The organism is Kribbella sp. C-35, assembly GCF_046549195.1.
In the GTDB taxonomy this organism is placed as follows: domain Bacteria; phylum Actinomycetota; class Actinomycetes; order Propionibacteriales; family Kribbellaceae; genus Kribbella.
Window position 1 is genome coordinate 449,971 of sequence record NZ_JAJPWG010000004.1, and the last position, 458,608, is coordinate 908,578.

Genomic DNA, 458,608 nt, shown 5'->3' on the forward strand with positions numbered 1-458,608 from the left:
GGGTCACCTTCCGGACAGCGCTACCGCGGCGGTGCTCACGTTCAAGTCCGGCTCCACGACCTTCGCCATCTCGAAGATCGCCCTCAGCAACTAGCACCCTCCACCGACTTACATCGAAAATTGATATAGTCGGCCGCGACCCACTGACGCACTGGGCACGGAGGAGAGGTGCGGCGGCATGCTGGACGTCGATCGGTTGACCACGGTTATCGAGGACTTCAACACGATCTTCATCCGCCTCCCGTCCGTACGGCGGCTCAACTTCTCGGCGCTCTCGGTCCTGCACACGCTCCACCGGCGCGGACCGTTGCGCCTCACCGGTCTGCTGGCGACCGAGCAACTGACGCAGCCCGCCCTGACCAGCCTGGTCGCGAAACTCGAGCAGGACGGTCTCGTCCAGCGCCACCCCGACCCCGCCGACGGCCGCGCCAGCCTGCTCTCCCTGACCCGCACCGGCCAGGAGCTCGTCCGATCCCGCCACACGAACCGGGTCGCGAAACTGACCGCGCTCGTCGAGCAACTCACCCCCGACGAGCGCGCAGTACTCGCGGGCTCGATCGACGTACTCCACCGCCTGACCGCACTCGCTGAGGACACCCCATGATCCCCACCCCCATCGCCGTACCCGACGAGGTCCTCGACGACCTCCGCCGCCGCCTGCGCGCGACGAAGTGGCCGCGTGACGCCGGTAACGACGACGGTTTCTACGGCGTACGTCGTACCCGCCTGCAGCCGCTCGTCGAGTACTGGGCGGACGGTTTCGACTGGCGCGCGGCCGAGCGGGCGATCAACGCGTACGACCACTACCGGGTCGACGTCGGCGACGTACCGGTGCACTTCCTGCGCCGGCCGGGCGTCGGTCCACGGCCGATCCCGTTGATCCTGAGCCACGGCTGGCCGTGGACGTTCTGGCACTGGTCGAAGGTGATCGACCGGCTCGCCGACCCCGCGTCGTACGGCGGTGATCCGGCGGACGCGTTCGACGTGATCGTCCCGTCGTTGCCCGGGTTCGGGTTCTCGACGCCGACCCGGGTCGACATGAACTTCTGGAAGATCGCCGACGTCTGGCACGAACTGATGACGGGCGTCCTCGGGTTCCCGAAGTACGCCGCGGCCGGCTGTGACGTCGGCGCGCTGGTGACGGGGCAGCTCGGCCACAAGTACGCCGATGAGCTCTACGGGATCCACATCGGGTCGGCGCTGAAACTCACGTTCTTCAACGGCGACCGCGGCTGGGACCTGAGCGGCGGCAACCCGATCCCAGAAGGCCTGCCACCGCAGATCCACGATCGAATCGTCGAACTCGAACGCCGCTTCGCCGCCCACCTCGCGACCCACGTCCTCGACCCGAGCACGCTCGGCTTCGGTCTCGCCGACTCCCCCGCCGGCATGCTCGCGTGGATCCTGGAACGCTGGCAGAGCTGGTCGGAGGGCGACAAGGCGTTCACCGACGACGACCTGCTCACCCACGCGACGATCTACTGGGCGGGCAACGCGATCGACACCTCGATCCGCACGTACGCCAACAACAACCGCTACCCGTGGACGCCGTCCCACGACCGTACGCCGGCGATCGAGGCCCCGACCGGCATCACGTTCGTCGGCCACGAGAACCCGCCCGGTGTCCACACGCCCGAGGAACGCGTCCAGAACTTCCTCGCGAGCGACCGCGCCGCTTGGTACAACCACACCAACATCACCGCCCACCCGAACGGCGGCCACTTCATCCCGTGGGAAGTCCCAGCCGAGTGGACCGACGACCTCCAACGGACGTTCCGTCCCCTGCGCTGACCCGGCTCGGGCTTGACCGCGACGTACGGTGGAGGTTGTGCAGACGATTCTGATCACCGGTGGGACAGATGGCCTGGGACGCGAACTGGCACTCCGTCTCGGGACGGCGGGAGCTCGCGTACTGATCCACGGACGCGACGCGGCCCGCGCCGAGCGCGTGCGGGCCGGCATCCTTGCCGCGGGCGGTCCCGAACCCGAGATACTGCTGGCCGATCTCGCCGATCTCCACCAGGTCGACAAGTTTGCCGACAGCATCGACAGCGAGCTCGACGTACTGGTCAACAACGCGGGCATCGGCGGCGGCAGGCCTGGTACGGCACGTGAGGTAACCGCCGACGGCATCGAACTGCGGTTCGCGGTCAACTACCTCGCCGGCTACCACTTGACACGGCGCCTGCTACCGCGACTGGTGCCCACCGGCCGGATCGTCAACGTGGCTTCGGCCGGTCAGCAGGAGATCGACTTCGAGGATCCGATGATGGAGCGCGGCTGGGACGGATTCTCGGCGTACCAGCGGAGCAAGCTGGCGCAGATCATGTTCACCATCGACCTCGCGGCGGAACAGTCCATCGTGGTGAATTCGTTGCACCCAGCAACATTCATGGACACTACGATGGTGAACGAAAGCGGCGTCAGCCCGATCAGCAGCGTCACCGAGGGCGCCGACGCGACGATGCGCCTGATCACCGCACCGGACCTGCCGACCGGACGCTACTTCAACGGCCTCCGCGAGGCCCGCGCCAACGAGCAAGCCTACGACGCCCACGCCCGCGAACGCCTCCGCACCCTCTCGGACAACCTGATCACGACAGCTTTGCGGTAACCGATCAGGTCCAGTAGACCGGGCTCCCGATCTCGACCGAGGCGCTGAAGATCCTCCTCAGCGCCTCGACAGTCCCGGCGAAGTCCTCCGGGTGGTACTCCATGTCCACGTGACGGCAGCCGTCGCAGGTCCACGCGTCGAACTCGCGCCAGAGCACCTCATTCCCGTCGTACGGCAAAGTCAGGTCCAGCATGCCGTCGGTTCGGTGGATGTCCGCCCGGGGAGCCGGTGGCTCCTCGGTACGGCCGTCTTCCCAGCAGCGGCACGGCACGAACGCGTCCATACCCATGGGTGGAGCTTAGCGCCGGAAGAATTCGGCGGTTGCGGGGTCGGCCGGGAGGTAGGTTTCGACGGCGATCTCCTCGAGGGTGATGTCGAACGCGGTGCCGAACGTGGTGATGGTGCTGAGGAACGCGAGGTCTACCCCGCGGTGCCGGATGTGGATCGGGAGGGCGATGTCGGCAGGGTCCGGCGGCGTGGTGTCGACGGGGCCGTGGGCAACGAGTTCGTCGTACAGCTGATGGAGTTCGGGGTCGCCGGACGCCGCGGCCTGGCGGGCGAGGCGGGGCAGGAGGTACCCGCGAACCTGCTCCAGGTTGCGGATCCGGGATCCCAGACCGTCCGGGTGCAGGCCCAGGCGCATGAGGTTGATCGGTGCCGTGAGCAACTTCTTGTCGACGCCGGCCAGGAATGCGTTGAAGGAGTCGTTCGCCAGCAGCAGGTTCCAGCGACGGTCGACGGCGACGGCCGGGTACGGCGCGTGCGCCCGGACGAACTGTTCGAGCGCCGCGCGGACCCGCGTCATGTCCGGATCGTCCAGCGGCGTCTGCCGGTACACGGGCGCGTGACCGGCCGCGACCAGCAACCGGTTGCGTTCCCGCAGTGGTACGCCGAGCTGCTCGGCGAGGTGCAGCACCATCGCACTGCTCGGAATCGTCCGCCCGGTCTCGACGAAACTCACGTGCCGCGACGACACGTCCGCCTGGATCGCCAGATCGAGCTGACTCAACTTCCTCCGCCGCCGCCACTCCCGCAACAGCTCGCCCACCGGCCTGTCGTCATTCACACCAATGAGTATCCCGACCCGCGCCATGACAGGGCAGGTAATCGACAGCACCGCACCGGCGAGCGCACCGTCGTACGCATGACGATCAAGCAGCTCACCCTGCACGCCTTCCAGGAATTCGCCAACGGCAACCTCGACCCGCTGCGCCCACTCCTCCACGAGAACTTCATCGAACACAGCCCCGGCAACCCCTCCGGCCGCGACGCCTTCCTCGATTTCATCGCCCAATCCCCGGTCGCCAACGCCAAACTCGACCTACAACGCGTCATCGCCGACGACACCCACGTAGTCGTCCACTACCTGATGACCACCCCCGACTCCACCCAGTCCGTAGTCGACATCTGGCGCTTCGAGGGCAACCAGATCGTCGAACACTGGGACGTCGTACAACAGGTCTGAACCGGATCAGGTCACCGGGCGGTTCGGTAGGCGGTTGGTGAGGCGCCGTAGCGGGTGCGGAAGCGGCGGGAGAGGTGGAACTCGTCGGAGAAGCCGATTCGGCGGGCGATTTCTCGGCAGGTCAGGTTGGTTGCTCGTAGCAGGGTTGCTGCGGCCTCTAGCCGCCGGTCGTTGCGGAAGGCCAGTGGTGACCTGCCGAAGCGGTCCCGGAACACTCGCCGGAAGCGGTCGTACTCGAGATTGAGCTGGGCGGCGACGTCGCGCATCTCCAGGCGGCGTGGCAGGTCCTCGCTGAGCAGTCGCGCCGCCTGGTCCCAGAGAGCTGTCTCGTTGTCGACGGACGGGGCCAGCGCACCGGACAGCCAGCCCGCGAGTGCCCAGATCTGCTGCTCGGCCCCCGATTGCGGCGGTGCGCTGCGGAGCAGCAGCGCCAGGTCAGCCGGACGGACACCACGCACCAGCGGCCGGGGACCCGACCAGGTCAGCCGACCGGTCTGGCGCAACAGGTCGAACGCCGGCCCTTCGACAACCGCGAACCATTCACTCCAGCGCTGACCGGGGCGGGTGCCGTACCAATGCTGCTCGCCGGGCAGCACCACCGTCAGCGAAGGTGCGACGATCGGTTCGGTGCGCCGATCGGCATGACGGTAGAAGCCGGTACCGGCGGTGACGAGTGAGATGACCGTGCCCGGCAGTGCGCGCAGCGGCTCGGGCACGAACGGTTCGTCATTGGAGACCTCCCCGGCCAGTAGCACTCTGCCGAACGGGGTCGGGCCCTGGTCCGACATCGTGATCCGCTGGTAGCCGCCCGTCATGAGTTCGACCTCCGTGCCAAAACGTGCATCGAACGGCCACCGCGAGCATTCCGGGACCTGCTCATGGTTTGCCAGAGTGATCATCATGACGCAAACCGAGAAAACCCAGCTGGTCAGCGACGAGCAGATTGCCCAGTACGTCGACGAGGGCTACTTCGTCCTGGAGAGCGTGATCGGCCCCGAGGACCTGGAGTTGTTGCGCAGTGCCGCGCAGTTCTCCATCGATCGTCTCGACGCCGCCATGGATGCCGCCGGGGTGGACCGGATCGGCATCAACGCCAAGGGCAAGCGGTACTTCAGCAACATGATCTACCAGCAGCGCCCAGAACTGCGGAGCTTCATCTTCGGCCCGATCATGGAGCAGATCTGCCGCCGGGTGCTCGGCGAGAACGCCTACCTGTTCTGGGAGCAGTACGTGATCAAGGCGGGCGATCCCGACACCACGTTCGCCTGGCACCAGGACTCGGGGTACGTGCACGAGAACCACACGCCGTACCTGACCTGCTGGATCGCACTCGACGACGTGACCGAGCAGAACGGGTCGGTCTACCTGCTGCCGTACAGCCGCTCGGGCATCAAGTCCTACATCAAGCACGTCCCGATCGAGACCGGTGACCGGGTCTGCTACTTCGGCTCCGATCCCGGGATGCCGGTGATCGTCCCGGCCGGGTCGATCGTCTGCTTCTCCAGCACGGTGATCCATCGCAGCGGAGCGAACCTGACCGACAAGCTGCGCCAGGTCTACCTGCTGCAGTACTCCCCCGAGGTGATCATGAACGCCGACGGTACGGCGCCGCACGGCTCCTTCGAGCCGTTCCTGGTCGACGGCGAGGTCGCGTCCTGAGTGTTCAGTCGCGGGTTGCGGCGAACGGGTTCGGGATGGCATCGAGCAGCAGCCGGGTGTAGTCGTCCTGGGGCGAACGGATCACGTCCAGAGAGGGTCCCTGCTCGACCACCTTGCCTTCGTTGAGTACGACGACCTCGTCGCAGAGCATCCGGGCACTGAGCAGGTCGTGGGTGATGTAGAGGATGCCGACGTTGCGCTCGTGCACCAGCTTGTCGAACAGTTCGAGCACCTCGGCCCGGATCGACACGTCGAGGCTGGAGATCGGCTCGTCAGCGACGATCAGCTCGGGTTCGACCGCCAATGCGCGAGCGATCACGACTCGTTGTCGCTGGCCGCCGGACAGCTCGTGCGGATAGCGATTGACGAACCGCCCTCCCGGGGACAGCGCCACCGTCTCCAGCAGCTCGATCACCCGTTCCCGGAGCTGGGTACCGTGCAGGTGCTGGAAGTTGATCAACGGTCGGGCCAGTGTGGCGCCGAGGGTCTTCGTCGGATTCAGCGCCGAGTACGGATCCTGGAACACCATCTGGACACTGCCGCGATAGCTCCGCAGCCGGCGGCCGCGCATCCGCGCGACGACCTGGTCGCCATCGGAGCCGTGGAAGGTGATCTGGCCCGAGGTCGGCGCGTCGACCCCGGTGATCATCCGGGCGAGCGTCGACTTGCCGCTGCCGCTCTGCCCGACCAGGGCCGTCACGCCGCCACGGTGGAGTACGAAGTTCGCCCCGGTCACCGCCTCGGTCCGGACGGCGCGCAGTCCCTGCCTGCGAACGTAGGTCTTGGACACGTTGTCGACCGTGACCAGGGGCCGGCTCCGGTCCGCGGCCGACTCGACGGACGACTTCACGAACTGCGGACCGGCGAAGGTGCGGACCGGCGGCCCGACCTCCAGGGCGATCCCGTTCTCGGCGACTCCGCGCTGGGCGGCCGCGACGTGACACGCCACCAGAGCGTCACTGACGGCTGACTGCACGGGCTCGATCTCGGTACAGGCATCCACCCGCTCCGGACACCGCGCAGCGAACGCACACCCGACGGGCCGATGCGCGAGATCCGGCGGCCGACCCGGGACGTAGGTGATCCGTACGGTCTCCGCACGAGGATCGCCGTACGATCCCAGCAATCCCTTGGTGTACGGGTGCAGCGGATCGTGGAGCAGTTGCCGGGTCGCCTGCTCCTCGGCGAGCTTGCCCGCGTACATCACCATGGTCCGGTCGGAGAGATCGAGAACGGTGCCGAGGTCGTGGCTGATGAAGAGCACCGCGAAGCCGAGCTCTGCCTGCAACCGCCGGACGTTCTCCAGGATGCTGTGCTGTACGACGACGTCCAGCCCGGTCGTCGGCTCGTCGAGTACGACGAACCTCGGCCCGATCGCCAGCGCCAGGGCCAGGTTGATCCGCTGCCGCATCCCGCCGGACAGTTCGTGCGGGAACGCGGTCATGAACTTCGGGTCGATCAGGACCATATCGAACAGGGTCCTGATCCGCTCGGTCACCTCCCGGCCGCGCAACGACGTGTGGCACTGGATGACGTCGGCGAACTGCGCCTCGACCCGGGCCACCGGGTTGAGGGAGTTCATGCTGCTCTGGAAGACCGTCGAGATCTCGCGCCACCGGTACTTCCGTAACTCGTCCTGGCTGAGGTGAGCGATGTCGGTACCGTCGAAGGTGATAGACCCGCCGGTGATCCGTCCCGGCCGTTCGAGCAACCTGAGCACGGCCATGCCGACCGTGGTCTTGCCCGAACCGGACTCGCCGATCAGGCCCACGAACTCACCGTCGTCGATGCTGAAACTGAGCTGACTGACCGCGTCGACCGCGGTCCGCTGCTTGGGTTCATACCGGATCGACAGATCACGTACGTCGAGGAGCGCCATGTCTCAGTCCTCCCTGAGGTGCGGATTGCTGAGCAGATCGATGCCGAAGTTGATGAACGCCATCGACGTGATCAGGATCGCCAGCACCAGACCCGGGACGAACACCCAGGCGAACAGGCCCTGCGAGATCGCGCCGGCGGCGTCGGCCTGGTACAGGATCGTTCCCCACGACACCGAGTCGCTGCTGCCGAGTCCCAGTACCGCGAGCCCTGCCTCCGCGCCGATCGCACCGGTGGCCGCACCAACGAACGCGGCCGCGACGAGCGAGGTCATGTTCGGCAGGATCTCGGAGAAGATGATCCGCAACGTGCGGTCGCCGGAGAACTTCGCCGCGGTGACGAAGTCCCGGTTCCGCAGTGTGATGATCTGGGCCCGCTTCGCCCGCGCGGAACCGGCCCAGGACGTGATCGCGATGACCCCGACGATCAACGGGATGCCGCGGGTACTGGAGTAGGCGACCAGCGTGATGATCAACGGCAGCACCGGGATGACCAGCGCGGTATTGGTGAGGAAGGTCAGTACGTCGTCGACGACGGTACCTTCCGCGTAGCCGGAGACCAGTCCGATCAGGAGCGCGATCGCGGTGGCCAGCAACCCGCCGAGCAACCCCACGATGAGTGAGACCCGACTGCCGTAGATCACCTGGGAGAACACGTCGACGCCGCCCACGTTGGTGCCGAGCAGATGCTGCGCCGACGGTCCGGTCAACGGTGTGAACGAACCATCCGTCGGCGCGTACGGCGCGATCACCGGAGCCAGCAGCGCTACCAGGACATAGATCGCCACGATGACGATCCCGACCCGGGCCTTCTTGCTGCTCCACACCACCCGGTACCAGCGGTCTGCGACATCGGTGCCTGCGGCCACTACCTGTTCCTCGGGCAGTACCGCGTTCTGTGTACTGCTCATGCGGCTGCCCTCCTGGCACGCGGATCGAGGATGCCGTACAGCAGGTCGGCGATCAGGTTGGCCACCAGCGTCACGACCGCGGTCAGCAGCATCAGGCCCTGCAACAGCGGGTAGTCCTTGATGCCGACCGCTTCTCCCATCAGCCGGCCGAGGCCGGGATAGTCGAAGACGGTCTCCACCAGGATCGTCCCGCCGAGGACGCCGCCGAGCGCGAGGGCGAACCCGGCGACGCTCGGCAACAGGGCGTTCCGGGCGGCGTACCGCAGCGCGATCATCCGGTCCGGCAGGCCCTTGGCCCGGGCCAGCCGGATGTAGTCCTCGCCGAGGTTCATGATCATCGTGTTCCGCATCCCGAGGATCCATCCGATCGGCGTCACGATCATCAACGTCAGGGCCGGCAGGAACGCGTGCGACAGCGCGTCGTACACGAAGGCGCCGTTGAATCCCGGTGTCGACTCCTGATAGCCGCCGGCCGTCGGGAACCAGCCCAGGCCGTAGCCGAGCCCGTAGATGAGCAGCAGCGCGATCCAGAACGGCTGCAGGGTCCCGACGAAGGTCGAGATCACCGTCACCGCGGTGTCGAACCGGCTGTTCCGCCGCCACGCGGCGAAGGCGCCCAGCAGGACTCCGATGACGAACGACAGGACCTGGACCGTTCCCACCAGGACGACGGTCCACCAGAACGCCTTACCGATCACCTCGGCCACCGAGTACGGGAAGTAGGTGTAGGAGACCCCGAGGTTGCCGTGGATCAGCTGCCCGAGGTAGTGCCAGTACTGACCGAACAGGGAGCCGGAGGGAGAGCCCAGCAGGTCGCGCATGGCGTCCACCTGCGCGAGATTCAGCTGGGCGTTCTTACCGGCGAGGTTCTGCACCATCAGCTCGGCGGGATCCCCCGGCTGCAGCCTGGGGATCATGAAGTTGAGTGTCACGACCGCCCACAGGGTGAGCACGAAGAAGCCGAGCTTGCGCGCGAAGTAGCGCATCGATCTACTTCGACGTCGGTGCGGTCAGGTGCGTGATCCACACGAGCGGCTGGTCCTGCGGATTGGCGTACGGGTCCTCGGCGGTCGGCCAGCCGACGGCGTGATCGGTGCGGTAGATGGCACGGGCCGGGGCGTACAGGATCGGCAGCACCGGGTAGTCGGTCATCATCGCGTCCACCAGCACGCCGACCTGTTCCTTGGTCGCCGCGTCGTCGGTCGCGGCCGCGAGCGCCAGGATCGCCTTGTCGACCGCGGGGTTGGTGTAGCGCTCGACGTTGCCCTTGATCGTGGTCTTGTCCGGAATCTCCGCCGTCGAGACGGTCGCCCCCATGCCGTGTGCGTAGTCACAACCGGCGCCCATGTAGTTGATCATCAGCTGGAAGTTGCCGTTCTTCTTCTGCTGGTCGACGGCCTCCGGCGGCATCTTGTTCTCCTTGATGTCCAGCCCGAGCTTGCGGAAGTTGCTGGTGATCTCGTCGGCCATCGCCTCGTAGTCGATCCAGCCCGCCTGCACCGAGAAGGTGATCTTGATCGGCGATCCGTCGGGGTTCTGCCGCAGACCGTTCGAGCCCTTGGTGTAGCCGGCCGCGTCGAGCAGCTGGTTGGCCTTGGCCAGGTCGAACGGGATCACCGTGCTGTCCGCGGGGTACTTCGCCGGCAGCATGTCCTTCTTCTCCGGCACGGGCAGGCCGGACTGGCTGGCCACCTTCATCAGGCCGTACGTCGCCTTGTCGGTCGCACTCTGCTTGTCCATGCCGTGCGCGAGCGCCTCCCGGAACTTGACGTCGCTGAACGGCTTCTGGGTCAGGTTCGGCGCCAGCACGGTGAGGCCGTTCGGCGCGTACCAGACGTGGTTGGTGTTCGGGTCGTCGGCGACGAACGCCTTCTCCGGGTTGGGAATCTCACCGGAGTAGAAGTCCAGCTCGCCGGTCTTCAGCTTGGCCGCCGCCTGGTTGGCGTTGGTGCTGTAGTCGCCCTCGAGGATCAGTTTCTGGACCTTGATCGTGTCGGCCTGCCAGTAGTCCGGCCGGCGCTCGAGCTCCAGCCGCCGTCCGTTGTAGGAGGCAATCTTGAACGGCCCGGTCGAGATCGGGTTCTTCGAGATGTACTTGGCCGGATCGCCGACCGGCCCGAATTCCTTCTCCGAGACGATCTTCTGGCCGATGAGGTAGGGGAACTTGGTGGCCGCCGGGCCCTCGAACTCGAACGTCACCTTGTCGCCGTCGGCGGTGACCGACTTCGCCTTGGCCCCGAACGTGTCGGCCCAGACGCCGGCCTGATCGAGTGCCGGGTACTTCTTGGTCAGGTTGTAAGTGAAGGCGACGTCCTTCGCGGTGAAGGGCGAGCCGTCGCTCCACTTCACGCCCTGGCGGATCGTGAACACCAGCTTGGCCGGGCCCTCCCAGCTGTAGCCGGTCGCCAGCCACGGGACGACCTTGCAGTTCAGCGAGTTCTGTTGCATCAGCGGCTCGAACAGCCAGGTGCGAACGGTCTGCTGGGGGGCGAACGGGTTGTAGTTGACCAGACCCCCCATCGACGCGTCGGACTCGGTGGCCAGTTTCAGCTCCGGGATCACGCCCGACGCCGCGGCCGACGAATTCCCCTGTTGTTGCTTCTCACCGGCGACGCGACTGCCGGCACACGCCGGCAACGCCAGAACGGCCATCGCCGATACCGCGACTAGAACCCCCCGCCATGACCGCTGCCCCCGTCGGATGCGGAACGAAGTACTTGTCATGACGACACCTCCGTGTGTCAGGTTGCTACCTGGTTCGGATGCTGTACTGGAAGTTGTTTCGATTCAGTCCTGGCAGCCGCAGCTGGCTCTCCGGACCAGCCGCGACGGAAGGACGGTCTCGGGCGCGACGTCCGCACCGTTGATCAGGTCGAGCAGCAGCCGGGTCGCTGTCGCTCCGAGCTCGGCCAGCGGCCGGGCAACTGTGGTGAGACCGGGACTCACCAACGAACTCATCGGGACGTCGTCGACGCCGGTGATCACCAGATCGCCGGGCACCCGCAGGCCGCGTCCCAGAACGGCCATCATCAGACCGAGTGCCGTTTCGTCGTTCCCGCACACGGCACCGTCGTACCCGCCGGCCAGCACCTCGTCGGCGGCCTGCACGCCGTGGGTCTGCTCGAGGCCGGTCCGGAACTGCTTCCCCGGCCGGAGCCCGAGCTCCGCATGCGCGGCCACGAACGCGTCCCAGCGCTCGGTCAGGTCCGGCGAGCCTTCCGGGTTGCCGACGAAGATCAGCTTGCGCAGACCGTGATCAGCCAGCAGATGGCTCACCAGCTCACGGAACGCCTGATGATCCGTCCGTACGACGACCGGCGCCGGATGCGGATCCGGACCGATCATCACCACCGGATGACGGGCCGCCAGTTCCTTGATCACCGCCTTCGGGACGGTACCGCCGTGGATGGCCATCCCGTCGACGCGCCGGGCGACATCGAGCAGTTCGTCAGGCGCTTCGCGCCGGAGGTGGGTGCCGATGACATGAACGCTGACCTGGCGCGGTACGGCGACGCTCTCGACGCCGTTGATCAACTCGGCGAAGTACGGCCCGGACAGGCCCGGGAACACCACCGCCAAGGCCCCGTGGCGCCGGTTGGCCAGCGCCTCCCCGAGGTGGCTGGGCCGGTAGCCGTACTGCTCGATCGCGGCCTGCACCTTGGCCCGGGTCGTGGGTGAAACGCTGCCGACGCCACGGTAGACCCGCGACACGGTGGCGATGGAAACGCCCGCCAGCTTGGCGATCTCGCGCACGCTCATACGGTCGTCGTTCACCGTCGCGCCTCCTTTCCGGACCGGGTAAGGGCTTGCCGGTTTGGGAGTGTAACCGGTTACAATTCCAACCGCCAGAGCTCGTTGCCAGACCCGACCGGAGCGTCACCGCGCCGTTGAAGGAGCCTCATGAGCCCAGCAGCCGCGAGCGACACACGCCCCGGCGACCACCCGCACCGCGGGCAGATCGCGTTGCGATCCGGCCGGATCGAGGTCGACGGGACGCCCACCTTGCTGCTGTCCGGCGAGGTGCACTACTTCCGCCTGCGACGCGACGAGTGGGTCGATCGGCTCACCCAGGCCAGGGACGCGGGACTGGACACCATCGCCAGCTACATCCCCTGGATCTGGCACGAATTGCCGAACGGGGACCTCGACCTCACCGGGCAGACCTGCCCAGAACGGGACCTCCCGGCCTTCATCGACCTCTGCGACTCCCTCGGCCTGCGGTTTCTCGCCCGGCCCGGTCCGTTCGTGATGGCCGAACTGAAGAACGAGGGCATTCCGGACCGGATCTATCGCGAGTATCCGGACGCCCGGCCGACCGGCTGGGACGGCAAGATCGCCAGCACCGAGGACCTCGACTATCACCACCCCGGCTTCCTGACCGAGGCCGAGCGCTGGCTCGGCGCCGTCTTCGAGGTACTGGCGCCGCGGCAGGCGCCGGACGGACCGATCGTCGGCGTCCAGTTGGACAACGAGGTCGGCATGCTCGCCTGGGTGTCGAACACGCCGCATCTGAACGATGGTCCTGAACAGCTCGCGGCGGCCGTCCGGGCCGGTGGCGATCCCGCACGGACACTGGCCTTGCACCACGAGCTCGGGCTCTGGGCGCGGGACGACTTCGCGAGCTACCTGCGGCGCCTCGAGTCCTTCGCCCGTGACCGGGGCATCGCGGTCCCGTTGCTGATCAACGTGCACGGCACCGGCAGCGGGCGCGGTACGACGTTCCCGATCGGGATCAGTCAGCTCGCCCCGGCCTACCGGGGACGCGACGGACTGCTGGCCGGCTCCGACTACTATCTGGGCGAGCTGACCGTCCAGAATGTCGCCGATCTCTATCTGTGCAACGCGATTCTGGCGTGTGTCAACGGGCCGGACCAGCCCGCGTCCTCGTTGGAGTTCGAGGTCGGGACCGGTGACTACGGCGACAACCTGGATGCACTCAGTTCACCGGAGTCCGGCGTACACAAGACACTGCTGACGCTCGGCCAGGGCAATCGGCTGATCAACTACTACCTGCTGACCGGTGGCCGCAATCCGGTCCTCGAGGGCTCTCACAACGACGGCATCCCGCGGATCGCCTTCACCGGTGAGCGTCATGGTTTCGCGGCGCCGATCGATCCGGAGGGACGTACGACGCCAGCGCTCGACGCCCTGGCGAACGTGCTCGAGGAGGTTCGGGCCCACCAGCCGATCCTCGCCACCGGACGGCAACTGACCGACGACGTCGGCTTCGGTTTCGTCGCCGATCACTACCTCACCGAGTACGCCCACCCCACGGCCACGGCCCGCCGCGAGCAGGTCGCCGACGTCGAACGCCATCGCGGCTTCGGCGCCCGGGACGCGCTCGGCCGGGCGATCGTGCTCGGCGGCTATCACGTCGATGCCGTCGACCTGCAGGCGCTCGCCGATCCGGAGTCGGCCTGGGCAGCCGGTACGACCGCGCCCGAGGCACCGCGAACGATCGTGCTCGCCACCCCGCGCACGCTGGGGGCGAAGGTCCAGCGATGGCTCACCGATCACGTACGCAACGGCGGCAACCTGCTGCTGACCGGGCGGTTGCCGGACCGCGATCATGACGGTACGCCGTGCACGGTCCTGGCCGATGCCTTCGATCTGTCGTCGGCCGGTCTGCACATCGACCGGCGCGACGAGTCCGGGCCGTACTGGCCGACGGTGACCGGATCCGTCAGCTTCCCGCTCGACGCCGACCTGCGAGTCAGTACGGCGCAGTTGCTGCAGGCGCCCGCCGACGCCGAGGTGCTGCTCCGCGAAGTCGGGTCCGGGCTGCCGTGCGCGATCCAGGCGCACCTGGGCGCGGGCTCGATGATCTTCGTCGGCTGCGACCTCCCGGCCGCCCACCTCGACCACTGGCACGCGTTGTTCTCGAGGCTCGGCGTCCGGCCGCGGATCGGGATCGATGCCGACCGCAACGGTCTGGTGACGGTGCCGGTGACGTCGGAGCACGGCAACCTGCTGATCGCCGTCAACGTAGCGCCGTACCCGATCAGGGCGTCGATCAGCGTCGACGGACAGCAGGTGCAGCCACCGACCACCTTCCCCGCCCGCGGCCATGCACTGCTGCGGTTCTGAGCCCTCGCCGAAAGGACCTTTATGACTTCCTCGACTCCTGCGCCGCAGAACTTCATCTGGGGTGCCGCGACCGCCGGTCACCAGACCGAGGGCGGCAACACCAACACCGGCCACTGGGTGCTGGAGCACGCCCCGGACACCTGGGCCAAGGAGCCGTCGGGTGACGCCTGCGACTCCTACCACCGGTACGGCGAGGACATCGCCCTGCTGGCGAAGGCCGGCCTGAACGCGTACCGGTTCTCGCTCGAATGGTCCCGCATCGAGCCGGCCAAGGGTGAGGTGTCCCGGGCGCAACTCGACCACTACCGGCGGATGATCGACAGTTGCCGATCAGCCGGCGTCGAGCCGATCGTGACGCTCCAGCACTTCACGGTGCCGCTCTGGCAGCACCAGGAAGGTGGCTGGTACGCCGCCGATGCCGTCGACCGGTTCCGGTTCTTCACCGAGACCGCGACCCGGATCCTCGGCGACGTCACCTGGGTGCTGACCATCAACGAGCCGAACATGATGGTCAACCAGGCCGAGGCGCGGATCGACACCGAGGTCGGGGTGAACTTCCCCGGGCCGTCGCCGCACGCTGCCCAGGTGATCGCCGAGGCGCATCACGCCTCGGTCGAGGTACTGCGCGGCCTCGGCCATGTCCAGGCCGGCTGGTCGATCGCCAACCAGGTCTACCAAGCGGTCCCCGGCCACGAGAAGGATCGCGACGAGTGGGGGTACTGGCGCGAGGACTTCTTCCTCGAGCAGAGCCGCGACGACGACTTCGTCGGCGTGCAGTCCTACCTGCGCACGATCATCGGGCCGGACGGGCCGGTGCCGTTCGCCGAGGGCGTCGAACGCACTCTCACCGGCTGGGAGTACTACCCGGAGGCGCTCGGCCAGGCGCTCCGCCATACCCGCGACGTCACCGGCGGCGTACCGATGATGGTCACCGAGAACGGCATGGCCACCGCCGACGACGCGCGGCGGATCGCCTACACGATGGGGGCATTGAGCGGCCTCGCGGAGGCGATCGACGACGGCTGCGACGTGCGCGGCTACCTGCACTGGTCGCTGCTGGACAACTACGAGTGGGGATCGTACGAGCCGACCTTCGGGCTGATCGCCGTCGACCGCGAGACCTTCGTCCGGACGCCCAAGCCGAGCCTGGCCTGGCTCGGCGACCTGGCCCGTCGCAATGAACTCCCGCGGGTTCCGGAGCGGCCGGAGGCTGCGGCGAACTTCGCCGCAGCCGTGGCCCGCTAGGCCTCGACCATCCCGAAGCCTTGAGTCCGATAGATGTGATCTGACGGCTGCTCGGTGAAGCGCGCGGCCGTGGTCAGCACGGGATGCTCGAAGAACGACTTGCTGCTGGCCGGGAACTCCAGCGGGGTCCCGACCTCGAGCCAGTGGCTGACGTGCACCATGGCGATCATCGGCCGCGGCCGGTCGGTGTGGTTCGGCATCCCCGCGTGCCACAGCCGGACGTCGCGGATCAGCACGCTGCCGCGCCGGAGGGTCGGCTGGATCGGCGCCACGATCCTGCGCCGGGCCTCCAGCGCGTCCAGCGGCACCTCGATGTCACCACCGACACCGACTGTGAGGTCCCGGTGGGTTCCGAGCCAGATCTCGGTGGCGCCGTTCTCGGCCGAGACGTCGACGGTGGGCACGTTCACGACCAGTTGGGCCGGCGGATGCGCGGCCTCCAGGGCGTCGGCCGGCCACAGGTGGCCCATGTCGGCATGCACCGGCTGCCGAGTGTCGCTGGGCAGCGACGTGTTCCCGCTGTACATGACGTTGCGCAGGCCCGGCCCGAGGACCGCCGAGGTCACCGCGATCACCTGCGGATTCAGCAGCACGTCCTCGAACAGGTACGGCTCGAACGGCGGCGGATCCTGCTGGATGTTGCCCGCCGTCCAGTTGTACGGCGCATCGGGCCGAGCCTGGAGCAGCGCCAGATCGCTGATCATGCGTTCATGGAGCGCGTCGAGGTGCTCGAGGTCGACCACGTCGGCCAGGACCACCAGGCCATCGGTCCGCAGCGCATCCAGTGCGGCCTGCAACTTCTCCGGCGCCAGCCCTCCGGCTTCCCGGTCGGATTCTCCAACGTCGATCGTGATCACGGTGCTCCCGTTTCGCTCGCCAACAGGTTCAGTGATGATCACTTTGGCAGCGCCGCCTGCACCGGTGGAATGACTGCCCTGGCAGACCGATGAACGTTCTGGCACGAGCGGGATCGCGCCGTCGCCCACCGTCGTATGATCCACCGACCGGCGACCGGAAGGATTTGTCATCGTGCGTCCACTCGGAGCGGTCTTGGTGTGCGCGGGTCTGGTGCTCGCCGGATGCTCGGAGCCGTCCGCCCCGGAGTCCGCCGGGCCGCCGTCGCCAAGTCAGCCGTCCCAGTCCCCCTCCCCGTCGCCGTCGCCCTCGGTCGAGCTGACCGCGTTGGCTGAGCGGTGCGGTATGGCGGATCAGCAGGCCGCCGCGACTCCACGGGTGGTGAAGGTGAGCAGCGACGTACAGCTGTACTCGGCCGGCGCGGGCGGCGGACGGCTGGGCGTCGTGCTCGTCCATGGCTCGGGATCGCGGGGTATCTGCAACTGAGCCGGCGAGATCGGCTGGCTGGCCAAGGCCGGGCTGAACGTCGTCGGCTACGACCAGACGTGTGTCGGCGCGAGTACGTGTGTCAATGAGGTCCGGCCGGTCGAGGACCTGCTCGCGGTGGTCGCCGACCTTCGTGCGCGCGGAGCCACCCAGGTCGTGGTCGTCGGTGCCTCCGCGGGCGGTTCCATCCCGCTCGTCGCCGCGGCCCGACCCAACTCCGGCATCACCGCCGCCGTCTCCCTGTCCACCGCCGGTCTGTCGACACCTCTCGGCACCGCCGACGCCTCGGACGCGAGCGCCACGTCGGTCGCCCGAACCATCCGCCAGCCCGTCCTGTACGTCCTCGCCCGGGACGACACCGCGTCCACCGTCCCGGAGGTCACGTCGATCAGCAAGGCCACCAAGCGATCCCGCCTGCTGGTCCTGCCCGCGGGCTCCGGCCACGCCCAGGAAGTCCTCTATGCCCCCGGCGGCCAGAGCCCGTCCCCGTTCCGCCAGACGTTCCTCACCTTCCTCCGCACCCCGTCGGCCTAGTGTCCTGAGTGGTCGTGAAACGACGAAGTGCCTGGTCGATGTTGCTCTGACCAGGCACTTCTCGAGGGGTGGAGGTGGCAGGAATCGCACCCGCGTCTTTCGAACGGACCTAGTTGACGGTTGTTGGGTATCGCCGGATCCCTTGCCGCACAGCGATTCAGCCGTTGGGTGCAGTTGACTGACGACGGGGCAAGTTGGTCATTTTGTGGTCGTAAAGTGGTCGCGATTCAGCCGTGGTCCCGGACCATCCGGATGTCGGCCGCCGCTGTGCGTAGTGCTTCTCCGAGCGCCAAGTGCCAGCTCAGCTCGTCGATGGGTACGACGATCTGCTCCGCCGCCTGCACCGCCTCGTCGAGCAGCGCAGCCGGATCCTCGGCGGGGCTGCCGGCGCATGGGTTGTACGGGGTGATGTCGAGCAACTCGCACAGCCGATACCGACTGAACGCCGTCATCGCCCATCGCCCATCAGAGGCAGTCGCCTCCAGGACTTCGACAGCCGCCTCGGCCCGCGTGACAAGCCAGACGACTCGCCGACGAGCATCATCACTCGCGGATTCGCTGTCATTCACAGTCGCACCTTCCGTCGCAGCACTGAGTAGCGTGGTTCGACGCGCACCCTTCGCAGGCGCATACCGACGGCCTATCCGCCGTACCTACCAGAGCTGAACCACAGCCCATCAACGGATGCCGCAGGCAAGCTTTCTCTGTCTTCCTGATGACAACCACGGAGTACGGGCATCAACGCCTGACCCGGCGGCGACTTCCGGGTGACCGACTCAAGATCCTCAGGCTGTACACCTCGCTGGGGACTGTGCATTGGAACGGTCGATTGCCGCTCTGCTCGCCTCGACGCCATGGCAGAGACCTGCCGGTCGCGCGATCGTCTTCTCGTCCGGGTCGCGTGCGACGCTAGTCCAGGCGATCCCCTGGATGGACCGCCCGTACGCCGACCAGATCCGCGCCTCGCTCATGCGGTTCGACCCCGGCAACCGCCGTACCGCCGCCGGCGCTCAGCCGACCGCGCCGGGCGACCCGACACCAGGAGAGCCCACGTGACACTGCCCGGCACCGATGTCGATGTCCGAAGTCGTCTGCACAGATTCAGCGCTCCGAAGTGACGGGTTTGCAGGCGAGTGCCAGTCATTGCGGTGTCCCGGAGTCGTCTGCACTAGCGTCGCGAGCTCGGTGGTTTCGCGAGCTTGGAGACGCAGCTTGGGACAGGACGAGGTATCGGAACGCGGTGTACTGACGGCGTCGGATCAGCTGTGGGAGGCCGCGGTACGGCAGGCCGCGGTGATCAGCCGGCTCGCGGCGTTGGCCGCGGTTGGTGTGACCTCTGTGGACGCGGCGGCTGACGAGCTCGGGCTGTCGCGGCGCCAGGTCTACGTCCTGCTGAGGCGGTGGCGTGCGGGCGGTGGTGTGGTGTCGGATCTGTTGCCGGGCCGGTCCAGCGGCGGCCGCGGTGGGAGCCGGCTGCCTGATGAGGTCGAGGCGATCGTCCGGCAGGTTCTGCAGGCTCGGTACCTGACCCGGCAGCGGCGCTCTGTGGCGGCGGTGTGCCGGGAGATCGCCCGGTTGTGCAGGGTGCGGGGTCTGCAGGTGCCGTCGCGCGGCACCGTGTTGCGCCGGATCGCCCAGCTGGACCCGGCGAGGGCGACCCTGGCGCGGGAGGGGCACGATGCGGCTCGGGCGAAGCGGCCGGCGGGCGGCGTGCCGCCGGAGGTGACCCAACTGATGCAGCAGGTGCAGATGGACCACACGCCGGTCGACGTGATCGTGGTCGACGCCCTCAAAGCCGCCGGGTGCCGGCGGATCTTCGCCGAGAAGAAGTCCGGCCGCAACACCGAACGCCCCGAGCTGGCGGCCGCGCTGGAGTTCATGCGCCCGGGCGACACCCTCGTCGTACCGGCACTCGACCGGCTCTCGCGGTCCCTGCAGGACCTGATCACCACCGTGGCCGACCTGCGCGCCCGCGGCGTCGGGTTCACCTCGCTGCACGAGAACCTCGACACCACCACACCCGGCGGCCGGCTGGTGTTCCACGTGTTCGCCGCGCTCGCCGAGTTCATCCGCGAGCTGATCGTGGCCGGCACCCATGAAGGTCTTGCCGCCGCCCGCGCCCGCGGCCGGGTCGGCGGGCGCCCCACCGTGGTCAACGCCGAGATCATTGCTGCCACGTGATCTGCTGCCGAATCCCGCCCGCAGCATGACTTCGATCGCGAAACTGCTCGGCGTCAGTCCCGGCACGCTCTACAACCACATTCCCGACCTGCGCGAACTGCGTACCAGCGCGACTGCCCGTCAGCTCACCGATGGGAAGGATCAGGCCTGATCACTCGGCACCGCGCTCGCCCGTCGCGGGTCGGGCGGCAGCGCACCGTCTGCCCGACCTGCGGCGCCGTTCCCAGCGATGAGGCCGCGGCCGCGCGGATGCGGGAGGAGTTGCTGACCGTCTGGTGGTCGATCGGTCAAGCGCCGGGCCGGGTGGCCGAAACTCGGCACTGCGGCCACTGCCAGCCGCACACCGTGTTCATCGTGGCCTGTCTGGTGTGCGGGGACGGCCCGATCCTGAGTGGTCAACTCGCTCGGGAGGTCGTCGACGCCGACCCGCAGCAGTTGCCCCAAACCGTAGTCGCATCGCCGCCGAACCGCAGTCGTTCGTGGGCAACGACTGCTCTCAGAACGATCTCGAACCCGGTGGAGGCTGAGGGTCCGGGTGGCCGAGGCCGGCTTCGCGGGCGCGGATGATGGCCTCCGAGCGGCCAGCGACCCGGAGCTTGGCGAAGATCGACGAGGTGTTGTTGTTGACGGTCTTCAGGGACAGGCCGAGCCGGGTGGCGATGGCGGTGTTGGACAGGCCTTGGGCGAGCAGATCGAGCACGCCGCGCTCGCGGGGCGTGAGTTGCGGGAACGGCTCGTGCTCCGGGCGGGGAGCGCTGAAGTAGGACAGCACTCGGCGGGCGACGTCCGGGCCGAAGATGGCCTCGCCGGCGGCGACGGAGGTCACGGCGCGGATGATCTCCTCCTTGGTGGCGCCCTTCACCAGGTAGCCGCGAGCACCGGCCCGCATGGCCGCGAACACCGTCCGGTCGTCATCGCTCATCGTCAGCACCAGCACGGCGACGTCCGGTGCCACCTGGCCGATCTCGGCGGTGGCGGCGAAGCCGTCCACGTCGGGCATCCCGAGGTCCATGATCAGCACGTCCGGGCATTCGGTGACGGCGGCGCGGATGGCCTCCCGGCCGGTACCGGCCTCGGCGACCAACTCGGTGTCGGCGTACGCGTCGAATAGCGTGCGCAGTCCGTCGCGCACCATCGGATGGTCGTCCGCCACGACGATCCGGATCACGGCACACCGCCCAGCGGCAGTACCGCCAGCACCCGACCGCCGTGGCCGGTTGGACCTGCCTCACAGTGGCCGCCGACCTCGGCCACGCGTTCGCGGATCGACTGCAGCCCGACCCCGGGCGTCCAGCTGCCTGCCGAGCCGCCGTCGTCGGTCACGGAAACCCGCAACCGCGTCCCGTCCGTGTGCAGGGACAGGACGGCCTTCTGCGCGCCGGCGTGCCGCACGACGTTAGTGAGCGCCTCGGTCGCGACCCGGTACACCGCCACCTCGACGGCCGCGGGCAGCTCCGGCAGTACGTCAGGGGCGTCGACGGTGAGCGCGAGGTCGCCGAGCTGACCCTGCTGTCGCCGCAGTGCGGCCACCAGCCCAAGCTCGTCCAGGGCGGGAGGGCGCAGGCCGTACACCAGCCGGCGTACGTCCGCAATGGCCTGCCGGAGCTGGCCGGCGAGCTCCGTCGCCAGGCGTTCGGCGCGTATGCCGTCGCTCCGGGCCGCCAGCGCGGTGCCGTCCGCCTTGAGCGCTGCTCCAGTCAGGACGGGACCGAGACTGTCGTGCAGCTCGCGGTGCAGCCGGCGCCGCTCCTCAGCGGTCGCGGTGACGAGTCGGGCCCGGGACGCCTGCAACTGTTCGGACAGCACGGTGGCGTGCAACGCGATCGCCAGCGGATTCGCCAGCAGCTCGAGCACCGCCCGTTCCGCGGCCGGCAACCGTCGTTCGCCCCAGCGCGCGCCGGTAACGAGCTGGCCGATCCGCTCACCGCGGTGCATGAGTGGTACCACGTGCTGCGTGCCGGTCGGCTCTCCGCTGGTGACGATCCGCTGCGGCCCGGCATCGAGCGCGGCGTACGGCAACCGCAGTGCATCCCGCAACCCGCTCAGCACCCCGCCGAGATCCTCGGCCGCCAGGCGCTGCCCGACCGCCGACACCGCCCGGACCGGGTCGTGCCCGACGCCGTACAGCGCCCGATCGACCAGCTTCTGAAGCCGGATCCGAATTGGGTTGAACGCGAGCGCGACGGCGATCGTGGCCAGCACGGGCGCACCACCTCCGCGCAGGGCGCGGTCGAGCAGTGCCACCAACGCGACGTACGCGCCAATCACTGCGCCCGTCAGCAACATGTAGAGCAACGTGCGGGAGACGACGAGCCGAATATCGAACAGGCCGTGCCGCAGGATCGCGACCGTCACCGCGACCGGGATGAGCGGGAAGGCGATGATGAAAACGAGCTCCGAACCCGAGTGGAGCGTGAACGTCCATGGCAGGTTCACCGCAACGGCGAGCAGCACCGATAGTAGGAGCCACAACACTTGCCGACGGGTGATCTCGTCCCCGCGGAGGTACCGCAGCACCACGCTGACGATGGACAGGAACATCACCGCCGGTCCCAGGTAGCCGGCGACCTGCTCGGCCGTGTCATATCCGGGCAGACCCACCAGGTACGCCGTGGCGCCGTGCCGCGGAGACGGTCCCGAGCCCCACGTCTGGAGCAGCGCCACCAGCAGCGTCAGCCACACCAGCCACCGCCACCGCCGGGTCAGCGGTCGTCCGGTCGGGAACACCTGCAGTGCCAGCGGCAGCGCGACGAACAGTCCCCACGGCCAGCTGAGCTGGAACACCGTCACCACCAGCCGCCGTACCGTCATCGGCCCGTGGCCGAGCAATGGCACCATCGCTGCCGTCAGCAGCGGCGCAACCGCCAGCACCAGGAACAGCCACCCGATCGGGTTCCGCGGCCTGGCACGGGCGATCAGCAGTCCGCACGGCGCCGCCGCCAGGCCGATCGCGGTGTTCGTGATGAGGTACGACTCGAGCGCCTCGCGGCCGCTCATCCCGGTCAGCACGGCGCCGCCCACCGCGACCGCGGCGAGCGCTAGCGCCAGGCCGAACAGCCCGCACGTCGCCCACCGCCGCCAGTCCCTCATGCCTGTCATGGTCGCGCGGAGAAGTCCCGGTGGACAGGGTTTTACCTCCCTGATCGTCCGGGCAAAGGCCCCGATCGCGAGGAGACGCCTCACTGCCCACGGGACCGTATGGAGCCGACGATCGACAGCAGAGCGGAACAAGCCATTGGGAGGAATCATGAAAAGCAGGTACTCAGCGCTCGCACTGTCCGCACTCGCGATGGGCGCCGTCGGCCTTACCGCGACCGAAGCGTCGGCGATGCTGAAAAACCCGGAGCCCAGATCCAGCGCAGTGGAGACAAACGACTGGCCGGACGAAGGCTCCGGCTATCCCGGATCCGAGGCCACCAGCCCGCCATGCTACGCGAACCATCCCCAGTGTGAGGTGCCGGCCAACGAGGATCCGGGGCCGGGACCGGCGGGATACAACTACCCGAACCACGACCCGCGGTACGAAGCGGCCCGCACGCCGGCGGAGACAGTGTCCGGCTCGTCGGAGGAGACCTGGGTGAACGTCGCCCGATTCGGCGGGTCCGCGCTGGGCGGGGCCGGTGCCGCGCTCAGTGGCGTGTGGCTGTACCGGCGCCGCCACCTGGCAACGGCCTGACGCCGGCCCGGAATTCACCCCACACCTGAAAGGGGGCCACGGACCGATGCTCGGAATCCTGGTGCTGCCGATCGTCGCACTGGCTCTGGCAGGCGTCCTGGTCGTGGTCGGAAGGCGCGCAGCCAGCGACTACGACCAGGACGCGACTCCCGAGTCCACTGACTGGCTCCGCACGGTGGCCGAGGTGATCTCGGTGTTGCGTACACGCGATCACACGTTCGTGCTCGTCCGCTACCGGGTCGGAACCTCGCTAATCCACAACGACCTGGTCTACTCGCTGACCGGTCCGGCGCCACACGCCGGACAGCGCCTGCGGATCAAATATGACCCGTGGGCGCCCGCACACATCGCGCTCGACTACCAACACAGACAGGCGGGTGACCCAGCCAGTCGGCCGATCACACCCGCCTCGATGCTGCCCCGAACCCCGGACGCCAAGCCCGGAACGGCTGCCGGTTCCCCCGCATGCAAACACCCCGTCAGAACGAGATGAGATCACCATGTCCGCACTCACCACCGATGTTGTCGTTGAGGCACCCGTCCGGTCGCGTCGAGACGTCCGCAGGTTCCAGCGATACGCCGCGGCCGTCGTGCTGCTGATGCCAGCCACACTCGTCGGTATCGGCCGGCTGTTCCAGACCAATGACGACGACACCCGCGCGGCGCTGGACCGGATTGCCCAGCAGCCCGGCCGGCAGTTCACCTTTGCCCTACTTGGCTTCATGGGGTACGTCTTCGTGGTTCCAGCGTTCCTGGCGGCGGCCCGGCTCGCGCGCAGGCGCCGGCCGGTGCTGACCACGGTCGCGCTGAGCGTGAACCTGCTCGCCTACCTGGGCGGCACGGCGATGGTCGGCTTGGACAGCATGTACCTGGCCGGTGCCGAGCTACCCGCCGAACAGCGCGACGCGGCGGCGTCCATGATCGACAAGATGTGGTCGACCGGGCTGTCCGGCGTCAGCACCGGACTGTTCGTGGCGGGGCACGTGATCGGGGCGATCCTGATGGGATTCGCGCTGCGCGGCAGCATCCCGGCCGCCGGATGGCTGGCGATGATCCTGTCCCAGCCTGGGCACGTTGTCGCTTTCGTTGTGCTGCAGAACCCCGTCGCCGACATGGCCGCCTGGCTGCTGATGTCTGCATGCTTCGCCTTCTGCGCCGCCGCCATCCTCCGCACCCCCGACGACGCCTGGGAAGTGCCCCCGCTGACCCGCTGACCCGCGGAAATACGACAGGCGCACACTCCGGCGTGCGTCTGTCTGCGCAGCACAATGGTGACCAGCCGCCACAACGAAGATCAGGACGCCGCGAGGCGGAGACGCCACTGCATCGAGCGCAGCCAATCCGGACTCCTGGCCCACCGCCGGAAACCCGGTCCAGGGTCCCGGAAGGCCTGGATCCCCTCCTGGTCAGCGATCGGCGCGTGAGTATGGGGCTGGCTTGAAGGTCACCGGAACTGGCTGGTCCGCGGCCAGGCTCTGTAGACCGGCGGGCACAGCGCCTTTCCAGTAGACCAGTACCGTCGAACGGTCTTTCAGAATTCGAACGCCGCCCTCCCGGGCTCGCCGGGATGCTCCGCGATCCAATCCGCCAACGCACGCCCAGCCGCCTGAGGCGCCACCTCTTGGGGCGGTAACTCCGCGACGATTGGACCAACTGGGGCTATCGGATCTTTCCCTTGTGCTACCGGTGCCGCAGCATTGGCGGTCGACACGCAGATGATCGTGGCGCCCGCAATGGCAGAAACCAACAGCGCTTTAGATATCTTGGCTCTAGACATCTACCCCACCCCCAACCGTGACGGTAGACCGGTATAGGCCGGATGTGTAGACCTGGAGTGCTGCAGCTCCCTGCAAGCTTGCGATAGCGGCCGGCGGGTATCGAGGGCAGTTCCAATCAGCTTCCGTGGTCGACCTCGTCCGCCGCGGAGCCGAGTGGTTTGGGGTCGATGATGCCGCGGAGGGTGATCGGGATCGCGGTGGCTGCCTTCGATCTGACCTGGTCGAAGGCGTTAGCTGGTGCCTTGGAGCTCAGCGCGATGCTGATACTCGAGTAGTCGGGCTCGCTCCCGACGACAGTCACGATGCCGGGTGCGTTGTTTGCCACCACGGCATCCATCGCTGCATTCAACTCGGCGCGCGAGTACGGAGCTGGCTTGAAGGTCACCGCAACCGGCTGGTCCGCGGCCAGGCTCTGCAGGCCGGTGGGCACAGCGCCTTTCCAGTACACCACCACAGTCGTACGGTCCTTCAGAATTCGAACGCCGCCCTCGCCGGGCTCGCCGGGATGCTCCGCGATCCAATCCGCCAAGGCCCGCCCCGCAGCCTGCGATGCCACCTCCTGCGCTGTCAGGTCGATGCCTGAGTCGCGATCTCGCCTGGCACTTGGCACCTTGGGCTTGCCCATATCGAACCATCTCCCAGAGTTCGCGGTCGGCTCCGCCAGGACGACGCCACCGTCCGCAACACTCGTCGCGCACGACAGGCAAGCGCCAAACAGCACGCTGGCCTGGCACGACACCCGCAACGCAGGCCAGCCAATCATGAAGCACCCCCGCAGAATTGACCTTTCATCTGGGTTGAGTTTGTGTCGTGCATTGTCGCGCAGGGGTGGTTGATCGGCTGGTGCGCGGCACGTGCTCCGTAAAGTGGGTGTTCGGCGACTGGTGCCGGTCCCTAGGTTGGGGCGCTCGTGGCCGGCCGATCAGGCCAGTCCGTCGCGCACCCCCACTGTGCGTTCCGGGGCTGGCTGTGGGGGCGCTTCGCGTGGCCTGCCGATCAGATGACGTTGACGGCGTCCAGGAAGCGGGCGGCGAGCTGGGCGTCGCCGGTGACTGTGACGTCGCTGTCGCGCCAGGACGACCGCTGCGTGCCCCAGTCGGGGAAGGTCAGCGCAGGGGCGCTGATGTGTGCGGCCACCTTGCCGTCGGATGGGGTGAGGACGCCGGCTTCGTCGATCCACCACGTTCCACCGCCGGGTCCGGTGAGAGTCAGGGCGATGCGGGCGTCGAGTCCGTCGACCGGCGCTTGGGCGACTTGATTGCTCAGCACCGCCGTCATCCAGGTCAGCACAGCCCGCATCCGGTCGGCGTCGCTGGCTGGCACCGGCCGGCCCAGTGCCGGGGCCATGTCGTGGCGCAGGTGCGTGTGGTGGTCGAACACCAGCGCTCCACCAATCATGAGGCCGATGGGATAACGTCCCAGTTCCGCGAGGGAGAAGCGCAGTCGCACCGCAGGTGATCGTCTGATCGCGTTGACGAGCGAGATCGCTCGTCGACTCGACTTCTCGTAGTCCGTCATCACCCGCTCACGGGTCCAGCTGCGGCGTCGTTCAACGGGGCCCTCGTTCGAGGCCTCGAGATCCTTGGTTCGCAAGCTCTCCAGAGATGGTGCATAGAAGTTGTGAGCTGTCGCGGCGATATGGCCGACTATGTCGGCGATGCTCCATCCGGCCGCGACACTGGGTGCCCTCCATTCGCCCTCGGTGAGGCTGCGCGTGAAGTCGAGCATCTCGGTACGTTCGGAGCGGAGTGCGGCGACCATGTTCGGCAGATCGACGGCGGGGAGGCGATCGGTCATGTCATCTTCTTCTCTGGTTGTGAGGCTGGACCGCGGATCGCTCGTACGGCGGTGTCGTAGAGGTCGAACTGGTCGGGCTTTCCGCCCAGGCGCATCCACTCTTCTGTTGCTGCCTGCAGGCAGGTGATCGCCGTGGCCGCAATCGCGCGCGCCTCGAGGGCGCGATGCTCGGAGTCGGGCAGTCGCGGCTCGATCAATGGTGAGAGCAGGTCTTGCCACCGAGCCTGTTTCTCGGCATGGCCGGCGCGGAGGCTCTCATTGCCGAACAGCAGCGTGACCATCTCGAGCTGGCGCTCGGCACTCATGTCGATCTCGCCGAGGACCTGGAATGCCGCGCGCAGCGAGGTCCACGGGTCCTCGTCAGCCGGGCGCTCGGCGAAGCGGGCGGCGATCAGTTCGCCCTGTTCGGACAGGCCGCTGAGTGCGAGGTCTTCCTTGTTGCGGAAGTAGTTGAACAAGGTCCGCCGGGAGACACCCGCTGCCGCGGCGACCTCGTCGAGCGTCGTGTCGTCGTACCCCTTGGCAGCGAACAGGTCGACCGCGGTCCGGGCGAGGAGAGAGCGGACCACGGAGCGGGTCTGCTCACGAAGAGGGGTCTGTTTCTGCGTCATGCACCGATGGTACGTCGATTCATTCGATGTATCAATTTGCACTCCGTGCATCATCGTGCCTAGAGTGTATGACATGACCAAGATTGATTACCGCAAACAGACCACCATCGTCACCGGAGCGAGCGCCGGCCTCGGCGCCGAGTTCGCACGCCAGCTCGCCGCTCGTGGGTCCAACCTCGTGCTCGTCGCTCGCCGAGCGGACCGGCTCGAGAGCCTGGCCGACGAACTCACCCGCGCCCACGGCATCACGGTGACCGTCATTGCCCGCGACCTCGGTCAGCCCGACGCCGGACGGGCCCTCCGAGCCGAACTCGAATCCCGCGGCATCCATGCGACGAGCCTGGTGAACAACGCCGGCTTCGGCACCCACGATGCCTTCAAGGACGAGGACGCAGAGCGCCTGCAGAGCATGATCGCGCTCAACGTCGGCGCACTGGTCGACCTGAGCCGGGCCTACATCGATCCGTTGACATCGGCCGGCAACGGCGTACTGATCAACGTCGCGAGCCTGCTCGGTTTTCAGCCGACGCCCTACATGAGCGTGTACGGCGCCACCAAGGCATTCGTGCTCAGCTTCACCGAAGGCCTGTGGGAGGAGTCGCGCAGCACCGGGCTGCGCGTCCTCGCCGTCTGCCCCGGTGCGATGGACACCGAGTTCTTCGACGCCGCCGGTAGCCAGACAGCCGACTACGGCGCGAAACGACTCACCCCTGAGGCCGTCGTCAAGACAGCCCTCGCAACCTTGGACCGCCGTTCCGCACCGCCCTCGGTGATCACCAACGGCCGCCCCGTCGCCCTCGCAAGCAGGCTGCTCCCGCGCCGCCAGGTCGTCCACATCATGGGCCGGATGGCGCGCCGCTAGCAGGCCCTGCCCTTCATCGGCCACACCTAGAACAGCAAAGGAACAACACCATGTCCCTCACAGCGATCACCCCGCAGCGCACAGACGTGGAGCGCTTCAGCGACATCCTCGCTGCGCAACGCGCCGCCTACCTCCGCGACGGGGCGCCGCCATTGGCGACGCGACGAAACGATCTGAAGAAGTTCAAGGCGGCATTGCTCGCACGGCGGAGCGCTATCGAGGAGGCGATCAACACCGACTTCGGCAATCGGTCGCGCCACGAGACAGCGATGATGGAGGTCCTCGGAGTCATCCAGGGCATCGACTACCTGGACCGGAATCTCCGCCGATTCATGCTGCCGACCCGCCGCCACATCGCCCTGCACATGAGTTTCGGCAGCAACCACATCGAATACCAACCACTCGGAGTGGTCGGCGTCATCTCACCGTGGAACTACCCCGTCAACCTGTCGCTGATGCCGGTCGTCACCGCGATCGCCGCCGGCAACCGCGTCATGCTCAAACCGTCGAAGTTCGCCCCCGCAACGAACGCCGTGCTCGCGTCGATGATCAGCGAGATCTTCCCTGAAGAGCAGGTCACCATCGTCAGCGGCGATGGTTCCGCGTTCTCCTCCCTGCCGTTCGATCATCTCGTCTTCACCGGAAGCACCGCCGTCGGACGAGCCGTCATGAAGGCTGCCAGCGAGAACCTCGTCCCCGTCACCCTCGAACTCGGCGGCAAGTCTCCGGCCATCGTCGCCAAAGGACACGTGCAGGACCAGGCCGTATCCGACATCGTCTTCGGGAAGCTTCTCAGCGGCGGGCAGACCTGCATCGCCCCCGACTACGCCCTGGTACACCAATCCGAGATCGACACCTTCATCGACAGCTACGACAGGCTGGTGAAGGTCGCCTATCCCGGCGGTCCGACGAGCAAGGACTACACCTCGATCGTCAACGACCAGCAGCACGCGATCCTCACCGACTTGATCGACGACGCCCGTGCCCACGGTGCACGGATCATCGAGGTCGGACACCGGCCAGGCGAAGCCTCCCGTCGTCCTCACACCCTCGCACCGACCGTCGTGCTCGGCGTCACCGACGACATGCGGATCGCCCACGAGGAGATCTTCGGCCCCATCCTGCCGATCTTCCCCTACCGCGACATCGACGACGCCATCGACTACGTGAACGCACGACCGCGACCGCTCGCGCTCTACTACTTCGGCGACAACGACGCCGACCGGCGCAAAGTACTCGACCATACGACCTCCGGCAACGTCACCATCAACGGCACGATCATGCACGTCGGGCAGGACGAGCTCCCGTTCGGCGGCGTCGGCGCCAGTGGGATGGGCAAATACCACGGGATCGAGGGCTTCCGGACACTCAGCCACTCCAAGGGCATCTTCGTGCAGGGTCGCTGGAACAGCACCCGCCTCGTGCGTGCCCCCTTCGGCAAGACTGCCAATGCCCTCCTCAACTTTCTCCTTCGATGACCGGGCGGGCGGCCACCGTCGACGGCGACGCTTGCCGCCCTGCGCCTTCGCCTGGCAGTTTCCGATCGGGCCAGGGAAGCCCAGCGGCCAAGTCAGGCAGGTCCCATTCCAGCCTCGCCGTTCGAGCGCCACTCGTCCACGACACCTGTCGCGCACTAGGGCCGCGGTCCCGACCGCTACCCGACCTGCCATCTTGCGCCTGTGGCGATGGGCCGGACACAATTCACCCCAACAGAATTGACCTTGATCCAGTCCCGGCGGCCTGGCTGGTATCTGGTCGAGGCACCCTTGACCACGAGACCCTCGACGCCGCTGGACTTGAACACGTCCAGCCATTCGCGGGCCTCATCGACGTCGTCCGTCACCGGTGAGACCTGCAGCGGAGGACTCTTATCCGGACTAGAGGATGTCTGTGGATCCGAGGGTTAGGGTTCGCGGTGGCACAACCCCGGCCAGCAGGTCGCAATCGAACTTGCACGGACGAGAGAACCGAGAACCGGTCCGTGTGCCGCGCTGAGCAAGACCAGTCTCGCGATGGCCGTCGAGGCGACCGACGACGCTCCGTTGATTGAGTTTCGGATTGCGACTCGCACCGCCTCGGAGATCGACCGCGAGCATCTGCTGCCCCCGCTCGGCGCGACATCGCAGGGCGACCGAGCGCATCACCTCCCCGTCGCGAACCAGATGGATGGTCATTAGGCGTTGGTCGGGGTCACAGGCCTGCCGGTGGCGGTCTCCACTACGTGCGCCAGGAAATCCCGGACGTCCGCGAGTAGATCGGCCTGGTCGGCGTAGCCGGAAGTGCCGGTGGCGTCGCGCAGGCGTAGGCCCTCGGTCAGTACCCGGTGCCAGCGTTCGTCGCAGTGGGTCAGTGCCCAGTGGCCGGCGCGGGATTTCGCGGTCATCTCGCCGGTGACCAGGAGGTGGTGCAGGCGCACGGAGGCGAGGATGCAGTGCGTGAGCAGATAGTCGCGTTCGCGCTGATCCGTTGGGAGGTCGGCAGGGGTTGCCCGGGCCAGGCCTTCGGCGTTGCGGCGCCAGTAGGTGTTGAGGTTGTCCACGGTGTAGTCATGCAGCGCCTGCTTGTCGGTCCAGATCTGAAGAGTGGATAGCTCTGGGCCCGTGATCGTGATCCCGGCTTGGGCCAGTTCGTGCCAGGTGATCATCCGCGACGGCGAGGCGAGAATCTCGAGTTTCCTGGTGGAGATCACCTCCGGCGCCGGCGGCAGCGTGCGCGGGTCGCACGCCAGGTCAGCAGCGAGCACGTGCGGCCCGTCGAACCGGATCGAGGAGTACGCCACCATCTGCGCGTGGACGCCCCGCAGCGCCTCCACCTCCGCCGGCACCGGCCGGTGGCGAGCGTGGCGAGGAAGTCGACGTCGGACTCCCGCGGCGCCCACTCGCCGAAGACCACCCCGCCATGGAGATAGAGCCCGGTCAGCAGCCCCGTGGGCAGTTCCTGCTCGGCCAGCAACTGGAAGTGGTCGCACAGGTCCTGGACGGGGGTGTTGGTCAGCGTCGCCCCGAGCACGTTGAGCGGGCCACCGATGTGAGCGTTCCACAGCCGCACCGCCCCGGCCTCGCTGACCCCTGTCACTGTGAGGTTGTGCCAGTGCACCTGCTGGTCGACGCTCAGCCCGTCGGCGATCAAGCCGGCACCCGACCGGTTAGTCAGCCGGGCCCCGACTGCATCCAACCATCCGCCGACATGCGCTCCCGACAACCGCACTGCACCGGACTCGCCGCCAGCGACGCCGCTGAGCTCCTTGAGGGACACGTGTTGGTCGACCCGCAGACCGTCTGCGGTCAGAACAGGGCCCGAGTCATTGGTCAGCGTCGCGCCTGAGACGTTCAGTTGGCCGCCTACTCGCGCACCTGCCAGCCGGATCTCGCCCGTCGCAGTGAACCCCGAATCGCAGATCAGGTCGCGGCCGACATGCAGACCGTCACCGTGAAACGCATGCGCGGTGTGGCTGCTGAAGATACTGCCACCGCAGCTGAGTGAGCCACTGATATCCGCACCGAGCAGGATCAAGCCACCAGTGATCGTGGTACGTCCGATCCACATGCTTTGGTCAACCACGATCAGGTCCGCGTTCAGCGCGGCGCCGTCCTCATTGATGAAGGTCGCCTCGTCGCAGTTCAGGGTTCCGCCGATGTGTGCACCGATCAGGCTGACTTCGCCGTCGGCGAGGAAGCCGTCGTTCAAGCGGAGATCCCCGCGGGTGTCCAGGGCGTGGGCGTCGAGGCCGGGCAGATGGCAGCCGGGGAGGCCACCCGACGAGCCGACGGCCGAAGCTCAAGCGTTCCAACCACCCTGACCGGTCGTCGGCCATCAGCCCTCCCATTCAGCAGCCCACGCAATCACCCCTCGCGGACTCAACGAAACGTAACCGTAGCCGCTGCCTACCTCAGCAAGATCCGCGAACTGAACCCGGATCTGGAGTCGTTCGCAAACGAAACGTCGTGACGAGATCACCAGATCGACCAGCCTCCGTCGACGCGGAACTCAGCGCCGGTGATGAATGCTGCTCCGTCGCCGGGGGGATCTGCTGTTCGGCCGCTGAACGGCGCACGTCCTGTGGGCGCTCACTCCTGTGGGCACTCACCCACCACGGCAAACCGCGGCTCGGTGATCTCGGTGCTCAGCGGTTGACGATCACGGCGACGGTACTGAGGAACGGGGGCGGTGATCATGCGAAGAACCCGACGACGGTGCGGATGCGGGCACCGTCGAATTCCACGACGTCGTACCCGGAGGCCGCTGTGCCGAGCCGCCAGGTGAACAAGGCCCGGTCGTGGTGCTCGCCGATGACGGTGTCGAGGGTGAAACGCAGGTCGCCGAACGACTGCTGGGCACGGCCGATCGCGTCCGACAGTTCGGCGTACCCCTGCAGGCCGGCATAGTCGGGATCGCTGTAGACGGAGTCCTCGGTCAGCACGGCCTTCATCAGGGAGTCCCGCACCGCGGCGTCCTGCTCGTTCCAGATGTCGAGGTAGCCGTTGATGACGTCGATGTTGCTCACTTGCTTACTCCTTCGAGATTGATGGGTTCCTCGGCCTTGGTAAGGGACCTGGAGGGATTCAGGGCGAGGGCGATCAGACCGCCGGCGACGGTGATCGCCGCGGCCGTCCAGCCGGCGACATGGAGCCCCCGCAGGAGGTTGGACGATCCGGTGATAATGGCAACGAAGACTGCGAGGCCGAGCGCGCCTCCGACTTCTTTCGCCGTGCTGGCGACTCCGGAAGCGACGCCCTGTTGGTGAGCCACGACGCCCGCGCCCGCCGACGCGAAGAGGGTCACGAAGGCGACTCCGCCGAAGAAGCCCCAGACGACACTGCCGGGCAGCAACGTCCAGAAGCCTCCGCCTGGTGTAGCACCGAGAACCATGGCCGCGATACCGACACCGGTGCCGATCGTGGACACGGCGAGCGTGGTGCGGATTCCCCAGCGATTCAGTAGCGGCGGCGCGAATTTGACTGCCGCCACCATGCAGACAAGCGTGAGCGGCAAGAACGTCAGGCCCGCTTCGAGCGAGCTGTAGCCGAGCACAGGCTGCAGGTACGACGTCAGGACGTAGTAGCCGCCGCCGAGCGTGGCCTGGAAGATCGCGATCACGATCATGGTGGTGGCCAGGTTGCGCCCCCTGACCAGCCGCAGCGGGATCAACGGATCACGGGTACGGGCCTCCACGGCCAGGAGCACCGCGAGCAGTACGACACCGAGGCCTAGCGCCCCAGCTCCTCGCAGTGACACCCACCCGGACTCCGGGCCGGCCGCCAGCCCGAGCACCAGCAACGCCGAACTCGCGGTAGCGAGCAGCGCACCCGGTACGTCGAACCCGCCCGGCGTCCGACTGGGATCAGCGGGCAGCAACCGCTGCGCAGCCAGCACACACAAGAGAGCCAGCGGCACGTTGACGAAGAACACCCACTGCCAGCCGAGATAGTTGGTGAGCACACCACCGAGAAGTGATCCGGCCGCGAGCCCGGCGCTCCCGGCGAGGCCCCACGCACCCAGCGCGCGGTTCCGCGCGGGCCCTTCGGCGAATCCTCGGTAGATCAGCGCGAGCGTGGCCGGCGTCAGCAACGCGCCGCCGACACCCTGGACCGCACGAGCCGCGACAAGGAGTCCGGCGGTGGACGCCAGCCCTCCCACCAGCGACGCGACGCCATACAAGGCCAGCCCGGTCGTGAACAGCCGGCGTGGACCGAGCCGGTCCACCGCTCGCCCTCCGAACAGGAGCAGTCCGCCGAGCCCGACGGCGTACGCGCTGACCACCCATTGCACGGACTGCGCCGTGAAACCCAACGCTTGCCCGATGTCGGGCAGTGCCACATAGACGATGTTGTAGTCGAGAGCCACGATCAGCTGGGTCAGGGCCAGCAATCCGAGGCGAAGTCTTTCTGTTCTCACGAACCCTGCCTCTATATGCCGTGCATTTACTACACGGCGTTCAGTGTTTGTACGGCGTACATTACCCCAACGCTGTAGAGTGTCAAACGTGAACGACCGGACTGTGAGCCGCCGGGCTCGGCTGCGTGCGGATGCCAGCGCCGAGATCAAAGGGATCGCGATGCGGCTGCTGGCCGAGGGTGGTCCGGATGCCATCTCGCTGCGTGCCATCGCCCGCGAGATGGGCATGACGGCAGGTGCGATCTACAGCTACTTCGCGACCCGCGACGAGCTGATCACCACGCTGATCGGCGATGTCTACACGGGGGTCGTGGACGCGGCCGAGGCCGCGCGCGACGCCGTACCGGAGTCCGATCCCGGCGGCCGGATCCTGGCCTGGGCGCACGCCATCCGCGACTGGGCGGTCGCCGATCCCGAGGGCTTCCGGCTGATCTACGGCGACCCCGTTCCCGGATACCAGCCGCCGGACGACAGCCCCGGCAAGGACGCCGAACTCCGCGCCTGCACCGGCCTCGTCGGGCTCGTCGCCGCCTCCTGGCCCACCGCTCAGGCACACCAGCCCACGGACCGCACCTACAGCTGGACAGACTTCGACCCCGCTCTGGTCGCCCACGTCCGCGAAGACTTCCCCGACCTACCACCCGTCGGGATCGCCCTCACCCTCCGAGTCTGGGGCCGCATCCACGGCCTGCTCGCCCTGGAGATCTACGGCCACCTACGCGCCCTGATCCACTCCCCCGCCGCCGTCTACCACGACGAACTCCAAGACCTCCTCCACTCCCTTGGGCTGCAGCGCGCTGGATGAGACCGACGGGCGGGGATACCTATTGGAGAGTTTCCTCCTCGAAGTCGTCTGGTCCGGTACGCCGGATGCGTACGAGCTTCTGGATGCCGTCAGGCGCGCCGACCGGTACGACCAGGCGACCGCCCACCACTAACTGCCCACGCAGACGCTCCGGCACGACATCGGTCGCGGACGGCACCACGATCGCGTCGTACGGCGCGTAGTCCGGCCAGCCGTAGCGTCCGTCGGCGTGGTGCACCATGACGTTGTGTACGCCGTGCGACACGAGACGCTCACGTGCTGCGGAGGCCAGCTCGCCGTGCCGCTCGACCGTGAAGACCTCGGCCGCGAGCTCGGCGAGAACGGCTGCCGCATACCCAGAGCCCGTGCCGATCTCCAGCACACGATCACGTGCATCCAGCTGCAAGGCCTGTGTCGTGAGCGCTACGACGTACGGTGGCGAGATCGTTTGCCCCACGCCGATCGGCAGCGCGGCATCCCGGTACGCGAATTCGGCGACCTCCGCCGGAACGAACGCCTCGCGCGGCACCCCGCCGATCGCCGCCAACACAGCAGGATCGGTCACACCCCGCGCCGCGATCGACTCGACCAGTCGCGAACGTTCTCGACTGCGGCTGCTCAAGATAGATGTCACCACTCCACCTCACTGCCTTCGTGCGCGCATGCAACGCGACCTGATGGGTACTGAGCGCACAGCGCCGCCTGACCAGTTGCCGATCGACAGGAGGCACCGATGCTTGCCATGGTCATCGATCCGGAGACTATTCCACCGACGCCCCCTGCGCCGCCGGATCCGAACGAGCCGCCGGCCCCCGCCCCGACCCGGCCGGAGCCGAGCGACCCACCGGAGCCGACCGAGCCACCGGAGCCGACCGAGCCACCGCCGCCACCCACCGAGCCCGCACCCATCTGACACTTCTCCACTGCCATCGCCGTCGCTGATCAATCTGGGCGGATCATCGGATTGACCGGTCGGCCCGCTGCGAGCGCGTCCTCGACGGTCTTCAGGAGCTCCGTCCACGACTGCTCGAACTTCTCGACCCCTTCGTCCTCGAGCACCTCGACCACGTCGTCGTACGAGACACCGGCTTGATCCAGGTCCGCCATCACCGCCCGTGCCTCGTCGTATCCGCCCCGCACGGTGTCACCGCTCACCTCGCCGTGATCGGCGAAGGCATCGATGGTTGCCTGAGGCATCGTATTGACAACGCCGGCGGTCACCAACTGATCGACGTACCTCGTGTCCGAGTACGCCGGATCCTTGGTGCCGGTCGATGCCCACAACGGCCGCTGCGGTCTGGCCCCGGCGGCCGCGAGCTCTCCCCATCGGCTCGACCCGAAGACGTTCTCATAGGTCTCGAACGCCAACCGGGCATTGGCAATCGCTGCCTTGCCCCGCAGTTCCCGGACCGCGGGCGAGCCCAGCGAGTCCAGCCTCTGATCCACCTCGGTGTCGACGCGACTCACGAAGAAGGACGCAACACTGCCTATCCGCGAGAGATCCAGGCCGCGTTCAGCGGCCCAGGCGACACCCTCGAGGAAGGCATCCATGACCGCGCGGTACCGACGCAACGAGAAGATCAGCGTCACATTCACGCTGATCCCCTCGGACAGCGCCATCGTGATCGCCGGCAGGCCCTGCGCAGTCGCGGGGATCTTGACGAACAGGTTCTCCCGATCGACGGTCCGCCACAGGTCCCTTGCCTCGGCGACCGTCGCGCCGGTATCGCGAGCCAACCGCGGGTCGACCTCGATCGACACGCGCCCATCTACGCCGTCCGTGGCGTCGTACACCGGCCTCAGCACGTCACACGCACCGCGGACATCGTCGGTCGTGATAGCTCGGACCGCGTCCTCCAGCGGCGTTCCGGCGGCCGCCAACGTGCCGATCTGATCCGCGTAGTCGGCCGCCTGCGACGCAATGGCCTTCGCGAAGATCGTCGGGTTCGAGGTCACACCGGCCAGGTGCTCGTCCGCGACCATCTTGGCCAGCGTGCCATTGGTCAGCCGACCGCGAGACAGGTCGTCCAGCCAGATCGACACACCGGCATCGCTGAGCGCCTTCAGTCGATCCATCGCTACATCACCAGATCCGGCATGCACAGACTCGTCCCTATGCGCCGGGTTCCCCCTTCGGACGAGAACCAAACAACAGTCACATCCGACCGCGCTACACGCATGGTCCGCGCACCGACGAGTCTCACCACCACGCACGGTACGGCGTAGTGGTGCTGATCGAGACGACATCACCAGAGGTGATCAATTCCCCCGGTAACCTCCCTGGCGTCCGACACCACCCAGACCTCCCCACCGCGCTCCGCACCCACGGCATCAGCGCCTGCCAGTCGCCCTGGCCCATCTGGCCGGGGTGGAGGAGAGTTGAAGTACCGCATCGGCACGAGGAGGAACGATGTCGTTGCAACCTGCCCCGATCGTCGCCGGGTATGACCGCTCCCCCGCCAGCCTGGCCGCCGTGCACTGGGCCGCCGCCGAGGCCGAGCGGCTGCACGCCGCGCTGCGCATCGTCGAGGCGTTCGAGTTGATCATCGCCACCCAACCGGGTCCAGGCACGACGGTTCCGCTGGCGGCACTCAGGCCTGCTCGCGAGCGAGGCCTCAGCGGACTGGAGTACGCATTGCGCGCCCAGCACCCCGATCTCCTGGTCGACACCGCTCTGGTCGAGGGAGCGCCCGCACAAGAGTTGACCGAGGAGTCGGCGCATGCGCGGCTCATCGTCCTCGGCTCCCGTGGATTCGGCGGATGGACCGGGATGCTGGTGGGCTCGGTCGCGGTGCAGGTGAGCAGCCACGCCCAGTGCCCAGTGGTCGTCGTGCCGTCCGAGATCCGGCCGCGCGCACACGAGAAGCCGACGGTGATCGTGGGCGTCGACGGCTCGAAGGTATCCGCCCAGGCGATCGACTTCGCGTTCGACCAGGCCGAGGCGATCGGCGCCAAGGTCGTCGCGGTCCATGCCTGGACTACCCCTTACCTCACCTACGCCGACGGGGAGTCCATGCTGCAGTTCGACGACGAGGACGCGAAGGAGTCCGCCCGCCTGTTGGTCGCGGAGTCGTTGGCTGGTGCGCTTGCGGACCATCCGGACGTCGAGTGCGAGACGCGGCTCATCAACGGTCACGCGGCACGGGCGATTCTGCTGGCCGCCGAGTACGCCGATCTCACGGTGGTCGGATCGCGTGGTCGCGGTGGCTTCACCGGCCTTCTGCTGGGCTCCGTCAGCCAGCACGTCCTGCATCACGCGCACTGCGCGGTCGCCATCGTCCGCTGACGAACTCGGCGGGGAGATGTTGAGACGCAAACCGAACGGCGAACCCTTCCTGAGCAGCCGACCGCCGTACTGCGCGCGACCCTGCACCACCACGAGGTGTACACGTGGTTCCACAACGCGTTCGACCTCGTCGCCGAGTACCTGCGCCGGCACGACATCGCCACCCGCCGTCCTGCATTCCCGCAGGTCACGTAATCGTGGGCTCCGCTCTTGGTTCGTCTACGCGGCGGGACTCGAGGAGTTCTGCTGAGCCGAGTTGCCAGGGGACGTTGATGACCATCACGCCGGGCTGGAAGAGGAGACGGGCCTTCAGGCGGAGGGCGCTCTGGTTGTGGAGGAGGGCTTCCCACCAGTGGCCGACGACGTACTCCGGGATGAAGACCGCGACCAGGTCGCGTGGGCTTTGTCGTCGTACGTCCTTGACGTAGCTGAGGACCGGGCCTGTCACGTCGCGGTACGGCGAATGAAGTTTCTTCAGCGGCACGGAGATGCCTCGCTCCGTCCAATCGCGAAGCAGAGCCTCGGAGGAGTCCGGATCGGTGTTGACCGTTACCGCGGTCAGTGAGGTCGGACGGGTGGCTCGCGCATAGGCGAGAGCTCGGAGCGTCGGCGCGTGGAGCTTGGAGACCAGGACGATGCCGAAGACGCGCGGTGGCAGCGTGACGCCACCCGGCTGCGGCTCGAGCTCAACCGCCACCCGGTTGTAGTGCCGCTTGATGCCCTTCATCAGCAGGAACAGCGCCGGCATCGCCAGTACGACGATCCACGCGCCATGCGTGAACTTGGTGATCAGGACAACGACCAGCACCACAGAGGTGAACACCCCGCCGAGGGCGTTGATCGCCCGGGACCGATGAATCGAGGCACGTACGACGGATAGCGGCGACTCCGCCAACTTCCGCGTCCAGTGCACGACCATGCCGAACTGGCTCAGGCTGAACGAGACAAACACACCGATGATGTACAGCTGGATCAACCGGGTCGTACTCGCGTCGAAAACCCAGATCAGCAGGCACGCGAGCGCCGACAGGATCACGATCCCGTTGCTGAACACCAACCGGTCTCCACGCCGCGAGAACTGCCGCGGCAGGAACCCGTCGTGACCGAGCAACGACGCGAGAATCGGGAACCCGTTGAACGCGGTGTTCGCCGCGAGAATCAGGATCGCCGCAGTGAACGCCTGCACCGCGAAGAACCCGATCGAGTGGTACCCGCCGAAGACCGCGCCGGCGACCTGCGCGATGACCGTGCGCTGCTCGTACCCGTCGGGCGCACCGATCAGCCGAGCCTGGTCATCGACGACGTGCACATGCGAGGTCATCGCCAAGGCGGTGATTCCCGCGAACATGGCGATCGTGATGCCGCCCATGATCGACAGGGTGCCCGCGGCGTTCTTGCTCTTCGGTGGCTTGAAGTTCGGTACGCCGTTGCTCACGGCCTCGACCCCGGTGAGCGCCGTACACCCGGAAGCGAAGGCCCGCATCGCCAGCAGGACCACGACCAGCCCGCTGGTCTGCGTCGCCGGTGTGATCCCGAACGGCGCCGACTCCGCCTGCGCCTCGTGACCGGTCAGCATGTGCGCGAACCCGACCACGATCATCGTCAGCACGATCGCGATGAAGCCGTACGTCGGGATCGCGAACGCCGTACCGGACTCTTTGATGCCCCGCAGGTTCATCACCGCGAGGAGCGCGATCATCCCGACCGAGACCAGGACGGCATGGGGCCCGAGGGCGGGCACGGCGGAGACGACGTTCTGTACGCCGGCCGCGACCGACACCGCGACGGTCAGCACATAGTCGACGAGGAGCGCGCTCGCGGCGACCAGGGACGCGTTCTCGCCGAGGTTCGCCCGGCTGACCGCGTAGGCGCCACCACCGTTCGGGTAGGCGTGGCAAGTCTGCCGGTAGGACGCCACCACAACGATGAGCAGCGCGACAACCACGCCTGCGAGCCATGGTGTGAGGTGGAGCAAGGTGAGGCCGCCCAGGCTGAGCATGAGCAGGATCTCTTCGGTCGCGTAAGCGTTTGAGGAGAGCGGGTCACTGCAGAACACCGGCAGCGCGAGCTTCTTCGGCAGCAGCGTCTCGTCCAGCCGCTCGCTTCGCAATGGCCGCCCGACAAGGAACCTCTTCGGCAGCTCTAACACCTTCACGGCCCAAGAAGAACGTCTGTCCTCGCCCGCCGGTCTCCTTCCTGACAACTTCCTAACACCGCTCCCCCGTCTTCTAACGCCGCTCTAACATCCCCGCGGGTAGCTTTGCTGCGTGATGCGCCTGTTCGACGGCAGTGAGCGGGGACGCCAGGCAGTGGTCTGGGCCGCTACCCTCGTACCGGCGGCTGTTTGTGCGGGACTTGCGCCGTTCCGCGACCGCATCGCGAACACGAACGCCGCGCTGGTACTCGTCCTGGTCGTGGTCATGGCCGCCGCGACCGGACCGCGATCGGCAGGGATCGTCGCGGCGCTGTCGAGCACCTTGTGGTTCGACTTCTTCCTCACCAAGCCGTACCACCATTTCGCCATCGCGACCCAGGCCGATATCGAGACCGCCGTACTGCTCACGCTCGTCGGTGTCGCGGTCACCGAGGTTGCCCTCTGGGGCCGTCGCCAGCAGGCCCGCGCCAGCAAGCAACGCGGGTATCTGAACGGCGTCGTCCAGACTGCCGGCCTGGTGGCGGCCGGGAGCTCCAGCACCGAAAGCTTGATCGAGCACGTCGCCGAGCAACTGGTCGAAGTCCTGAGCATCGACGACTGCACGTTCGACAGCGACACCCGTGAGGCCGCCCCGGCCGCCGTCCTCCGCGACGGCACTGTCGTACGACAAGGCTGGGACGTCGACGTCCAGCGGTTCGGGCTACCGACCGACAGCGAGATCGAACTCCGCGTACAACACGACGGCATCACCCGGGGCCGGTTCCTCCTCGTTGCATCGACGCGAAACGTCCGGCCGTCTGTGCCGCAGCTGCAGGTCGCCGTCGCCCTCGCGGACCAGGTCGGCGCCGCGCTTGCCACGCACGAACTTTCCTGACTCCATCACTCCGGCTCCTGGGAGCGCTCACGAGTTCCCGGCACTGGCAGATCCTCCAACGTTGCCGTAGGCAAGGAAACGACCATCGTCAGCCCACCGCCCGGTGTCTCTTCGGGTTGCAGCGTGCCGTGCATCGCGTCGGTCAGGCCGCGTGCCAGTGCGAGACCGAGCCCGACGCCGATCGTGTTGTCGGCGTCGCCCAGCCGCTGGAACGGCGCAAATACCCGATTCCGGTCCTCGCGCGGGATCCCCGGCCCGCGGTCGATCACCCGGATCTCCACGGTGTCACCTAGCGCGCTCGCGGTCAGGTGTGGTGCCGCGCCCGGTGGTGAGTAGCGGATCGCGTTTGCGAGGAGGTTCGTGATCACGCGCTCCAGCAGGGCCGGGTCGGCATCGAGCAATGGCAGCGTAGGCGGGATGTCGAGGGTCACCCGGTCACCGTCGTCACCCAGCTCGGACAGTACGGACGGCGTGATCTCATCCAACGCTATCGGACGAGTGAAGACGGACAGTACGCCGGCCTGCAGCCGACTCAAGTCGAGCAGGTTGCTCACCAGTCGCGACAGTCGGTCGAGCGACTCGTCCGCGGTCTCCAGTAGCTCCGCGCGCTCAGACTCGGTCCAGTCCACATCGTCGCTGCGCAAACTGGTCACCGATGCCTTCGCCGACGCGAGAGGGGTCCGGAGATCGTGACCCACCGCGCGCAGGAGCGCCGTACGCAGCCTGTCTGCCTCGGCCAACGGCTTGGCCTCGGCAGCGGCTTCGCTCAACCGGGCCTTGTCGACCAGCGCCGCCGCGTGGGCCGCGAACGCCCCGACCAGCCGCCGCTCGTCAGCGGCCAACTGCCGGCCTTGCAGGACCAGCACCAGATCGTCGCGGGCCGGGATCTCCGCGTCGGCTTCCTCCGGCCGACTACAGGTGAGCGTCCCGGCCGACGCCAACGGACGCCAGTCCTCGGTCCGGTCGCCGTGCGTCAGCTCCATCAGACAGGCGCCATTCATCCCGAACGCCCCCCGGACCCGCTCGAGCAGGGCAGGCAGGGCAGGCAGGGCAGTCTCTCCCCGTAAGGCACTGCCCGCCAGGGCAGCCAGAGTTTCCGACTCGGCGGTGGCCCGGGCCGCTTGTCTGGTACGGCGTGCCGCGCGGTCGACGACCGTACTGACCATCGCCGCGACCAAGACGAAGATCAGCAACGCCAGTGCATTGTTGAACTCTGCGATCGTGAACGTCCCCTTCGGATGCACGAAGAAGTAGTTCAGGACGAGCGACCCGCCAACGGCCGTCACCAGCGCCGGCCACATCCCGCCGACCAGCGCCACCACGATCACCGCGAGCAGGAAGACCAGCGCGTTGCTGGTCAGGTTCAGTGAGTCGTCACCGAGACCCAGCAGCAACGCCAGCACAGGTTGCAGGACGATCCCGAGGACGAAGCCCTGAATCTTGCGACGCTTCGACAAGCTACCTTGCGCCCGCGGCAACCGGCCCCGGCCGATCTCCGAATGCGTGACGATATGTACATCGATCTCACCCGAATCACGGATCGTGGTGGCGCCGATGCCGGACCCGGAGAACGCCGTACCGAACCGGGACCGACGGCTGCCGCCGAGGACCAGCTGGGTCGCGTTCTCCGCCTTGGCGAACTGCAGCAGAGCCTCGGGAACGTTGTCACCCACAATCTGGTGATAGGTGCCACCCAGTCCCTCGACGAGTTCGCGCTGCCGAGCGAGCGTGGCCGAGTTGGCGCCGGACAGGCCGTCGGACCGCGCGACATGGACGGCGAGCAGATCGCCGCCGGACGAGCGGGCCGCGATCCGCGCAGCACGCCGGATCAGCGTCTCGCCCTCGGGACCGCCGGTCAGCGCGACCACGACGCGCTCCCGGGCCTCCCAGGTGGAGTCGATGTCGTGCTCCGCGCGGTACTGCTGCAGACCGGCGTCCACCCGGTCCGCCAGCCACAGCAGCGCGAGCTCCCGCAGCGCGGACAGGTTGCCGACCCGGAAATAGTTGCCCAGGGCAGCGTCGATCTTGTCGGCGGTGTACACGTTCCCGTGCGCCATCCGCCGCCGCAGCGCCTCCGGCGTCATGTCGACGAGCTCGATCTGGTCCGCGGCCCGCACCACCCGGTCCGGGACCGTCTCCTGCTGCGGTACGCCGGTGATCTTCTCGACCACGTCGTTGATCGACTCGAGGTGCTGGATGTTCAGCGTCGAGATCACGTCGATCCCGGCGTTCAGCAGCTCGTCGATGTCCTGCCAGCGCTTCTCGTGCCGGCTGCCCGGCACGTTGGTATGCGCCATCTCGTCGATCAGCGCGACGTCCGGCCGCCGGGCCAGGACCGCGTCCAGGTCCATCTCGGTGAAACTGGCGCCGCGGTAGTCGACGATCCGCCGCGGCACCACGTCGAGCCCGGCCAGCACCTTCGCAGTGTGTTCCCGGCCGTGGGTCTCGACCAACCCGACCACCACATCCGTACCCCGGGCAAGGCGCCGCTGCCCCTCGCCCAGCATCTTGTACGTCTTACCGACACCGGGCGCGGCCCCCAGATACACCCGCAACTGCCCGCGCTTCATGCTCCGATCATCTCAGCCCGCTGCCAACACGGCGTCAAACACCACCACGTCGCCTCGCAGCTGATGCGCGGCCCGGTCGACTTGCAAAACAGCGGCACCTCCTTCCTGACGGTAGGACGCGACGGTTCCGCGTACTCCTTACGAACCTGTGACCCGCAAGGAGAGCCGAAGCGAGTGACGCCGAGGGTGTGTAACGCGGGGTCGGCCCGCGCGATATAGCAGGTGCATCGACACCTGCCGATGCTCTGGTGTGCCGGGAAGTCTGGTCGGCGATGCCCTTGCCCATGCCCTGCCCCGAAAGGCACCCCATGACCAAGCTCACTCCTGCGTACGTCGCGGCGACGGCACTCCTGCTTGCCGTGGCGACCGGCTGCTCCGGCTCGTCGAACTCCGCCACACCGTCAACCACGACGTCCAGTTCGACGGCCTCGACCACGCCTTCGGCGTCGTCCGCCACGACCGCGGCCAGCACGACGCCGCGCACGGCTCCGTCAGCCACGCCGACAGCGACCGCGCGCACCGTCAAGCAGCTCACGGCCGCGCTGATCGCCCTGGGCGACCTGCCTGCAGGATTTTCGATCGACGACGATGACAGCGGTAGTACAGGACCGGATCCGGTCGTCTCCTCGAAGGACTCTCGCTGCGCCAAGCTGGTCGCGCTGGAGAACGCCGACACGCCGCCCGGGTCGAAGGCCTCGGCATCCCGCTCGTTCTCGGCCGGCGCGCAGGGACCCTTCATCGACGAAAGCCTTGACGCCCTGGGATCGCCCACAGCCGTCCAGGCGTTACAGCAGACCTTGCGGAAGGCGATCACAGCCTGCCGCACGCTGACCCTGACCATCCCCGGCGAAGGCAAAGCGCAGATCGACGTACGCGAGGTCTCCGCACCGAAGGCCGGCACCAACCCGGTCGCCGTCCGGTACGCCGCAACCGGCGGCCCGCTCGACGGCCTCGAGATCACCATGGTGACCACCGGCGTCCAGGACGTCCTCGTCTCGATCACCGTGATCGCCGGTCTCCCCGACGACATCGCCGGCGCGACAGCCGTCGCCGTACAGAAGGCCACGAAGACGCTCGGCAACAAGTCGGGCACCTAGATTCCGACCAGGAACAGGGCGCCGGCGACGAGCAGTCCGAGCTCGATGAGTAGGACGAAGATGCGGTCGCCGATGTGGCCGACGATCTTCTTACCGGTCCAGGCGCCGAGCAGGGTGGCCGGCGTGAGTACGGCGCCGTACAGGAGCACTCGGGTGGTGAGCAGACATCCGGCGCCGTACGTCGCGATCTTGGTGATGTGCATCGTGAACGCGCTGGCGGCCCCGGTACCGATGTAGGCCGCGCGGGTGAGGCCGGCGGCGAGGAAGAACGGCGCGGTCATCGCGCGGAGTCGTGTAGCCCGGTGAGCCGGACGAAGTCGGGGATCAGATCGATCGGGATGGCTCCGAAGATCGCCGGCTCGGCCCTGCCACAGAATCTGGGTCACCCAATCCAGGACAGGGTCGACGATGAAATCGCACGCCGAACGCACGTGTAAGTCACCGCCGCCGCGGTGCGGCTCGTCCGTCGATCGGCGAAGTTGGCAACGACTGAGCCCTACCACTCCAGCGCATGCGCGCTTACCGTCTGATCGGGGATGGATGCACTGACGAATCGTCACAGGTGGGGGACATCATGACGAGCACGGGGTGGCGGTTACTGACGGTCGTTGCCGTGGTGGTTGGTGTCGGGGTGGCCGCGCCGTCGGCCGCGCACGCGGACGGCGTCGATCCAGCAACGCTCGAGCTGACGCTGGCTCCCGGGCAGAGTGCAGCGGCAGCCGTCCACGTGACTACGCCACAAGTGCCGCCGCGGCCGGACATCATGATCCTCGGCGACACCACCGGAAGCCTCGATCCGGTGGTCGCGAACGTGCGCAACAACATCGACGCATTGATCGACCACGTACGGGCGTCACAGCCGACCGCGCGGTTCGGGGTCGCCGGCTACAAGGAGCAGGTCAACAGCGACAAGGTGTTCACGGTCTACACCCCGCTCACCGACGACGCCAACGCTGTCCGCGCCGGTGCCGACAACATGGCGCATGACGTCTTCGGCGGCGGCGCACCATGGACCGACTTCATCAACGCGCACTTCCGGCTCGCCACGGACGCGGTGTCGTGGCGACCGAACAGCAGCCGGATCATCCTGTGGTTCGGCGACGCCGTCTCGCATGACCCCAGCCTCGGCCACACCCTGGCCGACACCAACAACGCGCTACAGGCGAGTGGCGCACGTGTGGTCGCCGTACCGGTGGTCGGCACCAGCGGCAACGGGCTCGACGCGCTCGGCCAGGCCACTTCTGTCGTCAACGCGACCGGCGGCCGGCTGATGCCGAACTCCACTGCCGATCAGGTAGCCGATGCGCTCATGGCCGGTCTGGACAACCTGGACGTATCCGTCAGGCCGCAGGCGACCTGCGACACCGGACTGACCGTTGGCTTCGACACCGCATCACGCACCGTGCGCAGCGGCACAGTGGCAGACTTCGCTGTGACCACGCGCGTCGCCGCGGGGACCGCACCGGGCACCTATCACTGCACCATCGACTATGCGATCAACAACATCACCGGTGTGGCGACGCAGCCCGTCACGGTGACGGTTCCCGGCGCTGCCGGCCCGACTCTGACCGTCAACGACGTGACACTTGCCGAAGGCAACACCGGTACGACGCCCGCGACCTTCAGCGTCGCCATTGATCAGCCAGCTACAACCACGGTCACCGTGCACGCGGCAACCACCGACGGCACGGCGCCTTCCCCTGCCGATTTCACCGGCACCAGCCTGGACCTGACCTTCCAACCGGGCGAGACCAGCAAACAGGTCAGCGTACCCGTCGTCGGTGACACGATCGACGAGCCCGACGAGACGTTCACACTCGCACTGTCGGCCGCCTCCGGAGCGACGATCGCGGACGGCCAAGGTGTCGCCACCATTCTCGATGACGACGAGCCGATCGCACGCCCCCGGTTGTCGGTCGGCGATGTCTCCGTGCCTGAAGGAGATTCGGGTACGACGACGCAAGCCTCGTTCACCGTGACGATGGACAAGGCGGCTGGCTCCCCCGTCAACGTGCATGCGGCGACATCGGACGGTACGGCGACCTCGCCGGACGACTTCACCGCGACGAGTGTGGATCTGACATTCGCTCCTGGTGAGACCTCGAAGACGGTCGCCGTCCCCGTGGTGGGCGACCTCGTCGAGGAACCGGACGAGACGTTCACGCTGCACCTGTCGGCTGCGTCCGGCGCCGACATCAACGACGCGGACGGCGTGGCCACCATCCGCGATGACGACGGCTCCATGCCGCAACTGCGCGTGAGCGACGTGTCGGTCGTCGAAGGTGATCAGGGCACGACGATCGCCGAGTTCCTGATCACCGCCGACCGGTCGCCGCAGACGAACATCACCGGCCGGGCTACTACAGCGGGCGGTACGGCGACCTCACCGGACGACTTCGCCGCCGCGGACGTCGACTTCACGATCCCTCCCGGCCAGGTGTCAGTGCCGGTCCAGGTCCGAGTCGTCGGGGACATGGTCGACGAACCAGACGAGACATTCGCCCTCGCGCTGACCGGCGTCCGCAACGCGGTCGTGGTCGACAGCCAGGGCGTCGGCACGATCGTGGACGACGACACGGCCGCACTGCCCCAGCTCTCGATCGGGGACGTGACCGTTGCCGAAGGCAACTCCGGCACCACCGCCGCCGACTTCACGTTGACGCTGGACCGGACTTCGACCACCCCGGTGTCGGTGCACTACGCCGCAGCCAGCGGCACGGCGACTGCAGGTTCGGATTTCGCACCGGCGAGCGGCGACATCGTGTTCGCACCGGGCCAGACTGTCCAGCACGCCACCATCTCAGTGCTCGGTGACACCAGCGACGAGCCGGACGAGACGTTCGCCGTCCAACTCTCCGCGCCGTCCGGCGGCGTCGTCGCGGACGGCCAAGGGGTGGGAACGATCGTCGATGACGACGAGCCTGTCGTCGTACCCGCGGTCTCGGTGCACGACGCGACTGCGGCAGAGGGCGACCCGGTAGCCTTCACGGTGGTGCTGGACCGAACCACGACAGTCCCGGTCTCGGTGCACTACGCCACCGCGAACGGCACCGCCACGACCGGCTCGGATTACACAGCCGCGAGCGGCGATCTGCTCTTCCTGCCCGGCCAGGCGACCCAGCAGGTCACCGTCGGAGGAGTCGAGGACAGCACCGACGAGGCGGACGAAACCTTCACGATCCAGCTGTCGGCGCCGACCGCCGCGACCATCGCCGACGGCACCGCAACCGGCACGATCGTCGACGACGACCGGAACGGCCGATTCGCGTGCCGCGCCAGTGCCGCCAACCTGCTGGGCAACGAACCCGCCGTCGCCAACCCCGCCGGAGCACCCTGCGCCGAAGCGGCGCGCACCGTCGCCACCACTGCCCTCGGGACCCCGATTCTCGGTGTACGCCTGGGAGGCGCCACTGTCCGCACCGACCAGACGCCCGACGATCTGGCCGTGCCACCCGTCGAAGGGGACAACGCGACCGCGGCGGCCAACCTTGCATCCGCACGGATCACCGCCCTCGGCGTGACCATCGAGCTCGGCGCCATCACCAGCCAGGCCACGGCGCGATGCGTAACGACCAGCACCGGCCTGAAGCCGGCCTACACCGCACGCTCAACAATCACCTCGCTGCGCGTGAACGGCATCATCATCCCGGTCGGCACCGGGCCAGTCACCGTCCCGCTCCTGATCGGCACCCTCAAACTCAACACCACCACGACCACCCCCACCACCATCACCCAACGCGCCGTCCAACTCCACACAGCCCTCGGCGACATCACCCTCGGCGAGACCCACGCCGGCATCCAAGGCACCCCCGCCCACCCCACCGGCAACCCCTGCGTGACCCATTGACCCGAGGCAAATCCCAGCCGCCTGCGACAACGCGGAGCGCCGCATAGGCTAGGGACATGGACGAGGAGACACCGGAGCTCCGACCCGACGACATAGAGGTGCTGATCCGGCACCCGTTCGGGGATCTCTGGCCGACCCTCACGGAGTGGATGGAGCACGGTCCAGGCCCACGCACCGGGCTCCGGCCAGTCGCAGCTCGATCGCGGCAGACCGGCGAACCCCTACCGCTGTCTGTGGTCCCGTTGCGTTACCGGAACGACGGGCGGTCACGCGCCGCCATCAGACGCGGCGAGATCACCGATCCATGGATCCGCGCAGACAAGCGGACCTCTGCCGACCGAGAACCGCCAACACACTGATCGCACGCGCCGGCGGCGACCTCCAACGCCCGCGAGCAGAGCTCGACGTGGAAGCGTTGTCGGCGCCACCACAATGGGGGTTGGCTGGAGGTTGGAAGGTGGCGGGACGTGATACCTCTCAGGTCGGGACCTCCGGGCCCTGGTGGGCGGTTGGAACCCAGGGTTCACCGGGCCGCTTCCTGCCGACCACGGTCACGGCGTACCTGCTGCCGATCCGGTTACTTCCAGTGTGAGCCGTCGGCTTCACGATCGCATTTCGTCGTCGAAGGCAATGAAGTCGAGCAGCTGCCTGGTCACCAGACACACGACCCGCTGCCCATGTCGTGTTCCGGAGGCGGGCCCAGTACCGTGACGAGGGCGAACCCAGCCACTGCCACCTGGGCCGGGGCGGCGCCACTTCATCCGTCCCCCTCCGTCGGGCTGCCGACCCGGGAGCGGATCTGCGGCTGACCCCGTGGCTCAGTAATGTCACGGGAGCATAATCGGCTCTTGTGACTGATCCGTGGATGGGTCTGCGTGGCTGAGTTGGCGCACGCCGTTGTCTGACTCAGGTTCCTGGCTGGTTGAGGCTCAGGAACTGGTGATCCGAGAACGGCGTGCGGAATGCCAGCCTATGGCGTGTGTTGCTGGGGGTCGAACAGACGGTGGTCGAGGACGTCGAGTTCGATGAGGATGAGCAGGTCGTGGTGGTGTCGGTGCGGCCGGCGAAGGGGGCGCTGCGGCGGTGTGGCTGGTGTGAGTCGCGGTCGCCGTGGTTTGACCGGGGTGGGGGCCGCATCTTTGACGATGCAGGAAAAATCAGCAGGGCGATCATCCACTTCTCGAACGAGTTCACCGTGAGTGCTAACGGACTATCGCTGCCCCAGACAGAGCGCTGGAACAACGTCATCCTGTTCGACGATTCCGGGAACCCTGCTTCGGAGACACTCGCCGGCCTCCTCGTCCACATCCGCCTGCCACACGGGGGAACTGTCGGCCTCGATGTCGGGAGGATCGTGGAGAACCCCACGACTGGCGACGTGCTCTTCCAAGCCGGGAACTTCCAGTTGGCCAGTGGAGACACGGCCGCCCTCTGCGCTGCATTCGGCTGACTGGAAGATCCCGCGACCTCTCAGGTCGCGGGCTGCAGATCGGCGACCAGGGAGATCCCCCATACACGGGCTGCCCACCGGGTACCGGGCGGTAGGTCGGTTGACTGCGCGGCGGTCACGATCCGCGGGTTGATCAGTGTCCAGGTGCGGCCCCGCCGGAGCAGCTCGCCGCCGCCTGCCGCCAGCACGTTGCGACACCAGTCGGTCTGGCCGTACATCAGCCCGATCACCAGCGTGTCGCCCCGCTGGAACGCCCACAGCGGCGTCCGGTAGGTCGAACCGCTATGGCGGCCCGTGTGCACCACGACCGACCACGGCACCAGGTATGGCGCCCACAGGAGCTGCAACCGGTTCGTGGCGTACTTGTTGACCAGGGTCATCCACTGTGGGAGTCGCATGCCCGCATCTTGCGCCCTTCGCATCGCGGACAACAGACCTCGATCGGGCAGGGCAGCGCATTCGTTGCGGCAGCGGGGGTTTCTCTCCTCATGGCCTTTCTCTCCGGCAGGCTCCACGTCGGACTTGACCAGTTCAGTGAAGGTAGCTTCACCGAATTTCGGGGGAACCAAGTCGTCTGCTTGTCCCGGCGGCTGGCTGCAGCACAACTGTTCGCATCATCCACCGGGCGCCGACCAGCGATGGCGGGCGAGGCGCTCCAAGCCATTGCTTCGCCGCCGCCTCGCCGTTGACGAGTGCTGGGAAGCATGGTGCCGTAGGCCGGGGAGGGTGCAGAGCGACGAGGGGGCTCATTGTGAAGCGAACGATTGTGTCTGCGGTGGCACTGGCGTTGACGTTGACGTTGGGTTTGTCAGCCGTCGCCGTGCCAGCCGACGCGAAAGGTGCACCCGACGGTCAGATCGCCTTCAGCCGACAGACCGGGAGCGGCGGGGCTAACATCTTCGTCGCCGACTCAGACGGATCAAAGATCCGGCAGGTCCCCATCCCGTACCTCGCTGAGGATTTTGCTTCACCGAGCTGGTCGCCCGATGGCCGGTCGCTGCTGATCAGCAACCTGCTGAGGTTCGACGACGCCGGCGAGCTGTTGCCGTTCCGTCCGGCGACCGTCAAACCAGACGGCTCCGACTTCAAGCTGCTGGACCCACCTGGTGCGCCGTTCGACATGTACTGCAGCGGCTGGTCGCCCAACGGTCGGCGGCTGATCTGCGGCCTCGGCATTGACCCGACGGGTCTCTTCACCATCCGCGCATCGGATGGTGGTGATCCCGTGCGGCTGACGACCAATCCGTACGGCGCCGCCGACACGTTCGGCGACTTCTCACCGGACGGCAAAAGGTTCGTCCTGGTGCGATTCAAGGGTGAAGAAACCGCGCTCTTCACCGCCCACTCGGACGGAAGCCATCCGCGTCAGCTCACGCCCTACGGATTCGCCCAAGGACACGAACTCGCGACCGCCCACTGGTCACCGGACGGGCAGGCGATCATCTTCGCGACCGCTGAGGGCCGCTTGTTCCTGGTCCATCCCGCCAGCGCCCGGCTGACCCCGATCCACCTTCGCACCGGCGGCAGCACCTACTTCGCCTTCGCCCCAGGATGGTCGCCGGACGAGACGAGGATCGTGTTCTCGCTATCCACCGACGGCCAAGAAGACATCTACACCGCGAGGCGCGACGGCACCGACCTGATTCGGATCACCAACACAGCGGATTTCGAGCCGTTCGCCGACTGGAAGCCTGAGTCAAGGCACCGCAGCGGTAACTGAGCAACCCGTTGGAACGCTCACACGCCCAGGGCACAACGTGGATCGCAGAGGAGTTCAAGTCAATTAGTCCTGCAGACGGCGCTGAGACAGGTCGACCACGGACGAAGCGACTGGTCGACGCCGGGCTGCCCTGAGTTCGCCGTGAGCAGCAGCCAACTGGTCGCGCAGCTCGGCGACTTCGCGGCTGAGGTCTTGGTTGCGCTGGTGCGCGGCTTCCAGCCGGCGAACCAGGGAAGCGGCAGAGGCACGCTGCCGGGTCGGCACCGAGACGGCGGCCGACCGGCCGTTGTCGTCTCGGAGCCGCTCGATGGCCGCGCGGATCTCGGGCTCGGTGTAGAGCCAGGAGCGGCTGACGCCTGCGGCCGCGGCGATGTTGGCGTACGTAACCGGCTCGCCGGATGCCTCCGCGGCGCGCAGGACCCGGCTGGCCCTGCCGATGGCATCCTGGTGTCGCCGCAGTGGCCGTTCGGCAGCGCGGTGCGGGCCCGGTGGGCCCACTCAACTTCGGTCGGTAGCAGACCTGTCGCACGCGCAGCTTGCAAATGCCCGCCTGACTGGAGCGACAACGGATCAGACCACCAAGTGGCCCACCGGGTTCGGCCCACCCCGAGCGCCGACAAGCCCATGATCCAAGTCAACACGCAACTTCCGCTTGGACTGAGCCGCGGCCCGTACCAGGCCGACACCCCCCACTGGACTGATCGAAGGACCCAGGCGAGCCGCTCCGCCTGTGGATTCCGCAGGTCTGATAGCCCGACCTCCCGGTGGTCATTCCGTTGGTGCGTTGGTGCGGGAGGTGATTCTGCCGTTATCGGGCGCTAGGGGGTGCGGCGCAGGGGCTCGCCAGACAGGCTCACCGACGTACTGCGCCAGCTCGCGGCCGGCGGCCTCTGCTCGGTTCCGGCCCGCACTCCCTGTAGGGCTGCCGGATTCGGGGAACCTTCGGCGGGAAGTTGATTCCGCCGCCATCACCCAGCCGTGGTTTGCCGCAGGTGACACGTTTCTCACCGACATCCCGAGTCAATGGAACTCACGCCAGCCGCCAACACCGCGTTGTCACCCAGCACCCCGCACCGCACTGATCGCGAACAGCACGCAACCCGCCGAGGACCACTCCTAGGACTCGTCGGACCATGCTTCGGTGAGAGCAGTGAGCTCCGCGTGAGTGAGTTCGACCTGCGCGGCGGCGAGGTTCTCTTCCAAGTGGAGGACGCTCGAAGTGCCCGGGATCGGAAGAGTCACCGACGACAGGTGAAGTAGCCAGGCCAGCGCAACCTGGGCCGGCGGGACACCGTGACTCATGGCAGTCTCGGCCAGGACGCCGTCGGTCTTGGCCAGTTGGCCGGCCAGGAGCGGGAAGAACGGCATGAAAACAAGGCCCTCCCGCGTGCAGTACTCCAGCACGTCACGATGCCGCTGGCGGGCCAGGTTGTAGATGTTCTGGACGCTCGCGATGTCGACCAGTGCCCGGGCCTGCTCGATCTCGTCGACCTCGACCGCACAGAGGCCGAGATGACGGATCTTCCCTTCCGTCCGCAGGTCATCGAGTTCGCCGAGCTGGTCGGCGAGCGGAACCTGCGGGTCGATCCGATGCAGCTGATAGAGATCGATGCGCTCGACCTTCAGCCGGCGCAGGCTCATCTCGACGCACTGCCGCAGGTACTCCGGCCTGCCGACCGGTTGCCACGCGTCCGGTCCCTGCCGAGTGAAGCCGCCCTTGGTCGCGATTGACCAAGTCGTCCGGATAGGGATACAGCGCCTCCGCGATCAGCTCCTCGCTGACGAACGGACCGTAGGAGTCGGCCGTGTCCAGCAGGTTCACGCCCAGGCCGACCGCGTGACGCAGTACCTGCAAGGCGGTGGTTCTGTCCCTGGGTTCTCCCCAGATCCCGGGACCGGTCAGTCGCATCGTTCCGAAGCCCAAACGCCTGACCGGCAGGTCGCCGCCCAGCAGCAAGTCGGCCAATTCGTGCTCTCCCTCGATCGAGTTGCGGAGAGTCTTACCGTTCAGTTGGTCGGTGTCACCAGGTTTTCCCGGAAGCGCGCATTAGGGGCATGGCCGTGCAGTAGTTCGGCATCTGCGATGGCTGCGGTGGAGGGGGCGATGATGCTGGCGCCCTCGGCAGTCGGGCGTTGGTAGGTGACGGTCTTGAGGAACTTGCCGACCCACAGCCGTACTGGTTGTCGGGGTCTGCGTATGAATTGTCCGCCGTGGCACTCGACAAGGTGACGACCTGGCGGCTCTGCTCGGCCGAGCAGTCTGTGGCTTGGGGATGCCGCTGGAGGACGTACTCGCTGCTCGTGGCCTAGTACGTAAGATCAAGCCCTCTTGCTGGTGGGGAGAAGCCTTGTCGTTGCCCGTATCCAGACGGATCTCGGGGGCGCCGATCTCGCGGGTGGCTGGATGGTCTCGTATGCGCGGCCCAACGTCGACCTGGACTTCAGGTGCTAAGCGCATGAGTGGTGGGCTACTCGTTTCTTTATCGAAGTGGAGTGGACGACCACTCGTTCCAATCGACCTGGTTGTCGCTCAGGCTGGATTTCGTGACCGCAGATTCCAGCAAGGATGCCCGGGCCCGGGCGATCGACCGGCTTCCCACGTCGTACGCCGTCGCGTTGCGGCTGCGGGACGCCGGGGCCGCCGACGATGTCATCGCGTCCGGGCTGGGCATCGAGGCGGTGTCGCTGCCGGCGCTGCTGGAGCTGGCCGAGGCCAAGCTGGCGGCGATCCTGCGGCAGGAGCGGGATCTGCACAACGGTCTCACCTAATCTATATCCGGGAGCGGGTGGGGCCATTTAGGCTTCACCCATGGGGGACTGGCCGCTCACTGGCCGTGACGAAGAGCTTGCGGCGATCGAGAGGGCGACACGACGCGACGCGGGAGCGCGCGGAGTCGTGCTCGCCGGCGCACCCGGGGTCGGGAAGACCCGCCTGGCCCGCGAGGCCCTGGCCAGGGCGAAAGCCAATGGCCGGTCCACATCGTTGGTCGCGGCCACTGCGTCATCGCAGCATCTGCCGCTGGGGGCTCTGGCGCTGCTGATCGGTGAGGTCGGTGGCGACCCGAGGTGGATGCTCCAGCGCGCGGCGGACGCGCTGCTCGCCGTTGCGGGCAACCATCAACCGGTGATCGTCGTCGATGACGCGCACCTCCTCGATGACTTGTCCGCATCCCTCGTGCAGCAGCTGATCACCCAGCAGAAGGCCACCGTCGTGGTGACGGTGCGCGGCGGCGAGCCCGCTCCGCACGCGGTGGAATCGCTGTGGAAGGACGACTATCTGGACCGGATCGAGGTTCAGGCACTGTCCTTCGAGGAGACCACCGCCCTGGTATCGGCCGTGCTCGGTGGGAGGCTCGATCACGCAAGCGCTCACCGGATGTACGACCTGTCGGACGGCAACGTGCTGTTTCTGCGCCACATCGTCGCGGGCGAGCTGGCCGCGGGTCGCCTCGGCGAGCACACCGGCGAGTGGCGCTGGGACGGCGGCTTCGCCGTCTCGCCGGAGCTGGCCGAGCTCGTCGGCCGGAGGCTCGTCGGGCTACCCGAGAAAGTCTCCGACCTGCTCGACGTGCTCGCCCTCGCCGGTCCACTCGACGAGCAAGCCGTCGAGCAGCTGGCGCCGCGGCCGATCGTCGAGGATGCCGAAGCCATGGGACTGGTCAGGGTCGGCATCGAAGCCGACCGGGCCGTGGTCCGGCTCGATCACCCGTTGTACGGCGAGGTACGGCTCGCCCGGCTCGGAACGCTACGAGCCCGCCGGCTCCGGGGCGCCATCGCCACCGCGTTCTCGGAGCTCCCCGCCGACTCGCCCACGACCATCCTGCGTCGGGCGCTCCTCAGGCTGGATTCCGATCTTCCCCCCGACGCCGAGCTCCTCACCGCGGCCGCCCAGGTGGCCCTTCGAGCGCTCGACTGGCAGCTCGCTCAGCGGCTGGCAAGTGCAGCGATCCAGGCCGGCGGCGGGTTCGAAGCGTCGCTGGCGCTGTCGTACGCGCTCGGCTTCGGTTTAGACCCGGTGGCCGCGGACCGGACGCTCGAGAAGTTGGTCGACGCGGCCGGCGACGACTTGCAGTTGCTCCAAGCGAGCGCACCCCGGGCTGGGCACTTGTACTACATGCAAGGCCGGGTATCCGACGCGCTGCAAGTCCTGGAACAGGCGCGGTTGGCCTTGCACGACGAGGCCTTGCGGCCATTGCTGGACGGTCTGCGCGCGATGTTCGCGGCCATGTCCGGCGACGCGGACACGGCCTTGCGGCTGGCCGCCGAGGTACTCGGGGTGGACCCGTTACCCGCGCAGGTGGAATTGTGTGCGCGCTGGGCGCGGGTCACCTCTCTGGGGGCGATCGGACGCACCGACGAGTTCGGCGAACCCGAGGACCGCCAGCATCGGACGGCCTCCACGTCGTACGACTCCAGCCTGCCAAGAATCGGCTATGGAGAGCAGCACGTCAGGGCGCTGTGCGTCGCAGGCCGGGTTCACGAGGCCGCGGACCTGGCTCGCACCTTGAGGCCCGATGTCCGCGACACGGCCGACGTCTACAGCCTGATGGCCGAGAGCGTCGTCGGTCGAGCCGACCTGGCTAACGGACGGGTACGCGCGGCCCGCGAGGTCGCCGCCCGTTGCCTCGACGGCCTGCGTGGACGCGACACCTCCGGCTGGCTCTACGTGACCGCCATGACGATGGCCAACGCCTGCGCGATGGCGGGCGACGGCGCCACCGCCCGGGCCGCCGCCGCGGAGATGGAACGCGAACGCCATCCGGGCTTCACCGTTCTTGAGACCGAACGGCTACTCACCTGGGCCTGGGTCGAGGCAGCCGAAGGCTCGACCACGGGCGCAGTCCAGCAAGCACATCAAGCTGCCACCCGTGCTGCCGAGCACGGCGAGTGGGGATTCGAGACCTTCGCGCTCGCAACCGCGGTGAGGTTCGGCGACCCCACCAGTGCCGGTCGACTGGTCGAGCTCGATCAGTACGTCCAGGGCCCGCTCGTCACCGCCGCAGCCAGGCAGGCCGTCGCTCTCGCCGCTTCCGACGGTGACGGCCTGCTCGAGGCATCAAAATCCTTTGAGGACATGGGCGACCTGCTCAGTGCAGCGGATGCGGCTGCGCAGGCAGCGGCGTGTTACCTCGCCCAGGGGTACCGGGCCGCGCACCAGCAGACATGCTCGCGGGCGCGTCGCCTGCAAGCCGAATGCGAGGGCGCCTTGACCCCGGCCCTGGCGGCCACCCTGCATCCGCTGCCCATCACCGACCGCGAGCGCGAGATCGTCGCCCTGGCCGCGACCGGACTCAGCAACCGCGACATCGCCCAGCGCCTGGTCATATCGCTGCGCACCGTCGAAGGTCACCTCTACCGAGCCGGCGCGAAACTGGGCACTTCCGACCGCAGCCACTTCGCCGCCCTGCTCCGCGGAGACTGACGGGCGCCCCAGAGTCAGCACCGCAGAGTCAGCACCGCAGTATCAGCCCCGGAGGCCCGGCGCGGTGCTCGGCGGCGAAACAGGTAGTCGACTACTCGCGACATCGCAGGCGGGTGCCAGCAACCTACCGTCAGGGCCCTCTACCGGGGTCCTGACTCCGCTTTGACCGGACCGTCGGACCGTCGCCGGATCAAGGCGTACTGCGAGGGGGAACGATGTCGAGGTTGCGGAAGGCTGCTCGAGGACTGCGGGTGCTGTTCGTGCCGATGTTCGTGGCCGTGCTGAGCCTGCCGTCGCTGCCGGTGGTGGCGGTGGCGGCCGACGCCGACGTCGGCGCCACGACGCAGGGGCTGCGCCGGTTCGGCACGTTCGCCGCAGGGCTGGCCGACGCCGGGTTGTTCGGCAAACCCCTGCCGTACATCAAGATCGCACCCGGATCGCCGGACGGGGTTGGCCTCGGCGACATCTTCGACCGCCTGATCGTGGATCGGATCCCCGCAGACGCCACCCACTTCGCCGACCTGGAGGACCTGCGCACCAGCAGCAACCTCGATCTCGGAGACGGCCGCACCGGCGGCGTCACCGCGCACACCACCGCGCCTTCGGCCGGCTCTACCGTCGAGACACTCGAACTGCAGTTACGCGTGTTCCGGACGATCGACGCACCCCTGACGATCGATCGCGCGGCACCGAGGGTGTCGTTCCGGCTGGCCAAGGGCGTGCACACCAACCTCGCGTTCGACGCCTCGTTCACCTTCGCCTACGACACCGCCGCCCAGGCGTTCTCGCTGGTGCGCGACGCGACCACGCCCACTATGACCATCGCAGCGGTGGGCGAGATCCCACCGTCACCCACCGACGACGGTGCAATCGGCCTGCTCAAGGTCGGCGTACACGGCTCGTCGTTCCAGTACGCCGCCAACTTGGTGGGGAGGTTCGACGACCCGAACGGAGACGGCCGACTCGCCTTCACCGAACCGACCGCAGCGGGGCCGGTCAACGGCGAGCTCACCACTCTGTTGCCTGGCGAGGTGGTCCGCACCGGCTACGACACCGCGAAGCCCAGCACCGCGAAGGGCACGATCACGGTCGGCGCGTCGACCCACCCCGGACTCGACATTCCGGTCGCCGACGCCACGATCACTGTCGACGACGACCTCACCACCGCGGTCGACGACGCCACCGCCGTGACCACGAGCGGTATCGACGACACGATGGCCAAGTTCCAGAACCTGACCGCCGACGACCTCGACACCGCGATCGCCCGGCTGGCTGCAGCGGTCCGAGCGGTCCAGCAGCAACGTTCGGCCGCACCGGGCCACGGCGATGTCGCCCTCCCCTGGCTGAACGGCACCCTGTCCGACGCAGTACGCGCCAACGAGACGCTGCTCGCGTTCGTCACCGCCAACACCGACGCCAACGGCCACGCGACGTTCCTTACCCTGCAAGACTTTCTGGACAAGCTCAACGCGACCACGGTCGGCGACCGGGCCGGCCTCAGCATTGGCGGCGTGCACTGGGACGACACGACCTCACAGTTCTCGTTCACCCTCAACGCGTTCGACCACGCCGACACACCCGTCGATCTCGCCGACGCCACCGTCCAGTTCGGCGACACGTTCAAGCCGGCCGGGCTGGCCGGCGCCAACGCGGCGAAGGACTCCCAGTCCTTTACCAAGGTGATCCCGCGCTACGACCTTTCCATCCCGGTGGTTCTCGACCTGCGCCCGCCGGTGCTCGGCGACGACTGCAAGACCTATCCGGACACGAGCGAGCCCAAGGTCAACCCGGACAGCCTCGCCTGCCCGTACACGCTCGCCGTTCACCCGCCCGGTGACACGACGACGGTACTGGCACGAAACCCCGTGGACAGCCTGCCCACTCCGGCCGACCGGATCCTGGTCGGCACCGGTGGCGACCTGCTCGTCGCCAACCCGCTCATCGCCAGCCCGGTGAAGGACGTAGCCGGCACCGCAGGGTTCCTGCAGGTGGCCCTGAACGGGGGCCAGGTCAGGATCCAGCAGAGCACCACCGACCCGATGATCCGGATCAGCCTCAAGGACCAGGGCCTGATCCGTCTCACCACGCTGGTGACCCAGCTATCAACCAACTCGACGACACTGCTGGACTACGTCACCCAGGGCAAGGCGTCAGCCACCGGCATGCACGCCTCCGTCCCCGGCGCACCGGACTTCTTCACCGGCACCACCGACGGGGTCAGCGCGAGCCAGTCCGACATCACCCAGCCGTCCACGGCCGTCGTCGATTCCGCAGGTCTGGCCGAGCGGGTCAAACCGTTCCTCTTCGACCCGGGCAACCCTGCCGCCCTCCGCGGCAAGATCGCTAACTCGCTGTCCACGCTGGCCACGGCCCTGGATCAGTTGCCTGCGAACGCGACCGGCGCCTCCGCTCAGCTGACCAAGCCGATACAGGTCATCGGCCAACCGTTCGCCCGGTTCGCGCAGTCACCCGAGCTCAAGGCCGCGCTGGCCGACATTGTGGCCTCCCCACCCGACAATCTGCAGGCCCTGGTCGCCGCCCTGACCAACCGGCTCGGCAAAGACAACGTCAGCTTCGCGGTCGACGGCGACACCCTGGTGCTGCACCTGACCGATGTTCACGACCTCAACGGCACCAAGAGCCCGCTCGGCCTGGAGTTCACCGACGACGGCGCCACGCAGCGGCTCACCGGCACCGGCGACGACGGCCAGCTGCCGGTCACCGGCACCAGCACCGCCGATGTCGACCTGGTCGTGACGTTGGACGCCAGCAACGCCAGTACGCCGGCCACAGTCAAGGTCCGCGCCGGCTCCACCGTCGCGATCAAGCCGCAGGTCACCGTGGATGCCGGTCGCTACCCCGCCACTGCGGGTGCCTTGGCCCTCACCCTCGGGCCGAGCCAGAACGCAACCATCGACGCCAAGCCGACCCTCAGCCTCGCCAACTCCGCCGACGGCACCGTGTCGCTGGCCGACTGGGTCAAGGGCCTCACCGGCACGTTGGGTGCCGGTACCACCAGCTGCGGCAACGCGGTCTGCGCGCACCTGCCGGCCGCGAAGTCCGACGGCACCGCACTGGATGGGGCGTTCGACACCGACCTGGCCGCCGACAAGTCCCTCATGGGCACCCCTGGCTCGCCGGGCTCCGCACCGAGCGACTTCGGCGCCGCGCAGGCCGCCACCACCCTTCCGCTGGGCACCATGTCCGCCGCGGTCGACCCGCTTGCGGGCAATCTCAAGGCAGGGCTGAAGACCGCCAGCCTCGACGGCAAGCTCCCGCTGGTCGGCAACGACCTGCAGGAAGGCACCAAGTTCCTCGACACCCTGCAGACACAGCTCCGCGGCGCGCTCCAAGCGCTGCCCGACACCAAGGCCGGCACCGTCGGCAGTGTCAAGACCGCACTCAACGGCGTCCAGGCGAAGGTGCCGAGCGCCACCGCGATCGTCCCCAAGGTCATGTGCGGCGGTACGACGGAATGCACCGACGACTCGGCCGAGGCCACCACCATCACCGGAGTCAAGCTGCTGATGGATTTCGGGCAAGGTACTGTCGACAGCGCCTCGGGCTGCGAGCCGTGCGCGCCCGCACCGACGGACAAGCCGAAGTTCTCCATCGGCATCCCGGCACTGCAACTGTCTGCCACGTCACCACCCGACGCACGGGTCGGGTGGAAGCTGCACCTGGCGCTGAGCTTCGACAAGGTGAGTGGACTCACTCTTGCGACCGGCGGCCCCGACTCGACGGGCCCGGAGTTCCAGGTCGGTATCGGCGTCACAGTGCCCGACTTCGACGGCAACCTCGCCTTCGTCAAGGTGCACGCCAGCGACGCCGACGCCGGCGCCGGCCCCGAGTTCGCCGGCGCGTTCAGCCTCGATCTGAAGGCCCCGAGCGGTGACCGCCTGACCCTCGACCAACTCACCGCGGCCGCCGACCCGGGCGCGCTGTTCGACGTCAAGCTGACCGGCCAGGTCAACATCAACTGGAAACTCGAGGCGACGGCCGACTCCAACCTGCCCGGCATCTTCGCCACCCTCGGAGTGCACTGGACCTTGACCGGAGCCGGCCCGGGCAACGCCGGCCTGCCGATCATTACCTTCAGCAACGTCGGTCTCGATCTGCAGCCGCTGTTCGACGGAGTGCTGCAACCGATCTACGACAACGTCAAGAAGGTCACGGGCCCGCTCAAGCCGGTCGTGGACGCGATCAACGCGCCGATCCCGGGCCTGTCCGACGTGAGCCGACTGGTCGGCGGCGGCGACTTCTCCACGCTCACCCTGATGCAGCTCTACGGCACCTTCGGAAACAACGATTTCAACGCGCTCGCACGCATCCTGCGCCTGGCCGGGTCCGGTGTGACGTTCGCCGGTACGGGCCAGGTGCAACTCGGCGGGTTCTCCATCGACCCGCAGAAGGCGCTGGGCACGGTGCCGACCCCGGACCACATCCAGGAACTGGCCGTCGGCACCCTGGCCAACGCGCAGGACAAGATCCGGCAGGCGTGCTCGGCGTGTGGCAAGCAACTGGACGACCTGCGCGCCCTGGGTGTGGACAACGGCAGCTACGGCTTCCACCTGCCGATCATCGAGGACCCGAAGAGCATGATCGGCCTGCTGCTCGGCCAAGACGTCCCGCTGGCCAGCTACGACAGTGGCCCGTTCAGCAAAGGCTTCCAGTTCTCGGTGCCGATCGGCCCGATCCCGATCGGGCCGATCCCGGTGCTGATCCAGATCGGCGCGGGCGGCTCGGTGTCGCTGCGCTTCCGGGCCGGGTTCGACACCGCGGGCATCCGCAAGGCGCTGCAGGCCGGTGAGCAGGCGCCCCGATTCGCCGACGGCTTCTACCTGCAGGACTGGGACGACAACGGCGCCGAGCGGCCGGAGATCACCATCGACGGCGGACCCTTCGTCAAGGCCGGCGTGACCCTCGGCGTGATCAGCGCAGGCGTGGGCGCGGACATCAAGCTCACCGTCGGCCTCGACCTGCACGACACCGACAGCCCAGGCAAGCCCGACCAGGCCGGCACCGGGAACGGCGACGGCAAGGTCCGGCTGGCCGAGGTCGGCCGCGACGCAGCCGGCAACTTCGATGTCGCCTGCCTGTTCGACGCCAACGGCGGCATCTCGGCCGACGTGTTCGCGTTCTTCAGCATCGACGTCCCACTGGTGGGCGGCACCTGGGCCTTCAAGCTCCTCGAGGCCACGCTGCTGGATCTGAGCCACAGCTGCAAGCCGCGGCCCGATCCGATCCTGGCCGACTTGCGCACCAACGGTGACCTGATCGTGCACGTCGGGGCCTTCGGCAAGGAGACGTACCGCAAGGGCGGCTGGGGCAACGACCTCGCCCCACAGAAAGACGCCGACGAGTCGGTGACAGTGCGGGTACTGCGCGATGCGGGCGGCAAGCCTACCGGCGCGGGCGTCGACCTGCTGCGCTACCACCACGACTTCCCCGGCGCCAAGCGGGTGGTCGTGGACGCGCGCGGCTACAGCGGCAAGGAGACAGTGAACCTGCTCGGCGACGGCAGCGGCGTCGAACCCGGCCAGAAGGCGGTCGTGCACCAGTTCGACCTGCCCGCAGTGGTGCTGGGCGGCAACGGTGACGACCAGATCAAGGTCGACGCCAAGGCCGGCATACCGGTCGCCGCCGACGGCGGTCCGGGTGTCGACTCGATCACCACCGGTGGTGGCGACGACCTGGTCAGCGGCGGCGCCAACGCGGACAGAATCAGCACGCTGACCGGCAACGACAAGGCCTGGGGCGACGCGTCGCTGCAAGTCAGCGCCAGCTACAGCGCGACGCCGCCCGCGGCACACGACGACGCGATCAGCAGCGACGGCCGGGATGCGATCGATGTCGGCCCCGGCACCGACCATGCCTTCGGAAACGGCAACGACGACACGATCAGCGGCGGCTCCGGGGAGAACACGCTGGTCGGCGGCCTCGGCGGCGATCAGGTCGCCGGCGGTCCGGACACAGACACCATCTACGGCGACGAGCAGGTCAGCCTCGGCGCCGACGACGCGGGCGACGAGAAGGGTGGCCCCGACACCATCGACACCGGCACCGGTGAGGACACCGTGTACGCCGGCAACGGCAACGACAACGTCGGCGGCCATTCCGTCAAGGGCGTCAGCCACGATCACCTGTACGGCAATGGCGGCGCCGACGAGTTGTCCGGCGGCGACGGCGACGACTTCGTCTACGGCGGCCCCGGCAACGACGGGTTCACCGACGCCCGTGGGCTGCACGCGGTCCGCGGCGGAGGGGGTGACGACTGGGTCTACGGCGGCGACGGCAACGACATCGTGCTCGGTGACCGGGACACACCGGGCAACACGTCCGGACTGCGCGCCGCGTCCAGCGAGCCAGGCTCGCCCGCCGACGGCAAGGACCACGTGTACGGCGGCCACGGCGACGACACCGTGTACGGCGCGGGCGGTGACGACACGATGTTCGGCGACACCGGCGCCGCGAACTGCGCCGCCCCGAAACCTGAGCAGCCGCGGTCGACCCCGCCGACGGAGGACTCGGACTCCCTCGACGGCAACGACCGAGTCGTTGGCGGCTCCGGCACCGACACCATCAGTGGCGAGGGCGCCGCCGACTCGCTCGAGGGCGGCACCGGTGACGACATGTTGTGCGGCCACAGCGGCGCCGACGTGATCAGCGGCCAGGACGGCGCCGACACCGCGTTCGGCGGTTCCGGTCCCGACCAGGTGTACGGCGACTACGGCGATGACCACCTCTACGGAGACACGGGAACCGACGTACTGCACGGCGGCCCCGGAAACGAAGTTGCCGAGGGCAACGCCGACGACGACCAGGTGTACGGCGATGCCGGAGACGACCACCTGGAGGGCAATGCCGGCGCCGACCGCGTGTATGGCATGTCCGGCCAGGACGACCTCGCCGGCGGCACAACTCCGGACGCGGTGGCCGGCGGGTCGACCTCGTCCTCGGGCGACATCGGCGACCCAGTGCTCTCCGGCGGCGACGGCGCCGACGTGATCCTGGGCGACAACGGCAGCATCGTCCGCACCGACACCACCAGCACCGCGGACGGGCGCATCCAACGGGTGGTCGCGCTGCTCGACGCAGACACCATCGGCGGCGCCGACCATCTCTACGGGGACGACGGCAACGACGATCTGTACGCGGGCATGGACGCCGACGCCGCCGACGGTGGTCTCGGTGACGACCACATCGAGGGCAACGGCGGCAGCGACATCCTGACCGGTCTCGCCCTCGACGCGGTCGGCACCGGCGCGGACCAGGACGACCTGATCGGCGGCAGTTCGACGGTGCACCCGGGCGACGTCAAGCCGGACGAGGGCGACATCGTCCAAGGCAATGTCGGCGAGGACGTCATGATCGGCGACAACGGCGCGGTCGACCGGCCGACCGACGCTGACGGGCGTTGGCGCACCGACACCGACACCGGTGGCGTTCTGCGCGCCGTCACCCTGTTCGACCGCACTCGGACCGGCTCCACACTGGCGCAGGTCAGCGGTCCGGACCGGATGTACGGCAACGACGCAAGCGATCGGATCTTCGGCCAGGGCGGAGACGACGTACTCAAGGGCAACGCCGCGGACGACTTCGTCCAGGGCAACCAGGGCGGCGACCTGATCGAGGGCAACGGCGGCGAGGACGACCTCATCGGCGGCAGCGCCCTTGAGTCCGCACCCGGCATCGGCGACCCCGACGGCGACGACTTCGTCTACGGCGGCGACGGCGCCGACAGCGTGCTCGGCGACAACGGCGTCATCACCCGGGTGCCGCCCGAACCGGCGACTCCCGGCGACTACCGAACCCTGCAGCTCGGCATCACCCACCAGCGTTCGCTACGCCTACTGGACAAGGAAGCCCCACCGGCACCGGCCAACTACGGCGGCGATCAGATCTCCGGTGGCAGCGGCGTGGACGTACTGTTCGGCCAAGACGGCACCGACTACATCTCCGGCGGCAGCGGCGACGACTACATGGAGGGCAACGGCGCCGGAGACTACGAATGGGGCGACACCCTGCTTTCCGCGGTGACCCCATCCGAAAAGCTGCCGCAGGGCGTGCCCGGCATGCCGGCCGTGCTGGCGGGCGCGCGCAGCCCCGCCGACCAGCTCGAAGGCGCGCAGGGCGCGCCGGGGCAGGACGACCAGCTCGGCGGCAGCTCACTGCGCGGATTCCGCGACGCGAACGACGTGATCTTCGGTGACGGCGCGGCCGACTTCCAGCTCGCCGACAACGGCCAGCTACTGCGCACCCTCGCCAACGGCGCCTACACCACGTACGTCGAGGCCAACCCCACCACGATCGTCCGCCAGGCCAACCGGTTCGACGTCGCCGGCCCGCCCGGTACCCACGGCGACGACTACCTGTCCGGCAACGATGGCGACGACTACCAATGGGGCCAAGACGGCAACGACGAACTGCACGGCGGCAATGGCAACGACGACATGTACGGCGAACTAGGCGACGACCGGATGTTCGGCGAGGCCGACGAGGACGCCATGATCGGCGACCGCGGCGTGATCGTCGACCGGCGGATCGACGGCAGCCCGGGCGACCCCGCGTCGTACACCGTCGACCTCAAACAGCCGCCCGCCGTGAAGTACACGGCGTTCCAGCCCGGCAGCCTGGACCGACGGGTCGACCTGCTCGCAGACGGCGACGGCGACATGAACGGCGACGGCAACCCGGTCGAGGCGCCCGGCCTCACGGTCGGCGGCAACGACTTCCTGCGCGGCGGCGCCGGCCACGACACGATGCACGGAGCCTACGGCGACGACCTCATGAACGGCGACTCAGGCGGCGACATCGTGTACGGCGACGACGGCGCAGACGTCATGTGGGGCGGCAAGGGCAGCGACGACCCGGCCAACCCCAACGACCGCGGCACCGGCGACGCGTACGTCGACTACCTGTTCGGCGGCCACGGCGGCACCGGCACCTCGGCCAACGGCATCGTCACCGGAGGCGCCGACGTGCTCGACTACCGGCCGCGGCCGGGCATCGACCCGCAGAGCTGGTTCGACGCCACCGACACCAACTCGTCCGGGCCCCACCAACACCACCAGGGCATCGACTGGATCTACGGTGGCTGGGATCGCGACGTGCTGCAGGCCGACGTCGCCGACAACGGCCCCAACCCAGGTGACCGGCTGCTCGACTGGACCGGCGCGTACAACCTGTACACCCACTGCAACTCGGCGTACGGCGGGTTCAACGACGTCCGCCAGCACAGCCCGGCGATGCAAGACTTCCTCCAGCGACTCGCCTACGGGACCGGCGTCGGCGCCTCGCTCGACGCAGTCAAGGACCCGACGACGTCCGCCTTCCGCGAACTGGCACTGGTCTACCCCAAGGACGCCGGTGCCAACGCCGGGAGTGCCTATCCCACAACCCCAGGCCACTTCGACGACGTGTCATGCCTGCCATAGCCAAACCGACCCGGCAGTTCCTACTCAAGACCCTGACCCTCCCGGTACAGCGCCTGGACTTCAGCACCACCCTGAACGACGACGGCCGCCGGCGCGGGGGGAGGACTCGCATTGGCCCCTAGATGATGCAGATTGCCATGCCGCACCGCGGTAGCCGCCGCGATGGGCTACGCGATCGGTCAGCCACCCGGGGTCGACGTGAACGAACTCGCCATCCGTCCAACAGCCCAAGGCCGACCTGGCGCTGCTGATCGAGGCGGTTATGTGTCAGCGGCGACACTGCGGTACCCGACGTGGCTGTGGCCGTCCCGAACGTCGGTGGGGTTTGTAATGCTGCCGCGGTGGTGACTCCGGTCTGCGACAGGCCATCGACTGCACGCCGCGGACCAGTCGGCATGGATTGGCTCTGGGCCGATCGGGGTACCTGAACCTGTTCACCGACCGGGCATCGAGGCGAGGTGACCAGTGGTGCGGTCGACCGATCCACAGCCTCGCGACGCAAGCCGGCATGACCGATCCAGGCGGCATGACCAGCTGCAAGTCGCGGCAGCCGCCATCGTCTTCGTCGTCCTCCTCGCGGCCGCGGTGTTCCTCGCCCTCATCGACTCACCACAGATCCTGCTGGTCATCGTGTCCCTCTGCACGGCGGCAGCCCTGGTCGAGGTCGCGGCCGTCCTCACCACCCGGGCGAGACACTGACTCCGAACTAGGTCGCCGCATTGCTGGACCCCCGGTGATCGACTCAGGTTTGGCACGGAGGAGTGGTGGACAGCCGGGCGTCGGCTGCCTTGAAGGCATTGATGTTCTTTGGTGCGGCGGTCCAGGCAGCCACCCACAGCGTCTGTGCATGCGCCGCGTCGAAATCACCGGCCTTGTGGGCGGCCATGGCGGCCTGGTGCGATCGCCAATCGCCCATCGCCGCCCGGCCCGTTGCCAGCGCGTCGCCGACGACCTGCGCCCGCCGCTTGCACACGCTGAGTTCGCTCGAGGTTGCAGTGACCGCGGAGCACACTCCGCTCAGAGTCGCCAGGACCTTGGCGTCGTCGTCGTACCGCTGGAGGTCGGCGGGCCCGGCCAGCCGGGTGCCCTTCCAGATCGCTGACACCTTCGGCTTGATACCGGCCAGCAGCTCGGTGCGAGCCTGTACGTGTTCGGCCCAGTGCCCGATCCCGACCCTGGCGGCGGCGAGCACGTTCTCGGCTGCGGCCAACTCGCGGGCGCATCCGGACATGGCATCTTCACCGGCGGAGACCGACCTCGCCGAGCCCAGCGGGCCGATCGGCAAAGGGGCCAAGCTGCTCACGGTCGCCTCGCCTGGCGTGTTCTCGGTCATCACGACCTCTCTCCCCCCGAGAGAGCCGAACGCTCTGCATACTGCCAATCGATCAAGCGTTTGGGAACCAGAACGCGCGAAGCTGCAGGTATTTGCAGCGACACCTGTCAATGAGTCACGAGCTTGCTACGAAGAGCATCAGCAAGGTTCGTCGGTGGAACTGGTCGGCATGGGGCGCCGACCGTGTTGGCGCCGGCGTTGTGTTTATGACGTTGCCGCAGACGGGTCCTCGTGGGGTCGCCTGGAACTTGATGCCGCCGTCGGCGTTGCAGGTGATGAGGTTGCCGTAGGCATCGTTCAGTGTTCCGTCGGTGGGAGTGTCGCCGCCGAACCGGATGCCCGCGAGCTGGTCCGGCCCTCTGGTCGCGGCTTCGCCGGCCGGGTGACGGCGCCTGGTGCCTTCAAGCCGGTCTCACCGGGGGCAGACTGCGGTTATGGACACATGGATAACAGTTGTCGGATCTGGCCAGGCCAGTGCGCCTCCCGACGTACTGCGGATGTCACGCCAGCTCGGGCGGATCGATGCGAAGCTGCCCGGACTCGAACGCGAGCCGTGCGCACGCAGCTGTGCTCAGGTGTCGCACCCGCGGATGGGCGGGTTCTTGCCGTGGGCAACTTTGACTGGTCGGACGTTGTCTTCGTGCAGAGAGAGGAGGGTGTGCGGCCCGAGCCGATCAAGCCAGAACTGCCACCTCCAGGGTCAATAGAGGCTCGGTGGGCGATTGATGGGGTTGTCAGCTGGCGTGGTCTTGTCTATCGTGGCGCCTGGTTGGGAGAACAGCCGGGCGGCCAAGGGTGCCGCCGGTTGTCGACGGAGATCGAGGATCCCACCGCCTCCAGGTCATCTGTGGTACTGCGCTGTGCCGCGCTCGGCCTGATCAGTCGTGGTCCCGACTCGCCACACCGTGCAGATCCCGCCGCCGAGCCAGCACATGCGAACGCTCAGGGGTGAGAACAGTGGCGTGGACGATTCATTACTGCGGTGATCGGCGTAGAGGCAACGAGGAGCTGATCGGCGGGGCGGGCTGACGGGCACAGTGGTGCTGGCGCCGCGAACGAGACTCACGTACGTCGACAGGCACGGGCACCCGATCAATCGCAGTACTTGGCTCGCCTTGTCTGCCAGGCGTGAATACGTGGTGATCGAGTCCGACCGCGTGGGCGGGGGTCGTCACCGCATTCAGATCATGACGATCTGGGTGGGTTTGAGACCGCCGATCTTCGAGACGCTGGTCCACTGCGCAGGGAGCAGCCGGCCGCGTCGATGGATCTGGGCAAGCCTGGTGGAGGCACAAGCCGGCCATGTGCAGATCGTCGGCGAGCTGACCACTCGCGGTGGCGTGTTCGCGGAGGAGGAAGCACCTGGGAACTCGTGACCGGGCAGGGGCGAGAGTCTCAGACGCTCCGTTTGTGTGCGGCCAGGAGGGCGGCCCGGGTCAGTCCTGGCGTTTCTCTCCGGGGCGTGCCTCGAGTGCGGGTCAGTCGCCGAATGAACCGTTGGAATCGTCGTCCGGAGCGAATGTGCGGCTGTCGACCGGCGCTTGTCCGGTCAGTTTGGTGATGAGGTCGGCGGCGACGTCCCGCAGCTTGCGGTTGGTGTTCTGCGAATGGCGCCGCAGCAGTTCGAAGGCCGTCCTGGCATCGCATTTCTGCTGGCCCATCAGCAGGCCGAGCGCCTGGTCGATCACCGATCGCGAGGCCAATGCCCGCTCCAGTTGCTCGCTCAGATGTAAATGTTGCACCGCTCGTGCCGCGAACGCCAAGGTGGTAGCGGCCTGGTCGGCGACGGCGGCGGCCCGTTCCCGATCCGCCTCGCTGAACGAGTTCGGCTGGTCATACCCGTAGAGATTCAAGGCGCCGATGATCTGGTCGTCGACGACCAGCGGGAAGCTGAGCGACGCGGTTACCCCGAGTTCGAGTGCAGAATCGCGGTAGCGGCGCCACCGGTACTCGCTCGCCTGGTCCGCGACGTCGACCACCTCGCCGTTCTCCAAGGCGTCCAGGCAGGGCCCTTCACCGAGGCTGTACTGCTGCTCGTCGATCAACGCGGCCCGTGAATCACTGGTCACGATCGTGTGAGGCTGCCCGTCGTACCGAGCGGTCATGCCGCACGAGGCCTGCGGCTGCACCACCTTGGCCGCCATGCCCGCCAGCTTGACGAGCAAGTCCTCCAGTCCGGGACCGTTGAGCAGCAACGAATGCACTGAGCCCAGCACATCCACAAGAGGCTCGTCACTTCGACCATCTGTAGCCACGGCGCCACCCGTTCGTGCCTTGACCGACCTGCTCCCCGCCGCAGACTGGGCCCTGGGGCGGAGGGTGGACAGCAACAGATGAACAGTGACGGCAATTCAAACGCTACGCCGCTTGGCGGCGAGAACGACGTCGTACGTCGCGATCACCCAACCCCTTGGTCGGCTGGTCGGGTCTTTGAGCGAAGGCATCGACAGAAAAGACCTGCGAGACGGTTTCCCTTCGCCGGCATTGTCCGGATCAGGTACTTGGGGTCGCCCAATGGTCCTAAGATCGTCAGGCCTCTCAGCCTTTCGGCTCCCTCGCCCGCCTCGCAGGCCAATTCAATCTTGACTCCGGGAGCAGTCGGCGTCAACAGGGATGAACCCCCGACTTCACTGGGCGGCACGCCGTCGCGGATGTCGGCCCGGCCACGCACCTCGTCGGCCTTGCTCGAGGCGCACAATGACGGAGTGGGTACTGCGATCGAGGTCGAAGGGCTCGTCAAGCGGTACGGCGGCAAGTTGGCCGTGGACGAAGCGTCGCTGTCGGTGGCAGACGGCGAGGCCTTCGGCTACGTCGGTCCCAACGGAGCCGGCAAGACGACCACGATCAGGTGCATGCTCGGCTTCGTCCGGCCGTCGGCCGGCCAGATCCGCATCCTCGGGCAGGATGTGGCGTCCGATCTCAACGCAGTGCTCGCCGATGTCGGGCACCTGCCGGGTGAGTTCGGGTTGTGGCCGCAGATGACCGGGGACGAGTGCCTCGACTACCTCGGTGCGTTGCAGCGGCGCCCACTCGTCCGGCGGCGGGAGCTGTGCGACCGGCTGGAGCTGTCGCAGGCCGACCTGAGGCGCCAGATCCGGATGTACTCGCGGGGTATGAAGCAGAAGATCGGCATCATCCAGGCGTTCCAGCACGAACCACACGTGCTGGTGCTCGACGAGCCGACGGAGGGTCTCGATCCGGTCATGAAGGAGCGGTTCGTCGGGCTGCTCGCCGAGCACCGCCAGGCGGGTGGAACCGTATTCCTCTCATCGCACATCCTCTCTGAGGTGGAGGAAACGACCGAGCGGGTCGCCGTGCTCAAGGCAGGTCGGATCGTGCGGACCGGCGCGACCGCGGACCTCACCGGTGAACGCGTGCGCCACTGCACCCTTGTGCTCAAGCATCCGCTCGCCGCCGGCGGGCTGGACCTCGACGGTGTCTCGGAACTGCAGAGCGACGGCCTGCTCCATCGATTCGAGTTCCGTGGGGACATGGAGCCGCTGATGCGACGGCTCGGCGCGCTCGCGGTGCAGGAGTTCGTCTGCGAGCCGGAGCACCTCGCCGAGACGTTCTTTGAGATCTACGGCGACTCCGGTCAGGGTCGGGCGTCATGAGCTCGGTCGTGCTCCGCCATACCTTGCGGCAAGTACGCCGTACGCTCGGTGTGCTGTCCCTCGGCGTCGGCGCCTTCTTCTACCTGGTCCTCCTCGCCTCATCATCGTTCACGAGCGAGGCGCCGAACCTGCCCTTCTTCCAGTCGCCGCCCAAGGCCATGACCGCGTTCCTCGGTGGATCAGCCGACTTCTTCCACGCCGACGGATGGCTGAGTGCCGGGATGACCCATCCTGTCATTCTGTCGTTGCTGACTTCTGCGGCGTTGCTGGTCGCCGCCGGGTCGGTGGCTACGGAGGTCGAGCGGGGGACCATCGACCTCGTGCTCGTTCGGCCTGTCGGCCGCGTGCCATTCCTGCTGGCCAAGGCGCTCGCCTCGATCGTGGCTGTCTCCGCCGCGGAGGCGGGAGGCCTGGCCGGCGTACTCGTCGCCAGGCAGACGATCAGCGGGGTCCGGGACCTGTCGATCGGCTCTGTGCTCCGCGCCTTCGCCGGTTCGTGGCTGCTGTTCGTGGGCGTCGCCATGGTCGGCGTCCTCGTATCGGCCCGGTCGAGCCTGCGCGGACGCGCGATCGGCGTCACCGTCGGCATCGTGGTCGCCTGGTTCTTCATGAACTTCATTGCACTGCTCATCGACGGCATCAGTGGCCTGCGGTTCGCTTCTCCGTTCCACTACTTCCGGCCCATCGACCTGGTCGCCGGCACTCTGCCCGGAAGTGACCTACTGGTTCTCGCAACGATCCCGCTGGTCGCCCTGCTGTGGGCTGTCGCCGAGTTCACCCACCGCGACCTCACCCGCTGATCATTGCCGCTGGCAACCTTCTGAGTCGCAGGGTCAGGTGAGCCGGGTGTCGGCGGTGGGACCGGCGCCCTCGAGGCTGCGGAGTCCCTCCAGCGCGACGGTGAGCATGGGGATGTCGACCTCAGGTGCCGCGTGGAGCTGCTCGCCGATGAGCGCGAAGATGCCGGTCAGGAATGCGAGGTCCGCGCCGGTCACTTCCGTGGCCTGCACCACGCCAAGCGAGAGGGTGAGTGGTCGATCCCAGACCCCGACATCATCAGGGCCAATTAGCGGCAGCGCGACGGCAAGCCGGGGACGACCATCTCACCGGGTGCGCGTGCGCTGACGCCGGATGACGCCGACGCATGACCCAGCCGGCGGCTTGTTCGCTCTTCAGCCGGCCCAGGGGAGTAGCCGACGGTGACGCTCTGGGTCGCGCAGGTCGGCCAATGATTGCTTCTCGAGTTGCCGGACCCGTTCCCTGGTGAGGCCGAGCCGATCGGCGACCTCGGCCGTGGTCCGCGGTCGACCGTCGTGCAGGCCGTAGCGCAGCGTCAGGATCAGTGCCGCGGGCGCGGAAAGCGTGTCGACAACGTCGCGCAGTTCCTGGCGGAGTGCCTGTGACTCGATCAGCTCGGTCGCCTGCTCGCCGCTCAGCGGATCGACGATGAGATCGCCGATCTGGGTGTCCGCATCGGCTCCCACCGGCGTCTCCAGGCTCATCGTGGCCCGGACGTGCTGCCTGAGCTCCGTCACCCTGCCTGGGGTGAGCCCCGCATCGGCAGCGATCTCGCCCGCGGTGGGACTCCGGCCGAGGCTCACCTCCAGCCGGCCTTCGGCCCGCCGTACCCTGTTCAGCTCGTCGACGACGTGAACAGGCAGCCGCACAGTCCGTTCCGTGTCGGCGATGCCGCGATGGATCGCCTGCCGGATCCACCACATCGCGTAGGTGGAGAATTTGTTGCCCCGGGTGTAGTCGAACTTCTCCACCGCGCGGATCAGGCCGAGGTTGCCCTCTTGGACCAGATCAAGGAAAGCCAGTTCGCTCCACGAGAAGCGCTTGGCCACGGCAACGACCAGCCGCAGGTTCGCGCGGATCATCTGGTCCTTGGCCAGTCGACCGTCGTACGAGATCGCCTCCAGGACACTGACACGGTCCGGATCCAGCTTACTGTTCGCCCGGGTGAGCAGCTGACCGGCGTACAGGCCGGCCTCGATCCGCTTCGCCAACTCCACCTCGTCGGCGGCGGTCAGCAGCATTGTCCTGGCCACCTGGTCGAGGTAGCGGCCGACCAGATCGACCTCGTCATGCGGTTGGAGCGGCTCCATCCGCCCGTTGGCGTGCATCGCGATCCTCCATCACCACGGTACCTCTGTGTGGCCGACGGAAGCAGCTGCGACGGCTCCAGCCCGGAACGGCTGCGGTGTTCCTTGCCTCGCCAACTCTCGCGCCTTCTCAAGTTCACAATCTCCGGCTTACGCTGCAAATGCTCGGGGATCCAGGAACTCGCGACTGCGAGCCGAAGGATTTGGGGGAGCTATGCGTCCGACCCGTGCCACTTCGTTGTTGACCGTCCTTGCTTGGGGGGGTGTCCTCGGCGCGGCGCCGGTCCTCGGGGCCTCGGTGGCCGGCGCGAGCACCGGTCCGACCGGAATCGGTGCCGCTCAGCATGCGCTGCTGTTCTCCTCCGACGGGATGCGACCGGACTTGATGGAGAAGGTCTTGTCATGAGGACCACCACGGACCCCCTCCCGACCGCGAGCCAGGCATTGGTCGCCGTACGGGCGTTCTCCGTCAACCGCGGTGAGCTGGCACTCCTGGCCGCCCGAACCGAGGGCTGGCGACCAGGCCAAGACATCGCCGGCGTAGTGGTCGAACCAGCCGCCGATGGAACTGGACCCGGCGCCGGCGCAAGAGTCGTAGCTCTGGCAGAGGACAGCGGCTGGGCCGAACTCGCCGCGGTGCCGACCTCTCGACTGGCCGAACTGCCCGACGAGGTCGACATCGAGCACGCGGCGGCGTTGCCGCTGGCCGGACGAACCGCACTGAACACGATCCGTCTCGGCGGCCGAGCACAGGGGCTTTCTGCTCACACTCGTTACCGAGGAGACGATCAACGATGTCAAGCAGATGACGCCCGGACATGCGCTCGAAGAAGCACAGAATCTGAACGACGCGAAACCACCGCGGACGCGGGAGGACTTCGACGCCATGCGGAAGGTGGCAGAGCGTGGCTAGACCGCCGCTGCCGGTCGGCACCTTCGGCGACATCGACTACACGACCATGGCTCCCAAGAGGATCAGGGCACGAGCGCGGGTCCGCGACTACGACGGCCGCGCCCGTCCGGTGACCCGGTACGGCGCGACCAAGGCAGAGGCTGGGCGCCGGCTGAAAGAGGCGCTGCGGGACCGGATCGGCCCCAACGATGGCGACATCACCGCAGACACGAAGATCCGTGTGCTGGCCGAGCTCTGGCGCAAGGAGATCAAGGCGTCAGACCTCGCGGACGGCAGCAAGGAGCTCTACGAGCGAGACCTGGACTAGCAGGTGCTCCCGGAGATGGGTGAGCTCACGATCCGTGAGGCGCGTGTCCCCCGCTGCGACGCGTTCCTGAGTTCGGTCCGGACGAACAGCGGACCGAGCAAGGCCAAGACATACAGGACCGTGCTCAGCCTCCTGATGGCACTGGCTGTACGGCACGGAGCGATCGACGCCAACCCGGTGCGCGAGACCGGGAAGATCCCCCGCGGCCACAAACAGCCGAAGGCGCTCACAGTCGACGACGAGACCAAGATCCTGACCGAGGTGAGGAGCGACGAGCAGGCCCGCGCTGGCAAGGATGATGTAGCCGATCTGATGGAGTTCCTGGACGGGACCGGCATGCGAGTCGGCGAGGCACTCGCTGTACGCGCCGACGTGATCGACCTCGAGGCGGGCGTGATCGAGGTCAACGCGACCGTTGTACGCCTCAAGGGCAAGGGGTCCGTGATCCAGCTACGGCCGAAGACGGCCGCCGGTTGGCGGATCATCGCCGTCCCGCCGCACATCGTCGCGCTGTGCCGCCGGCGCCTGACCCTGACGTGGCCGCGGAATCCGCTCGGTCTGCTCTTCCCGCCCCAGCTGGGCGAGGCGCGGAACCCGTCGAACGCGAACCGGGACATGAAGGCGGCCCTGGTCCGGATCGATGCGGCGCTCGCCTGGGTCACGTCACACGTCTGGCGGAAGACCGTCGCGACCAGGCTGGACGAGGCCGGCCTGACGGCCCGCGAGATCGCCGACCACCTCGGGCACGCGAAGCCGTCGATGACCCAGGATGTCTATATGGGCCGGGGTGTGGCATCGGCCGCCGCAGCCAGCGCACTCAAGCCGAAGGTGGCGGCATAAAGTGGTCGTTAAGTGGTCGTGGACAGCAGAACGCCCAGGTCAGATGTGCTCTGACCTGGGCGTTCGCAAGGGGTGGAGGTGGCGGGAATCGAACCCGCGTCCTTCGGCGTCGCTTCAAGACTTCTCCGGGCGCAGTCTGAATAGCGCTTTTCTCGGCCCCAGCGTTTGTACAGACATCTCGCTGACAGGCTCAGTCACTGTAAATGTCCCGTGCTGACCCCGTGACCGGGCCAGCAAAGCAAGCTCTCTAAATGAGGCCAGGGGCCGGGGCGAGAGCATCCCCGGGCTGACCGCTACTTTAAGTGCTCAGCCGTCAGGCGGCGAGAGCGTAGCTAGTGCGCTGTGTATTGGCACTTATTGGTTTCCAGAGATCGTTTACGAGATAACCCTGGATCCTCGGCCCGCTTCTCTTGCAACGTACGTCCAAAGTCGAAACCGTTCACCCCCTGTTGAGTTGTCAAACTCCCACCCGTACAGCGGTGGAAGATCCACACTACCAAGTCCAACAGGCTGCCCGCACCTGACATTCCCCGAGGACCTACTTGATCAGCCGCAGGGTGAACGGGTAGCGGAACTTGTTGCCGGCCGCTGTGGCCAGGCCGCCGACGCCGGTCAGCAGAAACCAGAGGATGCCGAGGATCGGGAACAGGAACCCCAGGAACCCGTCGGTGATGCCGGTCGCGATCCCCAGCAGCGCGAACGCCCCGAACGCGGTCAGCTGGAAGTTCAGCGCCTCGACCGCGTGCCGGCGTACGGCGGGGTTCTTCTGGCCGGCGGTCGCGACGACCAGGGCCGGGCCGACGAACGACGTCGGGTACCCGAGCCAGTGCGCGATCGTGCCCATCCCGCGTCCGTCGCCGCGGTAGGTCTGCACCGGCGCCGGCCGGGTGAAGGCGGCCGGGGCGAACGTCGGGACCGGCCGGGAGACCAGCCCGTCGAACGAGCTGTTCAGCTCGGCCCGGGTGCGGGCCTTCAGGGCCTTCTCGAGCCGGAGGTCGAACTCCATGTGGTCCAGCCGACCGTCGGCGTACATTTCTTTCAGGATCTCGACGGCCCGGTCCCGTTGGGCCGGCGTCACCAGCAGCTCTGATGTGGACATGTTTCCACTGTGCGCGCCGCCGGCCGCTCACCCCATCGGGTTCGCCCCGGAGGCACCCCTGACCGGACCCGGAAGGACCGGATCAACTCACTTGTCGGCCGTAGTCGGACAGAACGAACGGCGGGATCAGGTCGACGACACCGCTCAGGACCGGCAGGACCGTCAGCGTCTGCGGCACGGTCCAGGGCTTGGCCGCGTACGCGACGAGCAGGTTGCCGGACAGCCGGAAGTTCACCGGCGGCTGGTCGAGCAGCCACTCCATCATCCGCGGATGCAGCACGGCCGAAACGTAGCGGGCATCCACCCCGGCTGCCCGGAACCGCTGGTTGAAGGCCTCGCTCTCGACCTCGACCCGCTCCATACCCGGCTCGACGGCCGCTCCGTCGCCGACAACGGGTCCGGGACCGATGACCAGGTCGGGACCGACGGCCAGGTCCGGTAGCCGCACGGACAGCTCGATCGCGACGAGATGGTTGACCCAGGTGGTCGGCAGGTAGCGGCCCCTGGTCGTGTGGACGAACTCGGCCATGCGGATCGGGCGGCCCTGGTATTCGCCGACCAGGATCCGGCGCAGGTGCCCGTCCGGTGCGAAGATCCGGCAGCCGGCCACGTGCAGTTGGCCGTCGGCGTCCGTCCCCGGGTGCCAGCCGTACCGCTCGGCGCCTGCCTGCTCCCTGGTGAGCTTGGCCTGCGCCCGGTCCACCCACGGACCGCCGATCCGTGCGATCAGCCAGCCGACCAGAGCGGCGAAGCCGATGAACAGGCCGAACCCCGTGAGAAGTCCAACCACGGCGTCGAGCCAGCCAGGCAACGCGAGAGGGAGCACGGCCGCAAGATAGCGGACGCCAAGGTCTGCGCGGGGGTTACTGCCGCCTGCGGTCCGACAGGGCGCGTTGGGCCTCGCGGTTCGCCTGGCGTTCGGCGAGGGCGTGGCGCTTGTCGTAGTCCTTCTTACCGCGTCCGATGGCCAGCTCGACCTTCGCGTAGCCGTCCTTGAAATACAGCGACAGCGGGATCAGCGATACCCCTTGCTGCTCGACCTCGCGGATCAGTTTCTGTACTTCGTCCTTGTGCAGCAGCAACTTCCGCGTACGGCGGGGCTCGTGGTTCGTCCACGTGCCGTGCTTGTACTCCGGGATGTGCATGCCCTGCAGCCAGAGCTCGTTCCCGCGGACGGCGGCGAACGCGTCGACGAGGGAGGCCCGGCCCTGCCGGAGGGACTTGACCTCGGTCCCCGTCAGCACCAGCCCGGCCTCCACCACGTCCTCGATGTGGTAGTCGTGTCGCGCCTTACGGTTCTGCGCGATCGGCTTCTCCCGGCCGGACTGTTTCACCATCCGACCAGTATCTCAGACCGTCTACAACCACTTCATGGGATTAACCACGCGGCCGTCCTGGTAGACCATGAAGTGCAGGTGGCAGCCGGTGGAGTAGCCCGTCGTACCGGCGTACCCGATGATCTCGCCCTTCTGGACGCGTTCACCGACGCTCGCCCTGTATCGCGACAAGTGGTTGTAGACCGTTGTGATCGACGACCCGCCGATCACACCGTGTGAAACGAACAGCCGGTTTCCGTAGCCGCCGTTGTAGTACTTGTCCGACACGACACCGCTCGCCGCGGCGCGGATCGGCGTACCGCAAGGGGCGCGGAAATCCGTTCCGTCGTGCAGCTTCCAGTAGTGCAGGACTGGGTGAAAACGCATTCCGTACGGCGACGTGATGTAACTGCTGACCGGGTAGCTCAGCCGGCCGTCGCCGGAGGACGGCGGATCGTCCGGGATCTCGCGCGGCTTGCGGTTCTCCTTGCGCGCTTTCTCCCGCTCGGCCTTCTCAGCAGCCGCTTTCCGGCGCGCGGCGGCCGCCTTCTCCGCCTTCGCCCGCGCGATCAGGAGCTGTTCGACCCGGTTCCGCTCCCGCAGCAGCGAGTTGTACTGCGCCAGCTCGGTGTTCTTCTCCTTCTCGGCGGCCTTGAACGCGGTCAGCTTGACCTTCGCGATCGCCGCGGCCTCGGCCCGGTCGGCCGCGACCTGCTTGGTCAGCTCGGTGACCCGCTTGACCGTTGCGGCGGCCTCGGCGCGCGCGGCCTCGGACTCCTTCTCCGCGGCCGCGACCTTGACCCGCTTGCTGGCCAGCTGCGCCTGCGCGTTGTTCAGGTTGGTGATCGCGTTGCTCTGGATACCGAAGACGTTCCGCTGGACCTGCATCCCGGTCGCGATATCGGCCGGCGCGGCACCCCGCAGCGCGATCGACAGGCCCACCAGGCCGTTCTGCTGCTGGTACGCCGACCGTACGGCGCGACCCGCGACGGACCGCTTCTCCGCGATCAGCTTCTCGCCGGCCTCGACGTCGGACACCGCCGTACGCAACGCCGCCTCGGCCGCGGCGAGCTTGCCCGCGGCAACCGCATCGGCGGCCTTCGCAGCGGCGAGTTGCCCCTGCGCGGCGGCGTACCGGACCTGGACGGCCTGGTATTTCACGACGGCTTGGTTGTACGCGGCAACGGACTTGCCGAGCTGGTCGGACGCGTCGTCGAGATCGGCCTTCTGCTGACCGAGCTGCGCGTCGAGTTGCTTCTTCTTGGCGACTGGATCCGGCGGTTTCGCCTCTGCCGAGGGGGCAGACGGAACCGCCGCCAGGACTCCGGCGGACAGGGACAGGACAAGGCAGCAAGCGGCAACCACCGTCTGCCGGCCCGGCGGTCGCGTGCGTGATCGCGGGTACGGCGTGGTGGCGGTGCCGGTGCTGTCGTCTCGCTTGATGCTCCCCCGCTCACGCGGGTTCGCACCGGGGAAGTGCGGGACCACAGGTCGACCCCTTGCTCTGGATGCAATTGTGCGGTACAGGAGTGACTGTTGTTACTCCTGTTACTGCACGATAGGTCACCCGGGTCAGACTTTGAGGTATTTCCGCGTTGTCAGGAATGTCGGGATCACGGCCAGGATCAGGCCGACGACGACCATGATCAGCGTGGCGCGGAAGGTTTCGGTCGCGCCGACCCACTGCCAGACGCGGAACGTCTCCTGGGCCCGCTGCATGACCACGAAGTACACGCCGACCCACAAGGTGCCGCAGGCAAGGACCGCGCCGATCAGCGCCGCCAGCACCGCTTCCAGCAGGAACGGCAGCTGGATATAGAAGTTCGAGGCGCCCACCAGGCGCATGATGCCGATCTCCCGTCTCCGGGCGTACGCCGCCAGCCGGATCGTGTTGGAGATCTGCATCAGGGCCGCGACCAGCAGCAAGCCGGCCGAGATCAGCGCGCCGACTTGCAAGCCGTTGAGGGCCTTGAAGAGCGGATCGAGGTACTGGCGGAGGTCCTGGACGGTGTCGACGCCGGGAAGGCCGGCGACGGCGCTGACCAGGTTCTGATATCGCTGTGGATCTCGCAGCTTGACCCGGAAGGACTCCTGCATCTGGTCCTCGGTGACCGTGCTGACGATCGGGGAGTCCTTGTACAGCTTCTTGAACGACTCGAACGCTTCCTTCTTCGACTCCGAGAACACGCCGTCGGGCGCGGTGTCCGGGTTCGTTTGGATGACCTGCTGGATCCGGTTCTTCTGCTCCTGGGTCACCTCGGCGCCGGAGCAGCCGCGGCCGCCGGAGTCCTTGGTGCACAGGAACACCGAGATCTGGATCTTGTCGTACCAGTTCCCCTTCATCAGGTCGACCTGCTCGCGGGCGAGCAGCGCACTGCCGAACAGCGACAGCGAGACCCAGATGGTGACGACGACCGCGATCGTCATCGAGAGGTTCCGCTTCAGGCCGATCCCGAGGTCGGAGAGGATGTAGTTCAAGCGCATCAGTCAGTCAGTCCCCTGGTCAGTGCTGGTAGCCGTAGACGCCGCGCGACTCGTCGCGGACGACATGGCCGTTCTCCAGCTCGATCACGCGCTTGCGCATCTGGTCGACGATCGAGACGTCGTGGGTGGCCATCACCACGGTCGTCCCGGTCCGGTTGATCCGGTCCAGCAGCTTCATGATGCCGACCGACGTACCGGGGTCGAGGTTTCCGGTGGGCTCGTCGGCAATCAGGATCATCGGCCGGTTCACGAACGCGCGGGCGATCGCGACGCGCTGCTGCTCACCGCCGGACAGCTCGTCCGGCATCCGGTCCTCCTTGCCGTCCAGACCGACCAGCTCGAGGACCTCGGGCACCGTCTTGCGGATATGCGCGCGGGGCTTGCCGATCACCTGCAGCGCGAACGCCACGTTCTCGGCGACGGTCTTGTTCGGCAGCAGCCGGAAGTCCTGGAACACGGTGCCGATCTGGCGCCGCATCTGCGGGATCCGCCAGCTGGCCAGCCGGTTCAGGTCCTTGCCGGCGACCATGATGTGACCCCGGGTCGTCCGGTGCTCACGCAGAACCAGACGAAGGAACGTCGACTTGCCGGACCCGGAGGTACCGACCAGGAAGACGAACTCGCCTTTCTCGATCTCGACGTTGACGTTCAGCAGAGCGGCCTTGGACTGGCCCTCGTACGTCTTGGACACATTCTCGAAGCGGATCACGGGTTCATCCGGCCGTGGTCGGGAACAGGGAGCGACGCGACGGTAACCACGAAGTGCACCGTACGCCACCGGAGCGGCCGGCGATCAGTCTAGGCGCTCCACGGCGTGCCGCCGACCAGACGTGCCGGTCCGTACACCCGCGTCCGATACCCGGTGCGTTTCAAACAGGCGTATGTCAGGCCGGGGCCGGCGAAGGCGTGCCGTTGCCGTTGTCCGGGCGGGCGTCGGCGATCCGGGCGACGCCGGCGTCGGGCTTGCGGCCGGCGCGGCGGGCGGCTTCGACGTGCAACCGGGCCAGCTCGACAGCCTGGCGGGAGACCTTCACGGTCTTCTTCTCAGCCATGGTCACTGTCTCCCTCGACGACCTCGATGTCGGTGTCCGCGATATCAGCGTACGCGGACGCGCCGACGCGGTCGATCGCTACGGCGGCCGTCAGCGCGGCGACCAGATCGTAGTCCTCAGGTTGTAACAGCTCGGATCTCATCAGTGAACGCAGCGTCACCACACCGGCATCCGTCCCGGCGTCCTCACCTTCGAGAATCTGCTCCACGGCCCACCGGACCATCCGCATGGTCTCCTCGCGGTGCCGCCAGACATCGAGCTCGCGATCGGACTTCCGCGTCAGGTACGACCCCAGGAACACGCCGCCGAGCGCGAGCACCGGACTCATGACCGTCATCACGACCCCCACGATCGAGATCCAGGTAGGGATCACGGACACACCCCAGCACTCATGCTCGTCCTCCCAATTCCGTGGTCTTGACCGGTCGATGATGCTACGAAGGAGCATCCCATCCAGCACCGACAAACCAGGATGACAAGGAGTCGTGTCACCGTGACGGACGAGCAGGACCGCTACGACGTGTTCGTACAGGGGACGGTGTTCCTCGACATCGTCATGACCGGTCTGGCGTCCGCCCCGACCACCGGTACGGAGATCTTCGCCGAGGGTATGGGGTCGTGCCCGGGCGGTGTCGCGAACTTCGCGATCGCGGCCGCGCGGCTCGGGCTGAAGACCGGGCTCGCCTCGGTGTTCGGTGACGATGCGTACGCCGACTTCTGCTGGCGGACCCTCGCGGACCAGGAGGGCGTGGACCTGTCGCACTCGCGGCGGATCGGCCACTGGCACTCGCCCGTCACGGTGTCGATGTCGATCGACCGGGACCGCGCGATGGTGACGCACGCGCACGAGGCGCCGGGCGATCCGAGCAAGCTGGTGGGGCCCGGCCTGAACACGCGGTCCGCGATCGTTCCGGTGGCGGAGGAGCTGCCGGGCTGGACGGTCGAGGCGCGGCAGTCCGGTGCGCTGTTGTTCGGTGACGTCGGCTGGGATCCGACCGACGAGTGGTCGCCGGCGGTGCTCGACGTACTGGAAGGGTTCCACGCGTTCACGCCGAACGCGGGTGAGGCGATGGCCTACACCCGCACCGACACCCCGAAGGCCGCGCTGCACAAGCTGGCCGACCGGGTGCCGCTCGCGGTGGTGACGAACGGTGCCGACGGCGTACTGGCGATCGACTCGGAGACCGGCGAGGAGGAGCAGGTGCCGGCGCTGCCGGTGCGTTCGTACGACCCGACCGGCGCCGGCGACGTGTTCCTCGCCTCGCTCGTGCTGGGCACCCTCCGCGGCTGGCCGCTCGCCCACCGCCTGGCCTTCAGCAACCTCTGCGCCGGCCTCTCGGTCCAGCACTTCGGCGGCTCCCTCGCGGCGCCCGGCTGGGGCGACATCATCGACTGGGTCCGCGACCACAGCCGGCACCGCCCCGGCGACGTCGACCCCGCCGTACTCGAGCACTACGCCTTCATCGGCGACGTCCTCCCGGCCGGTCCGGTCCCGATCGTCCGACGCGCCTCAGCCACGATCGCGCGCCTGTCGGACGCCTGACGCTTGGACGGTCAGCGCGACCAGGACGAGCAGTACGCCGCCGCCCAGGAAGCCCCAGGACGGCGCGGCATGTTCGAGCGCCAGCCCGGCGGTCGCTGATCCGGCGGCCGAACCGAGGTTGTTGGCGGTGTTGATCCAGGTGCTCGCCTCGGTCCGTTGGTACGGCGGCGTGACGTCGTCGGCGGCCAGGTACGAGACCACAAACAGCGGCGCGACGGCTGCACCGGCGATGCCCAGCACGCCTCCGAGCACGATCAGGTCGGTCACGAATGACGCCGCGAGCAGTCCGGCGGCGAGTACGGCGATCAGCCCGCCGAGGTGGGTCGACCAGGAGCGGGTATGACGCCGGCGCGCCCAGAGCGTCCCGCCGACCACACTGCCCGCCGCGATCGCCGCCTCGACGTACCCGGCCGCTCCGGGGCGTCCCGCATGCTGCGCGACGCCCGCCACGCAGACGTACGCCGCGCTGATCCCGGACGCGGTGACCATGATGACGACCAGGATCCGTCGTAGGCCGGGGATCACCAACGGCCCCAACGGATGCCGAGCCGGTGCCGACGCTGACGTCGACGTCGTCACCGGGCTGGTCACCATCGCGAAGGTGCCGACGACCATCAACGCGGCCGAGCAGCCGAGCGCGGCCGGCGCGGACACGAGACTGATCAGGGTGCCTGCGATCAGCGGCCCGCCGAGGAAGAGGCACTCCTCGGAGACCGCGTCGAGGGCGTACGCGCGTTCCTTCAGCGTGGAGCCTTCTGTGAGCAGTCGCCAGTTCGACCGCATCGACGGCCCCAGGGGCGGCGCGAGCAGCCCGGTCATGCCGACGAGGAGCAGTACGGCGCTTTCCGCCGTACCGAATGCTGCGATGGCAACCAGGCCGGCGGATGCGCCGAGTGCGAGGGGCGGGAGGACGCGGCGCTGGCTGTAGCGGTCGACGAGCCGCGCTTTGTACGGCATCGACAACGACGCGAAGCCGAACACCGCGACCGCGGCGCCTGCCGTCGCGAAGGAATGGGTGGATTGCTGGACGGTGAAGAGCAGAGACAACGGGAGCAGGCCGTACGACAGCCGGCCGAGCAGCGCAGGCACGAACGTGCGCAGCGCCGACGGCAACAGCAGGACGTCACGGTAGCTCCCGGCACGAGTTGTGCCGGACACGAGAACGCTCCTAGAGAGACGGAATGGGCTCGAGACCACGCAAGGCGTGGGAGCCGTCTCTAGTCACGTGGGGAGAACATGCGGACCAGCCTACATCGTAGGGTCTGGGGTGGTGCGCGGGCTGTGGGACCGCGCTGGACGGAGAGGTGCAGGCGATGACGATCAGTCGGCGGCAGGTACTCGGGCTCGGGACTGGACTGGCCGCGATGGCCGTGGCGGGATGCGGGTCGAACTCCGGGCGGCCGTCGTCCGGCGGATCGGACGGGTCGAAGCCGGCGCTCCAGCAGTGGTACCACCAGTACGGCGAGGCGGGCACGCAGCAGGCGGTGGAGAAGTACGCGAAGGCGTACCCGGATGCGACCGTAACGATCCAGTGGTCGCCGGGCGACTACGAGAAGAAGGCCGCGACGGCGCTGCTCACCGACCAGGGCCCGGACGTGTTCGAGTACCCGAACGGGCCGACGATCGACATGATCAAGGGCAATCAGGTCGTCGAGCTGACCGATCTGCTGGGTGACGCGAAGAGCGACTTCAACGCGGCGCTGCTCGAGCGGATGTCGTACCAGGGCAAGCTGTACGCGATCCCGCAGGTGATCGACATGCAGCTGCTCGTGTACCGCAAGAGCCTGCTGAGCGCGGCCGGCGTACAGCCGCCGCAGACCGTCGACGAGCTGCTGGCCGCCGCGAAGAAGCTCACCAACAACAAGACCAAGGGCCTGTTCGTCGGCAACGACGGCGGCGTCGGCGTGCTCGGCGGACCGGCGCTCTGGTCGGCCGGCGTCGACTACCTGACCAAGGACAACCAGTTCGGCTTCGACGACCCGGCCGCGTTCGAGTCGCTACGCAAACTGCGGGAGTTCTGGACCTCGAAGGTGTTGTTGCTCGGGGCACCGACCGACTGGTCCGACCCGGCCGCGTTCACGCAGGGCCTGACCGCGATGCAGTTCACCGGCCTGTGGACGCTCCCTGTGATCGAGAAGGCGCTCCCCGGCGATTACGGCGTACTCCCCTGGCCGAAGCTGAACGCGACCACGGGCGCGCCGAGTGTCCCGGTCGGGGCGTACGGCGCGTGCGTGAACGCGAAGTCGAAGAACCTCGACGCCGCGAAGAAGTTCGTCAAGTGGCTGTGGGTGGATCAGACCGACGACCAGCTCGACTTCGCGCAGTCGTACGGCTTCCACGTCCCGGCCCGCAAGACCCTGTCGGCGAAAGCGGAGAAACTGAAGTCCGGCCCGGCCGCGGACGCTGTCAAGCTGCTGAACGAGAACGGCCACCCGCAGAACCCGATGCTCTGGTCACCGAAGGCCAGCTCGGCGTACTCCGACGCGCTGAACAAGATCATCCGCGGCGGCGCCGACCCAGCCGCCGAGATCAAGACCGTCAAGTCGGTCACCGAGGCCGAACTGAAGAGGATCACCGGTTGACAACCGGACGCGGCCCCCCACCGTCAGGTGAGGGGCCGCGTCCGTGCCGACCTGGAATCAGACGACGTTGACGTTCTCCGCCTGCTGCCCCTTCGGGCCCTGGACGACGTCGAACTCGACGCGCTGGTTCTCGTCGAGGCTACGGAAGCCGTCGGTCTGGATGGTGGAGTAGTGGACGAACACGTCCGCTCCGCCCCCGTCGACGGTGATGAAGCCGAAGCCCTTCTCGGCGTTGAACCATTTCACAGTTCCCTGTGCCATGTTGTTGCTCCTTCGTGGAGATGGGGCGCACCGCGGTCGCGGTAGACCCGGCCGTTGTCGCACCGGCGGCACACCATCTCTCACAAGGAAAGATCGGGATAAACCACAGCTACTGAAAATCGACCTACCCCATACAACCACGAATCCGCACGATTCATTCCCATCGGCCGCGCCGGGCGTGGCAGGGTGGGGCGCATGGTGACCCTGCAACCGCTGACCGACGACGACCGCGAGCTGATCGAGCTGGCCCGCCGTACGGTCGACGCCAACACCGACGGACCCGACGGCGTCTACACGATGGGCGCCGCGGTCCGCGGGGTCGACGGCCGCATGTACGCCGGTATCAACCTGTACCACTTCACCGGCGGCCCCTGCGCCGAACTGGTCGCCCTCGGCCGCGCCCGCGCCGAAGGAGCCCGCGAGCTCACCACAATCGTAGCCGTAGGCAACGAAGGCCGCGGCGTCGTCGGCCCGTGCGGCCGCGACCGCCAGGTCCTCGTCGACTACCACCCCACGATCCGCGTCATCCTGCCGTCAACGGACGGGCCAGGCTCGGTCCTCGCCACGGACCTGCTCCCCGGCGCGTACCGCTGGACGCCCTAGACGTTGGGGATGATGTCCTTCCCGTACGACGCCAGGGTTTCCTCCTTGGCGTCGTGCTGGAGGTACAGGGCGAACTGGTCGACGCCGAGGTCCTTCAGCTCGGCCAGCCGGGCGAGGTGGTTCTCGACCGGTCCGAGGATGCAGAACCGGTCCACGACCTCGTCCGGCACGAAGTCGGTGTGGGTGTTTCCGGCCCGCCCGTGCTCGGCGTAGTCGTACCCCTTGCGCCCCTCGATGTAGTCGGTCAGCGCCTGCGGCACCGCACCCGACGTCCCGTAGCGGGAGACGATGTCCGCGACATGGTTCCCGACCATCCCGCCGAACCAACGGGTCTGTTCACGCTGGTGATCCAGGTCGTCCCCGACGTACGCCGGTGCCGCGACGCAGAACTTGATCGCCATCGGATCCCGGCCGGCCTGCTCCGCGGAACGGCGTACCGCGGTGATCATCCACTCCGCGATGTCCGGATCCGCCAACTGCAGGATGTACCCGTCGCCGACCTCGCCGGTCGCCTTCAGCGCACGAGGGCCGTACGCCGCGACCCACACGTCGAGCGCGCCGTTCTCGACCCACGCGAACTTCAACTGCTGGCCGCGATAGGAAACGGTCTCGCCGCGCGCGAGGGATCGCACCACTTCCACGCACTGCTTCATCTCTGCGATCGTTCCCGGCTTCGCGCCGAGCGTCCGCAGCGCCGAGTCGCCGCGCCCGATCCCGCAGATCGTCCGGTTGCCGAACATCTCGTTCAACGTCGCGAACTGGGACGCGATCACGGTCCAGTCCCGCGTCCCCGGATTCGTCACCATCGGCCCGACGACCACACGGCTCGTGGCCGCGAGGATCTGGCTGTAGATCACGAAGGGCTCTTGCCAGAGCAGGTGCGAGTCGAACGTCCACACGTACGAGAACCCGGCATCCTCCGCCTTCCGGGCCAGCTCCACGACCGTGGACGCGGGCGGATCACACTGGAACACCACACCGAAGTCCACGATTCCCCCTTACATGAGATACGACGACAGGCCGCGCTTCAGGAACTTCCCCCGGCCCTTCCGGCCATGGTAGTTGCCGTCAGCCACGATCACCTCGCCGCGGGACACGACGGTGCCCACCCGGCCCGTGATCTCGACCCCTTCGTACGCCGAGTGGTCCATGTTCATGTGGTGCGTCGCGACCCCGATCCGCGTCGTACCGTTCGGGTCGTAGATCACCAGGTCGGCGTCCGATCCGGGCTGCACGATCCCCTTCTGCGGATACAGCCCGAACATCCGGGCCGGCGTGGTCGCGATCGTCTCCACCCAGCGTTCCAGCGACAGCTTCCCGTCGACGACGCCCTGGTAGACCAGGTCGACGCGGTGCTCGACGCCGCCGATCCCGTTGGGGATCTTGGAGAAGTCGCCGAGGCCGAGTTCCTTCTGGTCCTTCATGCAGAACGGGCAGTGGTCGGTCGACACGATCGCCAGCTCATTGTTCCGCAGGCCCTTCCACAGGTCCCGCTGGTGCGACTCGTGCTTGCTGCGCAGCGGTGTCGAGCAGACCCACTTCGCGCCCTCGAACCCCGGCGCGCCGAGCTGGTCCTCGAGCGTCAGGTACAGATACTGCGGGCAGGTCTCGGCGAACACGTTGCGGCCCTCGTGCCGCGCCTCGGCGACCTTCTCGAGCGCCTGGCTGGCGGACAGGTGGACGATGTACAGCGGGCAGTCCTGCGCGACCTCGGCGAGCGCGATCGCGCGGTTGGTCGCCTCCGCCTCGAGCGCGGCCGGGCGGGTGATGCCGTGGTAGATCGGGTCGGTCTGGCCTTTCGCGATCGCCTGCTGCACGAGGACGTCGATCGCGATGCCGTTCTCCGCGTGCATCATGATCATCGCGCCGTTCTCCCGCGCGGTCTGCATGGCGCGGAGGATCTGCCCGTCGTCGGAGTAGAAGACGCCCGGGTAGGCCATGAACAGCTTGAAACTCGTGATGCCCTCGTCGGCGACCAGCTGGTCCATCGCCTTCAGCGCGTCGGCGTCGACACCGCCGAGGATCATGTGGAACGCGTAGTCGACGTGGCACTCGCCCTCGGCCTTCGCGTGCCACGCGGCGAGCCCGTCCTGCACGACCTCGCCGGTGCGCTGGACGGCGAAGTCGATGATCGTCGTGGTCCCGCCGTACGCCGCCGCCCGCGTGCCGGTGTCGAACGTGTCGCTGGCCGCGGTACCGCCGAACGGCAGCTCCATGTGGGTGTGCGCGTCGATCCCGCCCGGGATCACGTACTTGCCCGAGGCATCTAGTACTTCGTCGACCGCGATCGTCGGGCTGAACGCCGGGTCCAGGACCGCGACGATCTTCTCGCCCTCGACCAGCACGTCCGCTGTTCTGGTTCCGGTCGGTCCGACGACGGTTCCACCCTTGACGAGCAAAGACATCTAGGCCACTCCCCTTTGAGCGGTTGGAGTACTTACGGTTTCGTCAGGTCTCCGTACGCGTCGGGGCGGCGGTCGCGGTAGAACTGCCAGCGGTCCCGGACGGTGTCGAGCAGACCGAGGTCCAGATCGCGGACGATCAGTTCCGGATCGTGGTCGTGCCCGACGTCGCCGACGAATTTCCCCTCCGGGTCGACGAAGTACGACGTACCGTAGAAGTCGTTGTCGCCGAACTCGGACTCGATGCCGACCCGGTTGATGGCGCCGATGAAGTACTCGTTCGCGACCGCGGAGGCCGGCTGCTCGAGCTTCCACAGGTACGCCGACAGTCCGCGGCTGGTCGCCGACGGGTTGAAGACGATCTTCGCGCCGGCCAGGCCGAGCGCCCGCCAGCCCTCGGGAAAGTGCCGGTCGTAGCAGATGTAGACGCCGATCCGGCCGACCGCGGTGTCGAAGATCGGGTACCCGAGGTTGCCCGGCCGGAAGTAGAACTTCTCCCAGAAGCCCTTGACCTGCGGGATGTGGTTCTTCCGGTACTTACCCAGATAGGTGCCGTCGGCATCGATGACCGCAGCGGTGTTGTACAGCACGCCCGGCTGCTCCTGCTCGTACATCGGCAGCACCATCACCATCCCGAGCTCCCGCGCCAGCGCGGCGAACCGCTCGGTGGTCGGGCCCGGCACGGATTCGGCGTACTCGTAGTACTCGGCGTCCTGCTTCTGGCAGAAGTACGGCCCGTAGAACAGCTCCTGGAAACAGATCACCTTCGCACCCGCAGCAGCAGCCTGCCGCGCGTAGTCCTCGTGCGCCTTGATCATGGACTCCTTGTCACCCGTCCACGACGTCTGAACAAGCGCAGCCCTGACAACATCCGCCACAGGAACCTCCCCAAGTATCCGAGACCCCATGCTCCATCTGAGCCGGGTCACCCGTCAACGGATGCTGGAGAACGCGGTCAGAACGTGAAGGTGCGCGGCGCGGCGGGGAGGACTTGGCCGCCTACGGTGGCGTGGGTTGGTGGGTGCCAGGTGGTTCGGAGGTGGGAGCCCTTGCCTTGGATGACCAGGAGGTCTCGGGCTAGTTGGGCGGTTAGTTGGGTTACGGCGGAGCCGGTGGCTTCGTCTTCCTTGACGTTCATGGCGGGGGCGAAGGCTCGGGCTCGGATGATGCCGGCTGGTTCGTCCTGCCAGGACCAGAGGAACGTGTGGCCGGCGGTGTAGGTCGTGGGGTCGGCGGACAGGACCTCCTCGGGTGAGGAGAGTTGGCGCCAGTCCCAGGGGCTGCCCCAGGTCGTGTCGGCTCGGACGGCGAAGAGGTTGCCGGAGCGGGTGACGGGGATCGGGCCGGCGGGGACGTGCAGGGTGTCGACCGGGTGGCCGTGGGTGTGGAGCCAGGCGGCGGCGCCGACGGTGGGATGGCCGGCGAAGGCCATCTCGCCTGTGGCGGTGTAGATACGGAGCGTGCCGGTGGCGGCGTCATCGACGTACACGGTCTCGCTGTAGCCGAGTTCGGCGGCTACGCGCTGCCGGTCGCTCTCACCGACGAGGCGGCCGTCGACGATGCCCAGAGGGTTGCCGAACCGGCCGTCCGGGTCCGTGAAGACCCTGACGACCTCGACCTTCAGGTCGGTCAACTCAGAGAACGGCGATGGCGGCGATGATCGCGATCAGCAGCACCGCGCCGCCGACGATCGCGAGGACCCGGCCGTTGACCTTCGGTTCGCTGGTCGCCTCGGTCTGGCCCTCGTTGACGAAGGCGCGGAACATCTGGGTGTTCGCGCCCGGGTCCTGTTCGTTCTCCACGTTCTGCGGGACGTTCTGGTCAGCCATGGCCCAAGACCCTACCTGCCGCCGGTGGTCGGCCAGCAGACCGCCCGCCGAGACCTGACACAGACCTGATGTACCATTTGGTACATGCGCTTCGATCATTCCAGCACGATCCAGGCCCCGGCCGACCGGGTCTGGGAGGTTTTCAGCGACGTCGAGCGGTGGCCCGACTGGACCCCGACCGTCGATTCCGTCGAGCGGCTGGACGCGGGCCGGATCCACGTCGGCGCCCGCACCCGGATCCGCCAGCCCAAGCTCCCGGTCGCCGTCTGGGAGGTGACCGAACTCAAGGAGGGCGAGTACTTCGAGTGGGTCTCGAAGGCCCCCGGGATCAAGACCACCGGCGGCCACCGCGTGGTCAGCACCCCGGAAGGCACCGTCGCGACCGCGACCATCATCCAGGAGGGCCCGCTCGGCTGGCTCTTCGGAAGGCTGTACGCCAAGCTCACCCGGGACTACATCGCCACCGAGACCGCCAAGCTGAAGGAAGTCAGTGAGTCGAGCAAGTCTGCTGGGTGACGCCGTCGAGCATTTCGCGAAGAACGGGATCGGGGACGCGAGCCTGCGCAGTATCGCGACCTCGATCGGCACCAGTCACCGGATGCTGATCTACCACTTCGGTTCCCGCGAGGGCCTGCTCGCCGAGGTGGTCCGCACGGTCGAGCAGCAGCAACGCGACCTCCTCGCCACATTGTCAGACCTGCCGGTAGAGCAGCAGGCCGAGGAGTTCTGGCGCCGCGTCACCGAGGCCGCGCTGATCTACGGCCCGCTGTTCTTCGAGCTCAGCGCCCACGCGATGCAGGACCTGCCGCACACCGAGTCCCTCAAGGCCGACCTGATCAACGTCTGGCTACCGCCGTTGATCGAGCTCTGCGTACGCGCGGGCATCCCGCCGGCCGAGGCCCCGGCGTACGCGCGTCTCGGCCTGGCCGCCTCGCGGGGCCTGCTGTTCGACCTGCTGCTGACCGGCGATCGCGCGGGCGTCGACGAGGCGTCCGCGCTGCTCAATCGGCTGTTCACGCTCCCGGTTCAGTAGGCCTCTCGACCCGGCCCGCCACGATCGGCAGCCGCGAGTCCCGCAGTACGGCGGTGAACGCGAAGGGCCGGTCCAGCGTGAGCTCCAGGCGACGCTCCTGCCGGGTCACCATCGCGGCCCGCGTCATCGCGATCGCGGTGACCGCCGCAGCCTCGAACCCGGCCGCGAAGAACCGCGCGAGCACCTTCTGCTTCGCCTGCCCGACCTGGAGCGGCGTCGGACTGAGCGCACTGAAGTGCCCGTGCGCCCCCGGATCCGACGTCACCGCGGTCAACCCGAACAGCTCACGAGCCGCGAGCAGATCATGCTCGACCTCGATGCTGAACGACGGCAACGACACCTTCACATCAGGCCGCGACGCAGTGTTCCGCCCGATCGACAGCCCCGGCCCAGGCTCGTCCTCGGCAATGAGCTGACTTCCCGGTACGCCGTCGTTCGGCCGGCCGGCCGCGTCGAGCAGAGCCGGAAGGGCATCGTCGCCGATCCCCAGCAGTACGTCGACATCCGCGTCGCCGCGCACCGTGACGACGGTCAGGTCGTCGTACCGCCGTACCGAATCCAGGTCGAAGTCCGTGCGCTCGAGCCAGTGCCACGAACCGGCCCACGCACCGGTGGAGACTCGACGGACCTGCTCGGTGAACGGGCGGACCCACGTGGTGCGCAGGAGCAACGCCGAGGCGAGGACCATCATCACGTCGCCGTCGAGGTTGACCGGCATCTCGCGGATCAGGTCGTCGGTGTGTTCCGCGGCCCAGGCGTCGAGTTTTGCCTTGTCGACGGCCGGGTTGCCGGTCAGCAGGCCGACGAGCGGCGCGGGCATCACGCTGTCGAACGATTCGGCGAGCTTGAGCTGCTCGCTGACCCACACGCCGAGCGCGGCGTTCAGGTCGGCGGAGGCTTCGATCGCCTCGATCAGCCGGATCGCGTCGGTCGACCCGGTCGCCGGATCCACCCCGGTGGCCGCGGCCAATTCGGCGCGTCCGGGCTCGTCCGCACCGGTCGCGAGGAGCGCCAGCAGCGGCCAGAGACCGAGCCCGGCCACGACAGTGTTCTCCGCCGGCAACGTCCGGGCCCAGCGGGTGGTGAGGTCGTTGACTGCGCGCACCACGTCGGCATCCATGCCTCCAGACTGCCACACGCGAGAATTTGCCGGAATGACGCTGATTTTCATTTCAGAGGCGCTGTGGGTGGTCGTCCGGGCGCACTCTGTTGTGTCAGGATGCGCACCGTGAGTACGCCAACCGAGGTCGAGAAATTGCCCGAGACGACGGAGAAAGAACCGTCCGGGTCCTCGATCGCGTTCACCGCAACGCTCGTGCTGCTGGTCGGACTCGCGCTGTTCGGGCGGCGGCTGTTCAACGCGTGGTTCACCGACGACGGGATCCGGACCTGGGCGACCATGTTCGTCGGCGTGACTGTGCAGGCGCTGCCGTTCCTGGTGCTCGGCGTACTGCTCTCGGCCGCCCTCACCGCGTTCGTCCCGGCGTCGTTCTTCGCGAAGGCGCTCCCGAAGCATCCCGCCCTCGCCGTACCGGTCGCCAGCGCCTCCGGGGTCGTGCTGCCGGGCTGCGAGTGCGCGTCGGTCCCGGTGTCGGCGGCGTTGATGAACCGCGGCGTCACCCCGGCCGCGGCGATCGCGTTCCTGCTGTCCGCGCCAGCGATCAACCCGGTCGTACTGGCGTCGACTGCGGTCGCGTTCCCGGGGCAGCCGAAGGTCGTGGTCGCCCGCGCGGTGACCTCGCTCGCGGTGTCGATGATCCTCGGCTGGTTGTGGTTGCTGACCGGCAAGGGCGGTTCGTGGCTGAAGATGCCGAAGAACCGGCACGCGCACGACGACTCCAAGTTCGACGTGTTCCGGTCCGCGATGCTGCACGACTTCCTGCACGCCGGCGGGTTCCTGGTGGTCGGCGCGGCGGCCGCGGCCACGTTGAACGTCGTCGTCCCGCGGGCCTGGCTCGACCACGTGGCGGGGAACCTCCTGCTGTCGGTGCTGATCCTCGGGCTGCTCGCCGTACTGCTGGCGATCTGCTCCGAGGCCGACGCGTTCGTCGCGGCGAGCCTGACTCAGTTCTCGCTGACCGCGCGACTCGCGTTCATGGTGGTCGGCCCGATCGTCGACGTGAAGCTGATCGCCTTGCAGACCGGGACGTTCGGCCCGAAGTTCGCCGTCCGTTTCGCACCGGCCACCTTCGTGGTCGCGATCCTGACCAGTCTCCTCGTGGGGTGGTGGTTGTTGTGAAGCGCAACGTTGCCGGGTTGGTGATTGTGTTCGTCGGGGCTGCGATGGTGCAGCTCGCGACGTCCGGGGTCTACCTGCGGTATGTGAAACCCGGGATGCGGTGGATGCTGCTCGCGGCCGGTGTCGTGCTGATCGCGCTCGCGGTGACCGATGTGGTCGTGCGGTCCCGCCAGGCCCATGACCACGGTCTGCCGCGTGCCGCCTGGCTGCTCCTGATCCCGATCTTCGCGCTGCTCGTCGTGGATCCGCCCGCGCTCGGTGCGGACGCCGCGCAACGGCAGTCACCGGTCGCCGCGAAACCGGCCAAACCAGCCGAGCCGCAGGGCAACGCGTATTGGGGCGACGAGTCGCACGGCCCGAAGCCCATCGCGGTCCGCGATTACTCGGTCTGGGCGGTGTGGGAGAAGGAGACGATGCAGGGCCGGTCGTTCCAGCTGACCGGTTTCGTCACGCCGGCGAAGAACGGCGTCTGGTATGTGACGCGCATCGGCCTGACCTGCTGTGTCGCGGACGGTACGGCGTTCATGGTCGAGGCTCGCGGTCAGGCCGCGCCGCCGAAGAACCAATGGATCACGGTGACCGGCAAGTGGGCCGAGCCGACCAAGCGCGCCGACGGCGACGTCGCAGCGCTCACAGTCGAGACGGTCAAGCCGGTGGCCGCGCCCGTCAATCCCTACGAGTAGTTCACCCAGCCCGCGACGACGGGGACCCCGGTCGGCCGGTGTACGGCGATGAAGCCGAACGGCCGGTCGAGACTCACGTACAGCGCCTTCGCGCCCAGTGCCGCGCCCGCGGCCATAGCCATCGCGGTGACCGCAGCCGCCTCGAACCCGGTCGCCGAGAACCGCGCCATCACGGCCTGCCGCGCCTGGCCGATCGCCAGCGGCTGCGGGCTCAACCCCGGGAAGTGCCCGGTGTTCGCGTCCGACGCGGACACCAGCCCGAACACCTCGGGATGCTCCAGCAGGTCATGCTCCGCTTCGATCTCGAAGTACGGCATCGACAGTACGACGGTCGGCTGCATGGACTCGATCACCTCGACGCCGGGCGCCGACCGCTTCGCCGCCAGCACCTCAGCGCCGCTCACGCCCTCCCCGTCGAGCCCCAGCGCCGCGGACAGCACGGCCGCACGCCCACCGTCACCGACCACGAGCTGTACGTCGAACTCGCCGGTTCCCCGCACCGTCACCACGGTCAACCGCCCCGCCGTGCTGTCGTACACCTGCAAGCTGTCGAGGTCGGTATCCGCCCGGTTCAACCACCGCCGCTCGTTCCGCGGGTACTCCTCGAACGGCAGCGCCCACTCCGTCTTCAGCACCAACGCCGACGCGAGCACCAGCAACACCTGAGGCGTGAGTTGGACGGGCATCCGTTGCAGCAACCCGTCCGTCTGCTCGACCACCCACGCGTCGAGCGCGGCGCGATCGGTCAGCGTCCCACGCACCTCCGGCGGCAGGAACCGATCCACGCCGGGCTGCAGCTCGATTTCGGGTCGCGTCCACAGTCCCAGCGCCATCCGCAGTTCGGGCGCCTGCAGCAGACCGCCGTACCGTCCGCCCGCTGCCTCGGCCAGCTCGGTGTGAGCAGGCTCGTCAGCGACCTCGGCCAGCATCGCCAGCAACGGCTGTACGCCGAGCCCGGAGATCACGGTGCTGTCCTCGCCGGGCAGTTCGGCGATCCATCGAGCGGTCAGGCGACCGACTTGAGATGCGTCCACTCACACATCCTGGCGCATCACCGTTTCATTCGCATGAAGCGCACAGTCGAGCCCAAGGTCCTGTACTTCGGTACACCGGTCGTCCTGATCAGCTCCGCCAACCCCGACGGCAGCACGAACCTCGCCCCGATGTCGTCCGCCTGGTGGCTCGGATACACCGCGATGCTCGGGATGGGGACGAGCGCGCAGACCGTGAAGAACCTCGTCGAGCGGCCGGAGATCGTGCTGAACCTGGTCGACCCGGAGATGGTCGCGGCGCTCGACCGGATCGCGCTGCTGACCGGATCGGAGGAGATGTCCGCGTCGAAGCGGGCGCGCGGGTACCGGTACGTGCCGGACAAGTTCGCCGCCGGCGGCCTGACCCGCGAGCCGAGCGAGCTGTCCGGCCTGGATTCCGTCCAGGAGAGCCCGATCAACCTCGAAGGCCGGATCGCGGCGATCACCGAGATCGGCGGGCCTGGTTCGCACCTGTGCGCGCTGGAGATGAAGGTCGAGCGGGTCCGGGTACGCGAAGACCTGCTGATGAGCAACGACCGCTACATCGACCCGTTGCGCTGGGATCCGCTGATCATGAAGTTCACCGAGTACTTCGCGGGCGGCGCTCCGGCGTACCCCTCGTCACTGGCGCGCGGGTGGCAGATGCCACCGCTCAAGCAGCTGACTTGACCAGCTCGCCGGGCTCCGTTGTCCGCGGGGCCCGGCGCCGGATGATCGTGCAGGCCATGCCGCCGATCACCAGCGCCGCCGCGATCGCCTGCTGCAGTCCGACCGCCTCACCGCGCAGGACCCACGCGGCGGACATGCCGACGACCGGCACCAGCAGCGAGAACGGTGCGACCGTGCTGGCGTCGTACTGCCGGAGCAGGTAACCCCAGACGCCGAACCCGAACAGGGTTGCCGCGAAGGCGAGGTACGCGATCGCGCCGATGCCGCTCAGGTCGATCGCACGGATCGCGTCGACGTCTTCCTGCGGCCCCTCGGTGAGGAGCGAGAGGATCAGCAGCGGTACGACGGCGACGGCGCTGACCCAGACCATGAACCGCAACGTGTCCGGCGGCTTCGCGTACCGGGTGATCGTGTTGGCCACACCCCAGAACCCGGCCGCGACGATCACCAGTGCTAGCGCTGCCAGCGGCGCCGACAGCTTGCGATCGAGGACGATCAGCAGGATCCCGACGCACGCGATGACGATGCCGATGATCTGTGCGCGCCGCGGACGCTCCCGCAGTACGGCGATCGCGAACAGGACCGTGAAGATCACCTGGCTCTGCAGCACGAGCGACGACAGGCCGGCCGGTACGCCGTGGTCCATCGCGATGAACAGCAACCCGAACTTCGCGACACCGAGTGCGAGTCCGACGCCCGCGACGTACCGCCAGGCGACGCGTGGTTTGCCGAGCAGGAAGATCGCGGGGACGGCGGCGAAGAAGAACCGCAGCGCGGAGAGCAGGAGTGGCGGCATGCCTTCGAGACCGACCTCGATCACGACGAAGTTGATGCCCCAGACAACGACGACGGCGAGGGCGAGGAGCAGGTCACGAGGCTTCATACGGTCCAGTGTCGGCCGGAGTACACTTAAGGACCAGCACCGATTGCTACCGCTAACAATGTAGGAGTGCTTCATGATCGATCTCGGGCGGCTCCGGGCGCTGCACGCGGTGGCGCAGTATGGATCGGTCAATCGGGCGGCCGAGGTGCTCGGCTACACGCCATCCGCGGTCTCGCAACAACTGGCGAAGCTCGAGCGCGAGACCCGGACGACGCTGATCGAGCGGCAGGGGCGCGGGATCGTGCTGACCGACGCGGCCCAGCAGTTGGCGTCGACGGCGGCGCGGATTCTCGAGCTGGTCGAGGACGCCGAGCTGACGCTGGAAGAGCAACGTGGTCAGGCGATCGGGACGCTCAGCATCGCCGCGTTCCCGACCGCAGCGCGCGGGCTGTTGCCGCCTGCGCTCGCGCGCTTGGTCGACGAGCACGACCAGCTGGACGTCCGGGTGCTCGAGACGGACCCGTTCGAGGCGGTGGCCGCGGTCAACCGCGGCGAGATCGACGTCGCGATCGTCCACGACTGGCACAACACCCCGCTCGGTCTGCCCGAGGGGTTGTCGCGGGTGAAACTCGGCTCTGATCCTGCCGACGTACTGGTGCCGGCGACGCATCGCCTGGCGGGCAAGGAGTTCGTTCGCGCGGAGGATCTCGTCGGTGAACGGTGGATCTGCCAGCCGGTCGGGTCGATCTGCCACGAGTGGCTGATCCGGACGATGCGCCGCGCGGGCGTGGAGCCGGAGGTCGCGTACTCCGTCGCGGAGTACCAGACCCAGCTGGCGATGCTCGCCCGCGGCCTGGGCATCGGCCTGCTCCCCCGGCTCGGCCGCGGGCCGGTCCCCGACGGTGTGATCGTCGTACCGCTGCAACCCGCGCCGAGCCGCCGCCTGTACGCCGTGTGGCGCACGACGACATCCCGCCGACCGGCGATCAGCGTCACGCTCGCGACCCTCAAAGCAGCCTGGCCGGACAGAGACACGGCCTGATCACTAATGATCACCTTGCGCGACCAATTGACAGCGTTCCGCACCTGCCGTTAGGTTCACCTGAACTATTAGGAAACCTTCCTAATCATCGTCCTCCCCGACGCCCCCTCGGAGGAAGTTCATGATCCACTCTCTTCTGGCCGGAGCTTTGCTGGCCGCCTCGGCACTCTTACCTGTTTCCGCTCAAGCCGCCGAACAGGCCGACGACACCCCGGTCGGCCGCAACGGTCAGCTGCACGTCTGCGGCACCAAGCTCTGCAACGAGCGCAACGAGCCCGTCCAGCTGCGCGGCATGAGCACGCACGGCCTGCAGTGGTACGCGAACTGCGTCAAGACCGCCTCGCTGGACGCCCTGGCGAACGACTGGAAAGCCGACATCCTGCGCATCTCGATGTACGTGCAGGAGGACGGTTACGAGACCGACCCGGAGAAGTTCACCAACCTGGTGAACAACTACATCGAGGAAGCGACTTCGCGCGGTATGTACGCCCTGGTCGACTGGCACCAGCTCGACCCGGGCGACCCGAATGCGAACCTCGGCCTGGCGAAGACGTTCTTCACCGAGATCGCCGAACGGCACAAGGACAAGAAGAACATCATCTACGACATCGCCAACGAGCCGAACGGTGTCAGTTGGGCCGGCATCAAGTCGTACGCCGAGCAGATGGTGCCGGTGATCCGGGCCAAGGACCCCGACGGCGTGATCTTCGTCGGCACCCACGGGTGGGCGTCGCTCGGCGTCTCCGACGGCGGCAGTGAGGCCGACGTCATCGACAATCCGGTGAACGCGACGAACCTGATGTACACGTTCCACTTCTACGCCGCGTCGCACAAGCAGGAGTACTTCGACGCCCTGTCGCGCGCCGCGGACCGGATCCCCTTGTTCGTCACGGAGTTCGGCACCCAGACGTATACCGGTGATGGCGGCAACGACTTCACCTGGTCACAGAAGTACCTGGACTTCCTGGAGAGCAAGCAGATCGGCTGGACGAACTGGAACTTCTCCGACGACTTCCGTTCCGGCGCGGTCTTCAAGGAAGGCACCTGCGCCGGCAACGACTTCACCGGGACGTCGATGCTCAAACCGGCCGGCGTGTGGATCCGCGACCACATCCGCAACCGCACCGCGTCCACAGTCACCACCGACGTCAGCACGTCCGCCGAGCTCAAGGCCGCGCTGACGGATGCCAAGCCCGGTGACACGATCAAGCTTGCCGACGGCACCTACACCGGCAACTTCAAGACCACCGTCGACGGCACCTCCTCGGCACCGATCACACTGACCGGCTCCGCGAACGCCGTGCTGAAGGCCGGTGGCGGGTACGGCCTGCACCTGAACGGCGCGTCGTACTGGAACGTACGTGGGATCACGGTGACCGGCGGGCAGAAGGGCATCATGATCGACAGCGCCACCCGCGTCACGGTCGACGGCGTGACGGTGCACGGGCTGGACATGGAAGGCGTGCATTTCCGCAACAGCAGCGCGTACGGCGTGATCAAGAACTCGCGCATCTACGACACCGGCAACGACGGTCGCGGGATGGGTGAGGGCGTGTACGTCGGCAGTGCGGGCGGCACCTCGGACAAGTCCGACCACGTGCAGATCCTCGGCAACACGATCGGCCCGGACGTCGGCGGCGAGGCGGTCGACCTCAAGGAGGGGACGACCGGCGGGCTCGTGTCCGGTAACAGCTTCGACGGTCGCGGTCTCACCGGCGCGAACTACGACGACAGCTGGATCGATGTCAAGGGCAACAACTACGTGGTCGAGAACAACACCGGTAAGAACACCACGAACAACGGGTACGAGACGCACACCCAGCAGTCCGGCTGGGGGTGCGGGACGGTGTTCCGCGGGAACAAGTCCGATCTGACCGGCGCGACCGGGAGCGGGCGGTACGCGTTCAACATCACCAACTACAACGCCTCCAGCTGCAAGGTCACCATCGACCGCAGCAACACGCTGACCGGCGGGAAGGCACTGACCAACCCAGGTATCCCGGTCACCTGACAAACTCCCCGGCCGCCCTGCCCGGGGCGGCCGGGGTCTCGACGATCTGGCGGAGTTTGCGCTCGGTCTCGTCGTCGAGCGCGGTGTACACGGTCGCCCGGGTCGGCCCGAGTTGCGACAGCCACAGGTTGACCGGCTCGATCCGGAGGATGCCGTACCCGTCGATCTCCAGCATCTTCGTCCGCGTGCTCGGCGCCGCCACGTCGTACCGCTCCCAGAGCTCCGCGAAGTACGGCGAGCTGTTCAGCAGGCTCTGGATCAGGTCCTGCCAGAGCACTTCGCCGACGTGCTCCCCGGACGCTGCGCGGAACGCCGCGACCATGTGGTGCTTGGTCATCTCCGCATCGACGAAGCTGCACATCCAGTCGTCGGAGACGAAATTCAGCCAGAGCATGTTCCGCTCCTCGACCGGCACTTCGTTCAGGTCGAGGACCACTTTGCAGTACGCGTCGTTGAACGCGAGGATGTCGTACCGCGTGTTCAGCACCAGCGCCGGGTACGGCGAGACCGCGTCGAGCGTCTTCTGAACCGACGAGGGCAGCGCCGTACACACGCCCTGGGACGGGCTGAGCCGGAGACCGGCCAGCCGGTACAGGTGATTGCGCTCCTGCCGGTCGAACCGCAGCGCCGTCGCGATCGCGTCCAGGACCTGCGCGGACACGTTGATGTCGCGGCCTTGCTCGAGCCACGTGTACCAGGTGACGCCGACGCCCGCGAGTAGTGCGACCTCCTCGCGCCGCAGTCCCGGCGTACGGCGTCGGCCGCCCGGGGCGAATCCGACCTCGTCCGGCCGGATGCGCTCCCGCCGGCTGCGCAGGAACACCCCGAGCTCCCGCCGCTGCGCCGTGACGGTTCTGTCGGTGGCTACTGGGACAGTGGTCATGGTTCCATCATGGACACTGGCGCAACCTGGTGCCAGGTGCTGCGAGTAATAGGATAAGTAGGCTCTCACCACCAGGCTCTGAGCGCGCGCAGGCTGGACCCATGACAGACCAGCTCCAGGCTGCCACCACTCCGGTCACCTCCCGGCCGCAGGCCGCTGCGGTGCCGCTGAAGCCGGTGGCGCTCACGACACTCATCTTCGGCGCCTTCCTGCCGATGCTCTCCTTCTTCGTCATCAACGTCGCCCTGCCCGCGATCGGCTCCGACCTGCGCGCCACCTCCGGTGAACTGCAACTCGTCGTCGGCAGCTACGGGATCGCCGTGGCGACCTTGCTCGTGGTCGGCGGTCGCCTCGGTGACACGTTCGGCCGCAAGCGCCTCTTCCTGATCGGCCTGATCGGCTTCACGGTCATGTCGCTCATCTGCGCCATCGCTCCGAGCATCGGCGTACTCCTCGTCGCACGGGTGGTGCAAGGCGCAGCAGGTGCCGCTGTCACGCCACAGGTGCTGGCAACGATCACCAGCCTGCTGACGGGCCAGCACCGCGCCCGCGCGATGGCCATGTACGGCGTGGCGGGCGGGGCAGCGGCAGCGTTCGGTCAGATCCTCGGTGGCGTACTCGTCGAGGCCAACGTGTTCGACCTCGGCTGGCGGGCAGTGTTCCTCGTCAACGTGCCGGTCGGCATCGTGGGCGTGGCCGCGGCGATCCGGCTGATCCCGGAAACCAAGGCAGACAAGGCACAGCGCGTCGACCTCGTGGGAGCCGCGCTGCTCGCGCTGACACTCGTACTGCTGCTCCTGCCGCTCACCGAGGGCCGTCCGCTCGGCTGGCCGCTCTGGACGTGGCTCTGCCTCGCAGCAACGATTCCGGCCGTGGTGCTGCTCGGCGTGCACCAGCACCGGTCTGAGCGGTCCGGTGCGGCTCCACTGATCCCACCGACGGTACTGCGACTGAAGGCGATGCGGATCGGGCTCCTGCTGGCAGTGGCGTTCTTCACCACGTTCGGTGGCTTCATGTTCGTTTTCGCGCTCGCCACCCAGGGCGAGGCACACATGTCCCCACTGGAAGGCGGTCTGAGCCTGCTGCCGATGGCTGTCGGCTTCCTGATCACCTCGATCTACGGCCCCCGGCTACAGGTGAAGTACGGCGCGGGTCTCATTGTGCGCGGCTGGATCATCCAGGGCGTCGGGTACGCCGTACTCGCGGTCCTCGCCCTCACGCTGTGGCCGCACGTCAGCCCGTTGAAGCTCGCCGTACCGATGTTGATCGCCGGCTTCGGCTCCGGCCTCGTCATGGTGCCGCTGATGGGCGTAGTGCTCAGTCAGGTCCCACCGGCCCAAGCAGGCCTCGGCAGCGGCATCCTGCTCACCAGCCAGCAGACCTGCCTGGCACTGGGAGCCGCCACAGTCGGTACGGCGTACCTAGCGCTAGCCGGCACCTCCTGGGACCAGGGCGGAGCACTAGCCGCAGTAGCCCTGGCAATCACCGCAATCTCGCTGCTGATGACGCCGGTCACGCACCAGTTGCGGACCAGTGGGAAGGGCGCGTAACCGCCTTCGGGAGTCTCGTGGTGTGGTCGCCTCGGGCGGCGTTGATCTGGGACTGGGTGAGGAACAGAGCGCCCGTCAGATCAGCGCCGCTCAAGTCGGCGTCGCGGAGGTCTGCGCCGATGAAGTCCGCCTGCCGAAGGTCCGCGCCGCGAAGGTCCGCACCGATCAGATAGGCGCCGCGGAGGTTGGCCTTCGCGAGGTCGGCGTTGCGGAGGCGAGCTCCGACCAGGTCGGCGCCGCGGCGTTCCTTCTTCTTGCTCTGCTTGCCACGGACGCGCCGGCTGGTCTCGAGCAGCAGTTCGTTGACGACGGCCCGCTCAGCCGCCACGTCGACGGTCGTGAGGTCCGCCGTACGGCTCACCGCCTCCACCCGGTCGATCGCCGGCTGCAGATTCTTGTTGTATTCAAGGGCTTCGGTGAGATACCAGAGCAGCTCGTGCAACTGGCGGAGAATCGGCAGCGCGGCGAACATCTCCGGCCCCGGCTTCCCCATCCGCTGCGAGATCGCCTGGCCGGCGCCGAAGCAGTCGTAGACGGTGCAGCCCGCGAAACCCTTGGCCCGCAAGGTGCTGTGGATCGTGCAGCGGTAGTCGTCGCTCAGGTTCGGGCAGGCCTCGCCGGCGGACTTGTCGATGGCGAAGTCCGCCGACTTGGTGAAGGTCAGCGCGATACAGCAGAGGCCGAAGCAACTACTGCAGTCGGCCCTGAGATCTGCGCGGAGATCAGTTCTGTTCGGCAACCGTCTGGCCGGTGCGGCGCCAGCGGATGCCGGCCTCGATGAACTCGTCGATCTCACCGTCGAACACACCGGACGTGTTCCCCGACTCGAACTGCGTCCGCAGGTCCTTCACCATCTGGTACGGGTGCAGGACGTAGGACCGCATCTGGTCGCCCCACGAGCCCTGCACGTCCCCGCGCAGCGCGTCGATCTCGGCCCGCTCCTCCGCCTTCTTCAGCGCGAGCAGCTTGGCCTTCAGGATGACCATCGCGCTGGCCTTGTTCTGCAGCTGCGACTTCTCGTTCTGGCAGGAGACCACGGTGCCGGTCGGGATGTGCGTGATCCGGACCGCGGAGTCGGTGGTGTTGACGCTCTGACCACCCGGACCGGACGACCGGTACACGTCGATCCGCAGCTCTTCTTCCGGTACGTCGATCTCGTCGGTCTGCTCGAGCACCGGGACCACCTCGACCGCGGCGAACGAGGTCTGCCGGCGGCCCTGGTTGTCGAACGGCGAGATCCGCACCAGCCGGTGCGTCCCCGTCTCGACGCTCAGCGTGCCGTACGCGTACGGCGCCTTGACCCCGAACGTGGTCGACTTGAGCCCGGCCTCTTCGGCGTACGACGTGTCGTAGACCTCGGTCGGGTAGCCGTGCCGCTCGGCGTACCGCAGGTACATCCGCTGCAGCATCTCGGCGAAGTCGGCCGCGTCCACACCGCCCGCGCCGGAGCGGATCGTCACCAGCGCCTCGCGCTCGTCGTACTCACCGGACAGCAGCGTGCGGACCTCGAGGGACTGGATCGCCTTGGCGACCGAGCCGATCTCCTTCTCGGCCTCGGCCATGCTGTCCGCGTCGTTCTCCTCGCGGCCCAGCTCGACCAGTGCGCCGATGTCGTCGAGCCGGCTGCGCAGGTTCGTCACCCGCTCGACGTCGGACTGCAGGCTGGACAACCGCGAGGTGACCTTCTGCGCGTTCGCCTGGTCGTCCCAGAGATCGGGCGCAGCGACCTGCTCGCCGAGCTCGTCGATCTCCTTGCGCAACGCAGGAAGATCGAGCACTTTCTCGATCGAGGTCATCGTCGCGTCGAGCTGTTTCAGCTCCGCGTCAAAATCCAGTCCAGCCACAACTAAGCAGCTTAGCTCAGGCGAGGCCGCGACGAAGAACGGCGAAAACTTCGGCGATCGCCTGCTCCAGCTTTGCGTGCGCGCTTTCGAGCTCCTCGGCTGACGGGTCGTCGGGCAGCTTGTGCATCAACTGCTCCTCGAGGACCTTCTGCGCGGCGGCGTACAGGGCCGCGATCAGCCGGTTGCGCAGGTGGTCCGGCGACCGCTCGTCGAGGGCCTGCGTGAGCGATGTCTCCAGCTCGTCGGCGGCCAGGCGGCGTCGGGCGAGCAGTGCGGGACTGCTCTCGATCGTGCGCACGAACTGCTTCCAGGTGGCCAAATGACCGACTTCGAGCCGCTCCCGGGTCCCTTTGAGGTATTCGGCCTCCAGCACGTCCACAGGATCTGCCTCCAGCGGCGCCTCGCGAACCGCCCGCGCCGGCCCGGTCCACCACCCTGGCTCGTCGAAGAACAGGTCCTCCTTCGCCGGGAAGTGGTTGAACACCGTCTGTACGGCGACATCCGCGGCCCGCGCCACCTCGGCGACGGTGACCGCGTCGAAGCCGCGCTCGAGGAACAGCGTGGTGGCCACGTCCGAAATGGCCTGCCGCGTCTGCTTCTTCTTGCGTTCCCGCCGCCCGAGCTCCATTGCACCGACCCTAGCGGATCTGCTTTACTGATTCCATTGTTGTAGTCACTCTAATTTTGGAGCACCACCAATGACTGTTCTCGTCACCGGCGGTCGCGGCGCGATCGCCCGCGCCGTCGCCGCCGGTCTGATCGCGGCCGGACACGACGTCCGCGTCGCCAGCCGCGAGCCCTCCGCCCTCCCGTCGGCCGTCGCCTACGACCCGGCCGACCCGTCCGACGCGCTCCGCGACATCAGCCAGGTCTTCCTGTATTCCTCCCCGTCGACCGCGCCCGCTTTCGTGGCCGCAGCCGAAGCAGCCGGCGTGAAGCAGGTCGTCCTGCTCTCGTCGTTGTCGTCGCTGGGCGGTCCCGAGGATCCCCACGCGAAGACCGAGCAGGTGATCGCCAACGCGTCGTACGCGACCACCCGGCTGCAGCCGGGCGCGTTCATGAGCAACGCGAAGTACTGGGCTCACCAGGTTCGGGCGACCGGTCAGATCCGGCTGCCCTATCTGGAGGCCGAGGAAGCGCCGATTCACGAGCAGGACATCGCCGACGCGGCGGTGCGCGTGCTGCTCGACGGGCCGGGCAACGGGCACGACGGTCGCGGGTACCCGATGACCGGACCGGAGTCGATGACGCGCCGGCACCAGATCGGGCTCGTCACCGAGATCACCGGCGTACCGATCGAGGCCGTCGACCTCACTCCCGACCAGGCCCGCGCCGAGATGCAGATGCGCGACGAAGGCCAGCGCGAGACCTTGCTGGCCTACTGGGCGTCCCGCGTCGGTACGCCGGCCACCATCGAACCCGGCATCGAACTCCTCACCGGCCACACCGGCCGAACCTTCACCACCTGGCTCACCGACAACCCCGGTCTCTTCAGCTAGGAGGGTTCTGCGCGGATAGCGCCAACCTCCACCGACGTGCGGAGAACGGCTCTCCGGTCCGATGTGAGGGTGTCGGTGGGGCACCCGAGGACATATGACAGGCCGTGGCGGGCTGGAACCCGACATTCCCTGTCTCCGCCCACCAGCTCCTGTCTTCAGCCCCCACCGCACCACACCACCGCACCACACCACCGCACCACACCACCGCACCACCGCACCACCGCTTGCACGCACGCACCGCACCACCGTCCGGCGTGCACCGTCCCGAACACGAGGGGATATCCGACGGTGTTGTGCCTTCTCCGTTGGTATGCGAGGGGAGAACCCACAACACCAGGGGATACCCGGTTCTATTGCCGGAGGTGTGGGGGTTGTGGTGGCGGCACGGCTGCTCGTGGGCCGTGGGATGTGCAAGCTCGACAGGTAGAGCACCGGTGAGACGCTGTACGCACGGACACGTTCACGCTCAGGTGCACTACCCAGCCGACCGACACATCCTGTCGAGCTGCAGATCACACCAAACCTGGCACCCGTCGACCACCCACACATCAGTCACAAGAGCCGGAAACCCTCATGTCAGCGGATCGGGACGATGGCGGCGGCCTCGGAGGCGACGTCCGCCGTCCCCGGGAAGCCGGGCGGCTGGAACGGGAGGTCGGCGGTGGAGGTGAGCCGCACCGTCACCGTCGTACCGTCGACGTCCACGGACCAGTCGAGGTTGTCGAACCTGTTGCCTGCGGCAACGTCGTCGAGATAGTCCGCGGTCAGCCGGCGCGCCTGGTCGGGGTCGATCACGGCGTTGCCGCCCGCTCCGGGCTGGGCGTAGACCGCGGCGAGCCCGTTCGCGGCCGCGAGGACGGCGCCGTCCGCGATGGCATCGAGGTCACGGCGGACCAGGAACGCCTTCGAGATGTCGGTCACCACGACGACCATCAGCAGGATCACCACCGTGAACCCGACGATCAGGACGGTCATCTGTCCTTCTTCGCCGCGCCTGCGCCGGGTCATCCGGTGCCCTTGGCCTGGCGGTAGTCGCCGAACGCCTCGGTGTGCGAGGAGCTGATCCGGATCGCCGGCGGTTCGCCGCCGAGCGCATCCGGGATCAGCGGCAGCCGGACCTTCGTCTCCAGGGTGACCGTGACGGTCGAGCCCGGCTGCAGACAGGCAGGATCGCAGCTGATCGTGAGCTCGTCCGGGCTGAGCTCCATCCCCTGGTCCTTCATCGCCAGCTTCGCAGCGTCGAACGCGCGCGCCCGCGCCTCGTCCTCGGACACCCCGTCCGGCACGATCACGAACGCCCGCCCGGCGGCACGGGTCGCCGCGGTCGCGCCGTACGACGCTCGCTGTACGTCGAACACGCCGAGCATCATGTACACCAGCGGAACCATCAGCAGGATCGCCAGCCAGGAGAACTCCACGACGGCGCTCCCCCGCTCGTCCCGGCGGCGCCTCACTCGCCGGTCTCCTTCACCGCATGTCCCTCGACGGTGAACGAAATCCCGGGTCCCCACAGCCCGAGCGGCGGCATGTGCGCGTGGACGGACACCTCGACGCCGGGCTGCCCGTCGATGTCGGTCTCCTCCGCGGACACGGAGTCGATGAGGCCGTCCGTCACCACGCCGCTGATCAGCTCCCGAGTGCGTGCCGCACCGTCGGCCGGCGCCCGGTTGAGCACGGCCGCGTAGTGCGCACCTTCGGAGGCCGCTGCCGTCACGGTGTTGCGCACGTACAAGAACAGGCCGACCTGGAGGATGCCGAGGAACAACGGCACCAGGATCGTCGAGACCAGCACGAAGTCGACGACCGCAGACCCCCGCTCGCCGCGCGCCCTCGGCATTACTTGTTGCTGACCGACGACAACGCGCTCCTGAGCATGTCGGCGAGTTGGTCGCCGGCCAGTTTCCAGATCGCGACGACCAGGCCGGCCGTCATCACGGTGATCAGCACCCAGCCGGGTACGTCGCCGCGCTCCTTCCGCGCCGGACGTGGCTTCAGCAGCAACGTCAGGAACAGCCTCGTCAGGTGTAGGGACATGACCTCTCCTCAGTTCATCCGGCGATCAGCCGGATTCCGACAGCGCCCGGGTAGAAGGCGAACGCGATGGTCACCGGAAGGACCAGGAAGATCACCGGGACCATCATCGCGACCTCGCGCCGGGCGCCGGACTCGATCAGTTCGCGGCGCCCGGCTTCCCGGATGTCACCGGCCTGCGCCCGCAGTACGTCGGCCAGCGGGGTGCCGCGCTCGAGCGCCACCGCCAGCCCGTCCGCGAAGCGCGAGAGCGCCAGCAACCCGGTGCGGTCCGCGAGCGCGTCGAGCGCGCGGACCAATGTCTCTCCCGCCCTGGTCTCCGCCAGGACGCGTTTCAGTTCGTTGGCCAGCTCACCCCGGGACGACCGCGCGACGCGGTCGAGGGCAGCGGCCGGACCTTCACCAGCTGCGACCGACAACGCGAGCAGCTCGGCCACGGTCGGCAGCTCGGCCAGCAGGCGCCGCTCACGCCGCCGTACCTGGGCTGTCAGGTACGTGTCGCGGCCGAGGAGCGCGGTGATCCCGAGCACCAGGCAGAACACCAGCAGCGCCACCGGATCCCCGAGACCGACCGCGACGGCGACCACCGAGATCACGATCCCGGCGCCGAAGGCGATCACGCCCCAGAGCAACTGCTCGATCCGGAACTCTTCGACCGTCCGGTCCAGCCCGGCCCGTTGCAACCGCCGGCGGATCGTGTTCGCGCCGCCGAGGATCCGCTCCAGCCGCTTCGCCGCGGACCGCAGCGACGGACCGAACAACCGCAGGATCGCGTAGAACGGCGACCCCGAGTCGATCACGCCGACGAAGACGTCGGGCACCCCGAGATCCCGCAGGTACGGCGAGATCCGCTCGTCCACCGTGGGTTTGCGCAGGAACGGCAACCGCAGGACGACGATCAGCAACCCGGCGCCGAACACCGCGCCGAGGAAACCGCCGAGCAGCATCGGGCTCATCGCAGCACCCGCTCGGGCTCGGGCAGCCGGCCGATCCGCAGCATCACCCGGTACGCGATCACGCAGATCACGGCGCCCACGGCGATGATCAGCGCGCCGACCGGCGAGTTGTACCGCTGGATGACGTCGCCCTGGAAGGACAGCAACAGCAGCACCAGCCACGGCGCCGCGACCGCGACCCGTGCGCCGTTGACCGACCACGACTGCCGGGACTCGAGCTCGGACCGGGTCCGCGCGTCGTCGCGCAGGAACGACGACAGCGACCGCAGCAATCGGCCGAGGTCGCCGCCGCCGACCTCGCGCGCGATCCGCAGCGCTTCGACCACGCGGTCCCCGACCGGGTCGGCCAGGCGTGCCTTCAAACGGTCCAGCGACTCGGCGAACCGGCCGGTCGAGGCGTAGTCCGCACCGAACCGCCGGAACGGCTCGCGCAACGGCAACGGCCCGCGCTCGCCCACCTGAGACAGCGCCTCCGACAACGACAGCCCGGCGCGGACAGCCGAAGCGATGTTGTCCACCACATCCGGCCACAGCTCGCGGAACTCGGCCAGCCGCTTCCGCGCCCGCGACCGCACCAGTGCGATCGGCAGCCACCCGGCCATCAGCCCGAACACCACACCGATCGGCAACGTCTTGGACACCGCGAACATCAGCAGGAACGCGACGAGCGCCATGATCACGCAGGCGCCGATGAACGCACCGGGCGTCAGGCCTTCGATCCCCGCGCTCGCGAGCAGGTCCCGGCTCTTGCCGCGCAGCCGCCCGTCGGAGCCGGGCACGGACTCCATCGGCGCCACGAACGCCGCGATGATCAGCAGCAGCCCGACACCGAAGAACAGCCCGATCACGAGCCCCATCAGCTCGCCGCCCCACGCGGCAACTCGGTCAGCAGCCCGGCCACGTTGTACCCCGCCTGCTGAAACCGCTCCGGATGCGGCAACTGCCCCTCGGCGCGCCGCAGGTACCCGTCGTGCGTACTGAACAGGGTCTCGGTCTCGATCGCCTGCTCCTCCAGCCGCCCGGTGACCGCGACGATCTCGCGCACCCGCCGGCGCCCGTCCGCCGCGATCCCGAGATGTACGACGAGATCGACGCAGCCGGCCACCGTCGGCAGCACGAAGCGGGAGCCGATGTTCTCGCCGGCCAGCAGCGGCAGCGTGCACATCTTGGTGAGCGCCTCACGCGCCGAGTTCGCATGGATCGTGCACATGCCGGGGAGGCCGCTGTTCAGCGCAAGCAGCAGGTCGAGGCATTCCTCGCCGCGCACCTCGCCGACGATCACCCGGGAGGGCCGCATCCGCAGCGACTCCTTCACCAGGTCGCGCAGCCGCACCTCACCGGTGCCTTCGAGACCGGCCTGCCGGGTCTGCATCGACACCCAGTCGGGGATCGGCAGCTTGATCTCGAAGACCTCCTCGCAGCTGATCACCCGCTCGCTACCGGGGATCGAACCGGCCAGCGCGTTCAGCATCGTGGTCTTGCCGGCCTGTGTGCCGCCGGAGACCAGCACATTGAGGCCGACGGCAACCGACGCCTCCAGCACCGCGGCCGCGTGCGGTGTCAGCGAGCCGAGCTGGACCAGGTCGGTCAGCCGGGTCGCGCGGACCGTGAACTTGCGGATGTTGATCGCCGCATACCGCTGGGTGATGCCGCCGAGGACGATGTGGACGCGGCTTCCGTCCGGCAGCCGGGCGTCGGTGAACGGCTGCGACACGTCGATCCGGCGACCGGTGGTCTTCAGCATCCGCTCGACCAGGTCGCTGACCTCTTCCTCGGTCAGCACGGTCGTGGTCAATTCGTGCCGGCCCTCGCGGGCGATGAACACCCGGCTGGGCTCGTTGATCCAGATCTCCTCGACCGACGGGTCGTCCAGGTAGCGCTGCAGCGGCCCGAAGCCGGCAACCCGGTCGTGGACCTCGCGGCTGACCGCCTCCAGGTCGCCGATCGGCGGCACCACACCGCTCAGACTGCGCTCGTCGTACTCCCGGACGACGGTGGCGACGATCGAGTTCACCGCGCCCGGGTCGCGGAGCGGGTCGATCCCTTCGCGGCGCACCACGTCGCGCACCTGCGCGTCGATCAGCTCGATGGCACCGTTCCAGCTCGAGCGGTGCGCGTCGAGCCTGTCCGCAGTCATCGATCTCCCCGTGTGAGTCCCGTCTGGCGACCACGCTCGGTCACCATGCGGGACCATCCTTTCAACCGTGGGGCGTCCGGCGCCACCTGTGTCTGCTGCCCTGTGGACAACCGTGACACGCCGCTGGCTCACTCACCGTATCGATCGGGTCACGGCCAGGTCCAGAAAATTGCAGCTTGTTGCAATTCCGTAGGTAACAGAACCGCCACTCACGGCGTCGAACCGGGTGACAGGGGACCTCGGGAGGGTGGCTTTGACACGGTCGACGCAGGATTTCGAGGAGTTCGCCAAGGCGCGGACGCCGCAGCTGTACCGGTCGGCGTGGCTGCTGGCCGGTGAGCACCACCTGGCCGAAGACCTGGTCCAGGAGACGTTGGCCAAGCTGTACCGGGCCTGGCGACGGGTCGAGCAGACCGACAACCCGGCGGCGTACGCGCAGACCGTTCTGGCGCGGACGTACATCTCCCAGCGGCGCCGACGGAGCTCGACAGAGCGACCTGTGGAGCGGACACCTGACCGGGCGGACCGGACCGGCGACCACGAGCTCCGCCTGTCCTTGCTGCAGGCAATGGCCGAGCTGTCCCCGCTCGGCCGAGCAGTGCTGGGCGACGAAGCCGTCCATCTCTGATGCGCCGGGCGACCGAGGACCTGCAGCCCGCCACGCCCGAGCTGGTTGCCCCTTGGCGACGCTGACTGGTCTCCTCCCGCACGGACTCACCCTGACCAACTCCACGAAGTCCGGTGGCTACGGCCTCGGTACGAACGAAGCCAGCGTCCTTCTGAACGACGGCGCCGGCGCCTCGCTGCTCACGCTGAGCATCACCACCGCGGACGCAATCACCGACTGCAACCCGTTCCCGCCCGGCACGTGCACCATTCACGCAGGCGGCAGCGTGCACGTCGTGTACGACGACCAACCGCTGTACACGGACGGCCCGAACCCAGGCGGCGTCCGGGAGACCGTCGTGGAGCTCTTCCGACCCAACGGCACCCAGATCAGCCTGACGAACTACAACGCCCCCAAGGAGAAGAGCGAGCACACCCGGCCCCGTCCCCTGCTGACAGCCGCTCAGTTGGCTCAGATCGCTCGCAGCACGCAGTGGGTCTTCCCGCCCCGCCAGGCGGACGACTTCCAGCCGGGGTCTTAGCGGTGTACGAGCGTGTGCTCGAAGGAGTAGCGGCTCGCGCGGTACAGGTGGGAGCCGTACTCGACCGGCTGACCGTGGTCGTCGTACGTGATCCGGGTGGTCGCCAGAAGCGGTGCGCCCGGCTCCTCCGACAGCAGCTTCGCCTGCTCGGGTGTTGCCGGTATGGCGGAGATGGTCTGGTGCGCCACCTTCAACCGGACCCCCTCAGCCCGCAGCAGCTGGTAGAGACCACGCTCGGCCAGTGTGGCCGGGTCGGTCTCCAGGATCTCCGGCGGCAGCCAGTTGCGCATCAGAGCGAGTGGCTCGCCGTCTGCTCGCCGCAGCCGCTCCAGCCGCAGTACCCGGTCGCCGAGCTCGCATTGCAGTGCAGTGGCGACCTCTGCGGTCGCGGGTGAGATTCCGAAGCGCAGTACGTCGGTTTCGGGCTTGCGGTGCGCTGAGGTGAGGTCGTCGTACAGGCTGGTCAGTTCGAGCGAACGACGTACCTGTCCGGAGTTGCCGACCACCTGCGTGCCGACACCGCGCTTGCGGACCAGGAGGCCCTGGTCGACCAGGCGGGCGATCGCCTGGCGGACGGTCGGCCGGCTCAGTCCGTACGCCTCGGCCAGGTCCACCTCGTTGCTCAGCCGGGACCCGACGGGCAGTTCGCCGCCCTGGATGGCCGCCTCCAGCTGCTGCGCCAGCTGCACGTGCAACGGCGTACGGCTGTTCCGATCGACCTGGACCTGGACGGTACTCATGGGCTCATCCTGAAGGCTGGACCGGAATCCGTCGAGCCACCACCCGAATTTGATCAGACCTCCGCGGTCCGCTGCCGGAGCCGTCACCCGCTGAACGCCGGGTGAACTTTCCGGTCGCGGCGGTCCGGATCGCGGGCAGTGGGTTTGGAGCCTGGGTGCGGTGGGGCAGGATGACGGCTTCGTCTGTCGATGAGCCATGTAGTGACGAACTAGGCTTCCTACAGGATTCACCGCTCTCGAGGACTCGCCCCCGCCGCCCCATCGCTGTCAGCAAGGGAGAACGCATGGAACCGCTTCGCATCGGCATCCTCGGTGCCGCCCGGATCGCCGACCGGGCCATCGTCGAGCCCGCCAAGCTGACCGGCGCCCGGTTGGTCGCGGTCGCTGCACGCGACACCGGCCGGGCCGAGGCCTTCGCCGCCGAGCACGGTGTCGAACGGGTCCATGCGTCGTACCAGCAACTGCTGGACGATCCCGAGATCGAAGCGATCTACAACCCGCTGGCGAACGGCCTGCACGGACCGTGGAACCTTCGGGCCTTTGCCGCAGGCAAGCATGTACTGACCGAGAAACCGTCGGCCAGCAACGCCACCGAGGCGCTGGAGGTCCGGGACGCCGTCCGCTCGTCCGGTCTGGTGTTCATGGAGGCGTTCCACTACGCGTACCACCCGGTGATGCGGCGGCTGCAGGAGCTGGTCTCCAAGGGTGAGCTCGGCGACCTCCAGCAGGTCGAGACGACGATGGTGATGCCCCCGCCGGCGGAGGACAACCCACGCTGGTCGCTGCCGCTTGCCGGCGGTGCCGTGATGGACGTCGGCTGCTACGCGCTGCACGCACAGCGGATGTTCGCGCCGTACGCCGGTGGCGCGCCGAAGCTGATCAGTGCCCGGGCCGGTGAGCGCAAACGGCTGCCAGGTGTGGACGAGTGGCTGAACGCCGACCTGGAGTTCCCGAACGGCGCGACCGGTGTGGTGCGGACCAGTATGGCCGCCGAGGCGGTCGACTTCAGTCTCAAGGTCGTCGGCAGCCGCGGCGAGGCGTTCGCCCCGTTCTACGTGCTTCCGCAGAAGGACGACCGGGTGATCGTGACGACCAAGGAAGACACCTGGGTCGAGCACCTCGGTACGCGGACGTCGTACACGTACCAACTGGAGGCGTTCGCCGGAGCGGTTCGCAACGGCGCTCCAATCCTCACCGACGCCGACGACGCGCTCGCCACCATGGAGCTCATCGACGCCTGCTACGTCGCCGCAGGCATGGCCCCGCGGCCGGTCTCCGCGATCTGATCGCTGCGGCCGGCGACCGCGTGCGCGAACGCCTGGATGAACGGGTGTGGGCGTCTGCCGTCGCCGGCCAGCTCCGGCTGGAACAGACTGGCCAGGTAGAACGGGTGTCCCGGCAGCTCCGCGATGCGTGGTTCACCTGCGTCGTCGTACCCGCTGAAGACCATGCCGTGCTCGCGCAGTAGGTCGAGTTTGCTGCTGTCCAGGCCGTAGGAGCAGTGGTACCGCTCCATGGAGCGCTCTACACCGAGTAGCTCGGCCGCACGGGTTCCTGCCCGCACCTGCACTCCGCCCTCGTGTCCGTCGAGTGAACACTGCAACGGCACGATCAGGAGCTCGTCGGCGTCCGGCGTACTCTCACCATGCTGTACGCCGGTTGCGCCGCAGACGTTGCGCGCGAACTCGAGCATGGCGTGCTGGAACCCGCCACACGTCCCGAGGAACGGGATCCCGTGCTCGCGGGCGATCCGGACCGCGGTGACCGCACCGGCCTCGCTCCGGTACGGGCTGCCCGGCAGCAGCCAGATCCCGTCGAAGCCTTCGAGCGCATCGTCCACGTCGTCGCTCGGGACCCAGTAGACGTCGAGGTCCAGGTGATCGCGCTTTTCGAGCTCCTTGAGCAGACCGGGGATCCGGGTGTGCGAGCGGACATGCGGTGAGCGGTCCCCGACCAGGGCGAGGCGTCCGGAGTAGGCGTTCATAGGTCCATCCTCGGGCCAAGGCGAGCATCAGCGCCAACGATGATCTCTGCATGGTCGATCAGAGATACTGATACCCGTGGATCCTCACCTGCTGCGGACGTTCGTCACGGTCGCCGACTGCGGGTCGTTCTCTGCGGCCGCGTCGCGACTCGGCTACACCCAGTCGGCGGTGTCCCAGCACATCGCCACCCTGGAGAGCGACCTCGGTACGCCGCTACTCCGCCGACGGCCCGTCGTACCGACACCGGCGGGCGAGCGCCTGCTCGAACACGCCGGCCCGATCCTGCTCCGGCTGGACGCGGCCCGCGCCGACGTACGCCGTACCGTCGCGGACCCGCCCAGCACCCTCGCGCTCGCCGCGTCTCCCCTGCCGGCCCGGTCACTCGCAACCGCGCTGGCCGAGGTACGGCGTACCTATCCCGGCACCGAGACGTCACTGACCGTCTGCGGGCGCGATCAGGTCGTCGCCGGTGTCGCCGCCGGCACCTTCACCCTCGGTCTCGTGGACGGCATCGCGACCCCCACCGACCCTCTCCACCTGACCAACGCCGTGCAGCTCCGCACCACCTCCGTAGCCCACGACACCCTCGTCGTAGCCCTCCCCACAACCCACCCACTGGCCAGGCGTGATCGTGGTCTCGCGCTCGGCGATCTAGCAGACGCGCGGTGGATCGACGCCCCCGACCTCGCCGCCCCACTCGCGACGTTGCGCGCCGCTGCCGGCTCCGACGCGCTACGCCCGGCCTTCACCTACAACGGCACCGACCTCCACACGCTCCTCACCCTGATCGAGTCCGGTCACGGCCTCGCCGTCCTCCCCCGCTCAGCAGTCGTGCAGGAGCTCGCGGCGGTCCCGCTGACCAGGCCACGCCTGGTACACCGAACGGAACTCCTGCACGGCCACCTGTCCGAACCAGCAGCCGCGGCTCTGGCCGCCGCGCTCTCAGACCGCGAGTAGTTGCTCCAGGCCACCACGCGTCATCGGCCGATCCAGGACACCTACGGCTTCCCGCTCGGCAAAGAGCGCACGATCGGCATCCTCAGGGTTGATCGCCTCGCAGATCGCGTTGTACGTCCAGTTGAGCCATCCCGTGATCGCCACCGCGAACGACGCCAGCTCGAGCTTCGGCCATTCCCGCACCTCGCCGTACCCGTCCCGAAACGCCACCACTCCCTGACGATTGAGCTCCGGCCGCAACAGCCAGTGCGTCAACATGTACCCAAGCTCGAGTTCGGCCGTGAGCGGCCCGGCGAAATCCCACTCCATCACGATCAGCTGACCGTCACGCCCCTGCCGCACGTGGGTCGGAATCAGGTTCTGGTGGCACAACACCAGCTCGTCAGGCAGCTCGAACTCGATCGCCCGCAGCTCGCGGACCGCCGGCAGCCACGCGTCCAGTCGCTCGGCCCACGGCTTGCCCGCTGCCCGCGCCCGACCGAGCAACTCTTGCCAGTCGGCCTCGGGTCGGCGATAGGTCAGATACCCGTGGACAGGCGCATCGCTAGGGGTAGCCAACGCATGCAGCGTCCCCGCCAACGCACCCGCGCGCCGCGCAACCGCCGCCGAAACCGGCAGCGCCAGCGACGGCCCGACCTCGAGCCACTCGTGGACCCGCCAGTTCTCACCGTGCACACGCTCGACCAGCCGCCCTTGTGAACTCCGCGCGGCAACCGCAGCCGCCACGCCCGCCGCACTCGCGGCGTCTCGAAGCCGCGCACCGAGCTCCGCCTGCTCGTTCGTGATCCAGTTGTAGACCGTCACCGCCAACCAGCGCCCGCGGTCGGTCGTCAGCTCCCAGCAACGCCCCATATCCGTAAACATCACGGGTTTCGCCGGAGCCGTCACAGTCCCCAGACCGAAGACGTCGGCCAGCTCCTCAGCGAGTCCTTGAGGTGCGGTGGGTGTGTCCGCGACCCGGCGCTCGACCTCGGTCTTCAACGCCGGCCAGTCGCGTACGCCGTACTCCGCGGCCAGCGCGCGTTGCGCTTCCGCGAGTGAAGCGTCCGGCTTGGACTCCCGCAGTACCGCGAGGAGATCCTTGGCTTCCTTGCGCAGGTACTCGATGCTGGGCCGATCAGGCAGCAGTTTCACAATGCGTCCTCTCGCACCCGGACTCGCACGGGTCTCAAGAGAGCGTCATCAACCGCACTCGGCTTCGGAAATCGAGGTGGCTTCCAGCCTTCCGGCGAGTCTCGGCGCGCCCTCGAACGCACCGATGACGCTACCCAACCGCACCCCACCGGTCAACGGTCGCTGTCACGATGCCGATCGTCGAGGCGCTGAAGCCGGAGGTCCGGCGCCGGGGGCCGCAGTCCCCCGGAGGCAGGTCACTCTGGGGGCTGCGGCCCGGCCGCTACTTCCGCCCCTGCTTGGTCGGCGGGATGATCGAGCCGTCGCTGGGGTTGGGTTTCGGCTGTTTAGGTTGCTTCGGCTTGCGGACTTCACGCCCGCCTTTGTTCTTCGACATGAGACGCTCCGGGGCTGAGGTGATCGCGGACTTCGGACGGGCCGGCAGGCCCTGCTGCGCCGCGGTACTCCTCTTGCCCCGGGGGTCACATTCGACGCTACACCCTCGGCCGAGCTTTCAGTCGTGGGTCGGGAAGCCGAGGTTGATCCCGCCGTGGGACGGGTCCAGCCACCGCGACGTGACGACCTTGCCGCGGGTGAAGAAGTGCACGCCTTCGGTCCCGTGGGCGTGGGTGTCGCCGAACAGCGAGTTCTTCCAGCCGCCGAACGAGTAGTACGCCATCGGCACCGGAATCGGCACGTTGATCCCGACCATCCCGACCTCCACCTCGTTCTGGAACCGGCGCGCCGCCCCGCCGTCGTTGGTGAAGATCGCGGTCCCGTTCCCGTACGGGTTGGAGTTCACGAGCTCGAGCGCCTCGTCGTACGACGGCGTACGCAGCACCGAGAGCACCGGGCCGAAGATCTCGTCGGTGTAGATCGACATCTCCGGCGTCACCTTGTCGAACAGCGTCGGACCGAGCCAGAACCCGTCGGCCGCCCCGTCGAAGTCACCTGCACGCCCGTCGACCACCAGCTCCGCGCCGGCCTCGACCCCGGCCGCGACGTACCCGGCGACCTTGTCCCGGTGCTCGCCGGTCACCAACGGACCCATGTCGCACGCGCGGGTCCCGTCGCCGGTCTTCAGCTTGCCCATCCGCTCCTTGATCTTGCCGATCAGCTCATCCGCGATCGGCTCGACCGCCACCAGCGCGGAGATCGCCATGCAGCGCTCACCGGCCGATCCGAACCCGGCGTTCACGGCGGCGTCCGCGGCGAGGTCCAGGTCCGCGTCCGGCAGCACGATCATGTGGTTCTTCGCGCCGCCGAGAGCCTGCACGCGCTTGCCGTTCTTGGTGCCGTTCTCATAGACATAGCGAGCGATCGGCGTCGACCCGACGAACGACACCGATTTGATGTCCGGGTGCTCGAGCAGCCGGTCGACGGCCTCCTTGTCACCGTGCACGACGTTCACCACGCCGTCCGGCAGGCCGGCCTCCTTCCATAGCCCGGCCATGGCGTTCGCCGCGGACGGGTCCTTCTCGGACGGCTTGATCACCACGCTGTTGCCACAGGCAACCGCGATCGGAACGAACCACATCGGCACCATGGCCGGGAAGTTGAACGGCGAGATCACCGCGCTGACGCCGAGCGGCTGTCGGATCGAGTACACGTCGACCTTGGTCGAGACGCCCTCGCTGAACCCGCCCTTGAGCAGGTGCGGGATGCCGCAGGCGAACTCGATCACCTCGAGGCCGCGGGTCACCTCGCCGAGCGCGTCGGACAGCACCTTGCCGTGCTCGGCGGTGATCAGCTGCGCGATCCGGTCCTTGTCGCGGTTCACCAGCTCGCGGTACGCGAACAGGACCTGCGCGCGCTTCGTCAGCGAGGTCTGCGCCCAGGTCTTCGACGCCTCGTGAGCGACCTTGACGACCTCGTCGACCGTGGCCGCCGACGCCAGGTCCAGCTCGCCCGTGACCTGACCGGTCGCCGGGTTGTAGACCTTGCTGGTCCGCTCGGCCACGCCGGTCCACGAGCTGCCGCCGACGAGGTGGGTGATGCGCTTGCTGTCAGTACTCACGATGTTTCCTCACTGCCGGATTGCTGAAGGTGTTTCATCCGAGGACCTTGCTGCGGTCGGCCAGGGTGACGTCGACCGGTCTACCAGAGCTGAGCGACTCGAGGCCTGCCTCGCAGACGGCGGCCGCCGCGTAGCCGTCCCAGGCGCTCGGCCCGTCGATCTCACCGCGCACGGTGGCGTCGACCCAGCGCTGCACCTCGATGTCGTACGCCTGCTCGAACCGGATCCGGAAGTCGGCCGGCATCGTGCCGCCCCACTGCCCGCCGGCCCGGGTGAAGACGCCCGACCCGAGGCCGATGGTCGCGCTCCCGCGCTCGGCCACCGCCTCACAGCGGACCTCGTACCCGACCTGGAAGTTCACGAACACCTCGACGTCGGCCATCGCCCCGTTCGCCAGCTCGAACACGGCCAGCTGCGGATCGAGTACGCCGTCCCCGACGAGACTCGTCGGCGTCGGGGTGTGCACGGTGATCCGGGTGATCTCCTCGCCGAACAGCCACCGGGCGACGTCGACCTCGTGCACCATCGAGTCCCGGACGATCATCTCGCTCCGGAACGTCGGCGGGGCCGACTTGTTCCGGTGCACGTTGTGCAGCAGCAGCGTCCGTCCGAGGTCGCCCGAGTCGAGCAGTTGCTTCAAAGCGGCGTACTCCGGGTCGAACCGCCGCATGAACCCGACCTGGATCAGCTGCCGTCCGAGCTTGTGTTCGGCTTCGACCACCCGCAACGCCGACGCCGCGTCCATCGTCAGCGGCTTCTCGCAGAGCACCGGCTTACCGTGCTCCAGGCAGGCGAACAGCTGCTCCGCGTGCGCGAACCCCGGCGAGGCCAGGATCACCGCGTCGACGTCGTCGGCCGCGATCAGATCCATCGGATCCTCGACCACGCGAACAGTCTCCACGTACGCCGTACCGCCCGAGTGTCTCGCCGTACTGGCGGACCCGCCGCCTGTTGACCTCTCCGACAGGCGGCCGGCGAGCTCCTCGGCCCGGACCTGATCTGCATCGGAGACGGCGACCAGGCGTGCACCCGCCGTCCTCCGCACAACGCGTTCGGCGTGGTCGGCGCCCATCACTCCGACGCCGACGATCCCGACCCGCAGATCGGTCATGTCCCCTCCTGCCCCTTCTGCACATCATCCACGACCACCTCGGGATTGATCTCCCTCAGCTCGTGGGACAGCGCTTCCAACTCGGACCCGCCGGCCATCTCGGTCGTCAGCTCCTCCAGCGTGATCTCCGACCGGTGCGTGTCGAGCGCCACCCGGCCGAGCTTCAGCACGACGAAATGGTTGCCGACCAGGTACGCGTGGTGCGGGTTGTGGGTGATGAAGATGACCCCGATCCCCGCGTCCCGCGCCTTCACGACGTACTTCAGCACCACGCCCGACTGGTTCACGCCGAGCGCCGCCGTCGGCTCGTCGAGGATCAGCACCTTGGCGCCGAAGTGGATCGCCCGCGCGATCGCCACACACTGCCGCTGACCGCCCGACAGCTTGCCGACCGGCTGCTCGAGATTGGGGATCGAGATCCCCATCTTGGTCAGCTCCTCCTGCGCGATCCGCTTCATCCTGGTCGCGTCCAGCTGCCGGAACGGTCCCTTGGTGATCTCGTTACCGAGGAAGAAGTTCCGCCAGACCGACATCAGCGGCGCCAGCGCGAGGTCCTGGTAGACGGTCGCGATGCCCCTGTCGAGCGACTCGCGCGGCGAGGCGAAGTGCCGCTCCTCGCCGTTCACCGACATCCGGCCGGACGTGTAGTCGTGCAGGCCGGCGATGATCTTGATCAGTGTCGACTTGCCCGCGCCGTTGTCACCGAGCACGCAGGTGATCTCACCCTGCCGGACCGACAGCGACACCCCGCGCAGCGCCTGGATGTTGCCGTAGCTCTTGCCGATGTCCTCGAGCATCACGATCGGCCCGTTCGGGCTCGCCGCCGCCTCCTCCGCGAACGACTTCGTGGTGGTCATCGTGCCTCCGCCTTGTTCCTGACGACAAGGTTGACGATCGTTGCGAGAAGCAACATCGCTCCCAAGAATGCCTTGAACCAGTCCGGGTTCCAGTGCGCGTAGACGACGCCGACCTGAACCATCCCGAAGATCAGCGCACCCACGGCCGCACCGACGACCGAGCCGTAGCCGCCCGTGAGCAGGCAGCCGCCGACAACCGCAGCGATGATGTAAAGGAACTCCTTGCCGACCCCCTCGCCCGATTGCACCACGCCGTTCTGCACGAACAGCAGGAACATACCGGTGAACCAGGCAAAGAAGCCGACTGCCATGAACAGCCCGATCTTGACCTTCTTCACCGGTACGCCGACCGCCCGCGCGGCCGCCGCGTCACCGCCGGCCGCAAAGATCCAGTTGCCGATCTGTGTCTTCAGCAGCACCCAGGCGGCGATCGCGACGAACACGATCCACCAGACGATGATGATCTTGATCGTCATACCGCCGAGCTTGAACTCCGACGCGAACACCGCCTTCGCCGCGCCGAAACCGTCCATGTCGCTGATCGAGTTCGACGCGACCGCGCCGGAGGTGAGTCGGGTGACGGCGATGTTCAAACCCTGGAGGATGAAGAAAGTGCCCAGCGTCACCAGGAAACTGGGCAGGCCGGTCCGCATCAAGAGCCAGCCGTTGAACGCTCCGATCGCCAGCGAGAGCGCCAGGGCGACGACCAGGCCGACCCAGACGTTCAAGCTGAACTGGTAGGCGAAGATGCCCGCGGTCAGGCCGGACGTCGTCACCGCGACCCCGGCCGAGAGGTCGAACTCGCCGCCGATCATCAGCAGCGACACCGGCACCGCCATCACACCGATCAGGGCTGCCTGGTACAGGATCGTGCCGGTGTTGTTGATGTTGCGGAACGGTGGCGCCGCGATCAGGAAGAAGACCAGGATGACGGCCGCGCCGACGAGCGATCCGATCTCCGGCCGGCTGAGCAACCGGGCGCCGAGGGACCGGGCGGAGACGCGGTCGTCCGCCGAGACGGGTGAGGTGATGGTCGATGCCATGGCGCTACCTCAGCGCGTCCCGGCTTCGGCGTACTTCTGGACCGCCGCGATGTTCGACTTGTCGATGAACGCCGGTCCCGTCAGGGTCGCCTCGCCGCCGCCGATGGTGTCGCCGTTGGTCCGGTACAGCCAGATCGCGTCGATCGCCAGGTATCCCTGCAGGTACGGCTGCTGATCGACGGCGAACTGCACCGTCCCGTCCTTGACCGCTTTCGCCATCTCCTTGCTCATGTCGAAGCTGCCGACCTTCGCCGACGACCCGGCGTCCTTGGCCGCCTGCACCGCGGTCAGCGCGATCCCCGCGTTCAGCGCGACCACGTAGTCGGCGTTCTTGTCCTGCTGCAGCTTGGAGGTGAGTGTCGCCTGCGTCCCCGGCTGGTCCGTGCCGTTGACGTTGACGTTCTCGACGTTGCCGAACTTATCCTTGATGCCTTGGCAGCGCGCCTCCAGGCTCACGTTGCCCTGCTCGTGGATGACGCAGATGACCTTCTTCGCGCCGAGTTGCTTGAGCTTCTCGCCGGTCGCCTGGCCGGCGATCCGCTCGTCCTGACCGAAGTACCCGAGCGCGCCGGTGGTCTTCCACTGGTCGAGCCCGCCGTTGAGGATCGTCACCGGGATCCCGGCCGCGATCGCCTTCTTGACGTTGGGGATCACCGCGTCCGGCTTGTTCAGCGTGACCGCGATGCCGCCGACCTTGGAGTCGATCGCGGTCTGCACGAGGTTCGCCTGGGCGGCGCCGTCCGGGTCGGCGGAGTACTGCAGCTCGATGTTGTCCTTCTTCGCGGCCGCCTCGGCGCCGCGCCGGACGATGTCCCAGAAGGTGTCGCTCGGGCCCGAGTGGGTGATCATGGCAACCTTCATCCGCGGGGTGTCGGCGACGTTGCCGCCGCTCCCGCTGGAGCTCTCCTCCTTCTGCTTGCCGCCGGAGGAGCTGCACGCGGCCAGAGCCACCGCGAGCACGCCGGCCGCGACCGCGGCCCCCGCCTTCTTCTGCCACCGAACCATGACTTGCTACCAGCCTTTCAGGTGTTCCGCGGCACTCCGCGGACTGCGTGGGACCCGAGAGTTTCACACTCCCGTGGCCGTCATCTCGATGTAGCACCCCCAGAAGCAGTGAGATACGCCAATGTCCGCGCCGCGATCGGCAGCGGTACGTCGGGCGCACACGGGTACATGTCCTGCTCGACGATCGCGAACACGTCGGCGTCGAGCGCGGCCAGCGCGTCAAGAACCGGAGGCAGTTCGGGTACGCCGTTGGGCGGCTCGCACATCACGCCCCGCCGTACGGCTTCGTCGACGCTCAGGCCCTCGGCGTCGACCTCCGCGAGGATCTTCGGATCGACCTGCTTGAGGTGGACGTAGCCGATCCGGTCCGGGTACTTGCGGATCAGCTCCAGGTTGTCGCCGCCGCAGTAGCTGATGTGGCCGGTGTCGAGGCACAGGTTCACAGAGGCGCTGTCGGTCTCCTCGAGGAAGCGCTCGACGGTGTCCTGCGTGTCGACATGTCCATCCGCGTGCGGGTGGTACTGCGTCAGCAGCCCGAACTCCTCTGCCAGCCGGCGACCCAGCTCGGTCACCGCCTGCCCGTGCCGCGCCTGACCCTCGTGGTCCAGCCGCTCCTCGACGACCTCGCCGTTGTCACCGCGCCACATCGACGGCATCACGACCAGGTGCTTCGCGCCCATCGCGGCCGTCAGCTCGGCTGTCTTGACGACGTCGCGCCACGTCGCCTCCCACCCGTCGGGGCGATGCAGCTGCTCGAACGTCGTACCGGCGGTCATCGTCAGACCGCGCTGGTCGAGCTCGTCCTTCAACCTCACCGGGTCGGTCGGAAGGTAGCCGTACGGACCGAGCTCGATCCGCGTGTACCCGGCCGCGGCCGCCTCGTCGAGGAACCGCGTCCATGGCGTCTGCTGCGGGTCGTCGGCGAACCAGACTCCCCACGAGTCCGGCGCCGTACCGATGTCGACTCTTCCCATCAGCGATCCCCTTCCGCCGGAGTCAGGTACGGACGCTGGGCCTTCTTGCTCTCCTCGTACGTCGCCGCCGCGGCCTGTGTGGACTGCAGCTCCGACACCTCGCTGACCGGGACGTCCCACCAGGCGTCGCTGTCCGGCCCGCCGACCAACGGGTCGGTCGTGACATGGATCGCGATCGGCCCGGTGGCCGCCTTCGCGGTCTGGATCGCCTTCTCCAGCTCGGGGCGGCTGTGGACGTCGATCACGTCGACACCGAAACTGCGCACGTTCGCCGCGAGATCGATCGGCAGATAGTCGCCGTCGAGCCGGCCGTCGCCGGTGCGCTTGCGGTACGCCGTCCCGAACCGCTGGGAACCGAGGGACTCCGAGAGCGCGCCGATCGACGCGAAGCCGTGGTTCTGCACCAGGACCACGATGATCTTGAGATTCTCCTGGACCGCGGTGGCCAGCTCGCTGGACATCATCAGGTACGACCCGTCGCCGACCATGACGAACACGTCGCGATCCGGTGCGCCGAGCCGGACGCCGAGTCCGCCGGCGATCTCGTATCCCATGCAGGAGAAGCCATATTCGACGTGGTATCCCTTCGGGTCGCGCGGCCGCCACAGTTTGTGGAGGTCACCCGGCATCGAGCCGGCTGCGCAGACAACCACATCAGACGCCGCCGACAATTCGTTGACGGCGCCGATCACCTCGCCCTGGGTGAGCAGTCCTTCGGCCAGTTTCGCCGTCACCTCGGCGGAGGGCCGGAAAACTGCGTCAACAGTTCCGTTCCAGTTCCTGGTGAGTTCCTGGGCCTCCGCGGTGTACTTGTCGTCCACGGACCAATCGCCGAGCGCAGATCCCAACGAAACAAGGGCTTCCCGCGCATCGGCCACCACCGGGAGGCCGGCATGCTTACCACTGTCGAAACGCGCCACGTTGATGTTCAGGAACCGGACCTGCGGATTCTGGAACGCGGTCCGCGACGCCGTCGTGAAGTCGCTGTAGCGGGTGCCGATCCCGATCACCAGGTCCGCATCCCGGGCCAGCGCGTTGGCTGCCGTGGTCCCGGTCGACCCGACCGCGCCCACCGCCTGCGGGTGATCGTAGGCCAGAGATCCCTTACCTGCTTGGGTTTCCGACACCGGTACGCCGGTTCGCTCGGCGAACTCGCGCAGCGCTTCCTCTGCTCCCGAGTAGTGCACACCGCCGCCGGCGACGATCAGCGGTCGCTGCGCGGACCGTAGGAGATCTGCCGCCTTGTCGACAATTGATGCCTCCGGCAAGGGGCGTGCGACGTACCAGGTGCGCTCGACGAAGAGCTCCTCCGGCCAGTCGTACGCCTCGGCCTGGACGTCCTGCGGCAGGGCCAGCGTCACCGCGCCGGTCTCGACCGGATCGGTCAGCACGCGCATCGCGTTCATCAGTGCCGAGGGCAACTGTTCGGGACGCCAGACGCGGTCGAAGTACTTCGACACCGGGCGGAAGGCGTCGTTGACGGACACGTCACCGGCGCCGAAGCTCTCCAGCTCCTGCAGCACGGGTGTCGCCACCCGGGTCGCGAACACATCCGAAGGGAGGATCAGCACCGGCAACCGGTTGATCGTCGCCAGGGCCGCACCGGTCACCATGTTGGTCGAGCCCGGTCCCACGCTTGCCGTGCAGGCGTAGGTCTGGAGCCGATCACGGGTACGCGCGAAGGCCGCCGCGGTGTGCACCATGGCCTGCTCGTTGCGGGCCAGGATGTACGGCAACGCCTTCGGGTCCTCGAGTTCGGACTGCAGCAGCGCCTGGCCGAGCCCGGCCACGTTGCCGTGGCCGAAGATGCCCAGTGACCCGGCGATCAGCCGCTGCCGAAGACCGTCACGCTCCGAGTACTGGACGCTCAGGAATCGCACCAAGGCCTGCGCGACCGTGAGACGCACCGTCATGACTCTTCTCCTGTTTGTCCGAAAGGTAGGCGCGGATCGAGATGTTGGGAGTTCCACAGTTCCCGAACCCAGGCGTGCTGCGGGTCGTCAGTGATCAGCCATTGGCGCTCGGTGCCGGGTCCGGCCATCACATTGAGGTAGTACATGTCGTAGCCGGGCGGTGCCATCGCCGGGCCGTGCCAGCCGTGCGGGACCAGCACTACGTCACCGCTACGGACCTCGGCCAGTACGTCGATCGGGCGGTCCTCTGTTCCGTAGACCCGCTGGTAACCGATCGGATCGTTGCCCTTGACACCTTCCGGGACGTCGTCGGACAGCTGCAGCTCGAAGTAGTAGATCTCCTCGAGCTCGCTCTCCTTCCCCGGCTTGTGCTCGTCGTGCTTGTGCGGCGGGTAGGACGACCAGTTGCCGGCCGGCGTGATGACCTCGCACGCGATGATCGAGTCCGCCTCGAGAACTCCCGGCGTACCGAAGTTGCGGACCTGACGGGACGCGACGCCGGCGCCACGGAGCTCGGTCTCGACCTCGTCGGCGCCGATCCGCCGGAATGGATGGTCCGTCGCGGCCTTGGCGTGCGGGAACGCGATCCGCGCGCCACCGGCGCTGACCACCGCGAAGGTCGAGTTCCGGGGCACGTAGGCCAGATCGGTCGGACCTGCGAACACATCCGCCCGTCCGCCGAGCGGGACCGCTTCACCGTCGACGATCACCTCGGCCGACCCACTCAGCGGAAGGACGATGTACTCACAGTCCCCGGTGTCGATCTCCACCGACTGACCAGGAAGCAAGGTCCGAACCAGCAAGCCAGTGTGATGCCACTCCGCCTCATCCGGCCGCACCGCGAGCTCGAACCCATCGCTCGCCGCGGTCCCGGCCGGCCGAACCCATTCAGTCATCCCAACTGTCCTTCCTCAGAACCTCAGCGGTCCGGATCATGCGGTGTCGCCGTGGACGAGGGCCGCGGCGCGGTCGACAGCCGCTGCCACGTCGCCGTCGGGTGGGAACAGCAGCGCCCGCCCGACCACCAGTCCGCGGACCGAGGGCAGCTCGAGCGCCTTGCCCCACGAGGCGTAGGTCGCTTCCGGCTCCGCGGTCGGATCGCCGCCGAGCAGCAGTGTCGGCAGCGTCGTTGCCTCCATCACCCGATCGAGCTCGTCCACGACCGGCAGCTTGAGCCACGTGTACGCACTCGTCGCGCCGAGACCGGACGCGATCTGGATCGACTTGATCACCGAGTCGGGATCGAGCAGGTTCGCGACCCGCCCGTCCTCGCCGCGTGTCGACCAGAACGGCTCGACCATTGCCATCAGCTTGTGCTCGGCCAACCCGGTCACCGCCGCGGCGCTGCTTTCCAACGTCGTCACTGTGCCGGGGTCGTCGAGGTCGATGCGTGTCAGCATCTTCCCGCCGTCGAGCCGCCGCGCGGCGATCTCGTCAGCCGTCCGGTACGCCGTGAAGCGGTCGTCCAACTCGAACGCCGAGCCCTGCAGCCCGCCTCGGTTCATCGAGCCGATGACGACCTTGCCTTCCAGCGCACCGAGCAGCAGCAGGTCCTCCAACACGTCCGGGGTGGCCAGTACGCCGTCCACCCCCGGCCGCTGCAACGCGATCATCAACCGAGCAATCAGATCGGCCCGGCTCCCCATCGCCATCCGATCGCCCCGCACCCCCAACGCACCACGCGCCGGGTGATCAGCAGCCACGATCAACAGCCGCCCGTCATCCCCCACCAACGCCCGAGTACGCCGCTGCAACCACCCCTCAGCCACCCGCTCCGGATGCCGAACCCGAACCTCAGTCAACTCCCCCAACCGCTCCGCAATCCCCGCCCACCCCTCCCCCCGAACCAACCCCACCCGCACCACGCCAGCCGCACCAGCACCGGCGGCTTCCACCTCAACACCAAATGCTGCACCGGCTCCGGTAGCAACCTCAACAGCCTGCTCCGGTGTGTGCTCGCTGGCTGGTGGTGTGGTCTGGCTCGCTGATGGTGTGGTCGTTTGTGGTTGGTCTGCGATGGTGGGTGCCTGCTCGGTTGAGCTCGGCGTACTGCTTGATGGGGCCTCGGCGACGGGCGATTCGTTGCCTGCGTCGGCGGCCTGTGCCGGAGCTGCTGGCAGAGTCGCACGCTGCTCTCCACGGACCGTTTGACCGCTCACCTGATGCCCCGGTGAAGCCTCCGCCCTGCCCACGGCCTGCTCGCCCGTCGCCTGCTGGGGTGTGGGGAGGTTCAGGTTTCCGATGACGGTTGTTTGGCCGTCGGGGGTTACGGCGGGCGTCTCCTGGGAGGCGTCCAGCATCACCGTCACGTCGTCGGGGCCGGGCGCGTCTGGCCGACGTACAACAACCGTCGGGTCGTTGGGGCCGGGTGTGAGGACGGTGGAGTCGTTGGCCCAGTCGGTCTGATCCGCAGCCGGCACGTTGGGCCGGCGGGCTACGACGGTTGGGTCGTTGGGTCCGGGAGTGAGGGTGGTCGGGTCGGGGTCTTCGTGGGGGTGCTGGATGGGGATGGGGCGGGCGTGTTCGGAGTACTGGTCTTCGTCGTGGGGGGTCATGCTTCGGCTCCCAGGTGGGAGAGGACTTCTTCGGTCGTGGGCATGGCGGTGGAGCATTCGAGGCGGGAGGCGACGATCGCGCCGGCGGTGTTCGCGAACCGGATGATCTTCTCGAGCGGCCAGCCGGACAGGAGCCCGTGGCAGAGCGCGCCGCCGAACCCGTCGCCGGCGCCGAGGCCGTTGACGACGTCGACCGGGTACGGCGGGACCTCGACGCGTTCGTCCCGGGTCCGGGCGAGCGTGCCGCGGGGACCCTGTTTCACGACGGCCAGGTCGAGACCGCGGTCGAGGAGCGCCTGCGCGGCCTTGTCGGGATCGGTCTCGCCGACGGCCACCTCGCACTCCTCACGGTTGCCGACAGCAACCGTGCAGTACTCGAGCGCCCGCGACACCTGCGAGTGCGCCTCGCTGGGGTCGGCCCAGAACATCGGCCGGTAGTCCAGGTCGAGCACCGTGATCCCCTCGCCAGTGCCGCGCCGCCCGCGAGCCTCCCAGGCGGCGAAGTGCGCGGACCGCGACGGCTCGGCGGACAGGCCGGTCACCGTGGACCAGTAGATGCGCGCGTCGCGGATCGCGTCCAGGTCGAGCTCCGACGGGTTGATGACCAGGTCGGGCGCCTTCGGGAAGCGGTAGAAGTAGAGCGGGAAGCTGTCCGGCGGGAAGATCTCGCAGAAGGTGATCGGCGTCGGCAGGCCGTCGACGCCGGAGACGAAGCGGTCGTCGACCCCGAGTTCGCCGAGCGTGCGGTGGATGAACACGCCGAACGGGTCGTTCCCGGTCCGGCTGATCACCGCCGACTTGCGCCCGTGCCGCGCCGCCGCCACCGCTACGTTCGTCGCGCTCCCACCGAGGAACTTGCCGAACGAGGTGACATCCTCCAGATGCGTCCCGATCTGCAGCGGGTACAGGTCGACCCCGATGCGCCCGATCGTCAGTACGTCGTCCACCATCAGACCATCCCATCCCCACGGGTCCCGGAGGCGGTCATGCGAGCCCCGCCGCGATCGACTGCAGGTGCGCGATACTCGCCCGTACGTCGGCCACGGGCCCGTCGTCGACCGGGCGCGCCTGCAGGATCGTGTCTTGTTCGAGGACGTACCACCCGTCGTACCCGGACTTCTCCAGCGTGCTGACGATTGTCGCGATGTCGATGTCGCCCAAGCCCAGCGGCCGGTACATCCCGGAGCGTACGGCGTCCGTGTAGCCGACCTCACCGGACTGCACCCGTGCGGCCCACGCGGCGTCGACATCCTTCAGGTGCGTGTGGCGGATGCGAGACGTGTGCTCGACCGCCAGCGCCACCGGATCGACCCCGCCGATCAGCAGGTGACCGGTGTCGAGGGTCAACCCGATCGAAGAGCCCTGAAGCACCCGCTCGACGTCGTCGGCGTTCTCGACCATGGTGCCGACATGCGGGTGGACGGTCGCCAGCACGCCCCGGGAAGCCGCCAGCTCGGCCAGCTTGTCCAGGTTGGCGAGCAAGGTGCTCCAGCCGGCGGAGTCCAGCGCCGGTCGGTCGTCGTACCCGTCCTGGCCGGTCGCTGCGGCGAGGACCAGGGTCCCGGCGCCGGCCGCGACGAAGCTCTCCAAAGCCACCGCGACCTCGGCCGCCGGATCGTGCGAGGGATCATGCAGCACGACAGGAACGAATCCGCCGACGGCGCGAAGGCCGACGTCCGCCAGGGTTTTCGCCTTGTCGCCCGGTTCGTCCGGCAGGAACCCGTCGGGACCGAACTCGGTCGCCGCCAGCCCGACCGCGCGCATCTCGGCGAGCACCGTCGCGGCGTCGTACTGCCAACCCCAGTCCGGCACCTCGGACACGCCCCACGAGATCGGAGCACCGGCGATCCGGGCAGCAAGTTCAGTCATCTCAAACCCTTCAGAGCGTGACGATGCGGTTCTCGTGGCGGGACAGTTCGCAGGCGTCGGCGATCCGGAACGCCGCGAGCGCGTCCCGGACCGTGCACGGCACCTCGCGGGTCCCGGCGACGACCTCGGTGAAAGCGGTCAGTTCAGCGACGTACGCGGGCTGGAACCGATCCATGAACGTCATATGCGGTGGCCCCTCCGGGAAGCTGACGCCCGGCTCGGCCGAGCGCAGCGCGGTGTGCGAGTCCAGGCCGACCGCGATCGAGCCGAGGCTGCCGTGCAGCTCCATACGTACGTCGTGGCCGGCGCCGTTGTACCGCGTCCCGCTGACCGCGACGAACGTGCCGTCGTCGAGCGTGAGCAGCGCGGCCGCCGAGTCCACGTCGCCGTACTCGCCGAAGAAGGTCTCGCCGCGGTTCGCTCCGGTGGCGTAGACGCTGACGACCTCGCGGCCGGTGACGTAGCGGATGATGTCGAAGTCGTGCACCGTGCAGTCGCGGAAGAATCCGCCGCTCTGCGGGATGTACTCGCGGTGCGGCGGGAAGGCGTCGTTGGTGTTCGCCCGGATGTGGTGCACGAACCCGAGCTCACCCGACTCCACGGCCGCCCGCGCCGCCTGGTACCCGGCGTCGAACCGGCGCTGGAAACCGATGTGTACCGGGACGGTCGCCGCCTCCACCAACGCCAGTACCCGCTCGGTCTCCGCCAGGTCGAGCGCGACCGGCTTCTCACAGAACGTCGGTACGCCGGCCGCGAGTCCCGCCTCGATCAACGAGGCGTGCGCGGACGTCGCCGCCGCGATGACGAAACCGTCCAGGCCGGACGCGAGCAGTGCCGGTACGTCGGGGACCGACGCGACGCCCAACTCCTTCGCGACCGCCTGGGCCCGGGCGGGGTCCGCGTCGGCGACGACCACCTGATCCACCGCCGGCAACTCCTTCAGCGTCGCGGCGTGGAACGCCCCGATCCGCCCGACCCCGACCAACCCGATCCGCATCCGCGCTGCCTCTCTCGAAGAACGGGCGCGCCACAGCCTCTGCGGCGCGCTGGTTGCTCGTCAGCTTTCCGGGCCCGTGCCGGGGGTGTCAATACTTTGTTAACACATTCTCACGTACGGACATAAGCGGGTAACATCCGCCCCATGAACGCTGCCCTGCCGATCCAGCTCGATCGGAGCAGCCCGGTGCCGCTGTACCACCAGCTGGCCGAGCAGCTGACTGCCGCCATCACGGACGGCCGGCTGCGTCCGGGCGACCCGTTCGAGAACGAGATCGGCATGTCCGACCGGCTGAACCTGTCCCGCCCGACGGTCCGGCGGGCGATCTCCGAGCTGGTCAACCAGGGCCTGCTGGTCCGCCGCCGCGGCATCGGCACCACGGTCGCGAACCAGATGGTGCACCGCAAGGCCGAACTGACCAGCCTGTACGACGACCTCGCCCGCGAGGGCCGGACGCCGCGGACCGAGGTGCTCGCACTGGACTGCGCGGCGCAGGACGACCGCGCCGCCGCCGTACTCGAGGTCCCGCCCGGCACCCCCCTGGTCGCGATCGTCCGCCTCCGGTACGCCGACGACCTGCCGCTCGCGATCATGCGCAACTGGCTGCCGCCGGCCCTCAACGACCTCACGTTGGACGAGCTCACGAGCGACGGCCTGTACGCCGTACTCCGGGCTCGCGGTATCCGGCCGACGGTCGCGCGGCAGCGGATCGGCGCCCGCAACGCGACCGCCGACGAACGCCGTACCTTGCACATGTCGAAGGCGGAGCCGCTCATCACCATGACCCGCTCCGCCTACGCCGCCGACGGAACACCGGTCGAGTACGGCAGCCACTGCTACCGAGCCGACCAGTACTCCGTCGACGTCGTGGTGTCCGAACGCTAGGCCTGATTGGCGATCAGAGTCCGGACCAGGCGCAGGCCAACGGACAGGTGGGCCAGTTCGGGGCCTTCGGTCTCGACGATTTCCTCCAGCATGGTGGCGGCTCGGGCCAGTGCCGTGGCGTTCTGGTCCTGCCAGGTGATGACGCGGTCCTCGGGATCGGCCGACGGGTCGGTCGTGGCGAGGACCTGGCGGGTGAGGCGGGCGTGCACGGCGTGCAGGTCGTCGCGCAGGGCGGCGCGCGCCATGGTCTGCCAGCGGTCGGTGCGCGGCAGGCCGATGATCCGCTCGAGGAAGCGGCCCAGCTGCAGGCGCTCGCCGAGGGCGAAGTGGACTTTGGCGACCTCGAGGATGTCGATGTCCTCGCGCGACGCGGTCTCGACGATCCCGAGCCCGGCGTACGCCGGCGGCAGCACCGCGATCCGGGTCGCGAAGTCGTCCGCAACACCCTTCTGTACCAGGGCTTCGCGCCGCTGCTCGAACAGCGCCAGCTCACGACCACGCAGTACGTCGGGCAACGCCGCCGTCAGCTTCGCGATCCCCGGGCCGAAGAACTCGATCAGCTCCTCGATGTCGACCGGGGGCCGCCGGTTGCTGACCAGCCAACGGGTGGCCCGCTCGACCAGCGTCCGGGTCTCCAGCCGCATGTGCGTCTGCGTCCCGGCGTCGACCACGTTGTCGAGCTCGGAGTTGCGGGACAGCAGTTCGGGCTGCGCGAAGATCCGGGACGCCGCGAGGTTGCCGCGGACGACGTCCTCGACCGACCCGCCGGTCTCCAGCGAGAGCCGGTGGTACGCCGTGATACCGGAGGTGTTGATGAACTCGTTCACCACCTGGGTGGTGATGATCTCGCGGCGCAGCTGGTGGTTCTGGATCTGGTCGGCGAACCGCTCGCGGATCGCCTTCGGGAAGTAGCTGGTCAGCTTGTGTTTCAGGAACGGGTCGTCCGGCAGCGACGTCTTCAGCAGCTCCGCGTCGAGCACGATCTTGGTGTAGGCGATCAGCACCGACAGCTCCGGCGAGGTCAGGCCCTTGCCCTCGGCCTTGCGCTTCTTGAACTCGGTGACGCTCGGCAGGAACTCCAGCTGCCGGTCCAGCAGCCCTTGCTTCTCGAGCCGCCGGACCCAGTCCTGGTGGACGTGCATCAGCGCCGGCGCCTGCTCGGACGCGTTCGCGAGGGCGATGTTCTGCCGGTAGTTGCTCTTCAGCACCAGCGCCCCGACCTCGTCGGTCATCGACGCGATGATGTCGTTGCGCTGCTTCTCGGTCAGGTCGCCGTCCGCGACGACCGTGTCCAGCAGGATCTTGATGTTCACCTCGTGGTCGGAGGTGTCCACACCGGCCACGTTGTCGATGAAGTCGGTGTTGATCCGGCCGCCGGCCGCGGCGTACTCGATCCGGCCGAGCTGGGTGAAGCCGAGGTTGCCGCCCTCGCCGACCGCGCGGGCGCGCAGTTCGGACCCGTTGATCCGGATCGCGTCGTTCGCCTTGTCGCCGACGTCCCCGTTCGACTCGCCGGACGACTTCACGTACGTGCCGATACCGCCGTTCCAGAACAGGTCGACGGGCGCCTTCAGGATCGCGTTCATCAACTCGGCCGGCGTCAGGGTGCCAGAACTCGCCCCAGCAGTACTCTCGATCCCGAGCGCCGCACGGACCTCGGCGGAGATCGGGATCGCCTTGTCGGTCCGCGGGAACACCCCGCCGCCGGTCGAGATCAGCGACGCGTCGTAGTCCGCCCACGACGACCGCGGCAGCTCGAACAGCCGCCGCCGTTCCGCGAACGACGACGCCGCGTCGGGCGTCGGGTCGAGGAAGATGTGCCGGTGGTCGAACGCCGCGACCAGCCGGATGTGCTCGGACAGCAGCATCCCGTTGCCGAACACGTCACCGGACATGTCGCCGACGCCGACGACCGTGAAGTCCTCGCTCTGGCAGTCGTGGCCCATCTCGCGGAAGTGCCGCTTGACCGACTCCCACGCGCCGCGGGCGGTGATGCCCATCGCCTTGTGGTCGTACCCGACCGAGCCGCCGGACGCGAACGCGTCACCGAGCCAGAACCCGTACTCCTTGGCGACGCCGTTCGCGATGTCCGAGAACGTCGCCGTACCCTTGTCCGCGGCAACGACCAGGTAGGCGTCGTCGCCGTCGTAGCGAACCACCTGAGCAGGCGGAACGATGTCACCGGCAACGATGTTGTCGGTGATGTCCAGCAGCCCGGAGATAAAGGTCTTGTACGACGCGATGCCTTCGGCCAGCCAGGCGTCCCGATCCGCGGCCGGGTCGGGCAGCTGCTTGGCGTAGAACCCGCCCTTCGCGCCGACCGGCACGATCACCGAGTTCTTCACCATCTGCGCCTTCACCAGGCCGAGCACCTCGGTGCGGAAGTCCTCCCGCCGGTCCGACCAGCGCAGACCGCCGCGCGCGACCGCGCCGAACCGCAGGTGCACACCTTCGACCCGCGGCGAGTACACGAAGATCTCGTACTTCGGCCGCGGCTGCGGCAGCTCCGGGATCGCCTTCGGCTCGAGCTTCAGCGAGATGTACGTCCGCGGCTTCCCGTCGGCGCCCGGCTGGAAGTAGTTGGTCCGCAGTGTCGCCTTCATGACGGTCAGGTACGAGCGCAGGATGCGGTCCTCGTCCAGGCTCTGCACCGTGTCCAGCGCGGCCAGGATCTCCTTCTCCAGCTGGTCCGTGCGCATCGTCCGGTCCGGGTCGTCGGCCGGTCCGCGCGCCGGGTCGAAGCTGGTCTCGAACAGCTGCACCAGCAGGCCCGCGACGTCCACATGGTGCAGGAAGGTGTTCTCGATGTAGTCCTGGCTGAACGGCGTACCGCCCTGGCGGATGTAGCGCTGGTACGCGCGCAGAATCGACACCTGCCGCCAACTGAGGCTGCCGCGCAGGACAAGTGCGTTCAGCTTGTCGGACTCGGCCCGGCCCTCCCAGACCGCCTGGAACGTGTCAGAGAACAGGGTGCGCAGTTCCTCGCGCTCCTCGGTGTCCTCCGGCGCCCGCAGGCCGAAGTCGTAGATGTAGGCCATCGTCCCGTCGTCGCAGCGGATCTCGTACGGGCGTTCGTCGACGACCTCGACGCCCATCGCACTCAGGTGCGGCAGCACCTGCGACAGGGACAGCGACGACCCGGTGCGGAACACCTTGAAGCGCCGTTCGCCCTCCCACTCCTCGTCGAGCGGGGTGTAGAGCGACATGGCCAGCCCGTTGTCGGACGGCAGCCCCTCCAGGACGTGTACGTCGTTGACCGCGACGCGCGCGTCGAAGTCCTCCTTGTACGCCTCCGGGAACGCGTTGGCGTACCGGCGCGCCAGCTTGGTGACCGCACCGTCGCCGCCCTTCGCGTGCAGCGCCGCGGTGAAGTCGTCCTGCCACGCCCGGGTCGCCTCGATGACCTGCTGCTCCAGCAGATCCGCGTCGTACTCGCCGACCGTCTCGCCCTGCTTCATCCGCACCACGAAGTGCACGCGGGCCAGCACGGACTCGGTGACGTAGGCGGCGTACGTGACGGTCTCGGCGCCGATCGCGTCCTTGAGGATCTGCTGCATCTTCAGCCGGACCGCAGTGGTGTAGCGGTCGCGCGGCAGGTACACCAGGCAGGACAGGTACCGGTTGTAGACGTCACGCCGTACGAACAGCTTGACCGCGCGCCGCTCCTGCAGGTGCAGCACCGACTGCACGATCGGCAGCAGGTCCTCCACAGGTGCCTGCAGCAGCTCGTCGCGCGGGTAGGTCTCCAGTACGTCGAGCAGACCCTTACCGCTGTGGCTGTTCGGGTCGAAGCCGGTCAGACGGAACAGCTCCAGCGCCTTGCGTCGCAGCACCGGCACCTGCATGACGCTCTCGGTGTACGCCGTCGACGACAGCAGACCGATGAACCGGCACTCGCGGACCGGGTTACCGCTCTCGTCGAACTGCTTGATGCCGACGTAGTCCAGGAACGTCGACCTGTGCACCGTGGAGCGGGAGTTCGCCTTGGTGAGGATCAGCAGCTTCCGCTCCTGCGCCTTGGCGCTCACCTCCGGCGGCAGCTTGCCGGAACCCGGCTTCGGGTCCGGCCGGAGGATGCCCAGCCCGGTCCCGGGGCTGCCACGCAGGATGCCCTGCTCGCCCTCCATGGTGAAGTCGTACTCGCGGTAGCCCAGGAAGGTGAAGTGCTCGTCGGCCAGCCACTCCAGGAGCTCGCGGGCCTCCTCCACCTCGCTCTCGGAGACCGGCAGGTCGGCGGCCTTCAGGCCGGCGGCGATGCTGACCGCCTTCTCGTGCATCTTCGGCCAGTCCTCGACCGACTCGCGGACGTCGTTCAGCACCTTCTGCAGGTCCCGCTCGAGCGCGCGGTGCTCGGCGACGTCCGCGATCCGCTCGATCTCCAGGTGCATCCAGCTCTCGCGGACCAGGTCGTGCCCGTCCGCGGTCGCGCTGTCGTCGAGGACCTCCTGCAGTGTGCCGGCGACGTCGCGGCGGACCACGAACTGCGGGTGGATCAGGAGCTGGAGCTCGAGGTTGCGTTCGGTGATCGCCATCGAGGCGCTGTCCACCAGGAACGGCATGTCGTCGATGACGATCTCGACCACGGTCCGGCCGCTCGCGGCCCAGCCGTGCTCCTCGAGCGTCGGCGTGAAGACGTGCACCTTCGCCGTCCCCTGCGGGCGGGACATCGCGGACTTGTAGTGGTGCCGCGCGGCGCCCAGGCAGTCGTTCGGCTGACGCTCGGCGACGTCCTCGGCGGCGACGTGCCGGTAGTACTGCTCGAGGAACGTCTTCAGCTTGCCCGGGTCGGCCGACTTGTCGTGACTATGTGTCCCCGCGGCCACCGCCTTGGCGAGCACATCCGCCTTCTGGACGTCCAGCTTGCTCTGCATTCCCCACCGTCTCCACACGTGACTTCGGCGTCGCTCGCGCCGGACCACACGACATTGTGCGGTCACTCAGAGATTAGTCCACCTTTGTCACTGGTGTGGTCTCGGGACGGGCCTGTCATCGATTGTTGAGACGGAGTGCAAGGGCCGGACAGGCGAGGACTGCGCGGCGTGCGTCCGGGAGCTCACCGGCGGTGATTTCGCGGCCCCGGAGAACCGGGAATCCCCACTCGTCGAGGAGGACGTCGTCAGGCATCAGACCGGCACACAAGCCGTGCCCGTCGCACCGCGTCCAGTCGATCTCCAGCTTGTTCATCGGGTACCTCCAAGAACTCCCAGGACCGGTCGCCCACACCCCTGACCAGACAGGTGCAGCTGTACGTCGTCGTCGAACACCTCGAGCGCCGATGTGAGGAACCTCGCAACCCCGTCCGGGTGCGCGCAGGCTCCCCGCCCCGGGACCAGACCGAGATGCCGATAGGCGTCGTGCCACCCCTGCGGGTCGCCGATGGTCAGCCTGGCGAAGTCGTCGACGAGTGACGCGAGGCCGAAGACGCACGGCCCGCATTGACCGGCTGATTGACTCTTCAGCCACTCGGCAACCCTGGTGACCTCACCGAGCGGACAGGTACTGGAGCCGAGCGCCAGGATGATCCCGGCGGACACCTCTGGTCGCTGCAGCGTCACGCCGTCGGTCTGCGGCAGCCAGCGGCCGTGGTACCCACCCAGTAGGACAGGGCCCGGCTCTGCACCGGCGTACCGCAGGACTGTGTCCAGTGGGACACCTGTCGGCGTCTCGATCACGCCGGGCCGTTGGACCGCGCCGTCGATAGTCAGCAGTTGTGTACCCGGTTCGCTGATCAGACCGGTGCTGCTGAACCCGCGGGACCCGAGTCGCGCGAGTACGGCGAGCTGGGCGAAGGTCTCCACATTCGACAGGAACGTCGGGCGCTGGTGATAGCCCTTCCGCGTCGGCAGCTTTCGCCGACCCGGTGGGACAGCTCTACCGCCTTCGAGCGCGCTCAGCACCGCACGGGCCTCACCTGCGACGAACCGGCCCGGGGTTTCACGCACCTCGATCGCCAGCTGGTCATCACGCTCCATCAGCGCCTGTCGGAGGGAGGTGGCCGCGGCGGCGTCGTGTACGGCGATCAGCACGTGCGGAGCGCCTAGTGCGTGCGCGAGACCGACTGCGCCGTCCAGAACGAGGTGTGGTGCCCGGGTGAGGAGCAGACGGTCCTTCCGGCTGACGGGCTCGCTCTCGGAGCCGTTGACCACCACAGCTTCCACACCGCGAGCTGGGAGGTCCTGCAGCTTCAGTGCAACCGGAAACGCCGCACCACCGCGCCCCCTGAGCCCTACGACTTCGCAGAGCTGCATATAGTCATCGCGGGTGAGCTCGGGTAGCGGACCGTGCGTCAGAAGGTGTTGCTGAAGGTCCTGGTCGAGTCCGGCCAGCACTCTGGCCTCACCGATCACCCTGGTGTCGTCGAGCGTGATCATTGGGTTCTCCAGACTCTCGCGGGGCTTGCATTGAGGCGGTAGGCACCTGCGGTGGCGACTGCGGCCAGGCAGCCGAGTGTGATGCCGAGCATCCACGGCGTACTGCGGTCGGTGCCTGCCAGCAGTGCGTGACCGATGGACAGCAGCCACCCGGCCGACGCGGCGATGTGCAGCTTGCGCCAGTGCTTCGTGAACGATGCGGATGCGGCCAATCGACCACGGGCTGCTCCGACGAGGGACGCCAGTACCAGGCTGTAGAGAGCAAGCGCACCGACGACCATGGCGAACGGCCGGTAGCCGGAGCCGAAGGGCCACACCAGAACGGTCGGACTGATGTCCACGTAGCTGTCGGCGATCACTGCGACCACATGGGTCGCCAGCAAGACCAGTCCGGTCACAGCGGCCGAGCGGTGCACGTACTGGAGCCAGAACCGCCGCTCCGGTCGACGTACGCCGGGCATGACCATTCCGAGCACGGCCGACAGCGTGAACATGACCATCGTGACCACGCCGGCCGCACGGGCCAGGTACCAGAGGGTCATCAGGCGGCCCTGCTCGCCGTCGGCCACCCGCACAGCTCGGTGACCTCACCATCGTCGGCAATCAGCCGTGCCGGGTGACCGGACAGCTTCAGCCGTCCGACAGCTGCCTCACCAGTCGCGATGAGCGCCGTACTGAAGGTGTTCGCCCGTACGGCGGTCGGCGCCCAGACGGACGCGGTCCGGTACAGACCCTCCGCGGGACGACCCGTCCGCGGGTCGATGACGTGGTGGCCATAGCCGGTCGGCGTCTGCCAACGCCGTACGGTCCGCGTCGATGTGGTCAGACCGCCGTGCGCGAGCGTCACGAGGACACCTTCGTCACCGGCGCGCTCGGCGACGGTGATGACCCACGGCTTCTTCGGCGTACCCGCTGCCCGCAGGTCGCCGCCGATCTCGACCAGGACCGCGCAGCCGTAGCGCTTGCTGATCACGTTGGCCGCCCGGTCCGCGGTCCAGGCCTTGGCGGTCGCGCCGAGGTCGAGAGCGCAGTCCTTCGGTACCCCTAGCAGCGCTAGCTTCCGGTTGAGGCGGACCTCCTGCCAGCCGGCGATCTGCGTCGGGTCCTCGGGTGCCTGCGGGAAGCGCCGCCGTACCGCTTCGATGTCGGCGTCGTACCCGGCCGCGATCACCGCCGGGCCGACAGTCGGGTCGACCGCCCCGCCACTCATCTGGGCCGCGACCAGGCTGACGTCGACCAGATCGACGAGCAGACGGGACACCGGTACGAGGGCGCCGGCGCGGGTGTTGGCGACCGACAGCTCGGAGTCCGGGCGGAACCGGCTCGCGGCCTTGTCGACGCGGTCCATCAACGCCTTGAGCTCACCGCACGCCGCCCCCAGTACGACGGGGTCGTCGACGGTCAGCCGGACCGTACAACTCCACGCGTTCCACGTGCGGGAGGCGGTCATGACCCGTTGCTCCCGCCCTGCGAGGTGGAGCCGGAGTCGGCCGATCCGACGCCGCTCGAGCTGCTGCTGCTGTCGTCCGAGCTCGAGCTGGAGCTCGAGCTGGAGGAGGAGTCGGAGCTGCTGGACGTCGAGGTCGTACCGGTGCCGGTGCTGTCCGAGTGTTTCGACGACACGACCGCGACCGAGATCCCGGTCGCGCCGACACCGAGGACGGCAGTGGCTATCGCGGCCGCGGACGCGCGGTGCAGCCAGCGCCGGCGGTTGGGCTGGGATTCGTCTGTGGTGACCATGCCGTAAGCCTCGTTCGAGGCCCGTCAGCCGCACTCCAAGAGAAGATCAAGCCACCGTCAAGTTCTCCTGAAAGCTCTCTGAGAGCAGTTCTCAGGAGCGTGCCTCCAGCGGGCAGTCGGTCTCGCAGTGCTTGCCGATCGTGCCGACGATCTCGTCGGCGACCTCACCGAGCACGGCGAGCCGGTCGGGGCCGAACACGTCGACGAAGAACTCCCGCACCCGCGCGGCATGCACCGGCGCGCAGTCCTTGATCGCGGCCAGGCCCTCCTCGGTAATCACGATCTCCGGGTACCGCGAGTCGCAGGCCTCCTTGCGGATCAGGCCGCGTTTCTCCATCCGGGTCAGGTGATGGGACAGCCGGCTCTTCTCCCACTGCGTCGCCCGGCCGAGCTCGAACGCGCGCATCCGCCCGGACTCCGATTCGGACAGATTGACCAGGATCTCGAAGTCCGACTTGGACAGGCCGAAGTCCCGCTGGAGGTGCCGTTCCAGGTGCGTCTCCAGCGTGCGGTTCATCAACAGATAGCTGCGCCACGCCTTCTGCTCGTCGTCGTCGAGCCACGGTCCCTTGCTCACGAGAACCATCCTACCCGCTCGGGTTGACACATCAACCAATCGCGCTACGATCAGTTGAGTTGACACATCAACCTAACTCTTGGGAGTGAACGGATATGAGCAAGCTGATCGCCGTTGTCGGAGCCACCGGAGCCCAGGGCGGCGCGCTGGTCCGCGCGATCCTGGCCGACCCGTCCGGCGAGTTCACCGTCCGCGCGCTGACCCGGAACCCGGACTCCGGCGCGGCGAAGGACCTCGCCGTCGCGGGCGCCGAGGTGGTCGCCGCCGATCTCGACGACGAGGCGAGCATCCGGGCCGCGTTCGACGGCGCGTACGGCGCGTTCGTGGTGACGAACTACTGGGCGCCCCTGACCGCGGACGAGGAGGCGGCCCGGACACGCGCCGAGATGGAGCTCGAGCAGGCCGAGATCGCGGCGCGGGCCGCCCGCGACGCCGGCGTACAACATCTGATCTGGTCGACGCTCGAGGACACCCGCCTGTTCTTCGGCGAGCGCGACGACGTACCGAGCCTGGACGACGGGCGCTACAAGGTCCCGCACTTCGACGCGAAGGGCGAGGCCGACGAGCTGTTCACGAAGTACGGCGTACCGACGACGTTCCTGCGGACCACGTTCTACTTCGACGCGTTCGTCACCGCCATGCCGCCGACGCGCAACGCCGACGGCACGCTGACGATCACGCTCCCGATGGGCGACCAGCGCCTGTCCGGTATCGCCACCGACGACATCGGCCGCAGCGCCTTCGCCATCCTCAAGCGCCCCGACCTCATCGGCCAAACCATCAGCGTGGCAGGCGACCACCTAACCGGCCACGAGTACGCCGCCGCCCTCACCAAAGCCCTAGGCGAAAAGGTCACCTACCACTCCCCGACCCTCGACGAGTACCGCGAATACCCCTTCCCGATGGCCGTCGAGATGGCCAACATGTTTCAGTTCTACGCCGAGAACCACAATGAGTTCACCGGCGACCGCGACCTCGACAAGGTCCGCGAACTGAACCCGGCGCTGGAGTCATTCGAAACCTGGCTCAACCTGCACAAAGCCGACCTACTGGCAGCCACCAAGTAACCCACGACCTTGGGCGACTCACCCTCGAGCCGCCCAAGGTCGATGCCCAAGATCTCCCGATCTTGGCCATCGTTTGCCGCCCTCTCACGGAACAGTGACGGAACAGAACGGACGTACCAAACCACCGGCTCTCGCCGCACTACGCCGCCGACCGACAGCGCGGTTCGGGAAGATCTCCTCCGAGCTGACCACGCAGCCGATGCAACGCGACCGGCCGGTCGCGTTCGACCTGTCCGATATCGACGAAGGACAGTTCGACCTGCAGGCGGCCGCGCTGCTGGCGTGCTGGTCGACCGGGTTCGCGACCGTTAACGTCGCCCAGGTGCTGGCCGACGCCGGCCTGGAACCACGGCGCAACTACTTCGTCGTCCTCGACGAGCTGTGGCGCGCGTTGCGGTCCGGGCGCGGCATCGTCGACCGGATCGACGCCCTCACCCGGCTGAACCGGCGGCGCGGTGTCGGGCAGGTGATGGTGTCGCACACCATGTCCGACCTGCTCGCGCTGCCGACCGAGGAAGACCGGATGAAGGCCCGCGGGTTCGTCGAACGCGCCGGCATGGTCATCTGCGGGGGCCTGCCCCGCGCCGAGATGAGCCTGCTGTCCGAGGCCGTGCGCGTCACCGACTCCGAGGTCGAGATGATCACCGGCTGGCAGGACCCGCCAGCGTGGTCGTCCGAAGACGAAGACCCCACCCCGCCCGGGCTCGGGAACTTCCTGATCAAGGTCGGCGGCCGTACCGGCATCCCGATCCACGTCGACCTCACCCCGGTCGAGCACGCCCTCAACGACACCAACAAGCGCTGGCGCGACGCCGACCTGGCCGTCGTCCCCGATCAGGTCCTCGGGGACGCGGTTCGTGGCCGGGCTGCTGGAGGAGCGCTCGAGGAGGTCTCCTAGCCATGGTCCAGCGCGAACGCGACCCCAACCATCCACTGGCCGGCCCCAACGGCGCCGTGGCGGTCCTGGTCGGCATCGTCATCGTGATCGCCGCCATCGTGTGGGGTGCGCTGCGGCTCGGGACGGCCTGGGCCGGTACGACGACCTACGTCACCACCAACCCGGTCGGGTTGCTGGTCGGCGGCGACACCGTCGCCTGACCACGGGCAAGCCGCCTACGCCCTCGTCCTGATCCTCGCCGCGGTCGCCGCGCTGGCCGGAGCCGTGGCGTTCGCCGTACGGCGGATCCGCGGTGGCCGCCGGACCCGGGTCGACCCGGCCGCGCAGCATCTCGGCCGTGGCCGAGACATCGCGGCCACCTCGCGGTCCGCGGTCGCCGCGACCGCGCAGCGGCTCGGCGTGATCGCCGACAGCCCCGGGGTGTTCCTCGGCCGCACCGTCGCCGGTGGCGCCGACGTGTACGGGTCGTACGAGGACATGATCGTCGGCATCGCCGGGCCGCGGACCGGGAAGACGACCTCGGTCGCCGTACCGGTCATCGCCGAAGCGCCCGGCGCGGTGATCGTCACCTCGAACAAGCGCGACATCCTCGACGCCACCCGCGGTCTGCGCGAAGCCGGCGACTACGGCAAGGACGGGGTGTGGGTGTTCGACCCGCAGCAGGTTGCCGGCGAGGAGCCCAGCTGGTGGTGGAACCCGCTCAGCTACGTCGTCGACGACGACACCGCCCGCGAGCTCGCCCAGGATTTCGCGTACGCCTCCCGGCCGTCGACGCGCGCGCCGACGGCCCTCTTCGACAGCTCCGGCCTGCAGTTGCTGGCTTGTCTGCTGCTCGCCGCCGCACGCAGCGGCAAGCCGATCCGCCAGGTCTATTCGTGGCTGACCAGCGTCAACTCCACCGAACCCGAGGAACTGCTGCGCGATTCCGCCAAGAGCACCGGTGATTCCGGCGACATCACCATGGCCGAAGCCCTCGAAGCGATCCGCTCCGCTCCGGAACGGCAGCGTGGCGGCGTGTTCGGCACGGCGCAGCAAATGGCCAGCTGCCTGGGATCCAGCCGGGTCGCGGCCTGGGTGAACCCCGGCCCTACACCGCGGCCGGAGTTCAACCAGCACCAGTTCGTACGGCGCGGCGGCACCCTCTACAGCCTGTCGCGCGAAGGTGCGGCCAACGCCGGGCCGCTCGTCACCGCGCTCACCGCGGCCGTCGTCAAAGCCGCCGAGGACTACGCCACCACCTGCCCCGGCGGCCGGCTCCCCGTACCGATGATCGGCGTCCTCGACGAAGCCGCGAACGTCTGCCGCTGGAAAGACCTCCCCGACCTGTACTCGCACTACGGGTCGCGCGGGATCGTGCTCATCACGATCCTGCAGTCCTGGGCCCAAGGCGTCGGAGCCTGGGGCGACCGCGGCATGGAGAAACTCTGGTCGGCCGCGAACCGCCGGATCTACGGCGGCGGCGTCGACGACGCCGCCTTCCTCGACCGGCTCGTCAAGATCATCGGCGACCGCGAACTGCTCCGCAGCTCGACGTCGACCAGCAAAGAAGCCACCTCGGTCAACCGGTCGCTGCAGCGCGAACAGATCCTCGACGTCTCCGATCTCGCCGCCCTGCCCGCCGGGCGCGCGATCGTGCTGTCGTCGGGGTCGCGGCCTACCCTGGTCCGGGCCATCCCCTGGATGGAACGCCCGTACGCCGACCAGATCCGCGCCTCCCTCGCACGGTTCGACCCCGGCGCCCGCCGTACCGCCGTACCGCCGATCGCACCGACCGCGCCGACAGGAGAGCCCACGTGATGCTGGCCGACACCGAATGGGAAGACGACTGTGACGACAGCCTCGACCAGGCCGAGCAGCTCGAGGCCGCGGCCGCCGCGGCCGGCGACCGACTCGAAGCTGCCGCAGAGACCGAGCCGGAGACGTACTTCAAGACCCTGCCCGAATTCGTCGACCAGTTCCTCGTGAAGGCGTACCGGCGCCCCGTAACCCCGGCGCAGGCCTGGTGTCGCGAGTGGTGGAAACACGGCGAAGCCGTCTGCGTCCTGTCCGCGCTCTGGCGCGCCTGGGAAGCGCTGCGTCTCGAACCAGGCACCGGCATGAGCGTGTGGTGGCGCGACCACTGCTACCCCCACATGAACAGCCTGATGAACCCCCAAGGCACCTTCAGCAAGTGCACCCTCGAAGGCCACCACCACAACGGCAAAGGCCTCGAACCGTTGCCCTGGGCCACACCCCCGGCCGAGCTGTACGACCCGCTCACGTACGGAGCCTGGAGCCCCAGGGCCCCTTGCTTGTTGGCGCAAGGGGCCCTGACTACCTGTCGCCTAGATGAGATGTGAGAGCGGGATTTGCGAGAGGTAGTGGGCTACGACGAACCCGCCGTAGCCGCCGCAGGCGTAGCGCAACGCCAGCTGGACGAGGTGAAACGCGTCCTGACGGCGCAGTGGATCGGGATTGGTGACCACGACGTACGACGCGGCCGCGACGATCGTCACTACCACTAGGCTCAAAAGCCCTGAGATTGAGAGTTCCACTCCTCGGCTCCTTTCGACCGGAGAGTGCTGGTCGGAGGGAGCTGCACGACGGCAGGGCCTCAGTTCGACCAGCAAAGTTCGCTGATGAACTGAGGTCCGCGCGGCGGTCGCTGGAACTCAGTAAGTGCTTACGCTTAAGGGCTATCAGGCCCTGGAGGCTTATTGAGCCGGCAGTTCAGTGCTGGCTCAAGCCGGGGAAAAATGCTCCGCCGTATCAAGATTCCCCGGCTGAATGGGCCTCGTTGCGGGCGACAGTGTGTCGACCTCGGCAACATCCGTGCAGGGGGCGCAAATCAGGTACCTTCGCACGACGGTCGTCAATCGTCCCGCCGCTTAAGCGTCAGAGCATCGATGCAGCGCATCAGGCCCTCGCCTCTACTTGCCCACCAGCATACCCAGGACGCCTGCGGCTCACCAGACGCTCGATGCGACGTCGCAAGCGTCGGCCCTCCAGCTCGGAAGGCGTTGAGATTGGTCGGTTCTTGCCGGTGTCGGCGCAGCACGGATTCTAGTTCGCCGCCAAGCAGCCGGGCGTGGCCCCTCTCATCTGAGCAACCTGCTCGCACGCCGACGGGGATGACCGCTGGAAACTGGCAGGAACGGGAGATGAAGATCGCTGCGCGGCAGCCCGAGGCCAGGCCGACGTGCGCCGACCTCACGATGTGGATCGACGCACGTCACAGACCCTCTAAACGTCCGGGGACTGGTGCGGCCGAAGGAGATGCGTTCGCCGAGAAGGCAGGCTTCGACCCCCGCCCGTTGGCCGGCTATCTCTACTTCCGCATCACGCCGACAAAGATCCAGGCCTGGCGCGAAGTCAACGAACTAAGGACCGTGTCCTCCTCCGCGCCGGGACCTGGCTCGTCTAGCCCACTGGATCCTCAGTTGGCTGGAGTCACGAAAACGGTGGCGCTGCCATCACCGTGGAAATGCAGGACGCCCAGGTCCGGATCGGTGAACGTGTCGTCGAGTGTGACTGTGCAGTCGGTGGACGTGCCACGATCCTTGGTCGAGTTGCCCTTCGCGATCGCCGGATCGGTGAACTCCTCGACAACGTTGCCGGCAGCATCGGTGACGACGCCGTGGAACGGCCCGAGCGCCGTCGGGATGATGTTGGAGTTGCTGGCACTGTCGTGACCGACGGAGAACGCACCGTTCCCGTTCAGGATGAGCTGGTACGTCGCCCCGTTGTCACAGACGGCCGAAACCTGGAACGACCCCGGCGCCCCGCCCGGATCCGCCCCCGCAACAGTCGCCACCCCCAACGCCGATCCCGCCCCGAACCCCAGTACGACGCCAAGCCGCACAATGTTCCTGATCATGACCATCCCCCTCCCGGCCAGCGCCTCCCTGCGCCGGCACCGCCTTCCACGCTAAACCGGTCACCCACCCAGAGCGATAACCCCGCAGTACCCACCCGATCGCCCTAGGCGTTCCTTCACCGCTACGTGTCCGACGGCGCCGTACCCGTGACCGCAGCGAGGTCGTCAGGGGTGGCGCTGCCTGCTAGACGGGCAGTCCGAGCGCGCCACCCTCGTTGATCGCGTAGTACTCGTTGCGGCTGACGCCGCTGGTCGCGCCGTCGACCACGTTCCGCACCGTCTCGACCGAATCGGACCTGAACACGCAGACGCCGCGGGCGCCGTCCGCGCTAGGCGCCACGATCGGCAGCTCGGTGCCCTCCGGCAGGTCGAGCTGTCCGCTCCAGAACGCCTGCGGGTCCGAGATCGTGTGAATCGTGAAGATGTACATGAGCGGTTCCTTTCGCCTGGCCCGGCCGTGTGCCTTGCCTGTTTCGATGGCATCGCCGACGGGGTCGCGGATCAACTGCAGAATCTGCAGTTGCCGGTGGTCCTGGGCGCGAGGAGATTGGACACATGCCCGGTTATGGCCAGTTCTGTCCCATCGCCCAGGCCTCCGAAGTGATCACCGAGCGCTGGACCCCACTGGTCCTGCGTGAACTGGCGCTGACCGGGAGCCGTCGCTTCAACGACATCCAGCGCGGCGTACCGCTGATGTCCTCGTCGCTGCTGAGCAAACGCCTCCGCGAACTCGAACGCGCGGGCATCATCGAGCGGCGACCGCTGCCGAACGCCCGCGGCAACGAGTACCACCTGACTCCCGCGGGACAGGAACTCGGGCCGGTCCTCGCCCAGATCGGCATCTGGAGCGAACGCTGGCTCCGCCGCCCCATCTTCGAGGAGTCACCCGACACCGGCCTGCTCATGTGGTGGGTACGCACAACCGTCAAAGCGGACGCCTTGCCGACCGGCCGCACCGTGATCCACTTCCGCTTCGCCGACGCCCCCGAGAAGCTGCGCTACTTCTGGCTGGTCCTCCCCGACGCAGACTTGTGCCTGACGGACCCAGGCTTCGGCGTCGACGTAACGATCACCACCGACGCGAAGACGTTGACCGCGGTCTGGATGGGGGACCTCCCGCTGGCATCAGCCGTGAAGAGTCACGCGGTCGAACTGGAGGGCGGGCGGTCTCTCACCCGCACCTTCGCCAATTGGTTCGGCCTGCACCCGCTCTTCTCCGCGGTCGACCACCCGGCCAACCGGCCCAGGGTGAGCGCCTAAATGGATTGCTGCAGATAGCCCGCGCTGGAATGCTCGGCCCAGCAGGAACGGAGAGGAAACCGCAAGTGGCCGCCACCGCATCCAGCAAGGATTCCGAGCCGGAAGTCCGTACGGCGGCCAGCGTCCTCGGCGGCGGCCGGGAGGCGGGCCTGGCGGTCTTCCGCGGCATCCCGTTCGCCGAGCCGCCGGTCGGCGCTCTCCGTTTCGCCGCGCCCCTGCCGGTGCGCAGCTGGGACGGTGTTCGCCCGGCGGTCGCGTACGGTCCGCCGCCCCCGCAGTCCGGCGTACTCGGGGTGTCCCAGGACACCGCCGGCGACGACGAACTCGCTGCGTGTTCGATGCTACCGGCACGCCATTGAGGGTGTCGAGAAACGATCGTTTCCCGACACCCAGGCAAAGACGGGGCCAGCCGTCGCCACCCCGTACACGTAACTGTCGAAGAAACGTGTTGTGAAGTCGAAGTGTCCAACAACTTTGCAACGAGCGTTTGCTGAACAGCTGTCCGCGCTAGCGCCTCCGCTGTGGCGGCGCACGCGGAGCCGACTCGTGCCGGCGGCTTCCTAAACCGTGCGTCGCAGGTTCGAATCCTGCCGGGGGCACCCAACAAACGTGCAGGTCAGACGCTGGTCTCATCAGACGACATACGGACTCCGTCGTTCCCGTGGGGCTATCCGTGGTGCGAACTCGAGACTAGGCCAGTCAACTGGAGCGATAGGCCTCGTATCAGCGGAGCCGCGTCCCGCGCCTGGGCAAGCTAACCGGACCGCGACGCCCCGTGCGTCTGGATCATGCGGCCCGGTCTGGAAGTCGATTCCAATCCACGGTGGATGGCGACCCGACGGTAAGCTGTAGTCTTCGCCTCGCGGCGGAGTCACCCTCTGGGGAACACATGGCCCAAACTCACACCACCGGCCGCTTTCCCGTCACCGACCCCGACCGGCGGTCCAAGGGCCAGCAGAAGATGCATGGGCTCGCCCTGTACATCAACCACGTCTGGGAAGCCGCCGCATCCACCGACACCACGCTGTGCCGCGACCACGGTATGGAGGTCGACTCCGAACGCATCGCCCTGGAGATCGCGCCTGCCCTCGCGGCCATCCGCACCCTCGACCTAGAGGTGTTCCGGAACAGCTTGGGTAGCGCCGACGCGCAGCGCTACATGAAATTCCAGAAGAGCGAGCCACAGGGACAGGTCGTGCTCGGCTTGGTGCTGGCGCGCAACGCGGACATCCACCTCCCAGCTACTCTCGACCTCCAGGTCGACCGCGTTGTCGGCGAAGGCGACAGGTTCCGGGTGATGCCCATCTGGCAGCCCCACGACAGCCTGCCTGCCGTCGTACGCGACAGCGTGCGAACCAGGAACAAGCCCAATGGCACGAGCCGGAGCTCCCACGATGCCTACCGGGATGTGGTCGGTGGCCAGCTCGTGATCGAGACCCTCCTGGACGCATTCGCGTTCTTCGTGCGCTGCGACCCCAGCCTAGCCCGCCGCATCTCAGGCACGAACGACCTGGCGTACTTCCCTCTGGCCGCGTACACCGTCCACGAGTACGAGCGCCACCATCCCGATCAGCCCAACTGGGCCGACGCCGGCGCGGAGGTCCGTCGGCTTGCCGGGACCGCCCCGCCCACGGGTGCCGGCCGAGAGATCTCGTTCCGCCTCACCAGCAACGACACGGCCGTGTACTGCGGGCACACCGTCATGCCGTTCGGCCTTCGTTGGGCGTTCACCGAAGCCGCACCCCAGATCGTGCGCGACATCCGGGCTGGTTACCCGTACGTAGCCGTGGCAGCCGACGGTGCGCGGCACATCGTCAGTGCTGGTGCCGACGGGCGCCTAGCCGTCGATGGTGTTGCGCTCGGGGACTATCCGTTCCCCCAGCCCGAACAGCATCCGCCTCCCGAACCTTGGCTGGCGTGGTGGCAGCTCGCAACCGAAGATCCGCACTACTACCGGGACCAGAGGCAGTCGCAGTGACAGCGGGGGCCGAACGTAGGAACCGTCGCGCCAGCTAACGGACGTCGTTCTCATTACGAGGAGGAACGACGCTGCCTCATGCAGCCCCTACCAGCGCCTTTCAATCGGCATGCGCCACGCCCCGCCCATCACCACTGTTTTCACCGCTTCGCACCACAAGTGGCACCACGGCACTGGCCGGCGAGCAGCTGGCTGGTCGCTGCCCTGCAGCGAAGGTAGCGTGCCGCCCGGCGAGCGGCTTCAATCGGACCATGACGATGATCGATGCCCGCCTAAGCGATCGGGTTCGTGTGTCCGCAGAGGTAGGCGCCGGCGCATCGATCGCCGACCTCGAATCAGTGTTGGGCTGGTTCGCAAGCATCGAGCGAATCGCTCGCGCCGCCGTCGACAGAGCTCCATACGCACAGCTCCTGAATTTGGCTCCGGACTCATCCGATGCCGAGATCGAGACAGCCGTCCGAAACCGGCGACACCACTGGCTCCAGCGGGCCAACGCCGAACGGACCGTGCGGAGGCGAGCCGAGGCACGCATTCGCGACATAGACCAGGCAGAGCGGGCCCTGCTGCATCCCATGCGGGTCGAGCGCTTGAGCTTCGAGAACCCACTTGAGGCAGTGCTAGGCGGAGCGCTTTGTGTGCTGGTATACCGAATCATCATCGTTGTCCGAGACTGGAAGACTGAGCAACGACGGCGAAACGCTCGCGCAGAAGGGCTCGCGGCTGCCGCACTCCAAGCCCACCAGCTCGCAGAGCGGCACCGCTTGGAGAACCGACTCATCGACGAACTGATCACGCAGCTTTCTCCCGACGACCCCCAGAAGCGCGCGATCGCGGAGCAGCTGCTCACGCAGAGCATTCGGAAGGAAATCGACGTTCTGGCGGCTCCTCCGCAGGACGTCGACGCAGAGATCGTTCCGGGCTGAGCACCCACAATCCCCGGGAAACCGCGGATTTTAAGTCTGAGGGCTGTCTCAGACTGGCTTGTCTGAGCCTGGCACTAGAGACAACTTGGCTTTTCGGTGGCATGTGGTTCACGACCGCCTGGCCGACCCAGTCGATCGACAGACGTTGCCACGCGTCATCGGCTCCTGCTTGGGTAGTCCCCTTGAGTAACACCTCAGTGATTCCGGCGATGTACGAAGAGTTGACGTCAGACTCACAACCTACGGCCACCAGTTTGTGCGCCAGAGCTGGGCTTGGTGGTCGGAACCAGATCAAGTCGGGGAGGCACGTCCAGGTGGGTGACAAGGATGAAGCAACGGCGGAGGGGCTTGGGCTGGCAGATGCCATCGCTCTGTTGCGAGACGAGCTGCTGCCCGCGCGGGCTGCAGGCGGCGGGTCCGATATCCAGTTGCCGGTCGAGTCGATGACCGTGGAGTTAAAGGTCACGGCAACCAAGTCGATCGATGGCAAGGCTGGATTCAAGGTGCCCTTCGTCAACGTCGAGGTGGGCGGCGGTGGAAGCCGCGAGCGCGGCTCGGATCAAACGGTCACAGTAGTTTTTGGGGGCCCGGTCGACCGCGAAGGCAAGCCGGTGAAGGTGGCACAGGCGACTAGCGAGTTGAAGGGATAGCTCAGTGGCGCCGGCAGAGTCGGTGGCGCTTAGAGCCCGAGTGGTGGAGGTGATCGCCGACCTGGGCGAATCGGCGGCACAGCGGTACCGGTACGGGTCTGGCTGCATCGTGCTGGGTCGAACGGTGTTGACTGCGGCGCACGTGGTGACTGGGGCCATTGCAGTGCAGGTCCGGGACCCAGACAAGCGGTTGCTCTCAGCAACGGTCGACCTGCGGTTTGTCGGTGATGTGGATGGCCCAGGTCCCGACCTTGCGCTGGTCGAGATCGACGACGTGTCCTTGGATCTTCCGCCGATCGGATTGGCGCGTGTCGATCGGGAGAGTCCGACGGGCGATCCGGTGGAGAGGTGTCACGCGGTGGGTTATCCATGGTTCGCAGAGACTCCATCGCCGCAGACGGTACGAGATACAGTCGACGCTCTCGGCGTCGTCCCGGTGTTGTCGAAGCTGGCCCGTGGCGTCTTGAGCATGGACGTATCTGCTTCGCAGCAGCGTTTGCCGCCCGAGCAAGTAGCCCTCGGCGAATCAGAGTGGTCGGGAATGTCCGGCGCTCCAGTGGTCTCGGACGGATGGCTGCTCGGCGTGGTGACCGAGCACGCGCCCAGAGAAGGCGCTTCGACCATCACGGCGATCCCGCTGACCGCGGTCGAGTCAGACCCACTTCACCCAGGCTGGGGCGCCGGCGTGGCTGATCCAGCCTCTTGGTGGTCACGGCTAGGCGTTACAGGCCTCGACCAACTCCGGAGCCTCCCAACTCGCCAACTGCGCCAGAAGCCCCCGTATTGGGAAACGTTGCGCGAATTCGGTTTAACTCTGCACCACGGAATGCCGCAACTCCTCGGTCGGGAGCGGGAGCTAGCCGACATTACGTCGTTTGCCAGCGGGCCTCCCGGCTATTGCTGGTTGGTCGGCGGGGCATACGCAGGGAAGTCTGCGCTGTTGTACGAGGCCGTTGCAGCCGGGCTGCCTGCCGAGGTCGATGTAGTCTGCTACTTCCTGTCCCGGCGGGCCTCGGACGCAGACAGCCACCGTTTCCTCGCGGCGGTGGTGCCCCAGCTGGCATATCTGTGCGGCGTGGATCCCCCGATGCCGGATCGGGACCAGTTCGCCACGTTATGGCGGCAGGCGGCCGAACGCGCGAACCAACATGGCCGGCATCTGCTGCTCGTGGTCGACGGCTTAGACGAGGACCGCCGCCCAACCGGGTCGGCGAGCGTTGCCAGCCTGCTTCCCACCCTGATAGGCGCCTCCGCGCATGTCTTGGTGGCTAGCCGTCCCTACCCGGAACTGCCGGACGACGTGCCGAGCGGGCATCCCCTTCGTGCGACGCGGCCCCAGCAGCTCAGGCCGTTCGAAGGCGCTGAGGAACTCGCTGACCTGGCTCGCCAGGAGATCTACCACCTGACACACGGAGACGATGCCGATCTGGCAGTGAGCGTCTTGGGGTTAATGACCGCCGCCGCCGGCCCGCTCACGGTCACGGACCTGGCTACGCTCTCAAATGACTTAGACGCACCATCGGCCGTACACAAACTGCACGTGCGTCGCCTCGTTGCCGAGCAGGCGGCCCGCAGCCTCGAGCAGATCGGGTCCGTTGGGCAGCCGCGCTACCAGTTCGCGCACTACTCGTTGCTCGAGTACGCCCAGATGACTGACGACCTGGGCGAGCCCGAATATCGAGAAAAGATCCACGAGTGGGCCGACCATTGGCGCACTGCAGACTGGCCAACTGGCATTGGCGGCACTCCGGCCTATCTGCTCGACAGCGCCCCGAGGCTCTGGCCTCCGAGCCGGACCGGTTAGCGGCACTAGTCAGCGACGCCGGATGGGTCAACGCCGCGATCCAATCAAGCGGCGCGGATGTCACAGCCGCCCTTCGACAAGCCGCAGCCGCCCAGCCAACCGACCCCGATGTCCACGCGATGCTTACCACGGTCACGCGTCAGGCTTATCACCTGAAGCCGTTGGATCCGCTCGCCCAACGCGGCTACGTGCTCCGGCAACTCTGGCTTCAGGCGGCCGAACTGACCGAAGTGAGCCTTGTCGGCGCCCTGCACGCACGGCTACAGGCCGATCCCGGGGGATTATTCCCGCTGTGGACCACCCGCCGCACAAGCAGAAACCTAACGGCCGAACTCGGCCACGCAGACGGCTCAGTGTTAGCGGTGGCGGTGCTGCCGGACGGCCGGGTCGTCACTGGCGGGTGGGATCACCGTGTGCTGCTGTGGGATCCCACCGCTCCCGACGCCGCACCGATCGAACTCGGACACCACGATAACCACGTGTCGGCCGTGGCGGTGCTGCCGGACGGCCGGGTCGTCACCTGCGGGTGGGATCACCGTGTGCTGCTGTGGGATCCCACCGCTCCCGACGCCGCACCGATCGAACTCGGCCGCCGCACAACGGCGGTGTTGGCGGTAGCCGCGTTGCCTGGCGGGAAGGTCGTCACCGGCGGATTGGTCGACGATGTCCTGCTGTGGAACCCGTCCACTCCCGGCGCCGAGCCGGTCAAACTCGGAACGCATGACATGACGGTATCGGCGATAACCGCACTGCCGGACGACGCGGTCGCAACCGATTGCGACGATGGCCGTGTGCTGCTGTGGAAGGTGGCCACTCCTGGCGCCGAGCCGGTCAACCTCGGACGCTACGGCGACAAGGTGTCCGCATTGGCAGCGGTTCCGGGGGGACTTATCACCGGTAGCGAAGATGGCCGTGTGCTGCTGTGGAACCGAGCGATGCCGGGCATCGAACCGCTCGAGCTCGGCCGCCATGACCGGGGAATGGCCGCGGTGGCGGCGATGCCTGGCGGCCTCGCCGTCACCGGCGGTACGGACAGCCGCTTGCTGCAGTGGGACGCCGCCACTGTCGACCCCTCTTGGGTCTACGACCGCCGCGCCGACGCGGTATGGACGGTGGCAGCATTACCGGGCGGTCAGATCGTGACCGGAGGGAGCGACGGCCAGTTGCGACTGTGGGACCCGATCACTCCCGGCGGTGAACCGGTCAAACTCGGTCGCCAAAACGGCAAGGTATGGACGGTGGCGGCATTGCCGAGCGACCAAATTGTGACCGGAGGTGACGATGGGCAGGTGCTGCTGTGGAACCTAGTCACGCAGGACAGCGATCCGATCGAACTCGGCCGCCACGAAGGCACAGTATGGACGGCGGCGGCGCTGCCAGACGGACAGGTTGTCACCACCGGGTACGACCACCGGTTGCTGCTTTGGGATCCAGCCGCGCCGGCCAGCGAACCGGTCCAGGTCGGCCACCCCGACCACACGATCTGGACGATAGCGGCATTGCAGGACGGGCAGATCGCTACCGGAGGCGATGATGGTCGGCTGCTGCTGTGGAATCCAATTACGCCAGGCAGCGAGCCAGTCGAGTGCGGCCATCACAGCGAAGAGGTCACATCGATGGCGGTGCTGCCAAGCGGGCGGATCGTCACCGGCGGAAAGGACAGCCGTATATTGATATGGGACCCAGCCACGCCGGGCAGCAAGCCGATCGAGCTCGGTCGCCATGACGGCGCGGTGTGGCTGGTAGCTGCGTTGCAGGACAAGTTCGTCGTCACCGCCGGCAGCGACGAACACGTGGTGCTGTGGGACTTGACGACGCGACGCGAGGTCGCTCAGCTCGGCACCCTGGCAAACGGCCTGGCGACATGGGTTGACCCCAATGGCGATCCCTTCCTTGCCATCGCACACTCAGGCGCAGGACTCTCATGCTGGTCGATCACCGCGCAACCACCGGACTGAGCAACCGCCGGCGTGGCCAATTTCCAGGATTCCCGGACGCCCCAGCCTCATCGAGCATGCCGACGCGGCCTTGCACTACCCGCGGATCGGTCTGGAGAAGATCCGATCAGAGCAGATCCTCGAAGTGGAGCTGCCGAGCAGGCCCTCTCCGTGCCTGCTCGTCGCGGCAGGATCGCTGACTCGAACTGGTGACCTTCTCGTTACGAGGAGCAACGACAGCACCCCATCTGGCCTCTACCAGCAACTTTGCTCCCATCCTGTTCGCACCACGACCTCATATCCCGCATGGGTTGACGCCACTTCGCACCACGAACCGCACCACGAACGCGACCGGGTCAGCGGAGGTACCCAACCTTGATTCAACGATCGCCCACGTTTCTAACTGGCCATCGGGTCAGTTGGCGGCGTCGAAAGCCTCTCTGATGTCGCCCCGGACTCGTCCACGATCGTTGACCTCGTAGGCAGACGACATCCGCAGCGTTGATCCCGCCCAACATGTCGAATACTCGGGTCACGTGGGAGCCAGGAGAGTTGGACGCCTGGCTCTGCGACGGCGGGCAACGGCTCGGACGAGTCCGTACCCACGAAGGCAACGTCGCATGGATCCCACAGCGGGCCCACGCGTACGCCGGCGCAGCACCTACGCGTCTTGCGCCGACCCGCACGTAAGGCACCGGAGTCGAGTGAGCGTGCAATCGTTCCCGCATGGGCTCCAATCTCGGCACCGGTGGCATTCCTCTCCGTCATGATCCTTAGTGGCCACCGTCCAGCACGTGTTGCAGATCCAGACTCCGTCGCTTCGCCTGCGAGCCCGGTCCATGTCGTTCCATCGCAAGTGGAATGCGCCGCTGACGCGATATCCGCCGCCCGCTATGCGGGCGCCGCCCGGATGCAGCACGCGCCGCTGGTAGTCGGCCGTCCGTTGCGCCTGCCGGGCTCTCTCCTCGCTCACGGCGGCCAGGGCAACATTTAGATCGGCTTCCTCCACCATCCATTTCTGACCCTCCTTGACCACAGGAACGGGGCTGCCGTGGATCCAGACTTGGTTGTATCGCTGGGCGGAGCGGCGGTACCAGTCGTACGCGTTGCTGTGCGCATCGGGATCCTGCTTGTATCGCTCGATCGCCTCGGTCAAGGGAATACGCATGGCATGACCGTAGACCCGAGCAGGCGGAGTTGACGCACTTAACGCTGGTTGCCGGGGTCGGCCCTGTGGGCCGCCCGGCTCGGACCGCTGGAACTGCCGACTCCAACTAGCAGGAGCGGTCTGGGCGACGCATTTGCGGTGTCTGGGTGGCTGTGGGGCCACTTGTCGCCGCTCCGCTCCACGGAAACAGCGACATCCGCGAGATCCTCACCCCGGCCGAACGAGCCCAAGTCGCCGAATTCGTCAGCCAGATGCTCGATCATCCACCCGTTGCCGACTAGGGCAGTCCGCGCTCTCGCGTCCTCCGTCGTACGCTCTGCTGGCGTGCACCGGCCCTTCAGTCCCAGTCTTCGCGCCAGTCTGGATCGTTGTTGAAAGCGGTCGCTAGGTCGCGCAGTTGCTCCCGCAAGCACGGTGCCTCGGGAGCATCCGCGTCTCGGGCTTCGCCGTACCGGGCGAGGACGAGTCGCAGCGCGGCGCAGTGTCGGCGGATGTTCAGCGCCCAGCGGAGGAACGCAGCACCGTGGGGACCCTTGCTGTACTCGCGCGCCTCGGTAGCCACCTCGCTCTCCCACCGCATGACGTTGTGTGAGAGGAACTCGAGCAGCCTGTCGCCGTTGGCGTGGGGCAAACCCGGGGCCGGTCGGGTGAAGTTCTGGTCGATCCAGCCCTGCGGTTGCCCCATGACGCGTCTTACGTCGCCGATCCCCTTACTCGTCATGCCAATATTAGAACATATGTTCGGCACTTCGTCTCTCGGGGTTTGATCCGTCGGTCGGTGTGCAGCAACGTCACTGGACGATCGTCGGCCTAGCGCTCGGATCGGGGATCGTCGCCTCACGATGTTTCCTGCCGCGTCCGGTCACTCTTCACGACTTGGACACTTGCCTCGACATCGCCGACCGGCGCCCTGCTCGTCGGCCAGGAACCACTCACAAGCCGGGGTCGAGTTCTCGGTCCTCCGCGTCGAGAGGCATCGGCTCAGTTCTGACCTTGCCAGGTAGCAAATGCGGCGTTGGCAAGTGCCTGTCCGTGGCTCCGATCAGACGTCCCGCAGTAGCGACAACTCGACCGCCCAGTGTCTCGACAAGCCGGACCGATGGGTTTCGGCCGATCATTCCGGCAGCGCTGGACATCTGGTGCGCTGGTACAACACCGAATCTCGTGAGCATCGTGTACGCAACCGACTCAGCCTCCAGCCTGGCGAGACCATGGCAGCCTGAGTCACGAGACAGCTTGTGCATGCGGAGATGCGCCAGCTCATGAGCGAGTCTCATCGCGGCGACAGAGCCATCGAGCTCGTCACTCACGATGACTCGCCGCCGTCCGCGGTCTGTGATCGCACCAGTCGGTTCGTCCGGCAACGGCTGCCGATGGACGTCGTATCCCGCATCGAGCGCAACTCGCGCCAACGCGACGTACACATCCTCTGGCCGCAGGCCCGCGACCGTCCTGACCGGAGGCATCGGGCTGCCCTCTGTCTGGCTGACGTCCCAGACCGTCCCAACTCCGTGTCCCTGTACCGGCCCCGCAGCGCGATCGACGTCCCGCGCTGACGCAGCGATCCTGATGCCGGACGCACCACGGGCGACGCGACGTCCCTCGCGTTGCCATCCGGACCGATCGGCAACACGCACGGCACCAGGCATCTGCAACTTGATCAGGACGACGTTCCTGAACGACTGACCATGTAGAACCGCTGCCGCATCAAGCCAACGCATCCACTGACGATCGGACCAGTTCCGCCGTACCTCCGCATCGACAGCTCTGCGGAGATCATCAACGGTCACCCGAAGCGGTTCCCTGCTCCCCCATGGCTGCTACCCATGACACGAGGGTCATCAGCAGCGGACGCCTCTTGAACCCGGCAGTGAGAATCCAGGACTTAGTCGAACGCGAGCAACGGGACGTTGTACAGGTCCGGTCGGCGCGGGCGCGAGAAGGCCGGAGCCTTCACCTCGACCAGGTACATCTCGGTGAGAAACTGGATCTTCGCGCTCAGCAGATGGCTGGTGTGAGCAGTGGCCGAATGGGCCTTCAGGCCGACAGACACGTGGATGTGGGGCAGGACGGTTCCGGACTCCTCGTCGTACGCGAGCGAGCCGCCGCCGACCGCCTCCACGTTCTCCAGGTGTACGGCGCTCCACACCGGCGCGTCCGGATCCTCGAGCTTCTCGCACGTGCCGACGAGTTGCACGTCGCGCATTCCCGCGATGAACATCGGGATGAAGCCCTGCCGTACGCCGTACTGCGCGCAGAACTCGGCCAGTGCCGGGTAGAAGTCGTCACCATGGTCGAAATGGACCGCGAACGTCCGGCCCATTGTCAGTTCAGCGGCTCGCAAGCTCAGCTCCTCAGATGTCGTTGATGTAAGCAACGTACCGAATCGCGGTGTTCAGGCCCTGCGTCGACAGAAGGCGGCTACGTGGGTGAGCGATGTCGTCCACGCCGACGGTGGCCAATTCCTCGCAACGCCTGCGGAACCAGGACCATGGAACGTTCAGGTAGCCGGCGAGCGCCCGCAACCGTCCCTCCGCTGTGGCCTCACCCACGAGCGACTCCGCGGACACCTGGCCGGCGATCGCGCGGAACATCGATCGGCGTGACGGCGGCGCGCTCGCGTCGACGTACCAAAGCCCAGAACCGCCCAACCAATTCGCGACAATCGCCTCCTCGCCGAGCACGAAACCTTCGAACTCCGCGTGCTCAGGCTCGGCACTCAGCTCGACGGTGATCCCGAAGGCCTCCATCAGCGCCGCGGCGAGCAGCAGTAGGACTCGCTCGTACATTGGAGACTCGGCGACGTCTGTTTCTGAGATGCAGAAGCCCCGACGCATGCGCGGGAACCAACGCGACGTGCGGCGAAGGTAGTCGAACTTGTGCCGCCACAGCAGCCACGACGCAGCCTCCTCGCCGCGCCTCTCCCGTGTCCAGAAGAACGGCTGACCCGACAACCGATCAAGGTTGCGCGTGATATGCCGAGCACAGAACCTGGACCCCAGCCACTGGCTCGCGACCGCATTCAGTGTCGGGACCTCGCTCAGCGGCACATCCGACGTATGGCGTCCTTCGTGGTGCGCCAGCCGAGCTTGGCTACTCATCAACTGCGCGTCATCCGCCAATAGCGCGACGTCGGTGTTCGTCGTCGCCCAGATGATGCCCACCGTCAGATCGTCGAGAATCGCCGCTGACGGGATCGGTCGCGGCCCCGTACGGCGACCTGCGCGGTCAACGAACCGTCGTCCGTCGGAGACGTAGTACCGGCGTTCATGGTCGGCGACGACCACCAGTGATCGACGATCAGGTCGGTTCAGAGCGGCATCCTTGGGATCGACCATCAACCAACCCTCCCCCGGCAGCTCTGCCTGGCAGTAGTGCGCACCAACTTCCACACCGGCGTACGACCTGCCGGCTGGAAGACGCAGAGTCGTGGACCGCACAGAGGGCGGGCCGGTGATCAACTCGAGAAGCGAGATGGGGTCCGAGTCCTGCCTCGCAGAGACTCGTCGCTTGTAGAAGCCGAGGTCCGCAGGCTCCGGCTTCTCAAGCACCCGACACAGCGCCTGACGTACATCGGCCGACGGCCATGTGTACCAGCCACACTCCCAGTCGGAGATCGCCTTGGCCGTGATGAGAGCTTCCTTGCCGGTGGCGTGGTAGATCTCGGCGCTGACCATGTCAGCGAGCCTGCCTTGGGACATCCGGCCCCGCGCTTGCCGGAGCAGCTTGTTGGGCTGACGCGTCCGGTCAGCCATGGGTCCGACTCATCCTTGCCGTCATGACGGCAAGGATGATCGTTGGGACCGGGACAGCGTCACGGCACCATCGGACATCTCCAGGATGTCTCGCTTCGCCTCAAAATGTCCTGAAATGTCTTAGGTTAGGTTCCGTGCCTAACGAACGACTGCGAGCAGCGATGGTGGAACAGGGCCTGACCCATCATGCACTCGCGGAGGAGCTGGAAGTCAACGTCAAGACCGTTGAGCGCTGGGTCGTGGGGGACAAGCTCCCGTTCCCGCGCAACCGGCACCGGCTGGCAACTCGGCTGGGCAGGGACGAGACGTATCTCTGGCCGGATGCACTCTCCCGCGACCGAGCAGCGGCCGTGGCAGAGAGCGAAGTCGTCCGCGTCTACCCTCACCGCTCCGACGTCTCGATGGACGAGTGGCGGCAGCTCTTCGAGTCGGGTGAAGAGGAGATCGGCGTACTCGTCTACGCAGGACTGTTCCTCGCGGAGGACGCCGGGCTCCAGCGAGTCCTCCGCAAGCGGGCCAAGGCCGGAACGCGCGTCCGGATCCTTATCGGCGATCCGGATGATCCGCGGATCGCCGAACGGGGCGAGGAAGAAGGCATAGGTACGGCCCTGGCCGCCAAGATTCGCAATGCCATCGTCCTGTACCGCGACCTGTCCGAAGTCTCGAACGTCGAGTTCCGTGTGCATCGAACCGTCCTGTACAACTCGATCTTCCGCGCCGACGACCGGCTGTTCGTGAACACGCACATCTACGGACTTCCTGCGGCACAGGCGCCCGTGTGGCATTTCCGGAAGATCCCTGGCGGCGAACTCGCACGGCACTATCTCAACAGCTTCGAGCGCGTGTGGGACGACGCAGCACCGATGATGGAGTCCTGATGGCCAAGCGCATCGACTACTACGACGATCCGAACGCGCCTGCCGCCAACAGCATGGTTCCGTCCGTGAACGTCGTCATCGAGAACGATGCCGGCGAGATCCTGATGATCGAGCGTTCCGACAACGGCAACTGGGCACTCCCCGGCGGAGCAATCGATCTCGGAGAGTCCATGTCGCAGGCTGGTGTCCGCGAGACCAAGGAAGAGACCGGCATCGACTGCGAGATCCTCGACGTCCTCGGCATCTACACGGACCCCAAGCACATCATCCTGTACACGAGCAACGGCGAGGCCCGTCAGGAGTTCTCCATCCTGCTCTCCGGCCGGGCCACGGGTGGCACTCCGACTCCCAGCAGCGAAAGCACCCAAGTCCGCTGGATTCCACAATCCGTGCTCAACAGCCTGCAGATGAACGACACGATGCGCCGCCGCATCGACCACTATCTGGATCCCAGCGCAACTCTGTACTTCGACTAACCCATCTCGACCCGGCGTCCGCGCGATGTTGTGTTCCGCCCGACCGGGCCGCCGTGTCCTGCGAATGGTTCAGCCGACGCAACGCCACAGATCGCCTTGAATTGCAGCTTGTTGCAATGACTTGCCCGTCGACTGTGAGCAGTTGGACTGGTACGCCTGAATGAAGAGACTGCCCGGGCTTTGGATGTTGATGCACGGCCGCTGCGAACAGCGTGGCCGCGCTGGGGGAATTCTTGGTTCACAGCAGTGAGGGGGAAGTCATGCATTTTTCGCTGAAACGATTGATCGCGGGCTTGGTTCTCGGCGCCGCGATCACGGCTGGATTGGCATTGCCCGAGGCGGGTGCCGCTGGCGGCACGCGTAACGACGGGACCCCAGGAGTGGCACAGGTCAAGGACAGTACTGGTGACCCGTGCGTCGCGCTGGCGACGTCGAAGGCGAGAGGATCGTGGACCTGCTACGGCGACACGTTGGCCTACGAAGTGATCTCGTCAACCGGTGCATCAAGCTGGGCCACCGAGTCCGTACCTCAAACAAACGTCCCGGCCGCGCCAGTCACGCCGTTGGCCACCGACAATGACGACACCGACTGTGAGTACGCGGGCGCGACTATCTGCAACGTGGTCACCTCCACCTATTGCGCATGGGTAAAGGGCAACCTGAGCTACGGCGAGAGCCTGGTCGTCTGGGGTCGGTTCGACGTTGTATGGCGGCAGTGTTTCAACGGCCCCTGGCCTCGGTGGCGGCTGCATCTGATCTGGGACACAGGCCCTGCCGTCGACCCCGACTACTTTTCGGGGGTCGCTCGCAAGGAGGTCAGCGCAGCTCCCGATCCGATCGTGAGCAGGGGCAATCTCTATCCGGCCGCGATCGATTCGGTGCACTGGGAGGCCTGGTATCCCAGCTCGACCGGTTGGCAGTACGGGAGCGCGAAGATCAACGAGTCGGGCAACTTCCACGACGACCTGTTCGGCTATTTCATGGCCAACGGGCACCGGTTCTACGCCCCGACGCTCCACACCGGGCACTGGCGCTCAACCTGGAACAGCACAACCAAGATCTACGACCAGAAATACACCGGCAAGTGGTACTGAGTAGCAGGTCGGTCATGATCCGGAGAGCAGCGGGCCTAGCCGCTTAGCGAGGTCACGGGCATAGCCCTCGTCGATCTCCGGGTCGTGGTCGAGTGACACGGTCCATCGAGCATCGCCGCCGCGAGCCAGAGCGGCGTGCGTGCCTTCGTACGGTAGGGCCGATCGCGCACGGCGATCAACAAGCATCTCGGCGTCGCCGTGCGCGGTCGGAATCACCATCAGCGCAGCAACCGTTCCGTCACCGTCCCAGGCACACAACTGCAGCGAGATCGCATCAGGAACCGCCGAACGGATCCGTCGCAGCAGGCCATCGGCGTCAGCAGGTGTGGGGGCGAGCGGGACGTGGAGACGCTGACTCAGCAGATCGTGCTCCACCGGATACGGCCCCGTCGACCCAACTCTCAGCTCGGTGACCTCAGCAAAGGTCTCGGGGGGTAAGTCTCCAGTCGTCTCTGGCGAGAACCGCAGCAGAATGGGGAGTTCGGCGTCGAACCACATTCGCGTCGTGCCGCCCTCTGCTGCCAGGGCCACCCGCCAGCAGGGCCTGCCTGCGACTGCCTCGGCAGCCGGCGCTTCGGCAACAACGAGTCCCAGCCACTGGTCTACGGTGATACCTCTCAGCGGCAGGCGGAGCAGCCAAATCGCCGCTTCTGCATTCCATCCGGCACCGACAGCGTTCCTTCGAGGAACACCGTCTCGACCAACGCCCACTTCTCGCCGGTCATCGCCCACGGCACGAATGGTCCCTGGAGGACGGTCCAGTCGCCACCTGCTCGGCGGTTCGAAGGTGAACGCGAACTCCCCGGCCGACCACTCGTCATCGGCATCCTGCCTACCAAGACCCCGGCCGTGGAACGCGAACGCCGGTCGCTGCTCGAACACGCGCCGGATCAGGGTCTCGAAACTCGGCGCAGCCGTGGATGGTGCAGACATCACGAGTAATCCCCTTTGCTCCGCACCGGGAGCCTGATGGCCAACGTACAAATCCTGTCACGACATGTCGGCTGATGCACGACCTGCGCAGACTTCCACCGCACACGATGAGCTCCATCGTGGCCTCAGTTGTCCAGCCGAAGGTTGCCGCCTGGCGCGGCATCAGGCGCTCAGTCGTCGCTCGACATTCGTGGCCGCCTGCCGAAGAGACGGACCTGACCTCACAATGGAGCGATGAACGACATGGTCGCGTGGGTAGCGGCCAAGGATCTCGCTGAGGCGTTCCTCATAATCTACGGGGCATCCGTTCACGTCTGCGGTCAAGTCGCAGTACGTCAACGCCTCGAGTAGGTCTTGATCGGGTAGCGCGAACTCCCGCGTGAACCTGTCGATCCCCCGTTCATCTGCCTCAACGAGGGCGCCAGTGTGATGTGCCACCAGTCGGCAGATCACCAGGTCGGCTCCGAGCACATCTCGCAGGTATCGGGCCCCGTCGAGCGGATGGAATCCTGTCGACCGCACCGCGGAGGAGTAGCCGATGTCGTGTAGGAAGGCTGCTGCCTCGATGAGTTCAGATCGGTCGCCGAGGATGGGTGCCAATTCGCGCGCGCGACCAGCGACGCCCTGAGTGTGCGCCCAGCGCCGGGGCAGCTCGTCAGCGAGCAGCCGGCGAGCGACCGACCTTGCTTCCACCACTGTCATCATCAGCCAGAGCGTACGACGGGCACGCGCAATCGGAACAGTCACCTCAGCTCGCGAAAGACTGCACCTGCCCCTTCGCCCAGACTGCTTCGAAGCTCGCGACGTAGGAGTCGAACATCTCGCTGTCGTCCGAGTGCCGGTAGTGATAGACCGGCGACTGTGCGGCCGGGATCCCGTAGGCGTGCTGATTGACGAGCAACTGGCCGTCCGAGCGGAACATCGAGTTGTACAGGACAGTGTCGTGCAGCCGCAGCTCGACACAGCCCGTTTCAAACAACGGCCCGAGCAGAGTGAGCGAGTTGCGGATCTTGGCGCCCATCGCCTCGCCGATCTCCTCCTCGGCGCCGCGCTCGACAACCTTCGTCCCATCCGGCGCCCCCAGCGCGATCCGGATCCGAACGCCGTCGCCCTTCTCGCGCAGCAGGCGCACGATCCGGGCGTCCTCGGCGAGGAAGAGCGCGCTGTACGCGAGGATGCCGATCTCCGACTTCGCTGACTCGAAGAACGACAGCCAGCTCAGCGGGCTGATCGACGTACGCCGCGGGTAGATGCCGGCGATCTCTGCGGGCCGTCGATCCTCCGCGCTGCCTGGCCGCAGCTCAGGCCACACGACATCCTCGTCGACGCCGAGGAGCCGGCTCACAGCCTGGCGCGTCCGCCGATGCGGCACTTGGCCATGCATCCAGTTCCGCACGGTCTTCGGGTCGACGGCGAGCTCCGTCGACAGATCCAGATCGGTGAGGTTCGCGTCGTACATCGCGCGCCGAAGCACGTCGTTCACTCGGATCGCCCACCCTTACTCATGGGTAGATGTCTGTAAATGTCTACATGGACCGTAACACGAAATGTCCGTAAATGTCCGCAGACGGGGTTCTGGTGTCCAGCCATCGAACGCCAGGCTTAAGGCACGTTCGGCGCCGTCGTCGGGCCGTCATAGAACTAAGCGAGGAGACGGAATTGATGCGCCGCGGGGAGTTGTATCGGTATCGCGATCCATCAGGAGTCAGTGGCACCGGCGTGGTCGCCTTGCTGGTTGAGTTCCCACCGAACGAGGACGGTCAGCAGTGGGTGGCAGCCAAATGGCTGGGCCCGAACCCGAGCATGACTTTCTGGCCAGGCATCGCCCATCTGCTGGAGGTCCACGGCCACCTGGGCGCATCGGAGATCCGCTGGCTTGATCCGGATCCGTTCGACTCCGACGAATGCCCGGCACCCGCCAATACGGCCGCCCACCCCATCTAGACCGGCGAGGCCGGCGTGTGAGCCTCACCTCCGCGTCGGTCGCGCCTCCAAACCCCGTTGCGCGTGCCGGTGCGCAACGGGCTGCAGGGCCCTGCCGTCGCCTCCCCTGTCGATGGCAGGGCCCCACAACGTCACTCCGGTTGAACGCGACATGACGCACGAATGGTCAGCCTGGAAGGTGCGATGACGAACCATGACTCTCGGACGCCAACGGGTGCACTCTCGAGGCAGAGACGAGTGACCGGCAGCCAGTCCGGCTCCCATGCGTGGCATTCGTACCTTTGTAGCTGTGGACCCGAGCAGCGTCGCAAGCCGGTTGAACTCCCGCGGGCCTACGCCTACCTGTGCGAGGAGCTCCTGGTCTGCAGATCCGAAGTCAACCGCGCCAAGGAACGTCTTGCCCGATTCGCCACCAGCTCCGACCTCGAGCTAGCGGCTGTCTTCGTCGGGCAAGACACACGATCGACGGCTGGCTTCGGTCGACTGCTCGAGGCCGTAATTCGCGACCAGGTCAAAGTGGTGCTTGTGCCGAGCGTGCTTCACCTGATGGTTCTTGGATCTCCGAGGCGAATCAAGGAGTACTTCGAGGCCGCAACCGAGGCTCAGGTCATCACCATGCCATGACGGCCTCGCCGTTCCCGAAGCCAGCGATGCTACGGCAGCGGGCCGTCCAGATCATCCGCTTGACGGTGACCGGTGGTGTCGCGGTACGGCGCCCGGTCGGCTCCGGAGTTCTGATTCTTTCCCGCGCTGTGCGTCGACGTACCTTCAACGAGCCGGTCGCCGACCTCACGCCAGTGCCGGAGCCGCTCCTCGAGGTCGATCCGCCGGACAAGTATCCGGATTGCCCACAGGTCCGTGGACGTTGAGGTCTCGGCTCCGGCGGCGACGGTTTGGAAGTGCTGCTCGAGCAGGCGATCAACCTTGCTGAGTTTCCCTTCCAGATGCAGGACCTGCTGACCGACCCACTTGAGCGCGGACTGCCGTTGGGTTTGCGCGTCGTCGATCCGGAGCACGACCTCGAAGCCTGCCGCCTGGAGTGCTGCCGCTGCCTCGTCCACGTGCAAGATGCTCACTGCCTGGTACCGCGAACCCGGGAGGTGCCAAGCAGCCAAGTGATGCGACCAGCACCAGTCGGCGGCCTGCAGAACTGCGGCTAGCTCGTCGTCCTTCGGCACTCCCCAGACCACGGTGCCCTCATCGGAAGTGTGGGTAATCTCGATCATCAGTCCCACCTCTCGTCGAGAACCTGGTCGCTCAGGTCCGCGAACCAGGCGATCACGTCGCTCGCGCGGTACCGCAGATGCCGGCCGACTCTCTTGCCCCGAGGCCCGTACCCCAGCGTCCGCCACCGGTACAGGGTTCGCTTCGGCACGTTCAAGTAGGTGGCGACCTGATCGATGTCCCAGAGCGGATCCGAGTCAAGCGTCGGCATCATGACCTCCCGCAAGCGGTTCATCGGCAGCGGTACGTCGTTCTCGGTCTGACTTCACGACGCGACGGAGCTCGCGGACCGACCAGCCGAGAATCTCGGCTGCGGCATCGGCGGATCGGCAGACGCGGGCGAGCTCGGCTGTCTCAGCTGCGCACGCGGCTTCAGCGTCGGCGACGCGCTCGTCGTACCGCTCGATGGCGACTTGCCTGGCGACGATCGTGCGGTTGAGTGAATCTCGAGCCTTGACCGTGCGGGCGGTCGCGGATTCGATCCGCGCCTGACGTTCCCGTGCTCGCCGCAGCGCTGCGACCCTCTCGCCGGCTCCCATGTCTGGGCCGCCTCACAACGCGGGGCCGTCGAAGTCAGGGGCCGAGTCGAGCGGTCGTGTCTGAACCGGAGCAAGCGGGGCCCGATGAGCGTTCAGATACTTATCCGTCGAGTCGATCAGCTGCCTAGCGGTAGTGACGACGCGGGCCCCGGTCGCCTTGATCACGGTGCCAGGCTCGTTCGGATCCACCTGCCGCGCCCAACCCGCGATGTAGTCGAAGGACTCTGCGTCAATGCTCAGCCCGTGGTGTGCCAACAAGACGTACGCGACCGACTCGGCCTCCACCTCACGTGTCCCCCTGCATGTAGCACTCGCGTCCGGACCGGACGGCGAATGCATCCGGACGTGCCCCATCTCATGTGCCAGACGCGCGACTGCACGGAAATCATCGAGATGATCGGCGATCACGATCCGGTTGGCGCCGTAGTCGGTGAAGCCTTCCGACGCATCACCGGTGGGCCGTACATCGACCGCGAACCCATCGGCAGCGGCATCCTGCGCCAGCCCGTCCCACAGATCTCTGGCCACAGTCGCGTCGGGGGTTACCGGCGGGCGTGGAAGATGAATGGGCGGGCCGACCGTGGCAGTGACGTCGTACACGACACCAACCCGGAAGCCGATCACCTGATCCTCGACCGAACCCTCAACGCCATGGTGCCCGCCGGCCTCTGCCATAGCTTTCTGCACACGTATGGGTTTGAGAATTCTGATTCCCTGCGCTGTCTTCACCCGCCGGCCGAGCTGCTCCCACTGCTGCGCGCGTGCGACCCAGCTCGCCTGCGGCATCTGAAGATTGATCAGCACGAGATTCCCGAACCCGTACGTCGGGAACAACGCCGCCACGTCCAGCCACCTACTCCACTCGGACGCCGTCTGCAGCTTGCTCACTTCCGCATCGAGCACGCGATGGAGATCCTCCGCCCGCACCTCTTCTTTGCCCACAGCAACCTCCTGATTAGTCGGCTGCCCAGATCAACGGCCGAGACCGGACAACTCCTGTCCTGGATCCGCGATCCCGGAGGCGATGTCGACGTACGGCTGCGGTGTCCTCACCAGTGGATCTGCAGTACGGCGCAACAACGCTGAGGTCCCCGCGAGCCGACGAGCAACCTCCGCCGCACGCGTCAGATGATCGCCGGCGTCAGCCAGCCGACCCGTCAGCTCGCTGAAACAACTCGCGAGGTCTGTGCGCACCCATTTCGCCTGCAATGGACGCGTCCCTCCACCGGGTCGTCGCAGATAGGAGATCTCTACTCGCGCCGCCTCTTGGCGCGGGACGAAGAGACGCCCGGCAGCGATCAGAACACTCACCGCGTGCTGTTGCCATCGAGCGACCTGATCTGCAGACCAGAGCAGCTCGTCCACCGCATCAATCAGCCCAGCCGCAGCCCGATGGTTGCCCACCAGAGCCGCAGCGGAACGAATGCCGCGATCACCCTGCAGATTCGAGTCCACCGCACTCTTCAGGTCCAAGAAGGCCACCTCGGTCTCCGGGCTCCCCAGGCCGCTCAGATCCGACAGACGGCCCCGCCAGGCGAGTTCGACATCCCGAGCCGGTGCATCAAACCTCTGGAGCCCGCGACGGAGGATCTGTAGATCCATCCGCTGATCGGGCTGAAGACGAGCAGATGCCGCGGCCAGCAGATGCGTCGTGAGGTGCCAGACCTGCCCGCAGACAGTCCGCAGCTGCACTGTCGTCGAACGCAGATCCCGCGTCAGCATGCTCTGCGGCGGCATCGCGGCGTGTGCACGCCTCCACCTGTCAGCCTGCGGCGCGATCGTCGACACGTCGTTCGCCAAGGTCGCGGGACCGCCGGCAGCGAGCATCGCTATACCGCCAAGTCCACGTCGGCGTACATCGGAGGCTGCGATCTCCGCCAGCTCCCGCATCGCACGTCCAAGCTGGAGGCGCCCCGGTGTTCGACGACGAGTATTGCGTGCGACAACCCCCGCACCGATCAACGCGATGGCCGCGACTTCCGCGCGCGCCGCGGTGAGATCCTCGCGCACATCAAGGGCAGTTGCGGAGGCCGAGTCCTGTACGGCGAGGAGGTCCGCACCCGCACCAATCGCCTGTGCCAGCCGTCCCAGCGAGTTGTCTGAACGCACGTCGAATCTCGACTCACCGGTCGCAGACTTCAGACGTCCGCGCAACCACTGGAGGTGATGGCTCGTCGCGGCAAGAACGGCGCCCCAATCAGCCATCACCTCAGCCTCGTCCGGATATACCCCACGCTGCGCGCTCACTGCGGTGCGCCGCGCAGTACGAAGCAAGTCCTCATACGTCGCGCGCATCCTGAACCCTCCGAATGTCGGCCGCGGCCGACCGCAGGGCATCACCCAACGCGAGCCTCCAACTGAGATCCTCGATCGGTACGTCGATCTGCGCCGCAACCCGCGCAGCCTCATCCAGCAGCTCCACCGGATCCCCATCCGGTTCACCGTCGTACCGTACGTACGGCATGATCTCGAGCAACTCGCACAGCCGATACCGACTGAACGCCGTCATCGCCCAACGCCCATCAGCGGCTCCCACCTCGAGCGCTTCAACAATCGCCTCAGCCCGAGTAACCAGCTCCACCACACGCCGCCGTGCATCGTCGTCCTGCCGCCGCTTCCCGTCCATCTGCAGCCTCCATCCGAGTCCTGGTCCTACAACCCGGGGACGTCTGCCCCAGGCCACAGCGACTCAACGGATGCCGCAGACAACTTTTGCGTTGGATCCATGGATCCGAACAGCCAGACTGCCCGCATCCCCCGAGGCCGACATGCTCACGAATGCTTGAGGATGGTCAGACTCACTCAAATCCGAAGATGGTGTCGATCTTCTGCAGCGGCACGCGCGCCTCCCCTGGATTGATGAACATGCGGCCTGACCTGCGACTTTGTCTGTCGTGGATGATCACCCGGGGGGCCATACTTTGTCGACGTTTCACGGAGCGGTGACGGAGCAGGAATTTGCCAGCGGCAACATCTCGCAGGTGTCGAGCTTGTACACAAGGGGTGAACGACTGATCCCCTCAGAGCGGGCGCATCATGTCGCGGCTATGTGACGGGAGTGGTGACCGCACGTTGGACGACGTTGGCTGGAGTATCAGCCGCGGCTCCAAGCCACCCGGCGGGGTGAACGGGAGCGGAATCGAAGCGGCGTTGGCCGCAATCGTCGATACGTCGACTCGTCGGGATAGATTCCCCGCTGCGCGCTCAGATCGCGCCTCGCCATACGAAGCAAATCCTCATACGTCGCACGCATCTCGCACCCGCCGGATGTCAGCCGCCGCGGTCCGGAGCGTATCGCCCAGCGCCAGCCGCCAACTCAGATCCTCGATCGGTACGTCGATCTGCTCGGCCACCCGCACAGCTTCGTCCAGCAACGCGGCCGGATCACCATCAACCTCGCCGTCGTACCGCACGTACGGCTTGATCTCGAGCAACTCGCACAGCCGATACCGGCTGAAGGCCGTCATCGCCCACCGCCGGTCAGCAGTCGTTGCCTCAAGCACCTCAACGATCGCCTCAGCGCGGGTCATCAACTCAACCACGTGCCGCGCACACCTATTGCGTCCCCGACAAGGTTGAGGTCCCTGGGGCCGAGCAGGCACCTGCCCAGAGCACCCTGTCCGGAACAGTACGGCTCACACCTTCGAGGCGCGACGCAATCCACGGCGTGCAATCACCAGCAATTCAATTGAGCATTTGATGCGCGATTTTCAGTTGTGCAGGGACGCTTGAAGAATCGATCTGACTATTCCCTCTGGTCCCCTTGGGCGCTAGCCTCATAGATGCGGCCCCGAACCGCTGGACCGAGGTTTCAGCTTGCGGGGCGTACTGGCGTGGCATTGCCATTGCTGGTACAGGGGGGAGGACGGGTGTGAATGGTCTGAGTTGGATTGAGCGGACGAGGACCTTTATCGGCAGCAACAGGTAGTGAAACCTGACCGCTGACCAACGCGTCTGGACCGCGTGTTCCGACGTCGCTGGCCGCATGACTCCAGCCCAAGCCTGGCTCGGAAGAATCGTGCGCTTGAATTTCTGGTCATGGGTGGGAGCGGGTCATGACGAACTGGTTTGCAGACACATTTTCATCGGACGCAAGCCCTGAGGACCTCGTCAAGGCGAGATCGCTCAACATCACGAGGATCACTGGGGTGGTGGTCCCGGTTATTGCCGGAATCTCAGTGGCCATCGGAGAACTGGCAGACGAGCCGCCTTTCAATGACGCCGGTTTCCAGCGGCAGATTGTGCTGGCGCTGGTCGCATTGATCGGGGTGGTGGCAACGGCCGACATAATCGGTCGGTCGATCGCAAGTCGCGACTCTTCTGTCGGCACGATCCTTCCACGGGCGCTGCCTGCAAAGCTGGTCATACCTCCAGCCCCTGGCACCCATGCGAACAAGATCGTCGTCGGGCGCGTTGTCGGGTTCCGCAGTACCAACGGCTCGAACCCCGGGCAATGGGGGGAGTACCTATTCGTTCCGGATGACTCGGATGAGAACCCGAGCTGGCAGCTCGTGACCGCACTCACCCTCGATTGACGGCCTTGCCCGTCGATGTTCGGCAACAGACTTATCCGGGTCTCCCATCGAATCAACCGCACTCGGGAAGGTAATCCTCATGGGCGGGATACCAGGCCAAACTCCGGCAACAGAAGGGTCAGCCACCGGCGACGCCCACAGGAGTAGTGGTGCAGCCGACAGTGGACTCACCGAGCTCGGCACACAGCCGGGTGGATACCTCGCGGACCCGCCTGGCACCCCGGACACGACCGACCACGGGGATCCGCCCGGCGAGGGCAACGACGCGCACGGCGATGCTGACGACGAGACAAGTGCCAGCAGCCTCCTTCCTGAGACGCCCGACCACACCCACGACTTCGGCTGTGGAAAGACCCTGGAGGCCTGGGGCGTCACCCGCCAGTTCTCCTTCGGCCAATTTGTCATTCTTTATGCCCGCGATGACAAGGACATCGGCCGGGCCGAGTCGGTGCCGCTTGTCGTCACACCCGAGGGGACGCTCAACCGCGAGGTCCGAACCACCAAGAGTGAGCATCTCCAAGGCGCGGCGGGCGCGCAGAACAAGGCCGTGATGGTCTCCGCGGCCGACATGGTCGCCCGCGCCAATGGCGCCAACAAGGCAGGTAAGCCCCCGGTCGGCAGCATCGCCGAGGAGGTCGGCGGCCTCCCTCTCGACCTGGCGCTCTCAGCGGACGACCCCATGGCACTGGTCACCCAGCCTCCACCCAGCGCAGTGAAGATCGACAACCTGCGTGACGTCCTGGAGAACAAGGCTGTCGTCACCGATACCGGTCAATTGCGCCCGATCCTCGACGACGCCGCGAAGGTTGCCCTGCTCGAGGGACGCGCCGTCGACGCACTCGCTGAGTACGACGCCGCGGATCCAGCTGGCGGAGCGCAGGTGCGGCGCACCATGGTCCGCCTCAACCCCATCACACAGGAGATCGTGCTGGACGCAGCCGGCGTCGACACGGCCCTGGCCACCGGCGCCGTGCGCCTTCCCGGGAACGCCGAAGACTTGATCCTTGACCGCACCACCCGCGTCGACAACGCACTGCGCTCCGGCTCGGCTGTCACCCTCACCGCATCGCTCAGCGATGGAACGTTGCGCCGGTACCGGGTCTCCGCCTCTCCGCTGCCGACCTCAGAGCCGCTGGCGAAGACGTTCACCATCGAGGACCCCTCGGCGTTCTTGCGAACCCCCTACCTGCCGGCCGTTGACGGCACGCCCCTGCGAGTCAAACTCGACGACGCGATCGTCACCAAGCTACGCACCGCACGGTCCGCCAGCTTCGACGTGAATGGCACTCAGGTGACGCTCCTAGTCGTTGCTGTCCCCGACCAGGCCGCCTCCAGCAAGGTCGCTCCGACTGCGGTGGCGTTCATGCCCGGCGTCGGCAGCGGCGCTGTCGGTCTGGTCGCGCCTCTTTCTGGCGTGTCTCCTGGCCTCCCTCTCCCCGGCGGACCCGCAGTACCCGGAGGCCCCGGAGCACCCTGGCCGGGGTTCCCGCTCCCGAATCCCAACCTCCCTCCACCTGCAGGCCCCGGCGGCCCGGGGACCGGCATCCCAGTCCCCTCAGGGCCATTACCAGGCCCCGCAGGTGGAATCGGCGGAGCGGGTCCGATCGGCCTCACCCCCGACCCCGACGGCGGCTTCGCGCCGGTGATCGACTGGCCGGGAAAGATTGCACAGCTGGACAAGGTGACGCTGCTGCTCGCAAACTACCCATTCTGGGCGAAGCAGGCCCAGATCTTCGATGGCTCCACGAAGGCTCCCCCCGGCAGCGAGCCGTCCGGCGAAGCGATTCCTGGGCCGGTCAAGGGACTGCCCGTCGCGCTCTTCCTGCCCTGGAAGCAGGAGTGGCGCTTCACCGGCCTGTCCCGCGGGAACCTGCTGTCCTCGATCGCGCTCGCCCCGCGCGAGGAGCGCGTCATCCGCACGTACAGCTGGGAACGCCGGTCCAAGGCTCTCGAGCAGTCCACCGAGACCGAGACCGAGATGCAGCAGGACTACACCTCCACCACGCGCGACACGGACGACGTGCTGCGTGAAATGACCTCGAACCAGAAGTTCAACAGCCAGTTCGGTGCGGACTTCGAGGCCTCATACAGCCCTGGCATCGCCTCCATCAAGGTCGGCGCCAACCTCGACCTCAGCCAGGAGCTCGGCCTTCAGCAGGTGACGAAGTCCAGCACACAGCACCTCACCGAGACCGTGCACCGGGCCTCCGCCCGCGTCCGATCTCGCCGGATCACCAAGATCACTGAGTCCTCCGAGTCCGTGACCGGTGAGGATGTGGTTCGTCGCATCGTGAACCACAACGACTGCCGCACGATGACCCTGGACTACTTCGAGCAGCTCGCCCACTACACGATCACCACCAAGTTCGAGAAGGAGCGGCTCCGCGTTGTTGTCATGATCGACAACCCGCTCCGCACGACCCCCTTCACCAACCTGACACTGCGCACCAACGAGACGGCGCTCCGCCAGTCCCTGCTCAACCCCGAGCTAGGCGACGGTTTCACCGCAGCCCGCCTGCTGGCCAGCTACGAGAACGCCTGGCTCGAGGCCGCTCGAGTGGCCGCGGAGTCGAAGAAGGTCGCCGAGCTCGACAAGGAACGCGCCAAGGACGCCACGGCCACGCCGCCCGTCACCAAGCCCGAGAACCCGTACAAGGACCAGGTCCTCAAGGCCGCCAAGGACGTACGCGACGCCGCGAAGAAGCTGCAGGGAACGACCATTGACGCGGCGCTCATCATGATCGGCGCTCATATGAAGCCGTTGCCGTACATGATCACAGCCGGCCAGTACTGGCTGTGGTTCACCCTCGCCGCAGCCAAGCTCGGCGCCGGCGTCACCGACGCGCTCAACACGATTGCCGCGGTCACCGCCGACCCCTCCCTCGACGACGCCCGACGCCTCAACGACGCCTTCGGCGCCGGCCGCGTACAGGAACTCAGCCGCCTCGCGTCGCTGCCTGACAACGAGAAGGAGGACCTCGCGCTCGCCGGCGCCATCCACCGCTTCCAGGCTGCGCCCTGGGACTGGGCGTGGTGGAGCGGATCATGCCGTGACAACGGCCTGTACACCCCGAACGACGGCGGCCTCGTCGGTGCAATGACCCGGATGACTGATGCGCTCGGCAAGTACGAAGCGAAGGAGTCCGAGGGCGACGCGCTTCTGCAGGGACAACAGATGGTGCAGAAGGCCAACGAGGAGCAGGCCGCAGCCAACTGGGTCGACAAGCTGGAGATGAAGTACGGCCTCGATGTCGTCGCCGACGCCCAGGAACGTCAGACTGCTCTCCTCACCCACCTCGAGGACCACAAGGACTACTACCACTACGTCCTTTTCCAGGCCCTGCCACCTGGCGAACAGCTCAAGCTGCTGACCGCCAACGCCGCCGAACTCCGGGTCGGATTCTTCGAGCCGCGCGTGGTCGCGTACAACGGCGACCAACTCGCCATCCCCCTCACTCCCACCGGGCAGAACGAGCTGGCCAAATTCGTCAAGGACGCCCAGGAATCCCTCGCAAAGGCAGCCAAGGAGGCACAGGAGGCCGCCGACAAGATGGTCCCCGAGGAGGTCATCATCCCAACGGCCGGGCTGGTGGTGGAGACCTCAATGGGCAAGTGCAGCGCCTGCGAACCACACCGTGAGCAAATGCACGCGCTGGAGGCCCGCAGCGCCACCGCGCTGGCCCGACAGGCTGGGGCCGAGGCGGACCGTCGCGACAAACTGCTTGCGGCCACGCCCCCGAAGCTCGGCGAGTTCACCGGCGCCGACGGGGGTGGCCGACTGACCGTCCGCCTGGAACACGCCGGGCCGCCCACGTGACCAGCCACGCACGGACGTCACCGTGAGTACTGCGACCCAGGGCACAAAGAAGGCAGACGCCCGCCGCGCCGCCCAGAAAGTCAAGAGCGCCCGAACCAAGGGCGGCCAGGGCGCGGGCACGAACCCTGCCGGAACTCGCCAGCTGCCGCTCAACGACGACCTCGAAGACGTGTTCCGGCATGCTCTGCTCCTCACCGATCTCGAACCCGGACCTGCTGTCTGGGACAACCCTCCTCGGCCGGCTCACAAGGACACTGCCATCGGCTACCGCGGCGCAGTCCGCATCACCCTCACCGACCCCGAGACCAGAACGCGAGCCGAGACCTGGCTCACTGCCGACCTCGATGACCTCAAGATGCACCTGGACTACTGTTACGCCCGGTTCGGGTGGCGGGCCGTTGCCCAGACCCATAAGCAACTCGTCGCCGCAAACGCGCAGGAGCTGCGCCGTCAACACGCGATCGATGAGGCTGCCCAGCGGGGCCTCAGCCCCAATGCGCTGATCGACTCAGAAGGACCGGTTGAGACGCCGGACATCCTCGAGAACTGGCACGCAGTCGCCAGCGAGTTCCCGCGCAAGATCTACCGGCACCTCCTGGCCGTCGAAGGCCGCGCCCGCCAGATCGCCCACCAGGCTCTCGACCGGTCCGAACGGTCCCTGTCGCGCGCCGTCGACGACTACTTCACCCGCGACAACCCGACCGAGGAATCGCCCGATGCTGAGGCCCTGACCAAGATCTACGACTACTTCACCGACATCGACCCTGGCGCGTTGTTTAAGACGCCCAAGAACCAGCTCGCGGTGCGCCAGGACAGCCCGGCCGTCCTCGACCTCCGCCAGCTCCTCGCCGATCTGGAGCGTCTCAACGCCGAAGTCAAGGAGTTCAACCGACGCCTGGGACTGCTGCCGATCGGCACCAGGAACCGGCCAGTCGGGCACGCCGCCAAACAGGATCTGATCGCCGCCAAGGGCCGCCGCGCGCGGCGCATCCAGCAGTCCGCTTCCCGGTTTCCGATGACCTTCCGCCTCCTCGAAGCGCCCTACCGGTACGGAGACTCCGGCCAACCCGTCGTACCCGTCCTGGAATCGGTGGGCAAATCGCTGAGCAACATCGAGATTCAGCACGCGGTCTGCGCCGCATTCGCGCGTACTGCCAAGGCCATCGTGGCCCAACGCGCCGCGGCAGGACCGCTGGAGAAACCATCACTGAATCGGGCACTGGATGCCCTTCCGCTCCCACCACAGCCACGGCTGCGGTCCCCAAGGCCAGCCGGTGAGCTCGGGCTCCCCAACCCGGGTACCCGCATCTTCGGCACTGTCCTCCCGGCGAAGGGCAAACGCGGCGCCTGGGACTTCCCAAACGCGATAGCACGCGCCCTCGACGACCTCGGCTACGGCGACGGGTCGCCAGTTCGCGCAGCCACTCGAGAAGCCATGGAAGGGTTCCCCATCCCGTGGGACCTGAAGCTGTTGTTCGACATCCTCAAGTTCACCATCGGCAAGGGCAGACTTGCTCTGCTCGTCGAAGCATGGGAGTTCAAGGTCAAGGTCGTCGACAAGTACAACGAGATCGACGCCGAGGAGTCGATCCACCAAGCGGTCCTCGACCCGGGCGACGCACTGATCGAACGCCCCGACCGCGAGCAACGATCCCGCGAAGCACTCCTCGATTTCGTTCTCGAAGAGCTCGTCGCATCGAAGCTGGCCGACAAGATCCCGAAGCTCAGCAGCCTTCCTGCGATAACTGGCAGGAACCAGGCACTCGTACCACTGATCGACTACGCGCAGGGCATCGCCGCTGACCAGGCCGCCGACAAGGCGGCAGACATCGCCACCAAAATCCTCTCCGGCGCGAAGGACGAAACGCTGGTGCCAATCCCACTCTTCGCGGCTGCCGTCGCCAGCATCGCCGTCAGCGAGATGCCCGGCCGCGTCACGCTGGGGACTTCCCTGCTGCCCCGGGCCATCGCCGCCGAGCAAAGCGATGTCGCGAACGCGTGGGACCGCTGGGGCCGGTCCTGGTTCGCATGCCAGAACGCCTGGCGGAACCAGGCCGCTCTCTCCTTCGGCCGCGCACACCTCGACGACCTCATCGCCGCCCTGCGAAAGGCACGCGGCCGGTACGGGAAGGAAGTACAGAAGCGGCTCGAGGCCGACCTGGCTGCCCTCCGCGACCGGTCGCAGGTGCTCGCACGCGGCATCGACCAGCTGAAGCCGACCGAGAACGTGCGACGCGACATCCCCGCCCGCCAGATCCAGCACGCGGCCTCTGCCGGGCTCGGCGGTCCCCCTCCCAAGTTGCGCGACCTGGCGCGAATCGAGCACAGCGTCGCTGACACCACCTCGGCCGGGCTGATGGGCTGGGAGCGGGCGCAGATCCTACGCACCTTCGGCCAGTGGCACGAAGCGACCTCGTCCCCGGACCTCGCTGCAACCTTCGACGATGGCAAGCGTCAACCGCTGGCCGCGGTCGGCGACGCGTTGCAAACAGCGCTGAACCGCGCCATGTCCGGGGAGAACCGGACGCCCGGACCACGTGCGCTGGGCCGCAAGACACCTGCCGCGTACCGCCGCGAGGACATCGCCCCGACGGTACGGGCACTCGGTCTACGCGGCCTCCGGCCACCGCTGGACCCATGGAAGCTCCTGGGAACCATCGACGCCGAGATGATGACGCGCCCGTTCACCCAGGAGGCCGCGTACTTCCACGAATGGGTGGTACCGGCCGCAATTCGCGCTCCCGACGCATGGGTACGGTTATGCGCCGCCCTGAGCGACCTTCCGGCCACCAAAGAACCACCCGAGATCGCCGCGGTCGGCGACCGCGCCGAGGGCCTCGCTTCCGAGCTTGTCGCGGTGGGCTCGGCCGTATACCAGTTCACGTGGCGTCGGGCTCTGGCGACCGCTACCGATCTGGCTGAGCGCCTCAACACGCAGGCAGCCGCGCAGGCGAAAGAAGCCGGCGACCCCGCCGCACTGCCAGGACCGTGGAGCGTGGTCGAGCAGCTCGGCCCACCGCCTGGCACAGCTGGAGTCTTCCCTGGCGGAATCATCGCGGTCGCCCGGACGAGGCCGACTCCGACGAACTCCTCAGCCGGGTCTGGCACCGAATCCGGGCCGGGGATTGGCGCGGCGCTTCTAGTGCTGTCCTCGCAGCGCATCGGAGGGTTTGCGGCCCCGCAGTCGCTGCGGGTCGCGGTAAAAGCGCAACAGTTGCTGTTCGCCCGACCACTGCTTCTCGACGGCCGACAAGTAACGATCGACGACAGCCCGGACCTACGCGAGGTCACGCGCATCTTCACCGGCCAGTGGACCGACGGCTTCGCCCAAGAGTGGCCGTCGCGCGTGACGATCAGCCGCACAGGCGATCCCGCCGCAATCGCCCCAGTGACTCGCGCGTCCGGCGACGCCATCTCCCGGTCCGCCTTCGCCCGCCAATTGCTCTCAACCGCAGGAAAGGTCCCCTAGCCGGCCGGGCTCGATTCGGAGGCTGTACAAGCCGGGTGTCGGCATCGCTGCGGACTCGATGCCATCGGGTCCGAGGCGGGATCGAACGTACTTGGCGCGGGAGGTGCGAAGCGGCGACGGTGGTGCGCCGGCCTAGGGTGCGGGGGCGCACTACCCGACTCATATGCCGGAGCTGGCTCGGGCGATACCAGGGTTGGATTTCGCCGGTGCCTTCGACGATGGTGTAGATCTCTTCCAGCAGGGCGGACGCTTGGGCGTGGATTGCCAAAAGTGGAATCTGACCTGCGGTGTTGCCTCTCAACGATGAGAGACCTTGATCATGGCTTTCAGCCTCCCACGGAGCAGGGAAGGAGCAGGCATTTGCCTCCGGCAACGCTCGAATGCGGCTCAGTGTCGAACGTCTGGGGTCGTTTGGGCGTTGGCTGCAGCGGGGTCGGGCCTGTCCCTGAATCGTCCCTCAGTCTGCCGGGCCTGCTGCGCTAGGTCTTGACCCCGGACTTGGGCACGGCCCGCATCTTGCGGAGCGTCTGGCTGCTGTCGTGGGGTGTGTGATGAATGACCAGTTCGCAGGGCGCGATGCACGATCGGAAGGTCGGACCGTTGGCATCGGATCGGGCCGTTGGGCAATATGGCGAGGCTGTTGCTGGGTGGGTACATGTTGTCGGCGGTGCTGGGTGCGCGGGTTCCGGACAGCGTGAACGGCTCGATGTGCTGGGGCTTGCCCGGTTCCCCACCCTTGTCGCTTAGCTGGCAACGGTGGTGGACCCAGCAGCATCCAGCACCCATACGCGCAAACAGGGCCGGTGGCGAGTGCAATCAACATGGCTGTGTCCGCCACGCTGTACTTGACTCCGTGGCATCTGCCGGCTCTGTCGGTCACGAGCGACGCCGCCATGATGGCTCGGCGCCCTGCCGTTCATTTCGTGGGTGCCGCGGGCGCGACGAGTTGCTGGGGCGAAAGTTTGTCGTCGACGAGGTTCTTGAACCAGCCCTCATCGGGAACGGCGTTGATTCCTTGCGTTCCTAGGTGTGAGTGACATGCAACCGCCGTGTCGAGGTATCCCAAACGGATGAGCCTGACCGCAGCGGTCCTGCCAACCGCGCTCAACACTGTCTTGGTGCGAGCAGCTCGATCGGAGTAGACCTTCCACTCATAGTCTCGCAAGACTTCGCGCAGAGCCTCTCGAGTATCGACTGCTCGGATAAATGTGGGATCAGACTGAAGTCGCTTACCAGATATTCGATCGGCAAGCTCGACCGGAGACTCTGAGATGTCTACAACGATCGGCCCGTCTTTCCTGGCCTGATCCTCCATTAGTCGCTGAACGCGCGGCCGCAGCGTATTCTCGTACAGCACCGACATAATGCGCAAAGTTGTTTTGCCGACCAGAAGGCTCGACAGCACAACCTTCTTTGGCGGCGAGGAGGCATTGACAACCAATTGCAAATCGACGCGTGGAATGATCGTCAATGAAGGATCCGGCAGAAAGATCTGCGCACCGGAATTACCTGGGTTGAACGTCTCGGTGCCAAGGTTGTTGAAAACGCCACCGTCGGACAACCACAGATTCCTCGGAGGTTCGTCATCCCGTCCATTGACTAGGCTAAGCCGCTTCGACGAGAGCCGGAACGGCGGGAAGCCAACAGGAAAGGCGGCCGACGCGTAGACGGCCCCTGCCAAACTAATTTTTGGCAGGCCGCGTCCATAAAATGGCGACATGACCATTTCTCGACTCATGTAGAAAGGTTGCCCTGACGTCAATTCAGTCGCGCAGAGTACATGCGCGACTGTGGACGCGGGCAAGTTCGCCATCCGCGGGAATATGAATCCTCGACGACGAGAGACATGAGCGAGAAAGTCGTTATAGACGAAAAATTGCATGACATTGCGGAACATCAAAATCAGGACCATGAAATACGGCGCTAGAGCGAGCACCCATAGAGTGCTCCAACGCCATCCAGCTTGGACGGTTGCGTACACGGAGAACGCAACCAGGAATCCGAGGAGACCCAGTGTGGTTTTAAGCACGCCTGCGAAAAAGAAGATGCCTTTATTAGCCATTCGACGGACGATCCTACCAACGAGTCGACCGAAGGCTTCGGCCTCTGATTCAGAAAAGTCTCCGTTCAGTGCGATCGCCGCGTTCACTATCGATCCCCCGGAGACGGAACTGATGAGACGAACGCGGCAATGCAAGCCCGAGTGCACCAGGTACAAGAGAGCGCCCAGCGCGAAGAACGCCGCTCTTACGCCGCCACCCGAGATAGCGACGCCTATAGACGGTTGAGCCTCGTCTGCTATCCGCGTCAGATTCGGCTCGGGCCTCGATGCCTGATCCTCCCCCACAAGCGGATGGTACGCGACCCGGATCACACAGAGCCATAGCCACCAAATCGCTGCCCCTCAAGTGGCGGCCGCATCAACTCGAGAGCGCGAGTACGATGCCGTTGGCGCAATCGGTCTGTCCGCCGGCCGAGGCGGTCACCCGTGCTTGCCCCTCGACGGAGTCCAAGCATCGCTGGTGCGCGGCAGCGCGCAACAATTGCTCCGCGCTGAGCTGGGCGGGGTGGAGCACGAGGGAGGAGCGGGACGCCGGAGCGACTGCTTAGCTTGGGCGGACCTACCACTCCCTTGTTCAAACAACTACTTGATGCGTATGCCTTGGATGGCTCAGGCGATGACGAGGCGCTGGATTTCTTTGGTGCCTTCGAAGGTGGTGCAGATCTCTTGCGGCCTTCTCGAGATTTGGACGCGGTTGGTCGGACGCGGGCCCTGACCTGCAGATTCAGTTCTCGTTGATGCCCAGTGATTCTCGTTGTTCGCCGAGGTCTCACGGAACAATCACGGAACAGACTGCCTACCGTCTTCGCGATGTCAGCTGGGCGCGGTGGTGCCATTTCCTCTGGAAATCCCACGCGCCAGACCCGGGTCATTTCGGCGGTGCGCCCGTCCGCATAGCTCATCGTACGACCGAGGACCGGATACACAATCGACCAACTGTCGGCGTCGCGCTGGCGCCACTATGACCGCGACTGACCATGAGATGGAGCGGAAGTGTGTTCTGCTGTTTGCTCGAGTGCCCCATCCCGTGACCAACGGCCGCGCCTCGGTGCACGCACGCGGGTCCGCACACAAGCTCTGCAAGGTCGCACCACTGACCAGTCGCCCGCTTGGCAAGGTGATCACGTCGCACATCGTGCTGGTCTGGCTGTCGCGCCGTTGCTGAGAGGCCTACGCCACTGCCGTGAACCGACGCCGGCCCGATCTCGCGCGAGGTTCGCTCTTGCGTCTGGTCGGCCTGCTCTTCACCGCGGCAGTCATCGTGCTGAACCCGCCTTGTACGGAGGTCGCCGCTTCAGCTAGTGCCCAAGAGGTTCTCGAACATCGCGATGCCCGAACTGTTGCACCGAACCTGCGTCGACGCCATCGACATCACTACGGCCGAAGCCTTCGCCTCCTGATGCTGCTTGAGATCGGCCGAGAGGTTGCTGCTAGCAATGATGCACAAGCATTGGTGGAGCGGGGCAGCGGCTGCGAGACTCAGCCAGGTCGAAATGAAGGCCACGTCAGAGGCAGATCGAACGTTTGTCCGCCAGCTTGCCAAGATACCGAATCCGGCTTCGGTGTCAGCCGGCCGGATCCCCTTGCCTCGACCCGTCAATGGGCCAGTTGCCGCGGGCAGCGAGGGTTTCAGGGTGGTCGGCGCCCAGCACCCGCTCCATGTCGGCCAGCAACTGCTCGTACGCTGCCACCGCACCACCAGGATCACCCGCTTCACCCCGCCAATAGGCAAGGTTGTGACGGGTGATCAGAGTGTTGGGGTGGTCCGGGCCGAGCACCCGCAGCATGTCGGGCAGCAACTGCTCGTACGCTGCCACCGCACCACCAGGATCACCCGCTTCACCCCGCCAACGGGCAAGGTTGTGACGGGTGGTCAGGGTGTTGGGGTGGTCCGGGCCGAGCACCCGCAGCATGTCGGGCAGCAACTGCTCGTACGCCACCGCAGCACCAGCCGCATCACCGGCCTCACCCCGCCAGGCGGCTAGGTTCCCACGGACACTCAGGGTGTTGGGGTGGTCCGGGCCGAGCACCCGCAATATGTCGGCCAGCAACTGCTCGTACGCTGCCACCGCACCACCAGGATCACCCGCTTCACCCCGCCAACGGGCAAGGTTGTGACGGGTGATCAGAGTGTCCGGGTGATCCGGGCCGAGCACCCGCAGCATGTCGGCCAGCAACTGCTCGTACGCTGCCACCGCACCACCAGGATCACCCGCTTCACCCCGCCAACGGGCAAGGTTGTGACGGGTGATCAGAGTGTCCGGGTGATCCGGGCCGAGCACCCGCAGCATGTCGGGCAGCAACTGCTCGTACGCCACCGCAGCACCAGCCGCATCACCGGCCTCACCCCGCCAGTGGGCAAGGCTCCCGCGGGTAGTGAGCGTGTCCGGGTGGTCTGGGCCGAGCACCCGCAGCATGTCAGCCAGCAACTGCTCGTACGCCACCGCAGCACCAGCCGCATCACCCGCCTCACCCCGCCAGTAGGCAAGGCTCCCGCGGGCAGCGAGCGTGTCCGGATGATCCGCGCCGAGCCGTCTGTTAGCTTGCTGGTGCAGTTGAATGGCGGCTGTGGTGGCGGAGATCACCAGCCCGGCTTCACCGAGGCTGCGAACTGCGCGAGCCAGCAGCGGGTGCCCACCTGCGGTGGTACTCCACAGTGTCTTCGCATCGGCCCGGTCGGCGATGGTGGCCGCATTGGCGCGCAGCAATGCGGCGAGCGCGGTGTCGCGCTCGACGGCCGGCCAAAGTTCAAGAACCGCATCTGCGGCGGCCTGGATCACCGGGCCAGCATCGGTGTCGGAGAGACTGTCGCGGATCGCGCGTTGCACCAATGCGTGCACAAGTACAACCGAAGATCCTCTGACGGTGATCAGGCTGAATCGGCGCAGGTTGGCCAGCCCAGCAAGAACATCATGCTCGTCGACCCCGACATTCAAGGCCCTATTGGTCCTTTCTGTCAGGAAGGTCAACGCCGACGGCGTTGTGAATACGCTGACGGGAATGCCGTTGGGGTCGAGCATGCTGGCCAGCTCCAGCACCGCCCCTGCCAGTCCCTCCGGATGGAGCCAGTTGGCCTGCTCAATCGATATCGACCACGTGGTAGCCACGGTCGCGGTCGTGTCATCGAACAGCGCCTCGTAGGGCGGGAACAGCTCATCGAGTCGACGCCGCCGATCGGCGAGCAAAGCCCGGTAGCCGGTGCACGGAAGATCGGTGTCGAGCATGAAGGCTGCGGCATGAGCCAGCGCCAACGGCAGCCGGCCGAGATCGGCCGAAACCCCCAGCGTGTCGTCCGCGAGCGCGAGCGGCAGCCGCTCACTTAGGTAGGCGCGGGCTTCGTCGGCGGTGAACACATCAAGGTCGATCAGCTCCCGACCCGCCAGCAGGGTTGCATCCCGGCGCCGAGTTGTCACCAGGGTCCTGCCCGCTGGCCGGTGATCGGGAGGCCATAAGCCCCGCAGATCGTCGGCAAGGGTGAGATCGTCGAAGACGATCAGCCACGGGCGGTCGGTGGTGGCGAGCCAACCAATGAATCGCTCACAGGCAATCTCCGGGTCAGAACCGGACGGGAGCCCAACTAGCTCTGCGGCCCGAGCGTAGCTCGCGACGATCCCGGCTCGGGTGGCAGCAGGCACCCAGACCAGCATGTCCACGGCAGCGGTGTCCAACAGCTGCCGGGCGTAGGCGCCCGCCAACTGAGTCTTACCGACCCCTCCTAGCCCGGACACCACTTTGGCGGGCTGCGTGAGAACCGCCGTAGGATCGGCCGCACTAGATCCGACCAATCTCGCCAATGCCTCGGCCCGTTCCTGGAAGCTGTCCACGCGCGGCGGGATGGGACCCAACACCACAGGCCACCATGGCGGACGAGCACCTTGGTCAACGTTGATCGTGACGTGGCCGATCTGCGACTCCTGGAGATGCTGCAGCCTAATGCCCTCGAGCAACGCAGCAGAGTCCTCCTCGAACGACGGAGCATCTGCCTCTACCTGGAAATACTCAGATATGGTGTGATTTGCCGCTACATCCCCTGTCGTCTGTAGATAGTGCCCGATCGCACCTCCCTGCGCGGATGAGGTGTATTCGGACATGCCGTGTCCCGCCCAGTTCTCGGGCAACGCGACGACAGCCTCGTCAGTGTCCAGAATTTCGCGGATGCGATCCGCCACATCTTCCTTGCCGTGAACGATAAGGTTCCTTAGCGCCTGTTGACTCGTGACGTCGACGCCAAACATTTTCGACGCCTCGATGACAAACTCCGGAGCGACCACGCCAATCTCGGCGGCGAGATCCCGCACAAGTCCAGGGGACGACGTGAGCTGCTTGCGGGTCAGCGCGCGGGCAAGCTGAATGACGTCCTCGCGGAGCTCGAGCGTAGTTCCGGCCTTCGCTAGGCCTTGGCGACGCAGGAGTCGAAGCATGCTCGCGCCGAGGGCGGCCTCTCTTATCACGTCTTTCATTAGCCGGGCCTGCGACTTCGCCTCCGTCAACAGCAGCAACGCATGGCCGTAATCGCCGCTGTCCTCTGCCAGTTGTGCGGCTAGAGTGCGAAAGTGTAGGAGCGCCTCTGTGTCGTTGCGCTCTGCCGCAACGCGCATTGCCTGGGTAGCCAATTCTTGGGCCTGTCCGGACTGGCCGCTGCGTGCATGAGCCTCAACGTGCAGGGCTGCGAGACGCAGATCGAGCGGTTGAAGGCTGCGTCCTTGCAGGACCTGCAGGGCCGCAGCTGGTCTGCCGGCATCCAGGAGTTCACGGGCAGTCTTAGCACTCTGAGAGACCCAGTCTGCGTCGTCCGCTTGCCGCAGAATCTCCTTGTTCACACCCAAGCCCAACTTGGTGGCCAGCCAGGCGTGAATCCGCGGGTCAAGATTCTCGTCGAGGACTGAATGTAGTGACGCTCCAGCCTCATCGTCCCATCGGTTCTCCAGCGTGCGCCGCTTCTGGGCCAAGGCCATGCGGTGATACAGTTCCTCGGCGCGGTCTCGCGTATCACTGCGCGCAGAGTAGAACCGCACCGCACGCCGGTGCACCGACGCCACCAGAGCCGGATCTGCGCGCTCGATGATCGGGAGCACCTGCGCCCGCACGTCCTCGCGATGGACGAGCGCTCCCTCGCGCTCGATAAGCAGGGAGCTCTCCACTCGCAGAACCTGATAGAGGCGCCACGCCTCGTCCGTCGTGATGGAGCCGAGCCCAGCAGACCTGGCCAGCACGTCGCGGACGAGATCGAGCGTGATGCGCCGGAGCACCATTCCGGGGATCGCCAGCAGTTGCGCCTCCGTCGTGTCGACGTGGTCGAGGATCCGTTGGTATAGCACCCCATGGACTTCTGCCTGGGCGAACGCTTCAAGAAACAGGCGCCGGGCCGCCTGGCTGCGTAGGGCCCCTGCTTGGCGGCGCATCAGCTCGGCGGCCAGCCGTAAGGTCAATGGGTTCCCGCGAGCGCGCCTCACCACGGTATCTACCAAGGACCTCGGCACAGCGAGCCCGCCCAGCCGATCCAGCAGTACCGATCGGCCGGCCTCGTCCCCAAGCCCGCGCAGGTCGAGCCGTACGATGTCGGAGTCTGGTACTCCCCCGCGGCCCGCGACAACGACCCGCAGGCCGGTGAGGACTTGCGCGACCTTATTCAGTACGCCAAACAGGCGAGCGACGGGTACCGCTCCCTGCCGTTGCGCCCGCTCGAACGTGTCCATGACGCACAGGAGTGGACCCCCGGTCGCCTCTGTGGTGACCTCCGCGAAGTGCTGCAACAGCAGGTCGATATCGCGCTCCCACCGTCTCCACGCGTCGACGGTGCCGCCAAGGCGGTTTTCGTCATCCCGCTCCTGAGCGCTGATAGTTTCCTGGGTCCCCTCTAGATCGCGAGCTACCTCGGTGCAGCGCACGGCATTGGCTGGGACTTGGATCGCGAGTTGGCGAAGGATCTCTGCTAAGACCGTGAGCGGTTTCTGCGGGGCAAGATCCATCCGGTCGAAGGTGAGATACGCAAAGGGCGCCACCCGTTCCGCGGGTGTCCGCCCCGAGCGCTCCAGAAGGAGAGCGGCCAGCAGCGTGGACTTGCCAATTCCGCCTGGGCCGGATATCACAAGTGGCCGGAACTCCTCGTCTGCCTCAGACGACCGATCTGCGTACTGGCGTATTTGCTGCAGCTCGGATTCCCTGCCTCGGATTGGCGTGTCCAGGACAATCCGCAGAGGCGTGAACAGTGTTGTCAGTCGGACCTGAGTCTCGATGGCAGCCAGAGACGGGAGATCGGCCATGACGCCGACAAGCCATTGCGCTGCCAGCCTCGTGCCGGAGAGTTGGTCCAGAGTCTGCTCGGTCAGCGGTCGCACATCTCCGCGCAGGTACGCCTCCGCCATCGTCCGCCCGACGTCGAGCGGGTCGGCAAACGCGCCGGCGAGCGTCCCGAGTAGCAGGTTGGGGTGGGGGCCGATGTGATTCATGGCGGCGCGGCGTGTCTCGGCCGTAAGGCGCCAGCGCCCACCGTGCGGTGTCCGTACACGCTCGCAGTCCTCACGAATGAACTCGGCCTCGTCGTTGTCCGGTAGGCGGGTCCGACTAGGGCGACTTTCGGCCCGATAGTTACCGGTCAGCTCGGGCAGGGTGAAGAAGCCGCGAAGCACGGCGGCACGCCGGAGCGCCCAGCGCCGTGGTGACACCTCGACAGCAGCGGGCGGCGCAGGCTGATCCGGTACGGCGGCAAGGCGTTCCAGCAACTCCTCGCGGGTCAGGGTACGCAACGTGGGCCTCGTCACCCCCTACCTCCGAAGACCGATGCCGCGATCTCTGCCGCTCGCGGACCCACGGTTGGCAGGACGAGCTCATCGGAGTACGGGGGCGCTCCCAGCACCTTCTCCAGCAGCAGCGGCATGTGCTCTGACGGTACATTCAGTCCCTCGGCGGCAGCCGCCGCGGCGAAGAACTTTTCGAGGTCCGTCAGGCATGCGCCACGCAGGTCCTCTGGCATCGCGTCGCGCGCGAGTTCCGGGGGCAGCCTCGCATCCACTTCCAGGAGTGCCACGCAGACGTCCCCCGCCTCGCCAGCGTTGGCTGCAGCGGCGATGCTCACCACCAGTGCGCGAGCCCAGTCATCGGCGGTGTCCACGGTGTAGGCGTCGAAGACGAGACACGTGCGCCGAGTGAGTGTTCGGCCGAGCCGTTTGAATTGTGTGACCAGCAACCGTACGACTGTGCTCGGCTGTGCTGTCATGTCGAGCGTCGGCAACTCCCAGCCGAGTTGACCGCAGATCTCCGCCATCACGTCTCGAGGCCCCTGAGGGGGGCCACTCCAGTCGGTGAGATCGAAACGGTACGAGTCATAAACCCGCAGCCGTTGCCCGATCTCGTTGATCAGATACCAGCTGTGCGTACGTCCTACGTGGTTGGACTCCTGCTCCTCTCTCACAACGAGCACGCGAGCGCCGTAAGCTTTACCGAATTCCTTGAGATGCCGCCTCAAGTCCGGTCGACCAATGAAGGACCGGGTGGGCGATAGCATCGCCAGCTCGAAGATGTCGAAGTCTGTCGCGTCGGGTGCGCTGGCCCGCAGACGCAGTCGCTCGATGAGTGGACGCAGGACCAAGCTTTGGGAGTCGGCCGCTACTTCGTCGAGCAGCACGACAAGTTTCGCCGACCTGGCAGCCTGGTCCAATGTCTGATGCCAAATGCCTAGCGCATCCTCGTCCAGGTTGACAGTCTGCGGCTTGAGCGCGGCAGCCCGCAGGAAGGTGACGATCGGCTTCTTCTGCCAGTAGATAGTTGCCAGCCCCTCTAGGAGCTCTTTCCCCTCCGGATCGTCGAAGGGATACGACGTCAGGCCAATGCTCATGTCGGTCACATCACCCCGGCGTCTACCAAGCCCTCAACCACGCGCTCGATCCGCCGGCCCTGGTTCCGGATCTCGGTCTGTCGTCCGTTGCGTACCGAGGTCCAGTAGTGGTGTAGGCCGACCACTTGCCATTGCTCGTCAAAAATCGGCGAGCCCGAGGAGCCGTCATCGGTGTCAGTCCAGTAAAGGATCACGTCGTCCGTCACGTCCTTGACCACGTTGTGCACCATGCCGATTTTCTTTACGCCGCCCTGCGGGTGCTGAATGATGTAAACCCGGTCATCGACGGAGACCGTCGCCCCCGTCTGGAGCTCCAGGATTGGGGTGCCGTCTGGAATCTTGCCGTTGATTCGCACAACGGCCCAGTCATGATCGATTGCACCCTGGATGGTGGATACGTCGCCTGGGAGGCTCACGTGCGCTCTTGTCGGGCCTCCGAAGGATCGCTCGTAGCCGAACCAGGCTTCGACCGACGTGGCTGGTTTGCCTTCCTCCCAGAACAGGACGTGGTGGTTCGTCAGGAAGAGGTCCGGTCCAATTCGAAACGCCGTGCCGTAGAACGGCGCGCCGCCGAGCGTGACGAGAAGACGAACCACCGCGGGAGCAAGATCGAATCCTCGCTGCAGGAATGCGATGTCCAGCAGAGTGGAGCGGCCCTGCGTGAATTTCTCGAAGCTGCCATTCCCGTCGAACCACTGCATGCTCGGCGCTGTGGGTGCTGGAGCCGCCGTCACTGGATGGTCTGCGGTCAATTCCTTAATTCGAGTGGCGACCGCTTGGTCATCGCTATTGATCAACAGGTCGAGGAGAGTGCTGAGCTTGCCCTCATTGGCTAGCACGGTACAGACGTCGATCCAGGCGAACTGCATCGGTTGGTCCCAGTTGATCCGGCCGGGCTTGCCGTTGATCTCACGCACCAGCTTGATGACCGGAGCTGGGTGGTAATACACGTCCGAGAGGAGTCCGATGAGTTCACGTACTGCTGTGTCGCTAAGGTCCAACGGAACCTTCGTGAGGAATGGTGCGGTCACATGTCCTCGCTCTCTTGATCGGGAGCGGTGAGCCAAGCTGGTCTGGCTGCACCTAGCTCGGCGTACCGCTTCCGCAGGCGTGCGTTACTTGGGTCCGAAGGGTTGGCGAAGCCGAGGAAGCGCAGGGCGTTCCGTCCCATGAAATCGTCCGCCTGACCGTCGCCGAACTCATTCCGGAACCGGCTGCGATAGGTGGAGGTAAAGCCTTCGGCACGGGGATTGATGGCCAGCATGTACCAGTCCGTGCCGAACAACAGTTGTCGGGCGACAGCAGGACTGGCGTCAACCATCTTGCGGAGCACGCCGAAGTGCGTGTCCATCACTTTCTCGGCATAGGTGGGATGACATCCCACGTCGCCGAACAGCCGGTCGGGAAACTCACTCATAGCACTGGCTATATCCCAAGCCCACGAGTAGTACTTCTCTTCTTCGTGCGCGCCGCCGAAGTGCCCTAGATTGACGCGCAGTCCAGGGTGGCTCCTGAGTACGGGAAACCATTCGCTCGGCGCACCATTTCCAGCTTTTTCGAAAGCCTTATCTGAGTAGTTGGAGTGGTTGCAGTGCGCCGTGATCGGAACCGAGTTCTCGGCGCACCAGCCGAAGAAGTCGTCGAGAACTTTGTTCAGGCGCTTCGCCCGCTCCGCCGTGCCGGCGCCCGCCGCGTTGTTTCCCGAGGGGCGCCACCCCATCTCCGGATACATCTTGACCCCGGCGAAACCGCGGTGAAGCAGCGCGTCCTCGATCACCTCGCGAATCGGTCGGCCGTCGGAGGCTCTATGCCCGTCGATGAGTCGGAAAGGATCGAACGACACGAACGGATGCAGACGAAGGTTCGGGGCCCCCGGAAGCAACCCGTGCATCGATGCTTCGCTCAGCCGATCGAACAACTCAACCTGCTGCTCGAGGCCAGTAATCGCGTCGTCCCGGACCCCGCTCGCTAAGTCCACCAGCATCGGGATCGCCAGCTCTGCCGCCGGAACAAACTGCCTCGCGTAAAGCACGGCGAGGTCAACGCGCGACTGGGAGAAGAGCTTGGCCCATGCTACGAACCGCGTTACCGAGCCGGCCGAGAAACGCTCGGACCCACCGAGCGCAGGTTTCGTATCAGGTTCCACCGCCGCCAGCTCATCTGCTATCAATCGCCGTTCCTCGATGGTGAGTTCGAGCATTGCGTCGGCTACCTGCTCCTGAACGCGCTCCTCCAAGGAGGCGACCGATCCGAACTCGGGCCCGCCGTCGAACAGCGCGTCCATCCGCTTAAGGTCTGCGGCGTGTCCCGGAGCGCCGGCCGTCAAACGGTCCGCGATCACCGCAAGCTGGGCCGACATGAAGCCATTCTTCAACGCGACGTGCCGCGCGAATCCTCGAACCGGGATGTCGGCCGCGTTAAACAGGTGGCAATGGACATCCACGAGTGTGGCCGCACCGCTCATATCGTCTGTTCGCCTCTCATCGCCCTACCTGGATCACTCCGAAGAGTCTTCGGAACCAGCCACTATTGCGGTCCCGCCTTCCAGTCCATCGGCGGCGCGCGCCGTCGGCCGGAGGATGGATCCGCCCGACTCAAGGATTCGAGCGCGATTTGGCGCTGCGCCTCCTTGGCCCGGCAGACGAGCACGAGGACTCCCGCGCAGAGACCGCCAGCCGCCAGCACTACAACGACCGCGGCCCAAGGACCCGAAGTAGCCATCGCGCCAGCAGCCAGCACCTTTTCCTGCCTACCGGCGAGTGTAGGGGGCACGCCCTCTACGTCGTCGGTCCCCCGGCACGGTTGGGTTTCCCCTGGAACCAACCGGGCGGCGACCAGCAGTCCCATCTCACCCCCTCCCCAAGTAACCTCGTCAGAATAGATCGACAAGGGGCATCGGTCACCCATCCACGTCCGGAAACTCGATATCGGCGGCCGGACGGGTATCTTGCATATCCAACTGCTCTGCCCTCTGCCCTATCGAGTTGACCTGGCCTTACGAAGCGGCGATCGAGTCGATGCGCTACGAGGGAGACGCGGGAAGCCAGTACTTCCTCTATCGAGTCGCTCTCCGACCAGACCTCAGAGTCGCCTCGGTACCGCGACGAAGCAGCGAAGATCATTCAATCGCAGATCCGCCAGGCTGGTGTTCCTGCCATTCGATACCTGAACGTCTACGAGGCTCCTGGAATCGATCTCGCTAGCCGTGTGCCGAGGCACCATCGAGAGCGTCCAGGAAATGCAGATCCCTGTGCCCGGCCTCGCTACGGCGGAGCGCGACGACCCAGTGGATGCCCGGGGGACAACGCGGCTTCCGCTTGAGGCAACATCCGCAAGGCCGAGGCTCTGGGCGTCAGCGTCAAACTAGAGCGGGCAGAAGCCAGCTTCGATTCGTCGAACGTGATCCTCGGCGAGACAGTTCCAGAGGTCATCGCGGCGGAAGATGAACGGCCGAGAGCGATCGCGCCCGCATCGGCGCCTGGGGACCCCGACGTCGACCAGTCCCAAACCATTCGTGCTACTGCTCACCTCGAAGGTCAGACGATCGTGGCTGCTGACGCCGACGTCGCACGGGCTATGGGCACGGTCGACAATGCACTGGCTGCAACGGGTTCGGACGAGGTTCGGCCCGAGATCCTCGCCGACCGCGAGCAGATGGAGGAGATCTCTTCCACCGTGACGGGCGCCTCGGCGCTGGTCGGCGAATATGGGCTCTGACCTGCGGTTTTGTCTGTCATCGACAGTCAGCGCTGACCAGGGTTTGTCAGCGTTTCACGGAGCTGTGACGGATGAAGAACTTGCCGCCAAGAACATTTCGAGAACGTAGGGCCGTGTGCTAGTCGCTCGTCGGGCCTATCGCCATCCCGCCAGTCGCGACGATCACCAACGTCGAAGCTGCGAACCCCGCGGCCTGGATGCTGTCGTACGGGGTTGTCACGAAGTCGCCGATCGAATCGCCGGCTCCATCGTCACGACCTCGGCGAACACGATCACGGCACCCCGGAAAAACGAGGTGCAGCTCGCCGGCACCAGCCAGAAGCCCAGTCCGCCGACCTCGCTCGTACTCAAGTCGGCGGCTCCGTGCGACGTCGACGGCGAGCTCCGGCTGCGTCGGCCTTGTCGACCTTAGACATCGAGGACGGCATCGGCTTTGCGACGCCAACTGGCGCGCTCCCGACACCCTGGTTGAGAGATCAAGTACATAGGCACGGCGACCAGACCTGTGCAGATTCAGTACCGGCACACTTCTGGCACTTGAGGAGCTAGTCGGCGTGCGCGACCGATTCAGCCGTCGCACCGCCGTTTCGTTGAGCGGCTATGGAACGTCCGAGGTATCGCGCGAAGAACGCTCCGAGTGATGAGCGGCCATGCTGAGCATCCATCGGTTGACCGCTGGAGATGGCTACAAGTATCTGCTGCGCCACATCGCATCTGGAGACGTCGACCGCCGGCTGGCTACCCCGTTGACAACCTACTACACGGCGTCCGGGTACCCGCCCGGCCGATGGATGGGCAGTGGCCTGAGCGGGCTCGCCGCCGGGCAACTTGTCCCGGGGAGTGAGGTCAGCGAGGAGCAGATGGCTGCGCTTTTCGGCCGCGCCCAAGACCCGCTGACCGGCCACCCGCTGGGTCGTCCATACCCAACTTTCAAGACCCCGTCGGAACGGATTCAGGACCAGATCCGTGCCCTCGACCCACGCCTGAGCGAGACCGAGCGAGAGGTCGAGATCGAGCAAATCCGGAAGCGCGAGATGCGCCGGAAGACGCAACAGGCGGTCGCCGGGTTCGATCTCACTTTCTCCCCCGTCAAGTCCGTTTCTGCCCTCTGGGCGACCACCGATGTCGGCACTCAAGAGCAGATCGTCGCCGCGCACCACGACGCGATCCACGACGTTCTGGAGCTGATCGAGCAGCACGCGGCGTTCACCAGAACAGGCGATCACGGCGTTGTCCAACTCGACGTACGAGGCCTGATCGCCGCCGTGTTCGACCACTGGGACACCCGCAGCGGCGATCCCCAACTCCATACCCACGTCGTGGTCGCCAACCGGGTTCAGGGTCTGGACGGTGATTGGCGCACGCTCGACAGCCGGACTCTGCATCGCTCGATCGTCGCGATGTCAGAGATCCACAACGTCTTCCTCGCCGACAACCTGAGCCGACGACTCGGCGTGAACTGGGAGCTCCGCGAACGAGGAAGCCAGCGAAACCCAGCGTTCGAAATCGACGCCGTACCCGACGAACTGATCCGAGAGTTCTCCGCCAGAACTGAACAGATCGAGAGCAACCTGGCCGCACTTCTGGACGAACGCGGCGACCACATACATCCACCCAACCGCCGCGAGATGTACGTCCTTCGACAGCAAGCCACACTCATGAACCGCCCGCCGAAGCACCTGGCCAGACCGCTCGCAGCACTCATGGCACAGTGGCAGACCCGAGCTGACCACGCCATCGGGTCCGACGCGGTCGTCGCCATCCAGCGCTCACTCGAACAGGCCGGGAACCGTCTGTTGGCCGCCGCAGATCTTAGCCCCGAGGCCATCGAGGCGTACGGCGCCGCAACCGTCCTCACGATTCAGGCCAAGCGCGCGACCTGGAACCGCTGGAACCTCCTGGCGGAAGCCGCGCGACAAACCCGGCTGCTCCGCATCGTCTCGGCCAACGAACGGTTCGCCGTACTCCAATCCATCGTCCAGTGCGCCGAAAACCACTCGATCAGCCTCAAGGCACCCGACCTCGTCTCAGCGCCAGTGACGCGAGCCAACGGCGAGAGCGTCTTCACGATCCAGAACGGCCAGATCTACACCTCGCCCGTCATCCTCGGCGCAGAGTCCCTCCTACTCGAGCTATCTCGAGACTCTGCAGGACCAACCATTCCGGCACCGCACAGCGCCGGCCTGAGCGCCGACAAGGTCCGAGCGCTTCACCGGATCGCGACGAGCGGGCAGAAGCTCGAGGCTCTGGTCGGGCCTGCCGGGACCGGCAAGACCAGCCTCCTTTCTGCCCTCACGACCAGCTGGGAACTCACCCGTGGCGAAGGATCTGTCATCGCGCTGGCCCCGTCCTCGGCTGCGTCGACCATCCTGTCCGACGCGATCGGCATGCCCACCGAGAACATTGCCAAGTGGATCTACGAATCCGCCGGCCTCGGCGCCGAACAACGCCGCGACATCATCCAACAGACCGAGTACGCCGCCAACCTCGCCCACCGCAACCGTCGCAAGCGCCGCCACCAGCGCCTGATGACCCAACTAGCGGCGCTGCACGCAGACCACGACAGGTGGAGCTTCCGCGCCAACCAGCTCGTCATTGTCGACGAAGCCTCCATGGCCAGCACCATGGAACTGGCGACCCTCGCCCGCGCTGCCAACACCGCCGGCGCGAAACTCCTCCTGGTCGGCGACGACGCCCAACTCTCCGCGGCCGATACCGGCGGCGCCTTCCGCCTCATCGCCCAAGACACCCAGGCGGCCGAACTCACCGACGTCTGGCGCTTCACCAACCCCTGGGAACGCGACGCCAGCCTCGCACTGCGCGTCGGCGACCTCACCGCCGTGGACGTGTACGACGACCACCATCGGCTCACCGCAGGCTCATCAGAGGCGATGGAAGACGCTGCCTACAAGGCATGGCTCGCCGACACCCGAGCCGGCCGAACCAGCCTGCTCATCGCCGCCGACAACGCCACCGTCGCCCGGCTCAACGCCCGCGCGCGCCTCGACCGCATCACCACCGGCGAAGTCGAACCCGACGGCATCGAACTTCACAATGGCAACCACGTCGGCCTCGGCGACCGCATCGTCACCCGCCTCAACAACCGCCGTCTCCGCCTCGGCACGGCAGGTTTCGTCAAGAACGGCGACCAGTGGACCGTCATCCACCGCTGGCCCGACGGCTCCCTCACCGTCCAAAACCACACTGGCGAGACCGTGACCCTGCCCAGTGCCTACGCGCAGGAATCCGTCGAACTCGCCTACGCCACAACGGCCCACCGAGCCCAGGGGGCGACCGTCGACACCGCCCACCTCGTCGTCACCGAGCACCTGACCCGAGCCTTGATGTACGTCGGCATGACGCGCGGCCGCGACGCCAACACTGGGTACGTCGCGACCCATCAGACAAGCCCTGACCTCCACGAACCGCACCCCGAACAGACTATGCAAGACGTTCTCGAAGCCGTCTTCAACGATCCAGGCGTCGAACAATCCGCCCACGAGGCCATGCGCCGAGAACTCGACAACGCCACCCGCCTTGATCGCCTCGTCCCGATCCACGAACACCTCTGCCAACTGGATGCCACGATGCGATATCGGCGAGCAATCGCCGCCTCCGGTCTCGGCCCAACTGACCAGGCCGCGCTGCAGGCGTCCCCCGCGTACGGGGCACTCATCGCGCAACTCCGCCGGGCGGAGAACGCCGGCCTAGGTGTCCCTGCGCTACTTCGGCGAGCGGTCACTCAGGCATCGATGGCCGACGCCAATGACCTCGCGGCGGTTCTTCACTCCAGAATCGAGCGTCTCGTGGTGAGGTCTCGGGGCCGCATCGGATCACCAGAGATCGCCAGCCTCATCGTACCGGCAACACACATCGGCGACCCGAGCCTGATCGCCCCACTCCGCGAGCTCGAATCCCAGATCGCCCAACGCGCTGATTGGCTGGCAGCGAAGGCCGCAACCGAGCAACCTCTCTGGTACCAGGAACTGGAGCGATCGTTGCCTGCAGCCACGGGACTCGTGCGGGAGATCGCTGCGTATCGGGAGCGGTACGGCGTGCATGACTCGGCGCCGCTCGGAGCTGCGCCCTCAAGCAACCAGATTTCCGTGCGCCGCCACTACGATCGCCTGCTGCATCAGCTCCGTACCGCGCAGGTTTCGTACGACGAATGGCCACATGAGAGCAATGAACCAACACACCAGGCCGATCGGTGACCGCGTCGACTCGGAACGCCGGCATCCTCTCCTTAGCTGCGGCCGCGGGCGAGCGCGGCTGTGGCCGCCTCAGCGATAGGTTGACCTGTCCGATCCGAGATGGACTGGAACTCTTCTGTGGGTTCACCTCGAGGAAGACGTGACGGCATTCAGGGATGAGGCGCAGGTCGATCGCTCCGCAACGAACTCCGAGCGTCGCGCAGAGTGCTCGCAGCCGATCGGCGATCTCGTCCGGAAGGACGTGTCTGGTGATACTCGCCGACGCGAGACCGGGACGGTAGTCGGTATGGAAGACCGGATCGCTTTGATCGCGGCCGCGAACACCTCGCCGTCCACGATCGTCACGCGAAGGTCCAGTGCTGCGGGCAGGTACTCCTGCAAGATCTCCCCTGTATGTCGCGCTAGGAGTATGTACGGCGTGGGTCGTGTACTGCATCATCGTGATCGGTGTCCTGCGCAGGGCGCATCGGGAGCCGGCGATGGTAGCGAGGGAGTTGCGCCCGGCGAGCGGGAACGCCAGACAGTGCTCTAAGCGGCAAACGGCCCGGACGATCGAGGCGAGACGCACTAGGCCGCGGTGCGGAAGCCAAGGTGATCGCCGTCGAACAGTACGCCGAACGCGTCGCCGGCAATGACGTGGCGTCGGCGGCGGGAACGGCCGAGCTCGACGCACCGCTCTTACGTCAACTCGACGACCTGGCACGAACGGATCTCGCGGGTGACGCCATACGGCACGAGGATCGCGTCCAGCTCTCCGACTGTGCCCATGAGCGCCTGGAGGTAGTCCTCGTGTGAGTCGGTGGCGCTGAACATGTAATGGCCTGGCTTCTGCGGGACGTCGCGCACGCCTGTTCGGGACAGATGAGAGTCAGCTTCCGGGGCAAGGTTGCCCCTCGTGAGGGTGAACTCCACGTTGCAAGACCACTCCTTCATTTCGCTCCGTGGTTGGTGGCAGGCACGGCTGGGCCAAGTGGAACGGTCGGGTCCAGCTCGGCCTGGAGGCGGGATGCGACGGCTACGACTTCGGCGCGGGGGATCATGTCACCGGGCTGCTCGCGAAGCACCATGCGGAGGTCGAGGAGAGCGGTCGCGATGCCATCGTCCCAGCCTTTGCTGTAGCCGCGTCGCCAGGGCGTGATGCGGTCGAGGAAACGCTGCCAGCGCCTCACTTGTCGGCCCTCTCCTCGCGAGCCGCGTCGCGCTGGTAGCCGTCGTGGTAGCCGAGCACACACGGCTCCCCGGTCCCTGATGTGCCGTCGCACGACTCGTTCCACGACGCCCGGAGTTCCGGCCAACGGTGGTCGGCGGTGCTGGGATGCTCTGCGCGGTCCCGGCAACGGAGCTGATCGTTATCTTCAGGGATCGACAACGACGTACCTTCCGGTCGCTTGTTCTGAGTGGTGGACGTCATCGAATCGCCGACGTCCAGGATCAACCTTGGCTATGTCGGTGAGACATCTCGACCCCGTCCGTGGACGTTTGCGGACGTTTGCGCCGGGCCAGCTCAATCCGCGCGGACGGATCGGTGGATCGTCCGTGTGCACCCGAGAAGCGAGGTCCAGTCCCGGAGGCGGCGTACGGCGAGAGTTAGGTCTCGGTGGAAGGCGAGGGGGTCGGAGGGGGCCGCGTCGGGTTGGTAGCTGGATTCCCAGAAGGTGCGGAGGGCGGAGAGTTCTTCGACGATGGCGCCGTGGTGGGGCCAGCAGGGTGGGATGACTTTGTGGTCGAGGTTGTAGCGGGCGGTGGCCCAGGTGACCCAATCAGCGAGGCGGTCTAGTTCTTCGGTGGTGCTGGTGGGGTCGAGGTCGCGCCAGCAGACGACGTACGGGTCTGTGGGTGGGGCGTAGGCCAGTGCGCGGGCGAGGTCGTCGTCGGGGTTCATCGGAGAAGCGCGCGGCCGATGCTGTTGCGGATTCGGTCGGCATCGGGGCGGTCGGTCCACGGTGTCATGGTGAGCAGGATGGGCGGGGCGGTTCGGGCCAGGAGGACACCGGTGCCGAACGGGAGCGTGCGGATGACGTCGGGAGGGAGGATCGGGATTCGACGCGTGCTGGTGGAGGTGGTGCGGCCGCCGTCCGGGCCGCGGCTCCAGTTACGGATCTCTTCGTCGCGTTCGCCGCAGACGGCGGCGAGGTCTTGGAGGTCGCGGGGTTGGGCGGAGCCGCCGAGGATGAGGCGGAGGGTGGCGGCGTCCCACATGGCTGCTGCGGCTTGTTCGCCCCAGCGTTCGCGGGCTTGGGCGAGGGATTGGATGACGACGTGGGTGGAGATGCCGGTGCCGCCGCCGTCGGCCATCAGTCCGGGCAGGGAGGGGACGGCGCAGAGGTTCGCGATCTCGTCGAGGACGAGCGCGAGGGGTGGTTCGAGGCGTCCGCCGAGGTTGTGGGCGGCGAGTTGGCGGGCTGTTTCGGTGATGTCTTCGAGCAGGGCGGCGATGAAGGCCGAGGTGGCGCTGGCGCCCGCTCCGGTGCCGAGGAGGTAGATGGTGCCTCGTTCGCGGATGAACGAGGCGGGGTCCAGGCCCTCCCGGGCTGGTGGGTCGAAGGAACGTCGTACGGCGGGATCCGCGAGCGCCGACAAAGCGGAGCGGACGCCGGCCCAGATGGCGTCGCGGGTGCGGCCGTCCATGCGGACGATGCCGTCGAGGGTGTCGCCCCATCCTTCGGCGGCGTCATCGGAGCGGTTGAGGATCGTGACGGCTTCTGTGGCGGAAGCTGGTTCGAGGCTCCAGCGATAGAGCTGTTCGATGCCGGTGTCGTCGAGGGCGGCGGCGTGGAGGAGTCCGCGGAGGGCCATTTCGGTTTGGCCGTGCCAGAAGGCTCCGTCGGTGACGCCGCCTTTGGTGAACCCGGCGCCGGCGGCGAGGCCACTGGCGCGAACCATGGCCGTCGTCGGGTTCTCGCAGCCACGTACCGGTGACCAGCGGATGCCTTCCGCTCGGCCGAGACCTTGTGGATCGAATACGGCGACGGGTCCGATGTCGCGGCGGAGCTCGAGGGTGGCGGCGAGGTTGTCAGGCCGGGTCGAGGTGGTGACGACAGCGCCGGGTGCGTCGATGATGCCTCCGATGATCTGGTGGAGCCCTTTGCCTGACCGAGGCGGGCCGACATCGATGCGTGAGTCCTCGACGGATGCCCAGCACTCGCGGCCGCGGGAGTGGCCGAGCAGGGTGCCGACCTCGACCGGCGACCTCGTGGGCGCTTGCGGGCGGGCCGAGAGTCCTCGTCGTACGACCTGGCGACGGCCGACCGCGGCCTCGACTTCTGCTCCGGTCGCCAGGCCGGGCCGCGCAGCCAACGCGCGTCGCCGACTCGCCTGGCTTGATCGCCGCGCCTGCCACAGCCGCACCGCTAGCAGGCCAAGAGCGAGGGGAACGGCGACGAGAACCGCGAGGATTGTCCAGTACTTCACGGGCCCAACCTCTGTAGCGGGGAGACCGAAGGCGCGGGCCGGCTCGCCAGGATGTAGGACGACCCATAAGGCGTCGATCCACTGCGACGTGACCCAACGCCCAGCCGACAGCAGACGTGTGAGTCCGCCGGCCAGATAGAAGAAGCCGGCGCAGCAAAGCAGAACTCCAACTCCGACGAAGAGGGTATCGGTGAGGTCTCGTGGTGGCTTTTGCATGTCACATCCGGGCGTCGGTGTCGAAGAGTTCGACTTCGCGGGCGTGGCGGACGAGCTGTACGACGAAGGATCGGTTTGGCAGGCGCCAGAGCGCGCGGCCTTTAGGGAGTTTCGCGATAGTGGCGATCTCGACATCGGTGAGGCCGAGGAGGCTGGCGGTGCGGGAGAGCTGGTCGGGTTCTTGCCGGAGCATGATCCTGGTGGAGCAGTCGGCGAGCAGTCCTTCGGCGAGGGCTCGGGCTTCGGAACCTAGATCGCCGACAGCTGCCAGATCGGACAGGCGGTGGACGATGAGGACGTTCGAGACGCCCCATGCGCGAGACAGCTTCCACTGCTCCTGCATGCGGCGCAGCAGCGCGGCGTCGCGCATGACGCGCCAGCCCTCGTCGTACACGATGTAGCGGTTGCCGCCGGCGGGATCGGCGACCGCGGCTTCGAGCCACGACGACGCGCAGGCCAGAGTCAGGCGAAGGGCTTCATCGTTGCCGCCACTTCCAAGCCAGGAGGAGTCGAGCGTGACCATCGGCAAGGTCGGGTCGAACTCGGTCGTCGATTGACCGTCGAACATTCCGGACAGGTCGCCATGCACGAGACGGCGGATCGCGTGGGCGACCTGGCGGCCGTCGTCGATCAGGCTGGTGGTTCTTAGGCCGGCGCGCTCAGCGAAGACCGGGTCCGGGGTGAAGAGTGCAACGACGACATCAGGAATCGTCGGCGACTCGACCTGACTGGACACCGTGTCGAGAGCCAGGTCGAGTGCCGTGTGTTCGACAGCAGCAAGCGGGCGGCCAAGCGTGGACTCGGCGAGCGTTCCCAGCAGGGCTCGGCGGCGAGACCATGCGATCCGCTGCCACTCGTCGGCCTGGACCGTTGCAGGCTTGCGGCCGGCGTCGAGCGGGTTCAGCCGGGTCGCGAGTCCAGGGCCGAGCTTGATCGTGGCTCCGCCCATCGCCTCGGCGACCGCGGTCCACTCCCCCTTCGGGTCACACGGCACGTACGCCTTGTGGCCGAGGGCAAGGGAACGAGTAATCAATGCTTTCGCCGTTGAGGACTTTCCACTGCCGATGACACCGGCAAGCAGAACGTTCGGGTTGGTGATGACGCGCCCCTGGTACAGCACCCAGGGGTCGTAGACGAACGAGCCGCCACTGAACACATCCGAACCGATGTAGGTGCCGTCAGCACCCAATCCGCCTTCGGCCAAGAACGGGTATGCGACCCGCAGCACCCTCGTCGTGGCTCGATGCGTGTCAACCAGGAGCCGCCGTCCGCGCCCGGTGCCCGACTCACCTTCGATCGCACTGGGCTGCCGCCTCGCAGGTACGTCGTACGTCGAGCGCCTGTTCGCGCGCCTGGTCGCGCGGTCGGCGCCTTCGCTCTCGTAGTACACCGAGTGTCGAGTCATCCGAGCCCCACCCCGAACGGCAGAGCCCCAGCGATGAAGCCCTCCAACTGCTGGCCAACCAGTCGGCGCAAATCGAGAAGCGCCTGCGTGGCCGCGATCTCGATCTCCATGCAGGCGTCGTCGAGCGCCTCCTCGTTGTCGGCTGAGACGACGAGCAGGCCGAGCCAGCGCACGTCCCCGTGGCCAGCTGCTAGGTCGCGCTCGCGTTGCGCCACGTCGGCGTCGAGCTGGCGATCCTGCTCGGTCTCCAGCTGCCCGATTCGTGAGCGCGTGGCTCGATCGCTGACGCGCTCAACCTGGTGGCGTCGTGCGTCCCGTAGCGCTTTCGCCATCGGGATCGGCTGCAGTACCAGCGTGAACGTACGGCGGATGCCTGGCCTCAGCAGCAGCGGGCTGAGGAACGACGGCGTCGCGCGGATCCGCGGCCACTCGGTAATGACGTACACGCGGTGAAGAGAGGAGTCTGTCCTCAGCCGATCCCAGGTCGCGTCGACCGCCAGCGGCCCGGCATCGACCGCGTCGAGGTTCTGCGGGCTCGGGACTGTCCGCGTCGCTGCCGGGTCAAAGGCGGTACGCAGGCTGGAGGCGATGTCCCCAGCGCTCAGCCAGGCACCGGCCACTCCCGCGGCAGCGAGCGACGTCTGGAAGGCGCGTGCCTCGGACTCCAGGACTGCGGCGGCACCGATCAGGCCGCCGCCGTGTTTGCGGACCTCGCGCGACACGGTATCGAGGTTCACAGCAAAGCTGAATAGCGTCTCGTGCTTCGCCGCGGTCGGCGCCGCCTCCGCCAGCAAGTCGGTGTAGATCGCGCCAGCCGGCGTACGCGGATCCAGCTTCCGCGTCTTGGCCCATTGCCCGAGTTCGTCAGCAGGATCGGGGAGAGTGCGTTCCAGGATCTGCGCTCGTGCGATCCGGTTGCCCTGACACAGGCCGGCGATCAGTCGCCCGTACGCCGCAACTCGACGATCCTGCTCGTCCGCGTTCTGCAGAAGATGTGCCGGGCCTTCGATCCGCGCGACCGCGACCAGCCGCCGACGCTGCGGATCGTGCACGACACCGAACCCCGACGCAGTCGTCAGGACGCGCAGCGTGCCGCGCTCCCCCGGCAGCTGCAGGCGACCGTGCTGGCGCGGTTCGAGAACGCGAGCGCGGTATGACTGCTGACCGCGAAGCGATCTCCAGACGTGAACCGCGCGGAGGACCAACCATCGATACACCGGAAGTTCTTCTGCCCGACCAAACGCCACAGCGATGCAGGCAGATGCCGTCAGCAGTCCGCCGAGCCTCGCGATCGCGGACATCTGTGTGACGAAGGACAGAGTGACAACGCCGAGCGCTGTCAGCAACAGTGCGATCTGCACCGGTCGGAGCCCAAGCAGTACGGCGTGCTGCTCAGGCCGGGGGAAGCGGGTCGACAGCATGTCGGGAGTCGTCACCGCGTCTCACCGCCCTGACCATCGGTGTCGCCGGGACGGCGTTGCTCGTCATCCCGGTCCGCTCCTCCAGACCGATCGACCCACTCCTTAGTAGTGGACGCGGCGTCGGCGGGCGCTGTCGCCGGCGACGACTCTGGTCCGATGTCGCTCCCGGGTTGTTCCTGAGTCGAAGGACCATCGCTCGGTGTGTCGCCTGTCTTGTCGTCGTGTGACTCGTTCCCGCCGACGACGAGTCCAGACCCTGGTTGGTTGCGCGAGCCGGTGAAGTCGAACGCGGCCCAACGTTGTGCCTGTTCCATGCGTTCCTTGATCGCCGACGGGCCAGCTGCGCCTTGCTGCACGGCATACAGGGCGCTCTGCCCTTGATCGCCGGCCCAATGAATGAAGGAGTACGTCGCCAGCGGCGCGAAGGCGGCCATCGCGAACAGCAGGCTCCCGGCCAGGAACGTGCCGAGACTCGAATCGCCGGCCTGATCCGTATTGCCGATGGCAGACAACCCCAGAGTGAAGATGACGGCCATGATGATCTTCGAGAACAACAACGCACCGACGACCTCGATCCAGCGACGCAGCCAATGCCTCGTCGCTGTCCAGGTCCAGCTGGCCAGCGCGATGGGTGCCAGTACGACGAAGGCGACAAGAGCCACCTCGCGGATGAGCATCACGAAGTAGAGCGCCATCGTCGCGAGGATCGCGAACTCGATTGCCATGATCAGAAATCCGCCGTTGGTGGCGTGGTAGAGCACCCTCGTGATGTCGACGATCCGCCGAAACCCCGCAGTTGTCGCAGGATTGTGGCCAAGGATCGCGGAGGAGACCTGGTCGACCATACGGCCGCTGGCGACGACCGCCGCGATCGCGAACGGTACGCCGGCCGTCCCTAGGAGGGCTCCGAAGACCGCTGAGCCAAGCCGCGCCGGTTCGCGCCGGATCGCGGCTGCCGCGCACTGCACTACGAACGCGATGACCAGCAGCGGCAACGAGATCGTGACGATGAGATCGAGGTTGTCTCGCCACCACTGCTGGTTGAAGTCGGGCGTCGTACTGGCACTGAACTTGTTGAACACGCTGATCGCGGTGTCCGTGAGGCCCTTGGCCAGCCAGTTGGCGACAAGGTTCCAGGCCGTGCCGTCGACTGCCTCTCTGCCAGCGTCCTGCACGCATGCCACCGGGTTCAGCAGGCAATCCTTCCAAGCCATCAGCCGGTCCCCTCAGCCGATGCTGATGCCGCTGAAGAAGCGGATCAGGGCGTTGGCCGAGCCGATCAGGATCGCCGCGAACAGCGATGCAAGGACACCGGTACGGCCCTTGCTCGCGAAGTGCGCGTTGCCGTTGATGTTGCCCAGGGCCCACGCGGCCGCGGAGATGATCAGCGCGACCACGCACGACACGAGCGCGAACGTGATCGTCGCGCCGGCCAACGACCGTACTGCCGGAAGCCCTGGCAGGCCATCGGTGTTCGGCTTGACGCCCGGGTCCTGCATGATCACAAGCTGCCGAAGCAACGCACTGCCTTGAAACACGTCGATGTCCTTCACGTAGTCGAGTAGATGGGCGGTGCCCAGCCGAGGTATGTGGCTCCCCACTGGGACTCGATGAGTGCGAAGTCGACGAGGTAGACCCCGCCTTCGCCAGGGATGGTGTCGCCGATGTCGTTCGAGACGATGCGGCCGTCGCCGACGTACACCGCGACGTGGCCGTAGGGTCCGCCGGTCTCCCAGAACACGAGCGCTCCGGTGGGCGGCCGGCGGTCGCCTGGGTGCGCGTTGTTGGTGGCAACCATTTGGCGCCACTGTTCGGCGGCCGAGAAATACCCGGCGCGAGGCCGGCCCCAGATGTTCGCCGCCAGCCGGGCGCACAGCTGGTAGTAGCCATGGCCGCCGACCAGACGGAGCGCACGAGCCACCGCCTCGTCTGCTCCCGGAAGGTCACCTCCGGCGCCGGCCGGCGTCTCACAGGTGTCTTCGGTTGGGGTCGCGACGCAGGTGCCTTCCGTGCCGCCCGCGGCGAGCGCGATCGGCGCCACGAGTCCGATCGAGCTCGCCAGCAGAGCGGTCGCCAGTGTCGCTTTGACGATCACGGCGACACCTGTGATGTCGCCGACCAGAACTTGCAGGTTGGCGTACAGACCACGGCTACCGCGGCCTGCCGGTCCAGGAACTTGGTGCCGGTGTCCGTGAGGACGGTCTGCGTCCCGTGGATGACATAGGCGTGCCAGCCGGTTGGTGCCTGGCCGCGGTTGATCATCGCCTCGAGCTCCGGTGTGACCTCCGCCGTGATGCCGTTCACGACGGCGCGGGCCTCGTGCGACTGGAGCTGGTCCCACTCCGCCCATTGCGGCAACAGGCTCTTGGCGACCTGCGGCGCGGCCGACCTCGGATCGGCGAACACACTGACTGCGTTCTGCCAGTCGACATAGCTGTGCCGCGAGGTGTCATAGGTCCAGATCGCCCGGGCATAGGCGATCGCGAAGTCGTGCGGATCGGTCGTCGTCGGTCGCGCCCAGGCCTCGAGCTGCCTCGGCGCCTCGGCGGAGTAGGTCGTGCCGTCCGAGTTCGACGTACCGCGCGTTTCGTCTGGGCTCTGCCAACGCGCGACCAGCATGGCGATCAGCGCAGCCACGCCGACGACAGCCAGGATCGCGACCGCAACCCTGGACCGGCTCGATGACTTCACAGGCTTTCCTCTCGTGGAGATCTCGGTACGGCGTAGCGCCGCGGACCCGACGGCTGCCACCAACTGCGGAACGATCCACGCCGCTACGAAGATGTGGGAGGCGAGTTTGAAGGGCGCCAGGCAGCACTGAACGAACAGGTGATGGCTGGGCGGCCGGAGGTAGATGTTGGTCATGCCGGGTCTCAACGGTTGAGCCCGGGAGACTTTTCGTCAGGCGGCTCGAACCCACTGGACGTCGCCGGCTCGGCGGTGGCCGAGGCGGCGTGGTCCGCCGAAAAACCGCTGGTCACGGCCCGCTGCGGCCCGGATCCATCGCCGTACGCCAGGATCGTTGAAGACCTCGTCGGGAGCCTGGCCAAGAGCCAGTCGCGCGAGAGCTGACGGCCTGCCGGCCCCGCCTCGGAGCAACCAGGCCAGGCCCTCGGCCTGCGCCGCCGTCGCACGGGCTCTCCGAAGGCGCGCGATGATCGCCGCGCGATAGTACGGCGGCCCGTCCGCCGCGACGCGGATGAGCCGGCGACCGATCGCGGCCGGCAGCCCCTCGCTCTCCAGCTCGTACGCGATCTGCTCGAGGTGGGGCCCAAGAGACCAGCGATGCGTCGGGGGTGGCTCGGGCAGCCGGTGCGTCAGCCGGTGCCGCCGGCCATGCAGAACCGTCGCACGGACTACGTCCATCAACCGCCACCGAACCAGGTTGGCCAGGTAACCCCACGACACCCCGTCCGGCGGCGGTGCAGCCGCCAGCTCAAGACACCGCTCCCAAGCGATCACTCGCGCCAGTTGCTCGGCCTCGTCACGCCCCAACGCCGCCCGCAACCGGCTCGACAACGGAACAACGATGTGCGACTCGATCTCCTCGACCAGCCGCCGCGAAGGCTCCGTCGCCCACCCCGAGCGAGCTGCCTCCGTGATCAGTTCCTCCAGGTCAACGTCCATGCCCTCAATCTGCTGTCCGCCGACCCGATCCAGAACCTGGATCCCGGAATCAAGGACTCCTGGAAATCTCCCCAGCGCGACCAGGTCACAGATGTCCTCCGTCCACAGACGCGCGACACTTGTCCACCAGGTGATCTGCGACAGTGCGTAAGCACGAAGGCAGGTCCGCGCGGATGACCAGCGACCCGTCACCGCCTACTTGGCGCCGCGTGAGTTCATGCACGGGGCACGGCAGGAGCGATCACGACACACGGTTCGGTCCGAAATTACGTTCTGCCTGGCAGGATTCGGCTGTGCGCAAATCGGTGTCACCAGGACGCAGCCGTAAGAGTCCGGAGGTACAAGGGACTCGTCAGGCAGTTAGCCGACCGCGATGAGGTGGTTCCGCCGTTGGCATCGCCGCGATGCGCAGGAACCTACGGGGCCGGCTGCGACGATTGAACCTTCGCCCGTGGAGGTCGACGCCGGAGTCGACTACTTGGCCGACAGTCCTATCGAGCAGGCCGAACGAGACCGGTTTGGGCGGCGCGCTTGGGCGGGACGTGTGGCGGAGACGATTGCGGCGCAACGGGATGCGTCGAGCCTGGTGGTGGGAATCTACGGGCCATGGGGTGATGGAAAGACAAGCGTGCTGAACCTCATTCACGGCACGCTTGAGGAGACTGCAGGAGTCGTGCCCGTCAGGTTCAACCCATGGCGGCTAGGCGACGAGACCGAGATGTTCCAGGGATTCTTCGCGACACTCGCGGACGCGCTAGACGAGCAGACGGCGTCAACCGCGGAGCGCGTGGGGCAGACGCTGCGTGACTACGGCGGGCTGCTCGTCGCCGTCCCCGTGGTCGGAGACGCGCTGAAGGAGGGGGCTGGCGCGGCTGGGGCGAAACTGTCAGAGACAAGCCTGGCTAAGCAGCGGAAGAAGATCGAGGATCTGCTCGCAAAACACGGGAAGCGTGTCGTCATCCTCATCGACGACATCGACCGGCTCGACAAGAGCGAGATTCAGGCAATCTTCCGGCTGGTGAAGATTGCGGCAGACTTCAAGCACACGGCGTACGTGCTGGCGTTTGACCACCGCGTGGTAGCGAACGCACTCGCGGAGCGGTATGCCGCCGAGCCGACGCACGGTGCGAGCTTCATGGACAAGATCATTCAGTTGCCGCTGCACCTGCCGCCGGCACCGCCGGATGTGCTGCGCGCCCTTGCTCTGGAGACGGTCGACGCGGCGCTCGCCCAGGCTGAGATCGACCTCCCGAAGGAGGCCGCCGCCGCATTTGTCTCGGCTTTCGATCGCGCCGTCGGCCCTCGACTAACGACTCCGCGGGCGGCCAAGCGGTACGGGAACGCACTGCTCTTCAGTTTGCCGATGATCGGCGGTGAGGTGCATCCCGTTGACCTGATGCTGGTCGAGGCGATGCGTGTTTGCTATCCATCGCTGTACGAGTGGGTCCGATCGCACCCCCACGAGGTTCTCGGCCCCTACTCCGGCAGCGGTGGCCGCGACCATCCGGCGCTCGCTGCCCTCCGCACCGCCGTTGCCGCCGCGACCGAGGGGTTGTCCGCTGATGACACGGCCCGCGCCCTGACGCTGCTGACGACGCTGCTGCCGCGCACGGAGAGCGCGTGGGACAACAAGCAGTGGGGTAGTGACTGGGAAGAATCGTGGGCGCGAGACAAGCGGATTGCGTCCACGTTGTACTTCCGGCGGTACTTCACGTACACGGTCCCGCCGGGTGACGTGCCAGACGCCGACCTGGAAGCGCTCCTCGCAGAAGTCGATAGTGGCGAGTCAGACATCGACCGGCTTGTGTCGATTGCCTCGGCGGTCCTCGACACGGCCGGGGCAGACACGGTGATCCCGAAGCTTGCTGCCCGTATTCCCAGCCTAGGGTCGAGTGCAGCAGTGCGCCTTGCGATGACCGTCGCAAGCCTCAGCGATCGGTTCCCCGATGCCGCCGGCTTCCTCGCCCTGTCGCCCCTGGAGCGGGCAGCGGTCCTAGTCCGCGACCTGCTCGGCCAGGTCGTCATTGACGAGCGCGGTGACCTCGCGGCGGCGCTAATGCGCGACGCGCAACACCTACCGTTCGCCGTTGAACTACTTCGCTGGCTGCGGCCGCAGGCCGAGCGTAAAGACCGTGCGGTCCTCACCATGGAAGCTTGCGAGGCCGCCGGGCGAGTCCTGGCCGACCGGCTCCTCGAAGTCTGGTGCGCTGGTGACCCGTTTACGCGACTTGCGAGGAAGGCGTCCGCATCACTGCACATGTGTGCCGTCTACGGCGACGGCGACGCGCTGCGCGAGTGCCTGCGCCGCCGCATCGACGCCGACATCTCTTTCGCCTTTGCCCTGATGCGCTCGTTCCTCGGCCAATCATGGTCACTGGACACGGGCGCTCCGCTCGTTCCCGACCTGCGCCGCGAGGGTTACGAGGCCATCCGAGACTACGTCGACCCAGATTGGCTGTTCTCCCGCCTTCAGCAGAGCCTTGGCGACGAAATCGGCGCGGGCGAAGAGCACTCACAACAGAGCGTTGATGAGGACCTGCGGCTCGCCCACCAATACGCTCGCCTTCACCGCGCCGACGTCGATAACACAAACGCTGAGGCTGAGGAAAGTACTGACTGACCCGTTGTAGTGCCGACACCTTGGCGTTCTCCGACGCCCGCGCATCGGCGTGTGCGTGCTTAGGCCGGCGCGCCCGGCGGTCGCCGAGGTTCCTAGCCTGTCGTGCCTCAGTTGGCGGACGATCTGTTGGCGGACCACAGCCCGTTACAGATCTCTGTAGCTCTGCGGTAGGTCGATCTCCAGATCTGCGCAGGCCCGACGACCTGCTCGTTGCCGTGGCCGTGCAGGGCTCAGACGGCCGACTGCCGCGACTACCTCGCGCGACACGACGTGTTCGTCCAGGTGCACAGCCTTTGCGAGCCTTGCGACCTCGCATGCAACCCGCTCTGCAGGCAGGCTCGCCACCAGGGGCGCTACAGCCCGGACAGCGTTGACCTGGCCGCTGAGGTGGTCGAGCACGTTGATCCACTTCGCGAGTTCGACCTCGATCACGAAGTCGGTCAAAGGTCGCGCCGATCCGAGCACGTCGTGCAGCAGATCTGGGCGAGCCGCATAGAGCGCAGCTGGGTCCTGTTTGTCAGGCAACCGCGCAAAGAGCACCTCGTCGAACACATCTGACAACACGGGGAGGCTCCGCACAGCGCCAGTCCGCCCTCCCAGATCGCCGTCCAGAGCGACCAGAACCGTGCTTGTCCGGGACTGCGACCTCGCGATCAGGGCCTGCTCACGCGTGATCGCCGTACCGCAGCAAGCCGCACCGGCCCAGTCTGCGCCCGCAAGACTTACCGCCAGCGCGTCCATCGTGCCCTCGACGAACACCGGAACCGCCCCCAAGCGCAGCCGCTCGACCTGAGCATCGAGCCCGACCAGCGTGTGCGCCTTGGCGTAGATCTCGGTGTTCCGCGTGTTCAGGTATCGCAGGCGATCGCCGGCGGCACGGCCGATGAAGCCGACCGAGCGCAGCTCCTTGTCGTGCGCGGGGAACATGATCCGGTCCCGAAACCGGTCCACCAGGTAACCGTTGCTGGTCACGAAGGCCAGACCTGCCCCCACGATCTCCGCATCGTCGAACCGAGCGCGGCGCAGATAGCCAACCAGTTGTGACCAGCCGTCGGGCGCATAGCCCACCGACGATCCGGACCTCGGCGCCAGGACCGCACCTAACCCCCGGTTTCGCAGATGCTCGGCCGCCCACCCACTAGGCCCCTCATGGAGCTGTTGCCGATAGAACGAGGCCGCCGCGACATGAGCGTCGTACAGCCGATCCTTCACAGGCCCGGTCCACGATCCGGTGGCTCTGGATCACCGACGAGCTCCGCGGACGCCGCGCCACCGAACCGGTAGGTCAGGAGCGGCCGAGCCGTGGTCAGCAGATCGTTCATGATCTGCGGGCCGTACTCGGCGTTGACGATGCTGCTCGGGCTGTGCGGCAGAACGACCGCGCGGACACGGTCGTAGTACTGCGCCAGATCGAACAGGTAGCCGGTTGTCAGCTTCTGACGATGCTCGTCGCCGTGGGCAATAACGATCGCTGTGTCGCCGAGGCTGAACTTGCGCAGCATCCTCACCTGCGCCGTAGACAGCCCGTCACCAAAGACCGGAATCCCCGCCCACTGGCCTTCCGTCGCCCGGCTCATACTCGACACGGTGATGGCGTCGACCGGGTTGTCGACGATCACCGGAACCGCGCCGCTCCGCAGAAGATCGATCTGCTCGGCGATTCCAACCAAGACGTTGGACGGCTGATGAATCGCCGTAGCCGGGCTCAGAGACTGAGCCCGGCCGTCTCTGCCAATCCCGATGAACCCTGTCGGATGCAACTGGGCATCCCTGGCGACCAGCACTAGCTGATCGCGAACACGATCCGTGATGTCCGCGTCGCCGGCACGATTGACCAATCCCGCACTTTCCATCGTCGAGTACGCGAAGTTCTCAGCCGCTAGGTGATCGACCAAACCGGTCAAGGTGTCCGGGGCATATCCGACCTTCCAGCCCGAGTCCGCTGACAGCACCTGCTCGATCCGTGCTTCCTTCAAGTACTCCAACGGCCAGCCCGTTGCTCGAAGCAACGCTCCCCGAAAGAACTGCGCCGCGGAGACGACCGCCTCCAGCGACCGTCGCCGCTCCTCCATCGTGATCGCAAACCCAGGATCATTCACCGAAACCTCCGTAAGCCGAACACATCCGGCCTCGAAGATCTCCTCGGATCCGTCACTGCCGAACCCGGATCACGACTTCCAGGAACTCAATCGAGTCAGAGCCCGGGCCCCGGTGCCGGCGGATCCAGATCGGTGCTCCGCAAGGCGACGAACCCGCTGCCGCTGGCCCGGTACGTCATCAGCGGGCGCGACGTCAGCAGTAGGTCGTGCACGCGCTTGGCCCCGAATTCCTGCGCCAAACCAGCGAACGACTCTCCCGGAGGCAACGCGACCGCCCGCACCTTGTCGAAGAAGAACGCAAGATCCAGCAAGTAGCCAGCCGACTGGTTCCGCTCGACCTCACTCCCGGCCAGGACGACGACCACCTTGTCGCTCGTACTGAACTGGCGCAGCATGTTGGCCTGAGCCGTCGACAAGCCAGCACCACACACCGGAATTCCAGCCCACTGTCCACCTGCCCGCAGGCCGGCGTTCGACACAGCGATCGCATCCACGGGCTCATCCACGATCACCGGAACCGCACCACCCGCAAGAAGAGCCCGCTGCTCCACTGCCCCAACCAGGACGTTGGACGGTCGATGAACCGGCGTCACCGAAGTCGCCGACCGTGCCACACCATCAGGCCCGATACCGACAAACCCAACCGCCGACGACCGCCGATCATGAGCGATCAGCATCAACTTGTCCCGGTGCAGATCCACCGCATCGCTGTGCTCGCTCCATGCCAGCAGGCCAGCCCGGGCCAACGTCCCGTACCCGAATCCCTGCCTCTGCAGGTGATCCACCAGATTCGACCAGCTCCGCGGCGCGTACCCAACCTTCCACGGCGAGGCCGTCGACAACACCGACTCCGCACCGTGCGCCTTCAAATACTCCAGCGGCCATCCACTCGTTGCTCGCAGCAACTCCCGCCGGAAGAACTGCGCAGCCGCAGCATTCGCCGCCAACAACCGCCGCCGCTCATCAATCGACAGCCCAAACCCCTGAGAACTCACCAAAAACCTCCGAAGCAGCATCCACAACTGACTGCCTCGAAGCCCACCCCGACCACAACGCCGGCAGAACCCGGAACCCAACATCAAGGACACCGGATCCCGCCCCGATCACGTCGGACTCATGCCGTGCCCCCTGTCCAACTCTTCCGATATCGACTGGGTCGACACCGAACTGCGACGCTTATGTACACGCCGACGATGGCGCTCATCGAACGGAGACGGCGAGTCTGCCCAGAGCCCAGCCGAACGTGCCAACTGAGCTCCAGCCGAATCAATCGCCTCGTCGATCAACTGAACGAGCGTCCGGATACTCCACGTAGCATTGGCCTGGTCCTGCGCCGCACCGTTCCGCGACGTTTGCGGTGCATCAGCCGGGGCGTTCAACTTACCCTGATCCATGCCCCGAAGATCGCCCGCCGAGCTCGACACCAGAACCAGGAACACAGATCCAGGACCTTGCCAGAAGGCATGTGGCGCCGAGGCTGGCGCGATAGTTCGCTCAGTCGCGGGGTTTGCCCCGGCCGTCAGCCGGACCTGTGGTCGCGCGGATCCGGAGATCAGGCTTGAGGACGAGTTCCCGGTCAGGCACGTCAGCACCAGACGTCCGGGCGATGATGCGGTCGACGGCGAGGCGGGCCGCCGTCGAGCTGATCCTCGCCGTTGTACACGACGACGCGAATCTCGGCGCCTAGCCCACGCGACCGCATCGCGTTGACGTAGGCGTCACGACGCGAGACCGCCACCAGCCCTGTCCCGCCCTGGCGATGAATGACTCGCCGGTGGCCGAGCTCGACCAGATGGTCGACGGCCAGGCGATGCTGTGCTCGTCCGACGTACGTACGAGGTTGACGTCGGTCTGGCTCGACTGATCGAGTCCAGACCCGGTTGCCGGTGTTCGGCAACGAGGGATGGTCGCCTTTGACCGGGCTCGGGCATATCCACTGTCGGGACGGGGCGGCAATGTGGCTGTCAGCCGGACGACGGTCAGCGAGGTCTCGCTGTTTGACCACTGGCTAGCCCGCTTGCCCAGCGCGATGCGAGGAGGTCTCGTGACCGAGCCCAGACGTGTGGTCCCGACTGGTGAAAACCACTGTCGATGGGACTTGGACGTTGCGGCTTTCAGGGCGGATCTTGAGCAACACCGGCGGTTTCGGGTCGAGCAGCTCGACGAGCTCACGGCCGATGTGTCGGCAGGATCCAACGAGGTGATGGACGAGGTGACGTCCGCGCTGATGGCAGCCGCGGAGACGGCCCTGACCGATATCGATGCTGCTTTGCATCGCATCGATCAAGGCAGTTTCGGACTCTGTCGGGCGTGCGGCAGCGCGATTGCCCTGGATCGTTTGATGGCGCTGCCGATGGCCAGCCTGTGCATGCTTTGCCAGCACGCACGGGACACCAGCGGCGCATTCCGCGAACAGACACCATGGCGGCGCCGCGGCATGCGACCCATCTCAGCACAGCCGTCGCGGACCGTTCCGCCTCCTTCGGCGCACGCCGAGCCACAACCTCACGACATCGTCGATGTGTGGGGCTATGACTCCTTTCCAGCCAGCGATCCGCCGGCGAACTGGTGAACGGGCCACACGCAGATGCGCGTACGAAGACGTGATGGAGAGCTCGTGGTGAATCTGACCTGTATTACTTCGCGTGGCGCCGGAGCAGGACGATGACCGGGGCCGCTGAACGGGCGACAAGCGTCGCCGCGACGGCAGGCGGCCGGCGCCCACTCGGTCGTGCGCTGGTGCGGGTCCTCACCACCACCGATCACAAGCTGATCGGGCAGATGTACCTGATCACGTCGTTCGCGTTCTTCCTGATCGGCGGCGTGATGGCCCTATTCCTTCGTGCTGAGCTGGCCAAGCCGGGTCTGCAGATCGTGAACGAAGAGGTGTACAACCAGCTCTTCACGATGCACGGAACGATTATGCTGCTGCTGTTCGCGACGCCGCTCTTCGTGGGATTCGCCAACGTCATCATGCCGGTGCAGGTCGGTGCTCCCGACGTGGCGTTCCCGCGGCTGAACATGTTCAGCTTCTGGCTGTTCCTGTTCGGCGGCCTGATCGCGATCAGTGGCTTCTTCACTCCCGGCGGCGCAGCGAGCTTCGGCTGGACCGGCTACGCCCCGCTGTCGAACGCGGTCCGTTCGCCGGGTGTCGGCGGCGACCTGTGGATCATGGGTCTGTGGATGGCCGGTCTGGGCACCATCCTGGGTGCGGTCAACTTCATCACCACGATCATCACCATGCGCGCGCCCGGTATGACGATGTTCCGGATGCCGATCTTCACCTGGAACACTCTCATCACGTCGATCATGGTGCTCGTGGCGTTCCCGATCCTGGCGGCGGCGCTGCTGGTGCTGGAGGCGGACCGGCTCCTCGGGGCTCATGTCTTCGACGCGGCCAACGGCGGACCCATACTCTGGCAACATCTGTTCTGGTTCTTCGGGCATCCCGAGGTGTACATCATCGCGTTGCCGTTCTTCGGCATCGTGACCGAGATCCTGCCGGTGTTCAGCCGGAAGCCGGTCTTCGGCTACATGGGGCTTGTCGGCGCGACGCTGGCGATCGCTGCGCTGTCGTTGACGGTGTGGGCACATCACATGTTTGTCACTGGCGCGGTGAGTTTGCCGTTCTTCTCATTCATGTCGTTCTTGATCGCCGTACCGACGGGGGTGAAGTTCTTCAACTGGATCGGCACGATCTGGGGTGGCTCGGTCTCGTTCGAGACCCCGATGTTGTGGTCGCTCGGGTTCATGACGACGTTCTTGTTCGGCGGTCTGACGGGCGTCATCCTGGCCTCGCCTACCCTGGACTATCAGGTCACCGACACCTACTTCGTGGTCGCGCACTTCCACTACGTCGTGTTCGGCACGGTGGTGTTCGCGATGTTCGCCGGGTTCTACTTCTGGTGGCCGAAGTTCACCGGCCGGATGCTCGACGAGCGGCTCGGCAAGCTGCACTTCTGGCTGCTGTTCATCGGCTTCCACACCACGTTCCTGGTGCAGCACTGGCTCGGCATCGAGGGCATGCCGCGGCGCTACGCCTCGTACGGCGCCAACGAGGGCTTCACCACCCTGAATCAAGTATCCAGCGTCGGTGCCTTCATCCTGGGCGCGTCGACGTTGCCGTTCCTCTACAACATCTACAAGACGTACCGCCGAGCACCATTGGTGGGAGTGGACGACCCGTGGGGCTGGGGGCGCTCGCTGGAGTGGGCGACCAGTTCGCCGCCGCCGCGGCACAACTTCGAGAAGCTGCCCCGCATCCGCTCCGAAAGCCCCGCGTTCGACCGACACCACCCAGAAGTGGCACTCCACGCATCCCCGGACAACCGCATACCCAGGAACAATCTGCTGGATGCCGGTGAAGACCAGAGACGAATGGAGAACGTCGAAGAGAACATCGAACAACAACACTCCGACGGGTCCGGGCGAGACGCTGACCCGTCAGAGTGACCGTCCCTACCGTCCTCCGACGTCTTCCGCTCTGGCTCGACGAGGTGAATCCGTCGCGGGATGACCGCGTCACATGCCCGGCACCGCCAACCGCCACGTCATCCTCTCGCCGATCAGCACCAACGGCACCGGCCCTGTCGGAGAGGCCTACTTCCGAAAGGTCCTGCCCGGCATCGGTGTGACGCTCGACCGGGTCCGAGCCGACCGGATCCTCCAAGAAGCCCCGCCACCGGCGCCGACCCGCTTCACCTGCAACTTGTCTTCAACCTCGACGCGTCCACCGCCACGCGCTACGCGGCCACAGCCCGCCACATCCTCACCACCAAGGCCGAAACCGCCCAACTCGCTATGATCACGCAACAGCAACTGCCCAAACGTGGGTTCGGTCCGTCCTGGCTTCAGAGATCCTGAAACCCGTTAAGCAGACTCATGCTTCAGACAGGGAGGTTGCCCAGTGACTGTCCTGCGAGCCGGCCGCGGCCGACCTGTCACCCTCTTTGTCCCCGGGCAGGGTCGCGGTCCGTCGCCCTCGGCGCCGATGCTCGCCGCTACGCGATGGTTCGCGCAGGACGTGCGAGGCACGCAGCTCTCCTTTTATTACGAGGAGTCCGGCCACTTCGACCGCGTGCCGCCGCTGCGCCGCCAGGCCGAACGGGACGCAGAGGAGGCCCGGGTCGTCGCGGATGCCGTCGGAGCCACCCGGGCACTGGGCATCTCGCGGGGCGCTCGGGCTCTCGCCGGACTGCTCGCCCACGACCCCGGCCGATTTGAGCGCGTTGTCCTCGTCGTGCCACCCGGCGACCGCCTCCAGACGCCCCTCAGCTACCGGGTCTGGCTCGACTCATTGCCGGCTGCCGCGAGTGCGCCTCCTGCCCCCAATACGAGGATCCTGGTGCTGGGCCTGAGGGGAGATCGCGGCCACCCGGCGCGTGCCGCCGAGGAGTGGGCCGGTCGCCTCGGTGCCCGCCTGGAGCTATTCCCCGCGCGCGGCACTGTGCCGCAGCGGGAGCTGATGCCTAGCGCTGCAAGCCGGTCTCCGGAACTCATTTGGGGCGACCTTGTTCCTGGGTACGAGCTGATGCGCAGTGCCGCCACCGAGTTCCTAAACGCGTGAGCGGAGACAGTCGCATCGAGAAGATCGAACCCGCCACGATCCGTCGCCAGCAGGGCCGGGCCACCTTGGGTTCAGCTCGGCACCACTTCAGAAATCGTGAATCCGCGGGGCTCCGGGTGATGACCGATAACCACTTCAGCTACAAACGATCCAACGACGTCCGCGACGCCATCACCACACTCCGCTGGGGCTGGCCAGGATAGCCGGCCAGGGCCGGCGCCGCCTGCTCGGCGAGGGCGGCAGGTTCAACTGCGGCGGGCATGGCTACGTCGTCGAGAGGCATCCGAGGAGTCCTTCTCGCGGGTAGTGCCGGGTGCCGTCGGCAGGGCTGCCACCAGGTTTTTCAGGTTGTCCAGTACGTCTTGGTATGCCTTGTTGAAGCCGGCGATGCCGTTGTCCTCCAGGGTCCGTCCGAGGGCGGTCATATCGATGCCGACCGCTGCCAAGCGCTGCATCAGTTCGGCTGCCTGCGGCACGCCGTTGTCGACGGTGCGAGCCATCGTGCCGTGATCCTCGAAAGCGGCGATGGTTGCTTCAGGCAAGGTCGTGACCGTTTCGCGGCCGATGAGTTCCTCGACGTAGCGGGTGTCGCGGTCTTTCGGGTTCTTGGTGGACGTCGATGCCCAGAGCGGACGCTGGACGTCTGCGCCCAGGCCGGCGAGCCGGTGCCAGCGCTTGGTAGAGAACTGTTCGCTGAACAGCCGATACGCCAGCTTGGCCTGCGCGACCGCGGCCTGACCGCGCAGAGCCAAGGCCCCGTCGGTGCCGAGTGCCTCCAGCCGCCGGTCGACCTCGGAGTCGACCCGGCTGACGAAGAACGAGGCGACGCTACTGACAGTCGAAGGATCGCCGCCGTTCGCGGTGAACTTCTCCAGCCCGGACAGGTAGGCCTCGATGATCTCGGCGTAGCGGGGCAAGGAGAACAACAGCGTGACGTTGATGCTGGCGCCCTCGGCGATCAGCGCTTCGACGGCGGTGACGCCTTCGGCGGTGGCGGGAATCTTGACGAGCAGGTTGGGTTGGGCGATCCTCCCGCGCAGCCACCGCGCGGCGGCGATAGTGGCCGAAGCGTCGTGAGCCAGCTCCGGAGAGACCTCCACCGAGACGAACCCGTCGATGCAGTCACCCCCGTCGAAGACCGGCCGCAGGACTGTCAGGGCCTGGCCGGCGTCGGAGATGACGAGCTCCCAGTAGGCCTCGTCCACCGACTTGCCGGCCGCCATGAGTTCCAAGAACTGTTCGTCGTAGTCGTGGGAGCCGGTGATGCTCCGGGCGAAGATCGTCGGGTTGGCCGTGACGCCGCGGATCCCATCGGCGACCATGCGCGCCAGCGTGCCGTCACGTAGGTAGGCGCGCGTGAGGTTGTCCAGCCATGGGCTTTGTCCGAAGTGGCCGTAGAGGTGTTCCAGCTTGGTCATCGTGTTCTCGGCTCTCCCTGGCATCGGCCAGCTGCGGCTGTCGAGCGCTGGTTGTTCACTTGTCCGTGTCATGGAGCAGGTCGTCCCAGTGAATGGAGGCGCGACCTGCCGCGCCGTCTCCCAGGACGAACCTGCTGGGGTCTCCGGCTGCTCGGGGTCCTGATGCCAGCCAGGCGGCCATGCCGTGGGCGGTACGGCGCTCGATCTCGTCGAGATACGCCCGCCGTTCTTCGACGATCCGCAGGCGGAGCGCCGGCGTACCGGCTCTTTGCAGAGCCGAGAAGCTGGCCCGCCATGCCACGCAGAGGGCTTCGTCGCTCAGGGCGTCCGGCGCGACGTGAGGCTTCGGCTCCTGGTCCGGGTCGGTCCCCAGGATGGCTGCTATCGCCAACATCGTCGAGTCGTCGGCACGATCCGGCTGGGGAGGCTGGGGCGACGAGCTGGCCAGGTGGCCGTGTTCGCTGAGCCAGCGGACGCTGTAGCGAATCACATAAGGGGATCCGCAGATGACGACGGCCAGGAGGAGCACTGCTGTCGCAGCGCCCACCAGGTTGCCCAGGCCGATGAAGGAGACCGTGCCACCCGCGGTGGCGGCTGTCCTGGTGGCCACGATCCGTCGTCGATCCCGTGGACGCCGGCTCGGACCGTCGGGGTCTGCCAAGGCGACCATGGCCACGACCGCGCCGATGAGGGCCGCGAGGATGAGCAGCATGATGGCGTTGGTGAGTGACCAGGTGAAGGCCATGGCTGCACCCAGAGCGCCGAGCACACCGCAGAAGAACAGCCAGAAGACTCGATAGACCTTCATGGCGTGTTCACCGGTTCCGTAGTGCCGGGCGCGTCGAGGCGAGCTGCGACTGATTGATGCACGACAAACCTCCTTGCGGCGGGCCGTTTCCGGGAACCTGCTCGTGCAGCTACGACTGTGCCGCGGCGCGTCGACAACAGGTACGGCAACGATCGGCGAACCTGAGGCCGGGCTGTTGGCCGACGCTCGGCAACGACGGTGCCTTGGAAGTCAGGGCCGGGTCGGTCAGGCGTGGGCCTCTGCGCCGGGTGGAAGGTCACGGGCGGGCCAGTCGAGGAGTCGTGCGCCAAGGACGGCTATGTGCAGGATGAACCGTTGGGCTGGGTCGCCCGGGTCGTGTCCGGTGAGCGTCTTGACCTTGTCCAGCCGATAGGTGACGGTGCGGACCGACATGTTCAGGCGCCGGGCCGCCTCGGTGGCGACCTCGCCGGTCGCGAAGTACGCCTCGAGGGTCTGCAGCAGCGGCTCCGCGCCACCGCGGGCCTGGGTCAGCGGGCCGAGCACGGCCTGGATGAGATCGACGATGGCGGCCTGGTCACGGATCAGAACCCGGTAGACGAGCATGTCGCGGGCATCAACCACCGGGGTGTCGAGTTGCAGCCGCTCGGCCAGCGTCAGCGCCTCACGCGCCTCCTCGTACGAGCGCGCGATGCCGTACGCCCCCGGATAGGGCCTGCCACTCGAGACCCGCCATGCGCGACCGGATCGGTGCCGGATCAACGCGTCGTGGATCAGAGTCCCCACAGCCTGGGTAATGGTCCGCGGTGCGGTGCTGGGGGCGGTCGCGGGGACCAGCACCACGAGGAGTCCGTCCTTGGTGGCGACGAGCACTTCGCGGTCCCCGAAGCGGTCAAGTATGAAGAGTTCCAGCATGTTCGCGCTGGTGTCGCCCTCCGGAAGCCCGTCGGCGGGACGGGCCAGAACCACCTGGTGCGGCCGGCCAAGGTCGAGCCCGAACGGTTCGGCGCGCTCGACTATCCGAGAGACGTCGGGGTCGCCGCGCAGCAGGTCGTCGACCAGCTCGCGGCGCAGCGCTTCCTCCTGCCGGATCAACTGCTGCGTGGCTACCTGATAACTGTCGACGAGGACCGAGATCGCCTCACCGACAGCACGAAGTACCGCCTGCGCCGAGGCACGGACGGTGTCGCGGTCGCGGTACGGCACGACGTCGGGCAGATCCCGCCACATCCGCCAGGCAGCGGAGAGGTAGAGGTCGACGACCCGTCCGGCCGGTATGCCTTGTTCGGCGGCACGACGCCCGAGCTCACGGACGATCGCCAGCTCGTGTTCACCGGGCCGTCTGCCCGAGATGGCGGCGTCGGCGAGCAGGGTGAGGTACTCGACCAGCAGCTCCAGCGGCGCTTGGGACGAGTCTCCAGCCGCCGCCTGCGCGATCGCCGTCAGCCACGCTTCGTCGGCGCTGTTCGCGCCGCCGGAGCCCGGCCATCGCAGCCCCCTGGGCTCGCTCATCCCACTCCCTCTCACACTGATCGACACAGGTGTGTTGGGCGCAGGTCCAGTAGAGCATCGTTGCCGGACGTCGGCCATAACCCCGGTCACAGGTTCGCCGATCGGCGCACTACCTGTCCAACCGCTGGAACGGCACAGTCGGAACCGCAAGGCATCCAGAGCTGAAGCGGAGCGGGCGACATGACCAAGACAACTCCTCTAGACAACCACGGCCGGCAGCCGGTCATGGTCGGTGTCGACGGCTCGGTCTCCGCGCAGGCCGCGCTCGCCTGGGCGGTCGCGGAGGCGTCGTACAGACGGTGCCCGCTGCACATCGTTCACGCCTTCACCTGGCCGATGATCGCAGACCCCTTCGGCCTGAGCCTGACCGAACCGACGAACGACGGACTCCGGGCCGCGGCCGGCTGGATCCTCGCCGAGGCGAAGAACCAGGCCCGGCAGGCTGCGGCCGATATCAGCGTCACCGCCGAACTGTTCGCCGCGGCGGCCGCACCGACGTTGCTGAGCCAGGCACAAGGCGCACAACTGGTCGTCGTCGGCAGCCGAGGCCTCGGCGGGTTCCGCGGCCTGCTGACGGGATCGGTCAGCTCCACGGTGGCCGCGCACGCCCCGTGCCCGGTCATCGTCGTCCACCCGCACCGAGACGGTACGGCGTTCCCCGTGTCGCCGACCGGCCGCGTCGTGGTCGGCGTCGACGGGTCGGACGTCTCGGCCGCGGCGATCCGGTTCGCCTTCCAGGAAGCGGCCCGCCGACGTGTCGGGATCACCGCCGTACATGCCGCGGCGCCGACCCGCCAGCACCCGTCACTGCGTGTCCCCGCGGAGATCGTCGAGCAGGTCGACCGGCAACTGTTCGCCGAGGCGATGGACAGCAAGCGAGTCCTCATCCCGGGCATCGACGTGGAAACGAAGCTGGTGCACAGCCACCCGGTCCAGGCTCTGCTCGACGAAGCCGACGGCGCCGAGCTCGTCGTCGTCGGGTCGCGCGGGCGCGGCGGGTTCACCGGCATGCTGCTGGGATCGGTCAGCCAGGCCGTGCTGCACCACGCTGCCTGCCCGGTCGCGGTCGTCCACCCGCACCGGCCGAAGAGAGTCAACGGCTCGTCTGCACACCGGCCCAAGGTCCAGCTCGCCGCGCCGAACCGCTTCGCGCACCTCAAGGAGCTGTCATGACACCGACGCCGCAAGGCCTGCCAGAAAGCCTGGGACTGCATAGCCAACTGCTCGATCTTGACCCCTCAGAGACCCAGGAATGGCTGGAATCGATCGACCAGGTGGTCGATCATGCCGGCCAGAACCGGGCACGGTACCTGCTGCTCAGCATCCTGCAGCGAGCCCGCGACCGTCGCGTCGGTGTTGCGAACCTGCGCAGTACCGACTACCTCAACACGATCGCCCCCGACGCCGAACCCGAGTTCCCCGGCGACGAGCACATCGAGCGACGGATCCGGGCGTACAACCGCTGGAACGCCGCGGTCATGGTCCATCGCGCGCAGCGGCCCGGCATCGGCGTCGGCGGGCACATCTCCACTTACGCCTCTGCCGCGTCGCTGTTCGAGGTCGGGTTCAACCACTTCTTCCAGGGCCACGACGCCCCCGGCGGAGGCGATCAGATCTACTTCCAGGGCCATGCCTCACCCGGCGTCTACGCGCGGGCGTTCCTGGAAGGCCGGCTGACCGATGACCAGCTCGACGGGTTCCGGCAGGAGTTCTCCCACGCCGGCGCAGGCGGCGGGTTGCCGTCGTACCCGCACCCACGGCTGATGCCGGACTTCTGGGAGTTTCCGACGGTCTCGATGGGGCTGGGCCCGATCAACGCGATCTACCAGGCACGCTTCAACCGCTACCTGCACAACCGCGGCCTAAAGGACACCAGCGGCCAGCGGGTGTGGGCGTTCCTCGGCGACGGCGAAATGGACGAGCCGGAGTCGCTCGGTGCGATCGGCGTCGCCGCGCGCGAAGAGCTCGACAACCTGACCTTCGTCGTCAACTGCAACCTGCAGCGCCTCGACGGCCCGGTCCGCGGCAACGGCAAGATCATCCAGGAACTGGAGTCGTACTTCCGCGGCGCGGGCTGGAACGTCATCAAGGTCATCTGGGGCCGCGAATGGGACCCGCTGCTGGCCGCCGACACCGACGGCGCGCTGCTCAACCTGATGAACACCACACCCGACGGCGACTTCCAGACCTACAAGGCGGAGTCCGGCGCGTTCGTACGCGAGCACTTCTTCGGCCGCGACCCCCGCACCGCGGCCATGGTCGAGCATCTGTCCGACAACGAGATCTGGAACCTCAAGCGCGGCGGACACGACTACCGCAAGCTGTACGCCGCCTATCGGGCGGCCACCGAGCACACCGGGCAGCCGACGGTGATCTTGGCCCAGACGATCAAAGGATGGACGCTCGGCTCTCATTTCGAGGGCCGCAACTCCACCCACCAGATGAAGAAGCTCACCCTCGACGATCTCAAGGGCTTCCGGGACCGGTTGTTCCTCGAGATCCCCGACTCGGCGCTGGATGCGGTGAATCCGCCGTACTACAGGCCGACGAAGGACTCGGCGGAGTTGGAGTATCTGCATGAGCGGCGTCGCGCCCTGGGCGGTTACCTGCCGTCCCGCAGAGTCCGCAGTACGCCTCTCGAGCTGCCCGGCGAGGCGGCATACGAGATCGCGCGGCGCGGCTCTGGCCGTCAGCAGGTCGCGACCACGATGGCGTTCGTCCGGCTGCTCAGGGACCTCATGAAAGATCCCCAGATCGGTCACCGGTTCGTGCCGATCATCCCGGACGAAGCCCGCACCTTCGGCCTGGATTCCCTGTTCCCGTCCAAGAAGATCTATTCCCCACATGGGCAGCACTACCTGTCGGTCGATCGCGGGCAGATGCTGAGCTATCAGGAAGACGTCCGCGGTGTTCTCCTGCACGAGGGCATCACCGAAGCCGGCTCGGCCGCGTCCTGGACTGCCGCGGGTACGTCGTACGCCACCCATGGTGAGCCGATGATCCCGCTGTACATCTTCTACTCGATGTTCGGGTTCCAACGCACCGGCGACCAACTCTGGGCAGCTGCGGACCAGATGACCAGAGGATTCCTGCTCGGCGCCACCGCCGGCCGTACGACCCTCAACGGTGAAGGGTTACAGCACCAGGACGGGCATTCGTTGCTGCTGGCATCGACCAACCCTGCCTGCATCGCCTACGACGCCGCCTATGCCTTCGAACTCGGCCACATCACCGCCGACGCCCTCCGGCGTATGTACGGCGAACCGCGGCCCGGTGAGGACCAGAACGTCTTCTACTACCTGACCCTCTACAACGAGCCGATCCCGCAGCCGGCCGAGCCTGACGACGCCGACGTCGACGGCATCCTCGCCGGGATGCACCGCTACTCCCCCGCTCCCGAGGGCGATGGTCCGAAGGCGCAGATCCTTGCCTCCGGCGTCGCCATGCCGTGGGCTCTGGAAGCTCAACGCCTGCTCGCAGCCGAGTGGGGCGTCCAGGCAGACGTCTGGTCGGTGACGTCCTGGACCCAACTACGCCGCGACGCACTCGCCGCCGAGGAATGGAACCAGTCCCACCCCGACCAGCCGACCCGAATCCCCTATGTCACAAGGCGACTCGCGGAGACCATGGGTCCTGTCCTCGCCGTCTCGGACTGGATGCGCGCGGTCCCCGACCAGATCGCCCCCTTCGTCCGCAGGCCTTGGACGTCGCTGGGCACCGACGGGTTCGGCCACTCCGACACCCGCGCCGCCCTGCGCCGCCACTTCCGCGTCGACGCGCAATCCATCGCCGTGCGGACCCTGCAACTGCTTGCCGACACCGGAGAACTCGACGAGTCGGTCCCGAGGCTGGCCAGGACCACCTACCTGGCTGGGCCAGAGCCGGCGCCCACAGCGCACTAGGTCGCCGGCAGCTGTCCATACTCACCTCCCGGGGTCCACGAGGTGATCGGTGTTGGCAAGGGCAACGTTCCGCTGGATCCGTCTGTTGCCGAGCATCGGCAACCGCAAGGGCTCCAAATCAGCCGACGACAGGCGGTGCCAGTCCGTGGCCGTCGGACAAGCATGGAAGTACATCGACGCTCTAGAAGGAGCAGATTATGAGTACTGAGGGCGCACCGCCCGCACGCCAAGCCGGGAGACACTGTCGGACCCGGCCTACCAAGCCTTCCTGGTCTTGCGAACCGTCTTCACCGTGGCCCCGATCCTGTTCGGGCTCGACAAGTTCGCCAACCTCCTCACCGACTGGCCCGGCTACCTCGCCCCCTGGATCAACGACATCGTCCCCGGCTCCGGACAAGACGCCATGTACATCGTCGGCATCATCGAAATCGCCGCCGGCATCGCCGTCGCCCTCATCCCCCGGTACGGCGCACTCCTCGTCACCGCCTGGCTCGGCGGCATCATCATCAACCTGCTCACCCTCTCAGGCTTCTACGACGTGGCCCTCCGCGACTTCGGCCTCCTCGTCGCTGCCCTCGCACTGGCCCGCCTCGCCACCAAGTACGCCCCGGCCCGGCACAACTCCTGACGAGACCGCGGGCGACGTCCTGACGGAGAAGAAATGCTCATCCTCTACATACTGCTCACAGTGCTGGTCGTCGGCCTGATCGGGGCATCGTCGTGCGTCCGGGTGGTCAAGCAGTTCGAGCGCGGCGTCGTGTTCCGGTTCGGCCGGGTACGTCCCGCGATCCGGCCGCCTGGACTTGCCTTGCTGGTGCCGATCGCGGACCGGTTGCAGAAGGTCAACATGCAGATCATCACGATGCCGGTCCCCGCGCAGGACGGCATCACCCGCGACAACGTGACGGTCCGCGTCGACGCGGTCGTCTATTTCAACGTGATCGATCCGGTCCGGGCGGCCGTCGATGTCGAGGACTACATCTCGGCCATCGGCCAGGTCGCGCAGACATCTCTGCGTTCGATCATCGGCAAGAGCGACCTGGACGACCTGCTGTCGAACCGGGAACGTCTCAACCAGGGTATGGAACTGATGATCGACAGCCCGGCGTTGGACTGGGGAGTCCACATCGAGCGGGTCGAGATCAAGGACGTCGCCCTGCCGGAGACGATGAAGCGGTCGATGTCGCGCCAAGCCGAGGCCGAACGCGAGCGCCGGGCCCGCATCATCACCGCGGACGGCGAACTCCAGGCTTCGGAGAAGCTGGGACAGGCCGCTGAGGTGATGACCAAGCACCCGGCCGCCCTGCAGTTGCGCCTCCTCCAGACCGTCGTCGAGGTCGCCGCCGAAAAGAACTCCACACTGGTGCTGCCGTTCCCCGTCGAACTGCTCCGGTTTCTCGAGCGATCGACACCGGCCGAGAGCCCGCAGCCTGTCACCGCCGACCCCGAGATCCGCACGACCCCGGCCGAGACGAACGGATCCACCACGTCCGATCTGTCGAAGGGCCTCGAGATCGCGCAGTCCCCGCCGGACGCGGGCCACGTGTCTTTGTCGCCTCAGATGCTGACAGCCAGGCCACCCGCTCTTCCTGACGCAGCCGTGACCGCGGCTCTCGGAACGGTCGGGGTTGCACACACCCGGTGGGGCGGACTTCACTCCGGGAGCGCCGACCCGGCCTGGCAGCCGTGAGTCTTGACAGGAAAGCCGGCCGGTGGGCCTGGCATGTACGTGCCAGTAAAGGAAGGGAAGCGTGACATGGCAACGGTCTCGTTCAAGGGAGCCACCCGGGTGTATCCGGGCTCCGACACACCAGCCGTCGACCGGCTGGACCTGGACATCGCCGACGGCGAGTTCATGGTGCTCGTCGGACCGTCGGGTTGCGGCAAGTCCACCTCGCTCCGGATGCTCGCCGGCCTCGAAGAGGTCAACGAGGGCAAGATCTACATCGGCGACCGCGACGTCACGGACTTTCCGCCCAAGGACCGGGACATCGCGATGGTGTTCCAGAACTACGCGCTGTACCCGCACATGACGGTCGCAGACAACATGGGCTTCGCCCTCAAGATGCAGAGCCTGCCCAAGGACGAGCGAACCAAGCGCGTCACCGAGGCGGCCAAACTGCTCGGCATCGAGGAATACCTCGACCGCAAGCCGAAGGCACTGTCCGGTGGCCAGCGCCAGCGCGTCGCGATGGGCCGCGCGATCGTCCGTAACCCACAGGTCTTCCTGATGGACGAGCCACTGTCCAACCTCGACGCCAAGCTCCGCGTCCAGACCCGCACCCAGATCGCCGAACTCCAGCACCGCCTGGACGTCACCACCGTCTACGTCACCCACGACCAGATCGAGGCCATGACGATGGGCGACCGGGTCGCCGTCCTGAAGGACGGCCGGCTGCAGCAGGTCGACACACCACTGCACCTCTACGACCGGCCCCGGAACGTCTTCGTCGCAGGTTTCATGGGATCACCGGCCATGAACCTCATCGAGGCCCAGATCACCGACGGCGGCGCGAAGATCGGCGACTACGTCGTACCGATCGAACGCAGCCTGCTGTCCAAAGCCGGAACCGACCGGACGCTGATACTGGGCATCCGGCCGGAGGCGTTCCGTCTTGCCGATACAGGGCTGGCGGTGAAGGTCGGGGTGATCGAGGAGCTCGGCTCGGACGCATTCCTCTTCGGAGTCACCGAGCACTCCAGCCTGAACCAGCAGATCATCGCGCGGATCGGCACCCGGCTGCACAGCCAGACGGGTGCCGTCGTGCACCTTGTCCCGCAGCCCGACAAACTGCACCTCTTCTCGACCTCCACCGGGCTGCGCCTCACCGCCTGACCGCTTCGTACTCCACCGGGAACGCAGCGCCGTGGTCTTGTTGGTCAGTGGCGGCCGGCCAGCGAACTGATGACGGTGATGATCAGAACGCCGGCGTCACACTCAACGACAAGCCTGTGCCGATCTCGGGGACGTGCAGGGGCTGCGCGTTGTTGACGAACGGGAGGTTGTTCTCGTGCAGCGCGTGCAGGATGAGTTTGACCCCGATGAATCCCAGGATCGCGGCGAGGCCGTAGGACAAGTAGATGAGGCGGTCCAGTAGACCGTCGATGAGGAAGTAGAGCTGCCGCAGCCCCAGCAGGGAGAAGGCGGTGGCGGTGAACACGATGAAGACGCTCTGGGTGAGGCCGAAGATCGCGGGGATGGAGTCCAGCGCGAAAAGGACGTCGGTTCCACCGATGGCCACCATGACGAGCAGCATGGCGTCATCACGCGGCGGCCCTGGTCGATGGTGAACAGTCTGTCGCGATCATAGGCGTCGGAGGTCCGCAGGAACCTCTTGGCAAGACGGACGATGATGTTGTTCGCCGAGCGGCCCTTCGCGGTCCCGGGTTTGAGCATTTGGCCTGCCGTGACAAGCAGTATCAGGCCGAACAGGTAGAACACGAAGGCGTAAGAGTTGACGAGCGCGGCGCCGAGAAAGCTGAAGGCGGTGCGCGCGAGGAGCGAGAAGACGATGCCGAACAGCAGTGCCTTCTGCTGGTCCGCGCGGGGCACCTTGAAGCTGGCCATGATGATGAGGAACACGAAGAGGTTGTCGACCGACAGTGCCTTCTCCGTGAGGTAACTGGCGAAGTATTCGCTGCCGATCGCCGCGCCGCCCACGAGCCAGACACCGACACCGAACAAGACGGCGATCCCAACGTAGATCGCTGACCAGACCGCTGCCTCGCCGAGGGTCGGGATGTGCGCGGTGCGCACATGGAAGAAGAAGTCGAACAGCAGCAGGGCAAGGATCCCTAGGATCGTCAACGCCCAGACAAGCGGAGGAACATGCATCAAGCATCGGTCGCTGTCACAGTCGCCTTGTGATAACGCGCCAACTGTTCGGCGCTGACGCGTTTCAGTTCGGCCGGCGGGAAGGGCGCCAGGAGTCGCCACCCCACCTCGAGGGTGTCAGTCAGAGACCGGCGGGCTGGTCCTTGGTCGAGGTACGTGCGTTCGAAAGCTCCGGCAAAGGCGAGATAGCGCCGGTCCTCTGCGGGCAGGCCGCTCTCGCCGACGATCGACATCAGCCGGCGGACCTCGCGGCCGCGGGCGTAGCAGGCGTACAGCTGGTCGGCCAGGCCGCGATGGTCGTCGCGGGTCTTGCCGGCGCCGATGCCCGCGTTCATCAGCCGGGACAGCGATGGCAGTACGTCGATCGGCGGCTGGATGCCTTGCCTGTCGAGGTCACGCGACAGCACGATCTGGCCTTCGGTGATGTAGCCGGTGAGGTCGGGGATCGGGTGGGTGATGTCGTCGTCGGGCATCGTCAGGATCATCAGTTGGGTCAGCGACCCAGTGCCGCCGCGCACTCGGCCGGCCCGTTCGTACAGTGAAGCCAGATCGGTGTACATGTAGCCGGGGTAGCCGCGGCGGCCCGGCATCTCCTCCCGCGCGGCGGAGATCTCGCGCAGCGCTTCGCAGTACGCCGTCATGTCGGTCATCACGACCAGGACGTGGCGCTGCTGTTCGAAGGCTAGATATTCGGCCATGGTGAGCGCGACCCGGGGGGTCAGCAGCCGTTCGATCGTGGGGTCGTCGGCGAGGTTCAGCAGGAGCACGCTGCGGGCGGCGGCGCCTCCGGTGAGAAACTCGGTGCGGAAGAACTCCGCCTCCCGGCGGGTGACGCCCATCGCGGCGAAGACGACGGCGACATCGGCGTCGTCGCCGGGCACGCCGGCCTGGGCCGCGATCCGCGCGGCCAGGGTGTTCGCGGGCAGGCCGGCGCCGGAGAAGATCGGCAGTTTCTGCCCGCGGACGAGCGTGATGAGTCCGTCGATCGCCGACACACCGGTTTCGATGAACTGGTCGGGGTGCGCGCGGGTGATCGGGTTGAGGGGCAGGCCGTTGACGTGGCGGTAGTCGTCCGGGACGGGTTGTGGGCCGCCGTCGCGTGGCCGGCCGGCTCCGTCGAGGACGCGGCCGAAGTAGTCGGTGCCGACGCCGGTCCGGGCGGCGCGGCTGCGGGTGAGAACTGAGGTTTCCCGGCGTCCGATGCCGACGGTTCCGCCGAAGACCTGGACGATCGCCGTCGATCCATCGAGCTCGAGCACCTGGCCTTCCCGGATCGGGCCGTCGCCGGTTTCGACCTCGACGAGTTCGCCGTACCCGACGCCGTCCATCCCGTCCACGACGATGAGTGGCCCGGCGACTCGGGTCACCGTGCGGTGCCCGACGGTGAAAAGGGCTTGGGTTTGGGGGGTGGTCACAGCGAGCTCATTTCTTCGGCGATCTGCTCGATGAGGCGGGTTGCGGAGTCGTCGACGTTGTCGGGTGGCCAGCGGCGCATCCGGCCGAGCTCGCTCAGGACGCTCGCGGAAGTGATCGCGGTGATGGCGACGCCCCGCTGGTGCGCTGAGCTCATGGCAGCGCCGGCCTCGTGGACGACGCGCAGCATGGCCAGCAGCCGTTGCGGAGGACAGGACGCGTCGATGTCGTCGAACGAGGACTGCTGGAGCAGGTCCTCTCGCAGGGCTTGCCCGATGCGAAGGGTGATCCGTTGCTCGGCTGCCAGCGCTTCGACGCCTAGCAGCGACACCACTTCTTGCAAGGCGCCTTCGTCTTGCAGCGCTGCTGCCGCCCACCGGCGCAACGGCGACCAGTCCGAGCCGATCTCCTGGTCGAACCAATCGTCGAGGCCGTACTGGGAGAAGCTGCGCAGCCAGTTCACGGCGGGGAAGTGTCGTTGCCTGGACAGTGCGGTGTCGAGTGCCCAGAAACAGCCCGCGAGCCGCAGGCTGTTCTGGGTGATCGGCTCGGAGAAGTCACCGCCGGCCGGTGAGACGGCGCCGACGACTGTCACCGAGCCGCTGCGCGCCGGCGTACCGAGGCACGTCACCGCGCCGGCCCGTTCGTAGAACCCGGCCAGGCGCGTGGCCAGGTATGCGGGGTAGCCGTCCTCGGCAGGCATCTCCTCGAGTCGGCTCGACACCTCGCGCAACGCCTCACCCCAGCGGCTGGTCGAGTCGGCCATCATGGCCACGTCGTAGCCCTGGTCGCGGTAGTACTCCGCAATCGTGATCCCGCTGTAGATGCTTGCTTCCCTGGCCGCGACCGGCATATTGGAGGTGTTCGCGATCAGCACGGTGCGCTCCATCAGCGGGGCGCCGGTGCGCGGATCGGTCAGCTCGGGGAACTCCTCGAGCACCTCGGTCAGTTCGTTGCCACGTTCGCCGCAGCCGACGTAGACGACGATATCGGCGGTCGAGAACTTGGCCAGGGCCTGTTCCAGTACGGTTTTGCCGGTCCCGAAGCCGCCGGGGATGATGGCGCTTCCGCCGCGGGCGACCGGGAAGAGCAGGTCGAGGACCCGCTGGCCGGTGATCAGCGGCACGGTGAGCGGCAGCCGATTCGCAACCGGACGGGCCCGGCGTAACGGCCATCGACGCATCATCGCGACGGGGTGCCCATCGATGTCGACAACAGCATCGAGGATGCCGGCCGGTCCGGGACGGACTGCGGTGACGACCCCAGTGACGCCTGTCGGCACAAGGATCCGGTGCTCGACGGCACGTCCTTCGGGGACCGATCCCAGCAGGTCACCGGGTCCGACCCGGTCCCCGATCTCGACGGCGGGCCGGAAGTCCCAACGGCGGTCACGGTCCAGGCGGGGCGGGTCCGCGCCTCTGGCGATGTAGAGACTGCCGTCGGCGCTCAGGTTGCTCAGCGAACGCTGGGTGCCGTCGAGGATGCCGCCGAGGAGTCCGGGGCCGAGTTCGGCGTACAGGGGTTCGCCGGTGGCCTCGACCGGTTCGCCGACCTGCAGTCCGCTGGTGTCCTCGAACACCTGCATCACCACCAAGTCGCCGTCGATCTTGATGACCTCACCGAGCAGCCGTTGAACGCCGACGCGCACCACATCGAACAGGCGGGAGTGGGGCAGGTCTTTGGCGCTGACCACCGGGCCAGAGATCTTGACGACCCGGCCGCTGTCGGTCTGCACCTGCCTGGCCGGTCCGGGACGTCCGGGGTGTGCCGGCTCGGTGCGTGGTTTCGTCGTGGTCATTGCGGGTCTCCGCTAGGGGTGAAGGTGATCTGGTAGCCAATAGCGCGGGCAAGCAGGTCACGTAGCGCTGCGTCCTTGGCCGCGGAGACGTCGCCGTCCTCGTCGGGCAGGGCGAGGACCAGCGGGGAGCTCTGTTTGGTCCAGGCCGCGCGGAGCGACGGTGCGACGAGCGACCAGAGGGCGCCGTGGATCGCGATGACTGCAGCCTGACCGTCGGCGATCGCCTGGCTGACCGCGGCGACGGTCTGCTCCGCGTCGCCGGCGGTGACGGTCCGCGCGCCGCCGAGACGAAAGCCGGTGGCGGTGGCCGGGGTGGCGACAACCAATGCCTCTGTCATGAGCAGATCCCTTCTGGTGGCGTCGGGTTCATGGGACGAGCAGGTCCCGGACGTCGTGAGCGGGAGCAGCACCGACAAGCAGGAGCCGAACGGTGCGGGCCTCGCATTCGGCAGCCAGGACGTAGCCGACAGGCACATCGGCGCCGAGGGGGTCGCCGCGCCGTAGCCCGCGTACCCCTTGGCGCCACACAGCGACGTCCAGGTCCCATTCGAGCCTTGCGAGGTCTCCGTCGCGGACATGCCGTTCGAGAGCTTGCCGCCAGGTGGGACGGGCGGTCACGACGGGTTGCGGATCGCCGCGCCGGGCCGCCAGCAGCGCCGATTCGGGCACCAGCCCGACGGGAAGGAGTCGCGGTGTCTCCAGCACCGGGTCACGCAGTACGGCGAGCAGATTGGCCCGGTCGCATTCGGCCAGGACCAGATCCAGGATCGGGCGAGCGGCCCGGCCGACCCATTCCAGCCGATCGGTCCAGCCGTCGATCGCGGCCGCCGCGACGGTGGTCTCGAACTCGTCCGGGTCGCCGTTCAGTTCGTACCGTTCCCAGGCCCCGGGCAGCGCCCGGGCGGTCAGCGCGTCGGGAAGCCGCTGCGCCACCAGCCGCAGGACAGTCGTCGCGCCGTCAGGTGCTGCTGCGATGTCGGCGGCGGCTCGTCGATCGATCGCACCGACAGCCATCACCGCCGCGACCCGCTCGACGGCGGGCCGCCTGGCGCGGCCGCCGCGGAGCAACGCGAGGACGTCTTGCAGGTCGTGCCGAGCCAGCAGCACCCCGACCGCGGTGTCGGCCATACCGCCGTACAGTCCCCGGACTCCACCCAACAGGTCGCGCAGTCGACGTCCGACCGCGTCGAGGAGCCTCAGGTCGCCCGCTTCGTCGCGGCTCAGATATGGGCGGTAGGTCGACGCCGCGAGCCGTTCGGCGGCCTGCTCACGGGACAGACCGGCGAGCTGGTCGTACTCGAACGGAGCGAGCAGCCCGGGCAGCCGCGCCCGCAGGCGGGTGTTGCCGGCGATGAAATCGGGCCGGGGTGTCATGAGTCCCGATTCCAGGAGCCGCTCAGACCCGCACGGATCTCCGGCCAGGTGTTGGCAAGCCTGGTGAGATAGGTGTTGTCGACGTAGCGACCCTGGTCGTCCTCGGCGATCGCGCCGCTGTGTTCGAGGTCGGCGACGACTCGGACCGTAGCGTCGGGCAGCAGCGCCATTACGTCGGCCGGGTGAACGTGGACGGTCGTGGCCTGGGGCATCGCCGCGAGGGCCTCGGCCAGGCAGGCGGCCGCCATCGCTCGGCCGTCCGGGCTTCCAGGCAGGGCGAGCAGTTCCTCGCGGACCTGACCGAGGACCAGGGCGAGGGCGTCGTCGCGCGCGGTCCGGACTGCCCGGCGGGCCCTGAACCGCGCGGCGATCAACAAGTCCTCCGCCTCTTGCCGGGCTGCGGTTTCGGCTGCCGTCACGACATCCTGACGGATCTTCGCACCGCGCTCGTGCGCATCGGTGAGCAGCTCAGCCGCTTGCCGCCGCCGTTCCTGCTGGGCCTTCTCGTGTTCAGCTGCTCCTTCCTCCTCGAGCGCGGTGAGCAGGTCGCGCAGCGCCATCACTCGCCGCCGAGGAGCAGGATGATCATCGCGGCGACCGCGAAACCGAGGATGACCAGCGTTTCCGGAATGGCGACCAGCAGGATCGCGCGGCCGGTCAGTTCAGGCTTCTCCGCTACTGCGCCCATGGCCGCGGCTCCGATGCGGGCCTGGGCGTAACCAGTGGCCAGGGCAGCGAGTCCGACGGCGAGGCCGGCGGCGAGGGCGATCAGTCCGAGCTCCATGATGTTCGTCCTTTCAGACGGATGACCGAGCCGGGACCGGCTCGGGTGAGTTGATGGCGGCAGCGGACGGCGCAGTGACGCACTCCGACTCGGGGCCTTGGGCAACGGACCCGGCGCCGAGAGGGGCGAAGAGCCGACCGCCGCCCTCGTAGAACTGCCCGAAGAACTCGACGTAGTGCAGCCGGAGTGCCTGGATCGTCGGGCTGAACGCCGCCAAGGCGAGATTCAGCGCATGGAACAAGGTGGCCACGAGAATTCCGAGCAGCAGCGGCCCACGAGCGCCGAGCTGGTTGGCGACCTCAGCCAGGTATGTCGAAGCGAGACCGACCGCCGCCAGCCGCAGGTAGGACAAGACGTTGCCGAAGGCACCGAGCAGGTCGAGCGGGCCGAGCAGCAGCCCGAGCGCGCCCTGGGACACGCAGGCCACGACGACCCCGACGACGAGCGCGGCAACCGCAGGAGTCAGGACCTGCGCCGGGAAGCCTGCGGCGGCGACACCGGCCAACCCGAAGAGCCCGGCCAGCACCAGAAGGGTTCCCAGTTTCGAGGCCAGCGGCCGGCGCTGGTGTCCACGGGCGGCCGTCCAGATGCCCAGCAGCAACCCCAGCACGACATGGGCCAGGCCGATGGCCAAGGCGAACAGCAGCAAGGGTTGCAGCGCGGTCGGGCCGCCTCGGTAGAACCAGAGCGCCGGCATGCCGATGCTGTGGCCCAGGCTGCCGAGTGCTTCGCCGTACAGGAGGCCGAACAGGACCGTCCAAGCGCCGCCGAGCATCATCACCTTGGCGACCTCGCCGAGGGTGCTCTTCGTCGGCCGGTGCGATCTGAGCCACCACGCGGCCGTCAGCAGCAGGGCGCCGTACACGACGTCGCCGACCATGACACCGAAGAAGATCGGCAGCACCAGCGCCGTCAGCCCCGTCGGGTCCAGATCGCCGCGCGCCGGCCAGGACAACAGCCCGACAAGCTGCTGAAACGGCTGCCAGCCGGTCCGGTTCCGCAGCAGAACCGGCTGGTCCTCGACCGATGCTCCGGTGGTGACGTGCTCGACAGCGACGGCCTCGCCTAGCCTCTCGCTCAGTGCTTGCTCGATCTGCGCGGTCCGTTTAGCCGGGACCCAGAGCCTGAGGATGAACGTGCGCGAGGACAGGTCCGCCTGTGTCGCCGCCACAGCTCGCTCAGCGCGAGCCCGCAAAGCAGAGATGGTCGCCTGCAGCGACCCCGCGACCGGATTGACCGTGGCGGCCAACTCGGCCTGGACTCGGTCGCGTTCGGCAGGCAAAGCGGCGAGCCGCTGCCGCATCGCGTCGACAGTCGCGCGCAACGACTTGCCGGCGTAGGCGGCCGGGACACCCATCTCGACGATCCGCTGTGTGCCGAGCAGCGAGTTCACTTCGGGCAGGTCGCCGCGGCGAAGAACCAGCAGGCAGCCGACCGGACTGCCCGGTGCCGCCGACGAGGTGACCAGCAGGTGTCCTCGGCCGAGCAGCTCGGCGAGTTGCCGGGTCAGTTCCGGCACGATCCGTGTGTCCGGGTCGTCGAGGACCAACGCCATACTGGCCAGGCCCAGGTTCGCCAACTGCCGGTCGTTCAGCCGGCCCAGCTCGGGTACGAGTGGCTGGAGTGCGTCGAGGGCGTCGATGGACCGAGGCAGCGCCTCGGCCTCGCCGCGTAGCTCCTCCGCTTCGGTCAGCAGCCGCGCCACCTGGGGTTCGAGGTGCGCGAGCGTGGTTCGCAGCGCAGTGTCGCTCAGCACGGCGCCGACCGCGGACTGGTCGATGAGCTTGAGCATGGCGTCGGTCCGGGCGATGAGGTCTGCCAGGTCGGGCGGGGTCTCGCCGGGATCGGCGACGGTCACGACCTCGGCCAGGCGCAATTCCTGCAAGGCTGTCAAGGCATCGTCCAGGCGCGGCCGAAGCCCGACGACCTCGAGCTGGGTGAGGGGGACCATCATGGTCGGCTCACCACCACGTCTTGCGATGATGACCTCGGTCGCGGCAGCACGGCAGCGACGACAGTTGCGACGTCCTGGTCCCGCCGCCGGGCGGCCGCCGCGGTCAGTGCGGCTGCGCGGCGCACACCGACTTCGATCAGCCGGTCGGCCTCGGCGCGGGCGGCGGTCAGGATCGCGGTTGTCCGTTGCCGCGCCCCCTCCGCCGCCTGCGCTTCGGCCTCGGCGATGAGGTGATCCGCCTGCACTTGAGCTAGTGCCACCTCATCGCCGGCTTGGTTCGCCGCGGCCAGCCGGGCGGCGATCGAGTTCTCGAACTCCCGTACCAGCTCGTGCGCCGCCGCCTTGGCGATCGTGCCGCTGTCATCGTGCGCGCGGCTCATGCCGCGCTCCGAGTGCGGTCACGCCTGTCGCTGGTCGCGTCGCGGGAGGCCCGGCGGCTGCGGGCTCGCCTGAGCCGCGCGTGCTCCTCGCGCTCGCGCTCGTCCAGCGTGAGCGCGATACCACGCGCCTCGTCGTGCAACTGAGGGAGCACGATGTTGTCCAAGGCATTGACCTGCGTGGTGGTGCGCGCAATCTCCGTCGCCAGCCGTCGTACGCTGAGCTCGACCGCGCACAGGTCCAGTAGCCACTCGAGTTGCTCCTCGTAGGCCTGCGCGACGATGTCGATGTGGGCCGAGACGAGGCCGGGGGCCCAGCCGCGCGTGGCGGCGTTGCGCCGGACCGGGGTATGTCGCAGGTCGAACACGTGAACACCGGCCACGGTCCGAGACGTCAGCTCGGCGCCGATCCCGGTCGCGGCGGCCAAGGCTCCCGACGCGAGTTCCTCGGGGCCGCACACCGCGGTGGCCTCGTCGAGGCGTTGCCGGGCTTGGACTGCGAGGATGCGCAGCCGTTCCAATCCGTCCAGGAGCTCTGTCTGGTGATGGCGGAACTCGCGCACCAGCGCGGTTCGTTTGTCCTTGAGCAGATCGCGGCCTTGAGCGACGAAGACCGCCCGCCGCCGGCGGTCGAGCAACTCACTTCGAGTAGCAACAAGGGATTGCATGGCACACTCCCGGATGCGTGATCGGGTATCTCCGAGACTGCCGCTACGCCGCCACTGCAGGTATGGGCACCTTCGGCGAAGGTCGCATCTCCTTGATTGCCGGGAACCGGCAACGGCCCGCGGGTCACGCGGGCTGTGCGACGACCTCGCAGTTATATCGCAACACGATATACTTGGCTTCGTGGCCGGGTTCCCCGGTGCAACCACCGAGGACGTGATCGCATGCAGCCCGAGACGACGCACGACGAGCAGGCGGCAAAGCCGTTGACGAAGGCGGATTTCGAGGCTTTGGCCCGGTTCCGCTTCGGCATCCGCACGTACCTGCGCTTCAGCGAGCAGGCCGTCCGCGGTCATGGCCTCACACCACAGCAGTACCAGTTGCTGCTGGCATTGAAGGGGTTTCCCGGCCGCGAGTGGGCGACGTTGACCGAGTTGGCCGACCGCCTCCAGTTACGTCACCACAGTGTCGTTGAACTCGTGAACCGTGCGCAGGCGAAAGATCTCGTGACCAGGGCGTCAGATCCGACGGATGCCAGAGCTGTCCGGGTGGAGTTGACGCGGCACGGCAAGCGGGCGCTGGCGCGGCTGAGCACACTGCACCGCGACGAGCTTCGACGGTTGGGGACCGCGCTTGCAGTACCCGACTGGAGCGACACTGCCGACGGTGCAGCATGACGCGCCGTTCTGTCCGGGTCCGCAGGATCTACGATCAGCCCGCAGCCGATGACGGCATCAGGGTCTTGGTTGATCGGGTGTGGCCGCGCGGGATCCGCAAGGACGCCTCCGGCATCGACGAATGGGCCAAGGACGTCGCACCGTCCACGGAGCTGCGGAAGTGGTACGGCCATGTACCGGAGAAGTTCGCACAGTTCGAGGCACGCTACCGCGACGAGCTGGCAACACAGACCGGACGGATCGCGCTGGACCACCTGCGTACGCTAGCGAAACGCGATGTCCTCACCTTGGTGACCGCGACCAGGGATGTAGACCACAGCCAGGCGGCTGTCCTGGCCCGGTTACTGAGTGAACCACGTTGACCCTCTACCGGCCCCGACGCGGCGGCTCTCGGGACGCTATCGGCTGGGGCGCATCTTGATCTGCAGCCCGGGGCGGCGTCGATGGACAGTCATGTAGGACAGGCCGTTGTCGCCGGCCCTGAGGTTGCGGGTCGAACCACGAGGCAGCCAGACAATGTTGCCCTCAGCAATATTCTGATCCCCGTCGGGCGCACCGACGATGCCGCAACCGGCGACGACGATCAGTACGACGTCCAGATCCGGTTCAGTGTGGGTATCCACCCGCTGCCCCGCAGGTAGATGGATGAGGTTGGCATCCAGTTGGCGACCTGGCTCGGCGAGTGTCCACCGGGCTCCCGACGGTACGGGTGAAGTCTCGGTGAGTTCGTGTACGTCGGCCAGGACCCGCACCGTCGGCCACTCGGAGCGGAGTTCAGTTGGAACTGCGGGCGACTCCTCAGGCATCAACAGCGACCTTGCCGATCCGGACTCGCCACTCCTCAGGCCCGGCCTGCAGATAGTCCCAACTGAAGGTGTCTCGGTACCTGGCTTCGAACTCGTTGCGCAACGGCTTGGGGTCATGACTGTTGACCAGGATGAACGACCCTCCGGGGGCGAGCCGGGCATAGCGGGCGAAGACACGTGGATGACGCCCGCCACGAGCGATTCGCCGTACGTCGATGACCGTCGGCTCTTCGAGCTGCTCCCCCGCGAGGTAGGCCCTCACGTCTGAGGCCAGCAAGGACGGATCGACGCTAGGAAGGCCCGCGAGCGCGGGGAGCAACACCGACTCCTCGATCTGGAGGTGAGTATCCAGGGTCGCCGCGATCATCACACCGAGCCTCGCCGCATCCACCGGGCCGGCTGCTGCAAGTTCGTCGATCTGCGTGTTGAGTGCAGCGGTCCCGATCCGGAGAGCAACGACCAAGAGCCGGGTCTCATCATCGTCGGAGGCGGGCGCATAGAGGTCCCGATCCGCAGTGACCAGGTAGCGGCGCACTTCATGGAGACAGAAGTCCACCAACTCCTGAGCTACGGGCTGCACTGTGGTCAGCTCCGCCAGCCCGGACAACAGCCGGTCATGCGCCTCACGGACCGCACGTCCGGCGATGACGTCCGGGTCGGTCTCAGTCGCCTGGATGAAGATCTCCGAAGCCGCCATGCTGTCACTCTCCTCACGACACTGTTTCGAATGATTATTACATGTGATATTTGTAGTAATTACAAGCGTCCGGTGAGGAGTCCCCCTGTGACCTACGTGATAGCGCTGCCATGCGTCGATCTGAAGGATCGAGCATGCGTCGATGAGTGCCCGGTCGACTGCATCTATGAGGGCGGGCGCTCCCTGTACATCCACCCCGACGAGTGCATCGACTGCGGCGCGTGTGAACCGGTCTGCCCGGTCGAGGCCATCTTCTACGAGGACGATCTGCCCGAGCAGTGGAAGGACTACCAGGCCGCGAACGCCGGATTCTTCGACGACCTCGGCTCGCCCGGCGGCGCCTTCAAGGTGGGCGCCCTAGCACACGACCACCCCCTCATTGCGGCGCTACCGCCTCAGCAGCAGGCAAGCTGACCTCCATGACCAGGACTGACCAGACGGCCGGCGACCAGCCGCGCCGACAAGCATTGCTCCAACTCCTACGCGGTTCGGATGCTCCGCTGGGTGTCACTGAGCTCGCCGAACAGCTCGGGATCCACCCCAACACGGTCCGCTTCCACCTCGACGCGCTCATCGCGCAAGGATTGGTCGACCGCCGACTCGAGGAGCCGACCGGGCGGGGCCGGCCTCGTACCGTCCACACACCACATCCTGGGATGGACCGTGGCGGGCTGCGTCAGTACCAACTACTGGCCAAGATTCTGCTCGGTCAGCTGGCCACGAAATCCGACGCGGGCGCCGCAGCCGAGGCTGCGGGCCGCGAGTGGGGCGGCTACTTGATCGAGCACATCCCTCCGTCTCATGAGCCCGACGTACCCGAGGCGACTCAGCGACTGAGCTCGATGATGACCGACCTTGGGTTCGCTCCGGAACCCGACGGCGATGCAGCCATGCGCATCAGACTGCGGCACTGCCCCTTCCTGGAACTCGCGGAGGAGTACTCCTCAACCTTGTGCCCGCTGCATCTCGGTCTGATGCAAGGTGCGCTCACGGAGATCCGCGCACCGATCGCGGCGACCCGGCTCGAGCCGTTCGTCGAGCCCGACGCCTGTCTCGTTCATCTCGCGCCCGCCGATAGCACCGGCCTGGGCACTCGTCCGCACCAGCGTCGCAACAGGAGCACCTGATGTACCTCACCAGGATCGGAACCACACCCAGACGCCGCGCCCCGATCTCCGGGGGACCGACGATGGAGGTACTCGTCGCCGCCGAGACCTCCGACCACATCGCCATGGTCCAGGTACGGATCCCGCCCGGCGGCGGCCTGCCGGAACACGACCATGGGGCGTCCGAAATCATCCTGGTTCACATCTCCGGATCGATCGAACTGCGGCAAGGCGACCAGCAGCACAGACTCGCCCCCGGCGCCGTCGCACACCTGGCCACCGGGGAACGCGTCAGCCTGAACAATCCGGGAACCGAGCCCGCCGTCATGATGATCGTCGCCTCGCCCCCGGAATTCGTCGCGCGAATCACAGCCTGGCCCGCCGCCTGAGGGCCACTGACAACCCAGTAGGAGCAGTCTTGAACTCCGCGCCAGCCGCCATAGCAACCGCCGCCGTGTTCATCTGGCTCGGCATGGTGCTCGCGATCTCCTTCCTGGAGGCGCCCCTCAAGTTCCGGGCGCCAGGTGTCGACATCCCCATCGGGCTCGGCATCGGTCGCATCGTCTTCAGGGTCCTCAACCGCGTCGAGATAGCACTGGCGCTGATCGCCTTGGCAGCCATCGCCATAGGACGCCCAACCGGCTCCGTAGCAGGTCTGACGGCGGCGATCCTGATCATCCTGGCCGGGCAGCTCATCGCGATCCGGCCGCAACTCAACCGGCGCACCGACCGCGTCCTCGCCGGTCAGCCGGCGTCCCGGTCGAGTATGCACTTGTATTACGTCGGTCTCGAGGCAGCCAAGGTGCTCACGTTGGTAGCACTCGGAATCTGCCTCCTCGTGGCGCAATGACTGATGCGCCTCATCGCCTACCGTCCGACCGCATGTTCATGGCTCGACGAGTCCGGCGCGGATCGCGTAGCGGGTCAGGTCGAGGCGGTCGCGAAGGCCTAGTTTTTGGAGCATGTTCGAGCGGTGGCGTTCGACCGTCTTGATACTGATCGTCAGCAGTTCGGCGATCTCTTTCGACGAGTTGCCCTCGGCAACGAGCTTGAGGATCTCCTCCTCGCGCGCGGTGAGGATCTGCCCGGGCAGATCGATGCCTTGCCGGACGCGATCCAGGTAGCTGCGGACGAGGGTGGTCACGGCCCCGGCATACAGGAAAGGTTCCCCGCGCATTGTCGCCCGGCAAGCCTCGACGAGGTCGCGGTCGAGCACGGACTTCAGTACGTACCCCGAGGCGCCGGCCTTGAGTGCCTGGAAGAAGTACTGCTCGTTGTCGTACATCGTCAACATCAGCACGCGCACTTCAGGGCGTACGACGGACAGCTCTCGCGCGGCCTGGAGTCCCGTCATGCGCGGCATCGCGATGTCGAGGATCGCCAGATCGACCGGCTCGCTGCGGGCGAGCGACACGGCCTCGTGGCCGTCGGCGGCCTCTGCGATCACCTCCAGATCTGGTTCGCGGTCCAATATCAGGCGGACACCGCGTCGGACCAGGGCATGGTCATCGGCAAGGAGGATCTTGGTAGGCTGCATCGTCAGCCTTTCGTTCCGTGCACGGGCACTGTCAGGCTGACGTCGGCTCCGCCGCTGGGCGCAGTGCTGACCTCGAGTGTCGCTCCGATCAACAGAGCCCGCTCTCGCATGCCACGGATCCCGGCGCCCTCGTGAGCCACGCCGATGCCGCGGCCATTGTCCTGGATCCGCAGTACGACGGACTTGTCGTGACCTGCCAGCGATACGTCGACGTGGGAAGCGTCGGCGTGCCGGGCGACGTTCGTCAGGCTCTCCTGCGCGACCCGGTAGAGGACCAGCTCGGTCTGGTCGTCCAAGCGCGGCAGTCCGGACTCGAACTGACGTCGTACGACCAAGCCTGTGTGATCGGACAGTTCGGTCGTCAGCGCGGTGAGTGCGCTGACCAGGCCGAGGTCCTCCAGCACGCCGGGCCGCAGCCGGTGGGCGAGCCGGCGAACCTCTTCCAGACTTGCCCGCGTGGTTTCCTGAGCCTGCGCCAGTTCGGCACGCAGATCGGGATCCACCGACCGATCGGCAGCCCGGTTCAAGTCCATGAGTACGACGGTCAGACTCTGCCCGACCTCGTCATGAAGCTCCCGGGCGATGCGCCGACGCTCGGACTCTTGCGCAGACAAGGCCCGGGCCGCACTGGTGGCACGCTCGCGCTCCAGCCGGTCGAGCATGTCGTTGAACGCACGGAGCAAAGCCGGGACTCCGCCGTGGCCACTGACCGCAAGGCGCTGGCCAGGGCGCAAGATATCGACCGTCGACATGCGCCGCGTCAGTCGGGCAAGCGGGGCGAGACCGATCCGCAGCAGCGCCGCATTGGCGACCAGCATCACGGCAAGACCGCCGATCAGGACGGCGGCCTCGGTCAGCAGCACCGGCACCGAGACCGTCACCGGCGCCCACAGCAGCAGCGCGGTCGCCGCCCCGAGTACGACGGCGTTCAGCGCGAAGATCCGCCAGAACAACGACACCGCCAGCATCCCTTCTCGTGGCGCAACTCCCGCCACTATCCCCCGCGGTCCACACTCCCTGTGCAAGCGTGCCCGTCCTGCCAGTCGGTGTCGATCCGTGCTGACACCCATGGTGCCGGGCAGCGGCGAAGATGGGTGCTGGTCCCGATAGGCAAGCCGGTGCGGACCGGCGATGGTGGTGCCATGAAGACACCACGGATGACCTCCAGCACGGTCGGTACGGGCGGTCAGCCAGAGCTGCACCGCAACCACGAAATCCTGCAACGCCTGCAGCACGAGCGAAACACCCGGCTCGCCCAGGTGAACGCCATGGAGGCCGACAAGCCCAACGCCAACGAGGACTTGGTGAAGGCCCAGACCACGGCGATCCGCATGGTCCTGGCCGAGATCGAGGCGGCCGTGGGACGCGTGCAGGACGGTTCGTACGGCGTTTGTCACGGCTGCGAGGCGAGGATCCCGGTCGGGCGACTGGAGATCCTGCCCTATGTTCGCTACTGCGTGCGTTGCCAGCAGCAAGCTATGTGACGACTGTCGGACACTGATCGAGGAGAGCCCGTGACAGCCATCACCTTCAATGCCGGACTGCCTCGGCACGAGCTCACGACACTGCGAGCAAGGCTGCTGGAGCAGCGCGCCTTCCGACGTGAGCAGCTCAGGACCATCCGCGGGTCGGCGCCGAAGGACTCGCTCGGCGCCGACCGTTCGGCGCACGCTCAGGTGCAGGACCATCTGACCGTTGCGGCTCGGATCGTCCTGGCCGACGTCGAGGCCGCGCTCGACAGGATGGACACCGGCCACTACGGACAGTGCATCCGGTGCCGCAGGGCTGTTGAGGTGCACCGGCTGCAGATCTGTCCGCAGACCGTGTACTGCGGCGAATGCCACCGCATCCAGGAGTCTGGGCAATGAAGCCTTCGCTCGCAGGCAGGTCGCTGCGTCGCACCACGTCCTCTACGCGGCCTCCGGAAGGTGTCGCCATCGACCTCGGCAGCGCACGCACCAAAGCCTGGACGCCGGGCCACGGCCTCCTCGTCGACGTGCCGACCATGAGCGCCGGCACGGGGAAACGCCCAGTGCGCCGAGGGAAAATCGTCGACCGATCCGCGGCCGCCGCCCTCGTCAGTGAACTCCTAAAATCTCAGGTGATCGCGGAACGACGCCGTACGGTCGTGGCAACGATCCCGATCACCTCCGACGAGACACATCGCCGTCATCTCCTCGCCGTACTCGATGTCCTGGGCCCCGAGACCGTTCTGACGATCGACACCGTCAAGGCGGCCGCCCTGGGCGCCGACGCCGACATCACCGAGCCGCTGCTGGTCGTCGACATCGGCGCTCAACTGACCGAGGTCGCCCTGCTGGCCGGCGGCTGCTTGCGCGGTGCCCGGTGCGCGGAACTGGGAGTGCGCGACCCAGTTTCGTCGGCGCAACTCGTTCAGGAGATCGTGGAGTCAACCATCCAGCTGATGGGTGAATGTGGTCCACAACTGGTCGATGCTCTGGACCGAGGCGTCCTCCTCACCGGTGGCGGCGCGCTCCGTCCCGAGATCACCTACCAACTCTCGACCCAACTCGGCGCCACCGTCCAACCCGCTCAGGCGCCCCAGGCTGCCGCGGTTCGAGGAGCCGCCCTCGTCCTCCAAGCAACCCACCGCCACCCCGGCACCTTCTGACACCAGGCGGGTAACAGCCGGTTAGTAAGGTACCGGATCCGCGCTGCGTCCTTAGGACACCGTCTCAGCTCCACCAGCCGGCTAGATCTGGATACGGGCGAGGATCACGTCGGCGATGGTGTTGGGTAGGGCGTGGCCGAGGACGGTGAAATTCTGTTGCGCCTGGGTCAGACCACATGTCGGGTTCGTCGGTCTCCATCTCTGCTGCGAGTCGCCGTACTGCGGCGTCGTCGGGGGCCTCGACGACCATCTCGCTGTAGTAGGCCTCGTTGGTGTGTGCCTGGCAGTAGTACAAGTTCGCCGGTCTTGTGCTCCCCCCGACGACTGTTCCGAAGCAGCACAACCGCCGATCAGGATGGTGCCAAGGGTCAGCACAACCACTCTGGACTTCATGCCGATCATCAGGCTTCCCCCGTTCCGTGGTGCGCTCCATATCGAGAAGTCTGCGCAGAAAGCGGGAGAGTCTGTATCGGGCGATCGGTGGACGATCGTCAGCCTTCGGCCGACGTGAAGGTCTGCAGTGCGGCCTGTGCGGCGCGAGTCGCTCGGCTATTGGCACCGGCAGACCACCGCATCTCGCGCAAGGCGGGACATAGGTGATGTGTGACAGCGGTACCGTTCGAAGGACTCGTCGGACCGGCGCGGCGCCGGAGCAGAAGGAGACAGACGTCATGCCACCTGGGGACAGCTCGGGAGCCGCAGATGTTGAGCGCTATTGGATGCCTCCTGGCAGCTCGTACTCCCTGACGTCCGCGGGTTGGCTTGCCGACCCGCGCGGTGACCGCTTCTACACTCCGAACCGCGACGCGATCACGACAGCGGACCTGAATGCAAGCCGATGTCTTGTCCTGCTCGGGGAGCCTGGCATGGGGAAGACCACAGCTCTCAAAGCACACGGAGTCCTGGAGCCATCAGACAACGAGGTCGAGGTGCTGCGGGTCGACCTGGGAAGGTTCTCAAGTGAAGATCGGCTCGCGCGTCGGGTCTTCGAAAATCCCAAGATCGCGACATGGCTGGCAGGAACGGGGGTGCTCTGCCTGACACTCGACAGCTTCGACGAGGCTCACGGCCGTATCCAGAACCTCCCTCGGATGCTGGACGAGTACCTCGAAGACTGGGACTGTGCACGGCTCCTGCTCCGTATCGCGTGCCGGACGGCGGACTGGCCAGCATCATTGCGAACAGTCCTCGACAAGCAATTCGGTCATGTCGACATCTTTGAGCTACTCCCCCTGCGTCGCGACGATGCTGCGATCCTGGTCGACAAGGCAGACGTCGACGTCGATTCATTCTTGGTTGCGATAGAGCAGGCACACGTGGTGCCGCTCGCAGCTAGACCTCTCACACTGAACCTGCTCTGCAGCGCAATGCGTCCCGACGGAACCCTGCCAGGCAACGCAGCCGAGCTCTACGAGCGTGGCCTTCTCGCGTTGTCCGACGAGATGAACCCTCAGCGCCGTGACGCGGCGAGTCCATCCTCAGGACCGATCGATCGCCTAGGAGCGGCAATGCGAATCGCCGCGATCTCGACCTTCGGTGGTAGGCCAGCAATCTGGACGGGCCCGATAGCCGAGGCTGAGGCCTCGGACATCCTGATAGATGACTGTGTTCGTTCCGAGGCCACACATTTTTCCGCCATCGGCAGGGAGCTGGTTGACGCTACGTTGCGCACCGCGCTGTTCGCTGGCAGGGGCGATCAACGACTCGGCTGGTCGCACGCCACGTTCGCGGACTATCTCGGCGCACGCTGGATTATCTCCAACGAGCTCGATGAGGCTCAGGTTCGGTCCCTCTTGCTGTCCGATGACAGAAGCATTCCCGCACGAGTTCGGCAGGTTGCCGCGTGGCTCGTCGGCATCGAGCCAGACCGATTCCGGTGGCTGATCCCTTGCGATCCGGAAGCATTCCTCGGGAGCGTCGACCTACCTGATCCCAGTCTGCGGCGAGAGGTTGCTGACGCGCTGTTCACTGATGCCCGAGCGGGTCGCCTGTACCACGACAGCATGCTGGACCTCAGCGATCTCGCCCACCCGGCACTCGAGGCTCAGCTCCGTACTGCCCTGGCCGACACCGACCTACAGGTAATTCGCATCGCTATCGACATCGCGAGGCAATGTCAGCTAGCGGCGGTCATCCCTGAACTGACGGCTCTTGCACTCGACGCTGCTGCTGAGGCGCACATCCGCGTTGAAGCCGCATTGGCGGTTCACGATCTCTCCGTTGACAAGCCAATCCACGACCTCGTCACATTGCTCGCTGCATCCTCGGCGTCACCGGATGATGACAACACGGACCCGCGGGAACTTGAAGCTGCGGCGCTGATGGCCTCGTGGCCGCACGCGATTTCGACTGAAGCGGTCTTCGACATTCTGAACCCGCGGCATCCCCGCAATCATTTCGGCCTCTACTCGATCTTCATAGGCGACTTCGCCCGACGACTCACAGGCGATGACCTGACGGTCGCCTGCGACTGGCTGAGCGCCGACCCCACCCGCCTCAACGACAGCCGGCTGACGCAGTTGGTCGATGCCATCATCCGACTTTGTCTCAAACACCTGTCGGACTCTAAGGCACGAGAGACTGTCAAGCAGATCGCCTTTCATCGCGCCGACGGGTACGAACCACTGTTCCGTGACGAGGCCTTCGAGCACGAGACTGAACTTGAGTCCGCGGACCGACGTGCGCTTGCGTTGCTCCTTTTCGAGGACGCCACCGATCACCAGGTGTGGAGCATCATCGAGTCTGCCAGCGGTCACGGTCTCGCGTTGGTACGAGCAGAAGATCTCGGCTGGCTTCTGGAGCAATACGGCTCAAGCGACGGAACCCTCAAGGAGAACATCGGGACAGCTGCCTCCTACATTCACAACCCCGACAGTGCCGCCCACTCCGAAGTTGTCCTCGGTCTGGCTGAGAACCACCCAGCAGCTGAGTTGTTCAGTTACTGGCGAACATATATCCGGCTCGATTCCCCGGAAGCGACAGCGGCGCGGGACGCACTGCGCAGGCGCGCCGCCGACCAGGAGCGAATGACTCGACGGCGCACGGCCAGCGCTGAGCGAGACGCTTGGATCAACCCCCGCATCATCGCTAACGCAAAGAAGGCCAAGGCAGGCGACACGAGCGCCTTCTGGCAGGCCATACGCCTCGTCACCGTACGCCCGGGGACCCAGCGGTACATGGACGAGTTCCAGCCCGATGTGACAGCACATCCCAGATGGGCAACGCTTCCGGCAGAGACTCACCAGGATCTTCTCGACGCTACGTCCGCCTACCTGCGGAACGGACGCTGCGAACCAGAGAAGTGGCTCAGTCAAGGCGACGCCTACTTCCCCGCGCAGGCCGCGTATCGTGCACTTCTACTTCTACTCAAGGAACGCCCAGACGAGCTCAGTCTCCTGTCCGGTGAGGTATGGCGAGAGTGGGCTCCGATCCTGGTGAGCTGGACAGCCACGGTCAATGGCGCTCGCGCGGAGGACAAGGCGGCGCTATTGAGTTTTGCGATTCCGTCGGCGTATCCGCAGCTCCTCACCACGCTCTTGACACTTCTCGACCGAGCTATCGCCGCCAACGAATACACGTTCTTGCGCGACGACCTCGCATTCCTGGAGTCGGACCAACTCGCGTCCGAACTCGTCGAACGTTTGAGGCGCCCCATGGGCCCGCTTCCGCGCAACGACATACTCGATGCCCTCATGGAGAACCACATCGACCTCGCGCGTCCTGTGCTGTACGAGTGGCTTGCGCCTCAGGCGCGTGCTCAGGACCCGGTACGCGCCCATACCGCAGTCATACGCCTGCTTCAGTGGGACACCGCTGACGCGTGGCCTGTTCTCCACGACCTGATGGACTCCGACCCGGACTTCATGAAGTCGGCCTTCCTGACCATTGGCTACGGCTTCGACCGCCGGCCACCTCATCTGCACGAATCCCAAATGGCCGACCTGTACATCTGGCTCCGGCGACAATTCCCAGCCAGCGAAGACCCACAGTTCGAGGAAGCTCATGTCGTCGACGCCCGCGAGTCAGCTGGGTCTTGGCGAGACTCCCTGCTGAACGCCCTGAGGCGGATTGGAACGCGGCAGGCTGTGCTTGCCGTCGAGCGGATCGTCGCCGCCTTCCCAGACAACAGGTGGCTACTCCGCGCAGTGGTCGATGCGCGTCGCTCCTACCGCGACACGACTTGGGAGGCGCTCAGTCCGAGCGAGCTCGACCGGCTTGCGAGCAGCCGCCGAGCACGACTCGTGCGGAACGATGAGGACCTCCTCGCGGTCACCGTGGACGCTCTCAACGCCGTCCAACAGCGGCTGCAAGGCGACACACCCTCAGCGAGTCTCCTCTGGGATACCCATTCCAAACGGCCCAAATCCGAAGAGGAAGTCTCCGACTACCTCGCGATCGAGCTCAGCAGACGACTTCAAGATCGTGCAGTCATTGTGAATCGCGAGGTGCAGGTACGTCGCACGAAACCCGCTGGACTTGCCGAACGGACAGACCTTCGGCTCGAGGCCGCGCCGCCGCCAGGCCACGCAACAACGACTCAGACACTACGTATCCCGGGCGAGGTCAAGGGCGCCTGGAACCCGGGGATTATCGACTCCATCCAGAGTCAACTAGTCAGCCGGTACATGGCAGACTTCCAGACGAACTACGGCATCTACATAGTTGTCTGGTTCGACCTCGACTCGTGGAGCAACACCGACAGCCGCAAGAGCAAGGCAGCCTCACACGGGAGCCGCGAGAGCCTCCTGTCACGCCTTCAGGAACAGGCGACTGAACAACTAAGCTACGGTCACATGGTCGAGGTCGTCGTACTCGATGCATCCCTGCAACGTCCTGCCTGTCCCTAGCCAAACTACCTGCGGCCCGTTGGAACCTGCCTTTTTGCCAAGTCCGCATGTGACGACCGTCGCACCATTTGACGGCGTCATACTCGCGACTGCGAGTGGATCCGGACTTGACCCCGGTGGCCTGCGGGCCTTTGATGGCCTTGGCGTGCTCAAGACTCCCCACGACTACTGGACGCCCGATGCTGATCGCGAGGATCCATTCCGCCGCTGCAGCGCAGACCCGAGACCCTGGAGTCCCTGCAAGTCGTACTGCGGCTGATTGCCTGCGACCTGCCGAGCAGCGGACACATCAACCTGCAATCCTGAACGAACTGTCGTCAGATCGTCCGAACAGTCAGGGCCTGCAGTGCCGCAGGCGACCCTCCGGCTGTCCACGACCGCCATACGCTGCCGCCCACGTCGCGCGGATTCCAGCGAGGCGGCTGGGTCAGGCGACTGCACGATTTCGGCCTCAGTCAGTCAAGGGGACTCTCAGCCGAACGGCCTCTTGCCGGATGACGGCAAGGTCGGCGGGATCTGCTGTTCTGTTCAGCTCGCTCACGATGCCTGGGAGTTCGTGCAGGCTCCAGCACGGTTCCTGCGTGCCCTTGAGCAGATGAGCGATCAGTTTGCCGAACGCTCGCGGAGCCCGCCGAAGGCGATCGTCGGCGAGACGTTCCAGCACGACGTCATGCTCGACCAGCCTGGCAGGTCTGGATGTTGCGAGTATGACGGCGTCGTCCGCTGAGTCTGTCAAGTAGACGGCCCAGCAGGCCATCGCCGATGCCTCGGACTCTGTCAACGGCAACGGGATGTCGCTGAGCCGATCATGCCAGTACTGTCTGATCCAGCGCTGCCACTGCTGTTCAACGGCAGCCGGCTCCAGCGTGTCGAGCGACCAACTGACGCGGTCTGCCCATTCGCGGCGGTGCTCCGCGCTGGCCCGCCGTACGAAAGCACGCAGCCAGCCAGTCGGCCTGATCCTGCTATACAGGGCAATACTCGCAAGGTGGTCCGCCAGTCGACTGGACAGCTCGGGCGGGAGCGTTTCGAGATGCGAAACAGTGTCGAGGTACCCGTCGAGGAGCCCGCTGCCCAGGAGCTCGTCGGTCCATTGCCCTATGTACAGGAACGACTCCCATATGCGCCGCGCCCTGGCCGGGGCCGACCACGCGAACAGCGGCAACAGCTCTGACTCACACCAACCCCAGTCTGCTTTCGAGAGGAACCGCAGACGCGAAGCCAGTACGACTCCCGCCATCACGCCGCGTGGATCCTCAGCATCGAGCATCGGCTCGAGCTCCTGCCTTGCCGCTTCGGGGATTCCGACCCACTCTTCACCGAGGGCCCGCCAGTCGCCCGCGATCGCTCGCATCCAGAACATAGCCAACCGCCCGTGCGTGCTGGCGATCGATCGTTCCAACCACCTGCCGGCATTCGGCTCTGTGTCATCGATTTCGAGCTCGGGCGGGGAGGTGTTCCAGACTCGGTGAGCGAGCGTCCTGGCCTGCGAGAAACGGTGCCACTGCGTTGGGTTCAGCTCGCTCTGGCCACCGTCTGCCAACATCCGACTCAGATCATCGGCAGCCAGTGTGACGTCATACTCGCTGAGTCGCTGCAGAATCTTCTGCGCCATCGCATCGTCGACATCGGCGATCGACCAACCGCCTACCACAGCGGACACGATCGCGGGCGGCGTCGTCACCTCGGAATCCAGAAGGACGAATCCGTCGCTCGGCCACTCTCGCAGTGTCTGGACAATCAGCTGGAGCGCATCGCTCCAGGTCGGACCGTCGTCGGGAAAGACTCGGTCCTTGTAGCGAAGCAGCTCGGTGACCGCCTCCGCGGCGTCTCCATCGAGTCGCCGGTGGAGTTCTGAGGGGCTCATTGGCAACTGTTGTTCGACGTGACTGAATTCAAACCGGTGCGGCGTAGTGGGCGGCTCGCTCAACGTCAGATCTGGGAACTGTAGCTCCAGCTCCTCGAAAGCGCTCCTGGCGACTGGCATCTCCGGGAACCGGTCGGCGGTCCAGCCCAGCAGAAAGAAGCGGGACTGCCCATCGATCTCGTCCCCCAACGCGACGATCTGCGACACCAGCAACTGCGCCACGTCTGCGGTCACCGACGGCAGCGCTGCCGCGACCAGGCTCATCACCTCTGTCCGAAGATGATGATCCTGAAGACGATTCGCGGACAACAACCACTCCAGTTTTGAGGTGCTATCGACGTCTCCGCGCGCACCCCAGGTATGTACGGCGAGGCGACGAAGGATCGGCACTTCGGAAGCAGCCCACGTTCGAAGCATGTCCTCGCCGTCACCGGCGCTGACACAGGCCGTGAGCGCATCCCGCGCGACATCGATCAGCACATCCATCGGCTCGACGGGCCTCGAAGGTCGGCCGTCCTCAGCGATCGTCGGCCTGCGGAACGACACCGGGTCGAACCGCGGCGGCCCCGAATCGGTCGCCGCAAGTAGGTGGTACGCCCGCTGCAGATGTCGTTCCGCGATCAGCACGAGATCCGGCGCCACCTCCGGGAGCACAGGATCGAACAACATCGTCTGGGCCTCCTTGAGCCAGTAGCCGCTGCCTCGGAAGTTCAGCTCCACGCTGAAGGGGCCACCCAGCCCATACGACCTTCTTGATTGCATGATCGGTTCGGACAGATAGTCGAACAGGAGCAGCGCAGCGGACCGTTCGGCAGGCCAGCTGGATGCCATCAGCGCATACTCGAGCAGCTTGAAGGAAGCGTCAGGCGATGCCGTCTCCATCAGCAACACTGGCCACGGCCGGAGCCACCTCGGGCGAGGACCTCCAGGCCCGCCGGCGCGATGGAGCGCATGCGCCAGAGCGTTCCACAGAACAGGTTCGATCCGGCCGCCGAAGCTCGTGATGACGCGCAACGCGTCCGCGGTGAGATCCTCATCTATCGCAAAGTGCGTCGCGAACCAGTCCGCCAGCGCATACGTGCACCCGTTGACGGGCGATGACGGGTCGAACAGCCGCCGGAACTCGGCATGGGCGGTGATCCAGTCGAGCCACGTCTTCCCCCGGGCAACATCGGTGAACAACCCGACACGCTGCGGGTCCGCAACGACGGCATTGAGGTACGACAGGTCCTCTGGAATCTCGGTCGGCGCCGAGGAGACCAATCGTCGGAGGCGTTGCTGGTGACCGAGGCTGCCCATCGAGGCGTCTTCGGCCCAACCTTCCAGTGCCGCCGGCAGCGCTGCGAAGGTTCGATCAGCGTTGGGGTACTCGAGTGGCGTGATGCCCAACGTCGTCCACTCAGGTGCACTGCCGTCATCGGTGAGTGAGTAGCGTTTCTTCCCAGGCCCGAGCGCTCGTGCCAGATACCGCATCACGACGTCGCTGTGGCTGTAGCCGACGAACAGGACGCTGAAGGTCGCGAACATTCGCTCGAGGAACCTCGCCGCCCAGGCGTCACGGAGATATGCGCGCCCGAAGTCCTCGGCGGTGAGCACGAGCCGACGTGTCGGCCCACCCAATCGCCCATGAAGGTAGACGATGCCGGTGAAGTCGTCGCCCATCGGCAGAGCCGGTCCGACGAACTCGGCGAAATCTGCGCCCGCGGCCTTCAGCGCCGAGGACAGGTGTAAGTCATAGTTCGTGGTGACGATCCGTACTTCGCCGCCTGCCATGGCCAACTCCGCGACAGCGCGATGCAGCCGGTTCGGTCTCGAAGTCCACAGCGTGAGGTGGTCAGCGACTCTCCGGTGAACCTCGACTCCCTTATCTGCCAGGTCGCCGAGGAACCAGTCAAGCTGCACCCCGGGTGCTGGCGCCGAGCGCTCAGCCTCGAGCGCGACGTCGGTAGCAAGCGTCTTGAAGTCGGGTAGTGACGAGGGCGCGCCCATCGACGCCCCCGCGCCAACGAAGATCACCAACTCACCGGCTCGGTGCGCTTCGATCAGCTCGGCCGGGAACTCGACATCTCGGATCCTCATCGGCACGATCCTATTGGCTCCGACCTCCCTCCGCATCGCGTCTCCTGCTGCCCTGTCGCACCTGGGCAGCGAACGACCTGTACACACGACGAGCCCGAGCGGACTGCTTGCGTGAGTAGGTATTCAGCGACGGACCGGGAGCGAAGACGGAGTAGGCCGCATACTCGGTGCATACTGCGGCGGGTGCGGGTTCCTCGATGGTCTCTTGGTATGTCCATGGTCTTGATCGGTGTAGCGTGGACGGTCGCGGTTGTGCGGTGGCCGCGGCTATCGTTGCCGGACGATGCGACCGCGCGTGGGTGGCAGTCGCAGGTAACCATCGGGCTTGCTTCGATCATCGCGGGGCTGGTCGCGCTGTTGCTGACCGTCGGGCTTGCTGCGGTTCAGTTGCGGGCATCGCTATCCTGGCGGGCAATGCGGGGCATCTTCGACGTACCGGCCAGGGTCGGCTTGCTCGTCATCGTTGCGATCGGCGTTGCCTTCCCGCTCTGGGTCGCGATGGCTCCAACTGCTCGCTGGAGCAGGTTGGCGTTCGCGGCATTTGGTTGGGCACTTCTGCTCGCAGCGGCCATGGTCTGGATCGGGATGGAGCGCACAGCTCCCGAGTGGCTCGTCGACCGGGCGATTCGACGCGCAGTACGAGCGCCCGGTCGCAGGTCCATCGGCAACAAGCGTCGTACGACGGACCGGACCGATGTCGTCGTCGAACTCGCGGGACATCCCGCGCTTGGCGCCATCGAGCGCCGGCGGGCACTCGTCGCCGCTGCCTACTTGCTGGCATCGCAACCCCACTCCACAGAGCGGGCAAGGACCGACGCGGCTATCGGCCGGATCGCCCGTGGCCCCATCGACGGCAGCACAGATCCATCGGTCACCGAAGACACCGTCATCGTTCTCACAGTGCTAGGCGTGGCCCTAGCACACAGGTCGTCTGCCCACTACACGATCCGAGGTGCACTCACTGGGATAGGCCAGCGGGCCAGAGCCGATGGTCATCATGCAATCGGCAAGGAAGCCTTGAATGGTCTGGCCGAAGCAACAATCGCGCGACTGGCACTGCTCGTACCGCCTGTACCGTGCAGACCCGCAAGTCGGCCGCTCAGTTCCCAGGACAGCCGACGAGCAGTCCTAACGCACCCGCACCGACATGCGGCTACGACGATCATCACAGAGATCACGCAGGCGACAACTGGAGAGCGGCTAGAACGACTCGACGTTGAGGACATCGTGTCGGCCGCGCTTGCTCTAGGAGGAGAAGACGAGCCCAAGTCGCCCAATGAGCACCAGGCAAACGAGCTCTTGCAAGCCACGACGGACGATCTCGTCAGCATCTTGGCTTCACCGCGGCCCGACGCCGGCCGGTGGCCCGGTGGCTGGCAGGGACCCGGCGAGCTCGCAGAAGACATCCGCAGAATCCGCGCGTTGGCGCACTCTATGTACGAGCAGGGTCAGTACAACGGAACGGACACAGTCGAGAACGCGCTCGAGGAGATCGGTGTCGCCCTACTGACGGACTCTGATCCCCAGGTCTCACGACCGCCCGACAGGACACGTTGGCGTGACGCCCACAGTCCTGACGATGAAGACCCCTCAGCGGCGTTTGGCAAGGCGTTGGCCGACCTGATGGTTGCTGCGTTCGAAGGCGGGTTCGACAGACGCGCTCTCATCACCGGTCGCCGGCTCCTGGCCGCCATCACAATGTCCGCGACATCGGTCAATATTTCGGCCGCCACGAACCTCGGACGCTCGTTTCAGCTAGCAATCCTGCAGCTCACTCAGCATCAGCAGGATCGCAGCTTTGCGCACCACGTTCGCGAGTCCAGACTGCTCGGTGGCCTGATCTCGGAGGTTGATCCGCTCATCACCGCGTGCTCAGCTGACCCTCGACTCGAAGACCTGACCCGCAGCGTCACCGGAGTGCTTGCCTGGTCGACCGACGGCAATCCCCTTCCGCTTGCCACTGAGCTCTGGAAGGCTCGACTTCGGACCGTCGGGTGGCTGACTGAGCCATTGCACCATCAGCGCAGGCCCGGATCGGCCGAGGTCGCTCCACTACCGGCCGGACTGGTCTCAGAGGCGCAGGAGCAGATGATGAGTGCCCTTGCGCATGCTCACCAGGATCCGTCGTATGCCGCGGCTCTCATTAGCAGCCTGTGGGCTCACAGCGCCGCGAGCCTGCGGTCCGGCGACAACCCCGACGCTGCCGAACATCTCCACGATCTCCTCACGAGATGGCGCGGCGAATTGAAGAACGGCGTGAAGGTGTTTGAGGACGCCCTCGGTGAGAGGGCGCCAGGTCTGCGGGCGGTAGGCAAACCGCTGAACAGACTGATCCGCGCGGCGATCCACTGGTCAGTAGAACCGCGTCGGACGCCAGCGTTCCCTCGCCGCGTACCGCCATTTGCCGGGCGCCTTCACAACATGCTGTCCGATCCGCGCTTCGTTGATCTGACCTATCGGGGTTTGCGAGGCAGCGCAACCTTGGTGCTGGTCGAAGAACACGGCGGCACTAAACGCCTGCTACGCGACGACGAGTCACGTGCTCGTGGCCAGTTCGAATGGGGGTACGGCGGCACTGGACCGACAAACCTCGCGGAGAGCCTCGCCGTCGACGTCCTGGGCGATCTCGTCCCATGCCCAGCCTGCTTGGGCGGAGCAGCGTTCACGTCGAAGCTCGTGCACTGTCAGGAATGCAAGGGAACCGGACAGGCGCCTCAACTGTTCGCCGTCCAAATGTCGATCGCCGAGAAGATCGACACTCTGCCGCGCAACCGCGAAACAGACCAGAGCTGGTCCACCGACTGGACCTGCACACGTCGCGAGCTTCTCCAACAAGCATCGAAGAACCTCGAACCGTGAACCTCTGATATTCCGGATCCTCCGCTCACGGAGCATCCTCCGCTCGCGCTGCGCCGCGTGCCCACGATGACGAATCCGAGAACGAGACCCTTGAGCGCGTCGGCCAGCCGGCTGTCGGTGGCGAGGACTCTCCGCCGGGCCTGGCAGCAGATTCTCGCCAGCGAAAGCTGGACCTGCCCTACGGTCATACGCCGCCAGGTTGAACTCACGCTCAGACAATCCACAGCTAGGAACTACAAATTCGGGGATGATCAACTTATCTCTGTCTCTATGCACATCGGAGCAGCGCCTGACGATGCGTGTTCCTCTCTCAACTACGCCGTACGGGTGGCCAACCAACCGATCCGCGGCCACCCTGTGGACATCGATCGCGCGCTGGAGGCTGTTGACATCGCAGATCAGAGTCTCCGGCTCAGGGGCGCCTCGGAGGGACGCGCTAGCGAACCGGAAACCCCGTAAGCATCCGGACGCAGGCCGCTCGCAGCAACCTCGACAGGAGGGCAGCGTCACTCTGGGCACCATGCCGAGACGACGGCTAACATCCGGAACGTACCGGAGTCGCTCCGATTCCTGCGGGTGCTCCGGTTTCTGTATTCAATGTCAAGAAGGGGGCAGCCGAGTGGGGATTGAATCCGGACGGCTCGGGTTGGTGGACTTTCTGGCCGATCTGCACACCGATCTCGAGGCGGCGCGGCAGGCAGCGTTGGAACGCGGCGGCGAGGTACGGCTCGGGGTTGAAGAGGTCACCGTCTCCTTGGAGGTCGTGCACGAACGCACAACCTCCGGTGAACTCGGCGGCAAGGTGACGGGACGATTCTGGGTCTTCGGGTCGGCCGAGGCATCAGGTACAGCGGCACGCGAGTCGACACGATCCGGCACCCAGTCGCTCACGATATCCCTCCGGCCTCAGGTTGCGTCGATGATTGTCGATGAGCAGGGCCGGACAACGGTGACACACTCGGGTCTCAACATCTCTGGTCCGATCGCGGACGATGAACAGCAACCGCCAGCGCCTCGGTCGGCTGGCGACACGCGTTAGTGATTGCGGTGAATCAATCAGAGCGCGCATTGTCTGAGAGCCGGTTTCAGCATCCGTCGTCCCGCTGTGTGGTCGAGTTGCGGGTCTCGAGCCGCGAAGGCCGTGCTCATGTCGGATCCGGATACCTCATCGAGCGAGGGTGGATCCTGACGGCCGGCCATGTTGTTCGAGGCATGCCTTCAGTGCGTGCATGGGTCGATCCGGAATCCGAGCTCAGCACTCGGAAGGAGGCAATCGTCGACCTGAGTGCGATCCGGTTCATCGGGAGCGAGTGGGCGTTGCTTCCGATCCCGGAGCATCAGCCACCCGATGGCTTTAGCCCAGCGGTGTTCGCGACCATCGACCGCGACAGTGGTCAATCGATACCCGTCGTCGCGCTGGGCCTGCCTTGGTTCAAGCTTCGGGAATCGCCAAACGAGCCCGTTGCTGAAGGAGCCTCTGCCGGACCATTGATCCGTGAGGTCGCAGCCGTTGCCGGAGAGTTGATGCCGCTTAGCAACGCTCGCACCGGAACCTTGGCCCTGACCGTATTCGGTGGTCCCGATGCCGCAACGCAGACACAGACCGCGGAGGCCGCCCAACAGTCTGGCACGGCCGGCGAGATCAGATCGGTATGGGAGGGTATGTCCGGCAGTGCGGTCTGGGCGGGTTCGCAGCTCATCGGGGTCGTAGTGCAGCACCATCCATCGGAGGGTGCCACCACCCTGACTGTCGCAGGCTTACCCACTGATTTGGCGGGCACCGGCTCGAGAAGCGATTGGTCGAACGTGCCCGCCTTGAGTCGACCTACGATTATCACCTCGTCGGCCAACGTGATGTCAGCGACGTTTCGGCGGTCGGCGCAGCGGCTCGCACCGCCCCTCCTGTCAGGCCGCAATGACGAACTGATGGCCCTCGACGCGTTCGCCGCGGGTGGAGAGCGCTGGCGCTGGTACTCGGCCGGTGCCTTTGGCGGCAAGACCGCCCTGCTCGCATGGTGGGCCGCTCACCAGCAGGCACAGGATACCGCCGTCGTGAGCGTCTTCCTCCGACGCTCAGCCGGCCTGAACACGGCCCGCGACGTCATCGTCAGCCTGTCGGCGCAACTCGGCGCAGCCATGAACCTTCCCGATTTCGAGCTCCGACAGTTGGAACTGCAAATAATCGACGGCACCAGCGTGGCGCGTCTTGAGACATTGCTACAGATCGCCGCCCAGCACTGCCGGAGGCTGCTGGTGGTTGTGGACGGACTCGACGAGTTCGAGCCGCTCGGACAGATCCCTGTCACAGAGTGGTTGCCGGGATCCCCTAACATGATGTTGCCGTCGAACGCGGCATTGATCATCAGCAGCAGAGCGGGCGCACCGACCGGGATACCCGACGGACATCCATTGCACAACCATAAGGTAGTGCTGCAACCATCCACGGTTGCCGACAAGGTTCGGCGGCGCGCCGAGCAAGAGATCCTCCACGCGCTCCGGGACCCGGGACGGCTCGATGCGAGAATCATCGGATTCCTCGCGGCAGCAGGCGGACCGCTCACCCACGCCGATTTGAAATCTCTGATTCAGCCACAGAATCTGCAGGTTCTGGAGTCTGACATCAGGCAGGTCTGGAGCAGATACCTTGCCCGAACCCTGATACCTGATGTGGAGAATCTCGGATACGAGTTCTCTCATGACGCCTTGCGCGAGTACGCACGAGCCTCTTTCGCCGGCGACCTGCCCTCGTATCGCGACCGCATCCATGCCTGGGCCGATGGCTACGCGAGACAAAAGTGGCCGCGGGAGACACCTCGGTACCTACTCGGTGGATACGCCGGCATGCTCGCCACCGAGCGGAGGACTGATCGGCTCGTCGCGATCGCAACCGACACCGATCGGCAGGCGCGGCTGCGGAAAAACAGTGGCGGTGACTCGATCGGACTCGGCGACTTGACGCTGGCAGCCGACCTACTGACTGAGCGCGTGCCTGTCTCCCCCAGCGCAGGGCGCGAACAACTGATGCCCACGTCGCTCGATCTCCATGCGTTGGGCAGCGTCGTTTGGCATCGCGACCAACTCCGCCACCGAAACCGGGCCACACCCCCACGGCTACCGGTCGCGTGGGCACGCCTCGGACAGTTTAGGCGTGCTGAGAATCTGGCTGGGGCCATCACCGATTCGGCGCGACGAATAGAGGCGTTGATGCTCGTGGCGATCGAGGAAGCACACGCCGGACTTCCCGTCGAGGCCGCCGTCGTCATCGAGCGCGTAGAGCAGACGCTGAACGCCATTACCGACCTCGCCGATCGGAGTCGCGTCCGGACACAGGTCGTCGCGTCCCTGGCTAACGCAGGCATGGTTCGTGACGCCGTACGAATCGCTGGCGCGTCCCATGCCCCTGGCCACGGCGCCGTCCCGGAGCTCGCGACCGCGCTGGCAGTCGCAGGCAAGTATCGCGATGCGATGGCCATAGTGCGCGAGTTCCTCGAGTTCATCAGGGGTTCAGATGAGTGGCTGATCCCAGGGGAGGCGCGACCAGCTGCGCTCGCTGTGGCCCTGGCGATCGGACGGGGCAACTTGAGCGAGCTCGCCGCGGTCGATCAAAGCCTCGCGGATTCTGAGACGGCCCTAACGGTGGCGATGTTCCTTGCTCTAGATGGACGGTCCAACGAGGCTCATCGACTGGTTTCATCACTCCCCGGCCCTGCAGCGCCCGCCGAGGATCTTATTGCCCTGGCGACGCTGGTAGGCCAGACTCTGGCGCCAGAACGTGCAATGGTAGTCGCCGTCGAAATTCAACGTGCCGACCGTAGGACCCCGCGGTGGTCGAGCGACGAGCCCATCAGAACTCTCGTCACCGCTCTGGTCGACGCTGGATTTGCCGATGCAGCCGAACAGATTCTCGGTACCGTCTCTGACCCAGAATTCGAATCTCGGGCACGGACAGCGCTCGTCGAAGCTTTGACGCGAGTAGGGCGTCATGTCGAGGCGGCGCGGGTCGGCGCGCACTATCGCGATGTGCCCGGCCACGTCATGATGCTGGCCGCGATCGCTGCGAATCGCGCCCAACGGCAGGAGTTCGAGAACGCGGCCACGGCTGTCCGCGACGCTGAGCACCTTGTGGTCGGCGCGGCCGGTTACGGCGAATATGAGCGGCTGCTCGCCGCTCTCGCAATCGCGGTCGGCGTCGCAGGGCTGCGGATAGAGGCCGAACGCATCATATCGTCCATTCCGGAGTTCTACCTGCCCGGTGGCTGGTTCAGAGAGTTCGCCTCGGCCGTCGTTCGGGCCGGTACCTACGACGATGCAACGCGCCTCGTAGCATCCGTGACAGAACCCGCCAGGCGTGTCGAGGTACTGACGGATCTCGCCATCCCTCTGATCGCAGTAGGCGACACCTTACAAGCCACCGAAGTTGCGGAAGAAGCCGAGCGTATAGCTGCGGCCTTGACGGATCCGGTCAGACGGACGACGGAATTGACGTCGCTGGCTGGGGCTCTGTGGCAAACCGGAGATACGGTCACCGCAGCAGCCGTCACTGCGCAAGCGGAGCTGACGACGACCACGATCAAGGATCCTGAGCAGCGAGACGCGGTGTTGCGGTCACTCGCCACGAAATTGGGTCAGGTCGACCAGCCAGCTGAGGCGCTCAAGATCGCCCTCACCGTCCATGACTCCTACAAGCAAGCTGAGGCGTTGTTTGCAACCGCAATCGCCTTTGCCGAGTCCGGCGACTACAGACAGTCGCATCTCATCGCTCGCGAAGCAGCAGCGAACCTTGCGAATACGACAGATCCAGGCAAGCGCGCCTGGGCGCAAGGTGAGCTCATCAAGACGCTGGCGGCGACCAATAGCTTCACCGAGGCATCGGACCTCGCGGTCGCCATCAGCGAACCGTCTGTGAGAGCGAAGGCGCTCATGTTGGTTGCCCACTCGATCATCCAAGTTGGCCGAACTGACGAGCTACGAACAATCATCCATGACGCGACACGGGCAATCGAGAGCGTCAACGGCACATATCTCCAAGCAACCCTGCTCGGCGAACTAGCGACTCTACAGGCGTCGGTGCGAAACTTCACCGAAGCCGAGCAACTCACCGCAAGAATCGGGCACACAGGCCTTCAAGCCGATGCGCGACTTGCCGTTGCCGCATCCATGTATGACGGCGGCGAGCCGGGCCGGGCAGCAACCCTCCGCGAAGCTGCGGAACAAGCAATGCCTGATCCTGATCAACACGCCAGATGGCTGACTGCTCTGGCCAGCGCGCTGGCTCGCAACGAACGATATGCCGATGCAGAGCAGCTTCTCGAGAAGCTCGTCGATCCCCGCAAGCGGGCTCGAGCCCTGGCCGAGCTGGCAGCGGTGCAAGCCACCACCTTCGCCGAGATCGAGACACAAGCTGTTACGAAACGCCTGATCGCGGACGCATGGTCGCTCGCCGACTGGCCAACTCCCCTCGACGCAATCGCGCGGGTGGATCCCTCGGTCTTACTCACGCTCGCCAGGCTCGAGCTCGAACAGCCCAACTCGGAACCGGCTGCCCAGTGAGCCAGCCACAGCGCGCAGGCAGGTTTCGACGCGATAGGTGTGTGCGCCGGCACGCTGGTCATCGACAGCACACATTTCGGCTCGACCTTTGCGCACGGAGCGCACGGGGCCTCTCAGACCGAGTCGGGCCGGGCGCCTGCGCGGCCCATGAGGCCTGTGTGAAAATCGAATCGGTATAGTCCGCCGATACCACCGACCACGAGAGCGGTGCCACGAGGGTCCCACGCGCATGTCAGCAAGGAGGCTTCGACACGCATCATGGCAACGCACGTGCCGTTCGTCTGCCATACCCGCGCGACGCCATCGCGTTCGACGGACGCCAGCCATCGCCCGTCCGTCGAAAATGCCACTGACTGCAACTGGCGCCCGCAGGCCAACTGCGTTTGGAGCGCGCCGGTCGCTACCAGCCAAATCTCTATGAAGCCGTCGGTGTCTGCCGTGGCTAGCAAAGCGCCGTCAAGCGAGAAGGTCATCGAGCGCACCAGCTTGCGACCGACAGTCAGTGGTCTGCGGAGGTCCTGGACGACGTCCCAGATCCGGATCCTCCGATCGTCGCCGGCGGTTGCAACCCGGTCGCCATCGGGAGAGATCGCCACCGTACGCACCGCGCCCTTGTGTCCGATCACTGCCGTTTTCTTGTTGTCGGCGTCCCAGAATCGAACAACTCCATCAGCGTCGCCGCTAACAATCCTGCGGGCGCTGGGAGCGATCGCCAACGTCCGCACGGGGGTCTCACTGACAGTCAGTTCAGATTGCAGATCGCCGCTTCTGCCGTCCCAGACCCTCACGACCCCGTCGCTGTCGCCGCTGGCAAGCGTGCTGTCGTCCGGACAAATCGCCAAAGCCAGCACCTCACCGATATGGCCGGGAAGCCGACTAACTCGGCGCCCAGTGGCCATCCCCCGCGTATATACCGTTCTGTCATCACCTGCGGTTGCAAACCAACCGCCAGTTGGCGAGATGGCCACGGCCTGCACTGGATTAAGCTCGCTGGTCGGTTGCCGCTCCAGGCCATCAAATGTGACGTCCCAGATCCGCGCCCTGCCCTCCTGGTCCGCGGTCGCTAGCCAGTTGCCATCCGGAGATAGCACCATCGCCTCGACGCTGAGGCGATGGCCGCTTAGTCTTTTGCGCACGGTGCCACTGACAGGGTCGACGATCCGCACTCTTCCTTCTATGTCGCCAACAGCAAGCCAGCTGCCGTCCGCCGCGAACGCCACCGATCGTGCACCGTCGCCGCGAGGAGGTAGCTGCTTCACAGCGCCGGTAGTCATGTTCCGAATCGTCACCACCCCATCGTCGGCCGTCGCTAACCAGGTGCCATCTGGTGAAATCGTCAGAGACCATACCGGGCTGTCCCTGATGCGATATTGATGCAGTAGGTCGCCGCTGGCGGTGTCGCAGATCCGCACGATCCCGGCACCGTCGCCAGTGGCCATCCAGGTACCGTCTGGAGAGACCGCGAGCGACCAGAGGGGGCCACGCCCGTTGTAGACCTGCGCGAGGAGGGCCCATGTGCGCGTGTCCCAAATCCTGACCTCCCCTTCTTGCCCCGCGGTGGCGAGCCAATCTCCGTTCGGAGAAAAGGCCAGTGCCTCGACGACATTTTGTCCCGTACGCAAATGCCTTTGTGAGGCACCAGCGGCGACCTCCCAAAGTCGAACCGTCTCGTCGTTGCCTGCACCGGCAAGCCAGGACCCATCCGGGGAGACCGCCAAAGCATGCATTGCGAAGCCACCGCTCATAAGCGTCGCCCGCAGAGCACCGGTGGAGCTGTCCCAGATCTGCAGCACTCCGCCCTGACCTGGAGTCGCCAACCAAGTTCCGTCAGGCGAGACGGCGAGAGCCGGCACTCCAACTGCGATGCCAGTCAATGTGCGCAGCAGCGCCGGGTCGGTTCCATTAGCTACGGTCCAAGCGCCCACAAGGGCGGGCCTCTCTCGCAGAGCCGCAAGGGAGTGAACTTGCGGGCTCCACTCAGCGTCCTGGGCTACGCAGTTGTGGAGGATGTCAATGACCGAATAGGGCGGATCGGTGGCTGCGAGGAGGTGACTGATCTGTCCTAGCAATCGCCCGAGGTGGTTCGCGCGCGGGGTTCCGATTCGCGCAAGGTCGTTCGCAGGACCAATCGGTCCTCCTTCTTCTAGGCGTGCGCACACCCACCTCAGGTCGGTGGCAACAGCCTCGGCGTCGGCGGCACGGTCAGCACCGAGCAGATGCTCGATGAGGTGTTCGCGCAAGTATCGAGCTGAGTCGGGTAGTTGCCACCACGCTACTCCGTTCTGATCGACCGTGTTATCGCCGGCTCGGTGTCCGAGCAGCCCTGCGCCGGCGGCGTCTAAGAGCGTCTGGTGCAATCGAGTGATCGTGCTGCCGCCCAGTTGATCACGGAGATAGTCGCGCAGGACGTCGTGCAGAGTGATGGTGCCGCCGTCGTCGGTCGCGGTGACAGTCACCAGGGCTAGATCGTCCAGTTGCGCACACAATGCCCTGCCGGCGGCATCGTCCACGCTCCCGGTCTGTTGCCACAACAGAATCACTAGAGAGAGAGGGATCGTCTCATCTTCTGCGAATACTGCCAGCTCAGCGAAACGGATATACCGGTCTCCCCTAAGCAGCCCGGCGCTGGCCTCGATCGTGGCCCCGACGGCTTGGCTCCGCTGTTCCGGATCATCGATGTCTAGCTGCAGTGAAGCCGAGTCGGTCAGGTGGTTCACGACCTTCAAGACACCTCGACTATGCAGCCGGCGCAATAGAGACTGCGCCACATCGGAGACGTCAGTCTGCGATCTCATCTGGTCAACCATGACCTTATTGACGAGTCGGAGAAGTAGGGGCCACCGGCCCGTTTCTACTAAGAGTTTCTCGACAATGGCTGGTGGCGGCAATGGATGCAGATCAGCGGTCAGCACCTCTCGAGCCTGAGCAAAAGACATCTGATCGACTTTGACTGGAATGCCTCGGTCGGCAACCGTTGACTGGATCCGCGTCGTCACAAGCCGCGCACATCGACCAGCGGTCGGGAAGGCTGCGAGTTGGTCCTCGGACCATACGTCGTCGAGGATCACAAGCCGACGTGGTCCTTCGGCTAACACCGCGGCTAGATGCTCCGCAGCCTGCCGCGCGTCATCGAAGGTCTTGGCGCGAGCCGGGTCGATACGAAAGATTAGGTCGTTAACCTCCTTCACTAAGCCGCCGCGGTGAATATCGCGCCCCAAGGTCACCCAATACACGCCGCCACGAAACCTACGCAGTATCCGGCGATCCGATCGGACCAAGCGCGCGACGGTCGTCTTCCCGAAGCCGCCTGCTCCGTGCACGGCTGTGGTGATTCCCACGGTCGCTGTGCCGCGCCGACGCCGCAGCGCTCGCACAATCTGGGTTACCTCGACCGGTCGATCGACCATCCAGGACTCAGGACGTTGAGCGACCGGTATGCGCATAGACAAGCCACGCTCGTATGCTCGCTGCACCTGCCACAGGAAGAGGCCGCTTGCGGCCACAACTAGAGTCGTTCCAGCGACCCACCACAACGGATGCCGATCGATCGGTGGGAACCATTCGGCCGAGCCGCCTGTCGCCACATTCGCCGCAACCGTCAATCCAGTCCCAGCGAGTGCCACCACACTTGCCGTTATCAGCAGTACCGTTCGCCGCCCCCGCACCATGCAACCCTCCCAAGAAACTACTTATATCTCGACACGCACAGTCACGTGAAGCACTCAGGGCAGCGGGTCTCGGAGTCAGTGATACGGGAGACGGCGAGTTGACATCGCCATCATCTCGGCGGCATTCGGTGGTCGAGCTGCCGGGTGGGCGAACGCCGCGCCGGTCGTTGTGGTTGAACGCTGGTCGGGCGCGAGCTGCTCCCAACCGTTCGACGCCACTTGTTCAGGCCGTCGTACTCGGTACGGCGTCGAGTAGTCGATGGCGGTCATTCACCGCTGACACGCCTCGGCACTCGCTCCCTTGCGGACTCACCTCTTTACGCACCCAAATCAGCGCGAGAGGATGGTGAGCGGTAAGAACCGACGGGCACGAGACCACCCCGAATCCCTTGCCAGTAAGAGCTTTCGCACATCGTCGACAAACGACAATCAACCTCAGTTGGAAATCCGCGGTTTCGAGGTTCGGGTTCGCGCGTGCACACGGCTGCTGGCGCTCCATGCGCCCAGACTGCCTGGCCGATGGTGCATGTATACGCAGGTCCAGAGCACGACCAAGATCGCCCAGAAGCTGGCCGATCTCGAAAGTCCCTGTCGCTCGCGCGTTGAGGTGGTCGACAGCGCGTCGGCTGGGAGGTCGTCTTGTGGCGTTTGTGAAGGATTTGTGGACTACGGCGGTTGAGCAGGCTAATGGGTCGGTCAAACGGGAGCGGAACGAGAAGCGGTGGGGGCGGGGGAAGCGGTGGCTGGGGGTTTGGGTCGGGCCGGATGGGAAGGAGAAGTCGCGGGCGTTCGACACCAAGATCATGGCCACTCGGTTTGCTTCCGAGATGGAGACGGACGTCGCTCGCGGCGAGTACGTCGATCCGCACGCCGGCACGGTGCGGTTCGAGGTTGTGGCGAAGAGTTGGTTGGGGTCGCGGGTTGTCGATCCGACGACAGAGATCCGGTACGACACGGCTTGGCGGCTGCATGTGTTTCCGGTGTTCGGGAAGCGGCAGGTGAAGAGCATCAAGCCGTCGGAGGTTGCGAGTTGGCTTGCTGACCTCGAGCGGCGAAAGGGAGCGGCGACGGCGAGGACGGCATTCGTCGTGCTGCACGGGACCCTTGAGATGGCAGTGGACGACGACACAATCAAGCGGAATCCGGCAAAGGCCGGAGTGGTCACAGTCCCAGTCCCGAAGAATCGCAGGGTCGTGGCTTGGAGCGATGCAACCGTCGAGCGCATTGTTGAGTGCCACCCGGTGCAGTACCGAGCCATTCCGACCATCGGCGCGGCCGCCGGCCTGCGTCAGGGCGAGCTCTTCGGTCTCGGCGAAGACGACATCGACTTCGACTCGATGGTCATCCATGTGCGGCGGCAGGTGAAGAAGCTCGGGAAGTACTTCGTCTTCGCGCTCCCGAAGAACGACCGTGAGCGCACGGTGCCAATGTCGGAGGGCGCCGCGCTGACGCTCCTGCGGCACATCGAGTCATTCGAGCCGCGGCCATACAGCCTGCCGTGGGAGCGGCCGAACGGCGAACCGCATGAGGCCAAGATCCTCTTCCGGTGGCGCGACGACAGGCACATTCCAGCTCGTAGTTACAACGAGAGAGCGTGGCTTCCCGCGCTCTCGGCAGCCGGCGTGATCCCGGAGCCGACCAGGAACGCGCGAGGAGGGCTCCAGTTCCTCACCAATCGCGAGACCGGGATGCACGCCCTGCGCCACTACTACGCGAGCGTCGCCTTGGCCGACGGGGTCAACATCAAGGAGCTCGCCGAGTACCTCGGGCACGCCGACCCCGGGTTTACGCTCCGGCTCTACACTCACATGCTGCCGTCGTCGCATGACCGTGCCCGCAAGGCGATCGACTCGCGGCTCGGCCGGATCTTCTCGTTGGCGGCTCACGGAACAGTGACGGAACAGACCGCCAGAAGGCACCTGGTGGTCCCGGCTGATCAGCCGCTTGACGCGGGTCCCGAATTGGGCCTCTGACCTGCAGAAACACCACCTGGGGAGAGCCAAAGACGAGGGCCCTCAAGGACAACGCCGTCACGACTGACGCACATGTTTCAGTTCTATGCGGAGAACCACAACGAGTTCACGGGCAACCGCGACCTCACCGAGGTCCGCGAACTGAACCCGGCCCTCGAATCCTTCGAGAAGTGGCTCGAGCTGCACAAAGCCGACCTGGTGGCCGCCACCAAGTAGCCCTAGTTCGGTGGCTGGAAGCCGCCGATGGTCTGCTCGAGCAGTTCGGCCAGCCGTAGTGGGGTGCGGTCCTCGAACATCGGACCGAGGATCTGCACTCCCACCGGCAGGCCTTCGGAGGACAGGCCCGCTGGTACGGCGGTGGCGGGCAGGCCGGGCATGGTGGCCAGACCGGCCCAGACGAGCTGGTCGAAGAACGGGTACTCGACGCCGTCGATGTCGATCCGTCGCTCCAGCAGATCGAGGTTGTGGTCGTGCGGGAACGCGGGAGTCGGCGTGATCGGACACACCACGGCATCGAACTCGGCGAAGAGCTGCCGCCAGCCGTGACGGTGGAGTTCGCGACGGTCGTTCGCCTCGATCCAGTCGCGGTGGCTGAACACCATCCCGCGCCACCGCGCCGCGGCGAGACTCTGGTCGTCCGCGCTCAGTCCGGCGGCGCGGGTCCGCAGCTGCTCGTACGCTTCGACCGGAAAACGCGCAACGGAGCCCGAGAACAGCAACTGCGTGTAGAGCGTTGCGGCTTCGGCCAGGTCAGGCAGCAGCGGAGTACGCCGTACGACGTGGGCACCGCCGTCGACAAGCGCGTCGGCCACCCGGTTCACGCCGGCCCGCACTGCGGACCCGGTCGGGAGGAGCGGATGCTCGTCGAGGACCAGGACCCGGAAGTCGCTGAGCCGCTGGTGGCGTGCGGGCGGCAGGGTCAAGTCGTGTGCCACGCCGAGCGTCAGCGGGTCCGGTCCGGCCATGACGTCGAGCAGGAGCGTGAGGTCGCGGGCGGTGCGCGCCATCGGGCCGACGACGGCGAGGTCGAGATCGACCGGCAAGGCCGGCGCGGCTGGCGGGACCATCCCGCGGTTCGCCACCAGGCCAAGTGTCGGCTTGTGCGCGTAGACACCGCAGAAATGCGCGGGTGTACGCAGCGAGCCGCCGATATCGGAGCCGATGGACAACGCGCCGAATCCGGACGCCAGGGCCGCCGCTGATCCGCCGGAGGATCCGCCCGAGGTGCGATCCTGATCCCACGGGTTGTTGGTCGTGCCGTAGATCTCGTTGAAGCTCTGCAGATCCTGCAGCCCCAACGGCACATTGGTCTTACCCAGCACCACCGCGCCTGCGGCCTTGAGCCGCGACACCTGTACTGCGTCCTCGGCCGGCACATAGTCCCGGTACTGCGGCATACCCCAGGTCGTGGGCAGCCCGGCGATGTTGTACGACTCCTTGACCGTCACGGGAATACCGAGCAGCGGCCGATCCTCGCCACGGTCGCGCGCCTGGTCGGCACCGCGCGCGGCGGCCCGCGCACGGTCGAAGTCCGGCACGCAGATCGCGTTGATCGTCTTGTCGTCCCGCTCGATGCAGGCGATCGCCTCGTCGGTCAGTTCCACCGAGGTCACTTCACCGGCGCGCAAAGCGGCCGCGAGCTCTCCGGCGGCTTGAAAGTTCCAGTCCATGAAATCGACCGTATAAGCCCCTGGACGAGGCCATAAAACCCCGATTTGCACCAGGCCTGCGCGGTCGGTCGGCTACGTTCTGAGCCATGACCACAGGCGTCGCCCAGCTCGTCCACCGACCGCTGTACGACCACGTGGTGCGGGACGCGGCGCGGATCGACGCCGGCGAGTGGTACCGCCTGATCACCGGAATGTTCTTCCAGGACGGCTGGGCAGCCGGTCTGATCGTCAACCTGATCTGGCTCGCGGTGGTCGGTACGCTCGCCGAGCGCGTGTTCGGCCGCGTGCGCTGGCTGGTTCTCTACTTCGGCTGCGGTCTGTTCGGTCAGTTCATGAGCTACGTCTGGCTGAACCCCGTCGGCGCAGGCAACTCGATGTGCAGCGCCGGTCTGCTCGGTGCACTGACAGTGGTGGTGATGGTCGCGTCCCGCCGGTACGGCGTCGTCTTCCCGACGAACCTCAGGATGTCGGCATTCGTAGTGCCGGTGCTGGCCGTGGTCGGCACGATTCTCCATGACAACCACGGCCTGCCCTGCCTACTCGGCATGGTCCTCGGGCTCCTGCTCCTGCCGGCCCCAGCGCGCGCCGCCCACCCGTAGCGGGGTCAGGCGCTGATCTTGAACTTCGGTGACGTGACCAGTTCGGCCAGTTGGCGGGGGGTGAATACCTGTTGGGTCAGCGGCGCTCGGTCGGTGCGGTCGTTCTTCTTGGCCTGGGCGAGGTACACGACGGTGCCGTCGTCGTACCGGTAGGTGGCCCACTGGTCGTAGTCGCCGCCGCCCTTGGTGGTCAGTACGCCGACCTTCTTGCCGTTGACGTCCACGACGGCGCAGGTGCCGGTCCCGCCCCAGAACTTCTTGGCCAGCTGGCACGGGTCCGTCGCCGGCTTCCCGTCGGGCGTGGTCGACTGCACCAGCAACTTGCCGACCCGGTTGTCCTTCTGCACCGGGATGGAGGCCATGTACTCCCAGTAGTCCGGCTCCCCGTCATTCGACGCGTACTGGCTCTGCGGCCATCTCATCGGGCCGCCCTCCGGGTACTTCAGGTTCGGCGAGGTGAACCCCGGCGGTAAAGCCGAGGTCAGGTCGTTCATCAGCGTCACGGCCCGATCGGCGCGCGGACCCGCGGTCGCCGTACGGTCCACCTGGCCCTCCGGCCACGGGTCACCGGTCTTCCGGGTCTTCGGCGCAGTCGACGGCGCCACAGTGGTGACCGGCGGCGGCGTGGATGCTGACGGCGATGTCGACGGCGTGGCGCCCGGGCCGCCCGCCACCATCTGGCCCACCGACCGGTCACCGGTGAGGTTCGCGACCAGTGCGGGACCGGCTCCGATGCCGACCACCAGTGGTACGACGGCTGCCACGCCCCACGCCGCCCTGCGCCGCTTGCGCGCCCGTCGGGCCTGCTCCAGAGCGCGCGCAGGATCCATCGACGGGGGTGGGCTGCTGCGCACGATCACGTCGTGCAGTGCCTCGTTGAGATCCTCTTCGTTCATCGAACCTTCTCCTCTTCCAGCAGTCCGCGCAGTGTCGCCAGCCCGCGGGCGGCCTGACTCTTCACATTTCCGGTCGAGCAGTCGAGCAGCGCAGCCGTCTGCTCGACGGACTGGTCCTCCCAGTACCGCAGGACGAGCACCGCGCGTTGCCTCGGCGGCACCTTCACGAGTGCCTCCAGCAACATGAGCCGTTCGTCGGCACGGTCGGCCGACGGCGCCGCCCGGTCGGTCGCCTGGGACTCGACCGACTCGTGCCGGAACCACCCCCGGCGCCGCTCGGACAGGAACGTCCGGATGAGTGTCTGCCTGGTGTAGTTGTCCATCGCCTCGTGCCGCTGGATCCGGCGCCACGCCAGGTAGAGCTTCGTGAACGTCTGCTGCACCAGGTCCTCCGCACGATGCCAGTCGCCGCAGAGCAGGTACGCCGTGCCGCGCATGGCGTCGGAACGTGCCGCGAAGTACGCCTCGAACGCCGCGTCCCGATCACTCATCTGATCTCCCATCCTTGATACCGGGTTAGACACGCCTCCGACGCCGAAGTTGGTTGCATGCGGGTATCAACCGGCCCGGCGACCCGGTCAGACAGGTGTGAGTATCCATCGCGTCAGGTATCTGATCGCCGCGGCAGCCCTTGCGATCGCGACGCTGCTGCCGGCCGGAACCGCCGCGGCCGGCGTCGCTGAAGACGCGTGCGCGGAAACCGCTGAGTGGACCGCCTCACCCCCGGCCGTTCCCAAGGTGCTCGGCCTCTCGCTGGGAACAGCAGCGGACCGTCTCCGAGACGCCGGCTACAACTGCAAGGTCGTGAACTACAACTTCGTGCAGGTCGGCGAGAAGGCCGTCGTCGTCGTCAAGCAGGAGTTGCAGGGCACAGGCGACCCCGACGGGGGATTCGTGGTTGCCCTCACCCGCGGCGTGGTGATGCCGGACCTCGTCGGGAAGACCTTGGCCGAGGCGGAGAAGATCGCGGCACGGCGCACGATCGGGATCCGAACGTCACCGGCGAACGGCGCAGCGGACTGGACAGTCGAGTTTCAGAACCCCGGTGCCGGCACGTACATGATGTTCGGGGACGAGGCCGGCCTGAAGCTCAGCGAGCCCGTCCCGCCGTCGCCGGTGCTTGTTCCGGTGCCAGATCTGATCAACAGCACCGAGGATCAAGCCGCGGCCCTGGTCAAAGACGCCGGCCTCACCTACAAGGAACGGATCCTCGCGGACGGTGAGCAGCCGGGGCGGGTAGTCAGCCAGCGGCCCCAGCCAGGCGAGCTGGTCGAACGCGCCAGCACCGTGACAGCCGACGTACGCCGGGTGCCCACGCCGCCGACGCCACCGCCGACCACCGTCGTTCCGCCTACGCCGCCCGTGCCGCCCGCCGTGGTCCACACAGTGGTGCCGGATGTCGTCGGCCGGCTCGAATCCACCGCGAAGCAGGCGGTCGGGGTGGCTCGGCTGACGTTCCGGTCTCGCGTGGTCCGTCCCGGGAACGCACCGGGGATCGTCCTGAACCAGCATCCGCGGGCCGGTACCGAGGTCGACATCGGCACCGTCGTCGCCGTCGACGTCACCCGCGCGCCGAAGCCGAAGCTCGTGCCGGTTCCGGACCTGCTCAACCGCGGTGAGGACGAGGCTCGTGGCGCGGTCGAGGGCGTCGAGCTGATCTTTGCTCTGGTCGGTGGAAGTGGTCGCGATCGACAGGTCATCAGCCAGCAGCCCCGCCCTGGGGAGCTCGTCCCAACAGGAACCACGGTGACGGTGGAGCTCGCCGCCAGCGAGTCGAACTGGCCATCGTGGCTGGTGCCGCTGGTGCTCGTGACGGCCGTCCTGGCAGCCGGGACCGTCAGCCGGATCAGGCACCGACCGGGTACGCACCCCAAACCGGTGCCTCACGTTCAGGCGGCCGGGCGATTGGCCCCGGGGATCCCGCAGATCCACGAATCCGCCCCAGCACACCGAATCCGCATCAATGCTCGCCTTGATCCAGGGCGCCAGTACCTGCAGGAGAAGACCGATGAACACCAGTAGCCAGATCACCATCGCCTCGCACTTCAACCGGACCAGCCCGGACGCCTCCACCGAGCTGAACGACCTGATCACCAGGAGCAAGGTGCTCGAAATGGCACCGCACCTCGGTCCAGTCGCCTGGCTGGCATCGGCGCCGGTGACCCACGCACTCGCCGGGACCTTCGATCGCGACCTGGGTGAGCCGATCCTCTGGGCCTGGCGGACGCATCGCAACCTCCAGGAGGCAGCGAGCGCCACTCTCGCGGGCACCCGGTCGCCCGAGTACGTCACGTTGGCCAAGCACGAGATCTCGTCGATCCATCACCCCGAGGTGGACGTGACCGTCGACCAGTACACTCCGGTCACGATCACCTTCGATCTCACGTTGCTCTTCACGCTGGAAGCCCTCCGGCTGACCGTCCAGAGCGGCCTGCTCGTCGGGCTGAGTCCAGGCGCTTGCTCCGTCGAGGTGACCCTCGGTGCACACGGCTTCGATTTCAAGCGCTCCGCGACGTACGCGCTCCAGCAGCTGGTGACTCTGCACACCGGCCTGCGGCTCCTGCCGGCATCGGCCTACGCAGAGCTACCGGTCTGAAGCTGGATTGGCATGTATCTACAGGTGCTCCGGCGCGGTCCGTTCAGTAGGGACACGGCATCAAGGGGGCAGCCGGAATGGAAGACGACGTGTCGCCGGTCACCGCTCTGGTGGCCGCCGCGGCCGATGGCGATCAGCAGGCATGGAGCGAACTCGTGAGCAGGTACGCGCCGTTGCTGGTGTCCGTCATCCGCCGGTTCCGGCTGACGCCGAGTGAGACAGAGGACGTTGCGCAGACCGTGTGGCTGCGGCTCGTCGGGCACCTGGACAGCCTGCAGGAACCGCGGGCCATGCCGGGATGGATCGTCACGACCGCCCGCCGCGAGGCGCTCCGGTACCTGTCGTCCGGGCGCCGACTGCAGCCCAACGACCCGCTGGATCCCGAGTTCCAGGCGATCGCGGCGGACCTCGACGAACCGGAAGAAGGTCTGTTCCGGGCCGAGCGGCACGAGGTGCTGCTGGCCGGTCTGGCCGAGCTGCCCCGCCGGCAGCGCGAGCTGCTGTTGCTGCTGCTCGAGGATCCGCGACCGTCGTACGTCGAGATCACCGAGCGCACCGGGATACCGGCAGGCAGCATCGGTCCCACCCGCGCACGCGCGCTCGAACGGCTCCGCAGCTCTCCGCGGGTCCGGGCGTACGTCGAATCCGCCGAGCGATCCGAGCGATCCGAGCCGTCCGGAGGTGATCGGCATGACGCGGCGACCCTGGGATGACGACGAGCGTCTCCTCGCGGATCTCGCCGAGGCGGTCCGCGGTACGCAGCCGTTGGCAGACACGATCGCCGCGCAGGCCGAGGGCGTGCTGTCCTGGCGGACGATCGACGAGGACCTCCTGCAGGCAAGCCTGACGTTCGACTCCTCGCTCGAGGCCGCAGCGGGGACCCGAGCCGATCCCGGGCAGACCCGAGTGCTGGTGTTCAGCTCCACTCCGCTGTCGATGGAGCTGGAGGTGACCCAGGACGAAGTCGTCGGCCAGATCCTGCCGCCTGGCCCGGGCGAGATCCACGTCGAGACCCCGGACGGCACCGAGTACTCCGTCAGCGCGGACGAATCCGGCTTCTTCGAGCTGCCGTCGTTGCCTGCTGACGCGGTCCGCCTGCGCTGCGATACGGCGACCGGTCGAGTGGTCACCGACTGGGTCCGGCTATGACTCAAGCGATGACTCAAGCCCCCAGTGCGATGAAGGACTGCCCAGCTGTGCGCGCCGGCCGGTCGTCGCCGGCCGACACCCGCGCCTGGGCCAGTGCTTCGGCAAGATCGTCCCCGGCCCGCAGCCTGCCGTGCAGGCCGAGCATCAGCGGCACCGTCGCGGGGTCGTTCACCGGTACGACGCTTGCCACAACCCCGGACGACCCGAGTGCCACCAGCGCACTGACCAGACCGAGCAACTCGTCCGCGCCACTGGGTCCGCCCAGCGCGGAGCTGCAGCTCGACAGCACTACTCGGTACGGCGCGCGGTCCAGCCGCTCGAGGTCGTACACCGTGAGCGGCCCGTCATCGAGTTGGAGCGCCGAGAACAGCGGGCTGTCCGCGCGGAACGTGCCGTGCGCGGCGACATGCACCAACGACGCCCCGTCCATCGCCTGCAGGACCGCTTCTGCCGTCGCATCGCCTTCGGTGAGCACCACCGCGTCCGGATACAGCTCGGACAGTCGTCGTACCTCCTCTGGTCCGGTCGACAGCTGCGGACCGCCGATCAGCACCACCCGCTCGGTCGCAGGCGGTACGGCGCTCCGTGCGCGCAACCACGCGGCCGCCGAAGGGGCCACCGAGGTCGACCGATGCCGCAACGACGGCAGCAGACTCCACGGAACGGCGTGCAGCCGGCCGGTCGGCACGACCACCACCGGGCCGTCGGCCAGGTGCCTGGCCACGTCGCCCAGGAGTGCCGTCTCCAGGCGGGCTCCGATGGCGTCCAGGTCGAGCCGGTCCTCGCCGCGTCCGGTCGCCTCACGGCGCAGCGCGAACAACGCATGTGACAGCCGACGAATCGCCTCCTGGGTGGGACCGATCAACTCCAGGTGGACCCGGCCGCGCGCTGCCGTCATCGCGTACAGCTGGTCGTCGACGTCCGTGAGCTCGACCAGACTGCGATCTCCGAGATGACTGAGCAGCTCGGTACTGCGGAACTGGTCGGGCCGGTGGCCCATGGTGCCGGGTGTCACCAGAACTCTGCGTCGTACTGCGGCTTCGAGGCGCCGGCGTTCGCGGTGCAGCGGGGCGGGTCCGAGCCGCTGGTCGTAGGTGGTTTCGAGCCGGTTCGTCAGGCTGCGCAGCGCGGCGAGGTCGGCGACCAGGCCGTCGTCCTGCTGCGGCCGGACCGGCGGGATCGCGAGCACCGTGGCGCGCCAGCGTTCGCTCCACTCGAGGACTTGGCGGGCGTTGCCGCGCTGGACGGCGTACCGGAGCGCGATCGCGGCGAGTTCGGCGCCCTGAGCGGTGGCGAGGACGCGAAGTTCGGTGGCGCCGAGGGTGTGCACATAGACCTCGATCAGGCTCAGGCCCTGCCGGCAGGCGGCCAGCATCGCCCGCGCCCGGCCGTCGACTTGATGGAGCGTGGCTTGGGCGAGCCAGCCGGCGCCGCGTGCTCGCAGGCCGCGGTTCCGGGCGCCGGCCGCGATGCTCAGGTGGTGTCTGGCCTCGGCCGGCTCGGAACGGGCGAGAGCGAGCCTGCCCGTCAGCAGATGCGCCTCGACCGCGAGGTCCGCATCGAGTCCGTCGAGTTCGACGCTGAGTCGCCGGCCGGTGTGCAGCAATCGCGCCGTACGATCACCGCCCGCGTAGCGGGATTGCAGCAAGGCGAGCTCAGCACGCGCTGCCCACCACGGACGCTGCTGGCGGCGGAACAGCTGCAGAGCCGCGCGGCTGCGACTCTCGGCCAGCTCCAGAGCACCGGCGGCGTGCGCTGCCAGTCCGGCGCAGTACAACAACTCCGCGCGTCGAGCCGTCGAGCCGCGCTGGTGCTCGAACCGCTCCAGCGCACTGTTGATCTCGGTCAGTGCGTCACGCGTCAGACCGGCCGCCAGCAGCACCACGCACTTGTTGGCGAGCAGGTCCGGCTCGAAGACTCCGAGCTCGTCGACCATCCGTTGTGCGTCGTCGAGGTACAGCAATGCCGTCGGCAGGTCACCGCGGGCGAAGGCCGCGGCACCACGCGCCTGCCGGGTGTCGGCGTACTCGACCTGTTGGCCGCACTTCGCGAACAGCTCCTCGCTGCGGGCGTAGTCCACGTCGGCACGTTCGATCGCGCCCATCGCGAGCAGCACCATCGCCCGGTGGGTCAGCGCCCGCGCCTCCCACATCAGGTCACCGGTGTCGCTCAGCAGTTCGACGGCCTGTTCGGCGTCGGCCAGCGCTTCGGCGTACCTGCCGAGCAGTGCCCCTCGCACCCACGCCCGGCGGACCAGGATGCGGCCGGCCAGCACACCGGTCCGGCCGGGGACGATCGAGTCGAGGACGGCCAGCCCACGTCTTGTCTGCCCGGCCATGACCAGAGCCACGCCAAGGCTCGCCAGGATGTCTGCCTCGCTGTCGGGATCCGCTGCCTTGCGAGCGTGCCGGTACGCCGCCTTGAGTTCGGTCGCCGCCGCACCGATGTCACCGAAGTCGCGATGGACGACACCCGCCGCTTGGTGCGCTGCCGCGGCATCGGCGTCGGACGGGGAGTTCGCGAGGACCTGGCGGGCGAGCTTCAGGGCGTCGGCGGGCCGCGACAATGCGAGCGCATGCAGCTCGCCAGCGTCCACGGTCCCTCCCCTTCACGTGGCCCTGTTCCGATCGTAGTACGCCGTACCACCTTGTTTTTGGAAGGTTTCTGACCAACTAGGGGGACGAAATGCCAGCAGACCAACGCCTCATAGATGCCCTGCACCTCATCCTGGACGACCCCGAGGACCAGGAGCGCACGGGTCGTGGCAAGAAGCGAGACGATCGCGAAGAGCGGTGGCACGGTACGGCGGCGGCGTACCCGTCCGACTGGAAAGACCGCGGGTACGTCGAGTACTTCTACCGCCGGGACACCATCCTCGTTCGCACCGAACATGTGGACCTGGTACTGGAAACGCTGCGCGAAGCGCCGATGCCCGGCGACGACCGCGGTCCGATCATCCCCGAGAACGTGGCCATCGATCGGCTGCCCGTGATCGGCGGTGTCACCGGTCTGGTCTGGCGCTACGGCAGGACGTTCGGTTCGGTGAAGGCTGGACAGCCCGGGAAGTTCGGTGGCAAGGAGTTCGGCGGCAAGCGCGACGGCCGCTACGACGACACCGATGCCCTGTCGACGCCGTACGTACTGGCTCGGGTGGAGGAGAAGCACGGTCCCGACCTGGTGACGCCGGACACCGCGCTGACGCTGAACGGCAACGGTCATCCCTGCCCGGCCACCGAGCCGGCGGGTGTGCCCGGGAAGGCGGCGTGCCCGGAGCCGCCGGTGAGCACCGGGATCTGCTGCGGAACGCGCGGATGGGACGGCCGCGATGTGTTCGTCGGCGTCGTCGACGGCGGCCTGGTCGACGGTGTGCAGGTGTGGCCGTGGATGGCCGGCGTCACCGGTGATGTCGAGAATCCCTTCAAGGCGGGCAGCACCACACAGATCAAGCCGTACGCGTGCCACGGGACGTTCGTGGCCGGCTGTGTGCGCACTGCGGCGCCGAAGGCGAAGGTGCACGTCAAGAAGGCGGAGTACATCGACAACCGGCCGTTCGCGGGGATGGCGTACGAGCACGAGATCATCCAGAAGATGAACGAACTGATGGACTGCGGTGCGGAGGTCATCGTCTGCGAGTTCGACGGCTTCACCCGCTTCCATCGGCCACTGCTCACGTTCAATGTCTTCTACGACAAGCGTTTGCGCCACCTGGACGTCGTCATCGTCGCGCCGGCCGGCAACGACACGACGTACGAGCCGACGTTCCCCGCGGCGTACAAGTGGGTGATCGGCGCCGGAGCTCTCTCCGCGGACGGGAACTGCCGCGCGTGGTTCTCCAACTACGGCGGCTGGGTCGACGTCTACGCACCCGGCGTGGATCTGGTCAACGCCTTCGCAGTTGGCGACTACGAGTGCTTCGAAGATCCCGTTCCTCATAAAGTCAGGCACTTCGACGGTTTGGCCAGCTGGAGTGGTACGTCGTTCTCCGCGCCCCTGGTCGCCGGGATGATCGCCGCACGCATGTCCGCAACCGGCGAAAACGCCCCACTCGCCGCAGAATCCTTGCTGCGCCTGGCCCGCAGCCAAGCAGTCCCAGGCGTCGGCCCAGTCCTCCACCCACACCAGGTCTGCGCCGAGCCGCGCAAGCCCTGCCACCCGACCTGCGACTGCGCCTGCACCCACTAGGTGTTTGCGCTAGGGTCCGGGCCATGTTCAGTGTGCGAGGCAGAACGGCTCATCTGGCGTGGTACCGGACCGACGAGGCGGCGGCCGAGGTCGCGTTCCTGCACGGATTCTCGGACTCTGCGCAGTGCTGGGAGCCGCTGCTCGGCGAGATGTCCGGGACTCGGGCGCTCGCGATCGATGCGCGTGGACACGGTGAGTCCGGGCTTCCGGACGAACCGATCCGCTATGCCGCACACGGCGACGATGCCGCCCTCGTGCTGTCGAGCCAACCCCATGACGGCGGGATCGTCGTGGTCGGCCACTCGATGGGCGCGATGGCGGCCGCCTACCTGGCCGCGTCGCGGCCGGACCTGGTCCGTGCGGTCGTGCTGGAAGACCCGCCGCCTGGAACGCCTGGCGACCACGAGGACGAAGAGTGGTCCGAGCCGACTTGGCTCGCGGACGTCCGGGCGCTCGACCTGCCATCCCGGATCGCCCAAGGTCGATCCAGCGACCCCGACTGGGCCGAGGACGAACTCGAACCCTGGGCAGTGTCGAAGGCGCAGGTCAACCCAGAGCTGTTCAAGCGGCCGTATCAGGACCCGGCGCCGCTGACCGAGCTGCTGACCGAGATCACCTGCCCGGTACTGCTGATCCACGGTGACACCGAACGCGGCGCGCTGATCTCCACCGAGTACGCCGACCGCTGCGCGCAAGCGGCCGCCGGCGAGTTCCGCGCCGTACACATCGCCGGCACCGGCCACTCGGTACGCCGCGACAACCGCCCGCAGTACCTCGCAGAACTCACCGCGTTCCTCGACCGATACCGCTAGTGGAGGGTGTAGCCGCCGTCGATCACTACTACTGAGCCGGTCATGAAACTGGAGGCCGGTGAGGCGAGGAAGACGACGGTGGGGGCGATTTCCTCCGGTACGGCGTAGCGCTGCATCGGGGCGTCGTCGATCCAGCGGGCCTTGAACTGCGGCTCGTCGACCGGCGCCATCTCGGTCTTCACGTAGCCGGGGGCGACGGCGTTCACGCGGATGTTCAACGGGGCCCACTCCGCGGCCAGGGACTTGGTCAGCTGGTGGACCGCGGCCTTGGACGCGTTGTACGCCGGTTGCCACTGCGGACGGTTCACGATCTGCGCGGAGATCGACCCGATGTTGACGATGGTGCCGCCGCCGACCGTCGTGAAGTGCCGGGCGGCCTCCTGACTGAGCTTCCACAGGCCGTCGACGTTCGTGCCGAAGACGGCGTCCCACTCGTCGTCGGGTACGTCGAGCGCCGGCCGGTGAACGCACTCCCCGGCGTTGTTGACCAGGATGTCGAACCGGCCGGTCGCGTCCAGCGCCGTCTGGATCGCCGCCCGGCCGGAGGCCCGGTCGTTCACGTCGAGGCCGATGCCGACCACCGTCCGTCCGGTCTCACCCGCCAGCGCTTCGGCCGCTTCCTGCGACGCCGCGGCGTCGCGCGCTCCGATCACCACATCCGCACCGGCCTCGGCCAACCCGGTGGCGAAGGCCCGTCCGAGCCCTCGATAACCGCCGGTCACCAGAGCCGTCCGCCCGGCCAGCGAGAACTTGTCGAGAATCCCCATCACCAACACACCACAACAGATTCGACAGTCATCACACCATTGTGACCGCGGACCGGGCGGGCGTTCACACAATTTGAGACTTGACCGCGCGGTGGGTACGGATTGGCAGTATTGTTCGAAGCAATAGGAACGCCGACTCAAACGGCGTGTCCGGCTGCCCGAGACCCGGCGGTGCTCCAACGGCGTGTTTGGACGGAGTCGGGCTGATGTCTGTCATCCACAGTGAAGTCTCCCGCCCACCAGCGGCCGGCGGCTTCCGCGATGTTTCCGGCACCCCCGGAACAGAGGTATTGCTGGCCCGTGGTCTGGCCCAGTTGGCGGTGGAGTTGTACGACGTCGCGAGCATCGACGACGCCGTGGGCCTGGTCCTGGCGTACGCGCTGCGCACCACCACGTGCGACTGTGCCGGTGTCGTCCTTGTCGACCGACGGACGGGCCTGAGGACGGGCGGTGCCACGGATCGGCGAGTGGAGCAGGCTGACCAGCTCCAACTGGAGTACGGCGAGGGGCCTTGTGTGCCCGTGAGCCGGGAGCAACCAAGCGTTCTGGTCAGCGACACCGTTGTCGACCCGCGGTGGCCGCGGTGGAGCGCACGCGTCGCCGAACTCGGTCTTCGCAGCGTGCTCACAGTTCGGCTGTGCACTGCCCGCTCGAACCTGGGCGCGCTGAACCTCTATGCGATCCGCGCCGGTGGGTTCACCGCCGTCGACGAGACCACCGCGCAGTTGCTGGCCCGGCACGCCGCAGTCGCGATCGCCACCCTCCGGGAGGCGTCGACGTTGGCGCAGGCGATCGAGACCCGCACGCTCATCGGCCGGGCTCAGGGCGTCTTGATGGAACGCTTCAGCATCAACGCCGATCAGGCGTTCGCAGTGCTCCAGCGCTACTCGCAGGACAACAACATCAAGCTCCGCATCGTGGCCGCCGAACTGATCAGCACCCGGCGGCTTCCCACCAGATCACCGGTGGCCGCCGCCGTCCGATCGCCGGCAATCGGCTGATCGGCGGGGTTGGCCCTGGTCGGCGAGACGTAATGGGAGGCGGTGTGGTCGGGTGTCATCGTCACGAGTTCGGCAGATCCTGGCCGAGGTCATGGCCGAGGTGGGAGACGCGCTCCCGGAGCACCTGTGCCGCGCCTGTGCGATGTCAGTGCCGGTCAGTGGTGTGGGGTTGGCATTGATGACCCCCACAGGTCACGCCGGCACCATCACGGCCACAGACGGGCCGGCCTCGATGATGGAAGACCTCCAGGCCACCCTGGGCGAGGGCCCGTGTCTGGACGCGTCGAACGACGGGCAGCCGGTGTTGCAGTCCGACCTGGCCGCTACCGGACCGGCGCGGTGGCCGGGATTCACCGCTGCCGCTCTGGACGCGGGTGTGGCCGCCGTGTTCGCCTTCCCGCTCCAGGTCGGTGCGATTCGGCTGGGCGTGCTCGACCTGTATCGCGACACGCCCGGTTCGCTGGACCGGCCGCAGTTGGCCGAGGCGCTGGCATTCGCGGAAGCGGCCACGACGATCTTGCTGCACCTGCAGGACAAGGCCACACCGGGCGAGCCGCTGCATCCACGGTTGGCCGGGGCCGTCGAGAGCCGCCGCGAGATTCATCAGGCGACCGGGATGATCTCGGTGCAGGCCGGCGTCGGCCTGACCGACGCGCTGCTGCGGCTACGCGCCCACGCCTTCAGCAGTGAACGTCCGCTGATCGAGGTGGCCAAGGACATAGTCGACCGGCGGCTGCGCTTCTCACCCGAAGACGATCATCATGAATAGACAGCACACCCGGTCACGGGACACGATCACGTCAGGAAGGAGAGCGCCATGAGCAGGGAGCAGCGACTGGCCAGCGTGTTCGTCGAGCTCGCCGACACCCTCGTCGCAGGTTTCGACGTCATCGACTTCCTGCACACGCTCACCGAACGCAGCGTCGAGATCCTGCAGGCCGACGCAGCCGGGCTCATCCTGGTCGACCCCCAGGACCAGCTGCACGTAGTGGCCTCCACCACCGATCAGGCCCGGCTGCTGGAACTGTTCGAGCTGCAGAACTCCGAAGGACCCTGCCTGGATTGCTTCACCACCGGACACCCGGTGGTGAACATCGACCTGGCCGAGGTCCAGGCCCGATGGCCGCGGTTCCAGGCGGCGACCACGGCGGCCGGCTACCGTTCCGTGCATGCCCTGCCGCTGCGCCTGCGCGGTCAGGTCATCGGAGCCATGAACCTGTTCTGCCAGCACCGTTCCAGCCTCAGCGACGACGACATCGCGGTCGGTCAGGCGCTGGCGGACGTCGCCACCATCGGCCTGCTGCAGGAACGCACCGTTCGCCACGGCGAGGTCGTCGCCGAACAACTCCAGGGTGCGCTGAACAGCCGCGTCCTGATCGAACAGGCCAAAGGCGTGCTGGCCGAGCGAGCCGGTCTCGGCGTCGACGCGGCCTTCGCCGTACTGCGCACCTACGCGCGCCACAACGGGCGCCACCTCAGCGCGGTCGCCGCCGCGGTGATCGACGGCTCGCTGGACTTGACGGCATCGCCCGCCAACCAGCAGAGCAGGTAGTCACCCACCGAGGAGTCCGACGGCGAAGGAGACGACCAGGACCGAGAGCATCAGGGCCGAGACCGACTCGACCGCCATCAGGAGCTTGGCCCGAACCGTCAGCGGCATGGTGTCGGTGGGGCTGAAGGCCGAGGAGTTGGTGACGGACACGAACAGGTAGTCGATGAATCCCGGGGCCCAGCCGGACCTGGCCGAGGACCGCTGCGCCACTTCACTGATCGCGTCGTGGTCCTCGTCCTGCGGAAACCGGAAATCGGCAGCGGGTAGTCCCGGCCGATCGACCCGAAAGCGCGTGACCGGACCGCCCCGATCAAGCTCCCAGTACGCGAGCGCGAACACGAGAACGTTCGTCAGCCACACCTGGCCGGCGGCTGCCAGCAACTGACCGCCCGCTGTCGCCTCTCCGACTACCAGCGACCGGATCAGCAGTACGAGCGCAGTCGTGTTGGACAACGCGATCAGCAGCACGAGGCCGATCGACAGCCGCCGCAGGAAGCGGTTCTCCTTGCTCATCCGGCGCGGGTTGGCCAGGACCAAGGGAACGAACAACAGCAGTTCCAGCGCCGGGATCACGAACCGTGGCCCGATCTGCAGAGCGCCGGGCAGGACGGCGTACAGCCCGATCGCCGCCATCACCGCGACAGCAGCCGGCAACCGAGGCTCAGCCGGACGGGTCTGCTTCGTCCGCTCATCATCCATGCGACTCACCCTGGCACAAGAGTTGGGAGGCGCCGCGCAGGCAGCGTCCCCCAATCTCTACAGGTGCGTGCGAGTCGGCAGCCCGCGGTTGCCGTTCGGGGCGATGGGGACGAGTTGGAAGAGGCTACGGCGGGGCCGGTACAGTTCCGCGGCTCCGGCGGCGAGGGTCAGGGACAGGATGAGGAAGCCGCCGTAGTGGTACCAGGGGTTGATCGGCTGGCCGCGGTCCACGAGCCAGAGGGCTAGTTCGGCCAGGCCGATGCCAGCCAGGCCGGCGATGCGTGCCCACCGGCGGTCGACGTAGAGCAGACCGCCGAGGAGGAACGCGGGCAGGAAGATCATCCCAGGGCCGAGGAAGACGGGTAGGCAGAGTACGGCGAGCAATCGCCACCACCGCGATCGGCCGGCGCGACGTACGCCGTACAGGATGCCGAGCGCGAGACCGGAGACGGCGGTCAGCGCCAGGATCATGCCTGTGCCGGTCCAACTGAACCCCGGATCGGTCGAGATCAGCCGCATCCACACCCGGGCCGCGATTCCCCAGCAGACGCCGAGCCCGAGTCCTGCGGCAGCCGATCGGAGCAGGCTCACCATGACACCGGCAGGCAGGCCAGGCGTGGGCCGGCTGCGCCGTGGTCGTCGGTCGGGTTCTGGTGGATCACGATCGCGCGCTCGCCCGGCGCAGGTACGAACGGAACCCCGGCGTACGCGTGACCGGTTCCGCCCGGCGTGACGGTGAAGTCGAGCCAGACCTCGGTCGTCTCGTCGATGCGCGGCGGGACGCGGCCGGCCAGAGCGTCGGTGTTGTAGTGCGGGCCGGCTGCGGCTCCGTCACCAGCGACACACGGACCGACGTGCAAGTGGGCGCCGAACGTACGGCCCACCTCCGAGCGGTCGATCCCCTGCACGTGGAGCCGTACGTCGGTGTGGCCGTCGCCGGACACCATCACGAGCACAGCGCGGGCGCCGTCGAGCGGACCGGCCGCGGCGGGCGCCAGGTCCCTGAGCGCGCCGTACGCCGTCACTACGTCGGACTGCGCTACCGCCGCGGGGGCGGTGGCGATTGCGGAGACGGCGAGGACTGCCGTCGTGGCGAAAAGCTTCAGACCTGTCATGACTCCCCCTCGATCGCCGATGCTGGATGCACGGATCACAACGACAGACGGCGTAGTGCCGCGGAACGGGTGACAGCGGAAGAACATTCCTTGCCGTGTCACCCGTTCCGCCGGCTCGTCCGTCCGTAGAGGTGATGGGGGCTATGGATGCGGCTGCGGACCTACCGGTCGGCGGCGTCCGGACGGACGCCGACGCGCTCGTGGTCGCGCTGTTCCAGGCGGAAGCGGGGCGCCTGGTCCAGCTCGCTCGCTGGTTCGTCGACGACCGGACCGCGGCCGAGGACCTGGTACAGGAGGCGTTTCTCCGGTTGGCCCGGAGTCAGCACCGGATCCACGATCCCGACCGAGCGGCGGCGTACCTGCGCTCGATCGTGATCAACCTCGCCCGAGACCACAACCGTCGCGGTCTGGTGTCGCTCCGGCACCGGCTGCCGGCCGACCCCGACGACCGGTCGGCCGAGGACCACGCCTTCGCGGACGAGAGTCGCCGCGAAGTGATCGCGGCCCTGCGCGAACTGCCGCGCCGCCAGCGCGACTGCGTCGTCCTGCGCTACTACCTCGAACTCTCCGTCGCCGACATCGCCGACACCCTCGGCCTGTCGCCCAACTCCGTGAAGACCCACTTACAACGCGGCCTGCGGTCGCTGAAATCTGTCTTGGAGGTCCAGGGATGACACGACGCCCCGAAACTCCCGGCGAGCCCTCCGAGGTAGAACGCCGGCTGTACGACGCTCTGGACCCGACGGCCACGCGCCCGCCGGCACCGGACCTGTTCGATCGAGTGCTCGGCAGCATCGCCGACGACCGGATCCGGCGGCGGCGGATCGTCCGTACCACCGCCACCCTGGTCCTCGCCGTCTTGTTGCTGGCGGCAATCGTCCTGGTCTTCACGCCGCGGGCCGGGACAACCGGGGATCTCCTGCTCGACTGGTGGATCCTCGAGCTGTTCACCGACCTACTGCTGATCGGCCTGGCCCTGTGGCTCGGCCCGTTCATCAAACGGTTCGGCCGCGCGTACGCCGCCGACGTCTTCCACGACAACCCGCAGACCGGCAAGAGCTACATCGTGCTGACCGACATCGTGTACTACCTGATCTTCACCGCGTACATCCTGTTCACCGTCAGCTTCCAGCCCCGGGAGACGTGGAGCATCATCGTCACCGCCCCACAGGCCGGCTTCGAGGCCGGCCGCATCGGCGGCATCCTGCTGATCATCGGCGTCCTGCACGGCCTGAACATCGTCCTGATGCCAGTCCTCGGACGCCTCTTCTCCCTCAACCGCAAAATCTCCGGCCGCTCCTGAGAACGCCACTAGCTCGAGATCGTGAGTTCTGTGAGGTTGACGGTGCCGTCTGTGACGAAGAGGCCGGCGTGGCGCGAAGCCAGGTCGTAGCGGCGGAAGGTCAGGGTGACGCGTTTGTCTACTACTACCTGGCCGGTTGTGCTGTTGAGCAGGACCTGCACGGTGTGGCGGCCGGGTGGGAGGGGGCAGGGGCGTTCTAGTTCTACGAGGTGCGGGATGTCGCCGTCGACCTGCCATTGGGCTGGGCCTGTTCGTGCGCGGGGCCAGCGATCCAGGACGATGCGGTTGCGGTGCGGTTCCAGCCGTACGACGGTGGCGTCCTCGCCGTCCGCGCCGGCGTGCAGCAGCAATCCGAACGACTGCGTGCCGGCCGCGACGTCGACGGTCAGGGTGATCAGGCACTGCGAAGGAGCGGGATCACCGACCCAGGCGGCGTACCGGTCAATCGCTCCCTGTCCCGGCTCGGTGTCTGCGCCGTCCAGCGGGGACAGCTTGACATCCTGTACGTCGGCGTACGCCGCCACAACCTCCGCGGGGAGCCCGAACGCCAACGTTCCGTCGTCCTCCTGATGCGCTTCGAGTACGGCGAGATCGCCCGCCCACTGCCACGGACCGGCATCGGAATCCCCTTGTTTTGTGGGGATCCAGCCGATGAAGAACCGCCGCCCGTCGTGCTCGACCGACTTGGCCGCGTAGAACGCCCGCCCGTCGACGGTGTCGCGCCCAGGCGCCAGCCATGGACCAGATGGCCCCCGCGCGATCCGATAACGTGTCTGAAACGCGTCGGTGAACTCGGAGTACACCAGGTACCACCAATCGCCCCACTGGAACACGTCCGGGCACTCCTGCGTGATGAACCGGTGCGGCTCCCACAACGGCTCCGCGATCGTCCACTGCGCCAGGTCCGTCGACGTCAATCGCGCGACGACACCACACCGGCGATCCGGCACATCGACGTACCGCGCCGCCAGCACCATCTGCCACGGCTGATCGGCTGCAGTCCGGTACACGAACGGATCCCGCCAGTCCTGCGGCACATACCCGTCCGGCGCGCCAAACGTCTGATCACCCAGCTTGGTCCAACGCGTCGGATCGCCGTCGCTGACCGCATGACACACCACCTGGAAGGAACCGTCGGCGTCCCCGCGCCGCGGATTGTGCCCGGTATAGAAGAGGTGCAGCCGCGACCCGTCCGCCACCACACTGCCCGTGTAGCAGTCGAAATCGACCGCATCGCGATCCCCGGCCGGCAGTACGACGCCGTGGTCCGTGTACTGCACGAAGTCCGTCGTGGACACCAACGCCCACGGCATCCCGCTCGCACCGGCGGTCGGATCCTCGGGACGCTCATCGAGCAGGTAGAACAACCAGATCCGCCCCGCGTGACTGAACGGGATCACGTCACCGACGAAGCCCGACGGCGGGCGCCAGTGGATCATTTCGCGGTCGCCCGAGGCCGCGGTCGCCGGCGTGGCGGATCACCGACCGACTCGCGCTCGATCAGCTCGCAGTCGATGATCACCCGCTCGGGTGCATCGTCCGGGCCGGCCAGCAGGAGTTCGCCGGCCCGTCGGCCCAGCATCAGGTGCGGCAGCGCGGCGGTGGTCAGGCCCGGCCGAACCTGGTCCGCGACATCGGGCTGGTCGTCGAAGCCGACGATGCTGACGTCCCGCGGGCACTCCAGCCCGAGCGCGTGCAGGGCGAGCAGCGCGCCGATCGCCATCCGGTCGTTCCCGCAGACCAGAGCCGTCGGGGCGTGCTCGGTCATCACCTCGGTCGCCAGGTCGTACCCGTTCCCGATCTGGTAGGTGCCGTACCGATGCACGAGATCGGCCGGGCGCAGACCGGCTGCCCGGGCGGCGTCGTCGAATCCGCGCCGGCGTTCCTTGCAGGCGTAGTCGTTCCGCATGCCGCCGATGAACGCGACCTCGCGATGCCCGCGTTCGAACACGGACGCCGCCGCGGCGCGCCCACCGGCGTACTCGTCGGCCAGCAGGATCGTGTCGGCGTGGCCTTCCTCGGGCCAGCAGTTGACGAAGATCGTCCGGATCCCGTCGAGGCGCGGACTGCGGTGCAGCGGCATCGGCGCGAGCGACGCGTACACGATCGCGGCGACCCCTTGCCCGACCAGGCTCGCCACCGCATCGTCGCCCTGGCCCGGATCGCCGGTCGTGTCGACGACCATGCACACGTAGCCCGCCGGCTGGACGACCTGTTGCAGGCCGAGCACGATCAGACCGGCGTACGGCTGGGAAACGATCCCGCTGGTCACGACGCCGACGGTGAACGACTTGTTCGACCGCAGCAGCTGGGCCGCCCGGTTGGGGACGAAGTCGAGCTCGGCCGCGGCCTGGAGCACGCGCCGCCTGGTCTCCTCGGCCACCGCGACGTCCCGGCGGTCGTTGAGCACGAAGGAGACGGTCGGCTGGGACACCCCCGCGCGGCGCGCGACGTCGGTCATCGTGACGCGTTTCGGCCGGCCGGCCGGCGACTTCGCCATGGTCCCCCCTTAACGATGCGCGGCCTGACCGCCGCAGCTAATTTACTATCACAGCTCGGCCCAATACGTATTGCGTCCCACCGTACACCGCTGCTACCGTCCCGGGTCAATACGTATTGGGCGGCGCGCCGGGCCGCCCGAGCGGTCAAGGAGGAACCCTCATGACAGGTATTCATCCGCCCGGAGGCTCGCTCGCCCGCCGTACGCTGCTGAAGGCCGGGGCCGGTGGCCTCGGCCTGGCCGCGCTGGCCGACCTGGCCGCCTGCAGCAAGGACGGCGGCGGCTCGTCGAAGTCGCTGAAGATGCTGTACTTCGGCGAGCAGGCGCAGGCCACCCAGCTGCAGAACCGGTTGCAGCCGCAGATCGCCAAGCTGGACTCGACGATCAAGTTCGAGATCTCCGCCATCAACGGCACCGACTGGAACGACTTCCTGGCCAAGGTGCTGACCCAGATCGCCGCCGGGACCCCGCCGGACATCATCAGCGTCGCCACCGAAGGCCTGCAGCTGATGGCGTCGAAGGAACTGGCGGTCCCGCTCGACGACTACGTCACCAAGGACCTGGGCGCACTGAAGGAGTACTTCGCCGACATCCACCCGGCCCTCGTCGAGTCGATGATGTACCAGGGCCACCTGTGGGAGCTCCCCGACAGCTTCAACGCCGGGAACATGTTCTACAGCACAGAGCTCTTCCAGCGCGCAGGCGTCGTACCGCCGAGCGCGGACTGGACCCTCGACGACTTCGAGACCGCGGCCACCAAGATCGCCAAGTTCAAGGGCATCAACGCCTTCGGCTGGGTGGTCCGGCTGTGGGGCAGCTGGACGTCGTTCATGTACGCGAACAACGCCAACCTGCTCGAGGAAGGCAAGTACGACGGCGGCGACTGGCTGTGGAGCAAGGCGTACGCCGGTGACACTGCCGCCGCCGGTCGCAAGGGCGGCTGGAAGTGGGGCGCACCGACCGCGAACTCCGACGCCACCGTCGAGGCCCTGAACTACATGATCGAGCTGACCAAGAAGGGCCTGTCGCCGTCGCCCGACGTCGGCGGTGGCGGCACGCTGCAGGGTCTGTTCGCGTCGAACCGGATCGGGATGTCGATCGGCGGCGGGTTCTGGGCCGGCGGGCTCACGAATGCCGGGATGAAGAACGGCAGCTTCGACGTCACGATGTTCCCGAAGTGGAAGAGCCAGCGGCACCTGTTCGGCGCCGGCGGGTACGCGATCTTCAAGTCGTCGAAGAAGAAGGACCTGGCCTGGGAGGTCCTGAAGCTGCTGGTGAAGCCGGAGACCTTCGACCTGGTCTTCCCGGGCAACGTGACCACCCCCGGCCGCAAGTCCCTGGTGACGGCCGCGCGGTACGCCAAGACCGGGCCGAAGCACTGGTCGGTCTTCTACGACACGCTGACCAAGCACCCGGACACGGCCCCGATCCCGGCCCCGCCGTACTACAACGCGCTCGCGACCGCGCTGAACCAGCGCACCACCCAGGCGATCTCGTCCGGTAACGCGAAGGCGGCCCTGGACGGGCTGCAGTCCGACCTCGAGAAGGCCGCAGGAGCGAGCTGATGACCGCCGTCACCGCGGAGGTGCGAGAAGCCGTCGTGAAGAAGCGCGGTCACCCGTCCTCGCACGGCGAGGCGCGCTTCGGGTTCGCGATGATCGGTCTGTCGGTGCTGTTCGTCGCGATCTTCACCGCGATCCCGATCGTCGCCTCGCTGGGTCTGTCGTTCTTCTCCTGGGACGTCATCTCGACACCGGAGTACGTCGGGCTGGAGAACTACCGGCGGCTGTTCACCGACGGGCCGGTGCTCAAGTCGTTCGGCGTCACGCTGGGGATGGCGCTCGCGATCGTCGTACTGCAGCTGACCATCGGCCTCGGGCTCGCAGTCCTGGTCAACCAGCGCAAGCTGATCTGGGTACGGACGCTGTTCCGTACGGCGTTCTACCTGCCGCTGCTCGCGTCGACGGCGGCCGTGTCGATCTTCATGGGCTATCTGTTCGACTACAAGTTCGGGGTCGTGAACTACTACCTCAGCCTGCTCGGGATCCCGAACGTGCCGTGGCTGACCAACGGTTTCGGGGCGGCCGCGACGATCGTGCTGATCGCGGTGTGGCAGCAGATCGGCTTCACGTTCGTCCTGTTCGTCGCGTCCTTGATGTCGGTCCCCACCGACGTACTGGAGGCCGCGCAGATCGACGGCGCCGGCGCGTTCCGGACGCTGTTCCGGATCAAGATCCCGTTGATCAGCCCGACGATCCTGTTCGCCGCAGTCGTTGCCCTGATCAACGCGATGCAGCTGTTCGACCAGCCGTACATCATGACCAAGGGCGGCCCGGGATCGGCGACCACGACGGTGACGATCTCGATGTACCAGAAGGGCTTCCAGAACCTGCAGTTCGGGTACGGCTCGGCGATCGCGATCGTGCTGCTGGTAGCGATCCTGGTGATCACCGGGCTGCAGTTCCTCGCAGCACGAAAGCTGGTGTTCTACCAATGACAGAATCGACCGGAACGCTGGCCCGGATCGGCCGGATCACCGGCATCGCGGTGCTGGTGATCGCCGCGATGATCGCCCTCGGCCCGTTGTTGTGGACGGTCACGACGTCGCTGCGGACGCCGGCCGAGGCGTTCAGCAACCCTCCGCAGTGGATCCCGCTGCACCCCGACTTCTCCAACTACGCCGCGGTCTTCGACCGGATCCCGATCGGCCGGTTCTTCTTCAACAGCGTGATCGTCACCGGGCTGATCGTGGTCGGTCAGACCATCACCTGCACGCTGTCCGGGTACGCGTTCGCGATGATCAGCTTCCCGGGGCGCTCGGTGATCTTCGGGATCTTCCTGGCCACCATGATGGTGCCGCTGCAGACGATCATCATCCCGGTGTTCGTGATCATCCGGTACCTCGGACTCTCCGACAGCCCGTTGTCGCTGGTGGTCTCCGCCCTCGGGAGCGCGTTCGGCACCTTCCTGATGCGGCAGTACTTCATGCAGATGCCTCGCGAACTGGGCGAGGCGGCAAGGATCGACGGCGCCGGTCACTTCCAGACGTTCCTGATGATCTACGCCAAGATGGCCGGTCCGGCGATCGCGACGCTCGCGATCCTGAACTTCTCCGGTTTCTGGGCGGAGTTCTACCGGCCGCTGATCTTCCTGCAGTCGCAGGACAACTTCACGCTGCCGCTCGGGCTGGTCGGTCTGCAGGGGAACCTCGGCACCGGTTCGATCTCGGTCGTGCTGGCCGGCGTCGTACTGGCGATTCTCCCGAGTGTGCTGCTGTTCATCTTCGCCCAGAGGTACTTCATCGCAGGCATCACGGCAGGAGCTTCCCGGTGACCCAGACCCAGTCCGCAACCCGATCGGCCGCTGCGGTCGCGCATCTGCGCCCCGCGTTCCACATCCGGCCGCCGCGCGGATTCCTCAACGACCCGAACGGGCCGATCGAAGTGGGAGACGACGTACATGTGTACTTCCAGTCGCGGCCCACGCTCGATCATCACGTGCCGGTCGAGTGGGGGCACGCGACCTCACCCGACTACGTGCGCTGGACGCTGCACCGGCCCGCGATGGCGCCACAGCCGGGCGGACCGGACACCGACGGCTGCTGGTCCGGCAACACGGTCCTGGACGACGGACGGGTCCGCGCGTTCTACTCGGGCCACATCGAAGGACGCCCGTACCAGTCGGTCCTCACTGCCGTGTCCGACGACGGCGGTACGTCGTTCGGACCGCCGCACCAGGTGGTGCCTGACCCGTCCGATCAGGCGATCATGTTCCGCGATCCCTTTGTCTGGCAGGAGAACGGCACGTGGTGGATGGTCGTCGGCTCCGGGTACGCCGACCGCGGGGCGAGCATCCCGTCGTACCGCTCGACCGACCTCGAGAACTGGACGTACGCCGGTCCGCTCGCCGAACTGCCCCGCGGCGTCGCGGCGGGCGACGACACCGGCGCCGCGTGGGAATGTCCGCAGATGCTCACCGTCGACGGCCGCCGGATCGCGGTGATCGCGTCGTGGTCGCCGGAGGGTGGTCCGGCTGAGGTGCTGTCGTTCGATGTCGATGCACCCGTGGTTCCGCGGCGCGTCGATCACGGGACCAACTTCTACGCGGCATCCGCCTTGCGGGACAGCCGCTTCGGGCCGCTGCTGTTCGGCTGGCTGACCGAGGGGCGCGACCGGCCGGGCTGGACCGACGACTGGGCGGGAGTCATCTCGCTGCCTCGGGTCGTCTGGCTCGGGTCGGACTCGTCACTCCGCAGCGCGCCGGTGCCGACGCTCGACACCCTCCGCGTCGGCGACGGCTCACCCGCCGACGGCGCGTCGACAGGCGCCCAGTGCGAAATCGTCGTACCCGAAGGCTCCGGGCAGGTCGTCATCCACTTCAGCGAGCACGAACGCGTGGTGATCGAACTCGACGCCGACACCCTGACCATCGACCGCACCCAAGCCAGCCGCAACCCCCACGCCCACGGCGGCCGCATGCAGGCGACGGACGCCTTCGACCCCTCCTCCGACCGCCCAGCCGCCCGAATCATCCTCGACGGCTCAACCCTCGAAGTCTTCACCAGCGCAGGCCGCGTCCTCAGCACCCGCGTCTACCCCACCACCCCACCCACCTGGCACATCCAAGCCCCACCCACAGCCCACCACTGGCCCCTAGCCCAATAGCCCGGACCCCAACCAGATCTGGCACCAGTGCAGGGGAAGCGGGATGTAGGCACGGGCCCGCCCTACCAGCTCCTGTGCCCAGTCCCACCGCACCACCCACCGCACCGCTCGCACGCACCGCACGCACGCACCGCACACGAGGGGATATCCGGCGGTGTTGTGCCTTCTCCGTTGGTATTAGAGGGGAGAACCCACAACACCAGGGGATACCCGTTCTCCTGCCGGAGGTGTGGGTGTTGCAGTGCCGGCTCGGCGCTCGAGCCGGTGGTGGCGCGGCTGCTCGCGGCGGGGTGATGGGCACGCTCGACAGGTAGTACACCGGCGAGACGCTGTACACACGGAAACGTTCACGCTCAGGTGCACTACCCGTCCACCCGACATCTCCTGTCGAGCTTGCACATCACACCGCGCCCGGCACCCGTCGACCACCTACACATCAGTCACAAGAGCCGCTATTTCTTGTGCACCGGCACCGGTTCGGGTGCACACGAACCGAGGGTTGGCCGCCCGCTGACCGCAGCCCTTGGGTTAGGAGGTGGGGAGCGGGACGATGGTGGCGCCGCGGTGGGTGGTGTTGCCGTCGGGGGGGGTGTGTTCGATGTGGTTGAAGACGACTGATCGGCCGTCGGGGGTTACGGAGGGGTGAGGGTGGTACGGGTGGGATTCGTGGTTGGTGGTGGCGAGGAGGAAGCGTTCGCCGGTTTCGGTGTCGATGGCAACGATCGAGCTCTGGTGACCGGCGTCCTGCCAACCGCGACCGGGGGCGTCGGCGGGTCCGCTTGTGTCGACGACGGCCCACCTGCCGTCGCGGCTGATCCCGCAGTGCCAATCCCGCTCCCCGGACTCGCAACTCCTTCACGACGAGTTGGTTCTGCCACGAGACCACCATCGTCTCCGCGTCGAGCGCGATGTCGATCCACGGCGCGCCGTCCGCTGCGTCGAGCTCCAGCAACACAACCTGGTTCGCCCCGTCGAGATCGACCCCGATCACCTCGAACCCCGCGCCGCCCTCGCGGACCAGGGCAACCGCCCGCCCGTCCCGCCAATAGCCGTTGTAGTGCGGGTACGTCGCATAGGCGCCTTCGAGCAGCAATCGCATACCTGAGTCTCCCAGAAACGACACCGCCACCCTCAGCGAGCTCGCTGAGGGTGGCGGGACGTCGCGGCGGGGACTACTCGCCGACCAGCTGGTCGTAGTGCGTGGTGAGCGACACGTGGGTGACGCCGTTGAAGACGCCCGGGATCTTGCCGTACGACGTGACCGCCGTTGCGGTGCCGTTCGCGTGGCTCAGGGCGTACTGGTTGGCGGTCTGGGTGTCGTGGTCGGCCGCGACGAGCAGCGTGCCTCCGCGGGTGCCGCAGCCCTGGGCGACCAGGGACTCGTACTGCGCGAAGCCCGAAGAACGGATGAGCTTCATCACCGGCTTGGCTCCGGCTGCGATCGGGATGTGAGCGGTCCAGAGCGCGCCGGTGGTCGTTGTCATCAGCAACGTGTCGTACGTCGCGGACTCGCTGATCACCGTCATCGCCTTGAAGCCGCGGAAGCCCGGGATCGGGCCGAGCGCCTTGAAGCCGGCGCCGACGATCGCGTAGCGGTACAGGCTGTTGTTGGTGTTCAGGCCGTAGAGATACGCGTGCCGCGGCGTCCCGACGCTGTAGTTCGACGTGGCGATCGACTTGAAGCTGGTCCAGCCCGACCCGACCTTCTTGAAGGTCGGCACCGGCGGCTTGGTCGAGTCGGCCGGCAAGTACGTCGTGTGCCGGTAGAGGTTCGCGCCCTGCAGCAGCAGGCCGTAGTAGTAGAACTGGGTCTGCGAAGCGTTGGCCGCGAAGTACCAGGTCGCGTCCGCCCGGGTGCTGACGAACGGGAAGGTCTCGTAAGTGTCCGAACGTGGCGGGAACGCCGGCGTCGCGTCGATCTCCTGCATCGTGCCCGCGGCGGTGGGCACGCCGACCGCACTGAGGCACGGGTTGGCAGCCGCGGCCTTCGCGGACAGTGGCTGGGCGGTCTTTTCCGGGAAGTACGGCGTCGGATCGGCCTGGCCGGTGGCGGCTGCCGGGGCCGAAACGGCGGCGGCGCCGAGCAGGCCGGTGGCGGCCAGCGCGAGCGCAAAACGCTGCAGCTTCATAGGAGTCCCCCTCCAAGATTGTCTCGAAGTTCGAGATCGCGCTGACTATAGCCGTGTCTGCGGACCTCTGACGAGAAAGTTGCAGCTACCTGCAATCAGCGGCGGCTCCGGCAGGAGCTGGTCGCCGCGAGGGCCGCAATGCCTGCCGCGGTGATCGTGATCGAGATCGTTGCCCCTTCGGGCAGCAAAGCTGTACCGCACTGGACCGTCCCGGCCTCAGGGGCGTCCGCACCGGCTCGCCGCTACTCACCTTGGCGTAAGCCAGCCAGGCATACCACACAACCGACGACAGAGTAATCAATCAACTACTGAATGTCGCCTCCCTTGGCCGCATCAGCGAACGGGTGCGGCGGTGGCGTCCTGCACGTCGGCCGCGGTGACGCCGGGGGCCAGCTCCACCAGGGTGAAGGTGCCGTCGGCAACGTCCAGGACGGCGAGGTCGGTGATCACTCGTTGGACCACCCTGCGACCGGTCAGCGGAAGGGTGCAGGAGGACAGGAGTTTGGGCGCGCCCTGGCGGGTGAGGTGTTCCATCAGGACGACAACACGGCGGGCGCCGCTGACGAGGTCCATGGCACCGCCCATGCCCTTCACCATCGCGCCCGGGACGAGCCAGTTCGCGAGGTCGCCGTACGCGGAGACCTGCATGCCGCCGAGTACGGCGACGTCGATGTGGCCGCCCCGGATCATCGCGAAACTGGTCGCGGAGTCGAAGTACGACGCTCCGGGGACGACGGTGACGGTCTGTTTACCGGCGTCGATCAGGTCCGGGTCGACCTCGTCGTCGGACGGGAACGGGCCGACGCCGAGGATCCCGTTCTCCGCCTGCAGCGTGACGGACGATCCGGGCGGCAGATGATTGGGGACGAGGGTCGGCAGGCCGATGCCCAGGTTCACGTACTCGCCATCGGTCAGCTCGGCGGCCGCCCGCGCGGCCATCTCGTCACGCGTCCACGGCATCTCAAGACTCCCGGATGGTGCGTTTCTCGATGCTCTTGCGGGCGGCCTGCTCCGGCGTCAGCGGTACGACGCGGCGCACGAACACGCCCGGCAGGTGGATCGCGTCCGGAGCGAGCTCGCCGACCTCGACGACCCGCTCGGCCTCGACGATCGTCAGCCGACCGGCCATCGCGGCGACCGGGTTGAAGTTCCGGGCGGCCGCGTGGAAGACACAGTTACCGGCCCGATCGGCGACCGCGGCGCGGACCAGCGCCACATCGGTGACGATCGCCTCCTCCAGCACCATGTCCCGGCCCTGGATCGTCCGAACCTCCTTGGCCGGTGACGCGACCGCGACCGTGCCGTCGGGCGCGTACCGCCACGGCAGCCCGCCTTCCGAGACCAGCGTGCCGACACCGGTGGGAGTGAAGAACGCCCCGATCCCGGCGCCGCCCGCCCGCAGGCGCTCCGCGAGCGTGCCCTGCGGCGTCAGCTCGACTGTCAACTCCCCCGCGAGGTACTGCCGCGCGAACTCCTTGTTCTCCCCGACGTACGACGCGATCACCCGGCTGATCCGCCCACGTTCGAGCAGCAGACCGAGTCCCGCGCCGTCGACGCCGCAGTTGTTCGACACCACGGTCAGATCGCTCGCGCCCTGCTCGAGCAACGCCTCGATCAGGAACCACGGGATCCCGGCCAGCCCGAACCCGCCGACCGCGAGACTCGACCCGTCCGCGATGTCCGCGACCGCCTCAGCCGGCGTGGCGACGACCTTGTCGAGGCTCATGAACCGTCTCCCAGAAGGTGCGCGACGCCGGCGATCGCCAGCGTGGGCGCGGTGATGCGGGGCAGCTCGTCGAGCAGATCCATCGCGGCGATCACCTCGCAGCAGGCGGCGTACCCGTCGGGCGGCGTCGAGGCGACCATCTCCTCGGATTCCTTGCGGACCTGCGGATGCCCGTCGAGCCAGGGCGCCGTGTACCAGCGTCGTACGACGCTCTCCGCAACTGCCGCCGTACCCTTCGAGAGAACGAGTTCCGCGCGCTCGGACCACGCTGACAACGGATCGAGTCGGGCGCCGGTGCAGAGGACGGCGAGGCGGTCGACGCGCTCGGGATTCCGGGCGGCGAGGCGCAGGCCGATCATGCCGCCGAGCGACAGGCCGACGAAGTGCACACGTTCGACGCCGAGCTCGTCGAGCAGGTCGACGGCGTCGTCGCTGAGGTCGTCGATCGTGTACGGACCGGGCGGGACCGGCGAGCGACCATGCCCGCGAGTATCGAAGCGCACCACCCGAAAGTGCTCCTCCAACGAGGCCAGGTTGGCGTCCCACATCTCCCACGTGGCCCCGAGCGAGTTCGCCAGGACGACGGTCGCCGCGTCGGGCCGGCCGCTGATCATGGAAGCAACCTTCATCGGACGGCCTCGAAGACCGCGGCGATGCCCTGGCCGCCGCCGATGCAGAGGGTTTCCAGGCCGTAGCGGCCCTCGCGCCGATGCAGTTCGCGGGACAGGGTGGCCAGGATCCGTGCGCCGGTCGCGCCGACCGGATGGCCGAGGGAGATACCGGAGCCGTTCGGGTTCAGGCGGTCGTCCAGAGGGTCGATCTTCCATTCGCGCAAGCAGGCCAGGACCTGGGCGGCGAAGGCCTCGTTGAGCTCGATCAGGTCGAGGTCGTCGAGGGTCAGGTCGGCGCGGGCGAGCGCGGCGGCGACGGCCGGGACCGGGCCGATGCCCATCACCTCGGGTCCGACCCCGGCGACGGCCCAGGACTTCAGCATCACCAGCGGACGCAGGCCGCGGCGTTCCGCTTCGTCGCGGGTGGTGACGACGCAGACCGCGGCACCGTCGTTCTGCCCGCTCGCGTTGCCCGCGGTCACGGTCGCTGCCGGGTCGTCCTTGAGCATGACGGGCCGAAGAGCGGCGAGCCCCTCGAGCGAGGTGTCGGCGCGAGGGTGCTCGTCGGCGGTAACCAGGCCGCGCTTGGGGACCTCCACCGGAACCAGCTCATCCGCGAAGCGCCCCTCGGCTTGCGCGGCGACGGCCCGTTGGTGCGAGCGCAGCGCGAACTCGTCCTGCTCGGCGCGCGTGATGCCGTACTGCCGGCGTACGTTATCGGCCGTCTCCAGCATGCCGCCCGGCACCGGGTGATACTTGCCGCCGGCCGTCTCGCGAGCCCGGATCAGGCGGTCGTTCAGTTCGACGTTGCCGCGGACGCCGGTGCGCAGGCCGAGGGCGTAGTGCTCGACCTGCGACATCGATTCGGTGCCTCCGGCAACAACTACCCGGGCGGCGCCGGTGGCGACCATGCCCGCGGCGTACAGCACGGCCTGCAGTCCCGAGCCGCACCGGCGGTCCACCTGGACACCGGGTACGCCGACGCCGAGGCCCGCGTCGAGAGCGGCGATCCGGCCGACCGCGGGCGCCTCGCCGTTCGGGTAGCACTGGCCGAGCACGACGTCGTCGATATCACCTTCGCCCAGACCGGTTCGGCGTACGAGTTCGGTGAGAGCGACGGTGGCGAGGTCGGCTGCGGACAGCGCGGACAGGGCGCCGCCGAAGCGGCCCACCGGGGTACGGATCGGTTCGCAGACCACCACGTCGCTCATGCCTCGACGGTATGTCGGCAAGACCGATATGGAGAAATACTCATTTGTATCGGATCGAGACTCTGCGAATATGAATAGCGTGGAGCTCCGTCACCTGCGGTACTTCGTCGCCGTCGCCGAGGAACGGCACTTCGGCCGCGCCGCCGCCCGCCTGCACATGGCGCAGCCGCCGTTGTCGCAGCAGATCCGCCAACTCGAGAGCGAGCTCGGCCTGCAGTTGCTCCGCCGTACGACGCGACGCGTGGAGCTCACGCCCGCGGGCGAGTCCTATCTGGTTCGGGCGCGGCAGATCATCGCGGCGGTCTCGTCCGCGGCTGGCGAAGCGCAGCGGGTGGCGGCCGGGCTGCAGGGGCGGTTGGTGATCGGGTGCGTGGGCTCGGCGACGTACAGCCTGCTGCCGCAGCTGGTCCGGACGTTGCGCGAGGAACTTCCCGATGTCGAGGTCGCCGTACAGGGCGAGATGCTCGCGCCCGACCAGGCGCAGGCGCTCGCGGACGGGCGGATCGATCTCGGGCTGCTGCGGCCGCCGGTCGAGGACGAGTCGCTGCGGGTCGAAGTACTGCGGGCCGATCCGCTGATCGTCGCCGTACCCGACGGGCATCGACTGGCCGATCGGCGTCGGGTGCGCCTGAAGGAGCTGGCGGACGAGGACTTCGTGATCCATGCGGGCGGCGGGCGTTCGGTGATGCACGACACCGTGCTCGCGCGCTGCCGGGAGGCCGGGTTCGAGCCGCGGGTCCGGCACGAGGTGGCGGAGACGTCGACGTTGGTGACGTTCGTCGCGGCCGGGCTGGGCATCGCGATCGTCCCTGCGCCCGTTGCCGAACTGCTGGTCCCGGGCGTCGCTTACCGCGCGCTCAGCGGGTCGGCAACCGTCGAACTGGCAGCCGCCACCCGCGCAACCGACGAGGCCCCCCACCTCGAGCGCGCACTATCCGTCCTCAAAGGACTGATTTAGTCACTCTCAGCTATGGACGCCCGGTCCGAGATAGCTCATCGTGGACCAATCGTTCGCAGGCCGACCCGAGGCCTGCCACGTGTGGGGGGAACCACGAATGAGCAGCACGACAACGGGCCAGCAGAAAGACGACCGGGAGTACGCATGGCACCGCCATCCGGCTCTGCTGGCGGGGATTCCGGCGGTTGCGGCGATCGGCGGCGCCGTCCTGACCGTAGTCCTCGGCCAGGCCGGGGCCTTACCGCAAGCCATCAATCCGGCGCCACCGACAACCACAGTGACCAGCACGGTCCTGAGCACGACGACCGTGACCGCGAGCGCCACCAGCACCGATCCGCCGTCGAGCGGTGCGGTGGCGGGTGGGGCGGGCACGCCTGTCTGGAAGGAGAAAGTGAACATTCCGGTCGGCGACGGCATCGACATCGATCAGCCCGGCCCGGTCGTGAGTCGGGACACCGGGGTGTACGAGGTGCAGGGTTTCGACCTGACCGGCGGTGTGCCATACGTCAGGACCGGGATCAACGCCGCAGCGGGCGGACTCGAACCCGGGACACCGGCTACCTACGACGGATGCCTGGCCGTTCTGGGCACGAACGCCGAGCATGACAGATTTTCGGCTGGGATTGGTACGGCCTTCTGCGTGCGCTCAGGCCTCTCGGAGAATCCGCATCTCGCGCTGTTCCAGGTCCGGGGGTTCAACGCGAGGACGAACAAGGCTGAGGTCGAGGTGACGGTCTGGTCGATCAGCTGATCTACAGCGCAGCCAGGGTCAGGACGACCTCGTTGCGGTGGAGGGTCAGGGTGCCGCCGGCGGCTTCGGCGCAGCGGCGGGCTATGTCCAGGCCTAGGCCGGTGGAGCCTCGGTCGCTGCGGCCGCGTTCGCCGGCGCCGAGGGGGATGCCGGGACCGTTGTCGGCGACAACTATCTGTACGACGCCGTCCGCGCGGGTCAGAGTGATTCGCGCGGGCGTCCCGTCGGGGGTGTGCGCTACGACGTTCTCCACGAGTGCGTCGAGTGCCGCGCCGAGGTCCTCGCCGGACGCACGCACCGTCGCGGGCGCGTTCGGCAGATCCAGCGCCAACTCGCGGCCCTGATCCTCGAACAGCGGCTCCCAGAACGCGGCCCGCTGACGCGTCACCTCGACCGCGTCCGAGTGCGGTACGCGTCCCTCGCGCTGCGGTCGACGGGCCGCGCTGATCACGGCGGTCAGGGTCCGTTCGAGACTGTTGACCTGGGTGTTCAGCTCCTCGGCGCTCTCCCGGTCCGGGAGCGCCTCGACCTGCAGGCGCAGCGCGGTCAACGGCGTACGCAGGCGGTGCGACAGGTCCGCGACCGCCTCGCGCTCGACCGCGATCACCTCGTCGATCCGGTCCGCGAGCCCGTTCAGCGCGGCGCCGACCTTCGCGACCTCGGCCGGTCCGGTCGTCGGGGCCCGGGCGTCCATGTCGCCGCGGGCCAGACGTTCCGCCGTACTCGCCGTCTCCTCCAGCGGGCGTGCGAGACGTCGGGACACCAGCTCGGCACCGAGGATGCTGAGCAGCAGGACGACCAGGCTCCCGCCGACGAGGATCAGGATCCTCGGCACCACACCGTCGTACAGCTCGTCGCCGGTCAGGTAGAGGCAGACGGAGGCCGTGCCGTTCGGCGTACCGACACCGACGTCCACCGCGAGACCGCCGCCGACGTTGCGGTAGTCCGCGTCGCCGATCTTCGGCGGGCCCTTGTCGTCGCGATCACCGTCGCCGTACCCGGCCGGCACGTTCTTCGGCGTCGGCACCCCGCCGGGCGGCGGATCGCCCAGGGTCGTACCGTCCGGCATCCGCACCGAGATCCGTCCCGGATGATCCGGCAGGCCGTCGAGGTACGCCGTGATGTCGTCGTTCGTGTGGTCCTTGTCGCCGACGTAGTACGCGACGCTCTCCGCGAGGTACCGCGCCTTGTCCTTGGACTCGTTGGCCGTCGTACTGCGGAGCAGAATCACCAGCGGTACGGCGAACGCGAGCACGACCAACGTGGTCATGCCCACCGACAGCAGCAGGATCCGACGACGCATGCTCAGCCGTCCACGGCGAGCTTGATCCCGACGCCGCGCACGCTGTGCAGGAACCGCGGCGCGGCCGCCGTCTCGCCGAGCTTCCGGCGCAACCACGACAGGTGTACGTCGACAGTCCGGTCGCCGCCGCCCCACGGCAGCCCCCAGACCTCCGCGAGCAGTTCCCGCTTCGTCACCACGGCCCCGGGCCGACGCGACAACGCCAGCAGCAGGTCGAACTCCTTCCGGGTCAGGTCGACCGGCGCACCGTCGACGGTCACCTCCCGGCTGCGCGGATCGATCCGCAACCCGCCGACCTCGACGGTCGACTCCTCCTGCTGGTCCGGCCCGAGCCGCCGCAGTACGGCGCGAATCCGCGCATCCATCTGCGCCGCGCTGAACGGCTTGATCACGTAGTCGTCCGCGCCCGCATCCAGCAGCCGTACGACGCTCGCGTCGTCGTCCCGCGCCGTCGCCACGATCACCGGTACGTCGCTGACCGCCCGCACCATCGCGAGCACGTCCCGCCCGTCCAGATCCGGCAGCCCGAGGTCGAGCAGCAACACCTCCGGCCGCTCCCGCGCCACCGCGGCGACCCCGTCGGCGCCGGCCGCAACCGCCGAGACCACATGCCCGGCCGCCGTCAGGGACTTCCCCAACGACAACCGAATCGCATCATCGTCCTCGACCAGCAACACCCGCGCCATGAACCCGAGCGTAGCTTCAGCTCACTCAAGCAAGCCTCAAGCCGGTGTTAAGCGTCGTTCTCCGGAACTTTTTCGTCACCAGGTGACTGTTTCTTACCGGAAAGACGCGGTGGCTTCAGGCCGGTGGTGCGGAGTTCGAGGGTGGCTAGTGCGGTGACGACCTCGCGGTCACCCTCGCGCCAGGCGGTGACCGGGTCGGCGGAGATCTTTGCGAGCTTGTGCATCGGCTGATTCGCCATCGCCCGGAGCGCGAACAGGTCCAGGTCCGCCGCGTTGTCGATGAACCGCTGCGCCGCCGACGCCCGCCGCGCGAACCGGATCCGCCGCGGCACCCAGATCAGTACGGCGAACAGCACCGGCAACCCGATCGTCACGCCCGCGAGTACATACGCCAACTGCTCCACCGCATGCGCCTGGTCCCGCCCCGCCTGCGCCAGCTTCCCCGCCGCACCGGCCGCACTGTCGATCGGGGAACGCAGTTGATCCCCCACGCCCGGCACCTTCCCGATTGGCTCGGACATCCGCCGCAGGTCACCCGCGAGCCCATCGCCTGCTTCGGCCGCCTTCCGCCCCGGCGCCCCGAGCGCGTCCGTCACACGATAGACGAGCATCCCCAACTCGACGCAGGCCCAGACCCATCCCGCCAGCATCAGATCGCCGACGACCTGCCCACATCGCTGCACGCCCACGTCGGAGTAGAGCTTCACCACTCGAATCCCTTCAGCCGGCGCTTTCCGGAACTAATTCGTCAGCAGGTGGCGAATTGTTTCCGGAGAGGGTCAGAGGTTGCTGCGGAGGCTCCAGAGGAGAGGGTAGTAGCGGAGGTCGAGACGGCTGCGGAGGTAGTTGGCGCCGGACGAGCCACCGGTGCCCGGTTTGGTGCCGATCATGCGCTCGACCATGACCACGTGTCGGGCGCGCCAGGCCGCGGCGAGTTCGTCGTGCTGCACCAGGGCCTCCGCGAGTTCCCAGATGGCCGCGTAGTGCGAGCGGTCGCCGGCGATCTTGCGCAGGGCGTCGCGGATGGAGTCCTCGGTGTCGGTGTCGAAGCCGGCCTTCCGCAGTACGTCGAGGTACGCGTCCCAGAGCGTCGGCTCCTCCAGGCGGAGCCGCAAACGATCCTGCTCAACCGAGGTCAGCCCGCGGAAACGGCGTACGAAGGATGGATCCTTCGCGCCGGACAGGAACTCGATCTCCCGGAACTGCACGGACTGGAACCCGGACGCCGGCGACAACCGGTGCCGGAACTCGCCGAAGTCCTGCGGTGTCATCGTCTCGAGGATGTCCACCTGCTGTGTCAGCACGCGCTCGATCGTGTGCACCCGCCGCAGCAGGTGCTCGGCCAGCCAGTGCTCACCGGCGAGCATCGCGTCCCGGGATGCGGTCAGCTCGTGCAGGACCTGCTTGAACCACAGCTCATACACCTGGTGGATCGTGATGAACAGCAGCTCGTCGTGCGCCGGCGGGTCGGACTCCAGCCGCTGCTGGTCGAGCAGCTCGGCCAGACGCAGGTAGCTGCCGTAGGTGAGCCGCCCGCCCTCCTCACCGAAATGGACGTCGACCCCGCCCCACTGCCCCGCAACCCCGTCACCAGTGCTCATGTGACGGAGACTAGCCGACGGTTCCGTGACCGGTCAGTGATTCGTTCGTTGGAACTCAGGTACGCCGAGTTGAGGAGTTGCATGTCCGCCACGGTCGAGACACCGATCGTCCCAGGGCCGGTTCAGGGGCCTACGCGGGAAGAGCCGCTGATCGAGGCGTTGCTGCTCGACGACTACCGGTCGCTCGTCCACCTCGCTTATCTGATCCTCCCGCCTGCGATCAGCCGGGCGAGGCGGGTAGCGGCCGCGCATGCGGTGGTCCAGCGGGCGCTCCCGCCGGGGCTCGCGCTCCCCACCGATCTCGTACTCCCGTCGAGCCTCACCGTGCCGCCGGATGTCAGGGTTCCGGCCACCAGGCACCGGGAGTTCATGCGCCGCCGGGTCGTCGAGGAGGCGACCCGGCAGGCGGAGCGCCGGTCGTTCCTCGCCCGCCTCGGCAGCGCACTCGCCCCGGCCGACGAACTCGGCTTCGAGCCCTGCACGACCCGCCCCGACCGGTCCGCGACCACCCGCCGCCGCGCCCGCGGCCGCCGAGTGTCGATCGCGACCACCCTCGTCCTCACCACCGGAATCCTCACCGCGCTCCTCATGTTCTGATCGCCCCACCACATCTTGACGTAGTGTCGCGGCACACCTACCTTCGGTGACACCACCCTCTTCCTACCGCCCCAGGGAGATCTGTGATGTACGTTGGAATCGTTTCCAGCCTGTCCCTGCTGATCGCTCCCCTCGGCGCGCCACCACCGGCGCCGGCTGAGACCCCACAGGTGAACATGTCGACCCAGGCAACGATCTGCAACAAGTACTGCGACGCCCGCGACCCCGCCCTCGCGCCCACCGACCGGGCTCCCGTCTCCACCACCCTCTTCGGCCGCACGATCACCCTGCACTTCGACGACGACGACGCGATGGGCTGGGCCTCGATCGAGAACGGCAATCCCGGCGACGAGGTCTGGCTGGACCGCTCGATGGACGGCGGCCGCACCTGGTCCGACGGCAGCCGCCTCGGCAACACCGCGATCCCGAGCGGGCAACGCGGCTGGCGTACGCAGATGTACAACGTCGACGACTGGAACAACCTCGGCGTCGGAGCGCTCCGCGCGTGTGGCAAGGCCGGCGACCGCGCCGACATCGCCTGTACGTCGTGGGCCCGTACGACGTGGAACGCCTGGGACCGTCGTACGGCGGCCGCGACCGCGTTGATGCAGGACTACAACCTGTCCACCGGACTCTTCGACACGACGGGCTGGTGGAACTCGGCCAATGCGCTGAACGCGTTGATCGACAACGCCCGGGTCAGCGGGATGCAGAGCTACAAGTACGCGATCGGCAAGACGTACGACCTGAACCTGAACAAGTTCGAGGGCCAGTTCCGCAACGACTACATCGACGACACCGGGTGGTGGGGGCTCGCGTGGGTTGCGGCGTACGACCTGACCGGCGAGGCCCGGTACCTGCAGACGGCGCGTGCGGACGCCGATCACATGGCGGCGTACTGGGACAACACCTGCGGTGGCGGCGTGTGGTGGAGCGAGGCGAAGACGTACAAGAACGCGATCTCGAACTCGCTCTACATCCAGCTGAACGCGCAGTTGCACAGCCGGATCGCCGGCGACACGACGTACCTGCAACGCGCGCAGGCCGGGTGGACGTGGTTCCAGCAGACCGGGATGATCAACGGCTCGAACCTGGTGAACGACGGGATCGACCTGTCCACGTGCAGGAACAACGGCGACACCGCGTGGACGTACAACCAGGGCGTGCTGATCGGCGCGCTCACCGAGTTGTCCAAGGCAACGAACAACTCGGCGTACCTGACGTCCGCGCGCCAACTCGCCGACGCGTCGACCACCGCGTCGTCATTGCACACCGCCGACGGCATCCTGCGCGAGCCGTGCGAGAACGGCGACTGCGGCGGCGACGGCCCGTCGTTCAAGGGCGCGCACGTCCGCGGCCTCGGCAAACTGAACGCCGAGCTGACCGACCACCCATACACGACCTACCTGCAACGCCAGGCCGACCGCGCCTTCGCGGCCGACCGGACGCCGATGGACCAGTACGGTCTGCGCTGGTACGGCCCGGTCGACAAACTCGACGCCGCCCGCCAGCAATCCGCCCTCGACCTGCTGAACACCGTCTGAAAATGCAGGTTCGGTCCAAGGTCTGTCCACGGGGGATCCAGGGGAGGTCCAGACCGGTCCGAATGCGGCTCAAAGGGTCCGTTTCCGGTGCCAAGGTGAAGTGACGGGCCGGCAAGACGGTCGGCTCGGAACCCTGGGGGTGAGCCGGTGGCGGATCCGATTGTCGACGAGTTGCGGAGACTTGCCGGGCCGGAACTGTACCGGCGGAACGCCTTCCGGATCAGCGGTCTGCGCGCGGATGCCAATGCACGCACCACCCGCCAGGTCGCGCAGCGGTTGCGTGCGGCGCTCGAGGTGGGCGCCGACATCGACCTCGGTACGGCGACCTCTCGCGACCCGCACGAGATCCAGGCCGCCTGCGACCTGATCCTCGGCGACCCGCGGCGCCGGCTGGTCCACGAGGTGTTCGCGCCCTGGGGCGACGACGTCTCCGGCTGCGGCTGCCATCCGCAGGTGCACCAGGACCACGATGCGGCCGTCGCGGCCCACAACGACTCGATCAGCCGGGAGCAGAGCCGGGGTACGCCGGATGTCGAGTGGAGCCGCGCCTCGCAGTCCTGGTCGAAGGTCGCCGGCGTGCTGACGAACCACCTGGAGTACCGGGTCCGCGAGCTCGACGACCGGCAGCTCGACGACTCGGCCGTGGCCGGGATCGAGCGGGAACTGCCGCGGACCCTCGTCCAGCCGGCCGTCGATCTCGCCGTCGCCGGCCCGCTCGGCCGGACGGGCGTGCTCGTCAAGACGGCGCGGAGGTTCCCGAAGGCGGAGACCGTGCACCGCAGGCTGGTCGAGGCCGCGGCCGCTCCGTTGTACGACGACCTGGAGGAACGCCGTACTCAGGTCGCCCGCCGGATCGGCGAGGAGCCGGTCGATCCGATCGTCGCCGAGATCGAGCGCGACCTGCTCCCGCAACTGCAGCGGCTGGACGCCCTGCTGCCAGCGAAGAACAACCACCGGACCTCCGCGCTCCACGACCAGCTCGCGATCCTGCTCAACAACTGCGCCGTCGATCTGATGAACCGCGGCGAGGCCTCCGACGGCCGCGCCGAACGCTGGCTGGACCGCGCGACGAAGCTGGTGATCGACCAGCGCGACCGCGACCTGATCGACGAGAACCGGGAAGCGCTGCTCGAGAACCAGCGCGCGATGCGGGAGTTCCGCGAGCAGGTCGACTACCTGTTCCGGATGCGCGGGAAGTACGCCGCACAACGCCTGCTCCGGCAGGCGCGGGCGCAAACCAGCTCGCCGTCGGTCCGTGCCGAGATCGACCAGATGCTCGCCGAGATCTCGGCCGGCACGTTCAATGCGCTCTACTCCCCTTCGCCACAGGTGAAGAGGCCGCCGCGGCAGCCCGTTCGTCGGAAGCGCCGGCGTCGTCGTCGGCTGGTGGCCTGGCTGCTCGTCCTCGCGCTGATCGGTCTCGGCGTGTGGCACTGGTGGCCGCAGAAGATCAACATCTCCAACGACAAGATCTCCGACAACGCGGCCGCCGGGACCTGTCTGGACGACCAGCCTGACGGCTGGCTGACGTCGCCGACCGACCTCCGCGGCGCCGACTGCGACTCGCTGCACTGGGGCGAGATCCTCGGGTACGTCGCGATCACCAAGGTGCCCGCGGCGTACCCGGGAGACGTCCAGGCGAACGCACTCGGCCAGTTCCTGTGCGGCGAGGCGCTGGTGCAGCAGCGGCTGAACGAGAGCGAGTACGACGTGACCGTGGTGCACGCTCCCGCGCAGCGCTGGAACAACGGGAAGAACGCGAGCAAGTACGAGAACTACGCGGCCTGTGTGGTTCACCGGCATGACGGTCTCGACATCGGGAGCGACCAGGTGACCCGGCCCGACGAGCCGAAGGGGCCGAAGCCGGTCGCGATGGACCTCCAGGGCGCGAAGGTCGCCGACAACGCACCGGTCGGCACCTGTATCCGGGACCGGATCGACGGCCAGGCCACCGACGGAGTGCTCGCGAACGAGGTCAAGATCGTCCGCTGCAGCGAGTGGCACTGGGGCCAGATCTTCGGCTACCCGACGCTCTACGAAGCCGGTCAGTCCTTCCCCGGCGAGAGCGAGGTCAACGCCCTGACCCGGAGGGCCTGCGCGGCCGGGATACCCAGCCTGCCGGGCTTCGCGACCTGGGTGGGACCGCCGTCCTACCCGATGTGGGAGGACGACAAGCAGGTCAAGTACGCCGTCTGTTTGGTGCACCGGGCAGACAACAAGCCGTTCAAGGGAGCAGCTAAATGACCTGGGCCTGGTTCCGCCAATGGCGGCAGCACAAGGCGTTCCGGATCGCGGCACCGAGCTGGTCCGGATCGGCGTACGACGATCTGGAACGCTACCTCGCCGAGCTCGGCGAGACCGCCGCTCAACCTGCTGAGGACGCGGACGACGGTGCGCTCGCCGAGGCCGCGACCAATCTGTGGAGAGCTCGCCGCAAACTTGCCCAGGGCAACGATGGTCAGGGGAAGCAGGCTGCGCGTTATCTGCGGACCTGCGCCGGTGCGCTGGCGGCTGCGGGGCTCACCGTTCAGGACCACGACGGGGAGCCGTTCCACGCCGGCCGTTCGGTGGACGTGCTGCTCTACTCCGACGATCCCGAGGTGACGGTGGAGACCGTCGTCGAGACCGTGCGGCCGGCCGTGTACCACCACGATCGGCGGATCCAGACCGCTCAGGTGATCGTCGCCGTACCCACCGGCTCCAAGAACTCGACCAGCTCCGACAGCGAGGACAGCCATGCGTGACACCATCGATATCGGGATCGATCTCGGCACCACCAACAGCGCGATCGCCCTGGCCGAGGGCGACACGGTCACGGTGATCAAGAACAACGAGAGCCAGGACACCACGCCGTCGGCGGTCTGGATGCCGCGCGCGGGTGAGGTGCGGGTCGGCGCGAAGGCCCGTACCCGGGTCGAGTCGGATCCGGAGAACACCGCGTCCGAGTTCAAGCTGGAGATGGGTCTGGCGGACGTGGCCAGGAAGTTCGCGAGGGCCGGCGTACAGCTCACGCCGCCGCAACTGTCGGCCGAGGTCCTGAAATCCTTGCGCAACGACGCGACCCGGTTCCTGAACGATGCGCCGACGGCGGCCGTCATCACGGTCCCGGCGGCGTTCGCGCTGAACCAGAACAAGGCGACCGTCGAGGCGGCGACCCTGGCCGGGTTCGTTCCTGGTTCGCCGCTGCTGCAGGAGCCGACCGCGGCCGCGTTCGCGTACGGGCTGCAGGACACCAGCGAACGGGCGTACTGGATGGTGTTCGACTTCGGCGGCGGCACCTTCGACGCCGCAGTCGTCAACAAGCGCGACGGCGAGCTGCGCGTGCTGCATCACGCCGGCGACCCGTACCTGGGCGGCAAGCTGATCGACTGGGCGCTCGTCGAGCGGGTACTCGCACCGGCTGCCGCGTCGGAGTTCGGGCTGTCCGACTTCCACCGCGACAACCCCCGCCACGCACGCAATTTCGCCCGTCTGAAGGCGGCCGCTGAGGAGGCGAAGATTGCGCTCTCCGGGATCGAGTCGACCTCCGTTCTCGTCGAGCTGGACACCCCGGGCGGCGACAGCGAGACGTTCGACTTCACCCTCTCCCGCGGTGCCCTCGACCGCGTCGCCGAGCCGTACTACGTGCGCGCGATCAACCTCTGCCGCGAGGCGATCCGGGAGAACGGCCTGTCGGCGGACGCGATCGACAAGCTGCTCCTGGTCGGCGGCGTCACGCTCTCGCCCGGTCTGCGCGAACGGCTAGCCGACCCGGCCAGCGGAATCGGCATCGAGCTCGAGACCCGGCTGGACCCGTCGACCGTGGTCGCACGCGGCGCGGCGTTGTTCGCGAGCACCATCCGGCATCCCGCGCCACTGGCCGCAGCCCCGGCGGCGGGCGAGTTCGCCGTCGAGCTCTCGTACGAACCGGCCGTCACCACCACCACGACGACCGTGGCGGGGCGGCTGCGTGCCGGGCGGGATCTGGATTGGACCGGGTATTCCGTCGTACTCGCGAACCCCGAAGGCCGGCCGCCGTTCCGGACCGCGAACATCGCGCTCAACCGGGTCGGCGCGTTCGCGACCGAGGTCGACGTGGACGAGCGCCGTACGTCGCGGTTCACCGTCGAGCTGATCGACCCGGCCGGCGCGCCGCAGAAGCTGGTCCCGAGCACGTTGTCGATCACGCACCGGACCGAGACGTTCGGCGGTGCGCGGCTCGCGCACTCGCTCGGCATCCAGCTGGCCGACAAGACGTTCTCGCCGCTGCTCCGCAAGGGCGCCGGCGTGCCGACGACGGCCAACGGGAAGTTCCGTACGTCGTACACGCTGCTCCGGCGCGACGACGAGGCGATGATCCGGATCCCTGTCGTCCAAGGCGAACGGGTGCGCGCGAACCGGAACCGGCCGGTCGGGCTGCTGACGATCAAGCCGGTCGACCTGCGGATGGATCTGCCGGTCGGGACCGAGGTCGAGGTCACGTTCGAGGTGGACGCGTCGAACCTGGTGACGGTGGTCGCCGACGTACCGCTGATCGGGGCGCAGTTCGAGGCCGAGATCGACCTCGGGTCGGTGCGGACGCCGTCGGCCGACGTACTGACGCAGCAACTGGCGGAGGCCGAGGATCGGTACGACGTGTTGCAGCGGTCGGCGGATCTGCCGGATGTGGACGAGCGGTTGCGCCGGCTCGAGGCGGAAGGCACGTTGCCGACTGTCCGGGAGCAGGTACGGGCGTCGGCGACGGACGCGGGCGCGGCGGCGACGGCCGAGGACCGGCTGCGGGACTTCCAGGCGGAGCTGGACGATATCGACGATCTGGCGGCGTTGCCGGGTCGTACTCGCCAGCTGCTCGATCTGCTCGCGGAGGCGGGCGAGCTGGTTCAGCAGGCGGGTGCGGTCCGGGACGAGCAGGAGCTGACGGCGTTGCGGGAGGCGGCGCAGCAGGCGATCGACGACCGCGATCTCAAGGCGATCGATGCGGCGATCGAGCGGACCGAGATCTTCATGGCGCGGCTCTACCGGAGGCAGCCGGGGTGGTACGAGGCCGTGTACTGGGAGGTTGTCCGGTCGCCCGGGATGTTGCCGCCGACCGCTGAGGCGGACCGGCTGGTGGCCGAGGGCCGGGACGCGATCAACCGGCGCGACGAGCGGTCGCTGGAACAGGTCGTACAGCAGATGATCCGGCTGCTTCCGCGCGACGAGCGGGAGATCATCATCGGACTCACCCAATGACCGCCATCCGCCGGCAGGTAACCCTGGCCCGAGCAGCCGACCTAGCCCGCCAGGGCGATCTGCCGGCCGCCGCCACCTTGCTCACCGACCTTGAAGACCCATCGGTCGAGGTCCTCGACCTACTGGCCCGAATCCGAGCCCAGCAAAAGAGATGGACCGAAGCCGACGCTCTCTGGGCGGAGGTGGAGAAGGCCGGCGCGGGTGGGTCTGTGGTGGCGAGGGCTGTGGCGGGGCGGCGGATGGTTGCGGCGATTCGTGGGCATCGGCGGGCGTCGCGGCCTGTGCTGCCGATTGTTGTAGCGGTGGTGCTGGTGGGGGCGGTGGTTGCTGGAGGCGCGGTTGCGTTGGGTGGTCGTGCCGACGAGCCTGTGGCGCAACCGACTCAGGTGCAAACGACGCCGACTCCTACACCAACGATTGACACCGGCGCCGAAGAGCGGGCTGCTGAGTTGGCACGGCGGTTGGCGGCGTTGGAGGCGCAGCGTCGGGCCGAAACAGCGGCAACCGCAGCCAAGCTGGATGCGATCGCACAACGCGTTGCGGGCGCAGGTGTCGTGGTGCAGCACGGTGCAGGAGCAGTGCGCGTGGTGTTCACGGAGGGCGTGTTCGCAGCTGGCACCGACCTCAGTGCAGCTGGCGAGCGCGCACTCGACGTACTCGGAAAACGGCTCCCCGGGCTGAAGGCAACCATCACCGTGACCGGCTACTCGGTCGTCGTACCAGGCGGAACCAACTCAGGCGGCTCACGGACCGCCCTGTTGCGAGCCCGCGTCGCGACCCAGCAGCTGAGCACCGCGTCCGGTCTGCCGTTGACCGCGTTCACGATGCAGTCCGGCGACCAGGCGCATCCGCCGTACCGCACCGACGCCCAGAACCGCACCGTCACGGTCACGTTGACGCCGGGTGCCACGCCCTAGATGCCATGATGACGGGCATGGAGCTGAAGATGTCCGCGTCGTACGACGCCACCCCCGAGGAAATGTTCGCGATCGTGACGGACACCGCCTTCCGCGAGCAGGCCTGCGAGAAGACCAAGGCGCTGTCGTACGACGTCACGGTCAGCACGTCGGGGACCGACACCGTCGTCCGGGTCTCCCGCCAGATGGAGTCCACCGACATCCCGGACATGGCCCGGAAGTTCGTCGGCGACACCCTGACCGTCGTCCAGACCGAAACCTGGCACGCCGCCGCGGCCGACGGTTCGCGGACCGCTGATGTGTCCGGCGAGATCGCCAACACCCCCGTCACCCTGAAGGGCACCGCCCGGATCGCCCAGGACGGCGCTCAGACCGTCCAGGCCATCGACCTGGACGTCAAGGTCGCCGTACCCCTGATCGGCAAGAAGATGGAACCGTTCGTAGTGGACGCCATCCGCTCCGGCCTCCAGAAAGAACACGACCTGGGCCACGACTGGTCCGGCAAGTAGCCCGCCCGCTCACGACCGAGCCGTGTCGTTGCGCTGACTGGGTCGCCTCCGGTGGCAACCTGAGACGAAGAGTTGCTCCGGAGGTGACCCGTTTGATGCGAAGTTCCCTGCGTAAGAAGCACGATCGCTCCCCGTCGACAACCGACGCGGCCCAGTACTGCGCGTTCTGCGCCACCGTCATGCCCTTCGAACGCATCGACCCCTCGGACTACCTGGTCGACGAACCCGACGAGTGGATCTGCACCAAATGCGGCTCCGCCCTCCTGGTAGACCCACCCACCCAACAACTCCACCAATCCGCCTAACTCCCCGACACCACAGTTCCGGGCGTGTGGCTACGCCCGGTTCGCCGCGTCGGCGGTGGTGAGGGTTGTGCGCATGGACTCACGTACGTCGGGGGGCCAGGGGCCGGTGTTGGTGAGGGGGATTTCGGTCATGAAGCGGCGTTCGGGCTCGGGGATGGTTGTCACCACGAGCTGCGGATCGTCGACGACCGCCGCGTAGAGCCTCGGGCCGTCGGCGCCGAAAAGGTCTGCGGCGACCAACCGGCCGGCCGCGTTGCGCATGATGTTGTCCGGGTTGTCGTCCAGCTTCGGCGCGAACCAGTGCGACTCACGGCGCCCCCGCTCGTGCACCCGCCGTACGACGTCCGCGAGCTCGGCAACCTCCGGCTCGCGCGCCGCCAGCGCCCGGTGGAACTCAGCGGCCTCGTCCGCGTCAACCGGCTCGAGCCATTCCATGATCTGCAGGTCCCCGCCGCCCACCAGCCGGCGATGCGCGAACAGCCGCGGTACCTGACCGGTGTGTGCCGCCTCCCGATACAGCGCCACCGTGTACGACGCTGTCGGATCGAACGGACTGATCCGCGCCGCCGCGCGACCATCCGGAGACCGCAACGCGATCGCCCAATCCCCCGCCCCGCAAGGAGTCCACCCGGCCTCCCGCAGTACTCGCTCCACATCCCGATGGTCAGCATCGTGGTGCTCGCCCTGCAGTCCGAGCGTCTCCTCGTAGGTGCTGATCTCGTTGGACGTCACGTTGGCGAGGATAAGCAACTGTGCGTGTGCGCCGCCTCCCAATATGACCCCAGGGCCGGATCTACAGCGGAGGGCCGAAGGCGCAGACTACTCGGGTTGGGTGGGTCGGGTTCAGGGCGTTGGCGACCAGTTGGGCGACGGTCGGGTCGAAGGCGAGGCCGACGTGGCCGACCGGGTCCAGGGGGCAGGCGTCCTGGACGTACTCGTTCGTCACGCCAGGCTCGCGGATGAACGACGTCTCGTGCGGCGTCACGAGGGCGTCGAAACGGGAGGCGATCACGGTGTACTTCACGCCTGGCTGCGCGATCGGGCCCGCGGTCAGCTTCTCGACGGCTGAGCCGCCGACGATGAGTTCGTCGCAGGCCGGGCAGCCGAACTGCCGCAGGACCTGGTCGACGAGCGGGCCCAGGCCGAGGTAGTCACCCACGCTGACGAGTCCGCCGAACGTCGTACCGTGCGTCGGTGGCGCCAGTGCGATCACCTTGCCGACCTGGGCGGCGTACCCGAGGACCTTCGGGCCGTAGATGGACTGGAAACCGCCCTCGGAGTGTCCGACGATGTCTACCTTCGCCGCGCCGGTCGCCTTGCGGACTCGCTGGACGAAGGACGCGATCTCTGCGGACGACTGTGCGATCGAGACCGTGCCGCCGACCGGGATCGCCGGGGTTGCCTGGCCGTAGGTGAGGGTGAAGGCGCAGTAGCCCTTCGCGGCGAGGAACGGGCCGAGGTACGAGTAGTTGCCGGGGCCGTTGCCGCCGAGGCCGTGCAGGAGGACGAGCGGGTTCGGGTGCGCGGCCGACGGTTTGCACGTCCAGTCGTCGAACCCGGATGACACCGACGACACCGCCGCGCCGGCCGTGGTCGCGGTGCCGGAGGCGGTCGCAGGGCTGGAGGTGAGGGCTCCGGTGAGGAGGACAGCGGTGAGCAGGACCGCGGCGGTTCGGCGGAGGCGGTGGTGCATGACATACTCCCCGTGCAGGTGTCGATGAGTGATCAGTAGATCACGGGTAGTGGAGCACGTCGGCGGGTTATAGACAAGAGCTCGTGTTGATAACAAGATCCCTCGGTTACGGATCCGCCACTCGGGGTAGTGTCCTGCGCATGGGTCGCACGATACGGGGACTGGACGCCGGGCAACGCCGGGCCGAACGACGTGAGCAGTTACTGGACGCGGCGCTCAAGCTGTTCGCCGACAACGGGTATCTCGGGACGTCGATCGAGCAGATCTGCAGTGCGGCGTACATCGGGACGAAGAGTTTCTACGAGCTGTTCACCAGCCGCGAGGAGTGCTACCTGGCGCTGCTCCGGCGGACCTCCGAACGCCTCGAGGAGCGCATGGAGGCCGCCGCCGCGCAGGCGACCGGGAACGAGCGGCAGGAGGCGCCGCGGCTGCTCGCGATCTTCGTGCATGCGCTGGTCGACGATCCGCGGATCACCAAGGTCACGTTCGGGATGGCGTCCGGCATCTCGGAGTCGGTCGAACGCCAGCGCCGCACCAACCGGCGGTGGGCGGCCGGCTTCCTCGTCCAGCTCTGGGACCGGTACGACGGACCGCAGCACGAGGAGCAACGCGCGGCACGGCGCAGCGTGGCGATCGGGCTGATCGGCGGCATGTTCGACCTGGTCTCCGACTGGCTGCTGGACGCCGACCTCACCGCTCCGCCGCAGGTCGAGGCACTGATCGACGACCTGACCACCTTCTACATCACGGTACGCCGGGGCCTCGCGGCGTGACCGCTCACCGCTCCTCGTTCGCAGCCTTCACTCGAAGACGAGGGTGCGGAGGGCGACATGCCCTTCCTCGTCGATGACGTAGTGGGCGTGGCCCTCGTCGTCGACAGCGACGCCCTCGACCCGGCGGACATCGCCGAAGTGATGGACGACCTTGCTGCCGACAACTCGCCCGGCCTCAGGCGGTAGTTCGAAGCGGATGTGCTCGGAATCCGCGACAGCACCTTCCGGGTGGTCCGCGAGTACCGTGGCCGACTTCCCCGACGCATCGAGGTCCCCCACGACGGCGTCGAACACATCCCCGCCCCGCGTATCGAGCGCTCGCAATCCCACCGGCGCTTCCACACTGCCCGCATCGCCGAGGATCCAGGCATTGCCGCAACGCGGTACGGCGTCCGGATCGTCGAACAGCTCGTCGACGTTCTCAAGCTCAACCAGCACCGGATGACCGTCGGCCGTCACCGGGTACCGCAACCCCAGCAGAAGGTTGCCGTTGGCACGGAACTCGGCCGCTTCGATGTTGATCGGGTGATCAGCCGCGCGAATCGTCCCGTCCCAGCTCTTGGCCTTCAGCTGTCCACGAGCGATCGTCGCCTCGACGTACGCCTGCTGCCCGAGCCGCCCGACCGGCAGCAGGTCGACGTCCGCAAGCGCATCGTTCACCGCCCGATGCAGACCGAACCGGAACCGCACGATCTCCATCGGGACCGGCCCGTCACCGGCGATCGACTGCTCCGGGACACGCGCGATCCAGGACCGCTTCGCCGACAGCGGTCCGGCCTTCTTCCCGAACTGCGAACCGAGCAGGTACACGTAACCGTCGCGGGCAGCGCACGCCTCGGCATCCTCGGTCTTGCCCGCGCTCAGGCCGGCGTCGGCGTGGATCCGCCGAGCCGACCAGCCCTCATCGAGTGCCGCTCCAGCCGAGTGCACGAGCAACGCGAGCGCGTCTTCCGCGGTCGTCTCGTCCAGGACGGTGACGAACGCCCGGTCCCAACCGTGCCGGGCCAGCACGTCAGGTGAGAAGACGCGGCACAGGTCGGAGGCTTCGTTCGGTTCCAGGTGCAGATCAGTCGCATGCATACCCGGGGAACGACGGACCCGGCGAGAGTGCTCCCACCGCCCGCCGATTCCCGGGTAATCCCCGATCAACCCTGATTCTCAGCCTTGGTGCGGGTAGCGGTAGTCGGTCGGCGGGGCGAAGGTTTCTTTCATCGAGCGTGGGGACGCCCAGCGGATCAGGTTCCACATCGAGCCGGCCTTGTCGTTGGTGCCGGACGCCCGCGCGCCGCCGAACGGCTGCTGCCCGACGACCGCACCGGTCGGCTTGTCGTTGACGTAGAAGTTCCCGGCCGCGAACCGCAGGTACTCCGCCGCCTCCGCGACCGCGTGCCGGTCCTGCGCGATGACCGCACCGGTCAGCCCGTACGGCGCGGAGTGCTCCATGCCCTGCATCACGCTGGCGTAGTCCGCGTCGTCGTACACGTGCACGCCGAGGATCGGGCCGAAGTACTCGGTCGTGAAGATCTCGTCGGTCGGGTCGTCGGAGACCAGCAGCGTCGGGCGGACGAAGTACCCCTCGCTGTCGTCGTACGTGCCACCGGCAACGACCTCGATCGAGTCCGTCGCCCGGGCCCGGTCCAGCGCCGCCTTGTGCTTGGCGAACGCGCGGTCGTCGATCACCGCGCCGATGAAGTTCGACAGGTCGGTGACGTCGCCCATCGTGATCGCCTCGGTCTCCGCGACGATGTCGTCCCGGATCCGGTCCCACACCGAGCGCGCGACGTACGCACGGGAAGCCGCCGAGCACTTCTGCCCCTGGTACTCGAACGCGCCGCGCACCATCGCGGTCTTCAGCACCGCCGGGTCCGCGGACGGGTGCGCCAGGATGAAGTCCTTGCCGCCGGTCTCCCCGACCAACCGCGGGTAGGTCTTGTACGACGCGATGTTCGTGCCGACCGTGCCCCACAGGGACTGGAACGTCTTCGTGGAGCCGGTGAAGTGGATGCCGGCCAGATCCGGGTGGGTCAGCGCCGCCTTGCTGACGTCGATGCCGTCACCGGTGACCAGGTTGATGACGCCGGCCGGCAGGCCCGCGGCCTCGAACAGCCGCATCGTCCAGTGCGCCGCGAACTGCTGCGTCGGCGACGGCTTCCACACCACGGTGTTGCCCATCAGGGCCGGCGCGGTCGGCAGGTTGCCGGCGATCGCGGTGAAGTTGAACGGCGTGATCGCGTAGACGAAGCCCTCGAGCGGCCGGTAGTCGACCCGGTTCCACACGCCCGGGGACGAGATCGGCTGGTCGCTGACGATCTGCCGCGCGAACGCCACGTTGAACCGGAGGAAGTCGATCAGTTCGCAGGCGGCGTCGATCTCGGCCTGCTGCACGGTCTTGGACTGGCCGAGCATGGTGGCCGCGTTCAGGGTGTCGCGCCACGGGCCGGCCAGCAGGTCGGCGGCCTTCAGGAAGATCGCGGCGCGGTCGTCGAAGGACAGCGAGCGCCAGGCCGGAGCGGCCGCGAGGGCCGCGTCGACGGCGGCCTTGCCGTCCGCCTCGGTCGCGTTGCCGAGGGTGCCGAGCACCTGCGCGTGCTTGTGCGGCTGCACGACCTGGATCGGCGTACCGCCACCCAGCTTCTGCTCGCCGCCGATCGTGCAGGTCAGGTCGATCGCACCCGTAGCGGTGAACTCCTTGAGCTTCGCCTCCAGGCTCGCGCGCTCCCCGGAACCAGGCGCATACCCCTTGACGGGTTCGTTGGCAGGCGTCGGAACAGCGGTAACCGCATCCATGGTGCAAGCTCCTCTACTGGGTGGGGGCCGGTGTGGGTGGGCGGCCTTGCCCGTTGATGACACAAGCATGGTGCCATGACTCACCACGGGAAACGAACCTGACCACAAAACCGACCACGAGACCTACTGGTCCGGTCGGGAAGTACCCACTCCACGCCGCACGATTCGCAGCATACGTTTCACGCGAGCAGGCTCCGCGGCAGCCATTCCGGCGGCGATCTGCAGCAGATCCATCGGGTCGACGTCCGCCCTCAGCACCCCCGCCCGCTGGGCCCGATCGACGAGCCGCCCGACCGTCTCGGACATCGCCGCGTGCCACTCCTCGTGCAGGCCGGACCGCCGTGCCGACGGCTCGAGACTGCGGGCCAGATCGCCCTTCTCGGTCACATGGCGGACGAACGCGTCCAGCCAGTCGAACAGCCCGTCGAGCGGGTCGTCCGCCTCGGGAACATCGCACAGCTCCGCGACTTCCTCGGCGTACACCGCGACGATCAGGTCGTCCCGGGTCGGGAAGTGCCGGTAGAGCGTCGCGTTGCCGATCCGAGCGCGCCGTGCGATCTCGTCCAGCGGCGCCTGCGTGCCGAACTCGGCGAACACCGCCCGCGCGGTGCCGATCAGCTGGTCGCGGTTCCGCCGGGCGTCGGCCCGCAGCGGCTTAAGTGGGGACATCCCTGGTTACACTAGCACTAATCGGGGACTTCCCCAGTTAGGAGTGACGATGGACGCGGCCGACCGGATCGCCATTACCGATCTGATCAATTTGCACGGGCATCTCGTCGACGGCGGGGAGCGGTACGACGGGTTGTTCACGCCGGACGTGCAGTACGACGTGTCGGATCTCGGGGGTGGGGTGATCGCCGGGCGGACGGCGCTGTGGGAGGCGGGGCTGGCGCTGGGTGAGGGCAATCCGGTGGGGCATCACGTGACCAACATCGTGCTGACCGAGGTCGGACCCGACGAGGTGGCGGCCCGGTCCAAAGCCATCGGGATCTCGGCCGACGGGAGCTGCGCGAGCCTCGTCTACGAGGATGTCGTGGTGCGGACGCCGGACGGCTGGCTCATCAGCCGGCGGAGGGTGGTCCTCAGGCGCCGGCCGTTGGGGCGGTAGGTTCGCGGGGTCGGACCGCTAGCGGCGCCACGGCATGTGCTGGAGGGCCCAGGTGTTGCCGTCCGGGTCCTCGAACCAGGCATAGAAGACGCCGCCGAGGTCCTCGGTCTCGCCGACCTCGACACCGCGGCCGATGAGCTGCTGACGCGCGGCCTCGATGTCCTTCACGACCAGATGCAGGGCACGCAGGGACCCTGGCTCCATGTCCGCCATCGGCAGACCCTGGAGCAGGCTGATCGAGCAGTACGAGCCCGGCGGCGTCAGCTGGACAACGCGGACACCGTCGGCCGGCGACACATCCACGTCGACGGTGAACCCGCACTGCTCGGAGTAGAACCGCTTCGCCCGGTCGATGTCGGACACCGGCACCGGGATCAGCTCGAGCAGGAACGCCCCGGGCTTCACCACCACGGCGGTCGGATCATCCGGGATTTCCGAGATGTCCTTCGGGATTTCCGTTCGTTCGCTCATGCGGACTTCTTCGTAGCCTTCTTGGCGGCCTTCTTCGCCGGGGCCTTCTTCGCAGCAGCCGCCTTCTTGGCGGGTGCCTTCTTCGCCGCGGCCTTCTTGGCGGGCGCCTTCTTGGCCTCGGCTTCGCCGGACCCACCGCCCGCGCGACGCGCTTTCGCGGCCTCGACCGAGGCGCGCAGCGCGGCAACCAGGTCGACGACCTCGGCGCCCTCTGTCTCCTCTTCCTCGGACTCCGGCAGCGGCACCCCCTCGGCCTTCGCCTGGACGACCTTCTCCAGCGCCTGGCGGTACTCGTCGTGGTACTGGCCCGGGTCGAACTCACCGCGCAGCGTGTCGATGTACGACGACGCCATCGCCTTCTCCTGGGACCGGATCTCCACGTCCTCCGGCGGCGCCGCGAACGACTTGTCCCGGACCTCGTCCGGCCACAGCATCACCTGCAGCACCAGGACGTCGTCGACCGTCCGCAGCAGCCCGAGGCTCTCGCGGGACCGCAGCGCGACCTTGACCAGCGCATACAGCTCGGAGCCGTCGAGGGCGTCCCGGAGCAGCACGTACGGCTTGGCACCAGGTCCGCCGTCGGCGGCCAGGTAGTAGGACTTCCCCAGGTACAGCGGGTCGACCTGGTCGGCCGGCACGAACTCCAGCACGTCGATGACCTTCTTGCTGGACAGCGGCAGGTCGGCGAAGTCGTCCGGCTCCAGCACAACCATCCTGCCGTCCGCCATCTCGTAGCCCTTGCCGATGTCGGAGTACGGCACCTCTTCCCCGTCGATCGAGCAGATCCGCTTGTACTTGATCCGGCCGCCGTCGGCGACATGCACCTGACGGAACGAGATGTCCTTCTCCTCGGTCGCGGAGAACACCTTGATCGGGATCGTCACCATCCCGAACGAGATGGCCCCCTTCCAGATCGCCTGCATCGCCATCAGCTCCCTATCGAGTCACCGTCAGCTCAAGTCCGCTGCCCACCGCGCGGCCCCTCCGCCGCGAGCAGATCGGGAATCTCCTGTGTCGCGTACCACAACAGGTCTTCACCCTCGCACGAATCCAGGGCGAACACCGCGTTGTCATCACCACTTTGAGCGGCATCCCAGAGGTCCGCGGCCTTACCGATCACCGTGGTCGCCTGCGCCGCGTCGAGGTGCACTGATGCCACGGACCGCCACGGAATCACCACGTGCAGCTCCAGCCGGGCGTCACCGAGCTCCACGGACCCGTCGGCGGGCGGTATGGCGCTGACCTCGGCCGCGATCACCACCCGTCTCCGTGCGGTCCCCGGGTCGGCGGCCAGCAGTCCTACCGAGGCGCGGGCCGCCTGCGCCATCGCGGCGTACTCCAGCTCCTCGTCGTCGCCTTCGACGTACCACTCGCGCAGCGCCGGTGTCACGCCGTACGCCGTCAGCGGCGCCGGGCCGACCTCGCCGGCATTGCACGCCGCGGTCAGCAACGAGAGCGTGGATGGGACGTAGACCCTCATGAGCCCGCCTTCTTGGTCTGTTTCTTGCGGCCCCGGGACGCCCGGTTCCGGCTGCCCCTGGTGGTCTCCAGCAACTCGTCCAGCGCATCGGTCACACATTGGGCGAAAACAGCGAGGTCCGGCATGGCAGTGCGGTCCGCGTTCAGACCGTAGTACACCTTCCCGTCGTACGACGTGACGCCGACCGACAGGCCCTGACCGGGCATCAACGGAACCACCGGGTACGACGCGAGCATCGGGGCACCCTGCGCGTAGAGCGGGAATTGGGGGCCCGGCACGTTGGTGATCACCACGTCGTCGATCGGCCGGACCGTGGTGGTCGCGACCCGGGCGGCGAGCGCGTGCAACGTGGTCGGGGCGAACCCGGCGATCCCGACGAGCGAGCGGGCGCTGACCGCGCGGCCGGTGTCCTTGTGCACCTTGGTCTGGTACGAGATCTGGTGCAGCCGCATGACCGGGGAGTTCTCGCCGACCGGCAGGTTCACGCTCGAGGCGATCACCCGGGAACCGAGCGAGGTCGTCGGCTCCTCGTCCTCGTCGTCGCGGATGCTGACCGGGACCACGGCCCGCACGCTCCGGGTCGGCCCGACGCCCTCGCCGCGGGTCATCATCCAGGCCCGGAACGCGCCCGCGACCACGGCGAGGACCACGTCGTTGACCGTGCCGCCGTGGGCCGCACGGATCGTCCGGTAGTCCTCCAGGTCGGTCTGCACGGTGGTGAACCGCCGCTGACCCGACGTCTTCACGTGCAGTGAGCTCTCCTGCGCATGCCGCTGCGCGACCAGCGAGCCGACCACGCCGCCGAGCACCTCGCGGACCGAGGTGGAGCCGGTCAGGCTGGCCATCTCCGCGCGGGCCAGCTCCAGGACCGCACTCGGGTGCTTGGTCGCGTCGGAGAACACCCCGGCGAGCAGCTCCAGCGCGGACGGCGGGTGCTCCGGTTGCCAGGTGTCGGTCGGGGTGTCCTTGGGGTGCGCCGTCGAGTCCAGCACCACCTGGCCGATGTCGACCGTGCTGTTGCCGTCGACAAGCGCTTGATGGGACTTCGCGATGATCGCGAACCGGTCGCCCTGCAGGCCCTCGACGAGGTACATCTCCCACAGCGGGCGGGCCCGGTCGAGCCGCCGGGACATGATCCGGGCGACCAGTTCGAGCAGCTGCGCGTGCGTGCCGGGGCGCGGCAGCGCGGAGCGGCGTACATGGAAAGTGATGTCGAACTCTTCGTCGTCCACCCACACCGGTCCGGCGAACCGGCCGGGCACCTGCTGGACCCGCTGCCGGTACTTCGGCACGAACGTGATCCGGTCCCGGATCAGCGCCACCAGGCTCTCGTAGTCGAACCCCTCGTCACCATGCACCGGCGGCTCAAAGATGTCGACGGTCCCGACGTGCATCGGGGTGGCCGGCGACTCGGCCTTGAGAAAGGTGAGGTCGAGCGACGTCAACCGGTCGGGCACGGCGGTCACCTTCCTCTCACTTCGACGGATTCTCACCCTAGCGGGCCCCACGGACAGTGGGCTGCGACACTGCTTGTACGGGAACACTGAGCTATCTGTGTTCGTCAGGCAAGAGGGTGCCTCTCGCATCCGGATATGTCACATGACCCCTTGAAAGGCTCCTGGACCGATGCGTTCGACGCTCACTCGCGGTGCCGCCACCGCTCTTCTGCCCGCCCTCGGCATGCTGGTCCTGGCCGGCTGCGGCGGCGACAACACCGGCGGCACCACCACCCCCTCACCGAGCGCCCCGGCCAGTACGCCGACGTCGACCCTCCCCACCAACACCCCCACCCCGGGCAAGCCGAACGCGAGCTCGCCGTCGAACACCGCCGACCCGTCCGGTGAGCAGGCGGACGTCACCGTCGACGTCACGGTTGCCAACGGCAAGGTCAACCCGAGCGGCGCGACGATCAAGGTGAAGGCCGGTCAGACCGTGCTGGTCAAGGCGGTCAGCGACGCCGCGGAGGAGCTGCACATCCACGGGTACGACAAGGAGCTGGAGCTCGCCCCGGGCAAGCCCGCCTCGGTCAAGTTCACCGCGAACATGAAGGGCACCTTCGAGGTCGAGACCCACAAGAGCGGCAAGCTCGTCGCCAAACTTGTTGTCTCGTGATGCTTCCCCTTCACGGGATCGGTGGTCGTCAGGACCTGCCGGTTCCGTTCGGGCTGGCGGTCGGTGGGGCCGCGGTCGCGGTCGCGTTGTCGTTCGTCGTCCTCGGGCTGGCGTGGCGTAGTCCGAAGTACCGCGGCGACGCATCCGGCATACCGTTGCCAACCGCAATCACCCGGACCGTCGACGCCGGCTGGTTCCGGTGGGTCGTGCGGTTGTTCGGGCTGGCGACCTTCCTGTACGCGATGGTGTCGCTGGTGTTCGGCGTCGACCGGCTGACGAACCCGATCTTCGGCTTCATCTACATCCTGGTCTGGGTCGGGCTGGTGCCGATCTCACTGGTCTTCGGCCCGGTCTGGCGGACGCTGAACCCGTTGCGCACCCTCCACCTGCTGCTCTCGAAGCTCCTCCGCCAGCCGCCGTCCAAGGGTCTGCTCGAGCTCCCCGCCTGGGTGGGTCTGTGGCCGGCCACGCTGGGCATCTTCGCGTTCACCTGGCTGGAACTGGTCGCGCCGGACCGAGCCACGATCCCGGTCCTGCAGGCGTGGATCGCGCTGTACGTCGTGATCACGATGTTCGGAGCGGTCTTGTTCGGCGACCGCTGGTTCGCGCAGGGCGATCCGTTCGAGGTGTACGCGACTCTGATGTCGCGGTTGTCGCCGTGGGGTCGCCGTACCGACGGACTGCTGGTGCTCCGCCGACCGCTGGAGAACCTCGACGGCCTTCGCCCGCAGCCCGGACTGGTCGGGATGGTGGCGGCGCTGCTCGGCTCGACGGCGTACGACGGGTTCTCGAACTCGTCCTCGTGGATCGGCTGGGCGCAGAACCAGGACATCTCGATGACTTGGCTCGGTACCGGCGCGCTGATCGTCTTCATCCTGTTCGTACTGATCACGTACTCCGGCGCGACGATCCTGGCCGGCCGGCTCTCGGACAGTTCGCGGACCGCGCTACCCGGTCTCTTCGCGCACTCCGTCGTACCGATCGCCTTCGGGTACGTCGTCGCGCACTACCTGACCCTGTTCATCCTGGAGGGCCAGCGGACGCTGATCTACCTGAGCGACCCACTGAGCAACGGCGCGAACATCTTCGGCACCGGTCTCCTCGCGGTGAACACCGGCATCACCAACCACAGCACGGCAATCTCGGTCATCCAGGTCGCGGCAGTGGTCTGCGGCCACCTGCTAGGCGTCGTCTCGGCGCACGATCGCGCAGTCGCCCTGTTCCCCCGCGCCAAGGCCCTAGCCGGCCAGCTCCCCCTACTGGTCGTCATGGTCGGCTACACCTGCGGCGGCCTGCTCCTACTGTTCTCGTCCTGATGTACGACGCGGAGCCGGCGGTCAGGCTGGCGGGGCCGCTTCGGGGGTTGACTGCCTCGGCAGACCCCGGCTCGTGATCACCAGCAGGATGAAGGCGATCATTCCGACGATCAGGTGGGAGTTGCCGGGGATCGACTGCCAGAAGGTCCAGTCGAGCTCGCGGTCGTCACGGTACGGGACCCACCAGATCGAGCGCAGGACGAACAGGCCGTAGAACAGTACGCCGGTGACGACCGCGGGGTTGAGGCCCCAGATGCGGTTGACGCCGCGGATCAGGCTGACGCCGAGCGGGATGATCCACACCCAGTGGTGGCTCCAGGTGATCGGCGACGCGTACAGGACCGCGAGCGCCATCACAGAGATCGCGGTCACGCGCTCGTCGGCGAGCCAGTACTTGCGCGCCAGCCACAGCACCGCCAGTCCGAACGCGGCCGACAGCACGAACCAGGTCGGCTGCACCCAGCTCGCCTCGTCACCGATCCGGTGCAGGAAACCGTTGAACGACTGATTGCCGGTGTACGCGATCCCGCCGACCCGGTTGGCGTCGAGGATCACGTCCGTCCAGTACCGCCACGACTGGTGCGGCACGATCGCGAACCCGATCGCCATCGTCGCCAGCAGTCCGAGTACGGCGTTGCGCAACGCACGCCACTGCTTCGTGACGACCAGCAGCGCGAGGATCGGCAGCGGGGTGAGCTTGATACCGATCGTCACGCCGAGCCAGAACCCGCGCAGGCGCGCGTCGTTCGGCCGGATCAGGTCCAGCAGGATCATTGCGGTCAGCAACAGGTTGATCTGGCCGAACTGGATCGTCTGCCAGACCGGCTCGAGCAGCAGCGACAGCACGGTCAGCGCGATCAGCACCGCCGTTCGCTTCCGCTGGGTGACGAACGACCAGAACGTCTTGGTCAGGCTGGCCCGCCACAACGCGGTGATGCACAGCACCGAGATCGTCGTCCACACCACCAGCGCGACACCCCACGGTACGGCACCCAGCGGGACCATCGCGATCGCGGCGAACGGCGGATACGTGAACGGGAGGTTCGAACCGCCGGGCAGCTTCGCGTCGTACAACGAGTCGCCGTGCAGCAGGACCGAGCCGCCCATCCGGTAGACGCGCAGGTCGATCATCCCGCCGTACAGATGGCCGATCCAGGCGCCGAGCGCCACCAGGACCGCGCATCCGGCGATCGCGATGATCACGCGGCGACGACCGGCCGGACGAGTTGGGGAGGAGGGAGGGGTGGTCACGGTCACGTCAGGTCGGCTCCGAACAGGGTTTCCAGCGCTCGCCGGGTCTCGTCGTACTCGGTGTGAAGAATCGCGGTCATCCCGACCTCGCGGGCGCCGTCGACGTTGAGTTGCAGATCGTCGACGAACACGCACTCCGCCGGCTCCAGGCCGAGGCGCTGGGCGGCGAGCTGGAAGATCTCCGGCTCGGGTTTGCGCAGGCCCACCTCGCCGGAGATGACGATGTCGTCGAACATCCCGTCCCAGGTGTCCCGCGGGTACGTGTTGCCCCAGGAGTTCGACAGCAGCGCGGTCCGGATCCCGCGTTCGTTGACGCGGCGGACCAGCGCGGACATCGCGGGCTGGTGCTCGAAGTGCGCGAACATCCGCTCGATCAGTCCCTCCGCGGGCACCGGCGTACCGTCGCGGCGGAGAAGGATCGAGGCGAGTTTGCGCTCGAAGTCGGGGACGGCGATCTGGCCGCGTTCGAGGGCGTGCACCGGGTTGAGCTCGGCCGTCACGCTCTCGGACGGGAGCCATTTCATGACTGCTTCGAGGTAGGAATCGAAGTCGAAATCGTCCAGTTCCGCCCAGCGCCGCAGCGCCGGTTCCAGGCCCGAGGTGAGCACGCCGCCCCAGTCCACCAGCAGACCACGCGGCACCAACCGCTCCTCGACCATGCGCGCAAGCCTACTCAGACGACGGTCGCCCTCACCCTCCCGACCCTCACCCTCACAGGCTGTGCACACACAACCATCAGTGGTTGTATTCGATGCTGACGTCACCCGAGGACGTCTTCGCGGTGATCGTCCGGGTCGCGTTCGGATCGATGTTCACGTTCGCCGCCTCGTCGCCCGACGACGTGTCGGTGTCCACCTTGTACGTCTCGTCGCCGGACGGGATCCGGATCGACACATCACCGGAACTCGTCTTCGCCTCGACCGTCTGCGGAGCGACGCTGAAGTCCAGCGACGTACTGCCGGAACTGCTGTGCGTCGTTACCGAGGTCGCGCCGAGCCCGTCCGCCTCGAGATCCCCCGAGCTCGACTTGAGGTCCAGCGGTCCGCCGACGTCATGCACCTCGATGTCACCCGAGCTGGACTTCAGATTCGTCGCGCCCTCGATCCCGGTGACCGTCATCTTTCCGCTGCTGCTCTCGACCGTGAGCTTCAGATCCCGCGGCACCGTCAGGACGTACGTCGTCTTGCACCCGAACGACAGGAATCCGCACCCGCCGCTGCTCAGCTCGAGCTTGCCTTCACTCTCGTCGTACTTCTCGCTCGGGTCCGAGCCGAACACGTTCCGCTCGGACTGCCGGTCGACCTTGATCTCGGTCCCGTCGCCGGGCCGCACCTCGACCGTCGCGGAACCGCCCTTCACGAGCAGCGAACTGCCCTGCACCGGGTAGCTGGTCTGGCTGTTCTTGGTGCCCTCGGTCAGTCCGGTGAGCGCCCAGTACGCCCCGCCGAGGATGAGGGCGACGGAGATGGCGATCCCGTACCGCCGCTCGACGCTCATCGAGCTCCGCGGCCGGCCTTGGACATCGGACATGACGCTCCCTCAAGTGCGGGTCGAAGTGCTTCCCACACTGGCACATCGCGGCCCCGCTGTCGGCGGGGATGTCCCCCAACTCGACCCTGAGTGCCGAGGTTCAGACAGGTACCGAATGGAGGTCGTTGGCGACCGCCGTGGCGAGCTGCTGGAACGCCTTACGGAGCTTGCTCGACTTCGCGGCCTCGGCCAGACTGCGCCCGTGCGCGACCGCGGTGTCCGCCGCGCTCAGGTCGTACGGCAGCAGGGCGGCGTTCTCGATCCCGGCGTACTGCCGCAGCGCATCCAGCGCCGCATCACCCGGCGAGCCACCGAGCGACCCGGACCGCAACCGGTTCACCACGACACGCGTGTTGACGGACGGTACGACGGCGCGCAGGTCGTGGACCGCCCGGATCAGACGGGTCAGACCGACAGGATCCGCCGTACCGACGACAACGACCTCGTCGGCCTCCTCGAGCGTCACCACGGTCGCCCCGTTGCGCCGCGGCGCGAGCGAGTCGAACGAGATCTCCTCGTCGGTCTCGATACAGAACCCGGCGTCCACCACGGTGATCGGGGCCAGCGTCCGCGCGGTCGACCAGATCGCCTCGACCGCCGCGGGCCGCAACTCCGTCCACCGGTCGGCCCGGCTGAGCCCGGTCAGCACCAGCAGGTGCGGGTTCACCTCGCGCGCGTGCCGGGCGAGCATCACCATGTCGAGCGAGCCGTTCGACGCCGAGCGCGCCGCGGCGGCCAGTCCGGACGTCTCGTCGAGCATCCCGAGCATCTGCGCCACGGTCCCGCCGTACACGTCGACGTCCGCGAGCAGCGTCGGGACCCGCTTCACCGCCAGTTCAGAGGCGAGGTTGACCGCGACCGTCGTACGCCCGGGCGCGCCGGTCGGCCCCCAGACCGCGACCAGCCGACCGGTGCCCTGCGGGAACGCCGGCGGCTGCGGGTTGCCGGCATTCTCCGGCGACAGCGGGACGAATCCGCCCGCGAAGTGCGAGTTGGTGACCGGCGGCCCGGCCTCGACCGCATCGGAGATCGCCCGGCCGAGGTCCGCCGGGCTCACGTCGGCGGGAAGGATCCGCTCGATCCCCATCCGGCTCAGCCGGTCCTCGGCGCCGAACGGCGCACCGGTCTCCAGAGGGTCGACCAGGGCGAGCACGGCGATACCGCGGGCGTACAGCGCGGCGACCGCATCGGACGACAGCCGCGGAAGTGCGTCAGCCAGCAGCACCGCACGGGCCTGACCGCTCGCGGCCGCAGCCATCACATCGGCGACGTCGACACAGCGCCGTACGATCCGGATCCCGGGAGCGCCCTCGGTCCGCCGTACGACGTCTGCTTCCCACGGCGCCCCGGTAACGGCCAGCAGTACTGGGACCGACATCAGCCGTCCTTCCGGACCAAGGTCGGCTCGCCGGTGCTGATGGCGGTGAGGGCGGCCGGGATACGGGGCAGATCGGCCGAGGCGAGGGCGATCGTCACCTGTCTGCGCGCCGAACCGCCGGCGACACCCTTCACCGAGTCGACCTGCAGCACGCGAACACTGCTCCACAGCGGCCGGGCGGGCTGGCCCTCCTCCTTCGGCACCACCCAGACGTCCACCACATCGCCGGGCGCGGTGTCGGACGGCAGACGACCGGACGCCACCGACAGCGGGAACTCGGTGCGGTCCTGGTCAGACTTGGGTACGGCGGCATCCTTCGGCACGAACTCGCCTTGGCCGACCGTCCGGCCGACGACCAGGCCCTTCAGATCGGCGTCGGCCGACAGGTACCGCCCTGAGTCGTCACCGCTGGTGAAACGGACGCGCACCGTGGTCAGGTCGTCGTCGGTCAGCGGGGTCCCGGCCTTGAGCTCGTGCTTGGCCGCCCAGATCGTCGTGGTGTCGTCGGCGGACGACAGCAGCTTGGCACCGGCCAGCGCGGTGACGGCGACCAGCAGCACACCGAGCACCAGGCGGCCGTCCTTCCAGCGCGCCTTCCGGTTGCGCTGAGCCGGTGCGGCCGGCGCCCCGAAGCCACTTCGCACTGCTGTCTCGACCACTTCGTCTCCCCAGTCGCTGCCTTTGATCCCGGGACATTCTGCCTCGTTGCCGCTCGCAGGGTGAACGGTCATCCACAGGCTGTCATGGCCTGGGGACAAACTCGGCCATCCACTCGCCAACCGTGGCAAACTGAAGGAACCAGCCACTATCCGAAGGAGCACGACGATGCCGGGTCCCCGCTTCCTCCAGCTAGCCGACGTCGCCGAGGTCCTGAACATCTCCGCCAACCAGGTCTACGCACTCGTCCGGCGCGGCGACATCCCCGCCGTGAAAATCGGCGGCCGCGGCCAATGGCGAGTCGAGTCCGCCGAGCTGGAGAAGTACATCGAACGCCTCTACACCGAAACCAAGCAATTCATAGACACCCACCCCTTCGGCGAGGAAGCAGACGCCACCGAAGACGCCAACCTCTAACCCCACGTCCCCCGGCGGGCTGGCGCCGGGGTCCAGGCAGGGGCTGGCACAAGAAGTGGGATCTAGGCACAGGCTGGCGTGTGTGGGAACAGGCAATTGCTTGTCCCCACACCCCGGGAGGGTGCACTCCGCCTCGGGGCCTAGCGGCGGCGTAGGGCGCGGAGGGCTTGGGTGGGGACCAGGCGGACGTTGTAGACCTCGCTGCGGCGGCGGGGGGCGTCCAGTGCGTGCTCGGCGAGTTCCAGGAAGTCGGCGCCGACCCGGTCGATCGTGCCGGTGACCGGACCGCCCCCACTGCAGAACAGGGTGACCGGTGAGCGATCCCGGGCGATCCCCCGCAGCAGGTGTGTGAGGCCGAGTTTCCCCTCGACGGCTCCGACCGCCGGCTCCGCCCACGGCCCAAGCCGGTGTACGGCGACCAGCGCGTCAACTGGAATCAGCCACTCCTCGTAGCGCTCGGTCTCGAGCAGCAAGCAGTCCTTCCCGACCCGGCTGAGCAGCCCGCGGACCGGCTCCGCGTCCATCAGTTCGACGCGTACGACGGTGTTCACCGCCCCGCGCAGACGGTCCAGCACCGTGATCTTCCCGACCTCGGCGCGGATCCGATCGGCCACTTCGCCGTACAGATCACTCTCCTGGAGCGCCTCGAACTGCGACTCCAGGTCCGCGAACAACGCATCCCACCGCATGACCGTGAACCTACCGGTCCCAGGCACCACCGTGCCTCGCGACGGTCACCGTCCGCAGCGGAAACCGACGCAGAGTGCGTTAAGGACTTGCAAAGCTGCCGTAAAACCGGTCTATAGTGGTCAAGCCAACGCAAACTAAAGCAAACTCATAGGTCGGGGGCGAAGCGGGATGAACGCGATGATCCGGGTGATCAAAGGCGCGCTCGCGCTGGTCGGACTGGTTGGGGTTTACCTGCTGCTGCGGTGGATCACCGCGGGCTCGATCAGCGGCCTGCGGACGTACGACCTGGACTCGCTGACCGTTCTCGTTGTCGGGACGGTCGCTTGGATCGCGTACGGGTGGCTCGTCCTGGCCGTCGTACTCACGGCGCTCGAACAGATCCCCGGTGCGGTCGGCGCACTCGCCGGAGCCGTCGCGGGCCGGATCACCACCAAGACCGCCCGCGCCCTACTCCGCTCCGGCCTCGGCGTAGCCGCCGTCACTCCCCTAACCGTCGGCGCCGCCCAAGCCGCCCCCGGCAACACCGCCCACGTCCAGCAGTGGACGCAGCCGTCCTCAGCCACCCAGTCCACCAACTACCGCGCCATCGAGCCCCGCTCCACGGTCCAACTCGGCGGCCAGAACGCGTCCTACCGCTCCACCGAGCCCGGCTCCGCGGCCGGCTTCGGTGGCACGGACGCGTCGTACCGCTCCACGGAGCCCCGCTCCACGGTCGAGCTCGGCAGCACCAACACGTCGTACCGCTTCACCGAGCCCGCCTCCACCGTCGAGCTCGGCAACACCGACTCCACATCTCAGGCACACACCGACTACCGCGCTACCGAACCGCCCTCCCAGGTCCGCCTGACCAACCCCACCCCAAGCACGCCTAACGACCCCACCACCAACACCCCGAACCGCCCAGGCACACCCGACCGCCCGACCACCGGCCGGACGGCTGCTGGCCACCCCACCCCGGGTAGGCCGAGCGCGCCTGGTGCGGGCACGGCTGGGCGGGTGGAGGGCGGGCGTACGGCGTCTGGCCGGCCTGCTGCTCCCACCGGGTCCGTCGACTCAGCCGCAACGCCCGCTCGCGGACAGAAGACCGGGAACGAAATGCCCGCAGGTGGACAGAAGGGCACGAACGAACTGCCTCCGGGTGGGCGGCCGCTGGTGGGGGTGCCGGATCGGCCGACCGACGGTGCGCCGACCCGGTACACGGACCTCCGGCCAGCCGTCCCGGTGCGGGTCGTCGTACGGAAAGGCGACTCGCTCTGGAGCATCGCCGCCCGCGAACTCGGCCCCCGCGCGACCGCCGACGCGATCGCCGCCCGCTGGCCGGACTGGTACGCCACGAACCGCCACGTGATCGGAAACGACCCCGACCTCATCCTCCCCGGGCAGGTACTCCGCATCCCGCCCGCACCCACCGGCGACCACCTCCCGCCCCACCCCCAGGAGCAGTGACATGAGCCAGCCCAACAACCTCCAGCCGGAAGACCTCCCGCTGGAAGACCTCCAGCCCGCTGCTCCCCTCACCGCCGTCCCCACCCGTACGACGGACCACACCGGAGCCCGCGCCGTTCAACAACACCCCGCCCCCACCCACCCGGACGCAACGGAGGCTCCCATGACCGTCCCAACCTCACCCTCAACCAAGCGCCAACCCGAGCCGACCACGGCAACTGCCACGGACCTGGCGACACCGGCTCCCACGGACACGGACGCGGCGGTGCCGACGGCCGCAAGTACGACGGCCCCGACTGCCGCAGGCGCGGGTACGTCGGCTGCCTCGAGTGCCGGTACCTCGTCAGCGGCTGCCGGAACGTTCGCGGCAGCCGGAGCTGCGGTTGCTGGTGATGATGCGGTCGCTGAGGCCGCAGTTGCTGGCACTCCGGTTGGTGGGGCTGCGGTTGTTAGCTCGGATGTGATGGGGATGTTGGCTGCGGTGGCTCGGCCTCGGTTGGCGTCGATTGGTGGTGGGTTGGGTGAGCACACTGTGCCGGCCACCGCGAGGTACGCCGGGGAGCTGACGGACGGGGCGTTGGCGCTGCGGCTGCAGGCGATCACACGGCTGGGTGTCGTGTCCGCGCCGCGTCACCTGTCGAGCATCGACGCCTTTGCAACTCCCCAGCCTCACACTGCGCCCGCACCTGCACAGAAGAAGCAAGGCAACGCGTTGACCGCTGCCCCAGAAGAGCAGGACGATGCGGCCCTCGCCCCGGGAAGGCACGCCGGCGCAGCCGTCCCACCCGCCCAGGAAGAGCACGGCAACGCGGCCAACGCACCCGCGGAAGAAGAGCGCGGTGGAGCAGCTCGGTCAGAGGGCGCGGGTGGTGGGGCGAAGCAGGAGCGCCGGAAGCTCAGCGTCGTGCCGCCGGTTGCCGGTGTCACGCACTCGGCCGCGGCGCCTGGGCAACCTGACGGGGCCCGGGCGTCGCTCAAGCCAGCCAGCACAAATCCGCCCCACACCACTCCCAACGCCACGTCGGACGACACCGCCGGCAGCACCACGCTGCCCGCGACGTCCAACACCACACCGGCCGACGCCAGCTCCAGCGTCGCGTCGGCGACCGCCGCCGGTGATGCGTCCGGTGTTGCCAAGCGTGCGGTTGGTGTGGGGCGGGCGCAGGGTGGGGCGGGGGTGGCTCCGGTGTTGCCGGAGGTTCGGGTTTGGGGGGCTCGGTTGGCTCAGGCGGTTTCGGAGGTGCTGGCGGGGGATCGGCCGATCTCGCAGCTGGTGCGGTTCACCGATGATGTGGTGTTCATGGAGCTGAATCGGCGGGTACGGATGCTCGGGATGAACTCGACCGCGGGGATGCGCGGGGCGAAGGAGAAGAGCACGGTGCGTTCGGTGCGGGTGTTCATGCCGGAGCCGTCCATCGCCGAGGTCGCCGCGCATGTGCGGCACGGGCAGCGGTCGCGCGCAGTCGCGTTTCGCCTGGAGGTTCGCCGCAACCGGTGGGTGTGCACCGCGCTCGAGCTCGGTTAGAGCGAGAGGCAGCAGGACGACCGTTGGCTGGCTCCGGACTGCTCAGGCACGCGCCGTACGCGCGCATGGTTCCTGACCAGTTCACGAAGGTGCGGACATGCCCCAGTGGCAGGAGATAACGGCTCTTGTGACTGATGTGTGGGTGGTCGACAGGTTCCAAGGCGGCGCCGGCCTGGTGTGATCTGCAGCTCGACAGGAGGTGTCGGGTGGCCGGGTAGTGCACCTGAGCGTGGAACGGGCCGTGCGTACAGCGTCTCGCCGGTGCACTACCTGTCGAGCTTGCACATCACACCGCCGCGAGCAGCCGAGCCGCCACCACCACCCACAGTTCCGGCGAGACAGCCGGATGTCCCCTGGTGTTGTGGATTCTCCCCTCCCATACCAACGGAGAAGGCACAACGCCGTCGGATATCCCCTCCTGTGCCCGGGTTCACGTCGGGTCTCAGGCCCCACGGCCTGTCTCAAGTCCCCGGATGTCGCCACCAACACCCACACATCGCACCGGAGAGCCGCAATAACAGGTGCCGCGCCCCCGGTTCCTGTCTCTCGTCCCGGTTCATGCAATTTGATTGTGGGGGTTTTGTCATGTGGTTGGGGGTGGGGCGGCGTACGGTGGCCGGGGTCGTCTGGTTTCGGGGGAAATGGGATGTTGGAGAGTGCTGCTGCGGCGGCGGCGTGGCAGGTTGATGTTCGGGAGTTGACTGCGGCCGAGCGGGCGCGGGTCCTCCCAGCGGTACGTCGGCGGCGGTGGAGTGAGCGCGTTCGCGTGCTGTATCCGTTGGCGGTGCGCTACCACCGCGCAGCCAAACGTCTGGAGTGGATGAGGTCCAGCACGCCGTACGCCGGGACGCGCGACGTGAACGACCTTCCGGTAAGGATCAAGCGGCACAAGTCGTTGCTGTTGCGGCAGCTCGGGGAGACCGAGATGTGGATGCAGCGCAACAAGGTGACGAACCTGAAGCTCGCCTGCGCGCAGGTCGACGGGTTGGTGATCCGGCCGGGTGAGACGTTCTCCTTCAACAAGGTGGTCGGCAACGCGACCCGCCGCAAGGGTTACAAACAAGGGATGCGGTTGTCGAACGGGCAGGCGAAGCCGGGGATCGGCGGCGGCATCTGCCAGCTGGCGAACCTGCTGCATTGGATGGTTCTGCACTCGCCGTTGACCGTGACGGAGCGATCCACGCACAGCTTCGATCCGTTCCCGGACAACGGGCGGGTGCTGCCGTGGGGCGTGGGCTGCAGCATCGTCTACAACTACGTGGACCTGCAGTTCCGCAACGACACGGACCAGACGTTCCAGCTGCATGTCGGCGTCGGCGATCGTTATCTCGAGGGCGAGATCCTGGCCGACGTCCCGGCCGCGTCGTCGTACCGAGTGTTCGCGAAGGAGGAGCGGTTCCTTCGGGTCGGCGCGGACTACTTCCGGCGGAACGAGATCTGGCGGACCGTGATCGATCGCCGCACGGGTACGGCGGTCCGCGACGAGCTGATCCGCGAGAACGTTGCCCTGGTCAAGTACCTGCCGGTCGACGTACCGGTGCTGGACGTCGTGCATCACTGAAGCAGCGAACACCCGTACTTCTCGAACAGCGCCGCCACGTCACCCGAGAACCCGTCGTGCAACTCACGCAGCATCGCGTGGGTGGTGGACGACATCACCAGCACGTACCGCGCCGGCTCCTCGCCCGGGTTGCCGAACGTGTGCGGCACGCCGCGCGGCCCGACGATCCCGGATCCGGCCGGTACGTCGTAGTCCTCGCCGTCGATCCGCATCCGCATCGTCCCGGACAGCACGTACCACGCCTCGTCGTCGGTGTGATGCACATGCAGCGGCGCCTGCCACGCCACCTCGTCCGACGTACGACCCGCGGCCTCCCACTCGGCGAGGACGAGACCGGATCCCTCCGGCGCAACCGTCCGCCCGAGCAGCGGAACCCCTGACAAATCATCACGACGCGTCACAGGACCTCTAATGCCCCAAGCGGCCGTCGGCAAACTGTCGGCGCGGCGTAGCAGACTGGAGAGGTGACTGTGGTCGTCGAGCCGTACCGGGAGCGCCCCGCGCGCATCGCCGGCGCCGACCTGTGGACGCGGACGGCGGAGGGCGGTGAGTACCGGATCCTGCCCGACGGCTGCATGGATCTGCTGCTGATGGGCGACGACCTGATCGTCGCCGGTCCGGACAGCCGCGCCTGGACGGGCAGCGCGCCGCGGGGCACGCGGTACGCCGGGATCCGGTTCGCGCCGGGCGCCGCGCCGGGCTTCCTCGGCGTACCGGCCCGCGAACTGCTGAACCAGCGGGTCCGCCTCGCTGACCTGTGGTCGCCGAACCGGAGCAGACGCCTGCTGGATCGGATCCGGGCCGCGCCCGACCACGCGACAGCGCTCGACCTCGAGGTCGCCAAACTCCTCGAGGAACCGACCGACCGTCTGACCGCGCATGTACTGCGCAGCGTCCGCGGCGGCCTGCTCCGCGGCACGGCCGGCGTCTCCCGCCTCGCGGCGACGATCGGCCTCAGCGAGCGGCAACTGCACCGGCGCTGCCTGGACGCGTTCGGCTACGGCCCGAAGACGCTCGACCGGGTCCTGTGGATGAACGTTGCCCTCGACCACGCGCGCACGGGCGTCCCGCTCGCCGACGTCGCCGTACTCACCGGGTACGCCGACCAGGCCCACCTGACTCGCGATGTGAAAGCTCTCACCGGTCTGCCGCCGAAGATCCTCTTAGAGCGTGTCTGAGGACCCTGCGCCTACTGCGGGCACTCGGCACGGCACCTCCTCGCGACGGCGCAGGGTCCTCAGATACGCTCTTCGGCTGACAAACTGCTCCTCATGACCGAAGTCGGTACGACGACGTTGCGGCACAACCCGCTCAACGCGGTGACGGCGAACGTCGAACGGGTCACGTACGCCGACGGCCGGACCGCCGTACGCAAGGAGCTCCGGCGGCCGCGCGACGCCCCCGGGCCGTGGGCCGCGTCAACCGACCCGCGGCACTGGAACTATTGGCGCCGCGAACTCGAGGTCTATCGCGACGACGAGCTCCGCGAACAACTCGCCGACGCCGGGCTGGTCCTGCCGGCCGCACAGGTCGACGAGCAGCCCGACGGCGGCGTACTGCTGATGGACGACATCGCCGGTACGCCGGGCACGCACTTCAGCCTCGCGGAACATGCAGTGCTCGCACGCGCCTGCGGCCGCTGGCAGGCCCGCCCCGCACCCGAACGGCCGTGGACGTCGACGGGCTTCCTGCGCGACTACTCAACGACTCGCGACGTCCCCTGGCAGCTGATGACCGACGACGCGGCCTGGCGGCAACCACTGATCCGCGAGTTGTGGCCCACAGAGCTGCGCGAGGCCTGGACCGGGTTGCTGGTGCATCGCGACGCGCTGCTCGACCTGGTCGCGAGTCTCCCCCGCGCCCGCTGTCACCTCGACTTCTGGGTCTCGAACGTGGTCCAGCGGCCGACCGGCGAGCTCGCGCTGTTCGACTGGTCGTTCCTCGGTGACGGCGCGCTCGGCGAGGACATCGGCAACTACATCCCGGACGCGGTGTTCGACCTGTTCTGGCCGGCCGAGCGCCTTCCCGAGCTGGCCGAGACCTGCATCGCCAACTACCTCGACGGCCTGCACGAGGCCGGCTGGCGTGGTGACCCGGACCAGGTGCGCCTGGCGGTGATGGCCTCCGGTGTGAAGTACGCGTGGCTCCTGCCCGGCCTGCTCGGCCGGGCCTCGGACACGACGCACAACGCCTACCACCGCCAGGTCGACAGCAGGTACCTGTTCCACCAGCGCGGCCAGGCCCTGCTGTTCGTTGCTGACTGGTGTGCCGAGGCACTCAGCCGAGCACGACGGTGAAACCTCCCGGAACGACGAGTGGCTTGCCACGGGCAACCAGCCGGCCGCTGGAGTCGTACGTGTAGGCGTGCCCGCTAACGCCGACCACGCGGGGACGGGTGTCGACACTCACCAGCAACGTCGCCGCTCCGATCCGGAAGCTGCTGATGGTTGGGAGCAGCAGTACTGCGTCCAGCTGAGCAGTGCCCGTCGACTGCGCGTTGAGCGTTGTCGCGTTGGCAGGAAGCGGGTTGGCGAGTGTCAGCGGCTGAAGCGCTCCGGGTGCAGCCGAGATGCCTTGCGGGCCGCAGACGTGGACCAGCGCGCCCAGCGTGCGGCCGCCGCTCGTCCAGGTGGTCCGGGCCGGCGTGGGTGTGTCGACGAGGTTGACGACCGGGAGAACCAGACGCGGCTGCGCTGACGGTGGCACGGTCCACCTCGCCGTACCGTCGAGGGAGAGGTAGGAGCCGTTGCTCCATTGGGATTCGCCAGTCCACGCGGACGGTGGTGTGACGACAACACCACCCGTGGCCGTCTCCGCCTCGACGATCTGGAGCCCGTCGTACGCCGATGCGCCTGACAGGCGGGCGATCTCCGGGTGGGCGTCGAGCGCGAGCATCGAGAGCTGCCCGTGGATCGTGGACTCGGCGCCGGAGTTGCGGTTGATCACGCCGTCGCCGGAGATGCCGTCGTACGTGCGGCCCGTGGTGGCGTCGTACATGGGTTGGCCGGCGCGGTTGGCGCCGAAGTACCAGGCGGCGACGAACGCGGCGAGGTGTTTCTGGCCGGGGCGGTCGATCGCGAGGAGCGCCTGCAGGCGGGCGTCGACGCCGTACGCGATCTGGGTGCGGTCGATCGGCGTCGGGAGCCAGCCGTTGTCGGGTCCGCCGGCGGTGAGCAGGAGCGGGGTGAAGCCGGCGGTGTCACCGATCGCCGCGGTCAAGAAAACGTTTTCGTTGAGGGCGGCCGAAGCAGCGGCCAGGGCCGAGGGCATCTGGGCGCCCCAGGCGTGCCAGTCGGAGATCGACTCGCCCCAGGGCAGGAGCGCACGGAACGGCCATTCCCGGGTCGAGCCGGCATGCATCTGCGCGATGCCTTCGGCGAAACGTGTGAGGGCTCGACGGGCTCGGGGCGATCCGCCGGCGTCGACGTACGCCGAGAGTCCGAGGACCGCTTCGGAGGTAGCGTCTGCGCCGTTCACGATCAGCCAGGCGGGGAGACGGCGGCCGTCGACGACGTTGTACTGGCCGTAGCGGATCAGGACCTGGCGTTCGAGAGCAGCGATCGCCAACTCGAGGCGATCACGGAGGAAAGCGGCAAAGGCTCGATCGGTACGGCGGAAAACGTTGTACCCCTCCCCTAGCGCCCAGACGGTCCTGGCCAGCCAGTACGACGGCCCGGAGTCGGAGGGGTCAGGGAGATCGACCGGCTCGGCGCTCGGGTTGAGCGTTCCGTCGGGCTGCATCCAGAGCACGACGTTTCCGTTGGGCGACTGCAGGAACGTAAGGGCTCGCAGCAGGTCGCGGGCGGTCTGCAGCGAGCTCGCTTGGTGGAAGAGTTTCCAGTGCCGCAGGTACACGACAGCCGCCCGCGCGATGTCGTCCGCGTTGTAGGCGCCTTGCCCGTAGGTGTTCGTCGTCGGGTCGTAGGTCCCACCACCGATCCGCCGGTACGACCCGTCCGCCTGATGGTCGGCGTACGTCCACAGAACACCCAGCGGGCCGGACCCGTAGGTGGTGTGGCCCGCGGCTGCCGGAGGTGAGACCGAAGCCCGGAGGAAGTCGAGGTGGGCGAGATTGGACAGGCGGGTGGAGGCAGCAGCGGGGAGGGTGACTGTGGAGGCGGCAGCCACCGCGAGTGCTCCGCCGAGGACGGTGCGGCGGGTCGGTTTCATGTCAGCCGGTCCAATCTGGCCACACCGATGGCGGCGTCGGCCATTCCGTAGAAGATGTAGTGCACGCCGTCGACCTCTTCGATCGCGGTCGGGAAAACGACGTTTCCGACCGTTCCGACTTTCTCCTCCTCGGTTTCCGGAACCATCAGGGGTTCGGTGGTCCGGGCGACGACCCGGGTGACATCGTCGGGGTCGAGGATCAGCGCGCCGGCCGCGTAGCAGACCTTCTGGGTGGTGGGGTCGAAGCCTTCCGGCTGCTCGCCGGTGACGCCGTGGTGGATGACGAGCCAGCCTTCGGGGATCCGCAGCGGCGCCGGACCGGCGCCGATCTTCAACTCCTCGAACGGGTACTCCGACATCGCGACCAGCCGGTGGTGGCGCAGGTGGACGAGGTTCCGCAGATCCGCCTCGACCGCCGCCACGGGGACGAACGACACCCAGATCCCCGGCCGGTCGTCGGTGACGCCCGCCGGCAGATGCACGCCCTCCCCCTCGCGGAACCATCCGAGATCCCACATCGGCCGGTGCAGCATCGCGTACGACGGTTCGCCGTCCGGACCTGGCACCGGCTCGGGGAAGAAAACGGTGTCCTTGTTCGGGAACAGGTTGAGATCGGTGTCCAGGTCCGGCTGGTACTCGAAGTGCAGCGGGCCCAGCCGCCGCCACTCCCGCAGATCCGACGACACCGCGAGCGCCGGCTTCGGTCCGAGCGGACCGTAGGCGACGTACGTCATCACGTGCAGGCCGAGCGACGGGACGAACGTGACCCGCGGATCCTCGACGCCGGCGTTGTTCTTGCCGCGCTCCCAGCCTTCGTCCGGTGCGAGCACGACGCCTTCCCGCCGGACGCCGACCGGTACGCCGTCCGCCAGCTCGACGGCGGCCAGGCCGACCCGTGACACGTTGCCGCCAGCAACCAGCCGGGGCAGCAGGTATAGCTGCCCGTCGGGTGTGTGTCCGGTCGCGGGGTTCAGCACCCCCTCCGCCTCGAGGTCGTTGCCCGGCTCTGCCGTCATCAGCACGCCGACGCGAGTAAGGGTGTAGGGAACAGTCACAGGAAACCTTTCAGCCTTTGACGCCGGACGACAGGTTCGTCGAGATGAACCGGCGCTGGAAGATGACGAACAGGGTCACGGCCGGCGCGGCCAGTACGCACGCCCCGGCGAGGACGGCGCCGAACGGGTTCGCGGCCCGTGCGGAAACCGTTGTCAGGTAGTTGGACAGCGAAACCGCGAGCGGCTGCAGATCCTGCTGCTTGGTGATCAGGAAAGGCCACAGAAACTCGTTCCACGGACCGATGAACGTGAGCAGTACGCCGGTCAGCAGGGCCGGCCGCACCAGCGGTACGGCGACCCGCCAGAGGATGCTCAGCTCCGACGCCCCGTCGATCCGGGCCGCGTCGAACAACTCGGCCGGCAACTGCAGGAAATACTGCCGGAAAACGAAGACCGCGGTCGAGTTGATCAGGAACGGCAGGATCATCCCGAGGTAGCTGTCGGCGAGCCCGTAGCTGCGCACGATCAGCACGTACAGCGGGATCGTCAGCAACTGGAACGGCACGACCTGGATCAGCAGCATCAGGTTGAACACCAGCCCGCGCCCGCGGAACTGCAACCGTGCCAACGCGTACCCGGCGAGCACGCCGAACACGAGCGTCCCGAGGATCACGCCGCCGGTGAAGACCCCGGAGTTGAGCAACGACCGGCCGAGATGGATGGCCTGATTGATCTCGGCGTAGTTGTGACCGGTGAGGTTCCCCGGCGACGGAAACGCGCCGCCGACCGAGGGGTCCGGCTCGGCCTGCAACGAGCCGATCAGCATGTAGTAGAAGGGAAACAGGAAGACGAAGGCCCCGATCAGCAGCCCGATGAATTTCAGCTTCACGACTCCTCCTTCCCCACGAAACGCCGTTCGATCAGTGCGAGCAACAGCACCCCGATGACGAGCAGCACGCCGATCGCCGAACCCACATCGGGGTTCCCCTGCTCGATCCCGCGCTGGTACATGATCAGAACCGGGGACGCGGAGGCCCCGTCCGGGCCGCCGCCTCCGGTCAACAGATAGGGCTCGGTGAACAGATTCGCGCCGGTCACCGTCGCGAGCAGCACGACGAGCGTCGTCGCCGGCCGGACGCCCGGAACCGTGACGTTCAGGAACGATTTCCATCGGCCCGCGCCGTCCATCGACGCGGCTTCGTACAGATCTTTCGAGACGTTCTGGAGCGCGGCCAGGTACAGCAGGATGAAGAACCCGAGCTGTTTCCAGGTCACGTAGATCGCGACCGTCGGCATCGCCAGCCCAGAGTTCACCAGCCACGACGGGTCCGGCGCGAGCGGGCCCAGGACTGAGTTGACCAGCCCGTTGGAGTTGAAGAGGAACAGCCAGACCCCGACGACCGCCACCGAGGCGGTCACATAGGGAACGTAGTACGAGACCCGGAAGAACGTCCGCCACCGGATCGCCGCGTTCAGCGCGTTCGCGAGCAGCAGCGACAGGACGACGGTCAGCGGAACATTGATCACCAGAAACACCAGAACGTTTCCGAACGCCCGCCGTACCGCCGGATCCGACAGCACCGTCACGTAGTTGTCGAACCCGACGAACGGCCGGTCCACGATCGCCCCCGGAGCAGCGAAGAAGTAGTCGTGGAACGACATGTAGACCGCGAACCCAAGCGGATACGCAAACACTGCCGCCAGGAAAACGACGTACGGCGTGACGAACGCGGTCCCGACCGGATGCTCACCGAGAATCCGGCCGAGCGGACCACGCGACCTCATGACTGTTTGACGAGCTGATCGACCTTCTGGGCGGCGCCGTCGAGGGCTGTGCCGGTGTCTTCCTGGCCGAAGATCACCGACTTGGAGTAGGCGTCGCGGAACGTCTGCCAGATCGAGATCGAGTTCGGCACGTTCGGAACCTCGACGGTCCGGGACGCCTGGTCCGCGAACGTCTTGTACTCGGGGTTCTTCGCGAAGTAGTCGGCGTACGTCGACGCGACGTCCTTGCGCAGCGGCATCTGTCCGGTCGCGGCCAGGAACTTTCCGTCCTGTTCCTTGCTGGTCGCGAACTTCAGCACGTCCGACGCCGTCCCGCGGTTCTTGCAGGCCGAGTACATCGCGACGTTCTTGGCATCGGAAAACGTGTGAATCTCGTTCGCCGGCTTGCCGGACGACGTCGGCACCGGCACGACGCCCCAGTCGACCTTGCCCTTGTACGTCGCGATCGCCCACGGACCGACCACGGCCATCGCCGCCGTGCCGTCCACGAACGCGTCCCCGGTGTACTTCTCCGGCGATGCGAGCTTGTCGGCGTACATCGTCCGCCAGAACTGCGCGACCTTCTTGCCCTCGTCGGACGCGAACGTCGCCTTGCCGTCGGCAACCAACTGCTTGCCGCCGCTCTCCGCCGCGTACAACGGGTAGAAGTCGAACCAGGACTGGTAGAACTCGTTGCTCGGCGCCGGGTAGATCGCGAACTTCGCCGCCTTCGACGCCACCACCTTGCGGGACGCGGCGAGGAACTCGTCGTACGTCTTCAACGACGGATCGGTGATCCCGGCCTTCGCGAAGATCTTCTTGTTGTAGAAGATCATCACCGGGTTCGACTTCCACGGCAGCTGGTAGTACTTGCCGTCCGCCGACTTGTACTGTTGCGCGATGTCGCCGGACCGCTCCTCGATATAGGACGCGTCCAGCGGCACCAGACCGCCCTGTTTCTGGAACTGCGAGACCGACGCCGGCGAGGTGTTGAAGATCAGGCACGGCGCGTTCCCCGCGGTGATCGCCGCGCCGATGACCTCCTCCGACGACTTTCCGGTCGGGATTTCCTGGGCGGTGATCTTCTGGTCGGCGTGCTCGGCGTTCCAGGCCGCGACCATCTGCTTGCCCCAGGCCACTTCCTCGGCGTTGTTCGAGTACCAGATCGTGATCGGTCCGCGGGCAGTGGCCGCGGAGTCGGCGTCACCAGCGCCGCCACCGCCGCTCCCGCACGCGGCGAGCGAGCCGGCCAGAACCACGGCCAGCAATCCAGCTTGCAACTTCATCAGGGTTCCTCCTACACAGGGGGTGCGGCGGTGGAGCGTCGTACGACGAGTTCTGCGGGCGGCAGCTCGACGTCGGGTACGTCGGTCTCGCCGTCGACGACCCGGTTGAGGGTCTGGGCCGCCGTCTCGCCGAAGCGGAACGGGTCGGCGCGGACCGTGGTCAGTCCGGGATGCACGTACTCGGCGAGCTCGCTGTCGTCGAAGCCGGCGATGCTCAGGTCGTCCGGCACGGTCAGGCCCGCGGCCTGAGCGGCACCGAGACCCGCGATCGCCATCCGGTCGTTCGCGTAGACGATCGCGGTCGGCGGCTCCGGCAGCGCGAGCAGCCGCCGGGTGGTCTCGATCCCGCCGGCCGCCGTGAAGTCACCGGTCTCGACCGCGACCGGTTCCAGACCGGCAGCGGCCAGCGTGTCCGTGAAGGCAGTGGACCGCGCCGTGGCGTGCACGAACGCGGGCGGACCGGCGACGTGCGCGATCCGGGTGTGCCCGAGCGCGATCAGGTGCTCGACGACCGCCCCCGTGCCCGGCCGGTCGTCGAGGGTTACCGCCGGGAACGGCGACTCGCCGTCCGGACGGTTCAGGGTGACCGCGAGCAGGCCGAGCTCGACCAGCAGGCCGATCCGCGGATCGTCGTGCCGGAGGTCGGACAGGAACACCCCGTCGACCCGCGCATCCTGCGCGAGCCGCCGGTACCCGTCCTCCTCGGATTCCCCGGCCGTGACCACCTGCAGGACCAACGCCTGCCCCCGCGTCGACAGCTCGCTCTCGACCCCGGCGATGAACGCCGGGAAGAACGGGTCCGACGACAGCACGGCCGGATCCCGGGTGATCACCAGGCCGAGCGCGAACGCCTTCGAGACCGACAGCGACCGCGCCCGGTTGCTCGGCCGCCAGCCGAGCTCGTCGGCGGCCGCGAGGATCTTGTCCACGGTCGACTGCGCCAGCCCGGGGCGCCCGTTGAGCGCGAACGACACCGAGCCCTTGGAGACGCCGGCCCGGCGCGCCACATCCGCGATCGTCGGCCGCTTCGCCACTCGAACCTCCAGTTAAACCGGTTTAAGCAGCATCTAAACCGGTTTAAACCACCGCTGTCAAGATCGAGGGCCTGCGCAATACCGCAATCTGCGGGCGGTTCCGCGCACTCGTTTGCAGCCGATCGCTTGACGGGTGCCGCCGACCAGAGATTGACTGGTCGGCAGTGACGCACCCAGCCGGTACCAGGCCGACGGCCTGAAGTCCGGTTTTCCGGCGCCAGGGCTCAGGTGAGGCCCGAGGCGGGGTCGCGTCCCCGGGACCGATGGAGCAAATCGTGTCCAGACTCACCCGCCGCCTGCTGGTAGCAGCCGCGGCCACCGCCCTCGCAGTCACCGCCTCCACCCTCACCCGAAACCCCGCCGACGCGGCCGTCACGCTCCCGCCGGCGCACGCGAAGTTCGACTACCAGATCGGCGGCGCGTATACCCCGCCCGCCGGCGTCCAGGTGGTCACCCGCGACCGGACCGCCGCACCGGCGGCCGGCCTCTACAACATCTGCTACGTCAACGCCTTCCAGGTCCAGCCCGGTGAACAGGGCCAGTGGGCCTCCGACCTGCTGCTCCGCGATGCCAAGGGCAACCTGGTGATCGACGAGGACTGGGGCGAACCGCTGCTCGACCTCCGGACGGCGGACAAGCGGACCCGGATCGCCGCCAAGGTCAACGGCTGGATCGACGGCTGCGCGACCAAGGGCTACAAAGCGATCGAGCCTGACAACTACGACAGTTACACCCGCTCGAAGAACCTTCTCACCGCCGGCCAGGCCAAGGCATACCTGACCTTGCTGGCCACCCACGCACACAGCAAGAACGTCGCCATCGGCCAGAAGAATACGGTCGAACTGGCCGACGCCCGAGCCTCGATCGGCCTGGACTTCGCGGTCGCCGAGGAATGCGGCCAGTACGACGAGTGCGGCGACTACGTAGATGCCTTCGGCAACAACGTGATCGTGATCGAGTACACCGACAGCGGCCGGCGTACGGCGTGTTCGCAGTACGGCGGAACGCTCTCGATCGTGCAGCGCGATGTGGACGTCTCCGTCCCGGGCGACTCCGGGTACGTCCGCAAGACCTGCTGAAACTCCTTTCCTCCAACCTTTCCGGAGACCGCCATGTCTCAGCATGCTTCAAACCTGTCCCGTCGTGACATCCTTCGCGCGGCGGCCGCCGTCGCGGCCGTCGGCACCCTGGGTGCCTGCGGGAAGAACGACGACGAGGGCGCCGGCGCCGACGGTGTCGTGACGCTCGACCTCTGGCACGGCCAGGTGGATCTCGGCAAGGCCGCGATCGACTCCCTGATCACCGCGTTCAACCAGACGCACCCGAAGATCAAGGTGGTCGGCGGCGGTGGCGGCGTGACCGCGGACAGCATGCTCCAGAAGGTCACCGCGGGTCTGGCGGCGGGGTCCTACCCGGATATCGCGTACATCTTCGGGTCGGACCTCGCCAGCCTGACCAAGAGTCCCAAGGTCGCCGATCTCACCGGCCAGCTGAAGATCGACGACTACTGGCCGGCCGCGAAGGACGCGGTCAGCGTGAAGGGCAAGGTCCGCGCCGCGCCGGCGCTGCTCGACTCGCTGTGCGTCGTCTACAACAAGAAGCTGTTCGCGGCCGCCGGCGTGGCCCCGCCGAAGGCCGGCTGGACCTGGGACGATTTCGTTGCCGCCTCCAAACAACTGACCAACCCGGCCAAGGGGATCTTCGGCACCGGGTGGCCGGGCGTCGGCGACGAGGACACGGTCTGGCGGATCTGGCCGATGATCTGGGACCTCGGCGGCGACGTCGTCAGCGGCGACGGCAAGAAGGTCGGATTCGATTCGGTCGGCCAGAAAGCCCTGGAAACACTGGACAAACTACGCTCGGACAAGTCGCTGTACGTCGACCCGAAGCCGGGCAGCGAGCAGCTGTACCAGGTATTCCTGGGCGGCCGGATGGGAATGGTTGCCACCGGCCCCTGGCAGCTCCCCGAGCTGAAGGACAACGGCCTCGAGTACGGCGTCGTACCGCTGCCGTCGTACTCCGGGAAGCCGATGACGATCTCCGGCCCGGACACCTGGACGATCTTCGACAACGGCAAGGCCAAGGTGAAGGCGGCCACCGAGTTCGTCACCTGGCTGGCCGAACCGGCGCAGGACCTGCAGTGGGACATCAAGGGCGGCAGCCTGCCGATCACCAAGGCGACCGCGGAAATGCCTGAGTGGAAGAAGCATTCCGCGGCGACGAACGGGCTCGAGGTGTTCGTGACGGCGCTCGACACCGCGAAGGTGCGGCCGACCATCTCGACGTACCCGCAGATCTCGGAGCACATGGGTCAGGCGATCGCTGCCGTACTGCTCGGGAAGCAGAGTCCTGCGGATGCGTTGAAGCAGGCCGTAGACCAGTGCAACCAGGTGCTGGCGGTGCCGAGCTGATGGCCAGTGTGGTCGGGACGTTCACCGTCGATCCGAGGTCCCGGGCGGCCAAGCGGCGGACGCGTGGTGAAGGTGCGACCGGGTGGGCCTTCGTCAGTCCGTCGGTGGTGATCATCCTCGGGCTGAGCGTCGTACCTGTGCTGTGGTCGTTGCTGTTGTCGTTCCAGGTGAACGATCTGGTCTCGCCGAGCGAGTGGGTCGGGCTGGCGAACTACAAGGCGCTCGTGAAGGATCCGGCGTTCGGGTCGGCGGTCTCGCACACGCTGCTCTACACGGCGTTGTATGTGCCGTTGAGCGTGGTCGCCGGGTTGGGGATCGCGATCGCGCTGGATCGGAAGATCGCGCTGATCGGGCTGTACCGGACGTTGGTGTTCGTGCCGTTCGTGGTGTCGGCGGCGGCGCAGGGCGTGCTGTTCTCGTTCGTGCTGGACCCGGAGTTCGGGGTCGCGAACTCGTTGCTGCACAAGCTCGGGCTGCCGGCGCAGGGGTTCTTCAGCGATCCGGGGCAGGCGCTGTACCTGCTGGTCGCGATCTCGTTGTGGAGCGGCACCGGGTTCTGTGTGATCGTCTATCTCGCCGGCCTGCAAGGGGTTTCGACCGATCTGGTCGAGGCGGCGCGGATCGACGGCGCCGGTCGCTGGGGCGTACTGCGGCACGTGACGCTGCCTGCGCTGGCTCCGGTGACGATCTTCCTGCTGCTGTTCCAGACCATCAACGCGTTGCAGGTGTTCGACCTGGTGTTCGTCACCACGAAGGGCGGACCGCTCGGGTCGACGACGGTGATCGTGTACTTCATCTGGGAGAAGGCGTTCAAGACGTTCACGGCCGGTTACAGCGCGGCAGCGGCGTACACGCTGGCCGTCGCGTTGCTGGTGGTCGGCGCCGCCTTGCAGATCTACCGGCGGAGGGTGGCTGCCCGATGAGACGGATCAGCGGTTGGCATCTCGTCCTCGCGCCGCTGGCGTTGCTGTTCGCGTTGCCGTTGGTGTGGCTGCTGGTCAGCTCGGTGATGAGCAACGCGGAAATCAACCGTTTTCCGCCAGCGTTGTGGCCGCACGCGATCAAGCTCGACGGCTACCGGTACGTGCTCGGAAACGCCTTGTTTCCGCGCTGGTTCCTGAATTCCTTCATCGTTTCCGCGGTCGCGGTGACGGCGAACCTGGTGCTCGGGTCGCTCGGCGGGTACGCGTTCGCGCGGATCCGGTTCGCCGGGTCCAAGCTCGTTCTCGGGCTGATGCTGGCGACGATGGTGATCCCGTTCCAGCTGACGATGATCCCGACGTTCCTGGTGATGAAGCAGCTCGGCCTGATCGACACGCTCGGCGCGCTGATCGTGCCATCGCTGGTGACACCGCTTTCCGTCTTTCTGTTCCGGCAGTTCTTCGTCTCGCTGCCCCGCGAGCTAGAGGAGGCCGCCTGGATCGACGGCTGCGGGCGGCTCCAGATCCTGGTGTCGATCGTGCTGCCGCTCGCGCGGCCGGCGTTGAGCACTGTCGCCGTACTGACGTTCCTCGCCACCTGGAACGACCTGACCTGGCCGTTGATCGCGATCAACAGCGACTCCACCTACACCCTCCAGCTGGGACTCACCACGTTCCAGGGGCAGCACCACACCCAGTGGTCGGCCGTAATGGCCGGCAACGTCATCACCGTGCTGCCCGTCCTGCTGGGGTTTCTCCTGGCCCAGAAGGCGTTCATCCGCTCCCTGGCCTCCACCGGACTCAAAGGCTGACAGAATGATCGATCTTCTCGTGATCGGCGACGCGAACCCCGACGTGGTCGTCGGGCCCGTCGACCAGCCGATCCTCTTCGGCCAACGGGAACGGCTCGTTCCCAGCGGCTCCCTCGTTCTCGGCGGCTCGGCGTCGATCATGGCGTGCGGCGCGGCCCGGCTCGGACTCAGCGTCGCCTTCGCCGGTCGCGTCGGCGACGATCCGGCCGGATCCTTCGTGCGTACGGCGCTTGCCGACCGGGGCGTGAATGTTGACGCGCTGGTGGTCGACCCGTCGCTCCCAACTCCGCTGACCACGATCCTCACCTCGGGGGACGATCGCGCGATCCTGACGTCGCCCGGGTGTTTGCCCAGCACTGTGGCGGAGGATGTGCCGCAGGCCCTCGTCCGGTCGGTGCGGCATGTGCATGCGGCCTCGTTCTACCTGATGCCAGGGCTTGCGGCGGGGCTCGCGGAGATTTTCAAGGAGGCTAAAGCTGCGAAGGCGACCACGTCGCTGGATCCGAACGACGATCCGGCCGGGAGATGGGACCGCACGGTGCTCGACCCGGTCCTTCGGGTCACGGACTACTTCCTGCCCAACGCGGCGGAGGCACTGGCGCTCACCGGTCATCACTCGGTCGAGGACGCCGCCGGCATCCTGGCCCGCCGACTCGCCCGCCGCGGCACCCTCGTCGTGGTCAAGAACGGGGCGGAGGGCGCCCTGGCTCACAACGGGTCCAGAGTCATCACCGCACCGGCGCTCAAGGTGGACACGATCGACGCAGTCGGAGCAGGCGACAGCTTCGACGCCGGCTGGGTGGCCGCCGTACTCAACGGATCCCGCCCGGACCGCGCCCTCGCGATCGCCGCGGCCTGCGGTTCGCTGTCGACCCGAGCCGCAGGCGGCACCGCGGCACAACCCGACTGGGATCTAGCAGTAGAAAGCGTGACCTCATGACGAAGATCGTCTTCATCGGCGCCGGCAGCGTGGTCTTCACGCAGGGTCTGCTCGCCGACCTGTTCGCGCTCGAGCTCGGGCCGTTGCAGATCGCTCTGCACGACATCGACCCCGAACGGCTCGAGACGGCTGCCGCCGCGGCGTCGTACATCGCCCGGGAGCGTGGCGTCGTACCGCAGATCAGCAAGCATCTCGAGCGCCGGGCGGCGTTGGACGGCGCCGATTTTGTGATCAACATCGTGCAGGTCGGGATGAACGCGGCCACCCATGCCGACTTCGAGATCCCGGCCCGGTACGGCATCCGGCAGACGATCGGCGACACCCTCGGCGTCGGTGGCGTGTTCCGCGCGCTACGGACGTTCCCGGTACTGCGGGGCCTCGCGAAGGACATCGCCGACGTCTGCCCGGACGCGTGGCTGCTCAACTACACCAATCCGATGGTGATGAACGTCTGGTATCTCAAGGCGCTCGGGGTGCGGAACCTGGTCGGGCTCTGCCACTCGGTGTACTGGACGATGCAGGGGCTGTCCGAGCTGGTCGGCGTACCGTACGACGACGTCACGTACCTGGCCGCCGGCGTGAACCATCAGTCGTGGGTACTGCGGTTCGAGCGCGGAGCCGAGAACCTGTACGACCGGCTGGACGAGGCGATCGCGGCGGATCCGGAGCTGCTGCGCCGGGTCCGGGTCGACATGTACCGGCGGCTCGGGTTCTACCCGACCGAGACGAGCGAGCACTCCTCGGAGTACGTGCCGTGGTACCTCGGGCACGCGCGCGAGATCGAGCGGCTCCGGCTGCCGATCGGGGCGTACCTCGACATCGTCGCGGAGAATCTCGCGTCCTACGAGCAGACCCGCAACGCCCTCAAAACCGGCGATCCCGTCGAGGTCGAGCCCACCATGGAGTACGCGCCCCAGATCATCCACAGCATCGTCACCGGCACGCCCCGGACGGTCTACGGGAACGTGCCGAACACCGGCCTGATCCCGAACCTGCAGGCCGGTGCTGTCGTCGAGGTCCCGTGTCTGGTGGACGCGTCCGGTGTGCAGCCAACCGCGGTCGGAGCACTCCCAGCGCAGTGCGCGGCGCTCAACCGTTCGTACCTGAACGTGGCCGAACTCGCCGTACAGGCGGCGATCGAGGAGGATCCGCGCGCGATCCGCCAAGCCGTCATGGTCGATCCGGCGACCGCGGCCGCGCTACCCGTGGAGCAGATCTGGGAGCTGTGCAACGACCTGGTGCTTGCTCACCGCAACTACTTGGACCCGTCGTTGAGAGCGGCGCTCAGGTAGTCGCGGTACGTCGCGAAACCGGCGAGGACCTCGGCCGCGGTCGGCTGACCGGTCAGTGCGCCGACGCCCTGGCCCGCGTAGATCGACGCGCGGGCCGGGTCGACGGCCTTGGACCCCTCGACCCACAACTCGTGGGCCGAGTCCTCGGTCTTCAACTCCTCCTCATGGCCTTCCCACGTGTCGAAGAAGGCGTTGCGGAGCGCTCGACCGCCGAACTCGTCCGGCCAGCCGGCGCGCGAGGCGGCGTCGAACACCGTGCCGTAGACGGTCTCGGTCTCGTCCGCCTCGATGATCCGCTGCCGCGCCGGTTCCTTTGTCTGCGCCTCGACGCAGGTCAGGAACGCCGTACCGATCCATCCGCCGACGGCGCCGGCGGCCATCACGGCAGCTAGGCCGCGGGGGCCGGAGATTCCGCCGCCCGCGAGTACGGGTAGGTCGGTCGTGTCGAGGATCGCCTGCAGCAACGGCAACGTCCCCACCGCGTTTCGCCCGTGCCCACCAGCTTCGGCGCCCCGGGCAACGATCACATCCACCCCAGCTTCAACCGCCTCCCGGGCGTCCGCGACCGTCCCGGCCTGGGTCGCGACGACGATCCCGGCCTCCTGCAGCGGGGCGACGTACGGCTTGTAATCCCCGAAGCTCAACGACACCAGCGCGGGCCGCAGCTCCAGCACCGCTTCCAGGTGCTCAGGATGATCCTTCACCGACCACGCCATCAATCCGATCCCGTACGGCGTCCCACGCGCCGCCGCGATCGCTCCCTCGGCGCGGATCCAGTCAGCCGTGACGGCCGAGCCCGCCCCGAGCATCCCCAACCCACCAGCCGCGGAGATCGCCCCGGTCAGCTCCCCGCCACTGACGTACGCCATCGGCGCCCCAACCACCGGCACCCCAACCCCAAACCTCTCCCGCAGCCACATACCCCAAGCGCACCACACCCCGCCCCCACCCGCCATGGCCCGAGACACACCGACGGCCGGCTCCCCAGTGGGAAACCGGCCGTCAAAGTGTGTTGGTCAGAACTTGTAGACGTCCGACTGCGGGTCGCCGTGGCAGCGCTTGTACTTTTTGCCGGAGCCGCAGGGGCAGGCGGCGTTGCGCGGCGTGCCGGCGTACTGCAGGGTGCCTTCCTCGACGGCGTCCTGGTGCATCGCGACCTCGTCGTCACCGTCGATCGTCGGCGCCGAGTACGTCAGCCGCTGCGGACGCGGCTCGTTGGTGAGGCCCTTCGCCCGCAGGCGCGGCGTGTCCCGCGGCCGCGGGGTGTCCTGCGGCCGCTCCTCGTCGTCCCCGCCGGCGAGCTCGGCGACCGCCGCGCCGGAGGAGAGGATGTCCTGGATCGAGCGACCCTCGAGACGGTCCTCGTCCGCGAGCGCGGCCTCGTTCGCGAGCTCCATCTCGGCGCGCATCGCCTCCACGTCCACCTCGACGTTGAAGATGAAGCCGACCGACTCCTCCTTGATGGACTCCATCATCGAGGCGAACATGTCGTAGCCCTCGCGCTGGTACTCGACCAGCGGGTCGCGCTGCGCCATCGCCCGCAGGCCGATGCCCTCACGGAGGTAGTCCATCTCGTACAGGTGCTCGCGCCACTTGCGGTCCAGCACGCTCAGTACGACGCGACGCTCCAGCTCGCGCATCGCCTCTTCGCCGAGCAGTTCCTCACGCCGGTCGTACGCCGCGGTCGCGTCCTCGAGGAAGCGCTCGACCAGGAAGTCCTGGGTCAGACCGGCCTTCTCGCCGCCGGCCTCCTCGATCAGCTCTTCCTCGGTGAGCTCCGACTGGTACAGCGTCTTCATCGCGGTGAACAGCGCGTCCAGGTCCCAGTCCTCGGCGAAACCGTCCGCGGTCGCGCCCTGCACGTACCCGGTGACGGTCTCCTCGAGCATGTCCTGCACCTGGTCGCGCAGGTCGGCGCCCTCGAGCACCCGGCGGCGCTCGTCGTACACGACGTGCCGCTGCCGGTTCATCACATCGTCGTACTTGAGGATGTTCTTCCGGGTCTCGAAGTTCTGCGCCTCGACCTGACCCTGCGCCGACGCGATCGCCTTCGTGACGACCTTGTTCTCCAGCGGCTGGCTGTCGTCGTTGTTCCGCGACATCGCCCAGTCGACCATCTCGCGCTTGAACAGCCGCATCAGGTCGTCCTCGAGCGACAGGTAGAACCGGGACTTGCCCGGGTCGCCCTGCCGGCCGGCGCGACCGCGCAGCTGGTTGTCGATCCGGCGCGACTCGTGCCGCTCGGTGCCGAGGACGTAGAGGCCGCCCAGCTCGCGGACCTCCTCCTGCTCCTCCTTCACCTGCTTCTCGAACTGCTCCAGCATCGACGGGTACTCCGCCTCGTACTCCTCGATGGCCTCCGCCGGGTCGAGGCCGCGGGCGCGCAGCTCCTTGTCGGCCAGGAACTCCGGGTTCCCGCCGAGGATGATGTCGGTACCACGACCGGCCATGTTGGTGGCCACCGTGACCGCGCCCTTACGGCCGGCCTCGGCGACGATCGCCGCCTCACGCGCGTGCTGCTTCGCGTTCAGCACCTCGTGCTTGATGTTCTCCTTGAGCAGCTGCCGGGACAGCCGCTCGGACTTCTCCACCGACGTCGTACCGACCAGGATCGGCTGACCGGTCCCGTGGGCATCGACGATGTCCTTGACCACCGCGTCGAACTTGGCGTCCTCGGTGCGGAAGATCAGGTCCCGCTCCTCGACCCGGATCATCGGCTTGTTGGTCGGGATCGGCACCACGCCGAGCTTGTAGACCTTGGAGAACTCGTTCGCCTCGGTCATCGCCGTACCGGTCATGCCGGCCAGCTTGGTGTAGAGCCGGAAGTAGTTCTGCAGCGTGATCGTCGCGAGGGTCTGGTACTCCTCCTTGATCTCGACGCCTTCCTTGGCCTCGATCGCCTGGTGCAGGCCCTCGTTGTAGCGGCGGCCGTGCAGCGTCCGGCCGGTGTGCTCGTCGACGATCAGGACCTCGCCGTCGTCGACCACCACATAGTCCTTGTCCCGGTGGAACAGGTCCTTGGCCTTCAGCGCGTTGTTCAGGTAGCTGATCAGCGGGGTGTTGGCCGACTCGTACAGGTTGTCGATGCCGAGCCGGTCCTCGACCTTCTCGATCCCGCGCTCGAGGATCGCGACCGTGCGCTTCTTCTCGTCCACGTCGTAGTCGGCGACCCGGCGCTTGGTCTCGTCGATCTCGAGGTCGGTGACCCGCGGGTTCTTCCGCTTCAGCTCGGCCTCGTCGGCCAGCGTCCAGGCCTTCAGCGAGTTCGCGATCCGGGCCATCTCGACGTACCAGCGCTGGCTGTCCTCGGCCGGTCCGGAGATGATCAGCGGAGTCCGGGCCTCGTCGACCAGGATCGAGTCCACCTCGTCCACGATCGCGTAGTTGTGCTCGCGCTGGACGCAGTCCTCGATGCTGCCCGCCATGTTGTCGCGCAGGTAGTCGAAGCCGAACTCGTTGTTGGTGCCGTAGGTGATGTCCTTGGCGTAGGCGATCCGGCGCTCGGCCGGGGTCATCTCCGGCAGGATCACGCCGTAGTCGAGGCCGAGGAAGTGGTACACCCGGCCCATCCACTCGGCCTGGTACTTGGCCAGGTAGTCGTTCACCGTGACCACGTGCACACCCTTGCCGGACAGCGCGTTCAGGTACGTCGGGAGCGTGCCGACCAGGGTCTTGCCCTCACCGGTCTTCATCTCCGCGATATTGCCCAGGTGCAGCGCGGCCCCACCCATGATCTGGACGTCGTAGTGCCGCTGGTGCAGCGTCCGCTTGGCGGCCTCCCGGACCACCGCGAAGGCCTCCGGGAGCAGCGCGTCCAGGGACTCCCCGTTCTCGTGACGCTCCTTGAACTCCGCGGTCTGCGCGCGCAGCTCCTCGTCGGTCATGTTGACGAAGTCGTCCTCGATGGAGTTGACCATCTTCGCGATGCCCTGCAACTGGCGGATGATCTTGCCTTCGCCGATCCGCAGGACCTTGTCGACAACCTTCATGGTGGGGAGTTCACTCCTTGCTGCTGAAGCCTGGGTTGCGGCCGAACGCCGACAGGGCACGACCGACCCACCGGGACGGCGTGCGACCCCCATCGTACGGGGCCGGGTGTGCCAAGCCACGCCCGCAGCGTGCCTCGAGCCCTACCTGACCCACGTCCGGGCGGGCCCGAAAGTTCCCAGCCGGTCCTCAGGAACCGCGCAGAGCGTCACTGAGCGCTGGCGACAGGTCACCGCCGCCGGCCACCCGGACCTGGTCCAGCCCGAGCCATCCGGCGAGCTGAACGAGCTCCGCGGCCAGCTCGTCGGCGGTCTCCACTGGCGCCTTCGGCTCCGCGTGCGCCGACTGGACCAGCAGCACGCCGCCGGGGCGGTCGGCCTTGAGGTCGACCCGGGCGACGAGCCGGTCCCCGAGCAGGAAGGGCAGCACGTAGTACCCGTGGACGCGTTTCTCCGCCGGGACGTAGATCTCGATCCGGTACCTGAAGTCGAAGAGGACTTCGGTCCGGGTGCGCTCGTACACCAGCGAGTCGAACGGGCTGACCAGGGCGCGCGTGTTCACCCGGCGCGGCATTCGCGCGTCGCGATGCAGGTACGCCGGGCGCTTCCAGCCGTCGATCCGGACCGGGAGCAGCTCGCCCTCCTCGACCAGCTCGGAGATCGCCTGCTGCGTCGGCGCGGGCGCGGTCCGGAAGTAGTCCCGGAGGCACTGCGCGGTGGACACTCCGTGGGCCCGGGCCGCGATCGACACCAGCCCCCGGTGCGCCTCGTCGAGCGTCGGAGTCGGCGTCTCGACGACCGCGCGGGGCAGCACGCGTTCCGGTACGTCGTACAGCCGCTCGAACTGCTGGTTACGGCGGGCGACCGTGATCTCGCCCGCGAAGAACAGGAACTCGAGAGCACGCTTCACGTCGGACCAGTTCCAGCCCCAGTTGTCCCTGGCCCGCTCGACGTCGTCGTCGATCTCGCGGGCGGTCAGCGGACCATGGTTCCGGACGTCGGCGAGCACCTGCTTGATCAGGTCCGGCCGCTCCTTCGCGATCGACCGCGGCCCGCCCCACGCCTCGGTCGTCGCGCGGGCCATCCGCCAGCGCATCAGCGGGTGGGTCTCGACCGGGATCAGGGACGCCTCGTGTGCCCAGTACTCCACCAGGCGGCGCGGCGCCTTCCCGGATGCCCGGTCCAGCAGGTCGCGCGGGTAGGGCCCGAGGCGCGAGTAGAGCGGCAGGTACTGCGTCCTGCTCAGCACGTTGACCGAGTCGATCTGGATCAGCCCGATGCGCCCCAGCACCCGGCTGAGGGCCCGCATGTCGGGAACGCCCTTGGGTCGCGGGTCCGTGAAGCCCTGCGCCGCGAGCGCCACCCGGCGCGCCTGAGCCGTCGAGAGCTGAAGCTGCGTCGTCATACCCGGGATTCTGCCCGCCCCCACCGACAATCCGCCCGCACGCCGTCTTTGAGCACCCACCAACCATTTCCACGGCCCGAAAGTGGTTGGTGGGTGCTCAAAGAAGGACGGACATAACTCTGGTGTTACCCAAAGTGGGAGGTGCGCTACGGATGGTGTTCGGGGGAACCTGCGAAGAGGCCGTCCGCCCGTGCGGCCCCTATCACCCTGGAGTGAGGCATGACAGGAAAGAAGCATGCGGTCCGCGCTGCCCTCGCGGCCGGCGTACTGACCGCGGCGTCCCTCGGTGCGGTGGCCGTAGCAGGCTCCGCGTCGGCCGCGCAGTCGCCCGACGGACCGCCCAAGACCCGGATCGTCGGCGGCACCATCGCCCACACCGCCGACACGCCCTGGGCCATCCAGCTGTCGAACAGCGGCTCACCGTCCCCGAACCTCGAGTGGTGCGGCTCGACGCTCGTGAAAGCGAACAAGATCGTCACCGCGGCACACTGCGCCCAGGAGGCGGTGACCACCTACACCGCGATCCAGGGCCGCGACGACCTGGCCGACAAGTCCGTCGGCAAGGAATCCAAGATCAGCAGCATCTGGGTGGACCCGGAGTACGGCAAGTCGCCCGGTCATGACGTCGCCGTGATGACCCTGACGACGCCGTTCGAGGGTGTCGACACGCTGGCGCTGGAGACCGACAAGGCGGCCGACACCGCCGGCGCGGCCTCGATCGTCTACGGCTGGGGCGCCACCGAGAACACCGGGCCGGACGACACCTTCCAGAAGGTCGACGTACCGGTGCTGGGTGACGCGTACTGCGAGAAGGCGTACGCGAGCGAGGGCTACACCGCCGACGGCGAGATCTGCGCCGGCTACGAGGAAGGGGGCAAGGACTCCTGCCAGGGCGACTCCGGTGGCCCGCTGGTCCTCAACGGCCGCCTGTTCGGCGTCGTCTCATGGGGCGTCGGCTGCGCGGACGCCGGCAACCCGGGCGTGTACGCCGAGGTCGCGACGTACGCCGCCGAACTGCAGCAGCAGATCGACAGCTGACGTACCGCGGGACAGCGTCGGGGCCGGGCGATCTGCCCGGCCCCGACGTCTGTCACCTCCTGAGGTCTCAGACGGCCAGCCGGATCACGCCGTAGTCGTAGCCGCGACGGCGGTAGACGACGCTGGGCTGGTTCTCGTCGGCATCGACGAACAGGTAGAAGTCGTGCCCGACCAGTTCGAGCTCGTAGAGCGCCTGGTCCAGGGTCATCGGCTTGGCGGTGTGGGTCTTCTCGCGCATCACCAGCGGTCCGTCGCCGGTGACCAGGAGAGATCCGTACTTGTGCGTCGCCACCTCGTCCTCGGCGACTGGTTCCTCCACTACAGGTGCGTTGCCGTTGAGCGGCTGCTTCGCGTTCACGTGCCGCAGGCCTTCCGGCGCACGCTCACCCCGGTGCACACGACGCCGGTCGGCCGCCTTGCGGACCTGGGACCGGAGCCGGTCCAGGCAGACGTCGAACGCTGCCTGCTTGGTCTCCCCGCACGCCTCTGCGCGGACCACCGGACCCTTGGTGTACATGGTGAGCTCGACACGCATCGCCCGATCGTGCTGTCGCGGGTTCTTCTCCTGGCTGACTTCCACCTCGCACCGCAGTACCCGGTGATCGACCTTCTCGATCCGTTCGAGCTTTTCCTCGACGTACTGCCGGAAGCGGTCACTGACCTCGCAGTGATGACCCTTGACAACGACGTCCACGGAAACCTCCATCGATCGGCGACTTCTTTTACGTGTTCGGACCCCCGTGCTCGTGGTGACGGTGCCCGAAACGAGAACACCCGCTGTCGAACCCGTCGGACCTCGTGGCGAGGAATCCGGCTGATCCGGTCCTCCACCACTCCACTGCCCGACAAGCCCTAGCGGGTGTCATAAGCCAACGCTAGTCGGCTTCGGCGAAAACCGGTAGAGAAGTTCTCATGAACCAGACGTCCGGTGTCGTGCGGTCGCCGCGAGCAGCGCACAGCCGAGGACCTGGATTCCCCGGGATTCCAAGGCGCGGCAGGCCTCGGTGAGCGTGGATCCGGTGGTGATCACGTCGTCGACCAGCAGGACCGGTTGATCGATCAGCGTTTCAGCCCAGCGCGAACGCAGCCCGAACGCCCCGTCCAGGTTCGCGGTACGGCTTTCCGCGGACAGCCCGGCCTGGTCGTCGGGCCGCCCCACGACCCGCAGCGCGGCGGCCGTCCGGGCGTCGATTCCCTGTCTGCGCAGGGATCTGACGGCAGCCTTCGTAATCCGCCCGAGCGGATCGTGCCCGCGCTGGCGGACCGTTGCCCGGGGCGACGGCACCGGGCATACCCACGCCGCCCGCCGCTGGTCGAGGGCCGCCCGTACAGCGGTCGCCAGCAGCTCACCGAGTGGCCTGGCAAGGGCGTACCGGGCGTGTTCCTTGTGCGCGAGGATCAGATTCCGGAGCTCCCCGGCGTACGGCGCGGCGGCGGTCGGGGGCGCGAGACCGGGCGGACTCGGGTCGGGCCATGCACGGAACGGAGTCAGACCGGTCAGTAGCCGACGGCAACCACCACAGAGAGTGACGCCGGGCCGCGCGCAGCCCGCACACCGCCCGCCGAGCACCAGGTCCACGAACCCGTCCCACCCGCGCACCACCTCACGGTCCACGATCCGCCGCGGCCCCCGCAACCGCGGGAGCCCGACCCTGTGGACAAGTGGGTCAGCCGGGGTAGGTGGGGATGATCGTGGCCTGGCTGTTGTCGGCGTCCATGGAGACCCAGCCGAGGTCCTTGCTGAGCCAGTGGATACGGCCGGCGTCGTCCTGGATCACCGGCAGCGTGTCCTTGTGGGTGTTCGACGCGACGTGCTCGGGGACGAAGCCCGGCGCCGCTCCGGGCAGCAGCTGCAGGCTCGACCCGTCGGTGCTGACCAGCCAGGCCTGTGGCGCCGCGCTGCCGGTCCCGATCACGATGATGCCCTGCTTGTCCCAGGCCGCGTCGGTGATGTTGGTCAGCTCGAGCCTCAGCGGCCGGAACGCCCCCAGCATCAGCTGCTTGCCGCCCTTGGTGGTCTGGACCGTCGCCGTCTCGACATAGTTCTGCTTCGTGGCTGCGCTGTGCATCACCAGCAGCGCCCGGACACCGTCCGGCGCCATCCGCAGGGCGACCGGAGTGTCTCCCCCGAAGTCGGTGTCGACCTCGCTGACCCGCCCGCCGTCGTCGTGGCGGACGCGCAACCGCGGGTGGTCACTGTCGGCCCTGTCCAGGAACCACAGGTTGTCCTGGCCGTCGAAGCTCGGCGGCAAGGTCTTCTCGTCGACCTTGAGCTCGGACGCCTTGGCGGTGTTGTCGGCCGGGTCCAGCTTCCCGTAGGCGAGCTTGCGCCCGTCGGCGGTGACGATCGCGCCTGCGTCACCCGACAGCGTGACCGCGAAGGACTGCGCCTTGTAGAGCGCCAGCGGGCCCGAGTTCAGCGGCTCGGCGGAGATGTTCGACGACCCGTCCAGTCCGACGATCCGCTGCGGTTTCTGCGCGAGCAGACCGTACAGCTTGGTCATCGCACCGACCGACGCCTGCGGGTCGTACGCGCTGAAGTTGGAGAACGGCAGCACCTCCGGCTCGTCCGGAAGCAGCGGTGCACCGCCGACGGTGATCTTGGCCCGGAGGTTCAGCTGGTTGAGGGTCCAGACGATCTGCGCCGCCAGCAGCCGCCGGTCCTGGTCCCGGAGCGATCCGGCGGTGTCGTTCAGCGCCACGGTGGCCACGCCGAGGTCCACCGGGACCGACACCTGTACCTCGGTGCCGGGCGGCGCGATGGAGACCACGCCGTTGCCCAGCCGAGTGGTCGGGCCTTTCAGCAGCTCCTGGATGAGCTGCGTCGCGGCCTGGCCGGACGGGAGGTTCTGCGGCAGCCAGACCTGGTCCGGTACCAGCAGGTCCCGGGACTGGTTGAAGAAGTACAGGTCCCGGGGAGCGAGTTTCAGGTCGACCTGGTTGCTGCCCAGGTAGGCGCCCGGCGGCGCCGAGTCGACGCGGAGCTGCCCGTCGACCTTCTTCAGCTTGAAGAAGAAGTCGGCCTCGTCGTTCGCGTCCGCCGGGATCCAGTCGCCGCGCGCGCCGATGGCGGCGATCTTGTGCGCGGTCAGCTGGATCCCGCCGGCCTTCCGGGTCAGCGACTCGGGGCGCTGGTCGTACACCACGGTCTGGGACTCCGGCTTCCATTCCCCCGCGGCCTCGGGGGTCATGTACTGGCGCGCGACGTCGTACGCCTGGGAGTCCGACATGGCCTCCAGGAAGCCGTTGACGATGGCCATGTCGTCGCTGTTCGCCCGCGGCGGCTTCGCCTCGACGCCGACGCCGCCCAGGTCGGGCGCGAGGCCCTGCCGCTCGCCGTTGCGGATGGTGCCCTTGGTCGGCACGGTCGCGCAGCCGCCGAGCAGCGCCACGGCCAGCAGCACCCCGAGCAACCGGCGTCTCACCGCTCCTCACCGCCGCTCAGCTTCTGGTACGGCGCGCCGACGTCGACGAGCTCGGTGATGACCCGGGTCGCGTCGGGCGGGCGCGGCGGCAGCGGCGAGCCGGTGAGCGCCACGTCCGGGCGGCGCGGCAGCGTCAGCCGGAAGTACGCGCCGTCGCCGGGCGAGCCCCACGCGTCCAGGCGGCCGCCGTGCAGGCGGGCGTCCTCGAGCGCGATCGACAGGCCGAGGCCGGTGCCGCCCGTCGTCCGGGCCCGGGCCGGGTCGGCCCGCCAGAACCGGCTGAACACCATCTCCGCCTCCTCGGGCCGGAACCCGATCCCGTGGTCGCGGACGGCCACCGCGGCGGCATCGTCGTCGTACGCCGTGCTGATCCGGATCGGCAGGCCCTCGCTGTGCTCGATCGCGTTGCCGATCAGGTTGCGCAGGATCCGCTCGATGCGGCGCGAGTCGACCTTGGCCCGGCAGGGCCTCGGCATGTCCAGCTCGACCGGGCAGCCCTTGCGGTCCAGCAGGGTCTCGTGGTTCTCCAGGACCCGGTTGACGATGTCGCGCAGGTCGACGTCCTCCAGGTCCAGGGCGGCCGCTCCGGCGTCGAACCGGCTGATCTCCAGCAGGTCGGCGAGCAGCTCCTCGAACCGGTTGAGCTCGTTCTGCAGCAGCTCCACCGAGCGGCGGCTGATCGGGTCGAACTGGTCACGGCTCTCGTGCAGCAGGTCGGCGGCCATCCGGACCGTGGTCAGCGGCGTCCGCAGCTCGTGGGACACGTCCGACACGAACCGGCGCTGCAGCCGCGACAGCTCCTCCAGCCGGCGGATCTGCCGCTGCAGGTTGGAGGCCATCTTGTTGAACGAGACCGCCAGCCGGGCCAGGTCGTCGGTGCCGCGGACCTGCATCCGCTCCTCGAGCTTGCCGGCCGCCAGCCGCTCAGCGATCCGCCGTGCCATCCGCACCGGGGTCACGACCTGCCGGGTGACCAGCCAGGCCACAGCACCGAGCAGAACGATCAGCAACAGACCTGCGGTGAACAGGGCCCGCTGTACGACGTCAAGCGTCTCTTGCTGCGCCGTGAGCGGGAACAGGAAGTAGATCGCGTACTTGTCGCCGGTGGAGTCGATCCGGATCTGCGAACCGATCACGAGCCCCGGGACGCTCGGGCTCTCCCGGTAGTTGATCTGCGTGTACGTGTCCCACAGCTTGGAGCCGTCACTCACCACGGAGGAGGCCAGCGCCTGCGGGATCGAGTTGCTGTCGACCAGTCCGGTGTAGCGGATCGCGTTGGACGCCGCCTGGTCGGTCGGCACCAGCAGGACGTCGTACAGGCCCGGGCGGTTGGAGCCGAGGACCAGCTTGGACAGCTCCTGGTTGACGGTGTTGCGGTTGGCCGCGTCGATCGTCACGGACAGCTGCTGGAGCTGCGCACGGACCTCGGCCTGCGCACTCATCCGGCGGGACTCCAGGACACCGTCGGTGACCTGGCTCATCATCACCCAGCCGACCAGGATCAGGACCAGCGTCGACATCAGCAGGGTGCCGGTGACGATCCGGGCCTGGATGGACCGCCGCCAGATGTCCGGCCAGTGCTTCGGGTGGGTCCGCCACAGCGGCTGCGGCTGGGCAGACCAATCCACCGCGGCGACAGTCAGTTCCAGTTCCGTCCCGCGGGACTCGGCCGCCTCCTGCTCGGGCGGTGCCGTCGGCTGCCCGCCCTGGTGGTCGGCGATCTGTCCGGTGTGTACCTCGGTGCCGGGGTCCACCACCACGTCGTCGGCGGCAGCCTGCGACTCTTGGCCGCGTCCGTACTCGATCAGTCCGCACCCGCCTTGTATCCGACACCGCGGACCGTGACCACGATCTCGGGGTGCTCAGGGTCCTTCTCGATCTTGGAGCGCAGCCACTGGACGTGTACGTTCACCAGCCGGGTGTCGGCGGCGTGCCGGTAGCCCCAGACCTGCTCCAGCAGCACCTCGCGGGTGAACACCTGCCAGGGCTTCGACGCCAGGCAGACCAGCAGGTCGAACTCCAGCGGCGTCAGCTGGATCGTCTCGCCGGCCCGCTTCACCGAGTGGCCGGCGACGTCGATGGTCAGGTCGCCGATGGTCAGCGACTCCGGACCGGGCTCGTCCATCCGGCGCAGCCGGGCCCGGATCCGGGCCACCAGCTCCTTCGGCTTGAACGGCTTGACCACGTAGTCGTCGGCGCCGGACTCCAGCCCGAGCACCACGTCGACGGTGTCGCTCTTGGCGGTCAGCATCACGATCGGTACGCCGGACTCGGCCCGGATCGCCCGGCAGACGTCGATCCCGTCCATCCCGGGCAGCATCAGGTCGAGCAGCAGCAGATCGGGCTTGAACTCCCGGAACGCCGGTACCGCCTTGTCACCGGTTGCGACCAGATAGGTGTCGTAGCCCTCGTTGCGCAGCACGATGCTGAGCATCTCCGACAACGCTGTGTCGTCGTCGACGATGAGGATGCGGCCCCGCATCGTCCGGTTACCGTCTGCCACGCCCTGCTCCTTGCCGTCCGCTGCCGACCAATTCGACTGCTCGGGGTGCGCCCGGCGGGTGCCAGGCCGTACGCACTACGGATAGTGTCCCATTCCCCCGGTACTGCACACGCCGGATCGCCGTGTGACCCCGAGTTGGGCTGTGATCATGGTGCACTGCGGGGGTTCACCACAACTCACGTGCCGGCTGGTACGACGGTTCACTTAGAGATTCACGTGGAGAGGAGGTACGCAGTGGCCGACCAGAGTATGCGCCTGCACGACGACGTGGCGACCGAGCCGCTGCGGCCCTGGCTCCCGGCGGATCTGCTCGACAACGCCGCCCGGACCATCTCCGACAACAAGACCATCATGCTGGGCCTGCCGGTGCTGGCCGGGATCGCACTGGTCGCGGTCCAGGCCGTCCTGACCGAGGTCGCCGTACCCGGTGGGCTCGGTGGGTTCTTCGGGGCGGAGGATCCGTTCGGGCAGGCCGGTGCGGCTCTTTTGCTCACGTACGGCGTCCAGGTGGTGCTGTTCTCGGTGGTGTCGAGCATGCTGGCGGGCATCATCGCTCTGGCCGCGGTGCGGAGTCAGCTGGCGCACCGGGCCAGTCCACGCGAGCTGATGCGGCTGGTACGACCTGCCCTCCCCGCACTCGCTGCTGTCGGTCTAGTGCAGTCCCTGTCGTTCATGCTGCTGATCGGTGGCTGGGGGCTCGCAGTGCTCGGTATCGGCGCCGGAGCGGACGCCGCGGTCTCCTCCGAGGCGGCCGGGGCCGCTGCGCTGGCGATGATGTTCGTCGGCGGCATCTTGGTGCTGATCTTCGGCATCCGGCTGGTGCTCGCGGGCACTGTCGTGCTGATGGAGGGCCGGCACGCACCGGACATCGGGCTGTACATCCCGGTCCGAGTGGGCGTCTGGGGTGCTCTGCGGCGGTCCTGGCAGCTGGTGAAGGGCAAGTTCTGGCGGGTGTTCGGGATCCTGCTGTTCGGCGGGCTGGTGGTGAACATCATCGGCTACGCGCTGCAGTTCGGGGTCAGCGCGCTGATCATCACCGTCGGCTCGTGGGCCGATCTGAGTGACAGCACCGGGGCCGTGGTGGTGACGATCGTGCTCGCGGTAGCGGCGGGGATCGCGACGCTGATGACGCTGATCGCGAGCCTGGCGTTCATGTCCGCGGTACAGGCCCTGATCTACCTCGACCTCCGGGTCCGCCGGGAAGGGCTCGACCTGTGGATGCGGCCGGCGCTGCGGTTCGAGGAGACGGTGTGATCTTGTTCCCGCTGGAGCCGCCGGTCGACATCGACCGGGACCAGGCCGCTCAGGAGGCGGCCAAGGAGCTGTCCAAGTCGGCGTACCGGGATTCCGGCTCGCTGATCGAGAGGGCCATCGGCAAGGTGATGGAGTGGATCGGTGACCTGCTGGACAGCCTCACCGGATCGTCACCCAACGGTCACGCCGGTCTGACCATGCTGATCGGTCTGCTGGTCCTTGTGGTGGTCGTGGTGCTCTGGCGGTCCGGCGTACTGCGGACCAGCCGTCGGGTGAAGGCCCACGCCGTTTTCGACACCACCCGGCCGCAGAGCGCCGCGGAGTACCGCGCGCTGGCGGAGCGGGAGGCCGCGTCCGGGGACTTCGCGTTGGCGATCCGCAGCCGCTTCCGCGCGTGCGTGGCGGAGCTGACCGAGCGGACCGTGCTGGACGAGCGGGCCGGGCGTACGGCGTACGAAGTGGTTGCCGATGCGTCGCGAGCGGCACCTGTACTGCGTGAGCCGCTGCAGCCGGCTGCACTGGTGTTCACGGAGGTCGTCTACGGCAACCGCCCAGGGACGCCGGAGCGGTACGCCGTTGTCGTGACTGCCGACGACGCTGCGCGGACTGCACGGGTGGCTGCATGAGCACGCCGGTCGGGCGGAGCGTGGGCGAGAGCTGGCGGGCGTTGCGGACGCCGCTGCTCGTCACTGGGTTCGTTGTGCTGGCTGCGATCGTTGTGCTGATCGCTACGTCCGCCCGGACGTCAGGACAGTTCAGCCCAGACTCCACTGAGTCGACCGGGGCACGGGCGCTGGCAGCGTTGCTGGAAGACCACAACGTCGACGTACACGGCACGGAGTCGCTGAACGACGCCGTACAAGCAGGAGGCGGCAGCACGCTCCTCATCGGCCCAGGTGGCTCGCTGGACGACGGGGACTGGCGGCGGATCGCCCAGGCGCAGTGGAGCCACGTCATCCTGATCCGACCGGGCAGCCGCGCGCTGCAGGCTCTGGCGCCTGGTGTGCGGCCAACGGGCGACTCGCTGGCCACCCGCAGTCGTCAGCCTGGCTGTGAGCTTCCGGCTGCGGTGAAGGCGGGCACGGTCACCGTCAACGGCCCGACGTACTCCGCTCCCGAGGGCGCGACCACCTGTTACGGCGACGGCATCAACAACACCGTGGTCCGGCTGCAGGTCGGTGACCGGCTTGTCGACGTGATCGGTACGCCGGGGTCGTTCATGAACGCCCGGCTCGCTGAGGACGGCAACGCGGCGTTGGCGCTCAACCTGCTCGGCACGCACCAGGATCTGACCTGGTACCTGCCGCAGTGGGAGTCGGACTACCCCGATTCCGACGGCGAGAGCAGCGCGCAGCTGATCCCGCCTGATGTCCGCTACATCGCCTGGGCGCTGGCGTTCGCCGTCCTGGTGGTAGCGATCTGGCGCGGGCGACGGCTCGGCCCTGTGGTGGCAGAGCGGCTGCCGGTGATCGTGCACGCGGCTGAGACGACTGAGGGCAGGGCGCGGCTCTACCGACGCTCAAGGGCCCGCGACCGCGCTGCATCGGCGTTGCGCGAGTCGGCGCTCGGCCAACTGCACGAGGCGCACGGCATCCCGCGGCGGGCCGATCCGTCGGCTGTGGTCGCGACTGTCGCCGCACGGACCGGCCGGGATCCCGCCATGCTGTACGAGCTGCTCTACGGCCTGCCGCCGCTCACTGACGCCGCTCTGATGTCCTTGTCCCAGGAACTCGACGTACTGACGCAGGAGGTACGACACCCGTGACGACTACCGAGGTCACCGCGGACCAGGCCCGGCAGGCGCTGGTCGCGCTCCGGACCGAGATCGGCAAGGCGGTGGTCGGCCAGGACACTGCTGTGACCGCACTGGTGCTCGCCCTGCTCTGCCGCGGCCACGTGCTGCTGGAGGGCGTCCCCGGTACGGCGAAGACCCTCATGGTGCGGGCCCTGTCGACGGCGATGCGACTGGACACCAAGCGCGTTCAGTTCACGCCGGACCTGATGCCGGGTGACGTCACCGGGTCGCTGGTGTACGACGCGAAGACGAGCGAGTTCGAGTTCCGGCCGGGACCTGTGTTCACGAACATCCTGCTGGCGGACGAGATCAACCGGACGCCACCTAAGACGCAGGCGGCGTTGCTGGAGGCAATGGAGGAGCGGCAGGTCACTGTGGACGGTGAACCGCGCAAGCTGCCGGTGCCGTTCGTCGTTGCCGCCACCCAGAACCCGGTGGAGTACGAGGGCACGTACCCGCTGCCCGAGGCACAGCTGGACCGGTTCCTGCTGAAGGTGACGCTGGACATCCCGCCGCGCGACGCGGAGATCGCCGTACTGGCCCGGCATGCGCAGGGCTTCGACCCGCGTGACCTGGAGGCTGCTGGGTTGCGCCCGGTGGCCGGCCCGGAGGACCTGCTGGCCGGACAGAACGCCGTACGCCGGGTTGCGGTCCGGGAGGATGTGCTGGCCTACGTCGTCGACCTGTGCCGCGCCACGCGCCAGTCGCCGTCGCTGCAGCTGGGTGTCTCGCCGCGTGGCGCCACAGCGCTGATGGCGGTCTCCCGGGCGTGGGCGTGGCTATCGGGCCGTGACTATGTGATCCCGGACGATGTGAAGGCGATGGCGCGTCCTTGCCTTCGGCATCGAGTACAGGTGCGGCCGGAGGCCGAGCTGGAGGGTGTCAGCGCGGACGCGGTGCTGGAGAGTGTGCTCGCGACGGTGCCGGTGCCACGCTGATGGTTCTGACTGGCCGAGCCGGCATCCTGGCTGCAGCTGGAGTGGTGTTCGTCGCTCTCGTGATGCCGTCGTGGGCCGGTGTCGGTCTGGTCGTTGCCGCGGTGCTGGTGGTGTGTCTGGTGGACATCCTGCTGGCTGGTTCGCCGCGTCGGCTGCAGTTCAGTCGAGAAGGGGACAACGCCGTACGGCTCGGTGAGCAGGCTGTGGTGAACCTGCTGATCACCAACCCGGGACGGCGAGTGCGCGGGTTGCTGCGGGACGCGTGGCCGCCGTCTGCCGGCGTACTCGATCCGCCGCACAAGCTGGACCTGCCGTCAGGCGAGCGGCGTCGGCTGACCACACACCTGGTCCCGACGCGCAGGGGCGACCGGCACGCATTCCGGGTGACTGTGCGGTCCATTGGCCCGTTGGGGTTCGCTGGGCGCCAGGGGTCGCATCAGGTCGCCTGGACGGTGCGTGCGCTGCCGCCGTTCAAGAGCCGGAAGCACCTGCCGTCGCGGCTGGCCCGGTTGCGGGAGCTGGACGGACGTACGGCGTTGCTGGTGCGCGGGCAGGGGACGGAGTTCGACTCGCTGCGGGACTACGTGCCTGGTGACGACGTACGGAGCATCGACTGGCGCGCGACGGCGCGGCGCGGGAACGTCGTACTGCGGACCTGGCGGCCGGAGCGGGACCGGCAGGTCGTGATCGTGATCGACTCCGGACGGCTGTCCGCGGGCCGCGTCGGGGACGCGCCACGGCTGGACCACGCGATGGACGCAGCACTGCTGCTCGCCGCACTGGCCACGCGCGCCGGGGACCGGGTCTCCTTGCTGGCTTGCGATTCCGCGGTACGGGCCGACGTCCGGCGTCCTGCGCCGCAAGACGTGCTGCCGTCGTTCGTGAACGCGCTGGCGAACGTCGAGGCCGAGCTCGTGCAGACCGACTTCCGCATCGTCGTGTCGCAGGTGCTGGAGCGGTTGGGGCAACGCTCCCTCGTCGTCCTCCTCACCGGCCTCGACCCGGCGGTGATCGAGGAATCCCTGCTCCCCGTCATCGGCCCGCTGTTGCGGCGGCACGTCGTACTGCTGGCGTCCGTGGCCGACCCGCGCCTCACCGAACTCGAAGCCGCTCGCGGCGACCTGCTGGACGTGTACGGCGCTGCCTCGGCCGCCCGCACCCGCCTCGACCGGGACCGGCTGACCGCCACCCTCACCCGTGCCGGCGTTACCGTCGTCGACGAAGCCCCGGACCACATCGCCCCCGCCCTCGCGGACACGTACCTCGCGTTGAAGAAGGCCGGCCGCCTCTAGGCCAGCGCTGACTCGAAGACGTCGCGGTTGGCGGTGGTGAAGGCGTGCTCGCGGTAGGACCAGGCTATGCGCTCGGCAGCCTCGTCACAGGGCCGGCTGGTCCAGAAGTCGACGTTCTGGAGCAGGCGGGACAGGACGGCGGAGATCAGGCCGGGGCGATCCTTGGTGGGCAGGTCGTAGCCGTCGGCCAGGACGCGGACCTGGTGGGCCTGGCGGTCGGGGTCGTTGTGTTTGGACGCGATGCACCAAGTCCAGGCGGCGTACCCCAGGTCTGCCAGGGGATCGCCCGGGGCGGCCAGGTCGAAGTCGATGATGGCGGCCGGGAGGTCGTCGGTGAAGACGAAGTTCGTGGGGCCAGGGTCGTGGTGGCAGACGACCTGTTGGCCAGCGGTGAGCGAGCTGTCGCGGGTGGCGTCGTGGAAGGCGCGGAGCAGTGCACCCGCGGCGGCGATTTGCTGGTCGGACCAGCGTTGGTATCTGGACGGCACCCAGCCCTCCAGGTACGTGAGGACGTCGCGGCCGGTCTCGTCCTGGCCCAAGTACTTCGGGACGCCGTTGAAGCCCCGTTCGTCCAGTAGTTGCAGGAGGTTCGCGGTGAAGGCGGAGTACTCCGACCCGGGGCGGCGTACCGTGTCGGCGACACGAACCACCCCGGGCGTCATACGACCTCCGGTGAGCGGCTGTTCGGTCACGCCATCGTGGGACGGGCCTGAGCGAACGTCCACTGGTGGCCCTCCAGGTCCTCGACTTCGTAGCAACGGTACCCGTGCTGGTGGATGTCCGAGAGGATCTTCGCGCCGTTCTCCTGACTGTGCGCGAAATGGGCGTCGAGGTCGTCGATGTACACCCAGACGCTGTGGTCCAGCTGCGCGGTGCGCTTCTCCGTGAGCTTGAAGAGCAGGATCGCGCGGGCGCCGACCTGCAGCTCGATCCAGGACGGGTCTGTGCCCTCGGCCGGGATCTTGTCCCACGAGTCCAGGCCGAAGACCGCGTGCAGCCAGCGGGCCGCGGCGGCGGGATCCTCGTAGTACAAGGCGATCGCGAGCCGGTCCAGCTCGCGTGGCGTCCGGGACGCGTGATCGCGCCGTTCGGCCCAGGCCGGGAGCCAGTGGATGACGTTCGGCCAGAAGTAGAAGGCCTTCTCGCCACCGGGGACGAGCGACTGTACGACGGTCACGCGGGTGCCGCCGTCGTACGCCTCGAAGTCGATGCGGGTCTCGGTGTCGTCGACCGAACTGCGATAGGCGAACAGCGCGCCCGGGGTCCAGTCGGTGATCCTGCCCAGCTCGAGGACATCGTCGGGCGGCGAGTACACCTCGAGGATGCGGCCGCCGACGCCGGGCTCGATCTGCATCGCGGTGGCGCGGGCGGCGTCGAAGAAGTTGATCGGGCCGCGCACCCACCACAGGTCGATCTCCTCGGTGAAGATCTCGAACGCAGTCGCCGGATCAACGGCAACCTCGACCGACGCGGTCGCGGACGGTTCAGTCATCGGACGTGCCTTTCTGCTCGACGTGGCGTTTGAAGGAGCCCAGCTGGTCGCGCCAGTGCGCCTGGACCTGGTCGAGCCAGGCCTGGACGGCGATGACGGGCTCGGGGTTGAGGCGGAAGACGCGGACCCTCGCGTCGTCCGGGACGCGCTCGTCGGCGACCAGCCCGGCCTCGAGCAGGATCCGCAGGTGCCGGCTCATCGCGGGCGACGACGCTCCGGCTGCCGCAGCTAGCTCACCGGCCCGCCGTGGCCTTTCACCCAGCAGCTGTACGACGTGCCGCCGTGTCGGATCCGCCAGTACCTCGAAGAACCGATCCACCTGATCTTCCGCCATACCGCAATAGTTCTACTATTTGTTAACTATTGTCAATTGCTGGAAGAACCCGTCGGCTGGTTGGATTGGCGGTATGAGTGAGAGAGATGTCGAGAAGGACTACTCGGTCGCCGACTTCGCGGCCAAGCTGCGGCGGCTCGCGGACGCGCTGGAGTCGGGCAAGCCGTTCCGGATCCAGGTCGCGGGCGAGCGGTTCACGGTGCCGAAGAACGCGCGGATCAGCGTCGAGCACGAGCGCGGAACGGACGAGGAGGAGGTCGAGTTCCAGTTGAAATGGGCGCTCGCCGACGCGGACCAGGAGCCCGAGGACGACGACGAGGTCTGAGCCGGGTCAGGTCGTCGCCAGGTAGCACGCGACCTGGGCAGCCGTGCCTGCGGGCAGGATCTGCAAGGGTTGCGTGCTGCACTCCGGTTTTCCGTTGCCGGCGGCGACCAGTTGGCAGCGCGGGTGGAAGCGGCAGCCGGTGGGAATGCGGGTCGGGTCCGGGGGTTCGCCGGTGAGGACGATGCGGTTCGGGGACTCGGGGAGAACGCTCAGAAGCGCTTGCGTATAAGGGTGTTGCGGGTTCTTCAGCACGTCCTCGGTGGGCCCGGACTCGACGATCCGGCCGAGGTACATGACTGCGACCCGGTCGGCGATGTTCCAGGCCAGGCCGAGGTCGTGGGTGACGACGAGCGCGGACAGCCCGAGGTCGTCACGCAACCGCAGCAGGAGCGAGAGGATCTCGCCACGGACTGAGGCGTCGAGAGACGCGACAGGCTCGTCGGCGATCAGCACCTTCGGGTCGAGCGCGAGCGCGCCGGCGATCACGACGCGTTGCCGCTGGCCACCTGACAGCTCGTGCGGAAAACGCTGGAAGAACCGTTCCGGCGGCCGCAGTCCGGCGCGGGACAGTGCCGAGGAAACCACGGATTCCTCGTCCGGCAGACCGTGGATTCGAGGGCCTTCGGCAACCGCCTCGTACACCGTGTGACGTGGGTTCAGCGAGCCCATCGGGTCCTGCAAGACGAGTTGGACCTGCCGGCGGAACGCGCGTAATGCGCGGCCGGAGTAGCTCAGCGGAGTTCCGTCGTACGAGATCTTGCCGGACGTCGGGCGCTCCAACCCGAGCAGCGTGCGCGCGAGCGTGGTCTTGCCGCAGCCGGACTCGCCGACCAGCGCGACGATCTCGCCGGCTCCGACGGACAGGTTCACGCCGTCGACGGCGCGCGCCCGCCGGCCGCCGCGACCGGAGAACTCGACCTGCAGATCAGTTGCCTCTAGCAAGAGTCACTCCCCTACCAGGACGCAGGCGGCGGTCCGGTCGGCACCGGACGCCCGCAGTTGTACGTCGGACGTCGCACAGGACTCGAGTGCGACCGGGCAGCGAGGATGGAACGCACAACCGCCCGGCAGCTGTTGTGGATCCGGCGGATCGCCGGCCAGCCCGCGCGGGGCGAGGCGGGACGCGGGATCGCCGACAGTCGGGAACGCGGCCGCCAGCGCCTGGCTGTACGGGTGCTGGAACTCCCCGGAGGAAGGGCCGACCTCGACCAGCCGCCCGGCGTACATCACGGCCAGCCGGTCGCACACGTCCGCGAGCACCGAAAGGTCGTGCGAGATCATCAGCAGCGAGATCCCGTGATCCGCGATCAAGTTGCGGATCAGGGTCAGCACTTGGGCCTGCACCATCAGGTCGAGCGCGGTCGTCGGCTCGTCGGCGATGATCAGCTGCGGCTCACAGGCCAGCGCCATGGCGATCATCACTCGTTGCCGTTGGCCACCACTCAGCTCGTGCGGGTAGCTCCGCGCGCGCCAGGCCGGTAGACCGACCTGTGCCAGCAGTTCTCGTACTCGCTTGGACGCGTCCGCGCCCGACGCCTGCCGGTGGACGAGCAGAGGTTCCGCGATCTGGTCGCCGATCCGCTGCACCGGGTTCAGCCCGTGCTGCGCACCCTGGAACACGATCGACGCCGACGACCACCGGACGGCCCGCAGCCGGCCCCACTTCATCGTCAGCACGTCCTCGCCGTCCAGCATCACCCGCCCGCCGACGACGGCGGAGCGCGGCAGGAGCCGGAGCAGCGCGAGCGCGACCGAGGACTTCCCCGATCCCGACTCCCCCGCGAGCCCGAGCGCCTCACCGGCCGCCAGCTCCAGCGAAACTCCCCGTACGGCGGGAACGTCGGAGGACTCGAGCCGGTATGTCACGGATAACTCGTCGAGCTCAAGCATGGGCACGTGTCCGCAGCCGGGGGTTGAGCACAGTCTCCAAAGCCCTTCCACACAAGGTGAACGCCATCACCACGGTCACGATGCACAGACCCGGCACGAGGATGTACCACCATGCGCCGGCGGTCGCCGCACCCCAGTCGTACGAGCCGCGCAGCATCGTTCCCCACGAGGTCTTGTTCGCACTCACGCCGAGGAACGCCAGCGTCGACTCGGTGACGATCGCACTCGCCACCTCCAGCGTCGTACTTGCCAGCAGCAACGGTGCGACGTTCGGCAGGACATGCCGCGTCGTGATGTGCCAGTGGCCCGCGCCGAGCGCCAACGAGCGTTCGATGTACGGGCGCGCCTCCACGGCTAACGTTTGCGCACGGATCAGTCGTGCCGTCGACGGCCAGGACGTCACGCCGATCGCCACGATGATCGTCGCGGTGGAACCGCCGAGGATCGCCGCCAGTACGAGCGCGGTGACCAGCGACGGGAGCACCAGGAACCAGTCGGTGACCCGCAGGATCACGGCACCGATCCAGCCCCGGAAATGCCCGGCCGCGATCCCGAGCACGGTCCCGATCACCATGCTGAGCAGTGCGGCGAGGAACCCGATCAGCAGTGAGGTCCGGGAACCCCACCAGATCATCAGCAACACCGACCGCCCCGACTCGTCCGTCCCCAACGGGTCGTCGAGACTCGGCGGCGCCATCTTCGCGCCGGTGCCGCTCACCACGTTCGTCACGCTGGAGTCGATGAAGAGCGGGGCTAGCAGTGCTAGCACTACGGCAACCGCAAGGATCACCAATCCCACGACGCCGGCCCGATGCGTGCGGAAATCCGCCCAGAACCGTCCGATCGCACGCCGTCGTCGTACCCAGGTCACGCTGCTCATGCCGACCTCACTCGCGGATCCAGCAGGTGGTAGACCACGTCCGCCAACGTGTTCATCAGGATGACCGACACCGTGATCAGCAAGAACGTCCCCTGCATCAACGTGAAGTCCGGCACCCGGATCGCCTCGTAGAACAGCTGCCCGAGCCCCGGCCAGCTGAAGATCGCCTCGACCGTCACGGCGCCCCCGACCACGAACCCGATCCGCATGAACACCAAGGTCACCGTCGGCAGCAGCGCATTCGGTACGGCGTGCTTCCGCCGTACGTCGTCATCGCGCAGACCCTTCGCCCGCGCGGTCGTGACGTAGTCCTGCCCGACCTCGTCGATGACCGAGGACCGCATCACCAGCAGGTACTGCGCGTAGACGACCGCGACCAGCGTCAGGCACGGCAGCACCATGTGCTGCCCGACATCCAGTACGCCGGCGAACCCGTCCGGCTTGTCGACGCTCGAACTCCCGCGGGTCGGGAAGATCCCCGGAATCGGGCCGATTCCGGCCGCGAACACCATCAACAGCAACAGCCCGAGCCAGAACGTCGGCACCGACCACAGCACCAGCGAGATCGCGGTCGACACCTTGTCGAACTTGCTGCCAGGCTTCCAGCCGGCCCGTGCTCCTTGCCAGAGGCCGAGGCTCACCGCGAGCACCAACGCCGTACCGGTGAGCAGCAGCGTCGACCCGATCCGTTCCCCGATCAGGTCGAGGACGGGCCGCTTGTACTCGTACGAAACCCCGAGGTCGAACCGCAGCGTCTGCCCCACGAAATGCAGGAACTGCTCGGGAATCGACTTGTCCAGCCCGAGCCTCGCACGCTCCAGGTCCAGCTGTTCCGGTGTCATGTTCCGGCCCTGCGCGAGCGCCCGGACTGGATCGCCCGGCAGCAGCCGGAACAGGAAGAACGTCGCGACGATCACCATCGCGATGCTGAGCAACGCCCCGCCCGCCTTGGTCGCCGCGTACCGCAGCAAACCATGGCGGACCGGCGTCTGCTCGAGCTCTTCGACAGCGGTCGTCATTCGCGCTCGTCGGCCGCACCGCTGCGGCGCCGCAGTACGAAGAAGCCACCGATCAGTACGACGACTACGGCCGCCGCGATTCCGGCGATCACACCACCGCCCAGGCCGCCGCTTTCCGCCGCGGCACCGTCCTTCGACACCGCCTCGAGCGTGTAGAACGGCCAGTACCCGGAACCGCCGTACAGCAGGCCCTTGTCCTCCGGGATCGGCGTGATGCTGGCGATCCGGTCCTTGCGGTAACCCTCGAGGTCGTTCGGGTAGTAGAGCGCGATCACCGGAGCGTCGGTGTAGAGCCTTTCCTCCATTTTCTTGATCGTTTCCGCGCGCTTTCCGCGGTCGAGCTCCTTCTGCTGCTCGACGTACAGGCTCTCGTAGGTCGGGTCGCAGTAGAACGACTCGGTGCCGCCGCCCTTGCCGTCGGCGCCCGGACGCCGGCTGCACAGGTGCGTGGCGAGCACCTCTTCCGGATCCGGGTTCACCGACCAGCCGCTGATCGCGATGTCGAAGAGCGCCGTCGTACCGGTCTCCTCGCTGAACTTGCTGGAGTCCAGCCGCTTGGTGGTCAGCGAGATGCCGACCTCCTTGAACCAGCCGGTCAGGTACTCGGCGAGCTTGTCCTCGATCGGGGTGTCGGTGTGGATGCTGAACCGGAACTGCAGTTTCCGCGACCCGTCCGGCATCGTCCGGACACCGTCCGGGCCCTTCTTGTACCCGGCGTCGTCGAGGATCTTGTTCGCCTTCGCGAGGTCGAACGTGACCTTCTCGGCGCCGCTCGCCTCCCAGAAGAAGTCCTTGTACAGCGGCGGAATGATCGACCCGTCGGCCGGCTTCGCCAGCCCGCCCTGGACCTCGTCGACCAGCTTCTGCTTGTCGATCGCGTAGTGCAGCGCGGTCCGCACCTTCGGGTCCTTCAGCGCCGGATGCCCGTCGCCGATCGGCTTGTCGTCGCTGGTCGTCGCGCCGTGGTTGATCTGCAGGTACGTCGCACGCCGGCCCTGCGTGTTCCACTGGACGATGTTGCTGTCGCTCTTCAGCGACTCGAAGTCCGGCGGGTTCAGCCGGCCGATCAGGTCGATGTCGCCCTTCTTCAGGCCGACGATCGAGGCCGCGGGGTTGTCGTAGAAGATGATCTGCAGCTCGTCGATCTTCGGCCGGCCGCGCCAGTAGTCCGGGTTCGCCTCCAGCCGGACGAACTGGTCCTTCTTGTGCTCCACCGCGACGTACGGTCCGCTGCCGACGGTCGGGTACACCTCGGCGTCGTACGTCGAGATGTCCTTGACCTTCTCCCAGACATGCTTGGGCATGATCGGCACCGGGTTGTCGAGCATCGACGCCTGCGGGGCCTTGAGCTTGATCGTCAGCTCCTGGCCGTTCGCGGTGACGCTCTGGAAGTTCTCCACCGCCGGCCCGTTGCCGGTCTTCGCGCCGTCGTCGGTCATCATCTTGTTGAACGTCCAGGCCGCGTCGTCGGCGGTGATCGGCTGCCCGTCCGACCACTTCGCCTGGCGGATCTTGAACGTCCAGGTCAACCCGTCCGGCGATGTCGTCCAGGACTCGGCCAGATCCGGGCTGGGTTGCAGCGTCTTCGAGTCCGGCACCGTGAGGAAGCCGTAAATCATCCGCTGGATCGACCCCGTCACCAGCCGGACGGCGAGGAACGGGTTCATCGAGTCGACCGACTGGGTCACCCCGATCTTGATGACCTTCTTCGCCGCCGGCTCGGCCGCCATCGCCGTACCGGGCACCGCCGCCAGCAAGCACAACGCCGCCAGCACCGCCAACAACTTCCTCATTGGGCCGCCCCACCTTCAGCTGGTGTTGGTGTTTGGGGACGAACCCACACCAGCAACCACCACCCTGTCAACAAGATACGAAACTTTGTCACCCCGAAGTAACCTTCTTACCGGGCCTCACCGAAATCCGAGGGACAGAACAAGCGCGCACAGGTAGCCTCACGAAGTCATGGAGACATCCGAACTCAGGCGGGCGATCGCGGCGGCGACTTCGATTGCCGGATCGCTTGGTTTGCCGGCGGACGACGTGATCGTTCTCCACAACTCGAACAAGCTGGCGCTGCGGCTGACGCCGTACGACGTCTTTGCCCGCGTCGCCCCGGTGGGGGAAGAGGCTGCAGAATTCGAAATCGAGCTCGCGCAACGGCTCGCTGACGTCGGATCACCGGTGGCCGCCTTGGAGCCGCGGGTGGAACCGCTCGTGTACACGCGCGACGGCTTCGCAGTGACGCTGTGGACCTACTACGAGCCCGTGACACCTGCCGTCTCACCAGCCGACTTCGCCAAGGCGCTGGAGCAGCTGCACGCAGGTATGCGCAAGGTTGAGATGGCGAGCCCGCACTTCTCGGATCGAATCGCCGAGGCAGAAGCGATCGCCGCCGACCCGAACCTGTCGCCGGAACTCCCCGACGCAGACCGCGTGTTCCTCGGTGACAGGCTTCGAAGCCTGCACCGGGCGATCGACGACCGCGGCGCCGACGAGCAACTGCTCCACGGCGAGCCGCATCCGGGCAATGTGCTCAGTACGACGTACGGCCCGTTGTTCATCGACTTCGAGACCTGCTGCCGTGGACCGGTCGAGTTCGATCTCGCCCACGTGCCCGAGGCGGTCTGCGAGCACTACCCAGGCGTTGACCAAGAACTGCTGGACGACTGCCGGCAACTCGTGCTCGCGATGGTCGCAGCGTGGCGCTGGGACATCGGCGACCAGTTCCCGAACGGGAGGCAATGGGGAGAGGAATTCCTGCGCACCCTGCGCGAGGGCCCTCCCTGGCCAACCCTCAACACCATGGCCACCCGCCTGGACGCCCAGTAGAACCCGACACCTCCTGTCCACGCGCACACCCCGCCAGTCGCGCGGCCCGGCTGCATCCCAGTCCCTTCTCGCAGTTGGTCGACGTATGGGGTTGACTACACGATCGTGTAGTAGTTTGCTTTTGTGTGTAGGGAGAGGAGTTGGGATGGAGCGGCCGGTGGATGACTTGACGGCGCGGGCCCGGATTCGGGATGCGGCGATTCGGTTGTTCGGGGAGCGGGGGATCGAGGGGGCCTCGATCCGGGACATCGCGGCGGAGGCGGGGGTTTCGTCGGGGCTGGTGCGGCATCACTTCGGGTCGAAGGAGTCGTTGCGGGAGGCGTGTGACCGGTACGCGAAGGAGCGGATGCTCCAGATCGGCGCCGAGCTCACGAAGGACCACGACCTCACAGGGCTCGATCCGCTCGCGATGCATCCGGTGGCGTTCCCGCTGCAGCTCTACCTGGTGCGTTCGATGATGGACGGTTCGGAGACCGCGACCGCGCTCTTTCTCGAAGGGGTCGACGCGGTCGAGGAGTGGACCACCAGTTTCGGCATCAACCCCAAGGACCGGCGCGGGTACGCCGCCGCGCTGGCCGCGATCAAGTTGAGCGTGTTCGTGTTCCGCGACCAGGTCTCGAAGGCGCTCGGCGAGGACATCACCACGCTCGAGGGCTACAACCGGATCGGGCAGGCCCTGATGGAGGTCTTCACGATCCCGCTGCTTACTCAGGAACAAATCGACAACATGCGGAAACAGGAGAAGTGATCATGCCGGCTGCGATCAGCACGGAAGGTCTGGTCAAGCGGTTCGGGCGTACGCACGCCCTGGACGGTCTCGACCTCACGGTGCGAACCGGTGAGGTGCATGGGTTCCTCGGCCCGAACGGCGCGGGGAAGACCACCACGATTCGCATTCTGCTCGGAATGACCCGCGCGGACGAAGGAAAAGCTGTCGTCCTGGACGGCGACCCCTGGTCGGACGCGACCGAGCTGCACCGCCGGCTCGCGTACGTGCCGGGTGACGTGACGCTGTGGCCGAACCTGTCCGGCGGCGAGGCGATCGACCTGCTCGGCCGGATGCGCGGCGGCGTGGACAAGAAGCGGAAGGCCGAGCTGCTGGAGCGGTTCGACCTCGATCCGCGGAAGAAGGCGCGCGCGTACTCGAAGGGCAACCGGCAGAAGGTCGCACTGGTCGCCGCGTTCGCGTCCGACGTCGAGCTCCTTCTCCTCGACGAGCCGACGAGCGGCCTGGATCCGTTGATGGAGGAGGTCTTCCGCGAGGTCGTGCAGGAGATCAGCGACCGCGACGGCCGGACGGTACTGCTGTCCAGCCACATCCTGTCCGAGGTCGAGGCGCTGTGTGATCGCGTCACGATCATCCGGGCCGGCCGCGCCGTCGAGAGCGGCACGCTGAACGAGCTGCGCCACCTCACCCGTACGTCGATCCAGGCCGAGCTCGTCGGCCCGATGGACGGTCTCGCGCAGTTGACCGGCGTCCACGACCTCAAAACGATCGACGGGCGGGTCCAGTTCGACGTCGACACGGACGAGATCAACCCGGTACTGCGGCGGTTGACGGAGATCGGCGTACGGAGTCTCGTGAGCCAGCCGCCGTCGCTGGAGGAGCTGTTCCTGCGGCTGTACGAACCCGAGGCCGTGAAATGAAGAGCCTCGCGGGGACGGGCGGCCTGATCCGGCTGATTCTGCGTCGCGACCGGATCGTCCTGCCGCTGTGGATCGTGCTGCTCGTGGCGATCTCGGTGAGCTACGTGCAGGAGTACGGCGACCTGTTCCCGACGCCGGAGTCGCGGGTCAAGTACGCGAGCAACGCCGGCTTCATCACCTTGTACGGCGAACTTTCCGGGCCGAGCCTCGGTGAGTTCGTCACCTGGCGACTCGGATTCGTACCGGTGATGGTCGGTCTGATCAGCCTGCTCACGGTGATCCGGCACACCCGCGTCGAGGAGGAGTCCGGCCGCCGTGAATTGCTCGGGGCAACCGTCGTCGGCCGGCACGCGCAGCTCGCGGCAGCCCTCGCCACGATCCTGGGCGCGAATCTCGTACTTGCCGTACTGCTTGCCCTCGGCATGCACAGCCAGGACCTGCCGCTGTCCGGATCGGTTGCCATCGGCATCGTGTACGCCGGCACCGGCTGGCTCTTCGCAGCAGTCGGCGCCGTGGCGGCGCAACTGACCGCGAGCGCCGGAACAGCACGCGGCATCGCGATCGGCGTACTCGGTGGAGCCTATGTACTGCGGGCAGCCGGCGACACCAGTGCGCACACGGACGGCCCACTCGCGTGGTTGTCGTACCTGTCCCCGATCGCCTGGGCCCAGCGGATCCACCCGTACGCCGACAACCGTTGGTGGCTTGCCATCGTGATCCTCGCAGTGACCGTACTGCTCGTGGTCACAGCCGTAAGTCTCGCCGTACGACGGGACGTCGGCGCCGGCCTGCTACCCGACCGGCTCGGCCCCGCGGACGGCACCATGGGCTCGCCGCTCGCGCTGGCGTGGCGTCTGCACCGCGGACTGCTCGCCGCGTGGACAATCGGATTCGCCTTGCTGGGGTTGCTTTTCGGCGGTGTCGCCGAGGGCGTCGGCGACATGATGCGTGACGACCCGAGCATCCAGGAGATGTTCCAGCGGATGGGCGGCGCGGCCGGGTTGATCGACTCGTTCCTGGCCGGTGTGATGATGCTCGTCGGCCTGATCGCGTCGGCGTACGCCGTGCAGGCCACCCTCAGGATGCGCGTCGAGGAGAGCAGCGGACGGGCCGAGCCGGTGCTGGCGACCGCCACGAGTCGCTGGCAGTGGGCCGCGAGCCACCTCGTGTTCAGCCTGCTCGGTCCGGCCGTCGCGCTGCTCGCAGCGGGTGTCGCCGAAGGACTGGCGTACGGCGTGGCGATCGGCGATGTGGGTGGACAGCTGCCCCGACTGATCGGCGCGTCGCTCGCTCAGTTGCCGGCCGTGTGGGTGCTGGCCGCGATCGCGATCGCGATCTTCGGGTTCTTCCCGCACGCCTCGATGGCATCGTGGGCAGGACCAACGGTGTGCATCCTGATCGGGCTGGTGAGCGCCGGGGTGAGCACAGCCGGCTGGATCCGCGACATTTCGCCGTTCACCCATCTCCCGTCGCTCCCGGGCGGTTCGGTGTCGGCCGGTCCGTTGATCGTCCTGCTCGCGATCGCGCTCGTCGTGGGCCTCGCCGGTCTGGTCGGGCTACGCCGGAGGGACCTGCCGGCGTAGAGCGACGATCTCAGTGGCGGGCGTTGCGCGACCAGCTGAAGCAGTACGCGCCGAAGGCCGCGAATCCGACCGCCAGCACGGCCAGCAGCACCGGACCGAACGGCTGCCCCTTGATCGTGCGCAGCGCGGTATCGAGACCGCCGGCCTTCTGCGGGTCGTAGTCGATCGCCGCCCACCCGAACAGCACACCGACCACGACGTACGCGATCCCCTTGGCGCCGTACCCGATCCGCCCCAGCAGCATGGTCGTGTCCGAGACACCGCCGACCAGGTCCTCGGTGAACTTCTTCGTGATCGCCTTGTAGACGAGGTAACCCCCGATAGCGACGATCGCGACACCGATGGCGACGACCAGGCCCCGGCCCCCGGCGTGGGCCATCAGCCGTGCAGAAACCGTACGCCCGCTGCTCGAGCTTCCGGATCCGACCGCGACCTTCACCGCGCTGACCCCCAGCACGAGGTACGCGATCGCGTGGCCGACCGAGGTCACCTTCTTGGGCAGGTCCAGATGCCCCCAAGCGACCTGCAGAACCCGCCACACGACCAGTGCGAACAGTCCGATCGCGACGATCCACAAAAGCACGGCACCGTACGGTTTGCTGGACAGTTCCTGCAGAGCGCCTTGCTGCGAGGCCTCGTGCGACGACTTGCCGAATGCGAGTTGCAGGGCGATCCAGGCAATCAGCAGGTGTACGACGCCGTACGCGACCAGGCCGGTCTTGATCGCAACGTCGTACGTCCTGCTGTGGCGGACTTCATGAGCTGTAGTCACACCTTGACAAGTGCCCAGGAGGAAACGGTCAGGCGGAGACGGGTGCGGTGGCCTCGCGGTCCGATTCGTCGATGTCGCCGTACTCTCCGTGACGGTTGGCCCGGCGGCCGAGGGTCCAGACGTAGGTGAAGAACGCCAGCTCGGCGAGGATGCCGATAGCGATGCGGACCGGGCCGGGCAGGAACGGTGTGACGAAGGCTTCGATCAGGCCGGTGACCAGGAGGACCGCGGCGAGGCCGATCGCCATACCGACGGTGGCGCGGCCGGTCTGGGCGACGGACTGCATGCGGGTTCGCGGCCCCGGTACGACCCAGGACCAGCCGAGCCGCAGTCCGGCCGCGGTCGCGACGAACACCGCAGTCAGCTCGAGCAGACCGTGCGGAGTGATCAGGCTGAAGAACAGACCGCCCTTGTCGTGGCTGATCATCAGCCCGGCACTGAGGCCGAGGTTGAGCGCGTTGTCCCAGAGGATGAAGACGGACGGGATCAGCAGGATGCCGAGCGCGAGTACGGCGGCACTGATCGTCGCGTTGTTGATCCAGACACGGAGTGCGAAGTCCTGTGCGGGGTTCTCCGAGTAGTACGACTCGAAGTCGTGCTCGACGAGCTGCTTGATCTGGTCCGGCGTAGCGATCGAGTCCACCACCTCCGGGTGCGCCAGCACCCGCCAAGCGGCCCAGGCCGCGACCAGGTAGAAGAGCAGCCCGATGGTGACCCACCAGCGTCTGGACGCGTAGAGCGCGGCCGGGAAGCTGACCAGGAAGTACTTCGAGATGTCACGCCAAACCGGCGCATGCGCACCCGTCACGGCACCACGCGCGTCAGCGATCAGCCCGGACAGGCGACCGATCGAGACTGGGTCCGCTCCGGCGGCTCGCAACGCGGCCAGGTGAGTGCCAACGCGCTGGTAGAGCACTACGAGCTCTTCGGCCTCAGCACCGGACAGGCGGCGCTGGCGACGGGTCAGGTAGGCCAGGCGGTCCCACTGCGGCTGGTGCACCGAAACAAACGCTTCTACGTCCACTGCCACACCTCCTCCACCCGACTGGTGGCAGACTAACCGGACCGAGTGTCTACCGTGTCTATCAGGGGAGGGGGCGGCGAGGTGTCGCAGCTGGTCACCGGCGAAGCAGTCGTCCTCCAGGTGCGGATCGCCAGGATGCCGACGCGGGCGCTGGCGTGTGCGATCGACATGGTGCTGCAGGGCATCGTCCTGACCGTGCTGATCGCGTTGCTGGCCGGCTTCCTGTTCGGGAGCGAGTCGAGTGAGGCGCTGGCGGTCGCACTGATCTTCATCGTCGTACTGCTCGTCGTGGTCGGCTACCGGGTCGTGATGGAGACGCTCACCCGGGGGCGGACGCTGGGCAAGATGGTGCTCGGGCTGAAGGTGGTGCGCGACGACGGCAGCTCGATCCGGTTCCGGCACGCGCTGGTGCGGACGTTGATGTGGTTCTTCGTCGACTTCGCGCCGTGGTTCGCGGCCAGCCCCGGGATCGTGGCGAGCCTGATGAACAAGCAGGGCAAGCGGATCGGGGACATGGTCGCCGGTACGGTCGTCATTCGCGAGCGACACCAGTCGATGGCGTCGCCGCCGCTGTTCGTCCCCGGCCACCTGGTCCAGTGGGCGCAATCGCTCGAACTGTCCCGGCTGTCCGACGAGCTGGCCAACGCGGCCCGCGACTACCTCGCCCGGTACGCCGAGCTCCTCCCCGGCGCGCAACACGCCCTCGGCGAGGCACTGGCCGCCCGTGTAGCCGCCGTCATCGCACCCGCACCGCCGACCCAGATCATCGCGCCCGCCTACCTCTCCGCCGTACTCGCCGAACGCCGCCGCCGCGAACTCGCCCGCCTCTCCACCCAACGCCCCACCCAAACCGGCCCCTTCGCCCCCAACCCGTACGCCGTCCCCGCGCCGACCCTGCCGACGCCCGCCGGCGCCCCGTCGTACGCGATCCCCACCGGCCCGTTCGCTCCGCCCAGCCCGTACGGCGTCCTCCCAGCAGCTCCCCCGCCACCAGGCCCGTTCGCCCCACCCCCACCACGCACCGACCCCCGCCCAGCCACCATCAACCCCGAAGGCTGGGCCGCACCAGGCAGCAACGAGTCGTCCCAGTGGTCCTGACCGCATGACCGACGAACAGATGACCGGCCGCAGCTACCTCCACGTCCGCCGCCGCTCCAACTGGCCGGCTTCGCCCCGTCCGACACCGAGGTCGTCGGCGACTTCACCCGCGCTCCCTTCGGCCCCGAACACCACCAAACGATGGCCTTCCTGGCCACCCGCCGAGACTGACGGCCACAGGAACCTGCACGCACGCAAAACCCCCTCCGAACGGCCATTTCCGACCGTTGGGAGGGGGTTGTGCCTGCGTGGGCGTCCGCTCAGTAGCGGTTCAGTAGCGGTATGCCTCAGCCTTGTACGGGCCCTCGACCGGAACGCCCAAGTACGCGGACTGCTCCTTGGTCAGTTCGGTGAGCTTGACGCCGAGGGCGTCGAGGTGGAGGCGGGCGACCATCTCGTCGAGGTGCTTCGGCAGCACGTACACCTCGGTCGGGTAGTCGGCGGTCTTCACGAACAGCTCGATCTGCGCCAGCACCTGGTTGGTGAACGAGTTCGACATCACGAACGACGGGTGCCCGGTGGCGTTGCCGAGGTTCAGCAGCCGGCCCTCGGACAGCACGATGATCGTGTGGCCGTCCGGGAACCGGAACTCGTCGACCTGCGGCTTGATGTTGACCCGCTCGACACCGGCGGTCTTGTACAGCCCGGCCATGTCGATCTCGTTGTCGAAGTGGCCGATGTTGCCGACGATCGCCTGGTGCTTCATCGCCGCCATGTGGTCGGCGGTGATGACGTCCTTGTTGCCGGTGGTGGTGACGAAGATGTCGGCGATCCCGACCACGTCGTCCACGGTCGTCACCTGGTACCCGTCCATCGCCGCCTGCAGCGCGCAGATCGGGTCGATCTCGGTGACGATCACCCGGGCGCCCTGGCCGCGCAGCGACTCGGCGCAGCCCTTGCCGACGTCGCCGTACCCGCAGACGACCGCGACCTTGCCGCCGATCAGTACGTCGGTGGCGCGGTTGATCCCGTCGATCAGCGAGTGCCGGCAGCCGTACTTGTTGTCGAACTTCGACTTGGTCACCGAGTCGTTGACGTTGATCGCCGGGAACAGCAGCGCGCCGGCCTTGTGCATCTCGTACAACCGGTGCACGCCGGTGGTGGTCTCCTCGGTGACCCCCTTGATGCCCTGACCGATGGCGGTCCACCTCTGCGGGTCCTCGGTCAGCGTGCGGGTCAGCAGCGTGAGGACCACGGCGTACTCCTCGGAGTCCGCGGTCGACGGGTCCGGTACGGCGCCCGCCTTCTCGAACTCGGTGCCCTTGTGCACGAGCATCGTGGCGTCGCCGCCGTCGTCGAGGATCATGTTCGGACCCTCGGCACCCGGCCAGTTCAGCGCCTGCTCGGTGCACCACCAGTACTCCTCCAGCGTCTCGCCCTTCCAGGCGAAGACGGGGACACCGGCGGGGGCCTCGGGCGTACCGTCGCGGCCTACGACGACCGCGGCGGCAGCGTGGTCCTGCGTGGAGAAGATGTTGCACGAGACCCAGCGCACCTCGGCCCCGAGCGCTGTCAGCGTCTCGATCAGCACCGCGGTCTGGATCGTCATGTGCAGCGAGCCCATGATCCGCGCGCCGGCCAGCGGCTTGCTCTCGCCGTACTGCGCGCGCATCGCCATCAGGCCGGGCATCTCGTGCTCGGCCAGCCGGATCTCCTTGCGCCCGAACTCGGCCAGGCCGAGGTCCGCCACCTTGTAGTCGAAGGTCATGCCGCTCCCCTGAAGACTGTGATTTCTTACCGACCTGAGCCTAGAGGGCCGAGCCACGCGGTTTGATCGCTCCAGGCGCATTTTTGACACCGAAATGTCAGGATTGATGCTATGCGCATCACCGAGGCCGCTCGCCAACTGGGTACCACTCCGCGCATGCTGCGCTACCGGGAGGCACTCGGGCTGCTCCCCCGCTCCCGTTCCGAACACACGGCGCAGCGCCAGTACGACGAACGCGACCTGGCCGCCGTCCAACTGGCGCTCGATCTCGAACGCCGGTACGACGTGACGCCGGCCGCGCTCGCCTTCGCCCTGAGAGCGCTCGCAGAACCGTCCGTGGCCGCCGACATCCGCAACCTCGGCTACCGCACCGGCCGCCTCACCGCCCCACCCACCCAGGCGCAGATCGACCGCGACCGCGCGCTCAGATGGCTGGGACGTTCCGGCGTACTCCCACCCAAACCCCGCTGACCTCCGAGGCCTTCGGCTTGCCTGATTCCACGGGCGCGAATCGGGGTACCGAAGTGTCACGCTCCGCCGATTCCGGAGCGGTGCTGCCCCGGTCCCCGGCGCACTCAGACGGAGTACTTGCGGGGTGTCGATCATGGCTACAACGGCAGTTCCGGACGATGCGGTGTCCGGCGAGTTCCAAGCCGTCGGCGGACGGCTCGAGCGAGCACTCATCTGGGTGTTCATCGTCGTGCCCACTCTCGCGCTGCTGCCGGGGATGTTCTTCGCCTGGGGCGGATGGATCGGCTGGCACGACATCGTCCTGCTGGTCGTGTTCTACGTGATCACCACCACCGGCATCGGCGCCGGCTACCACCGCGGCCTCACCCACGGTTCCTTCAAGAGCAAGCGTGGTCTCAAGATCGCACTCGCGATCGCCGGCAGCCTGGCTCTCGAGGGGCCTGCCATCCGCTGGGTGGCCGACCACCGCAAGCATCACAAGTTCTCCGACCGCGAGGGAGATCCACACTCGCCCTGGCGCTACGGCACCTCGGCCTGGGCGGTGACCAAGGGATTCGTTTTCGCCCATGCCGGGTGGGTGCTCTGGGGTTCGGATCGCGCCGACCCCAAGCACTACGCGCCGGACCTCCTGCGCGACCGCGACCTGGCCGCGATCTCACGACGTTTCCGTAGCCTCGCCGCGATCTCCCTGCTGGCGCCGGCGATCATCGGCGGGCTGTGGGACAGGTCGTGGCACGGCGCCGCCACCGGATTCTTCTGGGGCACACTGGTCCGCGTCGCCCTGATGCACCACGTCACGTTCTCGATCAACTCGATCTGTCACGTCACCGGCAAGAAACCGTTCGACGCCCGCGACAGGTCGGGCAACGTCTGGTGGCTCGCCATCCTCAGCCAGGGCGAGTCATGGCACAACCTGCACCACGCCGACCCCACGTGCGCACGTCACGGCGTACTCAAGGGACAGATCGACGTGAATGCCTGGATCATCAAGCGATTCGAACAGCTCGGCTGGGCGTACGACGTCAGATGGCCCGACCAGGACCGCCTCGAGAGGAAACGTACCGCAGCACCCTGACAGCCGGTGTCAATGCGAGGGTGCTTCCGGTACGGCGGGGCGTTCGTCGGGGACGTGGTTTTCGACGTAGACGTCGGGCTCGAGGTAGATGTGGACTGCCATCGGCTCGGCGGCTCGGACGGCGCGTTCGGCTGCGTCGATGGTCTCGGCGACCACGGCCGCGTCGGTGGTCGGCTCGACGCCGAGCTTCGCGGCGACCAGGACCTCCTCGGGGCCGAGGTGCAGGGTCTTGATGTGGATCAGGCGCTGCACACCCGGGGTGTTCTCGATCGCGGAGACGATCTTCTGCTGCGCCTCGCGGGTCGCGGACTCCCCCAGCAGCAGCGACTTCATCTCGATCGCCAGGAAGATCGCGACGCAGACCAGCAGCGCGCCGATCGCCATCGAACCCAGGCCGTCGAACACACCGTTGCCAGTGACAAGCGTCAGTACGACGCCGATCAGCGCCAGCACCAGACCGGCGAGCGCCGCGAAGTCCTCGAGCAGGATGACCGGCAGCTCCGGGGCCCGCGCGTTCCGCACGAACCGCACCCAGGACACGTGCCCGCGGACCTTGTTCGCCTCGACGATCGCGGTCCGGAACGACAGGCTCTCCATCACGATTGCGACGACCAGCACCGCGACCGGAACCCACTTCCAGTGGTCGATGCCGTGCGGGTCGTGCACCTTGTGGTAGCCCTCGTACAGCGCGAACAGACCACCCACGCTGAACAGCACGATCGACACGATGAACGAATAGACGTACCGCTCCCGGCCGAATCCGAACTGGTGCAGCTCGTCGGCCGCCCGCTTGGCCCGCTGGCCGCCGACCAGCAGCAGCACCTGGTTGCCCGCGTCGGCGAGCGAGTGGATCGCCTCGGCCAGCATCGACGCCGACTGGGTCAGCGCCCAGGCGGCGAACTTGGTGACCGCGATCCCGGTGTTCGCCAGCAAAGCCGCGACAACGGCCTTGTTTCCGCCACCAGCCATGGTGTTCAGGTCCTCCGAAAAGTCAGTGCCGTGGAATCAGCGTGCGGACACGACGAACGCCGTGCCGGAACCACGCAGGCTACAGGGTCCTTCGGTTCCCGAGGCGAACGCCGACTGCCCTGCGGACAACTTCACAGCAGATTCTTTGCCGACAGCATCGACTGTCCCGTCGACGCAGCAGATGATCCGCGGCCCGGCGCCGTCCACCGTCCGCTCGTCGCCGTCCAGGTCGACCCGCCGTACGGCGAAGTACGGGCAGCCTGTCTCGTAGACCCCGTCCGTGGTCGCGGTGAGTACCGGGTCGGCGAGCGGCTCGAAGTCCACCACCGAAACCAGCTCCGGTACGTCGACGTGCTTGCTCGTCAGCCCGCCGCGCAGCACGTTGTCCGAGTTCGCCATCACCTCGAACCCGAGCCCCCGCAGGTACGCGTGCACGTTCCCGGCCGGCAGGTACACGGCATCGAACCGCTGCAACCGCACCCGGTTCAGGAGCAGGGCAGCGAGTACGCCGGGATCGTCCGGGAAATCCGCGCACAGCCGGGAGATCGTCTCGCGTTCCAACGCGAACGCCTCACCGGTGTAGGTGTCGACCGCGAACCCCAGGGCGGCGACCAGCGGACGGATCGCGTCCCGGTCACGGCTCATGAAATCGGTGAACGCCTCGCGCAGCTTGCCGTTCCGCAGCAGGTCCGTCAGGTCGCCGAAGCCGGCCGGTCCCAGGGCATCCAGCAGCGCGACCGTGCTCTCCAGCGGCCGGAAACCGACCAGTGCGTCGAACGGCTCGAGCGCGATCAGGATCTCCGGCTTCGGCCAGGCGTCCTTGTAGTTCCGGTCCGCGGCGTCCCGGGGAATCCCGGCCGCCTCGTCCCGCGCGTACCCGTCGATCGCCTGGTCCCGGGACGGGTGCGCCTGGATCGACAACGGCTGCGCGGCGGCGAGCAGCTTCGCGAGGAACGGGAACCGGCCCTCGAACCGTTCGGCCGTGTCCGCGCCCAGCACCGCGGCCGGGTCGGCGGACACCACGTCGTACAAGGTGTCACCGTTCGGCAGCACCGACGGGGCGGACTCGTGCGCGCCCATCCACAGCTCGGCCTGCGGCTCGCCGTCCGGCTGCACCCCGAGGAGCTCGGGGAGGGCGGTCGGCGAACCCCACGCGTAGTCGCGGATCGTGTTCTGGAGCGGGACTACCACGCTGGGTCCTCCGAAGGGATCCCCGGCTCGCCCGGGTCGTCGTCGGTCGCCGTACCGTAGCGGCCGAGGCCGATCCCGAGGTACGCCGCGGCGTACCGGCCGTGCTGGGTCAGGGCGGCGTACCGGGCGATGTCTGTGCCGTCGGCCTGCGTCACCGTGTGCACGCGGACGTCGTGCGCGTGCGCCTTCTGCTCCAGCTTGCGGCGCTGCTCGGCGACACCCGAGTCCTCCACGCCGTCGTCCAGGATGATCAGAGCCGGCCGCAGCTCCTCCGCCTTGTCGAACGGGTCCGCGAACAGGTCCCGCGGCGGCTGGTTGAGCACCGGCAGCAGGTGACCGGCGTCAGCGGCCAGAGCCGGCCGACCGCTTGCCAACCGCAGTGCTTCGACCACACGCCGCGCGGCCCGCGCTCCAAGCACCGAGCCGCCCCACACCAGCGGCAACGCGTCCGCGAGCACCAGCGCGAGGTCCTTGGCCTGGTTGGAGGCCACGTCCTTGTTCGGCGAGCACTCGATCGCCACCTCGTCCAGCATCGAGGCGACGGCCTTGTGGTCCACCTCCGGCCCCAGGTCCATCTGGTGCAGCGCCTGCAGTACGGCGACCGCGGACGCCAGCTGGTCGTCGGACTGGGACGGCAGCCGGATCGCGTGCCGCAGACCGGCCGAGGCGATCGCCACAGGCGAGTCCTCCGGCGCGGCCACCATCAGCCCGCAACCACGCCGTACCGCTTCACCTGCGGCCGACACCGCGTCGAGGTCCTCGGAAGCACCCGCGAGTACGACGACCAGGTCGAGCGGACCTGCCCAGCCGGGCAGCCCCGGACCGGGCCAGGCGAGGAACGGAACCGGGCAGACCGGCTCCAGCACGGCCCGGACCAGCCGGGCGTCCCGGCCGGCCGCCACGACTGCGCGGGGACGGAAACCGTCCGACTCCAGTTTGGACAGCACGTCCTCGGACGCTTCCAGCTCGGCGCGGACCCGGGCGCCGGCCATCGCGAGCCGTCGTAGCAGGTGGTCCGCCGCGTGGAGTGCGGCCGGGTCGTCCAGCCGGGTGTCGTCGAAGACGCTCATCAGCTCGGTGTCAGCTCTCTGTCGCCGCTGGTTCCCTGGTGTCCCGGGCCTCGTCGATCAGCAGCACCGGGATGTCGTCACGCACCGGGTACGCCAGCCCGCAGGCGGCGTTGGTGCAGATCAGCTCGTTCGCCTCGTCGTCCACGCGGAACTCCGAGCGGCACTTCGGGCAGACCAGGATGCTCAGCAGGTCCGGGTCCAGATTGACTGCCATTCAGTTCTCCCTATGCACCAGTGATCAGGGCCAGTACTTCGTCGCGGACGCGTTCCATCTCCGGCCGGTCCGCCGCCTCGACGTTCAGCCGCAGCAACGGCTCCGTGTTCGACGCACGGACGTTGAACCACCACTGTCCCGCCGACACAGTCAACCCGTCCAGATGGTCGACGGTCACGCCGTCGACGCCAGAATACGTATCTTCGATCGCCGCGACGGTCGCCGCCGCGTCCACGACCTTGTTGTTGATCTCGCCGGACGCGACGTACCGCTCGTACTCGGCGAACAGCTCGCTGGCCGGCTTGTCCTGCTCGCCCAGCGCGGCCAGCACGTGCAGCGCCGCCAGCATGCCGGTGTCGGCGCGCCAGAAGTCGCGGAAGTAGTAGTGCGCGGAGTGCTCGCCGCCGAACACCGCGTCGGTCTCGGCCATCCTCTGCTTGATGTACGAGTGGCCGACGCGCGCGCGGACCGGCGTACCGCCGTGCTCGGTGATCAGCTCCGGGACGGCCTTCGAGGTGATCAGGTTGTGGATGACGGCCGAACCGGGGTGCTTCGCGAGCTCCCGGACGGCGACCGCGCCGGTGATCGCACTCGGTGAGATCGGGTCGCCCTTCTCGTCCACCACGAAGCAGCGGTCCGCGTCGCCGTCGAACGCGAGGCCGAGGTCGGCGCCGGTCTCGCGGACCTTGGCCTGCAGGTCGACCAGGTTCTTCGGGTCGAGCGGGTTGGCCTCGTGGTTCGGGAAGCTGCCGTCGAGCTCGAAGTACATCGGGACGATCGTCACCGGGCCCTCGGCGAAGACGGCCGGGACGGTGTGGCCGCCCATGCCGTTGCCGGCGTCGACGACCACGGTGAGCGGCCGGATGCCGCTCAGGTCGACCAGGTGGTGCAGGTGGTCGGCGTACGCGGTCAGCAGGTCCTTGTGGGTGACGTGGCCCGGTGCGGACCCGGTCGCCGGGCCCTCGGTCAGGGCCTTGGCGACCAGGTCGGCGATGTCGCGCAGCCCCGAGTCGGAGCCGACCGGGGCAGCGCCCGCGCGGCACATCTTGATGCCGTTGTACTGCGCCGGGTTGTGGCTGGCGGTGAACATCGCGCCGGGCAGATCGAGCCGCCCGGACGCGAAGTACAGCTGGTCGGTGGACGCGAGGCCGATGTCGATCACGTCCGCGCCGGTGCTGGCCACACCCTCGGCGAACGCCGCTGCCAGCGCCGGGCTGGACGGCCGCATGTCGTACCCGACGACGACCGCGCCAGGCCCGCCGAGCACGTCCAGGACCTCGACGAACGCAGCCCCGGTCGCCCGGGCCACCGACTCGTCCAACTGGTCCGGCACAACCCCCCGGACGTCATAAGCCTTGAAGATCCCCGCAACATCAACCATGCACGGACCCTATCCGGCCCACCGACCAACGTGTATCTCAGGCCTTCTCGAACCAGCCGGGGTTCTTGCGGTGGTGGACTGTCGGCAGCTGGCGGGGGCTGGTCGGGGCGGCCCACTTGGCTGCGTTGGCGATGATCTGCTGGACCTCGGGCTGGTGGTACGTCGGGTATTCCTGGTCGCCGGGGCGGAAGTAGAAGACCCGGCCCTGGCCGCGGCGGTAGCAGCAGCCAGAGCGGAACACCTCGCCGCCGGAGAACGAGCTGACGAACACCAGCTCGTCCGGCTGCGGGATGTCGAACAGCTCGCCGTACATCTCCTCGCGCTCGATCACCAGCGGGTGCGGGACACCCTGCGCGATCGGGTGCCCGGCGGCGACCGTCCAGATCAGCTCGCGGTCGTTCTCGGACCGCCAGTCGAGCGAGCAGGTGGTGCCCATCAGCTTGATGAAGATCTTGCTGAAATGCGCCGAGTGCAGCGCGATCAGGCCCATCCCGGACAGCACGTGCTGCTGCACCCGGTCGACGATCGCGTCGTCGACGTCACCGTGCGCCGCGTGCCCCCACCAGGTGAGTACGTCGGTGTCGGCGAGCACTTCCTCGGTCAGACCGTGCTCCGGATCCTGCAGCGTGGCGGTGCGCACGACCACGTTCTCGCCCAGCTTGGCACGCAGCGCAGCAGCAATCGTTCCGTGCATCGTGTCCGGGTAGACCTTGCGGACGGACTCGTCGCGGCCCTCGTGGACGTTCTCGCCCCAGACGGTGACACGAATCGGATCAGTCATTGAGCACAACCTCTCGTCCCGCCTTCGCCGAGGCGTAGCAGGCGTCGATGATCTCGGTCCGCAGCAGCGCCTCGGACCCGTTCTGGCCTTCCCACTCACCGCTCTTGACGATCCGGACGAACTCCCGCACCACGGCGCGGTGGCCGAGCCCGGCGCCGGTCGCCGGCTTCACCTCGGCCGGTACGCCGCCGACGTCGGTGAAGATCCGCAGCGTGTCCTCGTTGGTGTAGTTCTGCACCTCGATCTTGGCGCCGCCCTCGGTCCCGAACAGCTCGATCCCGAAGTTGTCGCCGGGCGCCCGGTACGTCGCCCAGCTGGTCTCCAGCTGCAGCGCGCCGCCACCCTTCAGCCGCAGGTACGCCGTGGCCAGGTCCTCCACCTCGAACGCCGATCCGAGCGTGTTCGCGTTCGGGTCGCGGCTGCCCTTGCCCTGCGGCCCGAGCTCGGCGAACGTGTCGGCCGACACCGTGCTCACTTCCGGCTCACCCATCAGGTGCAGCGCCATGTCGAGGATGTGCACGCCGAGGTCGATCAGCGGCCCGCCGCCGGACAGCTCCCGGTTGGTGAACCAGCCGCCCATCCCGGGGATGCCGTTGCGGCGCATCCAGTGCGCCTTCGCGTAGTAGATCCGGCCGAGCTGGCCCTCGTCGATCTGGTGCTTGAGCGCCGCGACGTCACCACGCTCGCGGTGGTTGAACACAACCTTCAGCACCCGGCCGGCCTGCTTCGAGGCCTCGACCATCGCCGTGCCCTCGGCCACGGTCCTGGCCAGCGGCTTCTCGGACAGCACGTGCAGACCCTTCTGCAGGGCCGCCAGCGCGATCGGGGCGTGCAGCTGCGTCGGCGTACCGATGCTGACCGCCTCCAGCCCCGGGGTCTCGAGCAGGTCCTCCCACTTCTCGTACAGATGCGGTACGCCGTGCTTCTCGCCCAGACTGGTCAGGGTGTCCTTCTCCAGGCCCGCCAGGCCGATCACCTCGACGTCCGGCAGCTCGGAGAACGCCTCCAGCGCCGTCCGTCCGGCAAAGCCCAGTCCTACGACACCGACCCGCAGTTTTTGATCGTTCACAGAGACGATCCTCTCCCGATGACAACGAAGGTCACAAACTGCTTTCCACACTACGGAACACGTTTCAACACCAGTCAACCGACTGGTGCTAACGGGTGTGTCTCTTTCGCTGTCGCGGTCGCTGTCTCGGGCGCCGGTTCAGTCGTCGTCGCTGTCGAACTCGGGGTCGATCTGCTCGGGAGAGAGTGCGAGGACGTCGGCGAGCTCCAGGACCAGGGCGGAGCGGACCAGCCAGGACAGGCCGGCGCCGGAGCGTTCGGCACGGAGCTCGATCGGGCGCCGGAAGACCACGATCCGGTACGGCTCGTGCGACGTACCGCCGGTGGCGTGCGTGAGCGGGATCTCGGTGGCGTCCAGGTCCAGGTTCGGCACGTCCTCGATGGCGAACTCGACCCGCGCGACCACCTGCGGCAGCCGTTTCTCCAGCCGCGTCACCTCGATCGCGACCACCTCGTCGAACTGCGCGGCGGCGGACCGCTGCAGCGGCAGACCACGCGGCGCGAACTTGCTCGGCCGGCTGATCGGGCCGAGCATGCCGCGCCCATGGCGGTCGATGTGCCTGCGATGACGGCGAGCCTCGGTCACGGGCTCAGCCTAGTGGGCGTAATGTCTGGTCGTGAGCATCGCCAGGATCTGTTCGCGCGCCGGATGTCAGAAGCCTGCCGTATCGACGCTCACCTACGTGTACGCCGACTCGACCTGCGTCCTCGGTCCGCTCGCGACGTACGCCGAGCCGCACTGCTACGACCTGTGCGCGGACCACGCCGACCGCCTCACCGCGCCGAACGGCTGGGAGGTCATCCGGCTCGCTCCGGACCCCGCAGCCGCCGGTCCGTCCTCCGACGACCTGGAAGCCCTGGCGAACGCGGTCCGCGAAGCAGCACGTCCCCTGCCCCGCCGCGAGCCCGGTGCCGGCACCCCCGGCGCTCCGGTCGAGGTAGCGCGCCGCGGCCACCTGCGCATGCTGCAGGACCCCGGCGCCAACACCAACGAAGGCTGACTACCGCAGCGCCGCGCTGACGTCCGGCTGGGCACCCAGCTGAGCGCGGAACACCAGCGACGTCGTCAAAGGCCACGCGGCCACCTGCGGTACGTCGTCATCAGCTGGCTTCGCCGCTGGCATCAGCGTGACGCCCGCGACCACGGTCCCGCGCGTCTGCTGAACCATCAGGTACGTCGGCCGCGGCTGCGCCGGGAACGAGATCTGCGTCGTCGCACCACCGACCACGTCCAGCGCCCGCGTGGTCAGCACCCGGTCCACCGCGTCCCGCAGCTCGAACTTCACGCTGCCGGTCTTCCCCGGCGCCGTCACCTGCAGCACGGCCGGCTGTTTGTGCGCCGGGATGACCAGGTACGCCGGTCCGGTCAGCGCCTCTGCCGACCCGATCGACGAGAACTCGGTCCTGCTCGCGTCCGTGGATCGCACCGACGCGGTCACCGGCTGGTCCGACGTCACGGTGATCGCGCTGGGGTCACCGTGCAGCACCGAGTCCAGCATGAACGTCTTCACGGAGCCGGCCTCGATCTGCACGGTCTCCAGACCAGCCGGCTTGAACGGCCCGTTCGGCCCGTTCACCGTCAGGCTGGCGGTCGCCTGCAGGTCAGTGGGGTTCGCCACCGACAGGATCCGCAGGCCGGCGCCGGGCGCCACCGCGGGCACGAACACCTTGGTCGCGGGCGCCGCTGAGGTGTTCAGCCAGTCCACACCGCCCGGCTGAGTGCCGTTCGACGCGTTGGACCGGACGGCGGCCGCTACCCGACCACCTGTCGATTCCACGTGCAGAGCGATGTCACGCAGGTTCGGAGCGACCTGCTTGAGGAACAGCTCGGACGTGCCGAGTGCCGGGACCACGATGCCCCGGGCCGCGGGCAGGTCCTGGGCACCGGTCCGCGCGTACACGCTGACGTTCACTTCCGCGTTGATGCTGTCCAGGTTGGTCAGCACGAGCACGTCACGGCGGTCGCTCGCACCGGACGCTCCGACGAACCAGAAGTCCGAACCGGGCACCTGACACGGCACGCTGGCCATGCCGCGGTTCACACCCTCCGGCGCGGTCGTCGTACTCGTGCCGACCGTCCCAGCCGCCAGCGGTCCGGTTCCCTTGATGGACAGCGGCTCCGGCTTGACGACCGTTGCACTCGAACCGATCGTTCCGCGCTTCAGCAGCGACCCGACCGGGTCCGACGTGGTCGGCAGCGGTGCGATCGTCAGCGGCTCGGCGGCCCCCGGCGCGGTCGGCGTACCTTCCGGCAGCGTCGGCGCCACTCCGTTGACCACACTGGCCATCTTGCCGCCGGGAGCCAGCACCGGGCAGGACAGCGCCGTACGGTTCACCACTGTGCGGGCCGGCTCGGTGACGGCGGCCTGCGCGCGGGTGTCGGCCCTCTCGGGGTGGATGACCACTCCGATCCCGGCCAGCGCGGCCATGGCGACGACAACGGCTCCGATCCGGAGACGCGGGTCGGACAGCAACCGGCTCACCGGGGGTCCCTCCTCGCGTGGGTGCCCTGAGGTACGGCGACGGTACGGCGCACCGTCGGCAGACAGAAGATCAGCGCGAGGATCCAGCCGATCAGCCCGAGGATGCGCCAGACCGTGTGGGTCTGGTCGACCAGCGGCGTCTCGCCCTTGATCTTCGACCGGTCGACGAGCCAGGAGGCGTCGCCGTCGTTCGCACTGGCTCTGGTGAGGCCCGGCAGCGAGTCGAGCGTCGACTGCAGCGTCGGGTCCACCGGACCCGGCAGGTACACGTAGTCGATCGCGAGACCGGCCAACTGCCGGCCCTCCTCGCCGCTACCGCCACCACCGAGCGTCGCCAGGACGTCCGTGAGCGGCTTGGTCTGTGCCGCGGTCGGCGCTGCCTCGAGCGCCCCCATCCGCGGTCCGCCGTTCTTGACCAGCGAGAACCGCATCTGGCCTTCCGGCGCCTTCCGCACCACCAGGATCGACTGGTTGTCCGGCGGGTCCTGCGAAGCGACCAGGTACGCCGGGAGGTCCTGAGCGGGACCCCGCCACAACGGACCGTCGACCCCGCGCACCAGCCAGAAGCCGGCCGTCACCACTGTGGTCAGCAGGACGATGCCGAGCACGCCCTGGACGATGATCTCGGTGGACTTGCCGACCGAGTCCCAGGCGACCGCGACGGTGATGATCCAGCCGGCCGTCATCAGGAACATCAACGGGCCGCTGCCGCCACCGAGCCGGCTGGCAACCAGCGTCCCGGCCAGACCGGCCAGTGCGGCGAACCAGCCGAGCAGTTCGTACCGCTGCCGCGACTGACGCAGCAGACTGACCAGAGCCACCAGAATCAGCGGTACGGCGAACCACCAGGGGGCCGGCGCACCGATCGGCGTACCTGTCAGCAGATGCGGCAGGCTGTCGCCCGGACCGATCGCAGCGGTCGGCGGACCGCCCGCCTCCCACCCCAGCTTCGACGGGTGCTGCACCAGGTCCAGCGTCCACGGCAGCACGAGCAGCAGGCCCAGCACGACCGAGAACACCAACTGGCGTCCCTGCCGCCGCCAGCCGAGCCCCAGCACCGCGCCGAAGACCAGGATGACGCTGACCAACAGAGCGAGCGCCGGCGTGAACGCGAACAGCACCGCCAGACAGATCCCCGCGAACCACGCGGCCCGCCAACTGCCCTGAACGTACACACGCCGCCGTCGAGCAACAGTGTGGACGGCCGCACCGAGCAGCGGCAGCACGATCGCCGCCACACACGTCCCGATCCGCCCCTGCGTGATCGCACCGTTCGTGAAAACAGCCAGCCCGTACGCCGATGCGCCCCATGCCCGCGCCACGCGGTCGACGACGAATGCCCGCAGCAACGCCCACGCAGCCAGACCGGCCAGTGGGACCGCACCGAGCAGCAGAACGTTCGTCGCCCCGGTCGGACCGAACATGACCGTCGAGAACGCCCAGAACTGCGCCAGCCAAGCAGGTGGCGTCACACCCGGCGGGGCTGACGCTGCCGCATGCCACAACGCCGCAAGGTTCTCCTGCGCCGGCAGCAACAAGTTGGATCGGAGTACTCCGCCACCGATCAGATCGCGGGCCGCGATCAGCGCACCGATCGCCAGCACGACCCATGCGACCAGGAACGGCCGCCGGATCAGCTGACGCCGCCACCTCGGCTGGTCGACCGCGACGCGCGCAGTGGACTTGGCCCGCCGGGCGCTCGTGACGACCTGTTCTTCCGGCTCATCCGCCCAGGCTTCGCGGATCCGCTCGGAGATCGTGCTGGTCGTCTCCTCCAGGTTGTGCCGCAGTGCGTGCACGGACCGGGAGAACAGTCCCTTGATGTCGTCGTACGGGACCTGGTCGAGGCTTCGGCGGTTCTTGCGTGCTTGCGTCCAGCCACCGGCCAGCAGCGTGCCGAGCAACGCGGTCCACTCGTCTACGGCACCGGACGGTGTCTTGCCGAGCAGGAACCAGATCGAGCGCATCACGGTGCCGAGCAGGAACCGCAGGATCAGCAGTGGAAGCAGTTTGCCGGGAGCGTTCGCGAGGACGGTGTAGTACGCATGGGCGCGGTCGAGCTGGTACGCGTGCCGTCGGGTGCCGGCCAGCGCTCGCTCGCCGGTCGCCGCGGCCTGCGCGTGGTAGACGACGGCGTCAGGCGCGACGCCGACCTGGTAGCCGGCGCGGCTGGCGCGCCAGCCGAAGTCGATGTCGTCGCGGAACATCGGGAGCCGCGGGTCGAAACCGTGCAGCGCCTCCCAGACGTCGCGGCGTACCAGCATGCCGGCCGAGCTGACCGCGAGCACGTTCCGCGGCTGGTCGTGCTGACCCTGGTCGAGCTCGCCGTTCTCGATGCCGGTGTCGCGGCGACCGCCGAGCGACGTGGTGACGCCGACCTCGAGCAGCTCCCGGTCCCGCGGCCAGAGCCGCAGTTTCGGGCCCCAGACGCCGGTGTTCGGCGCCATAGTGGCCTGGAGCAACAACTTCTCCAGGGCCTTCGGCGCCGGCGCGCAGTCGTCGTGCAGCAGCCAGAGCCACTCCACCACGGGCATGTGGCCGTCGTCGCCGTAGGGGCCGACAGCACTCGGGATCGGCGCGAAACCGTGCGTCTCGAGACCGCGGGCGACCGCCATCCCGAAGCCGGTCCGCGCGGAGACGCTGACGACCGGCTCCACACCGGGCATCGCAGCGAGTAGTTCGGCGGTTTCGTCGGTGGATCCGGTGTCGACCGCGATCAGCCGGTCCGGGCGCGGGTTGAGGGCCCACAACGCCTCGGACAGCCGCGGCAGCCAGGCCGCGCCCTCATGCCCGACCACCACCGCGGTGACGACATGCCGGACCCGCGGACGACGCATGTGGTCGCCGGTGTGATCGGTCGGGAAGTCGACAGAGTCGAAGAACTCCCAGCCGGCCGGGGCTTCTTGTTCCATGCGGAGCTGTGACACCTCGATGCTTGCGGACGGTCACCGTGACCGCAGGTCCCGGCGAGGAATCACCATACAGCCGCCGTCGGAGTGTCTGTGTCCAACTCCCCCGCCCCACCGCCCCGGTCAGAAAGCCGCGGGCCCCGGGCGGCGTTCGCCCGGGGCCTCGCGGAAGTCCTGATGTGTTTGTGCTGTTACCGACGGCTCAGACGGCCTTCTTCTTCAGCTTGCGGCGTTCCCGCTCCGACAGGCCGCCCCAGATCCCGAAGCGCTCGTCGTTCTGCAGCGCGTACTCGAGGCACTCGCCCCGGACGTCGCAGCCGAGGCACACCTTCTTGGCCTCGCGGGTGGAACCGCCCTTCTCCGGGAAGAAAGCCTCTGGATCGGTCTGGGCGCACAACGCCCTTTCCTGCCAGTTCGGCTCCTCCTCGATCGCCTCACCGTCGACAATCGCCATCAGCTCTGTCACGGTACGACCTCCTCGACCCTGTTCGTTCCCCTGTACATGTGGGTTTGCGGTCCACATGCCTGACCTCGTCCGTCCTGCGCTCTGCAACGGTCCCCGATACCGAGTGTCCTAACGAACGACACGGTTGAAATTACATTCCTGCAATCCACGAAAGTCAAGCCGTGCTCTGCTATTGGGATCATCCGCAACACGGCCGCAAAAGAACGAGAGGCCTGTAGTTACAGGCCTCTCGCGCTGTGTACCCGAGCTCAAACCTTCTGCGCCGGGATTTTTCCCTACTTGCTCGGCAAGGGCTTGCCGTCCTGGATCACTGAGTGATCAGGAAGGTTGCGACCACCAACCCTGCTGGCCCTGGCCCTGCTGGTTCGGGTCGTTCTTGTCCGCTTCGGTCCGCGGGTCGATGCGGGTCTCGTCGGCGGCCTCGGCCTGCGGTGCCGGATCGGCAGCACCCGGCTGCTGGTCGGCGGCCGGGGTCTCCTCGGACTGCCAGGCCTGCTCCTGCTGCCACACCTGCTGAGCCTGCTGGGCCTCAGCCGGCTCCTGGGTGCCCTCAGCAGCGCCGTGCTCCTGCTGGCCCCACTCCTGGGCCGCCGGGGTCTGCTGGCCGTACTCCTGGCCACCCCACTGCTGCTGGCCGGCGTCGGCGCCGCCCCACTGCTGCTCCTGCTGCGGCCACTGCTGAGCAGGCTGGGCCTGGTCCTGGCCGCCCCATTGCTGCTGGCCTTCTGAGGCCCACGGCTGCGTCGGCTCGGCGCTCTGGCCCTCAGCGGGCCATGCCTGCTCGGCGCCCGGCTGGCCGGCGTGCTGTGCGGAGTGCTGACCGGCCTGCTGGGCCTCGGCCTCGCCGGCCGACCAGTTCTGCTGCTCGCCCTGGTTCCAGCCCTGCTCCTGCGGCCACTGCTGACCCTGGTCCTGGCCCGCGACGTAGCCACCGGCGGCGCCGGCAGCACCAGCGGCCGCGTAACCGCCGTATTGCTGACCCTGGTCGTAACCCTGCTGGCCGCCGAACTGACCCTGCTGGCCCTGGTCGTAGCCCTGCTGGCCGTAGCCCTGCTGCTGGCCGTACGGCGCCGTCTGGCCGTACTGCTGGCCCGGCTGACCCTGGAACTGGCCCGGCTTCGGCGCACGCACCGGCGCCGGCAGCGCCTGGAAGGTCTTCAGTGCGTACAGACCGATGCCGCCGTACAGCGCGAGACCACCGAGAGAGGCGATGAAACCGACGATCTTCTCGCCGGCCGTGCCGCTGCTGTTGAACTGCGCGAACGTGGCGACCAGGCCGATCAGCAGGAAGAGACCGGTGACGATGAGCGCGCCCAACACGACAATGCGTGCGTTCGGCGTCCGCTCACCTTCGTTGACCAGCCAGACCGCACCGACCAGCGCGGGAAGCAGCGCCAGCGTGGTGATGGACGGCGGGACAATGACGGAGTGCACGCCGCTGGAAGCGGCGACGAAGCCGATCCCACCGACGAACAACTGGAACAGCGAGGCCAGTGCGAGCAGGCCGGCGAATGCGAGCAAGGTGTACGCGACCGGCTCTCTGAGCTTCTTGGTTGCGTCGGTGACCACGAGGGCTCCTCGGATGTTGGGGGGCCGTACAACTGAGCTGTGCGGACGTGATGACCCTCCGCAGCATAGTCGTGCGGTGGTCCGACGCATTGACGACTCGGGCAGACTCTTCCCATGCGATTGACAGTGCTGGCCGGCGGCATCGGCGGCTCCACCTTCCTGCTCGGGCTCCTGAAGGCCCGTCCGGACGCCGAGATCACCGTCGTGGGGAACACCGCGGACGACATCACCCTGTTCGGGCTGCGGGTCTGTCCCGACCTCGACACCGTGATGTACACGCTCGGCGGCGGCATCTCCGAGGAGCGTAAGTGGGGCCGTGAGGACGAGACCTGGGTGATCAAGGAGGAGCTCGCGGCGTACGGCGTGGAACCGACCTGGTTCGGGCTCGGCGACCGGGATGTGGCGACGCACCTGGTGCGCACGCAGATGCTAGACGCCGGCTTCACGCTCAGTGCGGTCACCGAGGCGCTGTCCACGCGCTGGAAGCTGCCGGTCCGGCTGCTGCCGATGAGCGACGACCGGATCGAGACCCACGTGGTGGTGGACGACCCGGAGCAGCCCGGGCGGCGCAAGGCCATTCATTTCCAGGAGTACTGGGTCCGCTACCAGGCCGGGATCCCCGCGCACCAGATCGTTCCCGTCGGCCAGGACAAGGCCAAGCCCGCACCCGGCGTACTCGAGGCGATCGCGGACTGCGACGTACTGATCGTGCCGCCGTCCAACCCGGTCGTCTCGGTCGGCACGATCCTCGGCGTCCCCGGGATCCGGGACGCGGTCCGCGAGACGAAGGCGCCGGTCATCGGGCTGTCCCCGATCATCGGCACCGGTCCGGTCCGTGGAATGGCCGACAAGGTGCTCGCCACCGTCGGTGTCGCGTCCACCGCGTCGGCCGTGGCCCGGTACTACGGTTCCCGCACGTCCGGCGGCGTACTGGACGGCTGGCTGATCGACTCCTCCGACGCGATCCAGGCGGACTCGATCGCCGGGGCCGGAATTCACGTGCAGGCGGTGCCGTTGTGGATGACGGACGAGACCAAAACCGCCGCGATGGCTGACGCGGCACTGACCCTCGCGGAGGCCGTACGGCGATGAGGAAGCACCTGGAGATCTTCCCGGTGACCGGACTGCCCGAGGTGGCGGCCGGCGACGACCTGGCCGCGCTGATCGCCGAAGGCACCGACCTGCGCGACGGCGACGTCGTCTCGGTGACGTCGAAGATCGTCAGCAAGGCGGAGGGCCGGCTCACGTACGGCACCCGCCAGGAGGCGGTCGACGCCGAGCTCGTGCGGGTCGTCGCGCAGCGCGGCGAGACGCGGATCGTGCAGACCCGGCACGGCCTCGTGATGGCCGCGGCCGGGACCGATACGTCGAACACGGCACCCGGCACGGTCCTGCTGCTCCCGATCGACCCGGACGCATCGGCCCGTGAGCTGCGGACCGCTTTGAAGGAGCGGTACGACGTCAATGTCGGCATCATCGTCACGGACACGCTCGGCCGCCCGTGGCGCAACGGTCAGACCGACCTGGCGATCGGCGCCGCCGGCGTCCGCGTCGTGGAGGACCTGCGCGGTACGACGGACAGCCACGGCAACGTCCTCGCGGTGACCGAGCCCGCGTTGGCCGACGAGATCGCAGGTGCCAGCGAGCTGGTGAAGGGCAAGGCGGACGGCGTGCCGGTCGCCGTACTGCGTGGACTGGACGACGCCGTACTGCCGGTCGGTGAGCACGGGCCGGGCGCGCGGGCGCTGGTGCGGGACGCCGAGCACGACATGTTCAGCCTGGGAACGCGGGAGGCCGCGCGGGCCGCCGTACTCGATCGGCGACCGCCGGCCGGACCGCGTTCAGTCGATTCGGCGCTGTGGTCCGGGCTGCTCGCTGACGTCGACGGGGTTCGGCTCGAGGCTTGTGACAACGCTGTCACGGTGTTCGGTGACGAGCCGGTGACTGTGGGAATGGTCGCGGAGCGGCTGGCTGTCCTGCTGCATGCCGAGGGGTACGGCGTGGCGGTGCGGCCGGGACCGGGCAGCGAGGCGACGGTCACGTTCGGCTCACGGTCCCGATAGTTTTCTAGGCGACTTCTCAGGGGCACCTCGTACACTGCCTTCGCACGGCGGCGCGGTGGCCGCCCCGATCCGGGAAGACCAACACTGTGGGTAAAGCGTCGTCGCAGAAACAGTCGCGCCGCGAGATGATCGAGAAGATGCAGCGCGAGCAGGCCCGCTCGGACCGCCGCCGGACGATCCTCATCGTGGTGTGCTCCATCGTGGTCGGCCTGGCCATCATCGCCTACCCGGCGATCAAGCTGATCCAGGACTCCCGGACCAAGAACCAGGCCCTGACCGACTTCGGTGTCGCCGCGACCGCGGCCTCCTGCGACGCCCCCACCAACGACGTGGCCGGCGGCACCCAGGACCACCGCCCCGACGGCGAGAAGATCATGTACGACGTCTCCCCGCCGTCGTCCGGCCCGCACTACGCGGTCTGGGCGCCGTTCGACAAGAAGTTCTACGACGAGAGCGACCGTCCCGCGGTGGAGAACCTCGTCCACAACCTCGAGCACGGCTACACGATCCTCTGGTACAAGGACACGCTGCCGAAGGATCAGATCGACCAGATCGAGAAGATCGCCAAGTCGAAGCTCCCCGACGCCTCGCTCAGCAAGTTCATCGCCGCACCGTTCAAGCAGACCGAGGGCAAGGGCTGGCCGGACGGCAAGAACCTCGCCTTCGCCCACTGGAGCGGCCCCGACTCCGCCCAGAAGTCCTTCGGCCACCGCCAGTTCTGCGGATCGGTCAGCGGCGAGGCCCTGAAGCAGTTCATGGAGAAATACCCAGCCACCGACGCCCAAGAACCAAACGGCGGCTGACCCACACCAGCACAACACGAGGGGATATCCCTTCGCGTTGTGGGTTCTCCCCTGGTACACGAACGGAGAACCCACAACACGAGCGGATATCCCCTCGTGTTTGTGCTGGGTCAGATGTAGTTCGCGTGGTCGGACTGGACTTGGGCTACCAGGTCTTTGACGCGTTCGCCGTCTGATAGGGGGCAGACCATCGTGACGTCCTGGGTGTGGACGATGATGTGGCTGCGGAGGCCTACGGTGGCGACCAGGTGGTTGGGGTCGTCGGTGACGATGATGTTGTCGTGGGAGTCGAGTAGGCAGCTCAGGGTGACGCTGTCGGTGCGGTTGCCGTTGGGGTCGGCGGCGTACGTGTCGGCGAGCGCGGCCCACGAGCCGACGTCCAGCCAATGCACGGGCATCGGTACGACGACCACGTCCGCGTCGACCTTGCCCTGGGACGCCGGCTCCATGACCGCGTAGTCGACGCTGATCTTGCGCAGGTTCGGGTAGATCTCCGCGAGCGTCGCCTCCCGTTCCGGGGTGTCCCAGACCGCGGCGACCTCACGCAGCCTGGCGGCCGAGTCCGGCAGCAGCGTGTCGAGCACGTTCAGCACGGTGGAGGCCTGCCAGACGAACATCCCGGAGTTCCACCAGAACCGCCCGGTGGCCAGGTACTCCTCGGCCGTCGCCCGGTCGGGCTTCTCGCGGAAGCGGTCCACGATGTACGCCGACGTACCGTCGATCGGCGCGCCGCGTTCGATGTACCCGAGCCCGGTGTGCGGGTGCGTCGGCTCGATCCCGAACGTCACCAGCGACCGGCTGCGCGCTTCCACCACCTCGAACCCGTGCTCGATCGCGGCCCGGAACTCGTCCTCGGGGCTGATCAGGTGGTCCGACCCGACGAACGCGACGATCGCGTCCGGATCGTTCCGCGCGACCACAGCGGACGCGAGACCGACGGCGTTCGCGGTGTCCCGCCGGGCCGGTTCACCGATGATGTTGTGCGGACCGAGTTCCGGCAGTTCCTTGCGCACCACGTCGGTGATCGCACCGACGGTGCAGACGTAGATGTTCTCCGGAGCGACCAGCCCGAGCAGCCGGTTGTACGCCACCCGCAGCAGCGATTGCCCCGCCGCCAGCGGCAGCACCTGCTTCGGCCTGTCGTCTCTGGACATCGGCCACAACCGCGTCCCTGAACCACCCGCCAGGATCACCACGTTTCGCATGAGGAGAGACCCTACCGGTCGTCACCAGGCGGTTGCGGAATCCGGAGGTGCTTGAGGTCCGGGGGTACGGGCGTATCCGCGGGCTGCCAGAACAGTTCGGACTGCCCGTCCAGGGCTGTCGCGGGTGCGTCCGTGAGGTGGAAGCGGTCGCGTAGCCGGCCGTAGAAGTCCGTCGGACGCAGCCGTACCAACCGCAACCGCTGCGGCGACCCGTACACCCCGATCCAGTCTCCCGGATCGAGGACGCCGCGCAACTGCCCGTCGATGCTGACCGCGGCCTGCCCGGAGTGCGGCAGCACCCGTAGCGCGATCGGCTCGTCCGGCGCCGCGACGACCGTGCGGTTGAAGGTCATGTGCGGTGCGACCGGAGTGAATACGATCGCCTCGGTGTTCGGCGACAGGATCGGCCCGCCGGCGGCGAAGCTGTACGCCGTCGACCCGGTTGGCGTCGCGACGATCACCGCATCGGCGGAGTACGACGCCAGCAGCCGGCCGGACAGGTACACGCCGAGCGCCACCTGATGATCCCGTGCGAGTTTCTCCACCACCACGTCGTTCAACGCGGTCACGTCGAGCGCCAGCCCCCAGCCGTCACCCTCGGCCATCTCGTGCCGTACCGGAGGCGGAGGCAACGCCGGCCCGTGCCCGTACCGCAGCAGCGACTCGATCCCGCTCGGGATCTCCAACGGCCGCGACGCGCGCATCGTCAGCGTCATCCGTTCCTCGTACGTCGCCCCGCCGTGATGCACCGCCTCGAGCGCCTCCTCGACGTCCTTGCACGCGACCTCGGTGAGGAACCCGACCTTTCCGAGATCCACGCCGAGCACGGCGGCGTTGTTCTTGGCCGCGATCCGCGCGCCGCGCAGGAACGTCCCGTCACCCCCGAGCGTGACCACCAGATCCGGATCCCCGGCGTGATGCAGCTCCGCGGTCCCGGTACGCCGCTCCTGATCCGTCCACACGTCGATATCCGTGCACCCGATGCCATGATCCGCCGCCCACCGACGGACGGTCTCCGCGGTCTCCACCGCCACCGCACGCCCCTGATGCACCACAAGCCCAAGCCGCCGAACCGCCACAACCCCTCCTCAACCCATTCCGCCCCTACCGTAACCTCCCCCACCCCACCTCCCCGGGCAACTTTGAGCCCCCGCCAACCATTCTGAGCGCCCCAAAACGGTTGGTGCGTGCCCAAAGACGCCGTGGGCGGGGAGTTAGAGCGGTGGGGTGGGGCGGGTGGCGGTGATGATGGGGTCGGTTTCGTCGTCGAACTCGCCGATGACCTCTTCTAGGAGGTCCTCCAGGGCTACTACGCCGATCGCGGTGTTGCCGCCGCAGACGACTGCCAGTTGGGAGCGTTCGTCGCGCATGGTGCGGATCGCCTTCGCGACCGGGGTGTTGTCGCCGAGTTCGAGGGCCGCTGTCATCAGGTCCGACGCGCGGCTGGTGGTGTCGCCGGCGGTGGTCACGCGGGCCGCGTCGCGGACGTGCACGATGCCGCAGATCCCTGTGGAGCCATCCGAACGCGGCCCGACGACCGCAAGGCGGGAGTGACCCTCGCGGCGGCTGGTCAGCTCCACGTCGCGGGCCGACGCGGACGCCAGGACCGTGGAGAGCTGGGCGATCGGCGTCATCACCTGCCCGACCGTGGTGTTCTGCAACGCCAGCATCGCGGTCAGCAGTTCGTGCTCGGGTTGTTCGAGGGTCCCGTGTTCACGCGAGGACTCGATCAGCAGCCGCAACTCGTCCGGGCCGTGCGCGTTCGCGATCTCGTTCTGCGGCGTCACGCCGACCAGCCGGACGCACAAGTTCGCGATCCAGTTGAGGACACTGAGCAGCGGGCGGAACACGTACGTGAAGCCGCGGAACGGCATCGCCAGCACGAGCGCGGCTCGTTCGGGGTTGCTGATCGCCCACGACTTCGGCGCCATCTCACCGAGCAGGACGTGCAGCAGGCCGATCCCGGCGACCGCGATGATCAGCGCGATCACATGCCCGACGCCCTCCGGGATGTGCGCCAGCTCGAACAGCGGATGCAGCAGATGTGCAACGGCCGGTTCACTCAGCGAGCCTAGGCCCAGCGTGCACAACGTGATCCCGAGCTGTGCGCCGGCGAGCATCAGCGACAGCTCGCTGACGCCGGCGATCGCGGCCCGGGCAGAGCGGCTGCCGGACGCCGCAGCCTCCTCGAGCCGGTGCCGTTTGGACGCGACCAACGCGAACTCGGCGGCCACGAAGAACCCGTTCAACGCCAGCAGTACGGCGGAGATGATCAGCGCAAGCGTCGTACTCATGCCGTTCGCTCCATCACGACGATGCCCGGCACCCGGCGCTCGATGGTCTGCACCGTGAGCCGCACGTACTCAGGCGGAACCGGCCGCCCGTCGTGGTCGATCCGGTGCGGCAGCTCGATGACGAGCGAGTCACCGACGTCCGGGATCCGGCCGAGCCGCGCCATCACCAGCCCGGACACCGTCTCGTAGTCGTCGCTCTCCGGCAGTCGTACGCCGGTCACCTCGGCGACCTCGTCGACCCGCCGCCGAGCCGGCACCACCCACGACCCGTCACCGCCCTGCACCAGCCCGGTCTCCGGCAGATCGTCCTCGTCGCGGATCTCGCCGACCAACTCCTCGGCGATGTCCTCCAGCGACACGATGCCCGCGAACCCGCCGTACTCGTCGACGACGATCGCCAATTGCCGGCGCGCGACCCGAAGCCGATCCAGTACGCCGGGCAGCGGCAGTGTCGTCGGTACGGCGACCGGCTGCGACGCCAGCGAGCCGACGGCGATCGTCGCGCGATCGGCCGGTTCGAGCTCGACGACCTCGCCGATCGCGACCACGCCGATCACCTCGTCGACCGAGGCCCCGATCACCGGGAACCTGCTGTGCCCGGTGTCCTGCAGCTCGACGACCCGGGTCAGCGGCTCCTCGCGGTGCACAGTGATCACGTCGACCCGCGGGACCATCGCCTCGCCCGCGGTACGGCCGCGGAAGTCGAGACCGCGATCCAGCAGCCGCATCGTGTCCTGGTCCAGCAGTCCTTGCTCGTACGACGTCTCGATGATGCGGTCGAGCTCCCGCGCGGTCGCGCCTTGCGGCAGTTCCTCGACCGGCTCGATGCCGACGCGGCGGAGGATTCGGTTCGACGCCGAGTCGAACAGGTGGATCAGCGGTCCGGCGATGGTCAGGTACAGCAGCGTCGAGCGGGCCAGCCGGAGCGCGATCGCCTCGGCCTTCGCGATCGCCAGGTTCTTCGGCGCCAGCTCGCCGAGCACCATCTGGATGATCGTTGCCAGCAGCAACGCGAGGACCACCGAGACCGATTTGCTCACCGCGTCCGGTACGTCGGCCGCGCCGAGCAGGTTCTCCAGACCCGCACCGAGATACGGCTCGGCGACGTACCCGGCGAGCAGCGCGGTGATGGTGATGCCGACCTGTGCGCCGGACAGGACGAACGACAGTCGCGCGGTGACCCTCAGCGCTCGTGCGGCCGCCGCGTTACCGTCCGCGGCCAGCGTCCGCAGACGGCTCCGGTCGACGGCGACGTACGCGAACTCCTGGGCGACGAAGTAGCCGGTGGCAACGGTCAGCGCCAGGATCAGGCCCAGGCCGGCCAGGATCAGCATGGGACGACCTTATGAGAACTCCAGCGACTGCAGCACCGCGGGGTCGGTGGCGTCGAGACCGTCTTCGGTCGCCTTGGCGAATGCCTGCATCCGGACGATGTCGCCGCGCTCCGCCGTCTCGCCCGCGATCCAGTACGCGACCGTATGCAGGTCGTCACGACTCACACCGAGCTCGTCGACAAGGTACGGGCGGATCGAACGGACGACCCTGCCTCCGCCGCACACCACGCCTGCAGGCGCCCGGCCGGTCGCTGGAACGACCGGACCGCCTGCTCCAGCACAGGCAACGAGGTGGAATCGCCGATCAGCAGGTGATGGTCGACGTCCCCGGCGTGGATCGTCGTACTGCTCACGGAAGTTAGGCTAGCCTAACCGCTGCGGGCGGACGAGGGTCTTACCGAGGGGTGGACGGCTTCCAGGCGACCACCTGGCCGTCGCGGATCAGCTCGCCGTAGAGGCCCGGATCGACGTCGTCGGCCAGGATCAGGTCGGCGATCGGTACGACGGCATCGGCCGGCGACTTCGCCTGGCTGAAGTCCTCGAACCACGGCCGGGACGCACGGGTGTCGACGAGCCCTGGGCAGACGGACGCGACCAGGGTGTTCTCGGCGAGGTCCCGTTCCCGTCGTTCGGCCGCGACCGCGCGCACCGCGGCGACCTGCGCCACCTTCGACGGGACGTTGATCCACTCCGGCCAGCCCTGCGCCTGCGCCGTACCGTCGTGGACCGCCGTACGCCACTCCTCCACGACCTTCTCGACGTCCTCCAGCGAGACCTCGTCGAACGTTTCCCACAGGTGCTCGGGCAGTTGCTCCAGAGTCCCCAGCGAACTGGCCACCACGATCAGCCGTCCACCGGGCCGCAGGATCGGCCCGAACGACCGCAGCATGTACTGCGCCCCGAGATTCGCCACATCCACGAACTCGTCCACCTGCTCCGTCGGCGTCCGACCCGGCTCCAACGGCCCGACCGCGTTGGACACCACGATGTCCACGCTCCCCAGTTCGGTTGCCAACCGCCGTACGGCGTCCCCGTCGGTCACATCCAGCACGCGCCCTTCGACCCGTGCCCTTCCTTCCACTCGAGCAGCCGCGGCGGCGACCCGTTCCGGATTCCTGCCGGTGAGCAGGACCAGGTCCTCGGGGTTCATCCGCTGTGCCAACTCTTCCACCAGTGCATATCCGATGCCTTGGTTGGCGCCGGTGACCACAGCGATGCGTTGTTCTGTCATGTGTTCAACGTAGGTCCGCGACTGCTATGACTCCAACGAAAGTTCCGCACACGTGGTATGCGTAGATGTCATGGACTTCGCCGATGTCTCGCTGGTGGCCCTGCGCGTGTTCCGGGAGGTCGCCGAACGCGGTACGTTCACCGCCGCGGCGACTGCGCTCGGGTACACGCAGTCGGCCGTCTCCCGCCAGATCGCCGGCCTCGAACGCGCCGCCGGCAACCAGCTCCTCGAGCGTCGCCGCGAAGGCGTCGCGCTCACTGCCGCAGGACAGGTGGTACTGCGGAACGCCGCCGGCGTCCTCGACCAGATCGACGCGACAGCCCGCGAGCTGGCCGGCCTCCCGGTCGCGGGTGGAACCGTGCGGCTCGGCTGGTTCCCGAGCGCGGGCGCGGTCTTGTTGCCGCGGGCAATCAGCGCGGTACGTCGTACGCACCCGGCGATCACTGTTACGACGCGGGAGGGTTCCACGCCCGCGCTGGTCCGGGCGCTCCGGGCCGGGACGATCGACCTCGCGGTGATCGCGTCCGCTCCGCCGTTCCGGCCGCCGGACGCCGAGTCGCCGGCGTTGAAGCTGGAGACGCTCGCGGAGCGGAGCCTGCGGCTGGCGGTGCCGACCGGGCATCCGCTCGCGGCGTCCGACGCGGTCGAGGTCGCAGACCTGCGCGGTCAGCGGTGGATTGCCGGACCGGCGTCGAGCAGCGAGCTGTGGATGGGCGTGTGGCCGGGGCTGGACGAGCGGCCGGTGATCGCGCACACGGTCCGCGACTGGCTCGCAAAGCTTCAGTTGGTCGCGGCCGGGGCGGGGCTCACCACGATCTCCGCGTCGATGGCCTCCGCGGTGCCACCGGGTGTCCGGGTGGTCACGGTCCGAGGCGGACCGCAGGAGCTCCGACGCACCATCCTCGCCCGGTTACCCGGCCGCATGCCCGAGCCAACAGCCCTACTGGCCGCCGCCGTGCGTGCCGCCGCGGTCGACGTCAACCCGCCCACCTGACCCCTCAACCTGAGGAGGTTGGTGTTCGTCGTCGTCGCCGTTGCGGGCCTTGTCGAACTCCTTCATTGCGCGGGCCGCGTTGCGGGTCAGCTCGGGGAGTTTCTTGGCGCCGAACAGCAGTACGACGATGACCAGGATGACGATCCATTCGCCGCCTTCGGGCAGCGCGAGCTCTGGCACCATGACAAGCCTTCTTTCCAGTCAATCCCCGTCCAACGTACGTCGGTCCGCGAACCGTAGGCTGGGCCATATGTCACGAGTCCTGCCCGAGTTGTTCGCGGCCGCGGTCCGCCGGGACGGCGGCGCCCCGTTCCTCACCTACTACGACGACACGACCGGCGAGCGGATCGAGCTCAGCGCGGTCACCACCGCGAACTGGGTCGCGAAGACCGCCAACCTGCTCGTCGACGAGTACGACCTGGAGGCCGGCGAAACCGTCGCGATCGGTCTGCCGCCGCACTGGCTCGGCGTGGTCTGGGCGCTGTCCACCTGGTCGGTCGGCGCCTCGCTGACCAGCGGCACCGGGACCCTCGCGATCACCGGGCCGGACTTCACGATCCGCGGCGAGCGGGAGACCGTCGCCTCCGCGCTGCTCCCGCTCGGCGGCCGCTTCCGCGAGCCGCTCCCGGACGGCATCCAGGACTACGGCGCCGAGGTCTACAACCATCCGGACGTGTTCGTCCCGTTCGACCCGCCGACGCCTGCGTCCCCGGCGTACGACGACCTCACCCACGAGGACCTGGTCGGTACGGCCGAACCGATCAGCGATCGTATCCTCACCACACGCACCCTGACGGACCGCGACGGCCTGGCCCTGCTGGTCGGCGTGATCGCCGGGGGTGGTTCGATCGTGCTCTGCCGCAACCTGGACGCCGCGAAGCTGGAGCGTCGGGTAACGGACGAGAAGGTCGACCGAGTACTCGACAATGGGGAGGGGTAGCGTGCAGCGGTTCCAAGGAAAGGTCGCACTGGTTACGGCGGCGGCGCAGGGCATCGGTTCGGCGGTCGCGCGGCGGCTGGCCGACGAAGGCGCGTCGGTGGTGGTGACCGATCTCCAGGAGGAGAAGGTCACCGAGGTCGCGAAGGAGATCGGCCCGAACGCGCTCGGGATTCGGGTCGATGTGACGAGTCGGGACGACGTCGACGCGGCGGTCGCGGCCGCGGTCGAGCGGTTCGGTCGCCTGGACGTCGTGGTGAACAACGCCGGCGGCTGCATCGTGCGCTCCGTGCCCGAGGACGCCACCGCCGAGGAGTGGCACGCGCAGCTGGACCTCACGCTGGTCGGCGCCTCGCGCTGCATCCAGGCGGCTTTGCCCCAGCTGGTGCAGAACCGCGGCAACGTCGTCACGATCAGCTCGGTGAACGGGATCGCCGCCTTCGGCAACATCGAGTACTCCGCCGCCAAGGCCGGACAGGTCGCGATGACGGTCAACTACGCCGCCCGCTACGGCAACCTCGGCGTCCGGTTCAATGTGGTTGCCCCAGGCACCATTCGGACCCCGAACTGGGACAACCAGCCGGAAACCCTGGAGAAGTTCGGCACGATGTACCCGCTCGGCCGCATCGGCGAGCCCGAGGACATCGCCGCCGCCGTCGCCTTCCTCGCCTCCGACGACGCCTCCTGGATCACCGGCCACACCCTCCCGGTGGAAGGCGGCGTCCTCACCGGCCCCGGCGTCCTAGACCTGTCGACCACCGGCGCCTTCAAGAAGGAGTATCCCGGGCTCTGAACAGCTGCTCGGCCTGGGCCAGGGCGGCGGGATCGCCCGTAGTGCGGTGCAGGCCGCGGAGTGCGTGGGCCTGTTCGAGTTTGTTGCCGAAGGCGCCCCAGTCCGCGGCTGCGCGCGCGAACCCGGCGGCCGCGGTCTCGGTGTCGCCGCGGTGTTCGGCGAGTAGCGCCTGGGCCGTCGTCGCGGCGTACTCGCGCATCGGCAGCACCGGATCCACGGAGTCCGCGAGGACGGCCGCGGCTTCGGCGTGGCCCACGGCGAGCGCCGCCCGCACCAGCGACGGCAAGCGGACATCGAATTCGATGCTGCCGTGCAGATCGGCCAGCGAGGCGAGCAACTGCAGGATCTCCAGGACGCCGTCCCGGTCGCCGTCGCGCGCACGCGTCGTCGCCGCGGGCGAGGCCGCAACAGCGATCATGTCCGGCCAGCCCGCCTCGACCGCCACCCGGTACGCCTCCTCGGCGTGATCGCGAGCGCCCGGAAGGCCGGCCTCGGCCTCCGCCACCGCCAGCGCGCCGAGGACCTCGATGCGCCGCAACAGGGTGAACGCCGGCGAAGGGTGCTCGAGCTGGGCCCGGCACGCCGCGATCACCTCGGCCGACCGGCCGGTCTCGATCATCAACTGCAGGACGGTACAGCCGATCTGCTCCTCCATCTCGGCCAACCGGCGCCGGGCGGAGAACTCGCGAGCCGCTTCCAGCTCGCCCAAGGCAACCACCGGTCCCTCGATCTGCCACAGCACCCAGCCGTAGTTCAGCCATGTCACCGCCGCATCGCGCCCCCGACCGCCCTCGAGCAGCGCGGTCAGCGCCTCCTTGACGTCGACCAGCCCACCGGTGTCACCCAGACCGACCCGGGCGAGCCCCCGCGACTCCAGGGCCCGGTGCGGTACGTCGTACCCCTGCTCGGTCGCGATCCGCAGGGCACGGTTCGCCGAGTCGATCGCATCCTGATAACGGCTCGCGACCACCCGGATGCTCGCCTGGCCGGACAGCAACAGCACCAGGTCCTCGCTCGGCCCGAGCTCCTCGAGCATCCCGACCGCCCGGTCGACCGTCGCCAGGCTCTCCTCCATGCTGGTCAGCGAGTACGTCGAGGCTCGTAGGGCGAGCGCGACTCCGCGGGTGTCCCCGATCGCCTCGAATCCGGCGATCGCCTCGAGGTACGCGGCCTGGGCGTCGCCGAGGCGGCCCGCCTGGAAAGCCGCCCAGCCCCAGCGCAGCAGGACGGTGGGACGTTCGGGATCGCCGGCCGGGCTCAGGGCCAGCGCGCGGTCGAGCAGGGCGAGCGCCTCGTTGGTGTCGAGGTTCATCGCCAGCTCCGCAGCCATCAGCTGGTACTTCCGCGCCCGGGGAGCGATCGCCGCGACCGCGTCCGTGTCGCCCGCTGCGGCGGCAAGGTCGAGTGCCGTGCTGAGGTGGTACGCGATCAGGTTCGGCGTCTCGGCCTGACAGGCAGCGCAGCGCAGCTCGAGCCAGTCGGCGGCAGCGAGGTGCCGTGCCGACCGAGCCGCGCGCGGCACCTGGCTGTAGGCGACGTCGCGGGTCAGTGCATGCCAGAAGGAGTATTCGCGCTGGTCCAGCATCGACGACCGCCGGACCGGTCGCACCAGCTCCTTGCGGGCCAGCTCCTGCAGCGCCTGGACGACCTCCGCCGGGTCGCGGCCGGACAAGGCGGCGACGGCTTCGGCCCAGAACACCCGGCCGACCACGGCGGCATCCGCGAGCAGTGCCTTGCGATCGGGGTCCAGCGTGTCCAGCCGAGCCGCGATGAGCGCGGCGATGCCTGCGGGCAGCTCGGCAGAGGTGGCTTGGTCCGGGCCGCAGTCGGTCACGATCCGGGCGAGTTCCTCGGCGTACAAGGGGTTGCCGTCGGCACGGCGTACCAGACGCCGGCGGATCTCCGCCGGCACGTCCTGACCGGCGAGCATCCCGGTGAGGAGTTGATCGGTCTCGTCCGCCGTCAGCGGGGAGAGGCCGAGGGTGAGGGCGTTCTGGATCCCGCGGGTCCACTGCGGTCCGCGTTCGAGCAGCTCGGGGCGGGCGGTGACGACGACCACCAGCGGCAGGTCGGTCAGCCATTCGGCCAGGTGATCGACGAAGGCGAGCATCGCATCCGTGGCCCAGTGCAGATCCTCGAACACCAGGACCACGGGCGACTGCTCGGCGAACGATTCCAGCAGTTGCCGCCAGGCCGCGAACGACTCCTCCTGGGTCGCCGACCCCGGCTGAGCGGACTGGTCGGCGCCGACCAAGGGGCCGACCCGGGCCCGCAGCCAGGCACGGTCCGCGCCGTCCGGCACGATCGCGTCGAGCTTGGCCACGGCCTGCGCCGGCGGGTCGGTGTCCAGGATCCCGGCCTGCACCTTGAAGATCTCGGCGATCGGCCCGAACGGCGTCTCGCCGTACGGCAGCGATCGGCCTTCGCGCCAGGTGACGAGCTCGTCGTGCCGATCGAGCCAGGCGCCGAACTCCGCGGTCAGCCGCGACTTGCCGATGCCCGGCTCGCCGAGCAGCGTGACGAACTGCGGCACCCGCTCCGCGAGGGCCTTCTCGAACGCCGTGCACAGCAAGGTCAGATCGCGCTGCCGGCCGACCATCGGCGTACTGAGGTCGCGGATGACGTCCGTACCGAAGCGTGCTCGCGGCGAGCCGGCCTGCCAGCGTTCGACCGGACGGCTGACTCCCTTGGCCGCAACGGGTTCCAGCGCGTCGTAGCCGAAGACGCGATTCGTCGCCTCGTGAGTACCGTGCCCGACGACGACCGCGCCGATCGGCGCGGAGGACTGCAGACGGGCCGCGAGGTTGACCACCATGCCGGTGACGAACGGCTCGCCGAGCTCGGGTCGCGCGGTCAGCTGGACGAGCGCCTCACCGGTCTCGATGCCGATCCGGACCTCCAGCGGCCCGTTCGGCAGCGTCCGCACCGCCTCGAGGATCGCCAGGCCGGCCCGGACCGCCCGTTCGGCGTCGTCTTCCCGGGACCGCGGCGCGCCGAAGACGGCCAGGATGGCGTCCCCGGCGAACTTCTCGACGGTCCCGCCGTACCGCTCGACCGTCTGCCGCAGGGTCGAGTGGTACGGCGCCAGCCAGCGCCGGACGTCCTCGGGGTCGGCGGACTCGGACGCGGTCGTGAAGCCGACGAGGTCGCAGAACAGCACCGTGACGACCTTGCGTTCCTCGGTCATCGCGCCCCCAGGCGGTTCGGGCCGGATCGGTTCAGCTCCCGGACTCGAGGCTGCGGATCCGGGCGGTCAGGGCCTTGAGCAGGGCCTGGGCGACGTCCGGGTTCGCCTTCACGACCGGCTCGAACGCGAGCGCGGACAGCGCGAACGTGGTCAGCCCGTCCGGCCCGGCCACCACGGTCGCGGACCGCGGCAGGCCGTCGATCAGCGAGACCTCGCCGAAGTAGTCCCCCACTTCCAGCGGCTCACGGACGACGCCGTTGACCTCCACGGCGGCCGAGCCCGCCAGCACCACCTGCAGGCCGGCGTCGTGCGCACCCTGCTCGACCACATGGCTACCGGCCGGAACCTTCAGCGTGGTGCCACGCTCGATCAGGTCGGACAGCGTGTCCTTGGACAGCCCGTGGAAGAGATCGATCTTCGCCAGGAACTGCGGCAGGCTCTCGTGACTCATGGATCGCACCCCTCGATCGTGCCCGGTGCCCGGGCAGCTCAGTGAACTGCGCCACAGGCTACAGCCGGTGCGGGACCCTCGACCACGATTCAGCCTTTCGGCCACGCTTCCCAGGCGGTGGCGAACATGTCGTCGACCGTGTACGTGTTCTGCCAGGCGAGGTCCCGGGTGGCCAGGTCGCCGCTGGCAACGACCCGGGACGGGTCGCCGGGGCGGCGGGGGCCCTCGGTCGGGGTGAAGTCGATTCCGGTGACTCGGCGGGCGGCATCCATGATCTCGCGGACCGACGTACCGGTGCCGCTGCCGAGGTTGTAGACGGGTTCGAGGGTCTTGCCGGACTCGAGGGCGCGGGCGGCCGCGACGTGGGCGCGGGCCAGGTCGGCGACGTGCACGTAGTCCTTGACCGACGTACCGTCCGGGGTCGGGTGGTCGGTGCCGTAGATCTGCGGCACCTTCCCCTCCGTGAGCAGGTTGCAGACGATCGGGAACAGGTTGTACGGCGAGGCGTCGTACACCGTCGGGTCACCGGATCCCACGACGTTGAAGTAGCGCAGCGAGGTGTGGTGCAGCTCGGTCGCGGCCGCCTGGTCGCGGAGCAGCCACTCGCCGATCAGCTTCGACTCGCCGTACGGCGACTGCGGGTCCGGCGCGGTGTCCTCCGTCACCACCTCGTCGCGAGGCGTCCCGTAGACGCCGGCGCTGGACGAGAACACGAGGTTGCGGATCTCCTGGTCCGCCATCGCTTCGAGCAGCGACACCATCGCGGTCACGTTCTGCGTGTACGTGTGCAGCGGGCGCTGCACCGACACCCCGGCGTACTTGAAGCCCGCGAGATGTACGACGCCATCGACGCCCTCCAGCGCCTGGCGGACCGCCGTGCCGTCGAGCAGGTTGGCCTGCACGAACGGCACGCCGTCCGGGACGAACTCCGCCTTCCCGCTCGACAGGTCGTCGATCACGACCACGTCGATCCCGTCGTTGCGGAAGGCACGCACCACATGCGCCCCGATGTATCCGGCACCACCAGTCACAAGCCACGTCATGTCTCAGATCCTGCCACCAGAAGCCGGCGAGGACCCCGCAAACGGGCCGAACCTGTACCAATTAGCAGACAGTTCCCAGGTCACTCACGGGTTCGGAGTTTGGGTGTCAGCAGGAACGCTCCGACGTACAGCAGGGCGGCGATGATCAGCAGGCCGTGGAAGCCGATGATCAGGGCCGCGTACTCGAGGCAGCCGCCGAGCATCGCGCCGAGCAGGTTCGCGCCGAACGACGCCGTACCGTCGGCGGTGTCGGTGAACCGCTTCGCGAAGATCACGTTCGCCGCGAAGATCGGCAGGAACGCGATCAGCACCGCGACCAGCGCCCGCAACCCGACCGGCATCGACAGCAGCCAACTGTCCGGGAACACCCACGACAACGCGAGCCCGCCGAACAGCACGGCGAACATCACCTTGATCGGCGGTGTCTTGAACCGCCTCGTCACTTCGACCGCCGCGAGCACCGCCACCAGCACGCCGGCGAACACGATCGCGTTCACGACCCACGTCGTACCGAACAGCAACGCGAACCCGGTGATGCTCTTCGTCTCCAGCAACATGAACCCGGCCCCGAGCAGGAACAGGTCCGCGTACGGGCGCATCCGCTTGTACGACGCACCGCCGCCGGCGATCCCGACGCCGACGAGACCGGCGACCAGGATCAGCCCGAGCGTGACCAGGTAGAGCGAAGGGATCCGGTCCGTGAACAAGTACAGGAACGGCCGGTTGTCCGTGGCCGGCGGCGGAGTCTCCGCCGTTGCCCCGGGCCACTCGGCGGAACACGTCTGGTCCTGCTCGGTCAGGCCGACCGTCACGACTGCCTGCTGCAGACCGTCGCCGATCTTGTCCACACAGGGCTTGTGCCCGAACGCGTGCTGCGCCGTCGACGCGAGCCGGTCGATCAGCCAGGTCTCGCGGTAGTAGTTGTACATCGCGAACGCGCCACCCGGGTTCAGGTGGTCACGCGCCGACTCGAACGCCTGCTGCGTGAACAGGTAGCTCTCCAGCCGCAGCGAGCTCGCGCCGTTGACCAGCGTCAGCGAGTCCGGCAGCGCCAGCAGGATCAGGTCGTACTTCTTGTCCGTCCGGGACAGGAACGCCCGCCCGTCGTCGATGTGCGAGCTCACCCGCGGGTCCTGGTACGGCTTGTCCGGGTGCAGCGCCTTGCCGAGGTCGCGGATCCGCGGGTCGATCTCGACCGCGTCGACGTGCTGCGCGCCCTTCTTCAGTGCGATCGCCACGTCCGAACCCGAGCCGGCGCCGATGATCAGCACGTTCTTCGGCTGCTTACCCGCGTTCGCCCGCTCGTACGGCAGTCCGTACTGCGGCTCCCACTGCAGACGCGCATCGGCCGGGATCGCCTGCTGATGCGGTACGCCGTTCACGGTGATGGTCAGCAGCGGCACACCCTCCCAGGTGTACTGCTTCGTCTGCACCTTGTAGTACGGCGACCAGCTGTTCTCCGGCTTGGTCGACTCCTTGAACAGCACCCCGAGCATCACGAGCAGCGGCGCCAGCACCATCGCGGCACTCAGCCCGGTGGCGACCGCCCGCCGGCCGGCTCCGGAAGACTGCGGGATCATCAGCACCGCGAACACGACCGTGACGATGAGCCCCCACCAGATCGGCGGCGCGCCCAGGAACGACAGCGCGGTGAACGCGACGATCCCGATCAGCGATCCGACCAGGTCGAACCGGTACGCCGTGAGTCGCGGAAGCTCCCCGAAACAACGGCCGACCAGCTCGGCGGGACCGGCCAGCACCACGGCGGCCGCGATGAAGACGATCGGCAGGATCACCCAGACCGGCGGGCCGGTGGTGTTCAGGCTGGTGAAGTAGATGACGCTCGACGAGCTGCCGCGGTTGACCGTGACCGGCTTCCACGCGATCACCAGGACCAGCAGGCCCAGCATGATCGGCGAGTAGTACGGCAGCCGTTTCGCCCGGCCGGAACGCAGTACGCCGATCCCGATCCCGAGGAACGAGCCGAGCAGCACGAAGTTCGAGAAGTAACTGAGATGGACGACGTTGGAACCGGTCCAGCGGATCAGCGCGAGCTCGACGAACAGCATCAGCGCGCTGGACGCGACCAACCGCGTCCGGACACCGAACGGGCTCGGCCAACCGGTCGTGACGACGGGATCAGTAGCGGAGTCGACTGCCATGCGGGGCGACGTTACCGGATATCGAAGTGCTCTGCGTCACCCCGCAGGCATCGTTACTTTCTGTTCAAATTGCGGTCAGTGACGGCGGGCCGGCTTGGGGAGTTCGCAGCCGGACTTGTTCAGGTCGATGGTGCGGTTCGCGGTCAGGCAGGTGTAGAGCCACCAGGTCTGCTGGCCGTACGCCGCACCTTGGTCGACGGTGACGTTGCCGTCGGCGTCGACCTCGCACGGGTTGTTGACCGTGCACTGCTCGCCGTCCTCGTTCCCGGTGTTGTTGACGCCGATCACCTCTCCGGTCGAGGTGCTGACCACCGGCGATCCCGACGTACCGCCGATCGTCTCGCAGCCGGGCTGCTGGTACTTGATCGAGTTCTGCCAGGTCCAGTCGCCTTCGCGGAGCTGCGGGATCGTCGCCTGCACCGAGCAGGTGTAGATCCGCTTCCAATACCCCGACACGACGGCCATGCCGGCGCCGTCCGCGGGGCCCTGCTTGGCCAGCGTCAATGGGGTGACATTCAGGCGGCTCTTGATCGACGCGTAGGACTCGTTGACCTGGTACACGATCATGTCGGTCTTGGTCATCGTGCCGAATAGGATCTTCTCGGCGCGGATCGTGCCGGCCCGGTTCGAGTCCGGCTTCAGCAGCGTGATCGAGCGCGTCGACGTCTTGTTCACCAGGACCTGGCCGGGCTGCAGGAACCCGCCCTCGTAGCAGTGCCCGTTGGTGAGGACGAGCGCCTTGTCGGTGGCGACCGATTCGGCGTACCGGACGAGGGACGCGGAGCAGTTGCTCAGTGCGGCGATGCCGGTGAAGTCGGCGCCAGGGGCCGCGGCTTGGGCGGAGCTGGTGCCGAGGAGGGTTGTCGTCGCGACCGCGGTGGCGGCCAGCAGCGTACGGAACAGTTTCATGGGGGCGGTTTCCTCACTGTTTGTGCTTGCAGCACTTCGTAACGCATCCCCGGGCCGGTCACCATCACAGTTGCGTGAAACCGGCTGTCCACAGGGTCATCGCAGGGGTTTTCCTGCGCTCCGTGTCAGGACTGCTACTCTTCGTCTCCGGATCCGCCCGGTCTCGAACCATCGCCTGCCCCGGCACGTCATACCAAGCGACGTGGAGAGACAAGGTACGGTCGGCAGAGCCCGCCCGGAGGAGAACGGAAGGACGTCATGCCGCAGGAGAAGCCAGACCTGCGCAATCTTCGCGAGCCGGTCCGGTTCAAGCGGGCGCTGACCCTGCTGCTGATGACCCTGGTCCTGCCGGGATCGGCGCAGATCGTCGCGGGCAGCAGAAAGACCGGCCGCTGGGTCTGGCGGGTGGTCGCCGGCCTGGTCGCCATCGTGATCTTCTTCGTGATCCTGGGCCTGATCTGGCGGTCCGGCACGATCAACATCCTGGCCCGCCCGGGCACGCTGCGGATCGTCCAGGTGCTGCTGATCCTGCTCGCGATCGGCTGGGCGGCGCTGTTCGTGGACGCGTACCGGCTCGGTCAGCCGCTGACGCTGGAGCGGAACCACCGCCTGATGACCAGCATCATGGACGGCGTCCTGATCTTCGTCGTCGTCGGCGCCCTGATCTACGCCAGCGTGATCGTGAACACCCAGCGCGACTTCGTCGCCAGCGTGTTCGGCAACGGGCAGAAGTCGAAGGCCGACAAGGGCCGCTACAACGTGCTGCTGATGGGCGGCGACTCCGGCGCGGACCGGATCGGCACCCGGCCGGACAGCATGACGGTGGCGAGCATCGACGCGGACACCGGCCGGACGGTCCTGATCGGCCTCCCGCGGAACCTGGCCAAGGTCCCGTTCCCGGCCGGTACGGCGATGGCGAAGCAGTTCCCCGAGGGCTTCAAGTGGAACAAGTGCGCCGCCGAATGCCTGCTGAACGCGGTCTACACGTACGCCGTCGACCACAAGAACCTGTTCCCCGGCGACGCGAACCCCGGTGAGACCGCGACCATGCAGGCCATCGAGGCGGTCACCGGGCTGAAGCTGAACTACTACGTGCTGATCGACCTGGCCGGCTTCCGCGACCTGCTGAACGCGGTCGGCGGCATCACCCTGGACATCGGCAAGCGGGTCCCGATCGGCGGCGGCAGCTCGCCGATCAAGGGCTACATCGAGGCCGGCAAGAACCAGCACCTGGACGGGTACCACGCGCTCTGGTTCGCTCGTTCCCGGGCGGAGTCGTCGGACTACGAACGGATGGCGCGGCAGAAGTGCGTGATGTCCGCGATGCTGAACCAGCTGTCCCCGCAGACCGTGCTGACCAAGTTCCAGGGCATCGCGTCGGCCAGCAAACAGGTGGTCAAGACCAACATCCCGGCGGGTGAACTGGGCACTTTCACGGATCTCGCGCTGGACGCGAAGAAGCTGCCGGTGTCAAGCTTCTCCGCGGTCCCGCCGTTGATCCACACCGGCGACCCGGACTTCGCGCTGATCCGGACCAAGGTCGCGGAGACGATCGCGAAGTCCGAATCGCTGGACAAGGACGGCGCGGGAGGAGACGGTAAGAGTCCGAGCACTCCGAGTAGCAGCAAGCCGACCAGTAGTAGTACGACGAAGAAGCCGAGCACCGGCACCACCAAGAAGCCGACCAGCTCTCCGACCACACCAGCCGCCGGCGTCGACGACGTCGCCTCGATCTGTAAGGCCTGACCTGATATGCCGCTGTCCCACTGGCCACCCGTGTCCGTCGTGATGCCCGTGCTGAACGAGGAACGCCATCTCGAGGAGGCGGTCGGCCGCGTCCTCGAGCAGGACTACCCCGGCAACCTGGAGGTCGTCCTGGCGATCGGCCCGAGCAAGGACCGGACCCAGGAGATCGCGGACAAGCTGGCCGAGAAGGATCACCGGATCAGCATCGTGCCGAACCCGACCGGTAAGACGCCGGCCGCGCTGAACGTCGGCATCGCGCACGCCAAGCACGACATCCTGGTCCGGGTCGACGGGCACGGCGCGCTCACCGACGGGTACATCACCCGCGCGGTCGAGGTGCTGGACGAGAGCGGCGCGGACAACGTGGGCGGCGTGATGGCCGCGGAGGGCCGGACCCCGACCGAGATGGCGGTCGCCTGCGCGTACCGCTCCCGGCTGGGTCTGGGCGCGTCGACGTTCCACCAGGGCGGCAAGCCCGGTCCGGCCGACACCGTGTACCTCGGGGTGTTCCGGCGGGCCGCGCTGGAGCGGGTCGGCGGGTTCGACGAGACGATGCACCGGGCCCAGGACTGGGAGCTGAACTACCGGATCCGCAAGACCGGCGGCCTGATCTGGTTCAGCCCGGACCTGTCCGTCACGTACCGGCCGCGGTCGTCGCTGTCCGCAGTGGCGAAGCAGTTCTTCCACACCGGCCAGTGGCGCCGCGAGGTGATCCGCCGGCACCCGGAGACCGCCAGCAAGCGGTACCTGGCACCGCCGGTCGCGGTCATCGCGCTGACCGTCGGCACTATCCTCGGCATCATCGGCCTGGCCACCGGCATCAGCTGGCTCGACCTCGGCTTCCTGGCCCCGCTCGGGTACGCCGTACTGCTGCTCGTCGGCTCGGCCGTCGAGGGCCGCTACCTGCCGTGGAAGGCGCTGGCCTGGCTCCCGCTGGTGTGCGCGACCATGCACGTCTCCTGGGGCCTCGGCTTCCTCATCGGCCTCCGAGAGAAGCCGAAGGCCGTCTAACCGCGGGTCGACTTGATGTAGGCGGCCACGACTTCGTCGACGGGGCCGTCGAGCTTCAGTACGCCGGCGTCCAGCCAGAGGGCGCGGTTGCAGGTCTCCTGCACCACGTCCAGGCTGTGGCTGACCAGGAACACCGTGCCGGCCTGGTCGCGGAGCTCCTTGATCTTGCGTTCCGACCGGACCCGGAACTCGGCGTCACCGGTCGCCAGCGCCTCGTCGACGAGCAGGATGTCGTGCGTCTTCGCGGACGCGATCGCGAACTTCAACCGGGCCGCCATCCCGGAGGAGTACGTCGACATCGGCAGGTCGATGAAGTCGCCGATGCCGGAGAAGTCGACGATCTCGTCGTACCGGCGCTGGATCTCGGCCGCGGACATGCCCATCGCGAGGCAGCCGAGGACGACGTTGCGGTCGCCGGTGAGGTCGTTCATCATCGCCGCGTTGACACCGAGCAGCGACGGCCGGCCGCCGGTGTAGACGGCCCCGGACGCGGGCGGCAGCAGGCCGGCGATCGCGCGCAGCATCGTCGACTTCCCGGAGCCGTTGCGCCCGATCACGCCGATCGCATCACCCTTGTAGGCCGTGAAGCTGACGTTCTTGACCGCGTGCACTTCGCGGATCGTCGGCCGGTCCTGGCGCCTCACGATCCGCCGTAGCGCGGTCGCCGCCGTACCCTTGCCGCCCTGGCCGGCGATCACCTTGTAGATGATGTCCAACCGGTCCGCGATGACTGTGGGTTCAGCCTCGGCCATAGCGGTCCTCCGCCTGCCAGAAGTACCAGAATCCGGCTGCCAGCATCACGAATGACCAGACGATCGCGATCGACCAGGCGTGCGGCAACTGGTTCCGCTCGTGCTCCTCGAGCAGCGACCGGCGGATGATGTCGATGTACGCCGAGATCGGGTTGAACGCGAGCACCTGGACCACCCAGCCCGGCGCGTCGATCTGGTTCAGCTTGGCCGGCAGCGAGAAGAAGATCCCGGACGCGTACAGCCAGGTGCGGGTGACGAACGGCAGCAGCTGCGTGATGTCGGAGACGAACGTCCCGATCCGCGCGAAGACCAGTGTGATCCCGATGTTGAACATGACCTGCAGCAGCATCGCCGGTACGACGAGCAGCCAGCGCCACGCGGGTCCGTCGGTGAACCCGACGACCACGAACAGGATGCCGAGCGACACCAGCATCTGGTTCAGCTCGTTCAGCACGTACGCGAGCGGGAGGGTCGCGCGCGGGAAGTGCAGGGTGCGGATCAGCGACAGGTTCAATGCGAGTGATCGCGAGCCTTCGGTCATGCAGCGCTGCGTGAACGTGAACACGAAGATCCCGCTGAGCAGGAACGCGACGTAGTTGTCGATCCCGTTCTTCGTGCCGAGCAGGACCCCGAAGGCGAGGTAGTAGACCGCCGCGTTCAGCAGCGGCGTCAGTACCTGCCAGATCGATCCGAGGCGAGCCCCGGCGTACATTGCGTACGTGCGGGCGGCCGCGTAGCTGACGACGAACTGGCGACGGCTCCACAACTCGTGCAAGTACGCACGGAGCGGTGGGCGCACGGAGCTCTTGGAGAGTCCGTAGCGCCGCGCCAACGCCGCGGGATCGGTCTCTGCGGCGGTCGGCATTGCGCCAATGTACTGCGCTCCGTGACGCACCTGTGACGCAGGTCAGGCCACTAAGCGGGCTCTCAGCTTCTCCAGGTCCTTGTCGGTCAGACCACCGTGCCGCAGGTACGCCTCCGGTCCGCCGTAGTTCTCATCCAGATGCCGCAGGATCGCGACGATCGACTCGGCCCGGGTGTCCCGGAACTCGATCATCTCCGGGTGCTTCGCGACGTCGGGCTCTTCGGCGAGCTGCTCCTCCAGCCACTGCGCGAGCCGCGACTGCGTCAGGTAGTAGTCGGCAACGATCTCTTCCTCGGGTACGCCGGCCACGCTCAGCGCCAGCGCGACGACCATGCCGGTGCGGTCCTTGCCACCGTGGCAGTGCACGACCACGGCGCCGTCGGGCTCGTCCGCGATCGCCTTCACCGCGGCCGCGAACAACTCCGGCCGCTTGTCCAGCATCCACGTGCACGCCGCGACGATGGTCGGCTGCCCGTGGTCCGGGTCCGCCGGATCCGCGAGCGACTGCCGCACCGCCAACGGCGTACCGGTGAACGGCGTCGGCGCGATCGCGACCTCGCCGTCGCCTCGCAGGTCCAGGATCCGGCTCACCCCGGACTGGCGTAGGGCCTCGACGCCATCCGCGTTCAGGTACTGCAGGCTGTCCGACCGGATCAGCACGCCCTCGCGCACCACGCGCCCGTCAGCGGTCGGCAAGCCGCCGACGTCGCGCACGTTGCGGCATCCGGGCCAGTCGAGATCCATCGCTGTCACCTGTCCTGTGGGCGGTTCTGCGGGCGGTCTGGGTTCGGTCCCGGGTTGTACGGCGGGGGTGCCGGGAAGGTGTGGTTCTGCTGCGGCGGCACCGGCGGGTACGGGTAGTTGCCGGGGGCACCTGGCTGCGTGGGGAAGGTGTTCTCTGGACGGTTGCGCCGGCGCTTCGTGACCGCCCCGATCGTCAGGAACGTGACGCCGAGGCCGATGAAGATCAGCAACGAGAACACGGTGCCGAGGATCGACAGCACGAACGCGAAGACGGACGACTTCGGACCGGCGGCGTACGTCGCACTGGTCTCGTCATCGGTGCAGGAGATGCTGTAGTCGCCGGCCGGCACGGTCCGCGTCGAGCGCGCGACGACGTACCAGCTATCGCCGTTGATCGTGATCGTCTCGGACCCGGTCGGTGGCTTGATCGGTACGTCGTTGCCGTTCGCGTCCTGCACCTCGCACGGCGGGGTCAGCACCGGGATCGACGCGTAGATCGTCAGCCCTTCCTTCTTCAGGTGCACGACCCCGTCCTCGATCGGCTGCGGCGTTCGCGGCGCGGTCACGACGATCCGCCAGACGAAGAACCCGGCCACGAGCGCGCCGACGACGAAACAGGCGATGGCGATCTTCGGCAGGATCGACTTCTCGGCCGGAGCCCCGGGGTACGTCATACCCGCACGTTATCTGGTGCGGGTTCTCTATGAGGACTGGCGCGTGAGAGTCAGGTCGTCGCAGTAGCCGAACCCGGCGCCTGCTCGGGTGAAGCAGTAAACCGCCTACACCAACGAGCAACGACAGCTACGGTACGCCGAGCAGCCTGAGGACGGCTGCGGTTGCGGCAGCGGCGACGACCACCAGTACGAAGGGGGCCTTGCGCCACGCGAGGATGCCGCCGACCAGGACGCCGGCTGGGCGGGCGATGCCTGCGGGGCCGTGGCCGTCGGTCAGTGCGGATGTTGCGACCAGCGCGGTCAGCAGGACGATCGCGGCCGCGGCGAGCAACTGTTGCGCCCGCTCCGGCACCTCGAACCGGCTCCGCAACGCGGGCCCTGCGAAGCGCATCGAAAAGGTGCCCACAGCAAGCACCCCGATCGCGACCAGCAGCAGTGGCGTGTTATTCATTGTGCGCGACCTCCAGTGCGGGCTTCCCGGCGCGGTAGAACAGCAGGCCGGCCAACGCGAGCAGCACCGGCAGTCCGGACGGCAGGAACGGCGTTGCGATCAAGGCGATGACGACGCCGACGAGCGCCGCCGTACGGGTCGATCGGTCGCGGAGAGCGGGCAGCACCAGCGCCAGCAGCACCGCGGGGAACGCCGCGTCCAGCCCGAAGACGTCGGTGTCGGTGATCACCGAGCCGGCCAGTCCACCGATCACGACCCCGATGTTCCAGCAGACGAAGATGCCGATCCCGCCGGCCCAGTACGCCGCCCGCCGCTGCTTCAGCTCGTCCTGCCCCATCGCGAACGCGACGTTCTCGTCAGTCATCAGGTGACTGCCCGGCCAGCGCCGCCAGCCGCTGCCGATCACATCACTGAGCGCCAGCCCGAACGCGAGGTGCCGGGTGTTCACCAGCAGCCCCGCGACCATCGCCGCGATCGGGCTCCCGCCGGCCGCGACGATCCCGACGAACAGGAACTGCGACGCACCCGCGAAGACCACGATCGACAACACGACCGGCAACCACAACGGCAGACCGCCGCCGACGCTGATCGCGCCGTACGACACCCCGACGACGCCGTCGGCCAGGCAGACCAGGCCGATGTCGCGGGCGAGTCTCCGATCGAGTGTTCGCCATATCGAACGCATGGGCATTATGATGAACAGATCCCCTCTCGTTCGTCAAGCCGAACAACAGACCGCTACATCGAACATGGAGCGAACACCGATGGAATCCCGCGCACCACTGGACGTGATCGCGTCATCCCTGCGCCGGCACCGGGCCCGCGCCGGACTGTCCTTGACCGAGGTCGCGAAACGCGCCGGGGTCGCCAAGTCCACGCTGTCCCAACTCGAGTCCGGTACCGGAAATCCGAGCGTCGAAACCCTGTGGGCGCTGGCCGTCGCGCTCGACACCCCGTTCGCCGCGCTGCTCGACCCGCCGCGCCCGAAGGTCCAGGTCATCCGCGCCGGCGAAGGCCCGGCGATCTACTCCGACCAGGCCGACTACAGCGCCACGCTGGTCGCCTCCAGCCCGCCGAACGCGCGCCGCGACATCTACCGCATCGTCATCGCCCCCGGCCCCGGCCGGAAGTCCGAGCCGCACATGCCCGGCGTCGTCGAACACGTCATCCTCGGCTCCGGCCGCGCCCTCGTGGGTCCCACTGACGAGCCGATCGAGTTGCTGCCGGGCGACTACGTGGCCTACCCCGGCGACCTGCCGCATATCTTCCAAGCCCTCGAAGAAGGCACGGCAGCCACGCTCGTTTCCGAGCATATGTAACGTTAACCGCTCACCTCTGGACATCTACGCGCAGCTCTGCGCATCATCATCGAGAGAGCTCTCTGGCTGAAGTCCGCCCCACTTCGCTTGGAGGTAGCACCCCCGATGAGACTCAAGTCCTTACTGCTCTGCGCTCTTCTCGGCCTCGCCGCCGCCCTGGTCCCCGGCAGCGCGTCGGCGGTCGGCGTCACGCCCGGCACCTACGTCAACTACACGTTCGACACCGCGTCGCTCACTCAGGCCGAGTTCAAAATGACGATCAACGCCTCCCCCGGCCGCGCGAACGTCTACTGGGCCAACCAGTTCGGCTTCACCGGCGGCGACGTCGGCGGTTACACCGGCATGCAGACGCACCGCGACGGCGGCGGCATGTTCCTGTACTCGCTCTGGAACTCCACCGCCTGGAAGGCCGGAGACGCCGGCACCTACTGCATCCAATTCCAGGAGGACGGCACCGGCGGCAGTTGCCGCCTCGACGAGGCTCCTACCGCCGGCCACACCTACGCCTTCGCGGTCGCGAGCGAGGGCAGCGGCTGGTACGGCGTCACGGTCCGCGATCTGACCGCCGGTACGTCGTTCAAACTCGGCAGCCTGCAAACCGGCTCCGGGAACACGATCAGTACGTCGGGAATGGTCAGCTGGACCGAGTACTTCGACTGGAACAACGACAAGGCCACCTGCGACGACGAGCCGTACTCGAAGCTGACGATGAGCGCACCGACCAGCGGCAGCCTCACCGCGCACTTCACCGGCACGTCGGAGAGCAGCGGCTGCGCCGCGGACAGCCAGGTCACGCTGAACGGATCGACCGCCGTCCAGGAGAACGGCATCGGCAACTCGGACTCAGGCGACATCCGCGGCAGCGGCGGCTGCCTGGACGTCTCCGGCTCGGACGGTACGACGATCCTGCTGTACACCTGCACCGGCGGCAACAACCAGAACTGGGTGCACGCGGAGAACTCCACGTTCCACGCCCTCTTCAGCTGCCTCGACGCGAGTGCCACGCAAGCCGGCACCGTGATCCTCTACAGCTGCCACGGCGGCACGAACCAGCAGTGGACGCTGCCCGGCGACGGCACGATCCGGACCGGCGGCCGCTGCCTCACCGCGCCAGCAGCGCTGGGCAATCCCGTGACCGTTGCCACCTGCAACAACTCGGCCACGCAACGCTGGACGGTCTGACAACGGACGACGCCCGGGACCGCACACAGTGGGTCCCGGGCGTCGCGACGTACGGTCGATTGCTAGATCTTGCGGCCGACCGCGCCGACGATGCACTCTTCGACCTGGTTCAGCGGCTTGAGCCGCGGGCCGTCCGGCCACCAGTCGTCGCAGAGCACCAGGCCCGGGGCGACCAACTCCTGGCCGGGGAAGAACTCCATCAGTTCCGCGCGGGTGCGGAACCTGCCGCTGCCCATCGGGCTGTGGATGAACTTCTCCTCCATCTTCGCGGCGACCTCGGAGTGCTCCGGAGTCTCCGGGTCGTAGAAGTGCGAAATCACCGTGTACGACCCGGGCACCACCGCGTCGACGTACTTCTGCATGATCTGCGCACCTTCGGTGCCGATGTAGTGGTGCAGCGTGCCGGCCTGCATCACGGCGATCGGCTGGCTGAAATCCAGGAAGTCCCGGACCTCGGGCTTGCTCAGCACCTCGTCCGGGTCGAAGATGTCGGCGCTGACGAACAGGGTGTTCTCGTTCTCCTCCAGCAGCGCACGGCCGTGCGCGAGCACCACCGGGTCGTTGTCGATGTAGAGCACCTTGGCCTCGGGCTGGATCCGCTGCACGACCTGGTGGGTGTTCTCGGCAGTCGGCAGGCCGGACCCGCAGTCGAGGTACTGCGTGATCCCCGCCTGGCCGGCCAGGAACCGGCACGAGCGGATCAGAAAGTTCCGGTTCGACCAGGCCAGGTCCTGGGCCTGCGGCGCGGCGGCCTGGACCCCACGCAGTACCTCGCGGTCGATCTCGAAATTGTCCTTGCCGCCCAAGAAGGCGTCGTACACCCGGGCGATGCTGGCCCGGGTGGTGTCCACGCCGACCGGGATCGAACTGGGTGCCTTGGTGGCGTCGACCATCAGTGAACCTCGCAGAGAGTGATCGGGAGTTCTGTGGTTCCGACTCTACTGACCGTAGGGTGCTGTGAACACCGCGTACAGGCGCGTCGGGGTGGACGAGGTCACGATCTGTTGTGAAATGATCAGCTGTTGGTACCGGGCAGCATCTGCTGGGAGGCGACAGGGTGACCGAGCCGGGGGCGTACGGCGGCCCGACCGCTCTGCGCATCGTGCTCGGTGTACACCTGCGCCGGCTTCGCGAGGCCGCCAAGGTCAGCCGCAGCGATGCGGGCTGGGCGATCCGCGGCTCGGAGTCCAAGATCAGCCGCCTGGAGCTCGGCCGCGTCGGGTTCAAGGTGCGTGACGTCGACGACCTGCTGACGCTCTACAAACTCGAGGACCCGCAGGAACGCGAGCGACTGCTCACACTGGCCACCGACGCGAGCAATCCGGGCTGGTGGCAACGGTACGACGACCTGACGCCGCAATGGTTCCACTCGTACCTCGGTCTGGAGATGGCGGCCGATCTGATTCGTACGTTCGAGCTGCAGTTCGTGCCCGGCCTGCTGCAGACGCCGGACTACGCGCGGGCCGTCATACAACTCGGCCGACAGGACCAGCCGCTGTCGCAGCCCGAGCGGGATCGCCTTGTTTCGTTGCGAATGGGCCGCCAGGAAGTGCTGACGCGGCAACGACCCGCGCGGTTGTGGGCGGTGATCGACGAGGCGGTACTGCGACGTCCGATCGGCAGCCGCGAGATTCTCAAGGCCCAGTTGGAGTTCCTGATCGAGTCGGCGCGGCGGCACAACGTGACGTTGCAGATCATCCCGTTCGAGAAGGGCGGATACACCGCGACCGGTGGCGCGTTCACGCTGCTCCGGTTCAACGACGCCGACCTCCCGGACATCGTCTACATCGAGCATCTCACCAGCGCCGTCTACCTCGACAAGCGCGAGGAACTCGACACGTACGTCGTCACCATGGACTCCGTGTCGATCACCGCGGCCCAGCCTCGCGAGACCGAATCCCTTCTCCGCAAGGCGATCGCGGACCTCGAACGCTAACGCGCCTGTGCTCTAACGCGGTTGGGCGCCCGGTCCGGGGCGGAAGGCAACTTCGCGCGGGGTCGGCTCGTGGCCGGCTTCGCACTTCATGACCACCGTGACGCGCTCGCCGCAGTCGCCGCGGTGGCGCGGCTCGATCGGCGGGCCGGAGTCGAGCGGCAGGTACTGGTCGGCCCACTGGATCATTGCCACCAGCACCGGGTAGAGATCGAGCCCCGCCTGGGTCAGCCGGTACTCCGAGCGTTCGCGCTGACCGGGCAGGCGATACGGGTGACGGCGGATCAGGCCACGCTCGATCAGCGCGGCGAGCCGCTCGGTCAGGACCTGGCGCGGGACGCCGGCCCGGGACCGGATGTCCTCGAACCGGCGGACGCCGACGAAGACCTCGCGCAGGACGTGAAAAGTCCACTTGTCGCCGAGGATGTCCATCGTCCGGGAGATCGTGCAGTTCTCCGTGGACCAGTTCATCGCCTCCGGCATCTCTTCGCTCAGTGCCGTACTCATGTGAAGCATGATAAGTCCGCTTGACAGACTCAGCCAAGTGGAGCAAGGCTGAATCCGTGAACCAGACTCAGACGAGACCGCCACTCGTCCGCCGCGCCGGCGAACCCGACGCGGACGAGCTGGCGAGGATGCTGTCCGGGCTGACGGACCTCAGCCGCTACTTCCGGTTCCAGACCGCGATCGGTACGCCGCCGCGGCAGGCCCTGCTGCTGCGTATGCTGTGCCCGACCGGAACCGCCTTCGTCGCAACCCGCGACGAGACGATCGTCGGCCACGCGATGTGGGCCTGGGCCCCCGGCGAGTCGACCGCCGAACTAGCGGCCGTAATCGCCGAGGACGACCAGCGCCGCGGCCTAGGTATTCGGATGCTCTCCATCGCCGCCGCAGACGCGATCGCCGCCGGCGCGACCCACTTCCTGTTCGTCGTCAGCGCCGCCAACGACCGCTCCCTCCGAATGATCCGCCGCCGCTGGCCCGACGCAACCGTAGAACGCGACGGCGCCCTCCTAACCTTCACAGCCCCAGCCCGCCTACCGGGCCAACCGAAAGAACGCCCGGCTGTCGTCGAGGAGCAGGACGGGCTCAGCGAAGTGACCGCCACCCGCGAACTCCGACCAATGGACGACGCGCTGCCAGCGCTGTAGCAGGAGGGATTGTGGTCTGCCCACGCGAACGCGGTGGCTCGCTGGGCTCGCGAGCGGGACCGGGTATTGATGCTGAGAATGCCGGGCGGATGGAATCTCCCGGGCGGCACGCCGAAAGCCACCGATGCCGATTGGTGCGCGACAGTGAACCGTGAGCCGTCGAAGCGGCCGACGTCACCGTTCGGGATATCGTTCCAGCGTGCGGTTGCGCACCTTGACGCATCGCTGAAGCAGTCGCCTGATCCAGCCCAAGGCACCGGCTCCGCCAGCCACCGAACGTCTTGACACGGCAGTGGATCCGAGTGAGTGGCATGAGGCTTGTCGGTGCCGGTTTGCCCGGCCTGCCGGGGTGGACCGGTCCGGTCGTACGGCGCGGTGTGGACTTGATCCATCCGGTTGGCGACCTCGGCCCGACGTACGGGAGGACGTCGACCGGGTACCGCAGTCGGACTCGTTCGCGGATCCGATCCGATCACCGGCTTCACGACGACCTGGTCCTGCTCGAGCAACTCAAATCAGTTGGCCCGCCGCCGGCACAGGACGGGCGCGTCGGAACGACCTACCGTGCGGCTATTTCGGCCGCTTCGAGTTCTTCTGTGCGGGAGGTGGTTGGGATTGGGTGGGTGCCCAGGTGGTCGACGACGAAGCGGAACCCGTGGGGGCTGATCCAGTCGACTGCTCCGGAGGGCAGGCGTCGGCTTCGCCAGCCGCCGAAGGTTTTGGCGCGGTGGTGGAGTCTGCCTAGCGGTATGAGGTTGTCGGTGGTGGTTTGCCCGGTCGGTCTGGGTGGACCGGTGCGGTCGTACGGCGTGATGTGGTCTTGATCCATCCGGGCGGTGGCCTCGGCCCCGCTGTACGGGAACATGTCGACCGGGTGTTGGAGTCTCACTCGTTCGCGGATCCGGTCCGGGATCTCGTAGCTGTGCACGCTGACCTGGTCCTGAAGATCGATCACGGGCTTCACACTGATCTGGTCATGACCGAGCAGCTCGCTCAACTGGCTCACGAGTAGCGGTCCGAGTTCTTCGACCCGCAGTACGCCGTTGCCGGTAGCAAGCGTCCGGTCGGTCAAGTGCACGTACAGGGTGTGCCGGTTCCGCCGCCCGCTCCCAGCCCCGAGCCCGTTCCGGTAGGCCTCTTGCTTGATCGCCGCCAGCCGCGCCGGCAGCTCGCCCGCGAGCATCCGCCGCGTGAACGCATCCGCGTCACCACCACCAGCATTCACAGCCTGGCCCGCGCCGTCATCCCAACCCTCATGCGCACCTTCGTCCGCACCATCACACCCACCGTCGCCGCACAGGTTGCCGCACACCTCGTCGTACACGTCGCCGTAGGTGTTGGCGCACACGTCGTCGTATGTGCTGTCGTTCCCGCCGTCAGCGCCACCCTCAGCGTCACGCTCGGCCGTGGACGGCGTGGTGGCGTCGGCTATCGACGCGTCCTGGTCGGCGGCTGCGTCTGGGGTGACGCGAGCGCCTTGTGTGTGAGTCCGGTCGGTGCGGGCCGGGTCGGCGTCGGTGGGCGGGGCGTCTGCTGGTGGCGCGTCTGCTAGTGGGGCGTCTGCTGGCTGGGTGTGGGTCGGCTCGGTACGGGTGGGCTGGGTGCGGGCGAGGTGGCGGGCGACTTCGAGGAGGTGGTGGGCCGCTGCGGGGTCGGAGATCCAGCCGATCGCCTTTGCGCGGCGCTGGTCGAGGTCGTCGGGGTCGCCGAGGGTCTTCAATGCGCGGGCGAGGTCGTCGATGGTGGCGTCGAACCGGATCACGTCCCCGGCCGCGGCGCGGACCCAGATGCGTGTCGTGCCGTCGTCGTCCGACGGGGCAACGAACACACCCCGGGTCCGCGCGGCCGCTTCCGCCTGGGCTTTGGCTGCTTCGGGGTCGGCTTCCCAGACCGCAGCCTTGACGATCTTGGCCAGGGCTCCGGGCGTGACGGTGTCGACGATCCCGACCACCCGCCGGTCGACGATCGCGGCCGCCTCGAGTGACAACGACAGGCAGGCGTGGGCGATCTTGCGGGCCCGCCACGGGACGGCGTTTCCGTCCAGTACTGCGGCCCAGGTCCTCGGCAGCCGATGCCGCAACGCGAGGGCCTCGCCGATCAGCGCCGCGGCCGCGCCAGTCGACATGCGCATCACCGCACCGAACTCGATCGGGGCGAACTCCGCGACCCCGGGGCAGCCGTCACCGCCGTACACATGGATCTGTTCGTAGCCCGGCAGCGGCTGATACCCCTCCACCACCGCATGCCGGTCAGCGAACACCAGCGCCGCTTCCAGCACCCGCACCGCGGCGCGGTTCTGGATCCGGTCGTACTCGGCCGCCGCGGCCAGCAGGTCCGCGGTGTCGAGTACTTCCAGATCCTCTTCGAACATGTGTTCTAGTTTATATCACGATCGCATCTCGCTCAAATCGAGAAGCGGCCAGGATCTCTTGTTTACAAGGGAATACCGCGCAGGTGAACAACGACGCCCGGCGGCACGACGGAAGGCGCAAGGAGGTCCGACGCCGCTCGTCCGACGGCCCGGCCAGCGTTCCCCGGCGGCGCCGCTGCAGCGGGCTGCGTAGTAGGCGACGGAGGAGCACGCGTAGCGGACGCGGGATGGTCGGGCGGTCGGTGCCAGCACACGTCTGTCGCATAGCGGCGCCAGCCGCGCGTAGCCGGGTGGTGGGAGGTGCGTAGTGCTGCGTGGGCAGCACTTCATTCCCCGGCTCGGCTAGCGGAGTAGGCGGAAGAAGGTGCGGATGTCGTTGACTAGGAGGTTGGGGGTTTCTAGGGCGGCGAAGTGGCCGCCTTGGGGGTACTCCGACCAGTGGATGATGTGATGGCGGCGCTCTAGGACCCGGCGGATGGCTGGGTCGGTTGGGAAGACTGCTACGCCTGTTGGCACGCCCGGCACCACGTTGTCGGCGGTGTGGCGGTTCTCGTAGTAGAGGTTGGCGGAGGTTGCGCTGGTGTTGGTGAACCAGTAGATCGAGACGTCTGTCAGCAGGTGATCGAGGTCGACTGCTTGCTCGGGCAGTTCGCGGGCCGGATCGGTCCACTCCCAGAACTTCTCCAGGATCCACGCCAGCTGCCCGACCGGCGAGTCGCTCAGCGCGAACGAGACCGTCTGCGGCCGAGTCCCCTGCAATTCGGCGTACCCGGTCCCGACCGCACGCAACCGCTCGGCCGCCGCGAGCCGCTCGCGCTCAACCGCGTTCAAAGAGGAGCGATCGCCCGGTTCGAGCGCCGGATATGCCAGTCCTCCATTGATGTGTACGCCGACCACGTGCGTTGGATCCACCTGTCCCACCAGAGGCGAGACAACCGATCCCGTGTCGCCGCCCTGCGCGCCGTACCGCTCGTACCCCAGGCGGCGCATCAGCTCCGCCCACGCGCGGGCGATCCGGGTGTGATTCCAGCCGGACGTCAACGGCACCGAGAACCCATGCCCCGGCACGGACGGCGCGACGATGTGGAACGCGTCGCGTGGATCCCCGCCGTACGCCGCCGGATCGGTCAGCGGCCCGAGCACCTCCAGGAACTCGGCCACGGACCCCGGCCACCCGTGCGTCAGCACCAACGGCAACGCACCCGGCTCGGCCGATCGCACGTGCAGGAAGTGAATCGTCTGTCCGTCGATCTCGGTCGTGTACTGCGGATACTCGTTGAGCCGCGCCTCCCAGGCGCGCCAGTCGTACGCCGCCCACCGCTCGACCACGCGCCGCAAATACTCAACCGGCACCCCACGCGCCCACCCGTCCCCAGGTAGTTGCCGAGGCCAACGAACCTGCTCCAGTCGACGCCGCAGGTCCGCGAGCTCCGCGTCCGGCACCGCGATCCGGAACTCAGAGATCATGCGCCCGCTCGTGCAGCGGCTCGTACAACCCGACCTCGCCCCCACCCGGCAGCCGGAACGCCGTCAGCACGCCCCATTGCTGCCGCTCGACCGGCCGCACGAACTCCACTCCGCGCGCCGACAGGTCTGCCATCGTCTGCTCGAGGTTGTCGCACATCAGCAACAACTCGTGCGACCCGGCCTCCGCCGGATGCATCGCAACCTCGGCGGGCGGCAGCTTGAAGATCAGCCAACCGTGGCCGGCGTCCACCGACGGGTACTCCAGCACGTCCCGGAAGAACGCGCGGTCCGCTTCGGCATCGGTGGTGTAGATGATCACATGCGCTCCGTTGATCATCTTCAGCACTGTAGCCGGGAATACGGACAGTGCCAGGGCAGGTTGCCGAAGAGATGATCCTCTTGACTGGCGCAACGGGCAACGTCGGGCGCGAACTCAAAGCGCTGCTGCCGGAGGCGCGTGCTCTCGACCGCTCGTCCGGCGCCGATCTCGCCCGCCCCGAGACGCTCGAGCTGGAGGGTGCCGACTCCGTCTTCCTAATCTGGCCGTTCCTCACCTCCGACGGCGCGAGTGCGGTGCTCGGCAAGATCGCCCAACACGCGCGGCGGGTGGTTTACCTGTCGTCGTCGGCAGTCCGGTTCGGGGCCGACACGGATCCGATCACGCGGCTGCACGCCGATCTGGAGACGGCCGTTCGAGCGTCCGGGCTGGAGTGGACGATCCTGCGCGCGGACACGTTCGCGTCCAACGCGCTCGGCTGGGCGGGGCAGCTCCGGGCCGGTGACGTCGTACGCGGGCCGAACAGCGCCGCCACCGCGGTGATCGACCCCGCGGACATCGCCGCGGTCGCTGCCGCCGTACTGCGTGACTCGCAGCCCGGCACGACCCATACGCTGACCGGTCCCGACGTACTCAGCCGGACCGATCAGGTGCGGATCCTCGGCGACGCGCTCGGACGCGAGCTGACGTTCGACGCGACACCGTTCGACGACGCGCGAGCGCAGCTGCTCGCAGACGGTCGCCCGCCGGCGCTAGTCGAGGCCCTCATCGGCAGCGCGCAGAACCGCCCAGCCTCCGACCTCGTCACAACAACCGTCCAGGACGTCACCGGCCGGCCCGCATGCACCTTCGGCGCCTGGGCCGACCGGAACGTCGCCGCGTTCGGCTGATGAGCCCTCGACTCAGTCCTCGACGACGATCGCAAGGGCCGGGCAGACCGCCGCGGCCTGGTGGACGTCGGCGGTGAGGTCCTCCGATGGGTTGTCGGTGAGGAGAACGACGATGCCGTCCTCGTCACGTTGGTCGAAGACGTCGGCGGCCGCGGTGACGCACTGGCCCGACGCGACGCATTTGTCCTGGTCGATGATGATCTTCATGGTGGCTCCTCCGATTACCAAGTGACGGGTAGCGAGTGGACGCCGTACACGGATCCGTCGTGCTTGAACGGGATCTCGTCCAGCTCGGCCGCCCGGCGCAGGGTGGGGATGCGGCGGTAGAGGGTGCTGTAGACGACCTGCAGCTCCATCCGCGCCAATGGTTGCCCCAGGCACTGATGTACGCCGAAGCCGAACGCCACGTGGTGCCGGGCGTCGCGGTGCAGATCGAGCGTGTCCGGGTCCGGGAACGCCGACGGGTCCCGATTGCCGATGTCGTTGGGGAAGATCAGGCCCTCGCCGGCCTTGATCACATGGCCGTCGAGCTCGATGTCCTCGAGCACCGCGCGGCGGCGGCCGTTGTGGGTGATGTTCAGGTACCGCAGCAACTCCTCGACCGCACCCGCGACGACCTTCGGGTCAGCTGTCTCCCGCAACACGGCCAGCTGCGCCGGGTGTTCCAGCAGCGCAAGGGTGCCGAGGGCAATCATGTTGGCGGTGGTCTCGTGCCCGGCGAGCAGCAGCAGGACGCCCATCCCGGCCGCGTCCTGCCGGGTCAGTTCACCGGCCTTGACCCGCTCGGTCAGCCCGGACAGCAGATCGTCGCCCGGGTTCTCGAGCTTCTCGCCGACCAGGTTGAACAGGTAGGCGCCCAGGTTGCCGTGCGCCTGACCGCGCTCCTCGGGCGTCGCGGTGAGGCTGATCAGCTGCTTGCTGTTCTGCTGGAAGAAGTCGTGGTCCGCATACGGAACGCCGAGCAGCTCGCAGATCACCAACGACGGCACCGGCAGCGCGAAAGCCTCCATCAGATCGACCGGCTTCGGACCGGCCAGCAGGTCGTCGATCAGCCCGTCGACGATCTTCTGGACGCGCGGACGCATCGCCTCCACCCGCTTGATCATGAACGGCGCGGTGACCATCCGGCGCAGCCTGGCGTGCTCGGGATCGTCCATCAGGATGAAGCCGATCCCGACGCCGTCGCCGGACCTCGGCGCCATCGCGGTCTGACTCGGGTACCCGGGGCTGGTGACGTCGGCACTGAGCCGCGGATCGGCGAGCAGCTTGCGCTGATCGGCGTACCGGGTGACCAGCCAGGCGGTCTTGTCGAAGACCTGCACCTTGACCAGCGGCGCCTCGTCCTGCAACTCGCGCAGCTTCGGCGGTGGATCGAACGGGCAGCCTTCCGCCCGGGTCATCGGATAGACGGGAGTAGTCATACAAGTCCTTCCCCAGAGAGGTCTTACGCGTGCACCAGGTGCTCCCGGTGCAGGCGCGTCGGTTTCGGTGCGTTCCAGCCGAGGACGCCGACGATCCGGCCGTTCCGGCGGTAGTGGGCCACGAACCGGTCCGTAACGTTGCCTTCGGCAATCGTCACGTCCGCGTCGGCGGACGGCCGGCCGTGGACCTGGACCTTGGTGCTGAACTGGTCGGTCCAGAAGTACGGGATCGGGCGGTACTGCTGTTCCGCGCCCAGGATGTTGGCCGCGACGCACAGCGCCTGCTCGGTGGCGTTGGTCCGATTCTCCAACCGGAGCAGGGAATCCCCGCACTGCCAACGCGCCACGTCGCCCGCCGCGTAGACCCCGTCGGCCGCACGACAATACGCATCGCACACGACGCCGTTGTCGAGCGCGACCCCGCTCCCCTCCAACCAGTCGGTCGCCGGTACTGCGCCCAGCGCCACGACCACCACGTCCGCGGGCAGTACGTCGCCATCAGCCAGCAGTACGCCGTTCACGTGACCGTCCACGTCCGTCAGCCCGGCGACCGCCGTACCCAGACGAAGGTCGACACCTTGGGACCTGTGCAGCTCGCCCAGCAATGCTCCGATCAAAGGACCGAGTTGGGCCTCCAGGAGGGTTGACTGGGGGCCTGCCACGGTGACGGCGAGGTTCAGCTTGCGGGCAGTGGCGGCGACTTCTGCTCCTAGTACGCCCTCTCCAACTACCACCACTCGAGCAGGCTCGACGAGGTCTTTACGCAGGGCGGCCGCGTCGTCGAGTGTCCGCAGTACATGCACGCCCTCGAGCTCCGGACCAGGCAGGCGGCGCGGCGTGAGGCCGGTGGCGATCACCACCGTGTCGGCCGACAGCCTGCGTCCGGACGCGGTCCGTACCGTTCGCCCGTCAAGGGCGACCGCGGGATCGCCGAGGACGAAGTCGGCCTCCAGCGCCGACAACATCGCCTCCGGGCGCAGCCGCGTCCGCGCCTCGTCCCAGTCGCCGGACAAGAACTGCTTGGACAACGGCGGCCGGTCGTACGGCGGATGCCACTCGGCCCCGAGCACCGTGATCGGCTCGCGGAAACCCTTACGCCGCAGGGCTTCCACGGTCGTCAGCCCGGCCGCGGAAGCACCCACCACGAGCACACTCACGACGTGACCGGTGCTGTCAGTAGCCCCACGATGCCGTCGATCAGGCCGTCGGCCATCTCCTCCCATGTCGCCCGCGCGGTCGGTCTGCCCTCGGCCAGCGCGAGCTCGAACTCGGCCGTCATCTGGATGATCAGGTGCCGCGCCATGTCGCCGCGCTCGATCCGCACCGGCGGCGGCAGCTCCGCGAGACGCTCGGCGAGACCGTCGACGACCCGCTGCAGCGACGGCGAGTTCCGCGACTCCTGGAGCTGGATCTCCCGCAGCGCCGGGTCGTTCATCAACTGCGCACTGAACCGCGCGAGCCAGCACGGCGTACCGAGACTGCCCATGTGATCGGTCGCCGACCGGACCAAGACTGTGACCCAGTCGCGCACGTCCGGTTCGGCGCCGAGCTCCGCGAGCAGCTCCCGGCGCCGGGCCTCGACCGGTTCCGCGTGTTTGCGGACGATCGCGCGCACCAGATCGGTCTTGGTCCCGAAGTGGTAGCCGACCGCGGTGTTGTTGCCCTGACCGGCCGCCTCGCTGATCTGCCGGTTCGACACCTCGTGCACACCGCGCTCGGCGAACATCCGCTCCGCCGTGGTCAGGATCAGCTCGCGGGTCGCGTTCACCCGGACCGCTCGTACGTCCTTCGCCATCATCATCACCAGATCACCCTTACCTCCCGCAGCCCGCCGACGAGCAGCCCCTCGACGAGCGGCAACTCGGCCGGCGGCACTGCCAGCGCCAACGTCGGCAGCCGGCGCAACGACACTTCGAGAACGACCTGCAGTTCGGTCCGCGCCAGCGACTGACCGATGCAGGAGTGCGGCCCGGCCCCGAACGCCAGGTGCACGTTCGGGCTCCGGGTCAGGTCCATGTCCGCGGGTTCCGCGAAGATCCGCTCGTCCCGGTTCGCCGAGGCCATGCTGCAGATCGCGGTCGTCCCCGCGGGCAGGACGCCGTCGGACAGCTCGAGCTCCTCGGAGACGTACCGGATCATGCCGAACCCGGCGTTGGCGTCGTACCGCAAGGCCTCCTCGACGGCGGTGCGGACCAGCTCCGGGTCCGCGAGCAACTGCTCCCAGCGGCCGCGGTCGGCGAGCAGCATCGCCATCATCTTGCCGATCATGTTGGTGGTCGTCTCGTGCCCGGCGATCAGCAGGCCCATGCCGGTGGAGACGAGCGCGTCGTCGCTCAGCCGCTCCCCTGCCGAGTCGGTGCCGGTGATCAGATCGCTCAGCAGATCGGTGCCCGGCTCCGCACGTTTGGCCTCGACATGGCCGGTCATGTACGCCGTGAACTCGGCCTGCGCGGCCTCCATGTCAGCGGCCGAATAGCGACTCAGGTTCAGGAACGTGTCGGACCAGTACGAGAACCGCTCGCGATCCGACGCCGGTACGCCGAGCAGCTCGCAGATCACCCACACCGGCAACGGGAACCCGAGATTCGCCTTCAGGTCCGCGGGTTTCCCGCCCGCGATCATCGCGTCGACGAGTTCGTCCGCCATCGCTTCGATCGAGGGCCGCAGCGCCGCCATCCGCTTCGCCGTGAACCACTTGGTGATCATCCGCCGCCAGCGCTGATGCCCGTCCCCGGACTGCGGTACGCCGGGACGTCGCTCGTCGAACACGCCGGCACCCTCGGCCGAGACCCGGGCCCCTCCCTCGGCCGTCCGGGCGAAGCGCGCATCGGACAGCACCTGGCGAACGTCACTATCGGTCACTGGCCATCACCTCCACGTGGTTTCTCTTCCAGCTTCCCTCGCCGGCTTGTTTAAGTCAACTGCCTGACTTAGGCTCTTGGTTGCAGAAACCAACTATCTATCCCAGCCAGGAGGCTGCTGATGTCCGCTGCTTCATCCGTGCGCACCGGGACCGTCGTCCCGGTGCTCGCCTCGGCCGGTATCACGGTCGCGCTGATGCAGACCCTGGTGATCCCGCTGGTCCCCGAGCTGCCGCGACTGCTGCACGCGTCGGCCGCCGGCACCGCCTGGGCGATCACCGCCACGCTGCTCGCCGCCGCGGTCGCGACCCCGCTCATGGGCCGCCTCGGTGACATGTACGGCAAGCGCCGGATGCTGCTGATCAGCATCGGCATGCTGATCGCGGGCTCGGTCGTCGCCGCACTCAGCAGCTCCTTGACGCCGATGATCGCCGGCCGCGCGCTGCAGGGCCTGGCGTCCGGCGTGATCCCGCTCGGCATCAGCATCATGCGCGACGAACTGCCGGCCGAGAAGCTCGGTTCGGCGACCGCGCAGATGAGCGCCTCGCTCGGCGTCGGCGGCGCGCTCGGCCTGCCCGCGGCCGCGCTGCTCGCGGAGAACTTCAACTGGCACACGCTGTTCTGGGTGTCGGCCACCCTCGGCGCGATCGTGTTCGCGCTGGTACTGCGCTTCGTACCGGAGTCGGCGGTGCGCTCCGGCGGCCGGTTCGACGTACCGGGCGGGCTCGGCCTGTCGATCGGGCTGATTTCGTTGCTGCTGGCAATCTCTCAGGGCGCCGACTGGGGCTGGACCGGCGGGCGGACGCTCGGCCTGTTCGCGCTCGCGGTCGTGGCGTTGCTCACCTGGGGCTGGTGGGAGCGCCGTACCAGCGAGCCGCTCGTCGACCTGCGCACGACCGCGCGCCCACAGGTGCTGCTGACCAACCTGGCGTCGATGGTGTTCGGGTTCGCGATGTTCGCGATGTCGCTGGTGCTGCCGCAGTTGCTGCAGATGCCCAAGGCAACTGGTTTCGGGCTCGGCCAGTCGATGCTCGCGTCCGGTCTGGTGATGGGCCCGTCGGGTCTGATCATGCTGGTCGCAGCACCATTCTCGGCGAAGATCTCGAAGACCAGCGGCCCGAAGGTGACGCTGATGCTCGGCGCGCTCGTGGTCGCTGCCGGGTACGGCGTGGGCAGTGTGCTGATGAGCTCGGTCTGGCAGCTCGTGCTGGTGTCGCTGCTGATCGGCGCGGGCATCGGCCTGGCGTACGGCGCGATGCCCGCGCTGATCATGAGCGCGGTACCGGTCTCGGAGACCGCGGCCGCGAACAGCTTCAACACCCTGATGCGGTCGATCGGCACCTCGGTGTCCAGCGCGGTGGCCGGCGTGATCCTCGCGAACCTGACGATCAGCCTCGGCGGCTACACGCTGCCCTCGCAGAGTGGCTTCCGGGTCGTCCTGCTGATCGGCGCCGGCGCTGCGTTGACCGCACTGGCCATCGCCTCCTTCATCCCCCGTTCTCCTGCTTCAAGCGAGGAAGGCGAGCGTCCGCTCGAGGACGAGCTTGGCGGCGGCCTCGTCGTAACCCGGGAGGGATGAGTCGGCGAACAGGTGCTCCTTGCCGGGATAGAGGAACAGTTCGGCACCGTCGACGGCGGCGACCAGGGCCTTCGCAGCGTCCAGGTCGCCGCCTTCCTCGGTGAAGAACGGGTCCTCGTCCATGCCGTGCACCTGCACCGGTACGTCGCCCGGCCACGTGCCGAACTCCTCCACCGGCAGGCACGAGTAGTAGAAGAGCGCGCCGGCGGCACCGGGGCGAGTCTGCGCCAACTGCTGCGCGGGCACGACGCCGAGCGAGAATCCGGCGTACGCCACGCTCTCGGGCAGGCTCTGCGCAGCCTGGACGCCGCGCTCCGCGATGACGCCGAAGCCGGTCGCCCTCGCGTAGTCCATGCCCTCGTCCAGTGTCGCGTAGGTGTTGCCTTCGTACAGGTCCGGCGTGTGGACGATGTGGCCCGCCTGCCGTAGCTCGTCGGCGAACGCCTTCACCCCGTCGGTGAGCCCCTGTGAGTGGTGGTACAGCACGACCTCGGCCATCATCAGCTCCAATGATCCAGATATCTCGAACAATCGGCGATGCTAGTCTATTCGAACCATGTCGATCAACAGGTCGGTCCCTGATTACGAGCTCGCGGACACCGTGGAGCTGACCACCGCGGAGCAGGTGCGGGCGATCAGCGATCCGCTCCGGACGACGATTCTCGGGCTGCTGCACGAGCGGGCAGCGACCGTGACGGAGCTGGCCACCGCGGTCGGGCGGCCGAAGAGCACGGTCGCGCACCACGTGAAGGTACTCGCCGACGCGGGCATCCTGCAGGTGGTCCGGACCCGGCGGGTGCGGGCGATCGAGGAGCGGTTCTACGGGCGCGCCGCACGGATGTTCTTCGTCGGACTCGGCCGGCAGGGCGACCACGGGCAACTGCCGCACGACTTCAACGACTTCGAGGTCGCGGCCGAGGAGTCGAAGCCGGCCTACGACGCGGGTCAGATGCGCTCGTTCATCCGGCACGCCCGCATTCCCGAGGAGCGGGCCGCGGAGTTCTGGCAGCAGGTGGATGCGCTGATCCACACGTTCGACCAGCTCCCCCGCGCCGGCGACACGACGTACGGCTTCACGGTCGGCCTCTACCCGATCGGCGACTACCCGACGCTGCCACCGGCCGAAGACGAAGTCTGATCCTCTTCGGCTGCGAACCTGTCGAGTACGCCGACCAAGCGCTCGAGCACATCGCGGACGACGGCGTACTCCTGCTCGCCGAACTCCTCCTCGAACCGCCGCTCCAGCTCGATCAGATACCGGAATCCGTCACCCGCCACCGACCGGCCGTGCTCGGAGTAGTCGACCACCTTGGCCCGGCCGTCGTTCGGGTCGGACCGCATCTCCAGCAGGCCGAGCGCGACCATGTCGCGGATCACCTCGCCCATCGACTGCCGGGTGATCCCGGCCCGGGCGGCCATGTCAGCGGCTCGGGCGCCGTCGGGGTGCAGAAAGCCGAAGACCGAGTTGTGGGCCATCTTCACTTCGGTGTGCCCGGCGGCGTGCGCCCGGCGGACCATGTCGGCCTGCAACGCGCGATTGGCGCGCTCGACCAGCCCGATCAGCGGCTTGCGATCAGGCCGCGGTGCCTGAGGCCTTGACATGTCGTAAGGATACCTTCCAATATCTTGACAGGAATCCTTACATTATCAGGGGGGTCCGATGGAGGCCAGGGAGCTGCACCCGGTGGTGGCCGGTCTGTTCGCGCGGGGGCGGCGGCGGACGGTTCGGGTCGCGATCGAGCAGGAGTACGTCGTTGCCGCGGCCGATGGCGGCGTGGTGCCGATCGAGGAGGCGCGGCGGGCGGCGGAGGGGTCACTCGCGGCGCCGTACGTCAGCTTCGAGCCCGGCGGCCAGCTCGAGCTGAGCCTGCCGCCATCGCTCGATCCGATCGGCGACCTGCGTTCGCTGACTGCCGACCTCCGGCGCCGGCTGGCCGGGGTCACGCTGCGGGCGATCCCGGTCGACCCGCGACCGGACGTGCCGTTGCAGTTGACCTCGGCGCGGTACGTCGCGATGCAGCGGCACTTCGACCGCATCGGGCCGGCCGGTCGGCGGATGATGCGCCGTACCGCGTCCACCCAGATCTGTCTGGACTGGTGGCCGGGGCGGGCCGGGATCGAGCAGTGGCGGGTACTCAACCTCGCCGGGCCGTTCCTCGCAGCACGGTTCAACCGCAGCGACCGACTGGCGACCTGGCTGGCGGTCGACCCGTCGCGTACCGCGTTCGACGACAGCCTGCTGCGCGGCGAGGACCCGGTCGCGTCGTACGCCGCCTTCGCGGCAGCCGCCACGGTCTTCGTCGACGGGCCGATCGGGCACGTGAGCACCTTGTTCCCACCGGTCCGCCCGCGCGGGACGTACCTCGAGGTGCGCTTCCTCGACGCTCTTGAACCAGACGCAGTAGAGCGCGCAGTCGCCGTACTCAGGCAGCTCATGTACGACGACGTACGCCGACGCGACGTGCTGCGGGCGCTCGAAGGTTCTGATTCCGCGCAACTGTGGTGCGCGGCGGCGACCGGCGTACTCGATGAGGAGTTGGCGGCATGAGCGGAGCGTTGTTCGTGACCGACCCGTTGGCCGGCCTGCAGGGCGACATCGACGCCGGCGTCGGGTTGATGAGTGCGACGCAGGATCTCGGCGTCGACATCTGGTGTTGCGGTCCGGAGGAACTCGCGGTCGTCGACGGGCGGGTGTGCGCGCAAGCCCGGCGGATCCGGCTGCGGCCGCGGGTCGCCGGCGGCGATCATCGGTGGATCGTGGACTCGACGTGGTGGGACGAGCTCGGTACGGCGGTCGTCGACGTCGCGTCGTTCGAGGTGGTTCAGCTGCGGATCGATCCGCCCGTCGACGCGCGGTACCTGCACACGACGTACCTGCTCGATCTCGTCGAACAAGCGGGTACGCGGGTAATCAACCGGCCGGAGGGGATCCGGGCGATGCACGAGAAGCTCGTCGCGCTGCAGTTCCCCGAGTTGTGCCCGCCGACGTACGTCGGGGCTGATCCGCAGGCGCTGCGCTCGTTCGTGCGGAGTGTCGGGACGGCGGTCGTGAAGCCTGTCGACGGGTTCGCGGGGATCGGCGTCTGGCTCGTGCGGGACGACCGAAGCGCGATCGCGTTGCTGGAGTCGGCCACGCACGGCGGGCGACAGCACGTGATCGCACAGCAGTTCCTGCCGACGGTTGCGCAGGGCAACAAGCGGTTGTTCCTGCTGGACGGCGAGATCGTCGGCGCGGTCCTTCGGCGGCCGGCCGTCGACGACTTCCGGATCGGGCCGCCGGTCGCACCGGCCGAGATCGACGATCAGGATCGCGCGATCGTCGGCGTCCTCGGACCGGTACTGCGCAAGCACGGCCTGGTCATCGCCGGTCTCGACGTGATCGACGGCCGGCTGATCGAGGTCAACGTCACCTGTCCCGGCGGCATGCACAAAACCGACGCCCTGCTCGGGACCCATCTCAGCCACACCATCGTCAGCAGCCTGTTCGAAGGAGCACTGGTATGAACGAGCGTAGCGAGTTCATCATCAAGCACAGAGCGCCTCGTGTCTCATCGGCGCCCGGAGCGAAGCGAGGACGTCGATGAGCACCATCACCGTTGTCTGTATTGCCCTGCTGGGCATCCTGTTGTTCGTGCTCGGCGCCAACGTCACCCGGAACCGCGCGCTCCGCGGCGGCGGAAACCAGCTGCCGAGCGATCCCACCGACCGGTTACTGATCGCGGTCCGCGCGCACGGCAACGCGGCCGAGTACATCCCGACGATGATCGTGCTGCTGCTGGTCTGCTCGATGCTGTCCGACAGCAGGCTGATCGACGTACTCGCCGTCGCGGCCGTCGTCGTCCGGTTCACGCACGCGCTCGGCATGCTGCGGTCCCCCTCGCTCGCGACGCACGGTCCGCTCCGCGATGTCGGTGCCATGGGCACCTATCTGGTCGGAATCGCGCTCGGCGTCACCGCGATCGTGACGATCTGAAAGCGGTCGGAGTGGCGCCGGTGAGCTGGCGGAACATGCGGGCGAAGTGCTGGCTGGAGCTGAAGCCGAGGCTCAACGCGAGCGCGGTGATCGTCACGTCGCTGGATTCGAGGAGTTGGCGGGCGCGGTCGATCCGGCGTTCGTTGAGGTAGCGGTGCGGTGGCTGGCCGAGCTCACCGGCGAACAACTCGGCCAGGTACGCCGGGGCAAGCCCGACGCGATCCGCCAGCTCCTTCAGGGTCCAGTGCTCGTGAAACTCCTGGTCCAGCAGGCGTTTCACCGTGCGTACGGCGGGATGCATCGCGAGCTGCGGTACGGCGGCCGGCGCCAGCGACCGGGAGACCGCGAGCACCAGATGGTCCACCGCGAGCGCCAGTCCTGTCTCGGCGTACTCGTACCGCGTGGTCAACTCCCGGACCAGCTGCGCGAACGCGTACGCGAGCTCGCCGGCCTCCCGATGTACGACGGTCCGCGGCATCCTGAGTCCCGGGTGACGCGTGCCGACTACGTGCAGGTCGACCGCAGCGAAGTAGAAGTGGTGGTTGCCGGATCGACCCGCGAGGTGGTGAGTGACGCCGGGCGGTATGGCGAACAGGTGTCCTGGATGCAGTGCGTAGCTCTCGCCGCCGGCGACCCAGTGCGTGGTGCCGTGCTGCTGCAGGTAGATCTCCCAGACCGGATGCTCGTGCGGCTCGATCAGGAACTGCTCGGGGACCCACTGCTCGCCTGCGTGCAGCAGTCCGCTGCCCGGCGCGAAGCCGTCGGCGTGGAAGCCGGCGCGAAGGCCGCTGGGTCGGTGCAGGGACACCTGAAGATTGTGTCCAGTTGCCTGAACATCGGCAACGCATCCGGGGTCGATCATTCCTAGGTTGATCGTCATGGACGCTGACGACATTGCCTTCTACCGCGAGCACGGTTACTGGATCTCGCCGGTGATCGTGCCTTCCGACGTACTCGACGCGGCCGAGCGCGGGATGGAGCGGTTCTACGCGAACGATCACGATCGGGCGTTGCCCGACGTACCGGCGACTCGGGGCTGGCAGCCGACGGACGGCGACGTACTGCGGAAGAACGACTACTCGTCACTTCGGGTGGACGAACTGGCCGCGCTGGTGCGGCATCCGGCGATCGCCGCGACGGCGGCTGCGTTGTCCGGGGCGGAGGGGATCCGATTGTGGCACGACCAGTTGCTGTTCAAACCGCCGGGCGGATCAGCGCGGGTCGGGTGGCACACGGACCGGCAGTACTGGCAATCGTGTACGTCGGACGAGATGCTGACCGCCTGGGTCGGGTTCCATGACGTCGACGAGGTGAACGGGGCGGTCTCGTTCATGCCCGGCAGTCATCGATGGTCCGTGACCGGGCTGGACTTCTTCTCGCAGGACGCGGCCGGACTGGAGGCGTCGATCGTCGCGCAGGGGTTCGACCCGACTCCCGTCGTACCGCGGATGCGGCGCGGGCAGGTCAGCTTCCACCATTGCCGGACGGTGCACGGCAGTTCGGCCAACCTGTCGAACGCACCCCGCCGGTCGATCGCGATCCACCTGCAGCCGCTCGACAACCGCTGGCGGCCCGGTGCGAGCCACCCGAACGACACCCTCGTCCGCCGCAACCCCGACCCCGACTACACCGATCCGGCGATCCAGCCCCAACTGTGGCCGGCCGGCGAAATCCTCAGCGGGCCGACACGTCCTTGACCAGGGCGCCCTGTTTCATGATCGCCGCGAAGGCGGTCTCCGGGGTGGCCAGCAATTGGATGTCGTCCAGCGGATTGCCGTTCACGAGGATGAGGTCGGCGAGTGCGCCTTCCTCGACGACTCCGAGAACACCCGGATACGGATTCCGGGCAGCGGACAGCGACAACAGTTCGGCGTTGGTGACGGTCGCCATCGTCAGCACCTCGGCCGGCGTGAACCAGCGCGTCATCTTGGCGAGCTGCTTGCCCTGCTTGACCGCGAGCGCCGGATCGAACAGGGTGTCGGTCCCCCAGGCCAACCGGACGTCGTGCTTCTTCGCCAGCTCGTACGCCGTTTCCGTCCCGGTCACCATCTGCTCGAACTTCGGCCGGCTCCCGGGCGGGACGGGCGGTGCGTCCTCGTCGTCCAGGAAGGGCTGGAGCGACCACCAGACGTCGTTCTCCGCCATCAGCTCGACGGTCTCGTCATCGAGCAGCTGACCGTGTTCGATGCACTTGACCCCGGCCCGGATCGCCTGCTGGACCGCGCGCGGCGTGTAGGCGTGCACCATCACGTAGGTTCCCCAGTTCTCCGCGGCCTCGACCGCCGCGTGCAGCTCGGCCTCGGTGTACTGCGTGACGTCCAACGGATCGTACGACGACGCGACGCCGCCGCCCGCCATGACTTTGAGCTGCGAGGCGCCGAGCATGAGTTGTTCGCGCGCGGCCTCGAACACCGCGCTGACACCGTCGGCGATGCGGACGGCACCCACCAGCTCGGCGTGGCTCAGGTAGCCGGTCCGGCCACGGGGGACCTCGTGCCGGGCCCGGAAGTCACCGTGCCCACCGGTCTGCGAGATCATCGCCCCGGACGGGTAGATCCGCGGCCCCGGCACCAGGCCGTCGTCGATCGCCTGCTTGAGCCCGAGCGACGGGCCGCCGGCGTCCCGGACCGTCGTGAAGCCGCGCAGCAACGTGTCGCGCGCCGCCGCCGCGGCGACGATGTGCAGGAACCCGACATCGCCCGTCAACGCGGTCATCAGCGGCACCGAGGCGAAGATCGCGTGCCAGTGGGCATCGATCAGTCCCGGGATCAGCGTCCGCCCTTCGCCGGGTACGACGTACGCACCGGCAGGGATTTCGGCCGTCGGCGAGATCTCGTCGATGACTCCGTCGCGGACGACCACCTGCACCGGGTCCCCGACACTGCCGCGACGTACGTCCAGCACCCGCACCTGGTGAAAGACGGTCGGCTGTCCCTGGTCCGAAGTCACGGTGGCACCTCTCGCAATGGGTTCCCTTCCCGAGAGTAGGACCGTCCTGGTCAGGTCTGCTCACCCGATCTGGAGGAGGAAACCGCGACTCCGGGCGGTCACGCTCCTGATGACGCCGGAGGCAGTCCATGGAGGACACGCGCAAGGTCAGGACCGTGGTGGCGGTCGTCCTGCTGATCGCCGGGTGCGTGCTGGCACCGGTGGCGGTCACGGCGGCGTGGGCACGCACGCAGGTGACGAACACCGATCGGTACGTCGAGAACGTGGTCCCGCTGGCCGCCGACGCCGGCGTACGGACCGCGATCGCCGACCGGATCACGGACGTGATCCTCCGCAACCTGCCGGGGCGCATCGCGGACGGTGCCCGCGGCGTCGTCCGGGGCCAGGTCGGTCAACTGGTCGAGAGCGAGACGTTCCAGACGCTGTGGCGCAGCGCCAACCGAGCGGCGCACGAGCAACTGGTGGGCGCGCTGAGTGGGCGGGACGGACCCGTCGGCGTCAAGGGCGACACTGTCAGCATCGACCTCGGTCCGTTCGTCGCGGCGGCCAGAGAGCGCCTTGTCGCAGCGGGATTCAGTGCTGCGGAACGGATCCCCGATGTCCATCAGACCTTCGACTTGTTCTCCTCGCCGGAGCTGTACCGGGCCCAGCGCGGCTACCGCCTACTGGACCGATTCGGCACGGTGCTGCCGTTCGTCGCCGGCGGGTTGCTCGTCCTCGGACTCTGCCTCGCCGTCGATCGCCGGCGGGCACTGATAGGCACGGGACTCGGCGTGGCCGTCTCGATGGTGGCGCTGGGCATCGTCCTGGCGATCGGCCGGCAACGGTATCTCGACCGGCTGCCGGCTGAGCTCAGCCCGGTGACGGGAGCCGCCGCGTTCGACATCCTGACCCGATCCCTCCGGACGGCACTCCTGGTGATCTTCATCATCGGCCTGGTCGCGGCCGGCGCGGCTGTGGTCGCGGGACTCGTCACCCGACGTCGGTCGAGTCGAAGGGCGGGACCTGCAGGACTTCCAGAATGTTGACTCCGAGCATGTCGAGGTGGTTCAGGATGCCGGCCAGCGCTGCCTGGTCGGCGAGGTACCCGTGGAGCAGGGTCTGCACCGGCTCCGGATTCACCGCCAGTGCGGGAAACGCTTCGGTCAGCTCGTCCGACAACGTGCCCTGCACCCGGATCACGTAGTGGCCCATGGCAACGCCCCTTTCCGGCGCCACCCACTGTGCCGGACCAACGGCGGCAGGGCATCACCCTTCCCGGGCGATGGGTGGTCCGGACCACATCGGCTCCCCCGGATCGTGGGAGGCCGGCGCGCCGATCCGGCGGCAGGGTGGTGGAGTGGCCGACCCCGCACCGGAACCGGAATCGACCCACAAGGCTGCTCGGCGCCGAGTCCCCAAGGCGCTGGTGCGCGTGGGCCGGCTGCTGCTCGTCGCCGTCGTCGCCTGGCTGTTGCTGCGGCTGCTACGGGCCATCGACTGGAGCCAGGTCGGCTACGCGGTGACTCACCTGAGCCCGTGGCAGGTCGTAGTGGTCCTCCTCGTCCTGCCGATCCGCCGGTTCGTACTCGCGGTTCCGCTGGCACTGTTCGTGACCGGGCTCAGCGTTCCGCGGGCCATGGTCAACGACGTCGCGGCCACCTCGGTAGCGACGATCGCGCCGTCGCCGGGCGATGTCGTCGTACGGCTGGCAATGCTCCGATCGTGGGGCATCGACGCGAAAGCGGCGGCCTCCGGACTGACGCTCAGCACGCTGCTGTTCTACATCGCCCGGCTGGCCGCGCCGGTTCTCGGGTTCGTCATCTTCTGGGTCGGCTCGACCTTCTACGCACCGTTCGGCTGGGCAGCACTCGTTTTCGGTGCCGGGGCCGTCGCGTTGCTGGCCGGCCTGATCTACGCCGTACGGGCAGAGCGGACCGCCGCGGCGCTCGGACGGATGCTCGGTTCGTTGCTGCGCAAGGTGCGGCCGGCCGCCAACGGACCGGACGAGTGGGCCGAGCGACTGGTCGACTTCCAGGCCCACAGCGCGGGGCTCCTGAAAGCGCACGGCCGGCTCGCGGTTGTCAGCTTGTGCGGTCTGGTCGTCGTGGAGGCGGGTGTGCTCGTGCTGTGCCTCGGCTTCGTCGGCATCCCGCTGAGCGGCGCCACGATCCTTCTGCTCGTATGCACCTTCCTCGTCATCTATCCGTTCACCGGCCTGCCGCTGATGGGCGCGGGAGTGCTCGACGCGACCTACGCGGCGTTCGTCTCGACGCACAGTGAACTGGAGGCAACGGCACTGGTCGCCGGGCTGCTCGTCTGGCGGGTCGCTGTCCAGGTCGTACCGGTCGTGGTGGGCCTGCTGACGCTGGTGCGGTGGCGCCACCTCGATCGCCGGGCGGCGAGCCACCGTGCGACGTGACCGCCCGGATCACCTGGATCGGGTGATCCTGTCGTCGGCGCTGCTGGTGCTGGCGGCGCTGCTCCTCTGCGGCACGGAACCCGCCATGGCCGCGACCTCTCCGGACGATGTCGCGGCGCAGCAGTTGGCCGACCGTTACGCGCCCGTCGTCAAACTTCAGGACAGCGCAGCCCGATGCGCCGACGGCGAGCACTTCCAGCCGATCGACGTCCAGGCCGTGCTCGGCAATCAGGAGGTCGCCCTGCGCGGTCCTTGGCGGCCGCCCGACCTGATCAAGACCCAGCCTCAGGATACGGATCTCGGATTGCAGTACCCCGGGCACTTCCTGGACTTTCCGGGCGATCCGCTGCGCCCCGCCTGTGACTACGCCGACTGGTCCGCGCGGCTCAACGCCGAGTACGCCGCGACTGTCTACGCCCACGTCGCGCAGGACCCCGAGTACCCCGGACAGCTCTCGCTGGAGTACTGGTTCTTCTACGTCTTCAACGACTACAACAACACCCACGAAGGCGACTGGGAATCGATCCAGCTCATCTTCGACGCAGCCACGCCGGCGGCTGCACTGACCACGCCCCCGACGGCGGTGGGGTACAGCCAGCACGGCGGAGCCGAACGCGCGCGATGGGGAGACGCCAAGCTCGAGCTCGTCGACGGGACCCATCCGGTCGCCTACCCGGCGGCGGGTTCGCATGCGAACAAGTACGGGCGACGCCTGTACCTCGGGCGCGGCTCGGAGGGACTGGGCTGCGACGACACCACCGAGCCGCAAGCGACGATCAACCCCAAGGTCGCCTATGTTCCGCTGAACCGGGCGGACTATCTCGCGCAGTACCCCTGGCTCGCGTTCCAGGGCCGATGGGGTGAACGTCAGCGATCGTTCTTCGACGGACCGACCGGACCGAACATGAAGGAGTCCTGGACGGCGCCGATCCAGGACGCCGAGGCGAACTGGCGCGACGACAGCACGACCGTGCCCGCCGGAGCCTTGCTCGGACCGAGCAGCACCCGCGCCTTCTGTGCCGCCGTCGCCACCGGATCGAACCTGCTGCGCGAAACCCTCGACCGGACCTGGCTGCTCGGGCTCGTGCTCGCCGTACTCGTCGCGCTGGTGTGGTTCGCTGCCGCTCGGACACGGTGGTCCGACGCGGACCCGCTTCCCGCCCGTCGGCCACGGGCCTGGGGTCAAGCGGTGGCCTCTGCGATCCGCCTCTTCCGTCGACGACCGGGCCTGTTCGGCGGGTTCGCCGCCGCCCTGGGCGTCCTGGGCCTGATCACGGTCACGCTGGCCAACCTCCAGGCAGCCAGGCGGGACGCGCCGACCGACCTCGGCGCACCGACCGAGGACGCGACCGGCTTCTGGGCATCGATCCTCGCGCTCGCGGTCACCCTCCTCACGATCGCGACGTACGTCGTCCTGCTGGCGGTCGTGATGCGGACGCTCGATCAACTCGACCGCGGCGCCCCGGTGACAGCACGGGCAGCGCTGCGCCACGTGGTGACGATCCGATGGCAGCTGGCTCGGGCCGCCACGCAGTACGTCGTCGTGCTGTTCGTCCTCACGATCTTCGTGGCGACGATCCCGTTGGCCGTGTACTACGCCGTCAGCCGCGCGTTCATCGTGCAGGTCCTCGTCGCCGAGCACTGTTCGGGGTCTGCGGCGCTGAGACGCAGCCGTCGTCTGGTGGCGGGCCGGTGGTGGCGGACCGCCGTACCCCTGACGCTGGTGGTCGGGTCGGGGCTGGCCGTCGGGCCGATCGCCGGCATCGTCCTGCTGCTGGCGACGGACTGGTCACCGACGTTGATCAACGTGGTCTCGTCGATCCTGTTCGCGCTGGCGATGCCGATCGCCGCGGCGGCCGTGGCATACCTGTACTTCGACCGTGCCACCCCACGGTCACCTGGATCGGGTGAGCTGCCGGACGCGCCGCAGACCTATCCTCGGGACGGCCAGGAGCGCGTGGCGCACGACTCGCCGGCACTGCCAGCGGACTCCTGAGCGGACCAGAGGAGGTCGGGATGGGCCAGGCCGACAACGGACCCCCGGCCGGACACTCGACGAGCTGGCACCGATTCCACCCCGCCCACCTGCTGACGCTCGGTCTCCCGGTCGGCCTGGTGGCCGGCGCGCTCGTGACCGCGGTGATCTTCCTCGCCGTCGACCGCGGCGATCGCGCCGGCGCCTCCTCGTCCTCCGGCCAGGCAGATCCCGGTACGGCGATGTGCGCCGCGATCCCGGTCGCGAACCAGGTGCTGCCGTCGATCGTGACCATCTCGGCCCGTCGCGGCGCTGCCGCGGGAACCGGGTCCGGGCAGCTGATCCGCAGCGGCGGGTACGTCCTGACCAACGACCACGTCATCTCGGTCGCCGCGGGCTCCGGCGGCGCGGTGTCCGTGCGGTACAGCGACGGCCGCACCTCCGGCGCGACGATCGTCGGCCGCGATCCGAGTACGGACCTGGCCGTGCTGAAGGTGGCCGACGGCGCCGGCGACTATCCGGTCATCGAGCTCGGTTCGTCCGGGTCACTGCAGGTCGGCCAGCCGGTGATCGCCCTCGGTGCGCCGCTGGGACTCAGCAGCACCGTCACGTCGGGCATCGTGAGTGCGCTGGACCGCTATGTGCCGGTGCCGGGTGACGAGGTGACCCATCACCTGATCGGCGCCGTCCAGACCGACGCGGCCATCAACCCCGGCAACAGCGGTGGCGCGCTGGTGGACTGCGCCGGGCGCCTGGTCGGCGTCAACGCCGCGATCGCCACGGTTCCGGATGCCTCGGGCGCCGGCGGCGGCGGGAGCGTCGGCCTCGGCTTCGCGATCCCGGTCGATCTGGCGAACCCGATCGCCGAACAGCTGATCAGCACCGGCAAGCCGGGGCATCCGACGACCGGCCTCCAGGTCCAGGAGATCCCGCCCGCGGTCGCGAAGGCCGCCGGGACACCGACCGGTCTGTTCGTGCTGGGGGTCGACGCCGGTGGCCCCGCGGTGCAGGCGGGCCTGCAGGCGGGCGACATCATCACCAAGGTCGACGGCCAGCCGGCCGTCAGCAGCGAGCAGATCGTGGTGGCGACCTTGACCCGTCGGGCCGGGGACAAGCTCGAGCTGACCTATCTGCGGTCCGGCAAGCCGGCAGACACCACCCTCACGCTGGGCGCACCCTAGTGCGCCTCAAGTAACGCTGACCTCCGACGCGAGCAGATCCAGACCGAGCTGTCGCGCCAGGAACTGTGCCGCGAGCCGGCCTTTGACACTGTTGCCAGCGGCATCCAATCGAGGCGCGAAAGTCCCCAACGCGCCTTTGCCGGGTGACACCGTCACGATGCCGCCACCGATGCCGCTCTTCCCCGGTACGCCGACGTCGAGCAGCCAGTCGCCCGACGTCTCGTACAGGCCCGCGACGGTCATCACCGCCAGGGTCACCCGGGCGATGTCCGGATCCACCACCCGCCGCCGAGTCGTCGGACAGACACCACCATCCGCGAGGGTCGCTCCCATCACCGCGAGGTCGACCGCGGTGACCCGCAGGCAGCTCTGCCTGGTGTACAGGTCGGTCGCGGTCTCCGCATCGCCCGCCAAGGCACCGACGCTGTGCAGGAGCGCCGCCAGCGAACGGTTGCGATGGTTCGAGGCCAGCGCCGACGCCAGCGCCTCGTCGTCCAGGACGAGTTCACGTCCCGCGAAGGCCGACAGACCGTCGAGGATGAACCGCCACCGGGCATCCGGCGAATCGCCGGGCGCCAAGCCGGCCGTCGCGATCGCGCCGGCGTTCACCATCGGGTTCGTACGCCCGGTCGCCGACTGCTCCACCGCGCGCAGCGAGTTGAACGGGAGCCCGGTCGCGTTCACACCGACCAACTCACGCACGGCATCGACACCGATCGCCTGACAGACCAGCGCGAACACGAACGGCTTGGCAACACTCATGATCGTGAACGGCCGCCGCGTGTCCCCGGCCTCGAACAGCCGACCGTCGACGGCCGCCACACAGACCCCGAAGGTGTCCGCCTCGACGCGCTGCAGCACCGGATAGACATCGCTGATCGCACCGTCGGCAACGCCTCGGAACTTCTCGTACGCCGCGCGCACGATCTCCTCGACCCTGCCAGGGGTGGGCAGGCCGCCGGTCGATACGTACCTGTCGGCGGCGGACATCTCAGAACGACCAAACGAGTGGGATGACGAGGAGAGCGGTCGCGAGCCACCAGAGCATCACCGGCAGGCCCAGTTTCCAGTAGTCGCCGAAGCGATAGCCCGCGGGACTCATGATCATCATGTTCGCGGCCGTGGAGATCGGGGTGAGCAACGAGGCCGAACCGGCGACCGCGATCAGCATCAGCACGGGCTTGACCGACGTACCCGTGCCTGCCGCGGCCGCGACCGCGATCGGCGTGACGATCAGCACCGTCGCGGTGTTGCTCACCACCTGACCGAGGAGCGCGGTGAGGACGAACAGGGCCAGCAGCAACAGGTACGGGCGGCCGGCGCCGACGGCGTCGACGATCAGTCCGGCGATCCGATCCGCGCCGCCGCTCGACTGGATCGCACCCGACAACGGGATCAGGGCACCGATCAGTACGACGATCTGCCAGGAGATCGCCCGATACGCCTGCTGCGGCCGGACGACCCGGGCCAGCACCATCGCCGTCGCCGCGAGCAGGCCCGCCATCGCGGCCGGTAGGAGGCCGGTCGCGAGCAGCACGATCATCGCCGCCAGGATCCCTACCGCTGTCGACGCGTTGGCGCCCCAGGGAATCGCCTGGCGCCGGACGGTCTGCGGCGAGTCCACGAGCAGGATGTCCCGATCCTTGGTGAGGTCGTCCAGAGCCGCCCAGGCGCCGTGCACGAGCAGCGCATCGCCTTCGGCGAGCTGGGTCGGCCGCTTGCCGCGATCCTTGCCCATCCGCTGGACCGCGACGATGACGAGGTCGGGTCCGCGATGCATGCCCGGGAAGACCGTCTCGCCGACCAGCGACGACCGCGGCGGGACGATGGCCTCGACCACTCCGGCCTCGCGGGTCATCAGATCGTCGACCGGTGTCATGGTCACCGCGAGCCGGGCTTCGGCGGTCAGGCTGTTCACGTCTTCCTCGGCGCCGGTCACGACCAGCACATCGCCCACATCGAGCGCCGCTGCGTCGGGCCGATGCCGGCCGTGCCTGTCCTGGACCCCCGCGATCTCCACGCCCGGGTACGGCGAGAGGTCGAGCTCGCGTACCGGCCGGCCCACCAACGGCGACAGGTCGCGGACACGCAGCCGGTAGAAGCCGTCGGCCAGGGCGGCGTAGTGGGTGTCGAGGGTCTCGGCGTGCAGCGCGAGATCCGCGGCCGGGTGGGCCGGACGGGCGTTCGGCAGCAGCCGCGGACCGGCCAGCACCGAGATGGCGATCGTGCCTGCGACGAGTGGCACTCCGACCACCGCGAACGCGAAGAACGGGAAGTCGCCGGCCCCCGCGTCGTGCGCCGCCTCCGAGACGATGATGTTGACCGGCGAGCCCGTCAGCGTGAGCAGCGATCCGGCGCTGCCGACGAAGGTCAACGGCATCAGCATCCGCGACGGCGGCTCGCCGGCCCGGACCGCCAGCATGACGACGAGCGGCAGCAGCGCCGCGACGGCTCCGTTCAGGGTGATCAGCGCGGTCAGCACCGCGCACAGGCCGGTGACG

Annotated in this window: 426 protein-coding genes, 1 other RNA gene, 3 pseudogenes and 1 riboswitch (2 of these 431 running past the window's edge); of the genes and pseudogenes, 181 read left to right on the forward strand and 249 right to left on the reverse strand. The window is 67.6% G+C overall.

Translation table 11 applies throughout. The annotated features are described in order from the left end of the window. The 4 genes from ACLJOO_RS28005 to ACLJOO_RS28020 form a co-directional block, all read left to right on the forward strand. On the forward strand, positions 1–94 hold the final stretch of the coding sequence (locus tag ACLJOO_RS28005; RefSeq protein ID WP_410790385.1) for an FHA domain-containing protein. 2,120 nt of this gene lie to the left of the window's left edge; 94 of the gene's 2,214 nt are visible here — the last part of the coding sequence; its start codon lies off the left edge, out of view; its stop codon occupies positions 92–94. 84 nt (positions 95–178) lie between these two features. After that, positions 179–604, forward strand: coding sequence for a MarR family winged helix-turn-helix transcriptional regulator (locus ACLJOO_RS28010; RefSeq protein WP_410790386.1), 426 nt, complete (start codon positions 179–181; stop codon positions 602–604). Beyond that, positions 601–1,791, forward strand: a complete 1,191-nt coding sequence (locus ACLJOO_RS28015) for an epoxide hydrolase family protein (RefSeq protein WP_410790387.1) — start codon at positions 601–603, stop codon at positions 1,789–1,791. The genes ACLJOO_RS28010 and ACLJOO_RS28015 overlap by 4 nt, the downstream gene beginning before the upstream one ends. 37 nt (positions 1,792–1,828) lie before the next feature. Then, complete coding sequence (locus ACLJOO_RS28020) at positions 1,829–2,614, forward strand: SDR family NAD(P)-dependent oxidoreductase (protein WP_410790388.1); 786 nt, start codon at positions 1,829–1,831, stop codon at positions 2,612–2,614. Positions 2,615–2,618: 4 nt separating this feature from the next. Here the strand turns inward: ACLJOO_RS28020 and ACLJOO_RS28025 are convergent, their stop codons facing one another. Beyond that, complete coding sequence (locus tag ACLJOO_RS28025) at positions 2,619–2,903, reverse strand: hypothetical protein (protein WP_410790389.1); 285 nt, start codon at positions 2,901–2,903, stop codon at positions 2,619–2,621. A gap of 9 nt (positions 2,904–2,912) precedes the next feature. Beyond that, positions 2,913–3,680, reverse strand: coding sequence for a helix-turn-helix domain-containing protein (locus ACLJOO_RS28030; protein ID WP_410790390.1), 768 nt, complete (start codon positions 3,678–3,680; stop codon positions 2,913–2,915). 78 nt (positions 3,681–3,758) lie between these two features. Here ACLJOO_RS28030 and ACLJOO_RS28035 point away from each other — a divergent pair, with 78 nt between their 5' ends. After that, complete coding sequence (locus ACLJOO_RS28035; RefSeq protein ID WP_410790391.1) at positions 3,759–4,079, forward strand: nuclear transport factor 2 family protein; 321 nt, start codon at positions 3,759–3,761, stop codon at positions 4,077–4,079. 11 nt (positions 4,080–4,090) lie between these two features. Here the strand turns inward: ACLJOO_RS28035 and ACLJOO_RS28040 are convergent, their stop codons facing one another. After that, on the reverse strand, positions 4,091–4,894 hold the full coding sequence (locus ACLJOO_RS28040; protein ID WP_410790392.1) for an AraC family transcriptional regulator: 804 nt from the start codon (positions 4,892–4,894) through the stop codon (positions 4,091–4,093). Positions 4,895–4,979: 85 nt separating this feature from the next. Between ACLJOO_RS28040 and ACLJOO_RS28045 the strand changes: the two genes are divergently transcribed. Further along, positions 4,980–5,738: a phytanoyl-CoA dioxygenase family protein gene (locus ACLJOO_RS28045; protein WP_410790393.1), complete on the forward strand. Its 759-nt coding sequence runs from the start codon at positions 4,980–4,982 to the stop codon at positions 5,736–5,738. A gap of 4 nt (positions 5,739–5,742) precedes the next feature. Here ACLJOO_RS28045 and ACLJOO_RS28050 read toward each other — a convergent pair whose 3' ends face one another. From ACLJOO_RS28050 to ACLJOO_RS28070, 5 genes are all read right to left on the reverse strand, one after another. Next, complete coding sequence (locus ACLJOO_RS28050; RefSeq protein WP_410790394.1) at positions 5,743–7,617, reverse strand: dipeptide ABC transporter ATP-binding protein; 1,875 nt, start codon at positions 7,615–7,617, stop codon at positions 5,743–5,745. Positions 7,618–7,620: 3 nt separating this feature from the next. After that, positions 7,621–8,526, reverse strand: coding sequence for an ABC transporter permease (locus tag ACLJOO_RS28055; protein WP_410790395.1), 906 nt, complete (start codon positions 8,524–8,526; stop codon positions 7,621–7,623). Then, positions 8,523–9,512: an ABC transporter permease gene (locus ACLJOO_RS28060; RefSeq protein WP_410790396.1), complete on the reverse strand. Its 990-nt coding sequence runs from the start codon at positions 9,510–9,512 to the stop codon at positions 8,523–8,525. The genes ACLJOO_RS28055 and ACLJOO_RS28060 overlap by 4 nt, the downstream gene beginning before the upstream one ends. A 4-nt stretch (positions 9,513–9,516) precedes the next feature. Beyond that, positions 9,517–11,178 carry an ABC transporter substrate-binding protein gene (locus tag ACLJOO_RS28065; RefSeq protein WP_410790397.1) on the reverse strand — a complete coding sequence of 554 codons (1,662 nt, stop codon included), beginning with the start codon at positions 11,176–11,178 and terminating at the stop codon, positions 9,517–9,519. Positions 11,179–11,313: 135 nt separating this feature from the next. Next, complete coding sequence (locus tag ACLJOO_RS28070) at positions 11,314–12,300, reverse strand: LacI family DNA-binding transcriptional regulator (protein WP_410790398.1); 987 nt, start codon at positions 12,298–12,300, stop codon at positions 11,314–11,316. Between the two features lie 126 nt (positions 12,301–12,426). Here ACLJOO_RS28070 and ACLJOO_RS28075 point away from each other — a divergent pair, with 126 nt between their 5' ends. Beyond that, positions 12,427–14,613, forward strand: coding sequence for a beta-galactosidase (locus ACLJOO_RS28075; protein ID WP_410790399.1), 2,187 nt, complete (start codon positions 12,427–12,429; stop codon positions 14,611–14,613). 21 nt (positions 14,614–14,634) lie between these two features. Beyond that, positions 14,635–15,858, forward strand: coding sequence for a glycoside hydrolase family 1 protein (locus tag ACLJOO_RS28080; protein ID WP_410790400.1), 1,224 nt, complete (start codon positions 14,635–14,637; stop codon positions 15,856–15,858). Here ACLJOO_RS28080 and ACLJOO_RS28085 read toward each other — a convergent pair. After that, positions 15,855–16,715 carry a phytanoyl-CoA dioxygenase family protein gene (locus ACLJOO_RS28085; RefSeq protein ID WP_410790401.1) on the reverse strand — a complete coding sequence of 287 codons (861 nt, stop codon included), beginning with the start codon at positions 16,713–16,715 and terminating at the stop codon, positions 15,855–15,857. The two genes, ACLJOO_RS28080 and ACLJOO_RS28085, sit on opposite strands and share 4 nt — an antisense overlap. Positions 16,716–16,887: 172 nt before the next feature. Between ACLJOO_RS28085 and ACLJOO_RS28090 the strand changes: the two genes are divergently transcribed. Continuing rightward, positions 16,888–17,199: a hypothetical protein gene (locus ACLJOO_RS28090; RefSeq protein WP_410790402.1), complete on the forward strand. Its 312-nt coding sequence runs from the start codon at positions 16,888–16,890 to the stop codon at positions 17,197–17,199. Between the two features lie 117 nt (positions 17,200–17,316). Beyond that, complete coding sequence (locus ACLJOO_RS28095) at positions 17,317–17,733, forward strand: alpha/beta hydrolase (RefSeq protein WP_410790403.1); 417 nt, start codon at positions 17,317–17,319, stop codon at positions 17,731–17,733. A 227-nt stretch (positions 17,734–17,960) separates the two neighbouring features. On the opposite strand, the gene ACLJOO_RS28100 is transcribed toward ACLJOO_RS28095, so the two are convergent. Further along, positions 17,961–18,302, reverse strand: coding sequence for a hypothetical protein (locus tag ACLJOO_RS28100; RefSeq protein WP_410790404.1), 342 nt, complete (start codon positions 18,300–18,302; stop codon positions 17,961–17,963). A gap of 247 nt (positions 18,303–18,549) precedes the next feature. Here ACLJOO_RS28100 and ACLJOO_RS28105 point away from each other — a divergent pair, with 247 nt between their 5' ends. The 3 genes from ACLJOO_RS28105 (at position 18,550) to ACLJOO_RS28115 (ending at position 20,065) form a co-directional block, all read left to right on the forward strand. Then, a complete protein-coding gene (locus tag ACLJOO_RS28105; protein ID WP_410790405.1) occupies positions 18,550–18,789 on the forward strand; it encodes a hypothetical protein in 240 nt (79 codons plus the stop codon). Positions 18,790–18,945: 156 nt separating this feature from the next. After that, entirely contained in the window at positions 18,946–19,914 is a 969-nt protein-coding gene (locus tag ACLJOO_RS28110; RefSeq protein WP_410790406.1) for a recombinase family protein, read from the forward strand. A 25-nt stretch (positions 19,915–19,939) separates the two neighbouring features. Beyond that, positions 19,940–20,065: a hypothetical protein gene (locus ACLJOO_RS28115; protein ID WP_410790407.1), complete on the forward strand. Its 126-nt coding sequence runs from the start codon at positions 19,940–19,942 to the stop codon at positions 20,063–20,065. 345 nt (positions 20,066–20,410) lie between these two features. Here ACLJOO_RS28115 and ACLJOO_RS28120 read toward each other — a convergent pair whose 3' ends face one another. Further along, complete coding sequence (locus tag ACLJOO_RS28120) at positions 20,411–21,082, reverse strand: response regulator (protein WP_410790408.1); 672 nt, start codon at positions 21,080–21,082, stop codon at positions 20,411–20,413. After that, positions 21,079–23,004, reverse strand: coding sequence for a histidine kinase (locus ACLJOO_RS28125; RefSeq protein WP_410790409.1), 1,926 nt, complete (start codon positions 23,002–23,004; stop codon positions 21,079–21,081). Before ACLJOO_RS28125 ends, ACLJOO_RS28120 begins: the two co-directional genes overlap by 4 nt. A 157-nt stretch (positions 23,005–23,161) precedes the next feature. Here ACLJOO_RS28125 and ACLJOO_RS28130 point away from each other — a divergent pair, with 157 nt between their 5' ends. The 3 genes from ACLJOO_RS28130 to ACLJOO_RS28140 are packed head-to-tail and all read left to right on the forward strand — an operon-like array spanning position 23,162 to position 24,804. Continuing rightward, positions 23,162–23,590: a hypothetical protein gene (locus ACLJOO_RS28130; protein ID WP_410790410.1), complete on the forward strand. Its 429-nt coding sequence runs from the start codon at positions 23,162–23,164 to the stop codon at positions 23,588–23,590. A gap of 46 nt (positions 23,591–23,636) precedes the next feature. Continuing rightward, positions 23,637–24,083 (forward strand): hypothetical protein, encoded by a 447-nt coding sequence (locus tag ACLJOO_RS28135; protein ID WP_410790411.1) that lies wholly within the window; start codon positions 23,637–23,639, stop codon positions 24,081–24,083. 7 nt (positions 24,084–24,090) lie between these two features. After that, positions 24,091–24,804 carry a hypothetical protein gene (locus tag ACLJOO_RS28140; protein WP_410790412.1) on the forward strand — a complete coding sequence of 238 codons (714 nt, stop codon included), beginning with the start codon at positions 24,091–24,093 and terminating at the stop codon, positions 24,802–24,804. A gap of 679 nt (positions 24,805–25,483) precedes the next feature. Here ACLJOO_RS28140 and ACLJOO_RS28145 read toward each other — a convergent pair. The 3 genes from ACLJOO_RS28145 to ACLJOO_RS28155 form a co-directional block, all read right to left on the reverse strand. After that, positions 25,484–25,924 carry a hypothetical protein gene (locus tag ACLJOO_RS28145; protein ID WP_410790413.1) on the reverse strand — a complete coding sequence of 147 codons (441 nt, stop codon included), beginning with the start codon at positions 25,922–25,924 and terminating at the stop codon, positions 25,484–25,486. A 440-nt stretch (positions 25,925–26,364) separates the two neighbouring features. Continuing rightward, the gene (locus ACLJOO_RS28150; RefSeq protein ID WP_410790414.1) at positions 26,365–27,165 is read right to left on the reverse strand and encodes a maleylpyruvate isomerase N-terminal domain-containing protein; all 801 of its coding nucleotides are present in this window, start codon (positions 27,163–27,165) and stop codon (positions 26,365–26,367) included. Further along, positions 27,162–27,776, reverse strand: a complete 615-nt coding sequence (locus ACLJOO_RS28155; RefSeq protein WP_410790415.1) for a TetR/AcrR family transcriptional regulator — start codon at positions 27,774–27,776, stop codon at positions 27,162–27,164. The genes ACLJOO_RS28150 and ACLJOO_RS28155 overlap by 4 nt, the downstream gene beginning before the upstream one ends. 73 nt (positions 27,777–27,849) lie before the next feature. On the opposite strand from ACLJOO_RS28155, the gene ACLJOO_RS28160 reads away from it, so the two are divergent. Together ACLJOO_RS28160 and ACLJOO_RS28165 are read left to right on the forward strand one after the other, a co-directional pair. Beyond that, positions 27,850–28,638 (forward strand): SDR family NAD(P)-dependent oxidoreductase, encoded by a 789-nt coding sequence (locus ACLJOO_RS28160; RefSeq protein ID WP_410790416.1) that lies wholly within the window; start codon positions 27,850–27,852, stop codon positions 28,636–28,638. 50 nt (positions 28,639–28,688) lie between these two features. Next, on the forward strand, positions 28,689–30,116 hold the full coding sequence (locus ACLJOO_RS28165; protein WP_410790417.1) for a coniferyl aldehyde dehydrogenase: 1,428 nt from the start codon (positions 28,689–28,691) through the stop codon (positions 30,114–30,116). 176 nt (positions 30,117–30,292) lie between these two features. On the opposite strand, the gene ACLJOO_RS28170 is transcribed toward ACLJOO_RS28165, so the two are convergent. Then, positions 30,293–30,481, reverse strand: coding sequence for a hypothetical protein (locus ACLJOO_RS28170; protein ID WP_410790418.1), 189 nt, complete (start codon positions 30,479–30,481; stop codon positions 30,293–30,295). A 169-nt stretch (positions 30,482–30,650) separates the two neighbouring features. Here ACLJOO_RS28170 and ACLJOO_RS28175 point away from each other — a divergent pair, with 169 nt between their 5' ends. Continuing rightward, positions 30,651–30,815 (forward strand): hypothetical protein, encoded by a 165-nt coding sequence (locus tag ACLJOO_RS28175; protein ID WP_410790419.1) that lies wholly within the window; start codon positions 30,651–30,653, stop codon positions 30,813–30,815. On the opposite strand, the gene ACLJOO_RS28180 is transcribed toward ACLJOO_RS28175, so the two are convergent. From ACLJOO_RS28180 to ACLJOO_RS28195, 4 genes are all read right to left on the reverse strand, one after another. Further along, the gene (locus ACLJOO_RS28180; RefSeq protein WP_410790420.1) at positions 30,812–31,381 is read right to left on the reverse strand and encodes an aminoglycoside adenylyltransferase domain-containing protein; all 570 of its coding nucleotides are present in this window, start codon (positions 31,379–31,381) and stop codon (positions 30,812–30,814) included. The genes ACLJOO_RS28175 and ACLJOO_RS28180 overlap by 4 nt on opposite strands. Then, positions 31,324–32,325 (reverse strand): hypothetical protein, encoded by a 1,002-nt coding sequence (locus tag ACLJOO_RS28185; protein ID WP_410790421.1) that lies wholly within the window; start codon positions 32,323–32,325, stop codon positions 31,324–31,326. Before ACLJOO_RS28185 ends, ACLJOO_RS28180 begins: the two co-directional genes overlap by 58 nt. A 484-nt stretch (positions 32,326–32,809) precedes the next feature. Then, a complete protein-coding gene (locus ACLJOO_RS28190) occupies positions 32,810–33,142 on the reverse strand; it encodes a nuclear transport factor 2 family protein (protein ID WP_410790422.1) in 333 nt (110 codons plus the stop codon). Beyond that, positions 33,139–34,533, reverse strand: coding sequence for an MFS transporter (locus tag ACLJOO_RS28195; protein WP_410790423.1), 1,395 nt, complete (start codon positions 34,531–34,533; stop codon positions 33,139–33,141). The genes ACLJOO_RS28190 and ACLJOO_RS28195 overlap by 4 nt, the downstream gene beginning before the upstream one ends. 88 nt (positions 34,534–34,621) lie before the next feature. Here ACLJOO_RS28195 and ACLJOO_RS28200 point away from each other — a divergent pair, with 88 nt between their 5' ends. Further along, positions 34,622–35,338: a TetR/AcrR family transcriptional regulator gene (locus ACLJOO_RS28200; protein ID WP_410790424.1), complete on the forward strand. Its 717-nt coding sequence runs from the start codon at positions 34,622–34,624 to the stop codon at positions 35,336–35,338. Between the two features lie 19 nt (positions 35,339–35,357). Here ACLJOO_RS28200 and ACLJOO_RS28205 read toward each other — a convergent pair whose 3' ends face one another. Both ACLJOO_RS28205 and tal (ACLJOO_RS28210) read right to left on the reverse strand, forming a co-directional pair. After that, the gene (locus ACLJOO_RS28205) at positions 35,358–35,972 is read right to left on the reverse strand and encodes a protein-L-isoaspartate(D-aspartate) O-methyltransferase (protein ID WP_410790425.1); all 615 of its coding nucleotides are present in this window, start codon (positions 35,970–35,972) and stop codon (positions 35,358–35,360) included. Positions 35,973–36,280: 308 nt separating this feature from the next. Continuing rightward, positions 36,281–37,414: a transaldolase gene (gene tal / locus ACLJOO_RS28210; protein ID WP_410790426.1), complete on the reverse strand. Its 1,134-nt coding sequence runs from the start codon at positions 37,412–37,414 to the stop codon at positions 36,281–36,283. A 334-nt stretch (positions 37,415–37,748) separates the two neighbouring features. Here tal (ACLJOO_RS28210) and ACLJOO_RS28215 point away from each other — a divergent pair, with 334 nt between their 5' ends. Beyond that, positions 37,749–38,624, forward strand: a complete 876-nt coding sequence (locus tag ACLJOO_RS28215; protein ID WP_410790427.1) for a universal stress protein — start codon at positions 37,749–37,751, stop codon at positions 38,622–38,624. Between the two features lie 187 nt (positions 38,625–38,811). Here the strand turns inward: ACLJOO_RS28215 and ACLJOO_RS28220 are convergent, their stop codons facing one another. Continuing rightward, complete coding sequence (locus ACLJOO_RS28220) at positions 38,812–40,779, reverse strand: APC family permease (RefSeq protein WP_410790428.1); 1,968 nt, start codon at positions 40,777–40,779, stop codon at positions 38,812–38,814. Positions 40,780–40,894: 115 nt separating this feature from the next. Here ACLJOO_RS28220 and ACLJOO_RS28225 point away from each other — a divergent pair, with 115 nt between their 5' ends. Beyond that, positions 40,895–41,653 carry a DUF4118 domain-containing protein gene (locus ACLJOO_RS28225; protein ID WP_410790933.1) on the forward strand — a complete coding sequence of 253 codons (759 nt, stop codon included), beginning with the start codon at positions 40,895–40,897 and terminating at the stop codon, positions 41,651–41,653. Between the two features lie 5 nt (positions 41,654–41,658). Here ACLJOO_RS28225 and ACLJOO_RS28230 read toward each other — a convergent pair whose 3' ends face one another. Beyond that, the gene (locus tag ACLJOO_RS28230; RefSeq protein ID WP_410790429.1) at positions 41,659–44,223 is read right to left on the reverse strand and encodes a DUF4118 domain-containing protein; all 2,565 of its coding nucleotides are present in this window, start codon (positions 44,221–44,223) and stop codon (positions 41,659–41,661) included. A 308-nt stretch (positions 44,224–44,531) separates the two neighbouring features. Between ACLJOO_RS28230 and ACLJOO_RS28235 the strand changes: the two genes are divergently transcribed. Next, entirely contained in the window at positions 44,532–45,320 is a 789-nt protein-coding gene (locus ACLJOO_RS28235) for a hypothetical protein (protein ID WP_410790430.1), read from the forward strand. On the opposite strand, the gene ACLJOO_RS28240 is transcribed toward ACLJOO_RS28235, so the two are convergent. Next, positions 45,317–45,601 carry a hypothetical protein gene (locus ACLJOO_RS28240; protein WP_410790431.1) on the reverse strand — a complete coding sequence of 95 codons (285 nt, stop codon included), beginning with the start codon at positions 45,599–45,601 and terminating at the stop codon, positions 45,317–45,319. The two genes, ACLJOO_RS28235 and ACLJOO_RS28240, sit on opposite strands and share 4 nt — an antisense overlap. A gap of 293 nt (positions 45,602–45,894) precedes the next feature. Between ACLJOO_RS28240 and ACLJOO_RS28245 the strand changes: the two genes are divergently transcribed. Next, complete coding sequence (locus ACLJOO_RS28245) at positions 45,895–49,167, forward strand: Calx-beta domain-containing protein (protein ID WP_410790432.1); 3,273 nt, start codon at positions 45,895–45,897, stop codon at positions 49,165–49,167. A 955-nt stretch (positions 49,168–50,122) separates the two neighbouring features. After that, a pseudogene (locus ACLJOO_RS28250) lies at positions 50,123–50,302 on the forward strand (ISL3 family transposase); the annotation flags it as partial. A 335-nt stretch (positions 50,303–50,637) separates the two neighbouring features. Here the strand turns inward: ACLJOO_RS28250 and ACLJOO_RS28255 are convergent. After that, entirely contained in the window at positions 50,638–51,015 is a 378-nt protein-coding gene (locus tag ACLJOO_RS28255; RefSeq protein ID WP_410790433.1) for a nitroreductase family deazaflavin-dependent oxidoreductase, read from the reverse strand. Between the two features lie 353 nt (positions 51,016–51,368). Here ACLJOO_RS28255 and ACLJOO_RS28260 point away from each other — a divergent pair, with 353 nt between their 5' ends. Beyond that, complete coding sequence (locus tag ACLJOO_RS28260) at positions 51,369–52,337, forward strand: TolB family protein (protein ID WP_410790434.1); 969 nt, start codon at positions 51,369–51,371, stop codon at positions 52,335–52,337. Positions 52,338–52,400: 63 nt separating this feature from the next. Here ACLJOO_RS28260 and ACLJOO_RS28265 read toward each other — a convergent pair whose 3' ends face one another. Continuing rightward, the gene (locus ACLJOO_RS28265; RefSeq protein WP_410790435.1) at positions 52,401–52,835 is read right to left on the reverse strand and encodes a DUF6262 family protein; all 435 of its coding nucleotides are present in this window, start codon (positions 52,833–52,835) and stop codon (positions 52,401–52,403) included. Between the two features lie 618 nt (positions 52,836–53,453). Continuing rightward, positions 53,454–54,246: pseudogene (locus ACLJOO_RS28270) on the reverse strand (aldo/keto reductase). A gap of 635 nt (positions 54,247–54,881) precedes the next feature. Between ACLJOO_RS28270 and ACLJOO_RS28275 the strand changes: the two are divergent. The 4 genes from ACLJOO_RS28275 to ACLJOO_RS28290 all read left to right on the forward strand — a co-directional run bounded on the left by ACLJOO_RS28275 (position 54,882) and on the right by ACLJOO_RS28290 (position 67,895). Then, on the forward strand, positions 54,882–55,106 hold the full coding sequence (locus tag ACLJOO_RS28275) for a hypothetical protein (protein ID WP_410790436.1): 225 nt from the start codon (positions 54,882–54,884) through the stop codon (positions 55,104–55,106). Between the two features lie 40 nt (positions 55,107–55,146). Next, a complete protein-coding gene (locus tag ACLJOO_RS28280) occupies positions 55,147–57,759 on the forward strand; it encodes an AAA family ATPase (RefSeq protein WP_410790437.1) in 2,613 nt (870 codons plus the stop codon). Between the two features lie 215 nt (positions 57,760–57,974). Continuing rightward, on the forward strand, positions 57,975–67,196 hold the full coding sequence (locus ACLJOO_RS28285; protein ID WP_410790438.1) for a hypothetical protein: 9,222 nt from the start codon (positions 57,975–57,977) through the stop codon (positions 67,194–67,196). Positions 67,197–67,664: 468 nt separating this feature from the next. Next, entirely contained in the window at positions 67,665–67,895 is a 231-nt protein-coding gene (locus tag ACLJOO_RS28290; protein WP_410790439.1) for a hypothetical protein, read from the forward strand. Between the two features lie 43 nt (positions 67,896–67,938). On the opposite strand, the gene ACLJOO_RS28295 is transcribed toward ACLJOO_RS28290, so the two are convergent. Then, positions 67,939–68,529, reverse strand: coding sequence for a hypothetical protein (locus tag ACLJOO_RS28295; protein ID WP_410790440.1), 591 nt, complete (start codon positions 68,527–68,529; stop codon positions 67,939–67,941). 1,187 nt (positions 68,530–69,716) lie between these two features. On the opposite strand from ACLJOO_RS28295, the gene ACLJOO_RS28300 reads away from it, so the two are divergent. Further along, positions 69,717–69,905, forward strand: coding sequence for a hypothetical protein (locus ACLJOO_RS28300; protein ID WP_410790441.1), 189 nt, complete (start codon positions 69,717–69,719; stop codon positions 69,903–69,905). Between the two features lie 102 nt (positions 69,906–70,007). On the opposite strand, the gene ACLJOO_RS28305 is transcribed toward ACLJOO_RS28300, so the two are convergent. Further along, positions 70,008–70,751 (reverse strand): GAF and ANTAR domain-containing protein, encoded by a 744-nt coding sequence (locus tag ACLJOO_RS28305; protein WP_410790442.1) that lies wholly within the window; start codon positions 70,749–70,751, stop codon positions 70,008–70,010. A 231-nt stretch (positions 70,752–70,982) separates the two neighbouring features. Continuing rightward, positions 70,983–71,096, reverse strand: a riboswitch (TPP riboswitch). 138 nt (positions 71,097–71,234) lie between these two features. Between ACLJOO_RS28305 and ACLJOO_RS28310 the strand changes: the two genes are divergently transcribed. Both ACLJOO_RS28310 and ACLJOO_RS28315 read left to right on the forward strand, forming a co-directional pair. Next, positions 71,235–72,143: an ABC transporter ATP-binding protein gene (locus tag ACLJOO_RS28310; RefSeq protein ID WP_410790443.1), complete on the forward strand. Its 909-nt coding sequence runs from the start codon at positions 71,235–71,237 to the stop codon at positions 72,141–72,143. Beyond that, positions 72,140–72,943 carry an ABC transporter permease gene (locus tag ACLJOO_RS28315; RefSeq protein WP_410790444.1) on the forward strand — a complete coding sequence of 268 codons (804 nt, stop codon included), beginning with the start codon at positions 72,140–72,142 and terminating at the stop codon, positions 72,941–72,943. The genes ACLJOO_RS28310 and ACLJOO_RS28315 overlap by 4 nt, the downstream gene beginning before the upstream one ends. A gap of 33 nt (positions 72,944–72,976) precedes the next feature. Here ACLJOO_RS28315 and ACLJOO_RS28320 read toward each other — a convergent pair whose 3' ends face one another. The 3 genes from ACLJOO_RS28320 to ACLJOO_RS28330 all read right to left on the reverse strand — a co-directional run bounded on the left by ACLJOO_RS28320 (position 72,977) and on the right by ACLJOO_RS28330 (position 75,016). Then, entirely contained in the window at positions 72,977–73,153 is a 177-nt protein-coding gene (locus ACLJOO_RS28320) for a hypothetical protein (RefSeq protein WP_410790445.1), read from the reverse strand. Positions 73,154–73,315: 162 nt separating this feature from the next. Continuing rightward, a complete protein-coding gene (locus tag ACLJOO_RS28325; protein ID WP_410790446.1) occupies positions 73,316–74,269 on the reverse strand; it encodes an RNA polymerase sigma factor RpoD/SigA in 954 nt (317 codons plus the stop codon). Positions 74,270–74,587: 318 nt separating this feature from the next. Next, the gene (locus tag ACLJOO_RS28330) at positions 74,588–75,016 is read right to left on the reverse strand and encodes a hypothetical protein (protein WP_410790447.1); all 429 of its coding nucleotides are present in this window, start codon (positions 75,014–75,016) and stop codon (positions 74,588–74,590) included. Positions 75,017–75,153: 137 nt separating this feature from the next. Here ACLJOO_RS28330 and ACLJOO_RS28335 point away from each other — a divergent pair, with 137 nt between their 5' ends. Beyond that, positions 75,154–75,468, forward strand: coding sequence for a hypothetical protein (locus tag ACLJOO_RS28335; RefSeq protein ID WP_410790448.1), 315 nt, complete (start codon positions 75,154–75,156; stop codon positions 75,466–75,468). A gap of 15 nt (positions 75,469–75,483) precedes the next feature. Further along, positions 75,484–76,308: a tyrosine recombinase XerC gene (gene xerC / locus ACLJOO_RS28340; RefSeq protein WP_410790449.1), complete on the forward strand. Its 825-nt coding sequence runs from the start codon at positions 75,484–75,486 to the stop codon at positions 76,306–76,308. Between the two features lie 70 nt (positions 76,309–76,378). Here xerC and ssrA read toward each other — a convergent pair. From ssrA to ACLJOO_RS28385, 9 genes are all read right to left on the reverse strand, one after another. After that, positions 76,379–76,755, reverse strand: a transfer-messenger RNA (tmRNA) gene (gene ssrA, locus ACLJOO_RS28345). Positions 76,756–76,846: 91 nt separating this feature from the next. Further along, positions 76,847–77,407 (reverse strand): DUF1707 and DUF4870 domain-containing protein, encoded by a 561-nt coding sequence (locus ACLJOO_RS28350; RefSeq protein WP_410790450.1) that lies wholly within the window; start codon positions 77,405–77,407, stop codon positions 76,847–76,849. An 82-nt stretch (positions 77,408–77,489) separates the two neighbouring features. Continuing rightward, on the reverse strand, positions 77,490–78,233 hold the full coding sequence (locus ACLJOO_RS28355; RefSeq protein WP_410790451.1) for a hypothetical protein: 744 nt from the start codon (positions 78,231–78,233) through the stop codon (positions 77,490–77,492). A gap of 37 nt (positions 78,234–78,270) precedes the next feature. Next, a complete protein-coding gene (smpB, locus tag ACLJOO_RS28360; protein ID WP_410790452.1) occupies positions 78,271–78,744 on the reverse strand; it encodes an SsrA-binding protein SmpB in 474 nt (157 codons plus the stop codon). A gap of 21 nt (positions 78,745–78,765) precedes the next feature. Beyond that, positions 78,766–80,211 carry a M23 family metallopeptidase gene (locus ACLJOO_RS28365; protein ID WP_410790453.1) on the reverse strand — a complete coding sequence of 482 codons (1,446 nt, stop codon included), beginning with the start codon at positions 80,209–80,211 and terminating at the stop codon, positions 78,766–78,768. A gap of 84 nt (positions 80,212–80,295) precedes the next feature. Then, the gene (gene ftsX, locus ACLJOO_RS28370; protein WP_410790454.1) at positions 80,296–81,207 is read right to left on the reverse strand and encodes a permease-like cell division protein FtsX; all 912 of its coding nucleotides are present in this window, start codon (positions 81,205–81,207) and stop codon (positions 80,296–80,298) included. A 19-nt stretch (positions 81,208–81,226) separates the two neighbouring features. Next, positions 81,227–81,916 (reverse strand): cell division ATP-binding protein FtsE, encoded by a 690-nt coding sequence (ftsE, locus tag ACLJOO_RS28375; protein ID WP_130382152.1) that lies wholly within the window; start codon positions 81,914–81,916, stop codon positions 81,227–81,229. Between the two features lie 175 nt (positions 81,917–82,091). Further along, positions 82,092–82,259 (reverse strand): hypothetical protein, encoded by a 168-nt coding sequence (locus ACLJOO_RS28380; RefSeq protein WP_165547081.1) that lies wholly within the window; start codon positions 82,257–82,259, stop codon positions 82,092–82,094. After that, positions 82,252–82,632 carry a hypothetical protein gene (locus tag ACLJOO_RS28385; protein WP_410790455.1) on the reverse strand — a complete coding sequence of 127 codons (381 nt, stop codon included), beginning with the start codon at positions 82,630–82,632 and terminating at the stop codon, positions 82,252–82,254. The genes ACLJOO_RS28380 and ACLJOO_RS28385 overlap by 8 nt, the downstream gene beginning before the upstream one ends. A gap of 120 nt (positions 82,633–82,752) precedes the next feature. Here ACLJOO_RS28385 and ACLJOO_RS28390 point away from each other — a divergent pair, with 120 nt between their 5' ends. Next, complete coding sequence (locus tag ACLJOO_RS28390) at positions 82,753–83,802, forward strand: carbohydrate kinase family protein (protein ID WP_410790456.1); 1,050 nt, start codon at positions 82,753–82,755, stop codon at positions 83,800–83,802. Here ACLJOO_RS28390 and ACLJOO_RS28395 read toward each other — a convergent pair. After that, a complete protein-coding gene (locus ACLJOO_RS28395) occupies positions 83,770–84,960 on the reverse strand; it encodes an MFS transporter (RefSeq protein WP_410790457.1) in 1,191 nt (396 codons plus the stop codon). The two genes, ACLJOO_RS28390 and ACLJOO_RS28395, sit on opposite strands and share 33 nt — an antisense overlap. Before the next feature lie 155 nt (positions 84,961–85,115). Between ACLJOO_RS28395 and ACLJOO_RS28400 the strand changes: the two genes are divergently transcribed. Further along, positions 85,116–86,384, forward strand: coding sequence for an ABC transporter substrate-binding protein (locus ACLJOO_RS28400; protein WP_410790458.1), 1,269 nt, complete (start codon positions 85,116–85,118; stop codon positions 86,382–86,384). Between the two features lie 57 nt (positions 86,385–86,441). Here ACLJOO_RS28400 and ACLJOO_RS28405 read toward each other — a convergent pair whose 3' ends face one another. Next, a complete protein-coding gene (locus ACLJOO_RS28405; RefSeq protein ID WP_130382162.1) occupies positions 86,442–86,645 on the reverse strand; it encodes a cold-shock protein in 204 nt (67 codons plus the stop codon). Between the two features lie 195 nt (positions 86,646–86,840). On the opposite strand from ACLJOO_RS28405, the gene ACLJOO_RS28410 reads away from it, so the two are divergent. After that, on the forward strand, positions 86,841–87,248 hold the full coding sequence (locus ACLJOO_RS28410) for a cytidine deaminase family protein (RefSeq protein ID WP_410790459.1): 408 nt from the start codon (positions 86,841–86,843) through the stop codon (positions 87,246–87,248). Here the strand turns inward: ACLJOO_RS28410 and ACLJOO_RS28415 are convergent. From ACLJOO_RS28415 to ACLJOO_RS28435, 5 genes are all read right to left on the reverse strand, one after another. After that, a complete protein-coding gene (locus ACLJOO_RS28415) occupies positions 87,245–88,237 on the reverse strand; it encodes a TIGR03842 family LLM class F420-dependent oxidoreductase (RefSeq protein ID WP_410790460.1) in 993 nt (330 codons plus the stop codon). The two genes, ACLJOO_RS28410 and ACLJOO_RS28415, sit on opposite strands and share 4 nt — an antisense overlap. Positions 88,238–88,246: 9 nt before the next feature. Beyond that, positions 88,247–89,653 (reverse strand): dihydropyrimidinase, encoded by a 1,407-nt coding sequence (gene hydA / locus ACLJOO_RS28420; RefSeq protein ID WP_410790461.1) that lies wholly within the window; start codon positions 89,651–89,653, stop codon positions 88,247–88,249. Positions 89,654–89,685: 32 nt separating this feature from the next. After that, complete coding sequence (locus ACLJOO_RS28425) at positions 89,686–90,528, reverse strand: nitrilase-related carbon-nitrogen hydrolase (protein ID WP_410790462.1); 843 nt, start codon at positions 90,526–90,528, stop codon at positions 89,686–89,688. 77 nt (positions 90,529–90,605) lie between these two features. Next, a complete protein-coding gene (locus tag ACLJOO_RS28430) occupies positions 90,606–91,283 on the reverse strand; it encodes a PhzF family phenazine biosynthesis protein (RefSeq protein ID WP_410790463.1) in 678 nt (225 codons plus the stop codon). Between the two features lies 1 nt (position 91,284). Beyond that, positions 91,285–91,479 (reverse strand): hypothetical protein, encoded by a 195-nt coding sequence (locus ACLJOO_RS28435; protein ID WP_410790464.1) that lies wholly within the window; start codon positions 91,477–91,479, stop codon positions 91,285–91,287. A gap of 84 nt (positions 91,480–91,563) precedes the next feature. On the opposite strand from ACLJOO_RS28435, the gene ACLJOO_RS28440 reads away from it, so the two are divergent. Both ACLJOO_RS28440 and ACLJOO_RS28445 read left to right on the forward strand, forming a co-directional pair. Continuing rightward, a complete protein-coding gene (locus ACLJOO_RS28440) occupies positions 91,564–91,995 on the forward strand; it encodes an SRPBCC family protein (RefSeq protein WP_410790465.1) in 432 nt (143 codons plus the stop codon). After that, the gene (locus ACLJOO_RS28445; RefSeq protein WP_410790466.1) at positions 91,970–92,512 is read left to right on the forward strand and encodes a TetR/AcrR family transcriptional regulator; all 543 of its coding nucleotides are present in this window, start codon (positions 91,970–91,972) and stop codon (positions 92,510–92,512) included. Before ACLJOO_RS28440 ends, ACLJOO_RS28445 begins: the two co-directional genes overlap by 26 nt. Here the strand turns inward: ACLJOO_RS28445 and ACLJOO_RS28450 are convergent. After that, positions 92,493–93,632: a serpin family protein gene (locus ACLJOO_RS28450; protein WP_410790467.1), complete on the reverse strand. Its 1,140-nt coding sequence runs from the start codon at positions 93,630–93,632 to the stop codon at positions 92,493–92,495. The genes ACLJOO_RS28445 and ACLJOO_RS28450 overlap by 20 nt on opposite strands. Positions 93,633–93,740: 108 nt before the next feature. On the opposite strand from ACLJOO_RS28450, the gene ACLJOO_RS28455 reads away from it, so the two are divergent. Continuing rightward, positions 93,741–94,751, forward strand: coding sequence for a permease (locus tag ACLJOO_RS28455; RefSeq protein ID WP_410790468.1), 1,011 nt, complete (start codon positions 93,741–93,743; stop codon positions 94,749–94,751). Further along, positions 94,748–95,434 carry a TIGR03943 family putative permease subunit gene (locus ACLJOO_RS28460; RefSeq protein WP_410790469.1) on the forward strand — a complete coding sequence of 229 codons (687 nt, stop codon included), beginning with the start codon at positions 94,748–94,750 and terminating at the stop codon, positions 95,432–95,434. The genes ACLJOO_RS28455 and ACLJOO_RS28460 overlap by 4 nt, the downstream gene beginning before the upstream one ends. Here the strand turns inward: ACLJOO_RS28460 and ACLJOO_RS28465 are convergent. Further along, positions 95,425–96,468: a serpin family protein gene (locus tag ACLJOO_RS28465; RefSeq protein WP_410790470.1), complete on the reverse strand. Its 1,044-nt coding sequence runs from the start codon at positions 96,466–96,468 to the stop codon at positions 95,425–95,427. The two genes, ACLJOO_RS28460 and ACLJOO_RS28465, sit on opposite strands and share 10 nt — an antisense overlap. A gap of 33 nt (positions 96,469–96,501) precedes the next feature. On the opposite strand from ACLJOO_RS28465, the gene ACLJOO_RS28470 reads away from it, so the two are divergent. After that, a complete protein-coding gene (locus tag ACLJOO_RS28470; protein WP_410790471.1) occupies positions 96,502–97,134 on the forward strand; it encodes a flavin reductase family protein in 633 nt (210 codons plus the stop codon). On the opposite strand, the gene ACLJOO_RS28475 is transcribed toward ACLJOO_RS28470, so the two are convergent. Beyond that, positions 97,118–98,017 carry an EamA family transporter gene (locus tag ACLJOO_RS28475; RefSeq protein ID WP_410790472.1) on the reverse strand — a complete coding sequence of 300 codons (900 nt, stop codon included), beginning with the start codon at positions 98,015–98,017 and terminating at the stop codon, positions 97,118–97,120. The two genes, ACLJOO_RS28470 and ACLJOO_RS28475, sit on opposite strands and share 17 nt — an antisense overlap. A gap of 73 nt (positions 98,018–98,090) precedes the next feature. Here ACLJOO_RS28475 and ACLJOO_RS28480 point away from each other — a divergent pair, with 73 nt between their 5' ends. Beyond that, complete coding sequence (locus ACLJOO_RS28480; RefSeq protein ID WP_410790473.1) at positions 98,091–98,999, forward strand: LysR family transcriptional regulator; 909 nt, start codon at positions 98,091–98,093, stop codon at positions 98,997–98,999. A gap of 121 nt (positions 99,000–99,120) precedes the next feature. Next, a complete protein-coding gene (locus ACLJOO_RS28485) occupies positions 99,121–101,010 on the forward strand; it encodes a cellulase family glycosylhydrolase (protein ID WP_410790474.1) in 1,890 nt (629 codons plus the stop codon). Here ACLJOO_RS28485 and ACLJOO_RS28490 read toward each other — a convergent pair. Beyond that, on the reverse strand, positions 101,003–101,893 hold the full coding sequence (locus tag ACLJOO_RS28490) for a helix-turn-helix transcriptional regulator (protein ID WP_410790475.1): 891 nt from the start codon (positions 101,891–101,893) through the stop codon (positions 101,003–101,005). The two genes, ACLJOO_RS28485 and ACLJOO_RS28490, sit on opposite strands and share 8 nt — an antisense overlap. Before the next feature lie 101 nt (positions 101,894–101,994). Between ACLJOO_RS28490 and ACLJOO_RS28495 the strand changes: the two genes are divergently transcribed. Then, complete coding sequence (locus ACLJOO_RS28495; protein WP_410790476.1) at positions 101,995–103,443, forward strand: MFS transporter; 1,449 nt, start codon at positions 101,995–101,997, stop codon at positions 103,441–103,443. Here the strand turns inward: ACLJOO_RS28495 and ACLJOO_RS28500 are convergent. Genes ACLJOO_RS28500 through ACLJOO_RS28510 form a run of 3 tightly spaced genes read right to left on the reverse strand, consistent with a single transcriptional unit; the run spans position 103,406 to position 105,915 of the window. Then, positions 103,406–104,182 (reverse strand): pentapeptide repeat-containing protein, encoded by a 777-nt coding sequence (locus ACLJOO_RS28500; RefSeq protein WP_410790477.1) that lies wholly within the window; start codon positions 104,180–104,182, stop codon positions 103,406–103,408. The two genes, ACLJOO_RS28495 and ACLJOO_RS28500, sit on opposite strands and share 38 nt — an antisense overlap. Next, entirely contained in the window at positions 104,166–105,287 is a 1,122-nt protein-coding gene (gene prfB / locus ACLJOO_RS28505; RefSeq protein ID WP_410790478.1) for a peptide chain release factor 2, read from the reverse strand. Before prfB ends, ACLJOO_RS28500 begins: the two co-directional genes overlap by 17 nt. A gap of 16 nt (positions 105,288–105,303) precedes the next feature. Then, on the reverse strand, positions 105,304–105,915 hold the full coding sequence (locus tag ACLJOO_RS28510; protein ID WP_410790479.1) for a TetR/AcrR family transcriptional regulator: 612 nt from the start codon (positions 105,913–105,915) through the stop codon (positions 105,304–105,306). Between the two features lie 70 nt (positions 105,916–105,985). Here ACLJOO_RS28510 and ACLJOO_RS28515 point away from each other — a divergent pair, with 70 nt between their 5' ends. Beyond that, positions 105,986–106,786, forward strand: coding sequence for an NAD(P)H-binding protein (locus ACLJOO_RS28515; RefSeq protein ID WP_410790480.1), 801 nt, complete (start codon positions 105,986–105,988; stop codon positions 106,784–106,786). A gap of 576 nt (positions 106,787–107,362) precedes the next feature. Here ACLJOO_RS28515 and ACLJOO_RS28520 read toward each other — a convergent pair. From ACLJOO_RS28520 to ACLJOO_RS28550, 7 genes are read right to left on the reverse strand one after another with little or no spacing between them, the layout of a single operon-like run. Next, a complete protein-coding gene (locus tag ACLJOO_RS28520; RefSeq protein WP_410790481.1) occupies positions 107,363–107,761 on the reverse strand; it encodes a pilus assembly protein TadG-related protein in 399 nt (132 codons plus the stop codon). Positions 107,762–107,790: 29 nt separating this feature from the next. After that, the gene (locus ACLJOO_RS28525; RefSeq protein ID WP_410790482.1) at positions 107,791–108,240 is read right to left on the reverse strand and encodes a TadE/TadG family type IV pilus assembly protein; all 450 of its coding nucleotides are present in this window, start codon (positions 108,238–108,240) and stop codon (positions 107,791–107,793) included. Then, positions 108,237–108,623: a TadE/TadG family type IV pilus assembly protein gene (locus tag ACLJOO_RS28530; RefSeq protein WP_410790483.1), complete on the reverse strand. Its 387-nt coding sequence runs from the start codon at positions 108,621–108,623 to the stop codon at positions 108,237–108,239. Before ACLJOO_RS28530 ends, ACLJOO_RS28525 begins: the two co-directional genes overlap by 4 nt. Next, positions 108,623–108,820 carry a hypothetical protein gene (locus ACLJOO_RS28535; RefSeq protein WP_410790484.1) on the reverse strand — a complete coding sequence of 66 codons (198 nt, stop codon included), beginning with the start codon at positions 108,818–108,820 and terminating at the stop codon, positions 108,623–108,625. Before ACLJOO_RS28535 ends, ACLJOO_RS28530 begins: the two co-directional genes overlap by 1 nt. 14 nt (positions 108,821–108,834) lie before the next feature. Then, a complete protein-coding gene (locus ACLJOO_RS28540; protein ID WP_410790485.1) occupies positions 108,835–109,773 on the reverse strand; it encodes a type II secretion system F family protein in 939 nt (312 codons plus the stop codon). Next, positions 109,770–110,630 carry a type II secretion system F family protein gene (locus tag ACLJOO_RS28545; protein ID WP_410790486.1) on the reverse strand — a complete coding sequence of 287 codons (861 nt, stop codon included), beginning with the start codon at positions 110,628–110,630 and terminating at the stop codon, positions 109,770–109,772. Before ACLJOO_RS28545 ends, ACLJOO_RS28540 begins: the two co-directional genes overlap by 4 nt. Beyond that, positions 110,630–111,910 (reverse strand): CpaF family protein, encoded by a 1,281-nt coding sequence (locus tag ACLJOO_RS28550; protein WP_410790487.1) that lies wholly within the window; start codon positions 111,908–111,910, stop codon positions 110,630–110,632. Before ACLJOO_RS28550 ends, ACLJOO_RS28545 begins: the two co-directional genes overlap by 1 nt. A 247-nt stretch (positions 111,911–112,157) precedes the next feature. Between ACLJOO_RS28550 and ACLJOO_RS28555 the strand changes: the two genes are divergently transcribed. Together ACLJOO_RS28555 and ACLJOO_RS28560 are read left to right on the forward strand one after the other, a co-directional pair. Continuing rightward, positions 112,158–112,538 carry a sigma factor gene (locus ACLJOO_RS28555; RefSeq protein WP_410790488.1) on the forward strand — a complete coding sequence of 127 codons (381 nt, stop codon included), beginning with the start codon at positions 112,158–112,160 and terminating at the stop codon, positions 112,536–112,538. Between the two features lie 52 nt (positions 112,539–112,590). Then, the gene (locus ACLJOO_RS28560; RefSeq protein WP_410790489.1) at positions 112,591–113,058 is read left to right on the forward strand and encodes a hypothetical protein; all 468 of its coding nucleotides are present in this window, start codon (positions 112,591–112,593) and stop codon (positions 113,056–113,058) included. On the opposite strand, the gene ACLJOO_RS28565 is transcribed toward ACLJOO_RS28560, so the two are convergent. After that, positions 113,055–113,798, reverse strand: a complete 744-nt coding sequence (locus tag ACLJOO_RS28565; protein ID WP_410790490.1) for a GntR family transcriptional regulator — start codon at positions 113,796–113,798, stop codon at positions 113,055–113,057. The two genes, ACLJOO_RS28560 and ACLJOO_RS28565, sit on opposite strands and share 4 nt — an antisense overlap. Before the next feature lie 284 nt (positions 113,799–114,082). On the opposite strand from ACLJOO_RS28565, the gene ACLJOO_RS28570 reads away from it, so the two are divergent. After that, complete coding sequence (locus tag ACLJOO_RS28570) at positions 114,083–115,084, forward strand: Gfo/Idh/MocA family protein (protein ID WP_410790491.1); 1,002 nt, start codon at positions 114,083–114,085, stop codon at positions 115,082–115,084. Here ACLJOO_RS28570 and ACLJOO_RS28575 read toward each other — a convergent pair. Beyond that, a complete protein-coding gene (locus tag ACLJOO_RS28575) occupies positions 115,039–115,782 on the reverse strand; it encodes a glutamine amidotransferase-related protein (RefSeq protein ID WP_410790492.1) in 744 nt (247 codons plus the stop codon). The two genes, ACLJOO_RS28570 and ACLJOO_RS28575, sit on opposite strands and share 46 nt — an antisense overlap. A gap of 76 nt (positions 115,783–115,858) precedes the next feature. On the opposite strand from ACLJOO_RS28575, the gene ACLJOO_RS28580 reads away from it, so the two are divergent. Continuing rightward, a complete protein-coding gene (locus ACLJOO_RS28580; RefSeq protein WP_410790493.1) occupies positions 115,859–116,740 on the forward strand; it encodes a LysR family transcriptional regulator in 882 nt (293 codons plus the stop codon). Here the strand turns inward: ACLJOO_RS28580 and ACLJOO_RS28585 are convergent. The 13 genes from ACLJOO_RS28585 to ACLJOO_RS28645 all read right to left on the reverse strand — a co-directional run bounded on the left by ACLJOO_RS28585 (position 116,726) and on the right by ACLJOO_RS28645 (position 132,194). Then, positions 116,726–117,874 (reverse strand): hypothetical protein, encoded by a 1,149-nt coding sequence (locus tag ACLJOO_RS28585; RefSeq protein ID WP_410790494.1) that lies wholly within the window; start codon positions 117,872–117,874, stop codon positions 116,726–116,728. The genes ACLJOO_RS28580 and ACLJOO_RS28585 overlap by 15 nt on opposite strands. Before the next feature lie 493 nt (positions 117,875–118,367). After that, a complete protein-coding gene (locus ACLJOO_RS28590; protein ID WP_410790495.1) occupies positions 118,368–119,870 on the reverse strand; it encodes a CoA-acylating methylmalonate-semialdehyde dehydrogenase in 1,503 nt (500 codons plus the stop codon). 34 nt (positions 119,871–119,904) lie between these two features. Further along, positions 119,905–120,981, reverse strand: coding sequence for a Gfo/Idh/MocA family protein (locus ACLJOO_RS28595; protein WP_410790496.1), 1,077 nt, complete (start codon positions 120,979–120,981; stop codon positions 119,905–119,907). Then, positions 120,978–121,838, reverse strand: coding sequence for an ATP-binding cassette domain-containing protein (locus ACLJOO_RS28600; RefSeq protein ID WP_410790497.1), 861 nt, complete (start codon positions 121,836–121,838; stop codon positions 120,978–120,980). The genes ACLJOO_RS28595 and ACLJOO_RS28600 overlap by 4 nt, the downstream gene beginning before the upstream one ends. Beyond that, positions 121,835–122,881 (reverse strand): ABC transporter permease, encoded by a 1,047-nt coding sequence (locus ACLJOO_RS28605; protein WP_410790498.1) that lies wholly within the window; start codon positions 122,879–122,881, stop codon positions 121,835–121,837. Before ACLJOO_RS28605 ends, ACLJOO_RS28600 begins: the two co-directional genes overlap by 4 nt. A gap of 9 nt (positions 122,882–122,890) precedes the next feature. Beyond that, the gene (locus ACLJOO_RS28610) at positions 122,891–123,886 is read right to left on the reverse strand and encodes a sugar ABC transporter substrate-binding protein (RefSeq protein ID WP_410790499.1); all 996 of its coding nucleotides are present in this window, start codon (positions 123,884–123,886) and stop codon (positions 122,891–122,893) included. 80 nt (positions 123,887–123,966) lie between these two features. Beyond that, the gene (locus tag ACLJOO_RS28615; protein WP_410790500.1) at positions 123,967–124,860 is read right to left on the reverse strand and encodes a TIM barrel protein; all 894 of its coding nucleotides are present in this window, start codon (positions 124,858–124,860) and stop codon (positions 123,967–123,969) included. Further along, complete coding sequence (gene iolD, locus ACLJOO_RS28620; protein WP_410790501.1) at positions 124,860–126,773, reverse strand: 3D-(3,5/4)-trihydroxycyclohexane-1,2-dione acylhydrolase (decyclizing); 1,914 nt, start codon at positions 126,771–126,773, stop codon at positions 124,860–124,862. Before iolD ends, ACLJOO_RS28615 begins: the two co-directional genes overlap by 1 nt. Further along, positions 126,770–127,669 carry a 5-deoxy-glucuronate isomerase gene (gene iolB, locus ACLJOO_RS28625; RefSeq protein WP_410790502.1) on the reverse strand — a complete coding sequence of 300 codons (900 nt, stop codon included), beginning with the start codon at positions 127,667–127,669 and terminating at the stop codon, positions 126,770–126,772. The genes iolD and iolB overlap by 4 nt, the downstream gene beginning before the upstream one ends. A gap of 36 nt (positions 127,670–127,705) precedes the next feature. After that, positions 127,706–128,596 (reverse strand): deoxyribose-phosphate aldolase, encoded by an 891-nt coding sequence (locus tag ACLJOO_RS28630; protein ID WP_410790934.1) that lies wholly within the window; start codon positions 128,594–128,596, stop codon positions 127,706–127,708. 728 nt (positions 128,597–129,324) lie between these two features. After that, complete coding sequence (iolC, locus tag ACLJOO_RS28635) at positions 129,325–130,278, reverse strand: 5-dehydro-2-deoxygluconokinase (protein ID WP_410790503.1); 954 nt, start codon at positions 130,276–130,278, stop codon at positions 129,325–129,327. Positions 130,279–130,312: 34 nt separating this feature from the next. Beyond that, positions 130,313–131,197, reverse strand: coding sequence for a sugar phosphate isomerase/epimerase family protein (locus ACLJOO_RS28640; protein ID WP_410790504.1), 885 nt, complete (start codon positions 131,195–131,197; stop codon positions 130,313–130,315). A 10-nt stretch (positions 131,198–131,207) separates the two neighbouring features. Then, complete coding sequence (locus ACLJOO_RS28645) at positions 131,208–132,194, reverse strand: Gfo/Idh/MocA family oxidoreductase (protein ID WP_410790505.1); 987 nt, start codon at positions 132,192–132,194, stop codon at positions 131,208–131,210. A 144-nt stretch (positions 132,195–132,338) separates the two neighbouring features. Here ACLJOO_RS28645 and ACLJOO_RS28650 point away from each other — a divergent pair, with 144 nt between their 5' ends. Then, positions 132,339–133,079: a GntR family transcriptional regulator gene (locus ACLJOO_RS28650; protein ID WP_410790506.1), complete on the forward strand. Its 741-nt coding sequence runs from the start codon at positions 132,339–132,341 to the stop codon at positions 133,077–133,079. On the opposite strand, the gene ACLJOO_RS28655 is transcribed toward ACLJOO_RS28650, so the two are convergent. The 5 genes from ACLJOO_RS28655 to ACLJOO_RS28675 all read right to left on the reverse strand — a co-directional run bounded on the left by ACLJOO_RS28655 (position 133,076) and on the right by ACLJOO_RS28675 (position 140,900). After that, entirely contained in the window at positions 133,076–137,950 is a 4,875-nt protein-coding gene (locus tag ACLJOO_RS28655) for an NAD-glutamate dehydrogenase (protein WP_410790507.1), read from the reverse strand. The two genes, ACLJOO_RS28650 and ACLJOO_RS28655, sit on opposite strands and share 4 nt — an antisense overlap. Positions 137,951–138,065: 115 nt before the next feature. Next, on the reverse strand, positions 138,066–138,263 hold the full coding sequence (locus ACLJOO_RS28660; protein ID WP_410790508.1) for a ferredoxin: 198 nt from the start codon (positions 138,261–138,263) through the stop codon (positions 138,066–138,068). Then, positions 138,260–139,450, reverse strand: coding sequence for an NADH-ubiquinone oxidoreductase-F iron-sulfur binding region domain-containing protein (locus ACLJOO_RS28665; protein ID WP_410790509.1), 1,191 nt, complete (start codon positions 139,448–139,450; stop codon positions 138,260–138,262). Before ACLJOO_RS28665 ends, ACLJOO_RS28660 begins: the two co-directional genes overlap by 4 nt. Continuing rightward, entirely contained in the window at positions 139,447–140,019 is a 573-nt protein-coding gene (locus ACLJOO_RS28670; protein WP_410790511.1) for a hypothetical protein, read from the reverse strand. Before ACLJOO_RS28670 ends, ACLJOO_RS28665 begins: the two co-directional genes overlap by 4 nt. Continuing rightward, positions 139,992–140,900: an FAD:protein FMN transferase gene (locus ACLJOO_RS28675; RefSeq protein WP_410790512.1), complete on the reverse strand. Its 909-nt coding sequence runs from the start codon at positions 140,898–140,900 to the stop codon at positions 139,992–139,994. Before ACLJOO_RS28675 ends, ACLJOO_RS28670 begins: the two co-directional genes overlap by 28 nt. Before the next feature lie 6 nt (positions 140,901–140,906). Here ACLJOO_RS28675 and ACLJOO_RS28680 point away from each other — a divergent pair, with 6 nt between their 5' ends. Continuing rightward, a complete protein-coding gene (locus ACLJOO_RS28680; protein WP_410790513.1) occupies positions 140,907–141,197 on the forward strand; it encodes a hypothetical protein in 291 nt (96 codons plus the stop codon). 84 nt (positions 141,198–141,281) lie between these two features. Here the strand turns inward: ACLJOO_RS28680 and ACLJOO_RS28685 are convergent, their stop codons facing one another. Beyond that, positions 141,282–141,776: a MarR family winged helix-turn-helix transcriptional regulator gene (locus tag ACLJOO_RS28685; protein WP_410790514.1), complete on the reverse strand. Its 495-nt coding sequence runs from the start codon at positions 141,774–141,776 to the stop codon at positions 141,282–141,284. A gap of 86 nt (positions 141,777–141,862) precedes the next feature. On the opposite strand from ACLJOO_RS28685, the gene ACLJOO_RS28690 reads away from it, so the two are divergent. From ACLJOO_RS28690 to ACLJOO_RS28710, 5 genes are all read left to right on the forward strand, one after another. After that, the gene (locus ACLJOO_RS28690; protein ID WP_410790516.1) at positions 141,863–142,834 is read left to right on the forward strand and encodes an NmrA/HSCARG family protein; all 972 of its coding nucleotides are present in this window, start codon (positions 141,863–141,865) and stop codon (positions 142,832–142,834) included. A 94-nt stretch (positions 142,835–142,928) separates the two neighbouring features. After that, complete coding sequence (locus ACLJOO_RS28695) at positions 142,929–143,732, forward strand: hypothetical protein (protein ID WP_410790517.1); 804 nt, start codon at positions 142,929–142,931, stop codon at positions 143,730–143,732. A gap of 2 nt (positions 143,733–143,734) precedes the next feature. Then, on the forward strand, positions 143,735–143,932 hold the full coding sequence (locus ACLJOO_RS28700; RefSeq protein WP_410790518.1) for a hypothetical protein: 198 nt from the start codon (positions 143,735–143,737) through the stop codon (positions 143,930–143,932). A gap of 64 nt (positions 143,933–143,996) precedes the next feature. After that, positions 143,997–145,529, forward strand: coding sequence for a type IV secretory system conjugative DNA transfer family protein (locus ACLJOO_RS28705; RefSeq protein ID WP_410790519.1), 1,533 nt, complete (start codon positions 143,997–143,999; stop codon positions 145,527–145,529). Beyond that, positions 145,529–146,071, forward strand: a complete 543-nt coding sequence (locus ACLJOO_RS28710) for a DUF4913 domain-containing protein (RefSeq protein ID WP_410790936.1) — start codon at positions 145,529–145,531, stop codon at positions 146,069–146,071. Before ACLJOO_RS28705 ends, ACLJOO_RS28710 begins: the two co-directional genes overlap by 1 nt. Here the strand turns inward: ACLJOO_RS28710 and ACLJOO_RS28715 are convergent. The 3 genes from ACLJOO_RS28715 to ACLJOO_RS28725 form a co-directional block, all read right to left on the reverse strand. Beyond that, the gene (locus tag ACLJOO_RS28715) at positions 146,057–146,227 is read right to left on the reverse strand and encodes a hypothetical protein (protein WP_410790520.1); all 171 of its coding nucleotides are present in this window, start codon (positions 146,225–146,227) and stop codon (positions 146,057–146,059) included. The genes ACLJOO_RS28710 and ACLJOO_RS28715 overlap by 15 nt on opposite strands. A gap of 920 nt (positions 146,228–147,147) precedes the next feature. Next, positions 147,148–147,588, reverse strand: a complete 441-nt coding sequence (locus ACLJOO_RS28720; RefSeq protein WP_410790521.1) for a hypothetical protein — start codon at positions 147,586–147,588, stop codon at positions 147,148–147,150. 184 nt (positions 147,589–147,772) lie between these two features. After that, a complete protein-coding gene (locus ACLJOO_RS28725; protein WP_410790522.1) occupies positions 147,773–148,018 on the reverse strand; it encodes a hypothetical protein in 246 nt (81 codons plus the stop codon). 125 nt (positions 148,019–148,143) lie between these two features. Between ACLJOO_RS28725 and ACLJOO_RS28730 the strand changes: the two genes are divergently transcribed. The 8 genes from ACLJOO_RS28730 (at position 148,144) to ACLJOO_RS28765 (ending at position 157,589) form a co-directional block, all read left to right on the forward strand. Beyond that, positions 148,144–148,848: a winged helix-turn-helix transcriptional regulator gene (locus tag ACLJOO_RS28730; RefSeq protein WP_410790524.1), complete on the forward strand. Its 705-nt coding sequence runs from the start codon at positions 148,144–148,146 to the stop codon at positions 148,846–148,848. A gap of 65 nt (positions 148,849–148,913) precedes the next feature. Continuing rightward, entirely contained in the window at positions 148,914–149,207 is a 294-nt protein-coding gene (locus ACLJOO_RS28735; RefSeq protein ID WP_410790526.1) for a carboxylesterase family protein, read from the forward strand. Positions 149,208–149,671: 464 nt separating this feature from the next. Continuing rightward, on the forward strand, positions 149,672–150,826 hold the full coding sequence (locus ACLJOO_RS28740; protein WP_410790528.1) for a hypothetical protein: 1,155 nt from the start codon (positions 149,672–149,674) through the stop codon (positions 150,824–150,826). Between the two features lie 251 nt (positions 150,827–151,077). Further along, the gene (locus tag ACLJOO_RS28745; RefSeq protein WP_410790529.1) at positions 151,078–151,749 is read left to right on the forward strand and encodes a hypothetical protein; all 672 of its coding nucleotides are present in this window, start codon (positions 151,078–151,080) and stop codon (positions 151,747–151,749) included. A 314-nt stretch (positions 151,750–152,063) separates the two neighbouring features. After that, the gene (locus ACLJOO_RS28750) at positions 152,064–152,399 is read left to right on the forward strand and encodes a trypco2 family protein (RefSeq protein ID WP_410790531.1); all 336 of its coding nucleotides are present in this window, start codon (positions 152,064–152,066) and stop codon (positions 152,397–152,399) included. Between the two features lie 43 nt (positions 152,400–152,442). Further along, complete coding sequence (locus ACLJOO_RS28755) at positions 152,443–154,203, forward strand: trypsin-like peptidase domain-containing protein (protein WP_410790532.1); 1,761 nt, start codon at positions 152,443–152,445, stop codon at positions 154,201–154,203. Positions 154,204–154,322: 119 nt separating this feature from the next. Next, positions 154,323–156,161 (forward strand): WD40 repeat domain-containing protein, encoded by a 1,839-nt coding sequence (locus tag ACLJOO_RS28760; RefSeq protein ID WP_410790534.1) that lies wholly within the window; start codon positions 154,323–154,325, stop codon positions 156,159–156,161. A 1,293-nt stretch (positions 156,162–157,454) separates the two neighbouring features. Then, entirely contained in the window at positions 157,455–157,589 is a 135-nt protein-coding gene (locus tag ACLJOO_RS28765; RefSeq protein WP_410790536.1) for a hypothetical protein, read from the forward strand. A gap of 56 nt (positions 157,590–157,645) precedes the next feature. Here ACLJOO_RS28765 and ACLJOO_RS28770 read toward each other — a convergent pair whose 3' ends face one another. From ACLJOO_RS28770 to ACLJOO_RS28780, 3 genes are all read right to left on the reverse strand, one after another. Beyond that, complete coding sequence (locus ACLJOO_RS28770; RefSeq protein WP_410790538.1) at positions 157,646–158,029, reverse strand: hypothetical protein; 384 nt, start codon at positions 158,027–158,029, stop codon at positions 157,646–157,648. Between the two features lie 1,164 nt (positions 158,030–159,193). Further along, positions 159,194–159,652, reverse strand: a complete 459-nt coding sequence (locus tag ACLJOO_RS28775; RefSeq protein WP_410790539.1) for a PPC domain-containing DNA-binding protein — start codon at positions 159,650–159,652, stop codon at positions 159,194–159,196. 10 nt (positions 159,653–159,662) lie between these two features. Next, positions 159,663–161,063, reverse strand: coding sequence for a hypothetical protein (locus ACLJOO_RS28780; protein ID WP_410790541.1), 1,401 nt, complete (start codon positions 161,061–161,063; stop codon positions 159,663–159,665). Between the two features lie 134 nt (positions 161,064–161,197). On the opposite strand from ACLJOO_RS28780, the gene ACLJOO_RS28785 reads away from it, so the two are divergent. From ACLJOO_RS28785 to ACLJOO_RS28795, 3 genes are all read left to right on the forward strand, one after another. Next, positions 161,198–161,941, forward strand: coding sequence for an XRE family transcriptional regulator (locus ACLJOO_RS28785; RefSeq protein ID WP_410790542.1), 744 nt, complete (start codon positions 161,198–161,200; stop codon positions 161,939–161,941). Beyond that, positions 161,941–162,417: an NUDIX hydrolase gene (locus tag ACLJOO_RS28790; RefSeq protein WP_410790543.1), complete on the forward strand. Its 477-nt coding sequence runs from the start codon at positions 161,941–161,943 to the stop codon at positions 162,415–162,417. The genes ACLJOO_RS28785 and ACLJOO_RS28790 overlap by 1 nt, the downstream gene beginning before the upstream one ends. Positions 162,418–162,677: 260 nt before the next feature. Beyond that, positions 162,678–163,511, forward strand: a complete 834-nt coding sequence (locus ACLJOO_RS28795; protein WP_410790544.1) for a hypothetical protein — start codon at positions 162,678–162,680, stop codon at positions 163,509–163,511. Positions 163,512–163,523: 12 nt separating this feature from the next. Here the strand turns inward: ACLJOO_RS28795 and ACLJOO_RS28800 are convergent, their stop codons facing one another. The 3 genes from ACLJOO_RS28800 to ACLJOO_RS28810 form a co-directional block, all read right to left on the reverse strand. Next, positions 163,524–164,444, reverse strand: coding sequence for a hypothetical protein (locus ACLJOO_RS28800; protein ID WP_410790545.1), 921 nt, complete (start codon positions 164,442–164,444; stop codon positions 163,524–163,526). A gap of 162 nt (positions 164,445–164,606) precedes the next feature. Beyond that, positions 164,607–165,149 (reverse strand): HD domain-containing protein, encoded by a 543-nt coding sequence (locus ACLJOO_RS28805; RefSeq protein WP_410790546.1) that lies wholly within the window; start codon positions 165,147–165,149, stop codon positions 164,607–164,609. A 43-nt stretch (positions 165,150–165,192) separates the two neighbouring features. Continuing rightward, a complete protein-coding gene (locus ACLJOO_RS28810) occupies positions 165,193–165,927 on the reverse strand; it encodes an XRE family transcriptional regulator (protein WP_410790547.1) in 735 nt (244 codons plus the stop codon). A gap of 179 nt (positions 165,928–166,106) precedes the next feature. On the opposite strand from ACLJOO_RS28810, the gene ACLJOO_RS28815 reads away from it, so the two are divergent. Further along, a complete protein-coding gene (locus tag ACLJOO_RS28815) occupies positions 166,107–166,388 on the forward strand; it encodes a hypothetical protein (protein ID WP_410790549.1) in 282 nt (93 codons plus the stop codon). 237 nt (positions 166,389–166,625) lie between these two features. Further along, positions 166,626–167,012, forward strand: coding sequence for a hypothetical protein (locus ACLJOO_RS28820; RefSeq protein ID WP_410790551.1), 387 nt, complete (start codon positions 166,626–166,628; stop codon positions 167,010–167,012). A 29-nt stretch (positions 167,013–167,041) separates the two neighbouring features. On the opposite strand, the gene ACLJOO_RS28825 is transcribed toward ACLJOO_RS28820, so the two are convergent. The 7 genes from ACLJOO_RS28825 to ACLJOO_RS28855 form a co-directional block, all read right to left on the reverse strand. Then, positions 167,042–167,614 (reverse strand): hypothetical protein, encoded by a 573-nt coding sequence (locus ACLJOO_RS28825; protein ID WP_410790553.1) that lies wholly within the window; start codon positions 167,612–167,614, stop codon positions 167,042–167,044. Next, on the reverse strand, positions 167,614–167,823 hold the full coding sequence (locus ACLJOO_RS28830) for a helix-turn-helix transcriptional regulator (RefSeq protein ID WP_410790555.1): 210 nt from the start codon (positions 167,821–167,823) through the stop codon (positions 167,614–167,616). Before ACLJOO_RS28830 ends, ACLJOO_RS28825 begins: the two co-directional genes overlap by 1 nt. Next, positions 167,810–168,151 (reverse strand): hypothetical protein, encoded by a 342-nt coding sequence (locus ACLJOO_RS28835; protein WP_410790556.1) that lies wholly within the window; start codon positions 168,149–168,151, stop codon positions 167,810–167,812. The genes ACLJOO_RS28830 and ACLJOO_RS28835 overlap by 14 nt, the downstream gene beginning before the upstream one ends. A 12-nt stretch (positions 168,152–168,163) precedes the next feature. Beyond that, entirely contained in the window at positions 168,164–169,093 is a 930-nt protein-coding gene (locus ACLJOO_RS28840; RefSeq protein ID WP_410790558.1) for an ImmA/IrrE family metallo-endopeptidase, read from the reverse strand. A 30-nt stretch (positions 169,094–169,123) separates the two neighbouring features. Next, positions 169,124–170,446 (reverse strand): hypothetical protein, encoded by a 1,323-nt coding sequence (locus tag ACLJOO_RS28845; protein ID WP_410790559.1) that lies wholly within the window; start codon positions 170,444–170,446, stop codon positions 169,124–169,126. Then, positions 170,430–170,777, reverse strand: coding sequence for a hypothetical protein (locus ACLJOO_RS28850; RefSeq protein WP_410790560.1), 348 nt, complete (start codon positions 170,775–170,777; stop codon positions 170,430–170,432). Before ACLJOO_RS28850 ends, ACLJOO_RS28845 begins: the two co-directional genes overlap by 17 nt. A gap of 610 nt (positions 170,778–171,387) precedes the next feature. Next, positions 171,388–171,681: a hypothetical protein gene (locus ACLJOO_RS28855; protein ID WP_410790561.1), complete on the reverse strand. Its 294-nt coding sequence runs from the start codon at positions 171,679–171,681 to the stop codon at positions 171,388–171,390. Between the two features lie 525 nt (positions 171,682–172,206). Here ACLJOO_RS28855 and ACLJOO_RS28860 point away from each other — a divergent pair. The 3 genes from ACLJOO_RS28860 (at position 172,207) to ACLJOO_RS28870 (ending at position 179,972) form a co-directional block, all read left to right on the forward strand. After that, complete coding sequence (locus tag ACLJOO_RS28860) at positions 172,207–172,686, forward strand: hypothetical protein (RefSeq protein ID WP_410790562.1); 480 nt, start codon at positions 172,207–172,209, stop codon at positions 172,684–172,686. Between the two features lie 79 nt (positions 172,687–172,765). Continuing rightward, complete coding sequence (locus tag ACLJOO_RS28865; protein WP_410790563.1) at positions 172,766–176,503, forward strand: hypothetical protein; 3,738 nt, start codon at positions 172,766–172,768, stop codon at positions 176,501–176,503. A 22-nt stretch (positions 176,504–176,525) separates the two neighbouring features. After that, the gene (locus tag ACLJOO_RS28870; protein ID WP_410790564.1) at positions 176,526–179,972 is read left to right on the forward strand and encodes a hypothetical protein; all 3,447 of its coding nucleotides are present in this window, start codon (positions 176,526–176,528) and stop codon (positions 179,970–179,972) included. Between the two features lie 916 nt (positions 179,973–180,888). On the opposite strand, the gene ACLJOO_RS28875 is transcribed toward ACLJOO_RS28870, so the two are convergent. The 5 genes from ACLJOO_RS28875 to ACLJOO_RS28895 all read right to left on the reverse strand — a co-directional run bounded on the left by ACLJOO_RS28875 (position 180,889) and on the right by ACLJOO_RS28895 (position 192,332). Continuing rightward, positions 180,889–182,346, reverse strand: coding sequence for a patatin-like phospholipase family protein (locus ACLJOO_RS28875; RefSeq protein WP_410790565.1), 1,458 nt, complete (start codon positions 182,344–182,346; stop codon positions 180,889–180,891). Between the two features lie 1,253 nt (positions 182,347–183,599). Further along, positions 183,600–188,780: an FxSxx-COOH system tetratricopeptide repeat protein gene (gene fxsT / locus ACLJOO_RS28880; RefSeq protein WP_410790566.1), complete on the reverse strand. Its 5,181-nt coding sequence runs from the start codon at positions 188,778–188,780 to the stop codon at positions 183,600–183,602. Positions 188,781–188,791: 11 nt separating this feature from the next. Continuing rightward, positions 188,792–189,868: a hypothetical protein gene (locus ACLJOO_RS28885; protein ID WP_410790568.1), complete on the reverse strand. Its 1,077-nt coding sequence runs from the start codon at positions 189,866–189,868 to the stop codon at positions 188,792–188,794. A 5-nt stretch (positions 189,869–189,873) separates the two neighbouring features. Then, entirely contained in the window at positions 189,874–190,899 is a 1,026-nt protein-coding gene (locus ACLJOO_RS28890; protein WP_410790569.1) for a trypsin-like peptidase domain-containing protein, read from the reverse strand. Further along, positions 190,896–192,332, reverse strand: a complete 1,437-nt coding sequence (locus ACLJOO_RS28895; RefSeq protein WP_410790570.1) for an amidohydrolase family protein — start codon at positions 192,330–192,332, stop codon at positions 190,896–190,898. Before ACLJOO_RS28895 ends, ACLJOO_RS28890 begins: the two co-directional genes overlap by 4 nt. Before the next feature lie 935 nt (positions 192,333–193,267). Here ACLJOO_RS28895 and ACLJOO_RS28900 point away from each other — a divergent pair. Continuing rightward, complete coding sequence (locus tag ACLJOO_RS28900; RefSeq protein WP_410790571.1) at positions 193,268–193,585, forward strand: hypothetical protein; 318 nt, start codon at positions 193,268–193,270, stop codon at positions 193,583–193,585. 216 nt (positions 193,586–193,801) lie between these two features. On the opposite strand, the gene ACLJOO_RS28905 is transcribed toward ACLJOO_RS28900, so the two are convergent. Continuing rightward, entirely contained in the window at positions 193,802–193,936 is a 135-nt protein-coding gene (locus tag ACLJOO_RS28905; protein WP_410790572.1) for a hypothetical protein, read from the reverse strand. Between the two features lie 299 nt (positions 193,937–194,235). On the opposite strand from ACLJOO_RS28905, the gene mobF reads away from it, so the two are divergent. Further along, complete coding sequence (gene mobF / locus ACLJOO_RS28910) at positions 194,236–197,799, forward strand: MobF family relaxase (protein ID WP_410790573.1); 3,564 nt, start codon at positions 194,236–194,238, stop codon at positions 197,797–197,799. Between the two features lie 591 nt (positions 197,800–198,390). Continuing rightward, on the forward strand, positions 198,391–198,594 hold the full coding sequence (locus tag ACLJOO_RS28915; RefSeq protein ID WP_410790574.1) for a hypothetical protein: 204 nt from the start codon (positions 198,391–198,393) through the stop codon (positions 198,592–198,594). A gap of 134 nt (positions 198,595–198,728) precedes the next feature. Here ACLJOO_RS28915 and ACLJOO_RS28920 read toward each other — a convergent pair whose 3' ends face one another. The 11 genes from ACLJOO_RS28920 to ACLJOO_RS28970 all read right to left on the reverse strand — a co-directional run bounded on the left by ACLJOO_RS28920 (position 198,729) and on the right by ACLJOO_RS28970 (position 207,879). Continuing rightward, positions 198,729–198,968: a hypothetical protein gene (locus tag ACLJOO_RS28920; protein WP_410790575.1), complete on the reverse strand. Its 240-nt coding sequence runs from the start codon at positions 198,966–198,968 to the stop codon at positions 198,729–198,731. Then, positions 198,965–199,210: a hypothetical protein gene (locus ACLJOO_RS28925; protein WP_410790576.1), complete on the reverse strand. Its 246-nt coding sequence runs from the start codon at positions 199,208–199,210 to the stop codon at positions 198,965–198,967. Before ACLJOO_RS28925 ends, ACLJOO_RS28920 begins: the two co-directional genes overlap by 4 nt. Before the next feature lie 93 nt (positions 199,211–199,303). Then, a complete protein-coding gene (locus ACLJOO_RS28930; protein WP_410790578.1) occupies positions 199,304–199,681 on the reverse strand; it encodes a hypothetical protein in 378 nt (125 codons plus the stop codon). After that, positions 199,678–201,210 (reverse strand): type IV secretory system conjugative DNA transfer family protein, encoded by a 1,533-nt coding sequence (locus ACLJOO_RS28935; RefSeq protein WP_410790579.1) that lies wholly within the window; start codon positions 201,208–201,210, stop codon positions 199,678–199,680. Before ACLJOO_RS28935 ends, ACLJOO_RS28930 begins: the two co-directional genes overlap by 4 nt. A gap of 217 nt (positions 201,211–201,427) precedes the next feature. Then, the gene (locus tag ACLJOO_RS28940; RefSeq protein WP_410790580.1) at positions 201,428–202,831 is read right to left on the reverse strand and encodes an ATP-binding protein; all 1,404 of its coding nucleotides are present in this window, start codon (positions 202,829–202,831) and stop codon (positions 201,428–201,430) included. After that, positions 202,828–204,267, reverse strand: a complete 1,440-nt coding sequence (locus ACLJOO_RS28945) for an SCO6880 family protein (RefSeq protein ID WP_410790582.1) — start codon at positions 204,265–204,267, stop codon at positions 202,828–202,830. The genes ACLJOO_RS28940 and ACLJOO_RS28945 overlap by 4 nt, the downstream gene beginning before the upstream one ends. Next, positions 204,264–205,466 carry a hypothetical protein gene (locus tag ACLJOO_RS28950; RefSeq protein ID WP_410790583.1) on the reverse strand — a complete coding sequence of 401 codons (1,203 nt, stop codon included), beginning with the start codon at positions 205,464–205,466 and terminating at the stop codon, positions 204,264–204,266. Before ACLJOO_RS28950 ends, ACLJOO_RS28945 begins: the two co-directional genes overlap by 4 nt. Positions 205,467–205,478: 12 nt before the next feature. After that, complete coding sequence (locus tag ACLJOO_RS28955; RefSeq protein WP_410790584.1) at positions 205,479–205,805, reverse strand: DUF6112 family protein; 327 nt, start codon at positions 205,803–205,805, stop codon at positions 205,479–205,481. Continuing rightward, positions 205,802–206,347 carry a CHAP domain-containing protein gene (locus tag ACLJOO_RS28960; protein WP_410790585.1) on the reverse strand — a complete coding sequence of 182 codons (546 nt, stop codon included), beginning with the start codon at positions 206,345–206,347 and terminating at the stop codon, positions 205,802–205,804. The genes ACLJOO_RS28955 and ACLJOO_RS28960 overlap by 4 nt, the downstream gene beginning before the upstream one ends. Continuing rightward, entirely contained in the window at positions 206,344–207,117 is a 774-nt protein-coding gene (locus ACLJOO_RS28965; RefSeq protein WP_410790586.1) for a hypothetical protein, read from the reverse strand. The genes ACLJOO_RS28960 and ACLJOO_RS28965 overlap by 4 nt, the downstream gene beginning before the upstream one ends. A gap of 36 nt (positions 207,118–207,153) precedes the next feature. Continuing rightward, on the reverse strand, positions 207,154–207,879 hold the full coding sequence (locus ACLJOO_RS28970) for a hypothetical protein (RefSeq protein ID WP_410790587.1): 726 nt from the start codon (positions 207,877–207,879) through the stop codon (positions 207,154–207,156). A gap of 451 nt (positions 207,880–208,330) precedes the next feature. On the opposite strand from ACLJOO_RS28970, the gene ACLJOO_RS28975 reads away from it, so the two are divergent. Then, positions 208,331–210,499, forward strand: coding sequence for a P-loop NTPase fold protein (locus tag ACLJOO_RS28975; protein ID WP_410790588.1), 2,169 nt, complete (start codon positions 208,331–208,333; stop codon positions 210,497–210,499). A gap of 144 nt (positions 210,500–210,643) precedes the next feature. On the opposite strand, the gene ACLJOO_RS28980 is transcribed toward ACLJOO_RS28975, so the two are convergent. The 4 genes from ACLJOO_RS28980 to ACLJOO_RS28995 all read right to left on the reverse strand — a co-directional run bounded on the left by ACLJOO_RS28980 (position 210,644) and on the right by ACLJOO_RS28995 (position 214,336). Then, positions 210,644–211,711 (reverse strand): toprim domain-containing protein, encoded by a 1,068-nt coding sequence (locus ACLJOO_RS28980; protein ID WP_410790590.1) that lies wholly within the window; start codon positions 211,709–211,711, stop codon positions 210,644–210,646. Further along, the gene (locus ACLJOO_RS28985; RefSeq protein ID WP_410790591.1) at positions 211,708–212,598 is read right to left on the reverse strand and encodes a hypothetical protein; all 891 of its coding nucleotides are present in this window, start codon (positions 212,596–212,598) and stop codon (positions 211,708–211,710) included. The genes ACLJOO_RS28980 and ACLJOO_RS28985 overlap by 4 nt, the downstream gene beginning before the upstream one ends. Before the next feature lie 95 nt (positions 212,599–212,693). Beyond that, positions 212,694–213,593 (reverse strand): hypothetical protein, encoded by a 900-nt coding sequence (locus ACLJOO_RS28990; protein WP_410790592.1) that lies wholly within the window; start codon positions 213,591–213,593, stop codon positions 212,694–212,696. A 590-nt stretch (positions 213,594–214,183) separates the two neighbouring features. Continuing rightward, positions 214,184–214,336, reverse strand: a complete 153-nt coding sequence (locus ACLJOO_RS28995; protein ID WP_410790593.1) for a hypothetical protein — start codon at positions 214,334–214,336, stop codon at positions 214,184–214,186. Between the two features lie 306 nt (positions 214,337–214,642). Between ACLJOO_RS28995 and ACLJOO_RS29000 the strand changes: the two genes are divergently transcribed. The 3 genes from ACLJOO_RS29000 (at position 214,643) to ACLJOO_RS29010 (ending at position 218,164) form a co-directional block, all read left to right on the forward strand. After that, positions 214,643–215,170 (forward strand): TraR/DksA family transcriptional regulator, encoded by a 528-nt coding sequence (locus ACLJOO_RS29000; RefSeq protein WP_410790594.1) that lies wholly within the window; start codon positions 214,643–214,645, stop codon positions 215,168–215,170. 92 nt (positions 215,171–215,262) lie between these two features. Further along, on the forward strand, positions 215,263–217,050 hold the full coding sequence (ctaD, locus tag ACLJOO_RS29005) for a cytochrome c oxidase subunit I (RefSeq protein WP_410790596.1): 1,788 nt from the start codon (positions 215,263–215,265) through the stop codon (positions 217,048–217,050). 454 nt (positions 217,051–217,504) lie between these two features. Beyond that, positions 217,505–218,164, forward strand: a complete 660-nt coding sequence (locus ACLJOO_RS29010) for an alpha/beta fold hydrolase (RefSeq protein ID WP_410790597.1) — start codon at positions 217,505–217,507, stop codon at positions 218,162–218,164. 245 nt (positions 218,165–218,409) lie between these two features. On the opposite strand, the gene tal (ACLJOO_RS29015) is transcribed toward ACLJOO_RS29010, so the two are convergent. The 3 genes from tal (ACLJOO_RS29015) to ACLJOO_RS29025 form a co-directional block, all read right to left on the reverse strand. Continuing rightward, positions 218,410–219,582, reverse strand: coding sequence for a transaldolase (gene tal / locus ACLJOO_RS29015; RefSeq protein ID WP_410790599.1), 1,173 nt, complete (start codon positions 219,580–219,582; stop codon positions 218,410–218,412). A 55-nt stretch (positions 219,583–219,637) separates the two neighbouring features. After that, the gene (locus ACLJOO_RS29020; RefSeq protein ID WP_410790600.1) at positions 219,638–220,390 is read right to left on the reverse strand and encodes a hypothetical protein; all 753 of its coding nucleotides are present in this window, start codon (positions 220,388–220,390) and stop codon (positions 219,638–219,640) included. Positions 220,391–220,615: 225 nt separating this feature from the next. Continuing rightward, positions 220,616–221,860 carry a PucR family transcriptional regulator gene (locus ACLJOO_RS29025; protein ID WP_410790602.1) on the reverse strand — a complete coding sequence of 415 codons (1,245 nt, stop codon included), beginning with the start codon at positions 221,858–221,860 and terminating at the stop codon, positions 220,616–220,618. Between the two features lie 180 nt (positions 221,861–222,040). Between ACLJOO_RS29025 and ACLJOO_RS29030 the strand changes: the two genes are divergently transcribed. From ACLJOO_RS29030 to ACLJOO_RS29050, 5 genes are all read left to right on the forward strand, one after another. Further along, positions 222,041–223,033 carry a universal stress protein gene (locus tag ACLJOO_RS29030; protein WP_410790603.1) on the forward strand — a complete coding sequence of 331 codons (993 nt, stop codon included), beginning with the start codon at positions 222,041–222,043 and terminating at the stop codon, positions 223,031–223,033. Further along, positions 223,030–225,762 (forward strand): pyruvate dehydrogenase (acetyl-transferring), homodimeric type, encoded by a 2,733-nt coding sequence (aceE, locus tag ACLJOO_RS29035; RefSeq protein WP_410790604.1) that lies wholly within the window; start codon positions 223,030–223,032, stop codon positions 225,760–225,762. Before ACLJOO_RS29030 ends, aceE begins: the two co-directional genes overlap by 4 nt. 292 nt (positions 225,763–226,054) lie before the next feature. Then, entirely contained in the window at positions 226,055–226,390 is a 336-nt protein-coding gene (locus ACLJOO_RS29040) for a hypothetical protein (RefSeq protein ID WP_410790605.1), read from the forward strand. Positions 226,391–226,423: 33 nt separating this feature from the next. Further along, on the forward strand, positions 226,424–227,452 hold the full coding sequence (locus tag ACLJOO_RS29045) for a slipin family protein (RefSeq protein WP_410790606.1): 1,029 nt from the start codon (positions 226,424–226,426) through the stop codon (positions 227,450–227,452). 66 nt (positions 227,453–227,518) lie between these two features. After that, positions 227,519–228,598 (forward strand): ABC transporter ATP-binding protein, encoded by a 1,080-nt coding sequence (locus ACLJOO_RS29050; RefSeq protein ID WP_410790607.1) that lies wholly within the window; start codon positions 227,519–227,521, stop codon positions 228,596–228,598. Between the two features lie 82 nt (positions 228,599–228,680). Here ACLJOO_RS29050 and ACLJOO_RS29055 read toward each other — a convergent pair whose 3' ends face one another. The 11 genes and pseudogenes from ACLJOO_RS29055 to ACLJOO_RS29105 form a co-directional block, all read right to left on the reverse strand. Further along, positions 228,681–229,007: a TerC family protein gene (locus tag ACLJOO_RS29055; RefSeq protein ID WP_410790609.1), complete on the reverse strand. Its 327-nt coding sequence runs from the start codon at positions 229,005–229,007 to the stop codon at positions 228,681–228,683. Between the two features lie 185 nt (positions 229,008–229,192). After that, positions 229,193–229,597: pseudogene (locus tag ACLJOO_RS29060) on the reverse strand (TerC family protein); the annotation flags it as partial. Beyond that, on the reverse strand, positions 229,597–231,012 hold the full coding sequence (locus tag ACLJOO_RS29065) for a V-type ATP synthase subunit B (RefSeq protein WP_410790610.1): 1,416 nt from the start codon (positions 231,010–231,012) through the stop codon (positions 229,597–229,599). The gene ACLJOO_RS29065 and the pseudogene ACLJOO_RS29060, both read right to left, overlap by 1 nt. Further along, on the reverse strand, positions 231,009–232,808 hold the full coding sequence (locus ACLJOO_RS29070; protein ID WP_410790611.1) for a V-type ATP synthase subunit A: 1,800 nt from the start codon (positions 232,806–232,808) through the stop codon (positions 231,009–231,011). Before ACLJOO_RS29070 ends, ACLJOO_RS29065 begins: the two co-directional genes overlap by 4 nt. Then, positions 232,805–233,146, reverse strand: coding sequence for a V-type ATP synthase subunit F (locus ACLJOO_RS29075; RefSeq protein WP_410790612.1), 342 nt, complete (start codon positions 233,144–233,146; stop codon positions 232,805–232,807). Before ACLJOO_RS29075 ends, ACLJOO_RS29070 begins: the two co-directional genes overlap by 4 nt. A 28-nt stretch (positions 233,147–233,174) precedes the next feature. Next, entirely contained in the window at positions 233,175–234,182 is a 1,008-nt protein-coding gene (locus ACLJOO_RS29080; protein WP_410790613.1) for a V-type ATPase subunit, read from the reverse strand. Continuing rightward, positions 234,179–234,742, reverse strand: coding sequence for a hypothetical protein (locus tag ACLJOO_RS29085; RefSeq protein ID WP_410790615.1), 564 nt, complete (start codon positions 234,740–234,742; stop codon positions 234,179–234,181). The genes ACLJOO_RS29080 and ACLJOO_RS29085 overlap by 4 nt, the downstream gene beginning before the upstream one ends. After that, positions 234,742–234,966, reverse strand: coding sequence for a hypothetical protein (locus ACLJOO_RS29090; protein ID WP_410790616.1), 225 nt, complete (start codon positions 234,964–234,966; stop codon positions 234,742–234,744). Before ACLJOO_RS29090 ends, ACLJOO_RS29085 begins: the two co-directional genes overlap by 1 nt. Positions 234,967–234,979: 13 nt before the next feature. Beyond that, on the reverse strand, positions 234,980–236,920 hold the full coding sequence (locus ACLJOO_RS29095) for a V-type ATP synthase subunit I (protein ID WP_410790617.1): 1,941 nt from the start codon (positions 236,918–236,920) through the stop codon (positions 234,980–234,982). Beyond that, entirely contained in the window at positions 236,917–237,300 is a 384-nt protein-coding gene (locus ACLJOO_RS29100) for a hypothetical protein (protein WP_410790618.1), read from the reverse strand. The genes ACLJOO_RS29095 and ACLJOO_RS29100 overlap by 4 nt, the downstream gene beginning before the upstream one ends. Further along, positions 237,297–237,965, reverse strand: a complete 669-nt coding sequence (locus tag ACLJOO_RS29105; protein WP_410790619.1) for a V-type ATP synthase subunit D — start codon at positions 237,963–237,965, stop codon at positions 237,297–237,299. The genes ACLJOO_RS29100 and ACLJOO_RS29105 overlap by 4 nt, the downstream gene beginning before the upstream one ends. A 222-nt stretch (positions 237,966–238,187) precedes the next feature. Here ACLJOO_RS29105 and ACLJOO_RS29110 point away from each other — a divergent pair, with 222 nt between their 5' ends. Together ACLJOO_RS29110 and ACLJOO_RS29115 are read left to right on the forward strand one after the other, a co-directional pair. Continuing rightward, positions 238,188–238,640: a MarR family winged helix-turn-helix transcriptional regulator gene (locus tag ACLJOO_RS29110; protein ID WP_410790621.1), complete on the forward strand. Its 453-nt coding sequence runs from the start codon at positions 238,188–238,190 to the stop codon at positions 238,638–238,640. After that, the gene (locus tag ACLJOO_RS29115; RefSeq protein ID WP_410790622.1) at positions 238,637–239,002 is read left to right on the forward strand and encodes a DUF488 domain-containing protein; all 366 of its coding nucleotides are present in this window, start codon (positions 238,637–238,639) and stop codon (positions 239,000–239,002) included. Before ACLJOO_RS29110 ends, ACLJOO_RS29115 begins: the two co-directional genes overlap by 4 nt. A 36-nt stretch (positions 239,003–239,038) precedes the next feature. Here the strand turns inward: ACLJOO_RS29115 and ACLJOO_RS29120 are convergent, their stop codons facing one another. Next, entirely contained in the window at positions 239,039–239,446 is a 408-nt protein-coding gene (locus ACLJOO_RS29120) for a cupin domain-containing protein (protein ID WP_410790623.1), read from the reverse strand. Continuing rightward, a complete protein-coding gene (locus ACLJOO_RS29125) occupies positions 239,439–240,143 on the reverse strand; it encodes a DUF2249 domain-containing protein (protein WP_410790625.1) in 705 nt (234 codons plus the stop codon). The genes ACLJOO_RS29120 and ACLJOO_RS29125 overlap by 8 nt, the downstream gene beginning before the upstream one ends. Positions 240,144–240,230: 87 nt before the next feature. On the opposite strand from ACLJOO_RS29125, the gene fdxA reads away from it, so the two are divergent. From fdxA to ACLJOO_RS29145, 4 genes are read left to right on the forward strand one after another with little or no spacing between them, the layout of a single operon-like run. Further along, positions 240,231–240,557: a ferredoxin gene (gene fdxA, locus ACLJOO_RS29130; protein WP_410790626.1), complete on the forward strand. Its 327-nt coding sequence runs from the start codon at positions 240,231–240,233 to the stop codon at positions 240,555–240,557. A 5-nt stretch (positions 240,558–240,562) separates the two neighbouring features. Further along, positions 240,563–241,270 carry a helix-turn-helix transcriptional regulator gene (locus tag ACLJOO_RS29135; RefSeq protein WP_410790627.1) on the forward strand — a complete coding sequence of 236 codons (708 nt, stop codon included), beginning with the start codon at positions 240,563–240,565 and terminating at the stop codon, positions 241,268–241,270. After that, positions 241,270–241,638, forward strand: a complete 369-nt coding sequence (locus ACLJOO_RS29140; protein ID WP_410790628.1) for a cupin domain-containing protein — start codon at positions 241,270–241,272, stop codon at positions 241,636–241,638. The genes ACLJOO_RS29135 and ACLJOO_RS29140 overlap by 1 nt, the downstream gene beginning before the upstream one ends. Before the next feature lie 29 nt (positions 241,639–241,667). Next, positions 241,668–242,099 (forward strand): hypothetical protein, encoded by a 432-nt coding sequence (locus tag ACLJOO_RS29145; protein WP_410790629.1) that lies wholly within the window; start codon positions 241,668–241,670, stop codon positions 242,097–242,099. A 36-nt stretch (positions 242,100–242,135) separates the two neighbouring features. Here ACLJOO_RS29145 and ACLJOO_RS29150 read toward each other — a convergent pair whose 3' ends face one another. Together ACLJOO_RS29150 and ACLJOO_RS29155 are read right to left on the reverse strand one after the other, a co-directional pair. Further along, positions 242,136–242,786 (reverse strand): response regulator, encoded by a 651-nt coding sequence (locus ACLJOO_RS29150; protein WP_410790630.1) that lies wholly within the window; start codon positions 242,784–242,786, stop codon positions 242,136–242,138. A gap of 2 nt (positions 242,787–242,788) precedes the next feature. Continuing rightward, entirely contained in the window at positions 242,789–243,754 is a 966-nt protein-coding gene (locus ACLJOO_RS29155; protein ID WP_410790631.1) for a sensor histidine kinase, read from the reverse strand. Between the two features lie 174 nt (positions 243,755–243,928). On the opposite strand from ACLJOO_RS29155, the gene ACLJOO_RS29160 reads away from it, so the two are divergent. The 4 genes from ACLJOO_RS29160 to ACLJOO_RS29175 all read left to right on the forward strand — a co-directional run bounded on the left by ACLJOO_RS29160 (position 243,929) and on the right by ACLJOO_RS29175 (position 250,265). Next, complete coding sequence (locus ACLJOO_RS29160; RefSeq protein ID WP_410790632.1) at positions 243,929–244,270, forward strand: TraR/DksA family transcriptional regulator; 342 nt, start codon at positions 243,929–243,931, stop codon at positions 244,268–244,270. Between the two features lie 30 nt (positions 244,271–244,300). Beyond that, positions 244,301–244,654 (forward strand): TraR/DksA family transcriptional regulator, encoded by a 354-nt coding sequence (locus ACLJOO_RS29165; protein WP_410790633.1) that lies wholly within the window; start codon positions 244,301–244,303, stop codon positions 244,652–244,654. Continuing rightward, positions 244,651–245,418: a rod shape-determining protein gene (locus ACLJOO_RS29170; protein WP_410790634.1), complete on the forward strand. Its 768-nt coding sequence runs from the start codon at positions 244,651–244,653 to the stop codon at positions 245,416–245,418. Before ACLJOO_RS29165 ends, ACLJOO_RS29170 begins: the two co-directional genes overlap by 4 nt. Positions 245,419–246,284: 866 nt before the next feature. Next, entirely contained in the window at positions 246,285–250,265 is a 3,981-nt protein-coding gene (locus ACLJOO_RS29175; protein WP_410790636.1) for an NACHT domain-containing protein, read from the forward strand. A gap of 451 nt (positions 250,266–250,716) precedes the next feature. Here ACLJOO_RS29175 and ACLJOO_RS29180 read toward each other — a convergent pair whose 3' ends face one another. Next, positions 250,717–254,247, reverse strand: coding sequence for a DUF4020 domain-containing protein (locus ACLJOO_RS29180; protein ID WP_410790637.1), 3,531 nt, complete (start codon positions 254,245–254,247; stop codon positions 250,717–250,719). 174 nt (positions 254,248–254,421) lie between these two features. Between ACLJOO_RS29180 and ACLJOO_RS29185 the strand changes: the two genes are divergently transcribed. From ACLJOO_RS29185 to ACLJOO_RS29195, 3 genes are all read left to right on the forward strand, one after another. Continuing rightward, positions 254,422–257,070 (forward strand): hypothetical protein, encoded by a 2,649-nt coding sequence (locus tag ACLJOO_RS29185; protein ID WP_410790638.1) that lies wholly within the window; start codon positions 254,422–254,424, stop codon positions 257,068–257,070. A gap of 649 nt (positions 257,071–257,719) precedes the next feature. After that, a complete protein-coding gene (locus tag ACLJOO_RS29190; protein ID WP_410790639.1) occupies positions 257,720–258,109 on the forward strand; it encodes a trypco2 family protein in 390 nt (129 codons plus the stop codon). An 8-nt stretch (positions 258,110–258,117) separates the two neighbouring features. After that, positions 258,118–262,620, forward strand: a complete 4,503-nt coding sequence (locus tag ACLJOO_RS29195) for a trypsin-like serine protease (protein WP_410790640.1) — start codon at positions 258,118–258,120, stop codon at positions 262,618–262,620. A 113-nt stretch (positions 262,621–262,733) separates the two neighbouring features. Here the strand turns inward: ACLJOO_RS29195 and ACLJOO_RS29200 are convergent, their stop codons facing one another. Next, complete coding sequence (locus ACLJOO_RS29200) at positions 262,734–266,288, reverse strand: NB-ARC domain-containing protein (protein ID WP_410790641.1); 3,555 nt, start codon at positions 266,286–266,288, stop codon at positions 262,734–262,736. Positions 266,289–266,929: 641 nt separating this feature from the next. Here ACLJOO_RS29200 and ACLJOO_RS29205 point away from each other — a divergent pair. Together ACLJOO_RS29205 and ACLJOO_RS29210 are read left to right on the forward strand one after the other, a co-directional pair. Beyond that, positions 266,930–268,261: a tyrosine-type recombinase/integrase gene (locus tag ACLJOO_RS29205; protein WP_410790642.1), complete on the forward strand. Its 1,332-nt coding sequence runs from the start codon at positions 266,930–266,932 to the stop codon at positions 268,259–268,261. Between the two features lie 72 nt (positions 268,262–268,333). Continuing rightward, positions 268,334–268,477, forward strand: a complete 144-nt coding sequence (locus tag ACLJOO_RS29210; RefSeq protein WP_410790643.1) for a hypothetical protein — start codon at positions 268,334–268,336, stop codon at positions 268,475–268,477. 2 nt (positions 268,478–268,479) lie between these two features. Here ACLJOO_RS29210 and ACLJOO_RS29215 read toward each other — a convergent pair whose 3' ends face one another. Next, positions 268,480–269,931, reverse strand: a complete 1,452-nt coding sequence (locus tag ACLJOO_RS29215) for an amidase (RefSeq protein WP_410790644.1) — start codon at positions 269,929–269,931, stop codon at positions 268,480–268,482. A gap of 86 nt (positions 269,932–270,017) precedes the next feature. Between ACLJOO_RS29215 and ACLJOO_RS29220 the strand changes: the two genes are divergently transcribed. Then, positions 270,018–270,530: a rhomboid family intramembrane serine protease gene (locus tag ACLJOO_RS29220; protein WP_410790646.1), complete on the forward strand. Its 513-nt coding sequence runs from the start codon at positions 270,018–270,020 to the stop codon at positions 270,528–270,530. Positions 270,531–270,535: 5 nt separating this feature from the next. Here the strand turns inward: ACLJOO_RS29220 and ACLJOO_RS29225 are convergent, their stop codons facing one another. Beyond that, positions 270,536–271,426: a hypothetical protein gene (locus ACLJOO_RS29225; protein WP_410790647.1), complete on the reverse strand. Its 891-nt coding sequence runs from the start codon at positions 271,424–271,426 to the stop codon at positions 270,536–270,538. Beyond that, positions 271,423–271,917, reverse strand: coding sequence for a SigE family RNA polymerase sigma factor (locus tag ACLJOO_RS29230; protein WP_410790648.1), 495 nt, complete (start codon positions 271,915–271,917; stop codon positions 271,423–271,425). Before ACLJOO_RS29230 ends, ACLJOO_RS29225 begins: the two co-directional genes overlap by 4 nt. Before the next feature lie 97 nt (positions 271,918–272,014). Between ACLJOO_RS29230 and ACLJOO_RS29235 the strand changes: the two genes are divergently transcribed. From ACLJOO_RS29235 to ACLJOO_RS29250, 4 genes are all read left to right on the forward strand, one after another. Beyond that, a complete protein-coding gene (locus tag ACLJOO_RS29235; protein WP_410790649.1) occupies positions 272,015–273,448 on the forward strand; it encodes a PASTA domain-containing protein in 1,434 nt (477 codons plus the stop codon). Next, complete coding sequence (locus ACLJOO_RS29240; protein WP_410790650.1) at positions 273,435–274,022, forward strand: hypothetical protein; 588 nt, start codon at positions 273,435–273,437, stop codon at positions 274,020–274,022. Before ACLJOO_RS29235 ends, ACLJOO_RS29240 begins: the two co-directional genes overlap by 14 nt. A gap of 77 nt (positions 274,023–274,099) precedes the next feature. Beyond that, the gene (locus tag ACLJOO_RS29245) at positions 274,100–274,735 is read left to right on the forward strand and encodes an RNA polymerase sigma factor (protein ID WP_410790651.1); all 636 of its coding nucleotides are present in this window, start codon (positions 274,100–274,102) and stop codon (positions 274,733–274,735) included. Then, complete coding sequence (locus ACLJOO_RS29250; protein ID WP_410790652.1) at positions 274,713–275,171, forward strand: hypothetical protein; 459 nt, start codon at positions 274,713–274,715, stop codon at positions 275,169–275,171. The genes ACLJOO_RS29245 and ACLJOO_RS29250 overlap by 23 nt, the downstream gene beginning before the upstream one ends. A 13-nt stretch (positions 275,172–275,184) precedes the next feature. Here the strand turns inward: ACLJOO_RS29250 and ACLJOO_RS29255 are convergent, their stop codons facing one another. Continuing rightward, entirely contained in the window at positions 275,185–277,767 is a 2,583-nt protein-coding gene (locus ACLJOO_RS29255) for a CHAT domain-containing protein (RefSeq protein ID WP_410790653.1), read from the reverse strand. Between the two features lie 89 nt (positions 277,768–277,856). Here ACLJOO_RS29255 and ACLJOO_RS29260 point away from each other — a divergent pair, with 89 nt between their 5' ends. Next, complete coding sequence (locus ACLJOO_RS29260) at positions 277,857–279,353, forward strand: S8 family peptidase (protein WP_410790654.1); 1,497 nt, start codon at positions 277,857–277,859, stop codon at positions 279,351–279,353. A 23-nt stretch (positions 279,354–279,376) separates the two neighbouring features. After that, positions 279,377–280,165, forward strand: coding sequence for an alpha/beta fold hydrolase (locus ACLJOO_RS29265; protein WP_410790655.1), 789 nt, complete (start codon positions 279,377–279,379; stop codon positions 280,163–280,165). On the opposite strand, the gene ACLJOO_RS29270 is transcribed toward ACLJOO_RS29265, so the two are convergent. Next, positions 280,162–280,932: an SDR family NAD(P)-dependent oxidoreductase gene (locus ACLJOO_RS29270; protein WP_410790656.1), complete on the reverse strand. Its 771-nt coding sequence runs from the start codon at positions 280,930–280,932 to the stop codon at positions 280,162–280,164. The genes ACLJOO_RS29265 and ACLJOO_RS29270 overlap by 4 nt on opposite strands. Before the next feature lie 206 nt (positions 280,933–281,138). Between ACLJOO_RS29270 and ACLJOO_RS29275 the strand changes: the two genes are divergently transcribed. The 3 genes from ACLJOO_RS29275 to ACLJOO_RS29285 all read left to right on the forward strand — a co-directional run bounded on the left by ACLJOO_RS29275 (position 281,139) and on the right by ACLJOO_RS29285 (position 283,485). Then, entirely contained in the window at positions 281,139–281,933 is a 795-nt protein-coding gene (locus ACLJOO_RS29275; RefSeq protein ID WP_410790658.1) for an ANTAR domain-containing protein, read from the forward strand. A gap of 178 nt (positions 281,934–282,111) precedes the next feature. After that, the gene (locus ACLJOO_RS29280) at positions 282,112–282,702 is read left to right on the forward strand and encodes an ANTAR domain-containing protein (protein ID WP_410790659.1); all 591 of its coding nucleotides are present in this window, start codon (positions 282,112–282,114) and stop codon (positions 282,700–282,702) included. Between the two features lie 48 nt (positions 282,703–282,750). Next, positions 282,751–283,485, forward strand: coding sequence for a GAF and ANTAR domain-containing protein (locus ACLJOO_RS29285; RefSeq protein ID WP_410790660.1), 735 nt, complete (start codon positions 282,751–282,753; stop codon positions 283,483–283,485). Here ACLJOO_RS29285 and ACLJOO_RS29290 read toward each other — a convergent pair whose 3' ends face one another. Genes ACLJOO_RS29290 through ACLJOO_RS29300 form a run of 3 tightly spaced genes read right to left on the reverse strand, consistent with a single transcriptional unit; the run spans position 283,486 to position 285,299 of the window. Continuing rightward, complete coding sequence (locus ACLJOO_RS29290; protein ID WP_410790661.1) at positions 283,486–284,184, reverse strand: hypothetical protein; 699 nt, start codon at positions 284,182–284,184, stop codon at positions 283,486–283,488. Between the two features lie 57 nt (positions 284,185–284,241). Beyond that, positions 284,242–284,778, reverse strand: a complete 537-nt coding sequence (locus ACLJOO_RS29295) for a hypothetical protein (RefSeq protein ID WP_410790662.1) — start codon at positions 284,776–284,778, stop codon at positions 284,242–284,244. Beyond that, entirely contained in the window at positions 284,772–285,299 is a 528-nt protein-coding gene (locus ACLJOO_RS29300) for a hypothetical protein (RefSeq protein WP_410790663.1), read from the reverse strand. Before ACLJOO_RS29300 ends, ACLJOO_RS29295 begins: the two co-directional genes overlap by 7 nt. 143 nt (positions 285,300–285,442) lie before the next feature. Here ACLJOO_RS29300 and ACLJOO_RS29305 point away from each other — a divergent pair, with 143 nt between their 5' ends. Both ACLJOO_RS29305 and ACLJOO_RS29310 read left to right on the forward strand, forming a co-directional pair. Then, positions 285,443–285,973, forward strand: a complete 531-nt coding sequence (locus tag ACLJOO_RS29305) for an RNA polymerase sigma factor (protein ID WP_410790665.1) — start codon at positions 285,443–285,445, stop codon at positions 285,971–285,973. Continuing rightward, on the forward strand, positions 285,970–286,602 hold the full coding sequence (locus tag ACLJOO_RS29310) for a hypothetical protein (RefSeq protein ID WP_410790666.1): 633 nt from the start codon (positions 285,970–285,972) through the stop codon (positions 286,600–286,602). Before ACLJOO_RS29305 ends, ACLJOO_RS29310 begins: the two co-directional genes overlap by 4 nt. Before the next feature lie 8 nt (positions 286,603–286,610). Here ACLJOO_RS29310 and ACLJOO_RS29315 read toward each other — a convergent pair whose 3' ends face one another. Together ACLJOO_RS29315 and ACLJOO_RS29320 are read right to left on the reverse strand one after the other, a co-directional pair. Beyond that, entirely contained in the window at positions 286,611–288,041 is a 1,431-nt protein-coding gene (locus ACLJOO_RS29315; protein ID WP_410790668.1) for a glycoside hydrolase, read from the reverse strand. Continuing rightward, entirely contained in the window at positions 288,038–289,102 is a 1,065-nt protein-coding gene (locus ACLJOO_RS29320) for a LacI family DNA-binding transcriptional regulator (protein ID WP_410790669.1), read from the reverse strand. Before ACLJOO_RS29320 ends, ACLJOO_RS29315 begins: the two co-directional genes overlap by 4 nt. A 161-nt stretch (positions 289,103–289,263) precedes the next feature. Between ACLJOO_RS29320 and ACLJOO_RS29325 the strand changes: the two genes are divergently transcribed. The 4 genes from ACLJOO_RS29325 to ACLJOO_RS29340 are packed head-to-tail and all read left to right on the forward strand — an operon-like array spanning position 289,264 to position 293,766. Then, positions 289,264–290,667 (forward strand): ABC transporter substrate-binding protein, encoded by a 1,404-nt coding sequence (locus tag ACLJOO_RS29325; RefSeq protein WP_410790670.1) that lies wholly within the window; start codon positions 289,264–289,266, stop codon positions 290,665–290,667. Next, positions 290,667–291,599, forward strand: coding sequence for a carbohydrate ABC transporter permease (locus ACLJOO_RS29330; protein WP_410790671.1), 933 nt, complete (start codon positions 290,667–290,669; stop codon positions 291,597–291,599). The genes ACLJOO_RS29325 and ACLJOO_RS29330 overlap by 1 nt, the downstream gene beginning before the upstream one ends. Beyond that, positions 291,596–292,435 (forward strand): carbohydrate ABC transporter permease, encoded by an 840-nt coding sequence (locus tag ACLJOO_RS29335; RefSeq protein ID WP_410790672.1) that lies wholly within the window; start codon positions 291,596–291,598, stop codon positions 292,433–292,435. The genes ACLJOO_RS29330 and ACLJOO_RS29335 overlap by 4 nt, the downstream gene beginning before the upstream one ends. Further along, the gene (locus tag ACLJOO_RS29340; protein ID WP_410790673.1) at positions 292,432–293,766 is read left to right on the forward strand and encodes a glycoside hydrolase family 32 protein; all 1,335 of its coding nucleotides are present in this window, start codon (positions 292,432–292,434) and stop codon (positions 293,764–293,766) included. Before ACLJOO_RS29335 ends, ACLJOO_RS29340 begins: the two co-directional genes overlap by 4 nt. A gap of 1,172 nt (positions 293,767–294,938) precedes the next feature. On the opposite strand, the gene ACLJOO_RS29345 is transcribed toward ACLJOO_RS29340, so the two are convergent. From ACLJOO_RS29345 to ACLJOO_RS29365, 5 genes are all read right to left on the reverse strand, one after another. Then, positions 294,939–295,895 (reverse strand): hypothetical protein, encoded by a 957-nt coding sequence (locus tag ACLJOO_RS29345; RefSeq protein ID WP_410790674.1) that lies wholly within the window; start codon positions 295,893–295,895, stop codon positions 294,939–294,941. 333 nt (positions 295,896–296,228) lie between these two features. After that, the gene (locus tag ACLJOO_RS29350; protein WP_410790675.1) at positions 296,229–296,855 is read right to left on the reverse strand and encodes a CoA transferase subunit B; all 627 of its coding nucleotides are present in this window, start codon (positions 296,853–296,855) and stop codon (positions 296,229–296,231) included. Position 296,856: 1 nt separating this feature from the next. Next, complete coding sequence (locus tag ACLJOO_RS29355) at positions 296,857–297,621, reverse strand: CoA transferase subunit A (RefSeq protein WP_410790676.1); 765 nt, start codon at positions 297,619–297,621, stop codon at positions 296,857–296,859. Continuing rightward, the gene (locus tag ACLJOO_RS29360) at positions 297,618–298,235 is read right to left on the reverse strand and encodes an alpha/beta fold hydrolase (protein WP_410790677.1); all 618 of its coding nucleotides are present in this window, start codon (positions 298,233–298,235) and stop codon (positions 297,618–297,620) included. Before ACLJOO_RS29360 ends, ACLJOO_RS29355 begins: the two co-directional genes overlap by 4 nt. Before the next feature lie 11 nt (positions 298,236–298,246). Further along, positions 298,247–299,443: an acetyl-CoA C-acetyltransferase gene (locus ACLJOO_RS29365; protein WP_410790678.1), complete on the reverse strand. Its 1,197-nt coding sequence runs from the start codon at positions 299,441–299,443 to the stop codon at positions 298,247–298,249. 70 nt (positions 299,444–299,513) lie between these two features. On the opposite strand from ACLJOO_RS29365, the gene ACLJOO_RS29370 reads away from it, so the two are divergent. Together ACLJOO_RS29370 and ACLJOO_RS29375 are read left to right on the forward strand one after the other, a co-directional pair. After that, positions 299,514–300,401 (forward strand): LysR family transcriptional regulator, encoded by an 888-nt coding sequence (locus ACLJOO_RS29370; protein ID WP_410790679.1) that lies wholly within the window; start codon positions 299,514–299,516, stop codon positions 300,399–300,401. Between the two features lie 97 nt (positions 300,402–300,498). Next, on the forward strand, positions 300,499–301,152 hold the full coding sequence (locus ACLJOO_RS29375; protein WP_410790680.1) for a hypothetical protein: 654 nt from the start codon (positions 300,499–300,501) through the stop codon (positions 301,150–301,152). 1 nt (position 301,153) lies between these two features. Here ACLJOO_RS29375 and ACLJOO_RS29380 read toward each other — a convergent pair whose 3' ends face one another. The 4 genes from ACLJOO_RS29380 to ACLJOO_RS29395 all read right to left on the reverse strand — a co-directional run bounded on the left by ACLJOO_RS29380 (position 301,154) and on the right by ACLJOO_RS29395 (position 304,742). Next, on the reverse strand, positions 301,154–302,455 hold the full coding sequence (locus ACLJOO_RS29380) for a sensor histidine kinase (protein ID WP_410790681.1): 1,302 nt from the start codon (positions 302,453–302,455) through the stop codon (positions 301,154–301,156). A 2-nt stretch (positions 302,456–302,457) separates the two neighbouring features. Beyond that, positions 302,458–303,141, reverse strand: coding sequence for a response regulator transcription factor (locus ACLJOO_RS29385; protein ID WP_410790682.1), 684 nt, complete (start codon positions 303,139–303,141; stop codon positions 302,458–302,460). A gap of 47 nt (positions 303,142–303,188) precedes the next feature. Next, positions 303,189–303,848 (reverse strand): hypothetical protein, encoded by a 660-nt coding sequence (locus ACLJOO_RS29390; RefSeq protein WP_410790683.1) that lies wholly within the window; start codon positions 303,846–303,848, stop codon positions 303,189–303,191. Between the two features lie 72 nt (positions 303,849–303,920). Continuing rightward, the gene (locus tag ACLJOO_RS29395) at positions 303,921–304,742 is read right to left on the reverse strand and encodes a tryptophan 2,3-dioxygenase (protein WP_410790684.1); all 822 of its coding nucleotides are present in this window, start codon (positions 304,740–304,742) and stop codon (positions 303,921–303,923) included. 81 nt (positions 304,743–304,823) lie between these two features. On the opposite strand from ACLJOO_RS29395, the gene ACLJOO_RS29400 reads away from it, so the two are divergent. From ACLJOO_RS29400 to ACLJOO_RS29435, 8 genes are all read left to right on the forward strand, one after another. Continuing rightward, on the forward strand, positions 304,824–305,339 hold the full coding sequence (locus tag ACLJOO_RS29400) for a hypothetical protein (RefSeq protein WP_410790686.1): 516 nt from the start codon (positions 304,824–304,826) through the stop codon (positions 305,337–305,339). A gap of 86 nt (positions 305,340–305,425) precedes the next feature. Further along, positions 305,426–306,883 carry a glycoside hydrolase family 76 protein gene (locus ACLJOO_RS29405; RefSeq protein WP_410790687.1) on the forward strand — a complete coding sequence of 486 codons (1,458 nt, stop codon included), beginning with the start codon at positions 305,426–305,428 and terminating at the stop codon, positions 306,881–306,883. A gap of 147 nt (positions 306,884–307,030) precedes the next feature. Further along, a complete protein-coding gene (locus tag ACLJOO_RS29410; protein ID WP_410790688.1) occupies positions 307,031–309,127 on the forward strand; it encodes a septum formation family protein in 2,097 nt (698 codons plus the stop codon). Further along, positions 309,124–309,627, forward strand: a complete 504-nt coding sequence (locus tag ACLJOO_RS29415; RefSeq protein WP_410790689.1) for a hypothetical protein — start codon at positions 309,124–309,126, stop codon at positions 309,625–309,627. Before ACLJOO_RS29410 ends, ACLJOO_RS29415 begins: the two co-directional genes overlap by 4 nt. Further along, positions 309,620–312,094, forward strand: coding sequence for an Hsp70 family protein (locus ACLJOO_RS29420; RefSeq protein ID WP_410790690.1), 2,475 nt, complete (start codon positions 309,620–309,622; stop codon positions 312,092–312,094). The genes ACLJOO_RS29415 and ACLJOO_RS29420 overlap by 8 nt, the downstream gene beginning before the upstream one ends. Then, a complete protein-coding gene (locus ACLJOO_RS29425) occupies positions 312,091–313,011 on the forward strand; it encodes a hypothetical protein (protein WP_410790692.1) in 921 nt (306 codons plus the stop codon). The genes ACLJOO_RS29420 and ACLJOO_RS29425 overlap by 4 nt, the downstream gene beginning before the upstream one ends. Before the next feature lie 17 nt (positions 313,012–313,028). Further along, positions 313,029–313,520, forward strand: a complete 492-nt coding sequence (locus tag ACLJOO_RS29430) for a DUF2505 domain-containing protein (protein WP_410790693.1) — start codon at positions 313,029–313,031, stop codon at positions 313,518–313,520. A gap of 95 nt (positions 313,521–313,615) precedes the next feature. Further along, complete coding sequence (locus ACLJOO_RS29435) at positions 313,616–313,825, forward strand: hypothetical protein (protein ID WP_410790694.1); 210 nt, start codon at positions 313,616–313,618, stop codon at positions 313,823–313,825. Between the two features lie 30 nt (positions 313,826–313,855). On the opposite strand, the gene ACLJOO_RS29440 is transcribed toward ACLJOO_RS29435, so the two are convergent. Both ACLJOO_RS29440 and ACLJOO_RS29445 read right to left on the reverse strand, forming a co-directional pair. Then, positions 313,856–314,557 carry a hypothetical protein gene (locus ACLJOO_RS29440; RefSeq protein WP_410790696.1) on the reverse strand — a complete coding sequence of 234 codons (702 nt, stop codon included), beginning with the start codon at positions 314,555–314,557 and terminating at the stop codon, positions 313,856–313,858. A gap of 61 nt (positions 314,558–314,618) precedes the next feature. After that, positions 314,619–315,518 carry an esterase/lipase family protein gene (locus tag ACLJOO_RS29445; protein WP_410790697.1) on the reverse strand — a complete coding sequence of 300 codons (900 nt, stop codon included), beginning with the start codon at positions 315,516–315,518 and terminating at the stop codon, positions 314,619–314,621. Between the two features lie 140 nt (positions 315,519–315,658). On the opposite strand from ACLJOO_RS29445, the gene ACLJOO_RS29450 reads away from it, so the two are divergent. Beyond that, positions 315,659–316,291: a TetR/AcrR family transcriptional regulator gene (locus tag ACLJOO_RS29450; RefSeq protein ID WP_410790698.1), complete on the forward strand. Its 633-nt coding sequence runs from the start codon at positions 315,659–315,661 to the stop codon at positions 316,289–316,291. A gap of 27 nt (positions 316,292–316,318) precedes the next feature. Here ACLJOO_RS29450 and ACLJOO_RS29455 read toward each other — a convergent pair whose 3' ends face one another. The 3 genes from ACLJOO_RS29455 to ACLJOO_RS29465 all read right to left on the reverse strand — a co-directional run bounded on the left by ACLJOO_RS29455 (position 316,319) and on the right by ACLJOO_RS29465 (position 319,747). Beyond that, positions 316,319–317,371 (reverse strand): hypothetical protein, encoded by a 1,053-nt coding sequence (locus ACLJOO_RS29455; RefSeq protein ID WP_410790700.1) that lies wholly within the window; start codon positions 317,369–317,371, stop codon positions 316,319–316,321. A 78-nt stretch (positions 317,372–317,449) separates the two neighbouring features. After that, on the reverse strand, positions 317,450–319,078 hold the full coding sequence (gene pruA, locus ACLJOO_RS29460) for an L-glutamate gamma-semialdehyde dehydrogenase (protein ID WP_410790701.1): 1,629 nt from the start codon (positions 319,076–319,078) through the stop codon (positions 317,450–317,452). Positions 319,079–319,201: 123 nt separating this feature from the next. Beyond that, complete coding sequence (locus tag ACLJOO_RS29465) at positions 319,202–319,747, reverse strand: TetR/AcrR family transcriptional regulator (RefSeq protein ID WP_410790703.1); 546 nt, start codon at positions 319,745–319,747, stop codon at positions 319,202–319,204. Between the two features lie 49 nt (positions 319,748–319,796). On the opposite strand from ACLJOO_RS29465, the gene ACLJOO_RS29470 reads away from it, so the two are divergent. Then, positions 319,797–320,186: a nuclear transport factor 2 family protein gene (locus ACLJOO_RS29470; protein ID WP_410790704.1), complete on the forward strand. Its 390-nt coding sequence runs from the start codon at positions 319,797–319,799 to the stop codon at positions 320,184–320,186. A gap of 18 nt (positions 320,187–320,204) precedes the next feature. On the opposite strand, the gene ACLJOO_RS29475 is transcribed toward ACLJOO_RS29470, so the two are convergent. The 4 genes from ACLJOO_RS29475 to ACLJOO_RS29490 are packed head-to-tail and all read right to left on the reverse strand — an operon-like array spanning position 320,205 to position 323,594. Beyond that, positions 320,205–320,657 (reverse strand): VOC family protein, encoded by a 453-nt coding sequence (locus ACLJOO_RS29475; RefSeq protein WP_410790705.1) that lies wholly within the window; start codon positions 320,655–320,657, stop codon positions 320,205–320,207. Further along, complete coding sequence (locus ACLJOO_RS29480; RefSeq protein ID WP_410790706.1) at positions 320,654–321,580, reverse strand: Ku protein; 927 nt, start codon at positions 321,578–321,580, stop codon at positions 320,654–320,656. Before ACLJOO_RS29480 ends, ACLJOO_RS29475 begins: the two co-directional genes overlap by 4 nt. Positions 321,581–321,612: 32 nt before the next feature. Continuing rightward, positions 321,613–322,137, reverse strand: coding sequence for a DUF6912 family protein (locus ACLJOO_RS29485; RefSeq protein WP_410790707.1), 525 nt, complete (start codon positions 322,135–322,137; stop codon positions 321,613–321,615). Beyond that, entirely contained in the window at positions 322,134–323,594 is a 1,461-nt protein-coding gene (locus tag ACLJOO_RS29490) for a WS/DGAT/MGAT family O-acyltransferase (protein ID WP_410790709.1), read from the reverse strand. The genes ACLJOO_RS29485 and ACLJOO_RS29490 overlap by 4 nt, the downstream gene beginning before the upstream one ends. 169 nt (positions 323,595–323,763) lie before the next feature. Between ACLJOO_RS29490 and ACLJOO_RS29495 the strand changes: the two genes are divergently transcribed. Both ACLJOO_RS29495 and ACLJOO_RS29500 read left to right on the forward strand, forming a co-directional pair. Continuing rightward, positions 323,764–324,249, forward strand: coding sequence for a cupredoxin domain-containing protein (locus ACLJOO_RS29495; RefSeq protein WP_410790710.1), 486 nt, complete (start codon positions 323,764–323,766; stop codon positions 324,247–324,249). Continuing rightward, complete coding sequence (locus tag ACLJOO_RS29500; protein ID WP_410790711.1) at positions 324,249–325,565, forward strand: hypothetical protein; 1,317 nt, start codon at positions 324,249–324,251, stop codon at positions 325,563–325,565. The genes ACLJOO_RS29495 and ACLJOO_RS29500 overlap by 1 nt, the downstream gene beginning before the upstream one ends. A gap of 21 nt (positions 325,566–325,586) precedes the next feature. Here the strand turns inward: ACLJOO_RS29500 and ACLJOO_RS29505 are convergent, their stop codons facing one another. From ACLJOO_RS29505 to ACLJOO_RS29525, 5 genes are all read right to left on the reverse strand, one after another. Further along, the gene (locus tag ACLJOO_RS29505) at positions 325,587–326,768 is read right to left on the reverse strand and encodes a glycosyltransferase 87 family protein (protein ID WP_410790712.1); all 1,182 of its coding nucleotides are present in this window, start codon (positions 326,766–326,768) and stop codon (positions 325,587–325,589) included. Positions 326,769–326,818: 50 nt separating this feature from the next. Then, positions 326,819–327,475, reverse strand: a complete 657-nt coding sequence (locus ACLJOO_RS29510; RefSeq protein ID WP_410790713.1) for an HAD family hydrolase — start codon at positions 327,473–327,475, stop codon at positions 326,819–326,821. A 76-nt stretch (positions 327,476–327,551) separates the two neighbouring features. After that, positions 327,552–328,346: a DUF4097 family beta strand repeat-containing protein gene (locus ACLJOO_RS29515; protein ID WP_410790714.1), complete on the reverse strand. Its 795-nt coding sequence runs from the start codon at positions 328,344–328,346 to the stop codon at positions 327,552–327,554. A gap of 100 nt (positions 328,347–328,446) precedes the next feature. Next, on the reverse strand, positions 328,447–329,724 hold the full coding sequence (locus ACLJOO_RS29520) for a CpaE family protein (RefSeq protein WP_410790715.1): 1,278 nt from the start codon (positions 329,722–329,724) through the stop codon (positions 328,447–328,449). Beyond that, complete coding sequence (locus ACLJOO_RS29525) at positions 329,724–330,383, reverse strand: hypothetical protein (RefSeq protein WP_410790716.1); 660 nt, start codon at positions 330,381–330,383, stop codon at positions 329,724–329,726. Before ACLJOO_RS29525 ends, ACLJOO_RS29520 begins: the two co-directional genes overlap by 1 nt. Positions 330,384–330,549: 166 nt before the next feature. Between ACLJOO_RS29525 and ACLJOO_RS29530 the strand changes: the two genes are divergently transcribed. Continuing rightward, on the forward strand, positions 330,550–330,798 hold the full coding sequence (locus ACLJOO_RS29530) for a helix-turn-helix domain-containing protein (protein ID WP_410790718.1): 249 nt from the start codon (positions 330,550–330,552) through the stop codon (positions 330,796–330,798). A gap of 140 nt (positions 330,799–330,938) precedes the next feature. Here the strand turns inward: ACLJOO_RS29530 and ACLJOO_RS29535 are convergent, their stop codons facing one another. Next, positions 330,939–331,487, reverse strand: a complete 549-nt coding sequence (locus ACLJOO_RS29535; RefSeq protein WP_410790719.1) for a hypothetical protein — start codon at positions 331,485–331,487, stop codon at positions 330,939–330,941. Between the two features lie 169 nt (positions 331,488–331,656). Between ACLJOO_RS29535 and ACLJOO_RS29540 the strand changes: the two genes are divergently transcribed. The 3 genes from ACLJOO_RS29540 to ACLJOO_RS29550 all read left to right on the forward strand — a co-directional run bounded on the left by ACLJOO_RS29540 (position 331,657) and on the right by ACLJOO_RS29550 (position 336,020). After that, entirely contained in the window at positions 331,657–332,934 is a 1,278-nt protein-coding gene (locus ACLJOO_RS29540) for a LysM peptidoglycan-binding domain-containing protein (RefSeq protein WP_410790720.1), read from the forward strand. Positions 332,935–333,451: 517 nt separating this feature from the next. Continuing rightward, positions 333,452–334,459 carry an Rv3235 family protein gene (locus tag ACLJOO_RS29545; protein WP_410790721.1) on the forward strand — a complete coding sequence of 336 codons (1,008 nt, stop codon included), beginning with the start codon at positions 333,452–333,454 and terminating at the stop codon, positions 334,457–334,459. Between the two features lie 646 nt (positions 334,460–335,105). Beyond that, the gene (locus ACLJOO_RS29550) at positions 335,106–336,020 is read left to right on the forward strand and encodes a VanW family protein (protein WP_410790722.1); all 915 of its coding nucleotides are present in this window, start codon (positions 335,106–335,108) and stop codon (positions 336,018–336,020) included. Here ACLJOO_RS29550 and ACLJOO_RS29555 read toward each other — a convergent pair. Further along, positions 336,014–336,421 (reverse strand): cupin domain-containing protein, encoded by a 408-nt coding sequence (locus ACLJOO_RS29555; RefSeq protein WP_410790723.1) that lies wholly within the window; start codon positions 336,419–336,421, stop codon positions 336,014–336,016. The genes ACLJOO_RS29550 and ACLJOO_RS29555 overlap by 7 nt on opposite strands. Positions 336,422–336,484: 63 nt before the next feature. On the opposite strand from ACLJOO_RS29555, the gene ACLJOO_RS29560 reads away from it, so the two are divergent. Next, a complete protein-coding gene (locus tag ACLJOO_RS29560) occupies positions 336,485–337,198 on the forward strand; it encodes a helix-turn-helix domain-containing protein (RefSeq protein WP_410790724.1) in 714 nt (237 codons plus the stop codon). A 93-nt stretch (positions 337,199–337,291) separates the two neighbouring features. Continuing rightward, positions 337,292–338,317, forward strand: a complete 1,026-nt coding sequence (locus ACLJOO_RS29565) for an aminoglycoside phosphotransferase (protein WP_410790725.1) — start codon at positions 337,292–337,294, stop codon at positions 338,315–338,317. Here the strand turns inward: ACLJOO_RS29565 and ACLJOO_RS29570 are convergent. The 6 genes from ACLJOO_RS29570 to ACLJOO_RS29595 are packed head-to-tail and all read right to left on the reverse strand — an operon-like array spanning position 338,298 to position 345,269. Next, positions 338,298–340,190 (reverse strand): hypothetical protein, encoded by a 1,893-nt coding sequence (locus ACLJOO_RS29570; RefSeq protein ID WP_410790727.1) that lies wholly within the window; start codon positions 340,188–340,190, stop codon positions 338,298–338,300. The genes ACLJOO_RS29565 and ACLJOO_RS29570 overlap by 20 nt on opposite strands. After that, complete coding sequence (locus tag ACLJOO_RS29575) at positions 340,187–341,245, reverse strand: glycosidase (protein WP_410790728.1); 1,059 nt, start codon at positions 341,243–341,245, stop codon at positions 340,187–340,189. The genes ACLJOO_RS29570 and ACLJOO_RS29575 overlap by 4 nt, the downstream gene beginning before the upstream one ends. 10 nt (positions 341,246–341,255) lie before the next feature. Further along, a complete protein-coding gene (locus tag ACLJOO_RS29580; RefSeq protein WP_410790729.1) occupies positions 341,256–342,074 on the reverse strand; it encodes a carbohydrate ABC transporter permease in 819 nt (272 codons plus the stop codon). After that, complete coding sequence (locus tag ACLJOO_RS29585) at positions 342,071–342,970, reverse strand: carbohydrate ABC transporter permease (RefSeq protein ID WP_410790730.1); 900 nt, start codon at positions 342,968–342,970, stop codon at positions 342,071–342,073. Before ACLJOO_RS29585 ends, ACLJOO_RS29580 begins: the two co-directional genes overlap by 4 nt. Next, positions 342,967–344,235, reverse strand: a complete 1,269-nt coding sequence (locus ACLJOO_RS29590; RefSeq protein ID WP_410790731.1) for an extracellular solute-binding protein — start codon at positions 344,233–344,235, stop codon at positions 342,967–342,969. Before ACLJOO_RS29590 ends, ACLJOO_RS29585 begins: the two co-directional genes overlap by 4 nt. 11 nt (positions 344,236–344,246) lie before the next feature. Further along, positions 344,247–345,269 (reverse strand): LacI family DNA-binding transcriptional regulator, encoded by a 1,023-nt coding sequence (locus tag ACLJOO_RS29595; RefSeq protein WP_410790732.1) that lies wholly within the window; start codon positions 345,267–345,269, stop codon positions 344,247–344,249. A gap of 275 nt (positions 345,270–345,544) precedes the next feature. Between ACLJOO_RS29595 and ACLJOO_RS29600 the strand changes: the two genes are divergently transcribed. The 6 genes from ACLJOO_RS29600 to ACLJOO_RS29625 are packed head-to-tail and all read left to right on the forward strand — an operon-like array spanning position 345,545 to position 351,644. Continuing rightward, the gene (locus tag ACLJOO_RS29600) at positions 345,545–346,348 is read left to right on the forward strand and encodes an endo alpha-1,4 polygalactosaminidase (protein ID WP_410790733.1); all 804 of its coding nucleotides are present in this window, start codon (positions 345,545–345,547) and stop codon (positions 346,346–346,348) included. 33 nt (positions 346,349–346,381) lie between these two features. Then, positions 346,382–347,680, forward strand: a complete 1,299-nt coding sequence (locus ACLJOO_RS29605; protein WP_410790734.1) for an ABC transporter substrate-binding protein — start codon at positions 346,382–346,384, stop codon at positions 347,678–347,680. After that, positions 347,680–348,603, forward strand: a complete 924-nt coding sequence (locus ACLJOO_RS29610) for a carbohydrate ABC transporter permease (RefSeq protein ID WP_410790735.1) — start codon at positions 347,680–347,682, stop codon at positions 348,601–348,603. Before ACLJOO_RS29605 ends, ACLJOO_RS29610 begins: the two co-directional genes overlap by 1 nt. Further along, positions 348,600–349,412 (forward strand): carbohydrate ABC transporter permease, encoded by an 813-nt coding sequence (locus ACLJOO_RS29615; protein WP_410790736.1) that lies wholly within the window; start codon positions 348,600–348,602, stop codon positions 349,410–349,412. Before ACLJOO_RS29610 ends, ACLJOO_RS29615 begins: the two co-directional genes overlap by 4 nt. 4 nt (positions 349,413–349,416) lie before the next feature. After that, positions 349,417–350,352, forward strand: coding sequence for a carbohydrate kinase family protein (locus tag ACLJOO_RS29620; protein ID WP_410790737.1), 936 nt, complete (start codon positions 349,417–349,419; stop codon positions 350,350–350,352). Next, positions 350,349–351,644: an alpha-glucosidase/alpha-galactosidase gene (locus tag ACLJOO_RS29625; protein WP_410790738.1), complete on the forward strand. Its 1,296-nt coding sequence runs from the start codon at positions 350,349–350,351 to the stop codon at positions 351,642–351,644. The genes ACLJOO_RS29620 and ACLJOO_RS29625 overlap by 4 nt, the downstream gene beginning before the upstream one ends. Here the strand turns inward: ACLJOO_RS29625 and ACLJOO_RS29630 are convergent. The 3 genes from ACLJOO_RS29630 to ACLJOO_RS29640 all read right to left on the reverse strand — a co-directional run bounded on the left by ACLJOO_RS29630 (position 351,608) and on the right by ACLJOO_RS29640 (position 357,035). Then, on the reverse strand, positions 351,608–352,534 hold the full coding sequence (locus ACLJOO_RS29630; RefSeq protein WP_410790739.1) for an NAD(P)H-dependent flavin oxidoreductase: 927 nt from the start codon (positions 352,532–352,534) through the stop codon (positions 351,608–351,610). The two genes, ACLJOO_RS29625 and ACLJOO_RS29630, sit on opposite strands and share 37 nt — an antisense overlap. A gap of 126 nt (positions 352,535–352,660) precedes the next feature. Further along, on the reverse strand, positions 352,661–355,633 hold the full coding sequence (gene secA / locus ACLJOO_RS29635; RefSeq protein WP_410790741.1) for a preprotein translocase subunit SecA: 2,973 nt from the start codon (positions 355,631–355,633) through the stop codon (positions 352,661–352,663). Between the two features lie 187 nt (positions 355,634–355,820). Then, complete coding sequence (locus ACLJOO_RS29640) at positions 355,821–357,035, reverse strand: winged helix-turn-helix domain-containing protein (RefSeq protein ID WP_410790742.1); 1,215 nt, start codon at positions 357,033–357,035, stop codon at positions 355,821–355,823. A gap of 219 nt (positions 357,036–357,254) precedes the next feature. Between ACLJOO_RS29640 and ACLJOO_RS29645 the strand changes: the two genes are divergently transcribed. Beyond that, positions 357,255–358,073 carry a S1 family peptidase gene (locus tag ACLJOO_RS29645; RefSeq protein WP_410790743.1) on the forward strand — a complete coding sequence of 273 codons (819 nt, stop codon included), beginning with the start codon at positions 357,255–357,257 and terminating at the stop codon, positions 358,071–358,073. Between the two features lie 67 nt (positions 358,074–358,140). On the opposite strand, the gene hpf is transcribed toward ACLJOO_RS29645, so the two are convergent. The 5 genes from hpf to mtrA form a co-directional block, all read right to left on the reverse strand. Next, on the reverse strand, positions 358,141–358,767 hold the full coding sequence (gene hpf, locus ACLJOO_RS29650; protein ID WP_198682368.1) for a ribosome hibernation-promoting factor, HPF/YfiA family: 627 nt from the start codon (positions 358,765–358,767) through the stop codon (positions 358,141–358,143). 216 nt (positions 358,768–358,983) lie between these two features. Beyond that, entirely contained in the window at positions 358,984–359,673 is a 690-nt protein-coding gene (locus tag ACLJOO_RS29655; protein WP_410790745.1) for a ComF family protein, read from the reverse strand. A gap of 67 nt (positions 359,674–359,740) precedes the next feature. Next, on the reverse strand, positions 359,741–361,498 hold the full coding sequence (locus ACLJOO_RS29660; protein WP_410790746.1) for an LpqB family beta-propeller domain-containing protein: 1,758 nt from the start codon (positions 361,496–361,498) through the stop codon (positions 359,741–359,743). After that, on the reverse strand, positions 361,495–363,258 hold the full coding sequence (gene mtrB, locus ACLJOO_RS29665; protein WP_410790747.1) for an MtrAB system histidine kinase MtrB: 1,764 nt from the start codon (positions 363,256–363,258) through the stop codon (positions 361,495–361,497). Before mtrB ends, ACLJOO_RS29660 begins: the two co-directional genes overlap by 4 nt. A 44-nt stretch (positions 363,259–363,302) precedes the next feature. Then, complete coding sequence (gene mtrA, locus ACLJOO_RS29670; RefSeq protein ID WP_410790937.1) at positions 363,303–363,980, reverse strand: MtrAB system response regulator MtrA; 678 nt, start codon at positions 363,978–363,980, stop codon at positions 363,303–363,305. Between the two features lie 255 nt (positions 363,981–364,235). On the opposite strand from mtrA, the gene ACLJOO_RS29675 reads away from it, so the two are divergent. Genes ACLJOO_RS29675 through ACLJOO_RS29695 form a run of 5 tightly spaced genes read left to right on the forward strand, consistent with a single transcriptional unit; the run spans position 364,236 to position 369,280 of the window. Beyond that, entirely contained in the window at positions 364,236–365,255 is a 1,020-nt protein-coding gene (locus ACLJOO_RS29675) for a hypothetical protein (protein WP_410790748.1), read from the forward strand. Continuing rightward, positions 365,252–365,881, forward strand: a complete 630-nt coding sequence (locus tag ACLJOO_RS29680) for a DUF4129 domain-containing protein (protein ID WP_410790749.1) — start codon at positions 365,252–365,254, stop codon at positions 365,879–365,881. Before ACLJOO_RS29675 ends, ACLJOO_RS29680 begins: the two co-directional genes overlap by 4 nt. Beyond that, positions 365,878–367,020: a DUF4350 domain-containing protein gene (locus tag ACLJOO_RS29685; RefSeq protein ID WP_410790750.1), complete on the forward strand. Its 1,143-nt coding sequence runs from the start codon at positions 365,878–365,880 to the stop codon at positions 367,018–367,020. Before ACLJOO_RS29680 ends, ACLJOO_RS29685 begins: the two co-directional genes overlap by 4 nt. Continuing rightward, positions 367,017–367,988: an AAA family ATPase gene (locus tag ACLJOO_RS29690; RefSeq protein WP_410790751.1), complete on the forward strand. Its 972-nt coding sequence runs from the start codon at positions 367,017–367,019 to the stop codon at positions 367,986–367,988. The genes ACLJOO_RS29685 and ACLJOO_RS29690 overlap by 4 nt, the downstream gene beginning before the upstream one ends. Further along, positions 367,988–369,280, forward strand: a complete 1,293-nt coding sequence (locus ACLJOO_RS29695; protein WP_410790752.1) for a DUF58 domain-containing protein — start codon at positions 367,988–367,990, stop codon at positions 369,278–369,280. The genes ACLJOO_RS29690 and ACLJOO_RS29695 overlap by 1 nt, the downstream gene beginning before the upstream one ends. On the opposite strand, the gene ACLJOO_RS29700 is transcribed toward ACLJOO_RS29695, so the two are convergent. From ACLJOO_RS29700 to ACLJOO_RS29710, 3 genes are read right to left on the reverse strand one after another with little or no spacing between them, the layout of a single operon-like run. Next, complete coding sequence (locus ACLJOO_RS29700) at positions 369,277–369,942, reverse strand: phosphotransferase (protein WP_410790753.1); 666 nt, start codon at positions 369,940–369,942, stop codon at positions 369,277–369,279. The genes ACLJOO_RS29695 and ACLJOO_RS29700 overlap by 4 nt on opposite strands. Positions 369,943–369,968: 26 nt before the next feature. Next, positions 369,969–370,772, reverse strand: a complete 804-nt coding sequence (locus ACLJOO_RS29705; protein ID WP_410790754.1) for a VOC family protein — start codon at positions 370,770–370,772, stop codon at positions 369,969–369,971. Then, positions 370,765–371,106 (reverse strand): ArsR/SmtB family transcription factor, encoded by a 342-nt coding sequence (locus ACLJOO_RS29710; protein WP_410790756.1) that lies wholly within the window; start codon positions 371,104–371,106, stop codon positions 370,765–370,767. Before ACLJOO_RS29710 ends, ACLJOO_RS29705 begins: the two co-directional genes overlap by 8 nt. Before the next feature lie 73 nt (positions 371,107–371,179). On the opposite strand from ACLJOO_RS29710, the gene ACLJOO_RS29715 reads away from it, so the two are divergent. Further along, positions 371,180–371,431, forward strand: a complete 252-nt coding sequence (locus ACLJOO_RS29715) for an amphi-Trp domain-containing protein (protein WP_410790758.1) — start codon at positions 371,180–371,182, stop codon at positions 371,429–371,431. A 6-nt stretch (positions 371,432–371,437) separates the two neighbouring features. On the opposite strand, the gene ACLJOO_RS29720 is transcribed toward ACLJOO_RS29715, so the two are convergent. The 5 genes from ACLJOO_RS29720 to ACLJOO_RS29740 are packed head-to-tail and all read right to left on the reverse strand — an operon-like array spanning position 371,438 to position 377,013. Continuing rightward, the gene (locus ACLJOO_RS29720) at positions 371,438–372,373 is read right to left on the reverse strand and encodes an ABC transporter ATP-binding protein (protein ID WP_410790759.1); all 936 of its coding nucleotides are present in this window, start codon (positions 372,371–372,373) and stop codon (positions 371,438–371,440) included. 3 nt (positions 372,374–372,376) lie between these two features. Beyond that, positions 372,377–373,297 (reverse strand): ABC transporter ATP-binding protein, encoded by a 921-nt coding sequence (locus ACLJOO_RS29725; protein ID WP_410790760.1) that lies wholly within the window; start codon positions 373,295–373,297, stop codon positions 372,377–372,379. Positions 373,298–373,313: 16 nt separating this feature from the next. Continuing rightward, entirely contained in the window at positions 373,314–374,201 is an 888-nt protein-coding gene (locus ACLJOO_RS29730) for an ABC transporter permease (protein ID WP_410790761.1), read from the reverse strand. Further along, positions 374,198–375,220, reverse strand: coding sequence for an ABC transporter permease (locus ACLJOO_RS29735; protein ID WP_410790762.1), 1,023 nt, complete (start codon positions 375,218–375,220; stop codon positions 374,198–374,200). The genes ACLJOO_RS29730 and ACLJOO_RS29735 overlap by 4 nt, the downstream gene beginning before the upstream one ends. Then, positions 375,217–377,013, reverse strand: a complete 1,797-nt coding sequence (locus ACLJOO_RS29740) for an ABC transporter substrate-binding protein (RefSeq protein WP_410790763.1) — start codon at positions 377,011–377,013, stop codon at positions 375,217–375,219. The genes ACLJOO_RS29735 and ACLJOO_RS29740 overlap by 4 nt, the downstream gene beginning before the upstream one ends. Positions 377,014–377,182: 169 nt before the next feature. Here ACLJOO_RS29740 and ACLJOO_RS29745 point away from each other — a divergent pair, with 169 nt between their 5' ends. The 4 genes from ACLJOO_RS29745 to ACLJOO_RS29760 all read left to right on the forward strand — a co-directional run bounded on the left by ACLJOO_RS29745 (position 377,183) and on the right by ACLJOO_RS29760 (position 381,279). Then, positions 377,183–378,049 (forward strand): phosphotransferase, encoded by an 867-nt coding sequence (locus ACLJOO_RS29745; protein WP_410790764.1) that lies wholly within the window; start codon positions 377,183–377,185, stop codon positions 378,047–378,049. A gap of 157 nt (positions 378,050–378,206) precedes the next feature. Then, positions 378,207–378,797 (forward strand): TetR/AcrR family transcriptional regulator, encoded by a 591-nt coding sequence (locus ACLJOO_RS29750; protein WP_410790765.1) that lies wholly within the window; start codon positions 378,207–378,209, stop codon positions 378,795–378,797. A gap of 2 nt (positions 378,798–378,799) precedes the next feature. After that, positions 378,800–379,696 (forward strand): ATP-binding cassette domain-containing protein, encoded by an 897-nt coding sequence (locus tag ACLJOO_RS29755; protein WP_410790767.1) that lies wholly within the window; start codon positions 378,800–378,802, stop codon positions 379,694–379,696. Next, positions 379,693–381,279 (forward strand): ABC transporter permease, encoded by a 1,587-nt coding sequence (locus tag ACLJOO_RS29760; protein ID WP_410790768.1) that lies wholly within the window; start codon positions 379,693–379,695, stop codon positions 381,277–381,279. The genes ACLJOO_RS29755 and ACLJOO_RS29760 overlap by 4 nt, the downstream gene beginning before the upstream one ends. Positions 381,280–381,289: 10 nt before the next feature. On the opposite strand, the gene ACLJOO_RS29765 is transcribed toward ACLJOO_RS29760, so the two are convergent. Both ACLJOO_RS29765 and ACLJOO_RS29770 read right to left on the reverse strand, forming a co-directional pair. Next, positions 381,290–382,051 (reverse strand): DUF1206 domain-containing protein, encoded by a 762-nt coding sequence (locus tag ACLJOO_RS29765; protein ID WP_410790770.1) that lies wholly within the window; start codon positions 382,049–382,051, stop codon positions 381,290–381,292. 28 nt (positions 382,052–382,079) lie between these two features. Next, complete coding sequence (locus ACLJOO_RS29770; protein WP_410790771.1) at positions 382,080–383,075, reverse strand: stage II sporulation protein M; 996 nt, start codon at positions 383,073–383,075, stop codon at positions 382,080–382,082. A gap of 81 nt (positions 383,076–383,156) precedes the next feature. On the opposite strand from ACLJOO_RS29770, the gene ACLJOO_RS29775 reads away from it, so the two are divergent. Further along, a complete protein-coding gene (locus ACLJOO_RS29775) occupies positions 383,157–384,173 on the forward strand; it encodes an RDD family protein (protein WP_410790773.1) in 1,017 nt (338 codons plus the stop codon). Positions 384,174–384,444: 271 nt separating this feature from the next. Here ACLJOO_RS29775 and ahcY read toward each other — a convergent pair whose 3' ends face one another. Next, entirely contained in the window at positions 384,445–385,881 is a 1,437-nt protein-coding gene (gene ahcY, locus ACLJOO_RS29780; protein ID WP_410790774.1) for an adenosylhomocysteinase, read from the reverse strand. A gap of 111 nt (positions 385,882–385,992) precedes the next feature. Here ahcY and ACLJOO_RS29785 point away from each other — a divergent pair, with 111 nt between their 5' ends. After that, positions 385,993–386,352: a MerR family transcriptional regulator gene (locus tag ACLJOO_RS29785; RefSeq protein WP_130382469.1), complete on the forward strand. Its 360-nt coding sequence runs from the start codon at positions 385,993–385,995 to the stop codon at positions 386,350–386,352. 133 nt (positions 386,353–386,485) lie between these two features. Then, entirely contained in the window at positions 386,486–387,427 is a 942-nt protein-coding gene (locus ACLJOO_RS29790) for an acyl-CoA desaturase (RefSeq protein ID WP_410790775.1), read from the forward strand. 9 nt (positions 387,428–387,436) lie between these two features. Here the strand turns inward: ACLJOO_RS29790 and ACLJOO_RS29795 are convergent, their stop codons facing one another. The 8 genes from ACLJOO_RS29795 to ACLJOO_RS29830 all read right to left on the reverse strand — a co-directional run bounded on the left by ACLJOO_RS29795 (position 387,437) and on the right by ACLJOO_RS29830 (position 394,687). Further along, positions 387,437–388,396 carry a cation diffusion facilitator family transporter gene (locus ACLJOO_RS29795; RefSeq protein ID WP_410790776.1) on the reverse strand — a complete coding sequence of 320 codons (960 nt, stop codon included), beginning with the start codon at positions 388,394–388,396 and terminating at the stop codon, positions 387,437–387,439. A 36-nt stretch (positions 388,397–388,432) separates the two neighbouring features. Continuing rightward, the gene (gene manA / locus ACLJOO_RS29800) at positions 388,433–389,587 is read right to left on the reverse strand and encodes a mannose-6-phosphate isomerase, class I (protein WP_410790777.1); all 1,155 of its coding nucleotides are present in this window, start codon (positions 389,585–389,587) and stop codon (positions 388,433–388,435) included. Beyond that, a complete protein-coding gene (locus tag ACLJOO_RS29805; protein ID WP_410790778.1) occupies positions 389,581–390,657 on the reverse strand; it encodes an SIS domain-containing protein in 1,077 nt (358 codons plus the stop codon). The genes manA and ACLJOO_RS29805 overlap by 7 nt, the downstream gene beginning before the upstream one ends. A gap of 10 nt (positions 390,658–390,667) precedes the next feature. After that, complete coding sequence (locus ACLJOO_RS29810) at positions 390,668–390,871, reverse strand: Trm112 family protein (protein ID WP_131460142.1); 204 nt, start codon at positions 390,869–390,871, stop codon at positions 390,668–390,670. 10 nt (positions 390,872–390,881) lie between these two features. Next, positions 390,882–392,252 (reverse strand): phosphomannomutase/phosphoglucomutase, encoded by a 1,371-nt coding sequence (locus ACLJOO_RS29815; protein ID WP_410790779.1) that lies wholly within the window; start codon positions 392,250–392,252, stop codon positions 390,882–390,884. A gap of 37 nt (positions 392,253–392,289) precedes the next feature. Further along, the gene (locus ACLJOO_RS29820; RefSeq protein ID WP_410790780.1) at positions 392,290–393,033 is read right to left on the reverse strand and encodes a ThuA domain-containing protein; all 744 of its coding nucleotides are present in this window, start codon (positions 393,031–393,033) and stop codon (positions 392,290–392,292) included. After that, positions 393,026–394,102, reverse strand: a complete 1,077-nt coding sequence (locus ACLJOO_RS29825) for a Gfo/Idh/MocA family protein (RefSeq protein WP_410790781.1) — start codon at positions 394,100–394,102, stop codon at positions 393,026–393,028. The genes ACLJOO_RS29820 and ACLJOO_RS29825 overlap by 8 nt, the downstream gene beginning before the upstream one ends. A 138-nt stretch (positions 394,103–394,240) precedes the next feature. Further along, positions 394,241–394,687, reverse strand: coding sequence for a metallopeptidase family protein (locus ACLJOO_RS29830; protein WP_410790783.1), 447 nt, complete (start codon positions 394,685–394,687; stop codon positions 394,241–394,243). Positions 394,688–394,718: 31 nt separating this feature from the next. Here ACLJOO_RS29830 and ACLJOO_RS29835 point away from each other — a divergent pair, with 31 nt between their 5' ends. Then, positions 394,719–395,102, forward strand: a complete 384-nt coding sequence (locus ACLJOO_RS29835; RefSeq protein ID WP_130382495.1) for a DUF3499 domain-containing protein — start codon at positions 394,719–394,721, stop codon at positions 395,100–395,102. Here ACLJOO_RS29835 and ACLJOO_RS29840 read toward each other — a convergent pair whose 3' ends face one another. From ACLJOO_RS29840 to ACLJOO_RS29855, 4 genes are all read right to left on the reverse strand, one after another. After that, complete coding sequence (locus tag ACLJOO_RS29840; protein WP_410790784.1) at positions 395,103–396,584, reverse strand: DUF5719 family protein; 1,482 nt, start codon at positions 396,582–396,584, stop codon at positions 395,103–395,105. After that, entirely contained in the window at positions 396,581–399,496 is a 2,916-nt protein-coding gene (locus ACLJOO_RS29845) for a glycosyltransferase (RefSeq protein ID WP_410790786.1), read from the reverse strand. Before ACLJOO_RS29845 ends, ACLJOO_RS29840 begins: the two co-directional genes overlap by 4 nt. 199 nt (positions 399,497–399,695) lie before the next feature. Further along, positions 399,696–399,947, reverse strand: a complete 252-nt coding sequence (locus ACLJOO_RS29850) for a WhiB family transcriptional regulator (protein WP_020389877.1) — start codon at positions 399,945–399,947, stop codon at positions 399,696–399,698. Between the two features lie 330 nt (positions 399,948–400,277). Beyond that, positions 400,278–401,528, reverse strand: coding sequence for a hypothetical protein (locus ACLJOO_RS29855; RefSeq protein ID WP_410790787.1), 1,251 nt, complete (start codon positions 401,526–401,528; stop codon positions 400,278–400,280). Positions 401,529–401,642: 114 nt separating this feature from the next. Between ACLJOO_RS29855 and cofD the strand changes: the two genes are divergently transcribed. The 3 genes from cofD (at position 401,643) to ACLJOO_RS29870 (ending at position 404,394) form a co-directional block, all read left to right on the forward strand. Continuing rightward, positions 401,643–402,620: a 2-phospho-L-lactate transferase gene (cofD, locus tag ACLJOO_RS29860; protein ID WP_410790788.1), complete on the forward strand. Its 978-nt coding sequence runs from the start codon at positions 401,643–401,645 to the stop codon at positions 402,618–402,620. Further along, entirely contained in the window at positions 402,617–403,591 is a 975-nt protein-coding gene (locus ACLJOO_RS29865) for a coenzyme F420-0:L-glutamate ligase (protein ID WP_410790790.1), read from the forward strand. Before cofD ends, ACLJOO_RS29865 begins: the two co-directional genes overlap by 4 nt. Before the next feature lie 86 nt (positions 403,592–403,677). Continuing rightward, positions 403,678–404,394 carry a DUF3105 domain-containing protein gene (locus ACLJOO_RS29870; RefSeq protein WP_410790791.1) on the forward strand — a complete coding sequence of 239 codons (717 nt, stop codon included), beginning with the start codon at positions 403,678–403,680 and terminating at the stop codon, positions 404,392–404,394. Positions 404,395–404,504: 110 nt separating this feature from the next. On the opposite strand, the gene ACLJOO_RS29875 is transcribed toward ACLJOO_RS29870, so the two are convergent. The 7 genes from ACLJOO_RS29875 to ACLJOO_RS29905 all read right to left on the reverse strand — a co-directional run bounded on the left by ACLJOO_RS29875 (position 404,505) and on the right by ACLJOO_RS29905 (position 410,458). Then, positions 404,505–405,599 carry a mannose-1-phosphate guanylyltransferase gene (locus ACLJOO_RS29875; protein ID WP_410790792.1) on the reverse strand — a complete coding sequence of 365 codons (1,095 nt, stop codon included), beginning with the start codon at positions 405,597–405,599 and terminating at the stop codon, positions 404,505–404,507. 11 nt (positions 405,600–405,610) lie between these two features. Continuing rightward, complete coding sequence (locus ACLJOO_RS29880; RefSeq protein WP_410790793.1) at positions 405,611–406,678, reverse strand: NAD(+)/NADH kinase; 1,068 nt, start codon at positions 406,676–406,678, stop codon at positions 405,611–405,613. Between the two features lie 135 nt (positions 406,679–406,813). Beyond that, positions 406,814–407,893, reverse strand: a complete 1,080-nt coding sequence (locus ACLJOO_RS29885) for a hemolysin family protein (RefSeq protein WP_410790794.1) — start codon at positions 407,891–407,893, stop codon at positions 406,814–406,816. Next, the gene (locus tag ACLJOO_RS29890) at positions 407,890–409,227 is read right to left on the reverse strand and encodes a hemolysin family protein (RefSeq protein WP_410790795.1); all 1,338 of its coding nucleotides are present in this window, start codon (positions 409,225–409,227) and stop codon (positions 407,890–407,892) included. The genes ACLJOO_RS29885 and ACLJOO_RS29890 overlap by 4 nt, the downstream gene beginning before the upstream one ends. A gap of 9 nt (positions 409,228–409,236) precedes the next feature. Next, entirely contained in the window at positions 409,237–409,392 is a 156-nt protein-coding gene (locus ACLJOO_RS29895; protein WP_410790796.1) for a hypothetical protein, read from the reverse strand. Continuing rightward, positions 409,389–409,580: a hypothetical protein gene (locus ACLJOO_RS29900; RefSeq protein WP_410790797.1), complete on the reverse strand. Its 192-nt coding sequence runs from the start codon at positions 409,578–409,580 to the stop codon at positions 409,389–409,391. Before ACLJOO_RS29900 ends, ACLJOO_RS29895 begins: the two co-directional genes overlap by 4 nt. A 41-nt stretch (positions 409,581–409,621) precedes the next feature. Continuing rightward, positions 409,622–410,458: an SDR family NAD(P)-dependent oxidoreductase gene (locus ACLJOO_RS29905; RefSeq protein ID WP_410790799.1), complete on the reverse strand. Its 837-nt coding sequence runs from the start codon at positions 410,456–410,458 to the stop codon at positions 409,622–409,624. 70 nt (positions 410,459–410,528) lie between these two features. Here ACLJOO_RS29905 and ACLJOO_RS29910 point away from each other — a divergent pair, with 70 nt between their 5' ends. Next, positions 410,529–411,452 (forward strand): LysR family transcriptional regulator, encoded by a 924-nt coding sequence (locus ACLJOO_RS29910; RefSeq protein ID WP_410790800.1) that lies wholly within the window; start codon positions 410,529–410,531, stop codon positions 411,450–411,452. On the opposite strand, the gene ACLJOO_RS29915 is transcribed toward ACLJOO_RS29910, so the two are convergent. Beyond that, positions 411,399–411,635 carry a twin-arginine translocase TatA/TatE family subunit gene (locus ACLJOO_RS29915; RefSeq protein WP_410790801.1) on the reverse strand — a complete coding sequence of 79 codons (237 nt, stop codon included), beginning with the start codon at positions 411,633–411,635 and terminating at the stop codon, positions 411,399–411,401. The genes ACLJOO_RS29910 and ACLJOO_RS29915 overlap by 54 nt on opposite strands. 67 nt (positions 411,636–411,702) lie before the next feature. Here ACLJOO_RS29915 and ACLJOO_RS29920 point away from each other — a divergent pair, with 67 nt between their 5' ends. Both ACLJOO_RS29920 and ACLJOO_RS29925 read left to right on the forward strand, forming a co-directional pair. Further along, a complete protein-coding gene (locus ACLJOO_RS29920; RefSeq protein ID WP_410790802.1) occupies positions 411,703–412,392 on the forward strand; it encodes a TIGR03089 family protein in 690 nt (229 codons plus the stop codon). Position 412,393: 1 nt separating this feature from the next. Next, positions 412,394–413,182: an SDR family NAD(P)-dependent oxidoreductase gene (locus ACLJOO_RS29925; protein ID WP_410790803.1), complete on the forward strand. Its 789-nt coding sequence runs from the start codon at positions 412,394–412,396 to the stop codon at positions 413,180–413,182. On the opposite strand, the gene ACLJOO_RS29930 is transcribed toward ACLJOO_RS29925, so the two are convergent. The 5 genes from ACLJOO_RS29930 to ACLJOO_RS29950 all read right to left on the reverse strand — a co-directional run bounded on the left by ACLJOO_RS29930 (position 413,157) and on the right by ACLJOO_RS29950 (position 420,934). Then, positions 413,157–416,369 (reverse strand): AAA family ATPase, encoded by a 3,213-nt coding sequence (locus tag ACLJOO_RS29930; RefSeq protein WP_410790804.1) that lies wholly within the window; start codon positions 416,367–416,369, stop codon positions 413,157–413,159. The two genes, ACLJOO_RS29925 and ACLJOO_RS29930, sit on opposite strands and share 26 nt — an antisense overlap. Before the next feature lie 31 nt (positions 416,370–416,400). Further along, positions 416,401–416,820, reverse strand: a complete 420-nt coding sequence (locus ACLJOO_RS29935; RefSeq protein WP_410790806.1) for a cyclic nucleotide-binding domain-containing protein — start codon at positions 416,818–416,820, stop codon at positions 416,401–416,403. Between the two features lie 89 nt (positions 416,821–416,909). Then, positions 416,910–417,863: a UDP-glucose 4-epimerase GalE gene (gene galE, locus ACLJOO_RS29940; protein ID WP_410790807.1), complete on the reverse strand. Its 954-nt coding sequence runs from the start codon at positions 417,861–417,863 to the stop codon at positions 416,910–416,912. An 80-nt stretch (positions 417,864–417,943) separates the two neighbouring features. Beyond that, complete coding sequence (locus ACLJOO_RS29945; protein WP_410790808.1) at positions 417,944–420,025, reverse strand: spermidine synthase; 2,082 nt, start codon at positions 420,023–420,025, stop codon at positions 417,944–417,946. A gap of 75 nt (positions 420,026–420,100) precedes the next feature. Next, positions 420,101–420,934: a serine protease gene (locus ACLJOO_RS29950; protein WP_410790809.1), complete on the reverse strand. Its 834-nt coding sequence runs from the start codon at positions 420,932–420,934 to the stop codon at positions 420,101–420,103. Positions 420,935–421,192: 258 nt separating this feature from the next. On the opposite strand from ACLJOO_RS29950, the gene ACLJOO_RS29955 reads away from it, so the two are divergent. Together ACLJOO_RS29955 and ACLJOO_RS29960 are read left to right on the forward strand one after the other, a co-directional pair. Further along, positions 421,193–422,680, forward strand: coding sequence for an LCP family protein (locus tag ACLJOO_RS29955; RefSeq protein WP_410790810.1), 1,488 nt, complete (start codon positions 421,193–421,195; stop codon positions 422,678–422,680). 6 nt (positions 422,681–422,686) lie between these two features. Then, on the forward strand, positions 422,687–423,691 hold the full coding sequence (locus tag ACLJOO_RS29960; RefSeq protein ID WP_410790811.1) for a glycosyltransferase family 2 protein: 1,005 nt from the start codon (positions 422,687–422,689) through the stop codon (positions 423,689–423,691). Here ACLJOO_RS29960 and ACLJOO_RS29965 read toward each other — a convergent pair. The 6 genes from ACLJOO_RS29965 to ACLJOO_RS29990 all read right to left on the reverse strand — a co-directional run bounded on the left by ACLJOO_RS29965 (position 423,688) and on the right by ACLJOO_RS29990 (position 427,862). Next, positions 423,688–424,443 (reverse strand): ABC transporter ATP-binding protein, encoded by a 756-nt coding sequence (locus ACLJOO_RS29965; protein WP_410790812.1) that lies wholly within the window; start codon positions 424,441–424,443, stop codon positions 423,688–423,690. The genes ACLJOO_RS29960 and ACLJOO_RS29965 overlap by 4 nt on opposite strands. Next, entirely contained in the window at positions 424,430–425,308 is an 879-nt protein-coding gene (locus tag ACLJOO_RS29970) for an ABC transporter permease (protein ID WP_410790813.1), read from the reverse strand. The genes ACLJOO_RS29965 and ACLJOO_RS29970 overlap by 14 nt, the downstream gene beginning before the upstream one ends. A gap of 42 nt (positions 425,309–425,350) precedes the next feature. Continuing rightward, positions 425,351–426,052: a tyrosine-protein phosphatase gene (locus ACLJOO_RS29975; protein ID WP_410790814.1), complete on the reverse strand. Its 702-nt coding sequence runs from the start codon at positions 426,050–426,052 to the stop codon at positions 425,351–425,353. Positions 426,053–426,057: 5 nt separating this feature from the next. After that, positions 426,058–426,726: a hypothetical protein gene (locus ACLJOO_RS29980; RefSeq protein ID WP_410790816.1), complete on the reverse strand. Its 669-nt coding sequence runs from the start codon at positions 426,724–426,726 to the stop codon at positions 426,058–426,060. Between the two features lie 127 nt (positions 426,727–426,853). Further along, on the reverse strand, positions 426,854–427,177 hold the full coding sequence (locus ACLJOO_RS29985) for an AzlD domain-containing protein (RefSeq protein ID WP_410790817.1): 324 nt from the start codon (positions 427,175–427,177) through the stop codon (positions 426,854–426,856). After that, positions 427,170–427,862: an AzlC family ABC transporter permease gene (locus tag ACLJOO_RS29990; RefSeq protein WP_410790818.1), complete on the reverse strand. Its 693-nt coding sequence runs from the start codon at positions 427,860–427,862 to the stop codon at positions 427,170–427,172. The genes ACLJOO_RS29985 and ACLJOO_RS29990 overlap by 8 nt, the downstream gene beginning before the upstream one ends. Before the next feature lie 79 nt (positions 427,863–427,941). Between ACLJOO_RS29990 and ACLJOO_RS29995 the strand changes: the two genes are divergently transcribed. Beyond that, positions 427,942–428,496 (forward strand): helix-turn-helix domain-containing protein, encoded by a 555-nt coding sequence (locus tag ACLJOO_RS29995; RefSeq protein WP_410790819.1) that lies wholly within the window; start codon positions 427,942–427,944, stop codon positions 428,494–428,496. A gap of 105 nt (positions 428,497–428,601) precedes the next feature. After that, positions 428,602–429,678, forward strand: a complete 1,077-nt coding sequence (locus tag ACLJOO_RS30000) for a ricin-type beta-trefoil lectin domain protein (RefSeq protein WP_410790820.1) — start codon at positions 428,602–428,604, stop codon at positions 429,676–429,678. A gap of 62 nt (positions 429,679–429,740) precedes the next feature. Here the strand turns inward: ACLJOO_RS30000 and ACLJOO_RS30005 are convergent, their stop codons facing one another. Next, positions 429,741–430,571, reverse strand: a complete 831-nt coding sequence (locus ACLJOO_RS30005; protein ID WP_410790821.1) for an SAM-dependent methyltransferase — start codon at positions 430,569–430,571, stop codon at positions 429,741–429,743. Between the two features lie 164 nt (positions 430,572–430,735). Between ACLJOO_RS30005 and ACLJOO_RS30010 the strand changes: the two genes are divergently transcribed. After that, on the forward strand, positions 430,736–431,614 hold the full coding sequence (locus tag ACLJOO_RS30010) for a helix-turn-helix domain-containing protein (RefSeq protein ID WP_410790822.1): 879 nt from the start codon (positions 430,736–430,738) through the stop codon (positions 431,612–431,614). 12 nt (positions 431,615–431,626) lie between these two features. Here ACLJOO_RS30010 and ACLJOO_RS30015 read toward each other — a convergent pair whose 3' ends face one another. Continuing rightward, positions 431,627–432,118, reverse strand: a complete 492-nt coding sequence (locus tag ACLJOO_RS30015; protein WP_410790823.1) for a winged helix-turn-helix transcriptional regulator — start codon at positions 432,116–432,118, stop codon at positions 431,627–431,629. A gap of 56 nt (positions 432,119–432,174) precedes the next feature. Between ACLJOO_RS30015 and ACLJOO_RS30020 the strand changes: the two genes are divergently transcribed. After that, complete coding sequence (locus ACLJOO_RS30020) at positions 432,175–432,762, forward strand: GNAT family N-acetyltransferase (protein ID WP_410790824.1); 588 nt, start codon at positions 432,175–432,177, stop codon at positions 432,760–432,762. 559 nt (positions 432,763–433,321) lie between these two features. On the opposite strand, the gene ACLJOO_RS30025 is transcribed toward ACLJOO_RS30020, so the two are convergent. From ACLJOO_RS30025 to ACLJOO_RS30035, 3 genes are all read right to left on the reverse strand, one after another. Then, on the reverse strand, positions 433,322–435,133 hold the full coding sequence (locus ACLJOO_RS30025) for a DUF222 domain-containing protein (RefSeq protein WP_410790826.1): 1,812 nt from the start codon (positions 435,131–435,133) through the stop codon (positions 433,322–433,324). Between the two features lie 342 nt (positions 435,134–435,475). After that, positions 435,476–436,600, reverse strand: coding sequence for an epoxide hydrolase family protein (locus ACLJOO_RS30030; protein ID WP_410790827.1), 1,125 nt, complete (start codon positions 436,598–436,600; stop codon positions 435,476–435,478). Continuing rightward, complete coding sequence (locus ACLJOO_RS30035; RefSeq protein ID WP_410790828.1) at positions 436,590–436,937, reverse strand: VOC family protein; 348 nt, start codon at positions 436,935–436,937, stop codon at positions 436,590–436,592. The genes ACLJOO_RS30030 and ACLJOO_RS30035 overlap by 11 nt, the downstream gene beginning before the upstream one ends. Positions 436,938–436,990: 53 nt before the next feature. Between ACLJOO_RS30035 and ACLJOO_RS30040 the strand changes: the two genes are divergently transcribed. Next, positions 436,991–437,767 (forward strand): nucleoside-diphosphate sugar epimerase, encoded by a 777-nt coding sequence (locus tag ACLJOO_RS30040; protein WP_410790829.1) that lies wholly within the window; start codon positions 436,991–436,993, stop codon positions 437,765–437,767. 12 nt (positions 437,768–437,779) lie between these two features. On the opposite strand, the gene ACLJOO_RS30045 is transcribed toward ACLJOO_RS30040, so the two are convergent. Genes ACLJOO_RS30045 through ACLJOO_RS30065 form a run of 5 tightly spaced genes read right to left on the reverse strand, consistent with a single transcriptional unit; the run spans position 437,780 to position 442,050 of the window. After that, entirely contained in the window at positions 437,780–437,974 is a 195-nt protein-coding gene (locus tag ACLJOO_RS30045) for a ferredoxin (protein WP_410790830.1), read from the reverse strand. Positions 437,975–437,988: 14 nt separating this feature from the next. Continuing rightward, positions 437,989–439,188: a cytochrome P450 gene (locus ACLJOO_RS30050; protein WP_410790831.1), complete on the reverse strand. Its 1,200-nt coding sequence runs from the start codon at positions 439,186–439,188 to the stop codon at positions 437,989–437,991. A 23-nt stretch (positions 439,189–439,211) separates the two neighbouring features. After that, positions 439,212–440,345 carry an NAD(P)/FAD-dependent oxidoreductase gene (locus ACLJOO_RS30055; protein ID WP_410790832.1) on the reverse strand — a complete coding sequence of 378 codons (1,134 nt, stop codon included), beginning with the start codon at positions 440,343–440,345 and terminating at the stop codon, positions 439,212–439,214. Next, positions 440,342–440,989 carry a TetR/AcrR family transcriptional regulator gene (locus ACLJOO_RS30060; RefSeq protein ID WP_410790833.1) on the reverse strand — a complete coding sequence of 216 codons (648 nt, stop codon included), beginning with the start codon at positions 440,987–440,989 and terminating at the stop codon, positions 440,342–440,344. The genes ACLJOO_RS30055 and ACLJOO_RS30060 overlap by 4 nt, the downstream gene beginning before the upstream one ends. Beyond that, a complete protein-coding gene (locus ACLJOO_RS30065; RefSeq protein WP_410790835.1) occupies positions 440,989–442,050 on the reverse strand; it encodes a cytochrome P450 in 1,062 nt (353 codons plus the stop codon). Before ACLJOO_RS30065 ends, ACLJOO_RS30060 begins: the two co-directional genes overlap by 1 nt. 120 nt (positions 442,051–442,170) lie before the next feature. Here ACLJOO_RS30065 and ACLJOO_RS30070 point away from each other — a divergent pair, with 120 nt between their 5' ends. After that, positions 442,171–443,628, forward strand: a complete 1,458-nt coding sequence (locus ACLJOO_RS30070) for an MFS transporter (RefSeq protein ID WP_410790836.1) — start codon at positions 442,171–442,173, stop codon at positions 443,626–443,628. Here the strand turns inward: ACLJOO_RS30070 and ACLJOO_RS30075 are convergent. Then, positions 443,557–444,159, reverse strand: a complete 603-nt coding sequence (locus tag ACLJOO_RS30075; protein ID WP_410790837.1) for a dienelactone hydrolase family protein — start codon at positions 444,157–444,159, stop codon at positions 443,557–443,559. The genes ACLJOO_RS30070 and ACLJOO_RS30075 overlap by 72 nt on opposite strands. A gap of 25 nt (positions 444,160–444,184) precedes the next feature. Between ACLJOO_RS30075 and ACLJOO_RS30080 the strand changes: the two genes are divergently transcribed. Next, positions 444,185–444,766 (forward strand): ArsR/SmtB family transcription factor, encoded by a 582-nt coding sequence (locus ACLJOO_RS30080; protein ID WP_410790838.1) that lies wholly within the window; start codon positions 444,185–444,187, stop codon positions 444,764–444,766. Here the strand turns inward: ACLJOO_RS30080 and ACLJOO_RS30085 are convergent. After that, complete coding sequence (locus ACLJOO_RS30085) at positions 444,730–445,230, reverse strand: MarR family transcriptional regulator (protein ID WP_410790839.1); 501 nt, start codon at positions 445,228–445,230, stop codon at positions 444,730–444,732. The two genes, ACLJOO_RS30080 and ACLJOO_RS30085, sit on opposite strands and share 37 nt — an antisense overlap. A gap of 58 nt (positions 445,231–445,288) precedes the next feature. Here ACLJOO_RS30085 and ACLJOO_RS30090 point away from each other — a divergent pair, with 58 nt between their 5' ends. The 3 genes from ACLJOO_RS30090 (at position 445,289) to ACLJOO_RS30100 (ending at position 447,601) form a co-directional block, all read left to right on the forward strand. Then, positions 445,289–446,176, forward strand: a complete 888-nt coding sequence (locus ACLJOO_RS30090) for a glutamate-cysteine ligase family protein (protein ID WP_410790840.1) — start codon at positions 445,289–445,291, stop codon at positions 446,174–446,176. Continuing rightward, positions 446,173–447,132, forward strand: a complete 960-nt coding sequence (locus ACLJOO_RS30095; RefSeq protein WP_410790841.1) for a hypothetical protein — start codon at positions 446,173–446,175, stop codon at positions 447,130–447,132. Before ACLJOO_RS30090 ends, ACLJOO_RS30095 begins: the two co-directional genes overlap by 4 nt. 76 nt (positions 447,133–447,208) lie before the next feature. Beyond that, positions 447,209–447,601: an MAPEG family protein gene (locus ACLJOO_RS30100; RefSeq protein WP_410790842.1), complete on the forward strand. Its 393-nt coding sequence runs from the start codon at positions 447,209–447,211 to the stop codon at positions 447,599–447,601. Here the strand turns inward: ACLJOO_RS30100 and ACLJOO_RS30105 are convergent. Next, positions 447,579–448,409 (reverse strand): helix-turn-helix domain-containing protein, encoded by an 831-nt coding sequence (locus ACLJOO_RS30105; protein WP_410790843.1) that lies wholly within the window; start codon positions 448,407–448,409, stop codon positions 447,579–447,581. The genes ACLJOO_RS30100 and ACLJOO_RS30105 overlap by 23 nt on opposite strands. Before the next feature lie 70 nt (positions 448,410–448,479). On the opposite strand from ACLJOO_RS30105, the gene ACLJOO_RS30110 reads away from it, so the two are divergent. After that, positions 448,480–449,298 (forward strand): phytanoyl-CoA dioxygenase family protein, encoded by an 819-nt coding sequence (locus ACLJOO_RS30110; RefSeq protein ID WP_410790844.1) that lies wholly within the window; start codon positions 448,480–448,482, stop codon positions 449,296–449,298. Here ACLJOO_RS30110 and ACLJOO_RS30115 read toward each other — a convergent pair. After that, positions 449,276–450,550, reverse strand: a complete 1,275-nt coding sequence (locus tag ACLJOO_RS30115; RefSeq protein ID WP_410790845.1) for an amidohydrolase family protein — start codon at positions 450,548–450,550, stop codon at positions 449,276–449,278. The genes ACLJOO_RS30110 and ACLJOO_RS30115 overlap by 23 nt on opposite strands. A 128-nt stretch (positions 450,551–450,678) precedes the next feature. On the opposite strand from ACLJOO_RS30115, the gene ACLJOO_RS30120 reads away from it, so the two are divergent. Next, positions 450,679–451,578 carry a hypothetical protein gene (locus ACLJOO_RS30120; RefSeq protein WP_410790846.1) on the forward strand — a complete coding sequence of 300 codons (900 nt, stop codon included), beginning with the start codon at positions 450,679–450,681 and terminating at the stop codon, positions 451,576–451,578. On the opposite strand, the gene ACLJOO_RS30125 is transcribed toward ACLJOO_RS30120, so the two are convergent. Continuing rightward, positions 451,523–451,744 carry a hypothetical protein gene (locus tag ACLJOO_RS30125; protein ID WP_410790847.1) on the reverse strand — a complete coding sequence of 74 codons (222 nt, stop codon included), beginning with the start codon at positions 451,742–451,744 and terminating at the stop codon, positions 451,523–451,525. The two genes, ACLJOO_RS30120 and ACLJOO_RS30125, sit on opposite strands and share 56 nt — an antisense overlap. A 70-nt stretch (positions 451,745–451,814) precedes the next feature. Here ACLJOO_RS30125 and ACLJOO_RS30130 point away from each other — a divergent pair, with 70 nt between their 5' ends. The 3 genes from ACLJOO_RS30130 to ACLJOO_RS30140 are packed head-to-tail and all read left to right on the forward strand — an operon-like array spanning position 451,815 to position 456,107. Beyond that, complete coding sequence (locus ACLJOO_RS30130) at positions 451,815–452,951, forward strand: lysylphosphatidylglycerol synthase domain-containing protein (protein ID WP_410790848.1); 1,137 nt, start codon at positions 451,815–451,817, stop codon at positions 452,949–452,951. Then, complete coding sequence (locus ACLJOO_RS30135; RefSeq protein WP_410790849.1) at positions 452,941–454,947, forward strand: hypothetical protein; 2,007 nt, start codon at positions 452,941–452,943, stop codon at positions 454,945–454,947. The genes ACLJOO_RS30130 and ACLJOO_RS30135 overlap by 11 nt, the downstream gene beginning before the upstream one ends. Before the next feature lie 20 nt (positions 454,948–454,967). Continuing rightward, positions 454,968–456,107: a S1C family serine protease gene (locus ACLJOO_RS30140; RefSeq protein ID WP_410790850.1), complete on the forward strand. Its 1,140-nt coding sequence runs from the start codon at positions 454,968–454,970 to the stop codon at positions 456,105–456,107. Positions 456,108–456,113: 6 nt separating this feature from the next. Here ACLJOO_RS30140 and glsA read toward each other — a convergent pair whose 3' ends face one another. Together glsA and ACLJOO_RS30150 are read right to left on the reverse strand one after the other, a co-directional pair. Then, the gene (gene glsA, locus ACLJOO_RS30145) at positions 456,114–457,097 is read right to left on the reverse strand and encodes a glutaminase A (protein WP_410790851.1); all 984 of its coding nucleotides are present in this window, start codon (positions 457,095–457,097) and stop codon (positions 456,114–456,116) included. Position 457,098: 1 nt separating this feature from the next. Beyond that, positions 457,099–458,608, reverse strand: the 3' portion of a protein-coding gene (locus ACLJOO_RS30150) for an SLC13 family permease (protein WP_410790852.1). Its footprint extends 287 nt past the window's final position; only the last 1,510 of its 1,797 coding nucleotides appear in the window; the start codon falls outside the window, past its right edge; its stop codon occupies positions 457,099–457,101.

Bases quoted from the DNA above. Each gene is read 5' to 3' on its own strand.
- ACLJOO_RS28530 (WP_410790483.1), bottom strand. From the start codon at position 108,623: ATGCCGAGGGCGCGCGGCGAGCGGGGGTCTGCGGTCGTCGACTTCGTG.
- ACLJOO_RS29355 (WP_410790676.1), bottom strand. From the start codon at position 297,621: ATGAGCCTCGACAAGGTCGTCGCCACGCCGGCTGAGGCGGTCGCGGAC.
- ACLJOO_RS29425 (WP_410790692.1), top strand. From the start codon at position 312,091: ATGACCGCCATCCGCCGGCAGGTAACCCTGGCCCGAGCAGCCGACCTA.
- ACLJOO_RS28800 (WP_410790545.1), bottom strand. From the start codon at position 164,444: ATGTCTGCACCATCCACGGCTGCGCCGAGTTTCGAGACCCTGATCCGG.
- ACLJOO_RS28830 (WP_410790555.1), bottom strand. From the start codon at position 167,823: ATGCCGACGCTTGACTCGGATCCGCTCTGGGACATCGATCAGGTCGCC.
- ACLJOO_RS28825 (WP_410790553.1), bottom strand. From the start codon at position 167,614: ATGATCGAGATTACCCACACTTCCGATGAGGGCACCGTGGTCTGGGGA.
- ACLJOO_RS28965 (WP_410790586.1), bottom strand. From the start codon at position 207,117: ATGACCAACATCTACCTCCGGCCGCCCAGCCATCACCTGTTCGTTCAG.
- ACLJOO_RS29985 (WP_410790817.1), bottom strand. From the start codon at position 427,177: ATGAATAACACGCCACTGCTGCTGGTCGCGATCGGGGTGCTTGCTGTG.
- mobF (WP_410790573.1), top strand. From the start codon at position 194,236: ATGCTGAGCATCCATCGGTTGACCGCTGGAGATGGCTACAAGTATCTG.
- ACLJOO_RS29020 (WP_410790600.1), bottom strand. From the start codon at position 220,390: ATGAAGGTCTATCGAGTCTTCTGGCTGTTCTTCTGCGGTGTGCTCGGC.
- iolB (WP_410790502.1), bottom strand. From the start codon at position 127,669: ATGACTGAATGGGTTCGGCCGGCCGGGACCGCGGCGAGCGATGGGTTC.
- ACLJOO_RS28805 (WP_410790546.1), bottom strand. From the start codon at position 165,149: ATGATGACAGTGGTGGAAGCAAGGTCGGTCGCTCGCCGGCTGCTCGCT.
- ACLJOO_RS29025 (WP_410790602.1), bottom strand. From the start codon at position 221,860: ATGAGCGAGCCCAGGGGGCTGCGATGGCCGGGCTCCGGCGGCGCGAAC.
- ACLJOO_RS29590 (WP_410790731.1), bottom strand. From the start codon at position 344,235: ATGAAGTTGCAAGCTGGATTGCTGGCCGTGGTTCTGGCCGGCTCGCTC.
- ACLJOO_RS28595 (WP_410790496.1), bottom strand. From the start codon at position 120,981: ATGACCGATCTGCGGGTCGGGATCGTCGGCGTCGGAGTGATGGGCGCC.
- ACLJOO_RS28015 (WP_410790387.1), top strand. From the start codon at position 601: ATGATCCCCACCCCCATCGCCGTACCCGACGAGGTCCTCGACGACCTC.
- ACLJOO_RS28285 (WP_410790438.1), top strand. From the start codon at position 57,975: ATGTCGAGGTTGCGGAAGGCTGCTCGAGGACTGCGGGTGCTGTTCGTG.
- ACLJOO_RS29620 (WP_410790737.1), top strand. From the start codon at position 349,417: ATGATCGATCTTCTCGTGATCGGCGACGCGAACCCCGACGTGGTCGTC.
- ACLJOO_RS29115 (WP_410790622.1), top strand. From the start codon at position 238,637: ATGACGCGCCGTTCTGTCCGGGTCCGCAGGATCTACGATCAGCCCGCA.
- ACLJOO_RS29945 (WP_410790808.1), bottom strand. From the start codon at position 420,025: ATGGCAGTCGACTCCGCTACTGATCCCGTCGTCACGACCGGTTGGCCG.
- ACLJOO_RS29120 (WP_410790623.1), bottom strand. From the start codon at position 239,446: ATGCCTGAGGAGTCGCCCGCAGTTCCAACTGAACTCCGCTCCGAGTGG.
- ACLJOO_RS28475 (WP_410790472.1), bottom strand. From the start codon at position 98,017: ATGAAGCCTCGTGACCTGCTCCTCGCCCTCGCCGTCGTCGTTGTCTGG.
- ACLJOO_RS28215 (WP_410790427.1), top strand. From the start codon at position 37,749: ATGTCGTTGCAACCTGCCCCGATCGTCGCCGGGTATGACCGCTCCCCC.
- ACLJOO_RS30040 (WP_410790829.1), top strand. From the start codon at position 436,991: ATGATCCTCTTGACTGGCGCAACGGGCAACGTCGGGCGCGAACTCAAA.
- ACLJOO_RS28035 (WP_410790391.1), top strand. From the start codon at position 3,759: ATGACGATCAAGCAGCTCACCCTGCACGCCTTCCAGGAATTCGCCAAC.
- ACLJOO_RS29730 (WP_410790761.1), bottom strand. From the start codon at position 374,201: ATGAGCAGCGTGACCTGGGTACGACGACGGCGTGCGATCGGACGGTTC.
- ACLJOO_RS29420 (WP_410790690.1), top strand. From the start codon at position 309,620: ATGCGTGACACCATCGATATCGGGATCGATCTCGGCACCACCAACAGC.
- ACLJOO_RS28080 (WP_410790400.1), top strand. From the start codon at position 14,635: ATGACTTCCTCGACTCCTGCGCCGCAGAACTTCATCTGGGGTGCCGCG.
- ACLJOO_RS28795 (WP_410790544.1), top strand. From the start codon at position 162,678: ATGCATTTTTCGCTGAAACGATTGATCGCGGGCTTGGTTCTCGGCGCC.
- ACLJOO_RS28950 (WP_410790583.1), bottom strand. From the start codon at position 205,466: ATGGCTTGGAAGGATTGCCTGCTGAACCCGGTGGCATGCGTGCAGGAC.
- ACLJOO_RS28325 (WP_410790446.1), bottom strand. From the start codon at position 74,269: ATGCACGCCAACGGGCGGATGGAGCCGCTCCAACCGCATGACGAGGTC.
- ACLJOO_RS29030 (WP_410790603.1), top strand. From the start codon at position 222,041: ATGACCAAGACAACTCCTCTAGACAACCACGGCCGGCAGCCGGTCATG.
- ACLJOO_RS29415 (WP_410790689.1), top strand. From the start codon at position 309,124: ATGACCTGGGCCTGGTTCCGCCAATGGCGGCAGCACAAGGCGTTCCGG.
- ACLJOO_RS28235 (WP_410790430.1), top strand. From the start codon at position 44,532: ATGACCAAGCTCACTCCTGCGTACGTCGCGGCGACGGCACTCCTGCTT.
- ACLJOO_RS29100 (WP_410790618.1), bottom strand. From the start codon at position 237,300: ATGAGCCGCGCGCACGATGACAGCGGCACGATCGCCAAGGCGGCGGCG.
- ACLJOO_RS29540 (WP_410790720.1), top strand. From the start codon at position 331,657: ATGAACGCGATGATCCGGGTGATCAAAGGCGCGCTCGCGCTGGTCGGA.
- ACLJOO_RS28610 (WP_410790499.1), bottom strand. From the start codon at position 123,886: ATGGTTCGGTGGCAGAAGAAGGCGGGGGCCGCGGTCGCGGCCGGCGTG.
- ACLJOO_RS28850 (WP_410790560.1), bottom strand. From the start codon at position 170,777: ATGGACGGGAAGCGGCGGCAGGACGACGATGCACGGCGGCGTGTGGTG.
- ACLJOO_RS28125 (WP_410790409.1), bottom strand. From the start codon at position 23,004: ATGAGGGACTGGCGGCGGTGGGCGACGTGCGGGCTGTTCGGCCTGGCG.
- ACLJOO_RS28730 (WP_410790524.1), top strand. From the start codon at position 148,144: ATGCCCGGTTATGGCCAGTTCTGTCCCATCGCCCAGGCCTCCGAAGTG.
- ACLJOO_RS29550 (WP_410790722.1), top strand. From the start codon at position 335,106: ATGTTGGAGAGTGCTGCTGCGGCGGCGGCGTGGCAGGTTGATGTTCGG.
- ahcY (WP_410790774.1), bottom strand. From the start codon at position 385,881: ATGACCTTCGACTACAAGGTGGCGGACCTCGGCCTGGCCGAGTTCGGG.
- ACLJOO_RS29270 (WP_410790656.1), bottom strand. From the start codon at position 280,932: ATGGGGATTCTCGACAAGTTCTCGCTGGCCGGGCGGACGGCTCTGGTG.
- ACLJOO_RS29375 (WP_410790680.1), top strand. From the start codon at position 300,499: ATGAGCAGCACGACAACGGGCCAGCAGAAAGACGACCGGGAGTACGCA.
- cofD (WP_410790788.1), top strand. From the start codon at position 401,643: ATGCGATTGACAGTGCTGGCCGGCGGCATCGGCGGCTCCACCTTCCTG.
- ACLJOO_RS29980 (WP_410790816.1), bottom strand. From the start codon at position 426,726: ATGACGTACCCCGGGGCTCCGGCCGAGAAGTCGATCCTGCCGAAGATC.
- ACLJOO_RS29625 (WP_410790738.1), top strand. From the start codon at position 350,349: ATGACGAAGATCGTCTTCATCGGCGCCGGCAGCGTGGTCTTCACGCAG.
- ACLJOO_RS29875 (WP_410790792.1), bottom strand. From the start codon at position 405,599: ATGCGAAACGTGGTGATCCTGGCGGGTGGTTCAGGGACGCGGTTGTGG.
- ACLJOO_RS28855 (WP_410790561.1), bottom strand. From the start codon at position 171,681: ATGACCCGCGCTGAGGCGATCGTTGAGGTGCTTGAGGCAACGACTGCT.
- ACLJOO_RS29890 (WP_410790795.1), bottom strand. From the start codon at position 409,227: ATGCTGATCCTGGCCGGCCTGGGCCTGATCCTGGCGCTGACCGTTGCC.
- ACLJOO_RS29740 (WP_410790763.1), bottom strand. From the start codon at position 377,013: ATGAGGAAGTTGTTGGCGGTGCTGGCGGCGTTGTGCTTGCTGGCGGCG.
- ACLJOO_RS28930 (WP_410790578.1), bottom strand. From the start codon at position 199,681: ATGAACCCCGACGACGACCTCGCCCGCGCACTGGCCTACGCCCCACCC.
- ACLJOO_RS28130 (WP_410790410.1), top strand. From the start codon at position 23,162: ATGAAAAGCAGGTACTCAGCGCTCGCACTGTCCGCACTCGCGATGGGC.
- ACLJOO_RS28350 (WP_410790450.1), bottom strand. From the start codon at position 77,407: ATGTCCACATCAGAGCTGCTGGTGACGCCGGCCCAACGGGACCGGGCC.
- ACLJOO_RS29715 (WP_410790758.1), top strand. From the start codon at position 371,180: ATGAGTGAGAGAGATGTCGAGAAGGACTACTCGGTCGCCGACTTCGCG.
- ACLJOO_RS28245 (WP_410790432.1), top strand. From the start codon at position 45,895: ATGACGAGCACGGGGTGGCGGTTACTGACGGTCGTTGCCGTGGTGGTT.
- ACLJOO_RS28770 (WP_410790538.1), bottom strand. From the start codon at position 158,029: ATGACGAGTAAGGGGATCGGCGACGTAAGACGCGTCATGGGGCAACCG.
- ACLJOO_RS29565 (WP_410790725.1), top strand. From the start codon at position 337,292: ATGACCGAAGTCGGTACGACGACGTTGCGGCACAACCCGCTCAACGCG.
- ACLJOO_RS29990 (WP_410790818.1), bottom strand. From the start codon at position 427,862: ATGCGTTCGATATGGCGAACACTCGATCGGAGACTCGCCCGCGACATC.
- ACLJOO_RS28490 (WP_410790475.1), bottom strand. From the start codon at position 101,893: ATGACCACTGTCCCAGTAGCCACCGACAGAACCGTCACGGCGCAGCGG.
- ACLJOO_RS29290 (WP_410790661.1), bottom strand. From the start codon at position 284,184: ATGGATGATGAGCGGACGAAGCAGACCCGTCCGGCTGAGCCTCGGTTG.
- ACLJOO_RS28150 (WP_410790414.1), bottom strand. From the start codon at position 27,165: ATGACCGATCGCCTCCCCGCCGTCGATCTGCCGAACATGGTCGCCGCA.
- ACLJOO_RS30130 (WP_410790848.1), top strand. From the start codon at position 451,815: ATGGGTGGTCCGGACCACATCGGCTCCCCCGGATCGTGGGAGGCCGGC.
- ACLJOO_RS29610 (WP_410790735.1), top strand. From the start codon at position 347,680: ATGGCCAGTGTGGTCGGGACGTTCACCGTCGATCCGAGGTCCCGGGCG.
- ACLJOO_RS29275 (WP_410790658.1), top strand. From the start codon at position 281,139: ATGTCTGTCATCCACAGTGAAGTCTCCCGCCCACCAGCGGCCGGCGGC.
- smpB (WP_410790452.1), bottom strand. From the start codon at position 78,744: ATGGTGAAACAGTCCGGCCGGGAGAAGCCGATCGCGCAGAACCGTAAG.
- ACLJOO_RS29910 (WP_410790800.1), top strand. From the start codon at position 410,529: ATGGACTTCGCCGATGTCTCGCTGGTGGCCCTGCGCGTGTTCCGGGAG.
- glsA (WP_410790851.1), bottom strand. From the start codon at position 457,097: ATGTCCGCCGCCGACAGGTACGTATCGACCGGCGGCCTGCCCACCCCT.
- ACLJOO_RS29510 (WP_410790713.1), bottom strand. From the start codon at position 327,475: ATGGTCGAGGAGCGGTTGGTGCCGCGTGGTCTGCTGGTGGACTGGGGC.
- ACLJOO_RS29465 (WP_410790703.1), bottom strand. From the start codon at position 319,747: ATGTCCCCACTTAAGCCGCTGCGGGCCGACGCCCGGCGGAACCGCGAC.
- ACLJOO_RS28115 (WP_410790407.1), top strand. From the start codon at position 19,940: ATGACTTCGATCGCGAAACTGCTCGGCGTCAGTCCCGGCACGCTCTAC.
- ACLJOO_RS29700 (WP_410790753.1), bottom strand. From the start codon at position 369,942: ATGACGCCCGGGGTGGTTCGTGTCGCCGACACGGTACGCCGCCCCGGG.
- ACLJOO_RS28745 (WP_410790529.1), top strand. From the start codon at position 151,078: ATGACGATGATCGATGCCCGCCTAAGCGATCGGGTTCGTGTGTCCGCA.
- ACLJOO_RS29850 (WP_020389877.1), bottom strand. From the start codon at position 399,947: ATGGCGATTGTCGACGGTGAGGCGATCGAGGAGGAGCCGAACTGGCAG.
- iolD (WP_410790501.1), bottom strand. From the start codon at position 126,773: ATGACGGTGCGTCTCACGGTCGCGCAGGCCTTGGTGCGATTCCTGAGC.
- ACLJOO_RS29095 (WP_410790617.1), bottom strand. From the start codon at position 236,920: ATGATGGTCCCCCTCACCCAGCTCGAGGTCGTCGGGCTTCGGCCGCGC.
- ACLJOO_RS29260 (WP_410790654.1), top strand. From the start codon at position 277,857: ATGCCAGCAGACCAACGCCTCATAGATGCCCTGCACCTCATCCTGGAC.
- ACLJOO_RS29805 (WP_410790778.1), bottom strand. From the start codon at position 390,657: ATGAGCGTCTTCGACGACACCCGGCTGGACGACCCGGCCGCACTCCAC.
- ACLJOO_RS28815 (WP_410790549.1), top strand. From the start codon at position 166,107: ATGCGCCGCGGGGAGTTGTATCGGTATCGCGATCCATCAGGAGTCAGT.
- ACLJOO_RS30060 (WP_410790833.1), bottom strand. From the start codon at position 440,989: ATGATGATGGCGAAGGACGTACGAGCGGTCCGGGTGAACGCGACCCGC.
- ACLJOO_RS29315 (WP_410790668.1), bottom strand. From the start codon at position 288,041: ATGATCCACTGGCGCCCGCCGTCGGGCTTCGTCGGTGACGTGATCCCG.
- ACLJOO_RS29430 (WP_410790693.1), top strand. From the start codon at position 313,029: ATGGAGCTGAAGATGTCCGCGTCGTACGACGCCACCCCCGAGGAAATG.
- ACLJOO_RS28600 (WP_410790497.1), bottom strand. From the start codon at position 121,838: ATGACCACCACGAAGTCGTTCGCGGAGGAGGCGGCGGCGAGCCCGAAC.
- ACLJOO_RS29995 (WP_410790819.1), top strand. From the start codon at position 427,942: ATGGAATCCCGCGCACCACTGGACGTGATCGCGTCATCCCTGCGCCGG.
- ACLJOO_RS29285 (WP_410790660.1), top strand. From the start codon at position 282,751: ATGAGCAGGGAGCAGCGACTGGCCAGCGTGTTCGTCGAGCTCGCCGAC.
- ACLJOO_RS28440 (WP_410790465.1), top strand. From the start codon at position 91,564: ATGCGCTTCGATCATTCCAGCACGATCCAGGCCCCGGCCGACCGGGTC.
- ACLJOO_RS28665 (WP_410790509.1), bottom strand. From the start codon at position 139,450: ATGATCACGCTCGACGACACCAGGGTGATCGGTGAGGCCAGAGTGCTG.
- ACLJOO_RS28535 (WP_410790484.1), bottom strand. From the start codon at position 108,820: ATGTCCCTACACCTGACGAGGCTGTTCCTGACGTTGCTGCTGAAGCCA.
- ACLJOO_RS28480 (WP_410790473.1), top strand. From the start codon at position 98,091: ATGATCGATCTCGGGCGGCTCCGGGCGCTGCACGCGGTGGCGCAGTAT.
- ACLJOO_RS29795 (WP_410790776.1), bottom strand. From the start codon at position 388,396: ATGGCTGGTGGCGGAAACAAGGCCGTTGTCGCGGCTTTGCTGGCGAAC.
- ACLJOO_RS30025 (WP_410790826.1), bottom strand. From the start codon at position 435,133: ATGTTCGAAGAGGATCTGGAAGTACTCGACACCGCGGACCTGCTGGCC.
- ACLJOO_RS28780 (WP_410790541.1), bottom strand. From the start codon at position 161,063: ATGGCTGACCGGACGCGTCAGCCCAACAAGCTGCTCCGGCAAGCGCGG.
- ACLJOO_RS29520 (WP_410790715.1), bottom strand. From the start codon at position 329,724: ATGTCGGTCCCAGTACTGCTGGCCGTTACCGGGGCGCCGTGGGAAGCA.
- ACLJOO_RS28400 (WP_410790458.1), top strand. From the start codon at position 85,116: ATGACGATCAGTCGGCGGCAGGTACTCGGGCTCGGGACTGGACTGGCC.
- ACLJOO_RS30085 (WP_410790839.1), bottom strand. From the start codon at position 445,230: ATGTCAAGGCCTCAGGCACCGCGGCCTGATCGCAAGCCGCTGATCGGG.
- ACLJOO_RS28640 (WP_410790504.1), bottom strand. From the start codon at position 131,197: ATGACTGAACTTGCTGCCCGGATCGCCGGTGCTCCGATCTCGTGGGGC.
- ACLJOO_RS28605 (WP_410790498.1), bottom strand. From the start codon at position 122,881: ATGGCATCGACCATCACCTCACCCGTCTCGGCGGACGACCGCGTCTCC.
- ACLJOO_RS29645 (WP_410790743.1), top strand. From the start codon at position 357,255: ATGACAGGAAAGAAGCATGCGGTCCGCGCTGCCCTCGCGGCCGGCGTA.
- ACLJOO_RS29950 (WP_410790809.1), bottom strand. From the start codon at position 420,934: ATGAAACTGTTCCGTACGCTGCTGGCCGCCACCGCGGTCGCGACGACA.
- ACLJOO_RS28575 (WP_410790492.1), bottom strand. From the start codon at position 115,782: ATGAACGCCTACTCCGGACGCCTCGCCCTGGTCGGGGACCGCTCACCG.
- ACLJOO_RS28685 (WP_410790514.1), bottom strand. From the start codon at position 141,776: ATGGTTCTCGTGAGCAAGGGACCGTGGCTCGACGACGACGAGCAGAAG.
- ACLJOO_RS28970 (WP_410790587.1), bottom strand. From the start codon at position 207,879: ATGGACGTTGACCTGGAGGAACTGATCACGGAGGCAGCTCGCTCGGGG.
- ACLJOO_RS29435 (WP_410790694.1), top strand. From the start codon at position 313,616: ATGCGAAGTTCCCTGCGTAAGAAGCACGATCGCTCCCCGTCGACAACC.
- ACLJOO_RS29405 (WP_410790687.1), top strand. From the start codon at position 305,426: ATGTACGTTGGAATCGTTTCCAGCCTGTCCCTGCTGATCGCTCCCCTC.
- ACLJOO_RS29915 (WP_410790801.1), bottom strand. From the start codon at position 411,635: ATGGTGCCAGAGCTCGCGCTGCCCGAAGGCGGCGAATGGATCGTCATC.
- tal (WP_410790426.1), bottom strand. From the start codon at position 37,414: ATGGATCGACTGAAGGCGCTCAGCGATGCCGGTGTGTCGATCTGGCTG.
- ACLJOO_RS29265 (WP_410790655.1), top strand. From the start codon at position 279,377: ATGTTCAGTGTGCGAGGCAGAACGGCTCATCTGGCGTGGTACCGGACC.
- ACLJOO_RS29450 (WP_410790698.1), top strand. From the start codon at position 315,659: ATGGGTCGCACGATACGGGGACTGGACGCCGGGCAACGCCGGGCCGAA.
- ACLJOO_RS29105 (WP_410790619.1), bottom strand. From the start codon at position 237,965: ATGCAATCCCTTGTTGCTACTCGAAGTGAGTTGCTCGACCGCCGGCGG.
- ACLJOO_RS29150 (WP_410790630.1), bottom strand. From the start codon at position 242,786: ATGCAGCCTACCAAGATCCTCCTTGCCGATGACCATGCCCTGGTCCGA.
- ACLJOO_RS28565 (WP_410790490.1), bottom strand. From the start codon at position 113,798: ATGAGTACCGTCCAGGTCCAGGTCGATCGGAACAGCCGTACGCCGTTG.
- ACLJOO_RS29330 (WP_410790671.1), top strand. From the start codon at position 290,667: ATGACCGCCGTCACCGCGGAGGTGCGAGAAGCCGTCGTGAAGAAGCGC.
- ACLJOO_RS29530 (WP_410790718.1), top strand. From the start codon at position 330,550: ATGCCGGGTCCCCGCTTCCTCCAGCTAGCCGACGTCGCCGAGGTCCTG.
- ACLJOO_RS28010 (WP_410790386.1), top strand. From the start codon at position 179: ATGCTGGACGTCGATCGGTTGACCACGGTTATCGAGGACTTCAACACG.
- ACLJOO_RS29865 (WP_410790790.1), top strand. From the start codon at position 402,617: ATGAGGAAGCACCTGGAGATCTTCCCGGTGACCGGACTGCCCGAGGTG.
- ACLJOO_RS28065 (WP_410790397.1), bottom strand. From the start codon at position 11,178: ATGGCCGTTCTGGCGTTGCCGGCGTGTGCCGGCAGTCGCGTCGCCGGT.
- ACLJOO_RS29930 (WP_410790804.1), bottom strand. From the start codon at position 416,369: ATGACCGAGGAACGCAAGGTCGTCACGGTGCTGTTCTGCGACCTCGTC.
- ACLJOO_RS29605 (WP_410790734.1), top strand. From the start codon at position 346,382: ATGTCTCAGCATGCTTCAAACCTGTCCCGTCGTGACATCCTTCGCGCG.
- ACLJOO_RS30045 (WP_410790830.1), bottom strand. From the start codon at position 437,974: ATGAAGATCATCATCGACCAGGACAAATGCGTCGCGTCGGGCCAGTGC.
- ACLJOO_RS28895 (WP_410790570.1), bottom strand. From the start codon at position 192,332: ATGAGCGGTGCGGCCACACTCGTGGATGTCCATTGCCACCTGTTTAAC.
- ACLJOO_RS29045 (WP_410790606.1), top strand. From the start codon at position 226,424: ATGCTCATCCTCTACATACTGCTCACAGTGCTGGTCGTCGGCCTGATC.
- ACLJOO_RS29475 (WP_410790705.1), bottom strand. From the start codon at position 320,657: ATGAGCGAACGAACGGAAATCCCGAAGGACATCTCGGAAATCCCGGAT.
- ACLJOO_RS28155 (WP_410790415.1), bottom strand. From the start codon at position 27,776: ATGACGCAGAAACAGACCCCTCTTCGTGAGCAGACCCGCTCCGTGGTC.
- ACLJOO_RS28075 (WP_410790399.1), top strand. From the start codon at position 12,427: ATGAGCCCAGCAGCCGCGAGCGACACACGCCCCGGCGACCACCCGCAC.
- ACLJOO_RS28060 (WP_410790396.1), bottom strand. From the start codon at position 9,512: ATGCGCTACTTCGCGCGCAAGCTCGGCTTCTTCGTGCTCACCCTGTGG.
- ACLJOO_RS29055 (WP_410790609.1), bottom strand. From the start codon at position 229,007: ATGGTGGCCATCGGTGGAACCGACGTCCTTTTCGCGCTGGACTCCATC.
- hydA (WP_410790461.1), bottom strand. From the start codon at position 89,653: ATGTCTTTGCTCGTCAAGGGTGGAACCGTCGTCGGACCGACCGGAACC.
- ACLJOO_RS30070 (WP_410790836.1), top strand. From the start codon at position 442,171: ATGTCCGCTGCTTCATCCGTGCGCACCGGGACCGTCGTCCCGGTGCTC.
- ACLJOO_RS28045 (WP_410790393.1), top strand. From the start codon at position 4,980: ATGACGCAAACCGAGAAAACCCAGCTGGTCAGCGACGAGCAGATTGCC.
- ACLJOO_RS29495 (WP_410790710.1), top strand. From the start codon at position 323,764: ATGCGTTCGACGCTCACTCGCGGTGCCGCCACCGCTCTTCTGCCCGCC.
- ACLJOO_RS30140 (WP_410790850.1), top strand. From the start codon at position 454,968: ATGGGCCAGGCCGACAACGGACCCCCGGCCGGACACTCGACGAGCTGG.
- ACLJOO_RS28790 (WP_410790543.1), top strand. From the start codon at position 161,941: ATGGCCAAGCGCATCGACTACTACGACGATCCGAACGCGCCTGCCGCC.
- ACLJOO_RS28230 (WP_410790429.1), bottom strand. From the start codon at position 44,223: ATGAAGCGCGGGCAGTTGCGGGTGTATCTGGGGGCCGCGCCCGGTGTC.
- ACLJOO_RS30000 (WP_410790820.1), top strand. From the start codon at position 428,602: ATGAGACTCAAGTCCTTACTGCTCTGCGCTCTTCTCGGCCTCGCCGCC.
- ACLJOO_RS29760 (WP_410790768.1), top strand. From the start codon at position 379,693: ATGAAGAGCCTCGCGGGGACGGGCGGCCTGATCCGGCTGATTCTGCGT.
- ACLJOO_RS30125 (WP_410790847.1), bottom strand. From the start codon at position 451,744: ATGGGCCACTACGTGATCCGGGTGCAGGGCACGTTGTCGGACGAGCTG.
- ACLJOO_RS28540 (WP_410790485.1), bottom strand. From the start codon at position 109,773: ATGAGCCCGATGCTGCTCGGCGGTTTCCTCGGCGCGGTGTTCGGCGCC.
- ACLJOO_RS28135 (WP_410790411.1), top strand. From the start codon at position 23,637: ATGCTCGGAATCCTGGTGCTGCCGATCGTCGCACTGGCTCTGGCAGGC.
- ACLJOO_RS29500 (WP_410790711.1), top strand. From the start codon at position 324,249: ATGCTTCCCCTTCACGGGATCGGTGGTCGTCAGGACCTGCCGGTTCCG.
- ACLJOO_RS30100 (WP_410790842.1), top strand. From the start codon at position 447,209: ATGAGCACCATCACCGTTGTCTGTATTGCCCTGCTGGGCATCCTGTTG.
- tal (WP_410790599.1), bottom strand. From the start codon at position 219,582: ATGACCAAGCTGGAACACCTCTACGGCCACTTCGGACAAAGCCCATGG.
- ACLJOO_RS29180 (WP_410790637.1), bottom strand. From the start codon at position 254,247: ATGCGGAGGGAGGTCGGAGCCAATAGGATCGTGCCGATGAGGATCCGA.
- ACLJOO_RS30015 (WP_410790823.1), bottom strand. From the start codon at position 432,118: ATGAGTACGGCACTGAGCGAAGAGATGCCGGAGGCGATGAACTGGTCC.
- ACLJOO_RS29735 (WP_410790762.1), bottom strand. From the start codon at position 375,220: ATGACGACCGCTGTCGAAGAGCTCGAGCAGACGCCGGTCCGCCATGGT.
- aceE (WP_410790604.1), top strand. From the start codon at position 223,030: ATGACACCGACGCCGCAAGGCCTGCCAGAAAGCCTGGGACTGCATAGC.
- ACLJOO_RS29615 (WP_410790736.1), top strand. From the start codon at position 348,600: ATGAGACGGATCAGCGGTTGGCATCTCGTCCTCGCGCCGCTGGCGTTG.
- ACLJOO_RS28470 (WP_410790471.1), top strand. From the start codon at position 96,502: ATGAAGCGCACAGTCGAGCCCAAGGTCCTGTACTTCGGTACACCGGTC.
- ACLJOO_RS29325 (WP_410790670.1), top strand. From the start codon at position 289,264: ATGACAGGTATTCATCCGCCCGGAGGCTCGCTCGCCCGCCGTACGCTG.
- ACLJOO_RS29965 (WP_410790812.1), bottom strand. From the start codon at position 424,443: ATGGCCGAGGCTGAACCCACAGTCATCGCGGACCGGTTGGACATCATC.
- ACLJOO_RS29140 (WP_410790628.1), top strand. From the start codon at position 241,270: ATGTACCTCACCAGGATCGGAACCACACCCAGACGCCGCGCCCCGATC.
- ACLJOO_RS29485 (WP_410790707.1), bottom strand. From the start codon at position 322,137: ATGAGGGTCTACGTCCCATCCACGCTCTCGTTGCTGACCGCGGCGTGC.
- ACLJOO_RS30095 (WP_410790841.1), top strand. From the start codon at position 446,173: ATGAGCGGAGCGTTGTTCGTGACCGACCCGTTGGCCGGCCTGCAGGGC.
- ACLJOO_RS29515 (WP_410790714.1), bottom strand. From the start codon at position 328,346: ATGTCCGATGTCCAAGGCCGGCCGCGGAGCTCGATGAGCGTCGAGCGG.
- ACLJOO_RS29975 (WP_410790814.1), bottom strand. From the start codon at position 426,052: ATGGATCTCGACTGGCCCGGATGCCGCAACGTGCGCGACGTCGGCGGC.
- ACLJOO_RS29175 (WP_410790636.1), top strand. From the start codon at position 246,285: ATGGGGAAGACCACAGCTCTCAAAGCACACGGAGTCCTGGAGCCATCA.
- ACLJOO_RS28225 (WP_410790933.1), top strand. From the start codon at position 40,895: ATGCGCCTGTTCGACGGCAGTGAGCGGGGACGCCAGGCAGTGGTCTGG.
- ACLJOO_RS29170 (WP_410790634.1), top strand. From the start codon at position 244,651: ATGAAGCCTTCGCTCGCAGGCAGGTCGCTGCGTCGCACCACGTCCTCT.
- ACLJOO_RS29215 (WP_410790644.1), bottom strand. From the start codon at position 269,931: ATGGACTGGAACTTTCAAGCCGCCGGAGAGCTCGCGGCCGCTTTGCGC.
- ACLJOO_RS29185 (WP_410790638.1), top strand. From the start codon at position 254,422: ATGTCCATGGTCTTGATCGGTGTAGCGTGGACGGTCGCGGTTGTGCGG.
- ACLJOO_RS30090 (WP_410790840.1), top strand. From the start codon at position 445,289: ATGGAGGCCAGGGAGCTGCACCCGGTGGTGGCCGGTCTGTTCGCGCGG.
- ACLJOO_RS29050 (WP_410790607.1), top strand. From the start codon at position 227,519: ATGGCAACGGTCTCGTTCAAGGGAGCCACCCGGGTGTATCCGGGCTCC.
- ACLJOO_RS29280 (WP_410790659.1), top strand. From the start codon at position 282,112: ATGACCCCCACAGGTCACGCCGGCACCATCACGGCCACAGACGGGCCG.
- ACLJOO_RS29220 (WP_410790646.1), top strand. From the start codon at position 270,018: ATGACCACAGGCGTCGCCCAGCTCGTCCACCGACCGCTGTACGACCAC.
- ACLJOO_RS29370 (WP_410790679.1), top strand. From the start codon at position 299,514: ATGAATAGCGTGGAGCTCCGTCACCTGCGGTACTTCGTCGCCGTCGCC.
- ACLJOO_RS29785 (WP_130382469.1), top strand. From the start codon at position 385,993: ATGCGCATCACCGAGGCCGCTCGCCAACTGGGTACCACTCCGCGCATG.
- ACLJOO_RS30035 (WP_410790828.1), bottom strand. From the start codon at position 436,937: ATGATCAACGGAGCGCATGTGATCATCTACACCACCGATGCCGAAGCG.
- ACLJOO_RS28940 (WP_410790580.1), bottom strand. From the start codon at position 202,831: ATGACTCGACACTCGGTGTACTACGAGAGCGAAGGCGCCGACCGCGCG.
- ACLJOO_RS29570 (WP_410790727.1), bottom strand. From the start codon at position 340,190: ATGAAACCGACCCGCCGCACCGTCCTCGGCGGAGCACTCGCGGTGGCT.
- ACLJOO_RS29395 (WP_410790684.1), bottom strand. From the start codon at position 304,742: ATGAGCACTGGTGACGGGGTTGCGGGGCAGTGGGGCGGGGTCGACGTC.
- ACLJOO_RS29455 (WP_410790700.1), bottom strand. From the start codon at position 317,371: ATGCATGCGACTGATCTGCACCTGGAACCGAACGAAGCCTCCGACCTG.
- ACLJOO_RS28650 (WP_410790506.1), top strand. From the start codon at position 132,339: ATGAACGCTGCCCTGCCGATCCAGCTCGATCGGAGCAGCCCGGTGCCG.
- ACLJOO_RS29695 (WP_410790752.1), top strand. From the start codon at position 367,988: ATGGTTCTGACTGGCCGAGCCGGCATCCTGGCTGCAGCTGGAGTGGTG.
- ACLJOO_RS29300 (WP_410790663.1), bottom strand. From the start codon at position 285,299: ATGACAGGTCTGAAGCTTTTCGCCACGACGGCAGTCCTCGCCGTCTCC.
- ACLJOO_RS28255 (WP_410790433.1), bottom strand. From the start codon at position 51,015: ATGCGACTCCCACAGTGGATGACCCTGGTCAACAAGTACGCCACGAAC.
- ACLJOO_RS29225 (WP_410790647.1), bottom strand. From the start codon at position 271,426: ATGAACGAAGAGGATCTCAACGAGGCACTGCACGACGTGATCGTGCGC.
- ACLJOO_RS29110 (WP_410790621.1), top strand. From the start codon at position 238,188: ATGCAGCCCGAGACGACGCACGACGAGCAGGCGGCAAAGCCGTTGACG.
- ACLJOO_RS28495 (WP_410790476.1), top strand. From the start codon at position 101,995: ATGACAGACCAGCTCCAGGCTGCCACCACTCCGGTCACCTCCCGGCCG.
- ACLJOO_RS30110 (WP_410790844.1), top strand. From the start codon at position 448,480: ATGGACGCTGACGACATTGCCTTCTACCGCGAGCACGGTTACTGGATC.
- ACLJOO_RS29085 (WP_410790615.1), bottom strand. From the start codon at position 234,742: ATGGCGCTGCGCGACCTGCTCACCGCGCTCGAGGAGGAAGGAGCAGCT.
- ftsX (WP_410790454.1), bottom strand. From the start codon at position 81,207: ATGCGCTTGAACTACATCCTCTCCGACCTCGGGATCGGCCTGAAGCGG.
- ACLJOO_RS28380 (WP_165547081.1), bottom strand. From the start codon at position 82,259: ATGGCTGAGAAGAAGACCGTGAAGGTCTCCCGCCAGGCTGTCGAGCTG.
- ACLJOO_RS28040 (WP_410790392.1), bottom strand. From the start codon at position 4,894: ATGACGGGCGGCTACCAGCGGATCACGATGTCGGACCAGGGCCCGACC.
- secA (WP_410790741.1), bottom strand. From the start codon at position 355,633: ATGAAGGTTGTCGACAAGGTCCTGCGGATCGGCGAAGGCAAGATCATC.
- ACLJOO_RS28655 (WP_410790507.1), bottom strand. From the start codon at position 137,950: ATGCAGAGCAAGCTGGACGTCCAGAAGGCGGATGTGCTCGCCAAGGCG.
- ACLJOO_RS28140 (WP_410790412.1), top strand. From the start codon at position 24,091: ATGTCCGCACTCACCACCGATGTTGTCGTTGAGGCACCCGTCCGGTCG.
- ACLJOO_RS28570 (WP_410790491.1), top strand. From the start codon at position 114,083: ATGGAACCGCTTCGCATCGGCATCCTCGGTGCCGCCCGGATCGCCGAC.
- ACLJOO_RS29090 (WP_410790616.1), bottom strand. From the start codon at position 234,966: ATGGAGCTCGGACTGATCGCCCTCGCCGCCGGCCTCGCCGTCGGACTC.
- ACLJOO_RS29380 (WP_410790681.1), bottom strand. From the start codon at position 302,455: ATGCGTCGTCGGATCCTGCTGCTGTCGGTGGGCATGACCACGTTGGTC.
- ACLJOO_RS29790 (WP_410790775.1), top strand. From the start codon at position 386,486: ATGGCTACAACGGCAGTTCCGGACGATGCGGTGTCCGGCGAGTTCCAA.
- ACLJOO_RS29585 (WP_410790730.1), bottom strand. From the start codon at position 342,970: ATGAGGTCGCGTGGTCCGCTCGGCCGGATTCTCGGTGAGCATCCGGTC.
- ACLJOO_RS29640 (WP_410790742.1), bottom strand. From the start codon at position 357,035: ATGACGACGCAGCTTCAGCTCTCGACGGCTCAGGCGCGCCGGGTGGCG.
- ACLJOO_RS28515 (WP_410790480.1), top strand. From the start codon at position 105,986: ATGACTGTTCTCGTCACCGGCGGTCGCGGCGCGATCGCCCGCGCCGTC.
- ACLJOO_RS28405 (WP_130382162.1), bottom strand. From the start codon at position 86,645: ATGGCACAGGGAACTGTGAAATGGTTCAACGCCGAGAAGGGCTTCGGC.
- ACLJOO_RS30120 (WP_410790846.1), top strand. From the start codon at position 450,679: ATGGAGGACACGCGCAAGGTCAGGACCGTGGTGGCGGTCGTCCTGCTG.
- ACLJOO_RS30050 (WP_410790831.1), bottom strand. From the start codon at position 439,188: ATGACTACTCCCGTCTATCCGATGACCCGGGCGGAAGGCTGCCCGTTC.
- ACLJOO_RS29070 (WP_410790611.1), bottom strand. From the start codon at position 232,808: ATGACCACGACGAAACCACGCACCGAGCCGGCACACCCCGGACGTCCC.
- ACLJOO_RS29480 (WP_410790706.1), bottom strand. From the start codon at position 321,580: ATGCAGGCGATCTGGAAGGGGGCCATCTCGTTCGGGATGGTGACGATC.
- ACLJOO_RS28160 (WP_410790416.1), top strand. From the start codon at position 27,850: ATGACCAAGATTGATTACCGCAAACAGACCACCATCGTCACCGGAGCG.
- ACLJOO_RS28845 (WP_410790559.1), bottom strand. From the start codon at position 170,446: ATGCGCGCGACGTATGAGGACTTGCTTCGTACTGCGCGGCGCACCGCA.
- ACLJOO_RS29250 (WP_410790652.1), top strand. From the start codon at position 274,713: ATGACGCGGCGACCCTGGGATGACGACGAGCGTCTCCTCGCGGATCTC.
- ACLJOO_RS29845 (WP_410790786.1), bottom strand. From the start codon at position 399,496: ATGGAACAAGAAGCCCCGGCCGGCTGGGAGTTCTTCGACTCTGTCGAC.
- ACLJOO_RS29385 (WP_410790682.1), bottom strand. From the start codon at position 303,141: ATGGCGCGGGTGTTGCTGGTCGAGGACGATGATGCGATTCGGTTGTCG.
- ACLJOO_RS29230 (WP_410790648.1), bottom strand. From the start codon at position 271,917: ATGAGTGATCGGGACGCGGCGTTCGAGGCGTACTTCGCGGCACGTTCC.
- ACLJOO_RS29360 (WP_410790677.1), bottom strand. From the start codon at position 298,235: ATGATCAGCGGCCGGCCCGACGCGGCGACCGTCGTCCTGGCGAACTCG.
- ACLJOO_RS28660 (WP_410790508.1), bottom strand. From the start codon at position 138,263: ATGAACAAGCTGGAGATCGACTGGACGCGGTGCGACGGGCACGGCTTG.
- ACLJOO_RS29295 (WP_410790662.1), bottom strand. From the start codon at position 284,778: ATGGTGAGCCTGCTCCGATCGGCTGCCGCAGGACTCGGGCTCGGCGTC.
- ACLJOO_RS29320 (WP_410790669.1), bottom strand. From the start codon at position 289,102: ATGGCGAAGTCGCCGGCCGGCCGGCCGAAACGCGTCACGATGACCGAC.
- ACLJOO_RS28175 (WP_410790419.1), top strand. From the start codon at position 30,651: ATGGCCGTCGAGGCGACCGACGACGCTCCGTTGATTGAGTTTCGGATT.
- ACLJOO_RS28865 (WP_410790563.1), top strand. From the start codon at position 172,766: ATGGGCGGGATACCAGGCCAAACTCCGGCAACAGAAGGGTCAGCCACC.
- ACLJOO_RS29200 (WP_410790641.1), bottom strand. From the start codon at position 266,288: ATGGTGCGGGGGCGGCGAACGGTACTGCTGATAACGGCAAGTGTGGTG.
- ACLJOO_RS28885 (WP_410790568.1), bottom strand. From the start codon at position 189,868: ATGAGCATTGGCCTGACGTCGTATCCCTTCGACGATCCGGAGGGGAAA.
- ACLJOO_RS28700 (WP_410790518.1), top strand. From the start codon at position 143,735: ATGGTCCAGCGCGAACGCGACCCCAACCATCCACTGGCCGGCCCCAAC.
- ACLJOO_RS28300 (WP_410790441.1), top strand. From the start codon at position 69,717: ATGACGATCTGGGTGGGTTTGAGACCGCCGATCTTCGAGACGCTGGTC.
- ACLJOO_RS29705 (WP_410790754.1), bottom strand. From the start codon at position 370,772: ATGACTGAACCGTCCGCGACCGCGTCGGTCGAGGTTGCCGTTGATCCG.
- ACLJOO_RS29240 (WP_410790650.1), top strand. From the start codon at position 273,435: ATGAACACCAGTAGCCAGATCACCATCGCCTCGCACTTCAACCGGACC.
- ACLJOO_RS29080 (WP_410790613.1), bottom strand. From the start codon at position 234,182: ATGACACCCCGGCCCGATTTCATCGCCGGCAACACCCGCCTGCGGGCG.
- ACLJOO_RS29310 (WP_410790666.1), top strand. From the start codon at position 285,970: ATGACACGACGCCCCGAAACTCCCGGCGAGCCCTCCGAGGTAGAACGC.
- ACLJOO_RS29075 (WP_410790612.1), bottom strand. From the start codon at position 233,146: ATGACAGAGGCATTGGTTGTCGCCACCCCGGCCACCGCCACCGGCTTT.
- ACLJOO_RS28295 (WP_410790440.1), bottom strand. From the start codon at position 68,529: ATGACCGAGAACACGCCAGGCGAGGCGACCGTGAGCAGCTTGGCCCCT.
- ACLJOO_RS28720 (WP_410790521.1), bottom strand. From the start codon at position 147,588: ATGATCAGGAACATTGTGCGGCTTGGCGTCGTACTGGGGTTCGGGGCG.
- iolC (WP_410790503.1), bottom strand. From the start codon at position 130,278: ATGGTGGACGACGTACTGACGATCGGGCGCATCGGGGTCGACCTGTAC.
- ACLJOO_RS28050 (WP_410790394.1), bottom strand. From the start codon at position 7,617: ATGGCGCTCCTCGACGTACGTGATCTGTCGATCCGGTATGAACCCAAG.
- ACLJOO_RS29245 (WP_410790651.1), top strand. From the start codon at position 274,100: ATGGAAGACGACGTGTCGCCGGTCACCGCTCTGGTGGCCGCCGCGGCC.
- ACLJOO_RS28315 (WP_410790444.1), top strand. From the start codon at position 72,140: ATGAGCTCGGTCGTGCTCCGCCATACCTTGCGGCAAGTACGCCGTACG.
- ACLJOO_RS28485 (WP_410790474.1), top strand. From the start codon at position 99,121: ATGATCCACTCTCTTCTGGCCGGAGCTTTGCTGGCCGCCTCGGCACTC.
- ACLJOO_RS29710 (WP_410790756.1), bottom strand. From the start codon at position 371,106: ATGGCGGAAGATCAGGTGGATCGGTTCTTCGAGGTACTGGCGGATCCG.
- ACLJOO_RS29815 (WP_410790779.1), bottom strand. From the start codon at position 392,252: ATGGTTGATGTTGCGGGGATCTTCAAGGCTTATGACGTCCGGGGGGTT.
- mtrA (WP_410790937.1), bottom strand. From the start codon at position 363,980: ATGCGGGGCCGCATCCTCATCGTCGACGACGACACAGCGTTGTCGGAG.
- ACLJOO_RS28615 (WP_410790500.1), bottom strand. From the start codon at position 124,860: ATGGGAAGAGTCGACATCGGTACGGCGCCGGACTCGTGGGGAGTCTGG.
- ACLJOO_RS29810 (WP_131460142.1), bottom strand. From the start codon at position 390,871: ATGGCAGTCAATCTGGACCCGGACCTGCTGAGCATCCTGGTCTGCCCG.
- ACLJOO_RS29960 (WP_410790811.1), top strand. From the start codon at position 422,687: ATGCCGCTGTCCCACTGGCCACCCGTGTCCGTCGTGATGCCCGTGCTG.
- ACLJOO_RS28280 (WP_410790437.1), top strand. From the start codon at position 55,147: ATGGGGGACTGGCCGCTCACTGGCCGTGACGAAGAGCTTGCGGCGATC.
- ACLJOO_RS29685 (WP_410790750.1), top strand. From the start codon at position 365,878: ATGAGCACGCCGGTCGGGCGGAGCGTGGGCGAGAGCTGGCGGGCGTTG.
- ACLJOO_RS29305 (WP_410790665.1), top strand. From the start codon at position 285,443: ATGGATGCGGCTGCGGACCTACCGGTCGGCGGCGTCCGGACGGACGCC.
- ACLJOO_RS28165 (WP_410790417.1), top strand. From the start codon at position 28,689: ATGTCCCTCACAGCGATCACCCCGCAGCGCACAGACGTGGAGCGCTTC.
- ACLJOO_RS28675 (WP_410790512.1), bottom strand. From the start codon at position 140,900: ATGACCGCCTCCCGCACGTGGAACGCGTGGAGTTGTACGGTCCGGCTG.
- ACLJOO_RS29125 (WP_410790625.1), bottom strand. From the start codon at position 240,143: ATGGCGGCTTCGGAGATCTTCATCCAGGCGACTGAGACCGACCCGGAC.
- ACLJOO_RS29820 (WP_410790780.1), bottom strand. From the start codon at position 393,033: ATGACTGATCCGATTCGTGTCACCGTCTGGGGCGAGAACGTCCACGAG.
- ACLJOO_RS29445 (WP_410790697.1), bottom strand. From the start codon at position 315,518: ATGCACCACCGCCTCCGCCGAACCGCCGCGGTCCTGCTCACCGCTGTC.
- ACLJOO_RS30005 (WP_410790821.1), bottom strand. From the start codon at position 430,571: ATGGTCGACGCCACCAAGGCACCCAGTTCGATCCCGGTCGGCGTGGAC.
- ACLJOO_RS29210 (WP_410790643.1), top strand. From the start codon at position 268,334: ATGTTTCAGTTCTATGCGGAGAACCACAACGAGTTCACGGGCAACCGC.
- ACLJOO_RS28545 (WP_410790486.1), bottom strand. From the start codon at position 110,630: ATGGGGCTCGTGATCGGGCTGTTCTTCGGTGTCGGGCTGCTGCTGATC.
- ACLJOO_RS29135 (WP_410790627.1), top strand. From the start codon at position 240,563: ATGACCAGGACTGACCAGACGGCCGGCGACCAGCCGCGCCGACAAGCA.
- ACLJOO_RS29920 (WP_410790802.1), top strand. From the start codon at position 411,703: ATGTCACGAGTCCTGCCCGAGTTGTTCGCGGCCGCGGTCCGCCGGGAC.
- xerC (WP_410790449.1), top strand. From the start codon at position 75,484: ATGGGTGAGCTCACGATCCGTGAGGCGCGTGTCCCCCGCTGCGACGCG.
- ACLJOO_RS28760 (WP_410790534.1), top strand. From the start codon at position 154,323: ATGCTTACCACGGTCACGCGTCAGGCTTATCACCTGAAGCCGTTGGAT.
- ACLJOO_RS29970 (WP_410790813.1), bottom strand. From the start codon at position 425,308: ATGCCGACCGCCGCAGAGACCGATCCCGCGGCGTTGGCGCGGCGCTAC.
- ACLJOO_RS28645 (WP_410790505.1), bottom strand. From the start codon at position 132,194: ATGCGGATCGGGTTGGTCGGGGTCGGGCGGATCGGGGCGTTCCACGCC.
- ACLJOO_RS28690 (WP_410790516.1), top strand. From the start codon at position 141,863: ATGAGCAAGCTGATCGCCGTTGTCGGAGCCACCGGAGCCCAGGGCGGC.
- ctaD (WP_410790596.1), top strand. From the start codon at position 215,263: ATGACCGGGGCCGCTGAACGGGCGACAAGCGTCGCCGCGACGGCAGGC.
- ACLJOO_RS29365 (WP_410790678.1), bottom strand. From the start codon at position 299,443: ATGAGCGACGTGGTGGTCTGCGAACCGATCCGTACCCCGGTGGGCCGC.
- ACLJOO_RS29470 (WP_410790704.1), top strand. From the start codon at position 319,797: ATGGACGCGGCCGACCGGATCGCCATTACCGATCTGATCAATTTGCAC.
- ACLJOO_RS28520 (WP_410790481.1), bottom strand. From the start codon at position 107,761: ATGACCGTCCTGATCGTCGGGTTCACGGTGGTGATCCTGCTGATGGTC.
- ACLJOO_RS28860 (WP_410790562.1), top strand. From the start codon at position 172,207: ATGACGAACTGGTTTGCAGACACATTTTCATCGGACGCAAGCCCTGAG.
- ACLJOO_RS28410 (WP_410790459.1), top strand. From the start codon at position 86,841: ATGGTGACCCTGCAACCGCTGACCGACGACGACCGCGAGCTGATCGAG.
- ACLJOO_RS28550 (WP_410790487.1), bottom strand. From the start codon at position 111,910: ATGACTGCGGACAGGCTCGACGCGCACCGCTCGAGCTGGAACGGTGCC.
- galE (WP_410790807.1), bottom strand. From the start codon at position 417,863: ATGACGTGGCTTGTGACTGGTGGTGCCGGATACATCGGGGCGCATGTG.
- ACLJOO_RS28925 (WP_410790576.1), bottom strand. From the start codon at position 199,210: ATGACGTCCACCACTCAGAACAAGCGACCGGAAGGTACGTCGTTGTCG.
- ACLJOO_RS29335 (WP_410790672.1), top strand. From the start codon at position 291,596: ATGACAGAATCGACCGGAACGCTGGCCCGGATCGGCCGGATCACCGGC.
- ACLJOO_RS29160 (WP_410790632.1), top strand. From the start codon at position 243,929: ATGAAGACACCACGGATGACCTCCAGCACGGTCGGTACGGGCGGTCAG.
- ACLJOO_RS29935 (WP_410790806.1), bottom strand. From the start codon at position 416,820: ATGAGTCACGAGAGCCTGCCGCAGTTCCTGGCGAAGATCGATCTCTTC.
- ACLJOO_RS29400 (WP_410790686.1), top strand. From the start codon at position 304,824: ATGTCCGCCACGGTCGAGACACCGATCGTCCCAGGGCCGGTTCAGGGG.
- ACLJOO_RS28725 (WP_410790522.1), bottom strand. From the start codon at position 148,018: ATGTACATCTTCACGATTCACACGATCTCGGACCCGCAGGCGTTCTGG.
- pruA (WP_410790701.1), bottom strand. From the start codon at position 319,078: ATGGATGCGGTTACCGCTGTTCCGACGCCTGCCAACGAACCCGTCAAG.
- ACLJOO_RS29905 (WP_410790799.1), bottom strand. From the start codon at position 410,458: ATGACAGAACAACGCATCGCTGTGGTCACCGGCGCCAACCAAGGCATC.
- ACLJOO_RS29350 (WP_410790675.1), bottom strand. From the start codon at position 296,855: ATGCCGTGGACGCGTGACGAGATGGCCGCGCGGGCGGCCGCCGAGCTG.
- ACLJOO_RS28435 (WP_410790464.1), bottom strand. From the start codon at position 91,479: ATGGCTGACCAGAACGTCCCGCAGAACGTGGAGAACGAACAGGACCCG.
- ACLJOO_RS29955 (WP_410790810.1), top strand. From the start codon at position 421,193: ATGCCGCAGGAGAAGCCAGACCTGCGCAATCTTCGCGAGCCGGTCCGG.
- ACLJOO_RS28240 (WP_410790431.1), bottom strand. From the start codon at position 45,601: ATGACCGCGCCGTTCTTCCTCGCCGCCGGCCTCACCCGCGCGGCCTAC.
- ACLJOO_RS29155 (WP_410790631.1), bottom strand. From the start codon at position 243,754: ATGCTGGCGGTGTCGTTGTTCTGGCGGATCTTCGCGCTGAACGCCGTC.
- ACLJOO_RS29535 (WP_410790719.1), bottom strand. From the start codon at position 331,487: ATGCGGTGGGATGCGTTGTTCGCGGACCTGGAGTCGCAGTTCGAGGCG.
- ACLJOO_RS28710 (WP_410790936.1), top strand. From the start codon at position 145,529: ATGCTGGCCGACACCGAATGGGAAGACGACTGTGACGACAGCCTCGAC.
- ACLJOO_RS29755 (WP_410790767.1), top strand. From the start codon at position 378,800: ATGCCGGCTGCGATCAGCACGGAAGGTCTGGTCAAGCGGTTCGGGCGT.
- ACLJOO_RS29345 (WP_410790674.1), bottom strand. From the start codon at position 295,895: ATGAAGCTGCAGCGTTTTGCGCTCGCGCTGGCCGCCACCGGCCTGCTC.
- ACLJOO_RS28450 (WP_410790467.1), bottom strand. From the start codon at position 93,632: ATGGATGCCGACGTGGTGCGCGCAGTCAACGACCTCACCACCCGCTGG.
- ACLJOO_RS30080 (WP_410790838.1), top strand. From the start codon at position 444,185: ATGTCGATCAACAGGTCGGTCCCTGATTACGAGCTCGCGGACACCGTG.
- ACLJOO_RS28025 (WP_410790389.1), bottom strand. From the start codon at position 2,903: ATGGGTATGGACGCGTTCGTGCCGTGCCGCTGCTGGGAAGACGGCCGT.
- ACLJOO_RS29745 (WP_410790764.1), top strand. From the start codon at position 377,183: ATGGAGACATCCGAACTCAGGCGGGCGATCGCGGCGGCGACTTCGATT.
- ACLJOO_RS28510 (WP_410790479.1), bottom strand. From the start codon at position 105,915: ATGGAGCTCGGGCGGCGGGAACGCAAGAAGAAGCAGACGCGGCAGGCC.
- ACLJOO_RS28835 (WP_410790556.1), bottom strand. From the start codon at position 168,151: ATGGGAGCCGGCGAGAGGGTCGCAGCGCTGCGGCGAGCACGGGAACGT.
- ACLJOO_RS29885 (WP_410790794.1), bottom strand. From the start codon at position 407,893: ATGAGTACGACGCTTGCGCTGATCATCTCCGCCGTACTGCTGGCGTTG.
- ACLJOO_RS28055 (WP_410790395.1), bottom strand. From the start codon at position 8,526: ATGAGCAGTACACAGAACGCGGTACTGCCCGAGGAACAGGTAGTGGCC.
- ACLJOO_RS30030 (WP_410790827.1), bottom strand. From the start codon at position 436,600: ATGATCTCTGAGTTCCGGATCGCGGTGCCGGACGCGGAGCTCGCGGAC.